The sequence below is a fragment of the Mesorhizobium sp. RCAM 06353 genome, assembly GCF_059683585.1.
This window is the reverse complement of sequence record NZ_CM185031.1, coordinates 6,419,965-6,881,337: the sequence shown is the minus strand read 5'-3', so window position 1 is coordinate 6,881,337 and position 461,373 is coordinate 6,419,965. Positions and strand designations below refer to the sequence as shown.

Below are 461,373 nucleotides of genomic sequence, written 5' to 3'. Positions count from 1 at the left end.
CGCTCTCGAACCTGCTGAGCATCGACCAGCCGCAATTCTCTGATCAAACCTGGGCCACGCATCTTTCCGTATCGTGTTGGTGAACTGACCAAAAGTTAGCAGGCGAAAGCTAACGCCGTCGGATTCGAAATGATTGAATTTTAACTGTCGCTAATATGTGTGTAACCAGTGATCAACCGCCAGGCATTGGTCGAATGCGCGCTTCCTTCAGGCCACAGCGAGCCGCAAGGGCGCGGGAGACGCGTCGGTACTCTACGAGAGCGGCAAGCAAGAATGCTCGCTGTAGGGGCTTCAATCGGCCTTTGACTGAGTCCGCCCCGCCACTGCGGCGAGGAATGCCTTCGCTGCGGCGTCGCAGGCGACACGCGACGGCCCGTTCGCAAGCAAGATCACGTCTGCGGCCTTCAACGTTAACCCGTGCTTTTCGGCGAACGCTTCAACCTCGTAAGGTCGGTCGGCTGGGTCGGTTTCCACGGCGGGATGCTTGGTCATGAGCCACTCCATATTAGGAAGGGCTCAATCGCGCGACTTACGGATTCGTAAGGATCCCCGCATCTTCGCCACTGCCTGCCTCATTATGGGCACGGGAGACGCTTCGGCGGTGTAGGAGAGCTGACGGAGAAAGCGGGCGCTGGCAGACGTTTTACCAGTTCCTTTCGTCCCGTGCTTGACTGTCGATGGCTCGCTGCATGGCTTCGTCACGCCCGCATGAATACTTCTGAGAATAATGGGCAATCAGGGACTCTCGTCGATCTTCCGACATGATCCCGAAGACGCTGCGAAAACGCTTGTTTGTTGAGGGATCCTCATTGATCCGACCTGATTTGAAGACCGCCAGGATCAAGCTTGCTACCGATGCCGCTGCGAATGCTGCAAAAATGATGGTCATGGCAGTGATTAGATGTCCATGCAATCGCACCCTCTATGCGATCATTAGTTGACGCTAACATACAGCCAGCAAGCAAGGGGTTAACGCGCTACAGGCGGGCACGGCAGCGGCCGGCGGAAACCCGCGCTGGAGGGCTGCTAAAGGCCAAGTAAGAAAAGCCCGGCGCGGGGGAGCTCCGGGCTTTCCGTTGTAGGAGAGTGTGTGTCGCACTACTCAAAACCGGCCTCTGCGACGGCCGTCATCGTATATTAGAATCTATGAATAATTAGTTTCCGAGAGTGTCGCAGGCAGCGCGTCGCGCAGTTCGATCGCCGCTGTTGGTCTTCCGCTCCATCATCACATTTCGGCAGTGCCGGGCGGCGCTTTGGATGGAAGATTTGCAGCGAGAGCTTTAAGCGCCCTTTAATGCCAAGGAATGCCATCATTGGTTAAAGTGAACAGGACGGTTTAGCCGTTCGTTCATATATGCGTGTTTTCTAATTTATCGCATGGCATTCAGCGGCTTTCCCCAGATTCGGCGTATTGCGAGAGGTATGTGCCGTGGCACGAACGCGAATATCGCGACCATCTTTGCGCTTACCTTGCCGATCGTTGTCGGCGCCGCCGGCTTCGGTGTGGAGACCTCCTACTGGTACTACAACAGCCTGAAACTGCAGGCGACGGCCGATGCCGCGGCCTATGCCGGCGCGCTGGAGAAAATCTCGGGTTCCGACACGCCGACGATCGTCGCGGCGGCGACCCAGTCGGCGGCGACGAATGGGCTTGGCTCGGGCACGATCGTCGTCAACACCCCGCCGGCGTCCGGTCCGAACACGGCGAAGAAGGCGGTCGAGGTCATCGTCGGCCAGAAGCTCGACCGGATTTTCACCTCGATCTTCACGCAAGGCCAGGTTCCCGAGCAGGCGAGGGCGGTGGCACTTATCACCGAAGCCTCGAAGGCCTGCATCCTCGCGCTCGACCCATCCGCTTCGCAGGCGGCGCTGTTTTCAGGCAATACCAGCGTGAAAGTCACCGGCTGCTCGGTGATGGCCAATTCGATCGCTTCGGACGCCATCAAGCTTCAGGGCTCGGCGGGCCTCCAGGCCGATTGCTTGATATCGGGGGGCGGGGTCTCGCTCAGCAACCCCGTCACGACCATCTGCGCGGCGCCCGTCACCCAGGCGCTGCCTGCCGCCGATCCATTTGCGGACCTGCCGGCACCACCGGCTTCAAACCCCTGCCAGAACGCAAACAAATCGACACTGGGGCCGGGTACTTACTGCAATGGGCTCAGCCTAAGCGGCAACGTCACGCTCTCGCCCGGCGTCTATGTGGTCCAGGGCAATCTCAAGATAAACGCTAACGCTGCCATCACCGGCAGCGGGGTGACCATCTTCATATCGGGCAGTTCGACGGTGAGTATAAATGGCAATGCCTCCGTGAAGGTAAGCGCGCCGACCTCGGGCACCTATTCAGGCGTGCTATTCTATGGCGACAGGACCGGTAACAGCGCATCGAGCACCTTCAACGGCACCGCCGACTCGCTCCTGACTGGGGCCATCTACTTCCCAAAGCAGCAGGTCAACTATCTCGGCAATTTCTCCGGCAACAGCGGCTGCACCCAAGTCGTCGCCGATACGATCCAATGGTCCGGCAGTTCAACCATCAATCAGGATTGCACGAGCCTCGGAATGCGCGACATTCCGGCCACGCAGTCCGTGGCACTGGTCGAGTAGGCCTCCGTGGAACGCCGATCGATGCCGATGCTGAGGGACGATGCAGGCATTGCCGCGGTCGAGTTCGCGTTGGTCCTGCCCTTCCTGTGCCTGGCGTTGCTCGGCATCGTCGACGGCTGGTCTTTTGCAACGAGCTCTCTGTCGATGCGCGCCGGCGTGAAGACGGCCGCGAATCTGATCATGGCAGGCTCGACCAGTGATACGGCGACCCAGGCCGTTGCCATGTCGAGCTGGGAGAAGCGGCCGACGGATGGCCAGGTGACGTTGAGCCGGATTTACATGTGCGGGACGACCGTGGTCGACGCTTCCACCTTGTGCAGTGGGCCGAAGGCGCCGTCGGTCTATGTCCAGATCCAGGCATCGGCGACGTGGGTGCCTCCCTTCGCCTTCGGAGCCTTTTCCGCTCCCAGCGTCATCGGCCACCTGGAGGTGATCCGTGTCCGTTAGGGCAGGCGCGTTCAGGCGGGATCGATCGGGCGGGGCCGGGCTGGAATTCGCGCTGATCGCGCCCTTCCTCCTCATGCTGCTGTTCGGGATCTTCGCCTTCGGCTGGTCGATGAACTCTGTGTCCAGCGTTCGCTATGTGTTGGAGACATCATCACGCTCGCTGCAGCTTCAGAACACGCTGACCCAGGCCGACATCCAATCGATCGCCACGCAGAAACTGCTGGCCCTGGGTTTGAAGGATGTGAACGTCACGATTGCCGTCGATCCGGTGAGCGGCGGCTTCCGCATGGCGCATCTGACCGCCACCTATGCCTTCGTCATCGACTTCCCTTACTTCAGCGCCTTCCCTATCAACTACGCGACGACCGTTACCGTGCCGGTGGTCGGCGGTTAGATGTCTGCCTGTGAGCTGCTGCCGGTTTTTCGGACGCGAGGTTAAGTATGCCGGTGGAACATTAGGCGTCTCTAATAGTTCTTTTCAACGGCAGGGGCAAACCAACACCCCAGCAAGTCCCGTTAATCCCTAGGGGCGCCCGCCGCTGCCGTGAATGGGGCGGCGGGCTTCTATCTCTTCGGGAATTGGAGGATCGTTCCTTCAGGCTCCGGCTAGTCAAATCTCGGGAAATTGACGTTTGCCAAGAAGCCCGCCACCATCAACGCCCGAGAAACCATGTCTCATATCGTGAGCGTCGGTGCCCCCGTTCCGCCGCAATGCGACCGCACGGGACGATCGATAGGGATTTCAGACCTTTAAGGGAGACCTCCATGACCTTTCACAAAGCCATAGCCGCCATGCTCATGACCGCGGCACTTGCCGGCTGCCAGTCTCAGACCGAAGGACAACAGCGGGCCACGACGGGCGCCCTGCTCGGCGGCGCCGGCGGCGCCCTTGTCGGCCAGGCCATCGGCGGCAACACCAAGAGCACGGTCATCGGCGCGGCCGGTGGCGCGCTGCTCGGCGCCGTCGTCGGCTCGGCCACCACCCCGCAGCAGCCCCGCGGCGAACAGATGTGCCGCTACCAGGACCGCTACGGCCGCATCTACACTGCGCCCTGCGACGACCGCTATTACAACGGCAATTATTGATCGCATCAATGACGCGAGGCGCGCAGCGTATTGAAACTTCACGCCTCGCTCGCGAACTACGCTGACTGAGCCGCGGCGACCTCCGCCCGCATCTCAGCATGCTGCCCGACATGGTCCAGCGTCAGCTCGAGCCCGATATGCGACAGTTCGCTCGCAGCCGCTTTAGCGGCATGCGTGACGGGTTCCACCACGCGCTCGAACATCCATGTCATGTCGCCATTCGGCGGTGATGCCGCCGAACTGGCCCGCCATCTGGTCGAGGAGAGCGACTTCAGCGGCCGCAACACCGCGTGCGAGTTCTTCAGGCGCCGCGCCTTCAGTTCAAGCGAAGTTCCATGCTCCACCTCCTGTACCAATCCGCCAAGAAGTGCGCAAAACAAGAACATTGGAGTCAATAGGGCCTTGACTGCATAGGAATATATTCCCTATACTGGGACGATGTAGGCACCAACAGGCCTAGCTTGAGGTAGATCGCGCTGTGCTGTGGGCCGGTTGCCAACCGACTCAGGTTGGTGTGGTGCCGGTGTGTTGTGGCGTCGCGCTGTCCAAGGGAAGGGTTCATTGGGCGCAGGATTTTGTCCAGTCGATCGAACGAACGCGTTGCGAGAGCATCCATAGGCTGGTCTGGGTGGAATGGGCGAGTTGTTACCAAATTTGGGGCTGAAGCGATGCAAGACCTCATCGATTTCTTCCAAACAAACTCTGTGCTGGTGCTCGCCAATCCCATCGCCTTTGCTTCGTTCGCCCTGCTTTTTGGCAGCAGCGGTTTTATGGTGGGCCGCTATTTTTTAGCCGAGCGTATCGCCAACCTGGAGAGCCGCATCGCGCGGCGCGATGATGAAATCAAGGAACTCAAATCCCGGCATTTAGCGAACGCGGAGCCGCCGTTGATCCCCATCATCGGGACCTCCGCGATCGGCGAAAATAACTGGCCTGCGGCCAGACGGAATGGAGAGCCGGCGTCTTATGCGATAGAACGTCGGGGAGCTTTTGAGATCGCGCTCGGCGTGGGTCAAAAACAGGACCACAAACAGAATGAGCAACGCGAACGCGATCCCGGTGACAATCGGCATTGGACACTCTCTGAAAGTCGTACTTCGTGTTGAACATGATCCAGAATAGAACGGCACCGCGTGCCGTCAGCCAGACCGCATGACGCCTGGCTCTTCGGCGGGCGGGTCGCTGATGGGCTGCTCCTGGGAATCGTCGAGCATCACGTCTGAGAAATTGACTGTGGCGACCAGATAGCCCGCTTCATCATAGACCTTTGTGACGGATCCAGATTGATCGAGACCGGTGGCGCCACCTGCAAGCAGCGCCGCGTGAGCTTTTTCGATTGCCCGTGGACTTGCGAGGTCCGGGCTCGCCAACTCCGCCTCGGAGGTGGTGGTCTGGTCGGACCCGGTGGTCTCAAAGCGGAATTTCGGCATGGGCACCTCCTGTCGCCTAGCAATGTCCGTGGAGGCGTTGCGTTCCAAGAAACTGTTGGCCGCAGGTGCGACAGATCAATTGTCGGAACCGGTGGCGATCTATCCGGCATGCGGACCACCGTGGACGGGGACAGTCGGTCCCGCGTCCCGTCCTGCGGCCGGCGCTATGCTGACGCTCCTTCGGCTGTCCTGTTAACCGCCCGCAGCGGGGGCGAATTTCCTCCGTCCCGCGCGCGACAATGTCCGCATGATCGTGTCCCAGGGAGTGGTGTAGCTGACGGCTTGGTCGCCGCGCTCTCCGGCATAGGGCCGGGATGATCAGCGTGCCACGGCTGGCAGGCTGGTGAGAGGATCATCGCTCATTTGGCTGATGGTTTCCAGCGTCATGTAGCGCGCCCGCTGCACGGCCCATTCGTCATTCTGTTCGAGCAGGAGCGCGCCGACGAGGCGGACGATGGCGTCATCGTTGGGGAAGATGCCGACGACCTCGGTGCGCCGCTTGATCTCGCCGTTGAGGCGCTCGATCGGGTTGGTGCTATGCAGCTTGGCGCGGTGCTCTCTGGGGAAGGTCATGTAGGCCAGCACGTCGGGCTCGGCGTCGTCCATGATTGTCGCCAGCTTTGGCACCTTCGGCCGGATCTGGTCGGCGACGGCACGCCATTGCGTGCTTGCGGCTTCTGGCGTCTCCTGGGCAAACGCGGTGGCGATGAAGGCGGAGACGACACGGCGCCCGCTCTTGCCGGCATGGGCCAGCACGTTCCTCATGAAGTGGACGCGGCAGCGTTGCCATGTCGCGCACAGCACCTTGGTGACGGCCGCCCTGATGCCTTCATGGGCATCGGAGACGACGAGCTTGACGCCGCGCAGGCCGCGGCGGGTCAGCTTGCGCAGGAACTCCGTCCAGATCGGCTCGGCCTCAGACGTGCCGACCTCCATGCCCAGCACCTCGCGCCGGCCGTCCGCGTTGACGCCGACGGCGATGATGACGGCGACCGAGACGATGCGGCCGCCGCGGCGCACCTTCAGGTAGGTGGCGTCGATCCACAGGTATGGCCAGTCGCCCTCGATGGGTCTTTCAAGGAACGCTTTGACCTTGCCGTCGATCTCTTCGCACAGCCGGCTGACCTGGCTCTTGGAGATGCCGCTCATGCCCATGGCCTTGACCAGGTCGTCGACCGAGCGGGTCGAGATACCCTGGACGTAGGCCTCCTGGATGACGGCGGTCAGCGCCTTCTCGGCCATGCGCCGCGGTTCGAGGAAACCGGGGAAGTAGGAGCCCTTCCTCAGCTTCGGGATGCGCAGCTCGACGGTGCCGGCGCGCGTCTCCCAGTCGCGATCGCGATAGCCGTTGCGCTGAGCCGTCCGCAGCGGGTTCTTCTCGCCATAGCCGGCGCCGGTGGCGGCGCCCACCTCCAGCTCCATCAGCCGCTCGGCGGCAAAGCCGATCATCTCGCGCAAGATATCGGCGTCGGGGGTCTTCTCCACGAGCGTGCGCAGGTTCATCATGTCGTCGGTCATCGGTGGTTCCTTCGAATCAGGTTGGTGTCAGCAACCCGACCTTACCGGGGAACATCGATGACCGCCGCAAAGCCGCTCGCTCGCTACGGCGCTGTTGAGGGCGCGCTCGCGAGCGGCTTCGCTACCGCCGAGCTACACCACGTCCGGGGACGCGACCGTCCGCATTTGCGGACGCGCGCAGGACTGCGGTTTATGCGCCGTTTTTTCCTTAGGGCGCCGGCAGTCGCCGGCGCGGGCGTCCAACGGGACAGGTGGACTTCGACTGTATCGTCCTATCGGCAAACGATTCTATCGTGTCGCCAGGCAGCGGATCGCGCCAAACATTCCGCCACGCCGCCGCGAAGGCGTGTCGCTCTGCATCCCATTCAGGATGATCGTCGTCCCAGTAACGCATGACATCATACATTTGGCGACCATGCACACTGCCCAACTACCCCTGAGCCTCCTCGATGAAGGGGCGGAAGAGCAAACGGCTTGGCGCATGTTTTCGACCCGCGGCACATCGAGGACGTGCTCGATCGCGACCTACCGACCCTCTGGAGAGAACAGGATGCGCAAGACGTTGCCGAGAACAGGCGGCGCGGCGCCGGGAAGGCCGGGCTGACGCACGCTGGCAAGGGCAAGGGCACGAAAAGACCCAGCAAGGAAGAAGAGGCGCCGCCGGAGTTGGAGGGGTGGGACGCTTTCGAGGACGAAGGCTTGCTGCGCTAGGCCTGGATGCGGTCTGTTGCCTCGGCGGGGGTGAGGTCTGTCTTTTGCTCTCCCGCTTGGCCACGCAATGCGCCATTGCGGTCAGTCGCTCCCTTCTCGTACCGTTGCTGCCGCCAACGACCAGGCGGGGAGGGCCTTTGCTCACGCCCCGAAATCTTGCGCAACCCGCTCCAGCACCTTGCGCGGTTTGTTGGCAATGACATCGCCGTGGCTGACAATAATGCGCACAAGGTCCGGGTCTTCAGACCATTTGCGAAACGCCGCGCCCAACGCCTTTCCGTCCTTCACAAAGAACCATCTTGCAGCGCGCGGCGTGCTCGGCCGGTTGACGCCGAAGCCCAGCAGGCGCGCCATGATATGCGCGCCAATCCCATGGGGGTGGCGCACATTGGCGAGGATGTCGTTGACGACGAGGGTTGTACCCCCGTCGCGGCGCACGAACAGCGCCGCCTCTTTTTCCGCAACTCCCGGCACCGTTTCCATCCGAACGGAAGGATCGTCAAAGATATCCGCAGTCGAATCGACGTAGACCACCTTCTCCACGGCCTCCCGCGCGCCCGGCGGGCAGATAATTTTCGCTTGGGGATAGCGGAGCTTCCAAGGCTTGATGTCCAGCCGATGGCCGGCACCCGGCACGATGAGAAAGGCCGGCTCACCGAGCGCTTCGATCTCATGCATTTCCGGCTCTGCAAGGGGAATGCAGCTCCAGATCGCGGTGCGGTTTCCGCTCAGGCCGACCACCGTCATTCGCCGCGGAAAATGACCCAGCGGCATCTGGATCTCGCCGCTGACCGTCAAGAGACAGTCAGCGACCGCTTTCAACCGGCCGTGCGGCTCGACTTGCCATGTCTCATGGACCTTCGGCATGCAAACACCCACGCTTGGTTTGCATCGATAATTGTTACCTCTGGTTTTCGTTCCCTGCGGAAGTAGGCGTTGGAGCGGGCCCCACTGGGCGTCCCCCTGGCGGGGCAGGGCCGTCGGCGAAGCTGAAGCCCCGTCTGCGACGGGCCTTCCCCGTGCGGGCTTCCATCCCTGACGCGAGCCCTGCCATGCCGGCGTCTCTTCCTGCCGCCGATGGGTATCGAGACGGATCCGATGAGAGGCAGAGTGCGGACCGGGTTGCCGTGACGGGTTGAAGGCGGGAGAGAGGCTCCTAGCGCCCGTCGCGGAGAACCGCGATGTCCAGAAACACCGCTCGCGCCCGTTCCGGCAATGACCGCACGGGCCTCTATCAGGAAATCACCGACAAGATCATCACCGAACTGGAAGCCGGACGTGTCCCCTGGGTGCAGCCTTGGGGAACCGCCGCGGCAAAGGCGCCGCTCGCCATGCCGTGGAATGCGTCAGCGCATCGCCGTTACTCCGGCATCAACGTCCTGATCTTGTGGGGCGCGGTCATCGAGCATGGCTTCTCGGGGCAGAGCTGGCTTACTTTCAGCCAGGCGCTCGCACTCGGTGGTAACGTCAGGAAGGGCGAGCACGGTACGACCGTCGTATTCGCCGACCGCTTCATTCCCAGCGACGAGAAGAAGCGAGCCCGCGAGAGCGGTGATGAAGCGCAGGCTATTCCATTCCTAAAACGCTTCACCGTCTTCAACGCAGATCAATGTGAGAACCTGCCGCAGGAAATCGTCGCCCTCGCACCACCACCTCCGCCGGGGATGGTCGAACCGCAAGCAGAGACACTGATCCGGGCCACCGGCGCGGACTTTCGGATCGGCGGCAGCCACGCCTTCTACAGCCCGGCGAGTGACTTCGTGCAGGTCCCGCCGCCAGCCGCCTATTTCGAACCGATCAACTGGCACCGGACCGCCTTCCACGGATTGGGGCATTGGTCGGGTCATTCCTCCCGGCTCGACCGTGACATGACCGGTTCCTTCGGCTCCAAATCCTACGCGCGCGAGGAACTGGTCGCCGAATTGGCGGGCGCCTTCATCTGTGCCTCGCTCTCCATCGCGCCGACGGTGCGCCATTCCGACTATATCGGTTCATGGCTGGAGGTCCTGCGCGAAGACAATCGCGCCATTGTCCGCGCGGCCAGCGCGGCGTCGAAGGCCGCCGAATTCATCCTCGGTTTCCAGCCTGGTGTCGATCAGCATGCGACCTCGGCAGCAGCGACCGACAAAAGGGAGGCGGCGTGATGGGGCCATGCCGAACCGGAGTCGGGAACGCGCTTCGCCGGCTTCCCGGTTCGGTGGCCGGAGAGTGAGAGGAGTGCCGGGATTTCATGACGGGTTTGGGTCGAGAGAGAGGCTCTCGGCGCCCGTCGCGGAGAAAACATCATGGCTAATGCCGTTCAAAAGATCACCTTGCCGTCCTCGCGCGACATTCCCTTCAACAAGCTGGTGCTCGCCCAGACCAACGTCCGGCGCATCAAGGCCGGCGTCTCGATCGAGGATCTGGCAGCTTCGATCGCCCGGCGGGGACTGATCCAGAGCCTCCATGTTCGTCCCGTGCTCGATACCGGCGGCGAGGAGACGGGCATGTTCGAGGTGCCGGCCGGCGGCCGCCGCTACCGCGCCCTCGAAATGCTCGTGAGCCAGAAGCGGCTTGCCAAGACCGCACCCGTTCCTTGTGTCATGGGCAGCAGCGCGATTCCGGCGGAGGAAATCTCGCTGGCCGAGAACATCGATCGCGCTCCGCTACATCCGTTGGATGCCTTTCGAGCGTTCAAGGACATGCGCGACAAAGGCATGTCGGAGGAGGAGATTGCCGCCGCCTTCTTCATCTCGGTTAACGTGGTCAAGCAACGCCTCAAGCTCACCGCTGTGTCGCCAGTGCTGCTCGACACCTATGCCGACGACGATATGACGATCGCCCAGCTCGAAGCGTTTTCGGTCAGTGACGATCACGCGAGACAGGAGCAAGTGTGGGAGGCGATCAAGAACAGTTGGTCGAAGGAGCCATACCAGATCCGCCGCATGTTGACGGAGAACAGCGTCCGCGCATCTGACAAACGGGCCGTGTTCGTAGGACTCGACGCCTATGAGGCGGCCGGCGGTCAGGTGCTGCGGGACCTCTTCCAGTCGGATGATGGCGGATGGCTCCAGGACGCACCGCTGCTCGACCGTCTTGTCACCGAAAAGCTCCAGGTCATGGCTGACGAAATCGCCAATGAGGGCTGGAAGTGGATCGAAGTCGCGGTGAGCTTTCCCTACGGCGCGGCCAACGACTTGCGCGAACTCGAATGCACGCCCGTCGACTTGACCGACGAGGAGCAGGCAACGCTCGGCGCGCTGCGTGACGAGTTCGACAGGCTGCAGGCGGAATACGAAGAGGCAGACGAGTTTCCGGACGAGGTCGACCAACGGTTCGGCGAACTTGAAGCCGCCATTCGAGCGCTTGAGGCGCGCCCCGTCCGCTTTGCTGCAGTCGACATTGCCCGAGCCGGCGTCTTTCTCAGCGTCGATGCGGATGGATCGCTTCTCGTCGAACGTGGCTATGTGAAGCCGGAGGACGAATCCCCCGTCGCGACTGATGGTGAGAACGATTTCGGGGTGGAGAGAGCCGGCGATCCTGCGAAGACGGGCTTGGTGCAGCGCGCTGTCATCACCATCGGTGGCCAGCCGGTCCAGCAAGGGGATGATGAAGGGGATGGCATCAAGCCGTTGCCGGACCGACTGATCATGGAACTGACCGCCGAGCGCACGCTGGCGCTGCGCGACAAGCTCGCGAACGACCCAGCGACCGCCTTCCTCGCCGTGCTCCACAAATTCGTGCGGGACGTGTTCTCTCGGTACCGCTCACAGGGTGTCGCGATGGAGGTCTCTGTCCGCGGCACGGTCTTCCCTGCCCAGTCCTCCCAGCTTCGTGACACGCCCTACGCGCAAGCGATCGAAGCCCGCCATGCGACTTGGGAGACCCGCCTGCCGGCAGACGCCAACAAGCTGTGGGATGCGCTGGTGGCGCTCAACAATGGCGAGCAAGCCGCGCTGTTCGCCCATTGCGCCTCCTTCGGAGTGAACGCCCTCTATGACAGGGCCGATCGCTACGGCAACGGCGCCATCTCGGCGCATGGCGTCCGGCAGCGTCTTGCCGAAGCCGATCATCTGGCCCGGATGGTCGGGCTCGACATGGTTGATTCCGGCTGGCGGCCGACGGTCGGCAACTATCTCGGACGCGTCACCAAGGCGCGGATTATCGAGGCGGTTCGCGAGGGCGACGGTGAGCGCGCGGCCCAGCTTATCGACCACCTCAAGAAGGACGATATGGCCAAGGAGGCGGAGCGGCTGCTCGCCGACCGTGGCTGGCTGCCTGAACCGCTGCGGCTTGTCGACCTCGATGTCGAGGCGGTCGAGCACAATGCCGACGGCGTAGACGAAATTTTGCCGGACTTCCTCGCGGGTGAGGACGAGGGTGGATTGGCTGGTGACGGGAACGAAAAGCATCTCGACGCCGCCGAATAGTCACGGCTCTTCTGCGCCACCCACTGCCCGGCACTCGCAAGAGCGCCGGGCAGTTTTTGTGGACGGTGGTCAGAGGGAGAGTCCGGCCGAGACGGTTTGAGCCCGTCCGGTCAGAGAGCGCCGGCGGGGCTTCCCGTGTCGCTCTCCCGAGGACTTACCCAATGAACGTTTCGTTTTCGACACCCACCAACACGACCGAGCCGCGGCCATCCTCGCGGCAGCTCTTCTTCTCCTTCCCCATCTCGAACGGGGTCAACGCATCGACACGACCGTTTTGCGCGCGGCGATGGAAGCCTCGTTCGGCGCGTCCGACGCGAGCGGAGCCTGGGAAGGTCCTTCAGCGTTTATCCTGTGCAGCGCGTTGGTGAGAGGGAGGCGGCTTGATGTTTCCTCACACTGCTTCCGAATTGGCATGCCGTCTTGCCCAACAGGCCGAGGCGGTGTGCCGACGCTATCTTTCCAATGGTCACCGCGAGGGCCGGTATTGGCTGGTCGGCGATGTTCGCAATTCACCAGGGCGGTCAATGTTTGTCCGCCTTGACGGTCCGGATTCCGGTAAGGGCCAGGCAGGCAAGTGGACGGACGCAGCCACCGGCGAGCACGGCGATCTGCTCGACGTCATCAGGGAGTTTCTTGGTGCGGCGGAGTTCAAGGATGTCGCTGATGAGGCGCGCAGCTTCTTGTCCATGCCCCGGCCAATTCCCGACAAAACGGAACGCAAACGACAATCGGCTCCGGCTCCTTTCGGTTCTGTCGAAGCGGCCAGGCGCCTGGTCTGCATGTCGCAGCCGATCTCGGGCACGCCCGTCGAGACATATTTGCGTGCACGCGCCATCACTGCCTTTCACGAAACCGCAAGTCTTCGATTTCATCCGAGCTGCTACTACCGTCCCGACGAGCATGGGCCGGCCGAGACCTGGCCAGCGATGATCGCGGCTGTCACCGACCTCAGAGGCAAGCTCACCGGTGCACACCGCACATGGCTCGATCCTGGCGGCTTCAGCGAGGCCCATCTCGGCCGCGCTCCGATCGACACGCCGCGGCGCGCCATGGGCGAACTGCTTGGGCACGCGGTCCGCTTCGGTCTCGGCTGTGACGTGATGGCGGCCGGTGAAGGCATCGAGACCATGCTGTCGCAACGTTCAGCGCTGCCCTCCTTGCCAGCGATCGCAGCCCTATCGGCGGCACATCTGGCGGCCATCCTGTTTCCCGACACGCTGCGGCGGCTCTACATCGCTCGCGACAACGATCCGGCAGGGAACGGAGCAATGGCGACCCTCATCGAACGCTCCAGCTCGGCCGGGATCGAAGCGATGGTGCTGACGCCACAACTCGGCGACTTCAACGAGGATCTGCGTGTGCTCGGTCTGGACGCGGTCAGGGCGACCTTGCGAGTTCAGATCGCGCCCGAGGACGTCGCACGGTTCATGCCCCTCGCGGCCTGACCGGTTGGGGATGAGATAGCCGCATGTCGCTGTCGGGTGTCAGGCGCATATCGCATTTCTTCGGTGGGAAGCGGGCCGGCCCACGGCCTTCCAGAGGGCGATCGGGCAGCGGGCGGCCCGGACCGGCAATGGCTTCGCCTCAGCTATTTTCCGGCGGCCCTACCCACCCCGCGCGCGGGCCCCGGCTTCAGGCCTTTCCATCGCGAAACAAAATAGCCGGGCTCGCCATCCTCCACTGGCATTCCGGCCCTGCGCTGGCGCTGCGGGTGCAAGTCCGGACCGCCCGCCGCCTTCGTCGCCATGAAGGCCGCGATGGGCGCGGCCGATCCGCTGAGGAAGCCGACATGGATAGCCAGCACGACACCGAATTCGATCCGCAATCATCCCCAACCGATCATGTCCTCCAGGAGCTTCAGCTTTACGGCTACCGTCCCTTCGAAGACGAGCCAGATCCGCGCCCGCTTCCCGAAGGCCATGTTATCGCAGCCAGCATCGCCGACATCTTCGACGCCCTCGTGGTGGCGATGGCCGACACACGCCTCGAACCCGACCTCGAGGAACTGCTTTGGGGCATAGTCAACCTCTTCCATCGCGCATGCCATCGGATCGAGCGCGAACTCGACGAAAACGAAGTGGCCCAGCAACGCCTGCAGCGCGAACAGGACGGGTCCGAGGTCAAGTCCGTCGAACTCGAACGGCTCACAGCCCAGGGTCAGACGCTGCTCGAACGCCGCAGCGTCTTCGAACTGATGCGCGACCAGGCGGCCGAGCACTTCGAGCATCACACGCATTCCATCTGGCGACCGCGTTCGGGCTCCGTCGTCAACCATCGCAATCTCACCGCGGCAATGATCGACAGTCGCGATTTTCTTGCCGCCAAGAGCCATGCCGATAGCCGCGCACTTCTGCCTGCCGGGCCTAAAGTCGCTTTTACAGGTGGGCTTGACTTCAATGATCATCGGCTGATCTGGGCCAAGCTTGACCAGGTCCATGCCAAGCATCCCGACATGGTGCTTCTCCACGGCGGGTCACCGAAGGGAGCGGAGTTCATCGCGGCCAAATGGGCTCACCATCGCAAGGTTCCGCAGATTGCCTTCAAGCCTGACTGGACCAGGCACGCCAAGGCCGCTCCCTTCAAGCGCAACGATGCGATGCTCGATATACTCCCGATCGGCGTCATTCACTTTCCTGGCACGGGCATTCAGGACAACCTCGCCGACAAGGCCCGCAAGTTCGGCATCCCGGTCATGAGGTTCGGCGCGGCATGATGGGTCGTACGGGGTCAATCCCACACAAGGCCATGCCCGTCTGGGAGTGGTCGTCCCAAACGGGCTGACCAGCCAGCTCTTGGCAGTTCGCGACGAAGGCGAAGGCATGACGTCAGGCTTGAGTCCTCATCGGCTTCTGAAGCTGCACGAACCCATCGCCGCGTCTATCGGCGCAATTCCTTGGTCCGGTCCGAGGACCTGACGCCATCAACCCATAAGGGTCGGACTACGCAAAGCGTGCCGCCGTTTCGGCTTCGCCTCCACGGTGATTGCGGCCCTCGGCCGGACACATCGGGCGCCTGTCACGCGGGGATGGTCTCCGCTTCCCAGACAGGAGCCGGAAAGATGTCCCTCGCAGAAGCAAACGCCTTCGCCTTTAGCCTCGCCACCAGCATGATGATCAATATCGTCATTTTCCGAACCGGCGACGGCACTCTCTCGGTCGTGCCGGCGAACGAGTATGACGGCGACGAAGCTGCCATCATCGGTGAAATCGACCCGTTCGCCCCGTGAGGGGGCGAACACGCGGCTCGCGATGCGAGCATTTTCCGCGCGTTTTCGCCCGCGCTTTTTCTTTGTTATGCCTGCGCTGCGCCGAGGTGGTGGTGGAAGGCGCAATCGTCAGAGTTATTCTCGGAGACACCACCACGATCATCCCCGGCATTTTCCTTCGCATCGCGACCATCGGCATCTTGTACTGGTTGCTGTTCACCATTGCTGTTTGCGCCCTTCCGCTGTCGTCGGCGTCAGCACAGGCACATGGTCACTCAACACTGGGGTCGGCAGGCTTGGCCCGATCCTCGTCGCCGTCCTTGCGGCCGGGTTGACGCGTGGCGCGGCCCAGATTCTCCTCGGCGACGCTGGCGATCGCGCTGCTCTTCGTCACGCCAGCGATCGTTGCCGGATACCATGCTATCCATGGTATCGCGAAGCTTACGGTGCCTTCGGAACTCTGGCAGGTCGTCTTTTCCGTCATCGGCGCTATCACCATCGGCTTCATGGCATATCTGCGGGTCGCGGGCATGGCCGGCGCCGACAATCTGGTCGGGGCAAGGTTCGAGCATAAGACCCGCACGAGCGAGGCGGATGGATCAGACCGACAATGGCCTAGCTTCCTCATCGTCAACGGTTGGAGCGATCGGGCTGAGTGCCAATGATCGAGCAGTGGGCATTGCAGCGCGGACCCGATGTGGTCTTGGACTTTCTTCGGTCGATGCTGAAGGCAGGTCCGGCCAGTTGATAGCAGGAAAGCACTGCGGCCGGTGGCCGCGGCCGTCGGCGGTGCGCGGGATCTGGTGCCAGGGATGTGTGGGCGATGCCGGCGAATCTCGTAGCGACCTGCTGACGGCGCGTTGGGCGCCATTGTCCCCGTTGCCAATCCGTCCCAAGAGCACTCCAAACGGCCTCTTCAATGGCCTGATCTGGTCGAAGGACGGCTGAAGCCTCGACCGCCTGAGCCGCAACGGCGCGTCTCGACTTTCTTCCCCTGCCGGCCCCCACCCCATGCGATCCGCATGAGGCCCCGAGCGCCGCCATTCCTCGCGAGACAAGAAAGTCGATCCTGCGCCGTCCTCCGCCTTGCTCCGGTCGCAAGCGATGCGCCGTCGGTCGCCTCCGGCCAAGTGATCGCCATCGAGGCCGCATGGTGCGGGCTCGGGAACAGAAAACGGAGATTTACAATGGCTACCATCGGCACTTTCAAGAAGACCGCCTCGAACGAGTACACCGGCGAAATCGTCACCCTCAGCGTCCAGGCCAAGAACGTGCGCATCGTCCCAGATACACGCGCCACTGGCGAGAACGCTCCGAGCCACCGGGTGCTGGTCGGTCGTGCCGAGATCGGCGCCGCCTGGTCCAAGCAGTCCAACGAGGGCCGCGACTATCTGGGCCTCAAGCTCGACGATCCGAGCTTCAACGCCCCGATCTACGCCAACCTCTTCGACGATGAGGAAGGTGAGGGCTTCTCGCTCATCTGGTCCCGCCCGAACGCGCGGCGGGGCGATTGAGGACCCGCGCAGGCCCCGGCCGTAAGGCCGGGGCCTTCTTCTGCGGACGGCCGGTTCAGTCCAGTCCAGTCCAGTCAAACCGAGGCGATGCCCAAATCGCATCGCCTGATGCTGATCAACCATCCTCCGCTGGCAAGATTGTTTCTATAAAATGCGGGCTCACTCTGTGAAAACGAGGGCAAGCGATGATCGAGCCGTTTGACGATACCGCGCCGACGGGTGACGAACTCACCGAATACGATCGGGAGCACATCAAGCTCTATGCACGCCTGCTTGACGCCGCCGACGACGGCGCGGACTGGCGCGAGGTGGTCGAAATTCTCTTCGGCATTGATCTGACAAAGGAGCCACAACGCGCCCGGCGCATCCATGACAGCCATCTGGCGCGAGCGCGCTGGATGGCACGTGCTGGCTACCGCCATCTCTTGCGTCAACCCGGCAGCTAGCACGACCAGCTCCTGTCGTTCCCGCGTGATGCCGAAACAGCATCACCCGATGCCCGGTGAGGGTCTTCCGCCAATCGCTACAACCCGGAATTGTTTTGAAGCGGGGTCTACGCGTTTCTTGCGAGGAGCTCTTGGATGAGGCCGGATACGTCGCATTGGCGAGACAATGAGAGCTATGACTATTTCGATACATTACCCATCGAAGGGCTCGCCTGGGAGTGTCTTCGACGTCACGAACCCTATCAAAGGCACTATCAAGCGCTCCTGACCACAAGCGCCGAAAATGCACCTTTCCACCCTGAGGCGCAGCGGCAATGGGGGTTACGATTTCCCGGCCACGCCGGTTTTGTCCGCCTTGGCGCAAGACGTTTTCTGGTCGCCTGACGTCGATCCAGCAGTGGTTTCTCTCGTGCCGGCGCCGGCTTTCCTGTCATCGACGCCGCCTGCGCCGTTTACTGGTCTGGGCGTGGACCACGACAGCCCGGAAGGGTGCCACACTGTCCATAGTGCAGGTGTCGTCACTCAACTTTTCCTTCTGCCCGGCAGTGACCCGCACGGCCATCTGGCGGCGTTGATTCCCCTGGACGCAGACACGTTGGGACGGATCGAAGCACTCACCCGGTTCTGGCGTGCCTGGCAGGGGCGCCCAGCGCCTGCGGACACGCGGATGACCTCGCAGCAACGCCGCCGCTTCCGTCTGATGATGCAGGCCGCGGACGGCCGCGCCAATGGCGCGAGCTACCGCGACATCGCCATCGCCCTTTACGGGTTCAAGCGCGTGGCCGCCGATCCCTGGAAAACTTCCGCGCTGCGCGACGCGGCGATCGGTCTCGTCGAAGGCGCCACCGCCATGATCGGTGGCGGCTATTTGCAAATCCTGCGTCATCGCCGTCGATCCTAGCGGGTCTGGCCGCGCAGAAGGGGTGGAGTTTTAGCCCCCCTCAACTTCCCCATCCCTGACGAAGCTTACTCTCCGCCACCGTGGTCTCCAACCACCGCTGAACGCCAGCGGCCGTCCAAAACCCCACGGAGGCCCGATCCATGCGACCCGATATCGCCGTCTTGCCGCCACGCTTCCTGCGCACCAAGGAAGCTGCGGATTTCCTCAGCCTTTCCGCCCGAACGCTCGAAAAGCACCGTACCTATGGCACTGGTCCTTCCTACCGCAAGCTCGGCGGCCGTGTCGTCTATGCCGTCGACGATCTTCAGGCTTGGGCCGAACGCGGCGCTGTCACCTCTACATCCGATCCGCGTGGGTCGGTCCTGCCGGCCAAGCGTCACACACCGACGCCGCCGGCGCATGGCGGAGGCTACGCACGCTGACCGCGCGCGGATTTCAAATGGTGGCACGAAACCAATCCCTATCGGAGCGCGGGCAGCTCGACCTGTTCCGGGCGCTGCCTGGCGACTTCGCCCCACGAGACGCGCAGGATCTCATGGCCTATCCGTTCTTCTCCCTTGCCAAGACCCATCGCGTCTCCCCGATCGATTTTGCCGCGGGTAACGTCACGATCCGGGTCGAAGCCGTACCCGATCATGGCATGGCGACCATCTGGGACGCTGACATCCTGATCTGGGCCGCGAGCCAGATCGTCGAGGCGCGCGACACCGGCCTTCGCACTTCGCGCCTGATGGCCGCCACACCCTATGAGATTCTCACCTTCGTCGGCCGCGGCAAGAGCCTGCGCGACTATCAGCGCCTGAAGGCGGGGCTTGATCGGCTGCAGTCGACCACCGTCTCGACGACGATCCGTCAGCCCGCCGAAGGCCGGCGTCACCGCTTCTCATGGATCAATGAGTGGCAGGAGCGCATCGATCGCCATGGCAAAGCCGCGGGGATCGAGTTGATCGTCCCCGACTGGTTCTACCAGGCAGTCCTCGATGACGCGCTCGTGCTGACGATCGATCGCGCCTATTTCGACCTGACTGGTGGGCTGGAGCGCTGGCTCTATCGGCTCGTGCGCAAGCATGGCGGACGCCAGCCCGACGGCTGGCGCTTCGACTTCCGTCACCTCCACCAGAAATCCGGCAGCCTGTCACCCTACAAGCGCTTCGCCTTCGAGCTGCGCGACATCATCCGCCGACAGCCGCTGCCCGGCTACACGCTTGCGCTCGAAGTAGAGATTGGCGGCCGGGTGCTGCTCGCCTTCGAGCGTATCGCCTCCTGTAGGAAGCCTGTGGACGGCCTCGTGCTATCAGGAACCGGAGCTATCGTGCCATCGGGAACCGCAGGCTCGTGCTATCAGGAACCCAAACGGGGCCTAACCCTTGGAAAGCAAAGCCGAAATCACGCCCTTAACTTAGACTCTAACCAAGATTCTAACTTTGAAGCGCGCGCGTGTGGTGTGCAAAGGCTCATCCGACGAACCTGCGACGCACGCAGCATAGACACCCATAAGACCTCGAATGCGCCATCGGTTTCTGACGGCAGCAGCACGGCAACCAGCGTCTCCGAAGCCTCGGTTCCGCCTTTTGATCCGCGCTCCGGAGTCACCCGATGATCGCCGCACGCCTCAACCACAAGAGCGGTGTCGGCAAGGCAACTTTGACGCTGGTTCTCGCCGGTGAATTGATCTGCCGGGGAAATCGGTTCGCGCTGCTCGCCGCCCTCGCGCTGCTCAAGTGCAACCGTTGCCGTTCCATGGATTGGCTTTGGCCGAGCTTCTGGCTGGTCTGCGCGAAGTGTGTATCTGCCGGCCCGATCGGCGCGCGTTTCGTCGTCGACGGCGACAGTACTGCAGCGCGACACCACCGCACCCGTGAGCGAGATCGAGGGGATCGCGCGATGAGTGAGTGGTCAGGAAAGCGCTGCCTTGCATCGCGGCCGTCAGGTCCCGACACGCTTGCGCGCGAATTCCCCGCAACATCAGGACAATTCTCATGACTGGCATCGCGGCTCCTCGCGTGTGCGGCACGTTCCCGGCCACCCGCCACGCCTCCGACGATCTCGTCCATGTCGAACTGACCTGGCTCGAGAAGAGGCAAGAGAACTGGATACGGTTCGGCACCCACGCTCAGGAACAGATCGTTGATCGTCACCGGCGCATCTTGTCCTATCGCCCCGGCACGGTCTTTGCGTTCGTTCGCTGGGCCGCGAACGACTTCGGAACGATCATCTCACGCATCGATATCGTGCGTGCGATCGCACGTGGCGAAGCCTATCAGACACTGCCCTTCGTACGCCCCGGCGGCGACATCCTTCTGAAGGTCGAGAGCTGGCCCAAAGTCGAACACGTGCTGCAGGCGATCGACACCATCCAGCGCCTCGACATCGAGCCTGAGTTGGTGTCGCCCGATCATTGGCGACACATCCACAACCGGATAACCGCCGGCCACGCGCCGCGCGCCTACACGCTCGACCAACATCGCGCCTTCCTGCTGCGCAAGAGGATCGAGCCGTGAGCCGCGCCGGGATCATCCTCGCTGGCGTTCTTGCAACCATGGGCGTCGGCTATCCCGGCCTCACTTCGATGCCCACCAAGCTCATCTGGAATGCCTCAGCCAGCGCGCCGATCGGCTTCTACACGATCGACTTCGACGGACCGTTCGAGGTCACCGATCTTGTCGCCGTCGACGCGCCCGAGCCACTCGCCGCGTTTCTCGCTGAACGAGGCTATCTGCCCAGCGGCGTGCCACTCTTGAAGCACATCCTTGGCCTTGCCGGGCAACGGGTCTGTCGCTTGAACCTCACCATAACTGTCGATGGTATCGAAGCGGGCGCGGCGCTCGAGCGCGATCGGGCCGGCCGTGACCTGCCGGTCTGGCAGGGCTGCCGCCGCATCCCGACCGGCGAAGTCTTCCTGATGAACCGGCAGGTGCCCGAGAGCCTCGACGGACGTTACTTCGGCCTCCTGTCCACCAACCAGATCATCGGCCGCGCCGTCCCGCTGTGGACAGACGAGGATGGCGAGGGCCGGTTCGAATGGCGCGCGCCAACGCGGTGAGCGCGCGACCGGCGGCGCGCGTCGTGCCGCCAACCTCATCACCGCACCACTCCAAGACAGGAGCCTGACATGCAACAAATCGGAGAGTTCACGCGCCAGAAGACTGGCTACAGCGGGCGCATCCACACGCTCGCCCTCAACCTCGATATCGCCATCGTGGCGGCAGAGGCGAGCGATACTGAGAATGCGCCTGACTACCGTGTTCACGCCGGCAACGAGGACGGCCCCGAGATTGGCGCCGGTTGGAGACGCTCCAGCGAGAAGGCCGGAGACTATGTCTCGATCCAGCTTGATGACCCAACCTTCGCGCAGCCGATACGCGCGAACCTCTTCCGCAACGGCGACGACAAGACGTCCTGGTCGCTGCACTGGTCGCGCCCGCGCGAGCGCAGCGAGAAGGAGTGAACGATGCGCGCTCGCCCCCCGTCGACGAGCCTTCGCAGTGCGCCCGGGCCGCTTCGCGCCGCCCGGCGCATGGCTCTCTTCCTCCTTTGCGGCCTCTCCGTCGCGACCGTCATGCCGGCGGCGACATTGGCGCAGGACTTGGCCATCGCGCTACCGTCGCAGCGCGATCCGTTCGCCGCGCACATCAGCGAAGCCTCGCAGCGCTTCGGCATTCCGTCCGCGCTGATACGCGCCATCATGCGCAAGGAGAGTGCGGGCGATGTGCGCGCTGTCTCCAGCGCAGGCGCCCGCGGCTTGATGCAGATCATGCCCGGCACCTGGGATTATCTGCGCGCCCGCTGGTTGCTCGGCCATGATCCGTTCGATCCCCGGGACAACATCTTGGCGGGAGCCGCGTATCTGCGCGAACTGCGCGATCGCTTCGGCTTGCCGGGGTTTCTGGCCGCCTACAACGCGGGACCTGCACGCTACGAAGCCTACCTCGCCGGGCGTCCGTTACCGGCCGAGACACGCGCCTATGTCGCGACGCTCGCCCCCCTCATCGGTCAAAGCGAGGGTATGCGCCCTTTCGCCGTTACGTCTGTCGAGGCCATTCAATGGAGCCAAGCTCCGCTGTTCGCAAGGCAGCCAGAGCGCAAAAAAGCTGTCGCTTCCGTCACGGACGAGCGCCCGCAAAATGACGCCAGCTCTGCATCCTCCGTGCGCGAGGTCGTCGCTATCACGCGGCTGTCCGCGGACCTCTTTGTGGCGCGAGCGGGCGAAGGGATCCAGCCATGAGCAGTTATGGGCGTTTTCGTGCAACCGCAAGCTCCAGCGCACCGTGGCGTGGATGGAGGCGGAAGGCGGGCAGAACAACCGGAAGATGGCGAGATAAAAGGCCGCGAGGTGCGGCGTCGATCGGTCGTGTTGTTTCAAGAGGTTATCTAGGATTTCCGCGAGGTGCTAGCCAGCGGCGCACCGCGCCAGAACACCGATTTGCCTGTGATTTTCGTGCCTTGGCACGATGTGCGCGGCCTTCGCCATGACCAGCGAGGATGGTTTCCGCATCCGCCCTGGCGGTATCCGCTCGTCCGGTGCCCAGCGCGCCAGGCCCTTCATCGCGCAGGCGCTTGCCGCCGCGCAGAAGGCCGGCGCCCGTGTCTCACGCTCCGGCCGGATCACTCCGGGCAATCGCTCGACCTTCGGGCGCGGCCGCGCGGCGAGCGTGCGTGCCAACCGCCTTCTCACCGGCCGCTCGCGAACCGTGATCATCAAGACACGGCTGGTGCGCCATCACACGCGCTCCGCTCCACTCGCCGCCCATCTCACCTATCTTCGCCGCGACGGCGTCACCCGTGACGGGGAGAAGGCGAGGCTGTTCGGGCAGGAAGCAGGGGAGGTGGATGGCGGTGCTTTCGCCACGCGGTGTGGCGATGATAGGCACCACTTCCGTTTCATCGTCTCGCCCGAAGATGCCGTCGACATGGCGGACCTCAAATCCTTCGCCCGCGATCTGATGGGGCAGATGGAAAAAGACCTCGGCACGAAGCTCGATTGGGCCGGCGTCGATCACTGGAACACCGACAATCCGCACCTTCACATCATCCTGCGCGGCCAAACCGATGACGGGCAGGATCTCGTAATCTCGCGCGATTACATCAAGGAGGGAATGCGCGCCCGCGCGGCCGATCTCGTTACCCAGGAACTTGGCCCGCGCACTGACCTCGACATTCGCCGCAATCTGCAGCGCCAGGTCGAAGCCGAACGCTGGACGCAGCTTGACCGGCAACTTGTTCGCGATGGCCGCGACACAGGCGTTGTCGATCTTGCGTCCCTGGCGAACGCTCAGCCCGACGACTATCACGTGCTGAAGGTCGGGCGGGTGCGCAAGCTTGAAACCCTTGGCCTTGCCGAACAGGTCCGCCCGGGCCAATGGATGATCGACGACAAGGCCGAGGCGACGCTGCGCGAGCTTGGCGAGCGCGGTGACATCATCAAGCGGATGCACCGCGCTCTGGCAGAACAGGGCATCGAGCGCGGCTCGGCGACCTATGTGCTTGCGGCGGAGCGCATCGAGACGCCGATCGTGGGTCGGCTGGTCGACCGCGGTCTCGATGATGAGTTGAAGGGCAGCGCCTACGCCGTGGTCGATGGCACCGACGGCCGCACACATCACATCAAGCTGTTCGACCTCGACGCCGCCGGAGACAGCGCTCCGGGTTCAATCGTCGAACTGCGCAAGTTCAATGACACGCAGGGGCATGCGCGCGCAGCACTCGCTGTCCGTTCCGATCTCGATATTGAGCGGCAGATTACCGCCGCCGGCGCAACCTGGCTTGACCGTCAAAATATTGCCCGCGAGCCGACTGCGCTTTCGGACGGGGGCTTCGGCGCCGAGGTGCGGCAGGCGATGCAACGCCGCGCCGACCATCTCGTCGAACAGGGCCTTGGCGAGCGACACGGCCAACGCATCAGCTTCACGCGCAACCTGATAGACACGCTGCGTCGACGCGAGTTGGAGGCGCTCGGCGAAAAGCTCTGCGCCGAAACCGGCCAGCCCTTCAACCGCGCCCGCGGCGGCGAGTTCGTCACCGGTTCCTACCGGCAGCGCTTCACGCTGGCGTCCGGCCGCTTCGCCATGATCGATGACGGCCTCGGCTTCCAACTGGTGCCTTGGACGCCATCTCTCGAAAAACATCTTGGTCGCCACGTCTCTGGCGTCGCTCGCAATGACGACGGCATTGACTGGAGTTTTGGCCGCAAGCGTGGGCTCGGCCTCTAATCTCATAGGGAAGAAAGGACCGTTTCTATGTCCGCCACCAAGATACTTTGGGGCCAGATTCTCGCGGTCGTCGCGATCGTACTTTTCACAACCTGGGGCGCCACGGAGTGGGTGGCCTGGCGCCTGGCGTTCCAGCCCGAGCTCGGCAGGCCGTGGTTTCGGGTCCTGGGCTTTCCGTTTTACCTTCCGCCGTCCTTCTTCTGGTGGTGGTATGGCTTCGATGCCTACGCACCGTCGATCTTCGTCGAGGGTGCCTTTATCGCGGCTTCCGGCGGTTTTGCCTGCGTCGCCGTCGCCATAGGCATGTCAGTCTGGCGGGCGCGCGAGGCCAAGAAGGTCGAGACCTACGGCTCCGCCCGCTGGGCCGACAAGCAGGAGGTCAAGGCAACCGGCCTTCTCGGCTCCGATGGCGTGGTGCTTGGGCGATATGACGGTGCTTATCTGCGCCACAACGGACCGGAGCACGTACTGTGCTTTGCGCCCACACGTTCGGGCAAAGGCGTCGGCCTTGTCGTCCCGTCGCTGCTGACCTGGCCGAGCTCAGCCGTCGTCCACGACATCAAGGGCGAGAACTGGCAGCTCACCGCGGGCTTTCGCGCCAGGCATGGCCGGGTCCTGCTGTTTGATCCCACCAACCCGAAATCCTCATCCTACAATCCACTGCTCGAGGTGCGCCGTGGCGAATGGGAAGTCCGCGACGTTCAAAACATCGCAGACATTCTCGTCGATCCAGAAGGCTCGCTCGAAAGGCGAAACCATTGGGAGAAAACCAGCCACGCTCTTTTGGTCGGCGCAATCCTGCATGTCCTCTACGCAGAGCAGGACAAGACACTCGCCGGCGTTGCCGGCTTCCTCTCCGATCCGAAACGTCCGATCGAATCGACGCTGTCGGCGATGATGAAAACGGCGCATCTGGGTGAAGCCGGTCCCCACCCGGTCATCGCCAGCGCCGCCCGAGAGCTCTTAAACAAATCCGACAACGAACGCTCCGGCGTGCTCTCCACCGCCATGTCGTTCCTTGGCCTCTATCGCGATCCTGTCGTGGCCGAGGTCACGCGCCGCTGCGACTGGCGTATCACCGATCTTGTCGACGACAAGCGTCCGACGACGCTCTACCTCGTTGTGCCGCCGTCCGACATCAACCGGACCAAGCCGCTCATTCGCCTGATCCTCAATCAGATCGGCCGCCGCCTGACCGAAGATCTTCAGGTGAGGGCGCGAGGGCACCGGCTGCTCCTGATGCTCGACGAATTCCCGGCGCTCGGCCGTCTCGACTTCTTCGAATCGGCACTCGCCTTCATGGCCGGCTACGGCCTGAAAAGCTTCCTGATCGCTCAATCCCTCAATCAGATCGAGAGGGCATACGGCGCCAACAACTCAATCCTGGACAACTGCCACGTCCGGGTAAGCTTTGCCACCAACGACGAGCGCACCGCCAAGCGGGTGTCCGACGCTCTGGGAACCGCGACCGAGATGAGGGCCATGAGGAACTATGCCGGCCACCGGCTGTCGCCGTGGCTCGGTCATCTCATGGTCTCCCGCTCCGAGACCGCTCGTCCGCTGCTCACGCCTGGTGAAGTGATGCAACTGCCGGCCACCGACGAGATTGTCATGGTCTCGGGTGCGCCACCCATCCGCGCCAAAAAGGCGCGCTATCATGAGGATGCTCGCTTCCTGGAACGTATCCTGCCGCCTCCGGCGTTGGTGGCGGCAGTGGAGGGAAGACATGACGACTGGACCAGCCTGCCTCTGCCTTCCCGTCCCCGGATTGCCGAAGCCATGTCGGCGCCGTCGGCCGCGGATGAGGACCAAACTGATTCCGAACGTCGTCGGCAACCTGAGCTCAGTCGCGTCGAGTTGGTCGTGAAGCCTTCGACCGAGAACGAATTCGAGATCGATCACCAAGACGACGTCGAGGACAATGTTGCCCGCAACCGTCGACTGACGCGCCTCATGCAAGGCATTGCCCGGCAGGCGTCGCTCGACCCCGGCGACGGCGTGGATTTGTGAGGGCTCCATGGCAAAGCCACCCCGCAAACGACGCCTGTCCGTCTATCTCGATCCGAAGGTCATGAGCAGGCTGGCCGAACATGCGGCGCGCCGTGATTTTTCTCTGTCGCTCGTCGCGGAGGCGGCCATCGAATCGTTCCTCTCACCCGATGCCGCCGAGCGGCAGGAGGCGGCGATCACCAAGCGGCTCGATCAGCTCGATCGCCGTATCGCGCGCCAGGAGCGCGATGTTGGAATCGCGGTGGAGACGCTCGCCGTTTTCGTCCGCTTCTGGCTGGCGACCACACCAGCATTGCCAGAGCCTGCGGCGCAGGCTGCCCACGCCAAGGCCGGCGAGCGCTACGATGCCTTCGTCACCGCGCTCGGGCGTCGGCTGGCGAGAGGACCGAAGCTCCGTCAGGAGATTTCGGAGGATATCATTCCGTCGGACGAAAGTGGGGTGCGATAAGGGCGGACTGGCCACGTCGACCGCGGTGATGGCGACGATAGGCGCCGCTGCTGGCGATGCCGCGACAGGGCTGGCGGGTTGTGGCCGACAATGATGATCGGCCGTCACGAGCGCTTCTTCGCCGACCCTGTGACCATGGTCAATCTGCCTCAGCGAGAAGAATCGCGCGCTTGCCGATCGCCGCCCTGACTGAGTCGAGGAGCCGTTCGGGGAAGCCACGCTGCAATGAGGAGAACACCGTCTCCGCCTGCCTTTGCGCGTTCGCAGCGATGTCTTCGAAAATTCTGAGCGTGACGGGTGTCCCCACGCCGGCGATGTCAGCGGTCTGCATGAAGTGGCGAGGCATGATCTCATGGACTGAATAGTGCCGGCTGTTGCCGACCGACATCGCCAGTTTGAATTTTTTGCGCGGAATCTGTCCGGCATCAAGGCTGGGTTGTGCGGTGAGGACGTCGTAAAGGGGCGTAATGCGGAACCGCCCGCCGGGACCGAGAAAGATGCTGAAATTCTTGGCGTGACCGTCGGTGGCGCCAATCAGCCAGAATAAAACGCAGGCGCGCAAAAAGACGGCGATGTCCTCTTCTGGCGTGTCACTGCCCTTCAGAAGCTCGATAATATCAGCCATGCCAGGACCGCCATCGGACTGGTATTTGCGCGTCGGCGGCACCGACAGCGCCTGGCACATATCCTCCTGCGGCAGGCGCAGGAGACGGCCGTCGCGCGTCCACAGCCGGTCGAAACGCTCTACGATCAGTGTGCGGCGTTCCCCAAAATCACCTATCTCCGCCTGGGCAGCGGGGACGCCGAACGCCTCGAGCAGCTTAAGGCACAGATACTCGTTCTCAACGCTGTCGGAGAGATCGATGCCGTTCGGCATCCGCCCGATCTGCGGTTTCAGGATATGGGTGGTTGCCGCCGTGCCAACCGGCTTGAACCAGCCCCCGTCCTTGCGCAGCAGCGCCGTCTTTTCCTGGGCGCCAGCAATCGAAATGCGGAAATCCTCGTCCTCACCAAGGCCGAGAGGCGCGGCGGCAAGGTTCTTGATTATCCCGGCAATGTCCTCGTTGCTGACCGGCTTGCCATCGGTCCCGCCTGGAGCGCCGGGATCGATGCCATCGGGCAGGAACTGAAGGGCGCCAACGCAGTCATGGCCAAGGGCTGCGAGCATGCTGTAGGCGTCGGTACCGCCCGCGCCAACGCGTTCGGCAACGCGCTTGCGGATGGCGTCGCTGTCAGGAAGCAAATTGTCAAAGACGTTGATTACAGGCGCGCCGATATAGCGGTCTTCGCGCAAAGGAAGCGAAAGCGAGATCGGGAAGGTGCTTTGCCAGTCCAGCCATTCGCGGGCGTATTGAAAGTCTATCGCGCCGGTCGATTGCCGGCGCAGAACGCCCACATGGCGGCCGTTCAGGAAAACATTGAGCGGCGCGAGGGCGGCGCGCCGTGTCATCAAAACAGATCCTCGATGTCGGCAGGACTGCCTTTGCTTCGGGGACGAACGACGAGTTCAAGATCAAGTGCGGCGAGGGCCGCCATCAATGTACGCAGTTGGACCGCGGGCTCGCCTGCTTCGAGGCGCGACACCGTGCCCTGGCGCAGGTGGATCCGATTGCCGATCGCTCCTTGCGTAAGGCCTGCCTGGCGGCGGGCGCGACGCAGGATGGCGCCAAGTTGCTTCTCGTTGCGAGCGATCAGGTCGGTCATTATGAGCCTCCAGAGGTGATATACGTGATCGCGTATATGCAGTCAATATACGTAGTCGCGTATATCAGAGAAATATACGGTATCGCGTATAGTTGAAAAATATACGCGTTCTCGTATGAAGTCGGCCTAGACCGTCGCATAGAGTGCAAGAAGACGACTGCCCTGCGACAGGCACTCTCGGCTAGCCGACCAATCTTGAAGAGCCTCCGAGCCACGCCGCGTGGCTGCGTTGGGACAGATCTTACGCAACCACTCATTGGTCGCCGCCGGGCCGCGCCGCCGATCGCCTGTATTTGTACGCCACGCTACTACGCCTCGATATAGGTGTTGAATCCACTCGAGATACGGCTCTCTTAATCATCCCCGTCCTGGGGCCGTCCACGTTCCCCCGGTCGAAACGGGGACAAGATGGCAGCTTCGCATCACAATTCAGAAGGTCTGGCGCGCGGAGCACGCATGCTGCGTACCGCACTTGGACCTGCGATCGCGCGCTATCTCGACGATGCGGGCATCGTCGAAGTGATGCTCAACCCCGATGGACGTCTGTGGATCGATCGCCTGTCGGAGGGCCTGTCCGACACAGGTGAGCGGTTGTCGGCCGCGGACGGCGAGCGCATCGTTCGGCTGGTCGCTCATCATGTCGGTGCCGAAGTCCATGCCGGCGCCCCACGCGTCTCGGCCGAACTGCCCGAGACGGGGGAGCGGTTCGAGGGGCTGCTTCCTCCCGTCGTCGCAGCGCCCGCCTTCGCGATCCGCAAGCCTGCCGTCGCCGTCTTCACTCTCGAAAACTATGTCGCGACCGGGATCATGTCGGTGTCGCAGGCGGACGCTCTTCGGTTGGGCGTTGCCACCCGCGCAAACATCCTGGTTGCTGGCGGCACCTCCACCGGCAAGACCACGCTGATTAACGCGTTGCTGGCCGAAGTGGCCAAGACTTCCGATCGCGTCGTCATCATCGAGGATACGCGCGAGCTGCAATGCGCTGCGCGCAATCTCGTGGCGATGCGGACCAAAGACGGTGTCGCGTCGCTCTCCGATCTCGTCCGCTCGTCACTGCGCCTGCGCCCCGACCGCATTCCGGTGGGGGAGGTGCGCGGCGCCGAGGCGCTCGAACTGCTCAAGGCCTGGGGCACCGGCCACCCCGGCGGCCTCGGCACGATCCACGCCGGCAGCGCCATCGGCGCGCTCCTGCGGATGGAGCAACTCATCCAGGAAGCCGTCGTCACGGTTCCGCGCGCGCTGATCGCCGAGACGATCGACCTGGTTGCCGTCCTTTCCGGCCGCGGCGCCGCGCGCCGGCTGTCTGAACTCGCCCGTGTCGATGGCCTTCGCCAGGACGGAGATTACCAGATCGCGCCAGCCGTCATGGAGGGCGACGACAGCCTGACCTTGCTCATCCAAAGCCACGAAGGAGAAAATCCGTGATCCAACGCCTGCGCCTTGCGCGCCATCGTCTCGCCATGACCGTTTCGGTTGCCGCGCTCTTCCTGGCCGCGCCCGCGTATGCCTCCGGTTCGTCGATGCCGTGGGAACAGCCGCTGCAACAGATCCTGCAGTCGATCGAAGGTCCGGTCTCGAAGATCATGGCGGTGATCATCATCATCGTCACGGGCCTGACACTCGCCTTCGGCGACACGTCGGGGGGCTTTCGCCGGCTCATCCAGATCGTGTTCGGCCTGTCCATCGCCTTCGCGGCGTCGAGCTTCTTCCTCTCGTTCTTCTCGTTCGGCGGCGGGGCGCTGGTCTGATGGTGGGCGCTGTCGAACAAGCCGGCCCCATGCCGGATTTTGCGATGCCGGATTATGCAGTGCCGGGTTATGCGGTCGCCGTGCACCGGGCGCTGACCGAGCCGATCCTGCTCGGCGGCGCGCCTCGTGCGATTGCCATCATGAACGGGACGCTCGCCGGCGCGGTGGGACTGGGGCTGCGGCTCTGGCTCGTCGGCATCGCGATCTGGGCGATCGGCCATGTTGCCGCCGTCTGGGCCGCCAAGCGCGATCCGCTCTTCGTCGACGTCGTTCGCCGGCATCTGCGCATCCCGGCGCATCTCACTGTCTAAGCGAGGTCGCGCCGATGATGAACCTTGCCGAATATCGCAATCGTAGCAGCCGGCTCGCCGACTTCCTGCCCTGGGCGGCATTGGTCGGCGCCGGCGTCGTCCTCAACAAGGATGGCAGCTTCCAGCGGACCGCGCGTTTTCGCGGTCCAGATCTCGACAGCGCCGTCCCGGCCGAACTGGTCGCCGTCGCCGGCCGGCTCAACAATGCCTTGCGCCGCCTCGGCTCCGGCTGGGCGATCTTCGTGGAGGCGCAACGCCATGCCTCGACCCTCTATCCCGACAGCAGCTTTCCCGATGCAGCCTCGACGCTCGTCGATGCCGAGCGAAAGGCTGGCTTCGAGGAGGCTGGTGCCCATTTTGAGTCCAGCTACTTCCTGACGCTCACCTATCTTGCGCCCGCGCAAGACACGGCGCGCGCGGAAAGCTGGCTTTACGAAGGCCGCGAGAAGAAGGGCCTCGACCCCAATGAGGTGCTGACCGGATTCACTGACCGCAGCGACCGCGTCCTGCGTCTTGTCGAAGCCTTCATGCCGGAGTGCCGCTGGCTCGATGAGGCCGAGACGCTGACCTTTCTGCATGGCTGCGTCTCGACCAATCGCCACCGTGTCCGCGTTCCCGAAACGCCGATGTATCTCGACGCCATGCTGGCCGACCAGCCGCTGACCGGCGGGCTCGAGCCGCGGCTTGGTGCATCGCATCTGCGCGTTCTCACGCTCACGGGTTTCCCGACCGTGACCACGCCGGGTCTGCTCGACGAACTGAACCGGCTGGCCTTCCAGTATCGCTGGTCGACCCGCGCGATCCTGCTCGACAAGAACGATGCGACCAGGCTGCTGACAAAGATCCGGCGTCAATGGTTCGCCAAGCGCAAATCGGTCGCCGCGATCCTCAAGGAGGTGATGACCAACGAGGCTTCCGTCCTCGTGGACACCGACGCCGCAAACAAGGCCGCCGATGCCGACATGGCGCTGCAGGAACTCGGCGCCGACCATGCGGGCATGGCCTATGTCACCGCGACGGTGACGGTTTGGGACGAGGATCCCCGCACCGCCGACGAGAAACTGCGCCTGGTCGAGAAGGTCATCCAGGGTCGCGATTTCACAGCCATCATCGAAACCATCAATGCCGTCGACGCCTGGCTCGGCAGCCTGCCGGGTCATGTCTACGCCAACGTCCGTCAACCACCCATCTCCACGCTTAATCTCGCCCACATCATCCCGCTTTCCGCGGTGTGGGCGGGCGAGGTGCGCGACGAGCATTTTGCAGCGCCCGCTCTGCTCTTCGGCAAGACCGAAGGCTCGACCCCGTTCCGGCTTTCGCTTCATGTCGGCGACGTCGGCCATACGCTGATCGTCGGACCGACCGGCGCGGGCAAGTCCGTGCTCTTGGCGCTGATGGCGCTGCAGTTCCGCCGCTATGCAGGCTCGCAGGTTTTCGCCTTTGATTTCGGCGGTTCGATCCGAACCGCGGCACTCGCCATGGGCGGCGACTGGCATGATCTCGGCGGCGATCTCAGCGACGAAGCGATCGACAGCGTCAGCCTTCAGCCGTTCGCGCGTGTTCATCAAGTCCCCGAGCGCGCCTGGGCCGCCGACTGGATCGTGGCGATCCTGGTCCGCGAGGGGGTGACGATCACGCCTCAGGTCAAGGAGCATCTCTGGACAACATTGACCTCGCTGGCCTCCGCCCCTGTCGAGGAGCGCACGATCACCGGTCTGGTCGTGCTGCTGCAGTCAAATGATCTCAAGCAGGCATTGCGCCCCTATTGCGTCGGCGGTCCCTACGGGCGGTTGCTCGATGCCGAGCGCGAACATCTCGGATCCGCGTCGGTCCAGGCATTCGAAACCGAAGGGCTGATCGGAACGGGTGCTGCGCCCGCGGTCCTTTCCTATCTCTTCCATCGCATCGAAGACCGGCTCGATGGCTCGCCAACCCTCCTCATCATCGACGAAGGCTGGCTTGCGCTTGACGATGACGGTTTTGCCGGCCAGCTCCGCGAATGGCTGAAGACGCTCCGCAAGAAGAACGCCAGCGTCATCTTCGCCACGCAGTCGCTCAGCGACATCGATGGCTCGGCGATCGCGCCCGCGATTATCGAGAGCTGCCACACCCGGCTTCTCCTGCCCAACGAGCGCGCCATCGAGCCGCAGATCACGGCAATCTATCGCCGCTTCGGCCTCAACGATCGGCAGATCGAGATCATCGCACGGGCGATGCCGAAGCGCGACTATTACTGCCAGTCCCGTCGCGGCAACCGGCTGTTCGAGCTTGGGCTGTCGGAGGTGGCGCTCGCGCTTTGCGCTGTATCCGCAAAGGCCGACCAGGCCGCGATCGCCCGCATCATCACTGAGCACGGCCGCGACGGCTTCCTCGCTGCCTGGCTCAGCCACCGTGGCGTCGGCTGGGCCGCTGAACTCGTTCCCGCCCTGACCAGCCCCGCCCTCACCAACAAGGAGAAATTCCCATGAAACCGCATCGTTCCGTTCGGTTCGCCGCCGCGCTGCTGGCCACGCCCGTCGCACTCGTACCGATGGTGGCGACGCCCGCGCACGCCATCATCGTCTTCGATCCCTCCAATTATACGCAGAACGTCCTGACAGCGGCGCGCTCGCTCGAGCAGATCACCAACCAGATCACCTCGCTTCAGAACCAGGCGCAGATGCTCATCAACCAGGCGCGCAATCTCGCAAGCCTGCCGTTCTCCTCGCTGCAGCAACTCCAGCAGTCCGTGCAGCGCACGCAGCAATTGCTCAGGCAGGCGCAGAACATTGCATATGACGTCCAGCAGATCGATCAGGCCTTCCAGCAGAAATACGGCAACGTCTCGCTGTCGGCCTCGGACCAGCAACTCGTCGCCGACGCGCGCTCGCGCTGGGGCAACACGGTTGGTGGCCTTCAGGATGCCATGCGGGTGCAGGCGGGCGTCGTCGGCAATATCGACACCAACCGCAGTGAGATGTCGGCGCTGGTCGGCCAGAGCCAGGGTGCGACCGGAGCGCTTCAGGCAACACAGGCCGGCAACCAGCTCCTCGCGCTTCAGGCGCAGCAACTCGCCGATCTCACCGCAGTCGTTGCCGCAAACGGTCGGGCGCAGGCTTTGCAATCGGCCGAACAGGCCACCGCCGCCGAACAGGGCCGCGAGCAGCGCCGCCGCTTCCTGACGCAGGGCTCGGGCTACCAGCCCGGCAGTGCGCAGATGTTCTATGGCAAGAATTGAGGCCGGCGCGATGGACGGCAAGATATTCGCTTGCATCGGCGCGGTCATCTTCATCGCGGTCGCTTTGACAGGGACCGCGCTCGAGATGAGCAGCAGGGACGATGAGCCTGACGCCCCTTCGACGCCGGACCGTCCCTTAGCCTCACAAGACCCACTCGCGGCCGCATTGCGCCGCTGTTCCGGGATCGGCGAGGCCGGTCCTCGCGATCCCGGCTGTCTGAAAGCGTGGGCAGAAAGCCGGCGCCGGTTTCTCGGTCAGCGGGTCACGGCGACCGGTCCGGTAGCGCTGACAACGCTGTTTCCAAATCTAGCGGCGTCAACCGACCGGAAAGAAGGGGAGCGGAGGGATGTGACCGCTCCCGCGATGCAGGTCGAGCCGCCCCGGCCGGAGGTCCGCTGACATGGGTGGCATGGGCGTCATCGACCATTTCCTCGAAGTCTTCACGCGCTACATCGACGGCGGCTTCGGGCTGCTCGGCGGCGAGGTCGGCTTCATCGCCACGACCCTGATCGTCATAGACGTGACGTTGGCGGCGCTCTTCTGGTCCTGGGGGGCGGACGACGACATCATGGCGCGCCTCGTCAAGAAGACGCTGTTCGTCGGCGTCTTCGCCTATCTCATCTCCAACTGGAACAATCTCGCCCGCATCGTCTTCGAAAGTTTCGCCGGGCTTGGCCTGAAGGCTTCGGGTACCGGTTTTGCCGTCAACGATCTCATGCGCCCGGGCAAGGTGGCGCAGACCGGGCTCGACGCAGGCCGGCCGTTGCTGGACTCGATCTCGAACCTGATGGGCTATTGGTCCTTCTTCGAGAACTTCATCCAGATCGCCTGCATGTTCTTCGCCTGGGCGCTGGTGCTGCTCGCCTTCTTCATCCTGGCGATCCAGCTTTTCGTCACCCTGATCGAGTTCAAGCTGACGACGCTCGCCGGGTTCGTGCTGATACCCTTCGGTCTGTTCGGCAAATCCGCCTTCATGGCCGAGCGGGTGCTCGGCAACGTCATCTCGTCCGGGATCAAGGTGCTGGTGCTCGCCGTCATCATCGGCATCGGCTCGACACTCTTTTCCGAGTTCACCGCAGGCTTCAGCGGCAACACGCCGTCGATCGACGATGCCATGGCGATCGTGCTGGCCGCGCTGTCGCTGCTTGGCCTTGGCATCTTTGGACCGGGCATTGCCAATGGTCTCGTCTCCGGCGGTCCTCAGCTTGGCGCGGGTGCGGCGGTCGGCACCGGGCTTGCCGCCGGCGGCATGGCAGCAGTGGGCGCCGCGGCCGGGGGCGCCGTCATGGCGGGTGGTACGGCTGTTGCCGGCGGTGCTGCGAGTGCAACCCGTGGCGGAGCCGCGATTGCGGGCAGGGCATCCACCGCCTACGGCCTCGGCGCAGCCGGACAGTCAGGCTTTTCCAGCGTCGCGTCCGGGCTCGGCGGTGTCATCAGCGCCGGCGCCCAGGGTGCCATCTCACCGCTCAAGCGCGCCGCCAATCATGGTGCAAGCAGCATGAAGCACAACTTCCAGTCTGGCGCTCGCGCTGCCTTCGAGACGACGGGCGGATCATCCACCGCCGGCACAATCGGCGCGAACACTGGCGAGGCCGGCTCCGCTCCCGTCGCGTCCTCCGCCACCGAAAGTCAGCCCGCCTGGGCGAAGCGCATGAAGCGCTCGCAACAGATGACCCATGGCGTCCAGGCCGCCGCTCACGCCGTTCGCAGTGGTGACAGCCATGGCGGCGGCTCCTCGATCAACCTCTCTGAAAGTGACTGAGCATGTTCAAACGACCGTCCACGCATTACGGCAGATCCCCACAACCCGAGACGCCCTATCAACGCGCTGCCCAGGTCTGGGACGAGCGCATCGGTTCGGCTCGCGTGCAGGCGCGCAATTGGCGCACCATGGCCTTCGGTTGCCTGGCGCTCGCTGCGGGGGTCTCCACCGCACTCATCTGGCAGTCCGCCAATGGTTCGATCGTGCCCTGGGTGGTGCAGGTCGATCGTCTCGGCCAGGCGCAGGCTGTGGCGCCGGCGGTCGCCGACTATCAGCCCAACGATCCGCAGGTTGCCTTCTACCTGGCGCACTTCATCGAACAGGTGAGGTCGATCCCCGCCGATCCGATCATCCTGCGGCAGAACTGGCTGCGCGCCTATGACTTCACGACACAAGACGGGGCGTTGGCGCTCAACGACTATGCGCGCGGCAACGACCCGTTCACCAAGGTCGGCAAACAGCAGGTCGCCGTCGACGTGTCGTCGGTCATCCGCGCATCCCCAGTGAGCTTCCGCACCGCCTGGGTCGAACGCCGCTATCAGGATGGCTCACTCGCGTCCACGGATCGCTGGTCCGCCATTCTCACCATTGTCGTCCAGCCCCCGCGCGACGCCGACACGCTGAGGAAGAACCCGCTTGGCATCTACATCAACGCCATCAACTGGTCGAAGGAGCTTGGACAATGACGCCCGCACTCTTCAAGGCCGCCCACTGCGGGTGTCCGACTTTCCTCATCCACGCAATGCCGGCTTTCCGCAAGATGGCCATTCCAGCACTTCTGCTTTGCACGTCGGCGCTTGCAGGCTGTGCCACCAGGCAGAAGCCGCCGGAGATTTCCTATGACGATCCGGTCCCGGCCGTGCAGGCCATCGATCCGCCTCCGCCCGTCAAGGTGGTCGAGCTATCAAAGCCACTGCCGCTTCCCGGTCAGTTGAAGCCGGTCGGCAAGGAAGCAAAATTTGAGCCGGAACCGACCGATCCGACGGCGCGCGTGAATCTCGCCAACGCCGCCGCGCGCGTCCAGCCTGTCCGCAACGGCTTCATCAACTCGATGCAGGTCTATCCCTTCGTCGATGGCGCGCTCTATCAGGTCTATGCCTCGCCGGGACAGATCACCGACATTGCCCTGCAATCCGGCGAACAACTCGTCGGCTCCGGTCCCGTCGCCGCTGGCGACACTGTGCGCTGGATCATCGGCGATACCGAGAGCGGTCTTGGAGGGAACAAGCAAGTCCACATCCTCGTCAAGCCGACGAGGGCGGAGCTGACAACCAATCTCGTCATCAACACCGATCGGCGCACCTATCACATGGAACTGCGCTCGACGCCGTCGACCTATATGGCATCGGTTTCCTGGCAATACCCCCAGGACCAGCTGATCGCCTTGCGCCGTCAGAACCAGCTGGCCGAAGCTGCGCAGCCGGTCTCGACAGGCATCGATCTGTCTCGCGTCAATTTCCGCTACGAGGTGACAGGCGATCGCGCACCGTGGCGGCCGTTGCGCGCCTTCGACGATGGCAGGCAGGTTTTCATCGAGTTCCCGCGCGGGATCGGTCAGGGCGAGATGCCGCCACTCTTCGTGGTCGGGCCGGAAGGCGACACGTCCGAGCTTGTGAACTATCGCGTGCGCGGCAACTACATGATCGTTGACCGGCTGTTTGCCGCCGCCGAGTTGCGGTTCGGCGCAGGCAAGAACCAGCAGCGCATCCGCATCTCCCGCACCGATGGGGTGGGGAGCAGTCGATTTTCATGGATGCGTGGCCCTGGTGAGACCCCTCGAGCCACGAACCTGCGAACAGACAGCGGAGGGGCGCCATCATGAGCGACAGATTGGATCCCGGCAAGGAAGAGGGCCGGGGGCCGGTGGAGGACGCGTGGCCGCAGGCCCCGGCCGATAATGGTTCCCTGCCGTTGACCGGCGACCCGGCGGCGGCCATGCGGCTGCGCGCCGGGCCGCCGCGCGTAACGCGTTTGTCCCGCAAGGCCTTGGCCGGATTGGGGCTTGCCGCAAGCCTCGCAGTCGGCGGTGCGCTGATTTACGCGCTTCAGAACCGTCAACAAGGCGAGGGTCAGGAGCTTTATTCGACCGACAATCGATCGACGCCCGATGGGCTCGCCGGCCTGCCGAAGGACTATGCGGGCGTTCCCAAGCTTGGCCCGCCGCTTCCCGGCGATCTCGGTCGCCCGATCCTCGCCGCACAGAATGGCGGCCCCTCGCTGTCAACGGGCCCCATCGGCCCGGACCCGGAGGGGCAGCGCCGGGAGCAGGAACTGGAAGCGGCGAGAACCGCGCGCCTGTTCGCGTCCACGCAAACGCGGCCTGCGGGTGAGGCGACTGCCGCTCAGCCGATGACAGGCGCCCCACCACAGACCGACCTCTCCAACCTTGGCCTTGCGCCGCAGCCAGCGACGCCCTCGGCGCAAGACCGTCAGCGCGCATTCCTTGATCAGCCGCCGGACAAGCGAACCGTCTCACCTGATCGCGTCACGGCGCCGGTATCGAAAAACGTCCTGCAGGCCGGCGCCGTCATTGCAGCCGCCCTCATCACCGGCATTCGCTCCGACCTGCCGGGCCAGATTACCGCGCAGGTGACGGAGAACGTCTATGACAGCCCCACTGGACACATCCTTCTCATTCCGCAGGGGACGCGCCTCATCGGCCAGTATGACAATGGTGTCGGCTTTGGCCAGCGTCGCGTGCTGCTGGTCTGGGCCAGGCTGATTTTTCCTGACGGCCGCTCCGTCGTCCTGGAGCGTGAACCTGGCGCGGACGCCGAGGGTTATGCTGGCGTCGAGGATGGCGTCGATTATCATTGGGGCGAGCTGTTCAAGGCTGCGGCACTCTCCACGGTTCTAAGCATCGGGGCGCAGGCAGGCTCATCGGGCCAGGAGAGCGACATCATGCGCGCCCTGCGCCAGGGTGCTTCCGACAGCATCAGCCAGACAGGCCAGCAGATCGTAGAGCGACAGCTCAACATAGCGCCGACACTCACCATCCGACCGGGATACCCGGTGCGCGTCATCGTCACGCGCGACCTCGTGCTTGAACCTTACGGAGGCTGAAAATGGCAATGCTGAAACTGGGACCAATCGCCGACGACAAGCCCGTCAAGGTCATGGTGGAACTCCCCGCGGCATTGCATCGTGACCTGACCGCTTACGCCGAAATCCTCGGCCGCGACGCGGGGCAACGACCCGCCGATGCGCCGCGCCTGATCGTCGCGATGTTGGAGCGGTTCATGGCGACGGATCGGGGCTTCGCCAAGGCAAAGCGTTCTGAGGGTGGCTAAAGGCCGGACGGTTGACGTCGAACCGGGCCAGTAGCGTCTCCCAGTCACGATGTGATCTCGGAAAATCGCGTCTTCCGGCGTCCGCGATACTGCTGATTTCAAAAATGCGCTTCGACCGGTTTAACGAACTGGACGCCGGCCGCATCACAGGAACTAGAAGGCATTTCGCCCTCGACAAGCAAACGAGGGCGCACACCTATCGTCGCGATCGCCTGGTAAGCATAAAGAGTCAACGCGGTCGGTACTGCTTGCGCACTCCCTAGGATTCGTGAATATGGCTTCTGGGGTTGTGTAGGGGATTACAATGCGTCGCGTGTGGAGTGTGGGCGTTGCTGCTTGTTTGGCGGCCGCTTTTTTGCCGGCTATAAGCTTGGCCTCATCGCTCTCAGATTTTATCCAGATCATCCAGAATGGCCAGCAAATGACACGGCCGATGGGGTTCAGGCCTCCGCAGTCGAATGCATTTTGGCTCGTCGTATCGAGCCGGCCTAGTGAAGGAGAAGCCATAGCCCTTGCACAGTCCTATGCGCCGACACTGGGGCCAACGCTGGTAGCACATAGCAGAAACGGGGTTTTTGCTGTTGTCGCCGGGACGCTTTACCAGGACAAGGCGAAGGCGAATCTGACCGCGCTTAAGGAACTGCGCATCATCCCTCAGGATTCGTTTCTCTCGCGCGGGAACGGGTTGGACGGGTTAGTCTGGATGTCCTACCAGAGGGGAGCCTCGTTCGATTTCGCGACGCAATCCAACTATTTGAGGGTCGTTCAGAGGCTCCAGGCAGCGATGTCTAAGCTAGGCCTATATTCTGGCCCTGTTGACGGCCTAATCGGGCCAACGACAGTTAAGGCCTTCAGGGCCTACCTTTCGCGTTTCGACGTGCAGCCAAGTGAGTTGCTGACAGAATACAGCCTGACGGAAATCGAACGTAACGCAGGCGACGGTTTCCACAGCGACCAAGAGCGAAACGATGCCTTGGCGCTTGGCTACACCGATGCGCAGAGTTTCAGCGACGCCAGGTCTGGCGGCTTTACATCTGCGAGCGCGTTCACCCAGGCAAAAAGCATGGGCTTCCTCACGCAGCGCGACTACGATGCCGCCGTCTCAGGCGGCTTTCGCAGCAGCGATGAATATCATCGGGCACAGACGGGCGAATTCACGGCAGCCAACGAGTATCGAGCGGCTGTCCAGCTTGGCATCCAGACCAGAACGGAGCTAGTTGCTTATCGCGCGTCAGGGTTTTCCGACCCTGCCGCATACCGAGACGCCAAGCAGAAGGGCTTTGCCGACAAGGCCTCCTACGACAAGGCACAGGCCCGCAAGCTGAAGGCGGCGAGAGCCGCCGCGACGGCGCTGCTCTCCGATGCCGAGACATTCCTGAAGTTGAATCCTCAGACTTCGAACCTCGTCGATATCGCCGGGCAGGCCGCCGCGTTGAACGCGCAAGTCCAGACCGGTTCCACCGATCCCTTGAACAGTTCGGCGCTCCGGCTGACCAACCTACTCATGGCAGTGCCCGGGTATCCCGATTTTTCGGCATCGCGGGACAAGGAACGCGCCCAGGCGATCGAAAAGCAGAAGGCTGAAATCTTCGCTGAGCTCCAGGCCGACCGACAGGCCCTCAAGCACTGGATGAGCAGTCACCTGACTTCGCCCAAACTGCCCGAGGTCGTCCAGGAAGTTAAGGCGCTCGACGAAGTTTCCGACACCAACGACCTGGACACGCTGGCCGATGCACGAGAGGGCGTGCGGGCAATGATCGCAAGGCAGGCTCTGGCGGAAGAACTGGATACGAGCAAGACCGATGGCGGCCAGTCCGGAAATGATTCCTCCCAAGGCGGCAACAGCGCGGCTTATGCGGTCACCGTCCTGAACAAGGCGCTTCTTAGCGGCCCGTTGGAGGACGTCGTGGTTCTCTACAACGCAGGCCCCAAGGCGCCTTCAGTGCTGCGCACGATATCCGGCCAGTTCTCCCTGACGAAGAGCCAGGCGTGGATCTGCCTGCTCGGACTAAAGAGGACGCCAGCCTTGGACAGGGCACTCCTCGAGGCCATCGATCCGATGGGCGGCAAGGCGATAAACGTCAGTTCGGACTGTGGGGCAAACGACCTCGAAGGCGCCGATCTCTTCCTTGTTCAGCGAAAGACCTTCCTAGAGGCCCCGCCAACGCTTCAGGCGGCCTATCTCGAGGCGATGGAGGCCAAGACGATTCGTGTGTTCGATCCTATCCGCTTCGAAAACATCAAGGCCCGCATGGATTCGGACCAGGCGCTGGCCTTGAAGGTCGCAGAAGAGGTGTCGTCCGGAACGCGTGAGGGATATGGAGGCATCCTGTTGGCGAGTTCGTCCGACCGGATCTGCACCGTCGTTGACGGCAACGCAGCCGTGCACGAGGCGACCATCAGCAAGATAGCTGATTTCGCAGGCATGTCGGGGAGCACCGTCTCCTACCCGTCGATCGACAAGGCGTATGAGGACGTGCGGCACGAACAATGCCGCGTACTTTATGCATCGGCCGCCGACCTGAAGGCGACCTCGCAAGCGCTCGCGCGCGACGGCGTACAGTTTGCCTTCGCCCCGGTATGGCTCGGTAATAACGATGCTGACGCTGCCGCGGCCAAGCTGAATGCGGCCAAGCAGGAAGCTACCAAAGCCGCGGAGGCGAAGCGCGTGGCAGCCGACGAGGAAAAGAAGATCGCGGCCCAGCGCGAGGCTGACGAAAGAAACTCGAGGGCAGCCCGCCAGGCTGATCTGCGCCAGAAGAACGGGCCGGCCGCGACCGCACTTCTGAACCTCTTTTCGGATGGCCTAAAGCGGACCGTCCTGGGCCCGGCGGATAAGGCCAGCCCGTCTTCCGGGATCGATATCGAGACCCTGTTCCCTGACTTTGCAAAGTGGACTGCCGGCCTTTCACACGACAACTGGAAGCCCACGGACGTGGCCTCTGAGATCCAGAACTATGGCACCGTCAACTGGAAGGGCCGGAACCTTGACGGCATCGTCGTGAAGGCAACTGTCAAGATGGCAAGCGCAGAACGCGGGCAGTACAAGGACGAGTGCTTCCTATTTGGCGCGGTTATGGACGGCGAATTCCAGATGGTTCGCGACCCTTACGAGTCCAGGTGCACTGACACCGACGCATCCGCCCATTGGGCTGTCGGACACGAACTCAAAAGTCTTTGGGTTGCCAACTAGTTCGACATGCTTTCAGCATTTTGTCTGGCAGTGGTGGGCGTCGTTTTGAGGTTCGTTGTCTTCCTTCCTTGAAGTTGCTCCCATCTCCTCGGCGGTACCGCTCCACTAGCTCCAACGCTTCACCCTCTCCACTGGCGGCTTGTGCCTCAGCTTCGCTGCGCCGCAGCCACCAGAACAGCGGCAAACAGGAGTTATCCAATGCGCCGTCTGAAGATGGAGCGCTTTGAATCTGTCCTGAGAACGTCCACGAGTGATCCTTGTTAATCCAGACGAGATGACCGCTTTGCGCCTCATTTCGGACGTTGATCCGAAATTTCTTATCACCTGAAGCGGACAGGCGACGGCCGCCAACTTCGCGTAATCCTGGGCCTAGTCCACTACCGAAGCTGCTCCTTACCTTGCTATTTGCGACGCTGCCGACATCAGCTCCTCGGTGTTCGGGGCGCTGAATAGGCCGCCATCGAGCACTTCATTGGAAGTCCAGCGAACGACGCCATCGCGGTCCAGCAAGAACTGGCCGACGAGCTGCCCAATGCCGGTGGCCATCATCTGTTGATCCGCTTCTGTGATATCGTAGCTGTCCTTCTTGTTCAGATATTCGAGCGCCGCAAACGGGTCCATCGGCTCCGGCATCTCGCCCGGCAAGTCGACCCGCATCGACTTCACATCGGTCATCGAAACCTTTTGCGGCCATGCGCTCTCGTTTTCGGTGATCCGCATATTCGGCAATCCAAAGGCGCGGTGTGAAGTCCGCTCCGGATCGGACGCCGCGAGTAGACCGAGCATCGGATGGTACCGCAGATAGAGGCGCGCCCGCTCGATGGGCGTGTTGACCACCGTCAGGCTTTCGATGCCCTTCTCTTTGAGGGCTGGGGTGAGCAGCGAAACCGTCGCGATATGACGCCTGCAAAAAGGACAATGGAGACCTCGATACAACCCAACAAGCACTGGTTTCTCGCCTCGGAAATCGTCGATGGCGATCTTGCCCTCGCGGGTAATCGCGTCGAGCACAAAATTGGGCGCCGTTTCCCCAAGTTGCAGTGGGCCTATGTCGAGACGTTCTGACACGCTGATCCCTCCTCGCGGGTCAATCCACAACGGATGTGCGGGCGGGTGGCTTGGGCCCATGTGCTGCACATACGTCCTTGGGCTTGCTGAAATGGCGCTCGGCCTTAGGTCGGCGCTGGTAGTCCATTTATAGCACGGAGGGCAACGCTTTTACACCTAGATGGCGGGGTGGCTTGTGGGGCCCCTATTAGGTGCGCACCCGGCCGATATACATTCAGTTCAGCCCAGGCTAATGGCCCGCCGCTCTCACCCCCAAAACCAAATCGCTCCGAAAGACAGAATTCGACCCCAAGGGTGACATTGTCCGCGTTGGCAGAAATGCGCCTCATGGCAGTCATTCCTGCGGTATCGTCCGGTCACCAAAAGCGGACATCCCCAATGGACAGGCCACAGGCAGTTGTGCGCCCGACATTTGTCTCGAACGACTGGAGTCGATCCTACGCGGACCACCCGACCAATGGCTCGGAGCTATCTTCCTTTGGCTAGGCAGTAGTGCCAGACTGGATGAAGGGAGCACGACATGAGGGAGACCCGCAAAATAGCAGCGATCCTGGTGTCGGATGTGGTCGGCTACAGCCGGCTAGCCGGCGCAGATGAAGATCGCATCTTGGCACGGCTGCGGGCTCTGCGCAGCGATCTCATCGATCCCACCATCGCTGTTCATCGTGGTCGCGTTGTCAAGCGCACCGGCGACGGGAGCCTTGTCGAGTTTAGGAGCGTGGTAGAAGCAGTGCGCTGCGCGATCGAAGTGCAGAACGCCATGCTTGAGCGTAATGCCGGGGTGCCGGATGATCGCCGCATTGAATTCCGAATCGGCATTCACCTGGGCGACGTCGTGCAAGAACGCGATGGGGACTTGATGGGCGATGGCGTCAACATCGCCGCACGCCTCGAAGGCATCTGCGAACCCGGTAATATCTGTCTTTCCGAGCAAGCCTATTGGCAGGTAAAGTCAAGGCTTGATATCGCGATTTACGATCGCGGCGCGGTTCAGCTCAAGAACATCACTGAGCCGGTCCGGGTTTATTCGCTACAGGTCGGCGTTCCCACCAAGGCTAAGCCCGCAGCACCAACTGGGCCCCTTGATCTAAGGAAGCTTTCACAGCCGCTCGCGCTGCCCGACAAACCTTCGATTGCAGTGCTGCCCTTCGTCAACATGAGTGGTGACACCGAACAGGAATTCTTCACTGACGGGCTGACGGAGGACATTATCACCGATCTGTCGAATGTGTCCGGCTTCTTCGTCATCGCCCGCAACTCCACCTTCGCTTACAAAGGCAAGCCCACCGACGTCCGTCAGATCGCCCGTGATTTAGGGGTGAGATACATCCTTGAAGGTAGCGCGCGTCGTTGGGATGAGCGTCTCAGGATCAATGCTCAGTTGATTGATGCTGAGGGCGGTGGAAATCATGTCTGGGCTGAACGCTTTGATCGCGATCTCGCCGATATTTTCGTAATTCAAGATGAAGTTACGCGCCGCGTCGTGCAAGCCATTTCCGGCAAGATTGGTGCGAACAAGACCTCTACCCGGTCGAGGCCGTCAAATCTCGAAGCCTACGATCTCTGCGTTAGGTCACGAGAAAAATGGGCTATGTCGAAGTTTGAGAACAGAGAGGCGCTTTCAGCGCTGCAACGCGCGATTGCACTTGATCCAAACTATTGCGAGGCCCACGGCAACCTTGCGGTTTCACTGCTATTTGGCTGGATTAATTGGGGAGAACCAAGGATTCCGTACAAAGAAAATGCTCTCACACACGCACAACGCGCGGTAGAAATCGACCCCAACGATTCAGACGCTTGCAGTGCGCTTGGATACGTTCAACTATATGAGCGCAATTGGGATGAAGCAAAATCACTTTTAGAGCTTGCTATTCAACTAAACCCCAACAATGCAAACGCGGGGATATGGCTGGCTGAGCTTCACATCTACTTGGGCAGCCCGCAGGACGCGTTGACAGCTTGTGCTGAGGCTCTTCGTCTAAATCCCCGTCCGCACCACGCCTACTTTTGGGTCTTGGGGATGGCGCAATTTGCGACCGGTCATTACGAGGACGCTGTTGCGACCTTGAGCCGCGAGGAAACATATGGGACCGGTTCAAGGGTGAACTTGATTGGGGCTCTTGCCCTTGCCGGTCGCATGCCTGAAGCACGGGAGGAGGCCCGTCTTTTTGTTGCTGGGAATCCAGACTGGAAAATCGCTGATTTCACGACGAATTTGCCCTTTAAGAGTATGGCTGCTGCGGAGCCCTTTATTGATGGCTGGCGTCTGGCGGGATTGCCGGAATGACCGCCAACCGCCGCCTCACCGTGATTATGATGGCCGATGTAGTTGACTATTCTCGCCTGATGGAAGCAGACGAGGCGGGCACTCTGGCCTCGTTGAAGGAGCTGCGGGCAGCCATCGTCGAACCGACAGTGCAAGCGCAGGGCGGGCGCGTCGTCAAATTGATGGGCGACGGGATGCTCATGGAATTTGCCAGCGCGCTGAACGCGGTGACGGGGGCCATAGAACTACAACAGAAGTTCGCTATAGCGAACGCGGCGCTGGCGCAGGACCGCCAAATCGCGCTGCGCATAGGTATCAACCTTGGCGACGTTATCGGGGAGGAATCCGACATCTACGGCCACGGTGTGAATATCGCCGCCCGCCTTGAAGCACAGGCGCCCCGCAGCGGCATCTTGGTGTCGGATGCGGTTCATGCGCAGATTCGTGGCAGGATCAACGCAGATTTCACATTCGCCGGCGAACTTCAGCTCAAGAACATCGCCGTGCCTGTCCGCGCTTGGCGCTGGGCCGGATCGGAGACGACAGCGGCGGCGATGGAGCCGACGCCCCGCCCGGACGCCAAACGGTCGCCCGCCAAACCCTCGATCACTATCCTGCCGTTCACCAACTTGAGCGGCGACCCTAATCAGGAGTTCTTCGCCGCCGGAATCGGGCTTGATCTTGAGTCGGCTCTCAGTCTCATTGGCGGGATTGAGTTGCGCGCGCAGGGCGCCCCTTCCGACTTCCAACTGACGGGCAGCGTCCGCGCCGCGTCAAGTCAGATCCGCGTCACAGCAAGGCTGATCGAGGCGGCTGGCGGCAGACAGCTTTGGGGAGGCCGGTTCGATGGCCGTGCTGACGACATTTTCGCCTTGCAGGAGGAAATCACACGCCAGGTCGCGGTGGCCATGCAAATCAAATTGACCAGCGGGGACTACGCGCGGCTGTGGGATGGTCAAACCAGAAGCCTCGCCGCCTGGGAATGCTGCGTAGTTGCCAACGCGCATCACGAGCGGTGGTCCGAAGCCGACAACCGCCGCGCCCGTGACTTGCTGCAGGAGGCGCTCGAGATCGACCCGGACTATGTCGCCGCCAAGGTGCTGCTGGTTAAGACCTGGTGGTATGATGCCCGCTACTACATGCAAGGCGATGATCGTGAGAACGCCCTGGCTACAGCGGAACGTCTCGCCAAGGAGGTGCTGGAGCGGCGCCCGGAAACCGCCAATGCTATAATGTCCTTGGGCGCAGTGGCATGGCTCCGCGACCGGCACGACGAGGCCATCACACTCTGCCGCCGCGCCGCCAGCCTCAGCCCTAGCGACGCATGGACGCTCGGCTTCTTCGGCGTCATGTCGATCTATTGCGGCGACGTGCACGAAGGGCTGGTCGCACTTGAGCGCGCCGCGCGCCTGTCGCCGCAGACCTTCACCTGGATCGACTATCACATCGGCCATGCCTTGGCATGGCTCGGCGACGACGCCGGCGCGCAAGCCAGCCTGCATCGTTATATCGCAGCCAATCCGCAGGATACTTGCGGCTACCTGATGATGGCCGTCATCCACGGATTCGCCGGACGGACGGAGGACGCGCGCCAGGCCGTCGCGGAAGCTGTCGGGCGAAAGGCGGACATCGACCAGGACCAGGTCCGCCGCTCGAACCGCTACCGCGAGCCCGTACGGCTGGAACGGGTGATCGCGGTGCTGGACGCGGCCGGACTTCGTGCCTGAGCAGGGTTTAGGTTGATATCGTATCCGATGCTGGAGCCTTCGAGCGCTGGCGGCGCTGCGCCTCAGTTGCAACCTAGGGATCGATGGCTGGAGCCGTGCGGGCGCGCGCCATGGGAACAATTTCCGTCCTTGCGCCGAGGCGATGTGCGCGCTCGCCGGAGTGTCCGCCATCGTAGACACGCCGCCTGAAAACTGCCGGTCCGCTAGCGGCCCCAAATGAGACGGTTGATCGTCGAGGGCAGGGGCAGTTCAGGGCGCAAATGAGATAGAAACTGCGACCAGTTTTCGGCGTTCACGAAACGGTCGATTACTGATGAGATGTCGCTATTGGCCAGACGCGTAGGGTTACACCCCAGACGGCACGCGACGGCCCTCGGCGAGTACGCATTCATCAATTGTTCGGCGACAAATTCGTTCCGAATGGCCCCTATCGTCCCCGATGACAGCCTTTGAGTTAATGTTTTCATCCGGCCAATATCGACGCGATACGACCTCACGAGCGCGAACGGCGGCGTGGTTCAGAAGACTGTGCGTCGGGAATAATCGATAGTAAGCAAGCAACCAGATCCACGGTTTGGAGTTTACCAGCATCTGGTGAATTGGCGCTCGGACAAATCGCTCTCAGGAGAGCGGAGTTGATGCCTCAACTGGTAGTGTTTCTAATCAAAAACCTTGCTGTCGGGGCGCTGATCGGGCTGGCGGTGGCGGGCTGGCTTTTGGCCACTGGTGCTGTTGGCGGCCATCTGCGATCTGGCAGTGACGCCTATCTCGCCATTGGGATGGTCGCTTATTCAATGGCATCAACATTTGCCCTTGGGTTTTTGGCGACCGCGTTGCTGTTTTTCGAATAAGCCATTCACTTAGGGCTGAAGGATCGGAAATCTCAGCGAGCTTCGAGCCGATGCCCTTGGGCGTAGCTCAACCCGGCATCGGTTAAGATAAGCTCACCCCTGCCGGCCGCGAGCGGCGGCATCTGGCATCTGACCGTGGTTCCAAGTGGACATTGTCTTCCCTATGCTGCCCTTCGCAGCCACAGCGTCTTCACGTGGGGAGAACGCCGGACGACCGCTTCTGCCTAGTTCGATTCGAAAGCTGACTGTCAGCTAACGGCCCCCAATCTGCCGGTCAGGAATGCGCCTCATTTCGGCCTAACAGGCAAAGTTCGTCGTTGCCCGAAAGCGGACACCATCAAGCTGAGGGTCGTGATTGCGACTCTCCCCGATCCGGGAAACGTGGAAGGCACGAGGCGCGACCATGAGTGGGAACGGCTCAGCCCATACCAAAACGCAATAATTTAGGTTAGCTTTCTGGAACTGAGCTGTCGCGACCTATGGTCGGGTCGCATCACGTGGGAGACCTTCCTCCAATCTCAAAGCCGCATGCATGCGTCGATCGCTATTTCAGAAGTATTTCTTAGTCTTGTTCGCGGCGGCCATTTTTCCGATGGCCGCCGGTGGCATCAGCAACACTTGGTTCAGCTATGTCGACCAGCACGCGATCCTCAGTGCCCTGCTGCAGTCCGAGGCAACATCGGCGGCCGACAAAATTGAGAGCTTTCTTGACAGCATCCAGCTTGCGCTCGGCTCGACGATCCCCCCGGAAGGGTCGAATATGGCCAGCGTGAAACAGCTCCGGCTTCTTGCCGTACGAGCGATGCACCAGGCCCCGGGAATCCTCAGCATCAGTATTGTCGACGGTACTGGCGCGGAGCGGCTGCACATCTCTCGCACTGGCATAAACAGGACAGAAAGCGGGGCGGATCGCTCAGGCGATCCCGCTGTCGTGGGCGTCAGGACGGCGAAGGTCTGGTACGGCCCAGTCATTTATCGCCCGGGTTCCGAACCCTCCGTAACCATGGCGATGGCCAGTTACGACAATTTAGTCGTCGCCAACTCGGTCATCGCCGAAATCAGTCTGAAGCCTATCTGGCTCATCGTTTCCGAAATCCGCGTGGGCCGCAGCGGCCAGGGATTTGTCATCGACCAGGCCGGCCGACTCATCGCTCACCCCGCGATCAGCAAAGTGATGCAGGGCGCCGACGAGAAAGCAGCGTTGGCCCTGCGCGAACTGCAGGATGCGATCGCTGCCGCAGGCGGCACTGCGATTGCAAGCCGCAACGCCGAGAATGAACGCGTTGTGACTGCTGGCGCGCCGGTTACCGCGGCCGGCTGGACGGTAATTGTCGAGCAGTCGCAGGCAGAGGCTTTTGCACCTCAATACGCTTCATTGTGGCGGACCGGGGGGTTGTTGTTCCTCGCCACAGTCCTTGCGGCGGTGCTCGCATATTGGCTTGCCAGACGGATGAGCGGGCCTATCCTCCTGTTGGAGGAGGGCGCTCTCAAGATCGGTGCTGGACAGTTCGATCACCGGATCAACATCTCCACTGGAGACGAACTTGAGCGGTTGGCTGCTCGATTCAACCAAATGGCGCAGGAACTTGTCGCATCGCGGGACCGCGCGGAGCGACTGACGCGGTTGAAGCGCTTCCTTGCACCACAGGTTGCGGAACTCGTAGAGAAGGCCGGTGACGAGCGAATGCTCGCTGGACAGCGCGCAGAAGTAGTCGCTGTTTTTAGCGACTTACGTGGCTTACTGCATTTTCAGCGCACGCGGAGCCTGAGAACCTCATGCAGGTCCTGCGTGAGTACTATGAGGCGCTCGGCGCGATCATCACCAAGTACGAAGCAACGCTGACCAGTTTTTCGGCGGATGGATTGATGATCCTCGTCAACGCCCCGGTTCCACGTGAAGGGCCGGCGCTTCATGCCGTAAAAATGGCTGTCGACATGCAGGATTCCACACAAGAGCTCATATCTGTGTGGCGGCAACGTGGTTATAATATTGGCTTCGGCATGGGGCTCGCTATGGGGTGGGCAACGGTGGGTCGGATTGGCTATGAGGCCCGCGCTGACTACACCGCAATTGGCAATGTCGTGAACTTGGCATCGAGGCTGTGTTCGTCCGCTGAAGATGGACAAATCCTTATAGATTATTCCGTGGCACGCCATTTGCCTGGCAACACGCCGATTGTTGACCTCGGTACTCGCCAGTTCAAAGGCCTCGAAGGCCACGTTCGCGTCTACAATGTTGAGATGCAAAGGATTGAGCGGCCGAATTTAGATTCTGCTGAGAATGACGCCAGGGAAAAGGGCTAGGCTTCCTCTGCATCGACGTCCGCAATCGTTCTTCCCTGCACCACAAGCGGACCTACTGCTTCCGGCCCCAAATCTGCCGGTCAGCAATGCGCCGCAAAGGAGCCATCTGACATTGCCCGTTTAGCGCCACTGAGCGGACATTGCGATCCGCCAGTTCGAACGGCCAAACTCCGCGCAACGTCTGACAAGCGCGTCCAACTCATGTCTTGCATGCTGAGCAAGATCCCAAGAGTCTCGTGCCGGATGAAATCCCTGAATCGCTCGGGATGGCGATTATTATGACACGAAGCCTCTCCATGCAGGCGCTATGCGTGCAACTCGGCCACCTTGCGACGGAGATCGTCAATGTAGTCGTCGGTCCCTAGCACCTTGCCGGTTGCGGCCTTCAGGATTTCGGCTGGCGTCAGCGAGCGGCCGTGACGATGCACCTTGTCCGCCAGCCACGTTCTCAGCGGCGCACAGTCGCCGGTCTCGAGGCCACGCTCAACCTCAGGCATCTTGGTCGCCGCCTTGAACAGTTGCGAGGACATGATGTTGCCCATCGTATAGGTCGGGAACGATCCGATCATGCCTGCTGACCAATGCACATCCTGCAACACGCCCAGCGTGTCGGTCGGTACGTCGAGGCCAAGATAGCTGCGGACATTGTCCGCCCAGATCGCCGGAAGGTCAGGGACACGCAGGCTGCCGTCCATCAATCCGGCCTCGATCTCCGAACGCAAGATGATGTGCAGGTCGTAGGTGAGTTCGTCGGCCTCTACCCGGATCAGGCTAGGACGTGGCGCATTCACCGCGCGCCAGAAGTCGGCGACCGAGACGTCAGCGAGTTGGTCGGGGAACTCGGCGCGCAATGCCCCGAAATTCTGCTCCCAGAAGCGCCGAGAGCGGCCGACGCGGTTCTCCCATAGGCGTGATTGCGATTCATGCATGCCAAAGCTGGTGCCGCCGACCGCGTAGAGATTGACGAGATCAGTGGTGAAGACCGAGCGCGTGAACTCAGGAGAAATGCCCTGCTCATAGATGCCGTGGCCGGCCTCGTGCCAGACGGCGAAAAGGCCGCCAGGCAGCCAATTCTCCCGGAAGCGGCCGGTGATGCGCGCGTCGGCACGCGTGAAGGAAATCTCGAACGGATGAACTGTGTCGTCGAGCCGGCCGCGCTCGAAGTCGTACCCCATGGTGGTGGCCACTGTCTTCGAGAATGCTTTCTGCTTTTCGATCGGATACGTGCGTTCCAGAATATCGACGCGTGCCGGCCGTGCTTGCAGCGCGGCCTGGAGCAATGGCCCGATCGCGGATTTCAGGTCGGCATACAAACCCTTGAGCCGCGCCCAGGTTATGTCGGGCTCGAAGGTGCCGCACGCCGCATCGTAGGGATGGTCGGCATAGCCGATATGCTCGCAGATCTCGCGCTGCAGCGCGACGGTTCGCTCTAGCACCGGCGCGAAGGCAGGGAAATCGTTCTCGGCACGCGCCCTGATCCACGCCGCCTGGCCTTCGGTTCGCCGCTCTGCTGCTTCCTGCACCAGCCGCGCCGGGATGCGGCCGAGTATGGCGATCGCGGCCGCCGCGTCATTGAGCGCCCGCCTTCGAAGTTGCTCGCCGGGCATTCCCGTGAGTTCCATACGCGCAGCGTCGAGGGCCTTCAGCATGCTGTCGCTGGTTGCGATTTCGCGTGCGACTGCCGCCAGCGTGCCCAATTGCTTGCCGCGCGCCTCGGCTGCAAGCGAGGGCATCATGGTACGCGAATCCCAGACGAGCACGTTCACCGCGCACAAAATGTCGTTGACCTTGGCGACCTGGGCTTCGAATGCGGCGTAGCTCATCGGCGTCTCATCTGGTTGGAAATTTCAGCAGGTCATTGTGCCGCGGATGTTTCGGGCGCCTGTTTGCCGAATTCAGTCAGGTGACAGGCAGCAAAGTGAGCCGGTCCTCGGGCGGACAGATGGGGCCGCTCGGCAAAGCAACGCTCGAACGCGAACGGACACCGCGTGTTGAAAAGGCAGCCTGACGGCAAGTCAAGCGGATTTGGCAGTTCGCCACGTGCTGCCGCAACGCGCGTCCGTCGCGACGGGTCGAGTTCGGGCGCAGCATCGAGCAGCGCCTTCGAATAGGGATGCCGGGGGCCAGCGAACAGCGCTTCCGTTGGGCCGGTCTCGACCACTTTGCCCAGGTACATTACCGCGACTCGGTGTGAGATGTGACGTACGAGCCTGAGGTCATGCGCGACGAAGACAACGGTAAGCTTCAGCCTTTCCTGAAGGTCCAGCAGAAGGTTGATGACTTGTGCCTGCACCGAGACGTCGAGCGCGGAGACCAGTTCGTCGGCGACCAACACCTCCGGCTCGACAGCCAGAGCGCGCGCGATGCCGATGCGCTGGCGCTGTCCGCCGGAGAATTCGTGCGGATAGCGGTCGGCAGCGTCCGCCGGGAGGCGCACAAGGCCCAATAACTCGGTGATACGCGCAGGTATATCGGCCTTCGGCCGCATCGCATGGACGCTCAGCGCTTCGGACAGAACCTGTCGCACCGACATGCGCGGATTGAGCGAACTGTAGGGATCCTGGAAGATCATCTGAACACGGCGGTTGAAGTCGCGCCGTTCCGCCGGGCGCAGCAGACCGATATCCTTGCCGTCGAAACGCACCAGCCCTTCGTCTGGCTCCAAGAGCCGCACGAGACAGCGCGCCAGCGTGGATTTCCCGCAACCGGATTCGCCAACGATACCGAGCGTCTCGCCGCGATGCACTTCCAGATCGACATTGTTCAATGCATGGACAGCGGCTGGAAGTCTGCCCGTGAGTATGTCGGACGCGGTTCGGGCAAAGCGGAACTGCTTGGAGACGCCTTCGACGGAGATCAGCGGCATTTCCCGCATCAGGCAGCCTCGGAAATCGTGGCCACCGTGCGATGGTGGAAGCAGGCGACCTCTCTGCCCGCGGCGAAGCTTTCGAGCGGTGGGCGCTCGGCGCGGCAGCGGTCCGTGGCGAAGGAACAGCGCGGATGAAAGGCGCAGCCGTCCGGCAAATTGGTTAGGCTCGGTGGCGTTCCCTCGATTGACAAAAGCATGCTGCGCTCGGCGCCGATGCGCGGCACGGAACCGAGCAGCCCGCGCGTATAGGGATGATGCGGCTCGGCGAACACCTGCGTCACCGTGCCGGTTTCGACGATGCGTCCGGCATACATCACCGCCATGCGGTCGCAGGTCGCTGCCACGACGCCGAGATCGTGGGTCACGAACACCATGCTCATGCCGAAACGATCGCGCAGGTCGAGGATAAGCTTCAGGATCTGGTCCTGGATGGTCACGTCGAGCGCCGTTGTCGGTTCGTCGGCGAGCAGCAGTTTCGGCGAACAGGCCAGCGCGATCGCGATCATCACCCGTTGGCGCATCCCACCCGAGAACTGGTGCGGGTATTCGTCGAGCCGCCGCTCCGCGGCTGGAATGCCGACAATGTTCATCAGTTCCAGCGCGCGTTGATGGCGGCCGCGGCGGTCGAGTGTGGTGTGGGCGCTAAGGTTCTCCTCAATCTGCAGGCGGACCGGCAGCACCGGGTTGAGCGCCGTCATCGGTTCTTGAAAGATCATCGCGATCTCTGCGCCGCGCACCTTGCGAATCTCCGACTCGCTCATCGCCAGCAGATTGCGGCCCTGCCACTCTACCTGTCCGCTCACCTTGCCTGGTTCGTGCACCAGCCGCGCGATCGAGCGCAGCGTGATGCTCTTGCCCGATCCGGACTCGCCTACCAGGCCGACGATCTCGCCTGGGGCGACATCGAGATTGATGCCGTCGACAACCGTGACCGGGCCTCGTGGCGTCAGGAAGGTGGCGGTGAGGCCGCGCACCTTGAGGCCGACGCCGGGCATCGGCGCCGTCATCGGTTGACCCTCAGAAGATCGGCCAGCGCGTCGCCGGCAAGGCTGAAGCCGAGACCAGTGATGACGATGGCGATACCGGGGAAGACCGACACCCACCATGCGGTGGTCATGAAATTCTTGCCGTCGGCGATCAGCACGCCCCATTCGGCCGCCGGTGGCTGCGCGCCGAGACCGAGATAGCCGAGGCTGGAGCCGAGCAGGATGGCGAGCGCCATGTCGGTCATCCAGTAGACGACGGCCGGCGTTATCGCGTTGGGCAACAGATGCCGGAAGATGATGCGCATGTGGCCGTAGCCCATGCCTCGCGCCGCGTCGCCATAATCGAGCCGGCGCTGGATCTTGATCTCCGCCGCGACCAGCCGAGCATAGAACACCCAGCCGACGACACCGACGGCGATGTACATGTTTCCTAGACCGGGACCGAGCACCGAGACGATGGCGATGACCAGCACCAGGAACGGAAAGGTGATGACCGCATCGACCACACGTCCGAACACCGCCTCCACCCAGCCGCCCACATAGCCGACCAGGGCGCCGACGACTGTGCCGAAGATGAACGGTCCCGTCGTCGCGAACACCGCGATCTGCATGTCGATGCGATAGGCGTGGATGACGCGCGAAAGCATGTCGCGGCCGAAATTGTCGGTGCCGAAGGGGTGCGCCCAACTCGGCCCGTGCATGATGGCGTTGTAGTCGAAGGCAGTCGGATCGTAGGGCGCGAAGAGACCTGGAAAGAACGCCATGGCCAGGCTCGCGCCAAGCACGATGACCGCGCCCACAAGGGTGCCCGGCATTGCCCGGCGCCGTTTCGCCGGCAAGGCGATCTGGACCACGCTCCCGCTCATCGCGCCACCCGGGGATCGAGCCAGGCCTGGACAATGTCGGTCAGGAGAAAGGTGAACGATACGAGCAGCGCTAGCGCGATCGTCAGCCCCTGGATGACGGGATAGTCGCGGCCATAGATGGCCTCGATCATCAGCCGCCCCGCGCCGGGGATCGCGAACACCGTTTCGGTGATAACCGCGCCGCCGAGAAGCGTGCCGATCGAAAGGCCGAACAGCGTGACCGTCGAAATCAGAGCATTGCGCAGGACATGGCGCGTCATGATCACCCTCGCGCGCAGACCCTTGGCGCGGGCAAAGTCGACATAGTCGGCGCCAACAACCCCGATGATGGCGGCGCGCAGATTGCGCATGAGGACGGCCGAAAGGCTGAGAGCCAGCGTCGTGGCCGGTAGGAAGAGATGATAGAGATCGTCGAGGAAGTTCTCACCATAGCCGCCGACCGGAAACCAGCGCAACTTTGCCGCAAACACGGTCAGTAGCACCAGCCCGACATAGAAGACGGGCATGGACAGGCCGATTTGGAAGGTGCCGCGGATGATGGCGTCCGGCGCGCCGCCACGGTTGAGTGCCGAGACGAAGGACAGCGGCACCGCCACCAGCAGTGCGATCAGGGCGGCCATTCCGGTAAGCATCAATGTGACGGGCAGGCGGCGTGAGATCAGCTCGATCACCGGCAGCTTCAGGCCGATCGAATTTCCGAGATCGCCGGTAAAGACCGCCTTGGTGAAGTAGAGGAACTGCAACGGGATCGGCTGGTCGAGCCCGAGCTTGGCATTGATGCGCTGGACGTCGGCGTCGATGGCGCGGTCGCCGAGCATTGCGCTGGCCGGGTCGCCCGGCAAAAGCCGAACGAGAATGAAGGTGACCACCAAGATGAAGGCAATGGTGGGAATGGTCTGCAGAATTCGTCGGAAGATGAAGGCCAACAGTGGCAAGCGGCGATCCAGACCTTGTTGACTAGGAGCACGATGGCGGCGAACGCCGTGACGTTCGCCGCCTCAGGCGATCAGCCTACTTCTGCAGCCACGCGGCGCCAAAGATATTGTTGCCGAGCGGGATCTGGACGAAGCCTTGCACCTTCTTGCTCAACGCGACCGGATAAGGGGTTTCGTAAAGTGGGACGATCGGTCCACTGCTGTTGTAGATGTCCTGCATCTTGCCATACTGATCGGCACGTTTGGCGGCATCGATCTCTTTCTGCGAGGCTTCGAAAAGCTTGTCGGCCTCGTCGTTCTTCCAGCCGCTGTGCAGCGCGCCGATGGTCGGCGAATAGACGAAGTACGAAGCGATCTCGTTCGGGTCGGCGATATCATCGGTCCACGCCGCTTCGCGCATCGTGAACGTGCCGTCGCGGTACTGCTGCGTGCGGCTTGGATTGTCGACCTGTTGCAGGTCGAGCTTGATGCCGATCTGCCCCCACATCTGCTGCACCGCAGTGGCGATGCCGATCTCGTCCTGGTTGCCTGCAAGCACGAGCAGGCTGGTTTCGAACCCATTCTCGAAGCCGGCATCCTTCATCAACTGCTTGGCCTTGTCGAGATCGTATGGATAGAGCGGCTTGTCACCCTTGTGCAGCGGCGTCGCCGAGGACATGAACGAGGTCATCTGCGACCCCACGCCATGGGTCACCACCTGGATGATCGCCTCCTTGTTGGTCGCGTAGTTCATCGCCTGGCGCACTTTTTCGTTCGACAGCGGATTGTCCTTGTCGCCGATCTTCGGGCGCACGTTCATGGTGATGTATTCGACGCGGGTCGACGGGTAGAGTTTCATATCGATGCCGTCGGCCTGCTTCAATTCGTCGACGCGCGCATAGGGGATGAATTCGGCGCCGTCGATTTCGCCCGACTGCAATTTCAGGATGCGGGTGGCATCATCGGGGATCACCTCGAAATCGATGCCGTCGAGATAGGGCAGCGGCTTGCCGTCCTCGCCCTTCGCCCAATAGTTCTCATTGCGCGTCAGCTTCATCGACTGGCCGTGGTCCCAGGATTTAAGCACGAACGGTCCGGAACTGATCGGATGCGCTGAGAAGCTCTTCGCCTTTTCCTCGTCGGTCGTCCCTTCCGAGGCTTCGAACGCCTTCATCGGCAGGATCGCGGTGTTGAACACGGTGAGCGCGGCGAGGATCGCCGGATCGGTGTTCTTGAGCTTGATGATGACGGTGTGATCGCCTTCGGTGGTGACGTCCTGGATCGAGCCGACCAGGAAATTCCAGATGCCTTTCTTCGGATCGGCGGCGCGTTTCAGCGACCATTGCACGTCGGCTGGGGTGATCGGCGATCCATCGGAGAATTTGATGCCGTCACGCAGTGTCAGCGTGACGGTGAGGCCATCGTCGGAGACCTTCCACTCCGTCGCCAGGCCCGGCTTCAGGCCCTTGCCATCGTCGGTGGGCAGGATCAGCGTGTCGTAGAGATTGGACAGGATCCAGATGTCGACATTGGCATCGTTGAGCACCGGATCGAGAAAGAGGCTGTCCGCATAGCGGCCGTATTTCAGCGTGCCGCCGCGTTCGACCGCAAGCGCGCCGTAGCTGGTTCCAACGAGAAGTGCCGCGCTCAGCGCGGCCTTGACGAGCGTGTTCATGACGGCTCCCGTATCTCCAGAGGAATGTTAAAGTGTTCTTGTTGGCCATAACGTTTTCACGCAAGGCCTATCGTGTCAACGGGATTGTCCCAAGGAAAGCGGCACTCTGGCGCAACAACGCGCTTGTCACCCAAGTTCGGCCGGACTAAGCGTTATAGGTGGATAATACACTTGATTGGGACCTGAATGGAGTTCTCGGTTGATCGCGATCTGCCAGTTCCCCTGCGCACGCAGTTGCAGGGACTGATCGAGTACGGCATCGCCTGCGGCGAATTGGTGCCGGGAGAGTTGCTTCCCTCGGTCAGGGAACTGGCCGAGCGCGTCGGCGTGGCCCCGATGACGGTCAGCCAGGTCTATGGCGACCTCAAGGCTTCAGGCATGATCGAGACGCGTCCCGGGTCCGGCTCCTTCGTCACCGGCAGTGGGCGCGCGCGGCTCGCCGCCCGTCCGGAGGCGACGGAACTGCATAGGCGGATCGATGCGCTGATTGATGCCGGAACAGCCGCTGGAATTCGGCCGGCCGAACTCGTCTCGCTGGTCAGCGCGCGCGCCTTCTATCGCGACAGCATAGGTGCCAGGACCAGGGTCGTCATGATCGGGCTGTTCGCCGACGCCACGGCCAGCTATTCGCGCTTCATCGCCGCGCGTCTCGGAAATGGCGTGACCGTCGAGCCGCTGACAATCTCGGCCATCGAACGGGATCCCGCCGCGCGCGCGCGCGCCAACTCGGCCGATCTCGCCGTCACCTTCGTCAATCGCCAGCGCGAGGTGATGTCGCTGGTCACCAACACCAAGGTGGTGTCGATCAGCTTCATCCCTTCGGAAGAAACGCGGAAGGCGCTGGCCGCGCTGGATTCGCTGGCGCGCGTGGCGGTCATATCCAGGTTTCCGGATTTCCTGCCGATCATGAAGGCTGGCGTTCAGCGCTTCGCCCCCCATGTCGAGCATCTGACCGGTGCCACGCTCGAAACGCCGGACCTGGAGGCACTGCTCGGAGGATCCGATGTCGTGGTGTTCGCCAGCGGCGCCGAGGATGTCCTGGCAAAGTTGCAGGTGGGCGTCACCGCGTTCGAATACCGGCACGCCCCCGACACCGCCGAGATCGAGCGTGTGCTGGTGCCGCTGATCAATGCAACGGACGAGGAGAGGAAGGCATCGTGAAAATTTCCGAATGCAACTGGCGGCAGGTCGAGCAGTATCTCGGCAAGGACGACCGCGCGGTCCTTCCGCTTGGCAGCACCGAACAACACGCGCAGTTGTCGTTGTCGGTCGATTCGATCCTGTCAGAGCGCGTCGCGACGGAAGCGGCCGAGCCGCTCGGCATTCCGGTATTTCCGGTCGTCGCCTACGGGCTGACGCCCTACTTCATGGCCTATCCCGGTTCGATCAGCCTGCGCACCGAAACCTATATACGCCTCGTCAGGGACATTCTGGACGGCATGCGCGCGCAGGGGTTCCGGCGCATCCTGATCGTCAACGGCCATGGCGGCAACCAGCCGGCCGGCGCCCTGGCGATCGAATGGATGGCCGACAATCCGGACACCACGATAAAGTTCCACAATTGGTGGGCCGCCCCGGCAACGATGGGCAAGGTGCTGGAGATCGATCCGGTCGCCTCGCACGCCTCCTGGATGGAGAATTTCCCCTGGACCCGGCTTGCCGGCGTGAAACCGCCGACGCAGCAGAAGCCGATGATCGACCTCGCCCGCATGCGTCTGATGTCGCCCAAGGCGGTTCGCGACTATCTCGGCGACGGCAATTTCGGCGGTTATTACGAGCGGCCGGACGAGGACATGCAGGCGATCTGGGACATCGCGGTCAAGGAGACGCGCGATCTGCTCGAAGGGCCATGGTCATGACGGAGACCGGACCGATCCTGATCTGGGGTACCGGGGCGATCGGCGGCACGCTTGGTGCTGCCTTCATCCGCGCCGGCCATGCCGTCACCTTCGTCGACAGTGATGTCAGCCACGTCAAGGCGATCAACGCCGATGGCTTGCGCATCGCCGGGCCGATCCTTCAGGATGTGGTGAAGGCGCCGGCCTTCCTGCCTGTCGCCGTCACCGGCCGTTTCGAGCGGATTTTCCTGTGCGTCAAGGCACATCATACGCGCATTGCCGCAACCGCGCTGTTGCCTCATCTGGCAGATGGCGGCTGCGTGGTCTCGGCGCAGAACGGGTTGAACGAACTCACCATCGCCGAAATCGTCGGCGACCAGCGCACGATCGGTTGCTTCGTCAATTTCGGTGCGGACTACCTGGAGCCGGGCGTGGTCCATTACAGCGGCCATGGCGCGGTGGTGATCGGCGAACTCGACGGCAAGCGCACCCCGCGCATCGCAGAGCTTCACCGACTCATGCAGGATTTCGAACCGAAAGCGGTGCTCACCGACAACATCTGGGGCTATCTCTGGGGCAAGATGATCTACGGCGCGCTGCTCTTCGCCACGGCGCTGACCGACGATTCCATCGCCGACGTGTTTGCCGACAGGCGTTATCGCGCTGTCCTCTCGGCGGTGGGGCTGGAAGTCGGCGCTGTCGCCAAGGCGAACGGCGTCAGGGCAGAGGCATTCGACGGCTTCGACCCCGGCGCTTTCGCGCCCGGCTCATCCACCGCCGCCACCGACCGCTCCTTTGACGAGATGGTCGTGCACAACCGTCGGTCGGCGAAGTCCCACACCGGCATCTGGCGCGACCTCGCCATCCGTAAGCGCAAGACGGAGGTGGATGCGCAGATTTTCCCGATCGTCGAGATCGGGCGAAAACTCGGAATCGCGACGCCGTTGACGGCGCGCACCGTCGAGATGATCCACGAGATCGAGGACGGTAAGCGGCGGCTCGTTCTGACCAATCTCGATGAACTGGCCAAAGTCATGCCGAGCACTCCGGCAAGCGCCCAATGAACATATGCTTCGACAAGCGAACCGTCATCGTCACCGGCGCGGCGCATGGCTTTGGCCGTGCGATCGCCAAAGCATTCGCCGAACGCGGCGCGGCGGTTCATATCCTGGACGTCAACGACGCCGGCCTTGCGGAAACGCATCAACTCTGCGGCGAAAACTGCCGCTCGCATGTCGTCGATGTCGGCGATCGCGACGCTGTACAGGCGGTCGTCGGCACGATCGAAGCCGATGCTGGGGCGGTGGATATTCTCGTCAACAACGCTGGCGGCGTGCGCGGGCAGGTCGGCAGACCGCTGGAGGACATCTCGCAAGCCGACTGGCAGACAATTTTCGACGTCAATCTCTCGGGCGCCTTCTTCATGACGCAGGCCGTGGCGCCCGGCATGAAGAAGCGCCGCTATGGACGCGTCATCAACATTTCAAGCGGCGCCGGGCTCGGCATCAGCCTCACCGGCATACAGGCCTATGCCAGCGCTAAGGCTGGCCAGATCGGGCTGACGCGCCAGCTTGCGCATGAACTCGGCCCCTGGAACATCACCGTCAACAACGTCGCACCGGGTTTTGTGCGTTCCAATCCCACCACCGAGCGGCAATGGCAGGCGATGGGCGAGGAGGGTCAGCAAAAGCTCCTCCAGAACATCGCGATGAAGCGGCTTGGCTCACCCGACGACATCGCCGCGATGGTGATGTTCTTCGCCTCCGATTTCGCCGGCTGGGTTAGCGGCCAGGTGATCAGCGTGGACGGTGGAAAGTGAGCGCCGTCGAGGCCTATCTCGTGGCCCACGCCGACGAAGCCCTGGAAGACTTGAAGGCATTCTGTCGCATTCCGAGCGTCAGCACCGATCCAGCCTATCGCGACGGAATTCGCCAGGCGGCAAGCTTCGTCGCTGTGCGGCTGACGCAGGCCGGGTTCCCAACCGTCGAAATCGTCGAGACAGACGGCCATCCAGCCGTGTTCGGTGAAATCATCGGCGACGCCGCCGCGCCGACCATCCTCGTCTACGGTCACTACGATGTGCAGCCGCCGGATCCGGTCGAGAAATGGATCACGCCGCCCTTCGAGCCGGCTGTGCGCGACAACCGCCTCTATGGGCGCGGCGTCTCGGATGACAAAGGTCCGATGCTGATCCCGATCCTCGTCGTCGAGGCATTCCTGAAGACCGCCGGTCGCCTGCCGCTCAACATCAAGATGCTTGTCGAGGGCGAGGAGGAATCCGGCAGCCCGCATTTTTCGCCGCTGGTCGAAAAGATGCGCCAGCGCCTGGCCTGCGACCTCGTTGTCTCCGCCGATGGCGCCATGTGGCGCGCCGACCGGCCATCGATGACGGTGGCCAGCCGCGGCATGGTCGCGCTCGACGTGGTGGTGACGGGCGCGGCGAAGGACCTTCATTCCGGCCGCCATGGCGGCAGTGCGCCAAATCCCATCCGCGCGCTCGTTGCCATGCTGGCCAGCCTTCACGACAGCGACGGCGCCGTTACCGTGCCGGGCTTCATGGACGACGTCACGCCGCCCGATCCGGCCATTCTTGAAGCGATCGATGCCGCCAGCTTCGATACCGCCGCCTACCTCGCCGGGATTGGCGCTCCGGCGCCCGATCCACAGCCCTCCGGCCACGACCTTCTGGTTCGTCAATGGCTGGCGCCGACACTTGAATTCAACGGCATATTCGGCGGTTATTCGGGACCGGGCACCAAGACGGTCATTCCATCGTCGGCGGGTGCCAAGATCACCTGCCGCCTCGTCGCCGGGCAGGAGCCAGGCAAGGTTGCCGAGGCGATCCGTAGCCACCTCGAGACACGCTTGCCGACCGGCTATTCGCTTGACGTCAAGCGTCACGGCCCCGGCACCAAGGCGTTCTCGATCGATCCCGGCCTGCCCGCGCTTGCCATAGCTGAAACGCTGCTCGGTGAGTTGATGGGCGCGAAATCGCTGCGGGTTGCGATGGGCGCGACGATCCCGATCGGCAGTGTCTTCAAGGAGCATCTCGGCGTCGGCACAATCTTCTTCTCGTTCTCGACCTCCGACGAGGACTACCATGCGCCGAACGAATTCTTCCGGCTGGAGAATTTCAGCATCGGCCAGATCGCCTGGGCCCGGCTGTTCCAGCGCCTGGGCTTATCGATGGGCGGAAAGTAACCGGGCTCCGTGCATGGCACCGCCTTCCGTGAGGCAAACCGGGCAGTCATGCTTTCATCAGAGGGGCCGAACGCGCCTGCGGCCCCGGGGCTCGAAGTCACTGATGAGAAAGCCGTGCAATCGGCCGGGAATATCGACGGCCGAACTCATGAACGCCGTGCTGACGGCGCGCACCGCGCTGTGGAAAGTATTGCCGGCTGCACGATCTCGCCGTGAAGATCGTCGCGCGCAGCGAGTCACGCTGACGCTTCATGGCCTCCTTTAGCGCGCCAGAAGGATCGATCTTGTCGAGCCCAGGATGCGGCCGGCTGCGGGAACCAGGCGAATGTCACTCCAGCGCCTGCTCTTCGAGGTCCGATGCCCAAAGCGGATAGTCCGCTTGCGGCCCCGAAGTGGTCGTTGGAGGGACCGATGGGGGTTATGGAGCAGAGATCGGCCCTCGAGGTTGCTCGTTTCCCGTAGTGACGGTGACAGGCTCGCTTGGACCTGCGGATACCATGTTTCTAGCAGTCCCAACCAGCCGCAACAGCGCGCGCTTTGGGTTCGATTCGAGCCACAGTGCCTTGATCGTACTGATGCTGTTCTGCCCCTCGACAGGTTTCCACACCATGGCATCGATGGCGATTGTCCTGGCAAAGCCTTCGCCCGCCAGGGTCACGCCTTGACCGAGTTGCACCTTGAGGATGACCGTCGCTTCGCTCGCGCGACAAATTTGGACAGCCGGTCCACCATTCGCAGCGATATGCTTCAGCAAGCCCAGGTCCTGCGGCGATCCGATTGGGACCAGAAGACAACTCTCGGCAAGGTCTGTCCATGTGACCGCAGGCCTTTCGGCCAATGGATGCCGTTCAGCAAGGAGAACGAACAAGCGTTCGTGCGCGAATATTTCGCTTTGGCACAAGGCAGAGTTCTCAGGTTCGTGGGTGAAGACAATGTCGAGGCGCCGGCGGCGTATCGCCGCCAGGCACTGTTCATGTGGGACGTCCTCGATGGCGACGCTGACGTCGGGGTGTAAACGGCCAAAACGATCGACGAGGCGCGCTACGAACGCGCGCCCTGTCTGGGCGCATAATCCGATCCTGACCGTTTTGGCATCCTGGTGGCTACCACCACCGGCCAGAGCATCGTGCAAAGCTTCGTAGTGAGCCCGGACGAGGTCAATCCATGCCCTGCCTGCTTCGGTCAGCCGAACGCCATGGACGTCGCGATGAAACAACTGCATGTCCAGCAACTGCTCGAGAGCAACAATGTTGCGGCTAACACAGGATTCCCTCACTCTGAGAACTCTTGCCGCCTGCCTAAGGCTACCATGGTCGACAGCTGCGAAGACATGATCCAAACGGCGCAACGTGTTGTTGACCTGTCTCAAGGCTCAGGAGCCTTGCGGATATCGTTGCGGATGGCGCAAAGCAGCCGGGCCGACGCGAACGCCGCTCTTGCCGGCAATGTTCGACAGTGTCGAAAAGGGTTGGGCCACGGCACATCGGCCAAGCAGAGTTTCCGGGTCGCAGGGACCGCTTTTCATGATCGTTCCTGGGCGGCGGCGACGCCAGCAGGCGGGGTCGGATACAGACTGGGTTCGTAGATGTATTCGTGCGGAATGGCCGGAGTGGCCAGCTGGGAAAGGTACCGCTTCAGGTTTTCTTCGCTATTGCTCGCCGCGAGACTGCAGAAATTTCCGCTGTTCCACGTCAGGGAGGAGTAGCTGAAATGCGCGCGTATGGCGTCGCACATCTGCGCCAAAGTCACCTCATTGCCGAACATCGTATTCAAAACGAGGTTCTGCTTTTTCTCGATTTCGTCTGGGGGAAAATAGCGCGCCTTGAAGCCGAAATCCTTCTGGTATTCGCGCCGCCGGTAGTCGCTCTCCTCGGCCGCCCGGAACTTCTCGACGAAGACAAAGATACCGTCCTGCTTGAGGTGCTGGGTCACGAACTCGATCTGGCTTGCTCTTTTTGGCGAGTACATCTGAAAGGTCGTATCTTCGAGGATGATATCGAACCCGTGCGCGAAATTTGCCAGTCGCGAATCCGAGCTCAGGAAATCCTTGGTCAACTTATGGAAGGGGCCAATGAAGAAGTCGGCGTGCGGCGGTTGGCCATAGGCCATGAAGCTTGTGTAATTCTCCGCGTTCGGACTGCACGACAGAGTGCGTATCTGTCCCTTGGAGAGTTCGGACAACGTTCTCGCCATCGTGCCTTCCGCCGTTCCAAGGCTGTATAGCGATATTGGAGCGCCACGGTGCCGTGCGTATCTCAGCACCGCGTAGGCCATCCGGCACTCCTCTTCCAATCTGTAGGGAATGCTGCCGTGATAGTGCTGGTCAAAAAAGCCCTGGCGGGTCGCGTGCAGCGCGACCAGATCGCGCAGGAGTTCATCACTAGGCAGAAGGCGGATGTCGGCTGTGGGCTTGCGGATCGGCATCCCGCTCTTGCCAGCGGCCGTCGCCGCGAAAAAGCCGGCGAGCCCGTTGATCCGTGGGCCATGGTCGCACTCAGCCAGGAAGTCGTCGAGTCCACGCATCGCAGTATGCCTCCAACACCGTTCCATTGGTGAGATGCCGCTACGTCGATGGGGGAAATTCCACTAAGATAAGTGTGGTCTAATATTTCACCGGGCTCAAGTATTGGCTGAGCCAACTGGTAGGCCTGCGTTGTATAGGCGGCTTTCAGGCGATTGCCGTTTTTTCGCTAAAGTCACATTTTCTACCAATCCTGAGTTATTTGGCAATTTTACCGCAACCCAAAGTGGGCAAATGGGCACGAGAGCTAGCTAGGCTACAATCAGGAGGCCTTTTCGCTTCGTGCATACTTTTCACGTCGACCCAAGCAAGATTCGCCCATCACAGCACCAGACCCTTGCTCACCAGTATGAGGGCTGGGGGCAAGTGCGGGCGGATCTTGTCAAAAGGACTGGCCTGGAGCGCCAGGAGACAAGAATAACCTTTCCGGGCCCTGTGTTCTTGTTGAACCTGAAGGGTGTGGCGCGCAACGGAGAGGACTTCGTCAATGGGCGCAGAATCTCATTCTCGCAGCGGCGCGCTGGCTCGATCATCTTCATGCCGGGCGGGAATAGTTGGACCGGGTGGGATGAAGGCGACGCTACCGCCGCCTACCTGCTCGTTTCAATCGAACAGAGGTTCGCCGACGAGGTGTATGGAATGGCAGGCGGTCGCCAAGCAGACCTGCCGCCTTCGATCGGATTCCGAGACGGCACTGTTGAGATGGCGTTGCAGAGGATTGCATTGGAGCTCAAGCAGCCTGACCCATTCAGCGCAACGATGGTGGAGAGTCAGGCCACTCAATTGCTCGTGCAAATGTTCAGGTTGAACGGCGTCCATCAGGAACCGGTGAAAGGCGGTTTGTCATCGTTCGATCTCAAGCGCGCGGTGGGAATGATCGAGGCGTTGTCGGACGGCAGACCGTCGCTCGCTGATTTGGCAAAAGAGGTTGGGGTTAGCCGGTTCCATTTCTGGAGGGCCTTCAAGCAGTCGACAGGCATGACGCCTCACGCATTCATTGCGCAGCGCCGGCTGGAACAATCCGCCGACATGCTACGATCGACCAATTTGTCGGCGACGGAAATCGCGATGGAATGTGGTTTCGGCAGTTCGAGCCATTTCACGACCGCCTTTAAGCGGGCCTTCGGCACGTGCCCCACGGAATTTCGTCGTAAGTGTCGAGATCTAGGCCCCGCGTGTCGGTTCTCAGCAAGTATCTGATAATCCCAACATCACAGTAAAGCAGGCTTGACGGAAGACGGTATCCATCGGCGGTCAGCCCGGATACGCCGCTCATGTCAAACCTGGTTCGAATTCATCAAGGCAACGGACGGGCCGACCGGTCCAATCCCTGCCTCGAATTCCTGGCCAGCACGCTAGCGGCGGCTATTGCCCGAAACGGCTACTACATCGCATCCGCCTGGATTCTCGTCGAGCGAGGGTGCGGAACTGCCGGCGTGGCGACGTTCCTTGCGACCGCAAGCATTGTCGAATTCGTTGCGAGCCCTCTGGCTGGCGTAGCGGCGGATCGATTTGACAGGCGACGCCTGAACATTGCGGCAGACCTCAGCCGCTTCGTCATTATGCTGGCTACCGCTTGCGCGCTCCTCTACATGGACGTGTTTCTGATTATCTGCCTGTCTGCTGCCCTCTTTTCCTTTTGCGACCGTGTCGCGCTTACGAGCGCTCAATCAATGATCCCCGTGATAGCTGACGGCCGCGATCTTGTAGCCTCGAATTCCGCGGTCTTCTTCGTCGTGCAGGTCGGCAATCTCGGCGCAGCTCTGCTTGCAGGGCCTCTGCTGCATGAGCGATCACCAGCCCTGCCATTCACCGTTCTTGCTGCCTTCTTCCTGCTTTCAGCGGGCTGCCTTGCCTTGATGCGGCTGCAACCGGTTTCGCTCGATGTTTGCATCGCCAAAATCTCTGCGACCCAAATCGATCCGAGCCTGCGCCGTCTCATGGTCGTCTACGCGCTTCTCTATGCAAGCGCGGTGCTTGTCAGTGTTATGGGATCGGGTTTCGTCTTCCAGGAGGAGAAGGGTACTGCCGTGGATTTCGGCCACCTCGAGGCTGCATGGTCGGCGGGCTCCCTGATCGGCGCCGTCTCTCTAATCCGAATTGAAAGAGCGATGAGTGCCCATGCGCGGCATCTCATGCTTTTGGGCCTAACGGCATTTGTACTCATGGCGCTGACTTCTCTACGCACGCCCTGGACAATGATCCTTTTTGCCGCGCTCGGATTTTTATACAATCTTGGACGCGTCAGCGTCGAAGTCACATTGCAGTCGCGCGTGTCCGTTTATCTGTTGGGCCGGGCGAAAGGTATTATGCACAGTGTGGCCGGGGTGTTCGGATTACTCATCTTCGGCATCGCTGCCGCTGTAGGAGATCGAGCATCTCCTTCGACGATTTTCTTCAGCTTTGGCGTGGTGCTCCTCATCAGTATTTCATGTCTGAGCGTCTGTGTCGGCGAGACGCAAGAAAAAGGTGAACCGTGAGGTGGAAGAGCTGACAGCAGGTGCAGATGCGAAACAGGCAGTCCTGGGGTCGCTGACGGCACTCTACCCCTGGATGAGCCCATATCATTCCCGACCGATACGCGACTATGCGTTTCGCCTGTTCGAGGCGCCAGCTTCCAGGCCTGTGCCAGAAATCCGGTCTCGAGCCTTCACCAAACTACTCGACATCATCAGGAAGGCAGCGGCACGAAACGGGTTATCGACCGATGCTGCTTCGGAAATCTGTAGGGATTTCGAAAGGCGCTGCGTGTTGCAGACAGGCCCTCATTTGCTTCTCCTCATGGAGCCGGAAGCCTTTTACACGCATATCTTCAGCCTCCTTGGCCTCTCGGCGCATGGCTGTTCGACCTACGTTTCCTATGCCGTTTCGACGGTGAACCTTGTTGAAAAGGCACGTAAAGGGCCAGGCTGGCTCACTGTCGACGGGAAGCCGATCAACGTCTTCGGCCTCAGCGGAAGCCGGATGATCGGATACAGCCTGCTAGCCGGGCCGGGGTCCTATAGGCTCGAGTTGTTGCCGACGGAGCCAAGCGCTGAGAGAGAAGCGCTCACGCTGCTTCGTAGCCTTCTGCCGAAGAGGCAATTCGAGCGGCCCGCACACGCCATCAAGGCAGCCAATCTCATCCTTTGGCCAAAAATGTTCGGAGACCGCTTTGCCTTCCTGCAGATCGACGACGAGGATATTGCCGACCTGGTGGCGGACCATCTGTCGGACGCTGATTCCTGGTTACGCGTGAGGCTGCTGGAAGACCCGAAGTTCGCTTCCAATATCCTTGCCGGCCTCGACGCGCTCGCGTCCGGCCCCTGGAGTGGCTGGCTCCCGCGCGGTACTGATTTCTTCTGGTTCTATGAAAATGGCAAACGTCGTCCGCTGCGTCTGGTCGCCGGAGAACTCATCGATCCTGCGACCGGCATGAAGGTGGCGCGCTTCACAGCCTCCGACATCCTCGAGCGGCTGGCAAACCGCAGTCTTGTCCCAAATCTCCTGCTGACGTTTCTGGTTTTGTCGATCCTGCCCGGCGTGCGCGCGCTTGGAGGCAGCTATCAGCCGATCTACTACCCCCTGATGCGCTATGTCGTCTGCCAGGCGCTCGAGGCCGCAGGCGTGGATAAAGATCTTCGGCAGGCTCTCGCAACCGACGACATATCGGGTGCCTGGGGACATCGGGTCATTGAGTGTGATGATGATCCGCTCGAGCTATTCCTAAATGGCAGGAACGGCGCGATGAGTGATCTTATCGACCGTTTGGGCGACATTTCCTTCGCCGAGGCATGTGGAAGCATGAAAGGCTTCGTGACTGACCCGTCGTGGCATGAACTTCACAGCCGACTGCGGCAGGGAATGGTCACGCCGGCCGATGCGGAATGGGCCTTTTCCTGAATGCTTATGCGATCTAGCAGCTGGCATGTGTGCGCCGGAATGCGAATGGCTGCTTTGCACCGCCGCATCTCGGTCGTAGAGCAGACCCGTAAGCGCATCCAAAAGCGGACACTTACCCGAGCAAGCAGTCGAGGCTGCACCTTTTTCGCCGCAAGAAAAGGAAAGTGGAACTTAGCATGTTCAGTCCTTCGGCCAGTCGCGGCTATTGGATCGTACTCGCGGGCGGTCTTGACATCGTTTAGCCCCCTTCAGGGCTTCATGGTTTCAGGCAACGACGAGTGCGCGATAGGGCCCAGTCCCGCCACACGTTTTGACGCAAATCAAAGGCGCGGTAGCGAAACACGTTGTCAACGTGGACGTTTTCTCGGATCACTCACACGCCCAGTTCATCGCTTGCCAAACTTTCGCGGCTGCAATTTGCGCCTACGATCATGCGCGCGGCGATGTCTGATGAAATGAAGTCAAATTAGCTATCGCTACATGATGGCGCGCGCCCTTGAAATCGGGCAGGAATGCCCGGATGCAATTTTCCAACCGCAAGATTGTCCGCCTCACGTTCGCCTCCCTGCTGATAGGGTTTGCGGCGCTTATGGCCATTGTCGCTACCAATTTCTGGCTGGGGCAGCGCGCTCAATCCTATTTCGATAATGCGATCGAGGCGCGCGATACGCGTATCGCGGCCGTCGAGTTGAGAAATGCAATGCAGACGGCCGAGGCGAGTGAGCGCGGCTTTGTCATCACCGGGAACGAGATATATCTGGGTCCTTATCAAACCGCAAAGGCACAGTCACAGCGCCATCTGCAGGTGTTGCAGACATTGCTGACATCCTATGCCAATTTCGAGACGACACTTGAACGGCTGTCCGCAATCATCACCACTAAGTTCGATGAGATGGACCAGACGATCGCTCTCAAACGAGATCGGCGCGACGCCGAGATACTGGCGATATTCCGCACGAACAGGGGCAAGGCTTTGACTGACGAAGCCAACGTGTTCTTTTCGGGCATCATTGGACGAGCGGATGACCGACTGACCTCCGGTGTCGCCGAACAACGCGCCAACAGCGGGTGGCTGCGACTCGTTTCGGCAATCGGCGGGCTTGTCATCGTCGCCGTGGTTGGCGGAGCCGCCTATGGTGCCGCGCGCTACACCAGAGAACTTCGCGATACACGCGACGAGGTCAATGCGCTCAACAGCGAGCTGGAACAACGTGTCGCCACCCGGACCGAAGACCTGGCGAAGGCGCGCGATCGGGCCGAAGTGCTCTTGTCAGAGGTCAATCACAGGGTCGCCAACAGCCTGGCTCTCGTCTCGTCTCTGGTGAATCTGCAGTCGAAGGCTGTCGGAGATCGCGCCTCCAAAGATGCGCTCGCCGAAACCCAGGATCGTATCTTTGCGATCTCGCTCGTGCACAGGCGGCTCTACGGCTCGTCCGACGTTCGCTCGGTCGACCTGGACGCATATCTGACTGGGTTGCTCGACCACCTGAGTACATCGATGCGCAGCCAGGTTCACGGCGTTAGCCTGTCTTACAACGTCGAGCCGATCGACCTCGAAACGGACACCAGCATCAACCTCGGCGTTGTGGTCACTGAACTGGTCACCAACGCTTTCAAGTATGCCTATCCGGATGGTGTTGGAGAAATCCGGGTCCGGCTCAGCAAGCTGGCAGGCGAGCAGGCGGAGTTGGTGGTCGAAGACGACGGTGTTGGAAAGGCGGATGGCGCGCCTGCCAAAGGGACCGGTGTCGGGAGCAGGATCATCAATGCAATGTGCATCAGTCTGGGCGCCAAGATCGACTATCGAAATCTCCAGCCTGGCACCGCCGCTCACCTGGTGTTTTCGACAAAGCCACGGCGCGTCATCGCGGCCTAGTAGACCGCGCTATCACAAGGTGGAACACTGACTGCGACAGGACCACGAGCATTGACATGACAATCGTCACCGCCAGCGGTGGATGTCGAGGGGGCAAACGTGTTTGATCTGAAGAATATTGCCGATCGATGGCCGACCTGGTCAGCGATAGCTTTGCTTTCGATCGCGACAATAGGGGGAGTACTTTCGCCAGAGCCCAGCAGGGCACTCCTGGAATCACGCAGCGGACGGTATTTCCCAGCTTCAATCCGAACGCACCCTCCTGCAACGCGCCGGCTGATCTGACGAGGGTGCTTGCCTACGTGCAGGAGAACGACCGCGACTTCCTGCAAGGGGTCGACCATGGTCTGTCCACGGCAGCAAAGAATCGCGGCTTGGAGTATCGAAGAGTTTTGGCGGAAAACGATGTGGGCAAAGCGATAGCGCAGGTGCAGTCTTTCGTCGCCGCGAAGGTTGGTGCCATGGTTGCCACCTCTTCGGATCCAGTGGCTTTCAGTCCGGCTCTTCAGCAGGCGATCTGGTCGGGAGCGTTTGTCGGCACGATTGTGCCTCCACCGGCAACATTGCTGCTCAATGCTCCGCAATATCGGACCGGCAAGGTGCTGACCGATGCAGCGATCGACCATATCAACACCAAACTGGGCGGAAAAGCCAAGGTCGTTCTGCTGACCCAGGATACGATGGAGTTTCTGGCGCCCCGGTTCGCGGCAATGCGTGATGGCCTGAATGCGATGCCTGGCGTGACGATCGTAGCCGACATCGCCCCCAAGCCAGTTACGAAGGAGGGCGGCGCCACCACCATGAAAACCATCCTGCTGGCCAACCCGGATGTCGACGTCGTGCTCGGCGCGGATGCGGTCGTGCTGGGCGCACTGGAAGCGTTGCGCGCGGCAGGCAAAGACCGACCTGACCAATTTCTCGGCGGAATTGATGGGGAGCCGGAAGCTATCGTTGAAATCAGGAAAGGGAACAGCCCCTACAAGGCGAGCATCTCGTTGTCCTCGCCCGTCTTCGGATATGCCATGGGGCAGTTTGCGGCCGACTGGCTCGAGGGCAAAAGCATCCCGCAGGCTATGGACATCCTTCCTATAGCCCTGACAAGTGCCAACCTCGCGCAATACGAGGCCGATTTGCTGGACCCAGCCTCGGCGTATGCCGATGCGACGCGCCGGGATGCGTACCTGAAGATGTATGGAAACATCTGCTATGACAGCCGCGACCGATATATAAATTTCCCTTGGTCGTCTGAGCAGAAGTAGCCGCATCGTGCGGTGTTTCTCAATGTCCATCGTTCTTGAGCCGTGTCCAAGCATCAATTTCGACATGAAGCCCAACGTCGAAACGCGTTTGCGGTGAATCAAGGCCGCCCCGCGTTGCGAAGACCAGCTTTGCGCCTCAACGCAGCCGTTGAGATCAGACTCGTCCCTTCTGAAAGCAGACCTTCCGGCTTGGGCGGCCTTATGTCCGGCATTGACCCTGAGCGGACCTCCTCACACTAGGCCCATCATTTTCAGGAACAGCATCGCCAAGATGATGAATGCACCCACCATGGCCACTTTTACGGCCACGTTCTCGCCCTTCCTACCCGGATTGGCTGTTAGGCGAAGCGAGAGACCACGACCAAGATCCTTGCGGCTTGGCAGGCGAACCCAGCGAACTCAGCCAGGCAGCCGCGCCATGAAAATGGAAATCTCGCCCGGCGAAATACCCAACGAGGACCGCAAAGTCATCGTGCAGCGGATTGCCCGAGTTATCCGATCAGGCGTTCAGAAATTTCTACCAAATATTCCAAGGCCGGAACCATCACTGTCCTATCGGGTTAAATCTACGCGGAGACTACGATGATTAACAAAGATGAGCAGAGAGCCGTGGAAAAGTCTCTACACCAGCTGATCCTCACGGAGCAAAATCGAATTGCTTTGCGGAGGATATTGAAGCTTGAGGTTGATTACAGCACGCCCTCGGTCGTGTCCTTGTTACTTCACGCGCTGGACAGTGCGGACAACCGCTGAATCGCTTTTGGATTCGCCGTGCACCAAAGAGGTAATGCACGTTGGCTCTCCATTGGTTCACCCCCAGTATGCGCCAGGACTGCCGCGCTGGCGTCCACCTCGGACAGACTCTGGCCCGCCCGTGGTCCCATTCCGGGCGGGATATTTAGCCGTATAAAGCGGTCCCTCATATTAAGCGGTGGTTTCGACGCTGGCAGCCTCCTGGCGCCGAGGATCGTCGCAGCGTGCTCCGACTTTGCTACACCTCATGTCTGCATGTCCCTGCTCACGCCTATCGAAAACGCTCACGATTTAGGTTGTGGCCAGCTTATCGCCCATCCCCGTCCTCAATGGCGTGAAAGCCCGCGCACCTCTGGCGGAGAGAGCGCGGGCCGATCCTCGGCAAGGCAATGGAGGGTACCGCCCCTATCTCGCCCCGCGGTGTCTAGCGCCCGATGGGCGGCCCGCAAGAGCGTGCGCTGGCGAGGCTCGAAATCTGGAGCTTTACGGCAACGAAGCAAAAGAACGTCGCGGCGATGAAAAATGCCGTCGAAGTCGCTGGCGACACATGGACATGGACCGCGCTCGATAGCGACAGCAAACTTATCATTTCCTGGCTGGTTGGCGGTCGCGATGGCGAGTATGCGCTGGCCTTCATGGACGACGTGAAGGATCGTCTTGCCAATCGCGTCCAGCTTGCGACGGATGGCCATCGCGCCTATCTCAACGCGGTCGAGGAAGCCTTTGGCGCCGACATCGTACGCCATGCCTTGTGAAGCAGTACGGGGAGCCAGAAGGCAAGGCAATGCCACAGGAACGCCGCTACAGCCCCGCCGTGTGCACTGGCCCTACTAAGAAGCGGATTGAAGGCTCGCCCGATCTGGCGCACTGCACTCAAAATACCGGATGACTTAGGGGAATGGCTTAGGGCTTGTTCTCTTCCCGTTGGCGCCGCGCAAATTCCTTTATCTGTCCTGGGTCATCTTCTGGGCCTTGGCGGTCTTCTCCACCGCGGCTTCGAATACGGCGTCGGTTTGGTCGATTTTAAAACTACGCGACGCTTCCTCGAATTTTTCGCGTTGGGTCTTTTCTTTCATGGCGTCGCCTCACATTTTCTGTCTCAGCACCTCTTGAGCGCGACAGTGTGGCCACCATGAGCCAATTCTAAAGCGCTACCTGTCAAAGGACTACCACCAGATAATGGAATTTTTGAGCTGGATATGTCCTGTAAAAACCGAGTGGGTAAAGGGATCAGCTGGGGAGCGAGGCTAGCTGAAGCGGGCCCCGTCGCAGGAAAAATGGCCAGCGCTCGGGTTAGTTTGGCGGAAAGCCCCCGCGCTCGCACGGTACCCTCATATTAGAGTTCGCTTAACTAAGACTGACGTCCTGTCATGGGCGCTATCCTGCAGCTAGCGACGGGCTCGCCACTACCCGTGCAAACTCCGTTGTGGCGCTCGCGTGGCCAGCAGTCGATTGACCTCCGATTGGGCGACGGAAAACAAACTGTCAAGTGCCTCCAGGCGTTGTGAGTAGCCGTCTTCGGCGAACTCTTTGCGGAGCGCAGCAACCTGCATCTTGGCGCGGGAAAGCGTTGTCGCCCATCGGTCACCACCGGGCTGATGTTCACCGTCAATAGTTTCAACAATCCATGCTGAGGCGAAGGTCAATGTGGCCCGAAACACGTATCTACCCGTATCGTCGCGCACCTTGACATAGAAGGTCCTAGGGGGGCCGCCGGGTAGTGCCTCCCGTACGATTTCGGGTAACACGTCGACCGCTTGGAAGCTTAAATCCGACAGCGACCCACAGACTACCCCATCTTCGTCTTTGGTTAGCTCGGTACCATCATGAATATCAAAGAAGTAGCGTGCCATTGCGTCACTCCGTGCGGGTGGCGGGAGTCGCATACTCTCTGGCGTCAGTCGCCGTTTGTTTCCTGACGATATCTAGCAATCTTCGGAAACCCTGAAGGTTCCGCACAATTGTCGATTTCGTACAAAACGGCCGAAGCCGGTCATCGTTATCTTTCTTAATTGTGAGGACCAATTCAAAGGTCGCATAATGCCCGTTCCCAGTGCCTACGAGGAAAATTGCGATGGATAGCGTGGCACCGAATGGCAGCGCCCACCCTTGCGTCGAAGTGGTCGAAGCCTGCGGAGAGTGGTTCGTCCGTGTGTTAGAGGACGGGCCAAGAGCTTACCCGCTCATTCGAGCTGGAATCCTACGCTCTGGCCTTCGCGGAAGGTCAGCGGATACGCTTGCACCTCGACAAAGTAGTTCGCCTATAAGCGCTACCCGGCCGTGGCATCGTTTTGATTGATTGGGGGTTGCTCGTTCAGCAGGATTGAGAGAGCAGTAATGACCTGGGCGAGCACAAACGGCTTTTGGATCATGACGCTGTTTGGCACGCCTTCAGCACCCAATGGATAGCGCTATCGCCGCTGACGTAAATCACAGGCATGGTTGAGTTGGCTTGCCGCAAATGCCTGGCTACATCCCAGCCGGATTGGCCAGCCCCTAGGCGGATATCTGTCACAAGGCATCTGAACTTGTCGGGTTCCGCGTCGAAGGCGGCTATTGCTTCGGCTGCATTCGACGCGCCCACCACTTCGAAGCCCGCGTCCTCAAGGCCGGTCTGAACGTCCAGGAGAATAAGATGCTCGTCTTCGACGAGCAGCACAACATTTTGGCTCATTATGTTCCCCGGTGCCCGCTAGGTCACGCTTTCCGTTTGGCCGGCGCCTTCTTACCTGGAGCAGCTTTGCGACCAAGACCGGTGGCCTTAGCCATGGCTGATCTCTGAACGGAATAGCTAGGCGCGACCATTGGGTAGTCGTGTGGCAAACCCCATTTGGCGCGGTATTGATCCGGCGTCATGCCAAGCAAGCCCAAATGCCGTTTCATCGACTTGAGTTTGCGGCCGTCTTCGAGGCTGATGATATAGTCCGGGAAAACGGACTTCTTCGGATTAACAGCAGGGGTCTGTGGCTCGATCACCGGCGCCAGTGGGTCGTTGATCCCAGACAATGAGCGATGAACCGAGGCTATCAGATCTGGCAGGCCTGAAACCGGCATCGCATTGTTGCTCACAAATGCCGACACTACCTCAGCGGTTAGTTCAGCCAAGTCTGCTGCGCGGTCATTGGCATCATCGATCATTTATGATTCTCCTTGGCCTAGTCGGTGCTGTTATCTACCGCAGTCGGCAACGACGCAATATATTAGGACCTGCTAAATCGGGTCAGCCTTTAGCCCATCTGGGACTCATTGTGAATCTCCGCTTGGATTGAGCGTCCATCTCATGCAGTCAAAATTGGGGATTCTATTCGGCCTTTTGCAACGCCTCGGAACTTTTTGACCGGTTGAATCTTCTTGTCGCCGTCAGGCCAAGGAGGCTGTCATGAGGCGACGTGTTGACCGCGAAAAGATTGAAAGAGCGGACCGCGAAAGCAGATTGGTTTTGACGCGGAACGACAGGCGCGCGAGGCGAAGACTGCCCGTTTTAAGGAACTGCGTTTGCAGGTGTCCACTCTACCCGAACTCATGCGAATTAAGCCGTCGAAGCGCCCCAGCTAGCAAGGTGGTTGGTTCGTGAATAGCATGTTTCATATCCACCCGCGTCGAGCTATGCTAATGGCCGCCTTGTCTAACTTCTCGATTGTTGGGGTGTTGGCCATGCCCGAAAATCCGACGATACTCGTTCTAGAGGACGAGATGCTGATAGCGATGGATGTCGAGTCCATCCTCAGTGAGGCTGGGTTCAACGTCGCTGTCACCAGCTCATGTGCTGACGCCGAAAACCTTATCGAAATGCTGAGCCCTGATGCTGTTGTGTTAGATGTGCACTTGAGCGACGGCGAGTGCGTGGACGTTGCAGCGAAGTTGGTGTCGAGATCGATCCCTTTCGTGGTCCACACAGGCACTCACACCCCTACCCAGCACGAGATTTTCAGACATGGTTCGTTGGTCGGAAAACCGGCCACACCGGATGAGTTGGTCGAAGCGGTTAAATCCATCGTGACGCCTAGTCGCAAGGAAAGCGGAACCATTTCAGCGCAAGCTAATTGAGTCGCGTTCTGGGGTGTGTGGGTTTGCGTGTATGGGGTTGAAGTTCGTCGAGCCGTTGATGCCGACACTGGTGGAGAAGCCTCCCGAAGGCGACGGGTGGATTCACGAAGTCAAGTTTGACGGCTACCGGTCGCAGATGATCATCAATGAAGCTGGCACGCGCATCTATACGCGGCGCGGCCTCCCCCCTGGGTCTGAATAAACCTCTCAAGATTTAGGCGCCGCGTCCCACTTAGGCTTCATCTCTTTGCCCCACTTCTCCGGATCCTTGTTGTGCATTTCTTCCATCTTCTTGGCCACGTCCGGGTGCTTGTCCATGACGTGCTTGGTCATTTTCTTGACCATTTCGTCCCATGTATCCGCAGAAAGTTTCTGATCGCACTTACCGCCGAGTTCTTTGCACGTCATCGTCTTCACGGCCAATCTCCGCTGTTAAGTTCCGGACTTGTTGCTGATAGCCAGAACGCGGTTACCGAGACTATGTCCCGAGGGTTCCGCACCCACTGTTCACCTAAAAGGCCCTGTCCGTTCTTACCTAAGGGAAAGCTAATCTGCACGGAACCGAACGCCGTCAGAAAGGTTTCGTGCCGACAATCAACATCAGCGCGTAACCAAACCGCGCCGGCGACCAGTTCGGAATAGCCAAAATTTGCAGCTTTCAGGCGCGTACGGCAGCGACTAGCAAAATCGAGATCGGGCCCTGCGCCTAGTGCTATATGTCGCAGACTGACGGCTCTCCGCTAAGCTCGCTCGTAAAGCTGCTAGTCCGCTGTTGATGCGGTGGACGGCTCTCCTCCCTTCCTGCGGTATGATCGCGGGATTAGAGTTGGAGGAGCGCTATGATGAGCAACGTTACGACAATCGGTCTGGATATTGCGAAGTCCGTGTTTCAAGTCCACGGCGTGGATGCGGCTGGTGAGGTTGCAGTTCGCAGGAAGCTGACGCGTGGGCGTGTGCTGCCGTTCTTTGAGAGTCTGCCGCGTTGCCTGGTCGGAATCGAAGCCTGCAGTTCGTCGCATTATTGGGCGAGAGAACTGACTGCACGTGGCCATGATGTGCGGCTGCTGCCGGCACAGTATGTGAAGCCTTATCTGAAGCGGCAGAAGAATGATGCTGCAGATGCAGAGGCGATCTGCGAGGCCGTGACAAGACCGACGATGCGCTTCGTGCCGGTGAAGTCGCCCGAGCAGCAGAGTGTGATGATGCTGCACCGGGTTCGATTGATGCTCAACCGCCAGCGGACACAGATATCGAACGCGTTGCGGGCGCACCTATCCGAGTTAGGGGTCGTGGCGCCGATCGGGCGTAATGGAATTGAGCAACTTCTCGTGGTCATCAACGACGAGAACGATGCCAGGATACCGGCCGACGCACGGCTTTGCCTGAGGATACTGGAGCACAGCTTCGTGTCGTGAAGGAACAGATCCTCGAAAACGATCGCCGGGTCCGTGCGAGTGCGCGAGAGACCGAACTGGGTCGCAGGTTGATGGAGATTCCGGGCGTTGGCCCGCTGCTGGCGAGTGCGTTCGTTGCGACCGTCGCCGATCCGCACGCGTTCAAGTCGGGGCGATGCCTCTCGGCTTGGATCGGGCTCGTGCCGAAGCAGAACTCTAGCGGCGGCAAGGAGAAGCTCGGCAGCATCTCCAAGGCCGGCAATCGCTACCTGCGACAGTTGCTCGTGGTCGGCGCCATGGCGGTCATCCGCTATGCCGAACGGAACGGGACCAGGCGGCCATGGCTGGTGCAACTGATGGCGCGGCGAACAACCAAGGTCGCGGCGGTTGCGCTGGCTAACAAGACAGCCCGCATGGTCTGGGCATTGATGACCGGCGGCGAGCGCTACAGGGAGCCGGTCATCGCATAGAACGAAACAAGGCGCGGGATCGCCAACGAGGTTGGAAAGGGCGGACAGGAGCTAATGCACAAAGCCGGTTGAAACCGCCGGATCAGGAAAACCCATTGGGGCAAAAGCTCACAAATCCCTTGCCAACGGAGAGCCGTCCATACACGGCCCCTTTTTGGTCGTTCAATGTCGCAATACGCACCTGGCCCAAAGCGGCCGGAACTCAATCTCAGATTTCGACGACCGATCGAAACTGCGTGTTCGATGCCGCTAGGGTTGTTTGCCAAAGCGCACGCCAGCACCGCCGCCGTTCTCCGGGATAAATTCTATGCCGGCAGCTTCGAGTGCTTCACGAATGGCAACGAGGTTGTTGCGATGTGGTGTGCGCGATCCCCGTTCGAAATCCACAACCGTAGCGCGCGAAACACTTGCGGCTTCTGCCAGTTCGGCTTGGCTCCAGCCGAGCATTGCTCTGGCGCCTCGGCATTGCTCCACGGAGATTTGGCTCATTAATGTAAAATCAGTCTTTTTGGTTGACTTTGGAGCGAATGTCAGCGTAAATGACTGACGTTGGACAATTTGCAATCAAGTTGACGGACGGATGGTGCGGCATCTGCCCGGGCTGACCACAACGAAGCTTCAGCGAGCTCGGATCATGGCTGATTCCGACAATACCACGACTTTGCCTGTCGTCACCCGCAGGAGGGTACTTGTGCAATTGCAATTGCGAGAACCTGTCTCTCAGCCAACGGGACATTCAAACCAAAGGATCTAAGAGACGTACACCCTCGCCCTTTTGACCAGCGGACAAGAATTCGACACCTGCTTTTGTGAGAGCCGCCTCGATGGCCTGCAAAGTGCTGACCCGGGAATCGACCTTGCCGTTTTCCAATCGGGCCAGCGCATTCAGCGACACAATTGCCTTGTCCGCAAGCTCCTGCTGCGACCAACCAAGCAAAGCCCGTGCGGCTCGAATCTGTCGTGGACTGACCATGAGTCCACAATCGGCAGGGCGATATTGTTTGCCACCTATAGGGTCATTTTGCACCCTATAAGGTATATTAAATGGCGATTCGATCTGGAGATAACGTCGGTGCGAAGAGCCCGGAGCGTAGGAGACAGACTCTCTGTCCGGCTGATAGAGGAGCATCGAAAGGCCTTGTTGAAACCGCAACGCTCCGTCCTCCTTCGGGCGGGGCCGAAGCCAAAGATAGACAGTGACCCTCATCCCGCCGATCAGCATGTCGGCAGGCAGATTGCGACCGTTCGCGTCCAATCCGACGTATCGCAAGCCCAGCTTGCCCGATCCATCGGCATCAGTTTCCAGCAGCTCCAGAAATACGAGAACGCGCGCAATCGTGTGAGCGCGTCGATGCTTTACGAGATCGCAAATTCGCTCGGCGTTCCTGTCAGCCGCTTCTTCGCAGGCCTGCCGGGAAACGACCAGACGGGCGTCGAGGCGCGGCCGCTGCCGGTCGATGAGCGCCTGGATTTCATCGCCAGCGCGGAAGGCCGGCGTTTTATCGAAGGGTTGATGATCCTGCCGCCGCGCGTGCGCGGCCGCGTCTCGGCGCTGATCGCCGCATTGGGGGAAGAGCTGGCATCATCAGATGCAAACAGCAAGACGGCGGGCGAAGCGGGGCCGGCCGAACGCAAGATCGCTTGACGACTTGTTGCGCGTGTCTCTGCGCCGTTCGTGGCAATCGCGGAATGCGTTCCGCCCCGAAGTCGGTGGATACGTTTTGTCTGTTGGTTTGATGATCACGAGACGCATCACTCGCCGAATGGTCCAAACGCAGCTATGAGCATTGAAGGCCAGATCAAACCCGCCCAGAGACGAAATACCCCATGCGACTGTCCAGCGCTTTCCTGCTTGCGGCTGGCCTCGCCGCCAGCATGTCGGCGGCGCGGGCTGACGAGTGCGGCGATGTCGACACTCTTTTGCGGCAGGCCTATCCTGCCTCCACAAGAAGCGCTGACGGCGCCTCGTTCACGCTCGAACCACACACCAGGATCTCGGTTGGCGCGATTGCGGATGACTCGCCTTTTGGCCTGACCTGCAAGGCATGGCCCGCCCATGATGATCTGCTTCTGGTCGCCGTGCCTCTGATCGACAGTGCGCAGCCCACCGATGACGGGCATTTTGGCGATATCGAAATCCTGGTCGTCAGCCGGAAGGATTTGCGCGTGCGCCAGCGGCTGCTGCAGCCCGGGCTGTTGAACGACGATGCCATCGCCATCCGCAAGATCGAATTCGATACCGCCCGCTACAGGCTATCGCCAGATGTCACCGCCTTCGGCTTGCGCATCGCCGTGGCAAACCAGTCACAGCCAAATCCCTTCAGCGAAACCGACCTCAGGCTTTATGCGCTTGTGTCGGGCATGCTGCGCGTCGTGCTCGACGGCCTCGTCGTCTCGGGATCCGGCGGAGAGGGCGACGCCAATTGCGCGGGCTCCTTTCATTCCAGCGAGGTCAGCTTGTCGATGGGGTCGACAAGCCACCATGGCTATAGTGATATCACCGCCGTCGAGCAGGTCGATACGGACAACCCCGCGCTTGACGCCAACGGCGAATGCCAATCGCATCCGGGAAAGTCCGAAAGCAAAACCTACCGGCTGCGCTACGATGGCAGCCGGTATCCGGTTCCCGAGACGCTCAAGGCCCTGGCGAATTGACCGGTGCTGGCACCGGGCTCATCAGCCGAATTTTCGGGGAAGGGGCGCAGTGATGCGGCCGCAGGTCGAGGAAAGTTCGATTTCGACGCCGAACGCCCGCGAGCGGGTCGCGAATCCCTCAAGGATGTCTCGCGCCACGCTTCCCGTCACGGCAACGGGCACCAGTCTGTCCGTTGCTGATCCGAGGGACTGAGGGTCCCCGCCGATCGCTACGGGCAAGAGATCAATGCCTGCGAGGTTTCCGCCCGCATCATAGCGGCACGCGGCGACGATGCTCTGCCAGACTTCCGGTGGATCCCATTCGGTTTCGTCTGGGTGGACGTGGAAGAGGAAGTTTCCGAGGCCGTAGAAGATCGGCGCGCCATTGTGGATTTCCACGGCCTGAAGCACCGGCGCGCCATGGCTGACGAAGAGGTTGGCGCCGGCGTCGATGCACATCCGGGCAAAGGTCTGCACCCAGCGCGGCACGTCCTGCCAGCCTGGTTCCCAATGATGGTGGTGCAGATAGGCGATGACGAAATCGCCTTGTGCTGCCGCGTGCCGGATAGCGGATAAATGGATGGCCGCACTTTGCTGGTCGACCTCGATCTGCCGGCTGAAATCGGCGGCTTGCGTGAACACGGTGCCGTAGAAATTGATCTCCTTGCCGGCCGCTACCTCCACCGGGTCCTCCGGTTGCGCATAATTGGTCAGCTCAAAGGGGGAGCTTCGCAAATGGGCGCCAAGCTTCGCCAGTCTGCGGAAATGTCCGTCCGGCACCCCCATCTTGCGACCGGTGTTCAGACGATTGACGCCGGGCCGAGCCGGCCGGAAGGCCGTGCGGTCTTCGGCATACATGTTGGTCGGGCCGGGGCCCGCATCCATCGCAAGAAGCGCGACCTCGCGCGCGCCCAGCCGGCGGCGGCCCGGTTTCCTCGCTTCCGTCTCGTTGGCCCCGATGCCGGCATGGAGGAAGCCGCGCGCTTCCACCTCCTCCAGCGTCGAGAGGATGCCGCCAGCGCCGAGATCGAAGGCGTGGTTATTTGCCAGCGCAAGCGCGTTGAAACCGATGGCCTGCAATGCGTCGAGCACTTCAGCCCTGGAATAGCCGAAGTACTTGCCCTTGGTCGGCCACCCGCCGTGCTGGCCGAGGATCGTCGATTCGAAGTTGGTGAAGACGACGTCGCCCTGGCGCAGGAAGTCCGTAACCGCGATGAAGCGTTCGTCTTTGACGTCACGGACGTCGTGCGTGATCAGGGATTGGCCGGTAACGACCGCGCAGAACTGGTCTTTCATGGAGCTCGCCTTGAAGGAGGGGAGGGCGCTGGCGTTCCGGCCAGCGCCACGTCAATGTCGAAGTCGGGTGCCGGGCCTATTGCGAGACGGCCGGTGAGATATCGCTCTTGAACCATTTCAGGCTCAGCGCCTTGATCGTCCCATCCTTGATGGCCGCGTCGATGGCCGCGTTGAACTTGGTGAGCAGCTCGGTATCGTCCTTGCGCATGCCGGCGCCGACGCCCGGCCCCCAGAGGCCGCCCTTCAGTTCAGGGCCGAAAAACACCACATCTGAGCCGGAAGGCGTCTCCAGAAAATCCCGCCAGGTGAAATAGTCGGCGAGACCGCCATCGATGCGACCCGCGGCAAGGTCGAGCTTCATGTTGTCCAGGCTGTCGTAGCTGCGGATGGTCACGACATCGCCCAGGATTTCCTTCACGACGGCTTCCGAATTCGACGAGCGCAGGGCCCCGATCGCCTTGCCGGCGAGTGTCGACCTGAGGCGTTCACTGGTCGCCTTCTCCTTGTCCCCGATCGTCGATAGGTTGACCTTCTCCTTGATGTCGCCGGCGTCGAGACCCAGGTCCTTGCGCACGACGAACTGGTTGAAGCCGGCGGCGTAGGGAACGGAGAACGCGATCTTCTGCTTGCGTTTTTCCGTGATCGCCATGCCAGACATGATCACGTCGAACTTGCCGACAAGCAGTGCCGGGATGATCCCGTCCCAATCCTGCGGGACGAAGGTGCATTTGATCTCGATGCGACGGCACAGCTCCTGTCCGACATCGATATCGTAGCCGTAGAGTTGACCGTTCGCGTCGGTGCTGTCCCAGGGTGGCGAGGCGCCTTCGGAGGCGATCGAAATGACGCGCTCGTTGTCGGCGCTGGCCGGGAATGCCGACATCAAGAATGCGATAGAAACAGCAATAGCCAGGGGTATGCGCATGATGCACCTCTTCGTTGGTTTGGATGGAAAGGGCTGCCGAAAAATTCAGCGGGTCAGGGCAGGGGCGTCGTGATCTCGGGGCCAGGCAAGGGCGGCCGCAGTCGGGCTTTGCGTCGATGCACACGACTGCCGTCGGTCGACAGTCGCCGTTCCAGCAACTGGATCGCTTTCACGGCGATCGAGGTGAGCGACAGGTAAATCGCTCCGGCGACGATGAAGATCTCGTAAGGAGCGAAAGTGGTCGACACCATCTGCCTCGCCATGCCGGTGATCTCGAGCAGCGTCACGGTGCTGGCCAGGGACGAACCCTTGATCATCCCGACGATCTCGTTGCCGTAGGCCGGAAGCGAAATCCTGAAGGCGATCGGGAAGGTGACCAGGCGAGCGATCTGGAAGCGTTTCAAGCCGAGAGACGCGGCCGCCTCGGTGACACCCTTGGGCACGGACTGGAGACCGCGGCACAGGATCTCGGTGGTGTGTGCCGCGCTGTTTAGCGAAAATGTCAGGAGGGCGCACCAAAAGGGATCCCGCAGGACGACCCAGAAGATGCTGGCTCGCACCGCCTCGATCTGACCGAGGCCGTAGTAGAGCAGGAAGAGCTGAACGAGCATCGGCGTGCCGCGTATGACATAGGTGTATGCCAAGACCGCGAGCGAGAGGCCGGGACGTCCGAACGCGCGGACGAAGGCCAGCGGCACGGACAGCAGAAATCCGGCCGTCAGCGACAAGACCGTCAGGGTCAATGTGAGACCAACGCCCGAAGGCAGGACAACCACTGCGTCGAACATCAAGCCGAGGTTCATGGGTCGCGCCCTCCTACCGGCCGAGTGCCGGATAGCGCCGCTCGGCCAGCCGGACCGACAGCAGCGTGACGGTGGTCAGCGAGAGATAGAGAGCGGAGGCCGCAAGGTAGAAGGTCAACGGTGCGCGCAAGGATCCGGCCCCCACATACGCAACGCGCATGATGTCGGTCAGGCCGACGATCGAAACCAGCGCGGTGTCCTTGAAGAGCGAAATCCAGAGATTGCCATAGGCAGGCAGCGCCAGCCGCAGCATCTGCGGTCCGATGACGAACACCCAGCGCTGCCAGGCATTCAGCCCAAGCGACTTTGCCGCTTCCGTCTGACCCGTTGGCACTCCCGCAATCGCGCCACGAAACACCTCGGTCGCATAGCCGCTGAAGACGACCGACAGCGCGATAACCCCTGCGGTGAATGCGTTCACCTCCACGTACCGGCCGGCGATCTTGCTGGCGAGGGTCGTTCCGCCGAAGTAGATGAGCAGGATAATGAGAAGTTCTGGCACACCCCGGACCACCGTCGTGTAGGCCGTCACGACACTGTTGAGGCGCGGTTGTGCCGTGCCCTTCGAAATCGCCAGGAACAATCCAAATGCCGTACCCAGGCAGCCGCTGACAAGGGCAAGGCCTATGGTCACGGTGAGGGCGACAACAAACTGAGTAGCAAAACCACCCATGGGGCGCATTCCTCCACTCGCAAAATCGCAATATACGGCGGCCTTTGTCACTCAGACCAAGCCGTATAACCCAAGGTTGCGAATTGTTATATTTGTAATTTGGAGTTAATTGGAGATATTTCCTAACTCTAACGCCTGAAATTACACACTCAATCTATAATTTTTATTATTTTATCTATAAAGCGCCGTTATATACTGAGGCGGTTCGTTGCTCCCGGGGGTTGGCGTTATCCGCTGCCCTGGTGGCGTTATCAGGGAAAGGAGCGCAGGCAATGGAGTTGCTGCAGAGCGACCTGAAGCTCCGTCAGCTGAAGGTCTTCCGGGAAGTTTTGCGGGCCGGTTCGACAAGGCGAGCAGCGGCAGCACTCGGGATAAGCCAGCCGGCCGTCAGTCAACATGTCAAGCAACTCGAGACCACGCTCGGCATCACACTCTTCAAGAGATCAGCCAACCGCATCGTCCCCCTGCAGGAAGCCTGGGAGCTCCTGCGGAACGTGGAACTCGCCCTGACGTCCCTGGATCGGCTGGAAGCGTCGATCTTCGCGATGAAGAATGAGGAAAAGCAGAGGATTGCAATTGCCGCCCCCTCTGTCTTCGGTTTCGTGACCTTGCCCAAGGTCGTCGCGATTATCCACTCAAAGACCGCTTCGAACGTCCGGTCACTTTCGGGAAGCTATGACCAGATCGGCGAGCACATCCTGGCTGGACGCGCGGATCTCGGAATCTCGAGATTGCCGCTCGACCCAGGCCTGTTTGAGTGGGCGCCGCTTGGGTCGGCGCGCAATGTGTGCATCTTTCATCGCGACCACCGCTTTGCAAAGCAGACCTGTGTCGAGGCTCAAGACCTGGCAGGCGAAACGATTGTCGATATCGATCCCCAGTTCGCCGCCCACCAGATGAACTTCAATGCCTTGCGCTTCGCCGGCGTCGAGCCGGACATACTGGTGGAATTCGATTGCAACGGTCACGAAGCCGGATACGTTTCCGCTGGCCTCGGCATTTCGATAACCAACGAGATCATTGCGCGTGAATACGCGGCGTTCCAGTTGGGAATAAAGCCAGTGGAACCTTCCGCGCTCTATCACTACGTTGCGATTTGGCAGAAGGGCAGGACCTTTTCCAACGCATTGAATGTATCGCTCGAGGCGATCATCGCTGCGTTTTCAAATATGCCGTCTGTGAGGGGCTGATCTCCGAGGGAGCGTGTCCTCGGCCGCCGCTGCCCACCAGTGCCCGCGCCTCCTGCAACGGACGCGGGCCGTTCGAGCACAATAGCCTCGATGTCAGGTCGTCTTGATGCCGATCTTGCGGCGCTTCGCCGGCGCTGCGGGCTCAGGCGCTACGGCCTTGCGTCCCAGGCCGCTCGCCTTCGCCAGTGTCGATCGCGCCGCTGCATAGTTGGGTGCGACCATCGGATAGTCGGAGGGCAGGCCCCATTTCGCACGGTACGCATCCGGTGACAGATCGTAGTGAGTCCCTATGTGCCGTTTGAGCGATTTGAACTTCTTGCCGTCTTCCAGGCAGATGATGAAATCGGGCGTCACCGATTTCTTGATCGGAACAGCGGGTGTGGGCTTCTCTTCGGCCTTGGGCGGAGCTGCTCCGCGGAGTTTCCTGATCGCGTCATAGGTGTCGGCAATCACGCGCGCTAGTTCCGTGACTGGAACAGGATTGTTGCTGACATAGGCGGACACGATGTCCGTGGTCATCTCCAGCAACTCCGCGTCGGAGTTGCTAATATCTTCAGGCATGTGGCCAACCTTTCATCTGCTCTTCAGTTGCCGTGACCCCGACCTACGTCAGTAGCCTCGCTATAGAAAGTGCATCGGTTTCACAAGAGTGCGCGGTGCCGCCGAAACGGCGGCAACGCAGCTTGGCGTCAGATGACGGTACGGTATGAACGCCGCTGGGAGGTCAAAATCATCTAAGGAGGTTTTTCAACGCAGTTCCCCAAGGAGGTCTTGTTTTTAAGGCCCTATTCGATGACGACGCTGGATAAGGCATGCCGCCATGTCGATTTATGTCGTCCAACATCGAGTCTATCTCTGCGCTCAGGCGATGGATTGGCCTCGCTACAGCCGCAGCGCATATTCGGCGCAGCAGGCGAAGGCGGAGACAGGGAAGGTCGGCACCTGGGTAGGAGCCTTCCAGGCGCCTTGGAGTGGCGCACACAACATAGCGAAAGCGCTCCCGCATCGAAGTCCTTTGGAACCATCAAACGTCCTTTGGTCGCACAAAGTGGCTATGCATGCGAACCGCGGCGGTATTGCTCTCAAATCGGCTCGTGCGATGAGGCACGCCGGTATCTCGAGAACTGTTCTTGGGGCGGCAAACTCGGCCGCGACAAAGACGGGGTTCCTTGCGAGGGGCTCTGCTAACGATGAGCAACAGGCGCCTGTTGCTATCGCCACGGCTCCTTTACCCGCATAAGCTGTTGCGGTAACGAAGGCGCCGGTCGGACCTCACGACAATTTTCAGGTCGCACAACTCCAGCGGCAAGAGAAAATCAATGCCCCTTGTTTTGACTTCTGGAGTTCATGCGGGGGTAAAGGTTGCGCCTCGATGGCCATCAACCAGGGTCATAGTCGACGAGGCTGCTTTTGCCAGCCTACAGCTCGTCCATCTGAGGCTGCCACCAAACGTTCGACTGATCCTAACGCGCGGCCACGAACCATGCGGTTCGCATCTCAGCCTTCATCGAACTCTTAGCCGTTGCGCTGGAAGGAAGCTGTTCAGATTGTTGTTTCCCAACCGCCACAATGAAATCGACGAGATCTTCGGGGCCAATGGTCATGACCTGGATGGCACCCACATTGACATCTCAATCGAGGTGGATGGCCGAAGGCTGTCGTTCTTGCCCGTCAGCGTGTTTACTCCGCTTCGGTGGCAGGCACGGCGCGTGAAAAGATACCGCCTGCTACTCGAGCATGTGCGCGGTGCCCTGAGCATTTACGGGTTCCAGATTCATCAAAATCCGACCGAAAGCCTTCAAGTACACTGCGATTTTGTTCGCCTGGATCCCAACCCCGTGGCGGCCTTTGCCCGACAATGACTGGCGATATAAGCCCTGGATCGCCTTTAACTGAGGGATGTCATTCGGCAGCAGGCATTGCTGCGTCCCGCTGCTGGCCGAAAGTTCATGCGGAAGCCGGCGCCAGCCGTTCCCCCGTCACGTTCGGGCCTTCAGGGAACCAATCCTCCAAGCGTCTCCGGTTTCGGCGGCTCCGCATCATATCCCCGCCCTGGGCGCGTAGGGTCCGGTTCCAGAGCCAAGCCGGGGACTAGGCTTACCCGTACCCGGCCCGATTGGGCGATAGCGCGCGAGCAACGCAGCTAGGGAGCGCTTCACCTGGGCGACGTGAGAGCCTTCAAGAGCATCTTGGCAGTAGGGACAGCCGAACTATCACCAGTGAGAGCAACCGCGACTATTGCGTTTTCAGCAGCCGAAAAGGCGACGATCGCATTGGCGCCGGGCGTTCCGCCGGCGTGCCCAATCCAAAGGATGGAGCGGGCATCATCGGTCACGTCGAAGACCATGACGCCGAGTCCGTAGTAAGTACCTGGATCGAACATGGGGTAGAGCGTCTCGGTCATCTCGCGCAGCGCATGCTCTGGTAAAAGGCGTCCGCCGAGCAAGGCCGCCCAAAAGCGGGTCATGTCGGCGGCGTTGCTGACGATGGGACCCGCAGCCCCGGCCCAGCTTGGGTCTATTGGCTTTTCAATGGCTGTCACCAGCGGGGCGACGCCCACGGCGCCTCCACCTGGAGCAAGCGCGCGCATCGAGGTGAGCCCAAGCGGCGTGATGATCCGCGCGGTGATCGCTGCATCGATCGAACGGTGATCGACCTTGCGGACAATCTCGCCGAGCACGTCATAACCGGTGTTCGAATACCGCCAAATCTCCCCTGGGCAGAACATGGCACCATGCCTGCGCGTTGGATCGGCATGCGCTCTACTATCCTCATTCGCGCTAAAGAGGCCGCTGGTGTGGGCAAGCAAGTCACGGACGGTCGCGACATCGCCGTTGGGGACGCCCCGAGCCCACCGTGAAACGGGGTCGTCAAGCGACAACTTCCCCTCCTGGGCGAGTTGTAGGACTACAACCGCCGTGAAGGTCTTTCCGGCGCTAGCCCAGAACAGCAGTGGCGCGTCAGCCGGAGCAGTCGTCTCTTGCCATAGTCCCTTTCCGGGTATGGCAACCGCTGCCGTAATCGCCGATGCGGCGGTAAATTTCTGAGCACGCTTGTAGGCGCTGTCGAGGCGGTGACTGGTCTCCGCCGGCAGCATTCTAATTGGAACAGGGGCGGTCGTTGTGACGCCGAAGGGGGCATGCAGCGGCGAGCCGACGTAGGGGGCACGGGCAGCACAGTGGACTGGTCGGTAATCCGCCGCATGGGCGGGTATGCCGATCGCGGCGAGGCTCGCCAGTCCGAAAACGGCATGGATCAATCGGCGCAACAGGCGCGCGGCTTCGATTCGATAGAAACGGCGGCCGGGAAACGTGGTCAGATCGATGGAAAGGCTCATTGGCGCTTGCATCCCCCACGATTGAGCATGTCCCTGACGATCAAGGGTGTTGCGGGGGTTTCTGCCCTATCTTGACCTGCTGCAGCGGCCTTGAGCGCCTGACCGGCGTTCGCGGCATTCAGGCTCAACGATGTCCGGCAGCTCGCGCTGCCCATGCTGGCAACTGCGCTGGCGGCCTCGCCGACGCCGGCAAGGTAGGCGGTGAGAACTTGCTGCGCCGCCCGGTCGGAAGGAGCCTTGTCCAGCATCCGCATCACCTGAGCGACCGAAATCTGGCCACGGGAGGTGGATGGCGTGGCCATTGATGGGGATGCAGCCGGAAGGGCAGCGGCGAAGATGATAAGGGTGATAGCCAGTTTGGCCGGGCGATGAGACATGTGAGGGACTCCGTGTTGACTATGAAACTGTCTAATGAAAAGAAATTATTGTCAAACAATAATTTTTGTGTAGTTTGGCTTAACCGAGTGAGGAACAGCCCAGCCATGGTTCAATCGCAAACGATGATCCACATGACGGTCGAGCGAGCGCGCGAAAGGCGTATGGATCGCATTCGACGCCTAAGCCTAATGATGGCGACGATCTGCCTCCTCACATCCGGGCTGCTCGCGGTGACAATGTTTTTCTATTGGGCCATTACGCCGGCACGCACTCTGTTCGGCCAGGCTGGAATCCCAGATGTTCCAGCGATGGAGATCGATTTTTCTGCTCGGGCACTGGCGTTCGGAATTTCCATGGTTCCGCTCGGGACTTTGATCTACGGACTCCTGAGCGCCCGTCGTTGCTTCGACGCCTTCGCCGCGGGTCAAATCTTCTGCAGCGAACCGATCAGACGGCTCAAGGCGTTTTCAATCGCCGTGGCGGCTTCAGCCCTCTTGAAGCCGTTCGCCGGTGCAGCGCTCTCCGTCCTACTGAGTTTTAATTCGGCGGGAGCGAGGACCCTCGCGCTGAATATCGGATCCGATACGCCCATTGCCCTGATTTTCGCAGGAATGGTCGCGGTCATGGCTTGGGTGATGACCGAGGCGCTGGACATCGTCGACGAAAACAAACAGTTCGTCTGAAGGACACTGCATGCCGATCCGGGTGCGCTTGGGCGTGATGCTCGCTGAACGTAATGTGAAGTCCAAAGACCTGGCTGAATTTGTCGGGATCACCGAAGCCAATCTATCTCTTCTCAAGCAAGGGAAGGTGAAAGGCGTGCGGTTCGAGACAATCGAGCGAATTTGTGAGTTTCTAAACTGTCAGCCGGGCGATCTTCTTATATATGAGGAGGGTCCATCGACGGAAGTTGATATCGAGTAGAACAATGATATCTCTTGAGGTGCTCTGAATGCATAGATATCCAACTATGGCACTGCCTTCTTGCGATCGAATTGTCTGGTTGTTCCTCGCAAGGAGACGGCTGATGGCGGATGAGCAGACTGCGTCCAGCTTCGAACGACCCATAAAGCGAGGAGGAGGCCAGACCCTTGCCGGGCCGGCGATAAACGCCCTGGATCGCCTCAGAGCCGATTGACGGCCGTGCTCTCTCGCACAACCAGCCTGATTGCCAGTTCGCGTTGCCTCAGGTGAAGTCGTTGCGACGGCGAGGCGAGGATGTATTCGGCAGCAATGCGCCCCATGTCGCGCGCAGGCACCTCCAGCGTCGTCAGTTCGGGTGAGGTCAGTTCCGCAATCTCCAGATTGTCGAACCCAACGATCGAAACCTCTCCCGGCACCGCGATGCCTGCTCCGTGACAGTATTTGATTGCGCCGGCGGCGAGGATATCGCTGCCGCAAAAAACGGCGGTTGGTCGCCTCCTGTCCTCCATCACGCGTTTCATCCCGGTCTTGCCGTCGTCCAGCCTGTAGGCGCCCTCCACAACAGGCACCGAGGCGAGATCAATGCCCGAACGTTCGAGCTCGTTCAGGAAGCCGTCGCGGCGCCCGGCGGCGCGATCATTGTCCTGGGTGATACCGGCGATCATGCCGAGCCTGGTGTGGCCGAGATCGAGCAGGTAGCGCGCCGCGGTGCGCCCCGCCTTCTCGTTGTCGAAGCCCACGGCCGCGCCAGCTTCGGTGGCCCTCGACGTGTAAGTGTAGACATAGCCGATGCGCTTCTGCTCGAGCATGGCCAGCGTTTCGGGTCGGTGCGTCGAGCCAACGAGGACAATGGATTCAGCGCCTCGTTCGACCAGCAGGCGGGCTTGCTCGTATTCGAGGTCGATGTCGTAGGTCGAGGTGTTGATGATGAGGGAGACGTTCTTTTCGGCAAGCCGCGCCTGGAGCCCGTCAACCATCGTGGCATAGATGGCGTGGTCCAATGTCGGGATGATGGCGCCGACCAGCCTTGTCCGGGTCGACCTTAGGGCCCTGGCAGAGCCATTCGGCACATAGCCGAGATCGCGCGCTGCCCGGACCACGCGCTCCCGCACGGTGTCGTTGACGGTGGGATTGCCGTTGAGGACGCGCGAGACGGTGGCTGGCGAACAGTTCGCCAGCCGCGCCACGTCGATCAGTTTTGCACCACCATCCTCGGTATCCATCGAGCCTCGAATCCGCCGGTTTCGAGAAACCGTTTTCTAGATGACACACTTCTTTTCTCAACGCCACAATCATCTTTCTTTCACGAAAGGCCAATTTCAGGGCTTGACAGCCTCCAGAAAACTTAAGAAAACGATTTCACAAAACGCGCAGCCCATAGCGCGAGACCAAGGGGAGAGAGATGCTCAACGGCATAAAAGTCGTCAGCTTCTGCCATTTTCTGCAGGGGCCCGCAGGGGCTCAATACCTCGCGGACATGGGCGCGGATGTCATCAAGGTCGAGCCGATTGACGGCGCCCATGAGCGCCGTTGGTCGGGCGCGGACGTCTATGTCGAAGGTGTCAGCGGCTTTTATCTCTGCGCCAACCGCAACAAGCGCTCCATCGGCATCGACCTCAAGAGCGCCGAAGGCAAGCAGGTCGCCCGCCGCCTCATCGCCGGCGCCGACGTGGTGATGGAGAATTTCCGGCCCGGCGTATTCGCCAAGCTCGGCTTTGACGATGAAGCGCTCCGGGACATCAATCCCAATCTGATTTTCGCCTCGGCGAGCGGCTTTGGCGCGACAGGCCCGATGGCACTGAAGCCCGGCCAGGATCTTCTCGCCCAGGCGCGCTCCGGCCTGATGAGCGTTACCGGAACCCCGCAGCGCGGCCCCACGCCGGTGGGGGCTGCAATCGTCGACCAGCATGGCGGTGCATTGCTTGCAATGGGCATTCTGGGTGCGCTGGTGCGCCGCCTGCGCGACGGCAAAGGTACGCGCGTCGAGGCAAGCCTGATCAACTCGGCGATCGACCTGCAGGGCGAGGCGCTGGTCAATTACTTCGCCGGCGGCATGACCCGCGAGGTGCTCAACCGCGAGGCGAATCTGGCGACGTGGTTCCATGCCGCGCCCTACGGCGTCTACCCTGCCACGGATGGCCACGTGGTGGTGTCTCTGTGCGATTCTTCCGTGCTGGCCGAAGCGCTCGACAGTGACGGTCTGCGCGAGGCGGTTGATGTCGACCGCTACGTCGAACGCGACGATTATGCACGCCGGCTGGCCCATGCGACGGCGCGGTTCGCGGTGGCCGAACTCGCCGAGCGTTTTGATCGCCATGGCATCTGGTGGGCGCCCGTAAACTATTACGACGATCTGCTGGCCGATCCGCAACTCAGCCATGCGCAGGTGTTCCGGCAGGTCAGCGTGCGTGGCCGCACGATCCATCTGGTCAATCACCCCAACCGCTACGACGGCGAGGTGCCTGCGCTGAGATACCTCGCCTTGGAGATCGGCGAGCACACGCGCGAGATCCTGGACGAGCTTGGCTATGGCGATGGCGAGGTCCAGCGCCTGCTGGCGTCGAAGGCCGTGGTCGCTTCCCGGGAAAAGGATGATGCCGTGGCAAGGAAGGCGTCGTGATGCTGGACCAGACTTCCCCAACTGAAATCGGCATTGCTATGCCCGAGCAGGCAGCTTCCATCAACCGCGGACTTGCGCTCGTGACCGGCGGCCGTCGCGGCATAGGCCGGGCGATCTGTCTTGAACTCGCGCAAGCCGGTTTCGACGTTGCCGTCGTCGACATCGTCGATGACGCAAACGCAAGCGAGACCGTCGATCTCGTGCGCAAGCATGGGCGAAATGCCGCTTTCTACCACAAGGACATTTCCGAAACGGCCGACAATTCGGCACTCGTCCACCGCATCGAAGCAGATCTGGGAGAGCTGACCTGCCTCGTCAACAATGCCGGTGTGCAAGTGTCCGTGCGCGGCGATCTTCTCGATGTCACCGAGGAGAGCTTTGATCGTCTGATCGGCGTCAATTTGCGTGGCACATTTTTCTTCACCCAGGCGGTGGCCCGCGCCATGCTTGCCCGGCCGCAGACCCCGGTCGAGCGCTGCGTCGTCACGATCACGTCGGCGAATGCCGGTCTCGTCTCGCCGGAAAAGGGGCCGTACTGCATATCCAAGGCCGGACTGTCCATGGCCTCGCAGCAGTTTGCCATTCGTCTGGCGGATGCGGGCATCCGGGTCCACGAGATTCGCCCCGGCCTGATCCAGACCGACATGACCGCCGACGTCTATGAGAAATACTCGGCACAGGTCGAGGCCGGGCAGCTCTCGGCGATCAGGCGATGGGGCCAGCCCGAAGATATCGCCCGCGGCGTGGCGACACTGGCCATCGGTGGCATGCCATTCAGCACCGGTGACATCTACCACATCGGCGGCGGCATGCAGGTGCACCGTCTGTGAGCTTTTTTTGAGTGGGTCGAGAAAACGATTTCTCGGTTTGGAGATGACGTGATGAAGGACGCAGTTCTCGAAATGCGCGGCATCCACAAGCGCTTTCCGGGTGTGTATGCGCTGAACGATGTCAGCTTCGCCGTGCATAAGGGCAGCGTGCATGGCGTGATCGGCGAAAATGGCGCCGGCAAGTCGACGCTGATGCGCGTCCTGTCAGGCGCATTCCTGGCCAATGAAGGTCAGGTTGTCATCGACGGGAATGTGGTGGCTACTCCCACGCCCGAGCGCATGCTTGAGCTTGGGATTGCGGTCATCTACCAGGAGCTCGCCCAGGCTCCGCACCTGACGGTCGCAGAGAACATTTTCCTCGGGCGCCTCCCCAGAACACGGCTGGGCACCATCGACTGGGGCCGGGCGAAAACCTTGGCACAGGAGGTCCTCGACAGGCTGGGTTTCCGTGTCGATCCGGCCGCCCGCATCGACACCATCAGCGTCGCGCAGCGCCAGATGGTCGAGATCGCGAAGGCGATTGCGCGCGAGGCCCGTATCGTTGTGCTCGACGAGCCTTCCGCCGTCCTGGGCGACGCCGAGCTTGAACACCTTTTCGCGACGATCAGGCGGCTGAGCAGCGAGCACGGTGTTTCGTTCATCTACATCACGCATCGCCTGAAAGAGCTTTACGAGATCTGCGATGAGGTCACCGTGCTGCGGGATGGCCGGGTCGTCGCCTCCATGCCGATTGGCCAGACGACCACGACCGATCTCATCCGCCATATGGTCGGACGTGAACTCAAGGATGTCTTTCCACCGCGCCCACAGCCAGGCGGTCAACTCCGGTTGGAGGTGCGCAACCTGTCGCGGGCCGGCGTGCTGAAGGATATCTCCTTCGATGTCAGGCGCGGCGAGATCGTGGGCATCTGCGGTCTTGCCGGCGCGGGCCGGACCGAGGTGCTGCGGGCAATCGCCGGCGCCGATCCAATTGATGGTGGTGAAATCAAGATCGACGGCCAACTCGTCGTCCTCGACGGGCCGCGCCGGGCGCTTGCGCACGGCGTCGGCCTGCTGCCAGAGGATCGCAAGACCGAGGGGCTGTTCCTCGATCAGTCGGTCGCGTTCAACGTCACCGTTTCGCAGATGATGTCGTTGACCCGCGGCGGCCTGATCAGCGGCCGTCGCGAGCACGAGGCCGTCTCCCGGTTCATCCAGCAGATGCGCATCAAGACGCCAAGCCCCAGCACCAAGGTCCGCACGCTGTCGGGCGGCAATCAGCAGAAATGTGGCATCGCCCGTCAACTGCATGCGGGGACGGAAATCCTGCTGGTCGACGAACCGACGCGCGGCGTCGACGTCGCGGCCAAGCGCGAAATCTACGACCTGCTCGCCGAACTGACATCGAGGCAAGGGGCAAGCGTCGTGATGGTCTCGTCCGAATTGCCGGAAATCCTTGGCCTCTGCAACCGCATCATCGTCATGCGCGAGGGAACCATTTCGGCGGTTCTCGAGGGCGAGGACGCGACCGAGGAAACAATCATGGCCCATGCGGTTTGGCAGTGAGTAACGACATGAGCACGCGCAGCTATCAACAATTCATCGGCGGGCAGTTTGTCGAGAATTCAGGTTCCGGTTCGATCGAGCGCCGGTCGCCGGCCAGCGGAGACCTGGTCGCCCGCTATGCCGATGGCACGCCCGAGGATGTCGATCTCGCCGTGGAGGCGGCGCGTATCGCCTTTGAGGAAGGGCCGTGGCCGCGTATGAGCGGCATGGAGCGCGCCGAGGTTCTGAACCGTCTTGCCGATTTGATCCGCACCAACCGCGACAGGCTGGTCAGGATCGAGGTCGAGGAGGTCGGTAAGCCCATCCGTTTCGCGCGCGGCGACATCGATGGTGCCGCCGGCCTGACGCGCTACGCCGCGTCGCTCGCAATGCAGATGTCCGGCCTCACCTATACGAACATCGGCGACGGCAAGACGGCGCTGATCAGCCGCGAAGCGGTCGGTGTCGTGGCACTCGTCACGCCATGGAATTTCCCGGCGCTGATCCTGTCGCAGAAGGTCCCGTTTGCGCTCGCCGCCGGCTGCACGGTGGTGCTGAAACCATCGGAGTTCACTTCAGGCTCCGCGTTCGAGATCGCCACGCTGGCGGCGGAGGCCGGCGTGCCGGCCGGCGCCTTCAATGTCGTCAGCGGCTACGGCGCAACCGCCGGCGACCATCTGACCGGGCATCCGGGCATAGACTTCGTGTCCTTCACCGGTTCGACGCGCACCGGCAGCCGTGTCGTTGGCAACACGTCCCGTCACCTGGTCAAAACCTCGGTCGAACTGGGCGGCAAGTCGGCCAATATCGTCTTTGCCGATGCGGATCTGGAAGCCGCGGCGGACGGCGCACTGATGGGCGTGTTCTTCAACAATGGCGAGTGCTGCGTTTCGGGCTCGCGCCTGTTCGTGCAATCCTCCATCGCAGACGCCTTCATCGCCAAGGTGGTCGCGCGCTCCCGCAAGATGAAGGTCGGTGACCCGTTCGACGAAGACACGGATATCGGCGCGCTGATCGATCACAGCCATCTGGCCAAGGTGGCCGGCTTCGTCAAAGGCGGGGTCGAGGAAGGCGCCCAGCTCCTACTCGGTGGCAACGTAGCGACAAAGGCGGACGGTCACTTCCACGAAGCGACCATCTTCGACCGGGTCGAGCCGCATATGACGATCTTCCGCGAGGAGATCTTTGGCCCGGTGCTGAGCATCACCCGGTTCGATACGGTGGATGACGCGGTGCGGTTGGCCAACGACACCGCCTATGGGCTGTCCAATTACATCTGGTCCAAGAATATCGACACAGTTCTGACCGTCGCCAAGCGCCTGAAAAGCGGCTGGGTGCAGGCCAATACGATTATCGATGGTGCGCCGCAGTTGCCGCTCACCGGCGTGAAGGGATCCGGTTTCGGCTACGAGATGGGCCAGGCCGGCTTCGAGGAGTTCACCCAACTCAAGACGCTTCTCATCCAGACCGGGCCGCGCGCTCCGGTATTTCCGGTCTGAGGCGGGTCATGACCATTCCGCGCCTTATCGTCACCGATGTCGACCGCACCTTGCTGACGCACGACCATATACTGCCGCAGCGTGTGGCCGACGCGCTGGGCATGGCGGGGAAGGCAGGCATCACAGTTGTTCTGGCGACGGCGCGCTCGCCGCTTGGCGTGAAGCCCTACGCGGAACGGCTCGGAGTTGCCAACCTCGTCATCTGCTTCAACGGCGCCTGGATCGGCGATGTCTCGACCGGCATCGCGCTGTCGCAGCAGCGGATCGGTCGCGCTGATGCGCTGCAGGCCATGGCATTGGCTCAGGCTGCCGGTGTGCGGCCGATGTGGTTCACAGGCACCGCCATTCATGCGCTTGCCGAAGACCCGCTTATCGTCCGCGAAGCCGCCGTGACCAACGAGCCTTTGATCGTGGCGAAGGCGCTGGAAGACCTGCCGGGCGAACCCGGCAAGATCATGTGTGTCGCCGCGCAGCCCACAGACCGTGAAGCCTTTGGAGCTCTCCGCGTGCAGCTTGCCGGGTGCCTGTCGGTATCGGGATCGCATCCACGTCTGCTCGAGATCGGCCCGCTCGGCATCTCCAAGAAGACCGCCATCGCGACCGTTGCGGCCGAACTCGGAATGGCGGCGCAGGACTGCGCCGCCGCCGGCGACGCCGAGAATGATCTCGAGATGCTGGCCTGGGCCGGAACGGCGCTCACGGTCGAAAACGCGGTCGCGGAAGCCAAGCGGCTCGCGCTTTTCGTTGGACCGTCCTGCGACGAGGGCGGGTTGGCCGATGCGGTGGCCTGGCTGCTGCAACGGCAGTCGACCCTCGCAATGGCAGACGAAACGGGAGGAAGGAATGGTTGAGATGACAACTGGACAAGGATTGGCCTCGATCCGGCCGGGGTCGATGGGACGCCTGCGAGGCTGGGCGCAAAGCCTTGGACTGCTCTGGGTCCTGATCGTGTTGTGCGCCTTCGCGGTGTATCTGTCGCCGAGCTTCATCCAGACAGGCAACATCTTGAATGTCGGCCGCCAGGTCGCGCTGTTTGGCATCGTCAGCGTCGGCATGACCTTCGTCATTCTGACGCGCGGCATCGATCTTTCTGTCGGCTCCATCGTTGGCGTCGTCGCGGTTGCCACTGCGCTCCTGCTCTCGTCTGGCGTTCCGATCCCGTTGGCGGTGATCGCGGCGCTTGGGATGGGAGCCTTGTTCGGCGCCATCAACGGAGCCGGTGTCGTTTTCTTCGGCATGCCGCCCTTCATCATGACCCTCGGCACGCTGGTCATGGGGCGTGGCATCGCCATGACCATCGCCAACGGCGAACCGAAGACGCTGGGCGATGCTTCGGATGCTTTCTCCTATCTGGGCAGCGGTTTTCTCCTCGGCATTCCAGTGCCGATCTGGATCTTCATTGCCATCGCGGCCGCGGCTTTCGTCATCCTGCGACACACGCCTTTCGGTCGCCAGATCTACGCGGTCGGTTCAAACACCGAGGCGGCACGGCTTGCCGGCATCAACGTGCCGCGTGTGCTGATGTCGGTCTATGCCATCTCCGGAGTGCTGTCGGCGCTGACCGCCCTGGTGTTTGTCTCGCGGCTCACCGTTGGTGAGCCCACCGCCGGAACCAATCTGGAGCTCGAGGCCATTTCGATCGTCGTTATCGGCGGCACGAGCCTGTTTGGCGGCGAAGGCGGCGTGATCGGTACCGTGATCGGTGCCGCGATCATTGCTGTCATGGCTAATATATTGAATTTGCTAGGTATATCGCCTTTCACACAGCAGATCGTGAAGGGCGCCATCATCATCGCTGCGGTGATGTTCGAGGTCTACCGTCGCAAAAGACGGTCCTGACATCCACGCGCGGCGGCACTTACCGGGAGGGCCGGACGTCGCGCTTTGGAGCCTGAAATGAAAAACAATGGAGGAGTGAAAAAATGACCAGTCGCAGACATTTCCTACACACCACTGCAATAGCCGCAACCCTGGTATTGGGTGGCATGATGCCGGGTCCGGCGTTCGCTCAGGACAAAATCAAGATCGGCTTCAGCCAAGGCACCATGAACCATCCTTGGCGCGTGGCCATGGTGGAGGGCAACAAGAAATACGCAGCCGAGCATTATCCCGATGTCGATCTCATCGTCACCGACGGTAACAATGATGCTTCCAAGCAAGTGGCGGATGTCGAAAGCCTGATCGCACAAGGCATCAAGGTGCTGATGATCTCGCCTCTGACGGAGCAGGCGCTGACGCCGGTCGTCAAGGAGGCAATGGACGCTGGCATCAAGGTGGTGACGCTCGATCGCAAGGTCAACACGCCCGTTACCGTCCATGTCGGCGGCGAGAACCTGCCGCTCGGCGTTGGCGCTGGCGAATTCCTTGCGAAGAAACTGAACGGCAAGGGCAACATCATCGAGTTGCAGGGGACGGCCGGGGCATCGGCCACCATCGATCGCAACAAGGGGTTTGCCGAAGCCTTAGCAAAGCACCCCGACATGAAGGTGGTTGCATCGCAGAACTGTGACTACACCCGCGACAAGGCGGTGAAGTTCATGGAGGACATGGTGCAGCGCTTTGGGCCTGGCCAGATCCAGGCCGTGTACGCGCACAATGACGAGATGGCACTGGGCGCGATCCAGGTGCTGGAGGCCGCCGGGCGGCTCAATGAAGTGGCGGTGGTCGGCATCGACGGCCAGGAAACGGCCTTCGAGGCGGTCAAACAGGGCAAGCTCGCCGCAACCTTCGTCTATCCGTTCGTGGCGCCCGAAGGGATCGAGACCGCCTACAAGGTGGCCAAGGGTGAGAAGGTCCCTGAGACGATCACCCTGCCCACGGTTTCGGTGACGCCGGACAACATCGCCGACATGATCGGCAAGGGCTTCTGAGACAGTCTTCCAAGAACAGGGGACGCCGCCCTGTCACGCGGCGTCCCACAATCTCGAACAAGGAATTCCGATGACGAGCGACAAGAAACCGTTTGCTGCCCATGGCGTCATTCCCGCCTGCCTGATGCCGTTCACCGCCGATCTGGATGTCGACGAGAGCGCCTACCGCAAGCACCTCGCCGACGTCTCCTCGGTCGAAGGCATTTCCGGCATTACCATCAATGGTCATGCCGCCGAAGTGCATGCGCTCACCATCGACGAACAATACCGCGCGATCGTGGTAACCAAGGATGTGCTGCAGGACGAGCTTCCGACTATTGTCGGCGTCTATACAAACTCCAGCCTCGAGGCCGCACGTATCGCCGCCTACGCGGAGCGGGAGGGTGCCGACGCGCTGCTGGTTTTCCCGCCTGACTTCATGACCCTCGGTGGCCACCTGCGACCGGAGATGATCGTCGAGCATCTCAAGCGCATCACAGATGCGTCCAGACTGCCGATCATCCTGTTCCAGTATCCACTGGCATCGAACCTTGCTTACCCATTGCCGACGTTGCTCGAACTCTGCCGCCGCTTTCCCTCGATCGTCGCGATCAAGGACCAGTGCGGCGATGGCAATTTGCATGAGCGCCAGATACGCGAATTGAAAGCTCTCGACCGTCAGGTCAACACCCTCACCACCCACAGTGCCTGGCTGCTCGGCTCGCTGGCACTTGGCTGCGACGGGCTTTTGTCGGGTGCCGGCAGTGTCATCGCCAGCCTTCAGGTTGCGCTCTTCCGTGCCGTGCAGGCAAACGATCTCAAGGCGGCCAAGGCAATCAACGATCGCATCTATCCGACAGTCAGGGCCTTTTACGACGCGCCGCTTCTCGATATGCACAATCGCATGAAGGAGGCTCTGGTGCTGCTCGGACGGCTGGATGAATCCCATGTCCGTCCACCTCTGATGAAGCCCGCACCAGCCGAGATCGAGAAGATACGCGCCCTGCTGGCCGAGGCCGGCCTGCATTCGGACACGCTGTACAGGAAGGTTGCCTGATCGATGACGGATCGCCTTGTGCAGGCATTAGAACCAGCGCCGGGCATACGGCTGCTGACGCTCAATCGGCCTGAAAAGCTGAACGCGCTTTCCAAGGCGCTGCTCGGTGAACTGCGCGATTTGCTCGCCAGCTATGAAGCCGATGCGGCAGTCGGTTGCGTGGTGCTGACAGGTGCTGGCCGCGCCTTCGCGGCGGGCGCCGACATTTCCGACATGCTGGAGCGCGGCGTCGCCTCCTACACCGATCCGGATCGACTGGCCTGCTGGCGCGCGATGGAGGCATTCTCCAAGCCCATCATTGCCGCCGTCAATGGCTATGCGCTGGGCGGCGGGCTGGAGCTCGCGCTGCTGTGCGACATCGTCGTCGCCTCGGAAGCGGCGAGATTCGCCACGCCGGAAATCAAGATCGGTTCATTCCCAGGCGATGGCGGCACGCAGCGGCTGCCGCGCCTGGTCGGCAAATCCTTTGCCATGCAGATGGTGCTGACAGGCGACATGGTCGATGCGGTGCTCGCGGAGCGCAAAGGACTTGTCAGCGAGGTCGTGGCGGCCGACAGGCTCCTGCCGCGCGCTCTGGAGATCGCCGCTGCCATCGCCGCCAAGTCAGTTGCCATCACGCCCTATGCCAAGAAGGCCGTTCTGGCGGCATTCGAAACCGACCTGCAAAGCGGGCTCGAGATAGAGCACCGGCTGGCCGTCGAGGCGTTCGGCAAGGAGGACAGGATTGAAGGGCTGCGAGCCTTTGCCGAGAAACGGGCGCCGGCCTTCAGGGGCAAATAGGACTGAGGAGCAAGGGCTGGCGGCCGGTCTCGCGGCGCCGGCGGACGGGCGCCTTCGGGCGCGAGTGGAGGCAGAATATGTGGGATTACATCATTGTCGGCGCGGGCTCGGCCGGCTGCGTGCTGGCCAACCGCCTGTCGGAGGATCCCGACGTCAAGGTCCTGCTGCTGGAGGCCGGCAGCCGGGACTGGAATCCGATGATCCATATTCCTGGCGGTATCGGCAAGCTGTTCGGATCGGGCGTCAACTGGCGGTTCCACACGGTTCCGCAGAAGAACCTCGACAACCGCTCCATCTGGTATCCGCAAGGCAAGACGCTCGGCGGATCGAGCTCAATCAACGCAATGATCTACATCCGATGCCAAAAGGAGGACTACGACAATTGGGCAGCACTCGGAAACGACGGCTGGGCCTATGAGGATATCCTGCCCTATTTCCGTAAGTCCGAGGACAATGATCGGCTTGCAAATCGCTATCACGGGCAGGGCGGTCCGCTCGCAGTGTCGGACCAGGTCGGCCCACATCCGCTGACCCGGGCCTTTGTCCGCGCCGTGCAACAATATGGCCTGCCCTACAATTCCGACTTCAACGGCGACACCATGTATGGTGCCGGCTTCTACCAGGTCACCTGCCGCGACGGGCGCCGCCGCTCATCGGCTGTGTCCTATCTGCACCCGGTTAGCGGTCGCCCCAATCTGACGGTCATGACACACGCCCGGGTCGCACGGATCGTTGTCGAGAAAGGCCGCGCCGTCGGCGTCGAACTTTCCGAGGGTAAGTCGCGCAAGGTGCTGCGCGCCGAAAGCGAGGTCATCGTATCGGCAGGGGCCATCAACTCGCCGCGCCTGCTGATGCTGTCCGGTATCGGCCCGGCCGACGAGTTGAAAGCTCTCGGCATCGCGCCGGTCGTTGATCTCATCGGTGTCGGCCGCAACCTCCAGGACCATCTCTGCACCAACGTCCACCTGACGCTCAAGGAACCGATCAGCTATGACGGCCAGGATCGCTATCCCAAGGCACTCCTGCACGGCATTCGCTGGCTGCTCTATCGCAACGGTCCGGCTGCCTCCGTGATCGTCGAAGGTGGCGGCTTCTTCCAGAGCGACGGTGCGACGCGCCCCGATCTGCAGATCCACATCGCGCCCGCCCTGGTGGTGCGTGGCGGCCAGACGCGGCTCGACGGGCATGGCTTCACCATCAATTCGACATTCCTCCGGCCGCGCAGCATTGGATCCGTCAAGCTGCGCTCATCGAACCCGGCCGACGAGCCGCTGGTCGACCCCAACTATCTGTCCGATCCCTATGATCGCGGCATGGCGCTGAAATCAGTGCGGATCATCCGGGAGGTGCTGACACAAAGCGAGATCGCCAAGTTCATCAAGGTCGAACGATTGCCAGGGCCGACCGCGAAGACCGACGAGGAACTGATGGCCTACATCAGGCAATATGCCTGCTGCGACTATCACCCGGTCGGTACCTGCAAGATGGGCGTCGACGAGACCGCGGTCGTCGATCCCAAACTGCGCGTACGCGGAATCGACGGTCTGCGGGTGATCGACTCGTCGATCATGCCAGTCCTGATCAGCGGCAACACCAATGGACCGACGATGATGATCGGCGAAAAGGGCGCCGATCTGATCAAGGGGGTCCGGTCTGCACATGCCCGCCACGTGGTCGCGGCAGTTGCGTAAGTCTTCGGAGAGCCCGCCGGTGCAATTTCTTGTTCTGTCTCGCCGTCGCACGGACCAGTTCAGTGATGCTGATTTCGATCTATTGGTCCCAGACGAGGCCGCACAGGCGCGTCATCTTTACAAGATCGGCTTCACACGCCAGATCTGGCATCGTGGCGACAGGCCCGGCGCCTGTCAGATCGTCGAGGCGAGGGACGAGAGCGAGGTTCGCGAGAAACTGGCGACGCTGCCTCTGGCAAAGGCGGCGATGCTCGATTTCGAGATCATTCCGCTAAGGCCCTATGCCGGTTTCATTTCGTTGTGAACACCGCCTTGGCAATATCCTCTTGCTCGCGGCGGGGTGGCGCGCCTCTAGCGCTGCTGCCGCTGCGGTCGTTGAACTAAGGCAGGATCCGACCGCCCAAGCCGCTCATCAATTTGGAATGTCGGCGGCCAGTTCGAGCCGCAAGTGATCCTTGTTGACGGCATTTAGATCGGACGCGTCGGTTCCCCCAATGGCAGAGCCGCCTGCATATCCGTCATTGGTCAACCCCAATCAGCGACCGTATCAGCGTTGCTCTGGCCGAAGCCAGATGCGCTCGGCAGGCCCGCTCAATTCGCTCGGCATCGCGGCTTTCGAGTGCATCGATGTAAGCGAGGTGCTCGAGGATCGCCGCCTGGTTCCGCTGCTTTTCGTCCTGCTTGTTCCACTGGTAGTGGTAGTGAAAAATGAAGCTGATGATGTCGTAGAAATCGTCGATGAAGCGGTTCGGTGAAGCCTCGTTTATGAGTCGATGAAAGCGGTTGTCGAGGCCGGAAAAGTCATGATAGCGGCTTTCAATCCGCCCCAGCAATTCGGTATGTGCGACCTTGAGCGCGGCGAGCTTGTCCCACACGGGAGACGTGTTGGGTTGCCGTGAAAACAGATGCGCCGAGCGCAGCTCGAACATCACCCGGATCTCGAACAGCTCAAGAGCGAAATCTTCCGTGAAGCCCTTGAAAAGCCAGCCCGTGTTCGGCCTTTTCTCAAGCAGCCCAAATCGGCTGAAGCGGATCAGAAACTCGCGAATTCCGTTGGTTGCAACGCCGAATTGCCGCGCGAGCTCGAGCTCGTTGATGCCGGTACCAGGCCTGGTGTCACCCCGCAGCATCCACTCCATGAACTGCTGCTCGACATGGTTGGCGCGCGACGTGGTTTCGGCGTCGGGATAGTAGTCGCAGTCCTCGACCGCGCGGCCTGCCTTCCGGACGCCGCCGTGCTCGGCGACCAGTTCACGGTGGGCAAGTTCTCCCAGAACCTTTCGAACGGTCGTGCGGCTCACGCCTATGCGCCGTCTCAGCTCATTTTCGGAAGGGAGCTCCCCGGTCAATTGCCCATCCCGCAGCATAGTGGCGGCGCGGTTGAAGGCCTTCTTGTACACAGTGTCGGTTCGCATCGGATCTTCCTCTGAACAACACCTTGTCCTTTTTAGCGTGAACTTTATCCATAAAAAACAACTTGACCAAGCGATGACGGTTGTTTTTTATCGATAAGAGGAAGCTGAAATACAGCAAAAGTTTTGACGACGAGGGCTCGCACGAGCTTTCGGCGGGGAGGGGACTTTGCCTGAATCGGGACACACCGGCACCACTGCCGGCGAGGCCGCATTGCCGGAGCCCAGGAAGCAGGAAGCCGTTCCAGGCCTTGCGCTTGGCCTGGCCCTGCTGAGCGCCGGTCCGGTCGTCATCCTGGTGCTGCTGGTCGTCGTTCTCAGTTTTCTGTCACCTTATTTCCTGACAGGGCGCAACCTCAGCAACATCCTCGCCCAGACCGCCGTTATTTCGGTTGTCGCGATGGGGCAGCATCTGGTCATCCTGACCCGCGGCATCGATCTCTCCGTCGGCTCGAACGTTGCACTGGCTTCCGTCGTCGGTGCGCTCAGCTTTCATGCCGGCGCTCCCGCCTTCGTGGTGATCGCGGTGATGGTTGGATGCGGTGCGTCGGTCGGCGCCATCAACGGGCTCTTCTATGTCTTCGGCCGGTTGCCGCATCCTTTCATCATCACGCTGGCGACATTGAGCATCGCCAAGGGGATGGCGCTCCAATTGGCCGATGGGCGCGCCATCCCTGGAATGCCGGAGGCCATCGATGCGCTGGGCCGCGAGGCGGTCTGGGGTCTGCCGGGATCGGTCTTCGTCGTTGCCGGCGTTGCCGCGGTCCTTTTCGTCATGGCCAAGACGATGGTCTGGGGACGCTGGATCTATGCCGTCGGCGGCCGGCCCGACGCCGCCGTGCGCATGGGCATTCCCGTCTCCTGGGTCCTGGTTTCGGTCTATGTGATCTCAGGGCTGTGCGCCGGCATTGGCGCGGTCATCCTTGCCGGCCGCACCGACGCGGGTTCGCCCTTGTTCGGCAACCTTTTGGAACTGGATACGATCGCGGCGGTGATCATCGGCGGTGCCAGTTTTCTCGGCGGCCGCGGCCATCTTGGCCATGCCTTGATCGGCGCCATCATGATCGGCGTCATCCGCAACGCGCTCAACCTGCTCAACGTCAATGTCTTCTTCCAGCTCATCGTTATCGGCGTTGTCATCGTCATAGCGGTCGAATCTGACGTGCTGCGCAACTATCTCGAAGGGCGTGTGCGCGTCATGCAGGCCGGGAGGCAGTCATGAGCGCCGGTGTGGCCAGCGTCGATGATCGAGCCGCCACGGATCATCCTGTGCTGGTAGTGCGTGGCGCAACCAAGCGTTTTGGCTCGGTCATGGCGCTGGACGATGTCAGCATCGAGGTCCGGCGCGGCGAGATCCTCGGGCTTCTTGGCGACAATGGCGCCGGCAAGTCGACATTGACCAAATGCATCAGCGGGGTTCACCAACTCGATGCCGGCGCGATCCTTCTGGACGGTGCGCCAACGCAGATACGCTCCCCTGCGGACGCGCGCTTCGCCGGCATCGAGACCGTCTACCAGGACCTGGCGCTGTTCGACAATCTGACGCCTGGACAGAACTTCTTTGCCGGTCGCGAACTGGCCTGGCCGCGATGGCTTCCGCGCGGCCTGCGATTTCTTCAACAGCGCAAGATGGATGCCGAGACGCGCGTTTTGTTGGCAAACCTCAAGGTCACCTTGCCGCGGCTCGACGCCGTCGTTGCCATGATGTCGGGCGGCCAAAGGCAAGCCATCGCCGTGGCGCGGTCGACCGTTTTTGCCCGCAAGGTCGTGATCCTTGACGAGCCGACGGCGGCACTTGGCCTGCGCGAGTCACGCCAGGTTCTCAACCTCGTTGCTGCCCTGCGTGACCAGGGCAACGCCGTCATCCTCATCACCCACAATATGGAGCATGTCGTCGAGCTTGCCGATCGCGCGGCAGTGCTCCGCCAGGGGCGCAAGGTTGGTGAACTCGTGCCGACCAAGGACAACAAGCAGGAGCTGGTTTCCATGATCGTTGGAGCCTGATCCGTTCGAGATTTGGGGGCCGTCCCGGTCCGCAAATGCCTGAAGCGGCTTCCGCCGGAAGACGCCTCAATTCCAAGGGAGGAATGGAATGCCAATGAACCGAAAACTGTTCGCTGGGCTGGCGATCGCCGTTGCGTTTGCGATGCCCGCTTCTGCCGCCGACAAGATCAAGGTCGGCCTGATTACGAAATTCCCGGTGCCGTTCTACTCGACCATGGAGGATGCCGCCAAGAAATACGCGGCCGCTCATCCCGAGATCGAACTGGTCACCGGCCAGGGCCAGGCGGCGACCGACATCGAAGGCCAGATCGCCCTGATCGAGTCCATGATCACGCAAGGCGTCAAGGGTCTGGCAATCACTCCGGTCGATCCGACCGTTGCGCCGGCGCTAGATAAGGCGGTCGCCGCCGGCATCAAGGTGGTTCTAGTCGACAACAGCATCCCGAACTGGAAAGGTCAGTCAGCACTGGTTTCGACCAACAATCTCAACGGCGGCAAGATTGCCGGAGAGTATCTGAAGACCGTGCTCAAGAGCGGCGACAAGATCGGAATCCTGCAAGGGGTTCCTGGCGTGCCGGCGCTGGACGACCGGGTTACCGGCATGATGGAGGGGCTCGGTGACGTCAAGGTCGAGGTCGTTGGCAAGGGCGCAACCAATTGCACGCTCGAACTTGGCACGTCGGTGACGGAAGACATCCTGACCGCCAATCCCGATCTCAAGGCGATCTACTCTGCCTGCGGCCCGCCAATCCCGGGAGCTGTCAAATCCATCAGCAATGCCGGCATTGCCAACGACAAGATCATTCTGGTTGGCTTCGACGCCTGCTGTGGTGAGATCGAAGCGATCAAGTCAGGCGCGGAAGATGCCAGCGTTGCACAATTTCCAGCAAAAATGGGCGAGCTTGGCTTCGACACGGTCGTCAAGGCCATCCGCGGGGAGAAGGTCGAGGCCAATGTCGACACCGGCGCAGGCCTCGTGACGCTGCAGAACGTCAAGGACTTCGAGTGATCCATCAATGGTCCGGCGGATAGTTCCGCCGGACCATTTCCTGTTGGCGAATTTTGGAAACAAGAGCGCCGCAAGCGAGGGGATGAAATTACAGTCATGGACCCTGCCATCAAGATCGTCCGATGCGTCGAACCCGGCAGACTGGTGTTCGAGGAGCGGCCTGCGCCGGGCAGTCCGCCGGAGGGGTGGGCACTGGTCGACGTCGCCCATGTCGGCATCTGTGGAACCGACTACCACATCTTCGAGGGTAAGCATCCGTACCTCGCCTATCCACGCGTCATGGGCCATGAAGTTTCGGGAACAATCGCGGCAATCAACGCGCCAGGGGCCATCGCGGTCGGAGAGCAAGTTCTCGTCAACCCCTATCTTGCCTGCAGCAAGTGCGGTGCCTGCCGACAGGGCAAGCCGAACTGCTGCGTCGCCATCGAGGTGCTCGGCGTGCACCGTGACGGCGCCATGAGCGAGCAGATCCTGGTGCCGGCTCAGAACCTGATCCCAGCGGCAGGCCTGTCACTGGTCGAGGCGGCCACGGTCGAATTTCTGGCCATCGGTGCTCACGCGGTCCGCAGATCCATGGCGGGTCCGGGCAATCGCACCCTGGTCGTCGGCGCCGGGCCGATTGGCCTCGGCACCGCGCTTTTTGCCCGCATAGCGCAACAAAGTGTGACCATCATGGACGTCGACACCGAGCGGTTGGCCTTTGCCGTGCAATTGGGTTTCCTGGTGATCGACGCATCGAAGGGATTGATCATCGACACGATAGCGGAGCGAACCGTCAAAGCGGGCTTCGATGTCGTCTTCGACGCGACCGGAAACAGCCGTTCGATGCAGTCAGCCTTTGCCTATGTCGCCCATGGCGGCGTCATGGTGATGGTCAGCGTCGTGCCAGACAACATAACCTTCTCCGATCCAGAGTTCCACAAGCGGGAGATGATCCTGATCGGCAGTCGCAACGCGACGCATAGTGATTTCCAGCACGTCATTGCCTCGATCCGCGCTGGAAAAATACCGGTAGACCAGCTCGTCACCCACCGCACGACCCTGCGCAACAGCCCCCGCGACATCGCGATCTGGGCGCAGCAGAAGTCAGGTCTGATCAAGGCCGTTATCGATGTGGCAGGATCTGCGTGACTTCAAAAAACACGATGGTCACATTTCGAAGCAGCGGATCACACCTGGGCTGGCGGCCGGATGCGCAGCGCCTCACCTTTACGAAGCTGGTTGAGAACGAAGGCGATCGATGGTGAAGGAAATTGTCACGCCCATTTTCCACTTCGGCACCAGCCGCTTTTCTGCAGGCGCACGCAGCTCGGCGCCAAACGTGATATTTTCGCGGCTCCTCGGCATCCATACATGGAAGCTCTCATATCGGCCGTCCCGCTGCCGAAAGTGGGCGACCAGCGGCGGCGAACCGTCCTGAACGGCGATATACCCAGTCCGATCAACCCTCCAACCGGATGCTATTTCCACACTCGATGCCCCCGCGCTTTCGAGAGGTGCATTCGGGAGCAGCCGCAGTTGAAAGAGGTGGCGTCGGGGCACATCGCCGCTTGTCACCACAACGACGAGTCATTCGTGCCCGGCGCATCCTCGTGAAATGTCGCGACGCCGGTTACAGGCTCCTTGCTTCGTAAGTATTCACCGCTCCCAATCGGCTGGAGAAGCGTCCAGGCGTTTGGAGATCGAAACGATCCAGGCACGAAGTTCAGGTGCAAATGGTTTTTCCAGCGCCGCACGGTCCCAGGCGAGGAAATAGGCGTCGGACAACTTTATCCGCTGATCGAATGGAACGATGAGCCGGCCTGCAGCGATATCGTCAGCGGCCATGGACAATTGGGCAAGCACAAACCCCTTTCCATTTATCGCAGCGTCGATCGCCGCGCTCGACAACGAAAAGGCAACTTCGCCGGACGTCTTTCGATGCGACGCTCCGATGCTGCGCGCCCATTCAGCCCAACTTGGCGGTGATTGATGATCTCGTGCCCATTCTATGCCAAGGAGAGGAAAATCAAGGATATCCGCTGGCTTGCGGACAGGCCGAGTGGCCAGCAATCCCGGTGCGCAGGCAGGCACCACCCAATCTGTGAACAGTGCGGTGTAGTGATCGTAGTCGTGAACCTTGGTGCCGTATGAGATCCGGAAATCAACCTGATCCTGGTCAAAACGCGGCTCCTGTTCGGCGCCGATGAGACGCACCGTCGCACCGGCGTGGTCTATTTGCCAATCCAGAAGCTTTGGCGCGATCCATTTGCTGGCGAGCGAGGGAAGGCAGGAGATAGTCAGCGCACTTTCCGATCGCGCCCGCTCGACAATGTCTTGGGCGTTGCGAATCTGGTCGAACCCCGACGAAATCGCCGCATGGTAGGTTCGCCCCCAGGATGACAGCGCAACATTCCTGCCACGGCGCTCCAGCAGACTAAGCCCGAGCACATCTTCAGCCTTGCGGATTTGCTGGCTGACCGCGCCGACGGAAACGCCAAGCTCGTTGGCCGCGGCCGTCACGCTGCCGCATCGACCGAAAGCCTCGAAGGCCTGTATCGCGCGCAAGGGGGGCGTTTTCTTCACCTGGGGATGATCCTGGGGTCGGCCTGCTTTAGCATTTCTAAAATAGAACGCAGATGCAAGCCCTATGTCGTCTGCCGCCCGAGAGCTATTCGTTTTGGCGTTCACAAGCTCGGGAGGACGCCATGTTTCTTCGAAACTGTTGGTACGTTGCCGCATGGGACCATGAGGTCACGGACCAGCTGAAGCCCGTTCGAATCCTTGGCGAAGATATTGTCCTCTATCGCCGCACGGATGGTGCCGTGGCCGCGCTTGAAGATGCATGCCCTCACCGTAAGCTGCCGCTATCCATGGGTCGCATCAAGGGCGACACGGTCGAATGCGGCTATCACGGTCTGACTTTTGACAGCACTGGAACCTGCACGCGTGTGCCCGGTGCTGAAAAGATACCGCATGTTGCATGCGTTCGTTCCTATCCGATCGCCGAACGTTACGGACTGCTCTGGATATGGATGGGTGAAGCGGAAAAAGCGGATCCTGCACTGATTTTCGAGGTCGATCACTGGGGCGATCCGGCCTGGGGCGTCAATCGCGGCGAGTCCATGTTGCTCGATTGCAATTACCTCTACATGACCGACAACCTGCTCGATCCTTCCCATGTGTCATGGGTACACCAATCGTCTTTCGGCGGTGTTCAGGCAATGGAGGATGCGCCGCTCGAAACCACCGTGGGTACAGACGGCGTGACCGTGTGGCGCTGGGTGGTCGATGCCGCGCCGGCACCCTTCTATGCGCCTTTCCTCAAATTCTCCGGCAATTGCGACCGCAAGCAGCACTACGAGGTGCGCTACCCCTCCAATGCCATCATCAAGGCGATCTTCGTGCCGGCCCGCACCGGCGGCGAGGGCAAGCCGCTGCACCCGGACGTGTTCCTCATGGACAGCTACAATTTCATGACGCCGGTCGATGAGAACCAGACGAAATACTACTGGTTCCAGATGCGCAATTTCGCACCCGACGACCTGGAGGTCTCGCGTCAGTTCGCCACCTCCGTACGCGGCGCCTTTGACGAGGACCGCAACGTGCTCAATGCCGTGCACAAAGGCATGGCCAACAAGCGCACGCCCAATCTCGACCTTAAGATCGATGTCGGGCCGCTGCGCTTTCGCCGCAACCTGGCCAAGCTGATCGCCAGCGAGAGCCAGCAATTGGCGGCCGCCGAATGAACGCATTCACCGCTGGCGACACCATCGCAAGAAGCGGGTTTCGGGACCTGAAAGTGGTCGCGAAGGTGCGCGAAAGCGCCATCATCACGTCGTTCCATGTCGAGCCGGTCAATCCACAGGACTGGCGCGATTTCCAGCCGGGCCAGTTCCTGGTGTTCCGGATACCGGTAGCGCGGGAGGCCGCCGGCGAAAGGGGATATGTGCTGCGCAACTACAGCGTCTCCTGTTCCCCAGACAGCACTTGCTATCGGATCAGCGTGAAGCGTGAAGCAGCACCCGCGCCGGGGCTGCCGGAAGGGGTAAGCTCGTGCTTCCTGCATGACCGGATCGAGGTCGGCGACGTGCTTCAGGCGGAAGGGCCGCGCGGCGATTTCGTGCTCGACAAGGACAGCAACCGTCCAGTCGTGCTGCTCAGCGGCGGTGTCGGGCTGACGCCGATGGTGTCGATGCTGCATGCGCTGGCTTCGATGCCGGACCGCCGTGCCGTCTTCATCCACGCTTGCGAGAACGGCGATGTGCATGCCTTGCGCGACGAGGTGACCGGCTTGGTCACGACCCGGCCCGGCCTGACCGCGCACTACTGCTACCGGTCCCCGACCGAGCGCGACAAAGCCGAGCAGCGCTTCCACAGCGAAGGCATGATTTCGCGCGAGCTGCTGCAGCGCCTGCTGCCGATCGATGACTATGATTTCTACCTCTGTGGCCCACCGCCGTTCATGCAGGCGATCTACGCCATGCTTCGCGAGCTAGGTGTGCCAAAGCATCGCATTGCCTACGAATTCTTCGGCCCGGCGACGGTGCTTGAGCCCGATGCCGTGCGAGTTCCCGCGGTTCCGGCGCAGCCGGCAAGGATCGAACCGGTCGGGGAGGCGACAACCGTGGAATTCCGGAAGTCGGGCCTGACGGCCGTCTGGGATGGCTCGGCCGCATCGTTGCTCGACTTCGCCGAGAACCAGGGTCTGTTGCCGGAGTTCAGCTGCCGGGCCGGCATCTGCGGCACATGCAAGTCGCGGCTGATCCTGGGCGACGTTACCTATTTCGAAGAACCGCTGGATGAGCTTGGGACGGGCGAAGTGCTGCTGTGCTGCTCCAAGCCGCGCGGATCAGTCGTCCTGGATATTTGACAAGATCGTGATGCCGCGCATGGGCGTGGGGAAACGGAAGTCGGGATTTGGAACAGTCGGTCAAACCAGCGTCGAGCCTGCCGCTCAATCCACATATCGCCGCCTTGCCGCCCTACAATGCCGGGATGAACATCGCGATGGCGCGGGCGCTGAGTGGCCGCCACGATATTGCGCGGCTGGCCAGCAACGAGAACCCGGACGGGTGTTCTCCCGCCGTCATGGCCGCATTGGCCTCCTTCTTCGAGCCATGGCGCTATGCCGATCCGGCCTGCACGGCGCTGCGGGCAGCACTTGGCGAAAAGCTGGCGGTCGACCCCGGTCTGATCGTTGCAGGCAATGGTTCCGAGGAGATGATTGCCGCCATCTCGCGCGCCGTCCTGGTGCCGGGCGCATCGGTCGTCACGACGGTGCCGAGCTTCGGCCTGCATGAGATCGAGCCGTTGGCGGCCGGTGCCGATGTCGTCAAGATACCGATGACATCCGAAATGGGATTTGATCTTGCCGCCCTCGAAGCGGCGATCGCTGCCGGGCCGCGCATCGTTTTCATATCCTCGCCGTGGAACCCGGTCGGGCCGGGCCTCGACCATCCCAGCCTGCTTCGGCTGATCGGCTCGGTGCGGCCCGGCACGCTTCTTGTCCTGGACGAGGCCTATTTCGAATTCGCCGATCCCGGCGCGCCCGACGGCATCGAAGTCTTGCGCGACAGCGGCATCGATCATGTCGTGCTGCGGACATTCTCGAAGGCGTATGGCCTGGCGGGACTGCGCGTTGGCTATGCCGTCTGTTCCGGCCTCGAACTGGCAAGGGTGATCGCGGCCGCCAAGACGCCGTTCAACGTCAACGCGGCGGCGCAGACCGCCGCCATCGCGGCACTCGCTGACGAAGGCTGGATGAAGGCCTCGGCGGGCCGCATCAGGGCCGAGCGCGCGCGCATGACGGCCGCACTTGCCGGCCTCGGTTTCGCGGTTGCCCAGTCGCAAACAAACTTTCTGTTCTTCGACTGCAAAGGCGACAGTTCTAGCCTTGCCGCCGGTCTGCTGAAGCAGGGGATCATCGTAAAGGCGTGGCGCGAAGCCGGCTACGAACACTATCTGCGCGCCACCATCGGCTTGCCGGCTGACAACGATCGGCTGATCGCAGCGCTTCAGGGATTGGCGGGGCGATGAGCGGCTTCGCGTCTCCCAGGCAAACGAACGCGACGGAGCAGGCGGTGCCGCTGCCGGTTGTCGCCGCGATCCGCGAGGTCGTTGGCGCCCCGAATGTCCACACAGGTGATGATGCCGGGGGGATCGACCTAGGTTCGAACGAGACGGATCGCGGCGCTGGCATCGTCGTTGCGCCTTCATCGACCGACGAGGTCGCGGCGGTGGTGCGTATCTGCCGCCAGAACGAGATTCCCATCGTGCCGCAAGGCGGGAAGACCGGTCTGGTCGGCGGTAGCGTTTCGCGTCCGGGCGGGATCGTCCTTTCCCTGGTGCGCATGAACCGCATCGAGCGGCTCGATCCGCTCGAACGCGTGGCCGTGGTCGGCGCTGGCGTCACCCTCGAAGCTTTGCAGGCTGCCGCGCTCGAGCATCGGCTCGAGCCGGGCATCGACCTTGCCGCGCGCGGCTCGGCGACGATCGGCGGCATGGTGTCCACCAACGCCGGGGGCGTGATGGCCTTTCGCCACGGCGTCATGCGCCACCGTGTGCTTGGCCTGGAGGCCGTGCTGGCCGACGGATCGGTCTATTCCGATCTGACCAGGGTGGTGAAGAATTCCGCCGGCTACGATCTGAAGCATCTCTTCATCGGCGCCGAGGGCACGCTTGGCATCGTCACCCGCGTGGTCGTCAAGCTCGACCCTTCGCCGCGAGCCACGGCCACCGCGCTGTTCGGGCTGCCGTCTGTCGATGCGGCGCTGCAAACCATTCGCCTGGCGCTTGAATCGGATGCCGGGCATCTGCGCGCGGCGGAGGCGATGTGGACCTCGTTTTTCAGCCTGGCCGCCGCCGCGCATGAATGGTCCGAACCCGGCGTGCCGCTCGACCAGCCGCTGTTCCTGCTGCTGGCGCTTGGCGGCGCGCGCGAAGAGGCGCTGCGCGACGATTTCGAGCGGATCTATTCGGAAGTGATGGAGCGCTATCCCGAAGCCACTGGCATCATCGCCGGCTCGCGGCGGCAAGAGGACGATCTGTGGCGGTTGCGCGAGGACACCGGTGTGCTCTATCGCGCCCATCCCAATGCGCCTTCCTTCGACGTTTCGGTGCCTCTGTCGGAGATTCCGGCCTATCTCGACAGAATCCTGCCCGGGCTCGCTGCGATCGAACCGGGTCTGGCGCCCTATGTCTTCGGGCACCTGGCAGATGGCAACCTGCATATCATCCTCAACCGTCAGGGTCCGCTGGCGCCTGACATGGCGGAGGCTGTCGAGGGCGTCCTGTATCACCGACTGCGGGAGATCGGCGGTTCCTTTTCCGCCGAGCACGGTGTCGGGTCCAAGCGCATCCATTCGCTGCTGGCGACGGCCGACCCGACGAAGCTCGCGGTGATGGAGCGGGTGAAACTTGCGCTGGACGATCAGTCGATCATGAACCCCGGCAAGGTGCTTCCCTCTGACGCCTGGTTCGTCCGGTCCTCAAGGCCGCTCCTTTCCGGTAATGAGCGCCTATTGCCACCTCAGCACGCGAGCGACCAAAGATGAATAGCCCCACGGTGGAACGACAGGGAATGAACGGATTGACCGCAACCGCCAGCGGTCCAGTGGGATCGACCATGCGCCATGATGAGCCAGCACCAGCCTACGCCTGCGATTTCGCCATCTTGCGCCAGGGATTTCGCGACGCCGCTGAGCGGGCAGGCGCGGAACTGTCTGAATATGTTCATCCGCTGAACGGCCCGGGTGGCGAGACGCTGGCGACCGATGTGGCGCTGCTTGGCCGCCGCGATGCGCGCAAGCTGATCGTGCTCATCTCCGGCACGCATGGTGTCGAAGGCCCGTTCGGCTCAACCTGCCAGACCGCCTGGCTCGGTCAGAAAAACCTGCGGCGCCTGCCCGGCGACACGGCGATCCTTGCCATTCACCTTATCAATCCCTGGGGCACGGCATGGTCGCGGCGCGTCAACGAGGACAATGTCGACCTCAACCGCAACTTCATCGACTGGTCTTCGAGCGCCCCGGTCAACAATGGTTATGCCGGCCTGCACGACGCGGTGGCCTATAGAGAATGGGAAGGGCCGGACCGCGTAGCGGCCGACGAGAAGCTCGCGGCTGCGCGCAAGAGGCTTGGGCATGCCGGGCTCGCGGCGATCGTCGAGGCCGGCCAGTATGAGTTCGCCGACGGCATGTTCTACGGCGGTGGTGGCCCGGTCTGGTCGAACCGGACATTGAACGAAATCCTGAAGACCTTTGCCGGCGCGGCACGCCAGGTCATCGTCTTCGATCTGCATACCGGAGCAGGGCCTTATGGCTATCCGGCTCTGCTTTCGGTCGCGAGCTCCGAACATGCCGGCCTTGCCTGGGGCAAATCCATCTTCGGGCCGGCGCTGGCAACAGTGCTGACAGGCCCAGGCGCCAGGACCGATACCGGCATCGCGGCGACAGCGACCGGCTACGTCTCCGACGCCGTCCGCAAGGCAATGCCGCGCGCGCGCGTCCTGCCGCTTGTCGTCGAGTGCGGAACGCTGGACGGGCCTGCCGTCATGGAGGCGGTGCAGGCAGACAACTGGCTGCACCTTTTCGGCAAGATCGAATCGCCGCTGGGCAAGCGGATCAGGGACACGCTGCGCGCTGCCTTCCTTCCGGATGACCCGGACTGGCAACGCACCTGCCTGTCCAGCAGCCTGCGCTATTTCGACCGTGCGCTGGCGGATCTAGGGACTGTCGAGGTAACCCAGGACGCGGCCATCGGCAGCGAACAAACGCAGCCAACCGTTCCCGCGGTGGCGGCGGATCCGGCGCCGACTGAAGAAGCGAAGATCGCCACGCCGGCCGTGCAGATCGACGAGCTTCACAAGAGCTTCGGCTCGCTCCTGGTGTTGAAGGGCGTCAACCTCACGGCGCACGCCGGCGAAGTCATTTCCATGATCGGCTCGTCGGGTTCGGGCAAGAGCACGTTCCTGCGCTGCATCAATCTTCTGGAACAGCCGGATGGCGGCAAGGTCGCCATCGACGGCGAGGTCATCAAGATGAAGCCGCTGTCGAACGGCCGTGTTGGGCCAGCCGATATGGCGCAGGTCGAACGCATCCGTGCCCGCGTCGGCATGGTTTTCCAGAACTTCAATCTGTGGCCGCACATGACGGTGGTGGAAAACATCATCGAGGCGCCCCGGCATGTCTTGAAGGAGCCTCGCGAGAAGGCCGTCGAACACGCGCACGCTTTGTTGAAGAAGGTCGGCCTTGCCGACAAGCACGCTCACTATCCGGGCCAGTTGTCGGGCGGTCAGCAGCAACGCGCGGCGATCGCCCGCACGCTGGCCATGCGCCCCAAAGTCATCCTCTTCGACGAGCCGACATCGGCGCTCGACCCAGAGCTGGTCGGCGAAGTGCTGCGGGTGATCCGGCAGCTGGCGGAGGAAGGCAACACCATGATCCTCGTGACGCACGAGATGCAGTTCGCGCGCGAGGTCTCGCACAAGGTTCTGTTTCTCCACCAGGGAAAGGTGGAGGAAGAGGGCGCACCCGCGGCGCTGTTCGGCAGCCCGCGCTCGGAGCGTCTGCGTCAATTCCTGGCACGGACACTGTGAGTATAGGCCCGCGTCCTCGAAGCGTTCGGGTTAACCGGACAACGACAATGAAGATCAACAACAAGGGGAACTAACGATGAAACTGAAAATCCTGATGCTGCTCGCAGGTCTCGTGGGGGGCATGGCAAACGCCGTTGCCGCCGACGGTGAACTGTCCATCGGCACCGAGGGCGCCTATCCTCCATGGAGCATGTCCGACGCCAACGGCAACGTCACCGGTTTCGACGCCGATGTCGGCGCTTTGCTCTGCACCAAGCTTGCACTGAAATGCCATTTCGTCGTGCAGGCTTTCGACGGGCTCATTCCGGCGCTGAAGGCCAAGCGCTTCGATGTCATCATCTCAGGCATGTCGATCACCGCCGACCGCAAGAAGGAGATCAATTTCAGCGTCGGCTACGCCGAACTGGCCAACATGTTCGTCGCCGCGAAGGGCTCGGATCTCGCCGGCATCACCGACGTCGATACGCTGCTGAAATCGCTCGACGGCAAGAAGGTCGGCGTACAGGCCGGCACCACCCATGCGCATTTCATCGAGAAGCGGGCGCCCAATGCCGACCTGAAAACATACGATACGCTCGACCAGATGCAGATCGATCTTGCGAGCGGCCGTATCGACACCGCCTTTGCGGATCAATCCGCACTGCAGGACTTTCTGAACAAGCCGGATGGCCAGAATTTCCAGCTGGTCGGCGTGCAGATCAAGAGCACGTTCGATCCGACGCTTGGCGAAGGAATCGGCGTCGGCATCGCCCAGGACAATACCGAACTGAAAGCCAAGATCGACAAGGCGCTTTGTGAGTTGATCGCGGATGGCTCGGTCGGTAAGGCCAGCCAGAAATGGTTCAAGACGGATATTTCCCGGCCCTGCAACTAAGCCCTGGAATCCTCGCATGCGCCCGGAAAGCCGGGCGCATGCGCCCCGTTGGCACGACAGACTAGGGCACACAAATGGAATTCGGTCTCTGGCAGGTTTGGGAAGCGGGTTGGGTGACCGCTATTCTGCGCGGCGCGTCGATAACAATCCTCGTGGGGCTGGTCAGCATGGCGGCCGGACTGGTGATCGGCATTGCGTGCGGCCTTATCAAATGGGCCCGGATATTTCCGCTATCGCTGCTCGTTGACGCTTACACTTCACTGGTGCGCGGCGTGCCCGAACTGCTCATCATCTACCTCCTGTTTTTCAGCTCGGTTGAATTCGTGACCAAGGTCGTGACCGCTTTCGGTTATGCTGGTGTCGCGGAGAGCGGCTATGCGTTCGTCATCGCGGTCATCGCCATCGGCGCGATTTCCGGCGCCTATTCGACCGAGGTCGTGCGGGGGGCACTGGGGGCAATCCCCGATGGGCATATCGAGGCCGCTCGCGCGCTCGGGCTATCGCGTGGCCGGATCTTTCGCCGCATCATCGCGCCGCAGATGATGCGCATCGCGGTTCCCGGCATCAACAATGTCTGGCAGACCACGATCAAGGACACGGCCCTGGTTTCGGTGGTCGGCCTTCAGGAGTTGATGCGCATTTCTTTCATTGGCGCCAATTCCACCCGCCACCCGTTCATCTTCTACCTGATCGCGGCTGTGGTTTATCTGGCAATTACGCTCGTCAGCCAGGCCGGGTTCGACGGCATCGAACGCCTACTCAGGGTGAGGACGAGAAAGTAATATGATGGATCTCATCCAGCTAGCGGTTCCCGTCCTGCTCAAGGGCCTTTGGATCACTGCGGTGCTGACGTTCGTTTCGGTGCTGATCGGCTTCAATCTGGGGCTCGGCCTGGCGCTGATGCGGCTGTCGTCGAACCGCTTCCTGTCAGGCTTCGCCAAATATTATTCCAATGTCTTTCGCGGGACGCCACTGCTGGTGCAGATTTTCCTGTTCTACTACGGGCTTGGCCAGCTTTCCCTGATCAAGGATAACGCGGCTTTGTGGTGGGTGATCAGCGATGGCGCGCGCTGCGCCGTCCTGGCGCTTGCGCTGAACACGGCTGCCTACACGTCCGAAATACTGCGCGGCGGATTGATGTCGGTTCCGATCGGTCTCGTCGAAGCGGCCCAGGCGTGCGGCATGTCGCGCATGATGCGGTTCCGGCGCATCGAGTTTCCACTCGCTATCCGCCAGGCGCTACCGGCCTATGGCAATGAACTCATCCTCGTCGTCAAGGGGACCAGCCTTGCCTCGACGATCACTGTGCTCGAAATCACGGGTTATGCCAAACGGCTCATGAGCCAGACCTTCGCCATCTTCGAGATCTTTGCTATTGCCGGTGTTCTCTATCTGGTGATCAATCTGATGTTGATCGCGATCATCCGCGCCACAGAGCGTTTTCTTATGCGCCACGAGTCGCAATCCCGCCAAGGTTCTAGCGCACCGCGCTCAAAGGAATCTGCAGCAGTTTCGTAACGCCGTTCCTGTCGTTGGACACCGGCGCGCCTGCATCGCTCGATTGCCGAGGACAGGGTAACCCGATCGGGCGCAACCCAAGTCGGTCTCGAGCGACGGCTGCAAGCCCGCGGTGGAGTCTGCAGCACTTAAGTCTTAACAGCTTAAATATTAGCCGTTGTCTTTTTTCCGCCCAGAAAAAGCTAATATTTTAGTCGTTTTTCGCAGGTGCTTCGTCAAAAGCCTCCATCACATGGATCGTCTTTCCCTCGCAAAGCGAGCACACTCCAGCCTGCCATTCCCTGAGCATCTTTGCGCCGATCTCAGGGAAGCGGGATTCTTGAAAATAGGCCTTCACCCTTCCCGAAACGTCTGAGAGCGCGTCGCAGGTCTGCTCTACGATCTCCGCTACGCGCCCCGGTCGGAGGTTCGCGCGGGTGACGCCCAGACGGTCAAGCCTCTTTCGGTCGGGCCACGCGGTGGAGCCGTCGAGAGTGAGCGCCATTGCATCGTTCTTGATGTAGGCCCTTGTCGTGATGAGATCATACACGGGAGCCAGCCGCACCGGACTGTCCGTGTCTTTGTAGACGACGCCGAAATTCTTCAGGTGTGCGTCGCCATTACGGATGCCGCAGTTAATCACAAACAGGCGGAAGGCGACTTCCAATGACCCTACGGCATGTTCGGGCGAGACAAACTCTTTGATCCGCTTGAAGAGCTTTGTTTCGTACCCTCCGTTGTACTTGTCCTTGCTGGTTACGCCGTTCAGCGCACAGAAGTCCTCATATCCGGAGTACGAGCCGTCGGTCAGATCGAATCTCTCGACCACGAGTGCCAGACCATCCTCGGATAGCCGGAAGTCCGGCACCTCTAGACCAACTTCCCGAGCTGCCATAAGGCAGAAGAACTCATTTGCGGCCAATTCGGGATACTCGTCGGGATTCCACATTTTGACGATGTGGGTAGCTCCGCGGACGCTGAGTGACTGGCGCCCGTCCGACGGACTATCCTCCCTGGCTCTGACTAGGACCTTCGGCTGCACTCCAGCGACCCCTGAATGGACTGCGTATGTTTCCAGGAGCTCGTTATAGAGATCGCCCGCCCGACGGGCGCGCAGCAGGTCGTCAATGCTTCGGAAAGGGACATCCTCCACCAGCTCCTCGTCCATACCAGTGAAGCGGATACGGCCGATCTGCGACCGGCCGACAACGGCCAGCAGGTCAATGTCGTCGAAGTGGCCTAATGCCTTCGCGAAGGCCGTCCTGATCTTCCCTTCTAGTGCCCCCTCAGGAAGATTCATGTCGAAAATGGGAAGGAGCCCGAACTCCGAATTCCATGATTCGGTCCGCTTGGGCATTGTGAGCGACACCGCGTCGCGGCCGTCGGTCTTCACATCGTACGCGAAAGTCGAGCCACGCTTGCCGGATCTGTCCAAGACGCCGACTGGCTTGCTACCTACCCACACGCGCAGCATCGTCTTCCTCCATGATGTCTTCCAGTGTGGGTCGCTTGTTGTTGAAGGTCGTCAGCCGGAAATCGAGCCCTACAATGTTCATGAGCGTGAGCACGCCTTTGAAACCCATGTCGGATACCCTGCCGTTCTCAAGCGCCTCGATCCTCGCCCGACTGAGCCCGGAAAGTTCGGCGAGCTTTTCCCGTGTCAGCTTGCGCTGCTTTCTGGCATTCTTGATCTTATTGCCAAGATCGTTCAGGTCGATCATATTCGCCTCACAAATTAGCCGTTTCGAGCTAATATGCGGAAAATAGCTTATATAGTGGCTGTTTTCAAGAGCGTGATGACCATAACTTCAGACGGCATCATGCCGATCATAAGCAGCAAGCCGAACACGCTTTTGCTCCTGATCATCATCGGCATCATGCCGCCGGCGTGATCGTGCCGACATGACCATCGCTGATCTTCGGCAGGATAGATGGTCACCACGTCCGGAACGGTGCCCCCCATACGGTCCGAAGCTGTCATTGCAATGTCCACGTGACACTGATCTCCCCACCCGTTTCCTCACGCTTTATGGCGGGCGTTTGGCCGCTTCCGCAGATCAGGTGATCCGCGCCGACGGTCGCGACGTAGAACGCCATATGGCGCACGGAGACCTTGCCGATGAAAGGGATAACTGCATTCGCAGTGGCTATGCTTGTTTCAGAAATGGCGCGTGCCGACGTTTTATCCGACGCCTGCGGCGTGTGGTTGAGGGACGACGGCAATGCCCGCGTCAACATTGCTCCTTGCGGAGAGAAACTGTGCGCAACCAATCTGTGGATCAGGGATAGCAGCAAAGGCGAAGAAGTAGGCGACAAGCTGATCATGACGCTGAAGCCGAATTCCAGCAAAACGTTGAAGGGGACCGCCTATGACCCCAAGCGAAAGCTCACCTTTTCGATGACGCTGCGGGTCGTCAGCAAAGGGTTGACGACGCGAGGCTGTGTCATCGGTGGAGTGATCTGCAAAAATACCAGTTGGGCGCCGACAAAGTGAATAGGGCCACACAATGAATGGCAGGTCAGGTTCGGCGCCGACCATTGTACTGTTTCGACGTGACCTCCGCGTTGGCGACAACGCCGCTCTTGCGGCAGCGGTCGACCGCAATGGACCTGTTCTGGCGCTCTTCATTTTTGACGAAGAAGGCGAGAACATTAGGCCGATGGGGGCAGCAAGCCGCTGGTGGCTACACCATTCGCTAGCCGCACTTGGCCAGAAGCTGCATGGTTCCGGCGCGAAGCTGATTTTTGCCCGGGGCAGAACAAGAGATGTCGTCGTAACGGCCATTGCTGCGACCGGCGCGGACGGTGTGTACTGGAACCGCCGTTACCAGCCGGCCGAAGCGGCAGTAGACGCGGCGCTGAAGACGAATCTTCGCGAAGCCGGGCTGATTGCGCAAAGCTTCGGTGGCGCGCTGCTCCACGAGCCCTCCCTGTTTAAGACTTGCTCAGGCGGATATTACAAAGTCTACACCCCTTTTTGGAAGGCGCTGAATAGCGGGGGCGATCTTCGCGATCCGATCGATGCCCCGAAATCAATCAAGGGCTGGGAGGGCAAGTTCGACGGCCTGTCCCTGCACGAACTCGAGCTCCTTCCCAAAACGCCTGATTGGGCGGAAGGGCTCGCAGATCGATGGACCCCTGGCGAAGCCGGCGCTCGGCGACGACTGCAGGCCTTCCAGAATGAGGATTTGGCTGACTACGAAAACCGACGCGATATACCCTCCGTTCGGGGCACCTCGCGCCTCTCACCCCATTTAGCGTTCGGCGAAGTCACGCCAGTTCAAATATTTGCCGCACTGCAGCGATCGGACAAGGCTGGGGCGACGAAATTCCGCAAGGAAATCGGCTGGCGAGAATTCTCCTATCATCTTCTCTTTCACAATCCTCAACTGCACGAGCTCAGCTTCCGCCCCGAATTCCAAGGCTTCACGTGGCGCCGCGACCGCGAAGCGACAAAGGCTTGGCAGACCGGGATGACGGGTTACCCGATCGTAGATGCAGGCATGCGCGAACTTTGGCGAACTGGGTGGATGCACAACCGCGTGCGTATGATCACTGCCTCCTTTCTCATCAAGGATCTGATGATCGACTGGCGGGAAGGCGAGGGATGGTTCTGGGACACGCTTGTCGACGCGGACCCGGCAAACAATGCCGCAAGCTGGCAGTGGGTGGCCGGATCAGGCGCGGATGCCGCGCCCTTCTTTCGAATCTTCAACCCTGTCCTTCAGGGCGAAAAGTTTGACCCGCATGGCGACTATGTGCGCCGCTACGTTCCGGAGATCGCTGGCTTGCCCGACCGCTACATTCACCGGCCGTGGGAGGCGCCAGTTGCCTTGCTAGCACTCGCGAAAATACAGCTCGGCAAGACCTACCCAAAACCGATTGTCGATCATGGCGCCGCACGAGACCGGGCGTTGATCCTTTATCAGTCCATAAGAGACAAGGCCAAGGTACTAAGGGCCAAGGAAACAGCTTCATGATCCGCTACGCAATCGCCTATGCAACCACCCTGGTCGCCTTCCTTGCCATTGACGCGGTCTGGCTAACCACGATGTCGCAACGCCTCTACCGCCGCTATCTCGCCGACATATTGGTGGACGACGTCAATCTCGCGCCGGCTGCCCTGTTCTACCTCATCTACATCGGGGGCATCATCGTCTTTGCTACCGCCCCCGCCTTCTCGACCGGCAAGTGGACGACGGCGGCAGCATATGGCGCGCTCTATGGGTTTTTCGCCTACGCGACCTACGATCTTACCAACCAGGCAACCGTACGCGGCTGGCCGACAATCATCACGGTGGCCGATATCTGCTGGGGGTCCCTGCTCAGCGCGGTGGCGGCGGTTCTTGGCTTTCTGCTGACCCGCTATTTTCTGCGCGGCGCCTGATGTCGCGCTCCTCAGACGTTGCGACGGCGCCTGACAAAAGCAAGCCGACAAAGACGATCAATGTCGCGGCGCTCAACACGTTGAGCCCGACCATGCCACTATTGTCGGCAGCGCTATAATCGGCCAGTGGCTGACCAAAGACGCGTTCGGGTATGAAGTAGGCCGCAGCGCAGAGCGCAATGACAGCGAGCCCGATTGGCCGTTCAGAAGGCCTGAACAAAGCAGCGCCGATCAACGCGCAAGGAACGAGGAATATCTCGACCCCCGACCCGATACCGAACGCCTTGGTGCTGAGGATGCCATTGGCAATGCCCGTCAGCGGCAGCATGAGGCGCCCGGCGAGCGGATAGTGCCTAGCAACTGCTGGAACGGCGAGAAAGAAGGGCGTCGACAGAAAAGTGAGAAATGACGGCGCGATCTTATCGGCGCCGACCACCGCCCATAGATAGAGCGGGTAGAAGGGCTGGTTCCAGGCGACAACGAGCGCAATCCAGTTAGCGGCCACCGTCAGCGGATCGTCATGCGCGGCATAGGCGGCGATATTCCGCCAAAGGCGCGCGAAGCCCGGCATGTCAGGCAGCCGGCCGGAGCAGGTAGTGACTAACGCCCCACTCCTTGCCCCCGGCATGGCCGAACAGGCCTTCGGTGGCGAAGTAGAACAGCCGCCAGCGCCGACGCCAGAGCGACGCATCAGCGCCATAGACAGCCGAAAGGATGGCGTCGATCTGGCCGCGGTTTTCGTCGAAGCGCGCGAGCCAGTCGCGCGCGGTGCGTGCATAGTGCAAGCCGTTCCAGCGCCAGTCGCGCTCGACCGAAAAGCAATCCGGGAATTGGCTGATAAGGTTGTGGCTCGGCATGATGCCGCCGGTGAAGAAGTGCTGAGCGATCCAGTCGGCGTCATCGCGATGGTCGAAACGATAAGGGCTATGGTGGTGGCTGAAGACATGGACGAACAGACGGCCTTCGGGCTGGAGCCAGGTTCGGATACGGGCGAGCAGGTCGCGCCAGTTCGACATGTGCTCGAACATCTCAACCGACACCACGCGGTCGAACCGCACTTGCGGCTCGAATTCGTTCATGTCGGCGGTGATGACCTCGATATTGCGCAGCCCGAGTGCTGCCGCCTCCGCCTGAATGTAAAATCGCTGCGGAGTCGAATTCGACACCGCCACGATTCGGGCCGACGGAAAACGCTGCCCCATGAACAGCGTCAGCGAACCCCAGCCGCAGCCGAGTTCGAGGATCGACTGACCGTCGCGAAGCCCTGCGTGGTCAACGGTCTGCTCCAGCGCGGCGATCTCCGCCTCGGCCAATGTCTCGCTCCCCGTCGGATACAGGCAGCAGGAATATTTGCGGCGGGGACCAAGCGTTTGCGCGAAAAACTCAGGTGGCAGCTCATAATGCTGCTCGTTCGCGGCTGCCGTGTGCTCGGCTATGAAACGGCCGGCCATGTCTTTGGCAAAGCGCCGGTCGTCGACCAATGGCTCCGTCGCCAGCCGCCGCCGTGTCCGACCCACGAGAACATCGATGCCGTAGCGGGTGGCGGAGTCTGGCAGCGGGGCGCGCTCTACAGCGCGGATTGCGGTTGCGATCAGGCTCACACTTATCTCCCTCGCTTGACGGTTGCCGCCTTCGGCGGGCCAGGCCAGAACGCGTTGACGCGCGCCTGGTAACGGCGAAATTGCTCGCCACGCGAGCGCAGCATATGGGCTTCGAGCGGCGGAATGCCCGAGACGTGGACAAGCAGCCCGTACATCAGAACAGGCCCGACCAGCGCGACCCAGCCCCACGCATAACCCCCCGAAGGATCGATGGCGATCGCGACATAGGCGAGCCATGCCAGCCACTCGAAGAAATAGTTGGGGTGGCGCGACAGGCGCCAAAGGCCCACATCGCAGACCCGGCTTTTGTTGCTGGGGTCCGCCCGAAAGGCCGTCAACTGGCGGTCGGCCGTCGCCTCGCCGCCCACCGCCAACAGCATCAGCACGACACCGGCCCAATCATTCAAACCGAAGGCGGAGGCGGGATTGTGGGCAGCGGCCACGATGGACAGCACAAGCAGGAAAGCGGCCGCGGCCTGGGCCTGCAGAAACCAGAACAGCCTGGCGCGGAAGCTGGAGCCCCATTCCTGCTTGAGCTGACTGTAGCGCGGATCGTCCTGGCGGCTGCTTGCGGTCCGGTTGACGATATGGAGACCTAGCCTCACGGACCAGGCGAGCGCGAAAATGGCTACCAGCCACTGCCGGTGCACCGAGCTGTCACCGGCCGAAACGAGAAGTGCCGCCAAAGCGCCGAAGATGCCGACGGCGAATGACCAGATCGCGTCGATCCACCCCGACCGATCCGTTCTCAGAGCAACAGACCACGCCGCCACCATGGTCACCGAAAGACCGATGGCAGCAAGGACGAGGGGGTAGCGACGCTCATGGAACGTCTCAACCGCCAAGCAGAGGCTGGATCAATCGTCCAAAGAAGCCACGCAGCCTCATCTGCCCCTCAAGGGCGGCGATGCATATACACTCCCCGCTCTCGTCGACGACCGGCTGATGCTGAACCTCATCGTCAGCCTCATCCAGGTCGCCAGGACCGTAGCGGCCACGCGCGTCGGAAAGCGAGCCCTTCAGCACTTGAGTGTACTCGTAGCCGGAATGGGTATGCTCCGGCATCCTGCGCCCGGCCGCCACCTTCAGTAGCATGACATTTGCGCCAGCATCTTGCGGAACCGTCACGCGGCTCCAGCGCACTCCGGGACCGATCCAGCGCCATGGGCCAACGCCGCACCCGTCCAGAGCCTCAGGCAGGCGGATGCCGATATCGGCTCGCGCGGGCCTTGAATGCTCCTCGCGCCTTTCGCCGTCCACCTCGATCCTCGCCATCTGCTGGTCCAAGGCATCATCACTCATCGCTTGCGGTTCTATTTCATCGAGGAACAAGCCGCCTGTGGCTTCGAATTGCGCAATACGTTCGGCACAGGCCGGGCAACCGGCGATATGAACCGCCACGACAATTCGCGGTCCGGCCTCCAATGAGCCACTGGCTTGGCGGAGCAACGTCTCGTCGCTTGGATGATGATTGATCATTTGAGGTCGTCCAGGATCAGGCGGAGGCGGCTGAGAGCCAGCCGCACGCGCGATTTAACGGTACCGAGAGGGATGCGAAGCTGGCTCGCTATTTCCGATTGAGGTTTGTCGCTGAAGAAGGACAGCCGCAGTATATCGGCCTGTTCGGGAGACAACAGCGCAACCGCAGAGCGCACGCGTTCTTCGCGCTCTGCGGCCATCACAGCAGCCTCACCCGAAACCGGGCTGTCGGGCTCGTCCGAGGGGTCGAAGGCGCTGGCAACGGCCGCAGGTCGGCGTTCCCGGCGTAGCCGATCGATCCGCACGTTGCGGCCGATCGTGAATATCCACGTCGAGACCGCGGCGCGCGCCGGATCGTAGTATGAGGCCTTCTTCCAGACCAGCAGCATAGTCTCCTGCGCGATGTCCTCGGCGATGGAAACCGCCATGCCGGATCGCATCATAAAGGCCTTAAGTCGCGGGGCGTAGAAGCCAAAGAGTAAGGCAAATGCCGCGCGATCGCGTCCCTCCGCTACCGCGGAGAGCAGACGCTTGGCCTCCTCGGCCGATACCGACTCCGTATCAGTGCGCATGGTCATCGCTATTTCGATCCTCGTACGATCGAACGTACGCGAAACCGTTCCGGCAATGAACTCGTATCTCGATGCATACATGCGCCCTGATACGCGCTGCCAGGGCTTTCGGATCACAAGGTCCGCGGCATTCCACCCAACTGTGATCCATGCTGCCCGCGGCCGCGTAGAAGTTGAAGTTAGGATAGGAGGGCAACGCCTTCCACTGGAAACTGGAGCGTGCGTATGACGGCAGCAGGCAAGCGCCCTGTCACGGATCGGCCGATGGACATAGCGGTCGTCGGTAGTGGCATATCCGGACTGTCGGCGGCATGGCTGCTCTCGCAGCGCCACAACGTATCATTGTTCGAGGCAGACACCCGCCTTGGCGGCCACAGCAACACTGTCAATGCCGGTGGAACCCAGGTGGACACCGGATTCATCGTCTATAATGAGGTCACCTATCCCAATCTGACTGCTCTTTTTGGCCATATCGGCGTGCGCACCAAACCGTCCGAGATGTCCTTTGCGGTTTCATTGGACGGCGGCCGCCTAGAGTATTCTGGGACCGGTTTAGGCGGGCTTCTAGCACATCCCGGCAACGTCACGCGCCTGAGGTTCTGGCAGATGCTGCGGGAGTTGCTTCGATTCTATCGCGAAGCGCCGTACGACATTTCACGGATAGGCGAGAGCAGCCTTGCCGAGTATCTCGATGCGAAAGGTTATGGTGCAGCGTTTCGCGAGGACCACCTTTACCCGATGGCTGCCGCGATCTGGTCGACGCCGGCGGCGGAGGTCGGAAACTACCCGGCCGCCGCCTTCATACGGTTCTGCGACAATCACGGCTTGCTGAAGTTTGCCGGCCGCCCGATGTGGCGGACGGTTGATGGGGGCAGTTGCAATTACGTTGAGAATTTGGCTGGTCGATTTACCGGCCGGATATTCCTAGGTCGTGGCGTGCAGCGCATCGCGCGACGCTCGGGAGCGGTATGGCTCACCGATGTTGACGGCATAGAGCAACGCTTCGACCAGGCGGTGGTCGCGACCCATGCCAACCAGGCGCTGCGAATGCTCTCAGACGCAAGCCACGAAGAACAGCAGTTGCTGGGTAGTTTCGGCTACAGTCGCAACGAGGCCGTACTGCATTCGGATCCTCGCCTCATGCCGCGCAGGAAGCGGGCCTGGTCGAGCTGGAATTACATTGCTGAGACAAGAGGCGAAACCCGCCAGCTCTCGGTCACCTATTGGATGAACAGGCTACAGTCCCTACCGGACCGACAGCCGCTGTTCGTCACGCTCAACCCTGCTGAGGAACCGGAGGCCAGCGCCGTGAAACATAGCGTGATCTACGAGCATCCCGCATTCGACACGACAGCAATGCGCGCCCAAAAGAAGCTCTGGACGCTCCAAGGGGTTCGCAATACCTGGTTCTGCGGCAGCTATTTCGGCGCCGGCTTCCACGAGGACGGGCTGCAGTCCGGCCTTGCCGTGGCCGAAGCGCTGGCTGGGATGCGGCGCCCCTGGGAGGTTGCAGACGAATCGGGCAGGATTCACCTTTCGGCAGCCGTCGAGCGGCCTGATCTCGCAGCCGCCTGATGCCAGACCTTCAATCAGCACTGTATACCGGCAGGGTCATGCACCAGCGGCTGAAACCGCGCCGGCACAGGCTGTCGTACCGTATGTTCTTTCTGCTGCTTGACCTCGACGAGGTCGAGAGTCTCGCAGAAAGGCTGTGGCTCTTTTCGCGCAACCGCTTCAATCTCTTCGGCTTCGTCGACCGCGACCACGGCGACGGTTCCGGCGGGTCGCTCAAGGCCTATGTCGAGAGCCAGCTTGCTATGGCCGGCATCGAGACGGACGGTGGACCCGTGCGGCTTCTGTCTATGCCGCGAATGCTCGGCTATGCTTTCAACCCCCTCAGCGTCTATTTCTGCTACCGCCGCCAGGGCGACCTCGTCGCCATCCTCTATGAGGTCAACAATACGTTTGGGCAGCGCCACACCTATGTCATTCCTGTTGAGGATTGCGATCGCACAGGCGTCGTGGAGCAACATTGTGCTAAGCGCCTCTACGTCTCGCCTTTCATTGGCATGGGCATGCAATATCGCTTCCGGATCGGCCTACCCGGTGAGGCCGTGTCGCTTCACATAACCGGCAGCGACGGTCAGGGACCTCTGATCGTCGCCAGTTTCTCGGGTAAGCGGCGTCCGCTCAGCGACGCGACGCTGGCGGCGACCTTCTTGGCCTACCCTCTGCTGACGTTGAAGGTCACAATCGGTATTCACTGGGAGGCGCTGCTTCTCTGGGCAAAGGGAATGCGCCTCCATCAGCGCCCGCATCCCCCGCACCAGCCCGTCACTCATGTTGCCGTGGAGAGGCGTGGGGAATCGGAGCAGATCCCATCGATCACGGAAATTAGGGCTCATGTCGAAAGCTCATTGCGTCGCTGAATTAGCCGCGACTGGACCGATGTCCGTGCCCGACTCACGTCACTTCGCGTACACACAGAGCGCTCAACGTCCGCCTCTGACCTTCGGTTCCTTGAAGCCGGCAGTCCGCTCCCGGCTAATCCCGGCCAGGCGAGCGCCTTGGTGAGTTTTAACCTAAAGAGAAGCCCTTGATGACCGGCTTGCCGACGCATCGGTTACCCGGTTCTTCGCCCGGCCTTGGGCCTCAGAAGTGGCAGGCATGTTCAATCCTTTAGGCGAGGTCAAATCTAATCAGTTTGAGCGACCGACTTCGACCCAATGCAGCCGGGCGGCTTTGCGCCTCATGTCGGCCGTAGAGATCAGCTTCGCCGCTGCCTCAGTGCTGACGTGGTCAGCAAACAGGGTTGGCCCTTCACGGCCCACGACCGGTCATTTTTTCTACCGTGGTGCGAGTGTTTTCTAAAAGGCGGCCTGCGGTCCGCAGCACATCACTCAGCGCATTTCTTCGCTAAGGTCTGAGTGGTTGGTCGATGATCCTCCCGAAACTGAGCGTGACGATCCGTTTCAATGAGCAGGACGAAGACAATCCAACTTTCAGCTCTATCGGGCCTCCGTTGGAAATGTGCGGGTGAGATAGTGTTGGATCGCGTCGACTAGGCGGTCCGAATCGGCGCCCCAAATCAAGTGGTCATCGCCCGGCAGCTCGACAAGCGTGGCGCCAGCGATGCGCTCGGACAAGTAAAGCGCTTCTTCGGGCTTGATCCATCGATCGCCCTTCCTCTGGAGGATCAGAGTGGGCACATGAATCGCGTGCAGGATATTGCGGACGTCGACTTCCGCGCCCCAGCGCCACAGCGCGATCGCATCGGAAGGCGACGCCGAACTCCTCAGATAGGCTGCGAACCATTGTTGCTCGTGCGTATCGTTCACCAGGCTCGGCGCCCCGCGCCCCAGGTCCCAAGGCTCTCCCCAATTGCGCCCGATCGCCGCCAATTCTTCTTCCATTTCCTCTCGGGTCTTCGCCCAGGGGTAGTCCGGTGACCACAGTCCCTGGGCGTATGCGCCATGAAGAATGAGAGCTTTGGTTCGCTCGGGGTAGTTCGCCGCAAAGAGCATGGACAGGACGCCGCCTTCGGAACTGCCGAACACCACCGTTTGCCGCGATCCGATTGCATCTAGCACCGCCCGAACATCGTCCGCCCGCTCCTGCAACGTCGGAAAGCCCACATTGCGATCGGAAAGTCCGGTGCCTCGCTTGTCGATGCGGACCAGTCGACAAAATGACCCAAGCCGGCGCAGCACGTGCGTCAGCCGCGGAGATTCCCAGGCATAGTCGAGATTGGAAACCCAGCCCTGCACGTAGACGAGGTCGAACGGTCCCCCGCCGGTAACCTGATAGGCAATGCTAACCCCTCCCGACTTCACATAGCGCGTTTCGGGGCGTAGCGAGGCCGGCACTGGGCTATCGCCCGGGACAGTCCCTTCGGCCCTTACGCCTGGTGCTGGATTCTGTCTGGTCGGCCCGAAACGGCTCGCACGGAGCTTGTCATACAGCTCACGCGTCTCGTTCTCCGGGTCCAGCTGCAGGTGCTTGCGCAGCGCCTCGCGGCATTGCGCATACTGCTTCAATGCCATGTTCGATCGGCCCTGGCGCGCATAGATTTGCATGAGGCCGCGGTGAATATCTTCCCGGAGAGGATCGGACGCGAGCAAACGCGTTGCTGCCTGGATATAAGCGACCAGATTGTTCGTGATCGCATGCTGGTGGAGAAGGTTTTCCAGAACCCCGATCCAGATCGTCCTCAGCCTCTCACGTTCCACCCTTAGCCAGTCGTCAAACGGTTCCTCCCTCAGGACAAAGCCATCGAGCAGGTCACCGCGATAGACGAGCGCGGCCTGCTCAAGCTGCTCGGGCGCGCTTCCTGATGCCAGGCGCTCGAACTGTACCACATCGATCTCGAGGTCGTCGAGATTGAGGGTGACATTGTTGCCCTCTGCCAGGAGCCGTCGGTCGTCGGCCGATGGCAACGCCTTCCTTATCGCCGATAGGCCCTGTCTGAGGTTCATCCGCGCCTGCGGCTCTCCGGTATCACCCCATAGAAGCGCGGCGAGTTTCTCGCGCGAATGGGGTCGTCCAGGATTGAGGGCAAGATAGGTCACCAAACCGCGCGCTTTGCGGCTCAGCACCGCGGCGACAGGTCCGCTTCCAGCAAGAGTAAAGCCTCCGAACAGCAGAAGTTGAAGTTGCGCCATCGCTCCGTAAGCCAGCTTCGACGCTCGATTGTTCTCCGGACTTGGCGCGACTTCAACCACGATTTAGGGGGGCCGCATTTTTCACGAACCAATCACAGTTCCTCGTACGTATATCTCACGGCCATAGGAGAGAGTTCGTGGATCCACACTCCGCGGGAGGATGCTATGCTTAGTCCCAGCCTTTCTGATTGGCCCATTCAGCCCAGGATATTGTTCACCACGGCACAGCCGCTCGGCGGCTTTCGGCCGACACGTCATGACCTTGCACTGGCATTCTATCTGGAACGGCAAGACGCCCATCGAGCTGCGATCATCGCTTCTCGGCAGGCTGCGCAGATCCGACCTCATCCGTTCCTGCGTCTGACCGATCTTGGCCGCCTCTTGAAAAGGAAAGTTCTCGCGGCGCAATAGGCCTTTCGCTCTTCAGACCGCCTTCGGGGCTGAACTGAACGACTGCTTTGTGCCGCTCACATCGCAAAACAGACAGTCCGGTTGCGGCCCAATATCGGTCACTCAGTGGGAGGAAGTTCCTGGCGACCCGCAAACACAGCGTCGATATCTCGAAGCTAGAGCCTTTCACGTTTTGACGGAAGCGTAGCCTGCGTTTTGGAAGTAGTTCTTGCATTCGGCTGCCTCGATGGTTTCGACGAGGTGGCCGATGTAGCGCCAAGTGTCCTCGACGGTGCGTTTCTGAGCTTGGCGCATCCAGTGTTTGATCTTGGCGAAGGCCTGCTCGATGGGATTGAGGTCTGGAGAGTAGGGCGGCAGGTACCAAAGCCTGGCGCCGGCAGCCTTGATCATCTGCCTGATGGCCGCCGACTTATGACTTCCCAGATTATCCATGACGACGATGTCGCCGGGCTTCAGAACGGTGACGAGCTGCTGCTCGACATACGCGCGAAAGCATTGGCCGTTGATCGGTCCGTCGAAGACGCAAGGTGCTGCGAGCCGATCCCAGCGCAGCGCGCCAAGGAAGGTCAGCGTGCGCCAGTGGCCGTGCGGCGCCAGACCGCGCAGCCGCTTGCCCTTCGGCCCCCAACCTCGCAGCGGAGCCATGTTGGTCTTGATCCAGGTCTCATCAATGAAGACCAGGCACCGCGGATCGAGACCGGTCTGCCAGGATCGCCATCGCTGACGCCTGCGGGCAATATCAGCGCGTGCCTGCTCAAGGGCGAACAGCGTTTTTTTTGAAGCTCAGGCCCTCGCGGCGCAGGAACAGCCACACCGTATTGTGCGAGACCTTGACCCCGCGCGCATCCAATTCGTCCTTCAGCCGATGCAGCGTCAGTTCAGAGGTCTGATTGATCCGCTCCACGATGAAGGCCCGATGCGGCTCCAGAACGCGCTTGCGGTGTCCGCCCATCTTGCCCGGCGCCACCGATCCGGTCGCACGGTAACGCTGCGACCACTTCACTACAGAGGAAACTGCAACGCCAAAGCGCGAGGCAACCGCACGGCAGGTCTCCCCCTCGCCAACTGCCGCTACTGCACGCTCACGAAGATCATTTGAAAGCGCTCGCGTCATCAGATGCTGGCCTCCAATCCAGCCAGCATCTTGAATCACAAACACCCTTCTTTGGGAATCCTACGATTCTCTCAAAACAGGAAACGCTCTAGTAGTTAATCTCGCTCGTCCTCCTTAGGGTCGCCAGGCCATACGAGAACATACAAAGGATATGGCTTGGCGACCGCCCGGTAACTGATTGATTTTGTTGAAGAGGCGTCCCTCCAGACCCACCGTCCAGTCCGCCCGACTTGCGGGTTTTTGGACTGTCTCAGAGTCGACATTTCCGTCGGTTAGCGCGGAGTAGTTGGCAACACGTGGCTGAGACACCGCAGTCAGTGCCGAAAACACCTGAGTTTTGGCCCACCGTCTCTGTCGAGCCAATCGCGTAGCCAAGTGTTTGGAAGCTTGATCGCTCAGCGTGCGGGCCGAAGTGACCTGAAGGCGGCTCGGAGTTCGCTAGAGAAGAGCTCAGGTTCCTCCCAGGCGGCGAAGTGGCCGCCCCTGTCGACCGCATTGAAGTAGGCGAGGTTGGGGTAGACCGTCTCGACCCAACTGCGCGGGGCAGCCCAGATCTCGCCGGGGAACGTCGTAAAGCCGACCGGAACCGAGACTGCGGGAGGAGCCTTACCTGTCTCACGGGCTGCGGCCAGGACCCGGCCCAATTCCCAGTACCAGCGGGCGGCCGAGGCGCCGGTGCCGGTCAGCCAGTACAGGGTGATGTTATCGACGATGTTGTTCCGCGTGAGATTGCCCGCTGGCTTGCGGTCGACGAACGCGCGGGAGATCTTGTAGTAGCTGTCGGTGTCGTGGTCGAGCATCCAGGCTGCCAGCCCGACGGGTGAATCCAGCAGGGAGTAGCCGATCGTCTGCGGCCGAGTGGACTGCTCCAAGAAGTAGCCGTAGCCATCAGCCGCGAACATGTTGAGCTTGTCGTGCGCCGCGCGTTCCTGCGCGGACACCGCCGGCAGTTTGTCCTTGATACCGATCACCCCGGAAAGCAAGTTGAGGTGAATGCCGAGCAAACCATCGGGCGCTTGGCGGCCCATCGCGTCCGTGACGGAGGCGCCAACGTCGCCCCCCTGGGCCACGTAGCGCTTGTAGCCGAGGCGATCCATCAGCTCCGCCCATGCGCGTGCGATGCGGCCGGAGTTCCAGCCAAGCTCGGTCGGCTCGCCGGAGAAGCCGTAGCCAGGTAAGGACGGCAGCACTAGGTGGAATGCGTCCTCGGGGGCGCCCCCGTGCGAGGTCGGGTCGGTCAGGGGACCGACGGTCTCGAGGAGCTCGATGACCGAGCCGGGCCAGCCGTGTGTCATAATCAGCGGTAACGCGTTCTCATGCCGGGACCTGACGTGGAAAAAGTGGATATTCACCCCGTCGATCTCGGTTGTGAACTGTGGCAGTGCGTTCAGTCGTGCCTCGCACGCGCGCCAGTCGTACTCGGTCATCCAATAGCGGGCGAGCTCCCGCAGCGTCGCCAGCTGCACGCCCTGCGACCGATCCTCGACGAGTTCCATGGTGGGCCAGTGTGCCGCCGCGAGGCGCCGGCGGAGATCGACGAGTTGCTCCTCCGGGATTTCGACTTTGAAGGGCTGGATGTCATCCCGGTTCGCCGCAAATGCCGAATTTGTGGGAAGCCAGCTGGCCGCACCGGCAACGGCAATCCCCGTTGCGGTCGTCTTCAGAAGACGTCGACGATCGACGTCGACGGTTTCAAGCGGATTAGTCTTGACCATGAGACCTCTCCTGATTCAGCCAAATCCGGAGCGAACGGGACACACAGATCAACCGTCAGCCGAGGCAAATCTATTGTACCATGGCATGGACCATACCATGGTTTTCTGGCGCTTGAACAGGTGACGGCCGAGGCGGCGGCGCGCAATTTCGGGTCGCTGCGGATATTGGCGAAGCTCGGCTTCAATCGAGAGCTTCATCGACGAGCTCGACGGCGAGCGTTGTGAGGTCACTGTTGGCGAGCAACGCGATGCTAGACTGCTAGGCCTTGAGCCATCCGCCAATAGATTGTTTGTGCTCTTTGGTCCGCAACGAGGTTGCCAGCGTCAGGAAAAAGGTGGGCGCGGCGCCTGCAGGGATTTGCAGGGGCGCCGCGCCGAGGGCAGGGCTTTGGCCGGCACTAGGCCGAGCGCAGCGAGCGGAAGCCTTCGCGCAGGTCGTGGACCAGCAACTCAGGTTGTTCCCAGGCGGCGAAGTGGCCGCCCTTGGCAGGCTTGTTGTAGTAGATGAGGTTGGGATAGGCGCGCTCCGCCCAGGAGCGCGGGGTCTGATAGAGCTCGTCCGGGAATGAGCTCACCGCCACTGGGACCTTCACGCCCTTGGGACTGAAAAAGGCGAGCTTGTTTTCCGCGTAGAGCCGGGCCGAGGAAACGCCGGTGTTGGTCAGCCAGAAGAGCGTGACATTGTCGAGGACGTCGTCTGGCGTCAGACCTTCCTTCTGCCCGTCGAATGAACGCGCGATGAGTTCCAGACTGCGCGCATCGTGGTCGAGCAGGAAGGTGGCAAGCCCGATCGGCGAGTCCGCGAACGCGGCCCCGGTCTGCGGGCGTGTCGCCATCCAGAAGGCGTAGTACACGTGCTTGTAGAAGAACACGAGTTCGTCGTAGACGCTCTTCTCTTCCGCCGAGAGGCCGACCGGAGCCGGCGCTCCACCAAAGGCGGCTCCATCGATTTCTGCAGGGATCGCGCCTGGCATGTTGGAGTGGATGCCAAGCAGTTCCGGCGGTGCCTGGACGCCCATCAGGTCGGTGACGACGGCGCCCCAGTCGCCGCCTTGCGCAACGAACTTCTTGTAGTCGAGGCGCCGCATCAGCGTGGTCCAGGCGCTGGCTATCCGCTCCGGACCCCAGCCGACCGAAGTCGGCTTGCCCGAGAACCCGTAACCGGGCATCGACGGGATCACGACGTGGAAGGCGTCCTCGGCCCTGCCGCCATGGGCCGTGGGGTTGGTCAACGGCTCGATGATCTTCAACTGCTCAAGGATCGAACCGGGCCAGCCATGCGTCACGATCAGCGGCATGGCATTTTCGTGCGGCGAGCGCACGTGGATGAAATGGATATCCAACCCGTCGATTTCGGTAATGAACTGCGGGTAGCTGTTCAGCCGGGCCTCGACTTTCCGCCAGTCATAGTGGTTCCGCCAATAGTCGAGAACCTGCTCGATGGTCTTCAGCGGTACGCCCTGGCTGAAGTCCGCAACGGTTTCCTTTTCGGGGAGCCGTGCGTTCGCTAGGCGCCTCGTGAGGTCAGCGAGTTCGGCTTCCGGCACGTCGACCCGGAAAGGACGAATGGCAACGCCGTCGTTGGCGGAGCCAGCTAGAAAATCCTGCGATGTATTTTTGAGAAATTGCGAAGTCATGACCGTTCTCCTTTGCGCTGGGCGCTGATCAGCGAGTAATTCGACTGACAAGGAACAGTTTCGACGAATTCTGGCCGAAATAAATGGTACCAAAGGGTGCCGGACACTTAAGTATACTGTAATCCATGTGACAATCTAAAATGGTATACCAAAGTACCATATGCAGTTTTTTGCCATTTATCCGCATGAGCCTCCGCAATCGATACGCGGTCGAATTCAGGCCACCGATGGACACCTAAGGACCATGGACGAAAGCCGTTCGAGAACTGCATTGTCCCGAGGTGGAGCCAGCGTGAGGACCAGAATGGAAATCCAGCCCAGCCGCCAGTCGGACGACACAGACCTTCGGCGCGCCTATGTGCATCTGGCCGAAGCCCAGCGGTTGAGCCATACCGGCAGCTTTACCTGGGACTTCGATAGGGGCGAGCTCCTCTGGTCCGAGGAACTGTGCCGCATCTTCGAGCTTGACCCGGCTACCACCATCACCACGGATCTGGTTGGAAAGTTCGTGCATCCTGCGGACTTTCCTGCGTTTGTGGCCACGCTTGAGGGCGCCGCCGCCGGCGGGGACGTAGATCTGCCCTACCGGATCGTGACCGCCAGTGGCGCTTTGAAGCACCTGCACGCCGTGGGACATCGCATAGAACACACCGCTGAGCGGCCCGTGATCATCGGCGCCGTTCAGGACGTGACCGCGCGGAAGGTCGCCGAGGAGGCGTTGAACAAGGCGCGCGCCGAACTCGCCCACGTGGCGCGTCTCGCGACCCTGAGCGCGCTGACCGCTTCGATCGCACACGAGGTCAACCAGCCGCTTACCTCCCTCGTCACCAACGCGAGCACCTGCCTGCGCATGCTCGCGGCCGATCCCCCGAACCTGGACCTCGCCCAGATCACGGCGCAGCGAACCATTCGCGACGCCAATCGCGCTTCCGAGGTGATCCAGCGCCTAAGGGCAATGTTTGTCCGCAAGGAACCGGCTGCCGAAGCGGTGGATTTGAACGAGGCGGCGGCAGAGGTTCTCGCCCTCTCTTCGAGCGAGTTGCAGAGCGCGCGCGTGGAATTGCACGCCGACTTCGCTCGCGCGCTGCCGAGCGTTCGCGGTGATCGTATCCAGCTCCAGCAGGTCATTCTCAATCTGGTCCTCAACGCCAGGGACGCGATGCTCACGGTCGATGACCGGCCGCGGAACCTTTGGGTTACGACGACCTGGGGCGAGCCGGGTCAGATACGACTCTCGGTACGCGACGCGGGCAGTGGGATCGCGCCGGAGAATTTCGATCGATTGTTCGACGCCTTCTACACCACCAAAAGCGAGGGCATGGGCATCGGTCTCTCGATCAGCCAGTCGATCATTCAGGGCCACGAGGGACGGCTCTGGGTGGCACGCAACGAGGATGGACCCGGTGCAACATTTTCCTTCTCGATCCCCAGCGACGTCGCGGGGCCGGCTGATGCAGTCTCGAAAGAACTATGATGGCGAAGCGCAGACTAGTGTCGGTCGTGGACGATGATGAATTCGTCCGCGAGGCCTTGCCCGACTTGCTGAGGTCGTTCGGTCTGGAGGCGCAGCCGTTTTCCTCCGCCGCGGAGTTCCTGGCGTCGGATAGCCTGGACCTGACCGGATGCCTGGTGCTCGACGTGGCCATGCCCGGGATGACAGGCCCCGAGCTGCAGCAGGAGCTTGTCAGGCGCAGCTACGTTATTCCGATCGTCTTCATCAGCGCCAATTCCGACGAAGCCCTGGGTCCGAGAGTATTGGGGCGAGGCGCCGTGGCTTTTCTGAAGAAGCCCTTTAGTGAGACGGCCATGATCGAGGCGGTCAGTGACGCGCTTGATTTGAGCGAGGATTTGCTATGCAAATGACCGCCTCCGCGGATCGTCAAAAAAACGGTCGAGTACCATGGCTACAAAGTCAGGCCTGCCAGATGCCACGCCGACCGTCTTTGTCGTCGATGACGACGAGTTCGTGCGCGAGTCGCTTGAGACCCTGATTCAGGTTGCCGGCTGGCGCGCGCGCACTTTCGCATCGGCCGATCTATTTCTGGCATGCCCACCAGCGACCGGCGCAAGTTGTCTCGTGCTCGACGTGAACCTGCCGGGCCTTAGCGGCCTCGATCTTCAGACGGCCATCGCTGGCGAACGGGGCGACATGCCGATCATCTTTGTCACCGGGTTCGGCGATATACCGATGTCCGTGCGGGCGATGAAGGCCGGTGCGGTGGAGTTCCTGACCAAACCTTTCGGCGAGCAGGTTATGCTGGACGCCATCGGCGCAGCGCTGGAGCGCAGCCGGGCGGCTGTCGGCGATCAGGCGGCCCTGCAAGCGCTCCGCGACTGCTATGCGGATCTCAGTCCCCGCGAGCGCCAGGTTATGGCCGGTGTGGTCTCGGGCCGTATGAACAAGCAGGTGGCGGGCGACCTTGGCATCTCCGAGATCACCGTGAAGAAACACCGCGGCCGGGTGATGGAAAAGATGCACGCCCATTCATTAGCCGAACTCGTCAACATGAGCGCCAGTCTCGGACTTTCCGCTTCAGTGAAGGTTTAGTTCGTCGATGAACGGCGAGCGCAAAAGTGGCGCCAGCGAAGCTGCGCGCGCAGGAAGAAGCCGTGGCGGCCATAGTTCAGGTCGACTTCGGCGTCGATGGTCGGTCCGAGGCGAGCGTGACCCTGCACTTGCGATGACCAGGGGTCGAGTGCGTCACGACATCGCCTCCTGGCAAACGATGAACTCATAATTGACTGTGGTTGGATTTGCGTTTCGGGAGAAGCGACGATCTTGGTCTAGGCGGCAAATTGCGGTGGCGGTCGCCGAGGGGCGGCTATATTGTTTTCGAGGGCTAAACACCCGCTTGCTTGACGGTATTTTTGAGCTAGATTGTTTTACGTTGTCGGACGCCACGACGCGCGAAAATCGTCCGATTGATCTCGATAGTTGGTGAAACGTCAAAATATTTTTTGCGGCGATTTTCCCTTTAAATTCAAAAGCGTAACATTTTGACGCACCATGCGTCGGCTTTTCGGGCCTCAAGCAAGAAGAAACCCAGCTAGATCAATGACCTAGCTGGGTCAAGAACAATTGAGTGGGAATGATTCAGACCCACGCAAACGCCGCCGAAAATACGCCAGTTTGCGACGAGGCAGACGCATACTACGGCTTCGAGCCCGATTTTAGTTCCATCCAATAATTCAGCTGGATGTGATGCCGGCCTTACGTCTTCAAGGAATGCCGCAGACGATCCACGCTCAGGACTTCGGACGCGTTTCGATCGGTGACAGCATCCGGCGCATCTGTTCGACGATCGAGCCATCGTTATAGGGTTTGGGGAAAAAGTAACTTCCTTCAGGCAGCCGGCTTTGTTCGATGATCGACCTGCCGGAAGCGACGATCAGCTTGACCGGCGGCCATCGATTTCGGATGTGGTGGGCCAATTTGATGCCGTCCATGGTGCCGGGCATGCCAACGTCGGTGAACACCAGAACGATGTCCGTTCGTGCCTCCAGCAGCCGAATTGCCTCCTCCGCATTGCTGGCCTCGAGCGCCCCGTAACCGGCATGGACGACGAGGTCGACCGCTCCCATCCTGATGATGGCGTTGTCTTCGACGATCAGAATGACAGCCTTGCGGTTTGCCGTGATGTCTCCGGCCTGCGCGGGACCAAGTTTCGCATTGGGCAAGGCTTGCCCCGCGTCAGCGGATTTTGTTGGGGTCATCTGGCTATGCTGCCGCCTGCACGTTGTCGATGACGCCGGCAATGTGGGCAACCGATACGAGAGTTCCGGGATTTGCATCGGTCACGCTGATGTCACCTTGCAAGTTCCGTGCAAGCGCCTCGACGATACCAGTGCCAAGCCCGGCCTTTGCGTTACTGTCGGCCATGCCGATCCCGTCGTCGCGGACCGAGAGGGTCCAGTCTTCCCCGTGCGAACGGTAGTCGACCGAAATCTTGCCGGACCGCTCCTGCGGAAATGCGTGCTTCAGCGCGTTGATCACCAGTTCGGTGACTATCAGCCCCAGGCTGATCGAAATGTCGGACCTCACGACGCTGTCGTCGACGGAAACGACGATTGAAAGCCGGTCCCTGTCGGAGATCATCGACGCGCCAAGGCTTTCACTTAACTGCGTAAAATAGGTCCGAAGCGAAACGTTCTCCACACCGGACTGGGCAAGGTGCCGCTGCACAGCCGCGATCGACATGACCCTGTTGTGGGCGTCACGCAGATGGCCGCGAGCCTCTTCTGACTGGACCCTGCGCGCGCTCTGCATCAGCACGCTGGCGATGATCTGCAAGCTGTTGGCGACCCGGTGCTGCACTTCCTGCATCAGGATTGCCTTGTCGCGAATGAGATCGTCCTTTTGGCGGGCGTCCGCGCGAGCATCCGTTACGTCGGCTACGGCCACCAGAAGGCGAATTCGGTCAAGATCGCCGTCTTCGAGCACGCGCGCGTTCACGACCAACTGGCGGGTCTTCTGGCCCGCCCGCTTCAGGTCGACCTCATAGGCCTCGATCCTGGCGCTGCCGGCGGCGGTTGCCTTGAGCAATGAGTTCAGCTTGGGCATGTTCCATTCGCCCGCGCCGATTTCCGAGAGAAATTTGCCTGCGACCGTTGCGGGATCGATCTGAAAGGCCTGGCAAAACGAAGCGCTGACCACAATGACCCTGAGATCATCGGTCAGGAACAGAAGCGGCTCGTTCGATGAAACGACCACTGCGAGCGTGCTCGCAGCTTCCAGGTGGGATGCTGAAACGGATGCCATGAAATTTGGCCCTCAAGGGCCGAAAGCGCGCGAAGCGAGCCATCACTCGGCAGGAAAGCCGACCGGAATTCATGCCCGGTCGAAAAACATGATCCACCTTATCACATTATGGGTCGTTGGCCATGTTATTTAAGCCGTGTCTCAGACAGGCGGCTCATGGACGCGATATGAGGGCAAGAAGATCAGTCCCGGAGGCTCAGAAGGCGTGGAGAGCTTTTGACCCGAAGCTGCCGAACCGCAACCCGCCGCGAACCGGCGCAGCGGGTTGTTTGTGCCTTTCGGAAACCGCGAGGGGATCCGTCAGGCATAAGCGGGTTGGCGCTCAACCATCATATACGCGCCACTTTGGCCGCCGCCGGGTACACGTGGCGATACCGCCGCCGGGCAAGACGGCGGATCATCGTCATCGTCCCTGCCGGTAAAGCGCCATCGACGCGGCGATCCGTTGATGCGCCGGCCGCAGCGATCAAACGCCATGTTCCACGGCATTGCCCGACGCGAAAGACCCCGGCCGGCGGAGCCGACCTGATCCAGCGCCTTCAGGCATCGCAAGATATCGTCGACGGGGACGATCTTGCCATTGTCCAGTTTACGTAGGGTGGGGTGATTTTCGACGGCATGCACGTCCGACGCCCATGATGCGAGCAAGGCGCGCTTTTCGTCCAAGCCCATGCGTGGATGCGTGAGCACATCGCCCGGACTGTCGAGAAGGCAAAAAAGACCCTCGAACAGTCCGACGCGCCGGGTTGCGGCGCGGTATGTTTCAGACTGCTGATTCATCTCCAATCTCCGCAATCAAGGCCTCCCGACCGAAGCCGGGAGGCGACCGCAGTGTTCGTGTTGAAATATCGGCGTCAGGCAACCTTACGCGGTTTCTCGACGTCCTGGATGATCTGCTTGCTGACCGCCACAGCGTCGCCAGGGCCGATGTTGATGCGGCGAGGCTTCAGTTCCTCGGGGATTTCCCGCACGATCTCGACGCTGAGCAAGCCATTCTCCAGGGACGCAGCCACCACCTTCATGTGGTCGGCCAGCTTGAACACGTGTCTGAAGTTGCGCAAGGCAAGGCCCTGGTGCAGCACCTGACGCCCCTCCGTGTCGGTGGATTTCTGGCCGACAACCACAAGTTCCGGGCCATTCTGCGTCAACTCCACCTCTTCGGAACTGAAGCCGGCAATAGCCATGGCGATACGGTAGTCGTTTTCACCGGTCTTCTCGATATTGTAAGGCGGCCAGTCGGTCCTGGCGCTGTTTTCGAGCATGTCGAAAAGACGATCGAATCCGACGGTGGTTCGATAAAGCGAGTCAAAGGTTCTCATAGCCACATTCTCCTTGAAGCAACATGGGTACAAGGTGCGCCGCCCAACGGCGCCGCCCGTCGTCGAGCCATACAGCCTCGACGGCGGACGATTTGGGAAGCGTCGAAAACAGCTTCAAGACCCCTGCGCAAAAAAATTTACATGCATCTTGATGGCGTGAAAAACCAGTTGCCAGAAGGGGGACGACGGTTTGGATATCATCTCTGCCACGGAGCAGCATTGCGGCATCGCCTCCGGGAGGACCGGATGGTCGACGCGATGAGTATCGACAAGGTCAGGCCATCGGGCATGGGCAAATTCGAATGGGTGCCTGCATGGCTCAATGGCCGTTTCTATCCCTGCATCAGCAATTCATTCCTTGGGCGTTCGGTCGGATTGCATCCTCGACGGATACAACAAAAAGTTGAAATTGCATTTTCCAAAACCAAAAGTTGACGTAGCCATGGAAGCAGGATATGAATTTGCCTGTCGATATTGCTTGCCGAGCTTTGGTTATCGCGCGTTTGGCACCGCGCCCTGAACGAACCTTCCCTTCAAAATCGTCATCGTCACAAACGGCTTCGCTGTTGCGTTGCCGTCGTTAAATACTGCTATGAAAAGGGTTCATCATGACCACTGGCACAGTTAAATGGTTCAATTCCACCAAGGGCTTCGGCTTCATTCAGCCTGACAACGGCGGCGCCGACGCCTTCGTTCACATCTCTGCCGTCGAACGCGCCGGAATGCGCGAAATCGTCGAAGGTCAGAAGATCGGCTATGAGATGGAGCGCGACAACAAGTCGGGCAAAATGTCGGCCTGCAATCTCCAGGCCGTTTGATCGGTTCAGCTTTCCTTTGACCACGGATGTACTGGCACTGTTGAAAGCATGAGACCAAGCGAGGTCAGGCGAAGTTGCCTGACCTTTTTTATGTCCGGCCGACCGACCCATTTTAATTCGCGTGCGCATCGCTGCACCTTGTCGATGGCCGTCAAGATCAAGGAGATCTGGATGACCGAAACGACGAACGAGCTTCAGACGATCAACACCGCTTGGCAGATCGCCATCCAGGAAATCCTGCGAATGATTGTCCGCGATATTTACAGGACGGGCGACGAAGCAGCATTCAAGTCCCATATCAAACGCATCGAAGAGGCTGCGGTAGACAGCATTTACACGGGGCTGATGCTGCGTGGGACCGACGAATGGACGGAGACTCTCGTCAAGGAAAAGGCGAGCAACTTTGTTACCACGCTTCTGACATCCTTCACGTTCGATCGGGCTTAGTAATTTGACGACGGCTTAGGCCAGCGGCCGCCCGCGCAGTACACGGCGTCATTCAGATCGAGCTGATTTTCAGCTCCAGAGAATCGCTCAAACCAGTGATTCAAATCTTGCAGCGTCGACCGGCCGACCGAACAGAAATCCTTGCCCGAAATCACAGTCCATGTCGCGCAACAGCGTGCGTTCCACCTCTGTCTCGATTCCCTCGGCGACGACATGAAAGCCGAGTTCCCTGGAAATCCTGATGATGGACTCGATGATGACCCGCTTGGAACGGCTTTGCGCTAGTCCTTTGACAAAACCGCGATCGATTTTGATCTCCGTGAGGGGGAAGTCTTCGAGATAGCGCAGATTGGCGTAGCCGGTTCCGAAGTCGTCGATGGACAGGCCGACGCCCAGTTCGCGCAGGTGTCTCATGATCGACAGCATTTCCGCGGAACTTTCCACCATCAGGCTCTCGGTGAGCTCTAGCTTGATCCATGCAGCATCGGCGCCGCTGGCGGTGAGCACATCGGAGACAAATTTCGGCATGTCGCGAAGCTTGAACTCGAGAGGCGAGACATTGAACGAGAAGACTATCGGCACTTGTCGGTCCCGGTTCACGCGCGCGGCAAAGTCCGCGACGGTGCGAAGACCTCGGGCGCCGATATCGAGTATAAGACCCGTATCTTCGGCATGGCCGATGAACTTGTCCGGCGACTGCATCCCAAACAGCCCATGGTGCCATCGCAACAGGGCTTCGGCACCGACAATCGTTCCCGTGGCGAGGTCGACCTGCGGCTGGTAGTGAAAATCGAACTCGTCATGTTCCAGGGCCTGCTGCATTTCGCTGGTCATGCGCAGTCGGTTTCGGGCACGCTTATCGTCCTCGGAACTGAATGCGCAGATATCGAGGAACGCCGACGACTTCGACCGATGCAAAGCGGCACCGGCACGACGAACCAGCGTTATGGCGTCCGTCGTCTGGTTGCCAACGACATAGCCCGTCGCGAAACGGATCCTGATCGTCGCGCCCGCAACGAGATAGCGAGGCGCCAGGGACTGCCGGATCATTTCGATTGCCGCTTGGGCCTCGTCGGCATGGCCAAGCGGCTGAGCGAGCGCAAACTCATTGGATCCCGTGCGGCAGATCAGTGCAGCGCCTGTGTTGGTCAGGCGTCGGGCAATCTGCATCAGCACCTGGTCGCCAACGTCATATCCGTACCCTTCGTTGATGTCATGGAAACGAGCCATGTCGATCTTGACAAGCAGGATCGGCCGTTCCCCTTGACGCAGCAGGATGTCGACGTCCTCGACGAAGGCGTATCTGTTGAGAACACCGGTGAGCATGTCGGCGCGGGTGCTCTGGGCAATTTGCGCGGCGGCGACCCTGCTCGCCGTCACGTCCCGCATCAGTCCGATATAGTGCGTCGGCTCACCACCAGCGATGCTCATTGGCGCGAGGCGGAGTTCGTTCCAGAACCAGCTACCGTCCTTGCGGTAGTTCTTCAGCGTGACGGCAACATCCTCACGCCGCGCGATGGCTTCGCGAATGGACTGGATTTCGGGTTGAAGGCGATCGCTGCCTTGCAGGAAGCGGCAGTTTCTCCCGATCAGTTCGTCGCTGGAATAGCCGGTGATGTCCTGGAACGCGCGGTTGACGTAGACGAGCGCCATACCCTTTTCACGCAGATCGCTGATGGCCAAACCATCCCTCGATAGATCGGGCAGCCGGGCCGCGATCCCTTCCGGCACGCCATAGCGGCGCGGGTTCGCGACCGCCGTACTGCGGATCAGATTGCCGAACCCGGCCTTGAAAATCTCTGTCATGTTGGGGCCGCGGCTGATAGTGTCCGGAGATGCATGCCCCCATAGATGGCCAGCTATCGCGCATATTCTACTGGCACGATCAACAGGTTCCGTAACGGAATGGCCGACGTGGCGTGGGCCGCCGTCGGCTGCGACTGATTTAGTGGCTCAGTGACGTACTCGTACGCCCGGAAAGCGGCATCGACATGAACGATGAGCCTGCCCACGCGCTCCGCAAGTCCGGCATCCGCGTCATGGGCGAGATGTCCTGGGGCACACACATCTGCGTCTTCTACGAAGCGGAACAGGACCTGCTTGCCACGAACGCTTCCTATTTCGCGGCCGGGCTGGAGAACAACGAGTTCTGCATCTGGGCGGTCTCCGACCCGATCGACGCAGAGACGGCGAAGGATGCGCTACGGCAATCCATCCCCGACATCGATGCGCGCCGGATGGCCGGCCAGATGGAGATCATTGCTGCTACGGACTGGTACCTTCCGGGCGGCGAGTTCGACATACAGCGCATCACCGGCGGCTGGAATGAGAAGCTGAGCGCAGCGTTGGAACGGGGCTATGCCGGGATCAGAATCAGCGGTAACGCATTCTGGATCGGGACCAGCCACTGGCAGGAGTTTTGCCAATACGAACATGAACTCGACCACTCGCTGGCGGGTCAGAAGATGCTCGTTTTGTGCACTTATTCCCTGTCGAAAAGCAGGGCCGTGGACCTGCTCGATGTCGCGCGAGCGCATCAATTCACCATCACCCGACGAAACGGAGAATGGGAATTTCTCGAGACGCCGGAGCTCCAGGCCGCCAAGCAGGAAATCAGGAGGCTGAATGGCGCACTGGATATCCTGGCGGACACCGACCGCGCCGCTTTCACTGCCCGCGAGCGTATCGTACTCGCCCAAATCGTCAGGGGTTATTCGAGTAAGGAGATTGCCCGCACCTTGAAAATCGCCCCGCGAACGGTCGAGTTCCACAGGGCCAATCTTCTCAAGAAAACGAACGCACGAAGCACGGTCCACCTCTTGCATATGGTTCTTGGCGGGTAGCACAAGTCCGGGGTTGCTCTTGCGATGGGAAGCTGGACTTTGTCGCCGATTGCAACTGCAAAGATTTGACTATGACTGCCATCACGGGGGGCAGCTCCATGCACGCCAAAAACCAATTGCGAAGCTCAGGAGATATGGCTTACAACTGATTGCATAGTGCAATCGGATTTCCTGCGGGTAAGTCGCGCAAGGAAGGTGTGAGCATGGCCAGGCTTGTGTTCGGAATGAACCAGTCGCTGGACGGTTACGTCGACCATACGGGATTCGCGCCAGGCCCTGCGCTGTTTCGCCACTTTATCGAGGAGGCGGAGCGGCAGGCGGGCAGTGTGTACGGTCGGCAAATGTATGAGGTCATGCGTAACTGGGACGACGATCATGCTGAATGGAAGGCGGATGAGCACGCCTTCGCGGCGGCGTGGCGCAAGCAGCCGAAATGGGTCGTCTCGATGCTTGCAATCGCCGCACAATGTATTCAACGAACGCGTAGACGGCTGGATTAGACCCGACAAATCTTGATAGGCTGCCGGTCTGGAGATCGCACCATGAAGGAGGTCGAAAAGCTCGCAGTCGAGGTTGTTGCGACCGGCCTCGGCTGGCCCGAGGGCCCGACGGTGCTGCCTGATGGTCGCGTTGTCATCGTCGAAAGCTATCGCAGCCAGCTAACGGCGATCGATCCTGACGGAACTGCTCGGCAGTTCGCTTATGTTGCGGGAGCGCCCAATGCCTGCGTTCTCGGTTCGGATGGCATGCTCTATGTCTGCCAGAACGGTGGGACGACCGGACCCTGGCGGGCGGCGGAGATGACAACGCCATCGATCCAGCGAGTTGCCGAAGGCGGAAAGCCGGAAATCCTGCTGACCGAAGTTGCGGACATTCGGCTCAATGGTCCAAACGATCTGGTATTTGCCGCAGATGGCCGGCTTATCTTCAGTGATCCCGGCACGTACAATCCGGGGAATCCGGACCCCAGCTACATCTTTGCCGTCAACCCCGACGGCAGTGCGTACCTTGCTCTCGGCTTCGACGAGCCGACCTTCCCGAATGGAGTGGCGATCGAGGCCGATGGCTCCATCGTTTGGGGCGAGTCCTACACCGGGCACGTCAAGCGGAAGCGCCCGGATGGCAGCGTCGAAGACCTTGGCCGGTTGCCTGGGGTCAATCCGATCCCGGACGGCCTGAAGGTCGGTGCCGATGGCCGCCTTTATGTCACAGATATTGCCGCTAACGGCATTCATGTGCTGAAGCCGGACGGCACAGCTGAAGGTTTCTTCGTCTGCGGCAAGGCAACGACCAACTGCGTCTTCTCTGGCGAGATGCTTTGGGTGACAAATGCCGGTGTGCTGGCGACGGGCAGCGACCCCTCTTTTGAGGGTACGCTCTGCCGCGTAAGTGTTCCGGGTGGCGGAGGACCGACGCACTACGGTCGCATCGGCGGCAAGAAACCGTGAGAAGCATCTCAACCGTCCCGAACATGGGCCCTCGGCTCAACGGCGGGGCCGGCGTTGCGGCATCGCCTGCTTCGCGGGCTGCGCTAAAGCGCCTGTACAGCGTGGCCGCGGTCCGCGACGCCGCGCGGCAGACCTTGCCGCGTCCGGTGTTCGACTTCGCCGATGGGGGCGCCGAGGATGAGCGAACGCTGCGCCGCAACGAGCAGGCTTTCAACGAGGTTGCCATCCTTCCGCGCCCCCTCAACGGTGCAGCGATACGGGATCTCTCCCTTGACCTCTTCGGCGCGAAGCTTGCCATCCCGCTCGGCATCGCGCCGACCGGCTTGGCCGGGCTGTTCTGGCCCGACGGCGAGTGCGCGGCAGCACGAGCGGCGGCAGCCGCCGGCACGTTCTACTGCGCCAGCCACGGCTCGGTCTGCACATTGGAGGACATAGCGGCCGTCGGGACGAGCCCGCAGTGGATGCAGGTGTTCGTCTATACCGATCGCGGCTTCACCCGAGAGATGGTGGATCGGGCGAGTGCCTCAGGATACGACGCGCTGGTGCTCACCGTCGACAATCAGATGCTCGGCAACCGGGAACGCGACATCCGCAACGGTTTTTCTATCCCGCCACGCTTCGGTGTGGCAGGGACGCTCGCGGCCGCCACCAAGGCGGCGTGGCTGCTGCGTATGCGCACCCGGCTTCCGAAACTGACCTTCGGCAACTACGTGCGTCCCGGCGAGACAGCGACGGTCGGCGCGCTGGCGGGCCGAATGGCCGCACTGCTCGACCCTGGGCTCTCCTGGGCCGACATCGACTGGCTGCGCACCGTTTGGTCTGGACCATTGCTGCTGAAGGGTATCCTGCATCCCGCCGAAGCCGCCGAGGCCGTGGCGCGCGGAATCGACGGCGTCATCGTGTCAAATCATGGCGGACGCCAGCTCGACGGCGCCGCCGCATCGCTGGACGCGCTGCCGGCGATCGTCGCGGCTGTCGCCGGGCGCATACCAGTGCTGATTGACGGCGGCATCAGGCGAGGCTCCGATGTCGTCAAGGCGCTGGCGCTTGGCGCCTCCTGCTGTCTGATCGGCCGGCCACAGCTATGGGGGCTGGCGGTCGCCGGCGAAGAGGGCGTGCGACACGTGCTCGAACTCTACCGCAAGGAGATTGACCGGGTCATGGGGCTGATGGGGGCACGGAGCCTTAGCGACCTCGGTCCAGACTGTCTTTCGTTCGTTCAAGCTACGAGGCTTCCACATGATTGAAGACCCGCCGCTGCTCACCATCAAGCGCCGTTTCGAACGACCCGCGGCAGAGATTATCCTTGCCTTTTCGGGTGTGCCCGTCAGCCAGGTCGTAGACGCCATGGGCGGGCGGGGGGGCCTGCACCATGCGATCAAGCCGCTATCGCCAGGTACGGCGATGCTGGTCGGCGTCGCCATGACCTGTCAGTGCGGTCCCTCTGACAATCTCGCGCTGTTTGGGGCGCTGGAAGTCGCCGTAAGTGGCGATATCATCGTAGCGGCCACCGACAGCTTCGCCGGTGCGGCGGTGACTGGGGATCTGGTGCTCGGCATGGCGCGCAACAAAGGGGTCGCCGGCTTCGTGACGGACGGCCTCGTGCGCGATGTTGTTGGGATCGAGGCGGTCGGGTTGCCGGTTTACTGTGCCGGGGTCATCGCGAACTCGCCGGCGCGCAATGGTCCAGGCACAGTCGGATTTCCCGTGGTGCTGGGAGGCGTGACTATCTCGCCGGGAGACGTACTGGTCGGCGACCGCGATGGCGTCGCCGTGGTGCCCCGCCTGGAGGCTAAGACAGTGCTGACGCGGCTCGCCGCTATCAGTGCGGCCGAGCAGGCACTTGATACCCTGGTGCGCCAAGGTCTGGAAATGCCCGACTTCGCCAAAGTCGTCCTCAAGTCTGACAGGACGCGCTTCGTTGACTGAAATGGGTCGCGGAATTGCAAAAGAGATTTGAGGACAACATCATAGCCGATGAGGTGACGCCGACTGCCAGCTCGCGGAGGGCTCAGCCCAACAAGACGTAATCTACGCGGCGCGCCGTTGGGGCAAATGGAGACCCGAGCGGGCTCGACGAGGGTCGACGGCAGTCACGATGCTGTGGTGGTGATCGCAGTAGACGCGATCAGGCGAAGTTGGCCCGGCACAAAAACGGTAGCCGCCAGGCACTGACGGGTCTTCGCTCACCGGGAAGCGGCACTGATATACGCCGAGCTGAATGAGGGGGACGTCTCTCGACGTTAGTCTGATATTTTCAGGCATGATGGTTTCCAGGTTCCTTTATTTCATAGCCATTGCCGGCTGGCGACCGCAGTGCGACGTCGGGCGAGCTTCTCTCGTTTTGGAGGGCTGTGGATCACCATATGGTGCTTGTCGCGCCGTCAATGAAGCCCGACGCCCCGCTTCTGAGGCGAATAGTTTGCGACTTAAGGCCACACCTGCGAGGTTAAGAAAACACGGGCAAAGTGCCGTCGTAGGGCGCCTCGGCCGGGGTTTGTCCTTGGCGGAGGTGTAGTGGCTTTGTGAGCGCGCGCCGCCGTTCACGTTCAGGACCCTGATTGCCGCCGCTCTCGCCCCAAAACCCAGACCGCTCCGAAAGACGGAGTTCGACCCAACGGTGACCTTTTTCATTGTCGGCGTTGCGAATGGCAGCAATGCGCCTTGGGTCGTTCGTACCGCTTCGACTGAGTACCGAAAGCGGACATGTCGTGGAGCTAAAAACTAATGGTCGTTCGGAACTGCTTAGCCGCTGTTAGCCATTCTTTCTTGAACGTTGCCTGGGTAAGGCGGACATTCTAACTTTGCTCTATTCTTTACGATTCTGGTGCGTGGGGCGCATCGCCACGTCATGGGCGCCGGTGCTGGGTCGGCGGGGGCCTTTAGGCCTTTCCAAACCACCTGATAATGGTCGAGCGTCATCTTGTGGCTTCCCGTCCGAACCCAGCAGCTTTGCGGCCCCCGAAGGCGGCATAGGCAGGACGGCGTGTGACAATTGGGGCGCTACGCAGTTGCTATGACGGCGCTCAGGTAGAAGACCGTGAGACAGGTTTCTAGGCTAGCTGGCGACATTTGCTCGCTTGCGCAAAGCAACTTGCAAATCCGGTTTTTCACCAGGAAATTTTGATCGGGCACCCAAGCCATTCGTCACATCTTCATAGAGCGCTATTGGACGCGGGTGTCCCACGAGATAACCCTGAATCTCGGGACATCCTTCCGTCATCAAGAAAACACGCTCGTCTTCTGTTTCAACGCCCTCTGCGATGACAGGCAAGGTCAGCGCGTTTCCCAAGCTGAGAATCGTTCGTACGATGGCGGCCGACTGGGCATTCGAGTTGACGCCAGAAACGAAACTGCGATCAATCTTGATCTTGTCGAATGGAAACGCCTGTAGCGAGGAAAGGGAAGCATATCCGGTTCCAAAATCATCCATGGAGATCCTGACGCCCAATGCCTTCAATCGCCGCAAAACCGACAACGCGGTTGCCCGATCACGGATGAGAACCCCTTCGGTGATTTCCAGTTCCAGGCGTCCCGGCGTAAGGCCGGTCTCGTAGAGGATCGAATGAACGAGCCCCACCAGGTCCCCGAAACGGAATTGCACAGGGGAAAGATTGACGGCGATTTGCAGGGGCGCGGCCCAGGAGGCGGCCTCCTTGCATGCCTGCCGGAGCGTCCATTCACCTATTTCAACGATCGTGCCATCCTGTTCAGCAAGGGGGACAAACGCCGTCGGCGAGACGAGTCCAAGTCTTGGATGGTGCCACCGGGCGAGTGCCTCAAAACCAAAGATTTCGCCGTCTATCCGAGCTTGCGGCTGATAGTGGAGCACAAGTTCGCCATGTGCGATTGCCGAACGCAAATCTCGCTGCAAGGCGTAACGTTCTCTGAGCCGCCTGTCCATTTCAGGATCAAAGAACTGCAGCATTCGACGACCGTCCGCCTTGGCACGGTAGAGAGCGGCGTCGGCATTTGCCATCAAAGCCGCGGCACTCTCTCCGTCGCTCGGATAGATCGCCGCGCCGATGCTCAGCCCGATGGAAATGTGCTGGCCCCGGATTTCGAATTCGCCTGCCACCGATTCGAACATACGGTCGGCGACTCCCTGGGCTCCAGCGGGCTGTTCACCCATAGCCAGGACAAGTGTGAATTCGTCACCGCCCATGCGGGCGACAAAGGCTTCGGGCGCTGCAGTTTCAAGGCGCCGGGAGATGGCGCACAGAAGATCGTCGCCGGCCGCGTGCCCAAAAACGTCGTTGGCCTCTTTAAAATGGTCAAGGTCGATGCTGAGAATGGCAAAGTTGCCGTGCAATGCTTTCGCCTGCTCAAGCGCCCTGGCCAGGTGCGCTGCAAGAGCGGTGCGGTTCGCCAGACCGGTAAGCGGGTCGTGATGGGCAAGATGCTCGATTTTCTCGTGCCGTGCCATAAGTTCGGTGCGCGCTACGTGCATATTCTCACGCGCCTCGTCCAGGCCGTGGGCGGCTTCTTTCACTTCATCTTGAAGGAGGTTGAAGCTTTCAGCCATCTCTCCGAGTTCGTCCCGAGAGTTTACCCTCACCGGTAAGATGTTCACAGAGGCGTGCGCCGCTTCCAGGTCTCCTCGCCCCAGAGCAGCCATGGCGAGAGAGAAGTCCTTTAACGTTCCGGATGTCAGACGCTTCGCTGCATTGGTCACCTCGCTTGCCGAATGGGTAATCATTCCCGGCAAAACCAGGCCGACGCTGATGGTCAATAGCGCGACCACAACAAAAATGTCCTCCAGCGCTGCGATCAGTGGAGCTTGCACGTGGGAAACGCTGCTGATTGCCAAGAAATAGCCAGCACCGTCAAGCACGAGCACAAAAAGCATGGCTCCAGTAAGCTTCAGGTGAAGCGTGCGCGCCAGCAAGGGTAGACCCAGTGCGTGCCGATCCTCCATGGCGCGCCACGCGTAAAGCGCAGCGCCCGAATATGCCAACGCCAGACCGAACAATACTGTAGGAAGGCCAAACTGCTGGAATCCCAGTACGGCGGTCAATAACCATATTGCCGCCGCCCCTAAGCCAAGGACGATCGTACCCCTGGGAGCACGGAAGGGTCGCTTGGCATCGGCATGGTCTCGGCGCAAGAGCCAGACTGCGATGTTGGGCATGCAGATGCTAATCAGATAGGTAAAATTGGCGGCAGCAATCATCCAGAGCGGGTATCCGCAGAGCATGAAACCGATGGCGGCGCCAGCGGTGAGCAGGGTTGCCGCCCATGGACAATCCGTTGCGGTGCGGCTGGCCAGGAACCTCGGCAGCAGGCCGTCCTCGCTCAGTTGCGCAAGGGTCCGCGCGGCGCCCGCCAAGGGCTGCAACGTTCCATGAAACATGTTCAACATGATGAACCAGATGGCGGCGGCTTTGCCAAAACTGCCCAATAGGGGAGCAAACGTGGGGCCGAGGACCACCGCGAGGTCCGTGCCGAGCGGCCCTGGCCCAAGCACACCCAACCAAACAACCGGCAGGACGAAGAAATAGATGCCGGCCATTCCCGCGCTGGCCAACATCGCGCGAGGAATATTGCGATTAGGGTCGATGGTTTCGCCAACATGGCAAGCTGCGGCCTCAAACGCCGGCGCGGCGAATCCGATCAGATATAGTCCTGCCATTACCGACGTGATGTTGCCGAACAGCCCGGCAAACGGACTTGTCAGCGTAAAGTCAGTCGCCTGCCGCCAGTCAACCGCGCCGCTAATGATCGGGATAAAAGATGACAGAAACGCAAGCATCGCGGAGACTGTGGCGATCGGCATCGCCAGTCGTACCACCCACTTGATTCCACACAGGTTGACCGCCGTAAAAAACCCGATGAGCGCGCAGGCGACCGCCTCCACCGGGAGGTCCGGCAGGTACCATTGCTGGATTGCGGACGCTGAAAGAACCGCAGTCAGTCCGCACGTTGGGACCCAACCCCACCAGTAGCATGTGCCTGTCAAGGCCGAGAGGACGGGACTGTAGGGCCGGAAAGCTTCCGCGCACGCTGCAGAGATACCGCCAACGCGGTTTGGCCACATGAGAACCAATTCGGTCCACGCCGGCGCCGCAGCCCAACTAAGAAGCAGACCAACAACGAGCAACGGGACCGCTGCGCTTCCTTGACCGGGAATATTCCCTTGGCCGACAAAAAGGGCGGCGATCAGAAAGAGGCTTTGATTGCTGCCTCCCATCGCGAGCGCCGTCGTACCCGCCCATCCCAAGGTTCTTGGGTGCGGTCGACAAGGAGTGACGTCACGCATTCTGACGGGTCCATTCCAACGCGGTAGGCTTTCGAAGCGCGACCGGGATTGAGTAATCGCAGGCGACGCAATCGGATATCGTCTGTCTAACCCAGACAGGTACGGTGAGCTTGAAGTATTAAGATTCCGTACAACCCCTAGATGGCTACGGCTAGGGTTTGCCGCGGCATCAACCGACAACCGCATGCTCGTCTTGTTACGGGAGACTTGTATAAGCCCGTCATGGGCTGGGCAGGCCAGTAAGCACACCGAGATTTTGTTAAAAACGTACAATCGAATGACCTTGAACCAGCGAATTCAACGGAATTATTGAAGGGTATCTGGTTGCGTGAGGGCTGCCATTGTGGACTAGGACGGACAATTCTCCGCTTGTGATTTCGACATCGTGCGGGAGGCCTTCAGGAAGTCGGTTGCTGAGCTAAACCTGACAGAGCAGATTTGGCCGCTACTCGCCCACGCCAAGGCGGCGGCTATGTCAGTGAAGGCGGAAGTTTCTGCTTCGAGTGTCCGCCAATGGCGCAACTTGATCGTTCAGATCGACGAGAAGAATGGCAAAAATTCAAGCCTTTAGAGTAGCGACGTCGCCGCCGCGTAGCGGCAACAAAGGTTCTGCCAGCTACTGCGCCCCTGATGTCCATTCGGGCAGTGGCGCAAGGCTGCGATTGAACTGCTTCCACCACATGGACTCGTCTACCTCGCAGCAGGCGCGAAGCATAGCGTGCGCCTTCTCGAAAGCCTGGGTGGCGAGATCGTCGAACGTCATATGCGCGTCGTACGGCACGGACACCACCAGTTCCTGACCGGTCTGTGCCCCGCCTTCGTCGACTTGAAGATAAAGCCAAACGACGAATTGCGCGCCGCGGCCGCTCGCGTCCGCATTGCCGATCTTGATCCGGTCGATACCTGCTGCAGTGACTTTCATGCGGAGGCCCCTTCATTTGGTTGGATTCGCACTGAATCCAAGAAGTCCGCAGCAATCAGAAAGGTTCCGGGACCGTTGTCCCTATGGTGAAGTATTGATAAAGAGGTGGTGAGGCAGCCCTATCCTCCGTATGAATCTCACATCGGTTGGTGCGCGCCGAGCCGAGGCCTGCGCGTCCTGCGAATAGTAATTCATCCTTGATGTTGGAATGCGTCGGCGCCATTCGTCCTTGGAACAGCCCTATCATATCCTCCAAGGAAGGAAGAATTGGCCATGGCTACTGAAACGAATCCTTCGCATGAAGGCCTCCAATCCGCGACACTCTCGACGACTAGACGGCACCGCTCGGAAACGGCGGGATCGTGGATACTAAGAGGAGCAAGAAGACTTTCTGGTCCGATTTCTGGCTCGTGAAACCAGCATTACCGAGACGCAGGCTCGGAAGTTGATCGATATGGTTGGCAACGATCGTGCCTCACTGCTGCGCGAAGCGAGAATTTTGAAAGCGCAGCGTTGAGGCCGGAACTTGAGCCTGGACGCGTGAAGCACAAGAGCGGCTGTGGGATCGGCGTTGAGTGTCTGGGTGTCATGCCGCCGCGGTGACTGGTGATTGCCGAGACTCGAGCGGCCTCCTTATCCTCCAGAGGAGGGCTTTCGAAAGGCGTCGAATAGAGCGGGATGACGATACGGGAGGTGGGATTTGATTTGAATTTAAGTGCTGCCCGCTTGGCTGAACACAACCGTGCCATCATCCTTGCGAACTTCAACCGCTACGACACCTTCCAGATTCCTCTTGGAAAAATTCGCTGACGCGTGGTCCCGTGCGGCCTTCTCGGCGTCAAACATTTCTTTTTCGACGATGCCCTGTTTGCCGTACCAGATTAGTGTGTAAGACAATTTGAGCGTTCCTTTTCTCAGCAGTATTCCCGTGGTCTGGGCCAGTGTCGAACTGAGGCGATATGACAGTACGCTTTGGGCGGGATATCACAAGTTCGGCGATCGGGTTGTATCAGCCGGAAATTTGAAACCGGCTGCGCATCCAGTTTTGATGTATCCTGCCTGGGACTTGCTGACGAATTGATAGAGGGACGGCTACCCGGATTACAATGAATCCTTGCCGCCTTGAGACCGACTTCGGGTTCACACAACCTCGAACTGAGGAAACCGGCGCGGAAGGCTTTGGACGGCTCTATGCCTATTTTTTCAGTGAGACATTCAACCGTATATGATTATAGGCGACCGGTACGATTTGGCGAACACCGGCTGATGTTCAGGCCGCGCGACAGCTTCGACCAACGGCTTCTCGCGCATGCCCTGGTCATCGAGCCGGAACCAAAAGAGATCCGCTGGATCCACGACGTTTTCGGCAACTGCGTTGCGGTGATCGATTTCGTTGGGTCTGCCAAACGGCTTCACTTCGAAACCTTTATACGGCTTGATCATACGCCTCAGCAGACACCGGATTTCCGCATCGACGAGGCAGCACTCAGCTATCCGTTTTCCTACGACCCTGACGAGGCGCTCGACCTATCTCAAACCATCGAATGCCATCACCCAGACCAAGACGACGAGATCGGAAAATGGGCGCGCCAGTTCCTGAGCGCCGCCGGGCGGAACGAGACAGGCAGATTGTTGATGACACTTTGCTACGCCATTCACGAAAGCTTTGTGTATTCCCGTCGGACTGAACCTGGGACGCAGCCGCCTCTGGTCACGCTCCATCTGAGGCGGGGCACGTGCCGTGACTTTGCGCTTTTTATGATGGAAGCAGTCCGATCACTTGGCTTCGCTGCGCGCTTTGTTACGGGGTATGTCTATGTCCCCACCCGTGATAGTGCGGATGTGCGGGGCGGGGGCTCGACGCATGCCTGGTGCCAAGTCTATCTGCCCGGAGCCGGTTGGGTCGAGTTCGATCCGACCAACGGCATTGTCGGCAACCGGGAACTAATTAGGGTGGCAGTCGCTCGGCATCCAAGACAGGCCATCCCGCTTTTTGGCAGCTACTCTGGGCCTGCATCGAGTTTTGTCGGGATGAACGTCGAGGTGAAAGTCACCAAGGAGATAGAGCAGGCCCAACTTCCCGCTCTTTGATTTTCTTGCGGAACCGTTTGGCCGATGCGGAGTTTGCCCGGCTCTTGAGCAAAGCATTGGAGCTAGGATGCGGATTCGCGCAGGCTACAACCTCACCTATGACTGTCCGCAGCCAACACCGATGCGGCTGGTGCTTGAAGTTCACCCGTCGCGTCGGGTCGACCTGTTGACGAAGCAGGTCATCGGTTTTGATCGGCCTATCGAGGCCAGGGGCTACGTCGACGGTTTTGGCAACGCATGCACGAGAATCGAAGCGCCTGCCGGTCTCACAACGATCTCAACCGTCTTTGAGATCTATGATAGCGGCAAACCTGATGTTGTTGCCCGCGATGCCGTTCAACACGATATCAAGGAACTGCCGGACGAAGTGCTGAAGTTTCTTCTTGGTAGTCGGTACTGCGACACCGATCGCCTGGGCGATTTCGCCTGGGCTACTTTTGGCATCACGAAATCTGGCTGGTCTCGGGTGCAGGGCATCTGCGATTTCGTACACAATCACATCGCGTTCAATTACCAAAATGCCGATGCGTTGCGCACCGCGCATGGCGGCTTCACCGATCGGACTGGCGTCTGCCGCGACTTCGCCCATCTGGCAATTACTTTGTGCCGCTGCATGAACATTCCCGCGCGCTACTGCACCGGTTATCTCGGGGACATCGGAATCCCGCCGGTGCCGGATCCGATGGACTTCAGCGCCTGGTTCGAAGTCTATCTCGGCGGTCATTGGTTCACATTCGACGCGCGCCACAACCATCCTCGCATCGGGAGGATCCTGATGGCGACCGGCCGGGACGCTACTGACGTTGCCCTCTCAACGAGTTTTGGTCCCTCGAGATTGGCGCGGTTCGAAGTTATTGCCGATGAGATTGGGGGGTTAGGCGCTGATAGCGACGCAATCTCGATCAGCCGGCGCCTGGCCGTCTTGCCGGAATCCGCGCCGATCTCGGCCGTCGGGACGTGCGTCGAAAGGGGTGGCCTGGCCTGGTGATCTTCGGATTAGGAGTCTGAACCGCTTCAGCCGAGATGGTGGTAGCCTCGGAAGATGATCAATCCAAACCATGGGGGCCAGGGACGCGCGTGGAGGCCTTACGAGGTAGCGAGTAAAAGGCTGGGGTACGAGAAACCCCTGTACGGGGCTCTATTTCAGTTCGCACCCGATGTGGCACCAATTTGGTTGCAAAATTGGTGTAGCTCTTAACGAAATGGTGCCGCCTGGTGGGTGTTCCGTGACTGTGTGATGTCATAATGGTTACAACGGACCCTGCCTCAGGAATGTGCAGATAGAGGGCGGAATGCCTTGCAATTCAAGGCGTCAGCGGCTAATCAGACGCCCGTTGCTGCGGTAGCTCAGTGGTAGAGCACTCCCTTGGTAAGGGAGTGATGCCTGACCACGTAGAAGTGCGGCGAGGCTCAAGAAGCATCAAGATGCCCGCCAATCCGGGCATGCTACCTACGCCTTGCGGTGAAGGGTTCGTGTCCGGTTGGGCGGGTTCCACTCTCGCGCTCAACCCCCGCAGTGCTTTCGAAGTCGAAGAACTGCTGAATCGCGAGTGCCGAAGCGCCGCGGGACCAGACATTGTTGTCCCAGTCGATTTCGATCGGCGGCGGGGTCGCGAACGAGGATTCGCGGACAGTGGCAACGAGAGGCTCGATAAGCGCCGGACCAAAACGGACCGCTTCTCCGCCGACGATGACGACTTCCGGGTCGATGAGATCGATCAGGCCGCTGAGCCGACGACCGATCTCGCAACCGACTTCGCCAAGATAGTCCAGTGCGAGCCGTTCGCCTGCTTCGATGGCCTGCTGCAGGTTTATAGGGACCTTGCGGGAGCGCTTGCGGATTTCAATCCAGGCGCTCTCCATAGCCGGCTCGGAGAGACGCCGATCCCAATTCAAGCGGTCCTGCGTCGCAATCGAGTCATCGCCGTCCTCGACGGGGAACCCGATCTCGCCGGCCGCCGATCGCGCCCCGCGATGAATCTGGCCGTTGAAAATCAGCGCCGCCCCGACGCCCGTGCCTATGATCAACACCAGCACCGAACTGCGTCGCCGCCCGTGTCCGAAGAGTTGCTGGGCTATGGCGAACGCATTGACGTCGTTGTCGACCCAGACGGGCACGCTGATCTGCGACGCGATCATTTCCGCGATCGGCACGTCCCTCCATCCCAGACGCTGCGAGACCAGGCAGACGCCACGATTGACGTCGACCATGCCCGGCATCGCCATACCGATACCGACAAGTTTCTGCCGGCCCTCGCGCCGATCGCGCATAAGCATGGTCACGCCCTCCTTGACGGCATGGGCGACGGCCACGGGGCCGTGGTCGGGAAGCGGTAGTTCGCAGGCGCCTATCGCGCGGGTGGAAAGATCCGTGAGCGTGCCCTCCAGCCGACCCTCCGTCAGCTTGAACCCGATGGACCAATGTCTGGCATAGTCGATGCTGAGTGGTATCGGCCGGCGGCCGCCGCTGCTTTGGGTGCTCTTGCCTTCCACGACGATGCCTTCGTCGATCAGTGCAGCCGTGACGCCGGTCACCGCAGCTGGGCTTAGCTCCGTCATTGCAGCTATCTCGACCCGGCTTAGGTCACCTTCACGCCGAAGGCAGTTGAGTATCAGGCGTCGGTTCATCGCCCGTGTCGTATTTTGATCCGCCTTGAGTTTCATGACTTACTTCATTCTGTGAATTAAGTATTGCATTAGCGCACATGATGCCCTATGAAGGCTGACGAGATCAAGCCGCGTAACGAGTGGCTGCTCTCTCCCGGGGAGGGGTTCCGGACCGAGCTAACACGACTGTTGCCGCCCATGGGCGGCAATGGCAGGCGGTTTTTGCAATGCACGCCTCTTTCCGGCGAGGGCACGGAGCATCGCCTCCAGTTTGCCCGGACGGCGGAGCTGTGCGCGGAGGACAGACAGCTATGGCACCACAACTGAGGTCGTCTTCGCCCAGCATCCAATGGGCTACGGGCTGCGTTGACACGCACCAAACGTCGGACAGTCCGTCCGTTTGGGCGGATGGCGTGGTCACCCCCGACTTCAAGGGTTTTGGCGGCTGCTTCAACGAGCTTGGGTGGAAGGCCCTTTCGCATCTCGACGAAAACGAGCGCGGCGAGGTGCTTGGTGCGCTGTTCTCCACCGATGGCTGCGCCTTCAACTATTGCCGGCTGCCGATCGGTGCCAACGACTATGCGGAGAGCTGGTACAGCCACAACGAGACCGACGGGGACTTCGCCATGGAGACCTTCTCGATAGCGCGCGACCGGCAATATCTGATTCCTTACATCAGAGCCGCGCGCGCGGTGCGCGGCGACGACTTCCATCTCTTTGCGTCGCCGTGGAGCCCGCCGACCTGGATGAAGTTTCCGCGGGCGCACAACCACGGAACGCTGATCTGGGAACCGCGCTATCGCCACGCCTATGCGAACTACTTCGTCCGCTTCGTTAAGGCCTACCAGGACGAGGGGGTTCCGATCAATGCCGTGCACGTCCAGAACGAGCCCAACTCGGATCAGAAATTTCCGTCCTGCATTTGGACCGGCGCGAAGATGCGCGACTTCATTCGCGACGATCTGGGACCTGCCTTCGGGTCTGCCGGCCTTGATGCCGAGATTTGGGCGGGCACGATCGAGCGCGGCGACTTCAATGCCTGGGCGGGCACCATCCTGTCCGATCCGGCTGCGGCCGCTTTCGTCAAGGGGATGGGATTTCAATGGGCTGGCAAGCACGGCGTGCAGCGAACGCGCCAGGCCTTTCCAGACCTGCCGATTATTCAGACCGAGAACGAATGCGGTGACGGCGCCAACAGTTGGGATCAAGCCCACTACGCCTTCGACTTGATCCAGCATTACCTGAGCAATGGAGCCGAGGCTTACCTTTACTGGAATATGGTGCTGGAGCCCGGAGGCGTCAGCACCTGGGGATGGCGCCAGAACGCCATGGTGACGGTCGATCCCACCACGCGCAGCACCACTTTCAATCCCGAGTTTTACGTGATGAAGCACTTCGCCGGCCTCGTGCGACCGGGCGCGGCCGTATTGAGGACTGGCGGCCCGATGGCCGCAAACACGGTGGCTTTCCGCAACCTCGACGGCGGCGAAGTCTTCGTCGTGCAGAACGCGCAGGATACCGAGAAGACGATCACGGTCCGGGGCAGCCGTGAATCGGCAACTGTGAACCTCGCCCCCTTTTCTATCAATACGCTCACTCTTTGAAACCAAGCGGCGGGCGGCGAGCCCGTTCTCTAGGGAGGAAACCGAAATGAAAAAATTCTCAGGCTTGCCTATGCTGGGGGCAGCAACGCTTCTGGCGACGCTCTTTGCATCTGCGGCGTTCGCGGATGTGACGGTCCACGTTCTTCGGCCGGAGGTACCGAACACCGAAAAGGCTTACCACCAAAAAATGGTCTCGGACTTCGAGAAGTCGCATCCAGGTGTTGATATCGCTTTCGAATACATCGCCAACGAGGCTTACAAGCAGAAGCTCACAACGCTGCTGCAGTCGGATCAGAAGCCCGACCTCATTTTCAGTTGGGCGGGGGGCGTCCTCGCGCAACAGGCCAAAGCCGGCGTTCTCCAGGACATCTCCGCATCCGTCACCAGCGATTGGTCGGCGTCGATCGCGAACGCCGGCTTGTCGGCGTTCACGGTCAACGGAAAAGTCTATGGCATGCCGGTCAATGCGAGCGACGTGGTATTTTGGACCAACCTCGATCTCGCAAAGAAGGCTGGTATCGACCCTGAAAGCATCAAGACCTGGGACGATTTTCTGGCAGCGATCAAGAAAGCAAAGGAGGCCGGTGTCACGCCGATCATGGTTGGCGGCAAGGACAAATGGCCTCTGCATTTCTACTACGGCTATCTGTGGGTGCGCGAGGCCGGCAAGGACGGAATGGCGGCGGCCATGGGCGGCGAAGGCGACGGTTTCGCTTCGGCGCCCTTCGTGAAAGCTGGCGAGGACTTCAAGAAACTTGTCGATCTGCAACCCTTCGAGCCGGGCTTCATGGATACCACCTTCGAGCAGGCGACGGGCCAGTTCGGCGACGGCAAGGCCCTGTTTCATCTCATGGGCGATTGGGAGTACGGAACTGAGAAGCAGAATTCGGCCAGCGGCAAGGGCATTGCCGACGACAAGCTCGGCACGATCCGCTTCCCCGCGGTTGCAGGTGGGGCCGGCGAGGCGACCGACACGTTCGGGGGCATCAACGGCTATGCGGTCATTGCCGGAGCCCCACCGGAGGCGGTCGAATTCCTGAAATACATGACCGACGCCGAAAATCAGAAGCTGGCGGGCGCCCAGGGCCTCTTCATACCGATTGCCAAGGGTGTGGAAGAGAGCATTGCGAATCCCTTCTTCCGCAAGATGTCCGAGGCGCTCGCTGTCTCCAAATTCCATCAGATCTTTCTCGATCAGGCGCTCGGATCCGATGTCGGAGCCACGGTCACAGACGTAGCCGCGGATCTTGCCCAAGGTGTCGTCACGCCAGAGGCGGCGGCAAAGACCGTGCAGGAGGCCTGGTCCATGCGCTGATGGCTTCGGCCGGGCGCGAACTCCGCACCCGGTCTTTCAATCCATCCAGGGAGGATGAAAATGACCGAGCTTGCTGCGCCCGGACTGGCCCCGAGCATACGTAGTCGAGGGCGCTTCACCAGCCAAACCAGCGCACTGCTTCTGATGTTGCCGCCCGCGCTGGTGCTTTTCACATTGTTCGTGGCGTTACCTCTGTTCGACGCCGCGTACTACAGTTTGTTCAAGTGGGACGGCTACGGCACACCGACAGATTTCATAGGTCTGGACAATTTCAAGCAGGCCCTTGGCCATGCCGTCTTCTGGCAAGCGGTGCGCAATACGCTGATCGTGCTTGCGGTTTCCGTTTTCGTTCAGCTGCCCATAGCGCTGGGCCTCGCCTTGTTGATCTACGAGAAGACCCCCGCCAATACGCTGTTTCGCCTCATCTTCTTTCTGCCCTTCATCCTGGCCGAGGTCGCTTCGGGTCTGATCTGGAGTTTCGTATTCGACGGCAACACCGGGGTGGCTGCCGCTCTCTTCCATGCGCTGGGAATGGAGCCCGTTTTCATTCTTGCCGATCGCCACTGGGCATTCGCGGCCATTACGCTGGTCATCGTGTGGAAATACTTCGGGTTTCACATGATGATATACATCGCCGCCCTGCAGGGCGTGCCCAAGGAAATGCTCGAGGCGGCGCGGCTGGAAGGTGCTGGGCGCTGGGCTATCGTGCGCCATGTTCAGGTGCCGATGATCGCCTCGGCCATCGGCGTGTCGGTGTTTTTCTCCATCGTCGGCTCGCTGCAACTCTTCGACGTTGTGATCCCACTCACCAATGGTGGTCCGTCCAACTCCACGCATACGATTGTCACCTATCTCTACACGTTTGGCCTCACGCGAACGCGTATCGGCTTCGGCAGTGCGGTCGGCGTCATGCTGTTCGTTGCCGCGGTCGCTGTCGCCGTTCTCTACCAACGCCAGATAAGCAAAGGGAGCCGGTCATGAATGCGTTCAGATTTCTTCCAGCGCTTGGAAAAGCCGCCGTCCTGCTGGTCTTCACCGGTTTCGTGCTGGGACCGTTGACTGTCGCCGTCTTTGGCGGCTTCAAGAGCAATGGCGAACTCCGCGTCAATCCCTTCGGCATCCCGCAACAATGGGACTTCGAGTTTTACGCTGCCATGCTGGGCGATCCGGCGTTCTGGCGCTACATGGGAAACTCGCTGATCATCTCGCTGTCGACCGTGTTTTTGACCCTGATCGTCTCAGCGGCGGCGGCCTATGTTTTCGCTCAGATACGCTTTCTCGGGTCGAGAATGATGCAATCCTATCTGCTGGCGGGCCTTGTCTTTCCGTTCGCCACCGCAATCCTGCCGCTGTTCATCAAGGTGCGTGACCTCGGACTGCTCGACAGCTATTGGGCCGTTATCCTGCCCCAAACAGCTTTTGGTCTCTCGCTCTCGATCATGCTGTTCAAGACATTCTTCGAACAGTTGCCGAAGGATCTCTTCGAGGCGGCGCATGTCGAAGGCTGCGGCTATGTCCGGTTCTTCTGGCAATTTACGCTGCCACTCTCGACGCCGATTCTAGCGACCGTCGGGGTATTCGTCTTCGTTCAGAGCTGGAACAATTTCCTGCTGCCGCTGGTCGTCATCAACTCGCGGGAACTGTTCACCTGGCCGCTCGGAATGATGCAGTTTCGAGGCGAATATCTCGCCGAGTGGAACCGCACCCTGGCTTTCATATCGCTGACCATTCTGCCTGCGGTCGCCTTCTTCATCGCGGCCCAGAAATACATCGTTGCCGGACTGACGGGAGGGGCGGTCAAAGGCTGACCGGTTTTCGTGGGTACTAATAAACATAGGGAGGAATTCATGGCCGCCGTCGAACTTTCAAGCATCAACAAGACCTTTGGAGCTGTCGAGACCATACCCGACCTGACGCTCTCAATTCCCCATGGCTCTTTCACTGTACTGGTCGGTCCGTCCGGTTGCGGCAAGTCCACCTTGCTCAGGATGGTCGCCGGATTGGAAAGCCCGACGAAGGGATCGATCGCCATCGGCAATCGGGATGTCACCCACGAGGAACCTTCAAAGCGCGGCATCTCGATGGTCTTCCAGTCCTATGCGTTGTTTCCACACATGACCGTGGAACAGAACATCGACTTCGGTTTGCGGCTTGCCAAGGTGCCTCAGGCGGAACGTGAAGCTCGCGTCGCAGCCGCTGCTGAGGTGCTGCACCTCAAGCCGCTGCTGAAACGCAAGCCGGCGGCACTCTCCGGCGGCCAGCGCCAGCGTGTCGCCATTGGACGCTCGATCGTCCGTAATCCGGAGGTCTTCCTGTTCGATGAACCGCTTTCCAATCTCGACGCGGCACTGCGAACCCAAATGCGCGTTGAACTCGCGGATCTGCACAAGCGGCTTAACGCGACGATGATCTATGTCACCCACGACCAGGTTGAAGCGATGACACTGGCAGACCAGATCGTCGTGATGAATGCCGGACGTATCGAGCAGGTCGGGTCGCCGATGGAACTCTACGACGCGCCGAAAACCTTGTTTGTCGCCACCTTCATCGGGTCCCCGCGCATGAATTTGATATCGGGACAGAGCGCAAAAGCAGAAGGCGCCACCACGTTCGGCGTGCGTCCCGAACATATCGCGATAGACAGCGTCAATGGTATCTGGACGGGCAGGCTGCGTTTTGCGGAGCATCTCGGTAACGAGACGATCGCCTATGTGGAGTCGGATGTGGGCGAAATCATCATACGCCTCGCAGGGCACCACAGCCTCAAGGAAGGGACGCTGCGCATGACACCTGACCGGCTGCAGCTGCATCGCTTTGATGAGAACGGCCGACGAATTTCGGCTGTAAACTGAAACCCATTGCCGGATTATTGCTGATCCGAACGTTCAAATTTTGCCCCAGGATCCGCGCTTCCTGTGAGCGATACGCGTCGATTTTAGTAATCGACTCGGAACTGATCGAGGCGCGACTTACGCGGCCTGGCGTCTAGCGGCGAAAGCGCCGGGTGGTGTTCCGACATGTCGCGAAAAGGCCATGCTGAATGAACTGACCGACCCGTAGCCGACACGCCGCGCGAGTTCGGCCATCGCGATATTTCCCCTCACCAGCATGTCCTTTGCCACTGCCATCCGCCAAGCCGCTACATATTCCATGGGCGCGGATCCGACCTCGCTGTGAAAGCGGTCAAAGAAGGTGGAGCGCGACATGCCCGCTGCAACGGCCAGGCCTTGAACGGACAAACTCGCACCGGGGTCTGCATGGATCTGCCGCAGCGCCAAGGCAAGTTGTGGATCGGCAAGGCCACGGAGCAAACCGGGTTCTGCCATCGTGCTTTCGACGGAGCGCAAGGCCTCGACCAGCAGCAGTTCCAAAAGCCGCCCGAGCACCATGTCGCGGGCCGCACGATCGCTTTGCGTCTCTTCCTGGATCATCTGAACGAGCGCGATCAGGCGTTCCTGTGCGCGCACATGGATGACCGCCGGCAGGAGCGAAACGAGCAGTTCCCGGTCCGGCGAGGCAAAGCTGCAGTGGCCCACCAGGCACCGCACCTCGGTCGGTGCGTCCTGTTCGCCCAGGCGGAACATGCCTGGACCGGTCTCCAGCGGCAGGTGCGGGGCGCCGCTTGGCGGCGGATTGATGCTCGACATGGTGAAGTCGAAAACTTCCGGCACCAGCACGAAGTCTCCCGCTTCAAGGACAAGCGGCGCACGGTCCCGAATAGTCAGCAGGCAAGTGCCCTCGACCATGGCGCAGTAGAATGGACTTGCCATGTTTGTCCGCTCGACGCGCCAGCGGCCGCCGCCGTTAACAAGCTTGGCGATCGAGGGCTCCGGCTTGAGCAGCGCGACAACGCTGGCGAGGGGGTCAGTTGTCAAAATAGCCACAATTCGGACTTTCGCTAAAAGATTTCGGATTTTCGAATATAGGAAGTCCGGCGTTTTCGTCCATATCTCGTCGTAGCAACGACAGGAGATACATTAATGCCCAAAATTCTTATCACCGGTGCTTCGTCGGGTTTCGGTCTCGCCACGGCAGAACTCTTCCTTGCTCAGGGTTGGGAGGTCGTCGCGACCATGCGGACCCCGCAGGCACACACAATGCCGGTGCACGATCGCCTGCAAATCCTGGCGCTCGACGTCACAGATGCAGCCAGCATCGCGCAGGCCGTCGCAGACGCTGGTGTTGTCGATGCGCTCGTGAACAATGCCGGGGTCGGCATGTTGAACGTGCTGGAGGGCGTAGACATCGCTAAGGCCCGCGAACTTTTCGAGACCAATGTCCTCGGCACAATGGCTATGACCCAGGCTGTCCTGCCGGGCATGCGCGCGCGACAAACCGGAGTCATCGTAAACGTCAGTTCCAGTGTCACGCTGCGCCCGTTTCCGGCACTGTCGGTCTATAGCGCCAGCAAGGCTGCCATCAATGCGTTCACGGAAAGCCTCGCCCTCGAGGCGGCACAATTCGGCATCCGTACCCGGCTTGTCCTGCCAGGTTCAGCCCCGACGACCGCCTTTGGAAAGAACGCCGTGGCACGCATGGGAATGAACGTCCCGGCGCCTTATGAGGCTTTCGTGCAAGACTATTTTGCAACGATGCGCAACTCGACCGAGAAAACACAGGCTGACGACGTGGCGCAGGCCGTATGGCGAGCCGTGACGGAGCCGGATGCGCCGATGCGCCTGCCCGCAGGTGCCGACGCAGAAACAATCTTCAGCCAAACAACCACCCAGGCCGACGGCTGAGTGCACTGCTCTCTTTGACCCGGCGACCCGCTGGGGCGCCAAGAAAGGATGGCGTTGGTCACGGATTGGGCGGCATTACTGGTCTGGATGCAAAGGAAACCGAAATTGAAGCGCCCGATAGTCTCGAAGCGACGCGACGGCTAAGTCTCGCCTGGCTTCGCACCGCTCTCGACCTCGATATGGGCGCCTGGCCGGCCGCAATCGGTTCACTCGACGGACCAGCAAGCGCATTGGCGCAGGTAACGCTCGCCACCAACGCCTGAAGCCATGCCTGCCACTGCCGTCTTTCTCTCGCGGCGGTCAGGCCCGAAGTTGTCAATCGAGGAGTGTCTGCTTTCTTTTCGTTTGATCCAAAACCCGACAGTCCGCATCCCACCCCAACTGAGACATTCGCGACGTGGAACACCGTGACTATGCCGAGCCGCAGCGCGTTTTTTCCGAAAGTCCCGTGGCTTAGGCAGCTTGATCGGCATAGTCTCCGACTCGGGATGGGATCCCTATCCGCACATCGACCAGATCGAGATGAAGACACGGGATTTCAGATAAGCGCGTGGGATCGGATATACCCAATAGCCGCCGGTCGTGCGGAAAACGGTCGTTTCCGGGCACAAACACTGCTCTCACCTTATTTGCCGATATAAGCCGCCAGTTCGTCAGGCGTCCCCATTGGGAAGGCCTCTTTGAGATAGTTCAGAAACGCTGACACCCGAGCGCTCAGGAGCCGCTTGGACGGGTAGAGCGTCCAAAGAACAATGTCAGGTCCGTCGACCTCGCCCCATTCTACCAGCGTGCCGTCTGCGAGATCGTGGCTCACGAGCGACAAAGGTAGGCGGCCGGCGCCAACGCCGGCTCGCACCGCGTCCCGGACCATGACAAGGGATGATAGCGCCAGAACGGGCTCGATCATAATTGGGGTCGGGCCGGTGGCGGTCATCACCTGCCAGGTCAGTCGGTCGCTCGCCGATCGTACGACGGCGGGCGCTGTCGTGTTCCCCGTCGGCCGGGCGAGACCCGGGCTAGCGGCGACCACCAGTCGATCGTGCAGGAACGCCCGCCCGACAAGGGTCTCATCCGGATTGGGGTTTACCCGGATCACCAGATCAAACCCCTCCTCGATCATATCCACAGCGCGGTCATCCGTGGAGACCTCGAGCCGAACTTCCGGGTACTTCAGCGCAAAACCGGCGGCGATCTTGCCCATAGCGGTTTGAGAAAAAAGCAATGGTGCACTTATCCGCAGTTGGCCTCGCGGCCTCTGTCCGCCCGAGGCAATCGCTGCTGCGGTTTCGTCCAGTTCGGTCAGCAAGTGGCCTGCCCGTTCGTAGAGCGCCCGCCCTTCCTCGGTCAGTTTGAGTGCCCGCGCGCCACGCTCGACAAGTCGCAATCCCAGGCCAGCCTCAAGTTCTGCCACCCGTCGCGACAAAGTCGCCTTGGGGCGTGTGGCGGCCCGTGCTGCACGACCGAAGCCGCCGTGGCGGGCCACCAGCACGAAATCCGAGAGAGCCAGCAAATCCATCTGTTCCACCAATGAGACGTTGTGTCCAATATTAGCGCCTATCGCATCATCTGTGAACCACTCATATTCACGACAACAACCTACCCAACGGCAAACGTCTCACCCAACGAGGAACAAAGCCATGATCAAGTCCACAAACGACAATCCCCACGCCGCGCAGATCAAGATATTGGTTTTGGGGGCGACCGGGCCGACTGGCCGTCTCGTCGTCAGCCAGGCATTGGCACGCGGATATGAGGTGACGGCACTGGTCCGATCTCCCGAAAAAGCGGCGGACATCAAGGGTGTCCGGCTTGTTGTCGGCGACGCCCGCGACGAGAAGGCCATGCGCCAGGCCGTCACCGGGCAGGATGTCGTCATCAGTGCCCTGGGCACTCCGGCCAGCCCGTTCAAGCAGGTGACGCTGCTCTCGACCGCGACCCGCGCGCTCGTCAAGGCAATGAAGACGGAACACATCTCGCGCCTGATCACCATCACCGGGATGGGCGCGGGCGACAGCGCCGGCCATGGCGGGTTCCTGTTCGATAACGTGATTTTCCCGCTGCTCCTGCGCAACGTCTATGCGGACAAGAACCGGCAGGAAGCCGTCATCCGTGAGTCCGACCTCGATTGGACTATCATCCGGCCATCCGTTTTGAACAAAAAGGCAGGACGCGGCAATGTCCGCACTCTCACCGATCTGTCCGGCTTCCATGGCGGGACCATAGCGCGGGAGGACGTTGCGAAATTTGTCCTCGACCAGGTGCATAGCGACGCCTGGCGGCATCGTTCGCCACTGATTACATGGTGAAGCCCGTCACGCCCCATCGTCAAACCAGCGGCGGTAGCCGGCAACCCGTTGGCGCATAAAGTCGACGAAGGCTCTTGCCGCCGGGCTACGTTCCTTACCGGCGGGCATGACTAGACTGACATCCACGGCTGGTACGCTCCAGTCGGGCAGGACGCGAACAAGATTGCCGGCCTCGATCTCAGGCGCAGCCACATATCTCGCCGTAGCCGCGATCCCAGCCCCGTTAAGCACCATGCGATCTATTGCCTTGGGATCATTTGCGGTGAGCCGAGCGGTGGCCTCGACCTGGTGCTCCACGCCCCGTCCTTGTCGCGAAGCGACAAACGCCGGGGGAGACCATCGCCACGGGGGATGAGGAGCAGATCGTGGGTGCGCAGCTCGTCGATCGACCTGGGCCAACCGCGCCGTTCGAGGTACGAGGGTGCGGCGCATAACAGGCAGGCGATGATCGTGTCCCAGGGAGTGGTGTAGCTGACGGCTTGGTCGCCGCGCTCTCCGGCATAGGGCCGGGATGATCAGCGTGCCACGGCTGGCAGGCTGGTGAGAGGATCATCGCTCATTTGGCTGATGGTTTCCAGCGTCATGTAGCGCGCCCGCTGCACGGCCCATTCGTCATTCTGTTCGAGCAGGAGCGCGCCGACGAGGCGGACGATGGCGTCATCGTTGGGGAAGATGCCGACGACCTCGGTGCGCCGCTTGATCTCGCCGTTGAGGCGCTCGATCGGGTTGGTGCTATGCAGCTTGGCGCGGTGCTCTCTGGGGAAGGTCATGTAGGCCAGCACGTCGGGCTCGGCGTCGTCCATGATTGTCGCCAGCTTTGGCACCTTCGGCCGGATCTGGTCGGCGACGGCACGCCATTGCGTGCTTGCGGCTTCTGGCGTCTCCTGGGCAAACGCGGTGGCGATGAAGGCGGAGACGACACGGCGCCCGCTCTTGCCGGCATGGGCCAGCACGTTCCTCATGAAGTGGACGCGGCAGCGTTGCCATGTCGCGCACAGCACCTTGGTGACGGCCGCCCTGATGCCTTCATGGGCATCGGAGACGACGAGCTTGACGCCGCGCAGGCCGCGGCGGGTCAGCTTGCGCAGGAACTCCGTCCAGATCGGCTCGGCCTCAGACGTGCCGACCTCCATGCCCAGCACCTCGCGCCGGCCGTCCGCGTTGACGCCGACGGCGATGATGACGGCGACCGAGACGATGCGGCCGCCGCGGCGCACCTTCAGGTAGGTGGCGTCGATCCACAGGTATGGCCAGTCGCCCTCGATGGGTCTTTCAAGGAACGCTTTGACCTTGCCGTCGATCTCTTCGCACAGCCGGCTGACCTGGCTCTTGGAGATGCCGCTCATGCCCATGGCCTTGACCAGGTCGTCGACCGAGCGGGTCGAGATACCCTGGACGTAGGCCTCCTGGATGACGGCGGTCAGCGCCTTCTCGGCCATGCGCCGCGGTTCGAGGAAACCGGGGAAGTAGGAGCCCTTCCTCAGCTTCGGGATGCGCAGCTCGACGGTGCCGGCGCGCGTCTCCCAGTCGCGATCGCGATAGCCGTTGCGCTGAGCCGTCCGCAGCGGGTTCTTCTCGCCATAGCCGGCGCCGGTGGCGGCGCCCACCTCCAGCTCCATCAGCCGCTCGGCGGCAAAGCCGATCATCTCGCGCAAGATATCGGCGTCGGGGGTCTTCTCCACGAGCGTGCGCAGGTTCATCATGTCGTCGGTCATCGGTGGTTCCTTCGAATCAGGTTGGTGTCAGCAACCCGACCTTACCGGGGAACATCGATGACCGCCGCAAAGCCGCTCGCTCGCTACGGCGCTGTTGAGGGCGCGCTCGCGAGCGGCTTCGCTACCGCCGAGCTACACCACGTCCGGGGACGCGACCCAGGCGATTGCTCCAAGCCGTGTCGCGACCAGATTTGAATCGAGCATCGGACCCATTCGGAAGGCCACATCAGTCCGTTCTGCGACAAGGTCAACCGTCCTGCTCGTCAGTTCGAGAGACACATCGACGTCTGAAACGCGAGTGAAAACACAGGAAGAATTTCGGTCAGCACCTCCATGCCAAAGCCGATCCCAGCGGTAAGCGGCATGCGAAGTGCACGCTTGGGAAGGCATGGTCCACGTGTTCCCGGCAAACTTTGCCATGCCGGACGCCCGAGCCGCAGCACTCGACGCAGCCGCCTCGTTCCTCCGACCAAAGCTTCTATCGATCCACCAGTGAGACGGTGCGTCTACATTCGGCGGCTAGTGGGTATGAATTTGGGCCGTTAGATTGTTACCAGACTTAACAACCAACCAGGAGTAACCTCTATGACCATCCTCGTAACTGGCGCGACCGGCAATGTAGGCCGCAACGTTGTCGAACAACTTGTGAACCGTGGCGCCGACGTGCGCGTTCTGGTTCGCGACCCGTCCAAGGCCAATTTCCCGGCCGGCGTCGAAGTCGCCCAAGGCGACCTGCTCGACGTCGACGCGCTGCGTAGCGCCTTCTCGGGCGTGTCCACGCTGTTCCTGCTGAACGGGGTAGTGGCCGACGAATATACCCAGGCGCTCGTCGCCTTGGCCGTTGCTCGCGAAGTCGGCATCGAGCGGATTGTCTACCTCTCGGTGATCCACAGCGACGTCTACGTGAACGTGCCGCACTTCGCGGGCAAGTTCGGCGTCGAACGGATGATCGAGCAGATGGGCCTCAACGCCACCATCCTGCGCCCGGCCTACTTCATGGACAACGACATCACCATCAAGGACGTGATCACCAGCTACGGCATCTACCCCATGCCGATCGGCAGCAAGGGCCTTGCCATGATCGACGCCCGCGACGTTGGCGAGATCGCTGCGATCGAACTCATCCGCCGCGAACAGTCGTCCACGCCGCTCCCGCTCAACCGCATCAACCTGGTCGGCCCGGATACGCTGACGGGCGCTGATGCCGCGGTGATCTGGACAGACGTCCTCGGCCGCCCGATCGCCTACCCCGGCGATGACACCGCGGGATTTGAGCAGAACCTTCGACAGTTTATGCCGAGCTGGATGGCCCTCGACATGCGGCTGATGGCCGAGCGCTTCCTGACTGACGGCATGGTCCCGGAAACCGGCGATGTCGATCGGCTGGCCACCCTGCTGGGCCGCCCGCTGCGGTCGTACCGCGACTACGCCGCTCAGATCGCTGCCTGAGCGCTGCTGTCCACAACACCCAATCAAGGAACACACTATGATCTATTCAACTGCAACCGTTCCGGTGAACCCCGCCGGCGAGACCAAGCTCACGCGCGAACAGGTCTGGAAGGGCCTTGAGCTGAAGGCGCGTGATGCGCGCCTGTTCCTCCCGCCGGTCCTCTGCACGCGCTGCGACGTCGTGGAAGAGAGCGCGACCCACTTCGTGCGCGAAGCCACGATCGCCGGCGCCGACCTCCGCGAAATCATCACCCTCGAGCCGCAAAGCAAGGTCACCTTCTTCCAGGCGACCGGCCCACGCGAAGGCGCGATCATCAACGAGCTGTTCGAGGATGATGCCGGCGAGCTGCAGCTCAAGTTCTATTGCTACATCGGTCTTCGCGGCAAAGAGCCGAATGGCCCCGAGGAGCAGGCTGAGCAGACGCAGTTCGATAGCGAGGAGAAGGGCTACAAATCCGCCCTGCTGTCGACGCTGAAACGTACCCGCGAGCTGCTTGCCGCAGGCAGACTCTAATCCTCCGCCCCCCGATAGGAGAAAACACATGACCTACCTGGTCCACATTCAAACTCGGCAACTTGCAACTGCCGCATCGCCTCGCCATGGCGCCGATGACCCGAAGCCGGGCCAAGCCCGACGGAACACCCGGTGATCTGGCTCCCGAGTATTACGCACAGCGCGCGACGATGGGTCTTCTGATCACTGAGGGCACCCAGCCGTCCGAAGACGGGCAGGGGTATCTGGCCACGCCAGGGATTTACAACGACAATCACGTGGCAGGGTGGCGGAAGGTTGCCGACGCCGTCCATGAGGCGGGCGGTCGTCTGTTCATCCAACTCACGCATGTCGGCCGCAGATCCCATCCGGAAAACACGCCGCACCATCGCCAGCCGGTTGCGCCTTCGGCGATTGCCTCCGGTGAAAATATGTTCACGGTTAAAGGCATGCTGCCGGTTCCGGAACCTCGCGAGCTCACAACCGCTGAAGTTCGGCAAACTATCGCCGATTTCGCAAACGCCGCCAAGCGCGCGATCGAAGCGGGAGCCGACGGCGTCGAAGTTCACGGTGCGAACGGGTATCTAGTGTACCAGTTCCTTGCGCCGAACGCGAATAAACGCTCCGACGAATCGCAGAATACGGATGCGGCTGTCCGACCGCAGTTGAGCAGTCGATGAATCCGTCTCTTCGTGGAATGCTTCGAGCCCGGACGCCACATTGTATGAAATCGGAAAATTTGGCGGGCGGCGGCGTCCCGCCTCGGTGCCCTCGCCTTGCGGTCTGGCATGGTTTCGAATGCGGTCAGCGCGAAGATAGGACGATGTTAAAAAGCTCGGCGAAAGCGCGCAAATGCACTGGGCGACGGTCCTTTCTGAGGGCTGTGACCAAAGCCTTGCGGGAGAAAGTCATAAGCATCTAGGTGTAGATTGGCTTGTTCGGCGGGCATGGGATACGGCATGTCCATACATGTACAATACATCAAAGTGTAAATTAGACATAACTCATAGATCTAGTGAAGATTTCTTGGTCTGTTTCTTCGCTGCCTTAACAGCCAATCACGGATATGTTACCTCTGCGTGAGAGAGATGCCCTTGCAGCGGCTTGGTTTACCGCAGGTTTCGGGTTCTTCTATAGACGATAAACTCGCTCTATGCCGGGCGTATGCAGAGCGTGCGGGGTTGAACGTTGTTGCAACGTTTGTGCGGTGACGGTACTTTTCGAGATGGCTTGGGCACGTCGTCGAACGTTGCAAAGTGCAAAAGACCGCCCGGTTGGTCCCGATAGATTGGCTGCTTGTGACAGAAGGGCGGCGAGAAAATCTGACGGGTATTTCTGACGGTACATCCCGGAGTGCCCGAGAGGGCTTGGTTACATACCGCCAGATGATGCATCAACGCTCAGCGGTGGTTTGGATGTAGTCAGACGGCGGCCAATGGCTTCCGCACGACCCCCTAACATTCTCCGGTTATCCTCGTTCGTGGCAGACCTGCGCGGGTTGGCGTGCTCACACATACAGGGCTCAACCAGAGGCGAACTCGACGAGTTCGTCGGCCGCTTCACTGATACCACCCGCAGCCGCACGCTCGAGCCAAAGGCGACCGGCGACCGGGTCGCGCTCCCCGGCAAGACCTTTGGAGAGATAACGCCCGAGCATGAGTTGGCCTTGGCCGTGCCCACGCTCGGCAGCGGCGGCGAACCATTTCTGCGCTGCTGTTTGGTCGACCGGCAGGCCCTGGCCGGCTCCATACAGCGCACCAAGCGCAAACATCGCCCCGGCGTGACCGTCGTCGGCGGCCCGTTCGAACAGCTGCATTGCAGCCTTTGGCTCACGCGTGCCTCCACGCCCGTTGAGCAGCATCTCGGCGAGCGCCACCCGCGCGTCAAGCACCCCGGCGTCGGCCGACCGCGCAAACCATATGCGGGCCTGCGTTGGGTCGGCCGCAACGCCGCGTCCATCCTGGAGGAGGCGAGCATACATATATTGCGCCTCGGCGACGCCCTCGGCCGCGCGCCGCAGCCAATGTGCCGCTTGCCCCTCGTCCTGACGAACGCCGACGCCCTTGGCGAAACAGAGCCCAAGGTTGAATGCCGCGATGAGGTCACCCGATGACGCTGCTGCCTCGAACCATCCGGCAACGCTTGCACCGTCATCCGTCTCGCCGGCTCCACCGAGGACAAGATTGGCGAGGTCGATCTGCGCTTCCTGATTGCCGCCATTCGCGGAAGCGCGCAGCCAGCGTGCTCCCTCTTCGACGTCCTCGGCCACACCGTTTCCCGTCAGGTAGAGGGAGGCCAAAGCGCGGGCGGCGGCCTGGTGACCCGCTTCGGCAGCCCGCCGATACCAGTTCGCGGCTTCCGCGAAATCCGGCGGCTGCGTCTTCACATAGCGGTCGCCGAGGAGATAGGCTGCCTCGACATTGCCAGCCAAGGCGGCACGCCGCATCCACGCCTCTCCGGCGGCGATATCATGGTCGATGAGTCCACCATCGATCAGCGCCAATCCCAACCGGAACTGAGCTGAGGGAAGGCCCTTCTCCGCGGCGGCCTGATAAAGTCTCGCGGCTGCAGCCATGTCGCGTGTCACGCCGAGCCCGTGCTCGCTCAAGACCGCGAGAAGATAGATCGCGGTCGGCAGGCCAGCATCGGCCGCGCGTCTTACCTCGTCCGCGATCCTGACCCGATCGTCTTGCCTGCCGCGCCGGGCCAGCGACAAGGCAAGGCCGAGACATCCTTCGGCGCAGCCGGCGGCAGCCGACTTCTCGTACCAGCCGTGGGCGGCATCCGCATTGCGCAACGGTTCGGGGCCACTGGTCAGGATATAGCCGAGGATCGCCTGTCCCGTGGCCGAACCCGCCTCGGCCGCCTTCGTGGCAAAGCCGAACGCAGCCGTGAAGTTCGGTTCGCCCGCGGAATCCCGTTTGAACAAGTGCTGCGATCCGGCGCCCTCACCGTCGGCTTCCGCCGTCACCAGCCCGGTGACGTAGAGAGCGGCGAGGAGCGCCTGGGCATCGGCGTTGCCGTGGTTGGCTGCCCGCAGCAGCCATCGCGCGCCTTCCATGCGGCTAGGCGGCACACCCGAGCCTTCGAGATAGCAACGCGCGACCCGGTACTCGGCGTCGGCGATCCCCGCGCGCGCCGCTGTCGCCATGAGCGGAAAGGCTTCAGCGGCCTTGCCGCTGTCAGAGAGCTGGATCGCCCGGCGCAACGCCGCCGCCGGGAAGGCCAGACCAGTCAGCCGATCCAGGATTGTCATCGATCCGCGCCCCTGATTCTTCCAGTGCCCTATGGCTCCCGCATCGCCTCCTGGCCGATCGGGAGCATCACACCGAGAATGTACTTGAGTATCGTGCGCCGGCCGACCTTGACGTCGGCGGTCACCGGCATGCCGGGGCTGACGGCGAAACCGGCGGGCACGCCGTGGAGGGCGATCTGGTCGATGGAAATCCGCGTGCGATAGAACGGCTCGGAGTCGGAAGGCAGCATGGCCAGCGAGCTGTTCGGATCGCGCGCTTGTTCCTGCGCCGAGAAGGAGTCAGGGCTCAGTGCCCGCACGGTGCCATGGGCGAGGCCGTATTGCGAATAGGGGAAGGTGTCGAATTTGATGACCACGGGGTCGCCGACATGCACGAAACCACTGCTCCTGCCAACAATGTTTGTCTCGATCTCGAGCGGTGCATCGGCCGGTACCAGCGTGATGAAGCGCTCCCCTGACTGCATCACCGAGCCGACGGAGACCTTTGCCACCGATTGAACGATGGCGTCCGATTGGCTCTTCAACTCGACCAGCTGTTTGCGAAGCTTTGCCTTGTTGAGGAGTTCGCGGGCGTCGGAGATCCGCGAGCTCGCCTCCGACAGGCTCTGCGAGACCTCAGCTCGCCAGCCCTGAATATAGCCGTCGCGCTCGGCGGCCACCGCTGCCTGCTGGCGCTTGGCGGCTTCCGCGGTCTGCTCGGCATTGCCAAGCGCGCGGGACATTTCCGCCCGGTTGTCCTCGGCGAGGAGCGTATTGAGGCGGCTTCCTACCTGCCTTGCCTCGAGCTGCTTGCGCATCTGTTCGATCGAGTCTGCGACCGTGAGCCGCTGGCGGTAGCCGTCGGCATCCGATTGCGATCGCGAAATCACCGAGCTGAGTTCGTCGCGCTGGCGTTCGAAATTCTCGACCTTGGCGTCGTAGACCGCCTTGCGTTGCTCGAATATCGACACCTGCAGGGTCCAACTCGGGTCGAGGCCGTTGTAGGTGAACGCTTGACCGCTGGCCTCGGCCTTCAACCGCGCCACCTCGGCTTCAAGCGTCGAGACCTGCATCGCCAGTGCCGCCAGGTCGGCGGAGGCAAAGGTCGCATCGAGGCGGGCAAGCAATTGGCCGGCCTGGACACGCTGTCCCTCCCGCACCTCGATCGAGCGGACAATCGCCGTCTCCAGTGGTTGCACGACGATGTTGGGGGATTGCGAGACCACCAGCCCCCTGGTCGTGACGACCTGATCGACCGGTATCAGCCCCGCCAGGGCGATCAGCGCGATGACCAGGCTCGAAACGATCCAGACGATGCCGCGCGCCGCTCGCGGAATGGGCGCATTGGCGACAGCCGTCGACGGCCACTGGAACTCGAGTATGGCCGGCGTCGTCGCATCCCTCGTTTCCATCCGATGCCAGCGGGCGGGGAGGGCGGTGAGAGAGGTGCTGCTACCCATGATTACCGGACCTGATGCGAATATGAGCCGCGCGACATGGTCAAACCAACCGCGGCGGAACGGCGACCGGGCGGCCGTGGCGGCCGTCGAGGTGCCGGTTCTGCTGCGACCACAACTGCCGATAGAGCGCGCATCGTTCGAGCAGGGTCGCATGCGGCGCGACGTCGAGGACCTTGCCCTGATCCATGACCAGTATGTTGTCGCACTCGGTCAGTGAGGACAGCCGGTGCGAAACGATGATCATCGTGCGTCCGCTGGCGATGCGCATGAGGTTCGCGCTGACCACGGCCTCGCTCTCCGGGTCAAGTGCGCTGGTCGCTTCGTCGAGGATGAGGATGGTCGGATCGTGGATGAGGGCGCGCGCGATCGCCAGCCGCTGCTTTTGACCGCCCGACAAATTGGGCGAACCTTCCTCGATGTAGGTGTCGTAGCCATTCGGCATCCGCTCGATGAATTCCTGGGCGCCGGCGAGGTGCGCGGCACGCATGGCGTCGGAAAGCGTCAGGCCTGGGCGCCCGGCGATGATGTTGTCGCGGATCGACCCGCGGAACAGAAAATTGTCCTGGAGGACCACGCCGAGCCCCTGGCGAAGATGGCGCAGGTTGATTTCCTTGAGATCGACGCCGTCAAGCTTGAGAAAACCACTGTAGTCGCGGTTTATCCCTTGCAGGAGGCGCGCGATCGTCGATTTTCCCGAGCCGCTGCGGCCGACAATGCCAAACATGCTGCCGGCTGGAATGTGGAAGCTGACCCGATCGAGCGCCGGTGTCTTGGTGGCGATATAGCTGAAGGTCAGGTCGCTGAACGCGACCTCGCCGACCAGCCTGGGTCTCAGGCCGGCTGAATTCGAACTGCTCTCCAGCGGCCGGTTGAGCACCGACGCTGCCTCGCCGATCGCCGCACCGACCTCCTCGTAGTCTTCGACCAGTCGCGCCAGGCCAACCAGTGGCTGCGCCACGCGCTGGGCGATCATCATGAACGCGAACAGGCCGCCGACCATGTAGCCCGTGCGGTCGTTCATCGCGAGATAGGCGCCGATCAGCATGGTGCCGAGCACCATCACACGTTCGATCGGCGTGACCAGGGTCTGCGGCCAGCTTGCCAGCTGACCGAAGGCGAGGCGCGCCTTTCCGGATTCCGCCACCCGCTCGTCCCAGAGCGCCTTGCGCTGCGGCTCGAGACCGAGCGCCTTCACGGTCTTGATGCCGACGACTGTCTCGCCCAGCGCCGCCGACTTCCAGGTCTCGGCCTCGACCACCCGCTGGTATCTGCGGCGCAGCGGCTTGAGGAAGGCGAGGATGATCAGCATGATCACCACCGCACAGGCCAGCACGATCCAGGCGAGGGAGGCGTTGATGTAGAACATGACCGGCACCAGCACGCAGAGCGTGATCATATCCAGGAACGTGCTGAGCAGTTTTCCGGTCAGGAACTCGCGGATACGATAGACCTGGGCGAGGTGATACATCGTCTCGCCGGCCGGATGCCGCTCGAAATAGTCGAGCGGCAGGCGCAGGAGCCGGCTGAAGACGTGCAGTTGCAGCTTGGTGTCCAGACGGGCGCCGACGACATTGATGATCAGTCGCCGCGCATGGCCAAGCAGTGTCTCGTAGGCGAACACCACGGCGATCACCGCCGACAGCAGCACTAGTGTCGAGATGCTGTTGAACTGCAGCACCTTGTTGACCACCGTCATGACGATGAGCGGCGGCAGGATGGTGAGGACGCTCAGCGTGAACGAGGCGATGGTGATATCGCGCAGCGCGTGGCTTTCGAGCCGCACCAGTTCGGCGAGCCAGCGAAGGGTGAAGGGCGCGTCCGCCGCGACATAGGACCGGGCGGCGCGCAGCAACAGCGCCTCGCCCGTCCATACCTGCGACAGTCGCAGCTCGTCGATGGCGGTGGCTTCACCATCGTCGGGTGCATCCACACTTTTGAGGAAGACGATGTTTCGCTCGGCGCTCGCCCCGGTAAGGAGAGCCGCGCCGCCATCGTTGAACAACAGGACGACCGGTCCGGCTTCCTGGAAACGCAAAAGGTGAGACCAGCGGATGCGCACGGCGCGTGACCACATACCGGCGTCCTGCGCCCACTGCGACAGGTCGGCGGCGGCCGGAACCGCGCTCGCGGACCTGAATTCGTTGGGGTCGAGCTCGACACCGTGATAGCGGGCGGCCCGCAGCATCGCCTTGAGGCGAGGCGCGATCTTGTCGAATTCGGCGGGGCCGCCAGGAATCCGCCCCACGTCGCTCACACCCCCGCCCTTGCCGGCCGTGTCGGCTTCGATGCCGGCGCGTATCGGGACCGGCTGATTTTCGGCATTCAGAGGGATGTTCACCATGGACATGCCTTCCGGCAGGCGAGCGAACTCGACAATGCCCGGGCCGAAGTGCCTCTGCCGAGGTTTTCGATCATGCCTCCATTGTACTCCGAATTGATCGGCCGCGCGACTCTCCTGCCAATCGGTGTCCGGGCATGTTTAACGCGCGAACCTCGCTCTCCCGCGACGTTCGCGCGTTTCCCTTCGGTGGCCTGTCGCCAGGATGCTTGCTCACTCATGCGGCTTCAGAAGATCCTTCAGGGTCGTCTTGGCGGTGTGGTCGGTACTGGCATAGCCGGTACCGTGCTTGGTCGCATCCAAGGTCTGGTCCGTACTCGCGCCCGACGGCTTGTTCAGGTTCTGACCAAATCCCTTGATCGTATTGAGGATATTCAGGAGATCGGTCGTCATCGAACCGGCCGCCAGGCCGATCAGGTGGTGTAGCGACGGCAGGCCGCCGCTGCCATTGCCGGTCGAGCCCGACTGCAGGAATTGCCCGGTGTCCTTCAAGCCGAGCGAGTCGGACGTGACCTTGGTGGTCGTCTGGGTCGTCGTTGCCAGGGTTGTGGGCGAAGCGACAACCGAGTTTTGGTGACCGCTCGAGGGGCCAGTCGGACCGGTTGGGCCGGTCGGACCCGTCGCGCCCTTGGGTCCGGTGTCGCCCTTGGGCCCGGTATCGCCCTTGGGTCCGGTCGCTCCGGTCGAACCTGTTGCGCCCGTCGCACCCGTGGTGCCCTTGGGTCCGGTGTCGCCCTTCGGCCCGGTCGCTCCGGTCGAGCCCGTGGCGCCCGTCGCACCCGTGGCGCCCTTAGGCCCGGTATCGCCCTTGGGTCCGGTGTCGCCCTTGGGTCCGGTCGCTCCGGTCGAGCCCGTGGCGCCGGTTGCACCGGTGGCGCCCTTGGGTCCGGTATCGCCCTTCGGCCCGGTCGCTCCGGTCGAGCCCGTGGCGCCGGTTGCACCCGTGGCGCCCTTGGGTCCGGTATCGCCCTTCGGCCCGGTCGCTCCGGTTGAACCTGTTGCGCCAGTAGCACCTGTGGCGCCCTTGGGTCCGGTATCGCCCTTCGGTCCGGTTGCTCCGGTCGAGCCCGTGGCGCCAGTCGCCCCCGTGGCGCCCTTGGGTCCGGTGTCGCCCTTCGGCCCGGTCGCTCCGGTCGAGCCCGTGGCGCCAGTCGCACCCGTGGCGCCCTTCGGTCCGGTGTCGCCCTTCGGCCCGGTCGAGCCAGTAGCACCCGTGGCACCAGTAGAGCCCGTTGCTCCGGTACTGCCAGTTGAACCTGTGGCACCGGTTGCGCCGGTCGATCCGGTTGCACCAGTCGAACCCGTGGCACCAGTGGAGCCCGTGGCTCCGGCTGCGCCGGTTGCGCCCGTTGAACCGGTTGCTCCAGTATCTCCGGTCGCACCAGTGGCACCGGTTGCTCCAGTCGAACCTGTGGCGCCTGGATCGCCGGTTGCTCCAGTCGAACCTGTTGCACCGGTATCGCCAGTCGCACCCGTGGATCCGGTTGCTCCGGTCGAACCCGTGGCGCCCGTATCGCCGGTCGCGCCCGTGGCACCTGTTGCTCCGGTCGAGCCAGTTGCTCCGGTCGAACCCGTCGCTCCGGTATCGCCGGTTGCGCCTGTGGCACCGGTTGCTCCAGTTGAACCTGTGGCGCCTGGATCGCCGGTTGCTCCAGTCGAACCTGTTGCACCGGTATCGCCAGTCGCACCCGTGGATCCGGTTGCTCCGGTCGAACCCGTGGCGCCCGTATCGCCGGTCGCGCCTGTGGCGCCGGTTGCTCCGGTCGAACCGGTGGCACCGGTATCACCAGTCGCGCCAGTCGAACCCGTGGCGCCCGTATCGCCGGTCGCACCTGTGGCTCCAGTGGCTCCAGTCGAGCCCGTGGCGCCTGTATCGCCAGTCGCACCAGTGGCTCCGGTTGCTCCAGTCGAGCCAGTGGCGCCGGTATCGCCGGTCGCGCCTGTGGCGCCGGTTGCTCCAGTCGAACCTGTTGCACCTGTATCGCCGGTGGCACCTGTGGCGCCGGTTGCACCAGTCGAGCCCGTGGCGCCTGTATCACCAGTTGCGCCTGTGGCTCCGGTTGCGCCGGTCGAACCCGTCGCTCCGGTATCGCCGGTCGCACCTGTGGCACCGGTTGCTCCGGTATCGCCGGTCGCACCTGTGGCACCGGTTGCTCCGGTATCGCCGGTCGCGCCTGTGGCCCCCGTTGCCCCAGTATCGCCAGTCGCACCTGTGGCGCCGGTTGCTCCAGTCGAACCTGTTGCACCTGTATCGCCGGTGGCACCTGTGGCGCCGGTTGCACCAGTCGAGCCCGTGGCGCCTGTATCACCAGTTGCGCCTGTGGCTCCGGTTGCGCCGGTCGAACCCGTCGCTCCGGTATCGCCGGTCGCACCTGTGGCACCGGTTGCTCCGGTATCGCCGGTCGCACCTGTGGCACCGGTTGCTCCGGTATCGCCGGTCGCGCCTGTGGCCCCCGTTGCCCCAGTATCGCCAGTCGCACCTGTGGCGCCGGTTGCTCCAGTCGAACCTGTTGCACCTGTATCGCCGGTGGCACCTGTGGCGCCGGTTGCACCAGTCGAGCCCGTGGCGCCTGTATCACCAGTTGCGCCTGTGGCTCCGGTTGCGCCGGTCGAACCCGTCGCTCCGGTATCGCCGGTCGCACCTGTGGCACCGGTTGCTCCGGTATCGCCGGTCGCACCTGTGGCACCGGTTGCTCCGGTATCGCCGGTCGCGCCTGTGGCCCCCGTTGCCCCAGTATCGCCAGTCGCACCTGTGGCGCCGGTTGCTCCAGTCGAACCTGTTGCACCCGTATCGCCGGTGGCACCTGTGGCGCCGGTTGCACCAGTCGAGCCCGTGGCGCCTGTATCACCAGTTGCGCCTGTGGCTCCGGTTGCGCCGGTCGAACCCGTCGCTCCGGTATCGCCGGTCGCACCTGTGGCACCGGTTGCTCCGGTATCGCCGGTCGCACCTGTGGCACCGGTTGCTCCGGTATCGCCGGTCGCACCTGTGGCACCGGTTGCTCCGGTATCGCCGGTCGCGCCTGTGGCCCCCGTTGCCCCAGTATCACCAGTTGCACCCGTGGCGCCGGTTGCACCGGTCGAACCCGTCGCTCCGGTATCGCCGGTCGCGCCTGTGGCCCCCGTTGCCCCAGTATCGCCAGTCGCACCTGTGGCGCCGGTTGCTCCAGTCGAACCTGTTGCACCCGTATCGCCGGTGGCACCTGTGGCGCCGGTCGAACCCGTCGCTCCGGTATCGCCGGTGGCACCTGTGGCGCCGGTCGAACCCGTGGCACCCGTATCGCCGGTTGCACCTGTGGCGCCGGTGGCACCGGTTGAGCCTGTTGCGCCGGTATCGCCAGTCGCACCTGTGGCGCCGGTTGCTCCAGTCGAACCTGTTGCACCCGTATCGCCGGTGGCACCTGTGGCGCCGGTCGAACCCGTCGCTCCGGTATCGCCGGTGGCACCTGTGGCGCCGGTCGAACCCGTGGCACCCGTATCGCCGGTTGCACCTGTGGCGCCGGTGGCACCGGTTGAGCCGGTATCGCCGGTTGCACCTGTGGCTCCGGTTGCTCCGGTCGAACCAGTCGCTCCGGTATCTCCGGTCGCGCCCGTGGCACCCGTATCGCCGGTTGCTCCAGTCGAGCCGGTGGCACCCGTATCGCCAGTCGCGCCTGTGGCACCGGTCGCTCCAGTCGAACCCGTGGCACCCGTATCGCCGGTCGCACCTGTGGCGCCGGTTGCTCCGGTCGAACCCGTGGCACCCGTATCGCCGGTCGCACCGGTGGCGCCGGTTGCTCCGGTCGAACCCGTGGCACCCGTATCACCGGTCGCGCCCGTGGCACCGGTTGCTCCGGTCGAACCCGTGGCACCCGTATCGCCGGTCGCACCTGTGGCTCCGGTTGCTCCAGTCGAGCCTGTCGCTCCGGTATCGCCGGTCGCACCTGTGGCTCCGGTTGCTCCGGTCGAGCCCGTGGCTCCGGTATCGCCGGTTGCACCGGTGGCGCCAGTAGCTCCAGTCGAACCCGTGGCACCCGTATCGCCGGTCGCGCCGGTGGCACCGGTTGCTCCAGTCGAACCGGTGGCACCCGTATCGCCGGTCGCACCGGTGGCGCCGGTATCGCCGGTCGCACCAGTGGCACCGGTAGCTCCGGTTGAACCCGTTGCGCCGGTATCGCCAGTCGCACCGGTGGCTCCGGTCGCTCCGGTCGCTCCAGTGGCGCCGGTGGCACCGGTCGAGCCCGTGGCACCCGTATCACCAGTCGCGCCCGTGGCACCGGTAGCTCCAGTCGCACCGGTGGCTCCGGTATCGCCGGTCGCACCAGTCGAGCCGGTGGCACCAGTCGAGCCTGTGGCTCCGGTATCGCCGGTCGCACCTGTGGCTCCGGTTGCTCCAGTCGAGCCGGTGGCACCCGTATCGCCGGTCGCGCCAGTGGCGCCGGTAGCTCCGGTCGAACCCGTGGCACCAGTATCGCCGGTCGCGCCTGTGGCGCCGGTTGCTCCGGTGGAACCTGTAGCTCCGGTCGAGCCCGTGGCTCCGGTATCGCCGGTCGCACCTGTGGCTCCGGTTGCTCCGGTTGAGCCGGTGGCGCCCGTATCGCCGGTCGCACCTGTGGCACCAGTTGCTCCGGTCGAGCCTGTGGCACCGGTATCGCCGGTCGCACCTGTGGCACCAGTTGCTCCGGTCGAACCCGTGGCGCCTGTATCGCCGGTCGCACCCGTGGCTCCGGTTGCGCCGGTTGAACCCGTTGCACCCGTATCGCCGGTCGCACCGGTGGCGCCGGTTGCTCCGGTCGAACCCGTGGCACCCGTATCACCGGTCGCGCCCGTGGCACCGGTTGCTCCGGTCGAACCCGTGGCACCCGTATCGCCGGTCGCACCTGTGGCTCCGGTTGCTCCAGTCGAGCCTGTCGCTCCGGTATCGCCGGTCGCACCTGTGGCTCCGGTTGCTCCGGTCGAGCCCGTGGCTCCGGTATCGCCGGTTGCACCGGTGGCGCCAGTAGCTCCAGTCGAACCCGTGGCACCCGTATCGCCGGTCGCGCCGGTGGCACCGGTTGCTCCAGTCGAGCCTGTCGCTCCGGTATCGCCGGTCGCACCTGTGGCTCCGGTTGCTCCGGTCGAGCCGGTGGCACCCGTATCGCCAGTTGCACCTGTGGCACCGGTTGCACCAGTCGAGCCAGTCGCTCCGGTATCTCCGGTCGCGCCCGTGGCTCCGGTTGAACCCGTTGCGCCGGTATCGCCGGTCGCGCCTGTGGCACCGGTTGCTCCAGTCGAGCCCGTGGCACCCGTATCGCCAGTGGCACCTGTGGCTCCGGTGGCACCCGTATCGCCGGTCGCACCAGTCGAACCGGTTGCTCCGGTCGAACCCGTTGCGCCAGTATCGCCAGTCGCACCTGTGGCGCCGGTAGCACCAGTCGAACCCGTTGCACCCGTATCGCCGGTCGCGCCTGTGGCTCCGGTTGCTCCGGTCGAACCCGTGGCGCCCGTATCGCCGGTCGCACCCGTGGCACCGGTTGCTCCAGTCGAGCCTGTCGCACCGGTATCGCCGGTCGCACCCGTGGCGCCGGTTGCTCCGGTCGAACCCGTGGCGCCTGTATCGCCGGTCGCCCCGGTATCGCCAGTTGCCCCTGTGGCACCCGTATCGCCAGTCGCACCTGTGGCGCCCGTTGCTCCAGTCGAACCCGTAGCGCCGGTGTCGCCGGTTGCTCCAGTCGAGCCAGTTGCGCCCGTGGCACCGGTTGCGCCGGTCGAACCCGTGGCACCGGTATCGCCGGTGGCACCTGTGGCGCCGGTTGCTCCGGTCGAGCCTGTCGCTCCGGTATCGCCGGTCGCACCGGTGGCGCCGGTAGCTCCAGTTGAGCCCGTGGCACCCGTATCGCCGGTCGCACCTGTGGCTCCGGTTGCTCCGGTTGAGCCTGTGGCGCCGGTATCGCCGGTTGCGCCAGTGGCGCCGGTTGCTCCGGTCGAGCCGGTGGCGCCGGTATCGCCGGTCGCGCCCGTGGCACCGGTTGCTCCGGTTGAACCCGTGGCTCCGGTATCGCCGGTCGCACCTGTGGCACCGGTAGCTCCAGTCGAACCAGTGGCGCCGGTATCGCCGGTCGCACCTGTGGCACCGGTTGCTCCAGTCGAGCCTGTGGCGCCGGTATCGCCGGTCGCACCTGTGGCTCCGGTTGAGCCTGTGGCGCCCGTATCGCCGGTCGCACCAGTGGCTCCGGTTGCTCCGGTCGATCCGGTGGCACCCGTATCGCCGGTCGCACCAGTGGCTCCGGTTGCTCCGGTATCTCCGGTCGCACCTGTGGCTCCGGTTGCGCCGGTCGAACCGGTGGCGCCGGTATCGCCGGTCGCTCCTGTGGCGCCGGTTGCTCCAGTCGAACCCGTGGCGCCTGTATCACCGGTCGCGCCAGTGGCGCCGGTTGCTCCAGTCGAGCCGGTGGCACCCGTATCGCCGGTCGCGCCAGTGGCACCGGTTGCACCGGTTGCACCGGTCGAGCCTGTGGCGCCCGTATCGCCGGTTGCGCCTGTGGTGCCGGTTGCGCCAGTCGAACCCGTGGCACCCGTATCGCCGGTCGCACCTGTGGCTCCGGTTGCTCCGGTCGAGCCGGTGGCGCCCGTGGCGCCGGTCGAACCGGTGGCACCCGTATCGCCAGTCGCGCCCGTGGCTCCGGTTGCACCTGGGGCGCCTGTGGCACCGGTTGCTCCAGTGGCTCCGGTCGCGCCAGTCGAGCCCGTGGCGCCTGTATCGCCAGTCGCACCTGTGGCGCCCGTTGCTCCAGTCGAGCCCGTGGCACCCGTAGCGCCGGTCGAACCTGTTGCGCCGGTCGCACCCGTGGCGCCGGTTGAACCTGTGGCGCCAGTCGCGCCCGTAGCGCCGGTCGAACCCGTGGCGCCCGTTGAACCCGTCGCACCGGTAGAACCTGTGGCGCCGGTCGCACCTGTGGCGCCGGTCGCACCTGTGGCGCCCGTTGAACCTGTTGCGCCGGTCGAGCCCGTAGCGCCGGTGGATCCAGTAGCGCCGGTGGATCCCGTGGCGCCGGTCGGACCCGTGTTGCTTGTGGAAGAAGCCGAGGTGAGTGTAAAGACACCGTCGTTGTTATTCGCTGCAGCCGACGAAATCGCCGTAACCGCACCCGCCGTAATCGTAAACGAGCCTGCCGAAATAATATTCTGGTTTGCGTCGTTACCATTACCGGAAGAAGGGGTGAAAGCGGTAATAGTATAAATCCCGCTCACTGCCGGAACGTTTACTATAACCGCAACAGATGTAAATTGACTAGTAACTGCGTGTGATGGCAGAGAAAAGCTATCGACAATAATGCCAGCCGAATTAGTGATATAATACTGCACAGAAAACTGGTTGACGCTGCTGGCCGTAGTATCGAGCGACCCCGTCAGCGTCACTTCAAGACTCAACACCTCGGCGTAACTTGCCACCCCGGCGTCGGTCAGCGGCGGCGCAATCCGCTCGCCAGACGATACCGCCAAGTCCCACCGCCCACCCAGTGTCGCGGCGCCCACCAGCGCCGTCGCGGCCGATACGTCAGTGTCGGCCGCCTCGGAGAGCGCCTCGATAAATGCTTGCCCAGCCGAACCTCGGCCCGTCTCGCAGCTCCACAGCCGCAGGTCGCCATCCTCGGCCAGCGCCCGGCTGATGGCGGCCAGGTCGCCGGCGTCGCGCGCCAGAGTTTCAGCCGACCATTCGCCGGCCGTGAAGCCGACGCGTCCAGGCGCGCCGTGGGCGATAACATGCACCGCCGCAAGGCCCCGCTGGCCAGCCAGCGCCGCCGCCATCTGTGCCGCGGCGGGCCGCGTGGCATCGAGCAGCACCGGCTGCACGCCGGGCCGCAGTCCAGCCAAGAGGGTCCCGATGTCGCTGACGGCGGGATCGATGAACACGATTTCGGTGGCATGATCGCCCCTGGGGTATTCGGGCGAAACTTGCCGTGTTGATGCACCAAGGCCCGGCCGCGTGGCGACCGGGCTATGGAAGGGAATTGGGGCGTTCAACATGACATCACCCCTTCGGCCCGACGGCGCCGGATGGAGGCGCGGGCACATCCACGGTGAAGCCGGCCGAGGTGAACTTGCCGGCGTCGTCGAAGATGCCGACATCGAGGCCGGTCGATCCGCCGGGCACCCTGATGGCGATCCGGAAGGCGTTGTTCGCCATGTTCGGCAGATTGATGTTGCCGACGATCGTGCCGCGGTCCCTGTCCACCACGAAGTAGGTCGTCGAGCCGGCCGCCAAGCCGCTCGGGACCAAGCCGGATACGGTGATCTCGATCGCCGCCAGAACTGCTGCGTAGCTCATGATGCCCCCCGGGTCAGCGGCGGCCGCGCCGCTGCGTCCTTTGTTTGAATGTTCAGTTTCCAGTCGCCGCCAAGCGCCGGCGACCCAACCAGGTCGTTCGCCGCCGCAACCGGCGCTGCCGCCGCGCGCGACAGCGCATCGATGAAATTCGTTCCGGCCGCACCAGCGCCGGCGTTGCAGCTCCAAAGCAGCAGCTCACCGGATGCGCCCAGGGCCTGGCCAATCGCGGCGAGGTCGACCCCGTCGTCGTCCAGCGTCTCGGCCGACCATTCGCCCGCCGCGAAGTTCACGCGGCCAGGCGCGCCGTGCGCGATGACGTGCACGGCGTCGAGGCCGTCGCGGCCTTCGAGCGCCAGCGCCATCTGGCGCGCGGCCGGGCGTTCGGCGTCGAGCACGATCGCGTCGACCCCCGGCCTCAGATTGCCAAGAAGCGTGCCGAGATCGGATACCGAGGCATCGACGAAGACGAGTTCGGTGGCCATGGCGAGGTCCTGTCGGTTGGTTTCAAGCTGAAAACCGGCGACGCCGGGCGTGGCCGGTTCGAGCGCGCGGGCAGGGCGTGCGGTGGCGTCGTGATTTTCGGGGAGGTCGAAGCAGGCCAGCGGCCGGTCGCCGGTTGCGGCAGCCCATGGTCGCCATGGTGCAGCCAGCCTATCGACGCCGGAATTGGCTCCGCGCCTGACCTCTCGCAATGTCACTCGGCCCACTACACACCCCTACAACCGGTCGCGCCGACGGATCGGCGTCAACACGCGAGGGAACTCCAGAACGGGAAACCTGTCCGCCTCCGCCGACGGGCAAACGTACATGCGGCTTTCAAGGCGCACCTCAAATGCGCGCCTTTTTCACAAATCCGCGATGTGGCTTGCGGCCCTAGAACCCCTTCACCCAACTCTCGCAGATTTCCGGCCACCCGACCGTCAGACCTGCGGACCCCCCTCATGCCGAATATATTAGTAACGACAAAATTAGCGATTTGTAAACTATTAAGTGGGGAACTGGTAAATGGCCAAGACCAAGGCGGCGAAGCCTGGTCAATATCGAAGGGCCAAAACGGCGCGAATTGTTTTGAAAACAGCCGGCTTGGCGGCTTCGCTTCAGTTCCCGCCAATCCGCCAACAGTCGTCATCGCCAGAGGCGGAAAGAACAACGGGAAACGCGCGGACCGCTTTCCAGCGAAACCCGCGCGCCCCATTTTTTCAACTTGGACCGACCCGGTCCGTACTCCGTTCTTGCTCACTCGTGCGGCTTCAAGAGATCCTTGATGGAAGTCTTGGCCGTGTGGTCGTTGCTGGCGTAGCCGGCGCCAGGCTTGCTCAGATCCGAGGTGAGATCCGTGCTCGCACCAGCCGGCTTGTTCTGGTTGCCACCAGATCCGCTAACCGTCTTGAGGACGTTCAGCAGGTCCGACGACACCGAAGTCGCCGCAAGGCCGATCAGGTTGCGGACCGACGCATGGCCGCCGGAACCGCCGCCGCCATCAGTCGAGCCGGACTGCAGGAATTGCGCCGTGTCCTTGAGCCCGAGCGTATTGGCCGTGACGTTGGCTTTGTGACCAGGGCCGTTTTCGGCATTGTTATTGTTCCCGGAACCGCCAGGTGCATCCTGATCTCCATTGCCAAAGCCGTTATTGCCATGACCACCAGTACCACCACCGTCCGAACCGGTTCCTCCGGTCGGGCCTGTCGGACCTTGCGAGCCTGTTGCACCAGTCGCACCCGTGGCACCAGTCGAGCCGGTAGCTCCGGTTGAGCCGGTCGCACCAGTCGAGCCGGTCGCTCCAGTCGAGCCGGTTGCACCTGTCGCTCCGGTATCACCAGTCGCACCCGTGGCTCCGGTTGCTCCGGTATCGCCAGTTGCACCCGTGGCCCCGGTCGCACCAGTCGCTCCGGTATCACCTGTGGCCCCAGTCGAGCCGGTAGCTCCGGTTGAGCCGGTCGCACCAGTCGAGCCGGTCGCACCAGTCGAGCCGGTTGCCCCGGTCGCACCGGTATCGCCAGTTGCACCCGTGGCTCCGGTAGCACCAGTCGCTCCGGTCGATCCGGTTGCTCCGGTCGAGCCGGTTGCCCCGGTCGCGCCAGTCGCACCGGTTGCACCGGTCGAGCCAGTCGCACCGGTTGCCCCGGTCGAACCGGTTGCGCCGGTCGAGCCTGTCGCTCCGGTCGAGCCAGTGGCGCCGGTCGAGCCAGTCGCACCGGTCGAACCAGTAGCACCGGTCGAGCCAGTCGCACCAGTCGAGCCAGTCGCACCGGTCGAACCAGTAGCACCGGTCGAGCCAGTCGCACCAGTCGAGCCAGTCGAACCGGTTGCTCCGGTCGCGCCAGTTGCCCCGGTCGATCCGGTTGCCCCGGTCGATCCGGTTGCTCCGGTCGCGCCAGTCGCTCCGGTCGCGCCAGTTGCTCCGGTCGCGCCCGTTGCCCCGGTCGAGCCGGTTGCTCCGGTCGAGCCGGTCGCTCCGGTCGCGCCCGTTGCCCCGGTCGAGCCGGTCGCTCCGGTTGCCCCGGTCGCGCCCGTTGCCCCGGTCGCGCCAGTCGCCCCGGTTGCCCCGGTCGAGCCAGTCGCACCGGTCGAGCCCGTAGCGCCGGTCGAGCCAGTCGCACCGGTTGCACCGGTCGAACCGGTTGCCCCGGTCGATCCTGTCGCTCCGGTCGAACCTGTAGCGCCGGTCGAGCCGGTTGCGCCGGTCGAGCCGGTTGCCCCGGTCGAGCCTGTTGCTCCGGTCGAACCAGTGGCGCCAGTCGATCCTGTCGCTCCGGTCGAACCAGTGGCTCCGGTCGAGCCTGTTGCGCCGGTCGAACCCGTTGCACCAGTCGCACCTGTCGAGCCAGTCGCACCTGTCGAGCCAGTTGCGCCGGTCGAACCCGTTGCACCCGTCGAGCCGGTCGAACCAGTCGCTCCGGTCGAGCCGGTTGCCCCGGTCGAACCAGTGGCGCCGGTCGAACCAGTGGCGCCGGTCGAGCCTGTTGCACCCGTCGATCCGGTTGCCCCGGTCGAACCCGTTGCCCCCGTCGAGCCGGTTGCTCCGGTCGAGCCCGTTGCTCCGGTCGAACCAGTAGCGCCGGTCGAGCCTGTTGCACCCGTCGATCCGGTTGCCCCGGTCGAACCAGTTGCTCCAGTCGATCCGGTTGCTCCGGTCGAGCCTGTTGCGCCTGTCGAACCAGTTGCCCCGGTCGAGCCTGTCGCACCGGTCGAGCCCGTGGCACCGGTCGAGCCCGTGGCACCAGTCGAGCCGGTTGCTCCGGTCGAACCGGTGGCACCAGTCGAGCCCGTGGCACCGGTCGAGCCGGTTGCTCCGGTAGAGCCAGTTGCACCGGTCGAGCCGGTCGCACCGGTCGAGCCAGTTGCACCGGTCGAGCCGGTCGCACCGGTAGAGCCGGTCGCACCGGTCGCACCGGTCGAGCCCGTGGCACCAGTCGAGCCGGTTGCTCCGGTCGAACCGGTGGCACCAGTCGAGCCAGTTGCACCGGTCGAGCCGGTCGCACCAGTCGAGCCGGTCGCACCGGTCGAGCCCGTGGCACCAGTCGAGCCGGTTGTTCCGGTCGAACCGGTGGCACCAGTCGAGCCAGTTGCACCGGTCGAGCCCGTTGCCCCGGTCGATCCGGTTGCTCCGGTAGAGCCAGTGGCGCCGGTCGAACCCGTTGCACCCGTCGAGCCTGTTGCTCCGGTAGAGCCGGTCGCGCCGGTCGAGCCAGTCGCACCGGTCGAGCCAGTTGCTCCGGTAGAGCCCGTTGCCCCGGTCGATCCGGTTGCTCCGGTCGAGCCAGTGGCGCCGGTCGAACCCGTTGCACCCGTCGAGCCTGTTGCTCCGGTCGAGCCGGTTGCCCCGGTCGAACCGGTCGCACCGGTCGATCCAGTTGCGCCGGTCGAGCCTGTTGCGCCGGTCGAGCCAGTCGCACCGGTTGAGCCCGTTGCCCCGGTCGAACCAGTGGCGCCGGTCGAGCCCGTTGCCCCGGTCGATCCGGTTGCTCCGGTCGAGCCAGTGGCGCCAGTCGCTCCGGTCGAGCCAGTCGCACCGGTCGAGCCAGTGGCACCGGTCGAGCCAGTGGCACCGGTCGAGCCGGTTGCCCCGGTTGCCCCGGTTGAGCCGGTTGCCCCGGTCGAACCAGTAGCGCCGGTCGACCCAGTCGCACCAGTTGAGCCAGTCGCTCCGGTCGAGCCCGTGGCACCGGTCGAGCCAGTCGCTCCAGTCGAGCCGGTTGCGCCGGTCGAGCCTGTGGCACCAGTTGAGCCGGTCGCTCCGGTCGAGCCCGTCGCACCAGTTGAGCCCGTGGCACCGGTCGAGCCAGTCGCCCCGGTTGAGCCGGTCGCACCTGTATCGCCGGTTGCTCCAGTCGAGCCCGTCGCGCCTGTAGAACCAGTTGCGCCGGTCGAGCCTGTTGCACCGGTCGAGCCAGTCGCTCCGGTGTCGCCGGTCGCACCTGTGGCTCCAGTTGCACCAGTCGAGCCGGTTGCTCCCGTATCCCCTGTGGCACCTGTGGCTCCAGTCGACCCGGTTGCGCCGGTATCACCCGTGGCGCCAGTAGAGCCGGTCGCGCCAGTCGAGCCGGTTGCACCGCTCGCTCCGGTCGCGCCGGTCGAACCTGTGGCGCCGGACGAACCTGTGGCACCCGTATCGCCGGTCGCACCTGTGGCTCCGGTCGCGCCGGTTGCACCGCTCGCTCCGGTCGCGCCGGTCGAACCCGTGGCGCCAGTCGAGCCGGTTGCACCGCTCGCTCCGGTCGCGCCGGTCGAACCCGTGGCGCCGGTCGAGCCAGTCGCACCCGATGAGCCGGTCGCGCCAGTAGAGCCTGTGGCCCCAGTCGCACCCGTGGCGCCGGTCGAGCCAGTCGCACCCGACGAGCCACTCGCGCCAGTAGAGCCCGTGGCTCCTGTCGCGCCCGTGGCTCCGGTTGCACCCGTTGCGCCGGTCGAGCCCGTTGCGCCGGTAGCACCCGTGGCTCCGGTCGGGCCCGCGGGGCCAGTCGCCCCCGGGGTGCCAGCACTGGCGACAGTTAGGGTGCCACCAGAAAAGTGATTGCCATCATTGCCCGGCCCGAATTCGTTGATAGGCGTGGTGTCGAAATGATAAGTCGGCGGGTTGGTCAGTTGGAGGCCATTGCCCGGATTGTTGTCGGCGTCGACAGGAGTAAGTGTACCGTACAGGTCGAATCCACTATCGTAAATTAAATAGGTATGAGTAACGTCTGGAACTGTAATAGTTGCGGAAAAAGTTGGGACTTTTCCGTTGCTTCCAGATGGAAGGTTAAAGCTACCGACGACTGTGTCGTCGGTATTAAGGGTCGTACCATTTGTGTCGACAAGGTAGTACGTGTTAATATTGTTTCCGTTACCAGTAGCTATAAGTCCAGCAAGTGTCAGATCGCCCGATGTTGCAAGCACGCCGGTGTAACTTGCCACACCATGCGAAGTCAGCGGCGGCAAAGGCGCGGAGGCTCCAGCCTGTGCGGATAATTCCCAGATGCCGCCCAAAGCCGCTGCGCCGACCAGCGATGCCGATGCGCGGACGTCCGCGCCGACGGCCTCTTCCAGCGCAGCCACGAAGGTCTCGCCAGCATTCCCCAAAGCCGTCTCGCAGCTCCACAGTCGCAGTTCGCCATCCGCGGCAAGCGCGCTGCCGATCGCGGCAAGATCCTCAGCCGCTTCCTTCAGCGTGGCGACCGACCATTCTCCCGCGGTGAAGCTAACCCGGCCAGGCGCGCCATGCGCCAAGACGTGCACCGCGTCGAGCCCATCGTGCCGCGAGAGCGCGGCGGCAATCTGCCGTGCCGCCGGTCGGCGGCCGTCCAGCACTATTGCCTGGACTTCGGGTCGCAAGTTGCCAAGAACTGTCTGGAGGTCGGAGACTGATGGATCGACAAAAAGAAATTCAGAGGCGCGGGCCATGTCTGGCTCCTGTTGGCTTCGAATTCAGTTCAAGGGAAAACCGCCCATCGGCTTGGCCGGCGAGCGGTCGCGGTAAGGACAAGGCGATTGGGCGGTCATCTTCCGGACGGGCCGACGGCGTCGTCGGGACGTGCAACAGTGGGGCTCTCTACGCGGAGGAAGCTGCAGGTCTGGAAAGTCCCGCCATCGTCAAACGTGCCAATCGCAAATGAACCGGCCGCGGCCGGAACCTTGACGGTGACAGCGACGGCGAGGCTTCGCTTGACAGCCTTGGGAAGAATGACCTGACCGACGATTGCGCTCTTGGCCGTGTCGACGATAAAATAAGGCACATTTTCGGTCGTGTCGCCGATCGGCAAGACGCCTCTAACGGCAACTTCCATGACCGCAAACCCTGTTATGTAGCTCATCTAATCCTCCTTGGTCAGCGGCGACCGTGCCGCCCCGTCAATTTCCATTTGCTGCTGAGTGCCCGCGGCCCGACGAGCTCGCCGGCATCGGGTGCTTGAGTTGAATGCGACAGTGCATCGATGAAATTCGTTGCGGCCGCGCCCGAACCCGCCGCGCGGCTCCACAGCAGCCCGCCAAAGCCGGCCGGCGTGCCCGGTCGATCGACGCGAGATCGACCTCGTCGTCCTGCCTCGGGTTTCGGAAGATCGTGCCAAGATCGGATGCCGAGGCATCAACGAAAAAGAGTTCGGAAGCGCGGCGCCGAGGCGCGCCGGTCGGCCCGTCCGCGCAATCGGCTCTGACGCCTCCTGCACGGCGCTTACGGTGCGCACGCGACACAACCAGATTCACAACCCACTCCCGTTACCGTGACGCTGACGTCTCGGCGATAACTCTCGAGGGAAGGGGCAGCCGTCCGCCTCCAAAGCGGAGATTTAGGCACAACTTAAAAGTGGCGCGCCCAAGGACGCACCCTCCAAACTGCCAAACGGCCCTGATAACCCAGACCCTCTAACTCAACTCCCTGAGAGGCTTTCGCGGAATTTCAGGCACGCGGCCGTCCAATCCAGAGGCGCCCCTCGGTACAGCATTTTAGTAAATTCTAAAATTAGTAAGTTGTAAACTATTAATTAAGTAACTTCTAAATTAGCTGCAAACAGGATAACGGCGTTCGAGCAATACCGGCGGGCCAGATGGAAAAAATCGTTCTGAAAATCATATACTTAACAGTCCCGCCTCGAATCAAGCCGGCATCAGCCTTCAGTTCAAGGTCCGCGTCGTCCATGCAAACGCACCGACTATGGCGCGTACAGACGATGTCGGACAGGTTGGCAACGTGTCGGCGGATGTGGATGTCTCAACCTTGACGGCAGCCTGCAAATGGCGGCGGAATGCACAGCCTAAACCGGACGGAGCGGTAAATGCCGGCGGTTGCAGTTCGAACACGATCCTTTCACGATAGTGGTTGCCGCGCATGCCGCCGCGACGGCAGGCTGCTAACCACGATGGATAAGGTTAAGCGCGGTTTCCAGAGGACGACCTGCACGATCCGTGAGAAGGAATGATCGGACTTTAGGAATATAGGCTGTTCCGGCGGCCGGACCGGCAAAAGGGTGGCGACTGCGGGGGGGAATGTATGAGCGATCGAAGCCTGTCAAATCCGCATCGAAGCGGATCCCGCAAGGCGAGGCGGCACGCCAACCGTCCCCATCACCAACAGTCATGTTGAGGGCCGATGGAGCACGAATGACAAACGGCAAGCGGCTCTGCCTCAACATGATCGTCAAAAACGAGATGGCGAACCTTCAACGCTGTCTCGGGGCGGTTGTCGACCACATCGACTGCTGGGTCATCGGCGATACCGGCTCGACCGACGGGACCCAGGATTTCATCAAATCGTTCTTCGCTGCCCGCAACCTGCCGGGCGAGTTGCACGAATTCCCATTCCACAATTTCGAGCAGGCGCGCAACGCGGCACTCGATCACGCCTATGCCTCGCCTCTCGCCTACGACTATCTGCTGTTTGACGACGCCGACATGGAACTGATGGTCGAGGACGCAGGCTTCCGCGAGCGGCTCGACAGTTCGGGCTACCGGCTGCTTCAGCGGTCGGATTCGGGCCTCGCCTATTGGAACACGCGCCTGGTCAGGCGCGACGCCGGCGCGCGCTACCACGGCGTGACCCACGAATATCTCGACGTGCCCGAGGGCGTGCAGGAACTGCGCGGTGCCTGGTACAAGGACCACGCCAGCGGATCGAACCGCGTCGACAAATTCGAACGTGATGCGAAGCTTCTGCTGGCGGCCCTCGAAAAGGATCCGGAAAATCAGCGCTACTGGTTCTACCTGGCGCAATCCTATCGCGATGCCGGGCGGACGGCGGAGGCCGCGGTGGCCTACGCCAAACGCGCCGCCATGGGCGGCTGGGACGAGGAGGCGTGGAACGCCCGCCTGCAAGGGGCTCGCTGCCTGCGCAAACTCGGCGACGAGCCCGGCTTCATTGAGCAGGCGCTTGCCGCCTTCAATCAACGACCGCAACGTGCCGAGCCGCTCTATGACCTGGCCAGGTTCTACCGCGACAAGGGGATGAACCACACCAGCGTGCTGTTCTCCGAAGCGGGGCTGGCGATCAAGCGACCGGAGCAGGACATCCTGTTTATCGAGGATTACATCTATACAACGGGCCTGATGGAGGAGTTTGCGATCGCGGCAAACTATGCCCGCGATCCCGTGCGCAAGGACCGTGGTTTCGCAGCCTGCAACTGGCTGGCGCTGAACCGGACAATCGACGACGGACCGAGGGAGCTGGCGTGGTCCAACCTGTTCTTCTATGTGCAGCCCGCCAAGACAATGATGCCGTCCTTCAGCGCGCGTCCGGTCGGCTTCGAGGCGCCCGATGGCTACCGGTCGTCAAACCCGTCAGTGGCTCGATTGGGCGACCAGATCGTGCTCTTGCAGCGGACGGTTAACTACACCCTGGCCGAAGACAACCTCCAATACGACACGCCGGGCGGAGCTCCGGTTCACACGCGCAATTTCCTGCTCCGATTGAGCGATGAACTTGCCATTCAGTCCGCAAGCGAGATTTTGCCGCCGGTTGACATGCCGGACCCCGCTAATGGCCGGGTTCTCGGATTCGAGGACTTGCGCCTGTTCGCTTGGCGCGATGCGCTGTGGGGTGTCTCCTGCGTACGCGAGCTGACAGAGGAGGGCTGGTGCGAGCAGGTCGTCGCGCGCATCGACGAGAGTGGCGCCTGCCGGCTGGCTGACTGGCGCGTGCTCCATCCGGCAGGGCCGCGTGTGCACGAGAAGAACTGGATGCCGCAAGTCAAGCCAGGCACGGCGAAGGCAGGGGCAGAGACGCTGCAGTTCATCTACCTCTGCGACCCCACCCGGATTGTGGACGAGCAGGGCTCGACTCTCAGCGAGACTTCTCCCGCGATTGCCGCCCAGAGTTTCAGGGGTGGAACCCAGCTGATCGCATTCGCCGGCGGATGGCTCGCCTTGATTCATGAAGTCCAGTGGCGGACCGCGGAGAAGCGGCGTTATTACCTGCACCGGTTCGTCTGGTTCGATGAAGCCAACGCCTTGCGAAAAGTAAGTCGTCCATTCTTCTTCGACAAAAAGGGCGTCGAGTTCGCCGCCGGGCTGGCGTGGCACCCCGACGAAAGGCGTTTGCTGATATCCTACAGCGTCACCGACAGCGAGTCCTGGATCGCGACCGTCGACGAGGCGGAGGTGAGGTCGCAGCTGGAGGATGTGAATGGCCTGCCATCGGGTGTGGCTGATAAAGCGTCGAGGCTGACGCCGGCCGGTGGGCACAGCAGCCCGCCAACGAAAACAGGGATCAAGCCTAGCCGTGCTGAAGACGATGGGGCCATGGGTGATGCCAGCCAGACGGCGTCGGAAAGCAAGGACCTCGGCGCCAGCGGCATCAAGTCGACAGACGAAATCTTTCATGAGCTAGCGCCGTTTCTGCGCGACGTCGATTCTCCGCTGCAACGACGGGAAGGATCGCGCCAGTTCGACGCACGGATTTCCCATTTCCTCGGCAGCAACGACACGGCACTTCCGCAGATCAACTGCTTCTACCAGGTGATGTCCGACAAGGCCGAGCATCGCACCTTGATTGCGGCCACGACGTCGATGCGGGCGGCAGGGCATCCGGTGCGGGTATGGAGCTACGCACCGGAGAAGCTTGCGTTCCTCGTCGCGCATGGGGTCGAAGTCCGCAATGCCGATGACGTCATGCCGCGGGCCTTGTTCGAGCGGATCGTCGCCGGCTCCGAGATCAGGTATTTCAGCGATATCTTCCGCTACGCCCTGCTCTATGAGCATGGCGGGCTATGGATGGATTCAGACGTCATCCTGCTGCGGCCGTTCCCGTTTCGCGGCGATCATTTCTTCAATCTGCAATGGCGCGGATCGCACAAAGGCCATTTTGTTTGCGGCAATGTCATCTATGCCAGGCCCTACAGCAGTCATCTCAGGGCGCTGTATGAGTTGTCGATCTCGCGCTTCCATGACGCCAGCGGCAAGGAGTTCGGAGACATCGGCCCCAAGCTGCTGTCGGACTACATTGCCTCCGATGCGGGAGCCGAACTGCGAGAATGGGTGTTCAGCCCGATGTTCTTCAACACCATCGATTGGAATGAGATCGACCGGTTCGAGAAGCCGATAACGGAATTGGCCGACTATCTGAACGACGAGAGGGTGTTCGGCATCCACCTGTGGACGGCGCGCAACGACGCCCGGCCGGGCGGCGAAGGGGCGCCGCTGATCTCGTCGCTGGTCAGCCCGCTCGACAGCCTGCCTAGCTTCACCAGTCTCGCCGACCGCTTCAACACCGACAAGAACCGGCATACCGGCAACCGTCACTGCTACGCGAGGATCTACGATCGCCTGCTGTCGTCCCGGCGCTTGTCCATGCAGCGGCTGATGGAGATCGGCCTGTGCCGTGGTTTGGCCGAGGGCAACCAGACCGAGACCCCATCCGTGTCGCTTTGGCAAAGCTATTTTCCGTTCTGCCAGGTGATCGGTGTCGACCTGACGGATTTTTCGCAGTTCAACAATGAACGGTTCAAGTCGTTTGTCGGTGACCAATCCAAGCTGGACGATCTGCGCGGCGTCGCTGCAAAGCTAGAACTGGGATCGCTCGACGTGATCATCGACGACGGCAGCCACGCCTCGTTCGATGAGCAGTTGACGCTGCGCGAGTTCTTCCCGCTGCTCGCCGAAGACGGCTGGTATTTTCTCGAAGACCTCGACTGGCAGCCGCCCGGCGAGGATGCAGGCAAGATCACGCTGACCAAGACCCTGCTGCGCGAAATCAAGGAGCATGGCACGGCCCGCTCGGTCGATCCGCTGGGGGTGAGCGCGATTGCCGGGCAGTTCGCCGAGATCCTGTTCTTCGACAGCCACTATGAGTTGAACCGGGCGAGGCTGATGGGCGGCCTCGTGGCCATACGAAAGCGCGCAGAAACAGGGCATCTTCGGTAAAAATCGCAGCGAGAACCCTCGTTGCCGCATCGGACCAAATTGAATGTTTGAGAATTCGAACGATATTCAGCTCCTGTCCGTCCCGCCTGACCCAAGGCGCTATCTGATTCTGATACGAGCCGGATCGAAGCGCCGCCCCTCCTTTTTTTCCGAGATTCCGCAAGAGAAGCGCCAGTACGACCTCGCCGTAAACTACTACGCCACGCCCCACCCGGATGATATTCTTCGAAATAGGGCCGAAATTGTTTTTGCCGGCGGCCAATCAAAAATGCATGGCGCTAAACGGTTCTTTGAGGTTACAGGCCTTCATTACATCTACGAGGGAGTCTTATTCCTTGATGACGATATAGAAATTCTCTTCAATCCTGATGCGTTTTTTACCATTTGCGATGAGTATTCGCTTGATCTCGCCCAACCCGCCTTGACCCCGGATTGTATCGACGCGATTGGGCTGACGCGCGAGCATCCTGGCCTCAAGCTCCGGACCACGAATTGGGTCGAGGTCATGGCCCCGTTCTTCAGGCGCGCGTTCCTAAAGGAGATGCTTCATTCCTTCGACCTATCGATCTCGGGATGGGGACTCGATCTATATTGGGGTCATCACCTCGCGGATCGCTGGACTGCCGGTATCGTCGACGAATTTCTGATGCGCCATACCCAAGTAAGCAATCACGATACGGGTGCATTTTACTCATATCTTCGCTCGATCGGTATCGACCCCTATGAAGAGATGAAGTCAATTCTTACCATGATTGATACCAATCCATATATCGCTAGGCCAATACGTTTTGTCTACCGCACGTACTCCTTTCGCGCATAGATTCTATGGAAGGTTTCGGGTGAAAGTCGCCGTCTACACCATTGCGTTGAACGAGGCCGCAAACGCGGAGCGCTGGGCCAACTCGGCCGTCGACGCCGATTATCGCATTGTCGCCGACACCGGCAGCACCGATGACACGGTGGCGCGGCTGACTGCAGCCGGCGTCACCGTGCACAGGATAGCGGTCCGTCCGTGGCGTTTCGACGATGCCCGTAACGCCGCCATGGCACTGATCCCATCCGATGTCGATGTCTGCTGCACGATGGACATGGACCGGTTCCTCGAACCCGGCTGGCGGCCGAAGCTCGAAGCGGCCTGGACCCCCGAGACGACAGCCCTTTATTGCCAGACCATCTACAGATCGAATGTCGATGACCCGACGCCGCTGCGAAGCTGGCCAGCGAAAAACTTTCATCATCGCTGGGGATATCGCTTCAGGCGGCCAGTCCACGAAGCCCTGGTCTTCACTGGAGAAACGGAAGTCGCCGCGAACAGCAGCGACATCGTCATGTTCGAGGTACAGGATCTCGCCAAGCCAACGAGGAGCAGCTACCTGCCGCTGATGGAGGTGGCACACAAGGAAGACCCCGACGACGCGCAGATTTGTTTCTGGCTAGGGCGGGACTTGATGTGGGCGAACCAGCAAGAGCGGGCCGTCCAACTGCTTGAGCGCTACCTTGCATTGCCGACAAGCAAGTGGGCGGAAGAACGCTCCGAGGCGATGCGCTACATCGCGCGCATGCGGCCGGAGCAGAAATTGTCCTGGCTGGACAAGGCCAGGATGGAAGCGCCGCACCGGCGCGAGATCTGGCTCGATCTCGCAGAGGAATTCCATGGCAAGGCCGACTGGCTGAACCTGTTCTGGACCTGCACCAATGGGATCGAGAAGACACACCGCACCGGGAGCTACCTGGACGACGCGAACTGCTGGGGGTTTCGATTGTATGATCTCGGTGCGATCGCGTCGTGGCGCCTCAATGCCATGGACCGGGCGGTCGAATGGGGGCGAACAGCTCTTGAACTCGATACGGGGAACCAGCGGCTCAAAGACAACCTCGATTTCTTCATCCGGCGGCAGGAAGAATTGCGGGCCGGCGCATGAACGAGGTTTCGCTCAAACCAGCCCAATTGTTCACAGCGTTCGGCACCGTGCTTTTTGTCGATGCGGCCTCAGGCGAACTACGCCATGGTCCGACAGAGAGCAGCCCGGCCAACGTGCTGTTCGAACCAGACAAAAATTTGCCAGGACACTTTCGGTGGGGGCGCTTGGTTCATGCTGCTGACGGCTCGTCAGAACCCATCGATTGCTATCCTGATATCTGTCTATCCGCCTCCCGGTCGCAACACGAGAACCGGCCATCTGGTTCAACAACGCTCGAATTGATCCCTCTCGAACGTGGTCTGCTGACGCTAAAATCTGGTGGGTTTTTTCTGTCGGCTATACCAGACGGACAGATGATGCTCAGGGCACCTGTTTGCAGTACCTGGGAATTGTTTATTGCTTCGGAGAATTGGTGCACCGAAGTCAGTGCTGGACTAAAAGGCGCATGGCGCACCGCGGAGGATGAATACGATAAGGCCAGAATACAAAACCACATTGTTCATCCGGCTCTAAGAGCAAAGTCGAATAGGCGGCCAAACTGCGCCAGGCTGTTGATATACGGATATACAAAATGGTCACACGGCAGGGTCTATTATGACGTCGCATGCCAGCTTAATGACAGAGGTTTTGTCGTCGATATAATCGATTGGCAGCAGGATAACGGTATTTATTTCGATAGCGTACGAGATTATTACGATTTGTACCTAACTGCCCTCGATGGCGTATCGACCTTGGTCGACAGATATAAAATTCCCTTCGATAAGATAATCGCGATATCGCACCATGAGTTCGATATCCGTATGCTGGTCGAACAGAAGGGTTCTGGCGTTTTCGACAGATTTGCCAGTTATGGCGTCGTTAGTGAATCAGTATATTCGGCATCGATTATGCTGGGTATACCTCGATCGCCAAAGGTAGCATCGCTCGGCATTGACTATGAAAGTTTTTTCAGCGCTTTGCCGGAAAGGCTAGCGACAGTTGGCTACGCCACATCGATGTCTGTAAAGACTTTCGGCGTTGAGTGGAAACGCGGCGACCTCGCAGAGGCGGCAGCGCGTGAGGCCGGCTTGGCATTCAAGGTGGCAGGTTCCACGGCAAATCAGATTTCATTTCACGACATGCCGAACTTCTATCGAAGCGTCGACGCTGTGGTGTCAAGTTCCGTGAATGAATCCGGCCCGTTGTCGGTCATGGAGGGGGCGGCTGCCGGAAGGCTCGTGATAGGCACGCCGGTGGGTCACTTTCCCCAGAAGGCCTATCTAGGCGGCGGCATCATCGCGCCCATCGAGCCCGACAAATTCAAGGCTTTCACTAGCGCCACACTCCGCTACTACAAGGAAAATCCCGCTGCCTTTGCCGAGAAATGTCATCTAATCCGGGAGGCTGCGCGGAAATTCGATTGGCAATATATGATCGATGACTGGGTCAATTTGATTCAAGCGGCCTATTCTTCGAGATATAGTACCCATGCCGCGCCTCGGCTGGAAATGAGCAATCTTAAATCGCGCTCTTTCCGCAAAGCCGTCATCTGCGATATCGGCTGGCTAACGTCCTATCTTGCCTACGAGCACTTCTATCTGGTTCGACTGTTGAACGAAGATCATGGGTTTGATATCATAGATTCAAAGTCGACGGACTTTGCATCCGAAAGCACTATAGAGCGATTGAACTCATATTCGGCCCTCCTGATTGCTTACCAGGGTAATATATCGATATCTCTCGATGCTATTTCAGCACTTAAATTTCTGAAAATAGACGACCTTGTGAGCTACAATGCAGATTATGATACGTTGCTGCGTTCCCTTGTGGCTTCATCAGATGTCGTCATAAGCCCATATGCGTACGAATTTCAGAACTACTTCGCCCATGGCGCAGTGGAATGGGTTCCATATTCGTCAGCGCTGGAAGGCTGCAAGGGCTTTGAGCGTGTTGTGTTTAATGAAAGCCCGATTGCTAAGGTGCTCGTATCAGGAAGCATCGCGGCGGATCGACCTCTGAGGAAATATGCGGTCGGCCTCGACACCAGCAAGGTGGCCGTATTGGATCACCCGGGTTACGGAGGAAAGTACAACGACGATAGTCAAGCTATTGTCAGAACACGATACTACGAAGAGCTCTCGAAATATCTTTGCTGCTTTTGCGATGGTCATTCGTATCGTTATATTCATCTCAAGAATTTCGAGATAGCGTCGACGGGATCCTTGCTGTTGGCCGATCGCCTCATTGAAAAGGAGATGAACGAACTGGGTTTCTTGGATCACGAAACATGTATTTTTGCTGCAAGAGAAGATTTTCTGGAAAAGGTGGACTGGATCCTGGACGAACAAAATCGACCAGCTGTGGACAAAATTAGAAAGGCTGGAATGCAGCTTGTAAGAGAGCGGCATATGACGCGACATCGTGCGCTACAGATCAACAATCTGGTCAATTCGTGCCTAGCGAATATCGGCTTTGAGGGAAGTGCTGTGCTATCGACGAACTCGCATTCCACGAAATCGGATTAGATGTATGGGGGAATGCCCAATACATCAGTGATCAGATGAAATTTACGCCTCGCTCGCTCCGAGAGCGCGATGACTCTATCTCGTCTCTTCGTAAACAGCGCATCAAACTCGACAGCATCACCATCGAAATTCGGTACCTGCCTAACCTGCCGTAGTGCGAAGCCGAATTCTCCCAACATGTTGACAATGTCGCCGATTAGTTTCTGCCCTCTATATATTGGTACGAAGTGTGTCTCCAGTTCTATGGCCAGACAGGACTCGAGAAGGTGTCCAAATCCGACCAGAACTTCGTACTCAAAACCTTGCACATCGATTTTTATGACGTCCGGAGAGGGCGCAGCCTGCATCCGGAATAACTCGTCGTATCGAACGCATTCGACGTCTTGCTTATCAATTGTACGGAAGATCGGTCCAATAGAATAGTGCTGCAAGATTTCGAAGTTCGGCTCCCTTAAGGATGAGCAGCCCGACGCTGCCGCAATATGTAGTTTCTGAATGCCAGCGGCATGCGCTAGCGCCTTTTCTACAACCTGTGCGCCTGGGATACGGCTGAGGGTTTGCCTAACCAGTGCTGCCTCCGAGCGTATGGGCTCGAACACCACCGGTGTGATCTGTTCAGCTTTCAGCATCCACTTGAGTTGCAGCCCCTCTTGGCCGCCGACGTCGACCAGCGTGATGCGCTCCTCTGCTGGTGTGCGGGACAATTCACTATGTGCGTCAAACGTCTCAACTAACACGCTCATAAGGCCGAACTGCTCGCGTCCAGTGCCAGAATAGACAGGCTGGTGGTTATTGGAGCAGCCAATTGACAATGTTGGATGGAAGCTGAGAAATGTCACGTCGACATCGAACAAGTCGGCAGAAATTCTATTGACAGAGAAATCTTTACTAATCCCACCGTTAACTATGGTGCCGTCGGCGTATATCTCTGCGACGTCCAAATTACCATAGTGATGGATGTAGAAATTGGCGACAGTATTAGCGTAGAATTTAATGCGACACGTCAGTCTGACAATTCTGAATAGAAAAGCCGAATCATACAAACGCAAGAGATGCCAGCTGTGTTTTTCCGTATCTGATACAACAAGAACGTCGTCTTCTAGCCGGACTGACATCTCGTGCGCCACCTGCCAACTTGACAAAGTTTCTCCGCTGTACATTTTCGAAAAGATAGCCTCGCCCACTCCTGATGCCCTATCTGCTCACTGAGCCTTTTCCATTGGTGGATTATCATGGTAGTTAATTTGCGATCGGTCGGACATCAGGAATCGAAGTGCGGCGAAGAGATTTCGTTACGCTTTTTGGAGGATCAGCGGCCGGAAGCTTGATTCCTGCAGCGTTGACGGGTCGGCCCGCCCTCGGGGAGAGCTACGCGACCATGGCACCGACTACCCCGTCCCCATCCCTCCTTTCCGCCCCAATCGAACTCGCCGGCGATTGGGGCCACATGCTGCCACGCGCGGCTGATCAAGTCATCGAGCGCATGCGGCACGCCTGCTTGGACGGCGTTCGCCTCGTCTCCGACCGCCAGCCGACGCGGCTGCGCGTCGACGAGCACCCTTCGGGGTCCCCGGCCGTCTGGTTGCACGCAGACGGCACCACTATGGCATGGATCATCGTCGACATCGGCGAGCGAGACTGGTCGAAGCTAGCCTACCAGTTCGGCCACGAACTCGGTCATGTCACGGCCAACAGCTGGCAAGCCGACGCCAGGCCGGCGCCGCCCTGCCAGTGGCTCGAGGAAGCGATGGTTGAAGCCTTCTCGCTGCGTGGGCTGGGGCGCCTGGCGAAGGACTGGAAGGAGAACCCGCCGTTCGCCGGCGACAACGCCTTCGGCGATGCCATTGCCGAGTATCGCCAGAACATCATTCGAGGCTATACCACGCTTGCCGACAGCCAGGGGCTCACCGACGACGCCGCGGCGTGGTTCGCCGGCCATCGCAGCGAAATCGAAATACCCGGCCTCAATCCATTCGCCCAGGCGATGTCGGTGACCATCCTCGCCGAATACGACCGCGCGCCGGACTGCGTCGAGGCGCTCGGCGCACTCAACCGCTGGCCCGGCCGCACCGGTATCCCGATCGCCGACTATCTGAAGCGATGGGAGGCGAGCTGCGCCGAGCTGCAAGCCTCGCCGCGATTGCCACTCCGCCTACGTGAACTGTTGCGTATCGCCTGACCAGCCAGAGGTGAGCGAGGATCGCCGGAATTCATCAAGCGCAAATGGGAGACAAAGCCGCCGCAGCGACTGCGGAGCGAGGCCGTGACCGTGATTTGAACGTACACAAACGGCAGGCTGTGCGGCACTTCCGCGCCTTGGCACGATATCTGACGGTACTTTTGGAGACGGGATTGGGCGCGCTGTCGAATGCCGCAAGGTGCAAAAATCGCCCGATTGGTCCCGATAGTTGGTGAAACCTCAAAATATTTTTTGGCGGCGATTTTTCCTTTGAAATCAAAACGGCGGCCCCTACAATTCCGGCATCCTGGCAACGGGTGCGGTGAAGGGCGCCACCTTCAACACCAGGCCAGCACCAGAGTTCGTGCTTGAGCGCGTGCACCGCATCGAGACCGTCTGTATCAGCCATAAGGTATCGTTGCCGGCGGCCGCACTCCAGTTCCCGCTCGGCCATCCCTTGGTGTCGAGCGTCATCCCGGGCACCCGCTCTGCCAAGGAATTGAAGCAGAATCAGGCCTACCTGCGGGAGGATATTCCCGCGGCTCTATGGGCTGATCTCAAGGACGCTGGATTGGTTGCGGCCGCCGCACCGACCACTTGAGCGCCCACCGATGACCTGAAGCGAGGCCGCGTGGAGGCATCTCGATAAACCGCATCCAACGTTTCTGTCACGAGGAACAGCTGACGATGCGCAAGCCTCGGCGAGCGGGCGGCACTGCGGAACCCGTCCTGGGCAAGGCAAAGCGAACGCGCCCTCTGGCACGGGCGGACGCAGTCCTCCTCGGTCAACCCGCCATCCAGCCGCCGTCCACCATCAGGTTGATGCCGGTGATGTAGCTTGCCATGTCGCTGGCAAGGAAGAGTGCGGCTCCTGCCGGGCGCCCGAGCCGCGGCCAAGGCGTGCGACGGTGTGAATAGTCGAGCGCGTCGGGATCGTTGGCCACACCCGGCTTGCCGGTGATGATCTTGCCGGGTGCGATGGCGTTGGCGACAATCAGATCGTCGGCGTGGTCGACGGCGATCTGCCGCGTCATCTGTACGATACCGCCCTTGCTCACCGAATAGGGAAAATCTCCGGGGCAGGCGACCATCCCGTGCTGCGAGGATATGTTGATGATGCGACCCCGCACGTCGTCGACCGGCGTCTGGTCGAGCATCTGCATCACCGCCCGCTTCGAGCAGTAGAAGAAGCCGGTCAGGTTGACGCCGATGACGCGCTGCCATTGTTCCGGCGTGGTGTCGATCAGATTGGTGCTGGTGTAGATCGCGGCGTTGTTGACCATCACGTCGAGCCGTCCGAACTGCGTGACCGTAGCACCGACCAGCGCATCGACGGCCCTCCAGTCAGAGATGTCGGTCCGGATGTAAACAGCAGCTCCGCCGGTTGAGTGGATCAACTCCACTGTGCTCTTACCGCCTTCGATCGGCTGCTCGACCGTGTCGGCGATGACGACGCTGGCACCCTCGGCCGCGAATTTCAGCGCGATCGCGCGGCCGATGCCGGAACTGCCTCCGGTGACGATGGCGGTCTTGTTGGCGAGCAGGGGCATGGTCCTCAGCTTTCCTCCCGGGTGACGATGGTTCCAACTTTCGGGCCGATCAGTTCTCCCTCGCGCACGCTCTCGCGACCGCGCAGGAAGACGTTTGTCAGCCGCGCTTGAACGGTCCAGCCGTCGAATGGCGTGTAACCTGCTCGCGACACCTGGTCGGCATTGGCGATCGCGCTGGACTGGCGCGGATCGAGGATGAGGATATCGGCATCGTAGCCGGCGGCGATCCGTCCCTTGCGCCGGCCAAGCCCGAAGCGCTCGGCCGGATTGCGGGCGCACAGGCGCACCAGGTCGGGCAGCGCGATCAGGCCCTCATCGACCAGTTTCAGCATGGTCTGCAACAGTGTCTGCAGCCCTGGGATGCCGCCTGGAATGTCGGCGAAAGCCGCATGGTGCGCTGCCTTCTCGGCCGGCGTGTGCGGCGCGTGGTCGGTGGCAACGATGTCGATCAGTCCTGCGCGCAGCGCGGCGCGCAGCGCATCCACATCATGGGGCGAGCGCAACGGTGGCGAGGCCTTCAGATGGGCGCCTTGCGTCTCGTAATTCGCAGCGGTGAAGAAGAGGTTCTGCGGCGTGGTCTCGACGCTGGTGTCGGCCATGCCGCGCAGCCGGCTCCACGTCTCGACGCCGAGTTCGGAATTGATCTGGCGGACATGAATTCTGGTCTCGGCCGAGGCGGCGGCGATGAGCGCCCGGGCGATGCCGTTGGCCTCGGCCAGTGGCGGCCGGCTGGCCTGAAAGGCGGCGATGGTGCCCGAGCGGTCGCGCGCGGCGCTGCCGGTCAGGATCGATTGATCGCCAGGCGAGATGCCGATTAAAGTGTCGCTGCCGGCGAAAGCCTTCAACGCCTCGGCCACGGCGTCGAGCGTCGCGAAGAGGAAGTCATCGGGTACATCGGCGGTGAACAGCTCGAACGAGACCGGTGCGAGGTCGAGCAAGGCAGGGATGCGGGAAAGGTCGCGGCTGACAGCAACCTGGAAGCCGACATCGGCATGGATGCGTCCTGCCGCCATCGTCACCTTGTCGGTAAGCTGCCCGGCCGTGGCCGTCCAAGGATCGTCGGTCGGCATGTCCAGCACCGTCGTCACACCGCCGAGGGCTGCGGCATGCGTGCCGGAGGAAAAGTCCTCCTTGTGCGTCAGTCCGGGCTCGCGCAGATGCGCATGCGCGTCGACCAGGCCAGGCAGCAAATAGGCACCGGAAGCATCGAAAACGGTTCTCGCCGAAGCCATCTCGCCCGGTTGGACGAGCGCTGCGATACGGCCGTCGGTGATGCCTACATCGCGCCGCTCGAACCCTTCGGCGTTGACGATGGTGGCTCCCCGGATCAGCGTTTCGAACATGTCGTCTTGCTTCCGTTAGCCGCGCCGCTCGAAGCCGACATGGTTCTCCAGCCAGAATCGGGCAATGTCTTCGCGTCGCATAAAGGCAGCGGCTGGCTTTTTCTTCACGTGCTCGATCACCTCGCGCAGCCCGGACGCGCGGTTGGGCTGGCCCATCCAGCGTGCATGGATGCCGATCGTCAGCATGCGGCCGCCGGTCTCGTCGGCCTCGTCGAGCATGTAATCGATCGCCGAGCGGCAATCCTCGGCGAAGTCGCGCGGATTGCTGTAACCCGGCGCCACCAGATAGCGACTGTCGTTAAGCGTCTTGGAATAGGGCACGACGAGGATCTCTGTCCCCCTATGATCGAGGAAATAGGGCAGGTCGTCGTTGCAGGGATCGGAGTGGTAGAGGAAGCCGCCTTCCTCCACGAGCAAATCGCGCGTGTTGACGCTGGGCAGCGAGCGGCAGTTCCAGCCGAGGGGGCGCCTCTCCAGCAGTTTCTCGTAAAGCGCGATCGCTTCATGCAGCTGGCGCTGCTCCTCGCTGCGCTCCATGGTCGTATAGTCGATCCAGCGCAGGCCGTGGCCCAGTAGATCGTGCCGTCGCGTCTTCATCCATTCGACGAAGGGCGGGTTGCGCTCCAGCGCCACCGCGCAAGCAGAGATGGTGATCGGGATGTCGTAGCGATCGAAGAGCCGTGCCAGGCGCCAGACACCGGCGCGGCTGCCATATTCGAAATGCGTCTCGGTGCCGAGGTCGCGCACCGGCGGGCTCGAGGTGAGATTGTATTCGCCCCAATTGTCGTTGCGGCCGTCTTCCAGCCATGAGTACTCCGAGCCTTCCTCGTAGTTGAGCACGAGGTTGATGGCGAGCCTGACGCCGCCGGGCCAGGTCATGAAGGGCGGGCGCGGACCATAGCCGACGAAGTCGCGCGGCTGGGGCGGTTGCGAGGCAGCGCTCGGCGTCATGGCAAATTCCCCTCAGCTCGTTTCGTTGGCGGCTATCCAGTCCATGTAGGCGTGGAAGGCTTCCTTGCCGGGACGCGGCCGCCATGTGGTGTCGCGCAGGATGCGGGCGATGTCATACTCCCCCACATGCCGCCTTTCAGTCTCACATCCTGGACGATATTGGCCTCTTCTCCTGATGTCACTTCGGCCTTCAGTCCGGGCACGCGGTCCCTTGCCCAGCCGATGATCTCGCCGATCGTCTGGCTGGAGCCGGAGCCGATATTGTAGTGGCGGTAATTGAGGCGCGGTGCATCGATCAGCGCGAGGATCGCGGCGGCAACGTCGGTCGAGGCGATATAGTCGCCGACTGGCTCCAGGCTGTTCGGCCTGATCGTCTCGCCGGTGAGGGCCATATGCGCGACGCGGTTGGGAACGTGGCGAAAGTTGCGGCTCTCGGTCGCGCGATCCATCGGGCCGTAGACCGAAGCAAGCCGCACCGATACCGCCGACAGGCCGAACAGGTCGGCATAGCGGTTGGTCACCATCTCGGAGGCGAATTTCGAGATGCCGTAGAGCGTCAGCGGCGCGACATAGCCGTCTTCGGGCAACGGCTCGCTGCTCCAGTCTGGCCCGTTATGACGGTAAACGGAACCGGAACTGACATAGACGAAGCGCTTGAGACCTGGTCTCGCGCGCGCCCAGTCCAGCATCCGCACGGTACCCATGAGATTGACGTCGACGATGCGGGCGGGGTCTTCGGCCTCCGGCTGGCGTTTTGCCTCCGAGGCGCTGCCGCGCGAGATCGGCGTGATCGTCGCACCATGCACGATTGCCGTGATGCCTTGCCTGTCGAGCGTCGCGGACCAAGCCTTCGGGTCGACGACATCGGCGGCGATCACTGTGAGCCGGTCGCGCACCGGGGCGAAATGCTTTTCGGCCGCCGCGTCAAGGCTGGACCGGTCGAGAATCACGGCACGGGCTTGCGGATCACGGTCGAGCCATGCACGCGCAACCACGCTCATGACAAAGCCGGTGCCTCCGGTGACGAGCAGCGTCATGTGAACTCCTTTGAAGCTGAACGAAGAGGGTCAGCGCGTCGCATAGCCGCCGTCCACGAGCATGTCGGATCCGGTGACGAAGGATGCGTCCGATGACAAAAGGAAAGCCGCCGCCGCGGCGATCTCATCCGGCTCCGCGATGCGACCGAGCAGATGGGCGGGCCCAAGACCTGCATTGGCGGCCTCGAAGTCTGGAAATCTGCGCAGCAGGCGCGTTGTCGCCACCGCGCCCGGCGACAGGCTGTTGACGCGCACCTTGTCCGGCGCATGATCGACCGCCATCGCCTTGGCGAGATGGATCAGTCCTGCCTTGGCAGCACAATAGGCGACGGCCCTGGTGGTCGCGACCCGTCCGAACTGCGAGCCGATGAACACCACCGAGCCGCCTCCACCCGCCGCGATCAATGGCATTGCGTATTTGCTCATCAGGAACGCACCGGTCAGGCTGACGTCGAGCTCGCGGCGCCAGGACTGTTCGTCTAGATCGACGACGGTGGCGTTGGTCGATGGTGCGGCGGCGTTGTGCACCAGTCCGTCCAGCCGGCCGAAGCGCTCTTTCGCGATATCGACGGCGTTCCTGGCGGAGTCGGTATCGGTCACATCGCATTGGCAACCGACCGCCGAGGAGCCGAGCCTATCGGCAAGTGCCTGTGCCGCTGCAAAGTCGTAGTCGGCGCAGACCACGCTGGCGCCTTCTGCAACGCAGCGCCGGGCAATGGCGGCGCCAATGCCGCTTGCGGCGCCCGCGATCAGCACGATCGTTCCCTGCAGTCGGTTCATAGCGGCAACCTCAAACCCGTTCCTCGACACTTTGCATGACCGGCGCTCTGACCGGCCGGCGCACAAGATTGTATGAGGCCGCGAGCGTCACCAGTGCTGCGCCGCCACCGAGCAGCAGGAACATGGCGGGAGGCCCAAGATGCGCCATCAACCCTGCTGCGACACCCGGTGTCGCCACATTGCCGATCGAGTAGAGCAGGAGCAGCGTGCCGGAGGCGGCGACCATGTGCCGGCTATGAAGCTGCGATGCGCCGAAGGCCATCGCCACCGGATAGATCGTCAGCGCGGTGGCGCCATACAGGAAGAACAGCACAAACAGCAGCGGCACCGACAGGGTGCCGACCCATGCGATCGCGGCGCAGGCCGTCACCGACACCAGACCTTGCACCAGCAGCATCAGGCGGCGGTCGAACCGGTCCGACAGCCAGCCGACCGGGGTCTGCGCCAGCATGCCGGCGATGCTTATCGTAGTCACCAGCCAGACCGTGGCCGCCGCCGACAGACCGATCTGCGTCCCATAGAGCGGTGTCAGCACGAAGATGTTCATGTTGGTGATGCCGGCCTGGAAAATCGCGACGACCGTCACCGGCGCCAGCCTGAAAAGCGCCAGCGGTCCGAGCCGCCTTTCCGCCTTCGCTCCGGGCGTGGGCGCCGGATCGGCCGGCACTGAAGGCAGCGTCGGCCAGCGCAGCCCCGCGAACTTTGGCGCAAAGGCCAGAAGCACCGTCGCCGTCGCGACCAAAAACAGATGCGGAGATTGCGGACCGACCAGCGCCACCAGGATCTGACCGAGCAGCACGGCGATCGCCGTCGTCAGCATGTAGATCGAGAACATCGCGCCGCGATTGTGCTGTTCGGCATAGAGATTGATCCAGCTCTCGCAGACGACGAACATCGAGGCCATCGACATGCCGCCGAGCAGCCGGAAGCAGAACCAGCCCGGCATGAAGTCGGTGAAGGCGAAGGCCACGGCCGACAGCAGCGCGGTTGTCAGGATCAGCAGGAATGTCCGCTCGTGACCATAGCGGGCGACCAATGGACGTGTCATCAGGCATCCGATCAGGAAGCCGACCGGATAGGCGGTCAGCACGATCTGCACGATTTCGGGGTCGACGCCGGGCTTGCCGAGGTGGAACGACACCGCGGTCGTCAGCATGGCGCTGCCGATGCAGGCGAGCCAGACGCTGGCCATGATCGGCAACGTGGCGCGGGAGCGCTCGGCGTTCCGCCACAAGCGCATCGCGGATTGAGCGATCGACCCCATAAATGCCGCTGTCGGCCGGCTAGGACGGGCGCCAGAGATCGCAAGCAGGATCGATGACCGGCGCTGGACTCTTATGCATTGCGACGGCTCCCCTTGGCAGTCCCGCTGGCCAGCGGCTGCTCTCCCAGACAGAAGCTACACCTCGTCATGCATGCTACAAGCGAAGATTGACACGGCTATGGCGTCATTTTTTTTGGCCATCCCGACGGCGGAAAACGGCGTTGCGCCGTGCGACAGGCTTTACAGTCCTTTTGCACGCTCCCTACGATAGGTCGCCTGCCAAAGATCGAGAGGAGACCAGGAGATGACGATCGAACGTCTTGAGAATGGCCAGCGCTTCTGCCGGGTGCTGCGCTACAACGGCACCATCTATGTCTCCGGCCTGACGGCGGACGACCTTTCCGGCGACACCACCGCGCAGACGAAGCAGATTTTCGCCAAGATCGACACCCTTCTGGCCAAGGCCGGCAGCGACAAGTCGAAGCTTTTGAGCGCCCAGATCTGGCTGCGCGACATCGCTGACTTCGACATGATGAATACGGCTTGGGATGCCTGGATCGACCGCAGCGCCATGCCGGTGCGCGCGACGGTGGAGGCGCGGCTTGCCGGCGACCAATATCGCGTCGAGATCATGGTGACGGCGGCGGTTGGCTGACGCCGATTGGGGTGGGCAAACCGAATGCATGAGCTGGTGATCAAAGGTGGACGGGTTGCGCTCGACGACGGTTGGGCCGAATGCGACATCGCCATCGACGACGGCCGCATCGCCGCCATCGGGACAGGCCTGACCGGCAAATCCGTGATCGGCGCCGGCGATCGTTGGGTCATGCCCGGTGGCATCGATGCCCATTGCCATCTCGACCAGCCGGTCTGGGGCGGGGCCGGTAATGCCGACGATTTCGAATCCGGCACCATCTCGGCGGCCTTCGGCGGCACGACATGCATCGTCCCGTTCGGCATGCCGGGTCCGGAGATGAGCACCGTCGCTGCCATCGATCGAGCGCTCGACCGCGCCACAGGGCGCGCGGTGATCGACTACGGGCTGCACGCGGTGGTGACCATGGGCACCGGCGCGGATGTCGAGAAACAGCTTTCGCAGCTCGCCGGCGGCGGCATCGCTTCGGTCAAGCTGTTCATGACCTATCAGGGTTTTGCCGTCGACGACGACCTCTTCTTCAGGGTGCTCGATACTGCCCATAGGCTTGGCTGGATCGTCATGGTCCATGCCGAGAACGACGCTGCCATAAGGCGCACGCGGCAGCGCCTGATCGATCTCGGCCGCACCGATATCCGCTACCATGTCGTTGCCCACAGCGAGACGATGGAGCGCGAGGCAACGCATCGGGCGCTGGCCTTCGCCGAAATGACCGGCGCGCGCATGACCATCGTTCACGTCTCCTCCTGGCAGTCGGCCGAGGAGGTGGCGCGCGCGTGCGGGCGCGGCGTCGACGCGATTGCCGAGACCTGCCCGCAATATCTGTTCATCGGCGCTGCCGACCTCGATCGGCCGGCCATCGATGCGGCGCGTTTCGTGTTTTCGCCGCCGCCGCGCTCGCCGCGCAGCCATCAGCATCTGTGGCAGGCACTGATCGATGGCGGCATCGATCTCTGGTCCTCCGACCATTCGCCCTATTTCTTCGCCGACAAGATCGCGCGGTCGCAGACGCCCGGCTTCACCACCACGCTGAGCGGCATTCCCGGCATCGAGACCCGTCTGCCGCTGCTCTTCTCGGAAGGGCTGCTGACCGGCCGCCTGACGCTCGAGCGCTATCTCGATCTCACTTCGCGCAATGCCGCCGCGATCTACGGTCTGGCCCACGCCAAGGGCAGGATAGCGGTCGGCCTCGATGCCGACTTGGCGCTGTGGAATCCCGAAGCGACCTGGACACTCGGCCATGCCGCCTTGCATTCGCGTGTCGACTTCACCCCTTACGAGGGCAGGAACGTGACCGGCAAGCCGACCACCGTGCTGGTGCGCGGCGTGCCGGTGGTTGCCGACGGCGTGCTGAAGGTGCAGCCGGGGTTCGGACAATTCGTAGAGCGAACCGCGGCCGATCCGGCCCGCTCGGGAAAACCAGTCGAGGAGACGACGCCATGGCTCGATGCCTGACCATAGCGGTCGCCCAGACCGGACCCGTCCAGCGTAGCGCCTCGCGGGCCGAAACTGTCGATCGCCTCGTCCATCTGCTGGAGCAGTCCGCTGCCGCAGGTGCGGAAATTGTGGCGTTCCCCGAGATGGCGCTGGCCACCTTCTTCCCGCGCTGGCGCATCGACGATCAGGCGGAGATCGACGCCTTCTTCGAACAGTCGATGCCGGGCTCCGAAACGCAGCGCCTCTACGATGCCGCCGCGCGCCTGAAGGTCGGCTTCGCGCTCGGCTACTGCGAGATCGCACGGGAAGATGACCGGACGCGCCATTTCAACACCATGGACCTAGTCGGCCCGGACGGGCGCTTCATCGGCCGCTACCGCAAGATGCATGTGCCGGGGTCGAGCGAGCCGGAGGAAGGCACCACCACGCATCTCGAACGCCGCTACTTCGAACCCGGCAATCTCGGCTTTCCCGTCTTCGACTATCGTGGTGTGCGCGTCGGCATGGCGATCTGCAACGACCGCCGTTGGCCCGAGACCTACCGGATGCTGTGCCTAAATGGCGCTGAGGTGGTGCTGCTCGGCTACAACACGCCGCTGCTGCTCGACGAAGCGCCGGCGCTGGCGCATCTCAGAATGTTCCACAACCATCTGCCGATGCAGGCCGGCGCCTACCAGAACACGCTGTGGGTCGCTGCCGCCGCCAAGGCCGGGCTCGAGGACGGCCAGGCACTGATCGGCGGCTCCTGCATCATCGCGCCGACCGGCGAGATCGCCGCCCAGGCGATGTCGCTCGACGACGAGATTATCGTCCATCGCGCCGATCTCGACCTGATCGAGGTCTGCCGGAAGGTGAATTTCAACTTCGCGCTCTATCGCCGCCCCGACCAGTACCGCCTGATCGCGGAACCGGTCTGAGATCGAAACGAGATGGGCGAACCCAATCAGGACACAATGCCGCGTGCGGCCGATCCGCTTTCTCTCGGCGAGATCGTCGAGAACGGCCTTTGCATCGGTTGCGGCCTCTGCCGTTCGATCGTCGCACCCGATGCCATCGAGATAGTGATGACGCCAGGAGGTCGCGAGCGGCCGGTGGCGAGGCAGGCATTGGACAGGTCAACACTGATGCGGATCAACGCCGTCTGCCCGGGGACCCGGATCGCCGGTCCGCCGCCGGCGCAATCAAGCGAAGCCGCGTTGGTGGACACCGTCTGGGGGCCGGCCGAACGACTTGTGCTCGGCCGCGCCGCAGACCCGACCGTGCGGTTTATCGGTTCCGGCGGCGGGGTGCTGACGGCGCTCGGCCAGTTCCTGCTGAAGTCCGGGCGCGTCAAATTCGTGCTGCATGTCGCGGCATCGCATTCCCAGCCGATGCGCAGCGAAAGGCGGCTGAGCTTTGATGCCGCTTCGATGCTTGAGGGCGCGGGCTCGCGCTATGGCCCGGCGGCGACCCTGGTGGATTTCGGCGAAATTCTCGATCGCGGCGACCCCTTTGCGCTGATAGCCAAGCCTTGCGACGTCACCGCCGTGCGCAACCTGGCGCGACTCGATCCGCGCGTCGACCAGTATTTGCGCTACGCCTTGGCCTTCGTTTGCGGTGGCGCATCGGATTTGTCGAAATCGGAACAGGTGCTGCAGCGTTTCGGCCTCGCAGAGGACGAGCTCACGCTGTTCCGCTATCGCGGCCATGGCAATCCCGGCCTCAACCGGATCGAAACCAGGGACCGCCGCACCTTCGAACTCACCTATCGGCAGCTGTGGGAGGATGAGGACAAATGGATGATCCAGCCGCGCTGCAAGATCTGCCCGGACGCGATCGGGCAGGCGGCGGACATCGCGGTCCATGACGCCTGGCTGAATGGCGGGCCGGCGGTCGAGGACGAGGCGCTCAACGGCATCATCGTGCGCACTAGGCGCGGCCTTGAGCTGTTCGATGCGGCCGTCGAAGCCGGCGCGCTGGAGATCAAGCGCGAGACCGGCATTGCCGAAATCAGTGAGTTGCAGTCGCATCAGGTACGCAAGCGGCGCGCCGTCTGGGCACGGTTGAAAGGCATGGCGATTGCCGGCAAGCCGGTGCCTCTTGTCACCGATCTCGCACTTGAAGATTGCGCCGCGCAGAATTCGCTGGCGGAGAATCTAGCCGAGGGCCGCGGCGCTCGCGACCGTGCGCGGCGCGGACGCCTGGGGGAGCCGCCTGCCGTTCCGCGCCAAAATAACGCTGTGCAGTCATGTTGAAGGATGGGTCGATATGAATGCCGAGGAAACCGAAATCATCGTCATTGGCGGCGGCATTGCCGGCGCCGGCGCCGCCTTCGAGATTTCGCCCTCTGCCAAGGTGGTGCTGCTCGAGCGGGAAAGCCATTGTGGCTACCACACCACCGGTCGCTCCGCGGCGAGCTTCACCGAAAATTACGGCAACGGCATCATCCGTCGTATCGTGCTGGCGAGCCGGTCTTTCCTGACCGAACCGCCGGCTGGCTTCTCGGATTATCCGCTCCTTAGCAAGCGCGGCATGATCACCGTGGCGCGCGCCGACCAGCTCGAACTCCTGCGGGAGGATCTGGAGGCCGCGCAGGCCTTGGTCCCCTCGATCATCGCCATGACGCCCGCCGAGGCGATCGCGCGCGTGCCGGTGCTGCGTGCGGACTATCTCGCGGGCGCCTATATCGAACCGCATTCGATGGATATCGACGTCAACGGCCTGCACCAAGGCTATCTGCGCGGCGCCCGCTCGCGTGGCGCGCGCATCGTCACCAATGCCGGCGTCAAGGTCATCGGACGGCAAGGCAGCCGATGGCGGGTCGAAACACCAGCGGGAACCTTCCTTGCGCCAACGCTCGTCAATGCCGCCGGTGCCTGGGGCGACGAGATCGCTCTCATGGCCGGGGTGCGCCCAATCGGCCTGCAGCCGAAGCGCCGCACCGCCTTCAACATCCCGGCGCCTGGCGGCGTCGACATCACCGAGTGGCCGCTGGTCAACGATGTCGGCGCTGAATTCTATTTCAAGCCGGATGCCGGGCAGCTGTTCGTCTCGCCGGCTGATGCGACGCCGTCAGTGCCGATGGACGCATATGCCGAGGACATCGATGTCGCCATCGGTGCCGAGCGCCTTGGCCAGGCGACGACGATCGAGGTGCAGCGCGTGTCGCGCTCCTGGGCCGGCCTCAGAACCTTTGTAGCCGACGGCTCGCCGGTGATCGGACCGGATGACGAGGTGCCGGATTTCGTCTGGCTGGTCGGGCAGGGCGGCTACGGCATCAAGACCTCGCCGGCGCTGTCGCGCGTCTGCGCCAGCCTGATCGCGGGCAAGGGCTTTCCAGACGATGTCGCAAGGCAGGGCGTGTCGATGCATGATCTCACGCCGCACCGGTTGCGCGGCGGCGGCGAGTCTCAAGCCAGGCAGGTTGCTTCATGAGCAGTGCCGCACTGACGGCTGGCGGCAGGTTGGCCGGGCATCTGCTGGAGGGGCTTGCGCAAGCCACCACCGAAGCGCCGGGGATCACACGCGTCGCTTACGGACCCGGTGAACGCTTCGCCCACGATCTCGTGCGCGACGAAGCGGAAAAGCTCGGCGCCACGGTGCACGTCGATGCCGCCGGCAATCTCTATCTTACGCTGAGTGGCCGAAACCCCGATCTGCCGGCGATCGTCATCGGTTCGCATCTCGACAGCGTGCCGCATGGCGGCAATTTCGACGGCGCCGCGGGTGTCGTGGCGGGGCTGGCGGTAATGGCCGAACTGGTCGGGCAAGGCATCCAATTGCCGCGCGACCTGATCGTGCTGGCGACACGCGCCGAGGAAGCGGTCTGGTTTCCGCTGTCCTATCCCGGAAGCCAGGCGGCGCTCGGCCTGCTCCAGCCGGCAGCGCTGGATGCGAAGCGGTCGGACAGCGGACGCACGCTTGCGGATCACATGCGTGAGGAAGGTTTCGACCCCGATGCCGTGCGGCGCGGCGTGCCGGGTATCGATGCCGGCCGGATCGCTGCTTTCCTCGAAGTGCATATCGAGCAGGGACCGCGCCTTGTCGCATCCGGCGCGCCAGTCGGCATCGTCACCGGCATTGCCGGTGGCTTTCGCTATGTCAATGCGACCTGCCTCGGCGCCTACGCACATTCTGGCGCCGAGCCACGTTTCGCCCGGCATGACAGCGTGCTTGGCTTTGCCGATCTGGTCGCCGGCCTTGAAGCGGAATGGGACGCGCTCGAGCGCGAAGGCCATGAAGCCACCATCACCTTCGGTCGGGTGGAATCCGATCCCAGCCAGCACGGCGGTAGCCGCGTGTTGGGCGAACTCGGTTTCACGCTCGATGTGCGCAGCGCGGAGGGAGCCGTTCTGGATCGCATCGAAACGCGGCTTCAGAATATTTTCGCCGAAGTCGGTGCTAGGCGCCGCGTCAGCTTCGAGGCCGGGCCACGCTTCACCTGGGAGCCGGCGACCATGTCGCCGGCGTTGATCGCGAGGCTGGACCGCGCTGCCACCGAACTGCAAATGCGGGCGCCGCATGTGCCGAGCGGGGCGGGGCATGACGCGGCCACCTTTGCCGGCGCCGACATTCCGACCGCCATGATCTTCGTGCGCAACGAGAACGGCAGCCACAACCCGCATGAAGCGATGGAAATCGCCGATCTCGATCAGGCGATCCGTTTGCTTCTCCAATTCGTCATTTCCTTCGACCACAGCAGGACAGAGCCGTGAACCTTGCCAAGACCGCGATCATGCCCATCGATCTCCAGAACGAATACCGGCCCGGTGCAGCCTGGCCGATCGTCGACTACGACGGGATACTCGCCCGGACCGCTGCGATTCTCGAAGCGGCCCGGGCTGCTTTTGTGCAGGCCTTCCATGTGCAGGCGTGGGTTGACGAGGATAAGAGGTCGAACTATGCGCGCCTCGACGAGGATGTGTCAGGCGAATTCCGCTATGCGGTGGCCGGCAGCATGGACTCCGACATCTGCGAGGAGGTCGCGCCGGTGTCGAGCGAGATCGTGGTGCGCAAGACATGGCCGACGGCCTTTAGGGATACGAATCTCCAAAGGGATCTAACCGACCTTGGCATCGAGAACCTGATTGTCACCGGGATCCTGACCGACAGTTGCGTGCGCGCAACCGTCTTCGACGCCGTCTATGCGGGGTTTCGCGTCTGGCTGGTCAAGGACGCGATGGGCAGCATGACCACTATGATGCATCGCACCGCCACCCTCGACATGGCGAATCGTCTCTACGGCGGCGGCGTGCTGACGACGTCGGAGGCGATCAAGGTGCTGCGGGGTGAGCCCTATCGGGCGTGGCGCTGCACGCGGCCGGTGGAATTTGCCTACACGCTGGAAACCATCGACCGGCTCTACGAAGCCTTGTGATGGCCACCGCAACTGCATGCGCCTCTGACAACCTTTGAAGCCGAGGGCTTGAGAACCGCGCCCGGCAGCGCGCCGGTCGCCCTGCCGCCGCGCCAAACAGAGGCGCCGTTGACGAAGACTTGTTCGATGCCGGCGGCGGGCCGGCGCGGCTCCTCGAAGGTGGCTGTATCTATAATCGTGTCCGGATCGAAGATGACGAGGTCGGCGAAATTACCTTCGGCCAGCAGACCGCGCTGCTGGATGCCGAATTCACGCGCGGGTAGGCCGGTCATGCGGAACACAGCCTCCTCCAGGCTGAATAGGCCGACATCCCTGGCATAGTGCCCGAGCACACGCGGAAATGTTCCCCACAGGCGCGGATGCGGATGGATGTCGTGCGGCAGGCCGTCCGAGCCGATCATGGTTCGCGGATGCGCGATGATGGTGCGCACGTCCGTCTCGTCGAGCTGGAAATAGACGGCACCTGCCGGCAGCAGGCGCTGACCCGCCTCGCGCTCACTGCAATTCCATTCCCGCGCGATGTCGGCGATCTCGCGCCTGGCCATCTCCGGATGCGGATCGGACCATGTCACGAGGATTCTGAGGCCTGTATCGCAGCGCTCCAGGCGAAGCACGGTCGAGCTCGCGGCATAGGGATAGACATCCATGCCGATGTCCATCGTTTTGCGCGCCCGGTCGATCCTCTCCAGGGACCGACGGCTCTTGCCGAAATTGGCGCGACCGGTGCACTGGTGGTGCGAGATGACCAGCTTGCCGCCGGCATAATCGGCAATGTCGATGGCTTCCTCGATTGCCTCGTCCATCGTCTCGAAATAGTTGCGCGTATGCGTGACATAGGGGCCGCCGAGACTTGCCGCCGTGGCAGCGAGTGCCTTGACCTCTTCGGTCGAGGAGTTGACCGCCGGCGGATAGTCGAGGCCGGTGCTGAGACCGAAGGCGCCTTCGGTCATCGCTTGCGCCACCGCTTTCTGCATCGCCACCGTCTCCGCCTCGTTGGCCGGACGGTCGGTCACCGGCATGCAGCGCTGGCGCAAAGTGGTGTGGCCGACCAACAAGGCCGCGTTGGTCGCGATGCCGCGCTTTTTCAACTCAGCGACATAGTCGGCAAAACGATCGAAACGGAAACTCTCCCGGCCGCCGACGAGCGTGAAGGGCGGCGGTGGTGTCCTGTCGAGCAGCAGCGGCGCCAGGCTGACGCCGCAATTGCCGGCGATCACCGTCGTCACGCCCTGGCTGATCTTCGGATCCATGCCGCGTGGCGCCAAAAGCGCGCCGTCGTCATGGGTGTGCACGTCGATGAAGCCGGGCGCGACCACCTTTCCCCTGGCATCGATTTCCTCGCTGCCCTGTGCGTCGTCCAGCCGACCGATGGCTGTGATCCTGTCGCCGGTGGCGGCGATGTCGGCCTCGAAAGATTTCGAGCCGTCGCCGGCGATCAGCGTCGCATGGCGGATGACGAGATCATAGGGCATCCGAAGTCCTAACCTTCCGGGTTGGCGGCGATCTCCTCGCGGCGGCGCGCGACATAGGCGTCGAGCTCCTCGCGGATCGCGGGGTCCATCACCGGTTCTTCGTAGTCGTGAAGGGCCTGCTGCCAGAGCTCGGTCGCCCGTTCGAGCGCATCCTTGCCGCCGGCTTCCTCCCAGGCGCCGTGGTTCTGCCAGTTGGACAGCATCGGCTGGTAGAAGGCGGTGGTGTAGCGCGACATGGTGTGTTCGGCGCCGAAGAAATGGCCACCGGCCGGCACCGACTTGATCGCCTCGAAGCCCAGATCGTCCTCCTGGAACGGCAGCGGGCGCAGGAACTCCATCATGTTCTGCAGGATCTCGACATCGAGCACGAGTTTTTCATAGGAAGCCGTCAGGCCGCCCTCCAGCCAGCCCGCCGCATGGTAGATCAAATTGGCGCCACCCAGCACCGCGCCCCACGTCGCCATTTCCGTCTCGTACGCGGCCTGCAGATCAACTACGTTCGAGGCATTCGCATTTGAGGTGCGATAGGGGAGATTGTAGCGCCGCGCCAATTGGCCGGCGATGATGTTGGCCTTGGCGTTCTCCGGCGTGCCGAAGGCCGGCGCGCCCGATTTCATGTCGACATTGGAGGTGAACGCGCCATACATCACCGGCGTGCCGGGATTGACGAGCTGGGTCAGCACCACGCCGAACAGCGCTTCCGCATTCTGCTGGCAGAGCGCCGCCGCGAGCGTCACCGGCGTCATCGCGCCCATCAGTGTGAAGGGGGTGACGGTTACAGGCTGGCCGTGCTCGGCCATCGCGATCAGGCCCTCGGCCATGGCGTCGTCGAACAGGCGTGGTGAGTTGATCGAGATGATCGTCGTCACGCCCGGTGAGGCCCGCATCGCCTCAACGCTGATGCCTCGCGCGATCGCCATCATGTTGATCCCATCCATGGCCCTGGCGCGGCCGATCGCCGTGCAGTGGAAGGAGAGATCGCTAAGCGTCAGGTTTGCGCAGTAGGTGTCGAGATGGCGGGAATTGGCCGGCAGCTCCATCGGCGCCACCACCTGGTTGCCGATGATGTGGATGGCGTTGAAGTGGTGCGCCAGCCGAATGAAATTCTGGTAGTCGGGCAGGTTCCCCTGGCGGCGGCCGTTGATGCGGTCATGCACATTGGGCGGCCCGGCGACCAGGCCGAAGATCAGCGAATTGCCGCCGAGATGCACCTGCTTTTCCGGATTGCGGCTGGTCAGCGTGAAGGATGACGGCACCGCCCGCAACGCCTCGCGCACCAGGCTTTCGTCGATCCTGATGGTCTTTTCGTCGCGATCGACAATGGCGCCGGCGGAAGCGAACAGGTCCATCACCCGCTCGCTCATGACACGGATGCCGAGTTCCGACAGGATGCGCATTGAGGTGTCGTGTAGCCGCTCCATCCGCTCTTCGTCGAGCAACTGCATCGGCGGGTAGGGGTTCTCCACATGTTGCCAAGGCAGTTGCGCGATACCGCCGCCGCTGCGCCCCAGCCTCGATCTGCGGCCACCGCCGCGCCTGTCCTGCGTCATCAAACTCTTCCCTCTCGGCTCAATAGCCGCGCTCTGGGTTCACGACGTTCTGCAGCGGCACGCCGCTGCGGTAGCGCTTCAGATTGTCGGCGAACATGCCCACCGACTTGACGTCCCAGCCTTCGTAGACTGCTGCGCAATGCGGGGTGATGGCGACATTGTCGTAGCCCCACAGCGGATGGTCCGCCGGCAGCGGCTCGGTCGCAAAAACATCCAGCGCGGCGCCCTTGATCGTCTTGCTGTCGAGGGCTTGGAGCAGGGCGGTCTCGTCGACCACGCCGCCACGCGAGATATCGATGAGCACGGCGGAAGACTTCATCGCGGCAAAGGCCGCTTTGGCAAGCAGGCCGCGCGTACTGGGCAGCAGCGGCACGCAACAGATGATGAAATCGGCGCGGGCGATGAGCGGCAGCAGCGCGTCAACCCCATGAACCTCGCCCAGGCACGGCGTCGGCTTGGGGCGCGCGCGGATACCCAGGGTGCGCATACCCATCGCCTGCGCCCGTTTGGCGACTGCCTCGCCGGTCTTGCCAAGGCCGATGATCAATACAGTCTTGCCTTCGATCGGCTCGACGCGACCGCCACCCCATTGCCGTGCTTGCTGGCGGCGTTCGAAGCCGCGCAGGTCGAGCGAGAAGGACATCATGGCGCCGAGCGCGTACTCCGCCAGCATGCCGGCGGCGACGCCTGCGGAATTGGTCACCGTGACGCGCGTTGGATCCCAGCGTCCCAGATGATCCGTGCCGGAGCCGCCGATGGACACCCATTTCACGGTCGGGCTTTCGACGAGGGCCTGGCGTGGGTAGCGCGGCGTACCATCAAAGCGGATGGAATAGACCACTTCCGCCGCCACGCGCTCGATGAGCTCGGGAAGCGCAGCGTAGCTGTCGCAGGGGTGGACCGGGAGGTCCGGGTGCGTCTCCACGAGCACGGCCAACGCGCCGGCCGGCTTGTCGGTGTGCAGAATGACGGTTGGGCGGGCCGACATGGCGCGGGCCTCAGCCGTGGCCGATGTGATCGGCGGCACTGCCCAGCGCGGCAAGCAGCGCTTGTCCGTTCTCCAATGTCGTATTTTCATGCGGCGCGCGCAGGTTCAGCCAGCGCTGGTCGCCCGAGCGCACCGCCAGCACGGCCTTCATCGCCGGGATCAGGCCGGCATCCTGGATGATCTTGCGGAACGCCTTGATCGCAGTATCCGCCTCGGCAACGTCCTCACCGGCCAAAGTGCGATCGTAGAGGGAGCGGATCGCGGCGGCGTTGAGGTTGACGGTGGCAGAGATGCAGCCTGCCGCTCCGCTGGCAAGGCCCTTGGTCAGCTGTGCTTCCGAACTCGGGAAGACCGCGACCTTCGGAGCCGCGGCAACCACCGCTGCCGTGTTGTTCCAGTCGCCGGCACTGTCCTTGTAGGCGACGACGGTGTCGGGAAACGCCGCGCTCAGCCGCGCGGTCAAAGCCGGGCTCACCGGCACGCCGGAGTTCTGCGGGATGTGGTAGAGGATCATCCGCATCGCAGGGTTCGCCACGCGCTCGATCAGTTCGCTGTAGTAGCGGGCCTGGCCGCTGTCGCCGGCAGCGGTGTAGAAGAACGACGGCAGCACCATCACCCCGGCGCAGCCGAGCCCGACCGCATGCGCCGACAGCTCGACGGTTTCGGACAGCGCGGTGACACCGGTGCCGGGCATCAGCCGGCTCGGCGAGATACCGGCCTCGATCAGCCATTCCAGCGCCTGCATGCGCTCGCGCAAGGACAGCGACAACGCCTCGCCGGTGGTGCCGAACGGCGACAGGAAATGCGCGCCCTGGCCCAGCACCCATTTGGCATGCGATATCCAGAGGTCGCGCGCGATGCGGCCATCGTTTTCGAACGGCGTCAGGATCGGAGCGATGGTTCCTTGCGGGCGGGTCATGTGTGTCCTTCCGTATCGATCAGAAAATCCATGCAGTGTCTGGCCGCCGCCGCTGTCGTCCTGGCGAAGTAGGCCGACGCCGTGACGTCGAACAGTACATCGAAACCTGCTTGCGAGCGGAATGTGACGGCCTCGATGTGACCGACGCGTGTTTGCGCAATGTCGTCGACACCGAATCTATCGGCTCTGAGATCAAGCGCGCATAGCCGGCTCATCGCTTGTGGCGCGTGCGGGCCAGAGAGGCGCAGCCATGCCCAGCCTTCCTCGCGCCATGATGAATAGCCTTTCGGCCCGGCATCGTTCGCCCAGGCAGCTTTGAGTTCGGCAAGCGCCTCGCCGGCAGCTTCGGCAAGCAGCAGGATGTCCTCGTCGCCGAGACGCAAGATCCGCATGCCGCGATATGCGCCGAGGCGATTGACTGCAGGCAAGGAGATGCCGTGCGCCGTGAGCCAGGCGGCGCTGCCGCCGCCCTTCAGGCCAAAACGCGGACTGGCCGTCAGGTCGCTCAGTGTCACCGCGCCGATGGGCAGCTTCGTGCCGTGCGCCGCGCCGCCGGCCATGAAGGGAAACACCGCACTTGCCACCATCTACATCTCCTGCCGTGCATTGGCGGGATCGAAGAAAGCGTGAGCAACCACAGGCCCGTCGACCAGATTGCCGTTCCGGCACTTTACCGTCACCAGGCTCCCTTGCCTGGAGTCGTCGACATGGACGTAGGCGAGCGCGATGGTACAGCCGAGCGTCGGCGAGAAGCCGATCGAGGTGACCTGTCCGACGGGAGTATTGCCGCGCAGCACGAGGCAGCTTTCGCCGGGTATATCCCTGGCATCGGCCGGAAATCGCAGGCCGACGAGCTTGCGCGACTGGCCCAGCCTGGCGCGCATCTCGATCGACCGTTTGCCGATGAAGAATGGCTTCTTCTTCGACACCGCCCAGCCGAAGCCGAGTTCGTCCGGCGTGGTGATTGCATCGGTGTCCTGGCCGATCAGAATGTGCCCCTTCTCCAGGCGAAGGATGCGCGAAGCCTCCAGGCCGTAGGGTTGCAAGCCGTAGGGCTTGCCGGCAGTCATCACCGCGTCCCAAAGGGCCGGTGCGAGGCTGGATGGACAATGCAGTTCGTAGCTCAGCTCGCCGGTGAAACCGATCCGCATGACGCGCACCGGCACGCCGGCAACGAAGCCTTCGCGGCCGCTAAGATAGGGGAACGCCTCGCGATCGAAATCGATGTCGCTGTCCAGCGCCTCAAGCACCGCCCGGGCTTTCGGCCCGGTGACATTCAGACCGCAGAAGGCGCCGGTGAGGTTGAGGACATCGACGCGCAAGCGCCATTGCGCGTTCCAGAACAGCATGTCGGCATAGACGCGCGCCACCGCACCCGTGGTGGCCGTCACATAGAACCGGCCGTGCGCCATGCGGTAGGCGACGCCGTCGTCGACCACCGAGCCCATCTCGTTGAGCATCAGGCAATAGCGCACACGCCCGACAGCCTGGTTGGCATGCGCCATGGTGTAGAGGCGGTCGAGGAACTCGCCGGCATCCGGCCCGCGCAGCTCCAGTTTGCCGAGCGTCGAGACGTCGAGCAGGCCGACCCCTTGCCGTACCGCCGTGATCTCGTCGCGGATCGTCTTTTCGGCCGCGCCGGCATCGCCATAGAAATACGGCCGCCACCATGCGCCTACCGGCTTCATCACGGCGTTGAGCGCCAAGTGCCTGGCATGCAATGCGGTGCGCCGCTCGAGCGGTTCGTGGTGGCCGGCAAGCAGGCCAAGCGTCTCCGGTCCGACCGGCGGTCGGGCAGTAGTGATGCCGACTTCGGCGACCGCGCGGCTGGTTGCCTCGGCAACGATCCTGGCTGTCGCCAATGCGGAATGGCGCCCCTGACTCGGGCCCATGCCGACGGTGCTGAAGCGTTTGACCAGCTCGATCTCGCGATAACCCTCCTTGACCGCATTTTGCAGATCCTTGATTTGCAGATCTTCGTCGAAATCGACGAAGTCGCGGCCCTTCCGGTGGGCGACGATCGGCAGCACATGGACCGGTCTGGTTACCATCGGCCTAGTGAATATCTTGTCCTCAGCAACAGCGTGGCCCAGCCCCAAAAGCGCGGCTACCGCCGCGCGACGGCCGCCGGCAATCGCGTCCTGCAGATCGCTGTCTCCGGCGACAGAGCCGGCAAGGTGGACCGGCGCTTTCGGCAGGCTGAGCGTCATCGATCCGCTAGCCGCGTCATAGCCGACCTTTGCTCCGGCCTGGCAAGGCAGCTGCCAGGCGGGCACCTGGCCAGCCGAGACAGCCAGCAGGTCGCACTCGATCCAGCGCCCGCCGACACGAACCCGCGCAAGGTGACGATTTCCTGCTGTCCCCTCGGCGGCTTCGATCGTTGCGGCCTTCCGGATGGCCACGCCCTTGCCGTGCAACTCGGCTTCGAAGGTGCCTGTCTCGCCGCTGGATCTCGGATCGGCGACCAGCATGACCGAGACACCGGCCTCGACCAGATCGAGCGCGACGCAATAGCCCTCATCGCCGGTGGCCAGCACCACAGCCTTTTGTCCGGGGCGCACGCCGTAATGGCGGATCAGGCGCTGCGCGGCGCCGCCGAGCATGATCCCCGGCAGATCGTTGTTGCGGAAGATGGCGGGCTGTTCGATCGAGCCGGTGGCCAGGATCGCGACGCGGGCGCGGGTGCGATAGAGCCGGTCGCCCTGGATCAGCGGCAGCCAGTTGTCCTCGTACCATCCGTTGCAGACGGTCCCGGTCAGCACGTGCAGCTTGGGCAATGCCCGCAGCCTGGAGGACAGGTCAGCAAGCATGGCCGGATCATGCCGGCCATAGGTCAGTGATCCGCCGATCTCCGGATTCTCGTCGCAGAGCACGACATCCGCGCCCGCCTCGGCGGCAGCGATTGCCGCGCTGAGCCCAGCCGGACCGGCGCCGACCACGAGGATGTCGCAGTGCAGGTGCGTCTGGTCGAAATGCCGGTGCGGTGCCTTGGTGTCGACCATGCCCAGTCCGGCCTTGCGGCGGATCATCGGCTCCCAGAATTTCAACCAGCTGTCGCGGCGCGGCCCCATGAAGGTGCGGTAGTAGAACCCGACAGGCAGAAACCGTCCCAGCCTGTCGATGATCGCGTCGCGGTCGCGTTCGAGCGTGCCGTTGACGTTCTGCGCGCTGACCCGCAGCCCTTCGCTGATCGGCGTGCGATCTGCGGCGACGTTTGGCTCGAACGGCAACTGCACCAGCGTGTTGGCGTCGGCGCCGGTCATTGAGAGGATGCCGCGCGGCCGATGATATTTGAAGGAACGCGACAGCACCCATTGTCCGGAGGCTGCGAGCGCGCTGGCGATGCTGTCGCCGGCATAGCCCTCGAAGCCCTTGCCTTCGAAGCTGAAGCGTTGGGGACGGCTTCGATCGATCCGGCTTCCCCAGGGCTCAGGCAGCCGGTTCATGATTGGCCCCGGCGTTCGGACGGATCAAATGTCCGGATGACTTCATTGGTGACGAGATCGCGCTCGGCCAGAAAAAAATAATTGCTCGGCACGTGGCGCCACCACTCGACCACGATCCCCCTGCGGTTCTCGGTGCGGAACAGATGCCGCGACCAGTCGGCATCGGCGGTCCGGTCCGGATCCGGCTCGGCGCGGACCGGTCCGAAGGACTGGAATTCGTCTATGTTGCGCGGGCCGTTCATCGGGCAGGTCAGCAGTTTCATGGTCAGTGGCTCGCCGCCGTCGCGCCCATTTCGTTGAGCAGCTGGAAGGTTTCGAACCGCTCGAGCGCGAAAGGCTTCAGGATGTCGGGCACGCGCCCCCTGGCGATCGTCTCCGCCATGCGTTTGCCGGCGACGGGCGTCGCCTTGAACCCCCATGTCCCCCATCCGCAATCGAGCCACAGATTGGCGAGTGGACTGGCACCCATGATCGGGCTGTAGTCCGGCGTCATGTCAGTGATCCCGGCCCATTGCCTCAGCAGCCGCACGCCCTGCAGGAACGGAAAGAGGTGCACGGCGCCCTCGGCGAGGTGTTCCTTCATGTCCAGCGTCGAGCGCGTCGAGTAGAGCTGGTAGGGATCGGAGCCGCCGCCGATGACGACCTCGCCGCGCGAGGACTGCACCAGATAGGTGTGCAGCGAGACCGAAGAGACCAGCGTGTGCAGCCACGGCTTCAGCGGCTGCGTCACCATGGCCTGCAGCGGATAGCAGCGGATGGGAAGCTCGACGCCGGCCATCAGCGCCACATCGTAGTTCATGCCGCCGGTCGCGATCAGCACCTGACCGCAGGCGATACGGCCCCTGTTCGTCCTGACGGCCTGGACCCGGTCGCCGACGACTTCGAAGCCTTCCACTTCGGTCCGCTGGTGGATCTCGACGCCGCGCCGCGACGCCTGCGCGGCATAGCCCCAGGCAACGGCATCATGCCGCGCGGTGCCGCCATCGGCATGCCAGAGCCCGCCGAGGATTTCGAGCGAACCGCCATAGTCCATGTTCAAGGTTGGGACGAGTTCCTCGACCGCCTTCTGGTCGACAACTTCGGTGCGCGTGCCCAGATGCTTGCCCATCTCGGCGCGCGCATGAAAGCTGCGCAGGGTCGCCTCCGTGTGCGCCAGCGTCAGCTGGCCGCGTTGCGAGAACATGACGTTGAAGTCGAGTTCCTGCGACAGGTTCTCGAACAGCTCGACGCCTTCCTTGTAGAAGGCGATGCCCTCCGGTGTGATGTAGTTCGATCGGATGGTGGTGGTGTTGCGCGCCGTGTTGCCGCCGGCAAGGTAACCCTTCTCGATGACCGCGACACTGCTTATGCCATGATATTTCGCAAGGTGATGCGCGCATGACAGTCCGTGGCCGCCGCCGCCGACGATGACCACGTCGTAGGAGGGCTTGAGGTCTGGCGTTGCGGGAATGTCGCCGCTGACCGGATAGTCCCTGCTGAGACCGTATTTCAGAAGCCTGAGCGGCATCTCAGGCTACCACGCTGGCCGTTGGAGGATCATGCTGACGACGGGGGGATCGTAGAGCAATACCGAAAGATCGGAGAACCGGCTGTCATGATCGGCAAGCGAGAGGACAGCGTCGCGGATCGCCATGGCGCGGCCCTGTCCGAGCACCGGTGTTGCGAACTCCAGATATTTCGCCTCGATCTCAGCCGGCGTCAGCGGCGCCTCCGGCCCGCCGCGCGCATGGACGTCGCCGGAGGCCAGCACGCGCCCATCGGTGGTCGTGATCGTCACGTCGGCCCAGCGGCCTGCCGGGAAGCGAGCGCTGTGGCGCTCCGATTCCAGGACCGTGATACGGCTCAGAATCTCGGCGACCGCGGCATCCCCGAGCCCGCTGCCGGAAATGTGCTCCAGTCCGATACGGCCATGCATGATGAAGGTCGCAACGGCGAAGCGCAGGCTGTATTGCGCTTTCGACGTCGTGTCCGGCATGCCGTCGAACAACGTGGCGGCGTAGTGGAAACTGTTGACCTCGACGTGGCTGATCTCTGACGGCGCCAAATGATGCGTCAGGACGAGCCCGCGCGTCGCGTCGATGGCCGCATGCGCCCAGCGGCAGATCGGATAAGGCTTCACATATTGGTGCAGCACTTGCCAGAAGGCACCGAGATCCTGCCAATGACCAGCGACTTCGGGCTCCTCGACCGTGATCGCCGGCGCGCCGGTGAAGCCGCGCTCAGCCAGCACGGCGGCGGACAGGCCAATCAGCGCGCCGATGCCCGAACCGTCGTGCAGCATCGTCGGCGTAGCGATCTCGCGCATCATCTGGCTGCGCGGGCCATGATATTCGGCAATGCCGAGCGCCTCACGGAATTGCTCATCGCTGAGCCGCCGCAGCCTTGCCGCAACCGCGGCCACGCCCAGACCATTCCATGCGCCTGATGTGTGGTAATCCGACACCGTCGCATGCAGTGCGATGCCGGCCCGGCCAGCGACTTCGTAGCCGACGACCAAGGAGGCCAGCGCTTCCGGACCGCTGAGGTCGGGGAGCGCCTCGGCAAGCGCTGCCAGCGCCGGCACGACGGCGACGCCGATATGACCCTTGGTCGGGCTGTAACCGTCGTGGCCATCGAGATTGTCGATCTGCGTTGCGGCCGCATAAGCGGCTCCGGCGATGCTGGCGCGGCGGCCGTCGAAAAGCATGCGCGCTGAATGCAGAAGATCGGCCGAGCCGTAGAGAAGGGTGGCGGTGTCGCGGGCGATCCGGCCGGCCTCCATACGGCCAGCCGCAATGGCGATTCCGAGCGTGTCGAGCAGGAGATATCGCGCCTGTTCCAGGACAGGCACAGGGAATACGGCTGCCGGCCGCCGCAACACGAAATCGGCCAGGCGAACGGCGACGCTGGTACTCGCGTCAGGCCCTTCACGCCTATGCGACGGCACAGCCACTGGCATTACTCCCCTCTGCGTCACGACATCATTAATTTGGGTTCATCGCCCTTTCACGCAATTAGTTCGGCGGCTTTGGCCAAAAATATCTATGTCTTGTCGCTTGCCTGCAATTGAACGCCGCCGCTTCCATGGTCTACCTATCCTTGCAGAGCGCAGGAGCCGGAGATGAAGCCACCACCCCCTTTGAACTATATCAGGTCGTTCGAGAGTTCGGCCCGGCACCTCTCCTTCACCATGGCTGCCAGGGAGCTTGGATACACGCAGGCAGCCGTCAGCACGCATGTCCGCGCGCTTGAACATTACATCGGCCGGCAATTGTTCATCCGCTATCCGCGCAGTCTCAAGCTCACCGAAATGGGGGAGGCCTTCCTGCCCACCTTGCGCCAGGCGCTCGATCAGATCGATCAGGCGACGGAGGCGATCGTGACCTCATCGCGCAACCGCACCGTGGTCGTCTCCTGTCCGATGAGCCTGGCGGAGAACTGGCTAGCGGGCTGCATGGCTGCCTTTCGAAAGAAACATCCCGAGATCGAGATCGTGCTGCACGGCACGATCTGGGAGGACATCAGCGAACAGATCGCCGACATCACGATTTCGACGCGGCGTTTCGACGACCGCCCGCCCGCGGGCATCCCGCTTTGGAACGACGAGCTGTTGTTGCTCTGCGCTCCGGCTCTGCTGGATGGCGAACTTGCGCTGAAGACGCCGCGCGATATCCTCAAGGTGGACTGGATCTTCGTGCACGGCCGTCAGGAATACTGGCAGGTCGTCACCACGGCGCTTGGTCTCGACATGGACGAGCACGACAAGGGGCTGTCGACGAACGCCTCCAACATCGCGCTCGAACTCGCTGCCATGGGGGCCGGACTGGTCGCCACCCAGCGGTCGCTTGCCCACGCCTATCTGCGTCGCGGGCTGCTCGTGGAACCCTTTCCGGTTCGGCCGCCAAGCCCCTGGAATTACTACCTCACCGAAAGCCAGCTCTCGAAAGGCAACATCGCGCGCATCGTGCGGGAATGGATCCTTTCACGAGCGCGCGAAGACGGCGCCTGATCACCGTCCGCGAGCGGGCAGCAGGCCCGCGCTCAAAAAATTGACACGCCAATGACATCGTTTTTTTAGGTCTTTGGCGCCGAGTTTTGGCGGTTCTCTAGGGTTTGAGCCCTTCCGGGATTTTTGCATCGCCCCTAACATGCATATCGCAAGGGGAATGTAACGGGCGGAAAGCCCTGAACCGGAGAACAACGATGACAATGTTCAAGAGCAACGGTGATCGCGTCCCGGCGGTTATCGAAAGCTACGCAGCCGAAGTCAGAAGCGGCAGGATGGATCGCCGCGAATTCTTGGCCATGGCAAGCGCGATGGGCGCTTCCACGGCATTCGCTTATTCGATGGCCGGCATCACCCCGGCCAAGGCCGCGGCGATCGTGCCCGGCAAGAAAGGCGGCATCCTCAAGATGCAGATGATCATCAAGGACATGAAGGATCCGCGCTCCTGGGACTGGTCCGAGATCGCCAACGTCATGCGCCAGTGCAACGACTACATGATCCGCTACACCACCGACTTCACCTTCGAGGGCCACCTGGTCGAGAGCTGGGAGGTGAGCGATGACGCCACGCAATACACGCTGCATCTGCGCAAGGGCGTGAAGTGGTCGAACGGCGACGACTTCAACGCCGACGACATCGTCCACAACATCGAGCGCTGGTGCGACAAGGCGGCCGAAGGCAATTCGATGGCCGGGCGCATGAGCTCCCTGATCGATCCCGCCACCAAGAAAGCCGCAGCCGGCGCCATCACCAAGCTCGACGACCACACGGTGAAGCTGACATGCCATCAGTCCGACGTCACTGTCATTCCGGGCTTTTCCGATTATCCGGCGGTCATCGTCCATCGCGACTTCGACAAGAACGGCGCTGACATGCTCAAGACGCCCGGCACCGGTCCCTATGAGCTGATTTCGTACAAGGTCGGCGAATCGGCCTCGGTGCGGCGGCGCAAGGACTTCACCTGGTTCGGCGGCGAGCCCTATCTCGATGGCGTTGACTGGACCGACTACGGGTCGGACGCCTCCAACCCCGCCATCGGCAGCGCCTTCGAGGCCGGCGAGATCGATTGCAACTACCAGACGGTGGGCGGCACGGTCGACCTCTATGACAGCATGGGGCTGGTCAAGGAGCAGGTCGTCACCGCCGGCACCATCGTGCTGCGCACCAATGTGACCAACAAGCCGTATGACGACAAACGCGTGCGCAACGCCATCCAGCTCGCGGTCGACAATGAAACGGTGCTGAAGCTCGGCTATAGCGGACTCGGACAGGTCGCTGAAAACCACCATGTCTGCCCGATCCATCCGGAATATTACGCTTTGCCGAAAGTTCCGCGCGATCTTGCCAAGGCCAAGGCGCTGATGGCCGAGGCCGGCCAGACAGATCACGAGTTCGAGCTGATCTCCTACGATGCGGACTATGTAAAGGACCCGGCCGACGTCGTCGCCGCGCAGATGCGCGAGGCCGGCTTCAAGGTCAAGCGCACCATCATTCCGGGCTCGTCGTTCTGGAACGACTGGACGAAATATCCGTGGTCGACCACCGATTGGGGCATGCGGCCGCTCGGCGTCCAGGTGCTGGCGATCGCCTATCGCAGCGGTGAGGCCTGGAACGAGTCGGGCTACGCCAATCCGGAATTCGACAAGAAGCTCAATGCGGCGCTCGCCGTGGCGGACGTCGACAAGCGCAAGGAACTGATGAAGGACGTCGAGCTCATTCTGCAGGATTCCGGCATCCTCATCCAGGCCTTCTGGCGTTCGCTCTACCGGCATCATGCGACCTATGTGAAGAACCTCGGCATGCATCAGACATTCGAACTGCAGCTGGATAAGGTCTGGCTCGACAAGGCCTAGGCCGGGCCGGTCACAGCAAATATCTCAGGGGCGCTTGTTGCGCCCCTGACCTCGCCGGGCGACTGCGATTGACCCATCAGCTAAATCAAACGCCAAGATAAAGTCGCCGAACAAAGGGAAGAAACATGCGTACTCATGCACAAGCCGTCGTCATCGGCGGCGGTCTGATCGGCTGCTCGATCCTCTATCACCTTGCCAAGTTCGGCTGGACGGATGTCGTCCTTCTGGAGCGCAGCGAACTGACCTCCGGCTCCACATGGCACGCGGCGGCCAACATTCACGGCCTGCATGATTCCACCAACATCAGCCGCCTCCAGCACTACACCATGGCGCTTTACAAGGAACTGGAAGCCGAGACCGGCCAGGGCTGCGGCATCTTTCAGCCGGGCTCGCTCTATCTCGCCCAGACCGAGGCGCGCGAGCATCAACTGAGGCTGCAGGAGGCCAAGGCGCGGCGCTACAAGATGAATTTCTACGAAGTCGCGCGCGACGAGGCTGAGAGGCTGCACCCGCTGGTCGATTTCGACGGCATACGCTGCATCATGTATGAGCCGGAAGGCGGCAATGTCGACCCGTCCGGCGTCACCGCCGCCTACGCCGCCGGCGCGCGCCAGCGCGGCGCGGAGATCCATCGCTTCACGCCGGTCACCGCGACCGAGGCGCAACCCGACGGCAGCTGGATCGTGCGCACGCCGAAGGGCGACATCCACACGCAATGGGTGATCAATGCCGCCGGCCTGTGGGGTCGCGAGGTCGCCGCCATGGCAGGCCTGCAACTGCCGCTGATCCCGACCGAGCACCAGTATTTCGTCACCGAGACCATCCCGGAAATCGCCGCCATGGGCCGCCGCCTGCCTTCGGTCGCCGATCGTGACGGCGAGTACTATTTGCGCCAGGAAGGGCTTGGCCTGCTCATCGGCGCCTACGAGCGCAAGATGAAGTTCTGGGCCGAGGACGGCACGCCGCTGGACTTCGGCCATGAACTGTTTCCCGACGATCTCGACCGCATCGAGGAGAACATGCTGCGCGCGATCGCGCGCGTTCCGGCCGTCGGCACCGCCGGCGTCAAAAAGGTGATCAACGGGCCGATGATCTGGTCGCCGGACAGCGCGGTGCTGTTCGGACCGGTGCCCGAACTCAGCAACTATTTCTGTTGCAACGGCATCATTCCCGGCTTCTCGCAGTCGGGCGGCATGGGCAAGTTGGCGGCCGAGTGGATGATCGAGGGTGAGCCTTCGCTCGACATGTTTGCCTGGGACATGGCGCGCTTCGGCCACTGGGCCGGAAAGGCCTTCACCAAGGCTCGGGTTCAGGATCAGTACAGCCATCGCTTCAAGATCCACTTCCCCAACGAGGAACGCGCCGCTGGCCGACCGGTGCGGACCCGGCCGGCCTACGACAGGCAAAAGGCCATGAACGCCGTTTTCGGCCTCAATTTCGGCTGGGAGCACCCGCTGTGGTTCGCCGCCGAGGGCGAGCCGCGCGAGGAAACGATAGGCTTCACGCGGCAGAACTGGTGGGAACCGGTGGGCCGCGAGGCGCGCATGCTGCGCGAACGCGCCGGCATCATCGACATCTCCAATTTCGCCAAATACGAGGTCAAGGGCACGGGTGCCGAGGCCTGGCTCAATGCGCTGTTCGCCAACCGCATGCCGACAACGATCGGCCGCTCCTGCCTCACGCCGCTGATTGGCAAGCGCGGCGGCATTGCCGGCGACTTCACCGTGACCAGGCTCGCCGACGACGAATTCATGGTCATCGGCTCCGGCATGGCCGAGCGCTTCCACCAACGGTTCTTCAAGGCCGTTCCCTTGCCCGAGGGCACGACGTTCCGCTCGCGCACCGAGGATCTCTGCGGCTTCAACGTTGCGGGACCAAGTTCGCGCGAGCTGCTGCAGCGCCTGACCAATGAGGATCTGTCGAACGAGGCTTTCCCCTTCATGCAATCGCGCCGGATCACCGTCGCTGGCATCGATGTGGTGGCGCTCAGGGTGTCCTTCACCGGTGACCTTGGTTGGGAACTGCATTGCAAGGCCGCCGACCAGGTCGAGCTTTACGATGCGCTGCTCAAGGCCGGCAACGAAGTCGGCGCCGGACCGGTCGGATCGCGCGCGCTGATGTCGCTGCGTGTCGAAAAGGGTTACGGCAGCTGGAGCCGCGAATACTCCCCCGAATATTGGCCGCAGGAGGTCAAGTTCGATCGCCTTGTCAAACTGGACAAGGGCGCGTTCCTCAACCGCGATGCTTACGCTGCCATCGCCAACAAGCCGGCACGTGATGAACTCATCATGCTGTCGATCGACGCCAGGGATGCCGACGCGACCGGTGGCGAGCCGATCTTCCTCACCGACGGCACGCCGATCGGCCAGGTGTCCTCAGGCGCCTACGGCTATTTCGTCGAGCAGTCCCTGGCGCTTGGTTATGTCAAAGCAGGCTCCGCCAGGCCTGGTGACAAGGTCTCGGTCGCAATATTGGGAAGACCGCATGAGGCGATCCTGCTGCCGCATCCGCCATTCGATCCCGAGGGCAAGCGGTTGCGCTCGTAAACGCTCGGCCATCGGTTCATATGGCGAACCAACTGACGAAAACCGTAGCCGGCCGGAGACGCCAGCGAAGCTGAACGAGGAAGATTTAGACCACCTGAAAACAAAGGGGAATCGCATGATCAAACGGCATCTGCTGGGCACCCTGTTTGCCCTGGCCCTCACATCTTCCGTGTACGCGGGAGACGTCAAGGTCATCAATGAAGACGCGTGGTTCGCCGAAGGTCCGATCTGGTATCAGGACAAGCTCTTCTACGTCGAATATGGCCGCGGCACGGTGACCGTCTGGGACGGCAAGAAGAACGGAATCTTCTGGAAGATGGACGGTTGTGGCCCTTCAGCGGTGTTGCCGACGACCACCGGCGAGTTTCTTGTGACCTGCTACGACAGCAACTCGATCGGCCACATCTCCGCCGACGGCAAGACGCTGCCGGCCTATGACAAGGACACGGACGGCAATCCGTTCAGCGGACCGAATGACTTCGCGCCCGACAAGGATGGCGGCATCTATTTCACCGGGTCCGGCAAGGGCGGACCGCTGATCGACGCCTCGGCCTATTACATCGGCAAGGACGGCAGCGTGAAGAAGGTTGCCGGCGACTTGCACAATGCCAATGGCCTCGTCATGTCGAACGACGGAAAAATCCTGTACCTGGTCGAGACCGAGGATAACAGGATCATTGAGTTCGACGTCCAGGCCGACCACAGCCTGGGCAACCGCCGCGTCTTCCTGCGCCTCGACGATCTGTTTCCGAACCAGCCGCATATCTGGCCTGACGGCATCAAGATGGACAAGGCCGGCGAGATGTATATCGGCCAGAGCCCGCGCTCGCTCGATGCGCCGGGCAAGATCATCGTCGTCGACAAGGATGCGAAGCTGCTGCGCACGATTTCGGTGCCGTCGCCATCCATGCCGAACTTCGCCTTCGGACCGGATGAGAAGGTGCTCTACGTCATGGCGCTCGACCAGATCGATGCCGCGCCCTGGCACGGCAAGGTCTACGAGGTTCCGAACAAATAGGGGTAGTGCCGACGGCCAGAGCAGCCGGACAACGCCTCAGCCGCCGAACCGATCCAGCCAATGTTGGGCAAGGTCGGAGCGGCGGCAAATCCAGATGTCGGGATTGGCCTTGATCTTGTCGAGGAAGCGGGCGAGCCCGATCATGCGGCCCGGCCGGGCCGCCAGCCGGCAGTGCAGCGACACGGTCATCATGCGGGGCGTATGCCCGCCTTCGGCCAGCAGCCAGTCCACCCCATCGCTGACATATTCGAAGAACTGGCTGCCTGTCTCCAAGCCTGAACCGCGCGAGAACCGGCTGTCATTGTTGTCGAAGCTATGCGGGACGACCAGGTGCCGCTTGGCATCGACGTCGACAAAATAGGGCAGGTCGTCATTGTAGTCGTCGCAATCGAACAGGAAGCCGCCGTGCTCTACCACCAGCCGCCGCGTGTTGAGGCTGGGCCGGCCGGTGTACCAGCCGAGTGGACGGATGCCGGTCAAGCGCTGGACGGTATCCACGGTCAGCGCGATGTGATTGCGCTCCTCGGCCTCGGTAAGCAGTCCGTAATCGATCCAGCGCCAGCCATGGCAGACGATGTCACTGCCAAGTGCTGCCATCGCCTTGCCCGCCGCCGGATTGAGTTCGAGTGCTCGCCCGACGACATAGAAGGTGGGAATGATGTTCTTTTCCTGGAACAGCGAGGCCAGCCGCCAGACGCCGACACGTGAGCCGTATTCGTAAAGCGATTCCATGTTGCGGTTGCGCAGGCCGGGCACCGCCGGGGACACGGCCAGGTCCGACAGGATCGCCTCGGAGACGCCGTCACCCTCGCCGATGCTGTATTCGGCGCCTTCCTCATAGTTGATGACGATGTTGAGTGCCAACTTGGCGCCGCCCGGCCACTCAGCGGCCGGCGGCTTGTCGCCATAGCCGATAAAGTCACGAACAGGCAGGTACGGCATTTCTCAAGTCTCCCGGGGATTCAGTCGCAAAACATGCGGTCGCCAAAGCCTATCCGCCGCGCATGTCGATCAGTATGCGCAAAGCCCGGTCCATCATCTCTTGTGGACCGACCGTCGCGCGCAGACAGTCCGTGAGGCCGTAACCGCCTAAGCTGCGAACGATGATATCGGCGCCGCGCAAGGTTCTCTCGGCTTCCTCCGCAGCGGCTGCGCTGGAGAAGCGGATCAGCACGAAATTCGTTCGACTCTCGGGAACATGGTAGCCGGCAGATCGCAGATCATGCGCAAACCGATCGCGAATTCCGGCCGTCCGGGCCACCGTTTCGCGCATATAGGCTTGGTCCTGCATGGCCGCGACGGCCATTGCGAGGCTTGGCGTCGTGACCTGGTTCGAATTCTGCATTTTGCGCACCTCGGCCGCGACCAAAGGCGGAAACAATCCCCAGCCGACCCGCGCGCCAGCTAGGCCATAGGCCTTGGAAAGCGTGCGCAACACGACGGTATCGCCACGCGCGACAAGTGCAAAGACAGGTTGTGGATCCTGATCGTCGAATTCGCCATATGCTTGGTCGATAACCAGCAGCACATCCCCTGGCAAGCTGGCGCGCAAGCGCAGCAGTTCGGCGTTCCGGATGACTGTGCCGGTCGGATTTCCGGGATTGCAGACGAAGACGATCCGCGTTGCCGGCGTGACGGTCGTGAGAATATCGTCAACCGAAACGGCGAAATCCCGTTCAGGGGCCTTAACATAGATCGCATCGACGCGCGCAACGGCGGAGGCCACGAAATTGTAAGCGTAAGAGGTGCCCAGAATCTCGGTACCCGATCGCGAAAAGGCTGCGATGGTGCAGCTTATCAGATCCATCGACCCGGCGCCGCACAAGGTCAAATTCGGCTCGATACCATAGGCTTGCGCAATCGCTTCGCGTAATTCCGTCCAGTCCGGATCAGGATAGAGATGGCTGCGAGTCACCGCGTCTCTGCCGGCAGCAATCGCTCCAGGGCTGGGCGGAAATGCGCTCTCGTTCTGTGCAAGGGTGGTCCGATCGTAGCCGCCGAAATTCGCGAGTGCGAACGCAGACATTGCCTCTACGTGGGCCGCTGCTTTCAGAGGCATGATTGGTTCCTGGGAAACATGCTGGCGGTCACCTCGCGAGCTAACCCTGCCGAACGACATACGGGCAAGCTACAATCCGCATGCGCATCCACAAGCAAAAACTAACTGCGCAATGGCTTGGAAATTCTGGCCCTCGCTAGACAAGCGGTCACCAAACTTGGCCGGTGACCTCCTCCGTCGACGGAGAAGGATCCCGACGAGAATTTTAAACCTAAGCCAGCTACGGGCGGCGACTTTGTCCTTGTACTCGTCTCTGGGGTCGTACCCGAGAAACACCTTGATTCCTGCCATCACGCTCGATCCGCCCAGCCAAGTCTCCGCCTCCTGCGGATCGAACCGCAGCGCTAGGCGGCGGCAACTACTTTCTCAATCTCCTGCGCCGAATGCCCGGTAAGATCCTTGGGAATCTCGCCGACAAGCACGGCCGATAGCTTTTGGTGATAGTGCTTACGGAGCTCCCCAAGCGTTCGAGGGGCGGCGATGACGATCAGGTTGGCGATTTGACCGCCGAGAACCTGGCGATTGAGCAGGTCGGCCGTGCCGGCCGCGAAACTGTCTTCCTCGATCTGACTGCTGTCCGGGTTCGCAGAACTGCTTTGGTGACGGGCGCCCGACCCCTTATTGTCGTTCGTCACATCGTCGACCGCCGCAGCCGTCAGCTTTGGATTGGCCTCGTCTCCAGAATTGCGAAATACGTTGAGCTTCTCTCCGTCAACCACAGCGACAGTGGCGCCCTTGGGAATATCCATTGGTAATCTCCGAAATTGCGCCAGTCGTTGCCGATCCGAGAGATGGCCTGCTGACGTCACCCTCAACGCGTGAAGGCGCTATTGGATGCCTTGAGCTCACCCTTTCTACGAAGTCGTCTCTGACCGCGCAGGGGGAATCAGTCGCTCCCTTCTCGTACGGTCTCTACCGCCAACGACCCGGCAGGGAGGGCCCTCAGGAGCTCGGCCTCGGGTTTCGTGAGATGGATCCATGCCGCCCAGTCCTCCGGGCGCAGCACCACAATCTGGCGATTGTGGATGGGCGCTACATCAGGCCCGGGCGCAGTCGTCAGCATGGCGAAGGTCGGTGGCTTATTGCCTTCGCCATCACGCCACAGCCCGGCGATCGACATGAACGGGGCGCCATTGAGCGTGAAGCGATGCTTCGCCTTTGGCGACTTCTTCCCGGTGAATTCGAAAAAAGCCGATGCCGGAATAAGGCAGCGCTTGCTGTTGGAGAAATTCCGTCCTTCCGAGCGGAAGTTGAAGACCGGCCCGCCTTTAGGCCCGGAGGGCGGAAAGGCAAAGGTCATACGGGCGAGTTCGATCGTGTCGCCGGCGGCGCGCATGATCGGGGCGGGGTCACTGATGCGGATGTCATCCGCCTGTGGCAGATCCAGTTCCGTTTGATGAGTGGGAATATCGAGCGCCAGCGATTGCATCACCCGGCAATATTCGGCCCAGGCGATATGCTGCTCATAGTCATTGCACATAGCTGCCCCATAAAGTCCGGTATATTGCAGAGTTACGCAAAATAGCTCGGCTTGCCCACAACACCACCGTCCAGAGATCTTCTGCTATTCCCCGAAATCGTGCGCAACCCGCTCGAGCACTTTGCGGGGCTGGTCGGTTATGACGTCCCCATGGCTGACGATGATGCGCTCGAAATCTGGCTCTTTCGACCACTTCCGAAAAGCTGCTCCCAGCGCCTTGCCGTCCTTCACAAAAAACCACCTGCCCACGCGCGGCATGCTGGGCCGGTCGACGCCAAAGCCAAGCAACCGTGCCATGATGTGAGCGCCAATCCCATGGGGGTGGCGCACATTCGCCAGGATGTCGTTGACGACAAGGCTCGTACCGCCGTCGCCGCGCACCAACAGCCCGGCTAGCTCGGTTTGCTAGCGCTTTGTCTTGCGCCACTCCTCGTACTCTGCGCGGGCATCGTCATGCAGCGGATAGTAGCGTTGCAACGGCGCGCCCTGCATGAGTTTCTCTCGCGAGAACTCTTCCCAGTCGTGATGCGCCTTCGATTCTTCAATCACTTTTGAGGCCATTGCGACCGGAACCACCACGACCCCGTCGTCGTCGGCCACGATAATGTCGCCTGGGATAACCGTGACACCGCCGCAGGCGATCGGAACGTTGACGGCATTTGGATAGATACTGGTCTGCACATGATAGTTGGGCGTCCAACCGCGCAGCCACAGCGGCAGATCGAGCTTCTCGACATTGGGCCTGTCCCGCATGCATCCGTCGATCACAATGCCTGCGCCGCCTCTGCCCTTGAAATAGGTCGACATCATATCGCCGAAGACGCCCGAACTCATGTCGCCGCGCGCGTCGACAACGACCACATCACCCGCCTGCGCATGATAGAGCACGTGCCGATGCAGTTGCGTCTCCGGATCGGCGTATTCTCCCTCGTCGAAGAGATCCGGCCGTTGCGGGAGGAACTGCAGCGTTAGCGCAGGCCCGACGATCGACTTCCCACGATTCTGCGCCACCGGTCCGACCATATGCGGATTGCGGAAGCCCATATGGCCAAGCGTGCCGGCAACCGTCGCGGCACCGATCTCCCTCAGCGCGTCGATCAGGTCTTTGGGCGGCCGTGTGATGTCGGGGGTATGCGTCATGATGGACTCCGGTTGAAATTGAACTACCAGTTGGTGACAGAACCATCGCGGCGCTTGAGGTGGGGGGCTTCCCAGAAACGGAAACTCTGCGCCCGGATCGCCTCCTCGTTGACCTCGATGCCGAGCCCGGGCAGGTCGCTGACCGGATAGTCAGGGCCGTCCAGCCGTGGTTGCACGGGAAAGAACTCGGAATTGTCGAAGCCCAGCTTCCTTTCCGGCGCCCTGGTCTCGAGCCACGCGAAATTCGGCACCGCCGCGCCGAGATGGATCGTCGCGGCGGTGCACACCGGGCCAAGGGGGTTGTGCGGCATCAGGTCGACATAGTGCGCCTCGCTCCAGCCAGCGACTTTCATCGCCTCGGTGAACCCGCCGACATTGCAGATGTCGAGCCGGTTGAATTGGTGGATGCCGCGCTCGATGTAGGGCAGGAACTGCCACTTGCTGGCAAATTCCTCGCCGATGGCGAACGGAATGCCAGTCATCGTGCGCAGCGATTCGTAGGCCTCCGGTGTCTCGTCGCGTATCGGCTCCTCGAGGAAATCAAGCACGCCGCGGCCGAGCTTGTTGCAGAAGCTAGCCGCCTCGGCCACCGACAGCCGATGATGATAGTCGATGCCCAGGACGGCGTCGTCGCCCAGCGCCTCGCGGGCCTTGTTCATCATCCTCGCGCTAGCGCCAATCGACTCGCGCGGCTCGAAGAGGTTCTTGCTGCTTTGCCCGGTGGGGAAGAAGCGGATCGCCTGCCATCCCTGCGCGCGCAGCTCCCGGGCTCGTTCGATGGCGGCATCACCCTCGGCCTCGTCTCCGGTCGAGGCGAAGGTGGGGATGCGGTCGCGCTGCTTGCCGCCGAGCAGCTCGTAGACCGGCACCCCCAGCGCCTTGCCCTTGATGTCGTGAAGGGCGATGTCGATTGCGGAAATCGCTGCCTGTAGAACGCGCCCGCCTTCGAAATACTGGCTGCGATAGGCCTCCTGCCATATCCGGCCGATCTGCTTGGGGTCGCAGCCGATCAGAAACTCGCGATAATGCTCGACGGCGCCGGTCACCGCCCTCTCGCGGCCGCTCAAGCCGCTCTCGCCCCAGCCGAAGATGCCTTGGTCGGTCTCGATCTTGACGAGCATTTGGTTGCGCGTTCCTACCCACACTGGATAGGGCTTGATCGCGGTAATCTTAAGCGTCTCGGTCATCCGGCCCCCATTCCAAACGCATCCGCCTTGTCTCAGTCAGCCTCGAGGGCCATTTCGGTTTCGCCGTCGAACAGATGCATCCGCTCCTGGTCGAACTCGAGCCAGATCTGCTCGTCGGGTGCGACCGCAATGGTCGGAGGCACACTGACGTTGACGATGGCGCCGGACAGCAACGCCTGCACGAAGGTGACGTCTCCGGTCGGCTCCACCGTGTAGGCCTTGGCCGGGACACTGCCTCGCACCGCACTTTTGAGGAGCTTGATCGTCGAGTGACGTGCGCCGAGCACGACTTTCCTGGTCGTTGCACGCGCGACTTTCTGGGCGTTGCGCGGCGATAGCTCAAGGCTCCAGCCCTCCGCGCCGGTCAACACAGTGTTGCCGTTTGCCGTCGATGCCTGCAGCGGAATAAGGCTCATCGCCGGGCTGCCGATGAAGCTGGCGACGAACATGTTCACCGGATGGGCAAAGACCTGCGCCGGTGAATCGTACTGCTGCAGCAGGCCGCCGTTCATCACCGCCATCTTGTCGGCCATGGTCACGGCTTCCAGCTGGTCGTGCGTCACATAGATGATCGTCGCCTTGAGGTCCTGGTGGAAGCGCTTGATCTCCGACCGCATCTGCACGCGCAGTTTGGCGTCGAGGTTGGAGAGCGGCTCGTCCATGAGGAACACTGCGGGGTCGCGCACGAGGGCACGGCCCAGCGCCACACGCTGCTGCTGCCCGCCTGAAAGTTCGCGCGGCTTGCGCTCGAGCAGGTGCGTCATGTCGAGCACCCGCGCCGCTTCCTTGACCTTCCTGTCGATCTCGTCCTTGGGCAATTTCCGCATTTGCAGCGGGAACGCCAGGTTCTTGTAGACCGATTTCTGCGGATAGAGCGCGTAGTTCTGGAACACCATTGCGATGTCCCGGTCCTTGGGGTCGAGATCGTTGACCACCCGGTCACCGATGACGATGTCGCCCGATGTGATCGGGATCAGCCCCGCGACGAGGTTGAGGGTCGTTGTCTTGCCGCAACCTGAAGGGCCGACCAGCGCAACGAACTCGCCGTCATTGACGGTCAGCGAAACGTCGTTGACAGCTTTGAAGCTGCCATAGGTCTTGACGAGATCTCTTAGGACCACGTGGGCCATCGGCAACTCCTTAGTGCTTGACCGCGCCTTCTGTAAGGGCGCGTACGAAGTATCGTTGCAGGACGAGGAACAGCACAACGACGGGCACGCTCATCATGAAGCTGGCCGCCATCAAGCCCGGAAAGTCCGTCGTATTTTCCGAGAAGAAGCGCTGGATGCCGACCGGAAGGGTCAACTGCTCGTTCTTGGAGAGGAAGGTGTAGGCGTAGATGTACTCGTTCCACGCGCCGATGAAGGAATAGATCGCGGTGGCGATGATTCCGGGCGTCGAGAGCGGCATCACGATCAAGATGAAGGCCTGGAACCGCGTTGCCCCATCGATGCGCGCCGCCTGTTCGAGCTGCACCGGGATGTTGTCGTAGAAGCCCTTGAGCAGCCAGATCGCCAGCGGCAGTCCGAAAGTGAGGTAGGTGAGAATAAGCGAGCCATGCGTGTTCACCAGCCCGATCGCGCGCATCAGGATGAAGAGCGGCACCAGAAAGATCACCGCCGGGAACATGTTGCGCAGCAGCACGGTGAAGAACAGGAAGTTCCGGCCGGGGAAACGGAAACGAGAAAACGCGTAGGCCGCAGGGACAGCCACGATCACCGAGAGGATTGTCGTGACGGTAGACACGAAAAGGCTGTTCCAGAAGAAGCGGAGGAAGTCCTGGCCGACGCTGTTTTGCGGATCGAGCAGCTTCTGGTAGCTGGCGAGCGTAGGCTCTTCCGGCCACCATTGCGGCGGGAATTGCATCGCTGCGAACCCCGACTTGATGGAGGTGATCAGCATCCAGATCATCGGCAACGCAGTGTAGAGAAGCATGAACACGAGGAAGATGCGCCCCGCCCACCGCCATCCGTCGATGCGCATGCGCCCACGCGTCTGACCTCGAGGGGCTGTCTCGGCAATCGTGCTCATGGGCTCCCCTCTTTCCGCTCGTTGCCGCTCAGCGCACGGACGTAGAAGTAGCCCAACACCATCAGCATGAGGAACAGGAGCACCGAATAGGCCGATGCGACGCCCCAGCGCTGCCGGCCGAAGGCGAGCTCATAAATGTGCGTGATCCAGATATGCGACGCGTTCGACGGCCCGCCGCCGGTCATGATCCACGGGATGATGAAGGAATTGAAGTTGGCTACTGCGAGCAGCAGGATCGTCACCGTTGAGACGTTGCGCAAGTGCGGGAAGGTGACATGCCAGAAGCGCTGCCATGCATTGGCTCCGTCGACCTTTGCGGCGCTCAGCAACTGTTCGGGGACTGTCTGCAGGCCGGCCATCATCATGATCATGGCGAATGGAAACTCGCGCCAGATATTGACGACGATCAAGGAGGGCAGCACCGTGCTGACATTGTCGATGAAGTTCGGCGGCCGGTCTGCCAATCCGAGGCCGACCAGCACCGCGCCGATAATCCCGAAGTCCGAATGGTAGATCCACTTCCAGATATAGGAGGCGGCGACCGCGCTGATCACCCAAGGAATGATCAAGATAGCGCGCAGGACACCCCGGCCGATAAAGTCGCGGTGGAGCGCCAGCGCGGCGGCAAACCCCAGGACGAAGGAGATGAAGGTGGATGCCAGTGTCCAGATCAGCGTGTTCCAGGTGACTCTCCAGAACACCTGGCTGGTGAGGATGGCCGTGTAGTTGTCAAAGCCGATGAAGGTCTTGTCGCGAAGCTGCAGGCCGGGCGGCGTCTTATAAAATGAAAGCTCGATCGTGTAGTAGATCGGATAGGCGATGACGATGAGCATCACAGCGATCGCAGGCAGCACGTACGCGTAGTCGGCGCGGTGCTCCCAGATCTCCCGCAGCACGCCGGACCTGCCGGGTTGCAATCTTCGGCGAGCTTCGGCCTTGCCGGTCACGATCGTCACAGTGGCGTGCCCTTATTTTTCGGAACGAACCGGCTGCACCCATATCGGCACAGCCGGTCGGATCGTAGGTCCGGCCTGGACTAGAGTCCGCCCATCAGGTCTTTCACCTTCTGGGCCGCATCGTCAGCCGCTTGGTCGACCGTCATCGCTCCGGTCAGGGCATTCTGCAGCATGTCCGGGACGATGATGTTCATGATCTCGGGGGACTGTGGCAGCGCCGGAAACGGGATGCCATATGGCAGCATCGAGGTCGTGACATCGAGGAACTTGATCTTGTCCAGACGTTCCTTCATCCATTTGGTCTTGAAGCCATTGAGGTTGCCCGGGTTCGAGCCGGCATAGGCCATCTTCAGCGACCATTCCGGGCTCGTCCACATGCAGATGATAGCCTTTGCAGCCGGCTCATCCACCTTACCGCCCTCGACATATTCGGGCTTCAGGATGTGAATGTTCGAGCCGCCAAACACGACGGCGCGCTTGCCGTCGGGGCCGGTTGGAATGAGACCGTAGCGCATGTTGTCGATGACGGTCTGCGCCTTGTCTTTGTCGGCGCCCGTTGCCTTCTTCTGCAGGTCGAGCATGACATTGTAGTCGGACGGGTGCGAGACCATCATGCCGAGCTGGCCGGCAACGAACAGGGGCTGGTTATCGGCCTGCTGGTTGGTGAGTGCCGAAACCGGAACCGACTTGTCGCGAACATACATATCATAAGAGGCTTGCAGCGCCGCCTTGCTCTGCGGGCTATTGAGCTCGACCTCCTTGTAGGTCGGGTTCGCTTTGGCTTCGTCGAAGACGCCGCCGCCATAGGCCCACAACTGCGGCATGAAGCGGTACGGCGTATTGCCGGCGTTCTTGCGAGCCACCAGGCCGTAACCGGCAATGCCGAGCTTGTCGTGGATCTGCTTGGAATACTTGACGACGTCGTCCCAGGTAGCCGGAGCCTTGTCCGGATCGAGGCCCGCACGCTTGAAGATGTCGGCGTTCCAGATGAACGCCATCGTCTCGTTGTTGGTCGGAATGCCGTAGGTCACCCCATCCCAGGTTACGGCTTTCATGGCGCCGGGCCAGAAATCCTCGGTCGAATACCCCACATCCTCTGGCTTGAGCGGCTGCAGATAGCCCTTTGATGCGAACTCGGTACCACCCAGGATTTGCAGGCGCACCGCCATCGGCGCGGCATTGCCCAGCAGCGCGGTCCGGAATTTGTCAAGCAGGTCGTTGTAGGTGAGGGCTTGGTCCTCAAGCTGGATGTTTGGATAGGTCTTGCGGAAGGTCTCGAAGAACTCCTTGTAATACTGGCGCAAGAGGTCGGGGTCGCCCTCGAACACGCCCTGATACCAGAACGTCAGTCGCCCCTTGTAGTCGAGCGGGGTGACCTTGGCGCAATCGGCGGCCGTGTCAAAATCCTGTGTGCCTGCAATGGAGCGCACATATTCCGGCGACCACTTGCTCAAGTCGACCGGCGCTGCACCCAGCGCCGGTGCGGACATCAACGATGCCACTAACGCAGTGGAGACAGTGCCGCGCAGGACGGCACCGCCGAGTGTAATCCTCGTCATAGGTATCCTCCAGGTTTCTCTCCCATGCCGCTCTGCATCGAGGCGAGCGGGCTTACTCGTCGGCTGCGGGGACATCTCCTCAAATGTATCCCTTCGAGCACTTTATACGTTTTCAGATCAGAGATTGGCTGTCAACGCAACAAATCGTACATTGTTTATGGAAATCGTGCGTGATATCGAGAAAGATATGTATTCACGGAAGGGGGAGCCGGCCTTGGCCGAAACGCGGGAATTTAAAGCAGAGCCACCCGAGGGGATCGATCCTCTTGGGGCCTCGAGCGAGGGCGCCTCGCTGTACGAACTGATCAGGGAGGACATTATCGAGGGGCGGCTCGCCGCCAATGAACGGCTGGTGGTCACCGATCTGGCCCGGCGTCACGGCACCTCGACCAATCCCGTGCGCGAGGCCCTGCAACTGTTGCGCGGGGAAGGCTTTGTCACCTTTCTCCCCAACCGCGGGGCACGGGTGCGGCCCATAGATCAGGATTTTGTCCGGGATATATACGAGATCGGTGTGCTGATCGAGCCAGCCCTGACGCGATGGTTTGTGAACATGGCCACCGACGAGGACATCGCCGAACTCGAACGTCTCCAAGGACTGATCGAAGAGAACAATTTTGCCGACACTTTCAGGCACAGCGAGCTGGATACGGCTTTCCACACCGTGATGTACCAGCGGCACTATAACCGCCATGCAGCCGAGCTTTGGTGGAAGCATCGCGAAGTGCTGCGAGCCGTAAGCCGGCGTTTCAATTTCACGCTGGCGCGGCGTGCCGCGATCATTCGCGAGCACCGCGAACTCATCGCTCATGTAAAGGCCGGAAATGCGGACGAGGCAGCCGAACTCATTGCGCGCCATGTCGAGGGCTCCGGCCGGCATGTGCTCGAACACATGCGCGCGCGTAGCGCGGCCCGGGCTGGATAGCCGGCCAGGGCCATCGTTTGCCTGGCCATTCAGACATAGGGAGTTGAGATGAAAATCACGAGCATCCGGCCATGGCTGATCAAATCCCCGGCCTCATATTGGGGAGAATATCTGTTCGTCGAAGTGATCACCGACGAGGGGGTTAACGGCTGGGGCGAGATCACCACCACCACAAAGCTGGCCAACCGCGCGCTCTGCACGATCTTGCGGCAGATAGGCATCGCTGTGACTGGCGAGGATCCGGCGCGTATCGAGCATCTGTGGCATAAGATTTTCCGCAGCTTCACTTATATGGGCAGCCGCGGCGCCGCCGTTGAATGCGTGAGCGCCATCGACATTGCCCTGTGGGACATCCGCGGCAAAGTCCTCGGCAAGCCGATCTACGAGTTGCTGGGTGGGCCGGTGCGCGAGGAAATCGCGCTTTACACCCACCCCAACCAGGCCAAATTCACCAGCAAGGAGGCTGTCGTTCGCGAAATTCGCGACATTGTCGAATCCGGACACACTGGCCTCAAATTCGATCCTTTCCCCCATCAGGGCCGCACCGCGGATGGCCTGTCGCGCGAGCAGCGCGACGGCTACCTCGACGGCAGCATGACCCGCAAGGATGAACGCGAGGCGGCCGAACTCACGGCGCTGATCCGCGAAACGGCAGGCCCTGATGTCGACATCCTCATCGATGCGCATGGCCGCTTCGACGTGCCCACCGCCATTCGCCTGTGCCGCAGCCTCGAGGAAGCCGGCCAGATCGACTGGTTCGAGGAGCCCTGTCCACCCGAGAGCCTGAACGCGCTCAAGCAGGTGCGTGAGAAGGTCAGTGCCGCGATCTCTTGGGGCGAACGCGGCCACACGAAGTGGGATTTCGTACCGGTGCTCGAAAACAAGCTCGCTGACTACATCATGCCTGACGTCACCTGGACCGGCGGCATTACCGAACTGAAGAAGATCTCCGCCCTGTGCGAAGCCTACTACATCCCCGTCTCGCCGCACGATGCCGCGGGGCCGATCAACGTGGTTGCCGGAGCCCAGGTGATGATGACCGTTCCCAACTTCTACAAGCTCGAGACGTCGGAGTGGAACCTCGGCAAATATGATCACCTCATCGACAGACCGCTCGACGTCTCGAACGGCAACCTCAAGCTGACGTCGAAGCCTGGTCTCGGGGTTGAGATGAATCGCGAGTATCTACAAGCGCACGAGATTGAGCTGGGCTAGCAGCGCCCTGCGCTCCAGCGACAAGCCCCCGCCGATCAGAACGAGGATAAGTCATGCCAAAGACGGGTGGAGCCGACGCGGCGCTCAATCGGGTGAACACGAACTCCAAGCCATCCCAGCTTCGCATCACAGATATGCGGGTAGCCGAGATCGTCGGCGCGCCGTTCACCTCAGCGCTACTCAAGATTTACACCAACCAGGGCATCGTCGGGCTTGGTGAGGTGCGCGACGGCGCCAGCGCCACTTACGCGCTGATGCTGAAGAGCCGGCTGCTTGGCGAGAACCCTTGCGATATCGATCGCCTGTTTCGCCGAATCAAGCAGTTCGGCGGACATGGCCGCCAAGGCGGCGGCGTTTCGGCGGTCGAAATCGCCTTGTGGGATCTCGCCGGCAAGGCTTATGGCGTCCCCATCTACCAGATGCTCGGCGGCAAGTTTCGCGATCACGTGCGCGTCTATTGCGATACCGATGCCGAAAAACCGAGCGGCACCGAAACCGGAAAGCGCCTCAAGGAGCGCATGAACCGCGGTTTCACTTTCCTCAAGATGGACCTAGGCTTAATGCAGATCGCCCATGTCCCGGGCGCCGTGGTCGCGCCCGCCGGCGTGCTCGAAGGGTTTCACGCCAATCCACGCGGCCGTGGCGGCGCGCTCGAGGAGCGTAAGGCTCGCAATCTCGCTTACGATGCGCAGAACGTGCAGCACCCGTTCACGGGCCTGCATTTCACCGAAAAGGGGATCGACCTGCTCGAGCAGTATATCCACGAGGTTCGCGAGGTCATCGGATACGAGATTCCGCTCGCCATCGACCATGTCGGCCACATCTCGCTGCAGGACGGTATTCGCCTGTCGCGCCGTATCGAGAAATATGTTCCTGCCTGGCTGGAGGACGTGATTCCCTGGCAATACACCGAGCAGTACCGGCAACTGCAGGAGGCTACCACGGTGCCGATCTGCACCGGCGAGGACATCTATCTCAAGGAGGCGTTCGAACCTCTGCTTAGGAGTGGCGGCCTCTCCGTTATCCACCCGGACCTGCTCACCAGCGGAGGCATCCTCGAGACCAAGAAGATCGGCGATATGGCACAGGACCACGGCGTCGCCATGGCGATCCATATGGCTGAAAGTCCAATCGCCGCTATGGCCGCCGCACATGTCGCCACCGCGACCGAAAACTTCATGGCGCTCGAATACCACTCCGCCGATGTCGACTGGTGGGACGATATCGTCACCGGCCTGCCCAAGCCGCTCGTCAAGGACGGCTTCATCACCGTGCCCGACAAGCCGGGGCTGGGCATAGACGATGTGGTCGACGAGGTGATCAGCCAGCATCTGCAGCCCGGTGTCACGGGGATATGGCAATCCACCGAGCATTGGGACAATGAATATAGCTGGGACCGGACCTGGAGTTAGCCTAAACCCCTGCATTCATTCCCCCAGGTTCACAGGGCCAACGACCGACCATTCGTGTCGACCTCTCCCAGGGAGAGGCGAAGAAAGAAACGGACGAAACCATGATCTACGAACTGCGTATCTATGACTGCCTGCCGGGCAGGCTGCCGGCTTTGCTCAAGCGCTTTTCCGAGCAAACGCTGGCCATCTGGGATAGGCATGGCATCCGCCAAGCCGGGTTTTTCACCACGACGATCGGCGAAAACAGCAATCGCCTCACCTATTTTCTTGCCTGGGAATCGCTGGCCGAGCGTGAGGCGAAATGGGCGGCATTCGTTACCGATCCGGCATGGCACAGAGCCCGGGACGAGTCTGAGCGCGAGGGGCAGATCGTTGCCAATATCAGCAGCCAGCTGCTCACGCCGACAGCTTTCTCGTCTGTGAAATAGAACTGCGCCATGAAGATCACCGACCTGCGCTGCGCTGTGATAGGCAGGCACCCGATCGTCCGCATCATCACCGACGAGGGCCTCTATGGCCTTGGCGAAGTCGAGTTCACAAAGACCTACCTCAAGCCGTGGGTGCTGCATTTCCGCGAGGCGTTGATCGGTGAGGATCCGACCGACGTCGAGCGTGTCATGCTGAAGATCCGCCAGCGCGGTTCATTCAAGCCCTATGGCGCTGCCGTCTCCGCCATCGAGCATGCGCTTTGGGACATCGCCGGCAAGGCGGCGGGCGTTCCTGTCTACAAATTGCTCGGCGGCAAGGTCCGTGACAAGGTGCGCGTCTATAACGGCTCGATCCGCCAGAAGCGCACGGGCGACCGGCCGGAGGATTATGCCGCCGACGTCAAATGGATGATGGAGCAGCCGCAGAACTTCTTCATGGTCAAGCAGGGAATCTCGTTCCACTCCAACATGAAGGACAGCATCGACGGCTTCCACTACGGCGTGACGCAGAAGAAGGCCGGCTATCACGGTGCCATGGATCAGGGCGTGATCAGCGAGCGTGGTTTCAATCACATGCTGGACTGCGTGATCGCGATGAAGGAAGTGCTGGGCGACAAGGTCAGCCTGGCGCTCGACTGCGGCCCGGGCTGGATGCTGCCCGATGCGATCAAGTTCGCTCGCGCGGTCGAGAAGTACAATTTGATGTGGCTCGAGGACATGCTGACCGGCGACTATGTGCCGTGGGTCAATCCGCAGGCCTACCGGGAACTGACGACCTCCACCTCGACGCCGATCCATACTGGTGAGCAGATCTACCTCCGGCACAATTTCAAGGAGCTGATCGAGACGCAGGCGGTGCGCGTCATCGGTCCGGATCCGGCCGATATCGGCGGCATCGCCGAACTCAAATGGGTCGCCGAGCACGCCTATATGCACTCGATCCTGATGGCGCCGCACGGTACCGCGAACGGCCTGCTCGGCCTCGGCGCGCTGATCAATGTCTGCGCCACCTTGCCCGCCAACTACATCGCCTTCGAATATCCGAGCGCCTCGGACCCGTGGTGGGAGGATCTGGTGATCGGCTTGCCATCACAGATCGTGAAGGACAGCATGGTGGACCTGCTGGAGGCGCCGGGCCTGGGTCTCGATATCGACGCAGAAGCGGCCAGGAAATATCTCGGGGAAGAGGATGCGGGCTTCTTCGATCGCTGAAGTGCCCGGGCGCGTGTAACTGGTATGTTGGGCGCTTGCTTGCCCAGAAACTCCGCCGTCGGCACTTCAGCCACGATGTTGTCGTTGACGGCGTTGAATATCTGGAAGCCCAAGCCATCCCGCTCGATACACAGATCGACGATCTGGCCGAGATCGCGCGCGTCCATATAGGTCCAACCGTCGCGCCGCCGTTTTGAGCCTCTCCACTCTACATGCTGCAGATCTACGACCGGGTTGTCACCAGCGGCAGCGAAACCACGCTGGCGATGCTGACCCTGGTGTTGCTGGCGGCCTTTCTTTCGCTGGCCGGCCTCCGACCTGGTACGCGCCTGCGGTCTTATGTAGCAAACGCACCGTGCCGCTACGGCGCACGCCAAGCCGTTTCCGCAAGGGCGAGCTTTACCGGCTGATCTTGAGGCGTAGACGCCACAGGGCCAAAGCCGCCCGCGCGATCACCGCGCCTCTCCATGTTTTCCGGCTGTTGGTGCGTTTGCTACATAAGACCGGACAAAAGTACCCCCACCCGCAATGATCCTGTGCCTCGGCCTGGTGACCCTCATCATGGCTGCTGCCGTTCGAGGCAGACGGTGAACATCAGTGCGGCCAAGTAAGATGTGGGCGCGGGGGCAGGTGGTACTGGCGGTCGCACGGCGACCTGCGAGCCATCGCCGGGACGTTTTGGCCAATCGCGACGGCATGGAACGCGAGCCAACTGCCAAACGACCACATAAGTTTATTCGTTTTTGACCAATACGCGCGGGCGGATTCCTGTAATCTTCGGAAAAACACCGGGACAACCGGGCCAACCAGAAAGGTCGGGGAATGAAATACGTCGTCGATACGATCGGCGGTCCCGCAGGCGGTGATGCCTGGCAAACCGCTGTTACCGAAGCCTATTTTCCGCTCGACACCGAGTATCGGAACCGTCGCGAATTTTCAGGCACGCTGGAAACCTTCTCCCTCGGGCTCGTCAGCGTGTCTAAAATGCGCTGCGATGCCGTAAGCTATCGCCGCCATCGCCGCCATTTCCTCAACGAGCGTGACGCCAGCCTACTCATCACCATCCCGGAGATGTCGGAGGTGAATTTCTCGCAAGGGTCGAGAACCGTCAATTGCAGCCCCGGGGGCTTTCTCGTCGAGCGGGGAGATGCGCCTTACGAATTCTGGCACGGCAAGCCAAATGCGCTGTGGGTCCTGAAGGTGCCGTCATCGAGCGTTCGGGCCCGGATTGGATCCGCCGAACGGCTCAGTGCGCTCAGTTTCGACGCGACCCAAGGCATCGCCGCGCTCTTCCTCGACACGGTGCGAACCACGATCGGCCATCTCGATGAGATCACTGAAGTTGCTCGCGAGATGATGGGCAGGCACATCCTGGAAATGCTGTGCCTGTCGATCGTGAGCGACGATCGCGTGCTGGACAGCAGCATCTCATCGATCCGGGCCGGCCATTTGCACCGCGCCGAGCAGTACATTCGCGACAATTTGAAGAATTCCGGCCTCGGCCCGCAGGCGGTGGCTGATGCCTGCGGCATCTCGCTCCGTTACCTCCAGGTTCTTTTTCAGGACAGCAACCAGTCGATCAACGGCTTCATCCGCGACGCCCGGCTTGAACTTTGCGCCGAGGAGCTGATGTCGGTGACCAACATCAGCAGCGTTGCCGAGATCGCTTACCGCTGGGGCTTCGCCGACCAGTCCCAGTTCTGCAAGCACTACCGGACGCGGTTCGGCTGCGCACCGACGGATACCCGTCGCGAAGCAGCGAGCCGGGCAGGCCGCGCCTCGGCCTCGAGAGAGCGCCACTAGACCCGACGAAATCCGGGCCAATACCACCCATTCATCGACGTCACCCCGACAAGGGGCGGCGATAGCCGGGCCTTGCCCGCAAAGACCTTGCGAAGGAATTGTCATGAGTCGAATCAGAGTTGCCGTCGATGTCGGAGGGACCTTCACCGACATCTGCATCATGGACGAAGACAGTGGCGCGATCCGTATCGAAAAGACCGCCTCCACGCCTGACGATCCCATGCAGGCCATCATGAATGGCGTGGAGCAGGGCCGCATCGATCTTTCGCAGGTGACCATGTTTTCTCATGGCACGACGGTCGCCACCAATGCGTTGATCACCCGCCGCCTGCCACGCACCGCGATGGTTTGCACCGAGGGTTTCCGTGACGTTGTCGAGATCCGTCGCGCCAACAAGGAAGATCTCTGGGACACCTACAAGGATGTCGCCAAGCCCTATATACCGCGCCGCGACCGGCTGACCGTTCGGGAACGGGTCAGTGCCGAGGGCACGATCCTGGAAGCGCTGGACGAAGAGGCCGCGCGACGCGTCGCGGACGTTCTCAAGAGACGGCAGGTCAAGTCCATCGCCGTCTGCTTCATGAACTCCTATGTCAACGGCGCCAACGAGCGGCGCATGCGTGAGATCCTGAAGGAAGCCATGCCGGATCTGCCGGTCTCGATCTCCTCGGAGGTCATGCCGGAAATCTTCGAGCACGAACGGTTTTCCACCACCATGGCCAACGCCGTCTGCGCCCCGGTGGTCGTCGACTACGTGTCGCGTCTCGGAGAAAAGCTTGCCGCGGCCGGATACAAGCGGGATCTCCTGCTGCTGCACAGCGGTGGCGGGGTCATGACACCCGCAAGCGTCAAGGATTTCTCGGCCCGGCTCGCAGGGTCGGGCATCGCTGCCGGCGCGATCGCAAGCCGTTTCATCGGAAATCTCTGTGGCTTCCCGAACTCGATCGGCTTCGACATGGGCGGCACCAGCACCGACGTCTCGCTCGCGTGGAACGGGGAGTCGCGCATCACAAAAGACTGGTACATCGAATTCGGATATCCGATCCGCTTCCCCTCCATCGAGGTGCTGACCATCGGTGCGGGCGGCGGGTCGCTGGCGTGGCAGGACGAGGGCGGCAGCCTGCGCAACGGACCGCAGTCCGCCGGCGCCTTTCCAGGCCCGGCCTGCTACAAGAACGGCAACCGCACCGCCACCAACACCGATGCCAATGTCGTGCTCGGCCGCCTCGGCACCAGCCTTGCGGGCGGCAAGATCACGCTTGACCCCGCTCTGGCCGCCCAGGCGGTGCAGGAGACGGTTGCGGCACCCTTCGGCATGGAACTCCACGAGGCGGCCGAGGCGATCATCGCCGTCGCCAACGCCAATATGGGCAATGCCGTCCGGCTTCTCTCCATCAGCCGAGGCTATGACCCGCGCGACTTTGCACTCGTCGCATTCGGCGGTGCGGGCGCTTTGCACGGTGCGGCCGTGGCCAAGGAGCTTTCGATTCCAACCGTGATCGTGCCGCCCAATCCCGGCGTCACCTCCGCGCTCGGTTGCCTTCTCGTCGACGTGCAGCACGATTTCTCCGAGAGCTTCATGGCGGATGCCTCGACGGTTTCACCAGCCGAGATGCAGACGGCCTTTGTTCGGATGGAAGAACAGGCCGTCGAGCGTCTGACCCATGAGGGTGTGGCGCAGCAGGACATGGCGCTGCAGCGTACGGTCGAGATGATGTACCAGGGCCAGTGGCGCTCGCTTGCGGTGTCAGCGCCGGCGCGGATCGAAAGCATCTGCTCGCTGATCGAGGCGTTCCACAACGAGCATGAACGCGAGTTCAACTACCGCCGCGAAGAGGCGCCGGTGTCGATCTTCCGCATCGCGGTCAAGGCGATCGGCATCGTCCCGAAGGCTGAGATACCCCGGCACGAAGTCTTGCCTCATGTGCCCGAGCCGCTCGGCCGCCGCGGGGTCTGGTTCGACGGCGTATCTCACGATGCAGCCGTCTATGAACGTGACCAACTCAGCGCCGGCGCCGCTTTCGCAGGGCCTGCCATTGTCGAACAGTTCGATTCCACCACCGTGGTTCCGCCGGGAATGAGCGCGACGGTCGACGGCTTCCTGAACATTCTCATCGTGACGAAAGGCTGAGACATGACAAAGCTGATTGAAACGAGCCCTGGCCTCGATCCGGTGACGTTCGAGGTGCTGAAGAACTCCTTCATCACCACCGTCGACCAGATGGCCGAACAGATGCTTCGCACCTGCTATTCCTTCGTCATCTACAACAGAGACTTTTCGAACGCCCTCCACGACGCCGATGGCAACTCCGTTGCCCAGGGCAACTACGACATCGCGGTCCATGTCGGCACACTGCACAACACGTGCAAGGAGGTGATCCGGGTCTTTGAAGGCGATATGGCACCCGGCGATGTCTACGCGATCAATGATCCTTATGCCGGCGGTACGCATTTCAGCGATGTTCGGCTCGTCCGGCCGATCTTCGACGAAGACAAGCTGATCGGCTTCTCCCAGTCGAACGGCCACTGGTCGGATCTGGGCGGCTCCGTGCCGGGTTCCTTCGACGTCACCGCCCGCGACATGTTCCGCGAAGGGTTGCGGATCACGCCGCTGCGCCTTTTCCAGCGCGGCCGCTTCTGCTCCGACGTTGCCAACATGATCGCGGCCAACACGCGCGATCCGGCATCGATCATTGGCGACATTCATTCCCAGGCGCAGGCGACGCAGGCGGCCGAGCGCGAGCTGTTGCGGCTGGTCAGGAAGTACGGGCGTGGCCAGGTCATGCGCGGCATGGAGGAGGTTCAGGACTACGTCGAACGCGCCGTGCGAAAGCGTCTCGCGGAGCTGCCCGACGGCACCTGGGAGACGGTCGACTACATCGATCGCGATCTCGGTGCCGGCGAGGGCATGATCCCGATCCGCATCAAAATGACGATCAAGGGCGACACGATCCACTACGATTTTACAGGAAGCCATTCGACCATTGCCTCGATGTACAATTCCGCCCCGGGCGCGACCTTCTCGGCCGTGGTCGCCGGTATGAAGACGTTCTTCCCGGACCTCCCACTCAACAGCGGGTTTTACCGGATGATCGAGGTGACCGCGCCGAAGAACAGCGTCGTCAGCGCGGAATGGCCGGTGGCCGTGACCGGGTTCCTGATGCCGTTCGAAAAGATCATGAATGCGATCTTCGAGATGTGGTCGAAGATCATGCCCGAACGCGCCATCGCCTGTGCCTTCAACCTCGAATATCTGTTGGCCGGGGGACGGGACGCGCGCAAACCCGAAAAACCGATCTTCATGTTCTACGAATGGCTGCCCGGCGGCTGGGGCGGGCGCAACGGCAAGGATGGCGCCGATGTCACCACTGCCTGCTTCGGAACGGGGCTGATGTCGCAACCGAACGAAGGCAATGAGCGGGTGAACCCTACGCGGACGATCGAGTTCCAGATCAAGCAGGACTCAGCCGGTCCCGGCAAATGGCGGGGCGGCGTCGGCGTGCAGAAGACCTCGTTGCTGCTTGAGGCCGAAAATGCCGTCATGTCCTACATTTGCGACCGCGAGCGCGCCGTCGTCTGGGGTGTCGAAGGAGGCCTGCCGTCGATGCCCCACGGCTTGACCATGAAACGCGCCGGAGAGGGGACCGAGATTTGGCTCGGCTCCGTATTCTCCGATTACCCCGTCCACACAGGCGACCAGTTCGCTCGTCCGACGGCCGGCGGCGGCGGGTTCGGCGATCCACTGCAGCGCGAGCCGCGCAAGGTGATGGAGGACGTGATCGACGATTACGTTTCACTGGAGCGTGCCAGGACCGACTACGGCGTGGTCATCCGCGAAATCGACCGCGACCTGTGCCAGTACGAAATCGACGAGACGGCAACCGAAACCTGCCGTGCCGACATCCGGGCGAAACGGAAGGGCTGGGCACGCATGGATCCCGAAGAGGTCGCGCGCAAGTACCGCTCCGGCGAGATCGATACGCTCGATGCGGTTCGACACTATGCGGTGATCATCGACTGGGAGACTGGTAAACTGCTTCCCAAAACCACCGCCCAGTTCCGTGAGAGCTTTGAGAAACGGACCGTCGCCCACTGGGGCTGAGCGCTAACGAGCGCGCCGCAACCTTGCAGGCGCTCGCATGGTGCTATCTGTTTTTTCGATACCATTTTCAAAGAATTACTATTTCACAGGAGCCTGAAGCTGGAGCAACAATGTTGCAGGGCCGCGAAAGTTGGCTGCTGCCGAGGGGTATGACAGATGGCACCAGGCGTGGAACGATCGTTCACCGCGGCCAGCACACTTGAAGAGGCATTGGCCGCGCGCCGGCAAGGCGCGGCGGTGCTTGCCGGCGGCACCTGGATGATGCGTGATCCGCGGCGCGGGATTGATCTTCCCCAGGCGGTGGTCGCACTCCCCCGAATACCGGCCTTGTCCAGGGTCGAAATCGAACCGGACCATGTCGTGATCGGCGCAGCTGTCACCCACGCGGTGCTGGGCCGCGCGTTGTACGGGGTAGTGGGCTTCGAAGGTCTGCTTGCCGCGGCCGAGGGGGCGGCCAATCCCGGCATCCGAAGGGTCGCTACCGTGGGCGGCAATCTCTGTGCCCCCGACTTTGCCGCCGCCGATCTCGCCCCTGCGCTTCTCGTCTGTGAGGCGACGGTGGAGCTGCAGACGTTCGATGGCCCAAAACTCCTCGGGATTTCAGATTTCCTCAAAGACAGGCATGCGCTGCTCACCGAAGCGATCGTGGCGAGAATTCATCTGCGCCGCGACCTGATCGCAGGTGCGCATATCCGCCTGCCGCTTAGGAGAGCCGGCGACTACCCGGTCGCCATCGTCTCGCTTGCGGTGGACAGAAACAAACGATGTCGCATTGCCGTCGGTTCGGTGGAGCCAATAGCGCGGCGCTGGACGGCTCTCGAACAGGCCATGGCGGCAGGGCTGGCCTCAGCGCTCGATCCGAAACGCGCCGCCGAGCTTGCACTTGCGCACAATGATTTTCAGGGGCGCGACGGCACGGAAGCGGAGAGTTGGTACCGGCGCCAGGTTCTTCCGCCACTGGTCAAGCGAGGTGTTGCCGCACTTCTCAAGACGGAAGGCCTGGCATGGTTGTGACATTCCAGTTGAATGGCGAGGACTGCCGCTTTGATGGCGATCCTATGACGCCGCTCGTCGACATCTTGCGGCGGGAACAATTCCTGACGGGGACCAAAGCCGTGTGCCGCGAAGGCTTCTGCGGCGCGTGCACGGTGCATGTCGACGACGAAGCGGTGCCGTCCTGCCTGAAGCCCATTGGTCTCGTCCAGGGATGCGCGGTGACGACCATCGAGGGTTTAAGTTCCGGAAACCAGGCGCTGCACCCGCTCCAGGCCAGTTTCGAGGCGGCCGATGCCGTGCAATGCGGCATGTGTTTTCCAGGAATGGTCATGAGCCTTTCGGCGTTCGTGCGTGACAATCCGCATGCGAGCCGGCCCGAAATCAAGGCCGCGATGGTCGGCAACATCTGCCGTTGCACCGGATACGAGCGGATCGTCGACGCCGTGGCCGACTGCCTCGACCAAGCCCGCAAAGCGGGCCAGTTGGTGGGAGGCATCAATGTCTGAGCTGGCCGCTACGGTGATGAATCTTCCCCGCCGCGATGCGCAGGACAAGTTGCGCGGGCGGACGAAATACACCAACGACCGGGTTCGCCCCGATATGCTGCATGCCGTACTGCTGCGGTCGACCGTTCCCGCAGGACGTATCCGCAAGCTCGACGTTTCGGCGGCACGTCGCTGTCCTGGCGTGCGCGCGGTGGCGACCGGCGCCGATGCGCCGGGGCTCTACGGCATCGGCATTGCCGACCATCCGCTCCTTGCCATCGACACGATCCGCTATCACGGCGAGCCAATCGCCGTCATCGCCGCCGAGACGGAGCAGCAGGCGCGGGCGGCACTTGCCGCCATCGTGATCGAGGTTGAACCGCTGGCACCGGTGTCCACCATGGCCGAAGCGCTCCAGCCCGCCGCCCGTCTCGTCCACGAGGGCTGGCGTGGCTATGAGGTGATTTCCGAAGGCGGTGCGCGTGCCGGCAACATCGCTTGGGAGGCAAAATCCAGTCGCGGCGACGTCGATGCTGCCTTCGCCCGTCCCGATATTCGCATTGTCGAGAGCAGTTTCACTGTTGGTCGGCAGAGCCATGTGCCCTTCGAACCGCGCGTTGCCATCGGCTCCTGGGAGGACGGCCGTGCTCACATCCAGACCTCGACGCAGGTGCCCTGGACGGTGCGCAACGTCACCGGACGGGTCATGCAGCTTGCGCCCGGGCGTGTGCGGGTCACTGTACCGCCTGTCGGTGGCGGGTTCGGCCTGAAATTCGATGCGTCCATCGAGCCGATCACGGCACTTCTGGCGCGGATGACCGGGCGCACCGTGGTCCTGGAAAACACCCGGCAGGAAGAGATGGCAACCTGCCTCTGCCGCGAGAATGCGGAAATCCGCATTCGCTCCGCTGTCACCGCCGAAGGATACATCGCCGGGCGCGAGGCGGTCGTGCTGATGGACTGCGGTGCGTATGGCGGCGAACAGGTTTTTCTGACGACGATGACGGCGCATACGCTGGGCGGCAATTACCGGGTTGGCGCCACGCGGCTCGTCAGCCGCGCCATATACACCAACACCCCACCCAACGGTGCTTTCCGAGCCTGCAACGGCGTCTACAACACCTTCGCGTTGGAGCGACATACCGACGAGATCTGCGAAGCCCTAGGCTTCGACCCGATGGAGTTTCGGAAGAAGAATGTCCTGGGAGATGGCGATCTCGGTGCCACTGGCCAGGTTTTCGAGGCCGACGTGCTGGGTCCGATGCTCGATCGCATGGAGACATTGCGCGCCAGCACCGGCACATCGGAAGCGAAGGCCGACGGCAGGCTCTATGGAATTGCAACCACGGTCGGCACATGGTTCGTTTTCGTCGGCCCCTCGGCGGCAACGGTGAATTTGAACGCCGACGGCAGTGCAACACTGGTCACGTCAGGTGTGGAGATTGGTTCCGGCACGATGGTGCAATCCCTGCCGCAGATCGTGGCCGGTCAGCTCGGCCTCGCTCCCGAGCAGGTGATCGTGCGCGAAGCCGATACGGATGCCGCCGGTCTTGATGTCGGCGTTGGCGGCGGGCGAACCACCGTATCCATTGGCGCGGCAAGTGTGGCCGCCTGCGCGGAGGTGCGGGAGAAGCTGCTGCGGACCGCCGGCGAGATGCTGCAGACCCGACCGGAAGACTTGGTGCTGCGCGACGGTCGTGTCGAGATCAAGGGACGTTCCGGGTCCGGCATGTCGATCCCCGCTGTCGTCGCCCATGCGCAGGCCACCACCGGCCCGATCACCGGAAGCGGAGCCTTTACGGCCAGGAACACGCCGGCCATGGCGGGCTGCGCCATGGGGCATTTCATCGATGCGCTCGACATCCCCGTCTTCGTCGTTCATGAGGCCGAGGTGGCGGTTGATGCCGACACCGGTCATGTCGAGGTTCTGGCCTATCGCGTGGTGCAGGATGTCGGCCGTGCGCTCAACCCGCGCGCCATCTTGGGCCAGATACAGGGCGGCGTGGTGCAGGGGCTGGGCTACGCCTTGCATGAGGAGGTGACGCTCACGGCTGATGGACGCATCGCGCAAGACGATTTCGAGACCTATCGCCTGCCGCTGGCTCAGGACGTGATCCCGGTCGCCGCCGATCTCTACGAGGGCGCGCCGTCGATGGGGCCGCTCGGCACCAAGGGCGCGGGCGAGGTGCCCATCCTGGCCGTGGGCGCGGCGATCGGCTGCGCGGTGGCACGCGCGATCGGCAAGCCGGTGCAGCGGCTGCCACTGACGCCGCCGCGCGTGCTTCGACTGCTGCACGAGCGCGAACCGCCGCCGGAATTCCCGCACATCGCCCCCGGCTGGGCGTCGAACACTCTGGGTTGAGGCAAGCAAACCATGGTCACCCTGAACTGCGACATGGGGGAAAGCTACGGCAACTGGCGTTTCGGCGACGATGCCGGCATCATGCCTCATATCGATTGCGCCAACATCGCCTGCGGCTTCCACGCCTCGGATCCATGGACGATGCTGAAGACCGTGCGGCTCGCGCTCTCGCATGGCAAACAGGTCGGCGCGCATCCTTCCCTTCCCGATCGCGAGGGGTTCGGCCGGCGCGAAATGAAACTTCAGCCGGAGGAACTGACAGCCGCCTTCCTCTATCAGATCGGTGCTCTGACAGGGATCCTGGCCGCCGAGGGCGGGCGGCTCAGCCACGTCAAGCCGCATGGCATCATCTACGGCATGGCCGCTAACGACATGGACACCGCTCGGGCAATTGCCACGGCGGTCAGGCCGTTCGGTGTCCCGCTCTTCGGCATGGCGGGAACCTGCCACGAGACGGCGGCAGCGGAACTCGGCGTTGCCTTCGTGGGCGAGTTCTTTCCCGATCTTACCTACGCTGCCGGTGGCAGCCTGATCATCCCGCGCGTCCAGTCGGCCATCGACCTGACGCTTGCCGAGCACCGCATGGTGGGGGCGCTTACCCGACGCGAACTCGTCACGGTAGACGGCACGGTCCGCCCGGTTGACTTCGACACCGTCTGCATCCACTCCGATCCGCCGAATGCGCGCGACGTCGCCGCGCTGATGCGGCGGACCATCGACACGCATTCCAAAAGCCTCCCATGATTCATTTTTCTGTATCGTGAAGGCTCTGCGCATAGGATCGAGGACTATCTCGAACCCACAACCCGAACCATTTCCACAAGCCGCTGAGGACTTCCATGGATGCGCTTTCCAACTCTCTCGCCGCCGCCGACATCGCCACCACCATGCACCCCTACACCAACCTGCGTCAGCACGAACAAACCGGTCCGCTGATCATCAGCCGCGGCGACGGCATCCGTGTGTATGACGAACGCGGCAAGGAATATATCGAAGGGCTCGCCGGGCTGTGGTCGGTGGGCGTCGGCTTTTCGGAGAAGCGGCTGGCCGACGCTGCCTATCAGCAGATGCTGAAGCTGCCCTACTACCACACCTTCTCCTCCAAGGCGCATGAGCCATCCATCCGGCTCGCGGAGAAACTCGTGGAGATGACGCCGCCAAACCTGACGCGTGTCTTCTTCACGTCGTCGGGTTCGGAAGCCAACGACACCATCGTCAAGATGGTGTGGTTCATGAACAACGCGCTGGGCCGGCCCAAGAAGAAGAAATTCCTGGCGCGGACCAAGGGCTATCACGGCATCACCGTCGCCTCCGGCAGCCTGACCGGCCTGCCGATCAACCATCGCGACTTCGACCTGCCGGCGATTCCCGTTCGCCACCTGACCTGCCCGCACTTCTATCGTTTCGGCATGGAAGGCGAAGACGAAACCGCCTTCACGGCGCGCCTGCTCGCAGAGCTGGAAGCGGTGATCGCGGAAGAAGGGGCTGATACGATCGCGGCCTTCATAGGAGAGCCGCTGATGGCGGCTGGCGGCGTTCTGCCGCCGCCGGTCGGGTACTGGGAAGGCGTGGAGAAAATCTGCCGGGCAAATGATATCATTCTGATAGCGGATGAGGTGATCTGCGGTTTTGGCCGTCTTGGAACGCCCTTCGGCGCTCAGAAATACGGCTTCACGCCTGATATCATGACGGTCTCCAAGCAAATCACGTCGTCTTATATGCCGCTTGCCGCCGTCATTTTCTCCGATGCGATCTATCAGGCGATTGCAGACAACACCGCCACGATCGGCAATTTCGGCCACGGCTTCACGGCGTCGGGTCATCCGGTCGCGACAGCCGTTGCGCTGGAGAATCTCGCCATCTTCGAGGAACGCGATTTGATGGGCAATGCGGCCCGGATGGAAGCGGCCTTCCAGGCGGGCATTCGCTCGTTTGCCGATCATCCCCTTGTCGGGGAGGCCCGCGGCACTGGCCTGATCGGGGCGGTCGAGCTGGTTGCTGACAAGGCGACCAAGCGGCCTTTTGCAAAAATAGGCCGCGCGGGCGCGATAGCGTCGGCCATCGGTCACGAAGAAGGTCTCATCTTCCGCAGCATCGGCGACCAGCTGGCGCTTTGCCCGCCGATGATCGTGACGGGAGAGGACATCGCGGAAATCATGACCCGCATGTCGAGATCGCTGGACCGGCTAACCGGAGCCGTCGCGAAGGAGGGGCTGGAATGACCGGCGGACCTGCGGACCAGACCGGCATGACCGGAGGCGATCTTGCGGCACAGCGGCTCGCGGTTCTTGGCCGGTTTATGGCGGCGTGGAATGCCCATGACCTCGACGGCTTGATGGCCTGTATGGCGGAGGATTGCGCCTTCCATGGCTCGGCTGGACCCGAACCGAGCGGTCGCCGTCACATTGGACGGGAAGCCGTGCGGGCTGCCTATGCGGCTATCTTTTCAACCTTTCCGGATGCAGCCTGGTCCAATGGCAGCCACGAGGTCAGCGGAGATACCGGACTGTCTTCCTGGCGCTTCACGGGAACAACGGCCGCGGGAGACAAGATAGAGGTCGACGGCTGCGATATCTTCGTTTTCTCAGGCGCGCGGATTGCGCTCAAGGATTCCTATCGCAAGGCCCGGACGTAGAAGGTCATCGACCGATAAATTAAACCCGGCCCGCATCAAGCGGGCCGGGTTTCTTGCTTTGCGGGATGATGGGGGCCGAGCCGGCCGCCACGACTACTTCAAGAGCGCGTCAAGCGGGATCGGTTCGGAGATCGTCCAACTGTCGATGATCGCTGGCTTGCCTTTCTCGGTGTCGGCGACCAGGTATTTGGTCTGGTTCTGGTGGTGCAGTTCGGAGGTGAAGGTGCGGGGACCGAAGAGGGTCGGCTCGTTCTTCATTTTTTCGAGTTCCGCGACAACCGCATCGGCATCGATGCTCTTGGCGCGTTCAACGGCCTTTGCCCAGACGTCGATCATGACATAGCCTGGATAGACATACATGGAAGATGGGTCGCCGCCGGTCTTGGCCTTGTAGGCTACGTTGAACTTGGTGACTTCGGGGTTCGGGTCGTCGCCATAGATGGAACCCTGAACCGGAACGTAGAAGTTGGAAAGGTCAGGGACAGCCGACAGCCAGTAGCTGCCGTCCATGCCGGAGCCGTTGAGAATCATCGAATTGATGCCAGCGGCACGGATCTGTTTTATCGCCGAAACACCGCCCGGCATCATGGTGCAAAGCATGATCGCATCGGGTTCTTTTGGCAGGGCCTTGATACGGCTGATCTGGGCAGCGATTGAAGGGTCGTCGTTCTTGAAGGTGTCTTGACCCACAAGTTTGGCGCCCTTGGTCTCCAGCTTCGGCATCATCCAGTCGAAGCCATCGCAGATGCCCTTGTTGTATTCGGTCCAGGTGTCGAGCAGGCGATAGAAGGTCTTGGCCTCCTTCTTGTTGTATGCCCATTCGGCCATCGTCGCTCCCTGCACGGCCGCCAGCACCGATGCGGAGAAGCTGTGCGGGCCCACGCCCTGGATGCCTGCCTTGACCGATTCAGCGCAGAGGAAGAAGGAAACCTTGCCAGCCGCCTCGGCGGCGAGTGCCGCTGGCGAGCCGAAGTCGTAGTCGCAGGAGACGACGACGAGGTCTGCGCCCTGGTCGAGAACGGAAAGACCGGCCTTGGCGCCTTCGGCACGGTCGGACTTGGTGTCGGCTTTCACGACTTCAATCTTCTTGCCCAGAAGACCGCCAGCGGCGTTTATTTCGTCGATGCGGATCAGCGCGGCATCGGTGGCAGGCTTGTCGTAAGCCTCCATGAAGCCCGATTCCGCCGTGGCGAAACCGACCACGATCTTGCTATCGTCCGCCAAGGCTGGAAAGGCAGCCGTTGCGGTGAAGAGCATCGTTGCTGTCGCTATTTTCAGTTTGTTTATCATAGACTTCTCCTTTCAAGGTTACGGCGGCTTACAATCCGCCGGTCAGTCACCGCGGTTGCGGGTTAAAGAGATCTCGCGATTGCCGAAAACGCCTGCCGGACGAAGCGCCAGAATGATGATCATGATGATACCCAGGGCGATCTCCTGAAGGCCTTTCGGTATGGCGAAGGCGACGTCGCCAATGGAAACCCCGGCTTCCAGCCAGCGCAGGGTCTGGATGAGGGCCGAGAGGAACACGACACCGATCACGGCGCCCGAAAGGCTGCCCATGCCGCCAACGACAAGCATGGCGATGGTGATGAAGGTGAGACCGAGATAGAAAGTATCGGGCGTTACAACCCCGATGGAGTGGGCCATCAAGGCGCCACCGAGACCCATTATGGCACCGGAGATCACGAAGGCGACAAGCCGCTCCCTGGGGATATCGACGCCGGAGGCCGCTGCTGCCGTCGGCTCGTCGCGAGCGGCACGCAGCGCCAGACCGGAACGCGATATTGCATGTGCCCAGGCAATGAAGATCGAGATGATGGCGGCGATCAGATAGGGCCAGATCGAGCGGATGATCGGGATCCCGACGACCGACGATGTCCCGCCGGTGACGGTTTCCCAGTTGGAGTAGATCGTGTTGATCATCGCCAGCATGGCGAAGGTCGCGATGGAGGCGGCGATGCCCGACAGCCGCATCAGGACCCGCCCGAAGATCAGCGCAGCCAACCCCGCGAAGAGCGCGGCGATGATAGCCGCCTCCCAATAGGGCATTTGGGTCTTTATCAGCCAGCCGGGAAGACCGGTAAAGGCCATCTTCTTCATGATGGGATTGATCGTCAGCCACGCCGCCACATAGGCGCCGAGGCAGGTGAAGCCGATATGGCCGAAGCTCAGCACGCCGGAATTGCCGATAAATACATAAAGGCCGACGACGAGGATGACCCGGAGGAAGACGTCAATGATCACCTGATTGAATGGTCTCGATCCGGTCATCATCGTCAGCAGTGCGATGGCGATCATCAACAACGCCAGCAGGATCGGCGTGATGATGGTACGGCGCGCCAGCACGAAGGGCCGAGGGGGTTTGGCGACGATGGCGCCGGTGGTCAGGTGTGGCTCGATGGCCGGGGATGCTGCTGACATGGATCAGACCCTTTCCTTTGTGCCACGGGCCGAAATCAGGCCTTGCGGACGGAAGAGGAGGACGAGGATGACCGCGCCATAGACAAAGGCATCGCGGAACGGCCGGGCGTCGATGGGCAGCAAGACCTGCATGATCACCGACGCGGCACCGAGCAGGAACCCCGCCAGTACGGCGCCAGCCAGACTGCCAAGGCCGCCGATAACCGTTGCGATGAACGCCATCAGCATGATTGCCGCTCCCATCTGGATATCGGCGGTGCCGGTCTGGGCCACGAAGATCAAGGCAATGGCGCCTGCCAGCGCGCCAGACAGCGCGAAAGCCCCCATGATGACCCGGTTGGCGCGAACGCCGAGCATGCGCGCCATGGAGAAATTCTCCGCCGCCGCCCGCATTTCCAGTCCGAACCGGGTCCGGCGCAGAAAGACGGTGAGGCCCAATAGGATCAACATCGTCGCGATGATGGTGATGAGCTGGAGAAGCGGCAGCCGGGCGCCGAAAATCTCGACGGGCTGGGAGAGTTCGGGGAGGAGATTGATCGACTTCGGCCGGCTTGAGAAAAGCATCAGCAGAAAATAGCGAATGACGAAACCGAGCGCGAAAGAAGCAATCATCATCGTTGCCGGATTTGCCTTGCGGAACCGCCTGAAGACGACGATTTCGCACAGCACCGACAAGCCGGCCCCGCAGAGGAGCACGAAGGGCACCAGCAGGTACCACGGCAATTGGCCAGCGAAGACGATGGCCATGGCATCCGTCGACGGCCACAGCAGCGCGAAGACGCAGAAGGCGATGACGTCGCCATGCGCGAAGTTCACAAGCCGCATGACGCCGAAGATGAGGGCAATGCCCAGCGCGCCCAGCGCGTAGAGCGAACCCAGCGAGAGTGCGTCGAACAGGATCTGCAGCATCTCAATGGTCCTCGTAGCCGAAATAGGCAGCCTGGATCGCCTCGCCGTTGCCGAGTGTCCGGGCGTCGCCATCGAGCACGATCTGCCCGCCGCGCATCAGGATCATCCGCCCGCCCACCATCATCGCCCGGGCCGAACTCTGCTCCACGATCAGGAGCGTGAGCTGGCGCTGCGCACGCAGCGCGATCAGCCGCTCGTAGACCTGGTCGTTGATGTTGGGAGCGAGGCCCAGCGAAGGCTCGTCGATGGCTATAAGCCGCGGATTGGTCATCAGCGCGCGTCCGATGACCAGCATTTGCTGCTGCCCGCCGGACAGCAATCCCGCCTGCCCGTGCCGCCTTTCTTTCAGCATCGGGAAGGTTGCGTAGACGGCTTCGAGTTCGTCGGCCGCTCGGCTGCGCCAGCCGCGGTCGCGGGCGTGCATGCCAGCGCCAACCAGAAGGTTCTCTTCGGTCGTCAGCGAGCCGAAGACATCGCGCCCCTCAGGCACCATGGAGAAGCCGAGCCGGGCGATGTTCTCCGGCGCCTGGCCGGTGATCTCGTGGCCCGCAAGGCCGATCCGGCCGCCCGCCACCGGTGTCACGCCGGCGATCGCGCGCAGCAGCGAAGACTTCCCGGCTCCGTTCGGGCCGGTGATGAACAGGATTTCTCCTTCATCCATGGAGAAGGAGACGTCGCGGACCGCGGTCAGACGGCTATAGCGGATGGTGATATCGGACAGGGCAAGCAGGCTCATTCCATCACCTCCAGCACAGGCAGGTCGGTGTTGGCGGCCGTGCCCATATAGGCGTGGCGCACCTTCTCGCTGTCGCGGATCGCGGCGGGTGGGCCTTGTTCGATGATCGCTCCGGAATCGAGCACGACGATATGCTCGCAAAGGCCGAGCACCAGCCCGACATTGTGCTCGATGAGCAGGACACCGCAGCCTAGATCGCCGGCGATCTGTCTTATCAGTGCCGAAAGCTCCCGCGCCTCCGGTGTGCTCATGCCGGCGGCGGGCTCGTCGAGCAGAATGTATGCGGGTCGTCCCATCAGGGCACGGCCAATGGCGACACGGCGCTCATCCGTATAAGGCAAGGTTCCGGCGATGCGGGAGCCCAGCGCGCCGATGCCTATCCAGTCGAGCATCGCTTCCGCTTCGGCGACGGCGGCGCGCCGGCTCATTCCCAGACCAACGCCGGTTACCTCCAGATTGTCGAGCACCGGCAGGTCGCGGAAGAGCCGCCCACCCTGAAAGGTGCGGGCGATGCCGCGCCGACGGACCTGATGCGGCTTGAGACCCGTGAGTGCCGCCCCGTCGAGCTTGACGGTGCCTTCCGTCGGAGCCTGGAAGCCCGTCAGCACGTTGACCAGCGTGGTCTTGCCGGCACCATTGGGGCCGATGAGGCCAACGATGCGGCCAGGCGTAATCTGGAGGTCTACCGATGACAGGGCCTTCAGCCCCGCAAACGACACCGAGACGTTCTCCGCGCTCAGATGACTCATGTCCCTTTCCTTCTTTTGACCGACGGAAAGGCGCGAAGCATCCGGCCTTGCGGCCAGTCACGTTGCTAATGTCTTCCCCTGTCGGTTCCGGCGGTCTCTAACGGACTGCTCGGATGCCAAATTCACGCCGTTGCCCGGCGTCGTCTTGTCGTTTCGCGCACCGGATTTTGTCTTCCGCCACGCGCGGTCGGTTTTGGCCGACCGATCTCCTCGCCTCCGGCTCCTCCGCCGGCATTCTCCCGGCCGACGTCAGCCGGCCAGGTAGTCTTCAGCGCGCGCCAGCGCCGCGCGCTGTTCGGCTCGCGCGGCAAGCGCGCCTTCCAGCGTCACCGAAACGAAGCGCGCCGGAGTGTGCGGCTGGAGCTGGGCGATCAGATCCATGTCGGCCGATATCACCACGCCCAGCATCATGTAGCCGCCGCCCGAAACCGCGTCCCGGTGAAGAACGATCGGCTCCGTGCCACTCGGCACCTGGACGGATCCGTAGGGATAGCAGGCGTCGACGATGTTCGAGGGGTCGGAGCCCGCACCGAAAGGCTGCTCGCGCTCAACGAACTCCAGCGGCGTTCCACCACGGAAGCGATAGCCGATGCGGTCGGCTTCGGGCGCGACCTTCCAGGTTTCCTCGAAGAACCGATTGCCGGCGGCTTCGGTAATCCGATGCCAGTACAGGCCAGGAAGCATTCTGAGTTCCGCCGGATTGTTCCGCGCGCGGTGCAGATTTGCAGGCAGCGAAAGACCGGCTTTGCCCGAGCCTTCACCGATGGGAAGCTCATCGCCCGCCTTCAGCGTGCGGCCCTGATGGCCGCCGAGCGCGCCCAGAATGTAAGTCGAGCGCGAGCCGAGAACCACCGGTACGTCGATGCCGCCGGAGATGGCTAGATAGGCGCGCGCACCGCCCTTGAGAAAACCAAAGGAAAGCCGGTCTCCCGCCTTCACCGGAAAGCTCTCCCAGGTCGGCCGTTCCTCGCCGTTAAGTTTAGGGGGAGCTCTCCTCCCGTGACGGCGACGACCGCGGATTGGGTGAATTCGAGTTCGGGTCCCATGAAGGTGGCTTCCAGCACCGCGGCACCCGGATCGTTGCCGACAAGCAGGTTCGCGATGCGTGTGGCAAAGCGGTCCATGCCGCCGCCTTCGGGGATGCCGACATGATAGTGGCCCGGTCGGCCAAGGTCCTGCACGGAGGTGGAGAGGCCGGGAGAGATTACCTTAACGGCCATTGATAAGCTCCATCAGCTTTGCATTGGTGCCGTAAATGTCGCCGTTGAAGTCCTTCAGGCTGAAGGTGCACTCGCGAACCGTCGGTTGCCACCGATTGGCTTCGATTTCCTCCAGCGTGGCGTCGTAGTCATCGCGGCCAATGGCCTTGAACTTCACGATGTCGCCCGGCTTGAACAGGCACATATCATCGGAGAGGTAGCGCACCTTCATGGTCGGGTCGTAGATCGGCGCCGGGGTTATGCCATACATCTGGTAGCCGCCAGCGCCGCGCACCGAATAGATCGCAGCAAAGCAGCCGCCGTGGCCGATGGTGAGCTTGGGAGTGTCAGTGCGTGGACGCAAATATTTCGGCGCCTGAATCTGTTTCTTGCGCTCCACCATCTGGTACAGGAAGGGCAATCCGGCGACGAAGCCGACCATGGATACGAACCATGGCTGGCCGGAATAGGCCGCGACAAACTCTTCCACCGTGGCGTAGCCGTTGATGCGTGCCGAATATTCAAGATCGGTGGAGGATGGGTCCTGGTGGCGCTCGCGGAAGCGCAAGCAGGTTTCACGCGTCCATGGATCCTGGAAGTAAACCGGCAGTTCGATGATCCGGGTCTTCAAAACCGGGTCTGCCTTTGAGGCCGCCTCTTCCATCGACTTCAGTTCGCTGAGCAGATCCTGCGGCTTGACGATGTCCGGGTCGAAGCGAATCTGGAAGCTGGCGTTGGCCGGACAAATCTCGGTGACGCCTCTTATGCCTGCCGCACGCACCGCGTTGGTCATCGAAAGGCCAGTAAAGAAGGAAGTGAGCGACATCTCCTCGGACACCTCGCCGAAGATATGTTCGTCACCGCCGAAGTTGAATCGTATCGACATCGGTCCTCCTTAACCCGCCAATGCTGCGGCGTTTTCGATAAGCCAGCCTTCTAGCCAGCGTGTATGCACGTCTCCTGTCCGCACCGCGGGATCGGCGGCCAGCGCAAGAAACAGCGGCTTGGTGGTCTTGAGCCCGCCGATCCTCAACTCGTTGAGCGCGCGGATCAGGCGCATGATCGCCGCCTCGCGCGTCTCCGCATGCACGATCAGCTTGGCAAGCAGCGAGTCATAAAAGGGCGGCACCTGATAGCCTTGGTAGAGCATGGAATCGAAACGTACGCCCGGCCCGCCGGGAATGCGAAGCTCGGCCACCTGCCCGGGGAAGGGAGCGAACTCCTTCGCCGGATCTTCGGCATTCAGCCGTACTTCGATCGCATGCCCCTTGACGGAGACATCGCCCTGCCGAATCCGCAGCTTCTCGCCGCCGGCGATGCGAAGCATCTCCGCAACGAGGTCGATGCCGGTGATCGCCTCGGTGACCGGGTGCTCGACCTGAATGCGGGTGTTCATCTCGATGAAGTAAAAGCGGTCGGCGTCATCGTCATAGAGATACTCCACCGTGCCGGCACCGGAGTATTTGACCGCCTTGGCCAAAGCGACCGCGGAAGCGCAGAGCTCCTCGCGCAGCCCGTCGGAAAGTGCGCGCGACGGCGCCTCCTCCCAAACCTTCTGGCGCCGCCGCTGCAGCGAGCATTCCCGCTCGTAGCAGTGGATGGCATCGCTTCCGTCAGCCAGTACCTGCACCTCGATATGGCGGGCTTTGCCGATCACCTTTTCCATGTAGAGACCACCGTCGCCAAAAGCGGCGAGGGCTTCCGCTTCGGCCTGCGGAAAGGCCTGTTCGAATTCGGCGAGCGAGTTGGTAATGCGGATGCCCCGCCCGCCGCCGCCCGCCGCAGCCTTGATCATCACTGGAAAACCGGTTTCGGCCAGAACCTCGCGGCCGGCCTCGAGGCCATCGACCCGGCCAGCCGAGCCTGGCACCACCGGGACACCCGCGGCGGCAGCGGCCGATCGCGCCGAGACCTTGTCTCCCATCATCCGGATCGCATCTCCCGAAGGGCCGACGAAGACCAATCCAGCGCCTGTGACCGCATCCGAAAACGCGGCATTCTCGGCAAGGAAACCATAGCCAGGGTGAACGCTGTCACAGCCGGTATCGCGGGCGGCCGTCAAAATTGCTTCGATGTTGAGATAGGACTTCTTTGCCGCGGGGGGGCCGATGTTGACCGCTTCGTCCGCAAGCTGGACGTGGAGCGCCCCAGCGTCCGCGGCTGAGTACACCGCCACGGTGGCGATGCCCAGATCTTGTGCGGCCCGGATGATCCTGACCGCTATCTCGCCCCGGTTGGCAACCAGAAGCTTTTTCAGCATCAGTCGAGATCCGCAAGAGGTGCGCCGGCCATGATGGGTTCCTCATTGTCGGCAAGGAAGCGGATGTTGGTACCGGCCGTCTCGGCCCTCACTTCGTGGAACGACTTCATCACTTCGATGAGACCGATTACGTCGCCGGCGGCGACCGCGTCGCCATCCGCCTTGTAGGGCGGCTGATCTGGCGAAGCGCTCCGGTAGAAAGTGCCGGGAAGAGGCGAAAGAATCTGGGCCATAAAGAGCTCCGGAAAACTGCAGACAGGCTAATCTGGAACCGCCTGGGGGGCGGGTTTTGATAGATAGACTTCAGTGCCAAGGGGCGATTGCAGTGCGCACGGCCCTGGCTATTTCGATAGCGTTCGGCGTATCGGAATGCACGCAGATGGTGTCGCAGCGTACAGGGAAGAAACTGCCATCCTCTGCCGTTCCCTCGCGCTTGCTGATGGCGCGCACGCAACGCTCGGCCATCTCGGCGGGGTCCTTGGCGTCATGAACGCGTGTCAGGATCAGCTTGCCGGAGGCATCGTAGTCGAGATCGGCATAGAATTCGGCGACGAATGGGATACCGCGCTCCTGGTAGATCTTCTCGTGCAGGGTGCCTGTCATGCCGAACAGGGGCACGCCGAAGACCTCTGCCGCGTCGCACACGCCATGGGCGACTGCCTCCTGCTGCATGGCCATGAAGTAAAGGCTGCCATGCGGCTTGATATGGTGGAGCTCCACACCCTCGGCCTTGAGGAAGCCGGCAAGCGCTCCCACCTGGTAAATGATGGTGTTCCTGACTTCGTCGCGGGTCATCCGCATCTCGCGCCGGCCGAAACCCTGAATGTCCGGCAAGCCTGGATGGGCGCCGATCCTTACGCCACTCGCCTTGGCGCTGCGGACGGCGGCGTACATGTGATCGGGATCGGAAGCGTGAAAACCACAAGCGACATTGGCGACGTCGATGATCGGCATCATGCCTGCATCATCGCCAACCTTATAAAGACCAAAGCTTTCGCCCATGTCACAGTTTAGCGTCACCGCCATCGCATTGTTACCCCTCGAAGCTGCCGTCTTTGCGGCGTTGCAGCATTTTTTGCGCATGCGGGGGCACTTGTGAAATAGTAGTTTATTGATTGTGATATCAAAAAAACAGATAATGGTTCTGGGCCGGAGTGCGCCATGACCATCACCTTGAAACAGCTCGATTATTTCATCGCGACCGCCGAGAGCGGACAGGTCAGTCATGCCGCGGTGGAACTCAACATCTCACAATCGGCAGTCACCGCGGCGATAAAGACGCTGGAGGCTGACCTAGGCGTTCGGCTTTTGGAGCGTAACCACGCTGGCGTCAGGTTGACGATGGAGGGCGCGCGGTTTCTTGACCATGCGCGTGTTATCACTGGGGCCGTCGCTGCCGCTGTCCGAAGCCCCTTGCGCGACAGGAAAGGCCTGGCGGGCAAGCTGCGGCTGGGCATGACCTACACCGTCGTCGGCTACTACATGTCGCGCCACTACACGCGGTTCCGAAAGACCTATCCCGAGATTGAGGTCGAGGTGCTGGAACTGCCCCGAGACGCTCTTGAAAGCGGCTTGATGTGCGGGGAGATCGACATGGCTGTGATGCTGGTGTCCAACCTGGCGCATACCGAGGAATTGGCGCAGGAGGTCTTGATGCGGTCGAATCGCCGGCTCTGGCTTTCGGCTGACCACCACCTGCTCGCACGGCCGGAAATCAGCCTCGCCGACGTGGCGGCGGAAGATTATGTCATGCTGACGGTGGATGAGGCACGCACGACGGCCGCCCGTTACTGGGATGCCGCGGGGCTTTCGCTCCGCACAGTCCTTACCACCAGTTCGGTCGAGGCCGTGCGGTCGCTCGTGGCTGCAGGCATGGGGGTCACTGTCCTGTCAGACATGGTTTACCGACCCTGGTCCTTGGAGGGGCAGCGCATCGAAGTGCGCCGGCTTGTCGAGCCGATCCCCAGTATGGATGTCGGTCTGGCATGGTCGCGTGACAGACCAATCGAGCCGGCGGCGGCGGCCTTCCGGGCCTTTATGTCCGTGACCATGGGCGGCGGCGGCTAAGCTGCGGCCGTCAGACGGTCGATTTACCTTCGGGCTCGCTGGTTGCGTATTGGGACAACGTGCTCACGAGGAACAAGGTCCACTGATCGATGTTCAAGAACAAGCCGGATAGGAAGAAGGACGGCGCTTGGCCAGTGCGTCACGTTAGGCGCTTCGGAGACGGCATTCCGGCGCTGTGGGCGGCGGCGCCGCCGTCGACAGGGATAATCGTGCCGGAGATGGAGAAGCGACGATCTTGGTCCAAGCGGCAAAAGGCGGCGACGGTCGACAACAGGGGCGGCGATATCGTTTTCGAGGGCTAAACACCCGCGCCGCGGTGCACGAGGGGGATTGCCGAGGCCCGGCGCGGCAATCCCATGGTGACTCAGGCGCGGCTGTTCATCCGCTCGAACAAGGCTTCGCCTAGCTGGCGCGTTTGGGCGGAGATACCGACAAGCACCTCATCCTTGTCCGTTTCGAGCTGCGCAAGCGCTTCCGTGGCGAATTCTTCCGGACTGACCATCATACGGTTGGCTGTACCTTCACTGCGCGTGTTGCCACCAAGGTCGGTATCGACAATCGGTGGGGCCATCTCCACCACACGGATACCTGTCGATTTCAACTGATGGCGCAGGCTGAGCGTGAAGGAGTGAATCGCGGCCTTGGTGGCGCAATAGACGGGAACATCAGCCATCGGCGAGAAGGCCAGCCCCGAGCTGACGTTGATGATGCAGGCTTGCTCGTGCTGCCTGAGGGTCGACAGCAGCTTGGCGATCAGATGGATCGGCGCCGTGAGGTTGATCGCCACTTCCTGATCGAGAGTTCCGACCTCCGGATCCCTATTGAAGTCGCGCCGATGCTGAACGCCGGCATTGTTGATGACCACATTGAGGGCCGGATGGTTCGCTTTCAGCCAATCGACCATCGACCGGCGACTTTTGGTATCGGCGACATCGCAGATGCGGGTGACCAGCGCGGGCACTTCTTCTTGCGCCTTGTCAAGAACGGCTTCGTTTCTGCCGCAGATGATGACCTGGTTGCCTTTTTCTGAAAGGCGTCGTGCAAGCGCAAAACCGATGCCGGTCGCGCCGCCTGTGATGAGGATTGTGTTTTCTGTGAGCTTCAAGATCGTGCGTCCTTCTGATGAATCGAAGGTGCGCCGACCAAGCCTTAGGCTTTTCGATATGCACACCTCTATGACCGGCAAACCGGTCAGGCTACGCGCCGGACAGGATCGCGCCAGGTTCCGCGCCCGGATTCCTGGTCAAACGCTCCCAGTTTTCATGGGCAAGCTTCGCCTTATCGGCGCTGTCGAGCGTCAGATCTTCTACGAAACGCCGTGCGTCGCCTCCTGGGCGATACTGGTAGGGATAGTCCGTAGAAAACAGAATGCGGTCGGGGCCGACAGCACTGATCGCCTGCTGCAGATAGGCCGGACTGAACATGCCGCTGGCGGTCAGATAGAGATTGTTGCGGACATAATCGACAAAGGGCCGCTGCAACCCTGACACCCGATCGAGCATTGCGAGCCGCTCGAGATAGAAGATCACCATTTCTCCCCAGTGGCCAAGAATCATCTGAAGGTTGGGATGGCGGTCGAATACCCCGGCCAGGACGACGCGGACGAACTGGATGCCGGCCTCGTAGTGCCATCCAAGACCAAAGGTCGATAATGCAAGGTCAATCGGCGCGCTGAACCCCGCATAATAGGCGTTGCGAATGCTCGTCTGCGGAATCTGAGGATGGATCAGCAGCGGGACACCCAGCTCCGCCGCACACGCGAATGTCGGTTCGAAGATCGCATGGTCCAGATTTTTCTCACCGACGCGGCCGTAGAGAATGGCGCCCTTGCAGCCGAGCTCCATGACACAGCGCTCGAGTTCCTGCGCGGCTGCGTCAGGGCTCGCCGATGGCAGCACTGCCAGTGCCTGGAATCGGGATGGCTTCGAGGCCACGGTTTCGGCCAGGAGATCATTGACCCGGCGGGCCAGATCGACGGCGTGATCCGCAAGGTTGTTGAGGCCGGGCGTCGTCAGGGAGAGAACCTGCACGTCGACACCCGTTTCGTCCATAAGCGCCAGGCGCTGCTCACCAAGATCAGCGAGGCGATTGCCTAGGATCCCGGGATTGAGCCCGAGTGTTCCGTCATCGGCGCCGGGAATGGTGTTCCACGCATGTTGCACCTCCTCGGGGAGTACATGCTCTTCGATCGCGATGATCTTCATTTCTGCTCCTTCTAACACTTGCGGCCATTCTCGTTGGCTTGACAGCGGGCCGCCCTGCCGAGGCAGAGCCGCCTTGCGGCCAAATGGCCCGGATAGTGGCGCTCAGGACTTGGCGGTGAGCTGATCGACGACTGCCTCGCCGACGCCGTGCGCGGACGCCGGGTTCTGGCCGGTGATCAGGCGGCCGTCGACCACAACCTTCTCCGTCCAGTTCGGGGCCGGCTGGTGCAGCGCACCCCGCTCCTTGAGAGTGGTCGCGAGCAGATAAGGCACGACTTTCGTGTACTTGACCTCCGCCTCCTCCTCGTCGGTAAAGGCGGCGACCTCCTTGCCGGCGACGAGATAGCTGCCGTCCGAGAGCGTCGCGTTCACCAGCGCGGCCGGGCCATGGCAGACGGCGGACACGATGCCGCCTGCTTCGTAGATCTCGCGGATGACACGCTGGACAGCCACGTTGTCAGCAAAGTCCCACATCGTGCCATGGCCGCCGGCGAAGAAAACCGCCGAATAGCGTGACGGGTCGAGCTCGCCGAGGATCAGCGAGTGGGCGAGCGCGTCGCGGAATTCCTGGTCGTGCCAGAAGCGGTCGTTGACCGGATCCTTGAGGTCGAAGAAATCGATCGGCGGATGTCCACCGCGGATCGAGGCGATCTCGGCCGGAATGCCGGCCTCGCGGAACACTGCAAGCGGATGCGTGAGCTCGACCATGGCAAAGCCTGTCGGCTCGCCGCTGTCGCCGCGGATCGGATGGCTGGTGACAACGCAAAGAATGGGCTTGATATTGTCTGGCATTGTTATGTTCCTCGTGATTTGAGCGAGGTCATATCGATGACGAAGCGATACTTCACGTCGCTCTTCAACATGCGCTCATAGGCTTCATTGATCTGTTGGATCGGAATGATCTCGACATCCGAGATGATGCCGTGCTGACCGCAGAAATCGAGCATCTGCTGGGTCTCGGTGATGCCGCCGATGAACGATCCCGAGATTGCCCTGCGGCCGCGCACAACGCCGCCGGCATTCACAGGCGTGCCAAGTGGCCCCATATAGCCAATCAGGACAAGCACGCCTTCCAGCGCAAGCGTCGGCATGTACAGGTTGACGTCGTGGTCGTAGGGGACTGTGTCGATGATCACGTCGAATTGGCCGGCAACGGCCGCCATCTGCACTTGATCGCTCGACAGCACCACATGATCGGCGCCGAGGCGAAAAGCGTCCTCATCCTTGCCGGTTGACCGGGTGAACAGCGTTACGTCGGCGCCGAGCGCCTTGGCGAGCTTCAGCGCCATGTGGCCGAGGCCGCCAAGACCGATCACGGCGACCTTGCTGCCTTCACGGACATTCCAGCGGTGAAGCGGCGACCAGGTGGTGATGCCGGCGCATAGGAGCGGCGCGGCCCCGGCCGGATCGAGTCCATTGGGCAGAGCGAGAACAAACTTGTCCGACACCAAGATCATGTCGGAATAGCCGCCATAGGTTGGGCTGCCATCGTGCCTGTCGATGCTGGCATAGGTAAAGGTCGCGCCTTCGGCGCAGTCCTGCTCCCATCCCTTGAGGCAGGGTTGGCAGTGCTGGCAGGAGTCGACCATGCAGCCGACGCCGACCATGTCACCGGCCTTGAAGCGGCTGACTTTGTCACCGACCTGTCGAACCCTTCCGATGATCTCGTGCCCGGGAACGATGGGATAGGTCGTGAAGCCAAAGTGATTGCGGGCCAGATGCAGGTCCGTATGGCAGACCCCGCAATAGAGGATGTCGATCACGACATCGTCGGGTCGCGCAGCGCGCCGCTCGAAGGCGAAAGGCTCGAGAGCCCCGGTGGCCGATGGTGCGGAATAGCCCAGCACATTCATTGTCCGTATTCCTTGTCGATCCAGGCGGGGTTGAAGCGCTTGACGAAACCTGCTGCGCCCGCCGAATACGGCGGGCGCGAAGTGCTCCCTGATTTTGCGCAGTCTCAGGCGTTCCCGGACGCGAACAGCGCTTCCCAATTGAGGAAAGGGCCAAGCGGGATAACATCCCAGTCGATGAGCCCGGCCTTGGCCAGCGGGAACTCGCTCAGAGCCTCTTTGGCGGCTTCGATCGAGTCGCATTCGGCGATGATGGCCACGCCCGGACGGTCCTGGCGGAAATAGATGTCGCGCACGATACCGCTCTTGTAGGCCTGCCAGGTATGGCGGACTTCATCCGCCATATGCGGTTGATACCGTTCCATGGTGGCGCCGGGTTGAGGAATGTCGAGGCAAAGCAGTTTCATGGTGAGGCTCCTGGGTTGGGGAAAAGCGGATCAAGCGGGCTGGAGCCGGCGCACGGTCTGGGCAACGCGCCGACCCATATAGGCAGCCGTCTCCAGATCGCTGTTGCCGGGAGCAACAATTCGGTGGGTGACCGCCGGACCGCGACCGTCCAAAATCGTTGGCGTGTTTTTGTTCTTAGCGTAGAATGAGCGTTAGCGGTGGCGACAGTTCTTCCCGTTTTTGGTTCCCACCATTCTACAATGCTCATACCCTTCCTGGGACCAGTCGCTAGATGCGTAATCGATTTGACGGCGTGCCGGTATTCGTTGAGGTGGTTGAAGCGGGTGGATTTGCCAAGGCTGCCGAACGGCTTGCGCTCACTCGCTCTGCTGTCGGAAAGTCCATCGCACGGCTGGAAGAACGGCTCGGTGTTCGCCTTTTTCACCGGACGACCCGCACGCAAAATCTGACGGAGGACGGCCAGCAATATTACGAGCGGTGCCTGCGTGCGATGGCGGAACTGCTGGCCGGTGAGTCCCTTCTCGAATCGGGAAGACGCGACGTCGTGGGAAGGCTGCGCGTTTCCATGCCGGTGCTGTTTGGCCGCTATTGCGTAGCGCCTGTTCTTCTCGCTTTCGCCCGCGAGCACCCACAACTCGAACTCGATCTGAGCTTCAGCGACAGGCAGGTCGATCTGATTGCCGATGGCGTGGACCTCGCGGTTCGCAACGGTGTCTTGGGCAATGGTGCTGGATTGCAAGCGCGGCGCATCACCAGCCAACGCAAGGTCCTCTGTGCCGCTCCCGCCTATCTGGCCTCCAAGGGTGCTCTCGATGAAATTGCGGATCTGGCAGCCCATGACACGTTGCTCTATTGGCGCGCCGATCATGGACAAGCCTGGCAACTCCCAGACGCAAGCGGCAAGCTCATCGACGTCTCGGTCACGTCGCGGCTTCGGTTCGACGACCTCGAGGCCATCGCTAACGCCGCCGTCGACGGTATGGGTCTGGCCTGGGTTCCCCACTGGCTCATCCGCGATGAGTTGCTTGCCGGCTCTCTCGTTGCATTGTGGGCCAATCGTCCAAGCGCCTCGATGGAGTGCTACGCTGTCTGGCCGGCCACTCAATATTTGCCGCTGCGGTCACGACTGGCAATCGATGCTCTGGTCTCCGAGTTGCCGAAACGCGTGGCTGGCTGATGCCGCAGCTTTGCCATCTGTCCGATCACGCTCTGAGGCAGAGTTACAAGAGCGGCATCGCGGTCGCCGCCGCGATGCTCTGCGCGAACCTGCCCGACATTCCTTCGTAGGCGGTGTTCGTCATCGAGATGACGCTTCTCCTCCTGGCGAAATCGATACCCCACCAATTGCCATATGTTCCGCCCCAGGAAACCGATCCTTTGCTCCAGTTGCTGCCGGTGGACGCGGGGTCGATCAGGGCAGCGCCTAGCCAGGAAAAACCCCAGCCCGGGCCCATCGCCTGAGCCTCCGCGCCGACTCTGGGCGTCCTCGCCGCTTCACGAAGATCCTCGCCCAGCAAAGCGCCGGTGCGGTAAGCTTCAAGCAGGGTCAGCACGTCGCGCGCGCGGCCGGCCATGCCCGAACCGCCCGATGGCCAGGCGGTCGCGTCCCGAATGCGCTCCGGATCGAAGCGAACGCCGGGGCCTTCAACGTAGCGCTGCGGCACCTCGACACCTATGGTCATCCGCACTGGCGCCGGTGAGCCATCGTGGTAGGGGACGGCAATATTCGCTTCGGGCCAATGAAACGCAGCACCCAATTGTAGCGGCTCCGTGACGAGGGCGCTGATCGCGCCGTCAAGGGTCGTGTCGGTAATTGCCGCAATCACGCCGCCCAGAACGTCCGTCGCAATGGAGTAGCGCCAGCCTTCGCCGGGAATGCGATCCAATGGCACGCTAGCGATACGGGCGAGATTTGCCTCGAGTGAGCCGCGGCTCTCATCAAGACCATCCGACACCCCAGCACGGGCATAGGGTCCATCGGCGGGTTGCTGGTTGCGGTAGTCCAACCCGGCCGTATGCGCCATCAACTGACCAATTCTGATGTCGGCGATCGAGCCATCGGCGAGACGAGGCGTAAACCCGGGCAGATATTTCGTCACCCTGTCTTCGGGCGACAAACGTCCGGCCTCCATCAATTTCAACGCGGCCATGGTTGTGAAGGCTTTCGTCACAGAAGCGAAACGGAAGGGCGTCTCGACGTGCATCTGTCTCCCTGTCTCCCGGTCAGCAAGGCCCGCCGCCCGCTCGTAAACGATCTCGCCGTCCTCGGCGACGAGCACGACGCTACCGGCGATCCGGCCCTCGGCAAGCGCGTCCTCGATCGCAACATCGATCGCGTTTGCCAGGCTGTTCGACCGTGCCTTTGGGGCCAACTCTTCGGTCATATTTTTAACTCCTGTGAAAGATGCTCCCTAGATGCTCCCGCTTGATCGTGAAGTCGAGTTAGGGCATGCTTCAAGAGCCTTGAAGCAGGGATTAACGATGGGCCCCGATCTTTTCTCGCTGCTGCCGACATTCCGCATGGTCGCCACGACCAGCGGCTTCACCGCCGCCTCCGGCCCGTTGGGGATAACGCCGTCAGCGGTGTCGCAGAAGATTCGGCAGATTGAATCCCTTGTCGGGGTCCGGCTTTTTGAGCGCACAAGCCGTAGCGTCCGGCTGACCGAGGCGGGCCGCCTCCTGCTTGAAAACACGGACCGAGCGTTCATTGACATCGCGGACGCACTCGACCGGGTTCGGACGGTTGGCAAGCGGCCGGCAGGAAATTTGCGGATCAACCTGTCGCGGCTGGCGGCCCAGGTCTGCATCTTGCCGCGACTGGTCGCCTTCGTCCGGCACTATCCGGACATCACAATTGAACTCGCAACCGACGATCGATTGTCCGATATCGTAGCTGGTGGCTTCGACGCTGGCATCCGTTTTCAAGATACACTGGAGATGGATATGATCGCTCGCTCCATCGGTCCACCCCTTCGCCGCTCAGTGCTGGCATCGCGCTCCTACCTGGAAGCTTTTGGCACCCCTCAGCACCCTAATGATCTGGGGAATCACCAGGTTATCCGTTACAGGTTTCCGGGGAGCCAGCGATTGGAGCCGTTGACCTTCAACGTCGACGATCAGGTTTTTCGTCTCGATCCGCCACCGCGACTGGTGTTCGACGACAATCACCATTTCGACTTTGCCGTTCGCTCGGGCCTGGGTGTCGCCCAACTCTACAGAGCGACGGAAATACCTGCCATCGAGGCAGGTGAACTGGTTGAGCTTTTGACAAGATTCGAGCCGAGTCCTGTCCAGTTCAAGCTGTACTATCCCACACGCAATCAGCCGCAAAAACTTCGAGCATTCATCGATTGGTTTTGCGGTTAAGTCCATTCATTGCACAAGCCGCCAATACCACGCAGCATGGCGGCGTCCGCAGGCCGTTTCGAGAGCGGTGATCCCTCAGCTCGAGTCCTTCATCTCAATCGAGTGTCGTTCGACGGTGCTGCCAACCGATGACGGTCGGCGTAGCTGGCGGCAATTGCATGCACTGATGGAGCGGGGCCTGATCAATCGGACCTGCCCCGCGTCATCATCCTGCCGCATCATCGCCTGTCGAGACACGGCTGCCGGACTCGCGCCTTTTCCCATGGCAAGATTTGTCGCGAATTGCTGTTTGCGCCAGCGACAAACTGGTCCCTATCGGCGTCTTGCGCATTTCGGGAGGCGAAATCGGATTGGACGAACAAGCGGTTCAGAAAATCCGCCGTCTCCGAAACGGTGCTCTCCGCTCGTGCCTCCGATATCTGCGAACAGCGTTCCTGAAGTGATCGAATGTGAATTGCTCATCCCAGATCACTGGTCGATGGAACCGAGGAGGGCCACGCACACATCCTGGAGAACCCGTGGTAGGACATCAAAGGCATAGCCTGTGTGCAAACGTTCGAGCGGCGTGTGGTAGTCTCGACCCCATGGGCCAATGTTAATGGTCGGTATGTTCGCAAGCCCGTGCGCCCTGGGCCATCGGACGCCGTCTCTCCACATTGGCGTGTTCTTGCCGACCGCATCGAAACCCGACGCGGCGGCCTCGCCAAAGAAGCTCATGTCCGAAATGCCGGCGAAATACTCCGTGCAACTGATATCGCTGCCGTAACAGACGCTCGATCGAGCTGCTATGTCGGCGGCGATTGCCCTCAGCCTCGCTGCTATTGGCGCATCTGAAAGGTTCGTTGCCAGATAGGGGACCGAGCCAAACCCCGTGATGATTGCCGGGCCTGGGAGCTGGCTCAGCTTCCAAGCCTCCTCGGTCACGATCCGGCACTGTTCGGGCAAAGGGAAATCGCCGGCGGCGATGGAAGTGCTGAGCGCGTCAAGCTTCGAGATCGCTCCCGCATCGAGACGGCTCAGCACGACATCGTAGCGATACGACGGGATTGTCTTGGCGATGAAATTGCTGGCCCTCGAATCGAGGCGTCGGGTGAGTTGCGCCTGATAGTCGCTCGCCGCATCGAGGCATAGCCTGTCGAAACGCTCCAGCACCTCATCTGGCGCTCGGCGATAGCTCAGTACATTGAACGTGGCAAAGGCTGTCGCTGGCGTGGTCACGTCATAGCCGGCCTTGCCATCACGGATGCTGAGAAGGCTTGGCGGTGTTCCCGCCAGCGACTGGGAATTGTCAGTAAGCTCCGTCGCCCATTCAACGCGCGCCGCGATCGCGGCAGCGAGTGTACCCGCATTGAGCCCATTCAAGGGAAAGCCGCTGTGGGCGGGGACGCCAACCACGAAAACGGTCGGCAGCAATTTGCCGACAGTTCCCAGCGCGATGACCCGACCCTTGCTGCCGTCGCCATCGTCGGCGATGGCGTCAAGATTGATGGCGGCCGCAATATCGAGGTCGTGCTCCCTGGCAATTTCAGGCAGCATCTGGACCGCCTTGCGCGCCCCCGCGGAATTGTTCTCTTCGTCGGGCACGCCGATGAAGAGCAAATTGCCGACAGGCCGGACACTCTCGGCAAAATTGGCGCAGACGGCCAATCCGGCGCCAAGACCAGCCTTCATGTCGAGCAGGCCACGGCCGGCAAGGAATTCTCCTGAGGCGAGATCCGTTTTCGCCAGTTGGCCGGCGGATGTCTCCGCCCTGCTCAAGCTCTTGGCCAGGGCACGGGTGAGGTGTTCCGGTTCGGTCGCCAGGTCTTCCAATTCACCATAGTCATGGGTCGAGACGGTGTCGTAGTGCCCGGTCAACACGATGGTGCCTCGTCCCGCACCCCGGACCAGCATTGCCACGCAGTGGCGGCCATCCCCGGGTTCAACCTCGATCGTCCAGATTCTTGCGTCTCGAAACACAGTCTCCGCGCTAAGCGCGTCGGCAAGCCACAACCCGAACGACGCCTCGCCATCCGTTCCGGTGACACTTTTCTGCTGCGTCAAGGCAATCGCCCAACGCTTGGCGCGCTCGAACAGATTGCTTGTTGTCGAGTTGCCCATCATGTCCCCGGTCAAATGGCAAAATTCGATAGTAGAGGTTGGGGACGGGGCCTCAAGTGCATGCGTGGCCGTGTGTGATGGGCCACCGCCCGTCGCCCATCGACCGCTGTGGACCTGGATGGTTGACGGGGCAGGACACGCCTGTACCTCGTATCCATGGTTGGCGGACAACCAGGCACAGTACTGGTCGCACCGACCCGCTCAAATTATTGATCTAGCATAAATTGGCATATTGCCCGGCGAGGAGCCGTTCTAGGGCGGCGGTACGGGCATCGCATCCGGAATGATGTCGACGGCCAAAGTTCGCCTTGACGTGAAGCCAATGCAGGGCCTGACCCTGTTCCTCATCGCGACTTACGGCGCAGACCAGCATATTGCCACAAACTTCTACGAGCCCTGGACTGGCAGTCGGGCTGTGTGGGGGCGGAGGTCCTACCTCATCAACAAGGGGACCTCGCTCAATGCGCCGGTCTCTTACACAGATGCCAAGGACTTCGGCCTGGCGTGAAGAGCGCGCTCGACCATGCGTCGGCTTTCGATGCTGTAAGCAAGAAAAACTCATCTAGATCAACTACGTAGCTGGATTGAAAACAATTGTGGATAGCCATCCATGGCCTATTGGTCCGGCGCGACCCGCCGGGCACTCTCACGGCATGCAGGCGGAGTATGTTGAGCTGGTCTTACTGGAGCAGTCGCTCGCCAACACAGACGGCATGTATCGGCCGTTTTCGGATCGATTGGGTGATGTTGCGGAGAAAACTGGCGGATCTGTCTTGTTCGATGTTCGCGTAGAGAACGACATTCGAATTCAGAGAATGGCGGCCATTGGGTTTGGTGTAGACGGCACCGTCGCTATCATGATGGATAAGAACGGACAGCTTATTTCTGCGCCAATAAACGCAGACAACGCCCCCCTGGTTGCCGAACTAACCGCCTGGACTTCGCTGCCGATGGCCGAGCAGGTTTGTGTTGGTTACGGCGGGGCGGCAGCGAAGTTGCTTGTGGAGCTTCGTAAATCGGGCCGACCCGGCCTAGTGAACCATGCATGATAGTGAAAAGGCCGCCTCGATGGGCGGCCAGCGTTGGGATTCGAGGTCCAAAGCGGCGACATTGTCTTTCACCAAGTTGTTGTATTCGGCGTTTTTGAAGTGCGTGGAATTCCAGGTGCCGCTGCTGATAAGAGGCGCTGCCAGGATCACGTTCGGCACGCCGCGGTGGCCGTAATCGGCAATTCCCATGTCGCAGTCCAACCACGGCGATTTCCGCGTACATGGCGGCCCCGGGTGTGGTCTGAGGCCGCCATTGGAGCAGTCATTCCCGGAGTGTAGACTATGGTGGCGATGCGCCTCATATCAGTCATTACAAAGATCATGCCGTTGTCCCATATGCGGTCGTCGCGAATGCGCAGGCCACAGGCGGAGCGAACACAACCTTCTCACAATTACAACAAAGAACCCGGCCGCTTGCTCCGTGCTTGCCGAAGAATTGGTCATGAAGTCATCCATAACTCCAGGGTATGGATCACTCCACTTTATTTGCACTGATCCTGGCGACCGCGGTCATCTAAGGTGACCCTAATAATAAGGGAACTGCCTGGATCAAGCCCGCAGAGTCGGGCCGAGCGGGCCAGCGCCGGAGCCATTGTCGACCTGACTTGATGACGTCGAATAGCCCGCCGTGAGCCGAGGTATATGTCGCCTATGGCAGCACGTGGGCTTTTCTGGATGTGAAATCCGACGGGGGGAGATGGCTACCGTGTCCAAGGCGAAGGACCAAATATGACGGATCGCGGATACGAGAGGTCTGGGGCAGCTGCAAATGTCGTGAGCCTAGTCGACGGGCTTGCCATCGCCGGCGCGCCGAAGCGGCCGTTGATCCAGCTTGACAACCTTAGCAAGCGCTATGGCAGCCATACAGTCCTCGATGGCATTGATCTCGAGGTTATGTCTGGGGAGGTCGTTGCCATTATAGGGCCGAGCGGCTCTGGCAAGAGCACGCTGCTCCGTTGCATCAACTATCTTGAACCGCCGGATGGTGGCCTTGTCACCGTCGGCGACATCACCCTCAGCGCCACGATACCAGCTTCTTCGGCCGAGCTTGCGAGGTTGCGCCGCTCCGTTGGCATGGTGTTCCAGTCGTTCAATCTCTTTCCCCATATGACGGTGCTCAGAAACATCAGCCTCGCGCAGGAGCGCGTGCTCGGGCGCAGCCGCGAGGAAGCTGAAGAGCGCTCAATGCAGCTGCTGAAACGCGTTGGACTTGGGGACAAAGCGGAGCAATATCCTGCTCGCTGCTCCGGTGGCCAGCAGCAGCGTGTCGCGATCGCCAGGTCGCTGGCGCTCGACCCTCAGGTCATGCTCTTCGATGAACCGACGTCGGCTCTCGATCCGGAACTTGGCCTCGAAGTGCTTGCGGTCATGCGCGAGCTTGCCGAGACCGGCATGACGATGATCGTCGTCACTCACGAGATGAGCTTTGCTGAAAACGTGTCCGACACGGTCATGATCATGGCCGATGGCAGGGTAGTCGAAAAAGGTCCCTCCACCGAGGTCATGCGCAATCCGCAGCACGAGCGCACGAAACGGTTCCTTCGTGCGGTTCACGACCGATGAGTGCCGCCGACCTGTTGCCGATCCTGCGCGGTTTGCCCTGGACGCTCGGCCTGACCCTTGGGGCCTTCCTCATCGGCGCGCTTCTCGGAATGCCGCTTCTCGCCGCTCGCCAGAGCCGCTCGGTACCACTGCGGGCGCTTTCAATGACAATCATCCAGATCGTGCGTGGCATCCCGCCAATCCTGTGGCTGTTTATCGTCTTCTTCGGACTTGGAACAGCCTATCTTCCGATCAGCCCATTCGGCGCGGCAGTCGCCAGCCTCGGCCTGATCTCTGCCGCCAACATGGCGGAAATCTATCGTGGAGCGCTTGCCTCAATCCATCCTGGCCAGTGGGAAGCCTCTTCCGCACTCAATCTCGGACGCTGGTCGACCCTCGTCGATATCGTCGCGCCACAGACGTTCCGCGTCGCACTCCCTTCCGCGGCGAGCTACCTTATTGGTCTGATGAAAGAAACCGCGGTCGCCTCGACCATCGGCGTCACCGAACTCACCTTTTACGGCAATCAGCAGTCACAGTTGACTTTCCGCGGTCTGGAAGTCTTCGCCGTGGTCGGTCTGATCTATGTGCTGATCAGTCTGCCGGTCGCGTGGCTTTCCCGTGTTGCTGACAGCTATCTGCAGGCGAAGGTAGCGCGCTGATGTTCCCGTCCTCCGATGAACTTGCGGCTTGGATGCCGGACCTTATTTCCGGCCTGTCGACAAGCCTGCAAGTCACGACCTTCAGCCTGTTGTTCGGCATTCCCTTTGGGCTCTTGCTTGCACTTGGCGTACTGGCCAAGAGGAGACCCGTTAAAGCTGCATCGCTATTCCTCGTGGAGGTCGGCCGCGGCGCACCGGCCCTTGTATTGCTGCAGTTCATCTACTTCGGATTGCCATCCGCCGGCCTGGCACTGGAATCCTTTGCGGCTGCTGTCATAGCGCTCACCTGGAACACCGGCGCCTATACAAGCGAGATCATCCGCGCCAGCCTGCAATCCATCCCGGACGGCCAGCGCGAGGCCGCGCTGTCGATCGGCCTCAATCGGCTCGACACGCTACGCTACATCTTGTTGCCGCAAGGCTTACGCGTCGCGCTCCCCGCGCTGCTTGGTTTCTCCATCTTGATCTTTCAGGGGACGTCGCTCTGTTTCACGATCGCTCTGCCGGAGCTCGTCAGCCGCGCCTATGAAATCGGATCGAACACGTTCCGCTACTTTCCCGTGCTGCTCACCGCCGGCGTCCTCTACGCTTTCATCTCCATCCCCGCCTCGCTAATCGTCAGCCACCTCGAAAGGCGGGCGGGTTCGTATGCTCTTCGCTAGATCTTCACAAGGAAAGGATCCTACCAGTATGGCCTACTCACTGAAGAACGCAGTCCGTCTTTTTCTTACCGGTATTACAGGTGCCCTTGCCTTCGGCCAGGCAGCCCTCGCTCAGGACTGCACTCCAAAGCACAAGTTCGCGACAGTTTCGACGGGCTCATTGACCGTTGCCGTCACCACCCTGGTTCCCCACTCCTACCTCGAAGCAAATGGCAACTTGAAGGGTATTGACGGCGACATCGCCAACGAGTTCGCCAAGCGGGAATGCCTGACCGTCAAGGCGATCGCTGTCGATCCGGCGGCCGCCATTCAATACGTCCTTTCGGGACAGGCCGACATTACTGTCGGTGATTGGTATCGCACCGCCGAGCGCGCAAAGGTCATGAACCTCTCGGGTCCTCTCTATACCGATCAGATGGGCATCTATTCGAAAGACGGCCTCACGAAGCTGGCCGATCTCAGCGAAAAGCGTGTCGGTACCGTGCAGGGCTACCTCTGGGTCAGCGACCTGAAGGCGATGCTCGGCTCCAAGCTCAAGCTCTACCCGAACTCGGTAAACTTGCAGCAGGACCTCCTGTCAGGCCGCATCGACGTTGCCTTCGATGGCTACTCGACCGGTGTCGTCGCGCAAAAGAGCGGCGCTCTGAAGGACGTCCAAGTCAAGGTCACAGCTCCGGACGAACGCGTGAAGGCGACGAAAGAGGCAGCTCAGGCGGCTTTCCCCTATGCTTCCGCCGCCAAGGATTTCGGTGCCGCGCTCGATGCTGACATCGAAGCCATGCATGCCGACGGAACGATCGTGACGATTATCAAGTCGTATGGCCTGGACGGTACGGCTGCCGACACGGGTGCGCCGCGTCTCATCCACTGAGAAATAAGTCCCCAGCCCAAATCTTCCGCCCCGCATTTGGCGGGGCGGAAAACTCGAAACAAGAAGTATTGCGGAGACAAAACGATGGCTGTCCACTCAGTCACTCGCAAGACCCAGTCGTGGTATGGTGAATCGATCGGCATCCTAATTCTTGATGCTGCCTATCCATGCGTGCCAGGCAATGTCGGCAACGCGACGACCTATCAATTTCCGGTCCGCTACCAAGAGGTGCGAGGCGCCACAAGCAAGCGGCTTATAAACCAGCGCGACCCGGCACTCTGTGAGGTTTTCGTAGAGGCTGCTCTGGAATTGCAGAACCGTGGTGTCAAGGCGATCACCGGCGCGTGTGGGTTCATGGCGTACTTCCAGAAGGAAGTGGCAGCCGCCGTCGACATCCCGGTTTTTCTCTCAAGCATCATGCAGGTTCCCTTCATGCATGCGTTCTCTGGCGGCACTGTCGGCATTATCACCGCCAATGGCGCTTGTCTGACGCCCCGTCATTTCGAGTCATGCAACGTGCCGGGCAACATCCCGATCGCCGTTGCCGGCATGGAAGCGCAGACCGAATTCCGTGAGGCGATCCTCGATGAAAAAGGCACGCTCGATTCCGCCGCGATCGAACGCGAGGTCACCGAAGTTGCCCGCAAGCTTGTGAAGGACAACCCCGATGTTCGCTCGATCCTGCTCGAATGCAGCGATCTGCCGCCCTACGCTCACGCGGTCCAGGCGGCGACCGGGCGCCCGGTCTTCGATTTCATCACCATGATCAACCACGTGCAGCAGAGCGTCACCCGCAAGGCCTATTCCGGCCATATGTGACAACAAGCAAGATCGGCGGAACACCAAACAGGAATACCATCCAGGTCTGCTGGCCACCACTATCTCCTCGGCCGTTCGGGCTTGCGGTGAGCCGCATCGCGCTTGGAACGATGACCTTGGCAATGGCGGCAGAAACGGAACGCGTCGCTTATGCGATGACGGTCGACGATCTCGTCACGCGGGCCGTAAGGCGGGTGCTGACGCGTGGGGTGAAGGTGCATCTCGAATGTCGTGTCCATGCTCAACGTGCGCCTGAGTTTGTCCGCCGTCTTAAGGACTCGACGATCCCCGTTCTCACGTCTCCGAGAAGAACCATGCCACCAGCACCGGACACCTGCGCTACGGCGATGTTTCTGACGATGTCCGGGTTTCTAGTCGGCGGAATAAGTTAGGTGGCAATTAAGGCGTCGGCGTCCTGCTCCAGAAGCCAATCACGGAACAGCTCCGCGCCGCGCTTCGGGGGACGCTGTGCCGGCATGATGATATGGATGCTTTGGCCGGACCGATAGTTCGAGCGAATTGGGCAAACAAGCCGCCCCGCCCGCATATGGTCGCGCACCAGATGCTTCCACCCAAGGGCGACCCCCTGGCCAAGCACAGCTGCCTCAATTGTGTTCAGGGCGTCAGTGAAGACAAAGCCCTGCGTTAGCCTGGTGACGGAGACATCGTTACGCTCCAACCATTCTCGCCAGCCCATACGCGAACGATGGCGCTCCTCGCAATGCAGCAGCGCGTGATTGACGAGTTCGACTGGCAGATGGATCGGCCCATGTTCCTTGAGATAAGCCGGGCTACATACCGGCCATACCTCTTCCGTTGCGAAGTGCCAGGCATGGACCCCCGGCCATTTGCCCGTCCCCAGCCGCGCCGACAGGTCAATGTCCTCCTCCATGAGGTCCTGATCGTCGCGACCGCTTTCCTCGATGCGGAGGGCGACATCTGGATATTGCGCCTTGAAGTCATTCAATCGCGGCAGCAGCCATAGCTGCACGAAAGAGGCGGAGAAAGAAACGCGCACGATATCCTTCGAATGCTTCTGCCTGAGTGCTGAGATCACCATGTGCAGGTGGTCGAACGTCTCCTGCGTTTCCTTATAGAGCCGCCGGCCTTCGGCCGTGAGTTCCAGACGTGCGTGCTCGCGCCGGAAAAGCTTCAGTCCTGTTGCATCCTCCAAGAGCCGAATCGTCTTGCTTACAGCAGGCTGACTTATGTTCAACTCTTCGGCGGCAGCCGTAAAACTCTGCCGTCGGGCGGCGGCTTCGAACACGAAAAGATAGTTGGCCGAAGGCACAAGAGACCGAAGTCGATGCATAAATCAAAGTTATGCCTCTGGACATTTTTTAGCAAGATCACAAGTGCCGCCGCCGTTTGTAAAGTGGCTGGAATTTCAAAAAAGGATCCTGTTCTCATGCAAAGTCATGCTCGAGCCGTAGTTGTCGGTGGCGGCTGCGTTGGCGCGGCCATTCTCTACGGTCTGACAAAACGCGGCTGGACGGACGTTGCGCTACTGGAACGCACGCAACTGACGGCCGGCTCCACCTGGCACGCCGCCGGCCTAATCCCGTCCTACGCTCGCAGCATCAACATCGGCCGGATGATCAAGAAGACAATCGAGATCTACGAGGATCTCGAAGCCGAGACAGGCCAGCATGTCGGCTGGCACAAATGCGGCCAGCTTCGCATTGCGAATACGCGCGACCGATTCGACGAGTACAAGAGCTACATGAGCGTTGCCGAGGTTCAAGGTATCCGCGCTGAACTCATATCGCCTGCTGAAGCGCGTGCACTCTGGCCGTTGCTTGAAAACAACAAGACCATGCTCGGCGCCCTCTATCATCCCGATGACGGCCATATCGCACCGGCCGACGTGACACAGGCCCTGGCCAAGGGCGCGCGTGATCGCGGGGCCAAGATCTACACGAACACCGAGGTCCGAAGCTTTGAGCGTATGCCAAATGGCGAGTGGAAAATAAAAACCGATCAGGGGGAGATCATCTGCGAGCACGTCATTTCCGCCACAGGCAACTATGCTCGCCAAACGGGTGCGATGCTTGGTCTCGAAATTCCGGCGATCCCGATCGTGCATCAGTATTGGATCACGGACGCTGTTCCCGAGGTCGTCGAACGCAAGCGTCAGGGATTGCCGGAAATGCCGATCCTGCGCGACGAGGGTTTTGAAGGCTATTTGCGCGAGGAAGGCGATGGGCTGATGTTCGGTCCCTATGAAAAGACCGAGCATCTGAAGCTGTTTGCCGAGAACGGTGTGCCGGAGTGGTTTGGAGCCGATCTCCTTGAGGAAGATTTCGACGCGGTCGCATGGAACTGGGAGAGGGCGATGGACCTGGTCCCGGCGCTGGGCCGTGTTGGCCTCAAGGCCAATGTGCGTGGCCCTTTTCAGATGACCGCGGACGAACTGCCGCTGGTCGGTCCTGCCTGGGGTCTCGAAAATGTCTGGATTGCCGAAGGTGTGCCGGGCGGCATCCTGTGGGGCGGAGCGATCGGCTACTATCTTTCCGAGCGCATCGTGGAGGGCGCTAACAGTCTTGACACATCCGAGATCGACCCGCGCCGCTTCGGCGACTACGCCAACAAAAACTGGACGCGCGAGAAGGTCCGTGAGGCTTGGGGTACCCATGCCGAGCTGCATTATCCGGGTCAGGATATGCCTGCCGCCCGGCCCCAGAAGACCGCGCCGTCCTATGACAGGCTCTCCGAGCGGGGTGCCGTCTGGGGCGTGCTCAACGGTTGGGAAATGCCGAGCTGGTTCGCGCCGAAAGGCGTCGAAGCCAAGGACCAGTACAGCTGGCGCTGGACTGAGAAGGGCAGGTACATCGGCGAGGAGGTTCATGCGGTCCGCAACGCCGTCGGCCTTGTGGAAATGACGCCGATGACCAAATTCGAGGTCAGCGGCCCTGGTGCCGAGGCTTGGCTGGACTGGGTTCTTGCAAATCGACTGCCGAAGACTGGTCGTGTCAATCTCAGCCATCATCTGACACCGAAAGGCGGCGTCCAGGCAGAGTACGTAGTTGCCCGCCTTGAGGCAGGAACCTTCTATCTCATCTCTACGCCGCGGGCGGAGCGCTGGAATTTCGACGACCTTTCGAAACTGCTGCCGAAAGACGGCAGCGTCCATCTCCGCAACGTCACCAATGACCGGGGCTGCTTTACCATCGTTGGCCCGAAGGCGCGCGACGTGCTGCAACCATTGACGGAGATCGATCTTTCGAACGACGCGTTCCCATGGTTCGGCGTGAAATCGGGCACGGTTGGGCTCGCCAGCGACGTCCGGATGCTCCGTGTCAACTACGAAGGTGAACTCGGTTGGGAACTCTACCATCCGCTCTGCTACCAGAGGCATCTGCTAGATGCGCTGCTCGCTTCCGGGGAACCACATGGCCTTCGTCTGATCGGCATGCATGCGCTGGAATCATTGCGCCTCGAAAAATCCTATCGGGCGATGTATCGCGACATGAACCCGGAGCTTTCCGCGTGGGAAAGCAACCTCGACCGTTTCATTCGACTCGACAAAGGTAATTTCATCGGTAGCGATGCCCTTGTTAAGGAGAAGGAAAGGGGGATCGCTCGCCGCTCGGTCACGCTTTCGATTGACACCAACGAAGCAAGCTCGCTGATTCACGAGGGTGTCTACCACCAGGGCAGCCTCGTCGGTCGCATCACCTCCGGCACCTACTCCTACACTCTGGGTTGCGACGTAGCGATCGCCCTTCTTCCGACCGACCTTGCCGTTCCCGGCACAGAACTCGTAGTGCCGATCCTCGGCGAGCGTCGTAGGGCGTGCGTGATCACGGAGTCGCCCTACGACCCGGAAGCCAAGCGCGCCCGTATGTGACCGTGCAGGCAATGGAAGTGTCAGCAAAATTCTCCGAAGGATAAGCAAATGAAGATCCTTGTGCCCGTGAAGCGGGTTGTGGATGCGAACGTCAAGGTTCGTGTGAAGGCTGATGGTTCGGCGGTGGAACTCGCCAACGTCAAGATGGCGATGAACCCGTTCGACGAGATCGCGGTGGAAGAGGCGATCCGGCTCAAGGAAGCCGGCAAGGCCGAAGAGATCATCGTCGTGTCGATCGGCCCGCAGCAGGCGCAGGAAACCCTGCGCACCGCGCTCGCCATGGGCGCCGACCGCGCCATCCTGGTCAAGACCGACGAGCAGACCGAGCCGCTCGGCGTCGCCAAGGTGCTGAAGGGCGTCGTCGACGCCGAACAGCCCGGCCTCGTCATCCTCGGCAAGCAGGCGATCGACGACGACTCGAACCAGACCGGCCAGATGCTGGCGGCCCTGCTCGGCTGGGCGCAAGGCACCTTCGCCTCAAAGGTCGTGCTCGACGGCGACAAGGCCAAGGTGACGCGCGAAGTCGACGGCGGCCTGCAGACGGTGGAACTGAAGATGCCGGCGATCATCACCGCCGACCTTCGCCTCAACCAGCCGCGCTACGCCTCGCTGCCCAACATCATGAAGGCCAAGAAGAAGCAGCTCGACGAAAAGAGCCCGGCCGACTACGGCGCCGACGTCAAGCCGCGCCTCAAGGTCATCAAGACCGAAGAGCCAAGCGGCCGCAAGGCGGGCGTCAAGGTCAAGAGCGTCGCCGAACTGGTCGACAAGCTGAAGAACGAAGCCGGCGTGCTCTGAGATCGGAAGGAACAGATAAAATGGCAATTCTCCTCATCGCAGAACACGACAACGCCACCCTTTCCGACCAGACCGCCAAGGCGCTTTCGGCGGCCCTGCAGATCGGCTCGGACGTGCATGTGCTGGTGGCCGGCAAGGGCGCCAAGGGTGCAGCCGACGCCGCCGCCAAGCTCAAGGGCGTCAGCAAGGTGCTGCTGGCCGAAGCCGACGAGCTCGCCGAGCGCCTCGCCGAACCGACGGCGGCGCTCGTCGTGTCGCTCGCCGGCGCTTACGACACCATCATCGCGCCCGCCACCTCGTCGGGCAAGAACGTCGCGCCGCGCGTGGCGGCCCTGCTTGATGTCGCACAGGTGTCCGAGATCATCGAAGTGGTCTCGCCGGACACCTTCAAGCGGCCGATCTATGCCGGCAACGCCATCCAGACCGTGCAGTCGACCGACGCCAAGAAGGTCATCACGGTGCGCACCGCCTCCTTCCAGGCAGCCCCCGAGGGCGGCTCGGCCGCGGTCGAGACCGTCAAGGCGGCGGCCAATCCCGGCCTCTCCACCTTCGTCGAGAACAAGCTGTCGGACACCGACCGTCCGGAACTGACCTCGGCCAAGATCATCATTTCGGGCGGCCGTGCTCTCGGCTCCTCGGAAAAGTTCCAGGAAGTCATCCTGCCGGTTGCCGACAAGCTCGGTGCGGCGGTCGGCGCTTCGCGCGCCGCTGTCGATGCCGGCTATGCGCCCAACGACTGGCAGGTCGGCCAGACCGGCAAGGTCGTCGCTCCCGATCTCTACATCGCGGTCGGCATCTCCGGCGCCATCCAGCACCTCGCCGGCATGAAGGATTCGAAGGTCATCGTCGCCATCAACAAGGACGAAGAGGCGCCGATCTTCCAGGTTGCCGACTACGGCCTCGTCGGCGATCTCTTCGTCATCCTGCCGGAGTTGCAGAAGGCGCTTTGACGCTCTCTGCGGGAGGGCGGCTTCGACTGCATCGTCGTGTGCCTGCAAGCGCAATCCACACTGTTGCAGTAGACGGCGACCCAGAGACTACAGTCGATGGTTCGCGCTGGGGTGCCACTTTCCTCGCCCGCGATGCCGGCTGCTATGGCATCGGTCTGGGCAGCTGGCTCTGCTGGCCATCCCGACGACGAGCCGAAGCCGTAAACACAGCTACGAAGGCGGCTATCTGTTCCTTGCCAAGACGCCAGACCAGACACGGACATTGATGGAAAACCACGCCGTACAGCGCGCTTGCGGCGCCGACGTGGTACTGTGGGGAGAAGGACGAGCTTCAGCATCTCAACGTGGACGACAGCGCTGTGGCTTCCCTATGGCCGGTCCGGCGAAGGCTAGTTCAACAACATCGAACTGATGTACGGGTTCAAGAACAGGGGCAGGCGCTCGGTGTCACCGCCGTGGTCGTTGCCACAGGCAGGCAAGGCGACAGCTCACCGACGTCACCTTCAAGTTCGGGGCGGCGGTATCGGCAGGCGAATGCCTCCGGCCCTGCAACAGCACCTGTCGAACGCCACCGCAGGCGTGGAACGTGTGTTGGCCGGTGCGAGGCTTGTGAGCACGACGGCGGCTCTCACGCCATCAGGACGAGACCGGCGTGATCCTTGGCCGGGCGCCTCGCGACAGCTTGTCCGATGCCTTTCCCAGCTCCTGTGATCAAAGCCGTCATGTCTCCTCGGCGTGGTCGATATCGAAGACCGTTTCGTATTCAATCTTCAACGTACGCCATCCGCCGTCAAGGCGTCGCGGCGGCACGGGCGCTCTTGGCTGGCGTGTTGATGAGCAGTCTGGTCGTCGTCAGGCCTAGTGGGCGGCGATCCGCGTCGGTTTGAAGCAAGGACAGGTCGGCATGCGCCGCGATCCAGTCGCTGTCGGCGGTCAGATCAAAGGACGGTGCAGCACCGAGCGAGAGCAGGGGCCTCGTCAGGGCGCGCGGCGGTTCGGCTGCGTGCGTCCGGGGATCGACACGAATGGAGGCGAGACCGCCCGACGTCTCCGCCAGCAGGTCCCATTGTGAGCCGGCATCGTCAAGCGCCAGTGGCCGGGCGTCGGAACCGGCGACCAGAGTGACAGGCGCAGCCGAACCAATCGCGGCAACGATGCCTTTTCCTGCCGACCAGATCCTTTGCACGGCGCTCGAGGGTGCGATCGACCCCGCCACGCCGGCCGGCCCGGCTTCGACGACATCGGCCGATGCGGCGGCCCAAGCGCGGGATTGATGTGTGAAGCTGATGATCGAGCGCTGGTTGCGAACCGTGCTGTCAACGAGGATCAGGGCTCGATCAGCGCCTTGCGCCACCAGGCCGGCCAGACCGGTTGCGGCAATCTCGATCGGCGACCAGACAGCACCTTCAAGCCGCGAGGTCATCAGCGAGACCGGAGATTCCAGATTGTCCCGCGTCAGGTTGCTCGATTTTTGCCAGGCAAGCCAGATCGAGCCATCCTTGCCGCGGGCGAGTTGCGGACTGAGGTCCGGCAACGTGTCGTTGGTCAGTACGGCGCGGGCTTTCACAGCGCCGGTGGCCCCGTCGCAAACCGCGGTGGCAATCTCATGCCCGGTGAGATCGGCACCGGTCACCACCTGGCCGGCGGCCAGCCCTTGGCGCTTGCTTTCCGTCCAAGCTGCAACCAGGTCGCCATTGCCGGCAAAGGCAACGGCCGGCACGAAGTCCGGCCGTTGCCCATCGCCGAGCGTGACGGCGCTGTCGCGCCAGGCATGCCCGTCGAAAAGCCGCAAGCGAAGCTGCCACGATGACGGGCGCTGTTTTGCCAAGTCCTCGCCGATCCAGGCATAGGCCAGCCGCCCATCCGGTCCGGCCGCCACGGCCGGTGCCGCGACAGGCGAAGGGGCGGCATCGACCAGCGCCGTCTCGGTGCGGCCCGGTGGCGCGTCGTAGGCTTTCGCGACCGTCACCAAGGCATCGCGCACCGACGCCGGCCGCTCCGGATCCGGAACACGAGGGACGGCGGCCCGGTGTCCGCGACGAGGGTAGGCTTGAGGGAGACGGTGGAAGCCCTATCATCGCGCGGAGCAAACAGCAGCGATGTGAGGTTGGCCAGCATCAACCCTGGAATACCAGGTCTTTCCAGCATCGCGGCCTGGCTGCTCTTGCCCGGACTGTCCGTATCGCGCGACTGACGCGGCAGGTCGCCCCGCAACGCTTGCCGTAAACCAGTCAGAAGCCGAGCTGCGATCGCTTGAAGCAGCGTCGTTCAATTCGCGAATATTGCGCCGTATCGCAACCGGCTCTAGGCCGCGCGGCCAAAGCGATCGATCCTAAAATCGTCGAGCGGCGTTTCGCAACGGTCGGTCGTGATGAGCTCGGCCATGGCGTCGCCCACGCCTGGACCAAGCTGGAAGCCGTGTCCGCTGAAGCCGAAGGCGTGGAACAGGCCCGGCGTCGTTGCCGAGCGCCCCATGACCGGCAGCATGTCCCTGATATAGCCCTCGCAGCCGGACCAGGTGCGGATGACCGTGACCTTTGCGATTGCCGGCAGCAGCCGTGCGACGGCGTGCAATTGCAGGGGAAGACGCATGGGATCGGCGACCGCATGGCCTGGATCGAGGTTCACCGGCGCCCTTTCGGCCGCGCCGCCGAAGACGATGTTGCCCCGCTCGACCTGACGCAGATAGGCGCCATGGTCCTTGTCGCGCGTCCAGATGCCGACCACAGGCAGGATCCGATGCGGCAGCGGCTCGGTCACGCCCATCTGCGGGCCGCGAGCGTTGAGCGGAACCTCTTCGCCGAATTGCGCGGCAATGCGCGCGCCCCAGGCTCCGGCGGTGTTGAGCAAGCAGTCGGCGGCGAATGCACCTTTCGAACTGGCGACAAGGAAACCGGAGCCCGTATAGGCGATCTTCTCGACCTCGGCTCCCTCGATGATTTGCACCCCCAGTTTGCGGGCCGCCTCGGCAAAGGCGGGTGCGATCAGCCGTGGATTGCCGCTGCCATCTTGCGGAGAGAACGACGCTCCGATCGCGTCAGGGCCGAGGCCGGGAAACCGGGAACGGATCTCACGCGGGCCGAGTTCTTCCAGCTCGAGCCCCCACGGCCGCGCGGCTTGGGCATAGGCCCGCATGTCGGCAAGGCTTCCTTCATCGAAGATCAGCCGGATATGGCCGGTGGCGCGGAACTCGACGTCGCGGCCAAGCATCTCTTCAGCCTCGCCCCACAGCCTGAGCGAGCGATGGGCCAGCGGAAGCTGGGACAGATGGCGCCCCGTGCGCCGGATGTTGCCGAAGGAGGCGACTGTCGCTCCGGTGCCGACCCGGTTGCGCTCGATCAGCGTCACGCGCGCGCCGCGCCCGGCGAGGAAATAGGCTGAAGCCGTCCCCATCAGTCCGCCGCCCAGCACGATCACATCCATAGTCGTTCCCTAGCGCAGAGCGGCTGATCCTTGGATGCGCCCATCTTGTCGGCGCCGGTTCATTGCGTCAAAGATGGGTTTGGACAACAGCCATAAGCTCAACCTATGGAGTGGCAATGCGGGCCCGTCAGCTCGAAGTGTTCATCGCCGTCATGCGCGCGGGTACGGTGACCGCCGCGGCGCGGATGCTGAACATCTCCCAGCCCGCTTTGAGCCAGATCCTGCTCCACACCGAGGACGAACTCGGCTTCACGCTGTTCGAGCGGGTCAAGGGCCGGCTGCGGCCAACCCCAGAGGCGCTCGAGATTTTCGCCGATGCCGAGAGGGTGTCGGCGGGGCTGGAGGGCTTGCGCCGCAAGACCACAGACCTGCGTCTCGGCCGGACGGGGCTGGTGCGGGTGGCGGCCTCGCCGCCGCCGGCCATGGCCATCTTGCCGCGCGCCTTCACCAGCTTCCGGGCGCAGCATCCCGATATTTTGCTGCGCTCCCACATGGCGCCGATCGCCGCGATCGTCGACATGCTGCGCGCCGGCGATGCCAGTCTCGGCGTGGCCTTGGACGACCGCCTGCCTCCCGATATCGAGGCGGAGGTGATCGGCAGCGTCGGCTTCTCATGCCTGCTGCCCACCGGGCATGCATTGGCCGGGAGAACCGAGCTGACGCTCGCCGATCTTGCCGGCGAGGACTTGATATCCTATCGCGCAAACACCCGCCCCGCCGACGAACTGGCCCACGCTGCCCGTGCGCAGGGTGTGGTGCTTTCGCCGTCGCTCGAGATCGATGTGTCCATCTCGGCAGTCGGCTTCGTCCAGGCCGGCCTGGGTGTCGCCCTGGTCGACGCGCTGCTGCCATGGCAGCAGTTTGCCGGGCTTGCCGTCCGGCCGCTCGCGAATGGGCCGGAATTTCCGATCGCGCTACTGACCTCGCGCACACGGGCCCTTTCGCGGGCCGATGAGTTGATGCGCGACCAGATCCGTGCGGCCTGTTCCGCCGTGTTGGGCGGTGACAAAGCAAGGGCATAAGCAAGACTTATATCGTTCCTCGTCATCCATCTTGGACACTGGCCATCCTGCGTGTCAGCTTTGGTTGGCAGACAGGAAGGGACGTATCATGGACGGTGCCATCGCGATGGAAGAGGCGCGCAACGAAGCCGACTGGAAGGTCGGCGTCGATATCGGTGGGACATTCATCGATTTCTGCGCGCTGGAAGCCCTTTCCGGACGCGTCGCCTCGCTGAAAGTGCTAACGACGCCCGAAGATCCGGGCGCCGAGCTTATGACGGGTCTCGCCCTTCTGGCCGAGCGCGAAGGCTTTGATCCTGCCCGTATGACGCGCTTCGTGCACGGTACGACTGTCGGCATCAACACCATCATCCAGCGCAAGGGCGCGCCGCTGGCGCTGTTCACCAATGCCGGCTTCGAGGACGTCATTGAGCTGGCGCGGCTTCGCATGCCGGACATGTATTCGCTGTTCTGCTCGCGGCCGGACCCGCTGATCTCGCGCGACATGGTGTTCGGCATTCCGGCCCGCATGCGTGCCGATGGCAGCGAATCCCGGGCGCCGGACATGGCGGCGGTGGAAAGGGCGGCGGCAGCGGCGAAAGCCAACGGGGCGCAAGGCATCATCGTGTCCTTCCTCCATGCCTGGCGCAATGCCGCTCAGGAAGCTTCGGTGAAGGCGGCGATCGCGCGTCTTGCGCCCGACCTGTTCGTCTTCTCCTCGGCCGAGGTGTGGCCGGTCATCCGCGAATATGAGCGCAGCTCGACGGCCATCCTCAACGGCTATGTCCATCCGCGCGTCTCCGGCTATCTGACGGCGCTGGAAGAGCGGCTGAAGCAGCACGGCGTGCCGGCCCGCCCCATGCTGACGAAGTCGAACGGTGGGCTGATGAACGCCGCCGAAGGCAAGCGCTCCTGCGTGAACATGCTTTTGTCGGGAACGGCCTCCGGCGTCATCGGCGCCTCGTGGCTGGCGCGGCAGGCAGGCGAAGACAAGGTTCTTACCCTCGACATTGGCGGCACCTCGGCCGACTTCGCGCTCATCATCGGCGGCGAGGCGCAGTTCGGCACCGGCGAACTGATCGGCGAATTTCCGCTCCATATCCCTTCCGTGTCGGTGAGCTCGATCGGTGTCGGCGGCGGCTCGATCGCCAGTGCCGATGCGCAGGGTGTGCTGCGGGTTGGGCCGGAATCGGCCGGTTCGACACCAGGACCGGCATGCTACGGCCGTGGCGGCGAGAGGCCGACGGTGACGGACGCCATGGTGGTATGCGGATGGCTCGGTCACAGCGAAATGGCCTATGGCCAGCTCAGCATCGATACCGGCCTGGCGCATCGCGCCGTCGGCGAGCTTGCCACCCGGCTCGACCGCCCGGTCGAGCAGACCGCGCAGGCGATCCTCGACATCGCGGTGTCGGAGATGTTCGTCGAGGTCGAGAAGCTTGCCTCGCGCGCCGGCGTGGACTTGCGCGATTTCACGCTGATGCCCTTCGGCGGCGGTGGGCCGATGCTGGGCGCCTTCCTTGCCCGCGAACTCGGGATGAAGCGCGTCATGGCGCCGCGCCGGCCCGGCGTGGTGTCGGCGCTTGGCGGACTGGTGGCGGATTTGCGCGGGGATTTCATTCGCACCATCTTCAGTCCGCTGTCGGGCGTGTCGCTTGCCGGAATTCGCGAGGCCTTCGAGGCGCTGGCGCGTGAGGGCCGCGACTGGCTTGCGGCGCAGGGGCACGATGCGGCGGCCGAGCTCAATCTCACCTGCGACATGCGCTATGTCGGGCAGAGTTATGAAATCGAGGTCGTCCTTCAGCCGGAGTGGCTGGCGGACGGCAATGTTGCGGCCATCGAGCAGGCCTTCCACCTCACTCATGAGCGGCTCTACGATTTCCACGATCCGGAAGGCGAGATCGAACTTGTGAATGTCCGGCTATCGGCCATAGGCGCAGGGCCGAAACTCTCCCTCCCTGAGATCGACGAGACCGATGCTCCGGCCATTCCGGCGCGCCGGCTCTCCGTCTACACGGGTGTGACCTTCGAGACCGTCGACCTCCACGACCGACACGCCCTCGTGCCGGGCAGCAGGTTCCACGGGCCTGCCGTGGTCGTTCAGGAAGACACCACCTTCGCCATTCCCGCGGGAGCGCAGGCAAGGGTCGACCGCCATCTCAACCTTTTGCTGACCTTCCCGGAGTGATGCCATGTTTGACCGGACAAACCTTCAGGTTCTTGCCAACCACGCCCGCGCGGCTGCCGAGAACATGGCCCACACGCTGCACCGCACCGCGCACTCCGCCTTCGTCAAGGAGACGCAGGACTTTACCGTGATGCTGATGGACCGTTCAGGCGCGACCTTCGCCGTGCCGATGGAACTCGGCGCCACCTGGTATCCGGGGCTTTCGTATCACCGCGCGATCGCGATGGTCGACGACTACCGGCCGGGAGATGTTGCCTTCACCAACGATCCCTATTCCGGCCACGTCGCCACGCACGCACCCGACACGCATCTTTGGAAGCCGGTCTTCGTCGACGACGAGATCGTCGCCTGGACCGGCGGGCATATCCACAACACCGACATGGGCGGGGCGGTGCCGGCTTCGCTCAGCCGGGCACTGACCGAAATTCATCAGGAGGGTATCCGCTTTCCTCCCATGAAGCTGGTGCGAGAGGGCGTCTTCGACGACATGATCCTGCGGATCATGAGCACCAATGTGCGCAAGCCCGACCTCAACATCGGCGACATCAAGGCGCTGGTCGGGGCGCTCAACACCGGCGAGCGCAAGATCCAGGCAATGGTGAGGAAGTTCGGTAAGGCCGGCTTCATCGAAGGCGTTGCCGCGCTTCTCGACCAGGCGGAAGCGCAGGCGCGCGACGTGCTGCGCGCCATGCCCGACGGCACATGGGAATTCTGCGACTATGCCGACGAGGATTCCGTCGAGGCCAATCCGTGCCGGCTGAAGCTGACGCTAACGATCAAGGGCGACGAGGCGGTGCTCGATTTCACCGGCTCCGATCCGCAGCTCGGCTCCTCACTCAACGTGCCTTCCGGCGGTGATCCGCGACACACCATGCTGCTGGTGGGCGTCTACTACGTGCTCTATACGCTGAACCCGAAGATCCTGCTCAACACCGGCCTGACCCGGCCGTTCACTTGCATCGCACCCACGGGTTCGGTGCTGAACCCGGTACACCCCGCCGCCGTCGGCATGCGCTCGCTCACTTGCGCCCGGCTGCGGTCGGTCATCTTCGGCGCCTTCTCGCAAGCGGTGCCGGAGCGCCTGCCAGCAGCTCCGGCCGGCAACAACTGCATCGTCAACGTCATGACCACGGACGAGCGCACGTACCGGACCGTCATCACGGCGGTGAATCCCGTGGTCGGCGGCGGCGGCGCGATGCCGCATCGCGACGGAACCAATGGATCGGGCGCGGATGCCGCCTATCTCAAGAACACGCCGATCGAGATCACCGAGACCGAGACCCCGGTCGAATTCGTGAAATACGGGCTCGCCAGGGACAGCGGCGGTGCGGGGCGTTGGCGCGGCGGCCTGGCGACCGAAATGGCCTTCCGTGTCTTTGCCCCGGATTCCAGGATCACGGCCCGCAACCGCGACCGCAGCTTCTTTCGCCCCTGGGGTGTGCTGGGCGGCAAGGCGGCCGGCCTGTCGGATATGGTCGTCAATCCGGCGACCGAGTACGAGCGGCGGCTGGGCAACATCGACACCACTGTGCTGCAGCCTGGCGACGTGCTCGAGATCCGCTCCGCCGGTGGCGGCGGGCGCGGCGATCCGCATCAACGCGAACCCTGGCGGGTCGCGCAGGATGTGCGGCGCGGCTATGTCTCGCCGGCTGCGGCCGAGGCCGACTATGGCGTCGTCATCCGCGGCGGCGAGATCGACGAGCAGGCAACGGCGCAACTGCGTGCGCAACAGGGGCCGGCCGCCGGCCATTTCCATTTCGGTCCGGAGCGCGACGGCTACGAAGCGCAGTGGACGCCGGTCGCCTATGACCTTCTCACCGCCATATTAAGGGACCTGCCGATCCATTGGCGGTTCTTCACCAAGACGGAGATATTCCGCCGCATGCAGGGGCGCTCGGGACCGGAGGGCGTTCAGGCGGCCTTCGATGCGGTCTGCGAACGCTTCCCCGAGCTGCCTCGTCCTGGCGCGGTGCGGGAGGCGGCGGAATGATCAGCGCCGGCCGCATTGTCCGGCTGGCCGAGTTCGACCGGGCGCAGCTGCATTTCTTTCTCGACGGGCAGATGTGCAGTGCATTGGCGGGCGATACCGTGCTGACCGCCATGCTGGCTTCGGGGCACGCGCTGCGAAAATCCGAGTTCGGACCCGAGTGGCGCGCCGGCTTCTGCCTGATGGGAGCCTGCCAGGATTGCTGGATATGGCAGGACGAGGGACCGCGCATCCGGGCGTGCTCAACCCCGATCACCGAGGGCATGCGGTTGCGCGCAACGGAGCCGGAGAGCTGGCCGTGAGCGAGACCTTGCCGCGGATCGTGATCGTCGGCGCTGGCCCAGCCGGCATAAGGGCGGCGGCCATGCTGGCCGAAGCCGGGCTCCACCCGGTAGTGATCGACGAAGGGCAACACGCCGGCGGCCAAATCTATCGCCGCCCGCCTGCCGGGTTCGTCCGCACGCCCGAGCAGCTCTACGGGTCGGAGGCGGCGAAAGCGGGCTCATTGCATACGCTCTTCGACCGGCTGGCCGAAGAGGGGCGACTTACCCATTACGCGGCAAGCTCGGTCGTCGCCGTTCATGAAGGTCGGCTGCATGTGCTGGGGGAGCGCGGCGTGCAGCCAGTCAGCTATGACCGCCTGATCCTTGCCACCGGCGCATCCGACCGTGTCGCTCCGGTCCCGGGCTGGCAGAGCGCCGGCGTCTACAGCCTTGGCGCGGCGCAGATCGCGCTCAAGGCGCAGGGCGTGGCGCTGGGGCAGCGGATCGTCCTGATCGGATCGGGGCCTTTGCTGACGCTGGTCGGAGCCCAACTCGTCAAGGCTGGAGCGGATGTGGCGGCGGTGCTCGATACCTCTTCCCGGCGCCAGCAGATGCGGGGGCTCCGGGATCTTGCCGCCCGGCCGTTGGTCGCGCTGCGCGGCCTGGCCCTGCGGGCGAGGCTCGGCGGCCGCTACCATGCGGGCGCGATGCTCGAAGCGATCGAGGCCGACGGGAAGGGTGTCACAGCGATGCGCTGGCGCGACGCCGGCGGAAGGCAGCAGCTCACCCCATGCGACACGATCGGTATGGGCTGGCATTTGCGGGCAGAGACGCATCTGGCCGACCTGGCGGGATGCGCCTTCATTTATGACGAGCAGTGGCGGCAATGGCTGCCGAAGACCGACCGTATGGGTCGTGCCGGCAACGGGGTCTATCTTGCCGGCGATGGAGTTCGTCTTCTGGGAGCGGACGGCGCGGAGATCGCGGGGCGTCTTGCCGCGACGGCGTGCCTTGCCGATCTCGGATTGCCGACGCCTTCCCTCGGTGCCGATCTGCGCAAGCTCGCGCGGCTCGAACGCTTTGCCCGCGGTCTGGCTCACGCCTTTCCCTGGCCGGCGGCGATGGCACGGGCGCTCCCCGACGACGCGGTCGTCTGCCGCTGCGAGAATGTGACCGCCGGAGCCGTACGTCAGGGTGTGGATGTCGGCGGCGGCGAGGCCAACAGGGTGAAGTCGCTGTCGCGCGCCGGCATGGGCCGCTGCCAAGGGCGTTATTGTCTATTGGCCGCCGTCGAACTCATCGCGGTGCAGACCGGCTGCTCGCCTGGCGCTGTCGGCCGGTTCCGCGGCCAGGCGCCCGTCCGCCCGGCGCCTATCAGTGCTTTTCTCGGGCAAGATTGATGGCGTTCCGGAGACCATGTCTGGATGTCGGAATGCATCGCGTCTTAGAAGTCGGCGACCTTCCCCCAGACTGAAGCGTCGAAGCGCCTGGGATCGTAGGATTTCGGATCGACGATCGGTTGCGACCCGGTCATCAGATCGGCGATGAGATGCCCGGCACCGGGTCCGATGCCGAAGCCATGCCCCGAGAACCCGGCAGCCAGGAAGAAACCTGGAACGGTATTGATCTCGCCGATGGCAGGCACGCCGTCCGGCGTGCTGTCGATGTAGCCGGCCCAGGTCGCGCTGATCCTGGTCTGGCGCAGTGCCGGCAGCAGCTCGAGCGCCCGGGCGTGGGCCAGGCGGATGGTTGCCTGGTCCGGAACCGGATCGAGGATGCGCATCCGCTCCATCGGTGTCGGCTGGTCGAGCCGCCAGTGTCGCAGCGTTTCGTGGCCCGAGCGCATACCCTGCAGGCCGCCGGGCGCGAGGCTGCGCCACCGCTTCAGAAACATCGGCAGGAACTGCGAAGAGAAGCGCAACTGCTGCGACGTCACGTCCACACGGCCGCGTCCACTTATGGCGAGCGTATAACCGCCATCGCCGCGACGCGTGACCGAGATCCCTTTCGTGTGCAGCGCATCCGGCAGACCTTCCGCGCCTGGCGAGACGGACAGAATGGAGGAGCGGATCGACGCCTGCGGAAAACGGAAACCGAACTGCCGGCAAAAGGAGGAGGCCCAGGCGCCGCCGGCCAGCACCGCCACCTTGGTGCGGATCGTTCCGCTTTCGGTGACCACACCGCTCAGGCGCCCGCCCTCGGTCTCGATGCCGCGCGCAGCGCAATTCTGGTGTACGGAGCCGCCAAGCTTGAGGATGGCGCGGGCGACGGCGGGTGCTGCCCGCGACGGATCGGCGGTGCCATCGGTCGGCGAGAAGACGCCGCCCTTCCACGTTCGGCCCGTCGCGTGGCCCCGCTCGCTGGCCTCGGCGCTGTCGAGCATATGGGTGGTGACGCCGGCCGTTCTGGCGAAATCACGCCAGCGCGCCCAGCCGGCCAGTTCCACCTCGTCATTGCTGAGATAGAGCAGGCCACAGCGGCGAAAGCCGGTGTCTTCGCCAGTCTCTGCCGCAAAGCTGCCCCACAGGTCGATGCTTTTTGTTGCCATCGGCAACTCGCGCGCGTCGCGGTTCTGCTGGCGGCACCAGCCCCAGTTCCTCGAGGACTGCTCGGCGCCGACGCGTCCCTTTTCGACAAGCGCGACCTTCAGGTCGCGCCGTGCCATGTAATAGGCCGCGAAGATGCCGACGATACCGCCGCCAATCACCACCGCGTCTGCGGTCTGTGGCAGTTCGCCGGATGTCTCGATTTTCTGTAGGGGTGCGCGCATGGTCTCTCTGCCTTGACGCGCCAATTTAACGCGTTGCGCAGGCAGCCGCTGCCGCAGTTGCGGCCGTAGCAGAATTTTATTCCGGTAGCCCGGTCAAAATCGGGAGCCGCTGCGTTTCAAAGCGCTGTCCGCTTGGATGGACAGGCCAACGGGCTGTGGTAGTGTCAATGTCTATGAGCAAGGCAGCATTTTGTGCTGCGGCGTGTTCTGCGGAGACGACCGTGAAACTGGATCGGATCGATATCAAGATTCTGTACGAGTTGCAGAAGAACGGCCGCATCACCAATGTGGAACTGGCTGATCTGGTGCACCTGTCGCCAAGCCCGTGCCTGATGCGGGTCAAGAGACTGCAATCGGAGGGCTACATCGAGGGCTATTCCGCGCAGATCAATATCGGCAAGCTCGGCCAGACGCTGACCGTGTTCACCGAAATCACGTTGAAGAACCATCGCCAGGTGGACTTCGCCCGCTTTCTCGCCGTGGTTGAGAAGATCGACCAGGTCATCGAATGCCACCTCGTGTCGGGCGGCTACGACTATCTGATGAAATTCGTGACCGCCGGCATCGCCGAGTACCAGACGATCATGGAACGGCTGACCGACATGGATATCGGCATCGACAAGTATTTCAGCTTCGTCGTGCTGAAGTCCCCGATCGTCAAGGCGCATATGCCGCTGCCCAGCCTCTTTCCAAGGTGAGGCTCTGCCGTTTTCAATCTTTGTTTTGATGCATGTCGTTGCCCCAGAACCGCTTCACATTTCTGGGCGACATGCATTAGTTTCGACGCAATTCCGGACGGAAAACCGTTCACACTTTTCCTGGTTTGGCTCTAGCGATGGCCGTACTGGCTGACGAGCTCGGGGTCGCGGACGAGGCCATCGAGCCATGTCGTGTCAAGCTTCGGCACGGAGGAGAACAGAAGCTTGGAATAGGGGTGGGTAGGCGCCTGCAGCCTGTCGGGCGTGATCTGCTCCACCCGCTGCCCATTATACATGACCATGATCTCGTCGCAGATCGCTTCGACGACGGAGAGGTCGTGGCTGATGAAAATGTAGGAAAGGCCCAACTCGCGCTGCAACTCCTTGAGCAATTCGATCACGGCCGCGGCCACCACCGTGTCGAGCGCCGAGGTGATTTCGTCGCAGATGATCAGCTTGGGTCCGGCCGCCAGGGCGCGCGCGAAGTTCACGCGTTGCTTCTGACCGCCCGAGAGCTCCGACGGGCGGCGGTAGCGCAGCGTCCTCGGCAGGCGAACCATGTCGAGCAGTTCGTCGACGCGCTTCGAGCGCGCCTGCCTGTCGAGCCCGTGATAGAAGGCCAGCGGGCGGGAGATGATGTCCTCCACAGGCTTGGCCGGATTGAGCGCGGTATCGGCATATTGGAACACGATCTGCATCTCGCGCAGTTGGTCCTGGCTACGTTTCCTGGCGCTGCGTTCCAGCTCCCTGCCGTCGAAGACAATGTCGCCGGCCGCCGCCGGATGGATGCCGGCGATGACGCGCGCCAGCGTCGATTTTCCGCAGCCGGATTCGCCGATGACACCGAGATTGCGCCCCTTCTCGACGACCAGGCTGACGGAATCGACCGCGCGGATAAGCGGCAGTCCGTCACCCCGCACCGCGCCATAGCCGGCGGTCACATGGTCGATACGCAGCAGCTCCTTAGTCCCGGCATCCGCGTCCGCATGTGCTTGCCGCGGTTTCGGCTCGAAGGCAGCCAGCAGTTCGCGCGTATAGGGGTGCTGGGCAGCCGAAAGTATTTGAGCCGTGGTGCCGGTCTCCTGCACTTCGCCGCCCTTCAGCACCACGATGCGGTCGGCGATCTGGGCGACGACCGCGAGGTCGTGGGAAACGTAGACACCCGCTATCCCGCCGGCCCGCATGACCGATTTGAATGCCTTCAGCACGTCGATCTGCGTCGTCACGTCGAGTGCCGTCGTCGGCTCGTCGAAGATCATCAGCTTGGGATCGCCGATCAGCGCCATGGCCGCCGACAGCCGCTGCAATTGCCCGCCTGAAACCTGGTGCGGATAACGCGCGCCGATCCCTTCCGGGTCCGGCAGCGACAAGGCCCTGAACAGCTCGACCGCGCGCTTCCGCGCCTGCTCGGGCTGCATAAGCCCGTGGATGCGCGTGACCTCGATCGCCTGCTCCATGATGGTGGACGAGGGGTTGAAGGAGGCGGCGGCACTTTGCGGAACATAGGCAATGTCGGTGCCGCGCAATTTTGCGCGCTGCTTTTCGGACAATGCGGCCATGTTCTTGCCGTTGACATTGATCTCGCCGCCGGTGATCCGGCAGCCAGGCCGCGCATAGCCCATCAGCGACAGCGCAATCGTGGTCTTGCCCGAGCCGCTCTCGCCGATCAGGGCGACGATCTCGCCGTCGGCGATGTCGAGGCTGACACCCTTGATGATTTCGACGACGCGACCGGCGTCGGTGGTCGCCTCGATCCTCAGGTTCCTGACCTCGACGAGATTGGTCATGCGTCCCTGTCCCTGATCTTCTGCGGCAGGTTGTCGATCAGCAGGTTGACGCTGATGGTGAGGCTGGCGATCGCCAGCGACGGAATGATGACGGCGGGCGCCGCGAAGGGCAGGCCGCCAATGTTCTCGCGCACCAGCGCGCCCCAGTCGGCGAGCGGCGGCTGCAGGCCGAGGCCGAGGAAGGACAGGCCGGAGAGCAAGAGCACGATGAAGACGAAGCGCAGACCGAAATCGGCCAGCACCGGGCGCATGATATTGGGGAGGATTTCGGATCCGATGAGATAGGCGGTGCTTTCGCCGCGGACCCGAGCGACGGTCACGAAGTCCATGCTGTTGATGTTGACGGCGAGCGCCCGCGCGAAACGGTAGGCGCCGGGAATATAGATGACGGCGAGCGTCAGGATCAGCGCCGGGATCGACGAGCCGACCGCGGCGACGACCACAAGACCGAACAGCTTGCTGGGGATGGAATTCATGGCATCCAGGAAGCGGCTGAGGCAGCTGTCGAGCCAGCCGCCGGTGACGGCCGCGATCATCCCCAGCACCACGCCCGAGACGCAGGCGATGACGACGGCGGCGAGCGATATGCCGACGGTGTAGCGCGCGCCCATCAGCACCCGCGAGAGCATGTCGCGCCCCAGATAGTCCGAGCCGAGCCATAGGCCTTGACGCATCGGGCCGAAATAATCGTCGTCGACGATGTCGCCGATCGAATGGGGAGTGATATAGGGCGCGAAGATGGCGATCAGCGTCCACGCCAGGATGACCAGCGCGGCCACGACGCCCACGAGATTGTAACTGTGACCCAGCAAGGACCGTCGGGAAGCTGCCACGCGCGCCATCGTCACCTGAGCCTCGGGTTGGACATGATGGCGATGATGTCGGCGACGGTGATGAGCAAGAGATAGCCGAGGCAGAAGATCATCGCGCAGCTCTGGATCAGCGGCAGGTCGCGGGTAGCGACCGCATCGACCATCAGCTTGGCGATGCCGGGATAATTGAAGATCGTCTCGACGATGATAACGCCGCCGACCAGATAGGACAGCGACAGCGCAACCGCGTTGACGATCGGCCCGAGCGCATTGGGAAGTGCGTGCTTGAGCACCATGCGGCCGCGTGAGGCGCCTTTGAGAAGCGCCATCTCGACATAGGGCGTGGAGAGCGTTTCGATCACCGCGGCGCGGGTCATGCGGATCATCTGGGCGGAGATGACGAAGGTGAGCGTGAACACCGGCATGGCATAGATGCGCACGAGGTCGGTCAGCGTATGCGCCTCATTGACCGAGGACAGCGCCGGCAGCCATTTGAGATAAACAGCGAAAAGCAGGACCGCCAGCGTCGCGACCATGAATTCCGGCACCGAGATGACGCCGATCGCAAGAATGGTGACGGTGCGGTCGTAGAGGGAACCGCGCAGCATCGCGGCGGTGATGCCCAGCGTCAGCGCCAGGGGGACCGAGAGCAGCGTGGTGATGCCGGCGAGCTCCATGGTGTTGACGAAGCGTCCGCCGATCAGCGCCGCGACCGGCATCTCATTGGCATAGGAAGTGCCGAGATCGCCGTGGAGCAGGCCGAGAAGCCAGCGCAGGAAGCGCAGGATTGCCGGATCGTTGAGATGCATGGCCTCGCGCAGGCCGGCGACGGCTTCCGGGGTCGCCGCCTGGCCAAGCAGGATCGACGCGGTGTCGCCGGGCAGCATGCTGGTGGCGAAAAACACGGCGAACAGGACGATCAGAAGCGTGACGACCGCGATCGCCAGCCGCTTCAGCACGAGGTTTAGAACCCCAGACGTCATGGAAGCGCTCCTGCGGTTGCGTTCGGCCAAGCCATGTTGCGCAATAGGTGCCAGGGACCGGCTGTCCGGTCCCTGGCAGACGCCTCTCAGGCTTCGAGCCAGAGATATTCCGCCATTGCGTAGCCCATCATGCCACCGAGCGGGTTCGCCTCCAAACCCTTCACCTTGCTGGAGAGGGCATCCACGTTGGAAATGTAGGCCGGGATGATGGTGCCGGCCTCCTCGGAGATCATGGTCTGCATCTGGCCGTAGATTTCCTTGCGCTTGGCCTGGTCGAGCGAGCCGCGCGCCTCGATCATCATCTTGTCGAACTTCTCCGACTTGTACTGGCTTTCGTTCCAGGGCGCGTTGGAGGCGTAGAGGAGCGAGAACAGGATGTCCGGCGTCGGGCGTGGATTGATGTTGCCGAAATGGATCGGTGCCTTGAGCCAGTAATTGTCCCAATAGCCGTCGGACGGGACGCGCTGGACATCGAGCTTCATGCCGATGTCCGCGCCGGCGGCCTGGATGATCACCGCCATGTCGATCGACGAGGTCGCGGCGTCGGAAGCGATCACCGGGATGGACTGGCCGAGCAAGCCCGACTTCTGGAAGTGGAACTTGGCCTTGTCCGGGTCGAATGCCTTCGGCTTGAGGTCGGCATTGTGGAAGATGTTCGCCGGCGAGACGGGCTGGTCGTTGCCGACTTCGCCAAGGCCGCGCAATGCCGATTTGACGATCTGCTCGCGGTTGACGAGGTATTTCATGCCGGTCACGAAGTCGGCCTTGTTGCCGGGATCCATATCGAGCCGAATGTTGAGGTCGGTGTAGTTGCCCGACGTCGTCTTCGACAATTCGAAGCCCTGCTGGCCGCCGATAAGCTTCATCGCGCGCGGATTGATCGAGGCGGCGAAATTGATGTCGCCTGAAAGCAGGGCGTTCACGCGGGCGCTGTCATCGCTGATGGCGATGAATTCGAAGGAGTCCAGGTAGGGCTTGCCGGATTTCCAGTAGTTCTTGTTCTTGGTGACGACCGACCGCACGCCTGGTTCGAACGTCTGCAGGACGAAGGCACCCGTGCCGTTGCCCTTGGAGAAGTCCGTGGTGCCGTCCTGGACGATCATGAAGTGGTGCAGCGCCAGGATGGTCGGCAAGTCGGCATTCGGATCGGCGAGCGTGATTTCGACGGTCGATTTGTCGACCGCCTTGAAGCCGGTCATCTGCGCGGCGATCTTGGCGACCTTGGAACCGACCGCCGGATCGAGATGGCGCTTCATCGAGAAGACGACGTCGTCGGCGGTGAGGTCCTTGCCGTCGTGGAAGGTGACGCCCTTGCGCAGCTTCACAGTCCAGGTCTTGGCGTCCTTGCTGTCGAAGCTTTCGGCCAACTCCATCTGCGTGACGCCATCCTTATCGAGGAAAGTCAGGCGGTTGTAGAGCGAGCAGCAGCGGACATAGTCGGTCGAGAGCGACGCCTTTGCCGGGTCAAGCGTGTCGGCGGTCGAGGACGACCAGCCGGCGGCCTTGAAGCTGCCGCCGGAGACCGGCGTGGCGGCGACGGCATTGGTCGCGCGGCCGAGCACCATGCTGCCCGCGGCGACCGCGGCGCCGCCGGCCAACAGCATCTTGAGGAGTTCGCGGCGGCTCGCGCCCCGCCGGATGGCATTCTCGACCATGGTATCGTCTGCGCTGGTCCAGTTCGTGATCTTGTCGGTCATAATCATTCCCCTTTCTGTTTGTTTTCCGGGTTGCTCGTCTTGACGCGGCTTTCCGGGCTTGGGCTCAGGTTCGTTCCTTCAGGCTTTCCCGCGCGGCCGACGCCAACGCGGCCATTGAGGTGAAGTGGTGGTCCGGCACGGTGAAGCGCTCGGGTTCGATCGTGCCGCCATAACCCTTCTGGGCATGCCGGCGCTCGATCCAGCAGTTGGTCAAGCCAAGCGCCCGGGATATGCCGATATCGTGGTACTGGCTTTGCGCGACGTGCAGGATGTCGTCCTTGCTGTCGCCTCTTGAGGCGACGAAATCGAAGACCTTCTGGAAGAACGCCGGATCTGGTTTCTCCGTGCCTGTATCGTCGGCCGTGAAGGTGGCGAAGAAGGGCGATCCGAGCTGCTTCTCGAAATGATCGAGCGCCCAGCGCCTTGCATTGGTCATGGCGATCAGCCTGTGCGATTTCGCAAGCTCGGCCAATGCCGCCGCGCTGTCCGGGAAGCCTTGCCAGAGGCTGGCCGAATCCCGCAGGCGGACGCCGTATTTTTCGTCAGCCGGCAGGCCGAGCCGTGGCGCGATGACCATGTAGACACGCACGAGATCGTCGGGAAACAGGCTGGCATCGGGCATGTAGCGGGCCTGCCGGTAAAGGCTCAGCGCTTCCTCACCATCGAGCGAAACGCCGGCCTCGGCGGCCATTCCCGCCAGGCAGGTCGTTATCCCGCCTTCGAAGTCGATCAGCGTGCCGACGACATCGAAGGTCATGTATTTGAATTCGCTAAAGCCCCTGGCCAAGACTGGGTCTCCTCTGCGTACGGCCGAATTGCATGTGTTGAACAGAACAAAATTCCGTGCTGTCCGGGGCGTCGGCCTTTTTCGAAGGCCCGGATATCTGGGCTTTCTGGCCTTGTCTTAACTGCAGTCTGGCACTTCCCCCGCGCTGGATTCGCCGAAAAGGCGCGAGGGGGCGGCACAAAATTGCGAAATCGTCTGCCCCGGCGCTATTTCGAAACACACGGTATTCGTCCGCTGTCATGCCAGGGCCTGGCGGATATCGGGATCGTCCAGTGTCTGGTCGAGCGTCCGGCGCGTGCGCTCGATGATCGCGTCGATGTCGGCGTCGGTGCAGCAGAGCGGCGGTGCATAGCCGATCACCCCATGCGCAAAGGCACGGATGATGAGGCCGTTGTCCCAGGCCCTGTCGAAGACGCGCCGCGCCGGCATGGCTGACGCCGGAAGCGGTGTTTTCTTCCGTTTGTCGACCACCAGTTCGATCGCGGCAAGCATGCCGCGGCCGCGCACGTCGCCGACGAGCGGGTGGTCCCTCAGGCCCTCCAGGCCCGCCATCAGCCGAGCGCCGGCCTTGATGCCGTTCTCCAGCAGGCCGTCTTCGTAGAGCTTCAACACCTCGAGCGCGACGGCGGCGCTGACGGGATGGGCGGAATAGGTATAGCCATGGCCGACCGCCGAGGCGCCCGCACCGTCGGCGATGACGTCGTAGACGTGATCGGCCATGAACACGGCGCCCATGGGAACATAGCCCGAGGTCAGCCCCTTCGCCGTCGTCATGAAATCGGGAACGATGTCCTCATCGGTACAGGCGAACAAGGGTCCCGTGCGGCCGAAACCGGTGATCACCTCGTCGGCGATGAACAGGATGCCGTACTCCCGGCAGAGTTCGCGCATCGCCTTGATCCAGCCTTTTGGTGGAACGATGACACCGCCCGAGCCCTGGATCGGCTCGGCATAGAAGGCAGCGACCCGCTCCGGCCCGATCTCCTCGATCTTGCCCTTCAGCGCGGCGAGCGATGCGGCGATGATCGCGTTGCCGTCCGCGCCGACCGGGTTGCGATAGGGATAGGGGGAGGGGATCTTGTGCTGCCATTCAAAGGGAATACCGAAACCGGCGTGGAAGGCGGGCAGCGCGGTCAGGCCCGCGCCGACCACCGACGATCCATGATAGCCCTGTTCGATGGAAATGAACTGGTCGCGTTGCGGCTCGCCTTTGGCATTCCAGTAGTAGCGGACGAAACGGATCGTACTGTCGACCGCGTCTGACCCGCCAAGGGTGAAAAAGACGTGATTGAGGTCGCCCGGCGCGCGCTCGGCCAGCTCCGAAGCGAGCCGGATGGCCGGCTCCGAACCGAGGTCGAAATAGGCGGTGGCATAGGGAAGCTCTCGCATCTGCCGGGCCGCCGCCTCGACGATGCTGTCATGGCCATAGCCGGCATTGACGCACCACAGCCCGGCGAAACCGTCGAGAAGTTGCCGGCCGGACGCATCGGTCACGGTCGCCCCCTTCGCCGATTTCAATACGCGCACGCCTTGCGCCTCATGACCACGGTATGAGGAGACCGGATGGATGAGATGAGCGCGGTCGAGTTCGACCAGGGAATTGGCGAGCATTGTTGTTCTCCGACTAGCCCAGCGCCTGGTTGGCGAGGGCGTAAACTTTCGGTCTGGCCTGTTCGGCGCCCGTCTTAGGGGGACGGTCCATGGCCACGCCGCCGCCGACATGGGCGAGACCGATTTCTTCGAGCCAGCCGGCCATGCCGGTCCCGCTGCCGGTATCCACGCGCAGGAAGGCACCGGGACGCGAGGCGGCAAAGAAGCCGATCAGGGCCTTCGCCTCTTCGGCGCTTCCCGCGATGACCGGACCGATCACCTCGCCGCGTCCGAACGGGCGGATCGCGGCATAGGCCTCGATGGCGCCGTTGCGGCGGATGACGGCGAATTGGCCGCGCTCCGCCAGCGCATCGATCAGGGCTTCGCGGTCGGCGCCATAGGCATCGCGGTCCAGCGCCTTGATTTCCGGGAGATCGGCGGCGCCTGCGGCTTCCACGCCGCCGGGCGCACCAAGCTTGGCAACGCTGCCCTGATGTTGCCGGATCGTACCGGACGGCACGAAGCCGAGCTTTTGATAGAGAGGCATGCCGTCCGCTGTCGCCACGAGCCGCAACGGACGGTCGCCGGCAAGGGCGAAGGCTTGATCCATCAGCCGGCGCCCAAGCCCCTTGCCGCGCGCATTCCTGTCGACGATCACCATGTTGATCATGGCGCAATCCATACCGTAGGGCGTGACCAGGATGGTTCCGGTGACGCGGCCCTGGTCGTCGAGCGCGACCGCACCGGTCGAGAGCTGCAGCGCCATCTGCCAGTCCTGCGGCCGATGTGGCCAATTCTCCTGGCGAGAAAGCACCACGGCGCCCTCAATATGGTCCGGCCCGAAGGCCTGGAGTTCGATCTCGCCCTGCTGCATGAGGCATCCTTCCGTCTAATGCCCAAGTCTCGGCCATCGGCGCGCCGCAGATCATCTGAAGGCATTGGCTTCGGCGGTATCTTTCGCCGTAGCGCAAGCGGTGCGCCGCATCTTGTGCTGGCGCTGTCCGCGGCGGATGCGTTTCACGCCGATCGCGGCGCCGGGATCGGCACGCCGGATGCTACAGCGTGCCAAACCGGATGGCGGATACGGAACTTTCTGCTTTCGCGAGGGCGATTTCGGTCAGGTGGGCCGCTGCCTGCCGTCTTATGATGAAATGCATCCCAGCACGGACGTGCTTCCACCGGAGATCGACGGACATGGCTTCCTTCAGGCCCAAATACATCACCTTCGACTGCTACGGCACGTTGACCTTTTTCCAGATGGCGGAAGCGGCGCGCGATCTCTATGGCAGCCGGCTCGATGAGCCGCGCATGCAGGAGTTCATCAAGAATTTCGCGGCGTATCGGCTCGACGAGATCATGGGCGACTGGAAGCCCTATGCCGAGGTCGTCCACAACGCGCTCGAGCGCGCATGCAATCGCAACGGCGTCGCCTTCAGCGCCGACGACGCCAAAATGGTCTATGAGCGCGTCCCGACCTGGGGGCCGCACGCCGACGTTCCGGCCGGCCTGGCGAAGGTTGCCAAGGAAATTCCGCTGGTCATCCTGTCCAACGCCATGAACGCGCAGATCATGTCCAATGTCGAAAAGCTCGGTGCGCCGTTCCATGCCGTCTACACGGCTGAGCAGGCGCAGGCTTACAAGCCACGCTTCAAGGCCTTCGAATACATGTTCGACAGCTTGGGTTGCGGCCCGGAGGATGTTCTTCATTGCTCGTCTTCGTTCCGCTACGACCTGATGTCGGCGCACGATCTCGGCATCAAGAACAAGGTATGGGTCAATCGCGGTCACGAACCGGCCAACCCGTATTATGGCTATGTCGAAATATCGGACATTTCGGGTCTTCCAGGCGTCGTTGGGCTCTGAAACAGGCGGATTGCCGATGAAGTTCGTCTCCTACTGGCACGACACCGCCCCTGTCTTTTCCGGCGGGGCGCAGGGCCCGGTCGAGGGGCACTACGATGCCGCCATCATAGGCGGCGGCTTCACCGGTCTCGCCGCCGCGCGCCAACTGGCGAAGGCCGGCGCTAAGGTGGTGGTGCTGGAGGCGCAACGCGTGGGCTGGGGCGCATCCGGCCGCAATGGCGGACACCTCAACAACGGCCTCGCCCACAGCTACCTGTCCGCCAAGGCGGAGCTCGGCAAGGACCGCGCAATCGCGCTCTACCGGGCTCTGGACGACTCCGTCGATACCATCGAGGCGCTGGTCGCGGAGGAAGGCATCGACTGCAACTTCCGCCGCGCCGGCAAGCTGAAGCTCGCCTCCAAGCCGCAGCATTTCGATGCGATCGCCCGCAACTTCGAAGCCCTCAATGCCGAGGTGGATCCGGACACGGCGCTGCTGTCGGCGGCGGATCTCAAATCCGAGATCGGCTCGCCCTTCCATGGCGCGATGCTGTCGAAGAAGAGCGCCATGATGCATATGGGCGGCTATGTGGCGGGTCTCGCCACTGCAGCCGCTCGCCATGGCGCCGTCATTCACGAGAACGCGGCGGTGACGGACCGCAAGCAGGCCGGCGGCAGGCATGAGCTGACCACTTCGCGCGGCCGGATCAGCGCCGACAATGTGCTGGTGGCGACCGGCGCCTACACCACGCCGAATTTCAATTATTTCCGCCGCAGGATCATCTCCGTCGGCAGCTTCATCATCGCCACACGCCCGCTAAGCGACGCCGAGATCACTGGCACCATGCCGGGCAACCGGACATGCGTGACCTCGATGAACATCGGCAACTACTTCCGGCTGTCGCCGGATAATCGGCTGATCTTCGGCGGCCGCGCGCGCTTTTCGGCGACATCGGACCAGCGCTCCGACGCCAGGAGCGGAGAGATCTTGCGGGCAGGCCTCGCGGCGATCTTCCCTCAACTCGCCAAGGTCGAGATCGATTATTGCTGGGGCGGGCTGGTCGACATGACCAAGGATCGCTTTCCGCGGGCCGGTTACCATGACGGTGTCTGGTTCGCGATGGGCTATTCCGGCCACGGCGCCCAGCTTTCCACCCATCTCGGCATGATCCTGGCCGATGCCATGCTCGGCCGCGAAGATCGCAATCCGCTGAAGGGGCTCGAATGGCCTGCTATTCCCGGCTATTCCGGCAAGCCCTGGTTCCTGCCGATGGTCGGCCTCTACTACAAGGCGCTCGACCGGGTGAGGTAGGCAGTAGGCAGTAGGCAGTAGGCAGTAGGCAGTAGGCAGTAGGGCGGTGTCTCCCAATTCCCTACTGCCAATTACCTACTGCCTATTCCCATGTGGAACGTTTTCATCTCGAGATATTCCTCGATGCCGGCCTGCGCGCCTTCTCGCCCGAGGCCGGACTGCTTGACGCCGCCGAAGGGGGCGACCTCGATCGAGACCGAGCCGGTGTTCAAGCCCACCATGCCGAACTCCAGCGCCTCGCCGACGCGCCAGGCGCGTTTCAAATTCTCGGTGTAGAAGTAGGAGGCAAGCCCGTAGGGCGTGCCGTTGGCCAGAGCGATCGCTTCCTCTTCCGTCTCGAACCGGAAAAGTGGCGCAACCGGGCCGAACGTTTCCTCACCGGCAAGCTGCATCTCTTTCGTGGCGCCGGTCAGGACCAGCGGCGCGACATATTGAGGGCCCTCCGGCAGCACCGGCTTCTCGGTGATGATCGCAGCGCCCTTGGCGAGCGCGTCCTCGACATGGCGGTTGATCTTCTCGACCGCCGCCATGTTGATCATCGGCCCGATGGCGACGCCTGGCTGCGTGCCAGGCCCCACCGTCATGGCGTTGACGCGTGCGCTGAGCTTCGCGGCGAAGCTTTCGTAGACTCCGGCCTGGACGAGAATGCGGTTGGCGCAGACGCAGGTCTGGCCGCCATTACGGAACTTGGAGACCAGCGCACCCTCGATCGCTAGGTCGAGATCGGCGTCGTCGAAGACGATGAAGGGCGCGTTGCCGCCGAGTTCGAGGCTCAAGCGCTTCACGCTGTCGGCCGCGCCGCGCATCAGCAGCGAACCGACCCGCGTCGAGCCGGTGAAGGAGATCTTGCGAACTGTCTCGTTCGCCATGATCTCGTTGCCGATCTCGGTCGGCATACCGGTGACGATGTTGATGACGCCGGCGGGAATGCCGGCGCGTTCGGCCAGCACGCCGAGCGCCAGCGCCGAATAGGGGGTGAACTCGGACGGCTTGATCACCACCGTGCAGCCGGCGGCAAGCGCCGGCGCGACCTTGCGGGTGATCATCGCATTGGGGAAATTCCACGGCGTGATGATGCCGCATACCCCGACCGGTTCTTTCAGCACGATGATGCGGCGGTCAGACGTGGGCGAGGGGATGGTGTGGCCATTGATGCGGCGCGCCTCCTCCGCGAACCATTTGACGAAGGATGCTCCGTAGCGGATCTCGCCTTTGGCCTCGTCCAGCGGCTTGCCCTGCTCGGTCGTCAGGATCAGCGCCAGATCGTCCAGATGCGCCAGCATCAGGCCATGCCAGGCCTCCAGCAGGGCAGCGCGCTCGGCATTGGTCTTCTTCTTCCAAGCCGCATAGGCGGACGCCGCGGCCTCTATGGCCGCACGGGTCTCCAGACCGGCCGTGTCGGGCACGGTGCCGATCGCCATCTGGGTTGCCGGATCGATGACATCGACCGTCCTGCCGCAGCCGGCATCGACCCATTTGCCGCCGATCAGGCCGGCTTCGCGGAAGAGAGTTCTGTCTTTCAGGTTCTTCATTGGAAACGACCTTGCAATCAGGTGAGCGCCGCGACGACGGCGGCGGTGATGGCCTCCGTGCGGTCCTTGCCGGCGATGGTGCCTATGCCTCTGGCGGTGGCGGCTTCGACCGCCTGCATAACGCGGTCAGCCGCAGCCTTTTCGCCGAGATGTTCGAGCATCATGGCGCCGGACCAGATGGTGGCGATTGGATTGGCGATGCCGAGATGGGCGATGTCGGGCGCCGAGCCGTGCACCGGTTCGAACATCGACGGCGCCGAGCGGTCGGGATTGATGTTGGCGGAGGCGGCGTAGCCGAGCCCGCCCTGGATGGCCGCGCCGATGTCGGTGAGGATATCGCCGAACAGGTTGGAGGCGACGACCACGTCGAGGCTCCCCGGCGCCATGATCATGCGGGCGGCGAGCGCATCGACATGATAGCTGGTGACTTCGATATCAGGATAATCCGCGGCCAGCTTTCGCGTGATCTCGTCCCAGAACACCATCGAATATTTCTGCGCATTGGACTTCGTAACGGAGGTCAGCTTGCCGCGCCGTGTCCGCGCCTGCTCGAAGCCGAAGCGCAGGATGCGCTCGACGCCGGCGCGGGTGAAGATCGAGGTCTCAACCGCGACCTCGTCCAGCGTGCCTTGATGCACGCGCCCGCCGGCGCCCGAATATTCGCCTTCGGTGTTCTCGCGGATGCATAATATGTCGAAGCGCTCTGCACGCAGCGGGCCCGTCACGCCTGGCAGCAGGCGATGCGGCCGGATGTTGGCGTATTGCACGAATGCCTTGCGGATCGGCAGCAGCAGGCCGTGCAGTGAAACGGAATCCGGCACCTCCGCCGGCCAGCCGACCGCGCCGAGAAGGATGGCGTCGAAGCCGCGCAAGCTCTCGATGCCGTCCTGCGGCATCATGCGGCCAGTCTCCTTGTAGAATTTGCAGGACCAGGGGAACTCGGTTGCGGTCAAGACAAAGCCCGCCTGTTTGGCTGCGGCCTCCAGCACCGTCCAGGCGGCGGCGGTCACGTCGCTGCCGATGCCGTCACCGGGGATCAGTGCGATCGAATAGGATTTCATCGGCATCTCTCTAGAGGCTGATCAGGACGCTCTTTGTCCTGCGGTTGGCGAGATAGGCCTCGCGGCCGAGATCCTTGCCGATACCGGAGCGCTTGTAGCCGCCGGTCGGCAGGATATGGTCGCGCGAGCGGCTGTAGCGGTTGACCCAGACGGTGCCCGCCTCGAGCTTGCGTGCGAAACGGATGGTGCGGGACAGATCTGAGGTGAACAGGCCGGACGCCAGCCCGTAGGTCGGATGGGTGGACAGCGCCAGCGCCTCTTCCTCGGTCTCGAAGGTCTGGATGGTCAGGACCGGGCCGAAGATTTCCTCGACGATCGCCGGATTGGCCTGGTCGACATCGGCGATCAGCGTCGGCTGGTAGAAGTAGCCGGGGCTGTCCATGACGGCGCCGCCGGTCAGGCACTCGCCGCCGGCCTCGATCGCGGCCCGCACGATGCTGTCGACACGCGCCCGCTGCCGCTCCGAGATAACAGGCGAATACTGCGTCGCCTCGTCCCAGGTCGGGCCGGGCAGCACCGCCTGCATCTTCTCCAGGATGGCGGCCGTCAGCCTGTCGGCCACGCTGTTCTCGACGATCAGGCGCGTGCCGGCCACGCAGGCCTGGCCGGCATTGAAGGTGACGCTGCCGGCGATGGCCGTCGCCGCCTTGTCCAGATCGGCATCAGCAAAGACGATCTGCGGGCTCTTGCCGCCGAGTTCCAGCGTCATCGGCTTGACGCCGGTGCGGGCGACATTCTCCATGATCGCCGAACCAGCGCGGGTCGAGCCGGTGAAGCTGACCTTGGCGATATCGGGATGGCCGGTCAGCGCCGTGCCGGTCGTCGGACCGTCGCCCAGCACGACGTTTATGAGCCCGGCCGGCAGGCCTGCTTTGACAGCGAGTTGCGCCATATAGACTGCCGAAAAGGGCGTCATTTCCGATGGCTTCAGCACGACCGCATTGCCCGCAGCCAGCGCCGGACCAAGCTTCCATCCAGCCATCGAGATCGGAAAATTCCAGGGCGTGATTGCGCCGACCACGCCATAGGGCTCGCTCATGATCATGCCGAGAGTGGCGTCGTCGGTCGGCACGAGCTCGCTGCCTTCCTTGTCGGCGAACTCGGCGAAGAAGCGGATCTGCTCGGCGGTGATGGCGATGTCGCCGGCGATGAGCTGGCCGACGGGCCGGGTCGAGCTCAGCGCCTCGATCCGCGCCAGCGTTTCGGCCTCCGCCTCGATCAGGTCGGCCCAGGCCTGGAGTGCCCTGGTGCGCTCGCGTGGCCGGATGCCGCCCCAATTGCTGGACTTCAGCGCCGCCTTGGCGCTTTCCACCGCACGGTCGACCATATCGACGCCGGCCACGGGGCAGGCGGTGTAGGCTTTGCCGTCCGATGGGCGGTGCATCTCGATCGCACCCTCGGCCGCGATCAGCTCGCCGCCAATGAAATGGCCGACGGGAAGGGAGACGGTATCGGGGTCGAAGCTCAGGCCCATGGCACCCACTCTGGACTGTTCTGCAGGAGCCTAGCGCGGGCTCTGGCGCAGCATGCACCGTTCGACGATCGGTCGCGGATGATTGTTGTGTGCCGGCGATGACAGACGGCAAAATCTGTTGCGGAGGCCGGCGCCTCCGCGCTCCCGTCACCCTACGGTTACGTAGATCTTGCGGACCGTTTCGATGGTCTTCCAAATCCCGGTGAAGCCAGGTTTCATCACGAAGCTGTCGCCGGCGCGGTAGGTCACCGGTTTGCCGCCGTCCGGCGTGATTTCGATCACGCCGGAGAGGATGTGGCAGAACTCGAAAGTCTCGCCCTTGATCGAGCGCGTTTCCCCAGGCGTCGCCTCCCAGACGCCGGTATGGACGAGGTCGCCCTTGGCGACATCCTGCGCCCAGGTCTTGAAGGCGGGGTTGCCGGAAATCAGCCGTTCGGGCAGCGCCCCGGATTCGCGCGGCTGGAAGGCAGGGCTGGTATCGACGGTCTTGAGCAGGGACAAGGGATGGCCTTTCATGTTGGACTTCAATAGCCGCGCGACCGGTCGACGAGCCCGATGGGGTCGAGACCGGTGCGGTAACGCCGGATGTTTTCGACGACGGCCCGCGCAGCGCCGGCGGGCTGGGTGACGCTGGCGACATGCGGGGTCAGGATGACCTTCGGATGCGACCAGAACGGATGGCCCGCCGGCAGGGGTTCGGGATCGGTCACGTCGATCATCGCCGCCGAAAGGTGGCCGCTGTCGAGCGCGGCGACAAGCGCTTCATGATCGAGCTGCGGCCCCCGGCCGGTGTGGACGAGCGCCGCCCCTTCAGGCAGTTGCGCAAACAGGCCGGCATCGAGGAAACCGCGCGTCTCCTCCGTCAGCGGCAGCAGGCAGATCAATATGTCGCTGACGGCGAGCATCTCCTTCAGTCCGAGCTCGCCATGATGACAGGTCACGCCCTCGATCCGCCGCGGCGAGCGGCTCCATCCGGCGAGCGGGAAGCCGAAGGGCTTCAGGCGGTCGAGGACGGCTTGGCCGAGTTGCCCGAGGCCGAGCACGCCGATCCGGCGCGATCCGGCCTGGAGCTGCGCGATATCAGCCCATTCGCCGGCGCGCTGCTGTGTCAGATATCGAGGCAGGTTACGGTGGAGCGCGAGCACGGCAAGCGTCACATATTCCTGCATCATGCGCACGATGCCGTCCTCGATCATGCGCACGACCTTCACGTTCGCAGGCACCGCATCGAGGTGAAACTGATCGACGCCGGCGCCGATGGAAAACAGGATTTCCAGGTTGCCGTAGCGGGCAAGGTTATTCGGCACGGTCCAGCTGATCAGATAACGCACGGCGTCGGGATCGACCGTTGCGGCATCCATCGTGAAGAGGACGTCCGGCAGTTCTCTCGCGAAGGCATCGGCGAAGATCGCCCCGCGGCGCGCATCGGAATTGAACAGGAATGTCATTCCGGTTTCCTCACGTCGCGCAGCGGGCGCCCAGCGTCTCGATCATTCGCTGGCAGGCGGCGAGTTCGCTGGTGACAATGTACTCATCCGGCTTGTGGGCGCGGTCGATGTCGCCGGGTCCGCAGATGATCGCATCGAGCCCCACGGCCTGGTAAAGCCCGGCCTCCGTGCCGTAGCTGACGGCGGCAAGCGGCGCTTCGCCGGTCAAGGTATGCAGCAGTCCCGCAAGTGGTGCGTCTGGCGGCAGCGACATCGCCGGATAGGCGCTCATCGGGCTCCACTCGACGCGAAAGCCATCGGCCGCGAGCGCCTCTGCGCGTGCCCTCACAGGTGCCAGCAGGCTCGCCGGGTCGACGCCAGGTATGGCGCGCGCCTCCAGGTCCAGACTGCAGGTGCCGGGAATGATGTTGACCTGATGTCCGCCCGCCATGACGCCGGCCTGCAGCGAGGAGTAGGGCGGCTCGAAGGCCGGATCGAACGGACCGTGCGTCAGCCGTTCGGCCTCGTTGACGGCCGCGCTCAGCGCAGCGGCCATGGCATGGATGGCGTTGAGGCCGAGATCGGGCCGCGAGGAATGGCCGGAGCGTCCGTTGATGATCACGCGGGCGGCCGCCTTGCCCTTATGGCCGCGCACAGCACGCATGCCGCTCGGCTCGCCGACGATGACGCCGAGCGGCCTCGCGCAAAGTTCGGGAAGGCGGGCGATCAGATGCGGCACGCCCCGGCATCCCACTTCCTCGTCATAGGAGAAGGCGAGGTGGATTGGCCTGGCAAGGCGCAGCCGCGCCAACGCAGGCACGGCAGCGAGCACCGCGGCAAGAAACCCCTTCATGTCCGTGGTGCCACGTCCGTAGAGCCGTTCGCCGTCGCGGCGCAGCGCGAAAGGGTTCGAACTCCATTGCGGTTCGCTGGCGGGAACAACGTCCATATGGCCGGACAGGATGTAGCCTGGGACGTTGGCGGGGCCGATCGTCGCGAAAAGATTGGAACGATCGCCTTCCGGTCCTGGAAGCACGGTGACCCGTGTTCCGTGTTCCTCGAGATAGGCCTCGATCCAGCTGGCGATATCGCCATTCGGCCTGCCAGCGACCGACGGAAAGGCGACGAGACGATCGAGGATGTCGAAGACGTCCATTCCAGCCCTCAAAACGTTCGGGTTCGCCGGGATCCGTGCCGTCGACCATATGCTGCTAGATTTCCGGAGAGAGTGTGTGCATTCTTTCGCGATTGCATGCCGAAAGCTGAAATGTTTCAGTTGAATCTTGCGTTGCTGCGCGGCTTTCGAGCTAATCGTACCGGTCCGCTCGTTTAGCGTTGGTGGGCAAAGGGTGGCCATCAGTGTGTCGCGCCCGGTACGACAATCTTTTAGGGGCATGGACTTGAAGCCGTCCGGAAGCTTGAAAATCGACACTTTCTCGATGCGGATCGGCGACATCGAAGGCGTCGAACTGGACCGCTTGCACGCGCACTCGCTCGCCGTGGGATGGCCGCATCGCGCCGAGGACTGGCAATTCCTGCGTGAATCGGGAGAGGGGTTCGTGGCGCTCGACGAGATCGGCCGGGTTCTCGGTTCGGCCATGTGGTTCGCGCATGGCGCCGATTTCGCCACCGTGGGGATGGTCATCACCTCGCCGCGACTGCAGACGCTGGGGGCGGGGCAATGGCTGATGAAGCGGGTCTTCGAGAAGGTCGCCGGGCGCGATCTGCGCCTCAATGCAACGCGCGCGGCGAGGCGGCTCTATCTGTCGCTCGACTTCCAGCCGGAGAAGACCGTTTATCAATGCCAGGGCATCGCCCGCTTGCAGACGACGGGGAGGCCGGCAAATGTTCGAGGCGATGTGCGGATTTTGGACGCAAGCGATATTCCTGCAGTGATCGCGCTCGACGCGGCCGGTTTTGGCGTGAGGCGGACGGCGCTCATCGAAAGGCTTTTCGCGCACTCGGCCGGCTGTGGGCTGTTCAAGGGGGATACGCTGACCGCTTTCGCGCTCTGCCGGCCGTTCGGGCGGGGCCATGTCGTGGGGCCGGTCGTAGCGGAAAGCGACGCCGACGCCGTGGCGATAGTGCGGCCGCACGTGGCCGACCATTCGGGGTCTTTCCTGCGTATCGACACCCACATGGACAATGGCGAGTTCGCCGCCTTTCTGTCGCACAGCGGAATGCCGGTTTTCGACACGGTGCTGACCATGTCGCTGGGCAAACGCCTTTCCGATTTTGCCGTCGGCACCGCAGTTGCACCGATGACTTACGCACTCGCCAGTCAGACTCTCGGATAGTTGATTCCAGGACCCGAGCCACCGCGGCAGAGGGCTCCGGTTTTTTCCAGCGCCATTTTGGCGACCTTGGCCTCAGATCCGAGCTTGGCTACAGTTGGCAGTATGTTGAATGCTATTCACCACGTCGCGCTCATCTGCACCGACTACGCCCGGTCGCGACGGTTCTACGTCGAACTCCTCGGCCTCGATCTGATCCGAGAGGTCTATCGGGAGGAGCGGCAGTCATGGAAGGCGGATCTGCGGATCGGATCCGTCCAACTGGAATTGTTCTCCTTCCCCGCACCAGTGATGCGGCCCTCCCATCCTGAGGCGACAGGCTTGAGACATCTGGCATTTGCCGTGGCGGATCTTGATCCGGTAGTAGCGCGGCTGGAAGCCGCCAACGTTACCGTTGAGCCAATCCGGATCGACCCCTATACGGATCAACGGTTTACATTTTTTAGAGATCCGGATGACTTGCCGCTGGAACTGTACGAAGTCCCTATAAGCAACGGGTCGCTTTCGTGACGACGTCATCGACGCGGGAATGGGGGTGACGCGGCCATCCGTTGCACGGCACTTTGTACCGAATGCAGCGCTTGCCGATGCATACGCGCGGCGCTATCGCCTGTACGGTGAGATCAACCAGGCGATGACCCCGATGTGGGAGCGCATCGCCGGACAGCAGGCACGCACGTGACCGAAGTTTCACCATCTCCGTTCGGCGACTACGACTATGTCATCGTTGGTGGGGGTTCGGCCGGCTGCGTGCTCGCCAACCGGCTCTCCGCGGATCCGCGCAACAAGGTGCTGCTGCTCGAGGCTGGCGGCAGCGACCGCTATCACTGGGTCGATATCCCGATTGGCTACCTCTTCTGCATGGGCAACCCGCGCACCGACTGGATGATGAAGACCGAGCCGGAAGCTGGTCTCGCCGGACGCAGCCTCAACTATCCGCGCGGCAAGGTGCTTGGCGGCTGTTCGTCGATCAACGGCATGATTTACATGCGTGGCCAGGCAGCCGACTATGAGGGCTGGCGGCAGGCCGGCAATGTCGGCTGGGGCTGGGACGATGTGCTGCCGTATTTCCGCAAGTCGGAAGACTATCATGGCGCCAAGAGCGCCATGCACGGCACCGGCGGCGAATGGCGGGTCGAACGGCAGCGTCTGTCCTGGCCAATCCTCGACGCATTCCGGGACGCCGCCGAGGAACTCGGCATTCCCCGCACCGATGATTTCAACACCGGCACCAATGAAGGTTCGGGCTATTTCGAGGTCAACCAGCGGCGGGGCGTGCGCTGGAACACATCGAAGGCGTTTTTGCGCGGCATTGCGGCGCGCAAGAACCTGCGCGTGATGACCGGAGCTGAGACGGAACGGCTCGAATTCGACGGCCGGCGTGTCACGGGACTCGTCTTCCGCCAAGGCCACCGCTTGCACAGGGTCAGCGCCGGACAGACGATCCTCGCAGCCGGTGCCATCAATTCGCCGAAGCTGCTCGAACTGTCGGGGGTAGGGCGTCCAGATCTGCTTTCGGACATTGGCGTGGATGTTCGTCATGCCTTGCCGGGCGTCGGCGAAAACCTGCAGGATCATTTGCAGCTCCGCACTGTCTTCAAGGTCGCCAATGCCGCGACGCTCAACCAGCGCTATCACAATCTGATCAGCCGCGCGTCGATGGGTGTGGAATACGCGCTCAAACGCAGCGGGCCGCTGTCGATGGCCCCGAGCCAGCTAGGCATTTTTGCCAGGAGCGATTCTCGTCTCGCGACACCTGACCTGGAATACCATGTGCAGCCGCTGAGCACGGACCGGCTTGGCGAGCCGCTGCATAGCTTTCCGGCGGTCACTGTGTCGGTCTGCAATCTGCGCCCGGAAAGCCGCGGTACAGTGCATATGGGATCGTCCGATCCGCGCGAGGCGCCGAAGATCCGGCCGAACTATCTCTCCACCGAGGGAGACCGCGGCGTCGCCGTCGCGTCGCTGCGCCATGTCCGTAGCCTGATGAAGGCACGGGCCGTGGCACGCTTTGCGCCCGAAGAGATGCTGCCCGGCACGCAATATGAGAGCGACGAAGATCTCATCCGCAAGGCCGGCGATATCGGTACGACGATCTTCCATCCCGTCGGCACCTGCAAGATGGGCTCGGACTCGATGGCAGTGGTCGACGACCGGCTGCGTGTTCACGGGCTTGCCGGACTGCGCGTGGTCGATGCCTCGATCATGCCGACAATCGTCTCGGGCAACACCAACTCTCCGGTCGTCATGATCGCGGAGAAAGCAGCGGAGATGATCCTGCTGGATCCGCGCCAATAATGTTGTTGCGATATGCGGCGCTGTGCCTCGAAACCGGACAGCCACGCCGGGGCGGTTCGACACTCATTGCGGATGGTTCGGCACTGAGGTAGTTTACACATTCGGATGAGGAAGGTGCCTGCTGCCGTGACGGATTTCACGCTTTTTTGTGTTGCTGTCTCGGCGGATTGTGAGTTCTTCAACAGACCTTGATGCCACAACCTGGGGGCTTGTGGTCGTCGGGTCGCGGCGGTTGAGGCAGTTGCCATGCTCCGACTTTGCGGATTGATCGCTATCTTCGTCGTAGCGGCCTTGACGAGTTTCGATGCGTTGGCCGATCGAAGGGTCGCCCTGGTGATCGGCAATTCCGAATACCGGGAAATCCCCGTTCTCAAGAACCCTGACAAGGATGCCGAGGACGTATCCAAGACGTTTCGGCTGGCAGGCTTCGAAGTGTTCGTTGCCAAGGATCTCACAAAGCTGCAGTTCGAGGAGCAGTTCCGCAACTACCTCGCTGCGGCGGACGGTGCCGATCTTTCCGTCGTCTACTATTCCGGCCATGGCTTTCAGATCGGCGGCGAGAATTTCCTGATCCCCGTCGATGCCTCGCTGAAGAATGCGGCCGACATAGAGGTCCAGGCGGTCAAGCTCGACGATGTGCTGCAGCAATTGCGCGCCAAATCGAAAATCCAGGTGATCATCCTCGATGCCTGTCGCAACAATCCGTTTCCGCGCAAGGATTATTGGCTGAGGGACCAGCTGATCACGGCCGGCAACACCGGCCTTGCGCAGGTCAAAAGCTCCTTGAACACGCTGATTGCCTTTGCCACCGAACCAGGGGCGGTCGCCTATGATGGCGCAGGAGACCTCAGCCCGTTTTCATCCGCATTCTCGCGTCGCGCCCTGGCGCCGAACCAGGAGATACGCTCAGTCATGGCCGCGGTGCGCCGCGATGTGGTCGAGGCTACGGAAGGCAAGCAGGTCCCTTGGGAAAACTCCTCGCTCATCGACGAAGTCGTGCTGATGCGCCGCGCCAGCCGGCCTTCGCTGCCGCCGGTTCTGGAGAAGGTCGTGCCGTCGGGTGTCGGACCTGTTGCCCTGGACCTGCCGGAACCGGTCGATGTCGATGGCGGATCGATCACCGTCAGCATCGAAAGGCCGCCGGCACTTGGGCGCCTGCTGCTGGACGGCAAGGCCGTGGCGGTCGGCGAACCGATCGAGGGCAAGGATCTGCCGCGCCTGAAGATGGAAGTGCCCAAGGGCGCCGGTGCGCCCGAAGAGGTCGACATGCTGGCCTACGCCACGCATGACAATTGGGGCGGCCAGGCCCAGGGCATCATGGTGTTCCGTGTCAAAAACGGCCAGGGCGCCGAGGGCGAACAGATTGTCGCCTCGCTCGAGACCGAGCAGAAACAGCAGGTGCTGGAGCGCGGCATACATATCACCGGCGCCGCCGAGGCGATCGAAAATCGTGAGATCAGCGTCCCGGTCGGTGTTGGGCCGGTTCCGCTGAAGCTGGACTTCCCGACAAACGATCCCGCGGTCAGCCTGAAACTGGCGAGCTATCCGGCAACGGGAACCCTGTCCCTGCCGGATCGTGCCCTGTCGCCGGAATCGAGCCTGATGGCCGATGAGGTCGACCAGTTGCGCTACGAACCCCAGATCGGTGCCGCCCAGCCGGTCGAGGTCGGCTTCGAGATCCGCGCCGACAGCAGTTCGTCCAAGCCCGCCACCATGAAGCTGTCGCCAAGCGTCGATCCCTGCGACCAGGCGGCCGGCGAGCCTCTCGATCTGCAAGGTGTCGTCCCCGGCCTGCTGCCAAATGAAATCGGCACCAAGGCCGTGAAGGCCTGCGAGGCGGCGGTGAAGGCCTATCCCGACGTCGCCCGCTTCCGCTACGAACTGGGCCGGGCGCTGCTTGCGGCCGGCAAGGTCGAGGACGCGAAGAAAGCCGTCAAGGCGGCAGCCGACAAAGGCCACGTACGCGCCGTGTTCGAGCTTGGCTACTTCAACGCGACGGGTACGGGAATGCCTGCCGACCGCAAGCAGGCCAATGCCCTTTATGCGGCGGCGTCCGACAAGGGCGATCCTTACGGGATGACGTCATGGGGGCGTGCCCTGTTCAACGGCTATGGCGTAGAGCGCGACACCGGCAAGGGGCTGGACCTGCTGCTCAAGGCAGCCGCCATGGGCCATACCTACGCGATGAATGATCTTGCGGCGATCTTCACGGAGGGCCGCAATGGCGTGCCCGCCGATCCGGCCCGCGCCGTGGCCTTTCTGAAGGCGGGCGTAGAGCGCCAGGACATGTATTCAATGAACCTGCTCGGCCGCAACTACCTGGCCGGTGTGGGCGTCGGGAAGGATCCCAGCCAGGCGCAAGGGCTTTTCCAGAAGGCCATGGATCTCGGCCAGCCTTACGCTCCGGCCAGCCTCGCGCGCATGTACCGCGACGGTGTCGGTGTCGGGCAGAACCTCGATGAAGCGCAGAGGCTATTCGAGCTCGCAACCGCACGCGGCGATCAGTCCGGCGCATATGATCGCGCGGCTCTCGAAATGCAGAAGGGCGACAAGGCCGACCAGGCGATAGCGGTGCGTTATCTGGCCTTCGCGGTCGCGCTTGATCTTCGCAAGGAATTGCCGGGCGCCCAGGCGACGCTGACGAAATTCGCAGTGAAGGCGAAGACGGCGGCGCTCAAGCAATTGCGCAGCGAACTCAAGTCGAAGATCGCGGCGAACGGCTCGCCGGACGACCAACTGGTCAAGACGGCCAGAGCGGTCTGGGAGCAAGCCAATCCGCGTCGGGACTTGTTTTGATCCACAAGGAGGCGATGGTGGGCAGGGCAGTGAAGCAGGCATTGATTGCAACAGTTCTATCCGGTGCCCTGGCGGGGCTAGCGGGCTGCATGTCCGTCGCACCCAAGCCCGAACCGGTGCTGACGACGACGAAGCACAAGCCGAAGCTCGTTCGCACGACGTCCACGCCGAAGATCGGCCAGCAGAAGAAGGTCACCGCCAAGAAGGTGATCAAGCCGGTTGAGGAAACCACTGTTCCCCCGCCTGTGGTGCCTACCGGGGGTGGAGGCAGCGGCGGCAGCAGCGGCGGTGGCTGGGGAGGTTGACCAAGCCTCGAGCGGTTAGCGGTAGCTACGACCATATTCTGGTCGTAGCAGAACGGACTCCTACACCGTTTTTCAAAGGCTTGGGGTCTCGGCAGCACCAGTTCTTTCGCCGATTATCCGGCCTTTTCAGGATTACCGGGAGTTGCTCGCCAACCCGTCGCAAGTGCTCTATGCTCGTGCTTGGTGTCGTGTCGATACGGTGGTCCTGGGCAGGGGGTTCCATGTTCGAAGTCGTCGCATTGTGGTGGAAAACGGGGTTCAGGAACCTCACCACGAGGACCATTGGCCTGGTCGTAGCCCTATCCGGCCTGCTGTTGCTCGGATCGCAAGCCGCGAGCGCCGCGCCGAACTGGACGCTCGATCCCGCCGCTTCGGTGATCACCTACCAGTCGGTCAAGAAGAACACGATCGTCGAGACCAACAAGATCAGGAACATCACCGGCACGCTGAGCGCGGCGGGTGATGCCAAGGTCACGTTCGACCTCAATTCGGTCGATACCGGCGTCGACCTGCGCAACGTCCGCATGCGCTTCCTGTTCTTCGAGACATTCAAATACCCGACTGCCGAACTGACGGCGAAGGTGGATCCCGCTGCATTCGCCGATCTCGCGACAAAGCGCAGGGTGAAGGCAACGCTACCGTTCCGCCTCAATCTGCATGGTGTCGACAAGGACCTCGAGGCCAGCGTCGTCGTCACCATGATCAGCGACACCATGGTTTCGGTGGCTTCGGAGGCTCCGGTCGCTGTCCATGTCGAGGATTTCGGCCTGCTGCCGAACGTCGACAAGCTGCAGCAGGCCGCCAATGTCACCAACATCGTGCCCACCGCGTCGGTGTCGTTCGATTTCGTCTTCGCCGCCGACGGCAGCAAGCCGGCAACTACCCAGGCCGCCGCGGCGAGCTCCACCGATGTGGGACCTGTCACCACCGATGCCGCCAAGGCGAACTTCAGCGACGAGGAATGCCTGAACAGGTTCGCCGTGCTCTCGCGCACCGGGGCCATTTACTTCCGTCCCGCCAGCGCGCGGCTCGACGCAAAGAGCCGGCCGCTGCTTGAAGAGGTCGAAGGTGTCGTCGGCAAATGCCCGAGCCTCAAGGTCGAGGTCTCCGGTTATACCGATTCCGACGGCTCGCCGGAGGCGAACAAGCAATTGTCGGAACGGCGAGCCCAGGCGGTCGCCGATGCCATTGTTGCAGCGGGGATTCCGCGCACGCAGATAACGGCTACCGGGTATGGCGAGGAGCGGCCGGTTGCCGCCAACGACACACCCAAGAACAAGGCGCTCAACCGGCGGATCGAATTTTCCGCGACCAAGCTCTGAGGCGGCGGTGAGGTCCGTTCTGATCGCCCGTTGCGGCGGCTTCTTTCGCGCCGCCGGCCTCGTGGTGCTAGCTCTGCTGTTGACTGTGACGGCCGCCAGCGCCGAGCGTCGCGTCGCCCTGGTCCTCGGCAATGCCCAGTATCAGCACGCAGCACCCCTCGCCAATCCGGTGCGCGACGCCCAAGCCATGGCCGATCGCCTGAAGAAGCTCGACTTCGAGGTGGTTTCCGGCTTCGACCTGACCAAGCCGCAGACGCAGGCGACGATCGCCCAGTTCGCAAAACAGGTGCGCGGTGCCGATATCGCATTGTTCTTCTACGCCGGCCATGGCTTGCAGGTTTCGGGCAAGAACTACCTGCTTCCGGTCGATGCCGCGCTGGAGGACGAGACCTCCCTCGACTTTGAGGCCGTGTCGGTTGATTTCGTTTTGCGCCAGATGTCGCGCGAGACCAGCATCAGGCTGGTGTTTCTCGACGCATGCCGCGACAATCCCCTCGCCGAAGTGCTGGCCAAGACCGCGGGCGTCAAGGGCGCCAGCAGCGGCCTGGCCGAGATCCCGATCGAGAATGGTGGCGCCGGCACGCTCGTCGCTTTCGCCGCTAGTCCCAATCAACTCGCCTATGACGGGTCGGGCGAGCATTCGCCTTTCACCGCGGCGCTGCTTCAGCACATCGGGGCATCCAACGTCTCCATCACCGAGGCGATGAACCGGGTGACTGGTGACGTCTTCAAGGCAACCGCCGGCAAGCAGCGCCCCTGGCTCAATGTTTCGCTGACCACGGAGGTCGTCCTGCACAAGGTAGATCTCAATGCGCCACTGATCGTGGGCGAGGCGAGCACGCCTCAGGCCGAAGGTGGCTCCGAAGCGCGCAATACCGGCGCGGCCGCTGCGTCAGGCCAAAGCAACGATCAGCTTGCGCTCGATGTGCTGCGCCAGAAAATCCCCAAGCTGGCGTCTGATGCCCCGATCCTTTTCAACCATCCGGTCGACTTCGGCGATGCGGCAATCGACGGCAAGAGCATCGCCGAACTGATCAAGGGCAAGCCCCTGTTCAGTCCGGTGGAGGGGCTGGACAAGTCGGTCTGGGAGGGCAAGCACTGCGACGGCTGCCACGAATGGAACGAGGCCCGGCTGTGCGATCAGGCGAAGAATTTCGCCGCCAACGATGTCTCTGTCTTGCGCCTACAACATCCGCTGGGAACACGCTTCAAGGTGGCGCTGGCCAAATGGGCGCAAGGCGGCTGCAAGTAGCGGCTCTAATATGCATCCACTGATTGGCCTGCCTCGATCTCGGCCATCTGGATGCCCATTTCGACAAATGCCGAAAGAACGGCAAACCTGTCCGCGAGAGCGACGCGGGCCAGTCCGGCCAGTATCCCGGCATTGACCGCATGGGCAGCAGGAAATGGTTGCAAGGTCGGTGCCATCGTCGCGGCCATGGCCGAACCATTGTCCCGCCATCCAGCAGCGAGCGCAATCCAGCCGACCGGCGTTGTTGGGGGTGTCGCCGCCGCTGTACCGAGGGCCAAGCGATGGCGGGGATTGTCCGGTTCACCCACCCAGTCGCCAATACGCGCAAGCAATTCCTGATCGGTCCCATCGAACAGCTCGGTCAGATGGCTCAGGCATTCATGCGCCCACCAGACAGCGGCCCGCTCGGGAAGCAGGTAGGCACAGAAGGTTATCGCTTCTTCGGGAACGCGTCCGGCCAGCAGGTCGCGGCAAAACGCGATCGGGTTTTGGTCGGTTGGAAGGGTTCTCATGTCCCGGGCAATAGCGGGGCAGGCCGTGAAAAGATCTCGTGCCGTCTTGAATCGGAGCCCATTGGCCATGACCGCCACGCTTTCATCGAGAAGCCTTGACCACTCAAGCCTCAGGCGCGGCGCGGGTCAAGTCTGAACCGGTGCCGCTGCAACACCCCCTCGGCACAATCATGCCCAAGAGCGTTTATCGACAGACAATTGCCATGAAATTTGGTATCGTGGCGATCGTCGAAATCGGATGCTCAAACAGGAGTAACCGCTATGCAGTGGGGCAGGTCAGCCTTTGTGTTGGCGGTCGTGTTTTTCTCGACCCACGTTTCCGCCGACCCCGTTCAGAAATCGGAAGACATCGTGAAGTTTTTTGCCGGCGCCGCCGATCTCGGCAAGTCGCGGGGAATTTGCGTCGGTACCGAGGAGGAGTGCAAGAGCAAGACCAAGGCAAAAGACGCGCCGGGAGAAAAATCCAGCCTCGATATGCTGATCAATTTCGGCCTGGATTCGGCCACACTCGACAACACCGCGCGCGCTGAACTCGACGAGTTCGCCAAGGCGCTGAAGGACAGCCGGCTGAGCACGTTCAGCTTCGTCGTCGAAGGTTACACCGACGCCACCGGCACGGTGCACTACAACGAAGGCCTTTCGCAACGGCGGGCGAAATCGGTGGCAGCCTTCCTGACGGCCAGTGGTGTCGATCCCGCCCGCATCAACGCGATCGGCATGGGCGAAAAGAATCCGCGCAGTCCCAACCCGTACGATCCGCTTAACCGCCGCGTGGAAATGCGAATTAAGACGCAGTAGCGCGTCGGTCAGTGTTTGAGCACGCCTCCTATCGCCACGCCGGCGCCGAAGATCAGTGCCTTTGTCAGGAACTCGTTATCGCGCCGGCGTGGTTGAGGATCATCCTGCCGCACCATGATCTGGCGGTCGCGCCACTTCTGAACGACCTGCCGTTGTTTGCGGGGTTTCTGTGCCACCGGCCTCATCGTGCGGGCCTTCTGCACAACGGGCTTCTTCGGCTGCGCCTTAGGGGCTTGATCGGCCGCATAGCTGGCACGCACGGCTTCCATCATCGGATCTGACTGGATCACGAGGAACGCCAGTTGCTCGCGCGTCAGATAGGTGGTTTGCGGCAGTCCGTTATCGGCTTGCCAGATGCCGATCGCCTCACGGGTCTGTGAGCTCAGGGTTCCGTCGATGCGCCCAATCTCGTTGCCCAACGCTTCGAGCCGCAACTGCAGGTCGACGCGGCCCTGGCGGTCGAGGCCGATCGCACTTTCCGTCAACTCGGTGCCCGGCGTCTGCTTCATCTCGTCCGGGACGCTGCCAGAGGTCTGCTCGGCGGAGCCGGAACCGGCGGTCGCTTGGTTCGTATCGAGGGCCGCGACCTGCCGGTTTTGAGCGTTCGGGCCGTTCAATTCGTCGATGTTCAACCGCGCCACGGTGGCGAAGCGACCGTTCGGAAACTGGTCGAGATAGGCCTGGTAGAACGGACCGGAATTGTGCTTCGAAGCCTCATCCCAAAGACGTTGCTCGACTTCCCAGGAAGGAGAGACATTGGCGACAGGGGCAGGGGCGGATGTCGCGGCTGCGTTCGATGCGTCGGCCACGGGATTTGCAGCCGCCGCCGCCGCGGCGACGGGTTTTCCCAGGAAAACCTCGCGTCCCAGCGATGCATTGTGCCACGGCCGCTGGCGACCTTGTGTGGTTTCGGTCACTTCGCCGCGCACGCGTGTCAGCGCGCCCTGGATTTCGACGCCAGGTTCGGTCAGATGCTTGGCGAGCGCGGTGGAGTAAGGACTGTCGGCCCCGTCGCCGTCGAAAGCGATGGCGCCAGGATCCGTCGCATAGGCAATCAGCAGACCGCCGGTACCGACGCCGTCCGATCTCGCTTCGACCGGCGCCAGGCCGGTGCCCAGCGAGGTGGAGCGGCTTTTCGGCAGTGAGGCCGCCAGCGTCCTTGCCAGCGGATTGTCGCGGCAAGCATCGAGGATGATGACGCCAATCGCCGGGTCGGGCGGCAATGCAGCCATGAAGTCGTCGATCTGGATGGTCCGGGTCTTGAGATAGGCCGGCGACGTCAAATCGGCGTCGATTGGGATCAGGTAATTCTTGCCGTCGACCTGCATGCCGTGACCGGCATAGAAAATGACCGCGAGGTCGGCGTCGTAGGCTTGCTCGGTGAACCGGCTGATGAGGCTGTGCATGCCGGCATTGTCCTGATCGACCCCTTCGATCACCTCGAAGCCGGCATTGCGCAGCGTCGATGCGATGAGGCGGGCATCGTTGGCGGGGTTGGGCAAGGTAACCGCATGGACATAGTTGCTGTTGCCGATCACCAGCGCGACGCGCTTGGCGTCAGGCGCGGCGGCCTCGGCGCCGAAGGCGGCAAGGAAAACCAGGATAATCCCGCTCAGAAAGACTGTGATCGTTTTCATGGACCAGCCCTCTACCCACCAGGGTGCTACATTTCGTCGGCGACTAGGTCGCCTGTGCCAAAAATGGCTCCTGGACTTGTGTGGTCCTGGCTGCGGCTTTGGTTCACAAAGGCCCGAGAAATAGTGACACCAATGGCCTGAGAGACTGATGCCGCACAGGCAGGCTCAAAGCGTTTTCTGAATCGAGCTGATGAGGGCGGTAACGGCCTGCTTGTATTTTTCGAACTCCGGCGATGTCTGGCGGATTTCCGTCGTCGTCGGTGGCGGGGTGGCGTCGGTGGCCACACGGCTCAGCTTCTGGCCCATCTTCCTTTCGGCCCAGTCCACCACATAGCTGGCTGTCTTGCCGGTGAGAAACGGGTTGGCCTGGATGACGGCCGACCCCAGCACGGCACTCAGTTGCGCCGAACCTGGCGCCGACAGCACCTGATGCGCGCCTTCCATGCCCAGGAAATGGCAGAGATAGAGCCGGCCGGCTGTGATCTGGTGGCCGCGCGCCCGCAGATAGGCCTCGCCTTCGCGTGCCAGATTGCGCACCATCTCACGCGAGATCGTGGCGTCGTAGCGCAGGGCGAGCAGGTCGGCGGTCGACAGTGTGCGCGCAAGTTCCGGGCGATAAGTGTTCATCATCCGGATCCAGGTCTTGGTTATGAACTGGCCGGCGCCGGTCGCCGAGGAATTCGGGTTCTTGGCGCGGGCGCTGCCGCCGCTTTCGACATGAACGATACGCTCGGTGAGCGTTTCGACAGCGACATCGCCGGAATTGCCAGAATTGCCGGTATCATAGGTGGCGACCGTGGTGACCGTCCCCAGCGGATCGATCGCCTCGCCGTTCTGGTAGAGCTCGAAATGCAAATGCGGGCCGGTCGAAAGCCCGGTGGTGCCGATATAGCCAATGACGTCGCCGGCCTTCACCTTGGTGCCGACGCCGCTCGCAATGGCGAATTTCTGCATATGCGCGTAGCGCGTCTCGCGCCCGTTCGCATGCGAGATCTTCACCAGATTGCCATAGCTGCCGCCATCGCCCTGGAAGCTGATCTCGCCGTCGAAGGCCGCCATGATCGGCGTGCCGACAGGGGCTGCCCAATCGACACCCTTGTGGATACGAACGACGCCGAGGATCGGGTGCTTGCGCGGGCCGAAGGTCGACGTCATGACCCCGTTCACCGGCGTGACCATGCCGTTCGCGACAGTCAGCGAACGCACCTCGTCATTGCCGGTGACGCAGGCGAACTGGCCGTCGCTCTGCTGGTAGACGAAACAGTCAATGGTCTTCTCGCCGCCCTGGACGCCGACATAAAGCACCCGCCCGGACGTCTCGTCCTTGCCGCGCGGCGTCTGCGAGTAGATCAGCACCAGGCGCTGGTCCTCGCTGGCGAAAGCATCGAGGTCCTGTCCTCGCGACAGGTACATGATCGCCTCGCCGATGACGCCGGTTGGAACCTTGTTGCGCGCAGCCGTCGAATAGATCGCGTCGAGCAGGCGGTATTGCCGCTTGGGCCCGCCTTGATCGGCACCGGAGTAGTTGAACAGGTCCTCGCGCACCCAGGGATCGACACCCGACACGAAGGCGCCCGCGGCGTTGCGTGTCAGCGTGCCGACAAAGACATTCTTGGCGTAGATCGAGACCTGCATGAGTGACATCGTCGTCGTCTCCCGGTTCGGCCGGAATCCGCGCATGGCGACGACATAACCCGGTTCCAGACCGTCGCGGTTGAAGAGCGCCTTCAGGGCTTCGCCTGCCAGCTTGGCGTCATCGGCGGAGAAATGTGCATCGAGCGCAACGCTGTCCAGGCTGCGGTCGTTGAGGATCTTCACGAACGTGTCTTCGGTCGCCTCGAAGCGCTGGTACTCGCTGGTCACGGTTGCGACGGTGGTATTGTTCTCGATCTGGGTCTTCTTGAAGGCGGGCAGCGCTGCCTCGCCCTGATCGATGGTCTCTCCCCAGCCGGCCTCCGGGTCGTCGGCATTCGGCTTGGGCGCCGAACCGGCCGGGGCCTCGCTCGCATCGGGCGCCGCCAGTTCATTATCCAGGTCGCCCTGCTGGTCGTCCGGTGCCACCGCCGCGGCAGGCGGAGCGGCCGGCTCAGTGGGTGCAGCAGGCGGAGATGTTGTCGGAGCGGTCCGCCGCTGTGCCTGGAAGAACGCGAAGTCCTCCTGCGTCGACGGGATCGTCGTCATGAACTTTTCGCTGGCACTCAGCATCACGTCGGAGAGGATCTCGATCTGCGGCGAGGCGCCGGAACTGTCGAGCTCGGCCGGGCGCGCTACCGCATGGCCCTTGCTTGCCGTGTCGGCATCGGGCGCTAGCGTGATCCACATCGGATCTCCGGCCAGATCGATAATGGCCGGCACATAGACGGATGCATCGGCCGGCACGTCGTCCGCGCCTTCGACCGCGTGCAATTCCTCGTCTTCGTCGCCGAACGACCAATAGTCCGCAGTGAGGTAGAAACCGGCGGCGATCGACAGCAGGACAATTACCGCGAACCCGGCAATGAGCCGGCGCCAAAGCGTGCGCCTGCGCAGCGCGGCGCGCGCCTGCTTTTTCTCTCTGAAGCTGGTGTCGATACTGTGCGTCACGGATTGCTTCCGGTCAGGAAGAAGGTCCACCGCACCTGTTCAAGCGTATCGACTTCGAGAAATTGCGCAGCGATATGGCCGCGCTGCCAGCACTCGTCGATGCCGCGGATCGAAAAACGCCGCCGCTCGATGCACATCTCGGTCGATCCGGTCAGGATCGCATGGCCGAAGACATCCGTCGCATAGATGTAGATGTAGCGGTTCGTCAGTTCCTCGCGGATGACGTTGACACATTGGTTTGCACCGATGGTCCACCAGCCGTCGGTCTGGTCCGCATTGTCGACCTTCTGGCCGACGGCGAGATTGACGACGTCGAGCGTCTGGTTGCAGACCGTGAATTCGGCGCGCGCTTCGCTGGACGTCAGCACGGCCAGCAGTGCCGCCCCTGCCATGACCGCAAGCTTGATGCGGCCCGTCAAGCCAGGCAGCGCTCGAGCCGGATCACGCTGCTCTATGGGCAGGTCGGCAGACGAGTTGGGCAGACACGAGCGGCAGCGTTCCATCGGCCCATGCTATCCGCCCAGCCGGAAATACTTGGCAGTGGCTGAAAATTGCGATCCGTCGGTCTCGATCTCTTCGAGAATTTTGGGCAGCAGCACCGAGGCCGGCGTCGGCGTGGAAAACGCAGCCGCCTGGATATCCTGCGGGCCCGTGATCACCATGATGATCTGTGGCACGGCCTTCCCGGCGGCCTTGTCGGCGGCGCCGAGGCCGATCGGGATGCTGAAGGTAGCCTTGTCGGATTGCGCGACGATGCGATCGTCGAGATTGAACACCATGCCCTTGTGATCGATCAGCAGGACGCTGGAAATGAGCCCGCCACGCGTCACCAGCGTACCGCTGATCGGCGTCCCGTCCGGCACCGATGTCCGGTCGAGAACAAGCTGCGGCTTGTCGGCCGTGGTCTGCCCGAGAAAGCGCAGAAAGTTGGTGACCTCGCATTGGCTCGGCTTGATGAGGCGAACGCTGATGTCCGGCTCGACATGGAATTTTGCCTGGAAATCGCTGAGCATCCGCTCGAATGGCTGGACCGCCGTGCCAAAGCCTTCGATCGCGGCGGCCTTGTCGGTCGACGACGTCATGGTGGCGTAGAAACAGTCGCCGCCGCCGAAGTCGCGAACCCACGAGACCCGTTGCGCACTGTCGTCGACAACCGGGGGGACCACCGGTTTGGGCAGGTTCAACGCGACGACTGGTTGGTCCGGCTGTTTGGCCGGCGGTGACGACGCGTTTTGGTCCTCGGCGTTCGCGGCATCCGTCTGGCTCGCGTTGGGCTTGGGCGCCGGCTCGGTCGCCTTGGGCGCTGCCGGCTGGCTGATCTGAGGCTTGGGCTTCGGGGTCTCCACCGCCTCTGGCTGGGCCGGCGGCGGCGTTGCGACCTTCTCGGCCGCCGGGGCTGGAGCGGTCGTCTCAGGCGCTGGCGCTGCCGTTTGACTGTTGCTGGCCATCTTATCTGGCTGGATTGCCGGCGATGCCGTTTCGGGCGGCTGCTTCACCTCCGTTACGGATGGCTTCGGGGGTTCTTCGGTTTGCGCAGAGGCAGTGGGCTTCGCCGGCTCCGGCGCTTGCACAGGCTTGGCATCTGACTGGCTTCCAGCCGATGGCGCGCTCGCCTCTGTTTGCGGCTGCGCTGCCATTGCCGGCGGCTTCGCGGGCTCCTCGGCCTGCGAGGGGATTTCGGCTGGCTTGGCCGGCTGCGGCTTTTGAGCTGCCGCGGCATCTGCCTGTTTTTCTGCCGGAGGGACGCTGGCCTCCGGCTGCGCTGATGGAACCGGCTTTGCCGGCTCGGGGGCGCTCGCGACCTTGTCCGTGGGGGGCGGCTTCGACGTTTCCGCTACCGGCTTTGATGGTTCGGGCGAAAGCGATGTCTTGCCGGCAGTCGGCGTCGCAGGCGTCATGAAGCCGCTCAGATACAGGCCCGCACCCGAGGCGACAGCCAGCGCCGCCAAGGCAGCAATCGCGATGGTTCGGATCTTCGTGGATTTTCCAGGGACATCCGCTGCGCGAACACGCGGCGGGCCGGCGATCGGCGAAGGCTTCGGTTCGGACAAATGCGCGGGCCGGACATGCGGGACGAAGCGCTGCTCGCTCGGGTCCGTTACCGTCGGCGCGCTGTGTCCGGCGACATTGGAGGGCTGGGCCGTCGGGGCAGGAACAAGGGTTTGCCCGGCAGGTGGCAGAGCCGGACGGTCGCGGGGTGTCCTGGATGGCGGCGGCGTTGTCGCTTCCTCTTCGCCGCGCGTCATCCGGGCGATGTCAGCCATGCTGACCGGCCGGTCTTGCGGATCCGGCTGCAGCATGGCTTCGACAATGCCGCGAAAATCCTCGTCGATGTCTGAGAGATCAGGCACGGTCCGGCGCTTTTCGATGATCTCGTACTGTGAGCCGCTCATGTCGATTGGCTTGCCGCGCAAGGCGGCAGCCAGCACCAGCCCAAGGCTGTAGATGTCGGACTGCTCGCTGACGTCGCCGCTGTACAGCCCGAGCTGCTCGGGTGAAACGTAGTTGTATTTTCCCGCGAACTTTCCGCCGATCAGCGTCTCCCCGCCCACGGTCGCCGATCGCGCTATGCCGAAATCGATGATCTTTGCGCGGTCGACCCGGCCCCCGGGCAGGATGATGTTGTCGGGCGAGAGGTCGCGATGGATTGCTCCAGCCTGATGCACGGCGGCCAGGCCGGATGCGAGGCGATGACAGAGCTTGCGCACCGCTTCTGTCGGCATCGGCCCACGCCGCATGATGTCGAACAGCGACTCGCCGTCGACGAATTCCATTGCGAGGTAGGGACGGCCGATCCCGGGATCGATGGTGAAGACGTGGTATCGCACGACCGCGTCATGCGACAGATGGTTGAGGATCGAGGCTTCCTTGCGGAACAAGGACAGGATCGTCTGGTCGCGGGCAAACTCGGGCAGCACGATCTTGATGGCGACGTGGTCTCCGGTCTGGATGTTGTGGCCACGGTAGACCTCACCCATGCCGCCGAATGCGATCCGTTCGTCCAGTTCGTAGATGCCGCTGAGCTGCGTGCCGACCGCGGTGTTGGCCACCTGCGGCGATATTCGCGTCTTGTCGTCGGCGCTCATCAGCCTCGGCCCTCCGCTCTGGACAGATCAGGATGGAGCGATTGTCCATTGCGCTCGTTTGCGATCTTCACCAGCACAATGGTGACATTGTCCGTTCCGCCCCGCGCCAGCACCGTTTCCAGCAGATTTTCGCAGGCAGCCTGAGGCGTTGCCGACACCACCGCGGCCTCGATCTCGGCGTCGGTGACATGCGCCGTCAGCCCGTCAGTGGCGAGCACGAAAATGTCCCCCGGCATCAGTTCGCCCTGCTGGAAATCGATGACGAAGTCGTCGCTCACGCCGACCGCATGCGTGATGACATTGCGGCGTGGCCAGGTGAGCGCCTCGGCCGCGCTGATCATGCCGCGATCCAGCAACTCTTGCACTTCGGTGTGGTCTTTCGAAATCTGCGAGATCGCGGCGTTACGGATCAGATAGACCCGGCTGTCGCCCGCCCACAGACAGGCAAACCGTCCGTCCATCGCCAACAGGGCCGCGACCGTGGAGCCGATGGTGATGCCGCGCGATTCCGATATGCTGCGGATCTCGGCATTGGCCCGGCTCAGCCTGTCCTCGAAGCGCGCCCTCAGGTCCGGAGCCGAGCTTGCGATGCCGATCGTGGCCAGGTGGTCGACAATGCTGGCCGAGGCAACCTCTCCGGCATCATGCCCGCCCATTCCGTCGGCCACCACCCAAAGCCCGGTTCGTGGCTCGAGCAGGTAGTTGTCTTCGTTGACCTCGCGGACACAGCCCTTGTGGCTCACGCCGAAACTGTCAAAGGGAAGGGCGACATCGTTCACCTTGCCACCAAACGCGTCTCACGCGTCCTCTGCGGCGCACTCCCGGGCGCCCGCTTAGGGCAGTCTGCCACAGGCTCGGCCATTAAAGTATCGAAATTAAGGTCTGGGCGCCTGGGGCTCGTGCAGGGCGTCAACGCGTTGAAAAGTTCGAAGCCCATCTCAAAACGCCTTCGGACAGCTGAACCCGGAAAGTGCCGGAAGCAGGAACGGGTTGGGGCCGGAGCCGGTCTGGATCGTATAGGTGACGTCGCGCCCGCCGATCACGAAGCGCGCTTCGACATTGTTGTCGGTGCCGGTGATGGTCGCCTTGTCCATGAGTCGCTTCAGCGCCCACGGCCCTTCGAACTTGATGCTGGATTCGCGGCCCGGCATCTCCGGCGTCAGGCTCAGACTGGCAGACCCGGAGGCCGCGCCGCTCGGCCAAGTCACGATGCTTGGCGCATTGCTCGCCTGGTTGCTCTGGACGGTCTGACCATCGACATCGAGCACCGCCGCATCGGCATCGCCATGCAGTGAGAACGGCGTGAAGGTGATGCTGATCGAGGGCGTCGAACCGCCTTGAGGAAAGAAGGCGCTGCGGATTTCGGCCGCCTTCTGGAAGTTTTTCAGCGTCGATTTCGACAGGTCGCGGCCGAAGCGCGCATCCTGTTTCCAGCTCCAGTCCTGGCCGCTCATGTCGATCAGCGGTGCGAGATTTTGCGCGAAGAACCGGTCCATCAACCCGCCCGGAGCGAACAGTTTGGCGAAATCGGCCATCGCCATGTCCTCGGCGCCAGTGCCGGAGAACGGATAACGGCCGTTCACGGCCGCCTCGCACGGAGCCGTAACCGTCTGGTCGAGCAACTGGTTCAAATTCGTCACCGAAGTCTCGGCGACGTTGCCTTCGAACTCGTCCGCCGTCGCATTGACCATTCTGGCGAGCGGCTTGGGCAGGCGCGAGGAATTGGCGCGAAGGGTGGCTATCTGCAGCTGCAGATTGGCGTTGACGCGTTCCGTCTGCGACGGCACGTCGGTCGCCAGTTGCAGGCTCTGGTAGATGTCGCGGAAATTCTGGGTCAAGGCATCGACCGGTCGGCGTCCGGCAGGGCCGCTCACCAGGGCCTGGAACGACCTGAACTGCGCTTCGATGTTGGCCCCGGGATTCTGGTTTGTTGCGGATCCCGTGCCGGCACGGCTTTGCGATTTTCCGGTGGCGATTTGTATGCCGATGCGCGCCAGCCCCTTGGCCATCTTTGCTGCGTCCGGAGACTGGCCTTGAACCATGCCGGCCTCAACCCCGGCGCCTGAGTCTTTGGCGTCCCGCGTCAGGGCTGTTTCGTCGGCGATAGCCGTAAACAGCTGTTCGATTGGCGAGCTTGGCGAGGCGACGGCGGAAAGCGCGATGTAGTGCGGCTTGTCCTTCAGCATCGCCTTGAATTTCAACCCGTCGAGCACGCTGTTCCAAGCCGTTGCGAATTCCTTGCCATAGCGATCGAGAAGTTCGGGGCCGAGCTTGAGCAATTCCTGATCGATGCCGCCTTGCTCGCCGCCACCGCCGAGGACCCACTGGTCGTCGACCAGGGTCTGGGCAATGCGCGAGAGCTGACCGAGATAGAAGGTGTTGAAGCCGGCATAGGTATAGAGGCCGGGAACACGAAGGCCTGACAGGTCGCCGCCGTCGACACGCTCGAACAGCAGCTGCGCCTCCGGTCCGCCTTTGACGGAAACGGAAAAATCCTCCAGCGCTGCCGCATAGACCGCCGACTTGATCAGTGCGGAGGCGCGGTCGGCAAGGCTCATGCGGCCGAGCGAGCGCTGAGCGGCTTCGACCAGCGGCTGGTTCAGTTCGAAAACCGGATCATAGGCGTCGTCCAGGGCAAGCATGGCGCGCAAATGCTTTTCGAGCTGCTCGCGTCCTGCGCGGTTGTTTTCGCCCGGATAGCGGTTCTGCTCCCAATCCTGCTTCATCCAGGAAACGATCAACGCGTCGTCGACCTTCGGCGCCTTGCCGCCAAGCATCAGATAGATTTTCAACGGTTCATAGAGCGCGGCGGGATCGGCCATTTTGGCCTGGATCGTCCGCTCGGCCTGGATCAGCAGGCGTGACCGGAACATGCGTTCCAGCGCTTGCCGGTAAGCCGCTTTGGATGCCGAAAGCAGTCGCTCCCGCTGGCTGAGGCCGAACGTCTCCTCGATCGGTGTCGGCACGTCGCCGGTTTCGAACCCGGCCGGCAGATCACGCAGCTGGTCGAGCGGACCGATGACGTTTTCGAGGTCGACATCGGTGACCTCGGTGCTTTTCAGCAGCGCGTCCGCCGTCGTGCGGTACTGGCTCATGGCCTGCGTGGTCGAGGCGATCAGTGACCTGTTCGCCGTGAAGCTCAGCGCCAGGGTGCCGAGAGCCGCCGTCGCGATCAAGGCGATGGCGCTAAGCCCGGCAAATCTGCCGATCGCCGCCCGCCTTGCCGCCGATTTGTCGTACGAGACCCATCCGGATTCAGCAAAAATGACGCTTGTCAGCAGATCATGCAGAAAGAAGCTTTTGCCGCTTCCGGAAAGATGCGCGCGGGAATTGCTGCCGAAGCTGCGGCCGATCGCGCCCAGCACCTGATCGATCGGCGTTCCCTCTTGCGTGCCTGACGAGAAATAGAGTCCACGCAGGCTGGCATTCGCCTGGCTGCGGCCCGGATCGAACAGGCCGGCGATAAAACTGGCAACTCGGCCCTTCAGCGCGCCAAACTGCGCCGGAAAGCCAAAGATGGATATGCGCGCGACGGGATCGGTCTCGTCCTGAAGGCGGTCGGGCATCTCCTCGACCAGGCGTCTTGCCAGCGCATCGAATTCGGTCGGCGCCTCGGCGGCCATGTTCTTGGTGCGATCCGTGGTCTGGAACGTCGCGCCCCAGACCTTGCGCCGGCGCGGTTCGTCGAAACCGCCGAAATAGTCCATGAACCCGACGACAAGATCGGCCTTGGTGAACAGCAGATACACCGGAAACTGGATTTTCAGCGTCTCGTGGATTTCCCGCAGGCGGCTGCGTATCTCGATGACGTGAGCGTCAAGCTGCTGATCGTCGAGGCCGATGAGATCGGCAAGGCTGATCGCCAGGATGACGCCGTTGATCGGTTGGCGTGTGCGGTATTTCTTGAGCAGCGACAGGAAGGCGAGCCAGCTCTTGCTGTCGCTCTCGGCATTGGACTCCTGCGTCGTGTAGCGCCCGGCGGTGTCGATCAGCACGGCCTGGTCGGTGAACCACCAGTCGCAGGCGCGCGTTCCGCCCACGCCGGCGACTGGCTGGGCATCACCCGAACCGGCCAGCGGAAAATTCAGGCCGGAATTGACCAGTGCCGTTGTCTTGCCCGCGCCGGGCGGACCGATGATGATGTACCAGGGGACCTCATAGAGGAAATTGCGCTTGCCGCTCGACCGTTTGAGCGCGGTGATCGCCTCGTTCATGCGCGCCTCGAGCACCTGCGAGTCGTCGTTCCTGTTGTCGTTGCGGGCAACGGCCGTCTCCAGCGCCTTTTGCGCCTTGCTCATCCGCCAGAAACGCAATCCATAGAACAGCGCCACGGCCGCCACGATCACGCCGATGATTGCCGCGCGCAGCCAGACAGGTCCGAGAGGACGGCTATCGGCGAAGCGGATCAAGGGCCCGGCAAACCACACCGCCGCCGAAAAACCGGCGAGCGCGATCATGCTGAAGATCCGCAGCAGCCAACGCGTCATCGGCGCTTCCAACCGGCCGTGCTCACAATGTTTCCTCCTTGGCGATCATCACATCGACACGGCGGTTCTTGGCGCGCCCTTCCGGCGTTGCATTGTCGGCGATCGGCTCGTCCTCGCCCTTGCCGTCCACCGTCAGCCGGGAAGGATCGCTGAACTTCGGCGCCATCATGGTTTCGACGACCTTCGCCCTGGCGACGGACAGGTCGAAGTTGGACTTGAACGGGCTCGATTTTCGCGGCTTCACATTGTCCGTATGGCCGACAATCCTGATCGGCCCGCGCTCGGGTTCCAGGGCGGCTGCGATATCGGCGGCTATGGGCTGGAATTCCGGTTTCGCATCGGCCCTGCCGGACTGGAACAGCACGAGATTGTTGATTTCCACGACGACGAAGTCGCCCTTCGTGCCGACGGTCAGCCCGCCGGCTTCGACTTCCTTGGCCAGCGCCGAGCGGATGCGGTCGATCTGCGTGGTTGTGGCGGCAGGCGGGGTGACTTTCACCGGCTCGGCCAGCGGCGCCACGCTGGCGCGCTCGATGGCGATCGGCGTTGATGGGTTGAGTGCCAGCAATTCGCCGGCGGCGGCGTCGCCTTCATTGGTGATAAAGACCCGCAACGCGAAGAATGCAGCAGTCAGCAGTGTAGTCGCCGCTGCCGCAACGACCCAGAGCGGCAGGCGTGTCGACGATTGCGACATCGTCGCCGCCAGGCCCTGCCAGCGCGGCGAGATGTCCGCGTCCGCACGAGGCTTGAAATAGCGAAGCGTTTCGTAGACGTCGCGCCGAACCCGTTCGAGATTGGTGTCCTCGCGTGTCAGGCCGCGATACTGGCCCTCGAACCCCAGCGACAGGCAGACATGCATCAGCTCGAGAAGATCGTAATGTGCCTCCGGGCTGGCCAGGATTTTGTTCAGCGCTTCGAAAAAGCCCGTGCCGTTGGGCTCGACGTGGAAGAACTGCAACAGCATGCTGTGCTGCGCCCAGGCGTCTTCGCGCGGCCAGGGCAGGTTGCCGATGAGGTCGTCGGCGGTTTCGCTCAGGACAAATTTCGCAATCCGCGCATCCTCTTCGGCAACGCCTGATTTCTCCAGTGCCCTGTCGAATTTATCAATCGTCTCAGCGACATGGTCGGCCAAGGGCTCCGCCTGTCTCTCGACGGGGATAAGCCTGAGCTGGCCGAACAGCATCAGCAATGGTGCGGCCGCGGCAAGGATCGGGTTTGCCGCGGAATATCGGACACTGTCGGTGATATCGAGCAGAGTCTCCTGCCGCACGGCAGGCGTCGGCGCGGCCGCGGGAGGCGTTCCCTGATAGATCACCGTCCCGGATGTCCAACCCGGCGGCGTATGTCGGCCGACGCCGGGATCGAACACGGTCGACTCCTTGACCTGCGAGGGTTGCCCGCCATCCACGGCGGGCTCCTGAGCGACGGGCACCGGCTTTCGCTCACGGCGTGGCGTGGCGCGAATGACGGTCTTGCCCGCCGGGCCGAAAGGATCGTCCTTCGAGTTCATGGCCGATTGTCCGTTGGCGCGGGTCGCCCGCGCTCTTGCCGGTCAGGCGCAAGGCAGCTCGCGGTCAGGTAACGCAAAAGCGAACCCCGCGGAGCAGGGCAGTGTCTTGAGGACGGTCGGCTACTCCTTACTATCCCGCCGTAAGATGACATTGCCGCAGACCCCCAGGTCGATCAGCCTTACCCGCTTGGCGAATTGTCGTATGCGATCGTAATCCCGGAAACTCCCGATTGGAACCGGATGCCGCGCACCGAAGAAGTGTCTTCTTCGGCTGTGGCGCCGCGGCTCCCCTGAAGCGCCTATTTCTGCTTGTCGGCTTTGGCATAGGCTTCGCTGAAATAGGCCAGGAATATGTCCAGCATGCCGTTCTCGTGTGCTTCCTCCATGGTTCGCCATGTCGCCACAAAAGCGTCCCAGGCCTGGCTCTTTTTCGACGAGAACGACGTCGGCGGAAGCTTTCTTCCGATCGCTTCCGGAGACAGGTCGTCAAGCAGCCGCGACAGCGCGGCCTGCATGGCGGCATAGGTGGCGAATTCGTGAGTCTTGAGATCGCGGAATGCATCTTCGATGCTGCGCCTGGCATCGAGATAGCCGGCCCGGCGCCGGGCGAACATGATTTCGAGGATGTCGTCGGTTCCCGGAACGAATTTCAGCGGGTTGTTGTCGGCGGCGCTGATCATCGTTCGTTGCGTGCTCTTGGCCAGCATCTTCGCCGCCGCGCGCGCCTTCAGCAGCAAGGTCAGTTCCTCGACCACCGTCCGCAGGACAGCGCCGATTTCGGCGGCAACTTCATGCGGGTCGCGCGATTGCAGCAATTCCGGCGAGATGCCGGCTCCGATCGCGATCTCCCGCAGAACTTCATCCCTGGTCGAGGGCAGGGGCGGTTGTGACGGGAACGTCGATGCCGCAACGCGCTGCCCAGACCGTTGCTCCGCGGGGTCGAAGAACGGCCCATCTCCGAATTCCAGCGACCGACCTGCCGCGACAGGCATTTCGCGCTGCGTCGAACCGTGGCTGGGATGGCCGGTCGCGGCGCGCTCCTCGTCGATCGACACGAAGATCACATAACGGCCGATGAGCATCCGGTCGCCGTTGGCCATCCGATGCGGGCCGGTCATGCGTTGGCTTGATCCATTGATGTAGGTTCCGTTGCGCGAGACGTCGTGCAGCCAGAACGCGCCTGCCTCGTAGCGGACCTCGCAATGCCGGCCCGAGATGAACTTGTCGGGGTCCGACAAGGTCCAGTCGCAAGCATCGCGCCCGATCTCGAAGCTGCGATCCCGCGCCGCGTAGCCGGTCGAGATGCCCGCAGGCAAGGCGTCGACATTGTTGATTTGCAGACTGATGTACATCCCGGATCGCCGTCGAACACTGACCGATACTCCACATTCTAGCAGTTTGCACATCCAACAGGACAGCAGCGTTTCGAGGCAATGCATCGACAGGTTAAGGTTTTCCGCCGTGCGTCCTCTTTGGTCGGCGCGACAACATGTGGTAGGCTCAACATGGCCTGGTGCGGCGGGCCTGAAAAGTTCCTTATGAGATTGCGGGAACTTCAAATCCACCGCGCCGGGGCCGCGTCCAGGAGGGGCACGACCCATGCCGAACGAACGTGCCACGGTTGTGCAAACACCCGTCGGCGCCGAACTGACCTTCACGCATCTTGTCGGCCGCGACGAGATCAGCCGCTGCTTTGCCTATACGGTTGGGTTCGTCAGCCCGAGCCACGATATCGATCCGCTGAAGATGCTGGGAGGCATGGTTTCGGTCGAAGGCGAATCCGATCCGAAACGGTGGTTCAGCGGCCTGGTGTCGGAGTTCCGCTTGACCCGCATCGAGGACCGGCTGGCCTACTACGAAGCGGTCGTCAGGCCGTGGCTCTGGTTCCTCGGCAATGCCACCGATTGCCGGATTTTTCAAAACATGACCGCTGTCGAGATCGTCGAAAAGATCTTCTCGAAATACGGTACGGCGAAATTCGAGAAGCGGCTGCAAGGGTCGTATCCGTCGCGCGAATATTGCGTGCAGTACGACGAGAGCGATCTCGATTTCGTGCAGCGCCTGCTCGAGCACGAAGGCATCTTCTATTTCTTCGAGCATGACGAGGGCAAGCACACGCTCGTGCTTTGCGACGCGATGAGCAAGCTGAAGCCGGCGCCGGGCTACGAGAAGATACCCTATAATTTCGAGGGACAGGGCTCGCGGCGAGACGTTGAATACATCACCGAATGGATTCCGGGCAGTTCGGTGCGGCCGGGGGCTTATGCCCATACCGACTATGATTTCAAGAAGCCTGGCGCCGACCTGATGGCGAAGTCCGCCCAGCCGTTCAGTCACAAGGAAGCCTCTGGCGAGAATTATCGCCAGCCTGGGGCGCATCTCGATGTCGGGCGCGGCGACACTCTGGCCGGTATCCGACGCGAGGAACTCCAGGCCGTGCACCAGCGCAATACCGCGGTCGGAACCGTGCGCGGCCTCCACTCCGGCTGTACTTTCAAGCTGGAGAGCTTTCCGCGCGATGACCAGAACCAGGAGTATCTGGTGGTCAGCGCCGAATACAGGTTGTTCGATCCGGGCTACAGAACCCAGAACGAGGCCCACATCGAGAATTACAAGATCGTTCTGGGTGTCGCGCCGACTGCCTTGCCCTATCGCCCGCCGCGGATCACGGCACGGCCGATCATGCGCGGGCCGCAGACGGCGACGGTGGTCGGGCCTTCCGGCGAGGAGATATTCACCGACAAGTATGCCCGGGTGAAGGTGCAGTTCCACTGGGACCGCCTGGGCAAGAAGAACGAAAACAGTTCCTGCTTCGTGCGTGTCTCGCAGACCTGGGCCGGCAGCGGCTGGGGCTTCATCCAGATACCGCGCATCGGCCAGGAGGTGATCGTCGACTTCCTCGAAGGCGACCCCGACCTGCCGATCATCACCGGCAGGGTCTACAATGCTTCGCAGATGCCGCCCTACGGCTTGCCGGGCAACGCAACGCAATCGGGCTGGAAATCCAATTCCTCGAAAGGCGGCGGCGGTTACAACGAGCTGATGTTCGAGGACAAAGCCGGCTCCGAACTGGTCAATTTCCAGGCGCAGAAGGACCACAACCTTCTGATCAAGCACGACCGCACCAAGCTCGTCCAGCACGACCAGTCGGACCGCATCGACCACGACGCCAAGCATTCCGTCGGCCACAACCTCGACGAGGACGTCGGCAACAACAAGACGGTCAAGGTCGGCGTCGACCAGACCACGAATATCGGCAACAACGACACCGAGACGGTGGGCAAGAACCGCTCACTGACGGTAGGGTCGAACGAGACGATAGGCATCGGTTCGAACTCGACGGAGACGATCGGCTCCAACCATTCGCAGACGGTGGGGATTGTCCAGACGGTGACTGTCGGCGCTGCCCGCATCGATACGGTCGGCGCATCCGAGACGCGAAGCGTTGGCGGCCCGCAAACGAATACAATCGGTGCGACGCGGTCGGTGACCGTAGGCGCAGCGCAGAGCCATGACATCGGTGCAGCGGACAGTTGGAACATCGCGGCGGCGCAAAGCGTCAATGTCGGCGCCGATCAGAGTTTCACCATCGGCGGCGCGCAGTCGTCGCAGATCGGCAAGGGCAGGTCAGCAAAAATCGCTGCGGACGACGCAACCGATGTCGGCGGCGGGCACGCGCTCACGGTCGGCAAGGGCAGCGGAATCCAAATCGCGGAAGACAGTTCGATCAAGGTTGGCAAGAATCTGATGATCGATGCGGGCGACTCGATCACGCTCAAATGTGGCTCAGCGTCGATCACGATGAAAAAGGACGGCACCATTGTCGTTGATGGGAAGGATATTACACTCAAGGGCAGCGGCAAGATCACCGTCAAGGCCGACGGCGAGGTGATCGTCAAGGGCAGCACGATCAACAACAATTGAGGGCGTCATCATGGAAGTGCTCGAGCGTATCGACGGCGTCGTGATCGGCCTGCTGATCGGTTTCGAAGGCGGGGCGCCACTGGTTGTCTTCGTCGGCAATCCGCGCGAGACCGCGATTGCTGCGCGCAGCCTGACGGAACTGGACGTTTCGGCCATCGGGTCCGAACTTGCCTTGCTTTTCGAGGGCGGCGACCCGGCGCGGCCGCTGGTCGTCGGGCGCATCGTCGATCCGGTGCCCCGCAGCAGGAGCCTTGAACTTGTCCGTGACGGCGAGCGCATCGTCATCACTGGCGATGAGCGCATAGAATTACGCTGCGGCCTGGCATCGATCATTCTGGAGAAGAATGGCCGCGTGACCATTCGTGGCACCCAGTTGACCAGCCAGGCCAGTGGCACCAACCGCATTCGTGGCGGGGCCGTGCATCTCAACTGAGGCATTGCCGATGCACAGCATCGCGACCATTGCGGCGATCGTGGACCAGCACGCCGAGGACGCGGCTTTCCTGTGGCTGCGCCGTCGTCGGGAGATCGACGGACCAATCCTCGACGAGGTCGATATCGGTCGCATGGACCAGCGTCTCGAAGCCAATCTCGAAGGGCTCATGGCCGCCGGCAAGACCGGTTGGGAAGCTGCTCAAGCGCATTTCGCCGACTACGCCGAACCAGGCGAACTTTTCGTCCTCGGCACTCTGGCAATGCGTTGGAGCGATGCCAAACTGGTGACTTCCGCAATCGACGCCGGCGCAAGCCTGGGTGAAGCCGGCATTTCGAGCTTGTCCGCTGCGATCGCGCGCACGCCGCGCGAAAACCTGCGTCCCTTCGTGGCGCAATGGCTGGACACAAGTGATGCGCGACTGCGCTGCCTTGGGCTGTCTGCGCTCTGGCATAATCGCGTCGATCCGGGACCTCGCCTGCATGATCTGGTCAGCCATTCCGACGCGAACGTGCGCCGGCGCGCCATTCGGCTCGCTGGCGGGCTCCGGCGGCGCGACCTGCTTCCGGCAGTCCTGACCCGTCTTGATGGCGAGACGGCGAAAGAACGTCTTGCGGCTGCCTTCGCCGCTTGCCTGCTTGGCGAGGTGCGGTCCGCGCACCCAGTGATCGACAAGATCGTGCTGACGGAGACGGACCAGGCGGAAGCGGCGATCGAGCTACGCCTGCTCACGACGCCGCCCAAGGCCGCGAAAGCCTGGCTGCAGACGCTCCTCGGCCAGCCCCTGCTGCGCGCAGCGGCAACCGCGTCGATCGGCCTGCTTGGCGATCCGTCCGTAATGCCCTGGCTGATCGAGAAGATGCGCGAGCCGGGACTTGTCTTTGCGGCCGGGCTGGCGATGCGCGATCTGTTCGATGTGGACTTCAACGACACCGACCTGTTCACGATAGACCCGGCGGATTTGGCGAAGGAGTTTGAATCTCTGACCGACAGCCCGTTGCCGGTCGCCGATCGCGTTGCCGCATGGTGGGACGAGGGACGGGGCGGGCGCAACCACAGGCCTTTCCATTCGATGCGCAGGCTCAGGCTGGATGCGCTGCGCGCGGCAATCGCCACGCCCGAGGCGCCGCTGGCAGACTGGCGCATGACACGCAAGTTCCCGGCCTGGATGTGATCGTTTTCGCCGAGGGAGGCCCGTCCCTTCCGTTCAGCGTTGGCGGAGGCTGGCAAGCGCGATCGCCGACCGGTTGCCACCCTCGGATGCGAGCTCGCACGCCGCGATGCGGCCGGGCGCGTAACCGCTTATGAAACTGTCGGCCGCGAGCGTCAGGACAAGTGCCGCGCTAGCGGCTCCAATGTCGCCGACCGTCATCGCAGGGTAGGCCGTCGGGAATATCTCGCGGTGCGTGCGGTAGAAGCGCGCGCGACCGACTAGTTGTTCGAGCCCGCTGTACCGTTCCCCGTTTCCATTGCTGACAAGGAACTCGATATCGGGTTCCTTGGGTCCGGATCCGCTGAAGGCAGCAACCAGCGAAGCCACCATCGCACGGCCCTGACTCTGGCGTTCGGAAAGAACGCTGTCGATCTCTTGAGCCATGCCCGCCCCGCAAATCATTGCAGCCGGTCTGCTCCCCGGCGCTCGCGTCAGGCGCACGAAGACAGCGCCCTCACCAGGGACTGCCCCTTGAGCATTGCTTTCGGATTTCAGACGATTGGCTCGCATCAATCGCGCAATGTCGGTCTCGTTGACGAGGCTGTCCACACCGCCGAGTAGCACCTGCGTGACAGCCCCGGATTCCAGCATGTCGCCGGCATAGTCGAGCAGCCCGGCGCAGGCTGCGGCACCGCCATCAAATACGCGCGAGCCGGCATTGAAGCGCAGGCCGCATCGCTCGAAAATGGCATTCAAAAGGCGGCCCCGCTCGATATCTTCATACGCCGGATGGTCGCGGAAACTCTCCGGCAGCGCGAGCAGGACAGCGGTCTGGTCCGGCGTTGCCTTGTCGTCAAGCATCGCCTCCTTGAGTGCGCGGGCGCCCATGCTGGCGAGCCATACCCCGTCATTGCGTCGCAGACCCGCCTTGGCTGGAATGCGTGCGACGATCTGTGTGGTGGGAAACGGCTCTGAAAGAGGCACCTCCTGAAATGCAGACAGGTTGGCACGAATGGCTGAGATGGTCTGCCGCGCGTTCAATCCAGCAGGCGTGACGGCGCCACCGACTGAGATGTAGAGCGGCCGCTTCACGGCTGCCACACCGGGCGATCGCGCAGGGTTCCGTCACCGCCGAGAAGGTTGAGATAGAGTTTTCGCTTGCGGCGCGCACTGATCCAAACGGGAGAAATGTGGCCGAAGGCGATTTCCCGCAGCGCCGGCACATTGCGCCGGATCACCACTGCCAGGCGAGCCTTGAGGGTCACGCGCTTCAAGTCAGGCTCGATGAGCACGGTGTCAGTCTTGAACGCGTGTTCCTCTACACGATCGTCATAAATGAGCCGCAGCGGGGCCGTAATGCGCGGCAGGCGGAAATCCCATCTGCCCGAAGCCGTCATGCCGATCACCGTGATATCCTCGCCGTCACCGATGCCCGCCAGCTGCTGGTCGGCTGGGGCGCACATATAATGCCGCGTGTCGAAGTCTTTGGGAGCGAGCGGCCATTGGGTTTCGAGCCAAGTCTTGTCATAGGTTCCGGCGAAAGCCAGGCGCGGTTGCCAGCCCCGGCCAATCGTCCCGAATCCCGCCGGCCTCAGGGATTCCCCAGCTCGGGCCTGCGCTTCGCCCGGATACGTGACGTTGGGCGCCTCGGTTCTGACCGCGGGATCTGCGGACCGGGCGTTACGGAACCCCACGCCGACCGGGTTGCGCTGGTCCGTGCGCAAGTCTTCCAAAGTGCCGCCATAGGCGCGCTCATAGACGATCGGCATGGTCCGGAAAGGCGCTGGCGCGCTGTAACCGCCGGAGTCGTAGATCCGGTCCCCCACGACCTGCAGCACCTTGCGGATCGAGTTACCGACACGCAGTCCGACCTGCATCTCGCGTACCGGCCTTCCATCCGGCGCGTGCGCGGCGCCATTCACGATCACCTCGGCGCCAGGCTTGACGGGTGCGATGTCCGCTTCGTAGCGGGTCGATGAAAGGGCCGGATTGCCAAAAGGCTCATCGCCAAAGATCACTGGCATCTGTTCGGCCGCTGGCTGGAATTCCTTTCCCTCATCAGTTGCCGTGAAACTTGCCGATAGCATCACAACCAGAGTTTCTTGGCCGTCGGCATTCAATTGGACGTGGGTCGCGGCGGCGAAAGGTGTCCTGTTTTCCAGCCAGACATCGAAGGCCATCGTTCAGCACCACCGGCCGTTTTCGTCAAGCCCGATCGGCCAATAGGGCATGGCCGTCAGTAGTTCGACATATTCCTTGTGGCCCTCATCGTCGACCCATTGCAGCAGGAACACCTCAGGCGCGATCCGGTCGGCCACGGGCAGTGTTTCTCCCACCGCAACGCATCGCAGCCAATATTCCCGCACGAGCCATACCACCGCCGGATGATCCGCCGGGCCGGCCGCCGCGTCATCCAGCTGTTCCGTGATCGCCTGATTGATTGTCAGGCCGCTATCGACCAGTTCGTCGAGGCCGGCTTCCCAGATTTCGGAAGCCACGTCGAACGTCTCCTCCAAGTCAGCGAGGTAGGCCTTGAACAGGGGCTTATAAGCGGCAGCGGCCTCGCGGCGCGAAAGGCGGACTCCATGATCAGGACCGACAACGTCCTGGGGTGCATTGAGAAGCCGGCTTAGGCCGAGTTCGACACTATGGGCAATCCGCATTGCCATCTTCTTTCAGCCTCAGCACATTTCGAGAGATGGATCTTCGCCGATCGGGACATAGACGAAGTACTTGAAGTGCTTGAACAGTTCTGCGTCGTATTCGGACATCATTTCGACCAGCAGCAGATTGGGCGGCACGGGGCCGCTGGCGCCCTCTTCGTCGCCATCCTCACCCCAGTTCGATTCATCGTCCTGGTCGTCATCCTCGGTCTGCTGGGCGGACCGTTCAAGGTTCAGGCCGTGAACTTTGAAATAGTGCTTGCGGTAGATCGCCAGAATCCGTGGATGGGCCACCAGCCCGGCGGGCCAATGCAGATTGGCTATGTTCTCGCCGGAGGCATTAAGGCGCTGCTGCAGTGCGCCCCACCACGCCTCGATCGCGGGCATGACGGCGTGGAGCTCGGCGGTCCACGCATCGATTATCGCCGTATAGTCAGCGTCGAGATCGGCAAAACCCGCTGCGCTCATCGCCTAGATCCCCCGAGCCTTCATGAAGTCCGTGACCGCCTTGTTGTCTACCTTCGACTGCCGGCCCGGCTGGCTTCTACTATGGGCATCGCAATGCGGCCTGACATAGAGCACTTTCATCGCATCCTTGAAGCCTTGCGGAGGGGTCGCGATGTTGCATCCCCCAGCATACCACGCAGCCTTCTGCGTGGGCTGGTGATCGGCGATAATCGGCAGTTCCTTTCCCGAGATTTGACGGTTGACTTTGGCCTGCAGTCGTTTGATTGCGGTTTTGTTCTTGCCGGTCTTGCGATTCATCAGCCTGCCAAGGTTTCGTTTGCACTCCCAGCATGGCCGGTTCTGGACGCTGGCCTTCTGTGGGCCTGTCGGTGGGGTGTAATGGTCGTTGTAGCAATAATCGGTCGTGCATTTCTTCTTGTCTTTCACCAGAAGAGAATTGCGGAAGTTGACCAAGGCGGCGGTGTCGATGGTGTTCGGGAGCGGACTTGCCGTGTTCTGCTCCATGGTGTCGCCATGTCGGCAGACACCCTTGCCCTCCACCTTGACGACGAACGACCAGAGCTTGAACACCCCCTTGCCCTTGATCTTGTGCGTCACGACCCCCGCGCCGAGGCCCTGGGTGGCCGGCTCGTTGCCGGTGCTGGTCGCAACCTCCGACGAGCTTTCGAGCGCGGTCGGGTTGCCTTCGATCTTTACGCTCTTGCTGCCTTTGGTGAGATCGCTGGAAGACAGCATGTTGACGTATGGAACCGGAACCGGGCCTGCCGGGGGGGAAGGCGGGCTCAGGCACACATCTCCCGGCGCCACGCCCTTGCCGCCGCTTCCCTGGTGAAAGAAGCCCATGCCTTCTGCAAAGACTGTGCTGCCCATCAGAGATATTCCGTCTCAGGGCGCGGGGCGCGCATTTTCGGCAGGGCGTTGGTCGCCAGGTCGTGAATATCCGAGAACGCGAACTCATGTACCGACCAGTCGTCGAGCCAAAAGCCAATCCGGTTCGGATCGCCATGGCTGGTGCTGGGCGCGGCAAGGTTGGCCAAGCCTTCGGCGATCCAGGACTGCGTCCTCTGCGATTCGACCGCTTCATCAACGATTGACGCAACGCCGTCGAACCATGCATCGTCAGGCGTCGGTGTAGCCCCAATCCCGATGATCGCGAACGGATAGCGGCGTCCCACGCGGTCCTCGCTCATGCGCCAGGCGCCGGCACAGGGCTGGTCGCTGAAAATGCCGCCCTTGACGATGAAGCGCCAGACACGCGAATCCAATTCCCCCTCATCGGGCCGCGCGCGCAACTCCATCGACATCCAGCGGTCCCAGCGGTCGATGAAAGTCCGCGGCAGGTTGGCGGCGACGAAATCTCCGGTCGCCGGGATCTTGCCGAAGAATCCAATATTTATATCTGCGGCGGACATGAGAATTTCTTGAACATCTGCAGATTGTAGGGGTTCTCGACGCTGGCGGCCTTGAGTTCGAAATCGGCCCACATTCCCTTCGTTCCCAGGCGCAGGCTGTAGACATCGGAGAGCGACGTGCCGGCGAAACGACCGTTGCGCAGCATCCTCAGCCACGCCCAGCTGCCGGTCTCGTTGAGCATGATTTCGGGCGACCCGTCGATGGGCTGGAAGGCGAGTGAAATGACGCCGGTGCCGTCCTTGCCCGGCCACGTCATCGGTTGCGGCCGCGTCGCGTTGTTGAAGTAGACCAGCGTCTGACCATCGAGATTGAGCGTGACGCGCGTGACGTTGGGAGACAGGTCCTTCGGTTCGAGCGTGAAGCTCATCACCGGTCCGGTGCCGCCGGGAAAGAGATCGTCGCGGATATGCCTGGCCTGCTCGAAAGCCGCCAGCGCCGACGGATCGAGGCCGAAATCGGCGCGCCATTTCCATGGCTGGCTGGTGGTGTCGACATAGTTGATCAGGTGGTCGTTGATGAAACCGTCGATCAGCCCGGCCGGTCCGAACAGGCGGGCGAAATCACGCACATTGACGTCCACCGCGCTGTCGGCGCTGAACGGATAGCGGTCGTTCAGCGCTGCCTGGCAGAACGGCAGTATGTCCGCCCGCCAGATGGCGTTGAGCTCCGATGTGACCGCCTTCTGCGTCAAATTGCTGGTGTCACCGGCAATGCCGCTAAGCCAGACGTTGATGGGGTCGGGCAGGATCTGTGCTTGCCTCGCGACCGCACCCGTCAGCTCGGCAAGACCGCCTTGCTTCTTGATGGCATCCTGCGGATTGGGGTTGGCGGTGACCGTCTGCAGCACGTTCGACAGCGCGGTCAGCGCGACAACCGCGGCATCGAGCGCCGGCGGTTGGCCGTCGACCTCGGCAATGGTGCTCTTCAGCGGCTTGAAATGTTCGGCCACCAGATTGCCGGTCAGGTCCACCTCTGTGGCTGAGCCGGCGCGGGGCAGCAGCTTCGCACCGCTTGTCGCCAACTTGCCGAGTTTGCCCAACTTGCCGAGCAGTTTGGAGGCGCCCTTGGCTGCCGCCTTGTCGTCGGCGGGCGCCTCGTCGGAACGCGTCAGTTCGGTCTCCTGGACGATCGCCGTCAGCAGCCGCTTCAGCGCTGAATCCGCACTCGAGAGATCCTTCAGATTTTCGCTGGCGACGTTCAGATCGGTCAGTGGCGCCAGCCGCATGTCGCGCAGGAAGCTGTCCCATTGCGCGATGTAGTCGTCATAGTAGAGCTTCAGAATATCCTCGGACAGAGCCGAGACCGAGGTCTCGGAATTCTCCGAGCAGCCGCCGGCGAAAACCGCACGATCGAGTGCCGCCTGGGCGGCGACATCGTCGATGCGGTCGAGAATGGCGTCGTGGAAGCCGGCATAGGTGAAGGCTCCGGCAATGCCGACGCGAAGCGTCTTGTCGGAGCGTCGCGCAAACACCTTGCCGCCATTGGGGCCGGCGAAATTGGCCGGGATCCACTCCTTCAGCCCGGCGACCTCCGGATCGGCCAGCAACTGCTTGTAGGCCCGCGCCGGCAACGAGATCGTGCACACCGTCTTCAGCGCTTCGGCGACCAGCGCCTGGTCGGGCGCGACATAGCTTTCGTCGACCGCCATGCGGCGGATGGCGGCAAGCTGATGCTCCTCGGCATCGGCGGTCGGAAAGGGTGCCGCGGCCGCGAATTCAGGCAAACTGTTGACCCACCAGTTCTGGGCGAAGTCGGGGTCCATCTGCGACAGGCCGGTCATCATGCGATAGGTCTTCAGCGCGCCGAGCATGAAATCCGGATCGCGGATCTGCCGCCACATGGTCGCCTCGAGCAACGCGACCATGCGCGGCTCGAGCACGTTGCGCAGGGCGTGGTCGTAGGTGTCGGTCTGTGCCCGCACCAATTCCGCCGAGGCCGACGGCCCCAGCAGATCCTGGGCGCTGGCAGGCGGTGCTGTCCGGGCATTCGCGACCGCGTCCATCGCTTCGAGCGCGCCGTCTATGGCAGGCTGCTGCACCGACGCCGGATTTGCGGCAGTTGCGGTCAGGGGCGTTTGCAACGCCTCGAACTGGCTCGCCTGCGCCGTGATCGCGTTTCGGTTGTCGAAATAGGACCAGGTGAACAGCCCGCCGGCCAGCAAGGCGGCCGCAGCACACGCAGCCGCGGCACCGCGCCAAATCCAGGCGCGGCGGCGCTGCGCCAGCGGATCGAACGTGCCGAGGCCGGCTTCCCTGAAGATGACCTCGGTGAGCAGGTTCTTCAAGAAGAAGCTGCGTTTCTCGACCCTTGGTGCGGGCAGGGCTCGCCGTGGCGGCAGGCCGAAGGACGACGACAGCGCTGCCGTCAGTCGGTCGATGGGCGCCCCTTCCTGCGTCGCCGATGTCAGGTAGAGACCGCGCAGCCAGGCGGCCTCTTCATAGCGGCTTTCGCCGAACATTGCCTCGACCAGCACCTGGATCGGTTCGGACAGGCTGGACAACTGGGCGGGGAACCTGAAGATCTCGGCGCGGGCGGCGAGTTTGTCCTCGTCCTCCAGGCGCGGCACCAGCCGCCGCTCCAGCTCCGTCGCCAGCGTTGAAATCTCTCGTTCGATGGTCTTGGCATCGACCCGCGCATCCAGCGCGAAAGTCGTTCCCCAGACCTGTTCGCGCGAAGCGGTAGACAGGCCGCCGAAGAACGCCTCGAAACCCTTGATCAGATCGGCCTTGGTCAGCATCAAATAGACCGGAAGGCGGATCTCGAGCCGGTCGTTGAGCTCGGCCAGCCGGCGGCGGATTTTGCGGCCATGTGCCTTGATAGCTTCGTCGCCTTCCGAAAGCACGTCGATCGAAAGCGCGACGATCACGCCGTTGAGCGCGCGGCGGCCGCGATGCTTCTTCAAAAGATCGAGGAAGCCCAGCCATTCCGCCGCGTCGACATCGGGCTGGCTCTCCTGCTGGACATAGCGGCCGGCGGTGTCGATCAGAACCGCGCTCTCGGAAAAGAACCAGTCGCAGTTGCGCGTGCCGCCGACCCCTTGCAAATCGTCCGTAAGGTCGATCGGAAAATTCAGTCCGGACTGCCGCAAGGCCGTGGTCTTGCCGGTGGCCGGCGGCCCGACGATAACGTACCACGGCATCTCGCGCAGGAACTTGCGTCCGCCAAGCTTGCGGCGTTTCAGTTCGGCCATCACCTCGGCGAATTTGGCACCCACGGCCGCGACGTTCTCTTCGCCGGGGCCGAGGGGCTTCTCCGCAACCGGCGCGGCGATCTCGGCGACGAACAGGCGATTGGCGCGGATGGCGCGGCGCTGCGCGATAATCAGCCAGACCAACCATAGGATGATCAGCCCCGCGATCATGGCAATGCGCACATTGTCGGAATCGAAAGGCGAATAGGGACCGACCCTGACGATCGGACCGAACACCCAGATGACCAGGGAAAGCAGCGTGATGCCGATCAGCGTCCACAGCCAGCGCGATGTCAGGACCGCCCAGAGGAAGCGCAGGACGAACATCTCACAGCCTCTTTTCGACGAGCACCTCGACGCGGCGGTTCAAGGCCCGCCCCTCGCGCGTGCTGTCGCTGGCCACCGGGTCGGTGGCCGCGCGGCCTTCGGAATGGACGCGATCCTGCGGCACGCCGTTCTGGACCAGCATGTCGGCGATCGTCTGGGCGCGCGCCTCTGACAGCCGCTGGTTGGTCGACAGCGGATTGGTCTTCTGCAGGGGAACGCCGTCCGTATGGCCGATCACCGTGATGTTCCCGATCAACTCCTGATTGGCAAGGATCACCTTGGCGATCGAACCGATCAGCGGCTCGAAGCCGTCGCTCAGTTGTGGCCGCGACGACTGGAACAGTTCGGGGTTGGAGGCCTGGATGATCAGCTTGGCCAGCGAAACGCTCTCGGTGCCGCTGAGGGCGGATTTGAGGTCAGCCGGTGCCCCGGCCTGGAATTCCGGCAACAGCGCAAAATCCACTTTTTCCGGCGGTGGGGCGTCGACCTTGGGCGAGGTCCGGCTGATGTCACCGCGTTCAGGCGGCGGCAACGCGCGCACAAGGGCTGATAGTTCAACCGCCTGGCTGCTTAGCCCCATCGACAGCCCGATATGGATGGCCGTGGCGACGACCGCCGCGCCGAGCGCCATGACCCAGATCGGCACAATGAAACGCTGCGGCTCGTCGGAAGCGATGACGCCCTTCCAGTTTGGCGACAGCGGCGCGCCTTCGGCGTCGGCATCGCGCAGGAAGCGTGCCGCCGCCACGCGAACCGCATTGAGCGAGCGATCGCCTGACCGGCCGGGCACGCGATACTTGCCGCGGAAGCCGAGCGCCATGCAGTCATACTGCAGCTCCAGCAATTCGCGGTCACGGTTGGGATGGCGTTCCAGCTCGTCGAGACGCGTAAAGAACTGCGTGCCGGCATCGACATCGCCGCGCAGCATGACGACAAGCGGCTGGCGTGGCCAGGCGCTGGCCCCGCCCCAGGGCGTGTTCAAGGCGAGATCGTCGAGCAACGCCGCCACCACCCAAGCCGCCTGATCGGCCCGCTCCATCGAGGACCCCGTCGCCATTGCCGTGTCGCGTGCCCGAACCAGTTCTTCGAGCAATCGGGTGCGCAGCGCTTCCGGGTTCTCCGGCGCCAGCGCGCTTTCAAGCTCGGGCGCGAATTCGAGCAAGGGCGCGAATGCGTTGACGAGTGCGTTCGGGTGGGTGCGAGAGCGCTTCACCGCCGCGCCCGGCAACAGCGGCGCCATCGGCCGCGGCATCGGCGCGCCGGTCAGCCGTATGCGGGTGCGTTCGCGATCCTCCGACAGTCCGAAAGGATCATCGCGGCTCATCATCTCACCTGTTCACCGAGTAGCAGTCCACCTGCGGCTCGCTTGGCAACACGCCCGAAACGCCGATGACGAAGCCGGGGGCATCGAGCAGCGACGCCCAGTGCTCGCTTTTCTGGTCCAACTCGAGGCACAGCCGATCGCCATCGTAAGGGATTTCGCGCGGCTGGGAATGAAGCGGTTTCAACGGAATGCCGGGCAAACGCGATTTCCACAGGCCCTCGAACTGGTCGGCGGAACCGACAGTCGCCTGATTGACGAATATCTTGCGCAGCGCGTCTTCCGACAGCTCCGAACCGACCCGGATGACGATGCGGCTGGCCACCAGCAGCTTCGGATTGTCGATGCGGATTTTCCAGACATTGGTCGAATGCCGCATGACCGGCAGCGCACGCGATTTCGGCTCGATGTAGCGCAGGCTGAGGATCAGCGAGCGCAGCGCATCCGCCAGCGCCATATAGGCGGGGCCGGGCGCCATGTGATCGTAAGGCGGCAACTCGCCCAGCCGCCGCGCGCTCGATCCGTAGGTCGCCATCGAACCGGCGAGCCCGGCAAGCTCCAGGTAAAGCTCGGCCGGATGGAAGACATCCTGCGCCAGCATGTGGGCCAGTCGCGGCCGCGCCGCATTGGCGAGGTTGAGCATCAGCAGATCTTCGACGCTGCGCCCAGGCCCGCCCATCACCATCTTGCCATGCGCCTCGGCGATCTGGTCGAGGCCGGTGACGACTTCCAGCAGCAATTGCCGGTACCAGGCCACCGCGCCGGTCACCAGTGTCGGTGGCAGGAAGGTCTCGTCCAGCGAGACGCCGCCATCGGCTCGAACCCCCTTGAGGTCGGCGATCGGCAAGGCCGTGTAGCCACCGACCGATTTGCCAGGCGCCAGCAGCAGCGCCTGCGGACGGGCGATTTCGATTTCTTCAGGATCCGAACCGCCCTGGACGGCGTCGCGCACCGAGACGATCCGTCCGTGATAGCGCGCTCCCGAGGCGGCGGCGTGTGCCGGATCGAAGCCGACACCGCCGGGCGGCTCGAGCGGCAAGGCGACCAGCACCGGTCCCGCAGCCGTATCGGAGGTGACCGGCAACGGCCGCGGTGCGTCCATCATCTCGGGAATGGCGAAAGGTGTCCCGTCCGGGAAGATGCCCCGTGCCGACAGGATGGCGACCTGGCCGGCGTCGAGCAACGCCTGGTCCAGCGTCAGCTGCTGGAAGCCGAACGTATGCAGCTGCCCGGCCTGCAACGCGCCGCGCACCGTCGCTTCGAAAAAGCGATCCTGCTGCTGGAAATGCTGGGTCCGCAGGAAAAGTCCTTCGGACCACAGCACCCTGTTTGCATCGCTCATGCCGCTACTCTCTGCATCGAGCTCCCCTTGCTTTGGCCGTCAGGCGGAAATACCGCCGCTGCCAAGCGAGACATTGATCGTGAATTTCGATCCCGACGACACGGACTTGGTCGTGCGCCAGTTCCTGCCGGTAGGCTCGCGGATCAGTGCAACGAAGCCCAGCGCCGTCGCGTCCGGTTCGACGGTGATGGTCTTGGACGCGGATTTTCCCGGCCCGACGGCGATCTGGTCGGATCCGATGAGATCGCCTGCCAGCGCCGATCCGGCATCGCCCTGCAGGGCAAAGTAGTCGGCGGAATTGAATTTGCCGGTGCTGCGCAGCCGCATGACGAGAACCGTCACCGGCCGGTCGCCACCGCCTGGTCCAGGGTTCATGCCGGCCCCGCCGGTCACGTTGATGGTGATCACCGAGGGTTTTGGCGGACCGCTCTGGCAAGCCGTAAGCAGCCCGGTCGCACCCAGGGCAACGATAAATTCGCGTCGGTCGATCATGTCTCACTCCTCCTCATATGCGTCCCGAAAATCGGCGCCGATTTCGCCAAGAAAGCTTTTCTCCGCGCTCTCGGCGATTTCACGATGGCGTTTCTGGTAGAGCTCCCACAGCTTGGCGCCGCGCCCCCCGAAAACAGGGTGCCGATCGCCGAATTCGATTTCAGCTCTTCCTCGATCGCTGCCGGATCAAAACGGTCGACCATCCGCCTTAGGGCCGCCTGCACGCCGCGCCAGGCGCGCACATGGTGTTGCGCGAGATCGCGGACCGCGTCGGCGATAGCCGCTTCGCCGGTGAGAAATCCGGGGCTGCGCTCGGCGATAAGCGTGACGATGGCGTCGTCGATCGTCGGCAGGAACTTGAGCGGATTGACTTCGGAAGCCCCGACCATGGTCTGGGCAACGCGGGCGTTGCCCTTTTCCTCGGCCCGCTTGCGCAGAAGCTGCATCAGGCCTTCCATCATCAGCCGGTATTCGCGGCCGAACTTCTCCATTTCCGCGATGCTGTCGCGCCCTGGAAAATCGGCTTCCTCGACGCCCATGCCGCGCAGGAATGCGGAGCGAAGCGCCATGTCGCCCAGCTGTGCCGCTGGCGGCATGCGGGCGGGTTTGGCGGCAGCACCAGTGCGCGCCGGAGGCGGGGCATCAGCTGCCTGCACAGGCAGATCCCATGGATTGGCGGATTGCGGTCGTGGGGCGATGCGCTCACGCTGTCCGTTCGAGCTGACGCCGTTTGCCGAACTGGGCGCCGCGGCTGGTCCGAAGCCAAAGTCGTCCTTGAAGTCGGATGGCTTTCTGGCGGAAGGTTCGGTGGACCCGTTAAGGGGAGGCACCGGGTCGAGGCTGAACGGGTCCGCGAAGCTTGGCGTGCCAGTTTCGGGACGAGGGCCAACGCCCGTCGACACAGGCGTCGAAACCGGATCGAGGCTGAACGGGTCATCGAAAGCAGGCGAGCTGCGCTGGTTGGAGGAGGCACGCTCGAACGCGCCCGCAACCGGCTGCTCGAACGGGTTGGGCAGATCGGCCGGACGTGGCCGTCGCGGCTCTTCCTCGACCTTGGCGGAAAAGAAGTCATCATTGCCGATGCTCAGCGGCGCTCGCGCTGCCGGCGGCAAGCGTTCCGCAACCGGCTGGCTGGCGGCAGGTGCCTGGGCGGTTGGCGTCTGCAGGTCGACATAGACGACATAGTCGCCAAGTCTCAGCCGCATGCCGCTTTGAAGCCGCGTCGACTGGCCGGCGCCAAGCGGGCTGTCGGAGTCGTTTATGTACAGTCCACTGCTCGACGTGTCGGTGACGAAGTAGCCATCTCGCCCGCCCGTGATCCTGCAATGGGCGCGGGAAACGAACATGTCAGGATCGTTGATCTGCCACCCTGCGTCCGCGCTGCGGCCGATCACCAGTTCGCCTTCATCCAGCCGGGTCTGCCGTACCGCCTGGGTGCGTGGCCCTTGCTCCAGCATCAGCAGCAGGCTCATGCCGCGACCCCCGCCATTTCCGGCCGCCATCCGACAATTGTCCGCAGCCGCAGGTCGTCAGCATCGCCCCTTTCGGCGGGCCGCGCAAGCCAAGCGGTTCGGCCGAGCTGGACCGCTCCGATTCGGGGCGGCGGCACGGCTTCACGCGCCAGCACGATGCGCAGGTCGACGTCGAGCGATTCTCCGACCATGTCGCGAACGGCCTGCTTGAACAGTTTGAGGCGCGAACCTCCCGGCAGGAACGCCTTGAACTCCTCGAAACCGAGAGGTCCGACGCGCAGCTCGATCCTGCTTTGGCGGTTGAAGACGCGCGGGCCGATCGTCGCCCCCCGGCCGAGCCCCGCATAGGCTTTTGCGAGGCGGGTCTGCAGCCCGGTCGGTATGGTTATCCAGGCGGCGATGAACTCCTTGATCTGGACCGGCACCTTGAACGCTTCGACCAGGAATAGAGTCAGCCGTTCCGGCCCGTCGACCTGGCTGGCGAGCGACGCCGCCTGGCGGAGCTTGACGGTGTCGAGATCAGGATTCTGGGTGCCGGGAAGCCCGATCCCCGCCATCGCTTCCAGCATGGCACGAACGCGGCCCCCGACCGCGCGCTCGACCTGGACCGCAGGATGCGCATCCGCCCAGGCCCGGTAGAAGAGCGCAATCATGCGGTGCTGAAGGATGTTGACGAAGTCCACGAAGGTCGTGTCGCTGGTCTGCTGTGCGTCGGCGCCGGCAAACCAGCGCTGCGACAGGCGGTCGAGCACCCAGCGCGTCAGATGCAGCGGCATCGGGCCTTCAGGCCCTAGCAGGCCGAGATTTGCAACCGTGACCCGGGCCGGCGTCTTGTCGCTGGCTTCGCGGAATTGAACCAGGTCCCGCGCGGAAAAGGCGAGGCGCACATGCTGGCCAAGCCTTGCCGGCTCGCGGTCCGGGCGTCCGGAATGGCCGAACAGACCGCTCCGCTGTTCGAGACGGCGCAGCAGTTCGAAAAAGTCGAACGCTTCGGACAGACCTTCGTCCCTGTCCGGACCGGTCTTGTCCAGATCAGGTGTCCTGTTTAGATCAGGTAGCGATTGCCGGGCGTCATCGGCCATGGCACATCCTCCTGCTTCTGCAGCAACCGCGTGCGGGTTCGCACGAAGCCGTTTATTCCGGCATGACGGGCAAACAGCCGCGCCAGCAAGGCCGAAAGCAGCAAGGTGCTTTGCCCCGCCAGAACCGACTGATCGACATGCAGCGTCACTTCAGTGCCACGCCCGAAGCACATCGGCCCGTCGATCTGCAGCCGTTCGATCACCGACCGCGAGTCGATGCGCACGATCGAATGCACGTTGCGGGCAAGGCTCGGGTCGCCGCGGTCGGCATAAAGATCGAGCAGCGCATGCAGCGGATCGACGCCGCGGCCTTCCTTGGCGAGGCTCAAGAAGTTCAGCGCCAGCTGCGCCACCAGCCGCCATGCGAGATCGTCGGCGCGGGATTCGCCGTCGGCCCCTGTGGGCAGTGCCGCCGGGATGGCCGGCTGCGGCGGACGCAGCGCACCGAGCAGCCGAACGGATTCGACCGGGTCACCGGCCTCCAGTGTCAACGTCGGATTGTCATCGAGGATTGGCAGATCGCGGTTGGTGCATAGCGCCATGATGTCGAGCCGCTTCAACGGCCGGTTCGCGGGACTGCCAAGCGGCCGCGACACGGCCAGGAAAACATCGTCCCCGGTGTATGACGTGCGGGTCAGGCCGTCGCTGCGCTCATCTTCCGTCGCCCGGCGTGGGCGCCGTTCCGTCGAATAGACCCAGCCGCTGCCGCGGTTCTGCCCGAGGCTGAACAGCTCCGGTATCTCGGCGTCGCTGCCTTCACTGTCGGCATCCTCGACACGCAGCACACGATAAATCTCGAAGTCGCGCGCCCGCGTGCGGTCGGCGTGCAGCACCTGCCGCGTCTTGCGCTGATCGAGCTCGACGACGTTGCACTCACGCTCGAACAGATTGATGATCGGCGTCGCGAAAAGTTCGAAATCCACTGGCGTCAGGTCGGCGAGCTCGGGCGCCGGGCGGCGAAACAGGAAGATGATCTCCAGTCCACCATCGCATGTGCGCACCACCGGCTGCAGCCCCAGGACCCGCACGTAGTGAAAGCGCTCCGGCATGACGAAGTATTCGCGCAGCAGGCGGTAGCCTTCGAATGTCGGGCGGGTGCGCGGCATCAGGGCCTCGTCGTCGCTGATGCCGACCATTTCGGGCGCCGGCAGAGGCGACAGCCGGTTGGCCTTGCCTTCCGGTCGCGCGCCAATGGCCACGCAGGCGCCGAAAATCGCGTCGAACAGAAGCGGCGCCTTGGTGCGCCCGGCAAAATAGAGGTCAAGCCGGTCGAGCGCCAATTCGTCGAGTTTGCCTTTTCCGGTCCGCGTCAGCGCCAGACGCAGCGCCGCCTCGCCGGCGACACCGCCGATCGGTCCGATGCCGGCCGCCGCCAGCGCGCTGCGATCCTGAAAATAGCTGACCGAAGTGATGGCTATCGGCCACAGCGTCATGTCCTGCGCAGTGGAGAACGTGCAGCGCGTCGACAGGCCGGGTTGCAGGCTGGAGACCAGCCGCGTGTTCCGCTTGACGACGTGGCCGGCGGGCATGGTCTGCACCTGCTGGCCGGGTTTCAGCACGGCCATCGCCGTTGCCGGCGCCGGCGTGACCAGATCGGGATAGAGGACATCGAGCACGCTGCGCGAAAATCGCGAGCGCTCGGCGTCGACTTTCAGCCGGGTGCGCGCGGCGAGGAAGGCGACGCCGTCGAGCAGCCGTTCGACATAGGGATCGGGGCAGGGCACCGTATCGAGGGAAAGGTTGCGCGCCACCGCCGGATGCATGTCGGCGAATTCCGCCGCAAGGCCGCGGATATGGGTCAGTTCCTCCTCGTAATATTCGACGAAAACCCGATCCATCTCAGGCGTCCCTAATTTCGGTCCGCGCCAAGCCGTTGTCGAGATTGATCGTGGTGCGCAGGCGCATGCGTTCCGGTGTGGGCGTCATGATCAGCACGGCGTCGATCTCGATCTTCAGGCCCACGGTCTTGTCGCCAAGGGTGACGGTAACCTTCGTCGCGCTTTCCTTGAGGCGGGGCTCGAAGGTGGCGAGCACCGAGCGGATTTCGCGCGCCAGCACGTCGCGGTCGAAGTCGCGCGACGACCGGCCCGAGAAGGACGGCACGCCGTAATTGACCACGCTTCGGCGCACCTCCGGAAATTCGGCGAGCGACGGCGGATTGTCCGCCATCTGCTCGTTTTCCAGGTCGGAAAGCAGCGGCGTGGCCTCGAATCGCTCGGTGTTGAACAGCGCCTCGATGTCGCGCCGCACCGCTTCCCTGAGCACGCGGGCCGATACCACCACGCCGCGGCTTTCGATCTCGACGCGATGCTGGGTCTGAAAGGCCAGGCGATGCAGACGCCGTTTCTGGTCGGGCGTCAGCTCCGCATCTCCGTCGATGGTCCGCGCACTACCGGCAACGAGGGTTTCGAGACGGTCCGCGCCAAGCTCGTCCACCAGGACATGGCGCAGCCCGTCTATCTCCGAGGTCAGGCCCGGCAGGTCGTTGACGAGGCGATCCCACAGCGACGGCTGGACCGCCTCGCTTTTCGCCCGCAGGCTGCCCGCGATCTGTTGCTTGCCCGCGCCGGGCCGCCGAACCTCACTTGCCGACATAGACATCCATTTCGGCTTCATCATTGCCGTCATAGACGAACTTGATCTTCTTGTAGGCGAAGCTGACCTCCTCCTGGATCAGGTCCTCCTCGTCCTCGGCCTGCGACATGTCGTATTCCATGATCGAGGCGTCGGTGAGCGTGACGACCAGATAATCCTTGGTCTCGCCATCGATGGTCCGCCGTGCGGAGAACACCACTTCATCCAGCGCCTTGTTCTCGAACAACGCCTTTGCCAGGTAGGGCGAGGATTTGTCGTAGTGTTTGGTGAACTTGATCATGCCCATGGACACGCGGCCACGGCGTGAGAGCGAATTCGGATCAAAGGGTGCGATCATCTTGTAGTCGACGCCATGGATTTCGATCTCGTCCGAGTGGCCGTCGCGGGTGCTTGGGCCCTTGATGTCGGGAACCTTCAGAAAACCATCGATCTTGACTGGCATTGTCTTTCTCCACCGCTTTCAAACAAACAAGGTCAGGTTGCTGCAAATCAGGTCTTTACGGACGGCAGTTCCGACACCAGCCGCAGTGACGCGTTGATGCCTTCCAGCTGGTAATGCGGACGCAGGTAGAAACGGGCGTTGTAGTAGCCCGGCCGTCCTTCGACGCTGTCCACCTGGACTTCGGCCGCGGCAAGCGGGCGCTTGGCGCGTGCCTTGTCGTCGGCGAAGGCCGGGTTGGCCAGCACGTAGCGGTTGATCCACTCGGTCAGCCAGATCTGCATGTCGGAGCGTTCCTTGAACGAACCGACCTTGTCGCGCGCAATCGCCTTGAGGTAGTGCGCGAAGCGCGAGACCGGGAAGAGGTAAGGCAGGTTGGCGCTCAGCCTTTCGTTCGACTGGGCGTCGGGGTCGACCAGCCGGCCGGCGCGCGTTTCGTCGTCCTGCAGCGAATGGGCGCCGATGAAGGCCGCCAGATCGGTGTTCTTCCGGTGCAGGATCGGCATCAGGCCGAGCTTGGCCAGTTCCGCCTCGCGCCGGTCGTCGATGGCGACTTCGGTCGGGCATTTCATGGCGATAGAGCCGTCATCGGTAGGGAAGCTGTGCACCGGCAAATTGAGCACGGTGCCGCCATTTTCGACGCCGCGGATCTGTGTGCCCCAGCCGAACAGCTTGTGGCTGCGGTTGATGTTGACGCCCATCGGGAAGGCGGCGTTCATCCAGACATATTTGTTGTGATCGCCCTGCACCTCTTCCTCGAAGGTGAAGCCCTTCACCGGAACGGTATCGGTGCCATAGGGCAGCCTGGCCAGAACGCGAGGCATGGTCAGGCCGATATAGCGGGCGTCCTCGCTCTCGCGCAGCGACTGCCACGAGGCATAGGCCGGGTTGGAGACGATCTGCTGCAGGTCTTGCGGGTTGGGCAATTCCTGCCAGCTGTCCATGCGGAACAGGCGCGGCGAGGCGGCTGCGATGAACGGCGTATGTGCCGAGGCGCAGATGCCGGAGATGTTGCGCAGCAGGCCGACGTCGCGCGGGTGGTTGGAGAATTCATAGGCGCCGATCACACAGCCGATCGGCTCGCCACCCAGCATCGAATACTCGTCCGTATAGACCTTCTTGAAGATCGGGCTCTGGTCCCACATCTGGCCTTCATAGTCTTCGAGCGTGTCGGCCAGCTGCTCCTTGGAGATGTTCATCACCCGGATCTTCAGCTTCTGATCCGTCTCGGTGTTGTTGACGAGATACCAGAGGCCGCGCCATGTGCCTTCCATCTCGCGCACTTCCGGTGCGTGCAGGATCTCGTTGACCTGTGTCGTCAGCATCTTGTCGATGCCCGCGATCAGCGACTTGATCGACTTGATCGCATTGGACGAGATGGTCGTGGTGTCGGAACGCGACTGTGCTGCGAGCGCGAGATTGCGCACGAGTTGCTGCAGCTTCTCGCTGTCGTCCTTCTTGACCTTGAAGTCTTTCTCGAGGAGCCCGCTGAATTCGTCGAGGTTTATGGCTTCGGCCTCGGCGGTGACGGCGGCGGTCTTTTGCTGTTCGGCCATGGTCTACTCCCCTGCCTTGTCGTCGTCGGCCAGTGCCTGGCTGGCGATCTTGCCAAGAAGCGGCTCGTTGTTCAGAAGCTGCGCGATGCGTTTTTCGGCGTCGACGCGGCCGTCCATGAAGCCAAGCAGTTCCTCGAGCTGGCGACGCATCTTGAGGATCTCGGCCAGTTGCGGCACCTGCTCGGCGACCTTGTCGGGGGCGAAATCACCCATCTTGGTGAAGGTGAGATCGAGCGCCAGTTCCTCGTCGCGCTCCTGGCCTTCGGCTTGCGGCAGCGTGTTCTTCACCCGGGCTTTGACGCGCGGTCCGAGCGCCTCCATGAATTTGGGGAAGCGGTTCGCGTCGGTCTCGACGAAGGCTCGGTCCAGCACCGATTTGGAAGCTTCCTTGGTCTGCGAAGCGCCGGAAAGGTCGGCCATCACGGCCATCACAAACGGCAATTCGATCGTCGTCGGGCTACCGTAGGTTTCCACGTCATAGGCGATCTGCACCCGCGGCGCGCGATTTCGTTCGATGACCTTCGCTTTGCTTTCGGCTGGCATGTGCTGTTACCTTTCATCCTTCTGAGCCGTCTTCTTGACATCGGGAACGCCGGCAAGGAGCCTGAATTCCTTCAGCCCAGACGGGGCGAGATCTTCCATCAGTTCAACGAAATCCATGTGCACCATGCGGCGCACGCGCCGCGCCAGATGCGGTATCGGGCTCGACGGTTCGGTGCGGTCATAGAAGGCGACGACCAGGTCGAGGCACTTCACCACGTCGTCGCGCGAGGAGATCCGGTCGGGAAGCCCTGTGCTCGAGTCCGTGTAGCTTGCCGCACTTGCCATAGTCTCGGCTCCATGACCGTTTCGAGCAGGCGTTGCCGGTTCTGCCGGGTTGGGCGGCTTGGCCGCGCCATTGGCCGCCGCACCCGCTGCCGCGTTCCGTTCGAGGGTCGTCAGCAAACGCTGCAGAAACCGCTTTAATTCCGGAACGGGAGCGCCGCCGCCTTCGAGGCGGGCGTTCAGCGCCGTTTCGACTGCGTCAAGGGCTGCGATCGCTGCCCGGGCGTCGGTGACCAGCGAGACCATCTCCGCACCGGCCTGATCGATCTGTGCCGCACATCCGGCGCGCACCCGGTTCAACAATTGCCCGTGCGCGCTGACCAGTGCGGCCTTTTCCGCCGTGTTCAATCCCGAGGCGGCTTCCTGGAGCATGACACGGTCGTCGAGCGCGCTCTGTTCCAGGTCGCGTCCGCTGATTGGTCCGATCGAACGTGGCGTAAAGAAAATCATCTGGCGCAGGTTCGCCAGCAGCCCGTCCTGGCCATTCTGCAGGTCGAGCAGCGCGTTGATGCGGCGCAAGGCGGCATCGCGAGGCGAAGCGCCGGGCCGGAGGACCGGATGCATGGTTTCCCAGTGCTGATCGAAGGTCTGCGCGATGAGCGTCAGACCTTGCGCGAGCCCGGCCAGCCCTTCTTCATTGGCAAGCGCACGCGTGACGATGACGAGCAGGCGCAGGTCGCGGCCATGCGCGCGCAAGTCCGCCGCTTTTGCCAGCACAGCGGACCAGTCGACGGGAATGGTGCTTTGCGACGTGGGCTTGTTGTTGCCGTCGTGGACGACCTTGACCTCGGGCTCCGTCAGGCGCTCCAACTCATGGAAAGCCGGGTCGTTGCGCAAATCCTCCCCTGACGGGTTTCCACCGTCGAGCGGGCTAAGCCAGAGCGCGGCATCAATCACTCAAACCCCCAGCGACCGACCTCAAACCGTACGTGACGCGACGTTAGCACACGGTTGCACTTTACCACAATTCAACGAGCGCTCAAAAATTAACAGAAGCTAAACGCAACCGCCTGCAGAGTGCCGGAATCCTTGGTGTGGTTGCCCAAGCTGCAGGCGAACCGCATCGCGGAGCCGCGCCCACATTCGTGGCTGTTTGCAGTCGGTGGTGCGGGACTTTCCACAAATGGAAACGAGCCGGCTAAATCGGCATCGCGACAGCGGCCCACCAGCCGCTTTGTCAAGTGACGGCTTATGTGGCAGTTTATCGGCTGGCAGATTGCTGGAGGGGGTTCGATGGAACAGCGCCGGTCATCGCAGACTTTCAAGCGCAAGGAACTGGTCGGCAAGCTCAATCCTGTCGGTGTCCGCGCCTTCAAGGCCGCCGCCGACACCGCCAAACTGCGCGGCAACCCCTACGTCGAACTCGTCCATTTCATCGAGCAACTGGTGCTTTCCGACCGCTCGGATGTGCAAATGATCATCGCCGACGCGGGCGTTGACGCGAGCCGGATCACGGCCGATATGACCCGCGCCGTCGACAAGCTGCCTTATGGCGCCACATCGATCGAGGAATTCTCCGACCATATCTTTCATGCCATTCAGGAAGCCTGGAACCTGGCGACGCTGGAGTTCGGCGTCGAAGAAGTCCGCAGCGCCCATATTCTGCTTGCCTGCCTGAAGACGCCGGTGCTGGAAGGCCTGCTGTCGAAGATCAGCGGCGAGTTCGACAAGATCGACGCCGACGCGGTCATCGCGCGGTTCGCCGATGTCGTGGAGGGCTCGCTCGAAGCCGGCGCCGCTCCGACGACGCCCGCCGCCGAAACGCCGATGAAACGGGCTCCGGGCGGAGATTCGGCGCTGGCGAAATACGCCACCGACCTGACGCAGCGCGCCCGCGACGGCAAGATCGATCCGGTCGTCGGTCGCGATCCGGAAATCCGGCAGATCGTCGACATCCTGATGCGGCGCCGGCAGAACAACCCGATCCTGACCGGCGAGGCCGGGGTCGGCAAGACGGCGGTCGTCGAGGGCTTTGCCTTGCGTATCGCCCAAGGCGACGTGCCGCCCACCCTGCAGAATGTCAGCGTGCGCATGCTCGATGTCGGATTGATGCAGGCGGGCGCCAGCGTGAAGGGCGAATTCGAAAAACGGCTGAAGGCCGTCATCGACGAGGTGCAGTCGTCCGAAACGCCGGTCATCCTGTTCATCGACGAAGCCCATACGCTGATCGGCGCCGGGGGTGCCGCCGGAACCGGCGATGCCGCCAATCTCCTGAAACCGGCGCTGGCGCGGGGCGAACTTCGCACCATCGCGGCAACGACCTGGGCCGAATACAAGCAGCACATCGAGAAGGACCCGGCGCTGACCCGCCGTTTCCAGGTGGTCAAGATCGACGAGCCGTCTGAGGCGGTGGCCGTTCTCATGTTGCGCGGTGTAGCCGGCGTCCTGGAGCAGCACCACAAGGTGCAGATACTCGACGAGGCGATCGAGGCGGCGGTGGGCCTGTCGCATCGCTATATCCCGGCACGGCAACTGCCTGATAAGGCGGTGAGCCTTCTCGACACCGCCTGCGCCCGTGTCGCCATATCGCAGCACGCCACGCCGGCCGAGGTCGAGGACATCATGCGCCGCCGCCAGGCGCTGGAGGTCGAGCGCGGCATCATCGGCCGCGAGGCGGCGATCGGCATCGAGGTGACCGATCGCCAGGCGCGGGTTGAAGCCGGGCTCGCCGAAGCCGAGACCACGCTGGCCGCCGCCGAGGGGCGCTGGGAGCGCGAAAAGGCGCTGGTCGCCGAGATCCTCGAATTGCGCGCGCGGCTGCGCGGCGAGGGCGTGCCGCTCGATACGGCGACCGCTGAGGCCGATACCGAAACGGCAGCGGCGGACGCAGAAAAGACCAAGGTGCCCCATACTGAGCCGCCCAAGGCCGCGCCACCCAAGGCTGAAACGACGAAGACGGCGACGGCGAAAGCGGAAACGACGAAGACTAACGCGGCCAAAGCCAAGGCCGAGGTGCCGGCGGTTGCCGATCCTGTGCCGTCAGATCCTGCCGCCGATCTCGCCCGGCTGCGCGAGCTGATGGCCGAACTGGCCGAGGCGCAAGGCGAAACGCCGCTGATCCTCCCATCCGTCGACCGCAATGCGGTGGCGGCCGTGGTCCAGGACTGGACCGGAATCCCGACCGGAAGGATGCTGTCCAGCCAGACCGAAAAGGCGCTCAAACTCGCCACCACGCTTTCGGAGCGGGTCGTCGGCCAGGATCACGCCATGGAGATGATCGCCAAACGCGTGCAGACCAGCCGCGCCGGGCTCGGCGCGCCGGAAAAGCCGGTCGGTGTGTTCCTGCTCTGCGGCCCCTCGGGCGTAGGCAAGACCGAAACCGCATTGGCCTTGGCCGAAACGCTCTACGGCGGCGAGCAGAACCTGATTTCGATCAACATGTCCGAATTCCAGGAGGCGCACACCGTCTCGACGCTCAAAGGCGCGCCGCCCGGCTATGTCGGCTATGGCAAGGGCGGCATCCTGACCGAAGCGGTGCGCAGAAAACCCTATTCGGTGATCCTGCTCGACGAGGTCGAGAAGGCGCATCCCGACGTGCACGAAATCTTCTTCCAGGTCTTCGACAAGGGCATGATGGACGACAGCGAGGGCCGCCGGATCGATTTCAAGAACACGCTGATCCTGCTCACCTCGAATGTCGGCTCCGAGGTCATCATGGACCGCACCAAGAATGGCACGCTGCGGGCCGGGCTCGACGATCTCGATACCGCCTTGCGCAGTCCATTGCTGAAGGTCTTCCCTGCCGCCTTCCTCGGCCGGGTGGTGACCATTCCCTACTATCCGCTCTCGGATTCGATGATCGAGGCGATCACCCGTCACCAGTTTGCCAAGATCGCGCGCCGGCTGCGGGCAACCAATGACGCGGAATTGGTGATCGGCGACGGTGTCATGGATCTGGTCAAGGCCCGCTGCACCGAGATCGAATCCGGCGGACGGATGATCGATGCCATCCTGACCAACACGCTGCTGCCGGAACTGAGTCGCGGCGTGCTCAACCGCTCGCTCGGCGGCGAGAAGATGACGAAGGTCACCGTCGGCGCCTCCAAGGAAGGTTTCACCTATTCCTTCGAGTAGGCTCGGGTGAATGGGGGTGAAGCATGCTTCGGTGCTGCGGCTCGCCTGTCAGATGCGAGGCAAGGTCACCGCGGCACGGAGGAGATGACGGACAGACCAGCGGCATGTCGGAGAAATGCCCGGACAGCGTATCTGCTGTCACGCAGGCTTGTCGTCGGGGTGGCCAAGTTCGCAGAACCAGCCGCCTAGATATTTTACCGACGGTCTTTTCGGATCGGGAATGGGGGTCTTCGCTTCCACGGCGGTGCGGAATGGCTCGGCGCTGTCCTGTGGGATGAACCCGAGATGGTTGGCGCCGCTGTTGTCGACCATCTTTAGCTTGTTGTCCGAAATGCCGAAGGAGATCGTGTGGCCAACGCGCGGCGCGGTGAGTGCTGCCTCGACCAGGCGCACGCAATCGGCAAAGGAGAGGTACGACCACAGCATGCGTCGGTCCGCCGGTTCGGGGAAGGACGAGAAGATGCGCAGGCACGCCGTCTCGATGCCGAACTTGTCCCAGTAGAGCCGGCTGAGGCTCTCGACGAAATTCTTCGAGACACCGTAGAGGCTGTCTGGCCGCACCGGCGCGTCGACGCCGATATGCGCCTCGACCTCGTGATAGCCGATGGCGTGTACGGAGGAAGCGTAGATGACGCGCTTCACGCCGTGTTTCCGGGCGCCTTCGTAGATATGGTAGGAGCCGCGGATGCTGGAATCCAGGATCGTCTGCCATTCGCATTCGAGCGGCGCGCCGCCGAAATGCACGATAGCGTCGCAGTCCTTGGTCGCCGCGATCGTCGCCTCCATGTCGGCGAGATCGAAGACTGCTTCCTCCTCATGCGGCGCGAGATCGCCGAACGGTTCACGCCCCGCCAGCCGGATCGTCTTCGCCAGCGGCACCAGGCCCTTGCGCAGTTCCGAGCCGAGGCGGCCGGCGGCACCGGTGATCAGGATACGGTCGTAATGCGGCATCATCTACTCCACTTGCGCGACGGCGGCGTTGATCCGCGCGATCGCCTCGCTCAGCACCTCTTCGCTGGTCGCGGTCGAGATACGAAAATAGGGTGAAAGTCCATAGGCAGCACCCGGCACCGACGCCACGCGGCCTTCGTTCAAGAGATAGTTTGCCACTGCCGCATCATCCTCCAGCACAATGCCCTTCGGCGTCTTGCGGCCGATTAGGCTGGCGCAGCCGATATAGGCGTAGAAGGCGCCGTCCGGAGGCGACAGCGCGAGGCCGTTGATCTTCCTGATCCCATCGACGACCAGATCACGGCGCGCCTCGAACGCTTGCCGGAAGCGTGCCACTTCGTCCTGCGGGCCGTTGAGCGCGGCGACCGTCGCTGCCTGCGCGATCGAGCAGACGGAGGTGCAGGACTGGCTCTGGATAGTCGACATCGCCTTCACCAGCGGCGCCGGTCCGGCCGCATAGCCGACACGCCAGCCGGTCATCGCATAGGATTTCGAGACACCGTTGACGATCAGCGTGCGGTCCTTGAGCTCTGGGCAGGCCTTGCCGAAGGAAACGAATTCGCGGCCGTCGAACAGAATGTGCTCGTAGATCTCATCGGAGAGGACAAGCACCTGAGGGTGCCTTGCCAGCACCGCACCCAGCGCCTGCAGATCCGATTGCGAATAGACCGCGCCGGAGGGGTTGCCCGGCATGTTGAGGAACAGCCATTTCGTCCTTGGCGTGATGGCCTTCTCCAGCGCATCTGGCGTCAGCCGGAAGCCTGATGTCTCCGGGCACTCGACGGTGACGGGCGTGCCGCCGAGCAGCTTCACCATTTCGGGATAGGAGACGAAATAGGGCGCCGGCAGGATGGCCTCGTCGCCGCTCTCCAGCGTTGCCATCAACGCATTGAAGATGATCTGCTTGGCGCCGTTGGCCACGACGATGTCGTCGGCCGTGTAATCCAGCCCGTTCTCGCGTCGGAACTTGCCGGCGATGGCTTCGCGCACCTCGGCCGTGCCGGCCGCACCCGTGTACAGCGTCTGTCCGGCCTTCGCAGCAAAATGGGCGGCATCGATGATGTGGTCGGGTGTCGGGAAATCCGGTTCGCCCAGGCCGAGATCGATCACGTCGACACCCTTGGCGCGCAGCGCCTTGGCGGCCTGCGAGGCCGCCATCGAAGCCGAAGGCTTCACCGCCGACAGGCGCGAGGCAATGTAGCTCATTTGCCGTTCTCCGAAATATATTCCTTGGAGCGGTCGTTCGCCCGCGCCTCGGTGCTGCGTTTGGCCGGATCGCCATAACCGCCGCCGCCCGGCAATTCCAGGATCAGCCGCCGGCCGGCCGGAACATGCTGCCAGCCCTTGGGCCGCATCTGCGTGCCGTCGTCCAGCTTCACCACGCCGGCCACGCCAGGTCCACCGCCATTGCGTCCGTGGGCAGGGTGATTGACGCGGTCGAACATCGCCGAGAAATCGAATTCGTGGCCCTCGATCGCCTCGATCTCGATAACCTGTCCGAGGCCGCCGCGGAATTCGCCGTCGCCGCCGGAGTCAGGGCGCAACTCTTTGCGCCAGATGACGATCGGACCGGTATGCTCCGTCGCCTCGATCGGCATGGTGTGCACGCCGGAAGGGAAAGCCGTCGCCGACAGGCCGTCGAGGCCGGGCCGGGCGCCCATGCCGCCGGAGTTGAACATCAGCACTTCGGCACGGCGGCCCTGGCCACCCGCGACCGGCCGCACCGAGATGTGGATGTTCCACAGCGCGCCGGCGCCTTCGGCAAGGATCTTGCCGGGCATGGCCTGGGAGATCGCGCCCAGCACGAGATCGGGAACCATGTGGCCGAAAATGTGCCTGAGCGCCACCGGCGCCGGCCGCACCGCGTTCAGGATGTTGACCGGCGACGTCACGGTGAAGAAGGCGAGCGAGGCGGCGTTGTTGGGAATGTCGGGTGCCACCACGCATTTCAGCGCGTAGCAGGCATAGGCCTTGCTGTAGATGATCGGGCAGTTGATGCCCCAGCGGCTCATCGGGTCGGTGCCGGTGAAATCGACCTCGACATGGTCGTCGCGGACCGACACTCTTGCCGCCAGCTTCACCGGCGCGTCATAGCCGTCAGTGACGAGTTCGTTCGACCAACTGCCCTTCGGCAGCGCCTTGATGCGTTCGAGCATGGCGTCGCGTGTGCGCGAGAAGATGAAGTCGCCAAGCCCGTCGAGCGAGGAGAGCCCGATCTCCTTCATCATGTCGACGAGTCGGCGATGACCGACCTCGTTGCAGGCGGCGAGCGAATAGAAATCGCCAACCACCTGGTTCGGCTCGCGGACATTGGCGCGCAGGATCCTGACAAGGTCGAGATTGACCTTGCCCTTCTCCGCGAACTTCATGATCGGGATCTGGATGCCTTCCTCGTAGACCGACTTGGCGTCGGCGCCGAAGCCGCGTCCGCCGACATCGACGACATGCGCCGTGCAGGCGAAGAAGGCCACCAGTTCGCCGTTCAGGAACGACGGCGACACCATGGTGATGTCGTGCAGATGGCCGGTGCCCAGCCAGGGATCGTTGGTGACGTAGGTGTCGCCCTCGAACATGGTGTCGCGCGGGATTTCGTTCATGAAATGCAGCACGGCCTCGGCCATGGTGTTGACGTGGCCGGGCGTGCCGGTCACCGCCTGCGCCAGCATCTGGCCGCGCGGATCGAACACGCCGGCCGACAGGTCGCCGGACTCGCGCACCGAGGTCGAGAAGGCGGTGCGCAGCAAGGTGAGCGCCTGCTCCTCGACGACCGAGATCAACCGGTTCCACATCACCTGCATGCGGATGTCACTGATGTCGCTCATGACTGGCTGCCTTTGCGGATCAGAAGGATGGCGCCGTCGCTCTGGATGACGGCGTCGAAGCTGGTGGTGACGACGGTGGACGTCTCGCGTTCGACGATGACCACCGGCCCGGCGACGCGATCGCCGGCGCAGAGCGCCTCGCGTTCGACGATACCGTAGGTTTGCGGCTCGCCGCTCGCCGGATCGAAGACGGCGCGGGTCGTGGTTGGCGTGCTGGTCCGGTTGCCGCTCGTAAGCTCGTGCCTGGCGACATCAGGCCTTATATCCGTCGCCTTGACCGACCAGGTGACGATCTCGATCTCCAGCCCGTCGAGCCCTTCGATGGCGCGGCCGAAGAAGCGCTGGTAGTTCGCCTCGAACAGGTCCTTCAGCTGTGTCACGGCATCCTCGCCGAACGGCTCATCCGGTACAGCCACGGGGATTTCCCAACCCTGGCCGGCATAGCGCATGAAGGCGGTGATTTCGCAGGTGATGCTGCCGCTGGCGCCGCTGCGCACGAAGCTTTCGGCTGATGCCTTGAGGTCGCCGAGCAAGGCATTGATTTCGGCCGGCTTGAACCGCGACAGGCGGGTCAGCTTCGACGCCAGCGCCTCGTAGCCGAACGGCGCCTTGAGGAAACCGATCGCTGATCCGACGCCCGCACCCTTGGGGACGATGCAGCGTTCGATGCCGAGTTTTTCGCAGAGCCTTGCCGCGTGGAGGGGAGCAGCACCACCAAAGGCGATCATCAGATTGTCGGAAATGTTCTTGCCGTTCTCGACCGCGTGGACGCGGGCGGCATTGGCCATATTCTCGTCCACGACCTCGCAGATGCCGAAGGCCGTCGACATGGCATCAAGCGACAGCCGCTCGCCGACATCGCGCATAATGGCCTGTTCGGAGGCGGCCGTGTCGAGCCGGATCGCGCCGCCGGCAAAATTGTCGGGATCGAGCTTGCCCAGTACCAAATCAGCGTCGGTGATTGCCGGGCGCGTGCCGCCGCGGCCGTAGCAGGCAGGTCCCGGCTCCGACCCGGCGCTTTCCGGCCCGGTCTGGATCCGGCCCATGGCGTCGACCCAGGCGATCGAGCCGCCGCCGGCGCCGATCTCGATCATCTCGATGACCGGGATCGAAATTGGCATGCCTGAGCCCCTGCAGAAGCGATAGGTGCGCGCCACCTCGAAGGTTCTCGCCGTGCGCGGCGCAAAATCCTCGATCAGGCAGATCTTCGCGGTTGTGCCGCCCATATCGTAGGAGACGACTTTTTCCAGACCGAAGCGCCGGGCAATGTCGGCGGCGAAGATGGCGCCGCCGGCCGGGCCGGACTCGACCAGGCGCACGGGAAATTCGGAAGCCGTCTCCACCGAGATCAGGCCGCCGCCCGAATGGATCATGAAGACCGGACACTCGGCGCCCATCTCTTTCAGCCGCGTCTGGAAGCGGGCGAGATAGTCGGCCATTTGCGGCCGCACATAGGCATTGGCGCAGACCGTGTTGAAGCGCTCGAACTCGCGCATCTGCGGTGACACTTCGGCGCTGATCGAAATCGGGATGCTGAGCTTGCGGGACAGGATTTCGCGCGCGCGGCGCTCGTGTGCCGGGTTGGTGTAGGCGTGGATGAAGCCGATCGCCACGGAGGCGAAGCCGCCTGCCGCGATCCGTCCTGCAATCTCCTCCAGGGCCGCTTCATCGAGCGGCTGCAGTTCCTGCCCCTCGGCGCCGATCCGGCCCTTGACCGTGAAGCGATGCTCGCGCGGGATGAGCGGCGTCGGCAGTTGCAGGTTCAGATCGTATTGTTCGAAACGGTTTTCGGTCCGCATCTCGATCACGTCGCGAAACCCTTCGGTCGTGACCAGCGCGGTCTTGGCGCCGCGCCGCTCGATCAGGGCGTTGGTGGCGAGCGTTGTGCCGTGAATGATGATGCCGATCTCGGCAGGCGAAATGCCGGCATCGCGGGTGACGACGGCAATGCCGTCGAGGATCGCTTGCTCGGGCGCCGCATAATTGGTCAGCACCTTGGTGGAGAACAGCGTTCCCCTGAGGTCAAGCGCGATGTCGGTGAACGTGCCGCCTATATCAGCGCCAAGACGGATGTCGTCGATTCCTGAGGTCATGCCTTGGCCTTCTGCGAAGCGAGCGCGGCTTCGCGCATCTGGGAAAGGGTCTGCCGGGGCGTCAGCGCTTCGGGCGAGATGGCGATGTCGAGGACGGCGCCCGTCGCCGAGCTGAGCGCCCGGCCGAAGGCGGCTGCGAAATCCCCTGTGGATTCGACCCGCTCGGCGTGGAAGCCATAGGCCTTCGCCAGCGGCACGAAGTCCGGGTTCTCGAGCGAGGTTCCCGAAACGCGGGCCGGATAGTGGCGCTCCTGATGCGCGCGGATCGTGCCGTAGATGCCGTTGTTGAGGATCAGCACGATCGGCTGCGCGCCCGCCTGCATGGCGGTGCCGAGCTCCTGGCAGTTCATCTGGAAATCGCCGTCGCCGGCAAAGCAGACCACCGTGCGCTCCGGGAATGCGACTTTTGCCGCGACTGCCGCCGGCAGCCCGTAGCCCATCGCGCCGGATTGCGGCGCAAGCAGCCGCGCCTGTGGCCCGAACTTGAAGAACTTGTTTGGCCACACGGTGAAATTGCCGGCGCCGTTGGTGAGGATGACGTCGGCGGGCAAAGTCTTGCGCAGCCAGGCGCTGACCGCCACCATATCCACCGGGCCTGGTTGGACGGGAGCGGCGAATGTCCCTTCATAGGCCTTGCGCGCCGCCGCGCGCCACGCCGCCCAGGCGCCCTTCACCGGCGTCAGTGCTTTGGCGAAAGCGTTCGGGCCGGCATGGATGCCAATCGTGGGCACATAAATCTTGCCGATCTCGCGGTCGGAGCCATGGACATGGATCAGCTTCTGGCGCGGCTGCGGCACCGACAGCAGCGTATAGCCGTCCGTGGTCATCTCGCCGAAGCGCACGTTCACAGCCAGGATCACGTCGGCGTCGCGGATCATGCTCTTGACATGCGCCACCATGCCGACGCCGGCTTCGCCGACGAAGGCGGGCGAATGGTTGTCGAATTGGTCCTGATAGCGGAAGGCCGCCACGACCGGGATGTCGGACGCCTCGGCGAAAGCCTGCAGCGCCGTGCGTCCATCCTCCGTCCAGTTGGCGCCGCCCATGAGCAGGACCGGCTTTTCCGCGGCCGCCAGCAACTTGAGCGCCGCAGCCATCGCATCCTGTGCCGGAGCGGCTTCGAAGATTGCGGCTGGCCCGCTGAGCGGGGCAGCCTCGGTCAGGCTGGTCAGCATGTCTTCCGGCAGGGCGACCACCACCGGGCCGGGCCGCCCGGTCAGGGCGGTGGTCCAGGCGCGCGCCACGATCTCAGGCAGGCGCGCGACGTCGTCGATCTCGACCGCCCATTTGGCGACGGTGCCGTAGACGGCGCGGTAGTCGATCTCCTGAAAAGCCTCGCGGCCCTTCATGTCGGTGCCAACCTGACCGACGAACAGGATCATCGGCGAACTGTCCTGCATGGCCGTGTGGACGCCGATGCTGGCATTGGTGACGCCCGGGCCGCGCGTTACGAAGCAGATGCCTGGCGATCCGGTCAGCTTGCCGTAGGCTGAAGCCATGAACGCCGCGCCGCCTTCATTGCGGCACAGCACATAGTCCAGCCTTCCCTGCGTGTCGTGCAGCGCGTCGAGAACGGCCAGATAGCTCTCGCCGGGCACACCGAAGCTCTTGGTGGCACCGAGCGCGATCAGGCATTCGACAAGAAGGCGGCCGCCATTGCGGATCATGTTTTCGACATCCTCGGTGTGGCGGCAAGGGGACCGAGCCTGCCTTTCAGATTTATACGTGCACGCTGGCGGGTCGGGGCGAAATCAAGAAATGCCGTCCATTCGAAAGTTTTTCTTTACTGTGATGATCGCAGCAGAACGCCGGGGTTCATCGTGTCCAGTGGATCGAACGCGCTCTTCAGCCACGCCATCAGATCGCGCTCCACCGCGCCCCGATTGCGCTCGGCCAGGGCGATCTTGGCACGGCCAAGCCCATGCTCCGCCGCGAAGCTGCCGCCCATTTGCGTGGCAAGCGCCGACAGCGCCTCGGCAAAAGCGCCGGCCTTGCCGCCGAAATCGCCACGGCCTTCCGGCGGCGACAGATTGTAGTGGATGTTGCCGTCGCCGAGATGGCCGAAGGGGTTGACCCGCACGCCAGGCAGAATGTCGTCGCAAATTTTCCCGCCCGCCTCGATGAAGCGGGCGATCGCGCCTGGCGGCACCGATATGTCGTGCTTGAGCTGTTCGCCTTCCAGACGCTGGCCTTCCGGCTGCTCCTCGCGCAGCCGCCAGAACTGCGCGCGGTGCGCGCCCGATGTCGCCAGCGCGCCATCCAGGACCAGGCCTTGCTCCATCCCCCATTCCAATGCCGAATTCAGAATCTCGTCCAGGGAACGCGTTGCGAGCCGGAAGCCAGTTCAACCAGCAGATAGACATCGCCTCGTGTCCCCAGCTGATAAGTGAGATCAGGCAGATGCTTGAGCGCCAGCTCCAGTCCGACATCGCTGAAGAATTCGAGGCCTGTGAGAAATTCGCCGGCCTCGCCGCGCAGGAAGGCGCCGAACGAAACGGCGGCGGCAAAGTCGGGCATGACGAGAAGCGCGCCTGCATGTTGCCTTGGCGTGGGGTAGAGCCGCAGCACCGCGCGCGTCACGATGCCGAGCGTGCCTTCCGCGCCGCAGAACAGCTTGCGCAGCTGATAGCCGGCATTGTCCTTCTGCACCGCGCGCATCCCGTCCCACACGGCGCCGTCAGGGGCCACGACTTCGAGGCCGAGCACCAGATCCTGCATCATGCCATAGCGGAAAGCCTGGCTGCCGCCGGCATTGGTGCCGATCAAGCCGCCGATCCGGGCGCTGCCTTCGGCGCCGAGATGCATGGGAAACATCAGGCCATGCGGTTCCAGCGCCTCGTGCAGGGCGGCGAGCACGACGCCTGCCTCGACAGTGATCGATCCGCTCTCCCGATTCGGTACGCCGATCGCCGTCATACGCGAGAGCGAGACGATCACCGCGTTCGGCTGCTCCGCGACGGCACCACCGCAAAGCCCGGTGTTGCCGCCTTGCGGCACCACCACCAGCCCGGCCTCCCGGCATGCCGCGATGACCGCGGCCACTTCAGCGGTGGCCGCTGGCCTGGCGACACCCAGAGGTGCGACGCCATAGCGGTTGAGCCAATCGCGCTGATAAGGCTCCGCATCGGCGCCCGAAAGCCAGCCTTTCGGTCCGAGGATCGCGCGCAGTGCGGCTGTGGGGTCAGTCATGGAAATCCCTGAAGATGTGTGCTGCTTCAAACCTTGCATCTTCAAAAATGCCGTTCAATGGCCCAGGACCTGCGACAGGAATTGTCGGGTGCGCTCGTTGCGGGATGCGATGAAGAATTCTTCCGGTGGCGCCTCCTCGACGATCTCGCCGCCATCCATGAAGACCACCCGGTCGGCGACCCTTCGGGCAAAGCCCATCTCATGCGTGACGCAGATCATCGTCATGCCTTCGGAGGCGAGCGTCACCATGACGTCGAGCACTTCCGAAATCATTTCGGGATCGAGCGCCGAGGTCGGCTCGTCGAACAGCATGATCTGTGGCTGCATGCACAGCGCCCGCGCGATCGCGACCCGCTGCTGCTGGCCGCCGGAGAGCTGGCCGGGAAACTTCATCGCCTGCTCGGGAATGCGGACCTTCTCCAGATAGCGCCGTGCGGTTGCCTCGGCCTGCGCCCGCGGCTGCTTGCGCACGATCATCGGCGACAGCATGCAGTTCTCCAGCACCGTCATGTGCGGAAACAGGTTGAAGTGCTGGAACACCATGCCGACCTCCCGTCTGATCTCGTCGATGTTGCCGACATCGTCGTTGAGCTCGGTGCCGAGCACGGTGATGCGGCCGCCATTGTGCTGCTCAAGCCGGTTGATGCAGCGGATCATGGTCGACTTGCCGGAGCCCGAGGGACCGCAGACGACGATCTTTTCGCCGCGCTCCACGGACAGGTTGACGCCCCGCAGCGCGCGGAAGGAGCCATAATATTTGTCGAGGTTTTCGATGCGGAGCGCGGGTCCAGCCGATTGCGTTGAATTGTCTGAAATCATGTCCGCGCCCTTAGCGTTCGCTGACCGACATGCGGCGCTCGAGGAAGGCGCCGTAGCGGGACAGGCTGAAAACGAAGACGAAGTAGATGAAGGCGATGAAGGCATAGACCTCGACATAGGCGAAGCGCCATTCGCCGGTTCCATAGGCGGCATTGCCGGAAGCCAGGATCTCGAAGAAGCCGACGATGACCACCAGCGAGGTCTCCTTGAACGAGATGACGAACTGGTTGATCGTTGCCGGCAGCGCGTTGCGCATGGCCTGCGGCAAGAGAATGCGGCCGATGCGCTGCCAATAGCGCATGCCGAGCGCCATGGCGGCCTCTTCCTGGCCCTTGGCGACGCCCTGCATGCCGCCGCGCACGATCTCCGCCTGGTAGGCGGAGAAGAACAGGGCCGAACCCAGGATCACCCGGTACAGCTTGTCGCCCTGCAGCCATTGCGGCAGCGCGAACGGCAGCACGATGGCGAATGTGAACAGGATCGAGATCAGCGGCAGCGAACGCACCCCGTCGATGATCAGGCCGGTGGTGCGCGAAATCCATGGCAGCTCCGACCGGCGCAGCAAAGCCAGGCAGATCGCCAGCGGGAAGCCGATCAGGCAAGTGGTGACGAAGATGAACAGGGTCAGCGCCAACCCGCCCCAGGCTTCCTCGCCGACGAAGGGCAGGCCAGGCACGCCGCCTTTCATCAGCACGTAGAAGACGGTGGTGCCCATCCCCCAGACCAGCGCGATGCGGCGGCCCGTCCAGAAGGCTGGAATACAGCTCAGCACCGTCATCACCACCACGGCCACGCAGGCGAGCGCCGAGCGCCACTGCTCCTCATAGGGATAGAGGCCGAAGAGGATGATGCGCCACCTCGCCGCGATGACCGACCAGCAGGCACCGGCCGCGGCCTGGCAGGCCTCGGGTCCGCCGCTGGTGGTGAAGACGGCGGAGAAGACAGCCCAGTTGAGCAGCTTCCAGACGATGAAAGCCATGATCGCCAAAGAGATCAGCGACATCACGGCCTGAAGCGGCGTCGCGAAAAAGCGCCGTCTCAAATCCTCGAGCTTTCCGGGGGCGGGAGGGACGAGAATGTCCATGGCTCAGCCCCTCAACTGATTGCCCTTGAGGGCAATGGCCTTGTTGAGGCGATTGAACAGGGCGGCCAGCGAGAGGTTGATGGCGAGGAAGCCCGCCATCAGGATGCCGATCACTTCGAGGGTCTGGCCGGAATGATTGATCGTCAGGGCAACGATCATGAAGAAATCCGTGAAGCCGACCGCGATGCCCATCGTGGTCGCCTTCATCAGCCAGACATACTGGTTGGCAAGGATCGGCAGCATAGCGCGTAACGCCAGCGGCAGCCGCACCAGCGTGAACACCCGCCAGGGGCTGAGGCCCAGCGAGAGTGCGGCTTCCATCTGGCCCTTGCCGACAGACTTGAAGCCACCACGCACGATCTCGGCAATGTAGGAGCCACCATAGATCGCGATGGCGATGGCGAGCGCGGAAAACTCCGGCGGAATGCGCAGGCCACCCCTGAGGTTCAGGCCCTGCAGTGCCGGAAAGTCGATGAACGGCGCGTCGGGCAAACGGCCGATCGCCAGGATGACCGCCGCGCAGGCAAGTGCTGCCGCAGCGCCTACGAATTGGATGCCACGCCGCTGGCCGATTGCCTGGCTGAGCCGCGATGTGCTGCCCAGCCAGAGCGGCAGCACGATAGCGGCGACGAGACCAAACAGGGCCAGCGCCATTGTCACGCCGCCGACATTGGGGAACGGGATGTAGAGCCCCCGGCTGGTGAGCAGAAAGCCCCAGGCTTCGTGCGCGGCGCGCGGCGGCGGCAAATGCGTGATCAGCGCATACCAGAAGAAGACCTGGAGGATCAGCGGGATGTTGCGGAAGATGTCGACATAGGTGCGGCCGAGCAGCTGCGCCAATTCGTTGGAGGAGGTCCGTGCCAGGCCGACGATGGTTCCGACGATCGTCGCCAAGATCAGGCCGACGGTCCCCAGAAACAGTGTGTTGGTGATGCCGATGAGGAAGAACCACCAATAGGGGTCATTGGCGGTGGCGGGCAGCAGCGTGAAGTTCACATCCCAGCCCGTCGACTTGAACAGGAAGTCGAAGCCGGAGGTGATGCCTTGCTCAGCCAGATTCCGTCGCGCGATCACGACCCCGGCGAGCACCAGTGCCGCGATCGAGCCGACATAGAGAACCTGCAACAGCGTGTTGCGGACCTTCTGATTTCTCAGCAGGCTGACCATCGATCAATCTTCCTCGAAATTGCCGTTGGCTCCGCCCGGCAGAGGCCGGGCGGAGCCTGGACCAGGATGGATTCAGACCCGATCAGTCGATGACCAGCGGGAACAGGACGCCGCCATTGTTCCAGAGGTTGGTCAGCTCGCGGTCCATCTTGTAAGGCGAATCCTTGCCGAGATCGCGCTCGAAGATTTCGCCGTAATTGCCGACGTTCTTGATGACCTTGTAGGCCCAGTCGTCGGAGAGCCCGAGACCCTTGCCCATGCCGGGCGTCACACCGAGGAACTTGGCCACTTGCGGCGAGGTCGGCTTGGCCTTGATCTCGTCGACATTCTTGGAGGTGATGCCTTCCTGCTCGGCGAAGATCAGCGTGCTCAGCGTCCAGTTGGCGATGTCGACCCAATTGTCGTCGCCTTGCCGCATGATCATCACTTCAGGCTCGACCGCGAGCACGTCGGGCAGGATGACATGGTCTTCGACCTTGCCCTTGGCGATGCGCGCGATGGCCAGCGTCGGACCCCACTGCGCATAGAGATCGCAGCGCCCCGAGAAATAGGCCTGCTCGAGTTCTTCGGTCTTTTCGATGAGCACGGGTTCGAGCTTGATGCCGAGCTTGGCCGAATAGGCCGCGACCTGCTGTTCCTGCGAGGTGCCGGCGGGAATGCAGATCGTGCCGCCTGCGGCATCCTTCAGCGACTTCAGATTGAGTTCCTTGTGCGCCATCACCTTGGTCGTGCCGAGGTAGTAGGACATCGAGAATTGCAGCCCGAGTTCGGTGTCGCGGCTGAGCGTGCCGCCCGATGCCTTGATGATGATGTCGACATCGCCCGACTGCAAAGCCGGCCAGCGCTGCGCCCAGCTGATCGGGACGACCTTCAGCTTTGTCGGATCACCAAACACTGCCGTGGCCACTGCCTTGCAGAGGTCGATGTCCATGCCCTTCCAGTTGCCCTTGTCGTCCACCTCGGCAAAGCCAAGATAGGAGCCGTCATGGCCTGTGCAGTTCAGCACGCCGCGTGCCTTGACCGTCTCGAGTGTCTTGCCGCCGGCAGCTTGCGCCGGCGCCGAAAGATGCACGAGGCCAAGGGCCAGGGCCGCAGCCCCCCATTTCACCGTCTTCATGTTGTCGTCTCCGCTGTTGAGGTTGTTCCGTTTCTTGTTGTTGGAGCCGCGAAAGAAACTCTTCGGAGCCCGGTCTCGAAGCCGCTTCCTAGTCGGAAAGCGGGGTCGGTTTCGGCAAGGAGATCGCGAGGTCGCTCCGCCAATCCTGCTGGGCCAGCCATCGATGCAGGGCGGCCACCGCTTTCACGCGCAGATGCCCGCGCGGGACGACAAGATAGAAGCCGGGGACTTCCTCCGGCCGCATATCGGCGATGGCATCGCGACCGATCGGCGCGACCAGCGTGCCCGCCCGAAAATCTTCCTCGGCGTCGATGACGGAGACCAGGCCCACGCCTATGCCTTGCAGGGTCGCCCGGCGCATGGTCGCCGCGTCGTCGAAGCTGATGCTGCGGTCGCCTTCCGTCAGCTCGACGCCAAGATGGCGCAATATGTCCGGCCACAAGCGCTTCGACTTGACGGTGTCGAGTAGCGTGAACCGGGTCAGCTCGTGCGCCGACTTGATCTGTTCGCCGATCGCCGGCGTGCAGCAGATGATCTTCGGGTCCGGCACCAGCAGCGTGGTCTCGTAGTCCGGCCAGTTGCCGTAGCCCCACTGCACCGTCATATCGATGTCGTCGCGCCCGAAATCGGGCAGGTCGACCATTGTCGTCAGGCGCAGATCCGCCCCCGGCAGGATTTCGCGGAACAGCGAAAGCCTGGGCAGCAGATAGTGCGTGGCGAAATACGGGCTCGCATTGAGGTTGATGCGGTCGCGGTAGGTCGATTTGGTGACGCGGCGCACGCCCTCCGAGAACTCGTCGAAGCCGGCTTTGATGTAGTGCGAGAGAAGGATGGCGGACTCGGTCAATTCGATCGACCGGCCCTTGCGCTCGAACAGCGTCACCTGAAGCGTGTCTTCCAGAAGCTTGATCTGCTGGCCGACCGCCTGCGGCGTGACCAGCAATTCATCCGCGGCCTGCCGAAAACTCTTGTGCTGCGCCACGGCGTGGAAGACGCGAAGCGCGTTCAGCGAGGGAAGGCGCAGCTTGCCGGTCATCGAAAATTCCGCTCCTTCCGCTCGAGGCTCCGTTGATCATGCACTGCCGTATTCAGTCGCCGCCGGTTGCGGAAAACCGCCTCAGGCGTAGATATAACCACCTGAAACAATGACGTTTTCGCCGGTCATGTAGGTGTTCTTCGGGCCACCCGTCATCAGCACCCATTCGGCAATCTCGGTCGGCTCGGCGCCGCGGCCGAGCGGGCTTGCCTTGGCCAGTTCCTCCAGGAAGCCGAGCGCTTTCGCCTTCTCCGTGGCCATGCCGGCGGGCGCCACCGAGTTCACCAGAATGCCGTCCTTCGCCACGTGATGGGCGAAGGAGCGCGTCAGACTGACGACCGCGGCCTTGGTTGCCGCATAATGGGCGTTCTGCGGATGCGCCTTGAAAGCGTCGACCGAAGTCAGGTTGACGATGCGGCCGCGAACATGTGCCTTCGGCTCCTGCGACTGCATGTGGCGAACGGCCGCCACCATCATGTGATAGGTGCCCTTGATGTTGATGCCGTTGGAGGCGTCCCAATCGGCGTCGCTGATTTCCAGAAGCGGGCGGCGCGGATAGATCGCAGCGCAATTGATCAGCGTGTCGACGCGCCCGAGCTTCGCAACGATGGCGTCGAATGCGGTATGGCATTGCGGTCCGACCTGGATGTCGCAGGCAGCGGCCGCAGTCGGCAGGCCCTTGGCCTTCGCCGGCGTGAGCGCCGTTTCGGCAGCTTCTTTGTTGATGTCGATGATGCCGATCTTTGCCGCCCCCGCCGCGACAGCCATCTCAGCCAGGAGGGCGCCGAGGCCGGCGCCGCCGCCAACGATCAGAACGGAAAGATCCTTCATTCCAGTTTTCCTTACTTGGTGCCGCTCGGCGAGGTTGGCCAGGTCGGCATGATGTCGAAACGGGTGACGTCGGCCCATGCAGGGAGCGCAAGCACCCCGACGACCATCCTGGCCACGTCGTCCGGCTGCACCACTTTGCTGGCGTACATGGCGGCACGCGCCTTGGCGTCGAGTATGTCCTGGTAGAGCTGCGTCTCGACACGGCCGGCGACGATCTCGGTGACGCGTATGCCTGATGGGGAGAGGTCGGCGCGCAGCGCGGCGGCAAAGCCCGATATCGCCGCCTTGGTGGCTGAATAGACGGCAATGTTGGAATAGGCCGCGTGCCCCGCGGTGGAGCCGGTGAACAATATGTGGCCAGACTGCCGATCGCGCATCTGCGGCACGACGAGGCGGGTGAGCAGGATCGCCGCGCTGAGGTTTATCTCCAACGTGGTGTCGATGTCTGATATCTTCATGTCGGCGAAATTGCCGAGTGGCGGCATGATCCCGGCATTGTTGATCAGCACGTCGATGGTGAGATCCGCCAGGACCGCCTCCAGCGCCTCGCGATCGGTGATGTCGACGGCGATCGGCACGATGCCGGGCCGTTCGCCTTGCAACGCCTTGAGCGCGGCCTGGCTGCGCCCGACCGCATAGACCTCGTAGCCGGCATCGCTCAACGCAATCGCCATGGCCCGCCCTATGCCGCTCGTCGCTCCTGTGATGAAGGCTGTCGTCACCTGGGCTTCCCCGTTTGCCTGGATTTCAATGTGCGGCGCTGGCCGGCGCCGCGAAACCAAGAAAACCAGCAAAAAGGAAAGATAAACTTTCGAATTCTCTTTTCCCTCCCGAAAATCGTTCAAGGGGTCACTCCGGCGCCGAGGCGGAAAATCCGGCGAAACGGCAGGAAAACAACATTTTCTGCCTGCTGAAAGCGCTTTCGGTCAGCCAGCGCTACAAAAACATGGCTTTCGCAATGCGTGGCTAATCTGGTTACCCCACGAATGTCCGTGCGATCGAAGTCGCCAGCTATCCGCTGGCTGGGGAAGGCCTCTTCATATCGGTGAACAGCGAGGCGGCCGCCGCCTTCTGCTCCGCCTCCGTTGCCTCGACGCCCGAAGCCCGGGCCAGCGCCCGCACACGCCCGAGGCTGTTGTGCAAATGCTTGCGCATGGCCTGGCGCGCGGCGCGGCCGTCCTGTCTTTCAATGGCGTCGACGATGGCTTTGTGCTCGTTGTGGATGCGCGTGTAGTAGCTGTCCTTGCGCTCTGGCGTGACCACGTAGCCGAGCTGAAAACGCGGAACGATCATCGGCCTGAGATAGGCGAGGAAGCCGTGGATGAATTCATTGCGCGCCGCCCTGGCGATCGCCAGGTGGAAATCATAGTCGTAGTGGATCTGGACGACGGCCGGATCCGCCTGCTGGGCGTCGACCTGTTCCATCAGGGCGCGGATGCCGTTCGCCTCCGCGTCGGTTCGCCGTTCCGCACACAAGCCGGCGGACTCTACTTCGACACTCAACCGCAGCTCGAGCAAAGCGATGGTTTCCGGCAAGGTTCTCAACGCCTCGTCCGGGATCGAGAAATTGCGCGGCACTGGGGTTTCGCTGACGAACATTCCGCGCCCCTGCTGCGGCACCACCATGCCGTCGGAGCGCAACCGCGCCACCGCCTCCCGCACCACGGTGCGGCTGACATCGTATTCGGCGCAAAGCTCCGCCTCGGTCGGCAATTGCGTGCCGGGAAGCAGCTGTCCGGAAAGGATCTTTTCGGACAGGCTTTCCGCTACGACGGTGGAAAGCGGCTTGCGCTTCGTCATCAGTTCCCTCTAGAGCGTTTCACCGTTTCATGGAAACGGCGAGCCGCTCCAACTCTTTGTTTTGACGCAATTCCAGACGGAAAACCGCTCACACTTTTCCTGGAATTGCTCTAGCCAGATTCGCGATGATGCCCGAACCGGCAGGACCATTCAAACCGCCGCTGTGACGATCAACTCGACCAGCATGCCGGGCTTGGCCATCCTTCCTTCGCCGGAAGAACGCGCCGGCGCATGCTCTTTCGGTATCCAGGCGTCCCACACCGTGTTGACCTCATCGAAATCCCTGACGTCGTCCAGCCACATCTGCACATGCAGAATGCGGGTCTTGTCCGTGCCTGCCTTGGCCAGCAGCGCATCGATCTTGCCGAGCACCTCGCGCATCTGATCGGCGGCGGACTGGCCCGGTCTCGCGACCTGGCCGGTGAGATAGAGCGTACCATTGTGGATGACGCCGTGGTGGATGCGGGTGTCGAAGTTGAAACGCTTGATGTCGCTCACGGATTTCTCCCTCGTCAGATTGCCGGCGTCTGCCGGATGGGATTGCCTTGCAGGTATTGCGCGTAGGGCGCCTGAACCAACCAGCCGGCGTCGACAGGCAAGGTGACGCCGGTTATCGACGCGGCGCGGTCCGAGCAGAGGAACAGCGCCGCTTCGGCAACGTCGCGCGGCTCGACGAAGCGGCGCAATGCCGTGGTCGCCTGGATCGCCTCGGGGTTGCGCTCGCCCTTGGCGATCCTGGCCTTCAGCCCATCGGACAGTGTGTAGCCGGGCGCCACCGCATTGACGCGCACCCCGTGTGGACCAAGTTCCGCGGCCAGGATCTGCGTCAGCGCCAGAACCGCGTGCTTGCCGGGCGTGTAGGCCGGCAACGACAGCGGCGCGAAGGAGGCGAGCGAGCCGACATTCAGGATCGCGCCGCGTCCGGCCGCCGACATCAGCCGGCCGAACACCTGGCAGCCCAGCAGCGTGCCGCGATAGTTGACGCGCCACATCTTCTCGTCTTCGTCCAGGTCCTGGTCGAGCACATGCTTGCCGCTCTGCAGGATGCCGGCGCAGTTGACGACGACTTCAGGCGTGCCGAACGCGACGACGACCGCTTCGGCCAGCGCCTCCACCGAGCCGGCTTCGGCGACATCGGTTTGGACGAACAAAGCGCGCGGCGCGCCCGCCGTCTCGCAAGCGCTGGCCGCCTCCTTGCCTCGTGTCGTGTCACGGCCGGCGACGACGATTTGGTAGCCGTCCTCGGCGAAGCGCAAGGCAATCGCGCGGCCGATGCCGGAGGTGCCGCCGATGACGACGGCGGTCAATGGCTCAGCCATCGCTGCGGTCCTTGCGCTCGATGTCGAAGAATTCGGCCATGGCTTCAACCTGGAAATCCATCATCGGGCGTCCTGGCTGGACGCGGCAGCCGATCTCCTTCGCTGCCTTGAGCAGCGCCGTCTCGGCCGGTTCCATGATGATGTCGACGACCGTCATGCCAGGCGTCAGTTTGGTCACATCCATCGGCAGCGGATCGCTGGCCTTCAGCCCGGAGGGCGTGGCGTTGATCGCCATGTCCATGCCGGACGGATCGGGTTGGCCGACCTCGATACGGCATTTTGGAAAAGACTTGCCGACCAGCGCGGCCAGCTTCTCCGCGCGTCCCCTGTCGATGTCGGTCAGCCGGATCTCCGCCGCGCCTTCCTCGGCTAGGCAGTAGGTCAGCGACGCGCCGGCGCCGCCCGCTCCGACCTGGAGGATGCGGCGGCCGGCAATCTGGTGCCCGCCCGCCTTCAGCCCGTCGATGAACCCGACGCCGTCGAAATTATCGGCGTACCAGCTTCCATCGGGCAGCCGCCGCACCGAATTGGCGCTCTCAACCCGCGCGGCGCGGTCATGCGCGGCCGAGCATTTGTGGAAGACCGCGACCTTGTACGGCACCGAGATGATGACGCCGCGGATATTCTCGGCCGCCGTGAGCCCGGCCCAGAAGGTGTCGAAATCCTCCGGCCGGCAGCTCAACGGCACCATCAGGCTGTCGAGGCCCTTCTGCTCGAAGATCTCGTTGAACATGCCGGGGCTCTTGGCGTGGCCCACGGGATGGGCGAGCATGACGAAGACATCGGCCTTGCCGGTTCCGCGCATCGATTTATTCCTTTCCGTTTGAGAGTTCATGGTCGCTCAGCATCTCGAGCGCCTTGACGAGGGAGGAGTGGTCGGCCTCCGCACCGGGCGGCGAGATGGCGCGCCATCGGCGCTCCCATGACGCCTAGCCCGATGAAGCCGATCTTCATGTCCAAACTCCCTGAGATACACCGCTGGTGAAACCGGCCTTGCAGCCAAACCAAGCCATATGATATAGGACATCATACAAATTTCAATGCACCTTCTTGGGTTGGAGACCGATCGCGAAATGCAGGAGCGCCGCAACATTCTGAGGGCCGCCGTGACGGCCGGCCAGGCCCATATCGGCATCTGGTGCTCGCTGGCTTCCGCCCTCACCACCGAGATCGTTGCCGGCTCCGGGGCCGGCTGGGTGCTGATCGATGGCGAGCATAGCCCCAACGATCTGCGCAGCATCATGGCGCAGCTTCAGGTCATGGGTGGCTTCGATAGCGAGGCCGTCGTGCGGCTGCCTTCCGATGATGCCAATCTGATCAAGCAGGCCCTCGATATCGGCGCACGCAGCCTGATGATCCCCAACGTGCGGACGGCAGAGCAGGCCCGCGCCATTGTTGCAGCTATGACCTATGCGCCTGGTGGCGTCCGCGGCTACTCCGTTGGCCACCGCGCCAACGCCTTCGGCCGCATCGCCGGCTACCACGCCAAGGCGCGGGAGCAACAGCTTCTCGCCGTCCAGATCGAATGCGAGACAGGCGTGGCCAATGCCGCCGAGATCGCCGCCGTCGATGGCGTTGACGTTCTCTTCGTCGGCCCCGGCGACCTCTCCACCAATATGGGCGCGATGGGCAATCCGGGTGCCGCGCATGTGCAGGAGGCGATCGCCTCGGTGTGCAAGGCGGCCGCCGCGGCAGGCAAGGCCAGCGGCATACTGGCGCCGGCAAGGGCTGATGCCGACCGCTACCTCGCCGACGGCTTCACCATGGTTGCCGTCGGCTCGGACCTTGGCCTGCTGGCACGGGGCTCGGATGCCTTGATCGCTTCATTCAACCAGTAGACCGGAGACAGACCGTGGCAATTCCTCCCTACAAGGCGCCGTCGCGCGCCGCCTATGACATCGTCATCGTCGGCGGCGCGGTTGTCGGTTCGTCAACGGCCTATTGGCTGAGCCAGGCGCTGGGCAATGGCGCCTCGATCCTCGTGGTTGAGCGCGACTCGAGCTACACCTTCTCGTCGACCGCGCTCTCCACCAGCGCCATCCGCCAGCAATATTCCAATCCGATCAATGTGAAGATCAGCCAGTTCGGCATCGACATCATCCGCAATTTTCCGGAACGGATGGCACCGTTCTACAAGGACGAGCCGGCGCCCGATCTCGGTTTCAAGGAATATGGCTATCTCTACTGTTGCTCGCCTGAGGGCGTGGAAGCTGCGCGTGAGCGCGTCGACCTCCAGCGCAGCCTCGGCGCTCACACCGTCTTCCTCGAACCGAGCCCGCTGAAGGAACGTTTCCCCTGGCTCAATGTCGAGGATCTCGGTGGCGGCTCCTGGGGGGCGCGCGAAGAGGGCTGGTTCGATTCCATGGGCCTGCTCAACGGCTTCCGTCGGGCGGCGCGCGCCAGCGGCGTTGAGTATATCGACAACGCCGTGACCGGACTGGATATCGCCGATGGGCGGGTCGTCTCGGCCCGCCTCGCGACCGGCCAGACGATTTCTTGCGGAACCTTGGTCAACGCCGCCGGCCCGCGTGCGCAGCAGGTCGCCGCCATGGCTGGCCTGTCCATCCCGGTCGCACCCTACAAGCGCTACAGCTTCGTCTTCGCCAGCGCCAATCCGATCCCCGGCCGGATGCCCAATGTCATCGACCTCTCCGGCACCTTCGTGCGGCCGGAAGGCGAGCTTTTCCTCACCGGCAACACGCCGCAGGGCGACGGACCGGCAGACTATGACGACTTCGAAATGCACTTCGAGGAGTTCGACGATTACATCTGGCCAGCGCTCTGGCACCGCATTCCGGCCTTCGATGCGCTGAAGGTCCAGACCAGCTGGACCGGCCATTACGAATACAACATGCTCGACCACAATGGCATCGTCGGCTTCCATCCGGAGGTAACCAACTTCATGTTCGCCAATGGTTTTTCGGGACACGGGCTGCAGCAGTCGCCGGCCGTGGGCCGGGCGGTGTCGGAGCTGATCGTTCACGGCGCTTTCCAGACGCTCGATTTGTCGCCGTTCTGCTACGAGCGCATTGAGCGCAACGAGCCGTTCCTGGAAGAAGCGGTGATCTGAGGCGACGGGCGCTGGACTTTGCACACCTGGCGACGGCGGATGCGTGGGCGCCGTCGCCTAAAAGCCTCGCTGCTGTTTCTGGTATCGTTTGACCAGCCGCTCCCGCTTCAGGCGGGAGAGCCGCTCGATCCAGAACAGCCCGTTGAGTTGGTCGATCTCATGCTGGTGGCAGACAGAGAGCAGGCCCTCAGCCTCCTCGACAGCTTCGCCGCCGTCCAGAGTCTGGTAGCCGATACGGACGCGTGCATGCCGTTCGATTTCTTCCGTGACATCAGGCATGGACACGCTGCCTTCGATATGGCGGATCATTTCCGCGGATGCCCAAAGAACGGTGGGGTTGACGTAGCTGCGCAGGCCCGCCGAGGGCGACAGTTCGATGACCACCAGCCGCTTCAGGATGCCGATATGAGGGGCAGTGATTCCGATGCCTGGAGCGGCGCGCATCGTGTCGGCGAGATCGCCGGCAAGCCGGTGCAGATCCTCGTCAACACCGATATCGGCTTGGCGACGGAGCGCAGACGAGGATCGGGAAATCTCACGATTGGCCGTATCGTCACATGTCACTCCCGCGTTCAGCAATCGCAGAGACCAGCCTCGGGCGGTTCTTCCTCGCAGAGTAACTGGAATGACCGTGCCCGCAACGTAAAAGAAGGCAGGCAAGCAGGTTATGGCGGGTCACCCATTCCATGCGCCTAGGCCCGAGCGCGGTCAGCGCCGGCCTGGTTAGGCCCAGCCTAAGCAGAATTATCGAAAATCATTATTTGTGCATCGCACACAGCGTGCTTTGCTCCATCCGCCGGCTGAAAGAGAACAAAAAGAACGTCAGGCGGCAGCCTTCGGCGATGCGTCCGAAGCGGGTTGTTTTGGCGCGGACAGCGCCTGACCTCAGAAAAAGACAGGGGAACGTGATGACGACAATACTCTCGAAGTTTCGCCGCGCCGCGCTTGCGGCCGGCATTGCCCTGAGCGCCTTTTCGGTGAGCCTCCACGCCGAAGCCGGCAGCTTGAAGCTGGGCATGACGACCTGGGTCGGATACGGCCCGCTCTTCCTTGCGCGCGACATGGGCTACTTCAAGGAAGGCGGCCTCGATGTCTCGCTCGAAATCATCGAGGAAGCATCGATGTACATGGCGGCCGTCGCCGCCGGCGAGCTCGACGGCAGCGCCTCGACCATAGATGAAATCATGAAGTACCGTTCCAAGGACGTTTGCTTCAAATCGGTCTATGCGCTGGACGACAGCCATGGCGGCGACGGCGTTCTGGCGCCCACCGAGGTCAAGAGTGTCGCCGATCTCAAGGGCATGGAAGTCGGATTGAACGAAGGTTCGGTGTCCCAGTTCTGGTTCAACATCCTGCTCAAGCAGGCCGGTCTCACTCAGGCCGACGTGAAGGTCACCAACATGACGGCGGATGATGCCGCCGCCGCCTTCATGGCCGATCGCATTCCTGTTGCCGTCACCTGGGAGCCGCATCTGACGCTGGCCAAGAAGGCAAACAAGGGACAGGTCCTGATCGATTCCTCGAAGACGCCGGGCTTGATCGTCGACGTCGTGGCGCTGAACTGCGATTACATTGCGAAGAACCCGAAAGATGTCGAAGCCTTGGTGAAGGGGCTCTACAAGGCCAACGAGCTGATCAAGGAAGATCCTGCGAAGGCTTACGAGGTGATGGCCAAGGGTGTCGGCGGCTGGTTGAAGGATCCGAAGGACTTCGCCTCCTCGGCCGCGGGCGTGAACTTCTACGGCAAGCAGCGCAATGCCGAATTTTTCGCCGGCGGCGAGAGCGGTGAAGCCGGCAAGCTGATCAAGCTGGGCGGCGATGTCTGGGGCGGCTTCGGCAAGCTCAAGATGGACATCAAATTCGACGACCTCGTCGATCCGTCCTTTCTTGCGAAGTGATCTGACCTTGTAAAGTGAGCTCGCTGGACCGCAGGCCGAGCTTTCGCGCCTGCGGTCAATCCAGCCCAAAGGGTTTCCCTGTGACATTGGCACCGAATGCAACGTCTCCCATCAGCCATATCGTGACCATGAGCGTGGATAAAAATCAGCCCGGTCGATCCGCCTGGAAAGCTGTCACCACGCCCTTTCGGGCCGTGTCGCGCCCTCTCTCCATCACGCTCAGCGTCCTGGTCTGGGGCGCGGTGATCGGCGGCTGGTTCGCCTTGACCTATTCCGGAGCGGTCAAGGAAATGTTCCTGCCGCGCCCCGAATCCGTGTTGTCCACCACCATCAGCATGGCGCTTGACGGGTCGTTGTGGGAGCACGTGCTCGCCAGTGTCCAGGTGGTGCTGATCGGTTTCGTCATTTCGAGCATCGTGGCGGTGCCGCTCGGATTGACGATGGGCACCTACCGCATCGTCCAGGCCGCGCTCGACCCGCTCGTCAATTTCATCCGCTATCTGCCGGTAACGTCCTTCGTGCCGCTGTTCATCCTGTGGATCGGCATCGGCATCGAGCAGCGCGTCGCCGTCATCATCTTCGGCATCTTCTTCCAGCAGCTGGTGATGATCGCCGACAGCGCCCGCGGTGTTCAGCGCGACCTCGTCAACGCAGCCTACACGCTCGGCACGAAACGCGGCGACACGGTCTTCCACATCGTCTTTCCGGCCACGCTGCCGAACGTGCTCGACGTGCTGCGCGTCACCATGGGCTGGGCCTGGACCTATCTCGTCGTTGCCGAACTCGTCGCCGCGCGCAGCGGACTTGGCTACATCTCGCTCAAGGCGATGCGCGGCTTCCAGGTCGACGTGATCTTCATGGCCATAGCCATGATCGGCATCCTTGGTCTTTGCACCGACCAATTGTTCCGGGGTATCCGTCGCCTCGTCGCTCCCTGGGCCAATTGAGGAGTTCGCTGACATGGACGCCCTGACACTCGCGACGAAACCGAAGAGTTCCGACATCGCCATCGACAATGTTGTCCTGCGCTACGGCAAGGGCGACAATGCCGTACTGGCGCTGGACGGCATCTCCTTCCATGTCGTGCCCAATGAGTTCTGCGTGATCGTCGGTCCATCCGGCTGCGGCAAATCGAGCCTGCTCTATCTCATCGCAGGCCTCGAGGAGCGCACCGGCGGTATGATCTCTGTCGGCGGCAAGCCGGTTACCGAGCCGGGCCCGGATCGCGGCATGGTGTTTCAGGCCTACACGCTGTTCCCCTGGCTGACGGTGGCGCAGAACGTCGAATACGGTCCCAAGCGCAAGGGCATGTCGGCGGCCGAGCGCAAGGCCATCGTCGAGCATTTCCTCCACGAGGTCGGCCTGGCGAAATTCGCCAACCATTATCCCTCGCAGCTGTCGGGCGGCATGAAGCAGCGCGTGGCGATTGCCCGCGCGCTCGCCAACGATCCGCAGGTGCTGCTGATGGACGAACCCTTCGGCGCGCTCGACAGCCAGACCCGCCACTCAATGCAGAAGCTTCTCTTGAGGATCTGGGACCATTCCAAGAAAACGGTCCTGTTCGTCACGCACGACATTGACGAGGCGATCCTGCTGGCGGACCGGGTGCTCGTCATGTCCGGCCGGCCCGGCCAGATCAAGAAGGAAATCCGCGTCAGCCTCCCGCGTCCGCGTAGCATGGACCTGGTCATGGAGCCGAACTTCATCGCCATGAAGCGGGAAATCCTCGAGCTCTTGAAGAACGACGAAGACGATGAGCACTAATGCATGTCGCCCAAAAGTGACCCTCGGTTTTGGGAAGACGACATGCCTGAAACGAAGACCGGCATGAGCATCGCGACCGCGGAATTCGACTATATCGTCATCGGCGCGGGCTCGGCCGGTTGTGTTCTGGCCAACAGGCTGAGCGCCAACCCCGCCAACCTCGTCTGCCTGATCGAGGCCGGCGGCAGCGACGACCGCACCAGGGTGCGCGTGCCGGCCGGCATTCTCTCGCTCTACGGCAATCCGGCTTTCGACTACGGATACAAGGGCGTGCCGCAGCCGCAGCTCAACAACCGCCGCATACCGGTCAACCGGGGCAAGCTTCTTGGCGGGTCGAGTTCGATCAATTCGATGGTCTATATCCGCGGCGCCGCCCAGGACTACGATGAGTGGGCGGCACTCGGCTGCGCGGGCTGGTCCTATGCCGACGTCCTGTCGGTGTTCAAGAAGCTGGAGCTGAACCTCCTGTCGCAGAACCCGGCCTATCATGGCTTCGAGGGCGAACTGCTGGTCGACAATCCGCGGGATCCCAACGGCGTATCCCACCTGTGGGTAGAGGCGGGCCGGAGCATAGGCCTGCCCGAAAACAGCGACTTCAACGGCAATGGCCAACTCGGCCTCGGCATCTACAACGTCACCCAGAACAAGGGGGAACGGTTCTCGGCCTACGCCGCCTTCGTCCGGCCGGTTCTCGGCCGTCCGAACCTCGAGGTCCTGTCAGGTGTCGAGGTGCTTGATCTGGCAGTCGAAAGCGGGCACGTCGCCGGCGTTAATGTGATCAAGGACGGATCGGCCCAAAGGCTGACATGCCGCGCCGAAATCGTGCTCAGCGCGGGCGCGATCGGATCGCCGCGCATCCTGCTTGCTTCCGGCATTGGCCCGGCCGACGAACTGAAGGCGGCGGGGGTGGAACCGGTCATGAACGTACCGGGCGTCGGGAAGAATTTGCGCGACCATGTCGACGGCATGATCACCGTGCGGTCGAAGAGCACCAGGACGCTCGGCCTGTCGCTCGCCAATCTGCCGGCAATGCTGGCCGCACCCTTTCAGTATTTCGTCCGGCGCAAGGGCATGCTGACGACCAATTACGTCGAGGCCGGCGGCTTCGCCAAGACGAAATATGCCGGCGATATTCCCGATGTCCAATTCCACTTTGTTCCGGGCTACCGCAGCCATCGCGGCCGGCTTGTCGAATATGGCCATGGCTATGCCGTGCACACCTGCGTGCTGAGACCCGGAAGCGTCGGCGAAATCACGCTCGAGCGCGACGGCACCCGCCGCAACGTGCTGATCGATCACCGCTTCTTCAGTGACGGGCAGGATGCACTGACCCTTGTCGAAGGCATCAAGCTGGCGCGCTCGATCCTGGCTTCGCCGGTCTTTGCCGATATTCGCGGACCGGAAATCCTGCCTGGACCCGATGTTGTCACCGATGACGAGATCCTCGCCTATTTGCGAGCCGAGGCGCTCACCGTCTATCACCCGGTCGGCACGGCCAAGATGGGCACCGACACCATGGCGGTGGTCGATCCAGCCGGCCTCAAGGTGCGCGGCTTCGACAATCTGCGCGTGGCGGACGCCTCGATCATGCCGACGCTGATTGGCGGCAACACCAATGCGCCGTCCATGATGATCGGCGAAAAAGCGGCGAGGGCGATGCTGTCCTAGTCTCGCCTTGGCCAGTATTCTGGGCATTTAGGGACAAGCTAACCACTGCCACGTCAAATCGTAATTTTCGCTAATCAGTCCCTCCAGTACACCAGCGATCTGACCTCCTCGCATCCGCAGAAACTCTTGGGGGGAAAGGACGCAGAAATGTCGGTGGAAAAAATAGACACGCTTGTCGTCGGCGGTGGCCAGGCGGGAGTGGCTATGTCTGAGCATCTGAGCAAATGCGGCGTGCCGCATCTCGTTCTCGAGCGTGGCCGGATCGCCGAGCGCTGGCGTTCGCAGCGATGGGACTCGCTCGTTGCCAATGGCCCGGCCTGGCATGACCGTTTCCCGGGCATGGAATTTCCCGTGACGGGTCCCGACGGCTTTCCCTCCAAGGAGGAGGTTGCCGACTATTTCGCCGCCTATGCAAGGCAGATCAATGCGCCGATCCGCTGCGGTGTCGAGGTCAAGCTCGCGCAAAGAAATGTCGGACGGCCCGGGTTCCGTGTCGAGACATCGGCTGGGGTGATCGAAGCCAACAGCATCGTCGCAGCGACCGGACCGTTCCAGATCCCCGTCATCCCCGCCCTTGTCCCCAGCGATGCCGGCATTCCGCAGATTCATTCCAGCGCGTACCGCAACCCCGGACAATTGCCAAAGGGTGCGGTGTTGGTGGTCGGGGCGGGATCGTCAGGTGTGCAGATTGCAGATGAGCTTCAGCGCTCGGGGCGGCGCGTCTACCTCTCGGTCGGCGCGCACGACCGCCCGCCGCGCGCCTATCGCGGGCGCGATTTCTGCTGGTGGCTTGGCGTTCTCGGCAAATGGGATCTTGAAACTCCAGGGCCTGGCACGGAGCATGTCACGATTGCGGTGAGCGGCGCGCGTGGCGGCGAAACGATTGATTTCCGTCGGCTGGCCGCTCAGGGGCTTACCCTGGTCGGCATGACCAAGACATATCAGGACGGCGTGCTGACCTTTGCGCCCGATCTGGCAAAAAACATTGCCCGCGGTGACGCCAACCTGATGTCGCTGCTGGACGAGGCCGACGCCTATGTCGCCCGCAACGGCCTCGACCTTCCAGAGGAGCCCACGGCCCGTCGCATCGACCCGGATCCGGACTGCCTGACCAACCCGCTCCTTGAACTCGATTTGGCTGAAGCCGGGATAGCGGCGATCATCTGGGCGACAGGCTTTGCCGTCGATTACAGCTGGTTGAAGGTCGATGCTTTTGACGAGAAGGGCCGGCCAAGGCATCAGCGCGGCGTCTCTGTCGAGCCTGGACTCTATTTTCTGGGCTTGCCTTGGCAGTCGCGAAGAGGGTCGAGTTTCATCTGGGGTGTCTGGCATGATGCCAAGCATGTCGCGGACCGTATTTCGACGCAGCGCAAATATCTGGCCTACCATGCTGCAGCACGGCGCGAGACAGTGGATGCCTGACCGACGCTGACAACAGCTGCGAGACCGACCTTATGGAGACCAGGATGGCGCATACGAGAATCCGCAAATTCAACACCAAGGACACCTATCCAGAGCAGAAACTCGACAATGATCTGTGCCAGGCGGTCGTCACGCGGGGTGGCCGGACGGTCTATCTGCGTGGCCAGTGTCCGCAGGATCTCGACACCGCCAAGAACATCGACAGCCACGATCCGGCCGAGCAGACGCACAAGGTGATGCAGAACATCAGGCAGCTCATCGAGGAGTGCGGCGGCACCATGGAGCATCTGGTCAAGGTGGTCGTCTACATCACCGACGTGCGCCATCGCGAGGCGGTCTACCGCACCATGGGCGAGTACATCAAAGGCGTGCATCCCGTTTCGACCGGCCTCGTCGTGCAGGCCCTGGCACGGCCGGACTGGCTGGTCGAGATCGACGGCACTGCCGTAATCCCGGACTGACAATCATGACATTTTCCATTGTCGCGCGGTGCAGCCGCACCGGCATGTTCGGCGTCGCGGTGTCCTCCTCCTCTCCGGCGGTGGCGGCGCGTTGCGCCTATGCGCAAGCGGGCGTCGGGGCTGTCGCCAGCCAGAACGTCACCGATCCGACGCTCGGCATAAGGGGGCTCGAACTGCTGGCGCGGGGTGCCTCGGCCGCCGAGGCGGTCGCCATCCTGAAGCGCACCGGCGCCTACAGCGAATATCGTCAGGTGCTGGCTGTCGATGCCGCTGGGACCACGGCGATCCATTCCGGGCCCAAGGCGCTCGGCATCTGGGCGGAAGCGCGTGCGGACAATGTCGCCTGCGGCGGCAACATGCTGGCCCATGATGGCGTGCCGCAAGCCATGGTCGAGGCCTTCCTCGCCTCGGAAGGCCATCTCGGCGACCGCCTGATCGCGACCATGCGCGCCGCGCTGAAGGCGGGTGGCGAGGCGGGTCCGGTGCATTCGGCTGGAATGAAGCTGGTGCGCGAGGTCGCCTGGCCCGTCGCGGACCTGCGCTGCGACTGGACCGACGACTGCCCGATCGAGGAACTGGCAGCCTTGTGGGATCGCTACAAGCCGCAACTCGATGCCTATGTGACCCGCGCGATCAATCCGTCCGACGCGCCGAGCTACGGCGTGCCGGGCGACGAGTAGCCAGGACGCGAGTAGCCGGCATACAGGGGGAGGCATCCGCATGAGCGAACTCAGTCACAAGGACTGGATCGGCAAGGCATCCGCGATCCGTTTTCGCGACAAGGCGTTCATCGACGGCAAGACGGTTGCCGCGCGTTCGGGCCGAACTTTCGCCAGCATCAATCCGGCCACCGGTGAAACGCTGGCCGAGGTGGCGTCCTGCGGCGAGGAAGATATCGATCTGGCAGTCACCGCCGCGCGCCGCAGTTTCGTGGCCGGTGTCTGGTCACGCACGAGCCCGGCGCACCGCAAGGAGGTGTTACTTAGGCTGGCGCGGCTGCTGCGCGAAAACCTGCAGGAGCTTGCCCTGCTCGAGTCGCTCGACATGGGCAAGCTGGTCACGGATGCGGCGACTGTCGACGTCCCGGGCTCGGCGGCGATCTTCCAGTGGTATGGCGAGGCCATCGACAAGATCTACGACGAAGTGGCGCCGACCGGCGCAAGCGATCTGGTATTGGTGCGGCGCGAGCCGCTCGGCGTCATCGGCGCCGTGGTGCCATGGAATTTCCCGCTCGACATGGCGACCTGGAAGTGCGCGCCGGCGTTGGCGGCGGGCAATTCGGTGGTGCTGAAGCCCGCGGAGCAGTCGCCTTTCTCGGCGCTCAGGCTGGCGGAACTCGCCATGGAGGCGGGCCTGCCCCCCGGTGTGCTCAACGTCGTGCCAGGCCTTGGCGAAACGGCGGGGCAGGCGCTCGGCCGCCACATGGATGTCGATTGCCTTGCCTTCACCGGATCGACCTCGGTCGGCAAGATGTTCCTGCAATATTCCGGTCAGTCGAACATGAAGCAGGTCTGGCTCGAAACCGGCGGCAAGAGCCCGAACCTTGTCTTCGCCGATTGCGGCGATCTCGATGCGGCGGCCGACATGGCCGCCTTCGGCATCTTCTTCAACCAGGGCGAGGTCTGTTCGGCCAATTCGCGCCTGCTCGTTGAACGCTCCATCAAGGATGCCTTCGTGGAGAAACTGGCTGAGCGTGCGTCGGCCACCCAGCCTGGGGATCCGCTCGACCCGGCCTCGAAAATGGGCGCCATGGTCGATGCCCGCCACACCGCCAACGTCATGCGCTTCGTCGAGGCCGGCAAGAAGACCGCGCGCCTGGTCGCCGGCGGCGATCGCATCACGATCAACGGTCGCGGCAGCTTCATACAACCCACCATCTTCGACAATGTCGCCCATGACGATCCGATTGCCAGGGAGGAGATATTCGGGCCGGTACTCTCGGTCATCGCCTTCGATGACGAAGAGGAGGCTGTCCGCATCGCCAATGACAGCCCATACGGGCTGGCCGCATCGCTCTGGACCGACAGTCTTTCGCGCGCGCACCGCGTCGCCGGCCGGCTCCGCGCCGGCACGGTTTCCGTCAACACGGTCGATGCGCTGAGCCCGATGACGCCGTTCGGCGGGATCAAGCAATCGGGCTTCGGCCGCGACCTGTCGCTGCATGCGCTGGACAAGTACACCGCGCTGAAAACGACATGGATCAAATACTGACGCAAAGCGATCGCTTGATCGCAGCGCCCAAACCGGCAACATAGAAGCCCATGCCGTTACGCTTCACGCTCAGACAACTGGAATATTTCGTCGCCGTCGGCGAAGCCGGTTCCATTACCAAGGCGGCTGAGCAGGTCAATGTTTCGCCGCCTTCGATCTCGGCGTCGATAGCGCAACTCGAGGCCGAATTCGGCGTCCAGCTTTTTGTCCGCAAGCACTCGCATGGCCTGTCGCTCACGGCCGGCGGGCGCGTTTTCCTCAAGGAAGCCGCCAGGCTGCTTGCCGACGCCGACGCTCTGCACGATATCGCCGGCGACATTGCCGAGAAGGTGCGTGGGCCGCTGGCGGTCGGATGCCTGCTGACCTTCGCGCAGATCGTCATGCCGACCCTGCGCATGAAGTTCGAGCGCGCCTATCCCGAGGTGCGGTTCCGGCAGTTCGAGCGCAACCAGGGGCAACTGCTCGAAATGCTGCAGCGGGGCGAAATCGACGCAGCACTCACCTACGATCTCGAACTGTCGCAGGACACGACGTTCGAACCGCTGATGCTCGTGCCGGCCTATGTCATGCTGCCGCAGGGGCACCGCTTCGCCGGCAAGGCATCGATCACGACGGAAGAACTGGCCGATGAGCCGATGGTGCTGCTCGATCTGCCCTACAGCCGCGAATATTTCCTCTCAGCCTTTCAGTCGCGGGGTATCAGGCCGAACATTGCCGAGCGCACCGGCGACATCGCGGTGATGCGGTCGATGGTCGCCAACGGCTTCGGCTATGGCATCGCCAACATGCGGCCGCTCAACACGCTGGCGCCAGACGGCAAGCCGCTGGTCTTCGTGCCTCTGGCGGGGGATTTGCGGCCTCTGACCATGGGGGTCGCCTTGCCCAACGCCGAGCACCGCACGCAGACGGTGCAGGCATTCATCGATCATTGCCGCCGTTTCGTCGTCGAACAGGGCGTGTTCGGCAGTGGGCGGGTCGTAGAATAGCAGCGAACTTTATCACGCCACCTGAAGCCGGTGATCGGCAAGCCGCCGCAGCAGATTGTCCAGCATGCCGTCGCAACGACGCATCTGTTCGACGCTGACGAATTCGTCCGGCCTGTGCCCTTGCGCCATTGAGCCCGGCCCGCACACGATGGTCGGCGTGCCGAGGTCGCGGCTGAACAATCCACCTTCGGTGCCGAAGGCAACCTTGATGGTGTCATTGGCGCCGGTCAGCGACTTCACGAAGGCCACAGCCTGCGAATTCGCCGGCGTGTCCAGCCCCGGATAGGTGTTGGTGATATCGATGTCGATGGCCGCCTCCGGCGCGATCGTCGAAGCGGCAGCGGCAATACGCTGCGCCTTGGCGCGCAGCCCATCGAGGATTTGGTCGGGATTGTCAGCCGCGACATTGCGGATCTCGAAATCGAGCTGGCAGAGGTTCGGCACGATGTTGAGCGCCACGCCGGCATTCATCTTGCCGACATGGACGGTCGTGTAGGGAATGTCGTAGTCGCCGTCTCGCGCGCCAGCGCTGGCCAACCGGTCCTGTTCGTGGCGCAGTGCAGCGACGAAGTCGCAGCCGAGATGAATGGCATTGAGTGCCAGGGGAGCGAGCGCCGAATGGCCTTCGCGCCCCCTGCAGATGGCGCGTGCCGCGAGCTTACCCTTATGGCCAGTCGCCACCTGCATATTGGTCGGCTCGCCGACGATGCACAGCAATGGCCGGTGCGGCGCCGTACGCAACATGTCGATCAGGCTGTGCACACCGATGCAGCCGATCTCCTCGTCATAGGAAAGCGCCAGATGCAAGGGCGTTTGCAGGCTCATTTTCGAAGCCTTGAGACAGGCAGCAAGCGCGCAGGCGACGAAGCCCTTCATGTCGGCAGCTCCACGGCCATAGAGCCTGCCGTCGCGCGCGGTCATCTCGAAAGGCGGCAGCGTCCAGTCCTGGCCGTCGATGGGGACGACATCGGTGTGGCCGGACAGCATGACGCCGGGAGCATCGGCCGGCCCGATGGTGGCGAACAGGTTGGCCTTGTGGCCGTCCGCGCTGCGGATCATCTGGCAGGCAACGCCCCGTGCGCCCAGCAGCTCCGTCACGTAACTGACGAGGTCGAGGTTCGAGTCGCGACTAACCGTCGGGAAGGCGATCAGCTTTTCAAGGATCTGGTTGCTGTCCATGCGTCGTGTGTCTCATTGGCCGTGTGCGTTATCTAGCATCGCGCGACCATGCGCTTGAAGTCGCATTTGGCTCAGCCGGGATTCACTCGATGCTAATCCAGGCGGCAGGGGCGGATTAGGCGCGTCCTAATCGGCACAGAAGAAATCTGTAGTTTTCCGGCACGCGCCGCAACTTATGAGTAGGGTCACGGCATCTACCCACCGGGCGGACCGGCTTGCGCCAAAACCATCACAGCGCATGCCGCGATGCGACGCTGGCAGAAAGGAAGCACCATGCGTGATCCACGCTACGACATTCTGTTCGAGCCCGTGAAGATCGGTCCGGTGACCGCCAAGAACCGCTTCTACCAGGTGCCGCATTGCAATGGCGGCGGCTATCGCGATCCCTCCGCTGCGGCCGAGATGCGTCGCATCAAGTCGGAAGGCGGCTGGGGTGTCATCTTCACCGAGCAGACGGAGATGCACCACACCTCGGAGATCACGCCCTTCATCGAACTCAGGCTGTGGGACGACGCCGATATTCCGGCGCTGGCGAAGATGGCCAAGGCCATGCACCAGCATGGCGCGCTGGCCGGCATCCAGCTCGCCTATTCCGGCATCAACGGCCCGAACCTCTACACCAAGGAAGTGCCGCGCGGGCCGTCGGCCTTGCCCATCCGAACCTTCACCAAAGACCCGGTCCAGGCGCGGGCTATGGACAGAGAGGATATACGCGACCTCAGGCGCTGGCACCGCAATGCCTTCAAACGCGCCAAGCTGGCGGGTTTCGACCTGGTCTGTCTCTACGGCGCGCATGGCTTCGGCATCATCCAGCACTTCCTGTCCACCGCCACCAACCAGCGCAGCGACGAATATGGCGGCTCGCTGGAAAACCGCTCGCGGCTGATGCGCGAGCTGATCGAGGAAGGCCGCGACGCCATCGGCGACACCTGCGGCCTGACGCTGCGGCTGTCGCTGGACGAGATGATCGGCGAGCTCGGCTTCGCCAATTCCGAAGTGCGCGACATGATCGAGATGCATGCCGATCTGCCTGACCTCTGGGACCTGGCGCACGGCGCCTGGGAGGACTGCTCGGGGCCGTCGCGCTTCAAGGAGGAGGCAGCGCAGGAGAGCCTGGTCTCCGGCATCAAGTCGCTGACCTCTAGGCCAGTCGTCGGCGTCGGCCGCTTCACCTCGCCGGATGTCATGGTCAGGATGATCAAGTCCGGCACGCTTGATTTCATCGGCTGCGCCCGTCCATCGATCGCCGATCCCTTCCTGCCGAAGAAGGTGGAGGAGGGCCGGATCGAGGACATCCGCGAGTGCATCGGCTGCAACATTTGCATCACCGGCGACATGACCATGTCGATCTCGCGCTGCACGCAGAACCCGACCTTCATGGAAGAATGGCGCAAGGGTTGGCATCCCGAACGCATGCAGGCCAAGGGCGACAGCGACAGCGTGTTGATCGTCGGCGCCGGCCCCGCTGGGCTGGAGGCCGCCCGTGCACTCGGCCTGCGCGGTTATCAGGTGGCCATTGCCGAGGCCGGCACAGAACTCGGCGGCCGCGTCGCGCGCGAATGCCGCCTGCCTGGGCTGTCGGCCTGGGGCCGCGTGCGCGACTATCGCCAGTACCAGCTCAGCCAGATGTCCAATGTCGATGTCTACTTCCAAAGCCGCTTGTCGGCGCAGGACATACTGGCCTTCGGTTTTCAGAACATCGCCCTTGCCACCGGCTCGACATGGCGCCGCGACGGCGTGGCGCGCGCCCATGTCGTGGCGATACCGATCGACCCGGCGATGCCGGTCTACACGCCGGACGATCTGATGGGCGGCAATGTGCCGACCGGCAATGTCGTGCTTTTCGATGACGACCACTACTATATGGGTGGCGTTCTGGCCGAGCTGATGGCGCGCAACGGCGCCAAGGTGACGCTGGTGACGCCGTCCGCCTATGTGTCGGATTGGACCCGCAACACGCTGGAGCAGGGCGCCATCCACCGCCGTCTGGCCGAGCTCGGCGTCGAGATCGTGCTGAACCGGACCGTGACGCGCGTCGTGCCGGGAGGCGTTGCCACCGCCTGCGCCTATACCGGCGCCGAACGCAACATCCCCGCCGATGCGGTGGTGCTGGTGACGTCGCGCCACCAGGACGACGAGGTCTGGCGCGAGCTGAAGGCGCGGCGCGACGAATGGGCCGACAATGGCATTCGCTCGATCAAGGTCATAGGCGATGCAGAGGCGCCAGGCCCGATCGCCTGGGCAACCTATGCCGGCCACCGCTTCGCACGTGAACTGGACGAAGACGATATCGGCGATGCGCTGCCGTTCCGGCGGGAAGTGACGGCTTTGGCGGCGGAGTAGGCGGGACTTGCGCCTGGCAATCATGGTCCTTAGACAGGCGGCCGTGACGTTTGCCGATGGCGGAGAAGAAACAAGATGTCGGACCGGATGAAGACCATCTCCTCGGCCAGGTCGCATGGCGGCGTGCAGGGCGTCTATTCGCACGCTTCGGATGCCTGCGCCTGCGATATGATTTTTGCTGTCTTCGTGCCGCCACAGGCCCGTGAAAAGCCTTGCCCGGTCGTATGGTATCTCTCCGGCCTCACCTGTACTCATGCCAACGTCATGGACAAGGGCGAGTACAGGCGCATGGCCGCCGAGCTTGGCCTGATCATCGTCTGCCCCGACACCAGCCCGCGCGGTGCCGACATTCCCGACGAGAAGGACAATTGGCAGTTCGGCAGTGGCGCCGGTTTCTATGTCGATGCGACCCAAGCGCCTTACGCGAAGAACTATCGCATGTTTTCCTATGTCACCGAGGAATTGCCGGCGTTGATCGCACAGGAATTTCCGGCCGACATGACGCGCCAGGCGATCTTTGGCCACTCGATGGGCGGGCACGGCGCCCTGACGATAGCGCTCAAAAATCCCGAGCGCTTCAAAAGCTGCTCGGCCTTCGCGCCGATCGTGCAGCCAAGCACCGCCGGCTGGTCGCGGCCGGCCCTCGAGAAATATCTCGGCGCGGACGAGACGTCATGGCGGGGTTACGATGCCACCTTGCTCATCGAGGACGGCCGCCGCTTCCCCGAGCTTTTGGTGGATCAGGGGACGTCGGACGGCTTTCTCAAGGACGGGCTGAGGCCCTGGCTTTTGGAAGCGGCCTGCGCCAAGGCCGGCATCCCTCTGACACTGCGCATGCAGGACGGCTACGACCACTCGTATTTCTTCATTTCGACATTCATGGACGACCATCTGCGATGGCACGCCCAAAGACTGTCTGACCCGGTCGTCGGCACCGGGTCACGCTGAAGCAAGGGAATATCCCCGAGCGGGCTAATCCCGAAGCAGGTCGAACATCAGCTTGAAGAAACGGTCTGCGTCGACCTCATGGGCGATACGCGCATTGTCCTTCTCGCCGCGCTCGCTCCAGAAATCGGCGACCGTCGCGCCAAAGGCATAGGTACCTGTGAGATCGACACCGATATGGGCCGGGCGCGTGCGCACCAGCGTCGGGTCGATGGCCAGCGCCAGGGCCAGCGGATCGTGCATGGCGCCGCCCACGCCCATCGAGTTGCGGTGCAGCTTCTCGTAGAACAGCAGCCAGTCGTTGACGAGCTTGCCGAGCGGCGTGTCGATGGTCGCCAGTTCGGCATATTGCGGCGCCTCGATCAGCACCTGCATGGTGACATCGAGGCCGACCATCAAGATCGGCACGCCGCTGTCCAGTACGATCTTCAGCGCCTCCGGATCGCAGAACGCATTGAACTCGGTCGGCGTGATGATCTCGCTCTTGCGGTAGAAGACGCCACCCATCCAGATCAGTTCCTTGATCTTGGGCAGCACGTCGCGATGTTTGAGGATCATCAGGCCGATATTGGACAGCGGGCCAGTGGCGACGACCAGGATCGGTTCCGGGGCGGCGCGCAGCTTGTCGGCCAGGAAATCGACAGCGTGCTGGCCGACCGGCTTGATTGTCGCCTGCGGCAGATAGGGCGAGCCTTCGAGGCCGCTCGGGCCGTCGGCCGTGCCGAGCACCAGCGGCCGTGCCAGCGGACGGTGACAGCCCTGCGCCACAGGCACGTCCCCGGCGCCGATATATTCGAGGATGCGCAGCGCATTGGCGGTGGTCTTCTCGACCTCGGCATTGCCGCAGGTGGTGGTGACGCCGATGAGGTCGATGGCCGGCGAGCGATACGCCATGACCAGCGCGATGGCGTCGTCATGGCCGGGATCGCAGTCGAAGAGGATTGGAGTTGCAATGGTCATTTTATCGGTCCTCACGCCGCTTGTTCGTAGCGCGCGATGGTTTGCTTGAAGATGTTGAGGAAGCGGCGGCCGTCGAGATCGGTGCAGATGCGCGTGGTCTTCGGTCCGCCGCCGGGCAGCAATTGCCGGCCGCGATGGGCAACCGTCTGTCCGCGGGCGAGGCGGCCATCCAGCACGACATCGACGAAGAGCGGTTCGGTCATGGTGGCAAGGCCCGGGTCGAAGGCCAGCGCCACGGTGATGACGTCATCCATCGGGAAGCCGACAAGGTCGAAGAACTCGCGCCAGATGTCGATGTAGATCGGGAAGCTGTCGGCGATCATGTCGAAGACGGGGTTCTTGCGGGCAACGGCCTGCATGTCGGCAATGTCGTCGCGCGTCAGCATCGAGGCGGCGACGCGGTTGTCCTCGCAGATGTCGAGCGGCACCAGGATCTTGTCGACGTCGGCGTTGACCACGATGCGCGACGCCTCCGGATCGGCCCAGATGTTGTATTCCGACAGCGGCGTCATGTTGCCGGGCGTCTGGAAGTTGCCGCCGAGCACCAGGAGCCGCTTGAGCGCGCCCGTCAGGCGTGGCTCCTGCAGCAGCGCCATCGCCGCATTGGTCAGCGGCCCCGTCGTCACCAGCGTGATCTCGCCGGGATTGGCCGTCACCGTCTCGATGATGAAATCGACCGCATGTCCCGGCGTCGCCGGGCGGGATGGCGTCGGCGCCGGTGGGTTGAATTTCTTCAGCCGGTCGCCGAAGCGGGCAACGAGCCGCTTTTCGAAATGCACCGGCGCCTCCATGTCGGCCTTGGAATTGCCGACGATCGGCCGCCAGGCGCCGGCATGCACCGGTATGTCGTCGCGCCCGGCCAGGGTCAGCGTGTTGAGCACGACATTGGTGACCTGCTCGATCGGGCCGGCGGCACCGGTGACGGTGGTGACGCCTTCGAGCCGAACATTCGGGTTCGCCGCGGCAAACAGCACGGCGAGAATATCGTCGCCGGCAGAATCCACGTCGAGGATTATGCGTTCCATGAGAGTTCCTTCACTAGGGATTTTTGTCGACCGGGGCGCTGTTCCTGTCCACCGACAGCAGTTTCTGCATCGACGCCAGCGTCTCCTTGATGATCCTTGGCCGCGCCCGGTAGGACAGCGCGAACAATGCCGTCAATGCGACGACATAGGGCACGGTCAGCACCAGATAGGAGGGGAAACCGAAGGTCTGCAGGCGCAGCGAGAAGGCATCGGCGAAGCCGAACAGCAGGCAACCGGCCAGCACCTTCAGCGGATCGCCATTGGAGAAGATCAGGATCGCCACCGCCATGAAGCCACGGCCCGAAGACATGTTTTCGGTGAACATGGTGATGTAGCCGAGCGACAGATGCGCGCCGGCCAGTCCCGCCAGCAATCCGCACAGCAGCGAGGCGATGTAGCGGACGCGGGTGATCGAGATGCCGAGCGCTTCGGCGGCTTCGGGCTTTTCGCCGACGACGCGGATATAGAGCCCGAGCCGGGTGCGGTTGTAGAACAGCACCAGCAGCGGCACCGCGATGAACGCGACATAGACGATCGGCGTGAAGCCCGAGATCAGCGGCGCCCACGAGCCGAGCAGTGCCTGGGCGCCGGGTATCTGCACCTTGGGCAGGCCGACAATGCCGTGGCCGACGATCGATCCGCGCGTGCCGAAAATGGCTTTCATCAGCGAGATCGTCATGCCGCCGGCAAGGATGTTGAGCGCCAGCCCGACGACCACTTCATTGGCTCGGAACGTCACCACCAGCACGGCAAAGGCGAGCGCGAAGGCAAGGGCCGCGGCGACGCCGCAGGCGACGCCTGCAAATGCCGAACCCGTCCAGATCGAGCCGATGACGGCAAAGAAGGCGCCGGCCAGCATCTGCCCCTCGAGGCCGATGTTGAAGATGCCGGCCTTGGTGGTGAACGACCCGCCAAGCGCGACCAGGAGAATTGGCGCGGTGGTGCGCAGCGTCGCGGCGATCAGCGCGACGTTGATGAGCTTGTCTAGAATTTCCATCGCCGCTCCCCCGCCTGGCTGTCGCCACGGCGTTTGATCAGAACCTGCGCCGAGACGCTGAGGATGATCAGCGCCTGGATCACGGTGATGATTTCGCGCGAGGCGCTGGTGTCGACCTCGAGCAGCAGCGACCCGCTGCGCAGCGCGCCGAAGAACAGTGCCGTGACGATGGTGGCGACCGGCGAGCCATTGGCGAGCAGGGCGGCGATCAGCCCGTCGAAGCCGAAGCCGGGGGCAAAACCCTCCATGAACCGGTGATGCACGCCGAGCGTCTCGACGCCGCCGGCCAGGCCGCCGACGGCGCCTGAAAGCAGCAGCACGACAAAGCCCTGCCGTTTCACGTTGACGCCGCCATATTCGGCGAATTTCGGCGCCGATCCGACCATCGTCACGCCGTAGCCCCAGCTGGTATAGCGGAAGACCAGCGCCACGCCGACCGCCAGCAACAGGCCAATCACCAGCCCCCAGTTCAGCCGCGAGAAGCAAAAGATCTCCGGCAGATAGGCTGTCGCCAGGATCGGCGGCGTCTCCGACCAGCCGCCGGGCCGCTTGAACAGGAAGATGGTGAAATAGGAGGTCAGCAGCACGGCGATGTAGTTCGACAGGATCGTCGAGACGACTTCGTTGGTGTTGTAACGGGCGCGGAAATAGGCGGGAATGGCGACCCAGGCCGCGCCCGCGACGACCGCGAGCGCCAATGCCGCCAGCGTATGAATGCCCGCGGGCAGGGAAAAGCTGAAGCCGACCCAGGCTGCGGCGAACCCGCCGAGGAACAGCTGGCCCTCGATGCCGACATTGAACATGCCGCCGCGCAGGCCGATGCAGGCCGCGACGCCGCAGATCAGGATCGGCGTCGTCTGCAGCAGGGTGCCGGCAATCTTTTCCTGGTCGCCAAAGGCGCCGCGCAGCAGCGTCATCAAGACACGCCCCGGGCTTTCGCCGACCAGGAGAATGATGATTGCCCCCAGCAGCAAGGCTACGCCTACGGCGATGATCTGGCCGGAAAAGGCGCGCAAACGGTCGCTCATCATGCGGGCTCCAGCTGCGGCGTAACACCCGCCATCATCATGCCGATCCTGTCTTCGTCGGCATCGTCGCCGGCGACTTCGCCCATGATCCGCCCATTGAACATCACCAGGATGCGGTCGGCGAGCGCCGCCAGCTCGTCAAGCTGCACGGAAATCAAGAGGATGGCACGGCCGGCCGCGCGCTGGCGCATGATCTCGTCATGGATGGCTTCCTGGGCGCCGATATCGACGCCGCGCGTCGGCTGATCGATCAGCAGGAAGTCGGCGCCATTGGTGAATTCGCGCGCCAGCACGACCTTCTGGATGTTGCCGCCCGAAAGCCGCTTGACGGCGTCGTCCGCTCCTTGCGCGCGGATATCGAAGCTCTTGATCAGCGCGCCGGCATTTCCGGCAATCGCCTTCCAGTCGAGCACGCCATTGCGGCTCCACGGCGCGCGATGCTGGCGGCCCATCAGCGTGTTCGCCGCGATCGACGCATTGCGATCGACGCCGCGCACCATGCGGTCGCCCGGAACATGGGCAAGGCCCGCCTCGCGTATTGCGGCGGTGGAGAGCGTGGTGAGGTCCTGGCCCTTCAGCCGGGCCTCGCCATGGCTTGCCGGCCGCAGGCCCGAAAGCACTTCCGCCAGTTCCGTCTGCCCATTGCCGGCGACGCCCGCAATCCCCACCACCTCGCCGGAGCGGACAGTGAAATTGGCATTGCGAAGAGCCGGCAAGCGGCGATCATCACGCGCCCACAAATCCTTGACCTCAAGGATCACGTCACCCTGCAGCGTCGCGCGCGGCCGCCGGTCGAAACTGACGTCGCGGCCGACCATCATGCGCACCAGCTCGTCCTTGTTGAGTTGCGATGTCGGGCGGGTCGCAACCTTGCGGCCGTTGCGCAGCACCGTCACCGTGTCGGACACCTCCATCACCTCTTCCAGATGATGCGAGATGAAGATCACCGTCATGCCCTCGGCGACGAAGCTGCGCAGCGTCAGGAACAGTTCGCGGCTTTCCTGCGGCGTCAGCACGGCGGTCGGCTCGTCGAGGATGATGGTGCGGGCGCCACGCACCAGCACTTTCAGGATTTCGATGCGTTGCTCGATGCCGACCGAGAGCAGCCCGACGCGCTCGGTTGGATCGACATGCAGCCCGAAGCGCTTCGACAGTTCCTGTGTGCGCGCGATCTGCGCGGCATGGTCGATCAGCCCATGACGGCGGATTTCCATGCCGAGAAAGACATTGTCGGCGACCGAGAGCGAGGGAACCAGCTTGAAATGCTGGTGCACCATGCCGAGCCCCGCCTTGATGGCGGCGGCCGGGTCGGCGACCACCGTCGCCTCGCCATTCAGCCGGATCGAGCCTTCGTCGGGCTGCAGCAGGCCAAACAGGATATTCATCAGCGTCGTCTTGCCGGCGCCGTTTTCGCCGATAATGGCGTGGATCTCGCCCCGGCGCACGGCAAGATCGATGCCGTCATTGGCAATGAAGGCGCCAAAACGCTTGGTGATAGCCGTCAGCTCGACGGCCATCGCGGCAGTGTTGTGGAGGGTCGGGGACCCCGGCGCGTTCGACACCATTGCTCTCGCAGATTGGGGCTCTCGCAGATTGCGAGCTCTTGAAGATTGGACACTGATCCGCCGCGGCAAGCCGCGGCGGATCAGTGTAGCGCTTTCTTGGGAGGGATGCGCTGTTGCTGGCTTACTTTGCCTTGGCGATCACGATCTTGCCGTCGAGGATGCCCTTCTTGATCTCGTCCAGCTTGGTCGTCACGTCGGCCGGGATCTTCGGCGCGATGTCGTCGCAGACTTTGAACTCGACGCCGCCCGAGGCCAGGTCGAAGGTGCGGGTGCCGGCGGCGACCTTGTTGCCGCCGACCTCGTCCTTGATCAGCGTGTAGACGGCGATATCGCCGCGCTTCAGCATGCTGCCGAGCACATTTCCAGGCGCCGTGCCGCACATGTCGATATCGACGCCGATCGAGTATTTGTCGGCGGCGGCACTCGCCTGCATCACGCCTTCACCGGTTGGGCCGGCGACGTTGTAGACGATGTCGGAGCCCTGGCCGTATAGCGCCTGGGCAAGCTCGCTGCCCTTAGCTGGGTCATCGAAGGTCCCGGCAAACACCGAGTTCACCTTGACATCGGGCGCGGCGTATTTGGCGCCTTGCTCGTAGCCGCCGAGGAAGTTGCGGATCACCGGGATGTCGCGGCCGCCGACGAAGCCGATTGCCTTGCCGTCGCCGATCTTGGGAAATTCGCTGCCCTTGGCCTCGATCATGCTGGCCAGCGCGCCGGCGACGAAGGAGCCCTGTTCTTCGGCGAAGTTGGCGTAGATCATCTTGGGATTGTCGAGCACGCCATCGATGAAGACGAAGCGCTGGTCGGGGTATTCCTTGCTGACCTTCTGCAGCGAATCCACCAGCTCCCAACCCATCACGAAGATGAGGTCGTACTGTTTGCCCTTGGCGAGGTTTTCGAACTGCTCCTCATAGTCCAGCGCGCGATTGCCGGTGTCGACCAGCTTGAGGTCGATGCCGAAATCGGTCTTGGCCTTGTTGAGGCCGTTGACGATCGAAACGCCAAAACCCTGGGCAAAATATCCCGAGATGGCGGCCACCGAAACCTTGGCCTGTGCGGCGGCCGATCCCAACGAAACGGCCAGCATCGTGCCGGCCAGAAACAAACTCTTGAGCGCCCTTGTCATGTTATTCCCCTTCAGCTTTTTTCAGCTTTTGAAGCCACGCCTTGACCATCCCCCACATATCGCCGGAATGCCGACGAGTTCGTTGATGGTCATATGAGTTTAGGAGCGGCTAAACAGGCTGTCAATCGTCATCCGATGCAGTTTTCTTGAGCTCGTCATCCGCGTCCTTCACCTCTGCGCTTGACAAATATCGCGATGCATAATTGTTGATACTCTAACGAATTTTCGCAAGTGACGGGACGAAGGATACGCGCAATGCCAGCTGTGGTGGTCAGGAAATTTCTGGTCCAGGTCGAGGAGATTTTCCATGAGGGCGGGCCGCCCGCGGCACGCCCGCCCAAGCGCGGCGCGATCGTCGCCGTCATCGCCAACCCTTTTGCCGGACGCTACGTCGAAGAGATCACCGGCTTCATGGAGGATTTGAAGCCGCTCGGCCTCGAAATGGCGCGGCGCCTGATCGACGCCATGGGCGATGGCGTTGCCGCTGTCGAAGGCTATGGCAAAGGCGCCATCGTCGGTGCCGCCGGCGAACTTGAACACGGCGCGCTGTGGCACAATCCGGGCGGCTATGCGATGCGCGAACTTCTTGGCGACGCCAAGGCCATCGTGCCCTCGACCAAGAAGGTCGGCGGCCCCGGAACGCGCATCGACATTCCGATCACCCACATCAACGCCTCCTATGTGCGCAGCCATTTCGATGCGATCGAGATCGGCGTTGGCGATGCGCCGCGCAGCGACGAGATGGCGGTCATCCTGGCGATGACGACCGGCGCGCGCGTTCATGCGCGCGTCGGCGGTCTGGCGGCGGCCGACATCAAGGGCGAGGACGGATTGCGATGAGCGTGGAAATCCGCCGCATCATCACCATCGTCGAGGAGACCCGGATCGAAGGCGGCCGTCCCGTCGACCCGCCGACGCGGCGTGCCGCGGCGATCGCGGTGATCCGCAACCCTTATGCCGGCACGTTTGTCGAGGATCTGTCGGCGTTGAGCGCGATCGGCGAAACGCTGGGCGATATCCTACCCAGGCGTGCGGTGGCTGCGCTTGGCATTGCCGGCGACCAGGTCGAGAGCTTCGGCAAGGCAGCCGCCGTTGGCGCCGACGGTGAGCTTGAACATGCCGCCGCCATCCTTCACCCAACGCTCGGCGCTCCGTTCCGCGACGTGCTGGGCAAGGGCGCCGCGCTCATTCCCTCATCGAAGAAGCGCGGCGGTCTCGGCGTGCCGCTCGACATTCCGCTCGGCCACAAGGACGCGGCGAAGGTGCGCAGCCATTTCGACGGCATGGAGGTCCGCGTCCCCGATGCACCGCGCGCCGACGAGATCGTCGTCGCCATCGCCGTCACCGATTCCGGCAGGCCACACCCCCGCGTCGGCGGGCTGACCAAGGACAAGATTATCGGGGTTGACGGTGTGAGCTGACCGTCAGGCAGCCCTGACTTCCGGCACCCGCATTGCCGGCGGGGTGTTGCGGCTCCGGCCGGTGCGCACCTCGCCGTCGATGACGACCATGCCGATGCCCGGCAGATTGCCGAGCGAGATACTATCGAGCAGCCCGTCACCGGCACCGCCGATCGCCTGATCGATGAAGATCAGGTCGGCGGCGCGGCCGACCTCGATGATGCCGCGGTCGGTCAGTCCGCGCACGCGCGCCGTGTTGCCGCTGGCAAGACAGAACGCCACTTCCGGCGCGATGCCGCCCAGCGAAGCCAGCATGGTCAGCGTCCTTAAAATGCCGAGCGGCTGCACGCCGGATCCGGCCGGGCTGTCGGTGCCGAGGATGACGCGCGAAAGTTCGCCGCGCTGCCTGGCCAGGTCGAGCACGAACAGTCCGGTGCGCAGATTGCCGTTGTGGACGATTTCAAGCGCACGCGCGCCGTTTTCGCAGATCTGCCGGATCTCGGCTTCCGGCAGGGCCGTCGGTCCGCCGTTGACGTGGGCAACGATGTCGGCGTCGACTTCCAGCACCACATCGGCGCCGATGCGGCCGGAGCCAGGCAGCGATGGTCCGCCTGTGTGGGTCATCGAGGTCATGCCGTATTTGCGCGCCCAGGCGATCATCTGCCGGCCGGTCGGGCCATCCTTGACGCCGCCGAGACCAACCTCGCCGACAAGTGTCACGCCGGCCTCGGCGAGGTATCGAAAGTCATCCTCGACCAGGCCGTGTTCCAAGATGGGGGCGCCGGCAAGGATCTTCATGCCGTTGGGACGGAAGTTGGAGAAGGTGCGCTGCGCCGCGATCGCCAGTGCCTTCAGCCCGACCAGGTCGCGCGGGCGGCCCGGTGTGTGGACCTCTCCCGCCGAAATGATCGTGGTGACGCCGCCATGCACGGTCGAATCCATCCAGCCGATCTGGTTCTGCCGCGGCGTCCAGTCGCCGGCCACCGGATGGGCGTGGTTGTCGATGAGCCCCGGTGCGACCGCGCAGCCCATCGCGTCGATGATGGTCGCCGCATTGCCGCTGTCGACGTCATCGGCCTTGCCAATGCCTGTAATGCGCCCGTCGGTCACGACGATGGTGTCGGCGTCGAGGATCGGCAGGCCGAGGTCGCCGCTCAGCATGAGGCCGATATTGCGGACGACGAGCGTGTTGGCAGACGACTTGGGGTCGGACGACATCGGATCTCACTTCTGCTGGTGTGGAAAGGTCTGGACGCGGCTTACTTGCCGCCGTCGCCATTCGATGGATCGTCGTTATTGATGCGCTTGAGCAGGCGAAGCAGCGTCGCCTGCTCGGCGGGTGACAGCGGTGACAGGAAGCGGCGTCCGACCTCGACGCTGCGTGCGAGCCGCTCGAGCGTGTATTCGGTGCCTTTCTCGGTCAGTGCGATCATCGACAGGCGCTGGTCGGTGTCGGAGGCGCTGCGCGTGATCAGCCCGTGTTTGAGCAGCTTGCGCATGACGATGCTGATGGTCGACGGGTCCATTGCCGTCAGCCGGCCGAGATGGTTCTGCGATACCTCGCCATGTTTGAGGATCGTGGCAAGGGCCGCGAACTGGGTCGGCGACAGGTCTTCGCCGGCCATGACCTGCTGGAAACGCAGCGTCGCGCGCTGATGCGCCTTGCGGATGACGTGCGCCGGGTGCTGGTCCAACGCGTATCCGGTCTCGGCGTACCGCTCCAGCACCTGCTCGCGGGTCAGTGGTTCCGCGTTGCCGCTCGGTCGCTTCGGTGTCGCGTTTTTCTCGGATTTCTTTTCGGTCGTCAAACCGCACTCCTGTTGCCTGTCTCGGATGCCGCTGGCCCTAGCTCAAGCCGCGACTTCGGTCGGTTGCAGCGACGTCCCATCGCGAAGGGCCGCGACGACATCAGCCGAATCGCTGACCACGCCGAAATGCGTCGCTATGTCGTAGAGCGAGCTTTCCTGCTCGCGCGGTCCGGTCGCCGCGCAGCAATCGCTCGGCACCACCACTTCATAGCCCTGGAAAAAAGCATCGTGAACGGTCGATCGCACGCAAATGTTGGTGACCACGCCGAAGATCACCAACTGGTCGACCTGCATATCCTTGAGCGTCAGGTCGAGATCGGTCTGAAAGAAGGCCGAGTAGCGCCGCTTGATGACGTGGATCTCGTCATCGCGGGCGCCGAGGTCTTCGATGATTTCCGGCCCCCAGCTGCCCTCGACGCAATGCGGGGTGCGCTTGACCCATTCGCGCTCGCGGCGCATGCCCGGCCGGTGCGCATCATGAACCCAGATCACCGGCACGCCGCGCGCGCGGGCGGCCTCGATAACAGCCAGCTGCGGCGCCACCAGCGTCTCATATCCCGGCAGGACCATGGCCCCGCCGGGTTTGCAGAACTCGTTGACCATATCGATGACGATAATGGCTGCGCGTTGCGGATCAAGGCGCATTGCGTCATCGTGCCGATGTGAGGAAAAAACGTCCACGGCCATGGCGGACTCCTTTGGTCGATCGTTGATGCTCATACAAAAAACCCTGGCGGGTGCCAAGTCAATCCCGTTCGATGCAAAGCTGTGGCCACCGGCCTTGCGCATGCCGCTCTGACAAGCGTATGCGCTATTTGTCCAGCCGGATAAGGCCTTGACAAGGGGTGGCAATCATGGACTCAATTTGTATGACCATCAATGATATCCAAGCCTCTGTGCTTGCGAGCCGAGGGCCGTGATATGAGGGCGATCGTCACCGGTGCCAGTGGCCTGCTTGGTCGCCACGTTGCCGAGGCCCTGCTTGCCGCCGGCCATGACGTGCTGGGCATCGATACTGTGGCGCCGGTCGGGGGCGCATGGCGTCACGTCACCGCCGACCTGACCGATCTGGGATCGACCCTGCAGCTGGTGCGCGACTGCGACGCCGTCGTGCATGTAGCGGCGATTCCGCGGCCGACCGGCCGGGCCGGCGGCGAGGTCTTCAAGACCAATGTCGCCACCGCCTACAATGTCGTCGAGGCCGCCGCCACGGCTGGCATCAGCCGCTTCGTCTATGCCTCGTCTTTCAGCGTCTTCGGCTATCCTTTCTTCGAGAAGACGGTCGTTCCGCCCTATCTGCCGGTCGACATGAACCATCCCGTCGGCGCGCAGGATCCTTACGGCCTGTCGAAATGGCTTGGCGAGGAAATCGTCGACGCGGCGGTGCGCAGAAGTGCCTTTTCGGCGGTCAGCATCCGCATGCCATGGATCCAGACCCCGCAATCCTTCTTCGCCGGCGTCGGTCCGCGCCGCGCCACCGCCGACAGCGCCCGCGACCTGTGGGCCTATCTCGACGCGCGCGATGCCGGGCAAGGCTTCCTGCGGGCGCTCGAATGGCAAGGCGATGGCCATCTGCGCGTCCTGCTCAGCGCCGCCGACACCTTCATGGACGAGGAGACCGAAACGCTGGTGCGCCGGGTCTATCCAGGCGTTGCCCTGTCGCGGCCGATCGCCGGTTTCGGGTCCGTGCTCGATACGATCCATGCGCGCGAAACGATTGGCTTCGAGCCGGAGCATTCATGGCGTTCCTATCCAAAGCCGGAGACCGAGGGATGAAAAGGTTCGACCAGAAGAAGGTCCTTGTCACCGGCGGCGCCGGCGCCATCGGCAGTGCCGCGGTCCGGCGTTTCCTCGACGAAGGCGCGCGCGTCGCCATTGTCGACCGCAACGGCGCGGCGGCCCGCGAGCTGGCTCGCTCTCTCGGCGACAACGCTATCGCCATCGACGCCGACGTCACCGACGAGAAGGATGTGCGCAGCGCCGTCGCAACGACCGTCGAGACATTCGGCGGGCTGGATGTCGTGTTCAACAATGCCGGTATTTCTGGCGTCGTCGCTCCCGTGCACGATTTGCCGGTCGAGGACTGGGACACCATCATCCGCATCAATCTGCGCGGCATCTTCCTTGTCCTGCAGGCATCGCTCCAGGCGATGATCAGGGCCGGAACCGGCGGCTCGATCGTCAATATGGGCTCGTCGATGGCCGGTTGGGACGTGCTTGCGGGCGGCGCCGGCTATGTCGCCTCCAAACATGGCGTGGTCGGGCTGACGCGGGTCGCGGCGCTCGATGCCGCGCCCTACGGCATCCGCGTCAACGCCATCTGCCCCGGTGTGATCGAGACGACGCTCGGCGTGCCGGCTTCAGGCGACGGCGATTTCAAGAGCAGCGTCCAGCATTTCGCCGACCGCATCCCGCTGCGCCGCATTGGCCAGCCGGACGATGTCGCGGCCGCGGTGGCGTTCCTAGCCTCGGACGAGGCAAGGCATGTCACCGGCGTCGACTGGCTGATCGACGGCGGCCAGACTTTGCAGAGCTGGGCCAACGCGCCGGCCGGCGACGCGTTTCCGAAATTTCGCTAGACCTGGATCTCACGTCTCAGCTGGCGTCTCAAAGTCTCTTCGGCGGCATTGCCTGGATGATCCGGACCGCAAGATCGAGGTCGGCAAGTCCGCCCGAAAGCGGCGTGCGCGGTTTTGCTCCGGTCAGGATGCAATCGGCGAAATGCTGCCATTCACGGCGGAACGAGGTGTCGGGGACACCCGGTATGACGCGCTCGGACGCGGTCTCGCCTGTGGCCTCGCGCACGCGCACCATGGCCGAGGCGTTGCGGAAATAGGGGTTCTGGAATTCGATCCGCACCTCGTCGCGCTCGCCATGCACATGGATCCACTCGTCCCACCATTCATACTGGGCAAGCGCCATGTCGAACAGGCAAGGCGCGCCGCCATAGTCGAGCACGGCCAGCAACTGGTTGGGTCCGGTCTGTTGCGCATGGACGACGCGGTCCGGCGTGCCGAACGCGCCGCGCATGACGGCAAGGTCATGGCTGCTGAGACCGAGCAGCAACAGATAGAGGTCGCGATAGCCGGCATGATTGGCGCCGAGCGCCGCCTCGACGCGCCGGGCGACCGCATCGCGTCCCGCCGCCAACATCTCGGTCGGCACGTCAGCGATGCGGGTCTGCGTGTAGAGCTTGCCGTAACGGTCGAAGCGGCCGGCGAAATCATGGACATGGATCGACTTCGGCCTGCCGATCGCGGCAATTCGCTCCAATCCGGTTTCGTAGCCGGGATCATAAAATTTCATGTAGCCGACAAGGGCGACGAGGCCGCTTCGCTCAGCCTGCTCGACCAGCGGGCGCGCTTCTTGCGGGGTGAAGGCGAGCGGCTTCTCGACGATCAGGTGCTTGCCGGCACGGATCGCGTCGGCGACCATCTCGCCATGGTCGTAGGTGCAGATCACCACAGCATCGACATTGGGATCGGCAAGCAGGGCGCGATGGTCCGTATAGCGGGCCGCGACACCGTAATGCTCTCCGACCGCGTCGACCGTGCCGGGCGAGATGTCGCACAGGGCGGCAATGCGAAACGCCGGCAATTCCATGAGATAGGGCAAATGCATCAGCTGGGCGATCTCGCCGCAACCGATGACGCCAACGCCGATAGTGCGATCCTGCATGTCAACCCTTCACGGCGCCGGCTGTCAGGCCGGCGATGAACTGCCGTTGCATGGCGAGGAAGACGACGATCACCGGCAGTGTCGTGATCGTCAACGCGGCGAAATAGAGTGTCCATAGCGAATCGTACTGCTGGAAGAAGCTGACCAGGCCGAGCGGAATGGTCTGCACCGAGGGGTCGCGCAGCAGCAGGAAGGCGAGGAAGAAATCGTTCCAGATCTCGATGAAGCCGAAGATCAGGATCAGCGCGACGCCCGGCCGGACCAGCGGCAGCATGATGTGGATCAGGATTTCGAGCCGGCTCGCACCGTCGACGCGCGCGGCGTCCTCGAGATCGGCGGGCAAGGTGACGAAGAAGCTGCGCAGGATGAAGACCGACAGCGGCAGCGACGTCGCCGCATAGACGAAGGCGACGCCGAGCCGGTTGTTGATCAGGCCGAGGTCGCGCGCCACCATGAACAGCGGAATGGCCATCACCTGCGGCGGCACCAGCATGGCCGCCACCGCCACCGCCAGCACGACGCCACGCCCGGGAAAGCGCAGCCGCGCCAGCGCATAGGCGCAGGGCGTAGCCACGACGACCAGGATGATCAAGGCCGAACCGGTGACCAGCACGCTGCTGACGATGCGCGACCCCATGCCGGCGATGCGCCAGGCATCGGCATAATTCTGCAGCACCAGGCTCGATGGCGGACCCCAGATATTGCTCAGCATCTCCTCCTTGGTCTTGAGCGAGCCGAACAGCACCCAAAGCAGGGGATAGAGTGTCTCGATGAGCACCAAAGCGAGCGCCGCATAGATGCCCGCGACTTCGAGCAGGCCGCGTCTGCCGAGGCGCCGGGGCCGGCGGGCCGCGCCGTCATCTTGGGTGAGCGAAGGCTTGGCCGCGGCGCTCATCAGACATCCAGCCTCTGCCGCCGCATCAGCGCGAGCAGGCCGACGCTGGCCAGCCCGACGATCAGGAACAGCACATAGCCGATCGCCGCGGCATAGCTCATGGCGCCGTCCTGGAAGGCCTTGCTCATCATGTAGGTGAGAACGACTTCGGTGGCGTGGTTCGGGCCGCCCTTGGTCAGCACATAGACGATGTCGAAGTTGCGCACGAAGGCGCCTGACAGGCCGAGAATGGTGTTGATGAAGACGATCGGCATCATCATCGGCAAGGTGACGTGCCGGAAGCGCTGCAGCGGACCGGCGCCGTCCATCTTGGCCGATTCATAGAGTTCCGAAGGGATCGTCTGCAACCCCGCAAGATAGATGACGGCATGGAAGCCCAGCCATTTCCAGACGTCGACGACGATGATCGAGTAGAGCGCGATGTCGGCATCGCCAAGCCATGACTGTTTCAGGCCGCCGAGGCCGAACAGATCGAGCGCCCCGTTGAGCAGGCCGAAGACCGGATTGTAGATCCACGACCAGAGCAGCCCGACGGCGACGAAGGACATCGTCACCGGCACGAAGGCGGCGGCGCGAAAGAAAGCGCGGCCGACCAGCGCCCGGTTGAGCAGCAGCGCCAGCCCGAGACCGAGCACATTCTTCAGGATGACGACGGCAATAACGAAGATCAAATTGTTGCGCAGTGCGCCGAGGAAGATGCGGTCATGCAGGAGGCGCTGATAGTTGGAAAAGCCTGCCCAGGTCGGATCGGAAAACCCGTCCCAATTGTGCAGGCTGAGCCAGAAACCGTTGACGAAGGGCCAGAGGTAGAAAAGGCAAAACAGGATCGCGGCGGGCAGGATCATCAAGAAGGCGACTGCACCGTCCCCGGCAAGAAAGCGCCAGGCGTCGGAACGGCCCGGAGCAGGAGCTTCTTGCGATCGCGCGGTCATGCGGCCTTGGCGCTTTGCGGCGTCAGCGCCAGCCCGAGTGTGTCCCTGACATAGGCGATGCTCTCTAGCGTGCTCTGCTCGGCGGTCTTCTTCGATGCATCGAGCTCGATGATGGCGAGACCGTCGTAATTTGCCGCCAGCAGCACGTCGACGATGCCGGTGAGATCGACGACACCGGCGCCGAGTTCGCAGAAGGCGCCGTAGCGGTCATAGCCCTTGAGCGCCGGGTCCACCCTGGTGTCCTTGAAATGCATGTAGCGTACGGCCGAGATGTAGGTTCGGACCGCGTCGACCGGATCGGAATTGGTGTGGGCAAGATGCGCCGGATCGATGCAGAGTCCTGCGAGATCGGTATCGAGTTCATCCATCATGCGATCGAGCTGGTCACGGCGCTCGATAAAGGTGTCGAGATGCGGGTGATAGACCGTCTCGATGCCGAGGTCCTTTGTCCGCTTGCCGATATCTTCCAGGGCCCGGCAGAAGGCGCGGTAATCGTCGGTGGTGTGGGGGCCGGCAATGGCTTCCGAGGGACCGCCGCCGAGAACCAGCACCGGTGAGCCAAAACCCTTCAGCATCCTGGTCAGCGCCACCAGCACGTCGCGTTCGTAAGGCCAGGCGACAGGGTTGGTGAAGATCGCATTGACGTAGAAGGACGAGAGCTTGATGCCATATTCGCTCTGGCCTTCCGACAGCAGCGCGTAGCGCCGCAGGATATCGGTGTCGGTGGTCACCCCCATCGGCGCCTGGTTGCCGAGCTGCATGTATTTGCGGGCGTACTGGTCCGACAGGCTGGTGAAGGCGAGGATCTCGAACCAGCCGAAACCCTGTTCGGCCAGGAATTTTATGGCTGGCCTCAGCGGAAGGCCGGTCAGGTCCCAGCTGTTCAGGTGGTAGCCGATCGAAAAACGCTGCCGTTCGGCACGAGGTTGCGTCATGTGTTGTCTCCGATTGGCGAGGCTGCCCGAAACGGGCGGCCTCGTTTTTTCTGGGTGCGCGTCAGCCGGGCTGGATGCGCGCTTACTTGTCTACCCTCACTTCGGCGGCCAGTTGCCCTGGGCCTTGAGATCGTCGAAGGTGGTCTGGATCGAGGCGGCGGCATCCTCGGGCGTCGTCGTGCCGCCGACGATGCCGGCAATGGCCGAGGCCGTGGCTGACGCGACTTCCGACGGCCAGATCCAGTCGAGGAACTTGATCGTGCTCGGGAAGGCTTGCTTGCGCAGTTCGACGGCGTACGCATCCTCGACCTGCGGCACGCCCTTGATTGAGGCGGCGATCGGCTGCTCCGGGGCGAGATAGAGCGTCGCCACCTCCGGCCTTGTCAGATACTCGATGAACTTGACCGCCGCATCGAGCTTTTCGGGCGGGATCGACGAGGCGACGCACATGCCGTTGTCGGCGCCGCCGCCATGGCCCGGCGCGCCCGGCGTGCCGTCCATTTTCGGAAAGGCGAAGACACCCCATTTGAATGCCTTGACGCTGGTCTGGAGCGAGGGGACTTCCCAGGTGCCGCCATAGTACATGGCGCTCTTGCCGGCGGCGAAGGCAGCCCGCATGCCGTCCTGGTCGACCGAAAGCGAATCCTTGGACAGGATGCCGTCGTCGACCCATTGCTTGATCAGCTTGAAGCCTTCGACATCGGGAGCATCGGTGAACTTCGCCGTGCCTTCGAGATTCTTCTGGGTCTTGCCGATGGCATCGCCCGAGGCCTGCGAGAAGGTTTCGAAATACCACATCGGCCACATCACGGTGTTCGAGCCTTGATGCAGCAGCGGGATCACGCCCGCCGTCTTGAATTTCGGCACGGCGGCCTTGAGATCATCATAGGTCGGCGGAACGGGGATGCCGAGCTTCTGAAAGAGATCGACATTGTAGAAGATCGTCGATGTCGAGAGCGTCGAGATCGGCACGCCATAGACCTGGCCGCTAATGGTGAAGGCGCCGAGTGCGGCGGCGTCGATCCGGTCCTGGAAAGGCTTGATCTTGTCGGTGATCGGCATGACCAGCTTGCGCCGGACATAGGCGCCATTGGTGTAGAAGGCCGGGCAGGCGATCAGGTCCATTTCCTGGTTTGCCAGCTTGGCGGTCATCAGGCGCTGGATCGAATCGGTCTGCGGCCCCTGTGCGTCCCACTCGACAGCGGTGATGTCCGGGTTGGCCTTGAGGAATCCGTCGATGACCTGCTTCTGGATCTTCTTCTGCTCGTCCGGCGGCTGGCGCGGCGCGAGTTCGTCAAGCGCCGAGCCGCCGAAAACCTTGAGCGTGATCCCGTCGGCATGGCCGATGCCGGGCAGTGTGATCAGGCCGAGGCTTAGCAGTGCGGTGGCAAGGATGGAGCTGGCGGGGCTTTGTTTCGAACGATGGGTCACTCTCTGCTGAACGGGCATCTGGCTCTCCTTTTCGCCAATGCCGAGGGGCAACCTCGGGACCAAATATCGTTGATGGTCATATGATCTTGGTCGCCTGTTATGATTTTTGTCAATCGGCAAGTGTGCCTATAATTTGATCGGCATGATGAGAGCGCCCCGGGAGCGAAAATGGCCGGCTTGGCGTTCGAGTATGAAAAGGCGCCGACGCAAGACCGCTGGCCGAAACGCCAGGCTTGCGATCCCACGGCTTGTCAGGCCGGGTGGGCTCTTCGCGTTAGAGGCCGAAGCGGTCCTTCAGCCGTCCGGAAAGGATCGCTCCCTTCACCCCGAGCGGCCAGAAGCGGTGAAACCGGATCGGCTGGAGCGGCGATGTAGGCATGGGAAATGGTGAGGTCTCGTTGCCGCGCAGGCGCTGCGCCAAGACAGCGCCCATGGCCGAGGCCATGGCGACGCCACGGCCGTTGTAGCCAAGGCAGATCAGCACGCCGTCTTCCGGCTCGTGAATGTGCAGAAGATGGTCCTTCGTGATCGCCACCCGGCCGTTCCAGGCGTGTGTCCAGCGTGTTCCCGAAAGTGCTGGCCAGAGCCGCAGCGCATAGTCGGTGAGGTAGCGGATGGCGGAAGCATCTCCGATGGGTTTCATCGGCCCCCGGCCGCCCATGAGCAGGCGCCTCTCGGCGTCGATGCGGTAGTAAACGGTGATGTTGCCGGCTTCGTAGAGGACGGGCCTTTCGGGGAGGATTGCTCCCGCGACTGCCGGTGAAAGCGGTTCGGTTGCTGCAATCGCGCTGAACACCGGGACGAGAGACTGCTCCAGGCCCGGCCACAGGGCTCCGGTATAGCCATTGGTCGCGATAAGAACCTTCTCGGCGCTGACAGAACCGTTCGCGGTTTTGAGGATCCATCGTCCGGCATCCCTGTTCAGCGAGAGCACTTCGCTGCCGCCGAATATCCGCGCGCCGGCGCTCTGCGCGGCGGCTGCCAAGCCAAGTGTGTATTTCAAGGGATGGAGGTCGCCGCCGCGGGCGTCGAACATGCCGGATATGTATCTGTCCGTTCCAGTACGCGCCGCCATCGCCTTTGCCTCCAGCAGGCTCACCGGCATTCCCCGCCGTTCGCATTGCGCGGCCGTGGTCCGCACCGCGGCTTCCGGCTTTGGCCGGATGGCTGCGCGTATCGTGCCGTTCTGCCGCGCCTCGCAGGCGATCGACAGGCGCTTGATGAGGCCGAAGGTGAAATCCGGCGCGCCATAGGAGAAATCGATCATCCGCGGCCCAAGCTCAGGGCCGAACATCGCCTCGATCGTGTCGGGATCGTATTTGAGGCCGGGATTGACCTGGCCGCCATTCCTGCCCGACGCGCCCCAACCCGGCTGCTGGGCCTCGAGCACGGCAACATCGTCGCCGGCTTCCGCCAGATGCAAGGCGGCCGAAAGGCCGGTGAAGCCGCCGCCGACAATGGCCACTCTTGCCCGCTGGGCGCCGGCAAGGGCAGGGTAGTTGGCGGTGCCGCCGGCCGTTTCGCGGTAGAGGCTCCGGGGCGGGCTGCTTTCGAGCAAATTGGGCATTGTCAAGGGAACACCGGAAGAGACGCAGGTCAGAGAGGCTGGCGAAAGCCGTCGGGCGAAAGGGGATGCGCTACCTGCGAGAAACTCCAAAACGGCAGACTCTCGAATACCGTGCCGGACGCGCCACGCAATTCAGCATGGCTTTCGGGAAATCACAACAGTTGCGACAGCGCGGCCATAAAGTGGTCGTTCTCCGATGGCGAGCCGATGCTGACGCGCACATAGCTGTCGAAGCCTTCCTGCTTCCAGGGTTTGACAATGACGCCTTCGCGCAGCAGGCGCTCGGCGAAGGCGGAGGCATCGTGCCGGCAGTTGAAGAACAGGAAGTTGCCTCGTGAAGGGGCGAATTCGAGGTCTTTGCTCCTGAGAAAGCTCGCGATACGCGTTCTTTCCGCCTTGGCCAGCGCGACGACCCTGACAAGGTGTTCCTCATCCGCGAGCGCCGCCAAGGCTGCCGCCTGCGCAATGCCATTGGCGTTGAAGGGCGTGCGCACCCGGTCGAGCAGCGCGCGCAATTCCGGGTCACCGACGATGCCGAAGCCGATCCGCAACCCGGCAAGCCCGAACGCCTTGGAAAATGTCCGCAGCACGATCCAGGACCGGTCGCGTTTGCCGAGGTCGGGCAGGGACGAAGCATAGTCTTCGCCCTCGGCATATTCGGCATAGGCCTCATCGATGACGATCAGCGTCTTGTCGCTCACCGCATCCAGCACTCTCGACAGATCGCTGCTCGACAACCAACTGCCGACCGGGTTCATCGGGTTCGAGAACAGCAGCATGCGGGGGCCTTCGCGTACCGTCTCGATCAGCGCGTCGACGTTGATGGTGAGATCGTCGTTGACGGCCACGCGGTTGATGGTCGCGCCCATCAGCGTCGCGTAGTCTTCGTGCAGCGGGAACGACGGATAGAGCGTGACGACAGCGTCGCCGGGCCGCAACACGGCACGGCTGATGACGGAAAGAAGATCCTCCGAGCCATTGCCGAGGATGATTTGATCCTCGCCCACTTCATATTTGGCGGCGATGGCCTGTCGCAGCTCGCGCCCGGCCGGATCCGGATAGAGCCGGAATATCTCGGCGCCGTCCTGCATCACCGTGGCGAGCGTCGGGCTCGGGCCAAGCGGGTTTTCATTCGAGCCCAGCTTGGCGATCCTGACTGGGGCGTATCGCTGCATGACCTCGGCGATGGTCAGCCCGGAATTGTAAGGCGACAGGCGCGTGACTTCGGTTCGGACCATGTCTGAAGCTTTCGACACGAGCGGGCTCCTCTGCGGTTGGCCAAGCGACTTCCGCCTTCGGCCGGGTTCTCAAACACCGGGTTTCGCGGCATCGTCCCTGGGGCAAGCCAGGTCACCGACGGGCGCGCTGGTGCGGCGATTTTTGTCAGGAGTAGCGTAGCCGAAACGGTTTGTATATGCTTGTATATGTAACCTGATCTGATAGTCTCGGCATCGAAGCGGGAACCGACACCGGCAAGGAGGATCACATGCGCAATGCTTCTCTCTTCGATCTCGCCGGCAGGAAGGCGCTTGTCACCGGCGCCAGCCGCGGCATCGGCCGCAGCATAGCCGAGGCTCTGAGCGCTGCCGGCGCCGACGTCGCGGTCACCGCGCGCAGCCTGGCCTCGCTCGACGAGACGACAGCGGCAATCCGTGCGGCCGGCGGGGTGGCGCATGCCGTCGCCCTCGACGTCACCGATGTCGGCCGCTGCCATGCGGCCACCGCCGAAGCCGCGAGCCTGCTTGGCGGTCTCGATATCCTCGTCAACAATGCCGGGATGGAAGAGGTCCGGCCCTCGCTCGATGTCGACGAGGCGCTGTGGGACCGGATCGTCGACACCAATCTCAAAGGCGCGTTCTTCTGCGCCCAGGCCGCGGCGCGGCAGATGCGCGACGCCGGCCGGCCCGGCGCCATCATCAACCTCTGCTCGCTGACTTCGGAAGTCGGCATCCCGACCGCGGTGCCCTATGGCTCGTCGAAGTCGGGCCTGCTCGGCATGACGCGGGCGCTGGCGGCGGAGTGGGCGGATCTCGGCATCAGGGTCAACGCCATCGCTCCGGGCTATTTCAGGACGGCGATGACGGATGTGTTCTACAGCAACGAGGCATGGCAGCAGTCGATGCTGGCCAAGATCCCGCAGCACCGTTTCGGCGATCTCAGCGATCTGCACGGCGTTGCCGTGTTCCTTGCCTCGGATGCGGCCGCCTACATAACCGGCCAGTCCATTCCGGTGGATGGCGGGTTTCTCGCATCGATTTGAGGCGGCTCGCAGTAAGTTCGAAACCAAAATCTTCCGCACTGTGACCGGCTGGCACGTTGCGTTCCAACAAAGAGGAATACCCATGTCCGACATCAGCTTCCACGATCTGTCATCGCTCGATGCCACCCAGCGGGCCAGTCTGCTGAAACGCGCCGAGAGCGATCTGTCGGTCTTCGTCGAAAAGGTCCGCCCGATCATCCAGTCCGTCAAGGACGAGGGTGACGCCGCGCTGATCCGCTTCGCCAGAGAACTCGACAAGGCCGATGTCGCCGAGGGCGGACTGAAGGTCTCGGAGGCCGAGTTCGATGCGGCATTCGACAAGGTCGAAAAGGATGTTGTCGAGAGCATCGGTTTCGGCATCGACAACATCAGGCGTTTCCATGAGGAGCAGAAGCCGGAAACCATGTGGCTCAAGGAAGTCCGGCCGGGCGCCTATGCCGGCGACCGCTACACGCCGATCGCCTCCGTCGCGCTTTACGTGCCGCGCGGCAAGGGCGCCTTTCCGTCGGTGACGATGATGACCTCGGTTCCGGCGGTCATTGCCGGCGTGCCGCAGATCGCCATCGTGACGCCGCCGACAGCGGACGGTTCGGTGGATGCGGCAACGCTCGTCGCCGCGCGCCTGGCCGGCGTGCAGACGGTGTACAAATGCGGCGGTGCTCAAGCCGTCGCTGCCGTCGCCTACGGTACCGAAACGGTGAAGCCTGCGCTCAAGATCGTCGGCCCGGGCAGTCCGTGGGTGGTGGCGGCCAAGAGCGTGCTGTCGTCGATCATCAACACCGGTCTTCCTGCCGGTCCGTCGGAAGCCATCATCTTTGCCGATGACAGCGTCGACGGCGGTCTTGCAGCGCTTGACCTGTTAATCGAGGCCGAGCATGGGCCGGATTCCTCGGCATATCTGGTGACGCACAGCCGCAAGGTCGCCGAAGCAGCACTCACCGCACTCCCGGAACACTGGTCGCGCATGACCGAGCAGCGCGTCGAATTCTCGCGCGCGGTGCTGACCGGCAAGCGTGGCGGCATCGTGCTGACCGCGTCGCTGGAAGACAGCTATCGTTTCATCAACGACTATGCGCCCGAACATCTGGAAATCCTGTCGAAGGAGCCGTTCGCGCATCTCGGGCACATCACCGAGGCGGCCGAAATCCTGATGGGCCCGCACACGCCGGTGACGCTGGCCAATTTCGTTCTCGGGCCGAATGCCGTGCTGCCGACCAGCCGCTGGGCGCGAACCTATGGGCCGCTCTCGGTGACGGATTTCGTCAAGCGCTCGTCGGTCGGCTATGTCACCTCGGCCGCCTATCCGGAACTGGCGATGCATGCCCGCAGGCTCGCTCGCTACGAGGGCTTCAGCTCGCATGAAAACGCGGTCTCGGAAATCCGCGACCGCTACCTCGCCGGCTGAGCGGAGACGATCGCGATGAAGGCGGCAAGGCTTTATGGACCCGGCGATCTGCGGGTAGAGGACATTGCTTCGCCGGGCGCGCCGGATGCGGGCTGGGTGAAGCTCAGGGTCGATGCCGCCGGCATTTGCGGGTCGGACCTACACAATTTCCGCACCGGCCAATGGATAAGTCGCTCGCCTTCGACGGCCGGCCACGAACTGACCGGCACGGTGATCGCGCTCGGCGAGGGCGTCGACACCGTCGCCGTCGGCGACAGGGTGGTCGCCGATTCCCGTTTCTGGTGCGGGGAGTGCGCGCAATGCCGTGCCGGCAGGCGCCATCTCTGCGCTTCGCTGGGCTTCGTCGGCGAAGTCTGCGACGGCGGCTTTGCCGAACAGGCGGTGTTGCCCGCACGGCTGCTGCATGTCGTCGATCCGGCGCTGGATGAGCGGGTCGCTGCCATGGCCGAGCCGCTCGCGGTGGCGTTGCACGCGGTGCGGCGTCTGCCGAAGACGGCAGGCTCCGTGCTTGTCGTCGGCTGCGGGCCGATCGGCGGTCTTGCCGCGCTGCTGCTGTCGCGAAGCTTCGCCGGCACCGTGCTTGTCGCCGACCGCAATCAGGCGCGCTGCGCCCGCGTGGCGCAGGTGACCGGCGCAACGAGTGTCGACCTCGACCGCGATGCCATTGCCGCCGCAACCGGCAATGCGCCATTGCTGGCCGCCGTCGAGGCTACCGGCAGCATTGCCGCATTCACTCAGTTGCTCGGCGTTCTCGATTCCGGCAGCGCGGTGGCGATGGTCGGCATCTTCCACGACCGTCTCGACATCGACCCCAATCTTCTGGTCGAACGCGAGATCGCGTTGCTGGGATGCCATGCCTTCGCCGACGAACTGCCCGACGCCGTGCGGATGTTGAGTGAGTTGAGCGACCCGCTGCTCACCCTGATCGATCGCGAGATCAGCCTGGACGAGATACCGGCAGCCTATGAGCGGTTGTTGGCGGGCGAGAGCGACGGCTTGAAAACAATCATCCGCATGCGGCAACCTGTTGAGCCGGCGTGATTTCCGATAAATTGCCGGAAAGGATTTTGAAATGATCGAGTTGCCCGATACGGCGAGCCCCCTTTACGAGAAGGTGAAGGACTACATCCTGGCCAACATCGGAACGGGCCGGTGGGGCAAGGATCGCAAGCTGCCGTCCGAGAACGAGCTGGTGGTTTCGCTTGGCGTCTCACGGATGACGGTTCACCGGGCCTTGCGGGAACTGACCGCTGCGGGATTCCTGATCCGGCTGCAAGGCGTGGGCACGTTCATCGCGCCGCCCCGGCCGCAATCGACGCTGATCGAGATCAACAACATCGCGGCCGAGATCGTCGAGCGTGGCAACCGGCATCGCTCCGAAGTCCTCGTGCTGGAAACCATCACGCCGACGAAGGAACTCGCACTGTCGTTCGAGTTTCCAAAGCGGGTCTCGATCTATCATTCAGTCGTCGTCAATTTCGAGAACGATTTGCCGGTGCAATTGGAAGAGCGCTTCGTCAATCCGAGCCTGATCCCCGACTACGACAAGCAGGATTTTTCGAAGACGGCGACCTACGACTACCTAATGCAGAAAACCCCGGTGACCGAGGTCGAGCACATCATCTCAGCAATCCCGGCCGACGCCGAGACCGCGCGGCATCTCAACATTGATGTCGGCAGCTGCTGCCTTTTTCTGCACCGTCGCACATGGACGGGCGCGATCGTCGCCACCATCAGCAAGCTGACCTATGTCGGCAGCCGCTACTCGCTCGGCAGCCGCTATTCCCCCTCCAAGCCCAACTGACTGCAGGGTGAATGCGTGACAGATGGCGGGAGGCTGATGGGCCGAATCGGTAGGAAATTTGTGCCAGTCCAACTTGTATATGCATGTATGTATTTTAGCCTTGACATCCGCTGTCGCTGACGCTGAAATATCCCTGCACTTCACCATGAAGTGGTGGGCAAGACGCCGAGGCACAGTGCCGCGAGAGCAGAAACCCGCAGTCTCACCAGACCGGATGCCTGGGTAAAAAGCGGTCTGATCATCAAGGGGAACGAGATGATGCGTAACCTAGCAGGACAATTTCGCGCGCTCATGATGGCCGCCGCCATCGGGCTCGCCGCCGCCCCCGCAGCCCATGCGGCCGATGCGGCCATTCCCACGACACCCGAGGCAGGATCGTTCAAGATCGGCATCGAGCCTTGGCTTGGCTATGGCCAGTGGCATGTCGCCGACGCCAAGGGCCTGTTCAAGGCAAATGGCCTGTCGGACGTCCAGATCGTCAACTTCGCCGAGGACAAGGACATCAATGCGGCACTCGCCAGCGGCCAGCTCGACGCTGCCAACATCGCCACCCACACGGCGATGGGCATGGTTGCGGCCGGCCTGCCGGTGAAGATCGTGCTGCTGCTCGATGTCTCGATGACGGCCGACGCCATCATCGCCGGCAAGGACGTCACCTCCATTAAGGACCTCAAAGGCAAGCAGGTCGCCTTCGAGGAAGGCACGACGAGCGACATCCTGCTCAAATACGCGCTCGCCAAGAACGGCATGTCGATCGACGATGTGAAAGCCGTTCCGATGCCGGCGTCCGACGCCGGCGGCGCACTGATCGCGGGTCAGGTGCCCGTCGCGGTCACCTACGAACCTTACCTCACCGTCGCCATGGCGCAGAACAAGGACGTCAAGCTGCTGTTCACCGCCGGCGAGGATCCCGGCCTGATCAGCGACGTGCTGGTAGTGCGCGACGAGGTGATCAAGTCGCGGCCGGGCCAGGTGCTGGCCATGATCAAGAGCTGGGATGGCGCGCTCAAGGATTACAATGCCGACACGCCCGGCGGCCGCGCCATCATCGCCAAGGCCGTCGGTTCCGACGTCAAGGACCTCAACACCGCTTTCGACGGCGTGCGCTACTATTCGCTCGCCGAAAACAAGACGGCGCTGACCGGCGATTTCACCACCAAGACTTTTGCTGATGTCGAGGCGGCCGCCAAGAACGCCAAGCTGCTGCAGGCCGATGTGACGCCGGAGCAGATGATCGACCCGGCCTTCGTCAAGGCAGCCGAATGACAAAGCCCGGATCGCGGTGGTAACGCAGATGTCCGCGGAGCCCCCCGCGAAAACCGGCTTGGCGCGCCCCGTGCCAAAGGCGGCCACGAAGCAAGCCGGGCGCCGCCGATCCTCCGGGATCGGCATGCCCATCGCCAGGTCGCATTTCCTGATGATTGCGGTGGCCGTCTTTGTCGGGATTGGCCTCGCCTGGTGGGCGGCGACCGGGCTGGAATGGGTGAAACCGATCTTCCTACCGTCGCCCGGCAGCGTCGCGATCCAGATCGCCAAGCTCGCGACTGACGGCACACTGTGGGTGGACCTCACGGCCTCGGCGTATCGCATTTCCATCGGCTTCCTCATCGCCTCGGCACTGTCGATCCCGATCGGCGTGCTGATCGGCAGTTTCCGCTCCTGGGAAGCGGCCATCGAGCCGCTGGTGGATTTCATCCGCTATATGCCGGTTGTCGCTTTCGTGCCGCTCTCCATCCTGTGGGCCGGCACCGGCGATACGCAGAAATTCCTGATCATCTTCATCGGCACCTTCTTCCAGCAGGTGCTGATGATCATGGACAATGTGAAGCGGGTTCCCGCCGATTTCATCGGCCTTGGGCGCACGCTCGGCCTGCCGGACCGCAAGATCCTGACGCGCATCGTCGTGCCCAGCGCTCTGCCGGGCATCTGGGACACGCTGCGCATCAGCCTCGGCTGGGCGTGGACCTGGCTGGTGCTGGCCGAGCTTGTCGCGGCGACGTCGGGGCTCGGCTATCGCATCACCGTGTCGCAGCGTTATTTCCAGACCAACACCATCATCGGTTACATCCTTCTGCTGGGCTTGCTCGGTCTCATCACCGATCAGGTCATGAAGGCCCTGGAAAAAGTGCTCTTCCGGCAGGATGGCCACTCGCAATGAGGAACCGCCGATGACTGGTCCCAAATTGCGCATCGCTGGTCTCGACAAGAGCTTCGGCACGGGCGAGCGGCGCACGGAAGTGCTGCGCGACATCAACCTCGATCTTGCCGACAATGAGTTCGTCTCGCTGGTCGGCACGTCCGGCTGCGGCAAGAGCACGCTGCTGTCGATCGTTGCCGGACTGCAGGATTTCGACGCCGGTGATCTCAGCATCGATGGCGCGCCGATCCTGCAGCCGGGTCTCGACCGTGGCGTCGTCTTCCAGTCCTACACGCTGCTTCCCTGGCTGACGGCGCGGCAGAACATCGAGTTTGCCCTCAAGGCCGCCGGTTACGATCGCACGGCCTGCCGCGAGATCGCGCTCGAGCATCTCGACCTCGTCAAGCTGTCGCAGAGTGCCGACCGCTATCCGTCCGAACTGTCGGGCGGCATGAAGCAGCGCGTCGCCATTGCGCGTGCGCTGTCCTATCGTCCTAAGATGCTCTTGATGGACGAGCCATTCGGCGCGCTCGATGCCTTGACCCGGCATCAGATGCAGGAGCTGCTGACCCAGATCTGGGAAGAGCACAGGCTGACCGTGCTGTTCGTCACGCATGATGTGGAGGAGGCGGTCTATCTGTCGGACCGCATCGTCGTCATGGGGATCGGTCCGGGACGCATCATGCAGACCTTCAATGTCGATATCGAGCGCCCGCGCCGGGAAGAGGTGATGGAAACCCCGGCCTTCATGGATTTGCAGCGCGGCGTGCACAAGGCGATCCGCGAGGCGTCAAGACGTCCCGAAATGGCTTAGCATCTGGGCACCCTGCTGGTTCCGATGGAGCCATGGCACCCGAGCGGCTGCCATGGCCGGATAGAGATCAGAGGATTCCGAAGGGGCCATAATAATAGGACCGGTATGGGACACACAGTCCGAGCGCCAGCTGGACCGGTCCACAATAATCATAGTAGCCGCCGTAATAGCCGCCTCGCCAGCCGCCGCCAGCCCAGTGGCGACCGTGTCCATATCCGCGGTGAAAGGCGTATCTCTGCCCGCCACCGAAATGGCCGCCGCCGCTGAAATGGGCATGGCCGCCGCTGTTGTGCCTGACGAACGCGGCGTCGGCCGTGGTGGCGAATGAAATCGTGCCTGTTGCCAATGCCAGCACGATCGAGCTTGCGAATACCAATTGCCTTTTCATGAGCGTTACTCCCGTTTGTTTTGCGACACTTGCGCATGGGAGAAAAACGGCCTCCTCACGGCACACGTTCCTTCACGAAATCGGGACGGAGCGTCGCGTGGTATGGTCAGCAATCAGGGGCCGTGGGGACCACAGAGGTCGAGGGTCCACTCGATGGTTCCGCAGAAGTCACCGACGTAGCCATGGTAACTGCCGTAGCCATTGTAGTAGCTGTCCATCCAGCCATTGCCGGTGGCCGAATTCTCGGCAGTCCAACCGCCGCCAACCCAGCCACCGTGCCTTGCGCGTCCACCGTGCGCGGCCTGCGTATAGCCGCCATGGGCAGCGCTGACGTGGACAAAATGGTGCCTGACGACGGCGGCATCGGCGACGGTGGCAAACGGGATCGCGCTCGTGGCCAAGGCCAGCAGGATGGAGCTGATGAATACGAGTTGCCTTTTCATGGGAATGTCTCCTTTCCGTTCCAGAGATATGGGGAGGAAGGTGGTCCCTCGCCGGACACGTTCCTTCACGAAATCGGGACGGAACGTTCGCCGATGTCCCTGTCGAACTGATGGCTCCGGTCAAGATTTGTTGACTTCCGGCAGGGTCGAAATGACTACCCCTGACCTATTTGTCGGACCATAAGACGGGCCGTGCGATCAGGCCCCAGCTGGCTGGCGCACTATCTTGCCTTTGAACCGGGATGCGCCACTTTGGCTAAAGCATGTAAGCAGCCTGCATGACGGAATTGGCCGCAGCATTGGAACAGCCTCAATTCGCCACCGAGCGTGATCCCCGGCTGAGGCTGATCATCCCGATCATCGTCGCCATCGCCTTTCTGATGGAGCAGCTCGATTCCACCATCATCACCACTGCGATCCCGGCCATCGCGCAAAGCCTCGACACGACGCCGGTCCGGCTCAACCTGGCGATCACCACCTACATTCTGACGCTTGCCGTGTTCATTCCCGTCAGTGGCTGGTTCGCCGACAGGTTCGGCGCGCGCAGTGTGTTCGCGCTGGCGCTGTTCACCTTCACCCTGGGCTCGGCACTGTGCGGCATGGCCAACAGTTTCGGCATGTTGCTGGCCATGCGCGCGCTGCAGGGGCTGGGCGGCGCCATGATGACGCCGGTCGGTCGGCTGATCCTGCTGCGCAGCTTTCCGCGCAGCGGGCTGATCACCGCCATGACCTACATGACCTTGCCGGCCATCATGGGGCCGGTCATCGGGCCACTGCTCGGCGGCCTGCTGACCACCTACGCGTCGTGGCGCTGGATCTTCTACGTCAATGTGCCGTTCGGCTGCGTTGGCATTCTGGCGGCGCTGCGCTTTGTCGACGATTTCCACGAGGAAGCGGTGCAGCGCTTCGACTTCGCCGGATTCCTGATGGTGGGGTTCGGCGTCGCATTGCTGCAATTCGGACTGGAAAGCATCGGCCGGCCGATCATTCCCGTTTCCGCGACGGTGCTGGTGCTGGCCGCTTCCGTCCTGCTGCTGCTCGCCTTCGGACGCTACGCGCGCCGCGTCGTGGCGCCGGCCGTCGACCTGACGCTGTTTCGCTTTCGCTCCTTCTGGGTCGGCACGCTTGCTGGCGGCCTGTGCCGCGTCGGTCTCAACGGCGTGCCGTTCCTGCTGCCGCTGATGCTGCAACTTGGCTTCGGCATGAGCCCGGTCACCTCGGGCTCGCTGACATTCGTCGGCAGTTTCGGCGCCTTGCTGATGCGCCCGCTGCTGTCACCGCTGCTGCGGCGCTTCGGCTTCAGTGTCGTGCTGATCGGCAGCGCGGTCGTCGGCTCGGCCACCGTGGCCGGTTTCGCCTTGATGGGGCCAGACACGCCGCACTGGATGATCGGCGTTTACGTCTTCCTGTTCGGCATCGTTCGCTCGGCGCAGTTCATGACCTCCAACACCTTATCCTATGCCGACCTGCCGGCCGACAAGCTCAGCCGTGCCACCAGCCTTGGCGGCGTGCTGCAGCAGCTCAGCGTTTCGCTCGGCGTCTCGATCGCCGCCATGCTGCTGGGCCTGATTGCGGGGGAGACCCACGTGCTCACGCCGGAGCGCTTTCACCAGGTGTTCCTGCTGACCGCGATCATCCCGCTGATCTCCATTCCCGGCTTCCTGTACCTGCGCGCCGAGGACGGCGTGCAGGTCAGCGGCCACGTCAGGGGAATTCGCAAATAGGTTCTCTCAGGCGGGGCAGGCGATCCGTTCGGTTCGAACCCTGCCGTACCCCCTCACGTCGCTTTGCCGACCGCCGCGTCCATGCCCATTTCTTCCTGCGAAATGTCGTCGAACGAGGCGTAGTTCATGTTGTAGAGGCGGGCGTAGAGGCCTTTCTCCTGCATCAGCTGTTCGTGGTTGCCGCTTTCGACGATCTCGCCGTTCTGCAGCACAATGATGCGGTCGGCGCCGCGTATGGTGGCCAGCCGATGGGCGATGACCAACCCGGTGCGACCCTCCAGCAGTTTGATCAGCGCCTTCTGGATCAGCATCTCGGTGTAGGAATCGATGCTGGCGGTGGCCTCGTCGAGCACCAGGATCTTGGCGTCGGCCACCAATGCGCGCGCGAAACTGATCAACTGGCGTTGGCCGAGCGAGAGGTTGCCGCCGCGTTGCTCGAGTTCGGTGTCGTAGCCATCGGGCAGTTGCTCGATGAAGTCGTGCGCGCCGACAGCCTGTGCGGCGCGCACCACTTCGTCGCGGCTGGCGCCGGTCTTGTGATAGCGGATGTTTTCCAGCACCGTGCCGGAGAACAGGAACGGCTCCTGCAGCACCATGGCCACCTGATCGCCGAGCGAATCCTGCGTCAGGTCGCGCACGTCATGGCCGCCGACCAGCACCTCGCCTGACCAGACATCGTAGAAGCGGTGCACCAGCGCCATCGAGCTCGACTTGCCCGACCCGGTCGGGCCGACAAGGGCGACCGTCTCGCCCGGGTTGACGCGGAAGGAGATGTTCTTCAGCACCGGCTGGTTCGGCCGGTAGCCGAAGGTGACGTTCCTGAATTCGACCGAGCCGTCCATGTCGCGCGACAGCGCCACCGCATTGTCCTTGTCGCTGACATCCACCGGCACGTCGAGCACTTCGGAGATGCGCTGGCCCGAAGCCATGGCGCGTTGCATCACGCTGTACTGCATGGTGAGCGAGCGGATCGGGTCGAAGAAGCGCTGGATGTAGAACAGGAAAGCCACCATGACGCCGACATCGAGGCTGTGCGACAGCACCATCGAGCCGCCGACGACGATGACCGTCGCCATGGCGATGCCGGTCAGCGTGTCGACGATCGGCACCATCACCTGCGCGTATCTCGCCGACCGCAGATGGGCGTTGAGGTTGGCCAGCACCTTCTCGTCATAAAGGTCGAAATTGACATGCTGGCGCTCCAGGCTCTGCACGGTGCGCACGCCGTGGATGCCTTCCGCCAGCGCACCATTGGCGATGGAGTTGGTCTCGTGCGCGGCCATGAAGGCAACCTTGGCGCGCGGCAGCCAGAACAGGCGCACGATGAACAGCACCGGCATGGTCGACAGCGTCAAGAGTCCGAGCCGGAAATCGAGCCACAAAAGCACGGTGACAATGCCGAACAGCAACACGATGTCGCCCACCGACATCACCGAGGTTTCGAGGAATTCCTGCATCGAATTCACGTCGCCCTGCAGGCGCGACATCAGCCGGCCGACCTCGGTCTTGTCCATGAAGCTCAGCGACACACGCTGCAGATGGCTGAACATGGCGCGGCGCAGGTCGGACAGCACATTCTCCGCGACCTTGCCGACGACGCTCTCCTGCACATGGCTGGCGGCATAGTTGATGAGGATGATCACGGTGAAAGTGACGGTCGCGGAGATCATCACCGAACGGTCGAGCCTGCCCGCCGCCATGCCGTGGTCGATCGCGTAGCGGATGACCAGCGGGATCGCCAGCTGCGTCAGCGTGAACACCAGCACCGCCGCGACCGAGATGAAGATCCGGCCCTGATACGGCTGCACAAAGCTCCAGATGCGCCGCACAATGCGCGGATCATAGGCCTTGCCGAAGACCTCTTCCTCGTCGCGATGCGAGCCGACAACCGCCTTGGTCGGCCGCCCCCTTTGTCGTCCTTCTCGTCGTCGTCCCGCGTTGACATTACGCGGCTCCCTCGAGCCGGTCGTCGTCCGGCCGCAGCTGCAGGTCGTAAAGCGCGCGATAGCGTCCACCAAGCGCCAGCAACTCCTCATGCGTGCCGCGCTCGACGATGCGGCCGCCTTCGACGAACAGGATCTGGTCGGCATGCATCAGCGAACTCAGCCGGTGCGAGATGATCAGCGTCACGCGATCCCGGGCGAAGCGCTTCATCGCCGCGCGGATGCGCTGCTCGGTGCCGGCATCGATGGCCGCGGTGGAATCGTCGAAGACCAGAACCGAAGGCCGCAGCATCAGGCTGCGCGCGATGGTCAGGCGCTGGCGCTGGCCGCCGGAAAGCGAGGCGCCGCGTTCGCCGACGACGGTGGTGTAGCCGGCCGGAAGCCCGATAATGTAGTTGTGCAACTGGGCGTACTCGGCGGCCTGGCCGATGCGGGTCTCGCGCGCCCAGGGGTTGCCATAGGCGATGTTGTTCTCGATCGAGGTGGTGAACAGGAAGGCGTCCTGTTGCACCACGCCGACCACCTTGCGCAGCGATTGCAGTGTGACCTTGCGAATGTCCTGGCCGTCGATGGTAATCGCGCCCGAGGTGACATCGTAGAAGCGTGGGATCAGGTGCGCGATGGTCGACTTGCCGCTGCCAGGCGGGCCGACAATGCCGATCGTTTCGCCGGGCCTGGCCTCGAAGGAAATGCCCGACAGCGTTGGACGGTCGCCGGCGCCCTCATAGCGGAAGCCGACATTGTCGAAGCGCAGCACGCCCTCGGTGATGACGAGATCCCTGGCGTCGGGCGCATCCTTGATGTCGAGTTCGGTGTCGAGCAGTTCGAACAGCCGCGTGCCGCAAGTCGAGGCGCGCGCGAACGAGTTGACCATCAGGCCGAGCTGGCGCACCGGCATCTGCAGGATGGTCATGAAGGTGAGGAACTGGGCCAGCGTGCCGACGCTGATCTGGCCCGCAATCACCTTCTGGCCGCCGAACCACAGCACCAGGCCCATGGCCGCCAGGAAGGAAAAGTTCATGGCGCTGGTGTTGGAGACGCGGATGTCGACGCGCTGATTGGCCAGCTCCAGCGCATCCTGCTTGGCGCGGTCGAATTTCTTGAGCTCATGGCGCTGCGCCGCGAAGGCGCGAACGACACGGATGCCGCCGAGATTCTCGTCCATCACCCGGCTCAGCACCGACAGCCGCTCCTGCAGCGTCAGCCATGTGCTGCGCAGCTTGAGCTGGGTCACCGAGGAACGCCAGGCGACGAACGGCACGAAGCTCAGGCTGAGCAGACCGAGTACGAGGTCGGTGCTGATCAAGAGATAGGCGCCGACGCCAATCAGCACACCGAGCAGGACCACGCGCAGGATGCCGGTGGAAAAGAACATGCGCACGCCGTCGAGATCGAGCAGTCCGAGCGTGATGAGATCGCCAGTATGGACCTTGTCGTGGTAGGAAAAGCTCAGGCGCTGGATCTTTTCGTAGAAAGCCAGGCGCAGTTCATAGCCGGTGCGGTGGCCGACGGCCTCGCCATAGTAGTTCTGCGCCATGGTGAAGAGGCCGCGCAGGATGCTGACGACAAGCAGGGTCAGCGCCGTGTGCCACAGCGCCTGCTCCGCGGCTGTGCCGGCGCCCGCGGCCATCACGCCTTGCGCCTGGTCGATGGCGCGCCCCAGCAGGCGTGGGATGAAAAGCTGAAGCGTTGCGGCGATAAAGGTCGAGACGAGGGTGATGGCGACTTGCCAGGGATGGCGCAGCGTCATGCGCACGATGCGCAGCAAGGTGCTGAGGCCCTTGCCCCAGGAGGCTTCCGCCACATGGGCAAATGATTTGCCGCGCTTCGCCGCGCCGCTGGTTGCATCCATTGCCAAGGAAAATATCCAGTCCAATCCGGACATTAGCCCGGACGAATGAAGCAGACTCAGTTCTGATGGCACGATGTTACGCGTGTGCGACTTGACCCTTCAAGGGGCCAATGGCGGTATCGCACTGTGCCTGACAGGCGGTGCCGGCGTTCGCGGTCTTGCCGTCAAAATTGATGTCATGGTGTCGAGGCGACTTTCACTGGCACAAACAATTTCATGGCATTGACGCGCAGATTCTCCAGCTCGACCCAGCCTTGACGGACTATCAGTTCTGTCACGCAGCGCCGAGATTCCACGGAAGCGGACAGTCCGGCAGCGCGGGCCGGCACCGCCGCGAATAGCAAGAGGTCAGTCTTCCTTGACACATTTTCCCTTCACCGAAGCCATGCCGATCCAGTTTCAAGCGCCGTTGCCGAAGGCTTCGGAGGTTGTGATCGTTGGCGGTGGCGTCATCGGCGTGACCACGGCTTTGTTCCTGGCGCGACGGAACATTTCGGTGACATTGCTGGAAAAGGGGCGCATCGCCGGCGAGCAGTCGTCGCGCAACTGGGGCTGGATCCGGCAGCAGGGTCGCGATGCCGCTGAACTGCCTGTTGTGATCGAAGCGCAACGCCTCTGGCGGCAACTGGCCGAAGAGTGCGGTGAAGATATCGGGTTGAAGCAGACGGGCGTCACCTATCTGGCGCGAACGGACAAGGAGATGGCCGGCTTCGCGAAGTTCCTGAAGATCGCCGAGGCGCACGGCGTCGACACGCGTCTTCTTGACCAAGGCGAGACAGCCAGGCTGATCCCGGCCATGTCGCGCTCTTTCAAGGGCGCAATGACCACCCCATCGGACATGCGCGCCGAGCCTTGGGTCGCGGTGCCGGCGCTTGCTCGCCTAGCCGCCCGGCAGGGCGTCACCATCATCGAGAATTGTGCGGCGCGCATGCTCGACATATCGGCTGGACGCGTCAGCGGGGTGTGGACCGAGCAGGGCCGTATCGCCACCTCGAACGCTGTCGTCGCCAGTGGTGCGTGGACGTCGCTATTTCTGCGTGCACATGGCGTCTCTATCCCGCAGCTCAGCGTCAGGGCGACTGTCGCCGCGACCGGACCGATGCCCGAAATCCATGCGGGTGCCGTCGCCGACAGCCATGTCGCATTCCGGCGCCGGCAGGATGGCGGCTACACGCTGGCATCGGGAGGCTCCAATCAGCTCTATGTTGGGCCTGACGCGTTTCGTCACGCGCGCAAATATGTTTCCGCCCTGATGGCCAATCCTTTTGGCACCCGCTATTTGCCGGCGGCGCCGCGAGGGTTTCCGGACAGCTGGTCGACCCCACGCAGGTGGAACGCCGACGAGGAAAGCCCGTTCGAACGGATGCGCATCCTCAATCCCGCCCCCAAAACCTCGGCGCTGCGCGACATCGACCGCGAATTCAAGGCACTTTTCCCACAGTTCAAGACAGTGCCGCTCAAGTCGAGCTGGGCGGGCATGATCGATGCGATGCCGGATGTCGTGCCGATCGTTGATCGTGCCGCCGAAATTCCGGGTCTCGTCATCGCCACCGGGATGAGCGGTCACGGCTTCGGCATCGGCCCTGGGATGGGCCGTATCGTGTCCGACCTCGTCCAGGGAAACGAGATCGGACATAATCTTCACAGGTTCCGTCAATCGCGCTTCAGCGACGGCAGCCCGATCGAGCTGGGACCCAGCCTCTAGATCGTGTCGCAACTTGCCGCCGGTTTGCCGCCGGTGATCGATCTGACACCCTTCCGGGCGGATAGGTTCTGATTGTTCAGGCTGCTGCTGCAGCGGGCCTGCCGTTCTTGCATGAGGGAAACGACGTGACGGCAAACACCAGCCCACAGGCCGCGGAGCCGATCGACCCGAAAAGCGTCTACGCCGTGCTGATCTGCGATCTGGTCGGCCTGCGCTTCGGACCTGACGGCAAGCCTGACCCGAGCGAAGTGCGCGCGCATATCGAGGCCAAGGGCGGCCGCTTTCATGCGGCAGCACTTGGCGACAAAACAGGCCTCGAACAGGGCCGGGTGCATTTCTTCTACCAGCCCGACCTCAGCACCCGCGACAAGCTGATCGAAGCCGCTGGCGACGGGCGCTATGACGCCGTCATCGCCGCTGCGACCTTCCTGCCCGCCGAGACCGTTTTCCCGCTGGCCGGCGTGCGGATCGGCGCCGGCACCGGCAATATGGGGTCGCGCTCCTGGGGCGGCGGCAGTGGTGAGGGTGGCACCGCCGTGCTGATGAACACGCCCGGCATCAACAGCCGTGCCACGGCGCAGATGGTGATGAAGGCGATTTTGAAAGTGCTGCCGGATCTTCCGGTCGACAGGCTTCACGAGCGGGTGGCGCGCGGCGATTTCGACACCGGCAGGGAACTGCGCGATTTCCCGACTGAAAAGCTCGAAGGCAAGACGATTGCCGTCATCGGCTACGGCAATATCGGCAGGGAGGTCGCCAAGCTCGCCCGCGCCTTCGGCATGCGCGTCGCGATCCACGCCCGGCCACGGCACCGCGACTGGGTGGAAGCCGAGGGCTTTGCCTTTGCGCCAGACCTTGTCGAAGCGGCTGAAGGTGCCGATGTGCTGAGCGTCCATGTCGGACTGGGCAAGCAGGATGCGCAAAGCGGGCGCTATGCCAATGCCGGGATCATTGGCGCGGATGTCCTGGCCCGCATGAACAAGGGCGCGGTTCTGGTCAATTACGATCGCGGCGAGCTTGTCGACGTTGCGGCCCTTGGCGTCGCGCTGGATGCAGGGCAGGTGCGCCATGCCGCCATCGATGCCGATCTGTTCAAGGATGCCTCGACCGGGCGTCTGTCCGGCCCGATGCTGCCCTATCTCGACCTCGTCGAAAGGCATGGCGACAAACTTGAACTTCTGCCGCATGCGGCAGCCGATACCGACCATCCCTCGCGCGTTGCCGGCGCCAAGCAGGCTGTCGATCAGCTGTTCGATGTCATCTGCCGCAAATCGGTGGCGAATGCGAAGGGCACGGTGCCGCCGGGCTATCTTTCCCGTGGGGCGACGACGCCTCCAGGCATCGGACCGGTGACGGCGGATCACCTTTTGAAATTGACCGCCGACGACTGCTCTGAACTGGCGGATGTCTCCGATCAGCAAAGCCGGTTGTGGAAAGCTCTGTCGGACACGCCGCCCGCCGAGCGCGGCACGATCGTCACCGAACAGGGCGAAGAGCTCGTCCGGTTGATCGACCGTTTTTGCCTTCTGGCCGAGAAGCTGAACCTCAGGGGCCCTTATCAATAGACTCGACCTGCCGCAGCGGATTTAGAATCGCGGCGGGAAGAAGTGCCGGCTCAGTACCGTGGTCCCGCCACCATCCGCGCCATCCGCGTCATGTCCGTGCTCATCTCGCGATCGTCGTCGAGCGGGCTGACGAGCGCGCGGACAGCGGCGAAGGTGCGTTGCGGTCCTTCGCCCATGTTGTCGACGACGCCGCGCAACTCGACGCCCGTCGCCGCGAAGATCAGTTCCATCGCCACGAGATAGCGCATGCGCTTGATGATTTCGGCGGTCTTGGCCACTACCCTGGGCGCCATCGACGACTGATCCTCGATACCGTCCGAAACGGCGAGCGGGCTAAGCGACATCGGATTGGCCAGATGCCGGATCTCGGCTTCCAGCGCCGACAACGGTTTCTGCAGTTCCGCATAGCCCTGGCGGCTGCCGCCTCTGGCCGACAGGAAGCGCGGCAGGTCGGCGATAACAGGCGACATCAGCTTCATGCAGCGATTGGCGGTGCCGACGGCGCAATGCGCCAGAGCCTGGCCCAGCTGTTCGAAAGCCAGCGTCATCGCCGTGAGGTCGAAATTGCCGTTAGAAATAACCCGTTCACACTTGGCCAGGATGACGGGGTTGTCGCCCGAATGGGTCAGTTCGATCTCGGTCGCCAGCCGCGCCTGTTCGAAGGCGTTGAGGAGGCCGCCCCATACCTGCGGCACGCAGCGATAGCTGAGCGGATCCTGGAGGCGCCGCGCCGCTCTGTCCTTCCACAGGCCGCTTCCCGCCAGCTCCGTGCGCAGCCGCGCGCCGATCTCGCGCTGGCCGAAGGCCGGCCGCGCGGCCAGCGCCTGCTCGTCGATCGCCGTGAGGGAGGAGCGGAATGCCTCGTAGTTGAGCGCCACCGCAGCCAGCGCCCAGTCGATGAGATGGGCGACGTCCTCAAGGCATAGGCACGCCGTTCCGGTCGACAGGCTGTTCGCGACGATAATGGCGTGGCCGTCCTTCTCGCGCAGGTCCAGCGGCTCGAGCCCGGCCAAGGCAAGCGCCTCGGCGGAGGGCATGATCCTGCCCTGGAACTCCGCTTCGCCATCGCCGCGCAGCGACCTTGCCATATGGCCGAGATGGGCAAGGTCGGCCGCGCCGATCGAACCCCAGGTTGGGATCACCGGATGCACGCCGGCATTGAGCGCTGCGACAAGGCCCAGGACCACGCGTTCGGAGGTGCCGGTGCCGCCGGCGGCCATGCCCGAGATGCGCGCGGCCATCAGTGCCCGCACCGCCTCGGTGGGCAGCGCCGGTCCGATGCCCATGCTGTGGCTGAGCGGTACGCTGTGCTGGAAGGCGATCAGGTCGGCCTGCGCGAGCGGCGTGTCGACGCAGGCGCCGAGACCCGTGGTGACGCCGTACATCGGCTTGCCAAGCCCGGTGAGATGCTCGATCAGGGCGCGGCTTGCCCGGATGCGGCGCATCGCCTCCTCGCCCAGCACCAGCCGGGCATTGCGGCGTGCGATCTCGGCGACGTCAGCCACGCCAAGTGGCTTGGCGTCGAGCAGTATCATCCGGGCTGTCATGTCTCGGCTGTATCCTGTGACCAGAGGCCCGGACCAGCGGCGCGGCGGGCGTCACTGTTTGTGGCGGCTCGCTGGCTGAACTGCAAGCCATTCCCATTAGGACAGCGGTGACAGGGCAGGCAGAGGCGAGGACGCTGGATTTCTGAAACTACGCCGATCGCTCCGCAACGGCGTCGGGCACCACCACCAGCTTGCCGACAAAATCCTTGGCGACGAAATCCGCTTGCGCGTGGTGGAAATCCGAGAGCCTGTAGACGCCGCCGACCAGCGGGCGGATCTTTTTCGCCTCGATGTAGCCGACGATGCGGCGGAAATCGGCGCGCGTGCCCTGGCTCGAGCCATGCAGTTGCAACTGTTTGAGATACATGGTCCTGAGATCGAGCTGGACGACCGGGCCGGCGATTGCGCCAGCGGTGGTGTAGCGTCCCTCGGGCCTGAGAATACGCAGCAAGTCGTTGAAGATCGCGCCGCCGACGAGGTCTGCAACCACGTCGATCGGCTTGCCGCCGGTGGCCTCATGCACGGCTTGCGGCAGGTCGGCGACGCCGCGGGTGATCACGGTTTCGGCGCCGATGTCGAGCACCGCCTGTTCCTTGCCCTTGCCGACGACCGCATAGGGAATGGCGCCGCGCGCGCGTGCCAATTGCACGATGCCGGAGCCGACACCGCCCGAGGCGCCGGTGACCAGCACGCGCTCGCCAGCCTTGAGTGCTGCGCGTTCCAGCATCTGTTCGCCTGTCAGATAGGCGCAGCAGAAGGTGGCGAGTTCGACGTCGCTCATCTCCGTATCGACGACATGCGCATTCTGCGCCGGCACGGTCTGGTACTCGGCGTAACCGCCATCGCGGCCATGGCCGATATAGTCGATGTCGGCCAGCGAATCGTCGTCGCGGTTGTAGATGGAGAAATCGACCATCACCCGCTCGCCGACACGGTTCGGCGAAACGCCTTCGCCGATCGCAGCAATGGTGCCCACCGTGTCGGTGCCCTGGATGCGCGGGAAAGCAAGCGTGTTGCCCTGCCTCCGCCAGGTCGACACGGCGGCGGCGTCTTCTTCCGTGCCATAGGCGCCTTGGCGCACCCAGACATCGGTGTTGTTCATGCCGCAAGCGGTGACCTTGAGCAGTACTTCGCCGGCGGCGGGTACAGGCACTTTCACATCGGTGCGGTAGACGAGCTTTTCCGGTCCGCCGTGCCCGGTGAGCAGCACGGCGGCCATGGTGGCGGGTATGGTTCTGGTCATGGCAGTCATCGTCGATCTCAGAGATTGGCGAACACGCTCTTCACCGCATCGGCCGTCTTCGAAACGACGATGTCGGCTTCTTCACGCGTCAGGCAAAGCGGGGGCGCAAAGCCAAGGATGTCGCCCTGCGGCATGGCCCGGCCGATGACGCCGCTTGCGGCCAGCGCTGTCGCCACTTGCGGTCCGATCTTCTGCGACGCATCGAAGAACACCCGGTCGTCCTTGTCTGCGACGAACTCGACCGCCGCCAGCATGCCGTCGCCGCGCACATCGCCAACGTTCTTGTGGCCGTCGACCGCCCTGGCGAGTTCGGCGCGGAAATAGGCACCGGTATCGCGGGCATTTGTCACCAGGTCCATCTCGTCGATCAGTTCGAGATTGGCGACGCCGGCGGCAACGCAGATCGGATGCGCCGAATAGGTCCAGCCATGGCCGAGCGACCCGAGCTTGTCGGAGCCCTGCACCAGCACCTGCCACATCTTGTCGGCGACGATGACGCCCGACAGCGGCGCATAGGCCGAGGTCAGGCCCTTGGCGATGGTGATCAGGTCTGGCTTGATGCCGTAATGGTCGGAGCCGAACATGGTGCCCAGCCGACCGAAGCCCGTCACCACTTCGTCGGCGACCAGCAGCACGTCATATTTCTTCAGCACCGCCTGGATCTTCTCCCAATAACCGGCCGGCGGCGGCACGATGCCGCCCGTGCCGAGGATCGGCTCGCCGATAAAGGCAGCGACGGTTTCTGGCCCCTCCGCCAGGATCATCTCTTCGAGCTTGTCGGCGCAATGCTGCGAAAACTGCTCCTCGCTCATCGAGCGGTCGGCGCGGCGGAAATAATAGGGCGCCTCGGTGTGCAGCACTGGCGCACGCGGCAGGTCGAAAGCGTTGTGAAACAGGTCGAGCCCGGTCAGCGATCCCGTCATCACGCCCGAGCCGTGATAGCCGCGCCAGCGCGAGATGATCTTCTTCTTCTCCGGCCGGCCGAGCACATTGTTGTAGTACCAGATCAGCTTGATGTTGGTTTCGTTGGCGTCCGACCCGGAGAGGCCGAAATAGACCCGCGACATGCCCTTGGGCGCGCGGTCGATGATCATCTTGGCCAAAGTGATCGAGGCCTCGGTGCCGTGCCCGACATAGGCGTGGTAGTAGGCGAGATTCCTGGCCTGGGTGGCGATGGCATCGGCGATCTTCTGGCGGCCATAGCCGACATTGACGCAATAGAGGCCGGCGAAGGCATCGATGCTCTTCCTGCCATTGTTGTCCCAGACGGTGACGCCTTCCCCGCCGGCCATGATGCGGGTCGGCGATTCACCCCGTGCATGCGTGCCCATGTGGGTCGAGGGATGGAAGAAGTGGTCGCGATCCCAGGCGGCGAGTTCGTTGGACTGGTCGAGCATTTTTTCTACTCCTTGAGATGTGGCCGAACGGACTTATGCGACGTCCAGGCAGAGATACTTCAGATCGGTGAAAGCTTCGAGGCCGTGGCGCGAGCCTTCGCGACCGATGCCGGATTGCTTGACGCCGCCGAACGGGATCGGCGCGCCGGTGATCTTGACGCGGTTGATGGCGACCATGCCGTAGTCGAGCGCGCGGCCCAGGCGCTGCTGGCGCGCGCCGTTCTCGGTCACGACATAGGCGACGAGGCCATATTCGGTGGTGTTGGCGCGGGCGATGACCTCGTCCTCGCTGTCGAACGGGGTAACTGCCGCGACCGGCCCAAAGGTCTCCTCGCGCATGATCAACGCCTCGTCAGTGACATCGGCCAGCAGTGTCGGCTGGTAGAACAATGGCCCGGCCTGATGCCGCTTGCCGCCGGCGAGGCAGCGTGCGCCATGAGCGATGGCGTCGGCGACCTGTTCTTCGACCTTCGCCACGGCGCGCTCATGCATCAGCGGCCCGATATCGATTTCCTGGGCAAGGCCGTTGCCGGTCCGCAACGCCTCGATGCGCCTCGCGAAAGTGGCGCAGAAGCGCTCGTAGACCGGGCGCTGGACATAGATGCGGTTGGCGGCGAGGCAGTCCTGGCCCGACGTGGCGAATTTGGCGTCGATGGCGATGCTGACCGCCTTGTCGAGATCCGCGTCGGCAAAGACGATCAGCGGTGCGTGGCCGCCAAGCTCCATCACCAGCCGCTTCATCGTCGGCGCACTCTGGGCGGCGATCAGCCTGCCGATCTCGGTCGAGCCGGTAAAACTCATGGCGCGGACGCGCGGGTCCTCGCACATCCGGCCGACAATCGTCGCGGCCTTGCCGGTGACGATATTGAAGACGCCAGCGGGCAGGCCGGCACGTTCGCCAAGTTCAGCCAGCGCCAGCGCCGACAGCGGCGTTTCGGAGGACGGATGCGCGACAATGGTGCAGCCGGCGGCGAGAGCGGCGGCCGCCTTGCGGGTCAGCATCGCCGAGGGAAAATTCCACGGCGTCACGACGCCGACAACACCGAGCGGCTCACGCCGCACCATCATTTCCGCGTTCGGCAGATGGCTGGTGACGCTCTCGGCGTTGAGGCGTTTTGCTTCCTCCGCATACCATTCGACGAAGGAGGCGGCATAATCGATTTCGCCGAGCGATTCCTGCAGCGGCTTGCCTTGTTCCAGTGTCATCAGCAGAGCGAGGTCGTCATTCGCGGCGATGATCAGCTCGAACCATTTTCGCAGAATTTTCGAACGCTCCTGCGGCAGCAACGATCGCCAGGCGGGGAAGGCCCGCGCAGCGGCATCGATCGCTTTTGTCGTTTGCCGCGCATCCAGCGCGGCAACGAAGGCGACTGTAGTGCCGGTCGCCGGATCGGTGACTTCAAAACTTTCAGCGGCGTCGCTTGCCGTCCAGTGCCCATCGACATAAGCGA

Annotated in this window: 402 protein-coding genes and 12 pseudogenes (2 of these 414 cut by a window edge); 210 read left to right on the top strand and 204 right to left on the bottom strand. The window is 62.6% G+C overall.

Annotated elements, in window-relative coordinates; genetic code table 11:
* Positions 1-83 carry the 3' portion of a hypothetical protein gene (locus AC56QX_RS33200; RefSeq protein ID WP_497112784.1) on the top strand. 67 nt of this gene lie to the left of the window's left edge, so the window shows 83 of its 150 coding nt (coding positions 68-150); its start codon lies beyond the left edge, outside the window; it ends in the stop codon at positions 81-83.
* 208 nt (positions 84-291) lie between these two features.
* On the opposite strand, the gene AC56QX_RS33195 is transcribed toward AC56QX_RS33200, so the two are convergent.
* Together AC56QX_RS33195 and AC56QX_RS33190 are read right to left on the bottom strand one after the other, a co-directional pair.
* Entirely contained in the window at positions 292-492 is a 201-nt protein-coding gene (locus tag AC56QX_RS33195; protein ID WP_497112783.1) for a hypothetical protein, read from the bottom strand.
* A 151-nt stretch (positions 493-643) separates the two neighbouring features.
* A complete protein-coding gene (locus tag AC56QX_RS33190; RefSeq protein WP_497112781.1) occupies positions 644-889 on the bottom strand; it encodes a hypothetical protein in 246 nt (81 codons plus the stop codon).
* Positions 890-1,422: 533 nt separating this feature from the next.
* On the opposite strand from AC56QX_RS33190, the gene AC56QX_RS33185 reads away from it, so the two are divergent.
* From AC56QX_RS33185 to AC56QX_RS33170, 4 genes are all read left to right on the top strand, one after another.
* Positions 1,423-2,604 (top strand): pilus assembly protein TadG-related protein, encoded by a 1,182-nt coding sequence (locus AC56QX_RS33185; protein WP_497112780.1) that lies wholly within the window; start codon positions 1,423-1,425, stop codon positions 2,602-2,604.
* A 21-nt stretch (positions 2,605-2,625) separates the two neighbouring features.
* On the top strand, positions 2,626-3,051 hold the full coding sequence (locus AC56QX_RS33180) for a TadE/TadG family type IV pilus assembly protein (protein ID WP_497112779.1): 426 nt from the start codon (positions 2,626-2,628) through the stop codon (positions 3,049-3,051).
* Positions 3,041-3,445 carry a TadE/TadG family type IV pilus assembly protein gene (locus AC56QX_RS33175; RefSeq protein ID WP_497112778.1) on the top strand — a complete coding sequence of 135 codons (405 nt, stop codon included), beginning with the start codon at positions 3,041-3,043 and terminating at the stop codon, positions 3,443-3,445. Before AC56QX_RS33180 ends, AC56QX_RS33175 begins: the two co-directional genes overlap by 11 nt.
* A gap of 371 nt (positions 3,446-3,816) precedes the next feature.
* Positions 3,817-4,137 (top strand): YMGG-like glycine zipper-containing protein, encoded by a 321-nt coding sequence (locus AC56QX_RS33170; RefSeq protein ID WP_477445412.1) that lies wholly within the window; start codon positions 3,817-3,819, stop codon positions 4,135-4,137.
* Positions 4,138-4,193: 56 nt separating this feature from the next.
* On the opposite strand, the gene AC56QX_RS33165 is transcribed toward AC56QX_RS33170, so the two are convergent.
* A complete protein-coding gene (locus AC56QX_RS33165; protein WP_497112776.1) occupies positions 4,194-4,481 on the bottom strand; it encodes a hypothetical protein in 288 nt (95 codons plus the stop codon).
* 324 nt (positions 4,482-4,805) lie between these two features.
* Here AC56QX_RS33165 and AC56QX_RS33160 point away from each other — a divergent pair, with 324 nt between their 5' ends.
* Positions 4,806-5,243 (top strand): hypothetical protein, encoded by a 438-nt coding sequence (locus tag AC56QX_RS33160; protein ID WP_497112775.1) that lies wholly within the window; start codon positions 4,806-4,808, stop codon positions 5,241-5,243.
* 33 nt (positions 5,244-5,276) lie between these two features.
* Here the strand turns inward: AC56QX_RS33160 and AC56QX_RS33155 are convergent, their stop codons facing one another.
* The 3 genes and pseudogenes from AC56QX_RS33155 to AC56QX_RS33145 form a co-directional block, all read right to left on the bottom strand.
* Positions 5,277-5,567: a hypothetical protein gene (locus AC56QX_RS33155; RefSeq protein WP_497112773.1), complete on the bottom strand. Its 291-nt coding sequence runs from the start codon at positions 5,565-5,567 to the stop codon at positions 5,277-5,279.
* Between the two features lie 318 nt (positions 5,568-5,885).
* Positions 5,886-7,085 carry an IS256 family transposase gene (locus AC56QX_RS33150; RefSeq protein ID WP_497112602.1) on the bottom strand — a complete coding sequence of 400 codons (1,200 nt, stop codon included), beginning with the start codon at positions 7,083-7,085 and terminating at the stop codon, positions 5,886-5,888.
* Positions 7,086-7,407: 322 nt separating this feature from the next.
* Positions 7,408-7,563: pseudogene (locus AC56QX_RS33145) on the bottom strand (dihydrofolate reductase family protein); the annotation flags it as partial.
* Between AC56QX_RS33145 and AC56QX_RS33140 the strand changes: the two are divergent.
* A complete protein-coding gene (locus AC56QX_RS33140; RefSeq protein ID WP_497118074.1) occupies positions 7,560-7,796 on the top strand; it encodes a hypothetical protein in 237 nt (78 codons plus the stop codon). The pseudogene AC56QX_RS33145 and the gene AC56QX_RS33140 sit on opposite strands and share 4 nt — an antisense overlap.
* 141 nt (positions 7,797-7,937) lie before the next feature.
* On the opposite strand, the gene AC56QX_RS33135 is transcribed toward AC56QX_RS33140, so the two are convergent.
* Positions 7,938-8,663 (bottom strand): hypothetical protein, encoded by a 726-nt coding sequence (locus tag AC56QX_RS33135; RefSeq protein ID WP_497112771.1) that lies wholly within the window; start codon positions 8,661-8,663, stop codon positions 7,938-7,940.
* A 314-nt stretch (positions 8,664-8,977) separates the two neighbouring features.
* Here AC56QX_RS33135 and AC56QX_RS33130 point away from each other — a divergent pair, with 314 nt between their 5' ends.
* The 20 genes from AC56QX_RS33130 to AC56QX_RS33035 all read left to right on the top strand — a co-directional run bounded on the left by AC56QX_RS33130 (position 8,978) and on the right by AC56QX_RS33035 (position 26,938).
* Positions 8,978-9,940 (top strand): ArdC family protein, encoded by a 963-nt coding sequence (locus AC56QX_RS33130; protein WP_497112770.1) that lies wholly within the window; start codon positions 8,978-8,980, stop codon positions 9,938-9,940.
* Between the two features lie 141 nt (positions 9,941-10,081).
* Positions 10,082-12,205, top strand: coding sequence for a ParB/RepB/Spo0J family partition protein (locus AC56QX_RS33125; RefSeq protein WP_497112769.1), 2,124 nt, complete (start codon positions 10,082-10,084; stop codon positions 12,203-12,205).
* Positions 12,206-12,588: 383 nt separating this feature from the next.
* On the top strand, positions 12,589-13,650 hold the full coding sequence (locus AC56QX_RS33120; protein WP_497112768.1) for a DUF7146 domain-containing protein: 1,062 nt from the start codon (positions 12,589-12,591) through the stop codon (positions 13,648-13,650).
* A 344-nt stretch (positions 13,651-13,994) separates the two neighbouring features.
* Entirely contained in the window at positions 13,995-14,918 is a 924-nt protein-coding gene (locus AC56QX_RS33115) for a DUF2493 domain-containing protein (RefSeq protein ID WP_497112767.1), read from the top strand.
* A gap of 345 nt (positions 14,919-15,263) precedes the next feature.
* Entirely contained in the window at positions 15,264-15,431 is a 168-nt protein-coding gene (locus AC56QX_RS33110; RefSeq protein WP_497112765.1) for a hypothetical protein, read from the top strand.
* A gap of 317 nt (positions 15,432-15,748) precedes the next feature.
* Entirely contained in the window at positions 15,749-16,075 is a 327-nt protein-coding gene (locus AC56QX_RS33105; protein WP_497112764.1) for a hypothetical protein, read from the top strand.
* 522 nt (positions 16,076-16,597) lie between these two features.
* Positions 16,598-16,924, top strand: a complete 327-nt coding sequence (locus AC56QX_RS33100) for a DUF736 domain-containing protein (protein WP_497112763.1) — start codon at positions 16,598-16,600, stop codon at positions 16,922-16,924.
* 185 nt (positions 16,925-17,109) lie between these two features.
* The gene (locus AC56QX_RS33095) at positions 17,110-17,370 is read left to right on the top strand and encodes a DNA -binding domain-containing protein (protein ID WP_497112761.1); all 261 of its coding nucleotides are present in this window, start codon (positions 17,110-17,112) and stop codon (positions 17,368-17,370) included.
* Between the two features lie 135 nt (positions 17,371-17,505).
* The gene (locus AC56QX_RS33090) at positions 17,506-17,754 is read left to right on the top strand and encodes a transcriptional regulator domain-containing protein (RefSeq protein WP_497112759.1); all 249 of its coding nucleotides are present in this window, start codon (positions 17,506-17,508) and stop codon (positions 17,752-17,754) included.
* On the top strand, positions 17,654-18,271 hold the full coding sequence (locus tag AC56QX_RS33085) for a DUF2285 domain-containing protein (RefSeq protein ID WP_497112758.1): 618 nt from the start codon (positions 17,654-17,656) through the stop codon (positions 18,269-18,271). Before AC56QX_RS33090 ends, AC56QX_RS33085 begins: the two co-directional genes overlap by 101 nt.
* Before the next feature lie 140 nt (positions 18,272-18,411).
* Positions 18,412-18,693, top strand: coding sequence for a helix-turn-helix transcriptional regulator (locus tag AC56QX_RS33080; protein ID WP_497112757.1), 282 nt, complete (start codon positions 18,412-18,414; stop codon positions 18,691-18,693).
* A gap of 17 nt (positions 18,694-18,710) precedes the next feature.
* Entirely contained in the window at positions 18,711-19,871 is a 1,161-nt protein-coding gene (locus tag AC56QX_RS33075; RefSeq protein WP_497112756.1) for a replication initiator protein A, read from the top strand.
* The gene (locus AC56QX_RS33070) at positions 19,868-20,254 is read left to right on the top strand and encodes a hypothetical protein (protein ID WP_497112755.1); all 387 of its coding nucleotides are present in this window, start codon (positions 19,868-19,870) and stop codon (positions 20,252-20,254) included. Before AC56QX_RS33075 ends, AC56QX_RS33070 begins: the two co-directional genes overlap by 4 nt.
* A complete protein-coding gene (locus AC56QX_RS33065; protein WP_497112753.1) occupies positions 20,251-20,772 on the top strand; it encodes a DUF2840 domain-containing protein in 522 nt (173 codons plus the stop codon). The genes AC56QX_RS33070 and AC56QX_RS33065 overlap by 4 nt, the downstream gene beginning before the upstream one ends.
* Positions 20,769-21,314 (top strand): S26 family signal peptidase, encoded by a 546-nt coding sequence (locus AC56QX_RS33060; RefSeq protein ID WP_497112752.1) that lies wholly within the window; start codon positions 20,769-20,771, stop codon positions 21,312-21,314. Before AC56QX_RS33065 ends, AC56QX_RS33060 begins: the two co-directional genes overlap by 4 nt.
* A gap of 69 nt (positions 21,315-21,383) precedes the next feature.
* Complete coding sequence (locus AC56QX_RS33055; RefSeq protein WP_497112751.1) at positions 21,384-21,719, top strand: DUF736 domain-containing protein; 336 nt, start codon at positions 21,384-21,386, stop codon at positions 21,717-21,719.
* A 69-nt stretch (positions 21,720-21,788) separates the two neighbouring features.
* Complete coding sequence (locus tag AC56QX_RS33050; RefSeq protein ID WP_497112750.1) at positions 21,789-22,496, top strand: lytic transglycosylase domain-containing protein; 708 nt, start codon at positions 21,789-21,791, stop codon at positions 22,494-22,496.
* 244 nt (positions 22,497-22,740) lie between these two features.
* A complete protein-coding gene (locus AC56QX_RS33045) occupies positions 22,741-24,480 on the top strand; it encodes a relaxase/mobilization nuclease domain-containing protein (protein WP_497112748.1) in 1,740 nt (579 codons plus the stop codon).
* A gap of 27 nt (positions 24,481-24,507) precedes the next feature.
* The gene (locus tag AC56QX_RS33040) at positions 24,508-26,490 is read left to right on the top strand and encodes a conjugal transfer protein TraG (RefSeq protein ID WP_497112746.1); all 1,983 of its coding nucleotides are present in this window, start codon (positions 24,508-24,510) and stop codon (positions 26,488-26,490) included.
* Between the two features lie 7 nt (positions 26,491-26,497).
* Positions 26,498-26,938, top strand: a complete 441-nt coding sequence (locus tag AC56QX_RS33035; RefSeq protein WP_497112745.1) for a CopG family transcriptional regulator — start codon at positions 26,498-26,500, stop codon at positions 26,936-26,938.
* A 139-nt stretch (positions 26,939-27,077) separates the two neighbouring features.
* Here AC56QX_RS33035 and AC56QX_RS33030 read toward each other — a convergent pair whose 3' ends face one another.
* Both AC56QX_RS33030 and AC56QX_RS33025 read right to left on the bottom strand, forming a co-directional pair.
* A complete protein-coding gene (locus tag AC56QX_RS33030; protein WP_497112744.1) occupies positions 27,078-28,388 on the bottom strand; it encodes a type II toxin-antitoxin system HipA family toxin in 1,311 nt (436 codons plus the stop codon).
* Positions 28,388-28,642: a helix-turn-helix domain-containing protein gene (locus AC56QX_RS33025; protein WP_497112743.1), complete on the bottom strand. Its 255-nt coding sequence runs from the start codon at positions 28,640-28,642 to the stop codon at positions 28,388-28,390. The genes AC56QX_RS33030 and AC56QX_RS33025 overlap by 1 nt, the downstream gene beginning before the upstream one ends.
* Before the next feature lie 408 nt (positions 28,643-29,050).
* Between AC56QX_RS33025 and trbB the strand changes: the two genes are divergently transcribed.
* The 12 genes from trbB (at position 29,051) to AC56QX_RS32965 (ending at position 42,164) form a co-directional block, all read left to right on the top strand.
* Positions 29,051-30,067 (top strand): P-type conjugative transfer ATPase TrbB, encoded by a 1,017-nt coding sequence (gene trbB / locus AC56QX_RS33020; RefSeq protein ID WP_497112742.1) that lies wholly within the window; start codon positions 29,051-29,053, stop codon positions 30,065-30,067.
* Between the two features lie 35 nt (positions 30,068-30,102).
* Positions 30,103-30,390 carry a TrbC/VirB2 family type IV secretion system protein gene (locus tag AC56QX_RS33015; protein WP_497118022.1) on the top strand — a complete coding sequence of 96 codons (288 nt, stop codon included), beginning with the start codon at positions 30,103-30,105 and terminating at the stop codon, positions 30,388-30,390.
* Between the two features lie 44 nt (positions 30,391-30,434).
* Entirely contained in the window at positions 30,435-30,701 is a 267-nt protein-coding gene (locus AC56QX_RS33010) for a VirB3 family type IV secretion system protein (RefSeq protein ID WP_497112740.1), read from the top strand.
* A 14-nt stretch (positions 30,702-30,715) separates the two neighbouring features.
* Entirely contained in the window at positions 30,716-33,169 is a 2,454-nt protein-coding gene (gene trbE / locus AC56QX_RS33005; RefSeq protein ID WP_497112739.1) for a conjugal transfer protein TrbE, read from the top strand.
* A complete protein-coding gene (trbJ, locus tag AC56QX_RS33000) occupies positions 33,166-33,918 on the top strand; it encodes a P-type conjugative transfer protein TrbJ (protein WP_497112738.1) in 753 nt (250 codons plus the stop codon). The genes trbE and trbJ overlap by 4 nt, the downstream gene beginning before the upstream one ends.
* Before the next feature lie 10 nt (positions 33,919-33,928).
* A complete protein-coding gene (gene trbK-alt, locus AC56QX_RS32995) occupies positions 33,929-34,318 on the top strand; it encodes a putative entry exclusion protein TrbK-alt (protein ID WP_497112736.1) in 390 nt (129 codons plus the stop codon).
* A gap of 1 nt (position 34,319) precedes the next feature.
* Positions 34,320-35,681 carry a P-type conjugative transfer protein TrbL gene (gene trbL / locus AC56QX_RS32990; RefSeq protein WP_497112734.1) on the top strand — a complete coding sequence of 454 codons (1,362 nt, stop codon included), beginning with the start codon at positions 34,320-34,322 and terminating at the stop codon, positions 35,679-35,681.
* A 2-nt stretch (positions 35,682-35,683) separates the two neighbouring features.
* Positions 35,684-36,367: a conjugal transfer protein TrbF gene (gene trbF / locus AC56QX_RS32985; RefSeq protein ID WP_497112732.1), complete on the top strand. Its 684-nt coding sequence runs from the start codon at positions 35,684-35,686 to the stop codon at positions 36,365-36,367.
* Positions 36,364-37,503 (top strand): P-type conjugative transfer protein TrbG, encoded by a 1,140-nt coding sequence (trbG, locus tag AC56QX_RS32980; protein WP_497112730.1) that lies wholly within the window; start codon positions 36,364-36,366, stop codon positions 37,501-37,503. The genes trbF and trbG overlap by 4 nt, the downstream gene beginning before the upstream one ends.
* Positions 37,500-38,744 carry a TraB/TrbI/VirB10 family type IV secretion system protein gene (locus AC56QX_RS32975; protein WP_497112728.1) on the top strand — a complete coding sequence of 415 codons (1,245 nt, stop codon included), beginning with the start codon at positions 37,500-37,502 and terminating at the stop codon, positions 38,742-38,744. The genes trbG and AC56QX_RS32975 overlap by 4 nt, the downstream gene beginning before the upstream one ends.
* Positions 38,745-38,746: 2 nt before the next feature.
* Entirely contained in the window at positions 38,747-38,971 is a 225-nt protein-coding gene (locus tag AC56QX_RS32970) for a DUF2274 domain-containing protein (RefSeq protein WP_497112726.1), read from the top strand.
* Positions 38,972-39,341: 370 nt separating this feature from the next.
* Positions 39,342-42,164, top strand: a complete 2,823-nt coding sequence (locus AC56QX_RS32965; RefSeq protein WP_497112724.1) for a peptidoglycan-binding domain-containing protein — start codon at positions 39,342-39,344, stop codon at positions 42,162-42,164.
* A gap of 393 nt (positions 42,165-42,557) precedes the next feature.
* Here AC56QX_RS32965 and AC56QX_RS32960 read toward each other — a convergent pair whose 3' ends face one another.
* Positions 42,558-43,232: a peroxiredoxin-like family protein gene (locus tag AC56QX_RS32960; protein ID WP_497112723.1), complete on the bottom strand. Its 675-nt coding sequence runs from the start codon at positions 43,230-43,232 to the stop codon at positions 42,558-42,560.
* 520 nt (positions 43,233-43,752) lie between these two features.
* Here AC56QX_RS32960 and AC56QX_RS32955 point away from each other — a divergent pair.
* The 4 genes and pseudogenes from AC56QX_RS32955 (at position 43,753) to AC56QX_RS32940 (ending at position 50,380) form a co-directional block, all read left to right on the top strand.
* Complete coding sequence (locus tag AC56QX_RS32955; RefSeq protein WP_497112721.1) at positions 43,753-45,519, top strand: adenylate/guanylate cyclase domain-containing protein; 1,767 nt, start codon at positions 43,753-43,755, stop codon at positions 45,517-45,519.
* Positions 45,516-47,225 carry an adenylate/guanylate cyclase domain-containing protein gene (locus AC56QX_RS32950; RefSeq protein WP_497112719.1) on the top strand — a complete coding sequence of 570 codons (1,710 nt, stop codon included), beginning with the start codon at positions 45,516-45,518 and terminating at the stop codon, positions 47,223-47,225. The genes AC56QX_RS32955 and AC56QX_RS32950 overlap by 4 nt, the downstream gene beginning before the upstream one ends.
* A 638-nt stretch (positions 47,226-47,863) precedes the next feature.
* Complete coding sequence (locus AC56QX_RS32945; protein WP_497112717.1) at positions 47,864-48,076, top strand: hypothetical protein; 213 nt, start codon at positions 47,864-47,866, stop codon at positions 48,074-48,076.
* Between the two features lie 532 nt (positions 48,077-48,608).
* Positions 48,609-50,380, top strand: a pseudogene (locus AC56QX_RS32940) (adenylate/guanylate cyclase domain-containing protein).
* A gap of 305 nt (positions 50,381-50,685) precedes the next feature.
* Here AC56QX_RS32940 and AC56QX_RS32935 read toward each other — a convergent pair.
* The 6 genes from AC56QX_RS32935 to AC56QX_RS32910 form a co-directional block, all read right to left on the bottom strand.
* Positions 50,686-52,203, bottom strand: a complete 1,518-nt coding sequence (locus tag AC56QX_RS32935) for a carboxypeptidase M32 (RefSeq protein WP_497112715.1) — start codon at positions 52,201-52,203, stop codon at positions 50,686-50,688.
* A 32-nt stretch (positions 52,204-52,235) separates the two neighbouring features.
* Entirely contained in the window at positions 52,236-53,255 is a 1,020-nt protein-coding gene (locus AC56QX_RS32930; RefSeq protein WP_497112713.1) for an ABC transporter ATP-binding protein, read from the bottom strand.
* Complete coding sequence (locus tag AC56QX_RS32925) at positions 53,255-54,256, bottom strand: ABC transporter ATP-binding protein (protein ID WP_497112712.1); 1,002 nt, start codon at positions 54,254-54,256, stop codon at positions 53,255-53,257. Before AC56QX_RS32925 ends, AC56QX_RS32930 begins: the two co-directional genes overlap by 1 nt.
* The gene (locus tag AC56QX_RS32920; protein WP_497112711.1) at positions 54,253-55,101 is read right to left on the bottom strand and encodes an ABC transporter permease; all 849 of its coding nucleotides are present in this window, start codon (positions 55,099-55,101) and stop codon (positions 54,253-54,255) included. The genes AC56QX_RS32925 and AC56QX_RS32920 overlap by 4 nt, the downstream gene beginning before the upstream one ends.
* Complete coding sequence (locus AC56QX_RS32915; RefSeq protein ID WP_497112710.1) at positions 55,098-56,036, bottom strand: ABC transporter permease; 939 nt, start codon at positions 56,034-56,036, stop codon at positions 55,098-55,100. The genes AC56QX_RS32920 and AC56QX_RS32915 overlap by 4 nt, the downstream gene beginning before the upstream one ends.
* Before the next feature lie 76 nt (positions 56,037-56,112).
* Entirely contained in the window at positions 56,113-57,690 is a 1,578-nt protein-coding gene (locus AC56QX_RS32910; protein WP_497112709.1) for an ABC transporter substrate-binding protein, read from the bottom strand.
* 186 nt (positions 57,691-57,876) lie between these two features.
* Between AC56QX_RS32910 and AC56QX_RS32905 the strand changes: the two genes are divergently transcribed.
* Genes AC56QX_RS32905 through AC56QX_RS32885 form a run of 5 tightly spaced genes read left to right on the top strand, consistent with a single transcriptional unit; the run spans position 57,877 to position 62,729 of the window.
* Positions 57,877-58,851, top strand: a complete 975-nt coding sequence (locus AC56QX_RS32905; protein ID WP_497112708.1) for a GntR family transcriptional regulator — start codon at positions 57,877-57,879, stop codon at positions 58,849-58,851.
* The gene (locus AC56QX_RS32900) at positions 58,848-59,549 is read left to right on the top strand and encodes a creatininase family protein (protein ID WP_172233065.1); all 702 of its coding nucleotides are present in this window, start codon (positions 58,848-58,850) and stop codon (positions 59,547-59,549) included. Before AC56QX_RS32905 ends, AC56QX_RS32900 begins: the two co-directional genes overlap by 4 nt.
* Positions 59,546-60,592 carry a ketopantoate reductase family protein gene (locus tag AC56QX_RS32895; protein ID WP_497112706.1) on the top strand — a complete coding sequence of 349 codons (1,047 nt, stop codon included), beginning with the start codon at positions 59,546-59,548 and terminating at the stop codon, positions 60,590-60,592. Before AC56QX_RS32900 ends, AC56QX_RS32895 begins: the two co-directional genes overlap by 4 nt.
* Positions 60,589-61,347, top strand: coding sequence for an SDR family NAD(P)-dependent oxidoreductase (locus AC56QX_RS32890; RefSeq protein WP_497112704.1), 759 nt, complete (start codon positions 60,589-60,591; stop codon positions 61,345-61,347). Before AC56QX_RS32895 ends, AC56QX_RS32890 begins: the two co-directional genes overlap by 4 nt.
* Positions 61,344-62,729 carry a dipeptidase gene (locus AC56QX_RS32885; protein ID WP_497112703.1) on the top strand — a complete coding sequence of 462 codons (1,386 nt, stop codon included), beginning with the start codon at positions 61,344-61,346 and terminating at the stop codon, positions 62,727-62,729. The genes AC56QX_RS32890 and AC56QX_RS32885 overlap by 4 nt, the downstream gene beginning before the upstream one ends.
* A 418-nt stretch (positions 62,730-63,147) precedes the next feature.
* Here AC56QX_RS32885 and AC56QX_RS32880 read toward each other — a convergent pair whose 3' ends face one another.
* Positions 63,148-64,098, bottom strand: a complete 951-nt coding sequence (locus AC56QX_RS32880) for a LysR family transcriptional regulator (RefSeq protein ID WP_497112702.1) — start codon at positions 64,096-64,098, stop codon at positions 63,148-63,150.
* 152 nt (positions 64,099-64,250) lie between these two features.
* Entirely contained in the window at positions 64,251-65,252 is a 1,002-nt protein-coding gene (locus tag AC56QX_RS32875) for a class I SAM-dependent methyltransferase (protein WP_497112701.1), read from the bottom strand.
* 433 nt (positions 65,253-65,685) lie between these two features.
* Here AC56QX_RS32875 and AC56QX_RS32870 point away from each other — a divergent pair, with 433 nt between their 5' ends.
* The 7 genes and pseudogenes from AC56QX_RS32870 to AC56QX_RS32840 all read left to right on the top strand — a co-directional run.
* A complete protein-coding gene (locus AC56QX_RS32870; RefSeq protein ID WP_497118020.1) occupies positions 65,686-66,450 on the top strand; it encodes a helix-turn-helix domain-containing protein in 765 nt (254 codons plus the stop codon).
* Positions 66,451-66,524: 74 nt separating this feature from the next.
* Positions 66,525-67,730: an MFS transporter gene (locus AC56QX_RS32865; protein ID WP_497112700.1), complete on the top strand. Its 1,206-nt coding sequence runs from the start codon at positions 66,525-66,527 to the stop codon at positions 67,728-67,730.
* Position 67,731: 1 nt separating this feature from the next.
* On the top strand, positions 67,732-69,132 hold the full coding sequence (locus tag AC56QX_RS32860; RefSeq protein WP_497112699.1) for a hypothetical protein: 1,401 nt from the start codon (positions 67,732-67,734) through the stop codon (positions 69,130-69,132).
* Between the two features lie 520 nt (positions 69,133-69,652).
* The gene (locus tag AC56QX_RS32855) at positions 69,653-71,008 is read left to right on the top strand and encodes a sensor histidine kinase (RefSeq protein ID WP_497112698.1); all 1,356 of its coding nucleotides are present in this window, start codon (positions 69,653-69,655) and stop codon (positions 71,006-71,008) included.
* Between the two features lie 128 nt (positions 71,009-71,136).
* Positions 71,137-72,267 (top strand): sugar ABC transporter substrate-binding protein, encoded by a 1,131-nt coding sequence (locus AC56QX_RS32850; protein WP_497112697.1) that lies wholly within the window; start codon positions 71,137-71,139, stop codon positions 72,265-72,267.
* A 582-nt stretch (positions 72,268-72,849) separates the two neighbouring features.
* The gene (locus tag AC56QX_RS32845; protein WP_497112696.1) at positions 72,850-73,020 is read left to right on the top strand and encodes a hypothetical protein; all 171 of its coding nucleotides are present in this window, start codon (positions 72,850-72,852) and stop codon (positions 73,018-73,020) included.
* A gap of 470 nt (positions 73,021-73,490) precedes the next feature.
* Positions 73,491-73,888: pseudogene (locus tag AC56QX_RS32840) on the top strand (IS1 family transposase); the annotation flags it as partial.
* 76 nt (positions 73,889-73,964) lie between these two features.
* Here the strand turns inward: AC56QX_RS32840 and AC56QX_RS32835 are convergent.
* From AC56QX_RS32835 to AC56QX_RS32820, 4 genes are all read right to left on the bottom strand, one after another.
* Positions 73,965-74,096: a hypothetical protein gene (locus AC56QX_RS32835; RefSeq protein WP_497112695.1), complete on the bottom strand. Its 132-nt coding sequence runs from the start codon at positions 74,094-74,096 to the stop codon at positions 73,965-73,967.
* A 330-nt stretch (positions 74,097-74,426) separates the two neighbouring features.
* Positions 74,427-74,873, bottom strand: a complete 447-nt coding sequence (locus AC56QX_RS32830) for a DUF6894 family protein (protein ID WP_497112693.1) — start codon at positions 74,871-74,873, stop codon at positions 74,427-74,429.
* A 515-nt stretch (positions 74,874-75,388) separates the two neighbouring features.
* Positions 75,389-75,694: a response regulator gene (locus tag AC56QX_RS32825; protein ID WP_497112692.1), complete on the bottom strand. Its 306-nt coding sequence runs from the start codon at positions 75,692-75,694 to the stop codon at positions 75,389-75,391.
* A gap of 23 nt (positions 75,695-75,717) precedes the next feature.
* The gene (locus AC56QX_RS32820; RefSeq protein ID WP_497112690.1) at positions 75,718-76,158 is read right to left on the bottom strand and encodes a Ros/MucR family transcriptional regulator; all 441 of its coding nucleotides are present in this window, start codon (positions 76,156-76,158) and stop codon (positions 75,718-75,720) included.
* Positions 76,159-76,632: 474 nt separating this feature from the next.
* On the opposite strand from AC56QX_RS32820, the gene AC56QX_RS32815 reads away from it, so the two are divergent.
* Positions 76,633-77,067, top strand: a complete 435-nt coding sequence (locus AC56QX_RS32815) for a response regulator (protein ID WP_497112688.1) — start codon at positions 76,633-76,635, stop codon at positions 77,065-77,067.
* Positions 77,068-77,274: 207 nt separating this feature from the next.
* Here AC56QX_RS32815 and AC56QX_RS32810 read toward each other — a convergent pair whose 3' ends face one another.
* A complete protein-coding gene (locus AC56QX_RS32810) occupies positions 77,275-77,475 on the bottom strand; it encodes a DUF1059 domain-containing protein (RefSeq protein WP_497118019.1) in 201 nt (66 codons plus the stop codon).
* A 434-nt stretch (positions 77,476-77,909) separates the two neighbouring features.
* On the opposite strand from AC56QX_RS32810, the pseudogene AC56QX_RS32805 reads away from it, so the two are divergent.
* Positions 77,910-78,931 (top strand): annotated as a pseudogene (locus tag AC56QX_RS32805) (IS110 family RNA-guided transposase).
* Positions 78,932-79,180: 249 nt separating this feature from the next.
* On the opposite strand, the gene AC56QX_RS32800 reads toward AC56QX_RS32805, so the two are convergent.
* Positions 79,181-79,378 (bottom strand): helix-turn-helix domain-containing protein, encoded by a 198-nt coding sequence (locus AC56QX_RS32800; protein WP_497112687.1) that lies wholly within the window; start codon positions 79,376-79,378, stop codon positions 79,181-79,183.
* A gap of 289 nt (positions 79,379-79,667) precedes the next feature.
* Positions 79,668-79,904, bottom strand: coding sequence for a helix-turn-helix domain-containing protein (locus tag AC56QX_RS32795; protein ID WP_497112685.1), 237 nt, complete (start codon positions 79,902-79,904; stop codon positions 79,668-79,670).
* Between the two features lie 24 nt (positions 79,905-79,928).
* Here AC56QX_RS32795 and AC56QX_RS32790 point away from each other — a divergent pair, with 24 nt between their 5' ends.
* Positions 79,929-80,576, top strand: coding sequence for a helix-turn-helix domain-containing protein (locus AC56QX_RS32790; protein ID WP_497112684.1), 648 nt, complete (start codon positions 79,929-79,931; stop codon positions 80,574-80,576).
* A gap of 182 nt (positions 80,577-80,758) precedes the next feature.
* The gene (locus AC56QX_RS32785; RefSeq protein WP_497112682.1) at positions 80,759-81,586 is read left to right on the top strand and encodes a PA3715 family protein; all 828 of its coding nucleotides are present in this window, start codon (positions 80,759-80,761) and stop codon (positions 81,584-81,586) included.
* 21 nt (positions 81,587-81,607) lie between these two features.
* Here AC56QX_RS32785 and AC56QX_RS32780 read toward each other — a convergent pair whose 3' ends face one another.
* The 4 genes from AC56QX_RS32780 to AC56QX_RS32765 form a co-directional block, all read right to left on the bottom strand.
* Positions 81,608-82,861, bottom strand: a complete 1,254-nt coding sequence (locus tag AC56QX_RS32780; RefSeq protein WP_497112681.1) for a CapA family protein — start codon at positions 82,859-82,861, stop codon at positions 81,608-81,610.
* 76 nt (positions 82,862-82,937) lie between these two features.
* Positions 82,938-83,786, bottom strand: a complete 849-nt coding sequence (locus AC56QX_RS32775; protein ID WP_497112680.1) for a transporter substrate-binding domain-containing protein — start codon at positions 83,784-83,786, stop codon at positions 82,938-82,940.
* 53 nt (positions 83,787-83,839) lie between these two features.
* On the bottom strand, positions 83,840-84,589 hold the full coding sequence (locus tag AC56QX_RS32770; protein ID WP_497112679.1) for an ABC transporter permease: 750 nt from the start codon (positions 84,587-84,589) through the stop codon (positions 83,840-83,842).
* A gap of 13 nt (positions 84,590-84,602) precedes the next feature.
* The gene (locus tag AC56QX_RS32765; protein WP_497118017.1) at positions 84,603-85,262 is read right to left on the bottom strand and encodes an ABC transporter permease; all 660 of its coding nucleotides are present in this window, start codon (positions 85,260-85,262) and stop codon (positions 84,603-84,605) included.
* 272 nt (positions 85,263-85,534) lie between these two features.
* Here AC56QX_RS32765 and AC56QX_RS32760 point away from each other — a divergent pair, with 272 nt between their 5' ends.
* Positions 85,535-86,452, top strand: a complete 918-nt coding sequence (locus tag AC56QX_RS32760; RefSeq protein WP_497112678.1) for a LysR family transcriptional regulator — start codon at positions 85,535-85,537, stop codon at positions 86,450-86,452.
* Between the two features lie 93 nt (positions 86,453-86,545).
* Here the strand turns inward: AC56QX_RS32760 and AC56QX_RS32755 are convergent, their stop codons facing one another.
* On the bottom strand, positions 86,546-87,013 hold the full coding sequence (locus tag AC56QX_RS32755) for a Ros/MucR family transcriptional regulator (RefSeq protein WP_497112677.1): 468 nt from the start codon (positions 87,011-87,013) through the stop codon (positions 86,546-86,548).
* A gap of 986 nt (positions 87,014-87,999) precedes the next feature.
* Here AC56QX_RS32755 and AC56QX_RS32750 point away from each other — a divergent pair.
* Positions 88,000-88,314 (top strand): hypothetical protein, encoded by a 315-nt coding sequence (locus AC56QX_RS32750; RefSeq protein ID WP_497112676.1) that lies wholly within the window; start codon positions 88,000-88,002, stop codon positions 88,312-88,314.
* 293 nt (positions 88,315-88,607) lie between these two features.
* On the opposite strand, the gene AC56QX_RS32745 is transcribed toward AC56QX_RS32750, so the two are convergent.
* Complete coding sequence (locus AC56QX_RS32745) at positions 88,608-89,789, bottom strand: serine hydrolase domain-containing protein (RefSeq protein ID WP_497112675.1); 1,182 nt, start codon at positions 89,787-89,789, stop codon at positions 88,608-88,610.
* A complete protein-coding gene (locus tag AC56QX_RS32740) occupies positions 89,786-90,166 on the bottom strand; it encodes a chlorophyllide reductase (protein WP_497112674.1) in 381 nt (126 codons plus the stop codon). The genes AC56QX_RS32745 and AC56QX_RS32740 overlap by 4 nt, the downstream gene beginning before the upstream one ends.
* Positions 90,167-90,271: 105 nt before the next feature.
* On the opposite strand from AC56QX_RS32740, the gene AC56QX_RS32735 reads away from it, so the two are divergent.
* Both AC56QX_RS32735 and AC56QX_RS32730 read left to right on the top strand, forming a co-directional pair.
* Positions 90,272-90,850 carry a DUF2975 domain-containing protein gene (locus tag AC56QX_RS32735; protein WP_497112673.1) on the top strand — a complete coding sequence of 193 codons (579 nt, stop codon included), beginning with the start codon at positions 90,272-90,274 and terminating at the stop codon, positions 90,848-90,850.
* Between the two features lie 10 nt (positions 90,851-90,860).
* Positions 90,861-91,091: a helix-turn-helix domain-containing protein gene (locus tag AC56QX_RS32730; RefSeq protein WP_497112672.1), complete on the top strand. Its 231-nt coding sequence runs from the start codon at positions 90,861-90,863 to the stop codon at positions 91,089-91,091.
* A gap of 200 nt (positions 91,092-91,291) precedes the next feature.
* Here the strand turns inward: AC56QX_RS32730 and AC56QX_RS32725 are convergent, their stop codons facing one another.
* The gene (locus AC56QX_RS32725) at positions 91,292-92,314 is read right to left on the bottom strand and encodes a LacI family DNA-binding transcriptional regulator (protein WP_497112671.1); all 1,023 of its coding nucleotides are present in this window, start codon (positions 92,312-92,314) and stop codon (positions 91,292-91,294) included.
* 179 nt (positions 92,315-92,493) lie between these two features.
* Here AC56QX_RS32725 and AC56QX_RS32720 point away from each other — a divergent pair, with 179 nt between their 5' ends.
* From AC56QX_RS32720 to AC56QX_RS32670, 11 genes are all read left to right on the top strand, one after another.
* The gene (locus tag AC56QX_RS32720) at positions 92,494-93,711 is read left to right on the top strand and encodes a CaiB/BaiF CoA transferase family protein (protein WP_497112670.1); all 1,218 of its coding nucleotides are present in this window, start codon (positions 92,494-92,496) and stop codon (positions 93,709-93,711) included.
* Positions 93,711-94,541, top strand: coding sequence for a 3-ketoacyl-ACP reductase (locus tag AC56QX_RS32715; protein WP_497112669.1), 831 nt, complete (start codon positions 93,711-93,713; stop codon positions 94,539-94,541). The genes AC56QX_RS32720 and AC56QX_RS32715 overlap by 1 nt, the downstream gene beginning before the upstream one ends.
* A 51-nt stretch (positions 94,542-94,592) precedes the next feature.
* Entirely contained in the window at positions 94,593-96,086 is a 1,494-nt protein-coding gene (locus AC56QX_RS32710; RefSeq protein WP_497112668.1) for a sugar ABC transporter ATP-binding protein, read from the top strand.
* An 8-nt stretch (positions 96,087-96,094) separates the two neighbouring features.
* Positions 96,095-97,564 (top strand): aldehyde dehydrogenase family protein, encoded by a 1,470-nt coding sequence (locus tag AC56QX_RS32705; protein ID WP_497112667.1) that lies wholly within the window; start codon positions 96,095-96,097, stop codon positions 97,562-97,564.
* A gap of 8 nt (positions 97,565-97,572) precedes the next feature.
* Complete coding sequence (locus AC56QX_RS32700) at positions 97,573-98,415, top strand: HAD hydrolase family protein (RefSeq protein WP_497112666.1); 843 nt, start codon at positions 97,573-97,575, stop codon at positions 98,413-98,415.
* The gene (locus tag AC56QX_RS32695) at positions 98,408-99,403 is read left to right on the top strand and encodes an ABC transporter permease (RefSeq protein ID WP_497112665.1); all 996 of its coding nucleotides are present in this window, start codon (positions 98,408-98,410) and stop codon (positions 99,401-99,403) included. Before AC56QX_RS32700 ends, AC56QX_RS32695 begins: the two co-directional genes overlap by 8 nt.
* 83 nt (positions 99,404-99,486) lie before the next feature.
* Positions 99,487-100,434 (top strand): substrate-binding domain-containing protein, encoded by a 948-nt coding sequence (locus AC56QX_RS32690; RefSeq protein ID WP_497112664.1) that lies wholly within the window; start codon positions 99,487-99,489, stop codon positions 100,432-100,434.
* 70 nt (positions 100,435-100,504) lie between these two features.
* Positions 100,505-101,470, top strand: a complete 966-nt coding sequence (locus AC56QX_RS32685; RefSeq protein ID WP_497112663.1) for a dihydrodipicolinate synthase family protein — start codon at positions 100,505-100,507, stop codon at positions 101,468-101,470.
* A gap of 3 nt (positions 101,471-101,473) precedes the next feature.
* A complete protein-coding gene (locus AC56QX_RS32680) occupies positions 101,474-102,250 on the top strand; it encodes an enoyl-CoA hydratase-related protein (protein ID WP_497112662.1) in 777 nt (258 codons plus the stop codon).
* Positions 102,251-102,327: 77 nt separating this feature from the next.
* The gene (locus AC56QX_RS32675; protein ID WP_497112661.1) at positions 102,328-103,941 is read left to right on the top strand and encodes a GMC family oxidoreductase; all 1,614 of its coding nucleotides are present in this window, start codon (positions 102,328-102,330) and stop codon (positions 103,939-103,941) included.
* Positions 103,942-103,960: 19 nt separating this feature from the next.
* Positions 103,961-104,245, top strand: coding sequence for a muconolactone Delta-isomerase family protein (locus tag AC56QX_RS32670; RefSeq protein ID WP_497112660.1), 285 nt, complete (start codon positions 103,961-103,963; stop codon positions 104,243-104,245).
* 214 nt (positions 104,246-104,459) lie between these two features.
* On the opposite strand, the gene AC56QX_RS32665 is transcribed toward AC56QX_RS32670, so the two are convergent.
* Positions 104,460-105,356 carry a GntR family transcriptional regulator gene (locus AC56QX_RS32665; protein ID WP_497112659.1) on the bottom strand — a complete coding sequence of 299 codons (897 nt, stop codon included), beginning with the start codon at positions 105,354-105,356 and terminating at the stop codon, positions 104,460-104,462.
* A gap of 268 nt (positions 105,357-105,624) precedes the next feature.
* Between AC56QX_RS32665 and AC56QX_RS32660 the strand changes: the two genes are divergently transcribed.
* The 5 genes from AC56QX_RS32660 to AC56QX_RS32640 all read left to right on the top strand — a co-directional run bounded on the left by AC56QX_RS32660 (position 105,625) and on the right by AC56QX_RS32640 (position 109,962).
* Positions 105,625-106,575 carry an ABC transporter permease gene (locus AC56QX_RS32660; RefSeq protein ID WP_497118015.1) on the top strand — a complete coding sequence of 317 codons (951 nt, stop codon included), beginning with the start codon at positions 105,625-105,627 and terminating at the stop codon, positions 106,573-106,575.
* A complete protein-coding gene (locus tag AC56QX_RS32655) occupies positions 106,572-107,357 on the top strand; it encodes an ATP-binding cassette domain-containing protein (protein ID WP_497112658.1) in 786 nt (261 codons plus the stop codon). Before AC56QX_RS32660 ends, AC56QX_RS32655 begins: the two co-directional genes overlap by 4 nt.
* A gap of 142 nt (positions 107,358-107,499) precedes the next feature.
* Entirely contained in the window at positions 107,500-108,366 is an 867-nt protein-coding gene (locus AC56QX_RS32650) for a sugar ABC transporter substrate-binding protein (protein WP_497118014.1), read from the top strand.
* 108 nt (positions 108,367-108,474) lie between these two features.
* Positions 108,475-109,497, top strand: coding sequence for a zinc-binding alcohol dehydrogenase family protein (locus AC56QX_RS32645; protein WP_497118012.1), 1,023 nt, complete (start codon positions 108,475-108,477; stop codon positions 109,495-109,497).
* A 60-nt stretch (positions 109,498-109,557) separates the two neighbouring features.
* Positions 109,558-109,962, top strand: coding sequence for an oligopeptide/dipeptide ABC transporter ATP-binding protein (locus AC56QX_RS32640; protein WP_497112657.1), 405 nt, complete (start codon positions 109,558-109,560; stop codon positions 109,960-109,962).
* A gap of 42 nt (positions 109,963-110,004) precedes the next feature.
* Here AC56QX_RS32640 and AC56QX_RS32635 read toward each other — a convergent pair whose 3' ends face one another.
* Positions 110,005-110,931 carry a LysR substrate-binding domain-containing protein gene (locus AC56QX_RS32635; RefSeq protein WP_497112656.1) on the bottom strand — a complete coding sequence of 309 codons (927 nt, stop codon included), beginning with the start codon at positions 110,929-110,931 and terminating at the stop codon, positions 110,005-110,007.
* Positions 110,932-111,053: 122 nt separating this feature from the next.
* Between AC56QX_RS32635 and AC56QX_RS32630 the strand changes: the two genes are divergently transcribed.
* From AC56QX_RS32630 to AC56QX_RS32595, 8 genes are all read left to right on the top strand, one after another.
* Positions 111,054-112,094 (top strand): aromatic ring-hydroxylating dioxygenase subunit alpha, encoded by a 1,041-nt coding sequence (locus tag AC56QX_RS32630; protein ID WP_497112655.1) that lies wholly within the window; start codon positions 111,054-111,056, stop codon positions 112,092-112,094.
* A complete protein-coding gene (locus AC56QX_RS32625; protein ID WP_497112654.1) occupies positions 112,091-113,218 on the top strand; it encodes a 2Fe-2S iron-sulfur cluster-binding protein in 1,128 nt (375 codons plus the stop codon). The genes AC56QX_RS32630 and AC56QX_RS32625 overlap by 4 nt, the downstream gene beginning before the upstream one ends.
* A gap of 47 nt (positions 113,219-113,265) precedes the next feature.
* Positions 113,266-114,384, top strand: a complete 1,119-nt coding sequence (locus tag AC56QX_RS32620) for an aminotransferase class I/II-fold pyridoxal phosphate-dependent enzyme (RefSeq protein WP_497112653.1) — start codon at positions 113,266-113,268, stop codon at positions 114,382-114,384.
* The gene (locus tag AC56QX_RS32615) at positions 114,381-115,901 is read left to right on the top strand and encodes an FAD-binding oxidoreductase (RefSeq protein ID WP_497112652.1); all 1,521 of its coding nucleotides are present in this window, start codon (positions 114,381-114,383) and stop codon (positions 115,899-115,901) included. Before AC56QX_RS32620 ends, AC56QX_RS32615 begins: the two co-directional genes overlap by 4 nt.
* Positions 115,902-115,972: 71 nt before the next feature.
* Complete coding sequence (locus AC56QX_RS32610) at positions 115,973-117,943, top strand: DUF2817 domain-containing protein (protein ID WP_497118010.1); 1,971 nt, start codon at positions 115,973-115,975, stop codon at positions 117,941-117,943.
* A 76-nt stretch (positions 117,944-118,019) separates the two neighbouring features.
* Positions 118,020-118,817 carry a transporter substrate-binding domain-containing protein gene (locus AC56QX_RS32605; protein WP_497112651.1) on the top strand — a complete coding sequence of 266 codons (798 nt, stop codon included), beginning with the start codon at positions 118,020-118,022 and terminating at the stop codon, positions 118,815-118,817.
* A gap of 74 nt (positions 118,818-118,891) precedes the next feature.
* Entirely contained in the window at positions 118,892-119,599 is a 708-nt protein-coding gene (locus AC56QX_RS32600) for an ABC transporter permease (RefSeq protein WP_497112650.1), read from the top strand.
* Positions 119,600-119,603: 4 nt separating this feature from the next.
* Complete coding sequence (locus tag AC56QX_RS32595) at positions 119,604-120,335, top strand: ABC transporter permease (protein ID WP_497118008.1); 732 nt, start codon at positions 119,604-119,606, stop codon at positions 120,333-120,335.
* Between the two features lie 190 nt (positions 120,336-120,525).
* Here the strand turns inward: AC56QX_RS32595 and AC56QX_RS32590 are convergent, their stop codons facing one another.
* The 3 genes from AC56QX_RS32590 to AC56QX_RS32580 are packed head-to-tail and all read right to left on the bottom strand — an operon-like array spanning position 120,526 to position 122,295.
* Entirely contained in the window at positions 120,526-121,788 is a 1,263-nt protein-coding gene (locus tag AC56QX_RS32590; RefSeq protein WP_497112648.1) for a type II toxin-antitoxin system HipA family toxin, read from the bottom strand.
* Positions 121,766-122,035, bottom strand: coding sequence for a helix-turn-helix domain-containing protein (locus tag AC56QX_RS32585; protein ID WP_497112647.1), 270 nt, complete (start codon positions 122,033-122,035; stop codon positions 121,766-121,768). The genes AC56QX_RS32590 and AC56QX_RS32585 overlap by 23 nt, the downstream gene beginning before the upstream one ends.
* A 47-nt stretch (positions 122,036-122,082) precedes the next feature.
* Positions 122,083-122,295 carry a hypothetical protein gene (locus AC56QX_RS32580; RefSeq protein WP_497112645.1) on the bottom strand — a complete coding sequence of 71 codons (213 nt, stop codon included), beginning with the start codon at positions 122,293-122,295 and terminating at the stop codon, positions 122,083-122,085.
* A gap of 138 nt (positions 122,296-122,433) precedes the next feature.
* Here AC56QX_RS32580 and AC56QX_RS32575 point away from each other — a divergent pair, with 138 nt between their 5' ends.
* From AC56QX_RS32575 to AC56QX_RS32565, 3 genes are read left to right on the top strand one after another with little or no spacing between them, the layout of a single operon-like run.
* The gene (locus AC56QX_RS32575; RefSeq protein ID WP_497112643.1) at positions 122,434-122,808 is read left to right on the top strand and encodes a DUF2147 domain-containing protein; all 375 of its coding nucleotides are present in this window, start codon (positions 122,434-122,436) and stop codon (positions 122,806-122,808) included.
* A 13-nt stretch (positions 122,809-122,821) separates the two neighbouring features.
* Positions 122,822-124,294: a cryptochrome/photolyase family protein gene (locus tag AC56QX_RS32570; protein ID WP_497112641.1), complete on the top strand. Its 1,473-nt coding sequence runs from the start codon at positions 122,822-122,824 to the stop codon at positions 124,292-124,294.
* Positions 124,291-124,701 (top strand): DUF2177 family protein, encoded by a 411-nt coding sequence (locus tag AC56QX_RS32565; RefSeq protein WP_497112639.1) that lies wholly within the window; start codon positions 124,291-124,293, stop codon positions 124,699-124,701. Before AC56QX_RS32570 ends, AC56QX_RS32565 begins: the two co-directional genes overlap by 4 nt.
* Here AC56QX_RS32565 and AC56QX_RS32560 read toward each other — a convergent pair.
* From AC56QX_RS32560 to AC56QX_RS32540, 5 genes are read right to left on the bottom strand one after another with little or no spacing between them, the layout of a single operon-like run.
* Entirely contained in the window at positions 124,640-125,272 is a 633-nt protein-coding gene (locus AC56QX_RS32560; protein ID WP_497112638.1) for a hypothetical protein, read from the bottom strand. The two genes, AC56QX_RS32565 and AC56QX_RS32560, sit on opposite strands and share 62 nt — an antisense overlap.
* Position 125,273: 1 nt before the next feature.
* Positions 125,274-126,302, bottom strand: coding sequence for an SAM-dependent methyltransferase (locus tag AC56QX_RS32555; protein ID WP_497112637.1), 1,029 nt, complete (start codon positions 126,300-126,302; stop codon positions 125,274-125,276).
* 2 nt (positions 126,303-126,304) lie between these two features.
* Positions 126,305-127,078 carry a DUF1295 domain-containing protein gene (locus AC56QX_RS32550; protein WP_497118006.1) on the bottom strand — a complete coding sequence of 258 codons (774 nt, stop codon included), beginning with the start codon at positions 127,076-127,078 and terminating at the stop codon, positions 126,305-126,307.
* Between the two features lie 58 nt (positions 127,079-127,136).
* Positions 127,137-127,781, bottom strand: a complete 645-nt coding sequence (locus AC56QX_RS32545; protein ID WP_497112636.1) for a ChrR family anti-sigma-E factor — start codon at positions 127,779-127,781, stop codon at positions 127,137-127,139.
* A complete protein-coding gene (locus tag AC56QX_RS32540; protein WP_497112635.1) occupies positions 127,778-128,359 on the bottom strand; it encodes a sigma-70 family RNA polymerase sigma factor in 582 nt (193 codons plus the stop codon). The genes AC56QX_RS32545 and AC56QX_RS32540 overlap by 4 nt, the downstream gene beginning before the upstream one ends.
* A gap of 219 nt (positions 128,360-128,578) precedes the next feature.
* Between AC56QX_RS32540 and AC56QX_RS32535 the strand changes: the two genes are divergently transcribed.
* Both AC56QX_RS32535 and AC56QX_RS32530 read left to right on the top strand, forming a co-directional pair.
* Positions 128,579-129,928: an NAD(P)/FAD-dependent oxidoreductase gene (locus AC56QX_RS32535; RefSeq protein ID WP_497112633.1), complete on the top strand. Its 1,350-nt coding sequence runs from the start codon at positions 128,579-128,581 to the stop codon at positions 129,926-129,928.
* A complete protein-coding gene (locus AC56QX_RS32530) occupies positions 129,925-130,782 on the top strand; it encodes a DUF1365 domain-containing protein (protein ID WP_497118004.1) in 858 nt (285 codons plus the stop codon). The genes AC56QX_RS32535 and AC56QX_RS32530 overlap by 4 nt, the downstream gene beginning before the upstream one ends.
* Before the next feature lie 579 nt (positions 130,783-131,361).
* Here AC56QX_RS32530 and AC56QX_RS32525 read toward each other — a convergent pair.
* The gene (locus AC56QX_RS32525; protein ID WP_497112632.1) at positions 131,362-133,014 is read right to left on the bottom strand and encodes a bifunctional AfsR/SARP family transcriptional regulator/alpha/beta hydrolase; all 1,653 of its coding nucleotides are present in this window, start codon (positions 133,012-133,014) and stop codon (positions 131,362-131,364) included.
* A gap of 165 nt (positions 133,015-133,179) precedes the next feature.
* Between AC56QX_RS32525 and AC56QX_RS32520 the strand changes: the two genes are divergently transcribed.
* Positions 133,180-133,425 (top strand): hypothetical protein, encoded by a 246-nt coding sequence (locus tag AC56QX_RS32520; RefSeq protein WP_497112630.1) that lies wholly within the window; start codon positions 133,180-133,182, stop codon positions 133,423-133,425.
* A gap of 165 nt (positions 133,426-133,590) precedes the next feature.
* Here the strand turns inward: AC56QX_RS32520 and AC56QX_RS32515 are convergent.
* From AC56QX_RS32515 to AC56QX_RS32505, 3 genes are all read right to left on the bottom strand, one after another.
* A protein-coding gene (locus AC56QX_RS32515; RefSeq protein WP_497110998.1) for an IS630 family transposase occupies positions 133,591-134,539 on the bottom strand; the annotation gives its coding sequence in 2 pieces (ribosomal slippage) (positions 133,591-134,202 and positions 134,204-134,539; 948 coding nt in all).
* Positions 134,540-134,934: 395 nt separating this feature from the next.
* Complete coding sequence (locus AC56QX_RS32510; protein WP_497112629.1) at positions 134,935-136,254, bottom strand: epoxide hydrolase family protein; 1,320 nt, start codon at positions 136,252-136,254, stop codon at positions 134,935-134,937.
* 398 nt (positions 136,255-136,652) lie between these two features.
* Complete coding sequence (locus AC56QX_RS32505) at positions 136,653-137,891, bottom strand: epoxide hydrolase family protein (RefSeq protein ID WP_497112628.1); 1,239 nt, start codon at positions 137,889-137,891, stop codon at positions 136,653-136,655.
* Positions 137,892-138,195: 304 nt separating this feature from the next.
* Here AC56QX_RS32505 and AC56QX_RS32500 point away from each other — a divergent pair, with 304 nt between their 5' ends.
* The 3 genes from AC56QX_RS32500 (at position 138,196) to AC56QX_RS32490 (ending at position 140,439) form a co-directional block, all read left to right on the top strand.
* Entirely contained in the window at positions 138,196-139,365 is a 1,170-nt protein-coding gene (locus AC56QX_RS32500; protein ID WP_497112627.1) for a PAS domain-containing sensor histidine kinase, read from the top strand.
* Positions 139,362-139,754: a response regulator gene (locus tag AC56QX_RS32495; RefSeq protein ID WP_497112626.1), complete on the top strand. Its 393-nt coding sequence runs from the start codon at positions 139,362-139,364 to the stop codon at positions 139,752-139,754. The genes AC56QX_RS32500 and AC56QX_RS32495 overlap by 4 nt, the downstream gene beginning before the upstream one ends.
* Before the next feature lie 103 nt (positions 139,755-139,857).
* Positions 139,858-140,439 (top strand): response regulator transcription factor, encoded by a 582-nt coding sequence (locus AC56QX_RS32490; RefSeq protein ID WP_497112625.1) that lies wholly within the window; start codon positions 139,858-139,860, stop codon positions 140,437-140,439.
* A gap of 698 nt (positions 140,440-141,137) precedes the next feature.
* Here the strand turns inward: AC56QX_RS32490 and AC56QX_RS32485 are convergent.
* From AC56QX_RS32485 to AC56QX_RS32470, 4 genes are all read right to left on the bottom strand, one after another.
* The gene (locus tag AC56QX_RS32485) at positions 141,138-141,473 is read right to left on the bottom strand and encodes a response regulator (protein ID WP_497118003.1); all 336 of its coding nucleotides are present in this window, start codon (positions 141,471-141,473) and stop codon (positions 141,138-141,140) included.
* Positions 141,474-141,609: 136 nt separating this feature from the next.
* A complete protein-coding gene (locus AC56QX_RS32480) occupies positions 141,610-142,650 on the bottom strand; it encodes a sensor histidine kinase (RefSeq protein ID WP_497112624.1) in 1,041 nt (346 codons plus the stop codon).
* Positions 142,651-142,950: 300 nt separating this feature from the next.
* Complete coding sequence (locus AC56QX_RS32475) at positions 142,951-143,430, bottom strand: hypothetical protein (RefSeq protein WP_497112623.1); 480 nt, start codon at positions 143,428-143,430, stop codon at positions 142,951-142,953.
* Between the two features lie 74 nt (positions 143,431-143,504).
* Complete coding sequence (locus AC56QX_RS32470) at positions 143,505-143,969, bottom strand: Hsp20 family protein (RefSeq protein WP_497112622.1); 465 nt, start codon at positions 143,967-143,969, stop codon at positions 143,505-143,507.
* A gap of 141 nt (positions 143,970-144,110) precedes the next feature.
* Between AC56QX_RS32470 and AC56QX_RS32465 the strand changes: the two genes are divergently transcribed.
* The 3 genes from AC56QX_RS32465 (at position 144,111) to AC56QX_RS32455 (ending at position 145,234) form a co-directional block, all read left to right on the top strand.
* Positions 144,111-144,404, top strand: a complete 294-nt coding sequence (locus AC56QX_RS32465; RefSeq protein ID WP_497112621.1) for a hypothetical protein — start codon at positions 144,111-144,113, stop codon at positions 144,402-144,404.
* A 173-nt stretch (positions 144,405-144,577) separates the two neighbouring features.
* Positions 144,578-144,787, top strand: a complete 210-nt coding sequence (locus AC56QX_RS32460; RefSeq protein ID WP_027145347.1) for a cold-shock protein — start codon at positions 144,578-144,580, stop codon at positions 144,785-144,787.
* A gap of 171 nt (positions 144,788-144,958) precedes the next feature.
* Positions 144,959-145,234, top strand: coding sequence for a hypothetical protein (locus tag AC56QX_RS32455; RefSeq protein WP_202326307.1), 276 nt, complete (start codon positions 144,959-144,961; stop codon positions 145,232-145,234).
* A gap of 87 nt (positions 145,235-145,321) precedes the next feature.
* Here the strand turns inward: AC56QX_RS32455 and AC56QX_RS32450 are convergent, their stop codons facing one another.
* Positions 145,322-146,917 (bottom strand): putative bifunctional diguanylate cyclase/phosphodiesterase, encoded by a 1,596-nt coding sequence (locus AC56QX_RS32450; RefSeq protein WP_497112620.1) that lies wholly within the window; start codon positions 146,915-146,917, stop codon positions 145,322-145,324.
* A 308-nt stretch (positions 146,918-147,225) separates the two neighbouring features.
* Between AC56QX_RS32450 and AC56QX_RS32445 the strand changes: the two genes are divergently transcribed.
* From AC56QX_RS32445 to AC56QX_RS32425, 5 genes and pseudogenes are all read left to right on the top strand, one after another.
* Positions 147,226-148,077: an MEDS domain-containing protein gene (locus AC56QX_RS32445; RefSeq protein WP_497112619.1), complete on the top strand. Its 852-nt coding sequence runs from the start codon at positions 147,226-147,228 to the stop codon at positions 148,075-148,077.
* Between the two features lie 203 nt (positions 148,078-148,280).
* Positions 148,281-148,523: pseudogene (locus tag AC56QX_RS32440) on the top strand (dihydrofolate reductase family protein); the annotation flags it as partial.
* A 96-nt stretch (positions 148,524-148,619) separates the two neighbouring features.
* Complete coding sequence (locus AC56QX_RS32435) at positions 148,620-149,525, top strand: SMP-30/gluconolactonase/LRE family protein (RefSeq protein ID WP_497112618.1); 906 nt, start codon at positions 148,620-148,622, stop codon at positions 149,523-149,525.
* A 101-nt stretch (positions 149,526-149,626) separates the two neighbouring features.
* On the top strand, positions 149,627-150,772 hold the full coding sequence (locus AC56QX_RS32430) for an alpha-hydroxy acid oxidase (protein WP_497112617.1): 1,146 nt from the start codon (positions 149,627-149,629) through the stop codon (positions 150,770-150,772).
* Entirely contained in the window at positions 150,765-151,454 is a 690-nt protein-coding gene (locus AC56QX_RS32425; RefSeq protein ID WP_497112616.1) for an RraA family protein, read from the top strand. Before AC56QX_RS32430 ends, AC56QX_RS32425 begins: the two co-directional genes overlap by 8 nt.
* Positions 151,455-152,583: 1,129 nt before the next feature.
* On the opposite strand, the gene AC56QX_RS32420 is transcribed toward AC56QX_RS32425, so the two are convergent.
* The 3 genes from AC56QX_RS32420 to AC56QX_RS32410 all read right to left on the bottom strand — a co-directional run bounded on the left by AC56QX_RS32420 (position 152,584) and on the right by AC56QX_RS32410 (position 157,603).
* A complete protein-coding gene (locus tag AC56QX_RS32420) occupies positions 152,584-155,715 on the bottom strand; it encodes an amino acid permease (RefSeq protein ID WP_497118002.1) in 3,132 nt (1,043 codons plus the stop codon).
* Between the two features lie 685 nt (positions 155,716-156,400).
* Positions 156,401-156,706 carry a hypothetical protein gene (locus AC56QX_RS32415; RefSeq protein ID WP_497112615.1) on the bottom strand — a complete coding sequence of 102 codons (306 nt, stop codon included), beginning with the start codon at positions 156,704-156,706 and terminating at the stop codon, positions 156,401-156,403.
* Between the two features lie 711 nt (positions 156,707-157,417).
* On the bottom strand, positions 157,418-157,603 hold the full coding sequence (locus AC56QX_RS32410) for a hypothetical protein (protein ID WP_096450488.1): 186 nt from the start codon (positions 157,601-157,603) through the stop codon (positions 157,418-157,420).
* Positions 157,604-157,897: 294 nt separating this feature from the next.
* Here AC56QX_RS32410 and AC56QX_RS32405 point away from each other — a divergent pair, with 294 nt between their 5' ends.
* Together AC56QX_RS32405 and AC56QX_RS32400 are read left to right on the top strand one after the other, a co-directional pair.
* Positions 157,898-158,797 carry a transglutaminase family protein gene (locus AC56QX_RS32405; protein ID WP_497112614.1) on the top strand — a complete coding sequence of 300 codons (900 nt, stop codon included), beginning with the start codon at positions 157,898-157,900 and terminating at the stop codon, positions 158,795-158,797.
* A gap of 67 nt (positions 158,798-158,864) precedes the next feature.
* Positions 158,865-159,665, top strand: a pseudogene (locus AC56QX_RS32400) (transglutaminase-like domain-containing protein); the annotation flags it as partial.
* Positions 159,666-160,243: 578 nt separating this feature from the next.
* On the opposite strand, the gene AC56QX_RS32395 reads toward AC56QX_RS32400, so the two are convergent.
* Positions 160,244-161,461, bottom strand: coding sequence for an ROK family transcriptional regulator (locus AC56QX_RS32395; RefSeq protein WP_497112613.1), 1,218 nt, complete (start codon positions 161,459-161,461; stop codon positions 160,244-160,246).
* A gap of 356 nt (positions 161,462-161,817) precedes the next feature.
* Here AC56QX_RS32395 and AC56QX_RS32390 point away from each other — a divergent pair, with 356 nt between their 5' ends.
* From AC56QX_RS32390 to AC56QX_RS32370, 5 genes are read left to right on the top strand one after another with little or no spacing between them, the layout of a single operon-like run.
* Positions 161,818-163,008, top strand: a complete 1,191-nt coding sequence (locus AC56QX_RS32390) for a glycoside hydrolase family 30 protein (RefSeq protein ID WP_497112612.1) — start codon at positions 161,818-161,820, stop codon at positions 163,006-163,008.
* 46 nt (positions 163,009-163,054) lie between these two features.
* Complete coding sequence (locus AC56QX_RS32385; RefSeq protein ID WP_497112611.1) at positions 163,055-164,323, top strand: ABC transporter substrate-binding protein; 1,269 nt, start codon at positions 163,055-163,057, stop codon at positions 164,321-164,323.
* Between the two features lie 54 nt (positions 164,324-164,377).
* The gene (locus AC56QX_RS32380; protein WP_497112610.1) at positions 164,378-165,304 is read left to right on the top strand and encodes a carbohydrate ABC transporter permease; all 927 of its coding nucleotides are present in this window, start codon (positions 164,378-164,380) and stop codon (positions 165,302-165,304) included.
* Entirely contained in the window at positions 165,301-166,131 is an 831-nt protein-coding gene (locus AC56QX_RS32375; RefSeq protein ID WP_497112609.1) for a carbohydrate ABC transporter permease, read from the top strand. The genes AC56QX_RS32380 and AC56QX_RS32375 overlap by 4 nt, the downstream gene beginning before the upstream one ends.
* A gap of 39 nt (positions 166,132-166,170) precedes the next feature.
* A complete protein-coding gene (locus AC56QX_RS32370) occupies positions 166,171-167,175 on the top strand; it encodes an ABC transporter ATP-binding protein (RefSeq protein ID WP_497112608.1) in 1,005 nt (334 codons plus the stop codon).
* 117 nt (positions 167,176-167,292) lie between these two features.
* On the opposite strand, the gene AC56QX_RS32365 is transcribed toward AC56QX_RS32370, so the two are convergent.
* On the bottom strand, positions 167,293-168,198 hold the full coding sequence (locus AC56QX_RS32365) for a helix-turn-helix domain-containing protein (RefSeq protein WP_497112607.1): 906 nt from the start codon (positions 168,196-168,198) through the stop codon (positions 167,293-167,295).
* 105 nt (positions 168,199-168,303) lie between these two features.
* On the opposite strand from AC56QX_RS32365, the gene AC56QX_RS32360 reads away from it, so the two are divergent.
* Positions 168,304-169,065, top strand: coding sequence for an SDR family oxidoreductase (locus tag AC56QX_RS32360; protein WP_497112606.1), 762 nt, complete (start codon positions 168,304-168,306; stop codon positions 169,063-169,065).
* A gap of 50 nt (positions 169,066-169,115) precedes the next feature.
* A pseudogene (locus AC56QX_RS32355) lies at positions 169,116-169,328 on the top strand (alpha/beta hydrolase family protein); the annotation flags it as partial.
* 362 nt (positions 169,329-169,690) lie between these two features.
* Here the strand turns inward: AC56QX_RS32355 and AC56QX_RS32350 are convergent.
* Positions 169,691-170,581 (bottom strand): LysR family transcriptional regulator, encoded by an 891-nt coding sequence (locus AC56QX_RS32350; protein WP_497112605.1) that lies wholly within the window; start codon positions 170,579-170,581, stop codon positions 169,691-169,693.
* 121 nt (positions 170,582-170,702) lie between these two features.
* Here AC56QX_RS32350 and AC56QX_RS32345 point away from each other — a divergent pair, with 121 nt between their 5' ends.
* A complete protein-coding gene (locus AC56QX_RS32345; protein ID WP_497112604.1) occupies positions 170,703-171,371 on the top strand; it encodes an NAD(P)-dependent oxidoreductase in 669 nt (222 codons plus the stop codon).
* 6 nt (positions 171,372-171,377) lie between these two features.
* Here AC56QX_RS32345 and AC56QX_RS32340 read toward each other — a convergent pair whose 3' ends face one another.
* Positions 171,378-171,803 (bottom strand): LysR substrate-binding domain-containing protein, encoded by a 426-nt coding sequence (locus AC56QX_RS32340; RefSeq protein ID WP_497112603.1) that lies wholly within the window; start codon positions 171,801-171,803, stop codon positions 171,378-171,380.
* Positions 171,804-171,886: 83 nt separating this feature from the next.
* The gene (locus AC56QX_RS32335) at positions 171,887-173,086 is read right to left on the bottom strand and encodes an IS256 family transposase (RefSeq protein WP_497112602.1); all 1,200 of its coding nucleotides are present in this window, start codon (positions 173,084-173,086) and stop codon (positions 171,887-171,889) included.
* 585 nt (positions 173,087-173,671) lie between these two features.
* Between AC56QX_RS32335 and AC56QX_RS32330 the strand changes: the two genes are divergently transcribed.
* From AC56QX_RS32330 to AC56QX_RS32320, 3 genes and pseudogenes are all read left to right on the top strand, one after another.
* Positions 173,672-174,535 carry an SDR family oxidoreductase gene (locus AC56QX_RS32330; RefSeq protein WP_497112601.1) on the top strand — a complete coding sequence of 288 codons (864 nt, stop codon included), beginning with the start codon at positions 173,672-173,674 and terminating at the stop codon, positions 174,533-174,535.
* A gap of 37 nt (positions 174,536-174,572) precedes the next feature.
* Positions 174,573-175,049 (top strand): AtaL-like protein, encoded by a 477-nt coding sequence (locus AC56QX_RS32325; protein ID WP_497112600.1) that lies wholly within the window; start codon positions 174,573-174,575, stop codon positions 175,047-175,049.
* An 86-nt stretch (positions 175,050-175,135) separates the two neighbouring features.
* Positions 175,136-175,660: pseudogene (locus AC56QX_RS32320) on the top strand (oxidoreductase); the annotation flags it as partial.
* 890 nt (positions 175,661-176,550) lie between these two features.
* Here AC56QX_RS32320 and AC56QX_RS32315 read toward each other — a convergent pair.
* The 8 genes from AC56QX_RS32315 to AC56QX_RS32280 form a co-directional block, all read right to left on the bottom strand.
* Positions 176,551-178,284, bottom strand: coding sequence for an SEL1-like repeat protein (locus AC56QX_RS32315; RefSeq protein ID WP_497112599.1), 1,734 nt, complete (start codon positions 178,282-178,284; stop codon positions 176,551-176,553).
* Positions 178,285-178,313: 29 nt separating this feature from the next.
* Positions 178,314-179,675 carry an HlyD family type I secretion periplasmic adaptor subunit gene (locus AC56QX_RS32310; RefSeq protein WP_497112598.1) on the bottom strand — a complete coding sequence of 454 codons (1,362 nt, stop codon included), beginning with the start codon at positions 179,673-179,675 and terminating at the stop codon, positions 178,314-178,316.
* Between the two features lie 88 nt (positions 179,676-179,763).
* Complete coding sequence (locus AC56QX_RS32305; RefSeq protein ID WP_497112597.1) at positions 179,764-182,064, bottom strand: peptidase domain-containing ABC transporter; 2,301 nt, start codon at positions 182,062-182,064, stop codon at positions 179,764-179,766.
* Between the two features lie 210 nt (positions 182,065-182,274).
* Positions 182,275-190,044 carry a DUF4347 domain-containing protein gene (locus tag AC56QX_RS32300; protein ID WP_497112596.1) on the bottom strand — a complete coding sequence of 2,590 codons (7,770 nt, stop codon included), beginning with the start codon at positions 190,042-190,044 and terminating at the stop codon, positions 182,275-182,277.
* Between the two features lie 4 nt (positions 190,045-190,048).
* Complete coding sequence (locus AC56QX_RS32295) at positions 190,049-190,345, bottom strand: hypothetical protein (RefSeq protein WP_497112595.1); 297 nt, start codon at positions 190,343-190,345, stop codon at positions 190,049-190,051.
* Complete coding sequence (locus AC56QX_RS32290; protein ID WP_497112594.1) at positions 190,342-190,827, bottom strand: DUF4347 domain-containing protein; 486 nt, start codon at positions 190,825-190,827, stop codon at positions 190,342-190,344. Before AC56QX_RS32290 ends, AC56QX_RS32295 begins: the two co-directional genes overlap by 4 nt.
* Positions 190,828-191,581: 754 nt before the next feature.
* Positions 191,582-196,228 (bottom strand): DUF4347 domain-containing protein, encoded by a 4,647-nt coding sequence (locus AC56QX_RS32285; RefSeq protein WP_497112593.1) that lies wholly within the window; start codon positions 196,226-196,228, stop codon positions 191,582-191,584.
* Between the two features lie 95 nt (positions 196,229-196,323).
* Positions 196,324-196,611 carry a hypothetical protein gene (locus AC56QX_RS32280; RefSeq protein ID WP_497112592.1) on the bottom strand — a complete coding sequence of 96 codons (288 nt, stop codon included), beginning with the start codon at positions 196,609-196,611 and terminating at the stop codon, positions 196,324-196,326.
* Positions 196,612-197,923: 1,312 nt separating this feature from the next.
* On the opposite strand from AC56QX_RS32280, the gene AC56QX_RS32275 reads away from it, so the two are divergent.
* From AC56QX_RS32275 to AC56QX_RS32260, 4 genes are read left to right on the top strand one after another with little or no spacing between them, the layout of a single operon-like run.
* Complete coding sequence (locus AC56QX_RS32275) at positions 197,924-201,676, top strand: glycosyltransferase (protein WP_497112591.1); 3,753 nt, start codon at positions 197,924-197,926, stop codon at positions 201,674-201,676.
* Positions 201,677-201,719: 43 nt separating this feature from the next.
* Positions 201,720-202,496 (top strand): DUF707 domain-containing protein, encoded by a 777-nt coding sequence (locus tag AC56QX_RS32270; protein ID WP_497112590.1) that lies wholly within the window; start codon positions 201,720-201,722, stop codon positions 202,494-202,496.
* A 19-nt stretch (positions 202,497-202,515) separates the two neighbouring features.
* Complete coding sequence (locus tag AC56QX_RS32265) at positions 202,516-203,598, top strand: glycosyltransferase (RefSeq protein ID WP_497112589.1); 1,083 nt, start codon at positions 202,516-202,518, stop codon at positions 203,596-203,598.
* Positions 203,595-206,102, top strand: a complete 2,508-nt coding sequence (locus tag AC56QX_RS32260) for a glycosyltransferase (RefSeq protein WP_497112588.1) — start codon at positions 203,595-203,597, stop codon at positions 206,100-206,102. The genes AC56QX_RS32265 and AC56QX_RS32260 overlap by 4 nt, the downstream gene beginning before the upstream one ends.
* Here the strand turns inward: AC56QX_RS32260 and AC56QX_RS32255 are convergent.
* Complete coding sequence (locus AC56QX_RS32255; RefSeq protein WP_497112587.1) at positions 206,099-207,286, bottom strand: FkbM family methyltransferase; 1,188 nt, start codon at positions 207,284-207,286, stop codon at positions 206,099-206,101. The genes AC56QX_RS32260 and AC56QX_RS32255 overlap by 4 nt on opposite strands.
* Positions 207,287-207,480: 194 nt before the next feature.
* Here AC56QX_RS32255 and AC56QX_RS32250 point away from each other — a divergent pair, with 194 nt between their 5' ends.
* A complete protein-coding gene (locus tag AC56QX_RS32250) occupies positions 207,481-208,281 on the top strand; it encodes a hypothetical protein (protein ID WP_497112586.1) in 801 nt (266 codons plus the stop codon).
* Positions 208,282-208,603: 322 nt separating this feature from the next.
* Positions 208,604-208,882, top strand: coding sequence for an aldo/keto reductase (locus AC56QX_RS32245; protein WP_497112585.1), 279 nt, complete (start codon positions 208,604-208,606; stop codon positions 208,880-208,882).
* 184 nt (positions 208,883-209,066) lie between these two features.
* On the opposite strand, the gene AC56QX_RS32240 is transcribed toward AC56QX_RS32245, so the two are convergent.
* From AC56QX_RS32240 to AC56QX_RS32215, 6 genes are read right to left on the bottom strand one after another with little or no spacing between them, the layout of a single operon-like run.
* Positions 209,067-209,831 carry an SDR family NAD(P)-dependent oxidoreductase gene (locus AC56QX_RS32240; RefSeq protein ID WP_497112584.1) on the bottom strand — a complete coding sequence of 255 codons (765 nt, stop codon included), beginning with the start codon at positions 209,829-209,831 and terminating at the stop codon, positions 209,067-209,069.
* 5 nt (positions 209,832-209,836) lie between these two features.
* Positions 209,837-211,174, bottom strand: a complete 1,338-nt coding sequence (locus tag AC56QX_RS32235; protein ID WP_497112583.1) for a dihydroorotase — start codon at positions 211,172-211,174, stop codon at positions 209,837-209,839.
* 15 nt (positions 211,175-211,189) lie between these two features.
* Positions 211,190-212,125, bottom strand: a complete 936-nt coding sequence (locus tag AC56QX_RS32230) for a polysaccharide deacetylase family protein (RefSeq protein WP_497112582.1) — start codon at positions 212,123-212,125, stop codon at positions 211,190-211,192.
* Positions 212,126-212,157: 32 nt separating this feature from the next.
* Entirely contained in the window at positions 212,158-213,162 is a 1,005-nt protein-coding gene (locus tag AC56QX_RS32225; protein WP_497112581.1) for an NAD-dependent epimerase/dehydratase family protein, read from the bottom strand.
* A 30-nt stretch (positions 213,163-213,192) separates the two neighbouring features.
* Entirely contained in the window at positions 213,193-213,942 is a 750-nt protein-coding gene (locus tag AC56QX_RS32220; RefSeq protein ID WP_497112580.1) for an SDR family NAD(P)-dependent oxidoreductase, read from the bottom strand.
* Between the two features lie 10 nt (positions 213,943-213,952).
* Complete coding sequence (locus AC56QX_RS32215) at positions 213,953-215,098, bottom strand: MFS transporter (protein WP_497112579.1); 1,146 nt, start codon at positions 215,096-215,098, stop codon at positions 213,953-213,955.
* Between the two features lie 412 nt (positions 215,099-215,510).
* Here AC56QX_RS32215 and AC56QX_RS32210 point away from each other — a divergent pair, with 412 nt between their 5' ends.
* Genes AC56QX_RS32210 through AC56QX_RS32180 form a run of 7 tightly spaced genes read left to right on the top strand, consistent with a single transcriptional unit; the run spans position 215,511 to position 222,654 of the window.
* Positions 215,511-215,861 (top strand): RidA family protein, encoded by a 351-nt coding sequence (locus AC56QX_RS32210; RefSeq protein ID WP_497112578.1) that lies wholly within the window; start codon positions 215,511-215,513, stop codon positions 215,859-215,861.
* A gap of 24 nt (positions 215,862-215,885) precedes the next feature.
* On the top strand, positions 215,886-217,316 hold the full coding sequence (gene hydA / locus AC56QX_RS32205; protein WP_497112577.1) for a dihydropyrimidinase: 1,431 nt from the start codon (positions 215,886-215,888) through the stop codon (positions 217,314-217,316).
* On the top strand, positions 217,301-218,215 hold the full coding sequence (locus tag AC56QX_RS32200; RefSeq protein ID WP_497112576.1) for a nitrilase-related carbon-nitrogen hydrolase: 915 nt from the start codon (positions 217,301-217,303) through the stop codon (positions 218,213-218,215). Before hydA ends, AC56QX_RS32200 begins: the two co-directional genes overlap by 16 nt.
* Before the next feature lie 12 nt (positions 218,216-218,227).
* Positions 218,228-219,532: a Coenzyme F420 hydrogenase/dehydrogenase, beta subunit C-terminal domain gene (locus AC56QX_RS32195; RefSeq protein WP_497112575.1), complete on the top strand. Its 1,305-nt coding sequence runs from the start codon at positions 218,228-218,230 to the stop codon at positions 219,530-219,532.
* A 13-nt stretch (positions 219,533-219,545) separates the two neighbouring features.
* Positions 219,546-220,712 (top strand): NAD(P)/FAD-dependent oxidoreductase, encoded by a 1,167-nt coding sequence (locus AC56QX_RS32190; protein ID WP_497112574.1) that lies wholly within the window; start codon positions 219,546-219,548, stop codon positions 220,710-220,712.
* On the top strand, positions 220,709-221,992 hold the full coding sequence (locus tag AC56QX_RS32185; protein ID WP_497112573.1) for a Zn-dependent hydrolase: 1,284 nt from the start codon (positions 220,709-220,711) through the stop codon (positions 221,990-221,992). Before AC56QX_RS32190 ends, AC56QX_RS32185 begins: the two co-directional genes overlap by 4 nt.
* Positions 221,989-222,654: a cysteine hydrolase family protein gene (locus AC56QX_RS32180; protein ID WP_497112572.1), complete on the top strand. Its 666-nt coding sequence runs from the start codon at positions 221,989-221,991 to the stop codon at positions 222,652-222,654. The genes AC56QX_RS32185 and AC56QX_RS32180 overlap by 4 nt, the downstream gene beginning before the upstream one ends.
* Here the strand turns inward: AC56QX_RS32180 and AC56QX_RS32175 are convergent.
* The 9 genes from AC56QX_RS32175 to AC56QX_RS32135 are packed head-to-tail and all read right to left on the bottom strand — an operon-like array spanning position 222,639 to position 233,961.
* Positions 222,639-224,126 (bottom strand): N-acyl-D-amino-acid deacylase family protein, encoded by a 1,488-nt coding sequence (locus AC56QX_RS32175; protein WP_497112571.1) that lies wholly within the window; start codon positions 224,124-224,126, stop codon positions 222,639-222,641. The genes AC56QX_RS32180 and AC56QX_RS32175 overlap by 16 nt on opposite strands.
* A gap of 8 nt (positions 224,127-224,134) precedes the next feature.
* Positions 224,135-225,676 (bottom strand): trimethylamine methyltransferase family protein, encoded by a 1,542-nt coding sequence (locus AC56QX_RS32170; RefSeq protein ID WP_497112570.1) that lies wholly within the window; start codon positions 225,674-225,676, stop codon positions 224,135-224,137.
* A gap of 19 nt (positions 225,677-225,695) precedes the next feature.
* Positions 225,696-226,664 (bottom strand): D-2-hydroxyacid dehydrogenase, encoded by a 969-nt coding sequence (locus AC56QX_RS32165; protein WP_497112569.1) that lies wholly within the window; start codon positions 226,662-226,664, stop codon positions 225,696-225,698.
* Between the two features lie 10 nt (positions 226,665-226,674).
* Entirely contained in the window at positions 226,675-227,583 is a 909-nt protein-coding gene (locus AC56QX_RS32160) for a dihydrodipicolinate synthase family protein (protein ID WP_497112568.1), read from the bottom strand.
* Positions 227,580-228,170 (bottom strand): hypothetical protein, encoded by a 591-nt coding sequence (locus tag AC56QX_RS32155; protein WP_497112567.1) that lies wholly within the window; start codon positions 228,168-228,170, stop codon positions 227,580-227,582. Before AC56QX_RS32155 ends, AC56QX_RS32160 begins: the two co-directional genes overlap by 4 nt.
* On the bottom strand, positions 228,171-231,029 hold the full coding sequence (locus tag AC56QX_RS32150; RefSeq protein ID WP_497112566.1) for a 2Fe-2S iron-sulfur cluster-binding protein: 2,859 nt from the start codon (positions 231,027-231,029) through the stop codon (positions 228,171-228,173).
* Positions 231,026-231,292 (bottom strand): sarcosine oxidase subunit delta, encoded by a 267-nt coding sequence (locus AC56QX_RS32145; protein ID WP_497112565.1) that lies wholly within the window; start codon positions 231,290-231,292, stop codon positions 231,026-231,028. Before AC56QX_RS32145 ends, AC56QX_RS32150 begins: the two co-directional genes overlap by 4 nt.
* A 2-nt stretch (positions 231,293-231,294) precedes the next feature.
* On the bottom strand, positions 231,295-232,536 hold the full coding sequence (locus AC56QX_RS32140; RefSeq protein WP_497112564.1) for an FAD-dependent oxidoreductase: 1,242 nt from the start codon (positions 232,534-232,536) through the stop codon (positions 231,295-231,297).
* Between the two features lie 6 nt (positions 232,537-232,542).
* Entirely contained in the window at positions 232,543-233,961 is a 1,419-nt protein-coding gene (locus AC56QX_RS32135) for an MmgE/PrpD family protein (protein WP_497112563.1), read from the bottom strand.
* A gap of 168 nt (positions 233,962-234,129) precedes the next feature.
* On the opposite strand from AC56QX_RS32135, the gene AC56QX_RS32130 reads away from it, so the two are divergent.
* The 4 genes from AC56QX_RS32130 to AC56QX_RS32115 all read left to right on the top strand — a co-directional run bounded on the left by AC56QX_RS32130 (position 234,130) and on the right by AC56QX_RS32115 (position 240,431).
* Positions 234,130-235,017 carry a LysR substrate-binding domain-containing protein gene (locus tag AC56QX_RS32130; protein WP_497112562.1) on the top strand — a complete coding sequence of 296 codons (888 nt, stop codon included), beginning with the start codon at positions 234,130-234,132 and terminating at the stop codon, positions 235,015-235,017.
* Between the two features lie 194 nt (positions 235,018-235,211).
* On the top strand, positions 235,212-236,867 hold the full coding sequence (locus tag AC56QX_RS32125) for an ABC transporter substrate-binding protein (protein WP_497112561.1): 1,656 nt from the start codon (positions 235,212-235,214) through the stop codon (positions 236,865-236,867).
* 125 nt (positions 236,868-236,992) lie between these two features.
* Positions 236,993-239,413, top strand: a complete 2,421-nt coding sequence (locus AC56QX_RS32120) for a GcvT family protein (RefSeq protein ID WP_497112560.1) — start codon at positions 236,993-236,995, stop codon at positions 239,411-239,413.
* Positions 239,414-239,528: 115 nt separating this feature from the next.
* Positions 239,529-240,431, top strand: coding sequence for an SMP-30/gluconolactonase/LRE family protein (locus AC56QX_RS32115; RefSeq protein WP_497112559.1), 903 nt, complete (start codon positions 239,529-239,531; stop codon positions 240,429-240,431).
* Between the two features lie 36 nt (positions 240,432-240,467).
* On the opposite strand, the gene AC56QX_RS32110 is transcribed toward AC56QX_RS32115, so the two are convergent.
* The 11 genes from AC56QX_RS32110 to AC56QX_RS32060 form a co-directional block, all read right to left on the bottom strand.
* Entirely contained in the window at positions 240,468-241,373 is a 906-nt protein-coding gene (locus AC56QX_RS32110; RefSeq protein ID WP_497112558.1) for an allantoinase PuuE, read from the bottom strand.
* A gap of 49 nt (positions 241,374-241,422) precedes the next feature.
* Positions 241,423-242,490, bottom strand: a complete 1,068-nt coding sequence (locus AC56QX_RS32105) for a pyridoxal phosphate-dependent aminotransferase (protein WP_497112557.1) — start codon at positions 242,488-242,490, stop codon at positions 241,423-241,425.
* A 344-nt stretch (positions 242,491-242,834) separates the two neighbouring features.
* Entirely contained in the window at positions 242,835-243,239 is a 405-nt protein-coding gene (locus tag AC56QX_RS32100) for a host attachment family protein (RefSeq protein WP_497112556.1), read from the bottom strand.
* A 137-nt stretch (positions 243,240-243,376) separates the two neighbouring features.
* Positions 243,377-243,970, bottom strand: a complete 594-nt coding sequence (locus AC56QX_RS32095) for an SOS response-associated peptidase (RefSeq protein WP_497112555.1) — start codon at positions 243,968-243,970, stop codon at positions 243,377-243,379.
* Between the two features lie 84 nt (positions 243,971-244,054).
* The gene (locus AC56QX_RS32090; protein ID WP_497112554.1) at positions 244,055-244,354 is read right to left on the bottom strand and encodes a hypothetical protein; all 300 of its coding nucleotides are present in this window, start codon (positions 244,352-244,354) and stop codon (positions 244,055-244,057) included.
* A gap of 21 nt (positions 244,355-244,375) precedes the next feature.
* Entirely contained in the window at positions 244,376-245,110 is a 735-nt protein-coding gene (locus tag AC56QX_RS32085) for a ribonuclease activity regulator RraA (protein ID WP_497112553.1), read from the bottom strand.
* Positions 245,111-245,133: 23 nt separating this feature from the next.
* Positions 245,134-246,297 carry a mandelate racemase/muconate lactonizing enzyme family protein gene (locus AC56QX_RS32080; RefSeq protein ID WP_497112552.1) on the bottom strand — a complete coding sequence of 388 codons (1,164 nt, stop codon included), beginning with the start codon at positions 246,295-246,297 and terminating at the stop codon, positions 245,134-245,136.
* A 32-nt stretch (positions 246,298-246,329) separates the two neighbouring features.
* The gene (locus tag AC56QX_RS32075; RefSeq protein WP_497112551.1) at positions 246,330-247,427 is read right to left on the bottom strand and encodes an ABC transporter ATP-binding protein; all 1,098 of its coding nucleotides are present in this window, start codon (positions 247,425-247,427) and stop codon (positions 246,330-246,332) included.
* A 10-nt stretch (positions 247,428-247,437) separates the two neighbouring features.
* Entirely contained in the window at positions 247,438-248,328 is an 891-nt protein-coding gene (locus AC56QX_RS32070; RefSeq protein ID WP_497112550.1) for a carbohydrate ABC transporter permease, read from the bottom strand.
* Positions 248,325-249,284 (bottom strand): carbohydrate ABC transporter permease, encoded by a 960-nt coding sequence (locus AC56QX_RS32065; RefSeq protein ID WP_497112549.1) that lies wholly within the window; start codon positions 249,282-249,284, stop codon positions 248,325-248,327. The genes AC56QX_RS32070 and AC56QX_RS32065 overlap by 4 nt, the downstream gene beginning before the upstream one ends.
* Positions 249,285-249,364: 80 nt before the next feature.
* Positions 249,365-250,843: an ABC transporter substrate-binding protein gene (locus AC56QX_RS32060; protein WP_497112548.1), complete on the bottom strand. Its 1,479-nt coding sequence runs from the start codon at positions 250,841-250,843 to the stop codon at positions 249,365-249,367.
* A 214-nt stretch (positions 250,844-251,057) separates the two neighbouring features.
* Here AC56QX_RS32060 and AC56QX_RS32055 point away from each other — a divergent pair, with 214 nt between their 5' ends.
* The 5 genes from AC56QX_RS32055 to AC56QX_RS32035 all read left to right on the top strand — a co-directional run bounded on the left by AC56QX_RS32055 (position 251,058) and on the right by AC56QX_RS32035 (position 256,035).
* Positions 251,058-251,768, top strand: a complete 711-nt coding sequence (locus AC56QX_RS32055) for a GntR family transcriptional regulator (protein WP_497118000.1) — start codon at positions 251,058-251,060, stop codon at positions 251,766-251,768.
* A 48-nt stretch (positions 251,769-251,816) separates the two neighbouring features.
* The gene (locus tag AC56QX_RS32050; RefSeq protein ID WP_497112547.1) at positions 251,817-252,983 is read left to right on the top strand and encodes a mandelate racemase/muconate lactonizing enzyme family protein; all 1,167 of its coding nucleotides are present in this window, start codon (positions 251,817-251,819) and stop codon (positions 252,981-252,983) included.
* A 53-nt stretch (positions 252,984-253,036) separates the two neighbouring features.
* Positions 253,037-254,395 (top strand): mandelate racemase/muconate lactonizing enzyme family protein, encoded by a 1,359-nt coding sequence (locus AC56QX_RS32045; protein WP_497112546.1) that lies wholly within the window; start codon positions 253,037-253,039, stop codon positions 254,393-254,395.
* Between the two features lie 101 nt (positions 254,396-254,496).
* The gene (locus AC56QX_RS32040) at positions 254,497-254,823 is read left to right on the top strand and encodes an NIPSNAP family protein (RefSeq protein ID WP_497112545.1); all 327 of its coding nucleotides are present in this window, start codon (positions 254,497-254,499) and stop codon (positions 254,821-254,823) included.
* Positions 254,824-254,832: 9 nt separating this feature from the next.
* Positions 254,833-256,035, top strand: coding sequence for a mandelate racemase/muconate lactonizing enzyme family protein (locus tag AC56QX_RS32035; protein ID WP_497112544.1), 1,203 nt, complete (start codon positions 254,833-254,835; stop codon positions 256,033-256,035).
* Between the two features lie 11 nt (positions 256,036-256,046).
* Here AC56QX_RS32035 and AC56QX_RS32030 read toward each other — a convergent pair.
* Positions 256,047-256,226: pseudogene (locus AC56QX_RS32030) on the bottom strand (NAD-dependent epimerase/dehydratase family protein); the annotation flags it as partial.
* A 21-nt stretch (positions 256,227-256,247) separates the two neighbouring features.
* Here AC56QX_RS32030 and AC56QX_RS32025 point away from each other — a divergent pair.
* From AC56QX_RS32025 to AC56QX_RS31980, 10 genes are all read left to right on the top strand, one after another.
* Positions 256,248-256,445: a hypothetical protein gene (locus AC56QX_RS32025; RefSeq protein ID WP_497118072.1), complete on the top strand. Its 198-nt coding sequence runs from the start codon at positions 256,248-256,250 to the stop codon at positions 256,443-256,445.
* Between the two features lie 412 nt (positions 256,446-256,857).
* Complete coding sequence (locus AC56QX_RS32020) at positions 256,858-257,838, top strand: AraC-like ligand-binding domain-containing protein (RefSeq protein WP_497112543.1); 981 nt, start codon at positions 256,858-256,860, stop codon at positions 257,836-257,838.
* Positions 257,839-257,941: 103 nt separating this feature from the next.
* Complete coding sequence (locus AC56QX_RS32015; RefSeq protein WP_497112542.1) at positions 257,942-259,969, top strand: hydantoinase/oxoprolinase family protein; 2,028 nt, start codon at positions 257,942-257,944, stop codon at positions 259,967-259,969.
* Between the two features lie 3 nt (positions 259,970-259,972).
* Positions 259,973-261,940 carry a hydantoinase B/oxoprolinase family protein gene (locus tag AC56QX_RS32010; RefSeq protein ID WP_497112541.1) on the top strand — a complete coding sequence of 656 codons (1,968 nt, stop codon included), beginning with the start codon at positions 259,973-259,975 and terminating at the stop codon, positions 261,938-261,940.
* 156 nt (positions 261,941-262,096) lie between these two features.
* Positions 262,097-262,954: an FAD binding domain-containing protein gene (locus AC56QX_RS32005; RefSeq protein WP_497112540.1), complete on the top strand. Its 858-nt coding sequence runs from the start codon at positions 262,097-262,099 to the stop codon at positions 262,952-262,954.
* Positions 262,945-263,442 carry a (2Fe-2S)-binding protein gene (locus AC56QX_RS32000; RefSeq protein ID WP_497112539.1) on the top strand — a complete coding sequence of 166 codons (498 nt, stop codon included), beginning with the start codon at positions 262,945-262,947 and terminating at the stop codon, positions 263,440-263,442. Before AC56QX_RS32005 ends, AC56QX_RS32000 begins: the two co-directional genes overlap by 10 nt.
* Positions 263,435-265,783 (top strand): xanthine dehydrogenase family protein molybdopterin-binding subunit, encoded by a 2,349-nt coding sequence (locus AC56QX_RS31995; RefSeq protein ID WP_497112538.1) that lies wholly within the window; start codon positions 263,435-263,437, stop codon positions 265,781-265,783. Before AC56QX_RS32000 ends, AC56QX_RS31995 begins: the two co-directional genes overlap by 8 nt.
* Positions 265,784-265,795: 12 nt before the next feature.
* The gene (locus tag AC56QX_RS31990) at positions 265,796-266,527 is read left to right on the top strand and encodes a LamB/YcsF family protein (protein WP_497112537.1); all 732 of its coding nucleotides are present in this window, start codon (positions 265,796-265,798) and stop codon (positions 266,525-266,527) included.
* A 95-nt stretch (positions 266,528-266,622) separates the two neighbouring features.
* Positions 266,623-268,005 (top strand): aspartate aminotransferase family protein, encoded by a 1,383-nt coding sequence (locus AC56QX_RS31985; RefSeq protein WP_497112536.1) that lies wholly within the window; start codon positions 266,623-266,625, stop codon positions 268,003-268,005.
* Positions 268,002-268,418 (top strand): nuclear transport factor 2 family protein, encoded by a 417-nt coding sequence (locus tag AC56QX_RS31980; protein ID WP_497112535.1) that lies wholly within the window; start codon positions 268,002-268,004, stop codon positions 268,416-268,418. The genes AC56QX_RS31985 and AC56QX_RS31980 overlap by 4 nt, the downstream gene beginning before the upstream one ends.
* A gap of 93 nt (positions 268,419-268,511) precedes the next feature.
* Here the strand turns inward: AC56QX_RS31980 and AC56QX_RS31975 are convergent, their stop codons facing one another.
* From AC56QX_RS31975 to AC56QX_RS31930, 10 genes and pseudogenes are all read right to left on the bottom strand, one after another.
* Entirely contained in the window at positions 268,512-269,708 is a 1,197-nt protein-coding gene (locus AC56QX_RS31975) for an ABC transporter substrate-binding protein (RefSeq protein ID WP_497112534.1), read from the bottom strand.
* Between the two features lie 42 nt (positions 269,709-269,750).
* Positions 269,751-270,839: a branched-chain amino acid ABC transporter permease gene (locus AC56QX_RS31970; protein WP_497112533.1), complete on the bottom strand. Its 1,089-nt coding sequence runs from the start codon at positions 270,837-270,839 to the stop codon at positions 269,751-269,753.
* A 3-nt stretch (positions 270,840-270,842) separates the two neighbouring features.
* Complete coding sequence (locus AC56QX_RS31965; RefSeq protein ID WP_497112532.1) at positions 270,843-271,748, bottom strand: branched-chain amino acid ABC transporter permease; 906 nt, start codon at positions 271,746-271,748, stop codon at positions 270,843-270,845.
* A gap of 1 nt (position 271,749) precedes the next feature.
* Entirely contained in the window at positions 271,750-272,484 is a 735-nt protein-coding gene (locus AC56QX_RS31960; RefSeq protein ID WP_497112531.1) for an ABC transporter ATP-binding protein, read from the bottom strand.
* Entirely contained in the window at positions 272,481-273,233 is a 753-nt protein-coding gene (locus AC56QX_RS31955) for an ABC transporter ATP-binding protein (protein WP_497112529.1), read from the bottom strand. The genes AC56QX_RS31960 and AC56QX_RS31955 overlap by 4 nt, the downstream gene beginning before the upstream one ends.
* A gap of 249 nt (positions 273,234-273,482) precedes the next feature.
* A pseudogene (locus AC56QX_RS31950) lies at positions 273,483-274,453 on the bottom strand (5-oxoprolinase subunit C family protein).
* Positions 274,443-275,318 (bottom strand): 5-oxoprolinase subunit B family protein, encoded by an 876-nt coding sequence (locus AC56QX_RS31945; RefSeq protein WP_497112528.1) that lies wholly within the window; start codon positions 275,316-275,318, stop codon positions 274,443-274,445. Before AC56QX_RS31945 ends, AC56QX_RS31950 begins: the two are co-directional and overlap by 11 nt.
* A 9-nt stretch (positions 275,319-275,327) precedes the next feature.
* Entirely contained in the window at positions 275,328-276,692 is a 1,365-nt protein-coding gene (locus tag AC56QX_RS31940) for an acetyl-CoA carboxylase biotin carboxylase subunit (protein WP_497112527.1), read from the bottom strand.
* Complete coding sequence (locus AC56QX_RS31935) at positions 276,692-276,925, bottom strand: acetyl-CoA carboxylase (protein ID WP_464611883.1); 234 nt, start codon at positions 276,923-276,925, stop codon at positions 276,692-276,694. The genes AC56QX_RS31940 and AC56QX_RS31935 overlap by 1 nt, the downstream gene beginning before the upstream one ends.
* Before the next feature lie 70 nt (positions 276,926-276,995).
* Positions 276,996-277,718 carry a LamB/YcsF family protein gene (locus tag AC56QX_RS31930; protein ID WP_497117999.1) on the bottom strand — a complete coding sequence of 241 codons (723 nt, stop codon included), beginning with the start codon at positions 277,716-277,718 and terminating at the stop codon, positions 276,996-276,998.
* 135 nt (positions 277,719-277,853) lie between these two features.
* Here AC56QX_RS31930 and AC56QX_RS31925 point away from each other — a divergent pair, with 135 nt between their 5' ends.
* A complete protein-coding gene (locus AC56QX_RS31925; RefSeq protein ID WP_497112526.1) occupies positions 277,854-278,759 on the top strand; it encodes a LysR family transcriptional regulator in 906 nt (301 codons plus the stop codon).
* Positions 278,760-279,123: 364 nt separating this feature from the next.
* Here the strand turns inward: AC56QX_RS31925 and AC56QX_RS31920 are convergent, their stop codons facing one another.
* From AC56QX_RS31920 to AC56QX_RS31900, 5 genes are all read right to left on the bottom strand, one after another.
* Positions 279,124-279,864, bottom strand: a complete 741-nt coding sequence (locus tag AC56QX_RS31920; RefSeq protein WP_497112525.1) for an SDR family oxidoreductase — start codon at positions 279,862-279,864, stop codon at positions 279,124-279,126.
* 91 nt (positions 279,865-279,955) lie between these two features.
* Complete coding sequence (locus AC56QX_RS31915) at positions 279,956-280,963, bottom strand: amidohydrolase family protein (protein ID WP_497112524.1); 1,008 nt, start codon at positions 280,961-280,963, stop codon at positions 279,956-279,958.
* Positions 280,964-281,065: 102 nt separating this feature from the next.
* On the bottom strand, positions 281,066-281,755 hold the full coding sequence (locus tag AC56QX_RS31910; protein WP_497112523.1) for a type 1 glutamine amidotransferase domain-containing protein: 690 nt from the start codon (positions 281,753-281,755) through the stop codon (positions 281,066-281,068).
* A gap of 2 nt (positions 281,756-281,757) precedes the next feature.
* Positions 281,758-282,816 carry an NAD(P)-dependent alcohol dehydrogenase gene (locus AC56QX_RS31905; RefSeq protein WP_497112522.1) on the bottom strand — a complete coding sequence of 353 codons (1,059 nt, stop codon included), beginning with the start codon at positions 282,814-282,816 and terminating at the stop codon, positions 281,758-281,760.
* Positions 282,817-282,920: 104 nt separating this feature from the next.
* Positions 282,921-283,220, bottom strand: a complete 300-nt coding sequence (locus tag AC56QX_RS31900) for a YciI family protein (protein WP_497112521.1) — start codon at positions 283,218-283,220, stop codon at positions 282,921-282,923.
* A gap of 272 nt (positions 283,221-283,492) precedes the next feature.
* On the opposite strand from AC56QX_RS31900, the gene AC56QX_RS31895 reads away from it, so the two are divergent.
* Positions 283,493-284,398: a LysR family transcriptional regulator gene (locus tag AC56QX_RS31895; RefSeq protein WP_497112520.1), complete on the top strand. Its 906-nt coding sequence runs from the start codon at positions 283,493-283,495 to the stop codon at positions 284,396-284,398.
* 43 nt (positions 284,399-284,441) lie between these two features.
* Here the strand turns inward: AC56QX_RS31895 and AC56QX_RS31890 are convergent, their stop codons facing one another.
* Positions 284,442-285,605 carry a serine hydrolase domain-containing protein gene (locus tag AC56QX_RS31890; RefSeq protein WP_497112519.1) on the bottom strand — a complete coding sequence of 388 codons (1,164 nt, stop codon included), beginning with the start codon at positions 285,603-285,605 and terminating at the stop codon, positions 284,442-284,444.
* 31 nt (positions 285,606-285,636) lie between these two features.
* On the opposite strand from AC56QX_RS31890, the gene AC56QX_RS31885 reads away from it, so the two are divergent.
* The gene (locus tag AC56QX_RS31885; protein WP_497112518.1) at positions 285,637-286,587 is read left to right on the top strand and encodes a LysR substrate-binding domain-containing protein; all 951 of its coding nucleotides are present in this window, start codon (positions 285,637-285,639) and stop codon (positions 286,585-286,587) included.
* Between the two features lie 468 nt (positions 286,588-287,055).
* Here AC56QX_RS31885 and AC56QX_RS31880 read toward each other — a convergent pair whose 3' ends face one another.
* Entirely contained in the window at positions 287,056-288,687 is a 1,632-nt protein-coding gene (locus tag AC56QX_RS31880) for a M20/M25/M40 family metallo-hydrolase (RefSeq protein WP_497112517.1), read from the bottom strand.
* Positions 288,688-289,009: 322 nt separating this feature from the next.
* Between AC56QX_RS31880 and AC56QX_RS31875 the strand changes: the two genes are divergently transcribed.
* Together AC56QX_RS31875 and AC56QX_RS31870 are read left to right on the top strand one after the other, a co-directional pair.
* Positions 289,010-289,195 (top strand): hypothetical protein, encoded by a 186-nt coding sequence (locus AC56QX_RS31875; protein WP_497112516.1) that lies wholly within the window; start codon positions 289,010-289,012, stop codon positions 289,193-289,195.
* A 145-nt stretch (positions 289,196-289,340) separates the two neighbouring features.
* Complete coding sequence (locus AC56QX_RS31870; RefSeq protein WP_497112515.1) at positions 289,341-289,736, top strand: hypothetical protein; 396 nt, start codon at positions 289,341-289,343, stop codon at positions 289,734-289,736.
* Here the strand turns inward: AC56QX_RS31870 and AC56QX_RS31865 are convergent.
* Positions 289,719-289,925 carry a hypothetical protein gene (locus AC56QX_RS31865; RefSeq protein ID WP_497112514.1) on the bottom strand — a complete coding sequence of 69 codons (207 nt, stop codon included), beginning with the start codon at positions 289,923-289,925 and terminating at the stop codon, positions 289,719-289,721. The genes AC56QX_RS31870 and AC56QX_RS31865 overlap by 18 nt on opposite strands.
* Positions 289,926-290,510: 585 nt before the next feature.
* Between AC56QX_RS31865 and AC56QX_RS31860 the strand changes: the two genes are divergently transcribed.
* Genes AC56QX_RS31860 through AC56QX_RS31840 form a run of 5 tightly spaced genes read left to right on the top strand, consistent with a single transcriptional unit; the run spans position 290,511 to position 294,292 of the window.
* Positions 290,511-291,299, top strand: coding sequence for an amino acid ABC transporter ATP-binding protein (locus tag AC56QX_RS31860; protein WP_497112513.1), 789 nt, complete (start codon positions 290,511-290,513; stop codon positions 291,297-291,299).
* Positions 291,296-291,940 carry an amino acid ABC transporter permease gene (locus AC56QX_RS31855; protein ID WP_497112512.1) on the top strand — a complete coding sequence of 215 codons (645 nt, stop codon included), beginning with the start codon at positions 291,296-291,298 and terminating at the stop codon, positions 291,938-291,940. The genes AC56QX_RS31860 and AC56QX_RS31855 overlap by 4 nt, the downstream gene beginning before the upstream one ends.
* Positions 291,940-292,602, top strand: a complete 663-nt coding sequence (locus AC56QX_RS31850; protein WP_497112511.1) for an amino acid ABC transporter permease — start codon at positions 291,940-291,942, stop codon at positions 292,600-292,602. Before AC56QX_RS31855 ends, AC56QX_RS31850 begins: the two co-directional genes overlap by 1 nt.
* 28 nt (positions 292,603-292,630) lie before the next feature.
* Positions 292,631-293,473, top strand: coding sequence for an ABC transporter substrate-binding protein (locus tag AC56QX_RS31845; protein WP_497112510.1), 843 nt, complete (start codon positions 292,631-292,633; stop codon positions 293,471-293,473).
* A gap of 36 nt (positions 293,474-293,509) precedes the next feature.
* Positions 293,510-294,292: an aspartate/glutamate racemase family protein gene (locus tag AC56QX_RS31840; protein ID WP_497112509.1), complete on the top strand. Its 783-nt coding sequence runs from the start codon at positions 293,510-293,512 to the stop codon at positions 294,290-294,292.
* Positions 294,293-294,680: 388 nt separating this feature from the next.
* Here the strand turns inward: AC56QX_RS31840 and AC56QX_RS31835 are convergent, their stop codons facing one another.
* On the bottom strand, positions 294,681-295,559 hold the full coding sequence (locus AC56QX_RS31835; RefSeq protein ID WP_497112508.1) for a LysR substrate-binding domain-containing protein: 879 nt from the start codon (positions 295,557-295,559) through the stop codon (positions 294,681-294,683).
* A 141-nt stretch (positions 295,560-295,700) separates the two neighbouring features.
* Between AC56QX_RS31835 and AC56QX_RS31830 the strand changes: the two genes are divergently transcribed.
* The 3 genes from AC56QX_RS31830 to AC56QX_RS31820 are packed head-to-tail and all read left to right on the top strand — an operon-like array spanning position 295,701 to position 299,890.
* The gene (locus tag AC56QX_RS31830) at positions 295,701-298,142 is read left to right on the top strand and encodes a GcvT family protein (protein WP_497117998.1); all 2,442 of its coding nucleotides are present in this window, start codon (positions 295,701-295,703) and stop codon (positions 298,140-298,142) included.
* 48 nt (positions 298,143-298,190) lie between these two features.
* Entirely contained in the window at positions 298,191-298,940 is a 750-nt protein-coding gene (locus tag AC56QX_RS31825) for an electron transfer flavoprotein subunit beta/FixA family protein (RefSeq protein WP_258589156.1), read from the top strand.
* Positions 298,941-298,960: 20 nt separating this feature from the next.
* Positions 298,961-299,890 (top strand): electron transfer flavoprotein subunit alpha/FixB family protein, encoded by a 930-nt coding sequence (locus AC56QX_RS31820; RefSeq protein ID WP_497112507.1) that lies wholly within the window; start codon positions 298,961-298,963, stop codon positions 299,888-299,890.
* Between the two features lie 790 nt (positions 299,891-300,680).
* Here the strand turns inward: AC56QX_RS31820 and AC56QX_RS31815 are convergent.
* Entirely contained in the window at positions 300,681-301,874 is a 1,194-nt protein-coding gene (locus tag AC56QX_RS31815) for a hypothetical protein (protein ID WP_497112506.1), read from the bottom strand.
* 320 nt (positions 301,875-302,194) lie between these two features.
* Positions 302,195-303,313: an NAD(P)/FAD-dependent oxidoreductase gene (locus tag AC56QX_RS31810; protein ID WP_497112505.1), complete on the bottom strand. Its 1,119-nt coding sequence runs from the start codon at positions 303,311-303,313 to the stop codon at positions 302,195-302,197.
* Between the two features lie 116 nt (positions 303,314-303,429).
* On the opposite strand from AC56QX_RS31810, the gene AC56QX_RS31805 reads away from it, so the two are divergent.
* The 5 genes from AC56QX_RS31805 to AC56QX_RS31785 all read left to right on the top strand — a co-directional run bounded on the left by AC56QX_RS31805 (position 303,430) and on the right by AC56QX_RS31785 (position 310,152).
* Positions 303,430-304,335: a LysR family transcriptional regulator gene (locus AC56QX_RS31805; RefSeq protein ID WP_497112504.1), complete on the top strand. Its 906-nt coding sequence runs from the start codon at positions 303,430-303,432 to the stop codon at positions 304,333-304,335.
* Between the two features lie 88 nt (positions 304,336-304,423).
* Entirely contained in the window at positions 304,424-306,502 is a 2,079-nt protein-coding gene (locus AC56QX_RS31800) for a hydantoinase/oxoprolinase family protein (RefSeq protein ID WP_497112503.1), read from the top strand.
* Positions 306,503-306,506: 4 nt separating this feature from the next.
* Entirely contained in the window at positions 306,507-308,492 is a 1,986-nt protein-coding gene (locus tag AC56QX_RS31795; RefSeq protein WP_497112502.1) for a hydantoinase B/oxoprolinase family protein, read from the top strand.
* Entirely contained in the window at positions 308,489-308,791 is a 303-nt protein-coding gene (locus AC56QX_RS31790; RefSeq protein ID WP_497112500.1) for a (2Fe-2S)-binding protein, read from the top strand. Before AC56QX_RS31795 ends, AC56QX_RS31790 begins: the two co-directional genes overlap by 4 nt.
* On the top strand, positions 308,788-310,152 hold the full coding sequence (locus AC56QX_RS31785) for an FAD/NAD(P)-dependent oxidoreductase (RefSeq protein ID WP_497112499.1): 1,365 nt from the start codon (positions 308,788-308,790) through the stop codon (positions 310,150-310,152). The genes AC56QX_RS31790 and AC56QX_RS31785 overlap by 4 nt, the downstream gene beginning before the upstream one ends.
* Positions 310,153-310,196: 44 nt before the next feature.
* Here AC56QX_RS31785 and AC56QX_RS31780 read toward each other — a convergent pair whose 3' ends face one another.
* A complete protein-coding gene (locus tag AC56QX_RS31780) occupies positions 310,197-311,522 on the bottom strand; it encodes an NAD(P)/FAD-dependent oxidoreductase (RefSeq protein WP_497112498.1) in 1,326 nt (441 codons plus the stop codon).
* 221 nt (positions 311,523-311,743) lie between these two features.
* Between AC56QX_RS31780 and AC56QX_RS31775 the strand changes: the two genes are divergently transcribed.
* Positions 311,744-312,220 (top strand): Lrp/AsnC family transcriptional regulator, encoded by a 477-nt coding sequence (locus AC56QX_RS31775; RefSeq protein ID WP_127327820.1) that lies wholly within the window; start codon positions 311,744-311,746, stop codon positions 312,218-312,220.
* A 131-nt stretch (positions 312,221-312,351) separates the two neighbouring features.
* On the opposite strand, the gene AC56QX_RS31770 is transcribed toward AC56QX_RS31775, so the two are convergent.
* From AC56QX_RS31770 to AC56QX_RS31740, 7 genes are all read right to left on the bottom strand, one after another.
* Positions 312,352-314,007: an ABC transporter ATP-binding protein gene (locus AC56QX_RS31770; RefSeq protein ID WP_497112497.1), complete on the bottom strand. Its 1,656-nt coding sequence runs from the start codon at positions 314,005-314,007 to the stop codon at positions 312,352-312,354.
* Positions 314,004-314,849 carry an ABC transporter permease gene (locus tag AC56QX_RS31765; protein WP_497117997.1) on the bottom strand — a complete coding sequence of 282 codons (846 nt, stop codon included), beginning with the start codon at positions 314,847-314,849 and terminating at the stop codon, positions 314,004-314,006. The genes AC56QX_RS31770 and AC56QX_RS31765 overlap by 4 nt, the downstream gene beginning before the upstream one ends.
* Before the next feature lie 2 nt (positions 314,850-314,851).
* Complete coding sequence (locus tag AC56QX_RS31760) at positions 314,852-315,802, bottom strand: ABC transporter permease (RefSeq protein WP_497112496.1); 951 nt, start codon at positions 315,800-315,802, stop codon at positions 314,852-314,854.
* An 86-nt stretch (positions 315,803-315,888) separates the two neighbouring features.
* Entirely contained in the window at positions 315,889-317,499 is a 1,611-nt protein-coding gene (locus tag AC56QX_RS31755; RefSeq protein WP_497112495.1) for an ABC transporter substrate-binding protein, read from the bottom strand.
* A 64-nt stretch (positions 317,500-317,563) separates the two neighbouring features.
* On the bottom strand, positions 317,564-318,256 hold the full coding sequence (locus AC56QX_RS31750) for an HAD-IA family hydrolase (protein ID WP_497117995.1): 693 nt from the start codon (positions 318,254-318,256) through the stop codon (positions 317,564-317,566).
* A 267-nt stretch (positions 318,257-318,523) separates the two neighbouring features.
* Positions 318,524-319,897 carry an aspartate aminotransferase family protein gene (locus AC56QX_RS31745; protein ID WP_497112494.1) on the bottom strand — a complete coding sequence of 458 codons (1,374 nt, stop codon included), beginning with the start codon at positions 319,895-319,897 and terminating at the stop codon, positions 318,524-318,526.
* 13 nt (positions 319,898-319,910) lie between these two features.
* On the bottom strand, positions 319,911-320,750 hold the full coding sequence (locus AC56QX_RS31740; RefSeq protein WP_497112493.1) for a GNAT family N-acetyltransferase: 840 nt from the start codon (positions 320,748-320,750) through the stop codon (positions 319,911-319,913).
* Between the two features lie 320 nt (positions 320,751-321,070).
* Between AC56QX_RS31740 and AC56QX_RS31735 the strand changes: the two genes are divergently transcribed.
* Together AC56QX_RS31735 and AC56QX_RS31730 are read left to right on the top strand one after the other, a co-directional pair.
* Positions 321,071-321,739: a haloacid dehalogenase type II gene (locus AC56QX_RS31735; RefSeq protein WP_497112492.1), complete on the top strand. Its 669-nt coding sequence runs from the start codon at positions 321,071-321,073 to the stop codon at positions 321,737-321,739.
* A 16-nt stretch (positions 321,740-321,755) separates the two neighbouring features.
* Positions 321,756-323,030 carry an NAD(P)/FAD-dependent oxidoreductase gene (locus AC56QX_RS31730; RefSeq protein ID WP_497112491.1) on the top strand — a complete coding sequence of 425 codons (1,275 nt, stop codon included), beginning with the start codon at positions 321,756-321,758 and terminating at the stop codon, positions 323,028-323,030.
* A gap of 71 nt (positions 323,031-323,101) precedes the next feature.
* On the opposite strand, the gene AC56QX_RS31725 is transcribed toward AC56QX_RS31730, so the two are convergent.
* The 6 genes from AC56QX_RS31725 to argE (AC56QX_RS31700) form a co-directional block, all read right to left on the bottom strand.
* A complete protein-coding gene (locus AC56QX_RS31725; protein WP_497112490.1) occupies positions 323,102-324,562 on the bottom strand; it encodes an NAD-dependent succinate-semialdehyde dehydrogenase in 1,461 nt (486 codons plus the stop codon).
* Between the two features lie 17 nt (positions 324,563-324,579).
* Positions 324,580-325,623, bottom strand: coding sequence for a tartrate dehydrogenase (locus tag AC56QX_RS31720; RefSeq protein ID WP_497112489.1), 1,044 nt, complete (start codon positions 325,621-325,623; stop codon positions 324,580-324,582).
* Between the two features lie 10 nt (positions 325,624-325,633).
* Positions 325,634-327,097, bottom strand: a complete 1,464-nt coding sequence (locus AC56QX_RS31715) for an aldehyde dehydrogenase family protein (protein WP_497112488.1) — start codon at positions 327,095-327,097, stop codon at positions 325,634-325,636.
* A gap of 147 nt (positions 327,098-327,244) precedes the next feature.
* Entirely contained in the window at positions 327,245-327,598 is a 354-nt protein-coding gene (locus AC56QX_RS31710) for a cupin domain-containing protein (RefSeq protein ID WP_497117993.1), read from the bottom strand.
* 23 nt (positions 327,599-327,621) lie between these two features.
* A complete protein-coding gene (locus AC56QX_RS31705) occupies positions 327,622-328,545 on the bottom strand; it encodes a 2-hydroxyacid dehydrogenase (protein WP_497112487.1) in 924 nt (307 codons plus the stop codon).
* Between the two features lie 10 nt (positions 328,546-328,555).
* Positions 328,556-329,680 carry an acetylornithine deacetylase gene (gene argE / locus AC56QX_RS31700; RefSeq protein ID WP_497112486.1) on the bottom strand — a complete coding sequence of 375 codons (1,125 nt, stop codon included), beginning with the start codon at positions 329,678-329,680 and terminating at the stop codon, positions 328,556-328,558.
* 238 nt (positions 329,681-329,918) lie between these two features.
* Here argE (AC56QX_RS31700) and AC56QX_RS31695 point away from each other — a divergent pair, with 238 nt between their 5' ends.
* The 7 genes from AC56QX_RS31695 (at position 329,919) to AC56QX_RS31665 (ending at position 338,791) form a co-directional block, all read left to right on the top strand.
* A complete protein-coding gene (locus tag AC56QX_RS31695) occupies positions 329,919-330,821 on the top strand; it encodes a GNAT family N-acetyltransferase (RefSeq protein ID WP_497112485.1) in 903 nt (300 codons plus the stop codon).
* A 102-nt stretch (positions 330,822-330,923) separates the two neighbouring features.
* Positions 330,924-331,328, top strand: a complete 405-nt coding sequence (gene gloA2, locus AC56QX_RS31690; protein WP_497112484.1) for an SMU1112c/YaeR family gloxylase I-like metalloprotein — start codon at positions 330,924-330,926, stop codon at positions 331,326-331,328.
* A gap of 168 nt (positions 331,329-331,496) precedes the next feature.
* Positions 331,497-333,116 (top strand): GMC family oxidoreductase, encoded by a 1,620-nt coding sequence (locus AC56QX_RS31685; protein WP_497112483.1) that lies wholly within the window; start codon positions 331,497-331,499, stop codon positions 333,114-333,116.
* Positions 333,117-333,362: 246 nt separating this feature from the next.
* The gene (locus tag AC56QX_RS31680) at positions 333,363-335,912 is read left to right on the top strand and encodes a caspase family protein (protein WP_497112482.1); all 2,550 of its coding nucleotides are present in this window, start codon (positions 333,363-333,365) and stop codon (positions 335,910-335,912) included.
* Positions 335,909-336,217, top strand: coding sequence for a hypothetical protein (locus AC56QX_RS31675; RefSeq protein ID WP_497112481.1), 309 nt, complete (start codon positions 335,909-335,911; stop codon positions 336,215-336,217). Before AC56QX_RS31680 ends, AC56QX_RS31675 begins: the two co-directional genes overlap by 4 nt.
* Before the next feature lie 221 nt (positions 336,218-336,438).
* Positions 336,439-337,539, top strand: coding sequence for an OmpA family protein (locus AC56QX_RS31670; protein WP_497112480.1), 1,101 nt, complete (start codon positions 336,439-336,441; stop codon positions 337,537-337,539).
* A gap of 7 nt (positions 337,540-337,546) precedes the next feature.
* Positions 337,547-338,791, top strand: a complete 1,245-nt coding sequence (locus AC56QX_RS31665) for a caspase family protein (protein ID WP_497112479.1) — start codon at positions 337,547-337,549, stop codon at positions 338,789-338,791.
* Between the two features lie 5 nt (positions 338,792-338,796).
* Here AC56QX_RS31665 and AC56QX_RS31660 read toward each other — a convergent pair whose 3' ends face one another.
* Positions 338,797-339,372, bottom strand: a complete 576-nt coding sequence (locus AC56QX_RS31660; protein ID WP_497112478.1) for a DUF6931 family protein — start codon at positions 339,370-339,372, stop codon at positions 338,797-338,799.
* A gap of 192 nt (positions 339,373-339,564) precedes the next feature.
* Between AC56QX_RS31660 and AC56QX_RS31655 the strand changes: the two genes are divergently transcribed.
* Positions 339,565-340,101: an OmpA family protein gene (locus AC56QX_RS31655; protein WP_497112477.1), complete on the top strand. Its 537-nt coding sequence runs from the start codon at positions 339,565-339,567 to the stop codon at positions 340,099-340,101.
* Positions 340,102-340,109: 8 nt separating this feature from the next.
* On the opposite strand, the gene AC56QX_RS31650 is transcribed toward AC56QX_RS31655, so the two are convergent.
* The 8 genes from AC56QX_RS31650 to tagH (AC56QX_RS31615) form a co-directional block, all read right to left on the bottom strand.
* Positions 340,110-341,738: a caspase family protein gene (locus AC56QX_RS31650; RefSeq protein WP_497112475.1), complete on the bottom strand. Its 1,629-nt coding sequence runs from the start codon at positions 341,736-341,738 to the stop codon at positions 340,110-340,112.
* Positions 341,739-341,903: 165 nt separating this feature from the next.
* On the bottom strand, positions 341,904-344,321 hold the full coding sequence (locus tag AC56QX_RS31645) for a M23 family metallopeptidase (RefSeq protein ID WP_497112473.1): 2,418 nt from the start codon (positions 344,319-344,321) through the stop codon (positions 341,904-341,906).
* Positions 344,318-344,713 carry a DUF1036 domain-containing protein gene (locus tag AC56QX_RS31640; protein WP_497117991.1) on the bottom strand — a complete coding sequence of 132 codons (396 nt, stop codon included), beginning with the start codon at positions 344,711-344,713 and terminating at the stop codon, positions 344,318-344,320. The genes AC56QX_RS31645 and AC56QX_RS31640 overlap by 4 nt, the downstream gene beginning before the upstream one ends.
* Positions 344,714-344,833: 120 nt before the next feature.
* Complete coding sequence (locus tag AC56QX_RS31635) at positions 344,834-347,407, bottom strand: serine/threonine-protein kinase (RefSeq protein ID WP_497112472.1); 2,574 nt, start codon at positions 347,405-347,407, stop codon at positions 344,834-344,836.
* Positions 347,407-348,186, bottom strand: coding sequence for a PP2C family protein-serine/threonine phosphatase (locus AC56QX_RS31630; RefSeq protein ID WP_497112471.1), 780 nt, complete (start codon positions 348,184-348,186; stop codon positions 347,407-347,409). The genes AC56QX_RS31635 and AC56QX_RS31630 overlap by 1 nt, the downstream gene beginning before the upstream one ends.
* 159 nt (positions 348,187-348,345) lie before the next feature.
* Positions 348,346-351,894, bottom strand: coding sequence for a type VI secretion system membrane subunit TssM (tssM, locus tag AC56QX_RS31625; RefSeq protein WP_497112470.1), 3,549 nt, complete (start codon positions 351,892-351,894; stop codon positions 348,346-348,348).
* Positions 351,895-351,916: 22 nt separating this feature from the next.
* A complete protein-coding gene (tssL, locus tag AC56QX_RS31620; protein WP_497112469.1) occupies positions 351,917-353,404 on the bottom strand; it encodes a type VI secretion system protein TssL, long form in 1,488 nt (495 codons plus the stop codon).
* A gap of 299 nt (positions 353,405-353,703) precedes the next feature.
* The gene (gene tagH / locus AC56QX_RS31615; protein ID WP_497112468.1) at positions 353,704-354,756 is read right to left on the bottom strand and encodes a type VI secretion system-associated FHA domain protein TagH; all 1,053 of its coding nucleotides are present in this window, start codon (positions 354,754-354,756) and stop codon (positions 353,704-353,706) included.
* A gap of 247 nt (positions 354,757-355,003) precedes the next feature.
* Here tagH (AC56QX_RS31615) and AC56QX_RS31610 point away from each other — a divergent pair, with 247 nt between their 5' ends.
* Positions 355,004-357,328 (top strand): type VI secretion system Vgr family protein, encoded by a 2,325-nt coding sequence (locus AC56QX_RS31610; protein WP_497112467.1) that lies wholly within the window; start codon positions 355,004-355,006, stop codon positions 357,326-357,328.
* Between the two features lie 7 nt (positions 357,329-357,335).
* The gene (locus tag AC56QX_RS31605) at positions 357,336-357,761 is read left to right on the top strand and encodes a DUF6484 domain-containing protein (protein WP_497117990.1); all 426 of its coding nucleotides are present in this window, start codon (positions 357,336-357,338) and stop codon (positions 357,759-357,761) included.
* Here the strand turns inward: AC56QX_RS31605 and AC56QX_RS31600 are convergent.
* Entirely contained in the window at positions 357,754-357,966 is a 213-nt protein-coding gene (locus tag AC56QX_RS31600) for a hypothetical protein (protein WP_497112466.1), read from the bottom strand. The two genes, AC56QX_RS31605 and AC56QX_RS31600, sit on opposite strands and share 8 nt — an antisense overlap.
* On the opposite strand from AC56QX_RS31600, the gene AC56QX_RS31595 reads away from it, so the two are divergent.
* Positions 357,931-358,935 carry a hypothetical protein gene (locus AC56QX_RS31595; protein WP_497112465.1) on the top strand — a complete coding sequence of 335 codons (1,005 nt, stop codon included), beginning with the start codon at positions 357,931-357,933 and terminating at the stop codon, positions 358,933-358,935. The genes AC56QX_RS31600 and AC56QX_RS31595 overlap by 36 nt on opposite strands.
* A gap of 33 nt (positions 358,936-358,968) precedes the next feature.
* Here AC56QX_RS31595 and AC56QX_RS31590 read toward each other — a convergent pair whose 3' ends face one another.
* The 18 genes and pseudogenes from AC56QX_RS31590 to tssA form a co-directional block, all read right to left on the bottom strand.
* Positions 358,969-360,006, bottom strand: coding sequence for a hypothetical protein (locus tag AC56QX_RS31590; protein ID WP_497112464.1), 1,038 nt, complete (start codon positions 360,004-360,006; stop codon positions 358,969-358,971).
* Positions 360,003-361,094 carry a DUF2169 family type VI secretion system accessory protein gene (locus tag AC56QX_RS31585; protein ID WP_497112463.1) on the bottom strand — a complete coding sequence of 364 codons (1,092 nt, stop codon included), beginning with the start codon at positions 361,092-361,094 and terminating at the stop codon, positions 360,003-360,005. The genes AC56QX_RS31590 and AC56QX_RS31585 overlap by 4 nt, the downstream gene beginning before the upstream one ends.
* A 3-nt stretch (positions 361,095-361,097) precedes the next feature.
* The gene (locus AC56QX_RS31580; protein ID WP_497112462.1) at positions 361,098-361,577 is read right to left on the bottom strand and encodes a hypothetical protein; all 480 of its coding nucleotides are present in this window, start codon (positions 361,575-361,577) and stop codon (positions 361,098-361,100) included.
* A gap of 18 nt (positions 361,578-361,595) precedes the next feature.
* On the bottom strand, positions 361,596-362,045 hold the full coding sequence (locus AC56QX_RS31575; RefSeq protein WP_497112461.1) for a hypothetical protein: 450 nt from the start codon (positions 362,043-362,045) through the stop codon (positions 361,596-361,598).
* A gap of 3 nt (positions 362,046-362,048) precedes the next feature.
* Complete coding sequence (locus tag AC56QX_RS31570) at positions 362,049-362,915, bottom strand: DUF4150 domain-containing protein (protein ID WP_497112460.1); 867 nt, start codon at positions 362,913-362,915, stop codon at positions 362,049-362,051.
* Positions 362,915-363,457, bottom strand: coding sequence for a type VI secretion system-associated protein TagF (gene tagF / locus AC56QX_RS31565; protein WP_497112459.1), 543 nt, complete (start codon positions 363,455-363,457; stop codon positions 362,915-362,917). The genes AC56QX_RS31570 and tagF overlap by 1 nt, the downstream gene beginning before the upstream one ends.
* On the bottom strand, positions 363,439-366,975 hold the full coding sequence (gene tssM, locus AC56QX_RS31560; RefSeq protein ID WP_497112458.1) for a type VI secretion system membrane subunit TssM: 3,537 nt from the start codon (positions 366,973-366,975) through the stop codon (positions 363,439-363,441). Before tssM (AC56QX_RS31560) ends, tagF begins: the two co-directional genes overlap by 19 nt.
* 1 nt (position 366,976) lies before the next feature.
* Positions 366,977-368,299, bottom strand: a complete 1,323-nt coding sequence (icmH, locus tag AC56QX_RS31555; RefSeq protein ID WP_497112457.1) for a type IVB secretion system protein IcmH/DotU — start codon at positions 368,297-368,299, stop codon at positions 366,977-366,979.
* Between the two features lie 4 nt (positions 368,300-368,303).
* Entirely contained in the window at positions 368,304-369,638 is a 1,335-nt protein-coding gene (gene tssK, locus AC56QX_RS31550) for a type VI secretion system baseplate subunit TssK (RefSeq protein ID WP_497112456.1), read from the bottom strand.
* Between the two features lie 39 nt (positions 369,639-369,677).
* The gene (gene tssJ / locus AC56QX_RS31545; protein WP_475452368.1) at positions 369,678-370,130 is read right to left on the bottom strand and encodes a type VI secretion system lipoprotein TssJ; all 453 of its coding nucleotides are present in this window, start codon (positions 370,128-370,130) and stop codon (positions 369,678-369,680) included.
* Positions 370,131-370,133: 3 nt separating this feature from the next.
* Positions 370,134-371,602: pseudogene (gene tagH / locus AC56QX_RS31540) on the bottom strand (type VI secretion system-associated FHA domain protein TagH).
* Complete coding sequence (gene tssG, locus AC56QX_RS31535; protein ID WP_497112455.1) at positions 371,599-372,684, bottom strand: type VI secretion system baseplate subunit TssG; 1,086 nt, start codon at positions 372,682-372,684, stop codon at positions 371,599-371,601. Before tssG ends, tagH (AC56QX_RS31540) begins: the two are co-directional and overlap by 4 nt.
* Positions 372,648-374,522, bottom strand: coding sequence for a type VI secretion system baseplate subunit TssF (gene tssF, locus AC56QX_RS31530; protein ID WP_497112454.1), 1,875 nt, complete (start codon positions 374,520-374,522; stop codon positions 372,648-372,650). Before tssF ends, tssG begins: the two co-directional genes overlap by 37 nt.
* Before the next feature lies 1 nt (position 374,523).
* Positions 374,524-375,279 (bottom strand): type VI secretion system baseplate subunit TssE, encoded by a 756-nt coding sequence (gene tssE, locus AC56QX_RS31525; protein WP_497117988.1) that lies wholly within the window; start codon positions 375,277-375,279, stop codon positions 374,524-374,526.
* Complete coding sequence (locus tag AC56QX_RS31520) at positions 375,266-375,721, bottom strand: Hcp family type VI secretion system effector (protein WP_497112453.1); 456 nt, start codon at positions 375,719-375,721, stop codon at positions 375,266-375,268. The genes tssE and AC56QX_RS31520 overlap by 14 nt, the downstream gene beginning before the upstream one ends.
* 47 nt (positions 375,722-375,768) lie before the next feature.
* Positions 375,769-377,274 carry a type VI secretion system contractile sheath large subunit gene (gene tssC, locus AC56QX_RS31515; RefSeq protein WP_172351722.1) on the bottom strand — a complete coding sequence of 502 codons (1,506 nt, stop codon included), beginning with the start codon at positions 377,272-377,274 and terminating at the stop codon, positions 375,769-375,771.
* Positions 377,275-377,277: 3 nt separating this feature from the next.
* Positions 377,278-377,817 carry a type VI secretion system contractile sheath small subunit gene (gene tssB, locus AC56QX_RS31510; RefSeq protein WP_497112452.1) on the bottom strand — a complete coding sequence of 180 codons (540 nt, stop codon included), beginning with the start codon at positions 377,815-377,817 and terminating at the stop codon, positions 377,278-377,280.
* 6 nt (positions 377,818-377,823) lie between these two features.
* Positions 377,824-378,996, bottom strand: coding sequence for a type VI secretion system protein TssA (gene tssA / locus AC56QX_RS31505; protein WP_497112451.1), 1,173 nt, complete (start codon positions 378,994-378,996; stop codon positions 377,824-377,826).
* A 336-nt stretch (positions 378,997-379,332) separates the two neighbouring features.
* On the opposite strand from tssA, the gene tssH reads away from it, so the two are divergent.
* Positions 379,333-382,173: a type VI secretion system ATPase TssH gene (tssH, locus tag AC56QX_RS31500; protein WP_497112450.1), complete on the top strand. Its 2,841-nt coding sequence runs from the start codon at positions 379,333-379,335 to the stop codon at positions 382,171-382,173.
* A 138-nt stretch (positions 382,174-382,311) separates the two neighbouring features.
* Here the strand turns inward: tssH and AC56QX_RS31495 are convergent, their stop codons facing one another.
* The 14 genes from AC56QX_RS31495 to AC56QX_RS31430 all read right to left on the bottom strand — a co-directional run bounded on the left by AC56QX_RS31495 (position 382,312) and on the right by AC56QX_RS31430 (position 398,004).
* Positions 382,312-383,124, bottom strand: a complete 813-nt coding sequence (locus AC56QX_RS31495; protein WP_497112449.1) for an NAD-dependent epimerase/dehydratase family protein — start codon at positions 383,122-383,124, stop codon at positions 382,312-382,314.
* Positions 383,125-383,127: 3 nt separating this feature from the next.
* Positions 383,128-384,330, bottom strand: a complete 1,203-nt coding sequence (locus tag AC56QX_RS31490) for a pyridoxal phosphate-dependent aminotransferase (protein ID WP_497112448.1) — start codon at positions 384,328-384,330, stop codon at positions 383,128-383,130.
* Entirely contained in the window at positions 384,327-385,946 is a 1,620-nt protein-coding gene (locus AC56QX_RS31485) for a hydantoinase B/oxoprolinase family protein (RefSeq protein ID WP_497112447.1), read from the bottom strand. The genes AC56QX_RS31490 and AC56QX_RS31485 overlap by 4 nt, the downstream gene beginning before the upstream one ends.
* The gene (locus tag AC56QX_RS31480) at positions 385,943-388,039 is read right to left on the bottom strand and encodes a hydantoinase/oxoprolinase family protein (protein ID WP_497112446.1); all 2,097 of its coding nucleotides are present in this window, start codon (positions 388,037-388,039) and stop codon (positions 385,943-385,945) included. Before AC56QX_RS31480 ends, AC56QX_RS31485 begins: the two co-directional genes overlap by 4 nt.
* Positions 388,036-389,706, bottom strand: coding sequence for a thiamine pyrophosphate-dependent enzyme (locus AC56QX_RS31475; RefSeq protein ID WP_497112445.1), 1,671 nt, complete (start codon positions 389,704-389,706; stop codon positions 388,036-388,038). The genes AC56QX_RS31480 and AC56QX_RS31475 overlap by 4 nt, the downstream gene beginning before the upstream one ends.
* A gap of 116 nt (positions 389,707-389,822) precedes the next feature.
* Entirely contained in the window at positions 389,823-390,320 is a 498-nt protein-coding gene (locus AC56QX_RS31470; RefSeq protein WP_497112444.1) for an FAD-binding oxidoreductase, read from the bottom strand.
* Positions 390,321-390,340: 20 nt separating this feature from the next.
* Positions 390,341-391,228, bottom strand: coding sequence for an FAD-binding oxidoreductase (locus AC56QX_RS31465; RefSeq protein ID WP_497112443.1), 888 nt, complete (start codon positions 391,226-391,228; stop codon positions 390,341-390,343).
* 54 nt (positions 391,229-391,282) lie between these two features.
* A complete protein-coding gene (locus AC56QX_RS31460; protein WP_497112442.1) occupies positions 391,283-392,047 on the bottom strand; it encodes an amino acid ABC transporter ATP-binding protein in 765 nt (254 codons plus the stop codon).
* Between the two features lie 10 nt (positions 392,048-392,057).
* The gene (locus AC56QX_RS31455; RefSeq protein WP_497112441.1) at positions 392,058-393,131 is read right to left on the bottom strand and encodes an amino acid ABC transporter permease; all 1,074 of its coding nucleotides are present in this window, start codon (positions 393,129-393,131) and stop codon (positions 392,058-392,060) included.
* 3 nt (positions 393,132-393,134) lie between these two features.
* Complete coding sequence (locus tag AC56QX_RS31450) at positions 393,135-394,298, bottom strand: amino acid ABC transporter permease (protein ID WP_497112440.1); 1,164 nt, start codon at positions 394,296-394,298, stop codon at positions 393,135-393,137.
* Positions 394,299-394,380: 82 nt separating this feature from the next.
* Entirely contained in the window at positions 394,381-395,415 is a 1,035-nt protein-coding gene (locus AC56QX_RS31445) for an amino acid ABC transporter substrate-binding protein (RefSeq protein ID WP_497112439.1), read from the bottom strand.
* Between the two features lie 88 nt (positions 395,416-395,503).
* Complete coding sequence (locus AC56QX_RS31440; RefSeq protein WP_497112438.1) at positions 395,504-396,451, bottom strand: LysR substrate-binding domain-containing protein; 948 nt, start codon at positions 396,449-396,451, stop codon at positions 395,504-395,506.
* Positions 396,452-396,532: 81 nt separating this feature from the next.
* Positions 396,533-397,282, bottom strand: coding sequence for an SDR family NAD(P)-dependent oxidoreductase (locus AC56QX_RS31435; protein ID WP_497112437.1), 750 nt, complete (start codon positions 397,280-397,282; stop codon positions 396,533-396,535).
* Positions 397,283-397,293: 11 nt separating this feature from the next.
* On the bottom strand, positions 397,294-398,004 hold the full coding sequence (locus AC56QX_RS31430) for an SDR family oxidoreductase (RefSeq protein WP_497112436.1): 711 nt from the start codon (positions 398,002-398,004) through the stop codon (positions 397,294-397,296).
* Positions 398,005-398,018: 14 nt separating this feature from the next.
* Here AC56QX_RS31430 and AC56QX_RS31425 point away from each other — a divergent pair, with 14 nt between their 5' ends.
* Positions 398,019-398,252, top strand: a complete 234-nt coding sequence (locus AC56QX_RS31425; RefSeq protein ID WP_497112435.1) for a hypothetical protein — start codon at positions 398,019-398,021, stop codon at positions 398,250-398,252.
* 41 nt (positions 398,253-398,293) lie between these two features.
* Here the strand turns inward: AC56QX_RS31425 and AC56QX_RS31420 are convergent, their stop codons facing one another.
* From AC56QX_RS31420 to AC56QX_RS31400, 5 genes are all read right to left on the bottom strand, one after another.
* The gene (locus tag AC56QX_RS31420; RefSeq protein WP_497112434.1) at positions 398,294-399,082 is read right to left on the bottom strand and encodes a FadR/GntR family transcriptional regulator; all 789 of its coding nucleotides are present in this window, start codon (positions 399,080-399,082) and stop codon (positions 398,294-398,296) included.
* 150 nt (positions 399,083-399,232) lie between these two features.
* Positions 399,233-399,580: a RidA family protein gene (locus AC56QX_RS31415; RefSeq protein ID WP_497112433.1), complete on the bottom strand. Its 348-nt coding sequence runs from the start codon at positions 399,578-399,580 to the stop codon at positions 399,233-399,235.
* Positions 399,581-399,594: 14 nt separating this feature from the next.
* Positions 399,595-400,401 carry an SDR family NAD(P)-dependent oxidoreductase gene (locus tag AC56QX_RS31410; protein WP_497112432.1) on the bottom strand — a complete coding sequence of 269 codons (807 nt, stop codon included), beginning with the start codon at positions 400,399-400,401 and terminating at the stop codon, positions 399,595-399,597.
* A complete protein-coding gene (locus tag AC56QX_RS31405; RefSeq protein ID WP_497112431.1) occupies positions 400,394-401,206 on the bottom strand; it encodes a shikimate dehydrogenase family protein in 813 nt (270 codons plus the stop codon). Before AC56QX_RS31405 ends, AC56QX_RS31410 begins: the two co-directional genes overlap by 8 nt.
* Before the next feature lie 26 nt (positions 401,207-401,232).
* A complete protein-coding gene (locus tag AC56QX_RS31400) occupies positions 401,233-401,325 on the bottom strand; it encodes a hypothetical protein (protein WP_497117987.1) in 93 nt (30 codons plus the stop codon).
* Between the two features lie 149 nt (positions 401,326-401,474).
* On the opposite strand from AC56QX_RS31400, the gene AC56QX_RS31395 reads away from it, so the two are divergent.
* Together AC56QX_RS31395 and AC56QX_RS31390 are read left to right on the top strand one after the other, a co-directional pair.
* Positions 401,475-402,239: an HpcH/HpaI aldolase family protein gene (locus tag AC56QX_RS31395; RefSeq protein ID WP_497112430.1), complete on the top strand. Its 765-nt coding sequence runs from the start codon at positions 401,475-401,477 to the stop codon at positions 402,237-402,239.
* Between the two features lie 14 nt (positions 402,240-402,253).
* Entirely contained in the window at positions 402,254-403,471 is a 1,218-nt protein-coding gene (locus AC56QX_RS31390; RefSeq protein ID WP_497112429.1) for an NAD(P)/FAD-dependent oxidoreductase, read from the top strand.
* Positions 403,472-403,528: 57 nt separating this feature from the next.
* Here the strand turns inward: AC56QX_RS31390 and AC56QX_RS31385 are convergent.
* A pseudogene (locus AC56QX_RS31385) lies at positions 403,529-404,028 on the bottom strand (peptide deformylase).
* Between the two features lie 351 nt (positions 404,029-404,379).
* On the opposite strand from AC56QX_RS31385, the gene AC56QX_RS31380 reads away from it, so the two are divergent.
* From AC56QX_RS31380 to AC56QX_RS31340, 9 genes are all read left to right on the top strand, one after another.
* A complete protein-coding gene (locus AC56QX_RS31380; RefSeq protein WP_497112428.1) occupies positions 404,380-405,369 on the top strand; it encodes an ABC transporter substrate-binding protein in 990 nt (329 codons plus the stop codon).
* Between the two features lie 128 nt (positions 405,370-405,497).
* On the top strand, positions 405,498-406,316 hold the full coding sequence (locus AC56QX_RS31375; RefSeq protein ID WP_497112427.1) for an ABC transporter permease: 819 nt from the start codon (positions 405,498-405,500) through the stop codon (positions 406,314-406,316).
* A gap of 13 nt (positions 406,317-406,329) precedes the next feature.
* The gene (locus AC56QX_RS31370) at positions 406,330-407,133 is read left to right on the top strand and encodes an ABC transporter ATP-binding protein (RefSeq protein WP_497112426.1); all 804 of its coding nucleotides are present in this window, start codon (positions 406,330-406,332) and stop codon (positions 407,131-407,133) included.
* A gap of 63 nt (positions 407,134-407,196) precedes the next feature.
* Complete coding sequence (locus AC56QX_RS31365; RefSeq protein WP_497117985.1) at positions 407,197-408,801, top strand: GMC family oxidoreductase; 1,605 nt, start codon at positions 407,197-407,199, stop codon at positions 408,799-408,801.
* Between the two features lie 147 nt (positions 408,802-408,948).
* Entirely contained in the window at positions 408,949-410,223 is a 1,275-nt protein-coding gene (locus tag AC56QX_RS31360) for a flavin-containing monooxygenase (RefSeq protein WP_497112425.1), read from the top strand.
* A 44-nt stretch (positions 410,224-410,267) separates the two neighbouring features.
* Positions 410,268-410,684, top strand: coding sequence for a RidA family protein (locus AC56QX_RS31355; protein ID WP_112394870.1), 417 nt, complete (start codon positions 410,268-410,270; stop codon positions 410,682-410,684).
* 5 nt (positions 410,685-410,689) lie between these two features.
* The gene (locus AC56QX_RS31350; RefSeq protein ID WP_497112424.1) at positions 410,690-411,364 is read left to right on the top strand and encodes a DUF1028 domain-containing protein; all 675 of its coding nucleotides are present in this window, start codon (positions 410,690-410,692) and stop codon (positions 411,362-411,364) included.
* 40 nt (positions 411,365-411,404) lie between these two features.
* Complete coding sequence (locus AC56QX_RS31345; protein WP_497112423.1) at positions 411,405-412,895, top strand: aldehyde dehydrogenase; 1,491 nt, start codon at positions 411,405-411,407, stop codon at positions 412,893-412,895.
* Positions 412,896-412,945: 50 nt separating this feature from the next.
* Complete coding sequence (locus AC56QX_RS31340) at positions 412,946-413,881, top strand: LysR family transcriptional regulator (protein ID WP_006335304.1); 936 nt, start codon at positions 412,946-412,948, stop codon at positions 413,879-413,881.
* Between the two features lie 12 nt (positions 413,882-413,893).
* Here AC56QX_RS31340 and argE (AC56QX_RS31335) read toward each other — a convergent pair whose 3' ends face one another.
* Entirely contained in the window at positions 413,894-415,060 is a 1,167-nt protein-coding gene (gene argE / locus AC56QX_RS31335; RefSeq protein WP_497112422.1) for an acetylornithine deacetylase, read from the bottom strand.
* 273 nt (positions 415,061-415,333) lie between these two features.
* Between argE (AC56QX_RS31335) and AC56QX_RS31330 the strand changes: the two genes are divergently transcribed.
* Both AC56QX_RS31330 and fghA read left to right on the top strand, forming a co-directional pair.
* On the top strand, positions 415,334-417,403 hold the full coding sequence (locus AC56QX_RS31330) for an oxidoreductase (protein ID WP_497112421.1): 2,070 nt from the start codon (positions 415,334-415,336) through the stop codon (positions 417,401-417,403).
* 75 nt (positions 417,404-417,478) lie between these two features.
* Positions 417,479-418,351, top strand: coding sequence for an S-formylglutathione hydrolase (fghA, locus tag AC56QX_RS31325; RefSeq protein WP_497112420.1), 873 nt, complete (start codon positions 417,479-417,481; stop codon positions 418,349-418,351).
* Positions 418,352-418,375: 24 nt separating this feature from the next.
* On the opposite strand, the gene AC56QX_RS31320 is transcribed toward fghA, so the two are convergent.
* The 6 genes from AC56QX_RS31320 to AC56QX_RS31295 form a co-directional block, all read right to left on the bottom strand.
* Positions 418,376-419,308, bottom strand: a complete 933-nt coding sequence (locus AC56QX_RS31320; RefSeq protein ID WP_497112419.1) for a nucleoside hydrolase — start codon at positions 419,306-419,308, stop codon at positions 418,376-418,378.
* A gap of 11 nt (positions 419,309-419,319) precedes the next feature.
* The gene (locus tag AC56QX_RS31315) at positions 419,320-420,333 is read right to left on the bottom strand and encodes a nucleoside hydrolase (RefSeq protein WP_497112418.1); all 1,014 of its coding nucleotides are present in this window, start codon (positions 420,331-420,333) and stop codon (positions 419,320-419,322) included.
* 13 nt (positions 420,334-420,346) lie between these two features.
* Entirely contained in the window at positions 420,347-421,330 is a 984-nt protein-coding gene (locus AC56QX_RS31310) for an ABC transporter permease (RefSeq protein WP_497112417.1), read from the bottom strand.
* Positions 421,318-422,358 carry an ABC transporter permease gene (locus tag AC56QX_RS31305; RefSeq protein ID WP_497112416.1) on the bottom strand — a complete coding sequence of 347 codons (1,041 nt, stop codon included), beginning with the start codon at positions 422,356-422,358 and terminating at the stop codon, positions 421,318-421,320. The genes AC56QX_RS31310 and AC56QX_RS31305 overlap by 13 nt, the downstream gene beginning before the upstream one ends.
* Positions 422,358-423,923, bottom strand: a complete 1,566-nt coding sequence (locus AC56QX_RS31300) for an ABC transporter ATP-binding protein (RefSeq protein ID WP_497112415.1) — start codon at positions 423,921-423,923, stop codon at positions 422,358-422,360. The genes AC56QX_RS31305 and AC56QX_RS31300 overlap by 1 nt, the downstream gene beginning before the upstream one ends.
* Before the next feature lie 121 nt (positions 423,924-424,044).
* The gene (locus AC56QX_RS31295) at positions 424,045-425,049 is read right to left on the bottom strand and encodes a BMP family lipoprotein (protein WP_497112414.1); all 1,005 of its coding nucleotides are present in this window, start codon (positions 425,047-425,049) and stop codon (positions 424,045-424,047) included.
* A gap of 255 nt (positions 425,050-425,304) precedes the next feature.
* Between AC56QX_RS31295 and AC56QX_RS31290 the strand changes: the two genes are divergently transcribed.
* Both AC56QX_RS31290 and AC56QX_RS31285 read left to right on the top strand, forming a co-directional pair.
* Positions 425,305-425,889, top strand: coding sequence for an amino acid synthesis family protein (locus AC56QX_RS31290; RefSeq protein WP_027033912.1), 585 nt, complete (start codon positions 425,305-425,307; stop codon positions 425,887-425,889).
* On the top strand, positions 425,886-426,470 hold the full coding sequence (locus AC56QX_RS31285) for an amino acid synthesis family protein (RefSeq protein WP_497112413.1): 585 nt from the start codon (positions 425,886-425,888) through the stop codon (positions 426,468-426,470). The genes AC56QX_RS31290 and AC56QX_RS31285 overlap by 4 nt, the downstream gene beginning before the upstream one ends.
* A gap of 3 nt (positions 426,471-426,473) precedes the next feature.
* Here AC56QX_RS31285 and AC56QX_RS31280 read toward each other — a convergent pair whose 3' ends face one another.
* The 3 genes from AC56QX_RS31280 to AC56QX_RS31270 are packed head-to-tail and all read right to left on the bottom strand — an operon-like array spanning position 426,474 to position 428,944.
* Positions 426,474-427,667, bottom strand: a complete 1,194-nt coding sequence (locus AC56QX_RS31280) for an amidohydrolase family protein (RefSeq protein ID WP_497112412.1) — start codon at positions 427,665-427,667, stop codon at positions 426,474-426,476.
* A 41-nt stretch (positions 427,668-427,708) separates the two neighbouring features.
* Positions 427,709-428,257: a MarR family winged helix-turn-helix transcriptional regulator gene (locus tag AC56QX_RS31275; RefSeq protein WP_497112411.1), complete on the bottom strand. Its 549-nt coding sequence runs from the start codon at positions 428,255-428,257 to the stop codon at positions 427,709-427,711.
* A gap of 42 nt (positions 428,258-428,299) precedes the next feature.
* Positions 428,300-428,944 (bottom strand): cysteine hydrolase family protein, encoded by a 645-nt coding sequence (locus AC56QX_RS31270; RefSeq protein ID WP_497117984.1) that lies wholly within the window; start codon positions 428,942-428,944, stop codon positions 428,300-428,302.
* Between the two features lie 234 nt (positions 428,945-429,178).
* Between AC56QX_RS31270 and AC56QX_RS31265 the strand changes: the two genes are divergently transcribed.
* Together AC56QX_RS31265 and AC56QX_RS31260 are read left to right on the top strand one after the other, a co-directional pair.
* The gene (locus tag AC56QX_RS31265; RefSeq protein ID WP_497112410.1) at positions 429,179-430,033 is read left to right on the top strand and encodes an NAD-dependent epimerase/dehydratase family protein; all 855 of its coding nucleotides are present in this window, start codon (positions 429,179-429,181) and stop codon (positions 430,031-430,033) included.
* Positions 430,030-430,836: an SDR family NAD(P)-dependent oxidoreductase gene (locus tag AC56QX_RS31260; RefSeq protein WP_497112409.1), complete on the top strand. Its 807-nt coding sequence runs from the start codon at positions 430,030-430,032 to the stop codon at positions 430,834-430,836. Before AC56QX_RS31265 ends, AC56QX_RS31260 begins: the two co-directional genes overlap by 4 nt.
* Positions 430,837-430,864: 28 nt before the next feature.
* On the opposite strand, the gene AC56QX_RS31255 is transcribed toward AC56QX_RS31260, so the two are convergent.
* The 7 genes from AC56QX_RS31255 to AC56QX_RS31225 form a co-directional block, all read right to left on the bottom strand.
* Positions 430,865-431,935, bottom strand: a complete 1,071-nt coding sequence (locus tag AC56QX_RS31255; protein WP_497112408.1) for a Gfo/Idh/MocA family oxidoreductase — start codon at positions 431,933-431,935, stop codon at positions 430,865-430,867.
* Position 431,936: 1 nt separating this feature from the next.
* Positions 431,937-432,830, bottom strand: coding sequence for a carbohydrate ABC transporter permease (locus tag AC56QX_RS31250; RefSeq protein WP_497112407.1), 894 nt, complete (start codon positions 432,828-432,830; stop codon positions 431,937-431,939).
* On the bottom strand, positions 432,830-433,762 hold the full coding sequence (locus tag AC56QX_RS31245; protein ID WP_497112406.1) for a carbohydrate ABC transporter permease: 933 nt from the start codon (positions 433,760-433,762) through the stop codon (positions 432,830-432,832). The genes AC56QX_RS31250 and AC56QX_RS31245 overlap by 1 nt, the downstream gene beginning before the upstream one ends.
* Complete coding sequence (locus tag AC56QX_RS31240; RefSeq protein ID WP_497112405.1) at positions 433,759-434,697, bottom strand: sugar phosphate isomerase/epimerase family protein; 939 nt, start codon at positions 434,695-434,697, stop codon at positions 433,759-433,761. The genes AC56QX_RS31245 and AC56QX_RS31240 overlap by 4 nt, the downstream gene beginning before the upstream one ends.
* A 96-nt stretch (positions 434,698-434,793) precedes the next feature.
* Positions 434,794-436,146 carry an ABC transporter substrate-binding protein gene (locus AC56QX_RS31235; RefSeq protein WP_497112404.1) on the bottom strand — a complete coding sequence of 451 codons (1,353 nt, stop codon included), beginning with the start codon at positions 436,144-436,146 and terminating at the stop codon, positions 434,794-434,796.
* 256 nt (positions 436,147-436,402) lie between these two features.
* The gene (locus AC56QX_RS31230; protein ID WP_497117983.1) at positions 436,403-437,686 is read right to left on the bottom strand and encodes an NAD(P)/FAD-dependent oxidoreductase; all 1,284 of its coding nucleotides are present in this window, start codon (positions 437,684-437,686) and stop codon (positions 436,403-436,405) included.
* Positions 437,687-437,847: 161 nt separating this feature from the next.
* Positions 437,848-438,951 carry a histidinol-phosphate transaminase gene (locus AC56QX_RS31225; RefSeq protein ID WP_497112403.1) on the bottom strand — a complete coding sequence of 368 codons (1,104 nt, stop codon included), beginning with the start codon at positions 438,949-438,951 and terminating at the stop codon, positions 437,848-437,850.
* Positions 438,952-439,181: 230 nt separating this feature from the next.
* Here AC56QX_RS31225 and AC56QX_RS31220 point away from each other — a divergent pair, with 230 nt between their 5' ends.
* The 7 genes from AC56QX_RS31220 to AC56QX_RS31190 all read left to right on the top strand — a co-directional run bounded on the left by AC56QX_RS31220 (position 439,182) and on the right by AC56QX_RS31190 (position 446,115).
* Complete coding sequence (locus AC56QX_RS31220; protein ID WP_497112402.1) at positions 439,182-439,955, top strand: SDR family NAD(P)-dependent oxidoreductase; 774 nt, start codon at positions 439,182-439,184, stop codon at positions 439,953-439,955.
* 82 nt (positions 439,956-440,037) lie between these two features.
* Positions 440,038-441,360 (top strand): histidinol dehydrogenase, encoded by a 1,323-nt coding sequence (hisD, locus tag AC56QX_RS31215; protein WP_497112401.1) that lies wholly within the window; start codon positions 440,038-440,040, stop codon positions 441,358-441,360.
* A 15-nt stretch (positions 441,361-441,375) separates the two neighbouring features.
* Positions 441,376-442,401, top strand: coding sequence for a zinc-dependent alcohol dehydrogenase (locus AC56QX_RS31210; RefSeq protein WP_497112400.1), 1,026 nt, complete (start codon positions 441,376-441,378; stop codon positions 442,399-442,401).
* Between the two features lie 31 nt (positions 442,402-442,432).
* Complete coding sequence (gene hutC, locus AC56QX_RS31205; RefSeq protein WP_497112399.1) at positions 442,433-443,164, top strand: histidine utilization transcriptional repressor HutC; 732 nt, start codon at positions 442,433-442,435, stop codon at positions 443,162-443,164.
* A 258-nt stretch (positions 443,165-443,422) separates the two neighbouring features.
* A complete protein-coding gene (locus AC56QX_RS31200; RefSeq protein WP_497117982.1) occupies positions 443,423-444,430 on the top strand; it encodes an ABC transporter substrate-binding protein in 1,008 nt (335 codons plus the stop codon).
* 28 nt (positions 444,431-444,458) lie between these two features.
* Positions 444,459-445,322 (top strand): ABC transporter permease, encoded by an 864-nt coding sequence (locus AC56QX_RS31195; protein WP_497112398.1) that lies wholly within the window; start codon positions 444,459-444,461, stop codon positions 445,320-445,322.
* A gap of 10 nt (positions 445,323-445,332) precedes the next feature.
* On the top strand, positions 445,333-446,115 hold the full coding sequence (locus AC56QX_RS31190) for an ABC transporter ATP-binding protein (RefSeq protein WP_497112397.1): 783 nt from the start codon (positions 445,333-445,335) through the stop codon (positions 446,113-446,115).
* 67 nt (positions 446,116-446,182) lie between these two features.
* On the opposite strand, the gene AC56QX_RS31185 is transcribed toward AC56QX_RS31190, so the two are convergent.
* Both AC56QX_RS31185 and AC56QX_RS31180 read right to left on the bottom strand, forming a co-directional pair.
* Positions 446,183-446,503 carry a hypothetical protein gene (locus tag AC56QX_RS31185; protein ID WP_497112396.1) on the bottom strand — a complete coding sequence of 107 codons (321 nt, stop codon included), beginning with the start codon at positions 446,501-446,503 and terminating at the stop codon, positions 446,183-446,185.
* Positions 446,504-446,616: 113 nt separating this feature from the next.
* Positions 446,617-446,946: a hypothetical protein gene (locus AC56QX_RS31180; protein ID WP_497112395.1), complete on the bottom strand. Its 330-nt coding sequence runs from the start codon at positions 446,944-446,946 to the stop codon at positions 446,617-446,619.
* A 278-nt stretch (positions 446,947-447,224) separates the two neighbouring features.
* Here AC56QX_RS31180 and AC56QX_RS31175 point away from each other — a divergent pair, with 278 nt between their 5' ends.
* Positions 447,225-448,670 (top strand): DHA2 family efflux MFS transporter permease subunit, encoded by a 1,446-nt coding sequence (locus AC56QX_RS31175; protein ID WP_497112394.1) that lies wholly within the window; start codon positions 447,225-447,227, stop codon positions 448,668-448,670.
* Positions 448,671-448,723: 53 nt separating this feature from the next.
* Here the strand turns inward: AC56QX_RS31175 and AC56QX_RS31170 are convergent, their stop codons facing one another.
* Positions 448,724-450,685, bottom strand: coding sequence for an ABC transporter ATP-binding protein (locus AC56QX_RS31170; protein WP_497117981.1), 1,962 nt, complete (start codon positions 450,683-450,685; stop codon positions 448,724-448,726).
* Positions 450,615-452,465: an ABC transporter ATP-binding protein gene (locus tag AC56QX_RS31165; RefSeq protein WP_497117980.1), complete on the bottom strand. Its 1,851-nt coding sequence runs from the start codon at positions 452,463-452,465 to the stop codon at positions 450,615-450,617. Before AC56QX_RS31165 ends, AC56QX_RS31170 begins: the two co-directional genes overlap by 71 nt.
* Before the next feature lie 358 nt (positions 452,466-452,823).
* Here AC56QX_RS31165 and AC56QX_RS31160 point away from each other — a divergent pair, with 358 nt between their 5' ends.
* On the top strand, positions 452,824-454,170 hold the full coding sequence (locus AC56QX_RS31160; RefSeq protein WP_497112393.1) for an NAD(P)/FAD-dependent oxidoreductase: 1,347 nt from the start codon (positions 452,824-452,826) through the stop codon (positions 454,168-454,170).
* Between the two features lie 125 nt (positions 454,171-454,295).
* A complete protein-coding gene (locus AC56QX_RS31155; RefSeq protein WP_497112392.1) occupies positions 454,296-455,735 on the top strand; it encodes an NAD(P)-dependent oxidoreductase in 1,440 nt (479 codons plus the stop codon).
* Between the two features lie 50 nt (positions 455,736-455,785).
* Here the strand turns inward: AC56QX_RS31155 and AC56QX_RS31150 are convergent, their stop codons facing one another.
* The 4 genes from AC56QX_RS31150 to AC56QX_RS31135 all read right to left on the bottom strand — a co-directional run.
* The gene (locus AC56QX_RS31150) at positions 455,786-457,282 is read right to left on the bottom strand and encodes an HAL/PAL/TAL family ammonia-lyase (RefSeq protein ID WP_497112391.1); all 1,497 of its coding nucleotides are present in this window, start codon (positions 457,280-457,282) and stop codon (positions 455,786-455,788) included.
* Between the two features lie 148 nt (positions 457,283-457,430).
* A complete protein-coding gene (locus tag AC56QX_RS31145; RefSeq protein WP_497112390.1) occupies positions 457,431-458,534 on the bottom strand; it encodes an alcohol dehydrogenase family protein in 1,104 nt (367 codons plus the stop codon).
* An 8-nt stretch (positions 458,535-458,542) separates the two neighbouring features.
* On the bottom strand, positions 458,543-459,922 hold the full coding sequence (locus tag AC56QX_RS31140) for an aspartate aminotransferase family protein (RefSeq protein ID WP_497112389.1): 1,380 nt from the start codon (positions 459,920-459,922) through the stop codon (positions 458,543-458,545).
* 33 nt (positions 459,923-459,955) lie between these two features.
* Positions 459,956-461,373, bottom strand: the 3' portion of a protein-coding gene (locus AC56QX_RS31135) for an NAD-dependent succinate-semialdehyde dehydrogenase (protein WP_497112388.1). 76 nt of this gene lie beyond the right edge of the window; only the last 1,418 of its 1,494 coding nucleotides appear in the window; its start codon lies off the right edge, out of view; it ends in the stop codon at positions 459,956-459,958.

Bases quoted from the DNA above. Each gene is read 5' to 3' on its own strand.
- AC56QX_RS33195 (WP_497112783.1), bottom strand. From the start codon at position 492: ATGACCAAGCATCCCGCCGTGGAAACCGACCCAGCCGACCGACCTTAC.
- AC56QX_RS33190 (WP_497112781.1), bottom strand. From the start codon at position 889: ATGACCATCATTTTTGCAGCATTCGCAGCGGCATCGGTAGCAAGCTTG.
- AC56QX_RS33185 (WP_497112780.1), top strand. From the start codon at position 1,423: ATGTGCCGTGGCACGAACGCGAATATCGCGACCATCTTTGCGCTTACC.
- AC56QX_RS33180 (WP_497112779.1), top strand. From the start codon at position 2,626: ATGCCGATGCTGAGGGACGATGCAGGCATTGCCGCGGTCGAGTTCGCG.
- AC56QX_RS33170 (WP_477445412.1), top strand. From the start codon at position 3,817: ATGACCTTTCACAAAGCCATAGCCGCCATGCTCATGACCGCGGCACTT.
- AC56QX_RS33160 (WP_497112775.1), top strand. From the start codon at position 4,806: ATGCAAGACCTCATCGATTTCTTCCAAACAAACTCTGTGCTGGTGCTC.
- AC56QX_RS33155 (WP_497112773.1), bottom strand. From the start codon at position 5,567: ATGCCGAAATTCCGCTTTGAGACCACCGGGTCCGACCAGACCACCACC.
- AC56QX_RS33150 (WP_497112602.1), bottom strand. From the start codon at position 7,085: ATGACCGACGACATGATGAACCTGCGCACGCTCGTGGAGAAGACCCCC.
- AC56QX_RS33135 (WP_497112771.1), bottom strand. From the start codon at position 8,663: ATGCCGAAGGTCCATGAGACATGGCAAGTCGAGCCGCACGGCCGGTTG.
- AC56QX_RS33130 (WP_497112770.1), top strand. From the start codon at position 8,978: ATGTCCAGAAACACCGCTCGCGCCCGTTCCGGCAATGACCGCACGGGC.
- AC56QX_RS33125 (WP_497112769.1), top strand. From the start codon at position 10,082: ATGGCTAATGCCGTTCAAAAGATCACCTTGCCGTCCTCGCGCGACATT.
- AC56QX_RS33120 (WP_497112768.1), top strand. From the start codon at position 12,589: ATGTTTCCTCACACTGCTTCCGAATTGGCATGCCGTCTTGCCCAACAG.
- AC56QX_RS33115 (WP_497112767.1), top strand. From the start codon at position 13,995: ATGGATAGCCAGCACGACACCGAATTCGATCCGCAATCATCCCCAACC.
- AC56QX_RS33110 (WP_497112765.1), top strand. From the start codon at position 15,264: ATGTCCCTCGCAGAAGCAAACGCCTTCGCCTTTAGCCTCGCCACCAGC.
- AC56QX_RS33100 (WP_497112763.1), top strand. From the start codon at position 16,598: ATGGCTACCATCGGCACTTTCAAGAAGACCGCCTCGAACGAGTACACC.
- AC56QX_RS33095 (WP_497112761.1), top strand. From the start codon at position 17,110: ATGATCGAGCCGTTTGACGATACCGCGCCGACGGGTGACGAACTCACC.
- AC56QX_RS33090 (WP_497112759.1), top strand. From the start codon at position 17,506: ATGAGGCCGGATACGTCGCATTGGCGAGACAATGAGAGCTATGACTAT.
- AC56QX_RS33085 (WP_497112758.1), top strand. From the start codon at position 17,654: ATGCACCTTTCCACCCTGAGGCGCAGCGGCAATGGGGGTTACGATTTC.
- AC56QX_RS33080 (WP_497112757.1), top strand. From the start codon at position 18,412: ATGCGACCCGATATCGCCGTCTTGCCGCCACGCTTCCTGCGCACCAAG.
- AC56QX_RS33075 (WP_497112756.1), top strand. From the start codon at position 18,711: ATGGTGGCACGAAACCAATCCCTATCGGAGCGCGGGCAGCTCGACCTG.
- AC56QX_RS33070 (WP_497112755.1), top strand. From the start codon at position 19,868: ATGATCGCCGCACGCCTCAACCACAAGAGCGGTGTCGGCAAGGCAACT.
- AC56QX_RS33065 (WP_497112753.1), top strand. From the start codon at position 20,251: ATGACTGGCATCGCGGCTCCTCGCGTGTGCGGCACGTTCCCGGCCACC.
- AC56QX_RS33055 (WP_497112751.1), top strand. From the start codon at position 21,384: ATGCAACAAATCGGAGAGTTCACGCGCCAGAAGACTGGCTACAGCGGG.
- AC56QX_RS33050 (WP_497112750.1), top strand. From the start codon at position 21,789: ATGGCTCTCTTCCTCCTTTGCGGCCTCTCCGTCGCGACCGTCATGCCG.
- AC56QX_RS33045 (WP_497112748.1), top strand. From the start codon at position 22,741: ATGACCAGCGAGGATGGTTTCCGCATCCGCCCTGGCGGTATCCGCTCG.
- AC56QX_RS33040 (WP_497112746.1), top strand. From the start codon at position 24,508: ATGTCCGCCACCAAGATACTTTGGGGCCAGATTCTCGCGGTCGTCGCG.
- AC56QX_RS33035 (WP_497112745.1), top strand. From the start codon at position 26,498: ATGGCAAAGCCACCCCGCAAACGACGCCTGTCCGTCTATCTCGATCCG.
- AC56QX_RS33030 (WP_497112744.1), bottom strand. From the start codon at position 28,388: ATGACACGGCGCGCCGCCCTCGCGCCGCTCAATGTTTTCCTGAACGGC.
- AC56QX_RS33025 (WP_497112743.1), bottom strand. From the start codon at position 28,642: ATGACCGACCTGATCGCTCGCAACGAGAAGCAACTTGGCGCCATCCTG.
- trbB (WP_497112742.1), top strand. From the start codon at position 29,051: ATGGCAGCTTCGCATCACAATTCAGAAGGTCTGGCGCGCGGAGCACGC.
- AC56QX_RS33015 (WP_497118022.1), top strand. From the start codon at position 30,103: ATGACCGTTTCGGTTGCCGCGCTCTTCCTGGCCGCGCCCGCGTATGCC.
- AC56QX_RS33010 (WP_497112740.1), top strand. From the start codon at position 30,435: ATGCCGGATTATGCAGTGCCGGGTTATGCGGTCGCCGTGCACCGGGCG.
- trbE (WP_497112739.1), top strand. From the start codon at position 30,716: ATGATGAACCTTGCCGAATATCGCAATCGTAGCAGCCGGCTCGCCGAC.
- trbJ (WP_497112738.1), top strand. From the start codon at position 33,166: ATGAAACCGCATCGTTCCGTTCGGTTCGCCGCCGCGCTGCTGGCCACG.
- trbK-alt (WP_497112736.1), top strand. From the start codon at position 33,929: ATGGACGGCAAGATATTCGCTTGCATCGGCGCGGTCATCTTCATCGCG.
- trbL (WP_497112734.1), top strand. From the start codon at position 34,320: ATGGGTGGCATGGGCGTCATCGACCATTTCCTCGAAGTCTTCACGCGC.
- trbF (WP_497112732.1), top strand. From the start codon at position 35,684: ATGTTCAAACGACCGTCCACGCATTACGGCAGATCCCCACAACCCGAG.
- trbG (WP_497112730.1), top strand. From the start codon at position 36,364: ATGACGCCCGCACTCTTCAAGGCCGCCCACTGCGGGTGTCCGACTTTC.
- AC56QX_RS32975 (WP_497112728.1), top strand. From the start codon at position 37,500: ATGAGCGACAGATTGGATCCCGGCAAGGAAGAGGGCCGGGGGCCGGTG.
- AC56QX_RS32970 (WP_497112726.1), top strand. From the start codon at position 38,747: ATGGCAATGCTGAAACTGGGACCAATCGCCGACGACAAGCCCGTCAAG.
- AC56QX_RS32955 (WP_497112721.1), top strand. From the start codon at position 43,753: ATGAGGGAGACCCGCAAAATAGCAGCGATCCTGGTGTCGGATGTGGTC.
- AC56QX_RS32950 (WP_497112719.1), top strand. From the start codon at position 45,516: ATGACCGCCAACCGCCGCCTCACCGTGATTATGATGGCCGATGTAGTT.
- AC56QX_RS32945 (WP_497112717.1), top strand. From the start codon at position 47,864: ATGCCTCAACTGGTAGTGTTTCTAATCAAAAACCTTGCTGTCGGGGCG.
- AC56QX_RS32935 (WP_497112715.1), bottom strand. From the start codon at position 52,203: ATGAGCTACGCCGCATTCGAAGCCCAGGTCGCCAAGGTCAACGACATT.
- AC56QX_RS32930 (WP_497112713.1), bottom strand. From the start codon at position 53,255: ATGCGGGAAATGCCGCTGATCTCCGTCGAAGGCGTCTCCAAGCAGTTC.
- AC56QX_RS32925 (WP_497112712.1), bottom strand. From the start codon at position 54,256: ATGACGGCGCCGATGCCCGGCGTCGGCCTCAAGGTGCGCGGCCTCACC.
- AC56QX_RS32920 (WP_497112711.1), bottom strand. From the start codon at position 55,101: ATGAGCGGGAGCGTGGTCCAGATCGCCTTGCCGGCGAAACGGCGCCGG.
- AC56QX_RS32910 (WP_497112709.1), bottom strand. From the start codon at position 57,690: ATGAACACGCTCGTCAAGGCCGCGCTGAGCGCGGCACTTCTCGTTGGA.
- AC56QX_RS32905 (WP_497112708.1), top strand. From the start codon at position 57,877: ATGGAGTTCTCGGTTGATCGCGATCTGCCAGTTCCCCTGCGCACGCAG.
- AC56QX_RS32895 (WP_497112706.1), top strand. From the start codon at position 59,546: ATGACGGAGACCGGACCGATCCTGATCTGGGGTACCGGGGCGATCGGC.
- AC56QX_RS32890 (WP_497112704.1), top strand. From the start codon at position 60,589: ATGAACATATGCTTCGACAAGCGAACCGTCATCGTCACCGGCGCGGCG.
- AC56QX_RS32875 (WP_497112701.1), bottom strand. From the start codon at position 65,252: ATGCGTGGACTCGACGACTTCCTGGCTGAGTGCGACCATGGCCCACGG.
- AC56QX_RS32865 (WP_497112700.1), top strand. From the start codon at position 66,525: ATGTCAAACCTGGTTCGAATTCATCAAGGCAACGGACGGGCCGACCGG.
- AC56QX_RS32855 (WP_497112698.1), top strand. From the start codon at position 69,653: ATGCAATTTTCCAACCGCAAGATTGTCCGCCTCACGTTCGCCTCCCTG.
- AC56QX_RS32850 (WP_497112697.1), top strand. From the start codon at position 71,137: ATGGCCGACCTGGTCAGCGATAGCTTTGCTTTCGATCGCGACAATAGG.
- AC56QX_RS32845 (WP_497112696.1), top strand. From the start codon at position 72,850: ATGATTAACAAAGATGAGCAGAGAGCCGTGGAAAAGTCTCTACACCAG.
- AC56QX_RS32835 (WP_497112695.1), bottom strand. From the start codon at position 74,096: ATGAAAGAAAAGACCCAACGCGAAAAATTCGAGGAAGCGTCGCGTAGT.
- AC56QX_RS32830 (WP_497112693.1), bottom strand. From the start codon at position 74,873: ATGGCACGCTACTTCTTTGATATTCATGATGGTACCGAGCTAACCAAA.
- AC56QX_RS32825 (WP_497112692.1), bottom strand. From the start codon at position 75,694: ATGAGCCAAAATGTTGTGCTGCTCGTCGAAGACGAGCATCTTATTCTC.
- AC56QX_RS32820 (WP_497112690.1), bottom strand. From the start codon at position 76,158: ATGATCGATGATGCCAATGACCGCGCAGCAGACTTGGCTGAACTAACC.
- AC56QX_RS32815 (WP_497112688.1), top strand. From the start codon at position 76,633: ATGGCCGCCTTGTCTAACTTCTCGATTGTTGGGGTGTTGGCCATGCCC.
- AC56QX_RS32810 (WP_497118019.1), bottom strand. From the start codon at position 77,475: ATGACGTGCAAAGAACTCGGCGGTAAGTGCGATCAGAAACTTTCTGCG.
- AC56QX_RS32800 (WP_497112687.1), bottom strand. From the start codon at position 79,378: ATGCTCGGCTGGAGCCAAGCCGAACTGGCAGAAGCCGCAAGTGTTTCG.
- AC56QX_RS32795 (WP_497112685.1), bottom strand. From the start codon at position 79,904: ATGGTCAGTCCACGACAGATTCGAGCCGCACGGGCTTTGCTTGGTTGG.
- AC56QX_RS32785 (WP_497112682.1), top strand. From the start codon at position 80,759: ATGCGACTGTCCAGCGCTTTCCTGCTTGCGGCTGGCCTCGCCGCCAGC.
- AC56QX_RS32780 (WP_497112681.1), bottom strand. From the start codon at position 82,861: ATGAAAGACCAGTTCTGCGCGGTCGTTACCGGCCAATCCCTGATCACG.
- AC56QX_RS32775 (WP_497112680.1), bottom strand. From the start codon at position 83,786: ATGCGCATACCCCTGGCTATTGCTGTTTCTATCGCATTCTTGATGTCG.
- AC56QX_RS32770 (WP_497112679.1), bottom strand. From the start codon at position 84,589: ATGAACCTCGGCTTGATGTTCGACGCAGTGGTTGTCCTGCCTTCGGGC.
- AC56QX_RS32765 (WP_497118017.1), bottom strand. From the start codon at position 85,262: ATGGGTGGTTTTGCTACTCAGTTTGTTGTCGCCCTCACCGTGACCATA.
- AC56QX_RS32760 (WP_497112678.1), top strand. From the start codon at position 85,535: ATGGAGTTGCTGCAGAGCGACCTGAAGCTCCGTCAGCTGAAGGTCTTC.
- AC56QX_RS32755 (WP_497112677.1), bottom strand. From the start codon at position 87,013: ATGCCTGAAGATATTAGCAACTCCGACGCGGAGTTGCTGGAGATGACC.
- AC56QX_RS32745 (WP_497112675.1), bottom strand. From the start codon at position 89,789: ATGAGCCTTTCCATCGATCTGACCACGTTTCCCGGCCGCCGTTTCTAT.
- AC56QX_RS32740 (WP_497112674.1), bottom strand. From the start codon at position 90,166: ATGTCTCATCGCCCGGCCAAACTGGCTATCACCCTTATCATCTTCGCC.
- AC56QX_RS32735 (WP_497112673.1), top strand. From the start codon at position 90,272: ATGGTTCAATCGCAAACGATGATCCACATGACGGTCGAGCGAGCGCGC.
- AC56QX_RS32730 (WP_497112672.1), top strand. From the start codon at position 90,861: ATGCCGATCCGGGTGCGCTTGGGCGTGATGCTCGCTGAACGTAATGTG.
- AC56QX_RS32725 (WP_497112671.1), bottom strand. From the start codon at position 92,314: ATGGATACCGAGGATGGTGGTGCAAAACTGATCGACGTGGCGCGGCTG.
- AC56QX_RS32720 (WP_497112670.1), top strand. From the start codon at position 92,494: ATGCTCAACGGCATAAAAGTCGTCAGCTTCTGCCATTTTCTGCAGGGG.
- AC56QX_RS32715 (WP_497112669.1), top strand. From the start codon at position 93,711: ATGCTGGACCAGACTTCCCCAACTGAAATCGGCATTGCTATGCCCGAG.
- AC56QX_RS32710 (WP_497112668.1), top strand. From the start codon at position 94,593: ATGAAGGACGCAGTTCTCGAAATGCGCGGCATCCACAAGCGCTTTCCG.
- AC56QX_RS32705 (WP_497112667.1), top strand. From the start codon at position 96,095: ATGAGCACGCGCAGCTATCAACAATTCATCGGCGGGCAGTTTGTCGAG.
- AC56QX_RS32700 (WP_497112666.1), top strand. From the start codon at position 97,573: ATGACCATTCCGCGCCTTATCGTCACCGATGTCGACCGCACCTTGCTG.
- AC56QX_RS32695 (WP_497112665.1), top strand. From the start codon at position 98,408: ATGGTTGAGATGACAACTGGACAAGGATTGGCCTCGATCCGGCCGGGG.
- AC56QX_RS32690 (WP_497112664.1), top strand. From the start codon at position 99,487: ATGACCAGTCGCAGACATTTCCTACACACCACTGCAATAGCCGCAACC.
- AC56QX_RS32685 (WP_497112663.1), top strand. From the start codon at position 100,505: ATGACGAGCGACAAGAAACCGTTTGCTGCCCATGGCGTCATTCCCGCC.
- AC56QX_RS32680 (WP_497112662.1), top strand. From the start codon at position 101,474: ATGACGGATCGCCTTGTGCAGGCATTAGAACCAGCGCCGGGCATACGG.
- AC56QX_RS32675 (WP_497112661.1), top strand. From the start codon at position 102,328: ATGTGGGATTACATCATTGTCGGCGCGGGCTCGGCCGGCTGCGTGCTG.
- AC56QX_RS32665 (WP_497112659.1), bottom strand. From the start codon at position 105,356: ATGCGAACCGACACTGTGTACAAGAAGGCCTTCAACCGCGCCGCCACT.
- AC56QX_RS32655 (WP_497112658.1), top strand. From the start codon at position 106,572: ATGAGCGCCGGTGTGGCCAGCGTCGATGATCGAGCCGCCACGGATCAT.
- AC56QX_RS32650 (WP_497118014.1), top strand. From the start codon at position 107,500: ATGCCCGCTTCTGCCGCCGACAAGATCAAGGTCGGCCTGATTACGAAA.
- AC56QX_RS32640 (WP_497112657.1), top strand. From the start codon at position 109,558: ATGCGCAGCGCCTCACCTTTACGAAGCTGGTTGAGAACGAAGGCGATC.
- AC56QX_RS32630 (WP_497112655.1), top strand. From the start codon at position 111,054: ATGTTTCTTCGAAACTGTTGGTACGTTGCCGCATGGGACCATGAGGTC.
- AC56QX_RS32625 (WP_497112654.1), top strand. From the start codon at position 112,091: ATGAACGCATTCACCGCTGGCGACACCATCGCAAGAAGCGGGTTTCGG.
- AC56QX_RS32615 (WP_497112652.1), top strand. From the start codon at position 114,381: ATGAGCGGCTTCGCGTCTCCCAGGCAAACGAACGCGACGGAGCAGGCG.
- AC56QX_RS32610 (WP_497118010.1), top strand. From the start codon at position 115,973: ATGCGCCATGATGAGCCAGCACCAGCCTACGCCTGCGATTTCGCCATC.
- AC56QX_RS32605 (WP_497112651.1), top strand. From the start codon at position 118,020: ATGAAACTGAAAATCCTGATGCTGCTCGCAGGTCTCGTGGGGGGCATG.
- AC56QX_RS32600 (WP_497112650.1), top strand. From the start codon at position 118,892: ATGGAATTCGGTCTCTGGCAGGTTTGGGAAGCGGGTTGGGTGACCGCT.
- AC56QX_RS32595 (WP_497118008.1), top strand. From the start codon at position 119,604: ATGGATCTCATCCAGCTAGCGGTTCCCGTCCTGCTCAAGGGCCTTTGG.
- AC56QX_RS32590 (WP_497112648.1), bottom strand. From the start codon at position 121,788: ATGCTGCGCGTGTGGGTAGGTAGCAAGCCAGTCGGCGTCTTGGACAGA.
- AC56QX_RS32585 (WP_497112647.1), bottom strand. From the start codon at position 122,035: ATGATCGACCTGAACGATCTTGGCAATAAGATCAAGAATGCCAGAAAG.
- AC56QX_RS32580 (WP_497112645.1), bottom strand. From the start codon at position 122,295: ATGACAGCTTCGGACCGTATGGGGGGCACCGTTCCGGACGTGGTGACC.
- AC56QX_RS32575 (WP_497112643.1), top strand. From the start codon at position 122,434: ATGAAAGGGATAACTGCATTCGCAGTGGCTATGCTTGTTTCAGAAATG.
- AC56QX_RS32570 (WP_497112641.1), top strand. From the start codon at position 122,822: ATGAATGGCAGGTCAGGTTCGGCGCCGACCATTGTACTGTTTCGACGT.
- AC56QX_RS32565 (WP_497112639.1), top strand. From the start codon at position 124,291: ATGATCCGCTACGCAATCGCCTATGCAACCACCCTGGTCGCCTTCCTT.
- AC56QX_RS32560 (WP_497112638.1), bottom strand. From the start codon at position 125,272: ATGCCGGGCTTCGCGCGCCTTTGGCGGAATATCGCCGCCTATGCCGCG.
- AC56QX_RS32550 (WP_497118006.1), bottom strand. From the start codon at position 127,078: ATGGTGGCGGCGTGGTCTGTTGCTCTGAGAACGGATCGGTCGGGGTGG.
- AC56QX_RS32545 (WP_497112636.1), bottom strand. From the start codon at position 127,781: ATGATCAATCATCATCCAAGCGACGAGACGTTGCTCCGCCAAGCCAGT.
- AC56QX_RS32540 (WP_497112635.1), bottom strand. From the start codon at position 128,359: ATGACCATGCGCACTGATACGGAGTCGGTATCGGCCGAGGAGGCCAAG.
- AC56QX_RS32535 (WP_497112633.1), top strand. From the start codon at position 128,579: ATGACGGCAGCAGGCAAGCGCCCTGTCACGGATCGGCCGATGGACATA.
- AC56QX_RS32525 (WP_497112632.1), bottom strand. From the start codon at position 133,014: ATGGCGCAACTTCAACTTCTGCTGTTCGGAGGCTTTACTCTTGCTGGA.
- AC56QX_RS32520 (WP_497112630.1), top strand. From the start codon at position 133,180: ATGCTTAGTCCCAGCCTTTCTGATTGGCCCATTCAGCCCAGGATATTG.
- AC56QX_RS32510 (WP_497112629.1), bottom strand. From the start codon at position 136,254: ATGGTCAAGACTAATCCGCTTGAAACCGTCGACGTCGATCGTCGACGT.
- AC56QX_RS32505 (WP_497112628.1), bottom strand. From the start codon at position 137,891: ATGACTTCGCAATTTCTCAAAAATACATCGCAGGATTTTCTAGCTGGC.
- AC56QX_RS32500 (WP_497112627.1), top strand. From the start codon at position 138,196: ATGGAAATCCAGCCCAGCCGCCAGTCGGACGACACAGACCTTCGGCGC.
- AC56QX_RS32495 (WP_497112626.1), top strand. From the start codon at position 139,362: ATGATGGCGAAGCGCAGACTAGTGTCGGTCGTGGACGATGATGAATTC.
- AC56QX_RS32485 (WP_497118003.1), bottom strand. From the start codon at position 141,473: ATGGGAGCGGTCGACCTCGTCGTCCATGCCGGTTACGGGGCGCTCGAG.
- AC56QX_RS32480 (WP_497112624.1), bottom strand. From the start codon at position 142,650: ATGGCATCCGTTTCAGCATCCCACCTGGAAGCTGCGAGCACGCTCGCA.
- AC56QX_RS32475 (WP_497112623.1), bottom strand. From the start codon at position 143,430: ATGAATCAGCAGTCTGAAACATACCGCGCCGCAACCCGGCGCGTCGGA.
- AC56QX_RS32470 (WP_497112622.1), bottom strand. From the start codon at position 143,969: ATGAGAACCTTTGACTCGCTTTATCGAACCACCGTCGGATTCGATCGT.
- AC56QX_RS32465 (WP_497112621.1), top strand. From the start codon at position 144,111: ATGCATCTTGATGGCGTGAAAAACCAGTTGCCAGAAGGGGGACGACGG.
- AC56QX_RS32460 (WP_027145347.1), top strand. From the start codon at position 144,578: ATGACCACTGGCACAGTTAAATGGTTCAATTCCACCAAGGGCTTCGGC.
- AC56QX_RS32455 (WP_202326307.1), top strand. From the start codon at position 144,959: ATGACCGAAACGACGAACGAGCTTCAGACGATCAACACCGCTTGGCAG.
- AC56QX_RS32445 (WP_497112619.1), top strand. From the start codon at position 147,226: ATGAACGATGAGCCTGCCCACGCGCTCCGCAAGTCCGGCATCCGCGTC.
- AC56QX_RS32435 (WP_497112618.1), top strand. From the start codon at position 148,620: ATGAAGGAGGTCGAAAAGCTCGCAGTCGAGGTTGTTGCGACCGGCCTC.
- AC56QX_RS32425 (WP_497112616.1), top strand. From the start codon at position 150,765: ATGATTGAAGACCCGCCGCTGCTCACCATCAAGCGCCGTTTCGAACGA.
- AC56QX_RS32420 (WP_497118002.1), bottom strand. From the start codon at position 155,715: ATGGGAGGCAGCAATCAAAGCCTCTTTCTGATCGCCGCCCTTTTTGTC.
- AC56QX_RS32415 (WP_497112615.1), bottom strand. From the start codon at position 156,706: ATGAAAGTCACTGCAGCAGGTATCGACCGGATCAAGATCGGCAATGCG.
- AC56QX_RS32405 (WP_497112614.1), top strand. From the start codon at position 157,898: ATGCCTATTTTTTCAGTGAGACATTCAACCGTATATGATTATAGGCGA.
- AC56QX_RS32395 (WP_497112613.1), bottom strand. From the start codon at position 161,461: ATGAAACTCAAGGCGGATCAAAATACGACACGGGCGATGAACCGACGC.
- AC56QX_RS32385 (WP_497112611.1), top strand. From the start codon at position 163,055: ATGAAAAAATTCTCAGGCTTGCCTATGCTGGGGGCAGCAACGCTTCTG.
- AC56QX_RS32380 (WP_497112610.1), top strand. From the start codon at position 164,378: ATGAAAATGACCGAGCTTGCTGCGCCCGGACTGGCCCCGAGCATACGT.
- AC56QX_RS32375 (WP_497112609.1), top strand. From the start codon at position 165,301: ATGAATGCGTTCAGATTTCTTCCAGCGCTTGGAAAAGCCGCCGTCCTG.
- AC56QX_RS32370 (WP_497112608.1), top strand. From the start codon at position 166,171: ATGGCCGCCGTCGAACTTTCAAGCATCAACAAGACCTTTGGAGCTGTC.
- AC56QX_RS32360 (WP_497112606.1), top strand. From the start codon at position 168,304: ATGCCCAAAATTCTTATCACCGGTGCTTCGTCGGGTTTCGGTCTCGCC.
- AC56QX_RS32350 (WP_497112605.1), bottom strand. From the start codon at position 170,581: ATGGATTTGCTGGCTCTCTCGGATTTCGTGCTGGTGGCCCGCCACGGC.
- AC56QX_RS32345 (WP_497112604.1), top strand. From the start codon at position 170,703: ATGATCAAGTCCACAAACGACAATCCCCACGCCGCGCAGATCAAGATA.
- AC56QX_RS32340 (WP_497112603.1), bottom strand. From the start codon at position 171,803: ATGCGCCGCACCCTCGTACCTCGAACGGCGCGGTTGGCCCAGGTCGAT.
- AC56QX_RS32335 (WP_497112602.1), bottom strand. From the start codon at position 173,086: ATGACCGACGACATGATGAACCTGCGCACGCTCGTGGAGAAGACCCCC.
- AC56QX_RS32330 (WP_497112601.1), top strand. From the start codon at position 173,672: ATGACCATCCTCGTAACTGGCGCGACCGGCAATGTAGGCCGCAACGTT.
- AC56QX_RS32325 (WP_497112600.1), top strand. From the start codon at position 174,573: ATGATCTATTCAACTGCAACCGTTCCGGTGAACCCCGCCGGCGAGACC.
- AC56QX_RS32315 (WP_497112599.1), bottom strand. From the start codon at position 178,284: ATGACAATCCTGGATCGGCTGACTGGTCTGGCCTTCCCGGCGGCGGCG.
- AC56QX_RS32310 (WP_497112598.1), bottom strand. From the start codon at position 179,675: ATGGAAACGAGGGATGCGACGACGCCGGCCATACTCGAGTTCCAGTGG.
- AC56QX_RS32305 (WP_497112597.1), bottom strand. From the start codon at position 182,064: ATGGTGAACATCCCTCTGAATGCCGAAAATCAGCCGGTCCCGATACGC.
- AC56QX_RS32300 (WP_497112596.1), bottom strand. From the start codon at position 190,044: ATGTTGAACGCCCCAATTCCCTTCCATAGCCCGGTCGCCACGCGGCCG.
- AC56QX_RS32295 (WP_497112595.1), bottom strand. From the start codon at position 190,345: ATGAGCTACGCAGCAGTTCTGGCGGCGATCGAGATCACCGTATCCGGC.
- AC56QX_RS32290 (WP_497112594.1), bottom strand. From the start codon at position 190,827: ATGGCCACCGAACTCGTCTTCGTCGATGCCTCGGTATCCGATCTCGGC.
- AC56QX_RS32285 (WP_497112593.1), bottom strand. From the start codon at position 196,228: ATGGCCCGCGCCTCTGAATTTCTTTTTGTCGATCCATCAGTCTCCGAC.
- AC56QX_RS32280 (WP_497112592.1), bottom strand. From the start codon at position 196,611: ATGGAAGTTGCCGTTAGAGGCGTCTTGCCGATCGGCGACACGACCGAA.
- AC56QX_RS32275 (WP_497112591.1), top strand. From the start codon at position 197,924: ATGACAAACGGCAAGCGGCTCTGCCTCAACATGATCGTCAAAAACGAG.
- AC56QX_RS32270 (WP_497112590.1), top strand. From the start codon at position 201,720: ATGTTTGAGAATTCGAACGATATTCAGCTCCTGTCCGTCCCGCCTGAC.
- AC56QX_RS32260 (WP_497112588.1), top strand. From the start codon at position 203,595: ATGAACGAGGTTTCGCTCAAACCAGCCCAATTGTTCACAGCGTTCGGC.
- AC56QX_RS32250 (WP_497112586.1), top strand. From the start codon at position 207,481: ATGGCACCGACTACCCCGTCCCCATCCCTCCTTTCCGCCCCAATCGAA.
- AC56QX_RS32240 (WP_497112584.1), bottom strand. From the start codon at position 209,831: ATGCCCCTGCTCGCCAACAAGACCGCCATCGTCACCGGAGGCAGTTCC.
- AC56QX_RS32235 (WP_497112583.1), bottom strand. From the start codon at position 211,174: ATGTTCGAAACGCTGATCCGGGGAGCCACCATCGTCAACGCCGAAGGG.
- AC56QX_RS32230 (WP_497112582.1), bottom strand. From the start codon at position 212,125: ATGACGCCGAGCGCTGCCTCGCAACCGCCCCAGCCGCGCGACTTCGTC.
- AC56QX_RS32225 (WP_497112581.1), bottom strand. From the start codon at position 213,162: ATGACGCTGCTCGTCACCGGAGGCACCGGCTTTGTCATGAGCGTGGTT.
- AC56QX_RS32220 (WP_497112580.1), bottom strand. From the start codon at position 213,942: ATGAACCGACTGCAGGGAACGATCGTGCTGATCGCGGGCGCCGCAAGC.
- AC56QX_RS32215 (WP_497112579.1), bottom strand. From the start codon at position 215,098: ATGCTGACGACCGCGGTGTCGTTCCACCTCGGCAAGCCCGGCGTCGAC.
- AC56QX_RS32210 (WP_497112578.1), top strand. From the start codon at position 215,511: ATGACGATCGAACGTCTTGAGAATGGCCAGCGCTTCTGCCGGGTGCTG.
- hydA (WP_497112577.1), top strand. From the start codon at position 215,886: ATGCATGAGCTGGTGATCAAAGGTGGACGGGTTGCGCTCGACGACGGT.
- AC56QX_RS32200 (WP_497112576.1), top strand. From the start codon at position 217,301: ATGGCTCGATGCCTGACCATAGCGGTCGCCCAGACCGGACCCGTCCAG.
- AC56QX_RS32195 (WP_497112575.1), top strand. From the start codon at position 218,228: ATGGGCGAACCCAATCAGGACACAATGCCGCGTGCGGCCGATCCGCTT.
- AC56QX_RS32190 (WP_497112574.1), top strand. From the start codon at position 219,546: ATGAATGCCGAGGAAACCGAAATCATCGTCATTGGCGGCGGCATTGCC.
- AC56QX_RS32185 (WP_497112573.1), top strand. From the start codon at position 220,709: ATGAGCAGTGCCGCACTGACGGCTGGCGGCAGGTTGGCCGGGCATCTG.
- AC56QX_RS32175 (WP_497112571.1), bottom strand. From the start codon at position 224,126: ATGCCCTATGATCTCGTCATCCGCCATGCGACGCTGATCGCCGGCGAC.
- AC56QX_RS32170 (WP_497112570.1), bottom strand. From the start codon at position 225,676: ATGACGCAGGACAGGCGCGGCGGTGGCCGCAGATCGAGGCTGGGGCGC.
- AC56QX_RS32165 (WP_497112569.1), bottom strand. From the start codon at position 226,664: ATGTCGGCCCGCCCAACCGTCATTCTGCACACCGACAAGCCGGCCGGC.
- AC56QX_RS32160 (WP_497112568.1), bottom strand. From the start codon at position 227,583: ATGACCCGCCCGCAAGGAACCATCGCTCCGATCCTGACGCCGTTCGAA.
- AC56QX_RS32155 (WP_497112567.1), bottom strand. From the start codon at position 228,170: ATGGTGGCAAGTGCGGTGTTTCCCTTCATGGCCGGCGGCGCGGCGCAC.
- AC56QX_RS32150 (WP_497112566.1), bottom strand. From the start codon at position 231,029: ATGAACCGGCTGCCTGAGCCCTGGGGAAGCCGGATCGATCGAAGCCGT.
- AC56QX_RS32145 (WP_497112565.1), bottom strand. From the start codon at position 231,292: ATGAAACTGCTGACCTGCCCGATGAACGGCCCGCGCAACATAGACGAA.
- AC56QX_RS32140 (WP_497112564.1), bottom strand. From the start codon at position 232,536: ATGCCGCTCAGGCTTCTGAAATACGGTCTCAGCAGGGACTATCCGGTC.
- AC56QX_RS32130 (WP_497112562.1), top strand. From the start codon at position 234,130: ATGAAGCCACCACCCCCTTTGAACTATATCAGGTCGTTCGAGAGTTCG.
- AC56QX_RS32125 (WP_497112561.1), top strand. From the start codon at position 235,212: ATGACAATGTTCAAGAGCAACGGTGATCGCGTCCCGGCGGTTATCGAA.
- AC56QX_RS32120 (WP_497112560.1), top strand. From the start codon at position 236,993: ATGCGTACTCATGCACAAGCCGTCGTCATCGGCGGCGGTCTGATCGGC.
- AC56QX_RS32115 (WP_497112559.1), top strand. From the start codon at position 239,529: ATGATCAAACGGCATCTGCTGGGCACCCTGTTTGCCCTGGCCCTCACA.
- AC56QX_RS32110 (WP_497112558.1), bottom strand. From the start codon at position 241,373: ATGCCGTACCTGCCTGTTCGTGACTTTATCGGCTATGGCGACAAGCCG.
- AC56QX_RS32105 (WP_497112557.1), bottom strand. From the start codon at position 242,490: ATGCCTCTGAAAGCAGCGGCCCACGTAGAGGCAATGTCTGCGTTCGCA.
- AC56QX_RS32100 (WP_497112556.1), bottom strand. From the start codon at position 243,239: ATGGATATTCCCAAGGGCGCCACTGTCGCTGTGGTTGACGGAGAGAAG.
- AC56QX_RS32095 (WP_497112555.1), bottom strand. From the start codon at position 243,970: ATGTGCAATGACTATGAGCAGCATATCGCCTGGGCCGAATATTGCCGG.
- AC56QX_RS32085 (WP_497112553.1), bottom strand. From the start codon at position 245,110: ATGACGCATACCCCCGACATCACACGGCCGCCCAAAGACCTGATCGAC.
- AC56QX_RS32080 (WP_497112552.1), bottom strand. From the start codon at position 246,297: ATGACCGAGACGCTTAAGATTACCGCGATCAAGCCCTATCCAGTGTGG.
- AC56QX_RS32075 (WP_497112551.1), bottom strand. From the start codon at position 247,427: ATGGCCCACGTGGTCCTAAGAGATCTCGTCAAGACCTATGGCAGCTTC.
- AC56QX_RS32070 (WP_497112550.1), bottom strand. From the start codon at position 248,328: ATGAGCACGATTGCCGAGACAGCCCCTCGAGGTCAGACGCGTGGGCGC.
- AC56QX_RS32060 (WP_497112548.1), bottom strand. From the start codon at position 250,843: ATGACGAGGATTACACTCGGCGGTGCCGTCCTGCGCGGCACTGTCTCC.
- AC56QX_RS32050 (WP_497112547.1), top strand. From the start codon at position 251,817: ATGAAAATCACGAGCATCCGGCCATGGCTGATCAAATCCCCGGCCTCA.
- AC56QX_RS32045 (WP_497112546.1), top strand. From the start codon at position 253,037: ATGCCAAAGACGGGTGGAGCCGACGCGGCGCTCAATCGGGTGAACACG.
- AC56QX_RS32040 (WP_497112545.1), top strand. From the start codon at position 254,497: ATGATCTACGAACTGCGTATCTATGACTGCCTGCCGGGCAGGCTGCCG.
- AC56QX_RS32035 (WP_497112544.1), top strand. From the start codon at position 254,833: ATGAAGATCACCGACCTGCGCTGCGCTGTGATAGGCAGGCACCCGATC.
- AC56QX_RS32025 (WP_497118072.1), top strand. From the start codon at position 256,248: ATGCTGCAGATCTACGACCGGGTTGTCACCAGCGGCAGCGAAACCACG.
- AC56QX_RS32020 (WP_497112543.1), top strand. From the start codon at position 256,858: ATGAAATACGTCGTCGATACGATCGGCGGTCCCGCAGGCGGTGATGCC.
- AC56QX_RS32015 (WP_497112542.1), top strand. From the start codon at position 257,942: ATGAGTCGAATCAGAGTTGCCGTCGATGTCGGAGGGACCTTCACCGAC.
- AC56QX_RS32010 (WP_497112541.1), top strand. From the start codon at position 259,973: ATGACAAAGCTGATTGAAACGAGCCCTGGCCTCGATCCGGTGACGTTC.
- AC56QX_RS32005 (WP_497112540.1), top strand. From the start codon at position 262,097: ATGGCACCAGGCGTGGAACGATCGTTCACCGCGGCCAGCACACTTGAA.
- AC56QX_RS32000 (WP_497112539.1), top strand. From the start codon at position 262,945: ATGGTTGTGACATTCCAGTTGAATGGCGAGGACTGCCGCTTTGATGGC.
- AC56QX_RS31995 (WP_497112538.1), top strand. From the start codon at position 263,435: ATGTCTGAGCTGGCCGCTACGGTGATGAATCTTCCCCGCCGCGATGCG.
- AC56QX_RS31990 (WP_497112537.1), top strand. From the start codon at position 265,796: ATGGTCACCCTGAACTGCGACATGGGGGAAAGCTACGGCAACTGGCGT.
- AC56QX_RS31985 (WP_497112536.1), top strand. From the start codon at position 266,623: ATGGATGCGCTTTCCAACTCTCTCGCCGCCGCCGACATCGCCACCACC.
- AC56QX_RS31980 (WP_497112535.1), top strand. From the start codon at position 268,002: ATGACCGGCGGACCTGCGGACCAGACCGGCATGACCGGAGGCGATCTT.
- AC56QX_RS31975 (WP_497112534.1), bottom strand. From the start codon at position 269,708: ATGATAAACAAACTGAAAATAGCGACAGCAACGATGCTCTTCACCGCA.
- AC56QX_RS31970 (WP_497112533.1), bottom strand. From the start codon at position 270,839: ATGTCAGCAGCATCCCCGGCCATCGAGCCACACCTGACCACCGGCGCC.
- AC56QX_RS31965 (WP_497112532.1), bottom strand. From the start codon at position 271,748: ATGCTGCAGATCCTGTTCGACGCACTCTCGCTGGGTTCGCTCTACGCG.
- AC56QX_RS31960 (WP_497112531.1), bottom strand. From the start codon at position 272,484: ATGAGCCTGCTTGCCCTGTCCGATATCACCATCCGCTATAGCCGTCTG.
- AC56QX_RS31955 (WP_497112529.1), bottom strand. From the start codon at position 273,233: ATGAGTCATCTGAGCGCGGAGAACGTCTCGGTGTCGTTTGCGGGGCTG.
- AC56QX_RS31945 (WP_497112528.1), bottom strand. From the start codon at position 275,318: ATGTCGATACGATTCAACTTCGGCGGTGACGAACATATCTTCGGCGAG.
- AC56QX_RS31940 (WP_497112527.1), bottom strand. From the start codon at position 276,692: ATGCTGAAAAAGCTTCTGGTTGCCAACCGGGGCGAGATAGCGGTCAGG.
- AC56QX_RS31935 (WP_464611883.1), bottom strand. From the start codon at position 276,925: ATGGCCCAGATTCTTTCGCCTCTTCCCGGCACTTTCTACCGGAGCGCT.
- AC56QX_RS31930 (WP_497117999.1), bottom strand. From the start codon at position 277,718: ATGGCGGTGACGCTAAACTGTGACATGGGCGAAAGCTTTGGTCTTTAT.
- AC56QX_RS31925 (WP_497112526.1), top strand. From the start codon at position 277,854: ATGACCATCACCTTGAAACAGCTCGATTATTTCATCGCGACCGCCGAG.
- AC56QX_RS31915 (WP_497112524.1), bottom strand. From the start codon at position 280,963: ATGAAGATCATCGCGATCGAAGAGCATGTACTCCCCGAGGAGGTGCAA.
- AC56QX_RS31910 (WP_497112523.1), bottom strand. From the start codon at position 281,755: ATGCCAGACAATATCAAGCCCATTCTTTGCGTTGTCACCAGCCATCCG.
- AC56QX_RS31905 (WP_497112522.1), bottom strand. From the start codon at position 282,816: ATGAATGTGCTGGGCTATTCCGCACCATCGGCCACCGGGGCTCTCGAG.
- AC56QX_RS31900 (WP_497112521.1), bottom strand. From the start codon at position 283,220: ATGAAACTGCTTTGCCTCGACATTCCTCAACCCGGCGCCACCATGGAA.
- AC56QX_RS31895 (WP_497112520.1), top strand. From the start codon at position 283,493: ATGCGTAATCGATTTGACGGCGTGCCGGTATTCGTTGAGGTGGTTGAA.
- AC56QX_RS31890 (WP_497112519.1), bottom strand. From the start codon at position 285,605: ATGACCGAAGAGTTGGCCCCAAAGGCACGGTCGAACAGCCTGGCAAAC.
- AC56QX_RS31885 (WP_497112518.1), top strand. From the start codon at position 285,637: ATGCTCCCGCTTGATCGTGAAGTCGAGTTAGGGCATGCTTCAAGAGCC.
- AC56QX_RS31880 (WP_497112517.1), bottom strand. From the start codon at position 288,687: ATGGGCAACTCGACAACAAGCAATCTGTTCGAGCGCGCCAAGCGTTGG.
- AC56QX_RS31875 (WP_497112516.1), top strand. From the start codon at position 289,010: ATGCAGGGCCTGACCCTGTTCCTCATCGCGACTTACGGCGCAGACCAG.
- AC56QX_RS31870 (WP_497112515.1), top strand. From the start codon at position 289,341: ATGCAGGCGGAGTATGTTGAGCTGGTCTTACTGGAGCAGTCGCTCGCC.
- AC56QX_RS31865 (WP_497112514.1), bottom strand. From the start codon at position 289,925: ATGGGAATTGCCGATTACGGCCACCGCGGCGTGCCGAACGTGATCCTG.
- AC56QX_RS31855 (WP_497112512.1), top strand. From the start codon at position 291,296: ATGAGTGCCGCCGACCTGTTGCCGATCCTGCGCGGTTTGCCCTGGACG.
- AC56QX_RS31850 (WP_497112511.1), top strand. From the start codon at position 291,940: ATGTTCCCGTCCTCCGATGAACTTGCGGCTTGGATGCCGGACCTTATT.
- AC56QX_RS31845 (WP_497112510.1), top strand. From the start codon at position 292,631: ATGGCCTACTCACTGAAGAACGCAGTCCGTCTTTTTCTTACCGGTATT.
- AC56QX_RS31830 (WP_497117998.1), top strand. From the start codon at position 295,701: ATGCAAAGTCATGCTCGAGCCGTAGTTGTCGGTGGCGGCTGCGTTGGC.
- AC56QX_RS31825 (WP_258589156.1), top strand. From the start codon at position 298,191: ATGAAGATCCTTGTGCCCGTGAAGCGGGTTGTGGATGCGAACGTCAAG.
- AC56QX_RS31820 (WP_497112507.1), top strand. From the start codon at position 298,961: ATGGCAATTCTCCTCATCGCAGAACACGACAACGCCACCCTTTCCGAC.
- AC56QX_RS31810 (WP_497112505.1), bottom strand. From the start codon at position 303,313: ATGGATGTGATCGTGCTGGGCGGCGGACTGATGGGGACGGCTTCAGCC.
- AC56QX_RS31805 (WP_497112504.1), top strand. From the start codon at position 303,430: ATGCGGGCCCGTCAGCTCGAAGTGTTCATCGCCGTCATGCGCGCGGGT.
- AC56QX_RS31800 (WP_497112503.1), top strand. From the start codon at position 304,424: ATGGACGGTGCCATCGCGATGGAAGAGGCGCGCAACGAAGCCGACTGG.
- AC56QX_RS31795 (WP_497112502.1), top strand. From the start codon at position 306,507: ATGTTTGACCGGACAAACCTTCAGGTTCTTGCCAACCACGCCCGCGCG.
- AC56QX_RS31790 (WP_497112500.1), top strand. From the start codon at position 308,489: ATGATCAGCGCCGGCCGCATTGTCCGGCTGGCCGAGTTCGACCGGGCG.
- AC56QX_RS31780 (WP_497112498.1), bottom strand. From the start codon at position 311,522: ATGCGCGCACCCCTACAGAAAATCGAGACATCCGGCGAACTGCCACAG.
- AC56QX_RS31770 (WP_497112497.1), bottom strand. From the start codon at position 314,007: ATGACCAATCTCGTCGAGGTCAGGAACCTGAGGATCGAGGCGACCACC.
- AC56QX_RS31765 (WP_497117997.1), bottom strand. From the start codon at position 314,849: ATGGCGCGCGTGGCAGCTTCCCGACGGTCCTTGCTGGGTCACAGTTAC.
- AC56QX_RS31760 (WP_497112496.1), bottom strand. From the start codon at position 315,802: ATGACGTCTGGGGTTCTAAACCTCGTGCTGAAGCGGCTGGCGATCGCG.
- AC56QX_RS31755 (WP_497112495.1), bottom strand. From the start codon at position 317,499: ATGACCGACAAGATCACGAACTGGACCAGCGCAGACGATACCATGGTC.
- AC56QX_RS31750 (WP_497117995.1), bottom strand. From the start codon at position 318,256: ATGACCTTCGATGTCGTCGGCACGCTGATCGACTTCGAAGGCGGGATA.
- AC56QX_RS31745 (WP_497112494.1), bottom strand. From the start codon at position 319,897: ATGCTCGCCAATTCCCTGGTCGAACTCGACCGCGCTCATCTCATCCAT.
- AC56QX_RS31740 (WP_497112493.1), bottom strand. From the start codon at position 320,750: ATGCAGCAGGGCGAGATCGAACTCCAGGCCTTCGGGCCGGACCATATT.
- AC56QX_RS31735 (WP_497112492.1), top strand. From the start codon at position 321,071: ATGGCTTCCTTCAGGCCCAAATACATCACCTTCGACTGCTACGGCACG.
- AC56QX_RS31730 (WP_497112491.1), top strand. From the start codon at position 321,756: ATGAAGTTCGTCTCCTACTGGCACGACACCGCCCCTGTCTTTTCCGGC.
- AC56QX_RS31725 (WP_497112490.1), bottom strand. From the start codon at position 324,562: ATGAAGAACCTGAAAGACAGAACTCTCTTCCGCGAAGCCGGCCTGATC.
- AC56QX_RS31720 (WP_497112489.1), bottom strand. From the start codon at position 325,623: ATGAAATCCTATTCGATCGCACTGATCCCCGGTGACGGCATCGGCAGC.
- AC56QX_RS31715 (WP_497112488.1), bottom strand. From the start codon at position 327,097: ATGGGCCTGAGCTTCGACCCCGATACCGTCTCCCTTCCCGTCGGCCAT.
- AC56QX_RS31705 (WP_497112487.1), bottom strand. From the start codon at position 328,545: ATGACATTCCTGTTCAATTCCGATGCGCGCCGCGGGGCGATCTTCGCC.
- argE (WP_497112486.1), bottom strand. From the start codon at position 329,680: ATGGACGTCTTCGACATCCTCGATCGTCTCGTCGCCTTTCCGTCGGTC.
- AC56QX_RS31695 (WP_497112485.1), top strand. From the start codon at position 329,919: ATGGACTTGAAGCCGTCCGGAAGCTTGAAAATCGACACTTTCTCGATG.
- gloA2 (WP_497112484.1), top strand. From the start codon at position 330,924: ATGTTGAATGCTATTCACCACGTCGCGCTCATCTGCACCGACTACGCC.
- AC56QX_RS31680 (WP_497112482.1), top strand. From the start codon at position 333,363: ATGCTCCGACTTTGCGGATTGATCGCTATCTTCGTCGTAGCGGCCTTG.
- AC56QX_RS31670 (WP_497112480.1), top strand. From the start codon at position 336,439: ATGTTCGAAGTCGTCGCATTGTGGTGGAAAACGGGGTTCAGGAACCTC.
- AC56QX_RS31660 (WP_497112478.1), bottom strand. From the start codon at position 339,372: ATGGCCAATGGGCTCCGATTCAAGACGGCACGAGATCTTTTCACGGCC.
- AC56QX_RS31655 (WP_497112477.1), top strand. From the start codon at position 339,565: ATGCAGTGGGGCAGGTCAGCCTTTGTGTTGGCGGTCGTGTTTTTCTCG.
- AC56QX_RS31650 (WP_497112475.1), bottom strand. From the start codon at position 341,738: ATGAAAACGATCACAGTCTTTCTGAGCGGGATTATCCTGGTTTTCCTT.
- AC56QX_RS31640 (WP_497117991.1), bottom strand. From the start codon at position 344,713: ATGGCAGGGGCGGCACTGCTGGCCGTGCTGACGTCCAGCGAAGCGCGC.
- AC56QX_RS31635 (WP_497112472.1), bottom strand. From the start codon at position 347,407: ATGAGCGCCGACGACAAGACGCGAATATCGCCGCAGGTGGCCAACACC.
- tssM (WP_497112470.1), bottom strand. From the start codon at position 351,894: ATGACGCGTTGGCTGCTGCGGATCTTCAGCATGATCGCGCTCGCCGGT.
- tssL (WP_497112469.1), bottom strand. From the start codon at position 353,404: ATGAACTCGAAGGACGATCCTTTCGGCCCGGCGGGCAAGACCGTCATT.
- tagH (WP_497112468.1), bottom strand. From the start codon at position 354,756: ATGTACATCAGTCTGCAAATCAACAATGTCGACGCCTTGCCTGCGGGC.
- AC56QX_RS31610 (WP_497112467.1), top strand. From the start codon at position 355,004: ATGCCGAACGAACGTGCCACGGTTGTGCAAACACCCGTCGGCGCCGAA.
- AC56QX_RS31595 (WP_497112465.1), top strand. From the start codon at position 357,931: ATGGCCGCCGGCAAGACCGGTTGGGAAGCTGCTCAAGCGCATTTCGCC.
- AC56QX_RS31585 (WP_497112463.1), bottom strand. From the start codon at position 361,094: ATGGCCTTCGATGTCTGGCTGGAAAACAGGACACCTTTCGCCGCCGCG.
- AC56QX_RS31580 (WP_497112462.1), bottom strand. From the start codon at position 361,577: ATGCGGATTGCCCATAGTGTCGAACTCGGCCTAAGCCGGCTTCTCAAT.
- AC56QX_RS31575 (WP_497112461.1), bottom strand. From the start codon at position 362,045: ATGAGCGCAGCGGGTTTTGCCGATCTCGACGCTGACTATACGGCGATA.
- AC56QX_RS31570 (WP_497112460.1), bottom strand. From the start codon at position 362,915: ATGGGCAGCACAGTCTTTGCAGAAGGCATGGGCTTCTTTCACCAGGGA.
- tagF (WP_497112459.1), bottom strand. From the start codon at position 363,457: ATGTCCGCCGCAGATATAAATATTGGATTCTTCGGCAAGATCCCGGCG.
- tssM (WP_497112458.1), bottom strand. From the start codon at position 366,975: ATGTTCGTCCTGCGCTTCCTCTGGGCGGTCCTGACATCGCGCTGGCTG.
- icmH (WP_497112457.1), bottom strand. From the start codon at position 368,299: ATGAGCCGCGATGATCCTTTCGGACTGTCGGAGGATCGCGAACGCACC.
- tssK (WP_497112456.1), bottom strand. From the start codon at position 369,638: ATGAGCGATGCAAACAGGGTGCTGTGGTCCGAAGGACTTTTCCTGCGG.
- tssJ (WP_475452368.1), bottom strand. From the start codon at position 370,130: ATGATCGACCGACGCGAATTTATCGTTGCCCTGGGTGCGACCGGGCTG.
- tssG (WP_497112455.1), bottom strand. From the start codon at position 372,684: ATGGCCGATGACGCCCGGCAATCGCTACCTGATCTAAACAGGACACCT.
- tssF (WP_497112454.1), bottom strand. From the start codon at position 374,522: ATGGATCGGGTTTTCGTCGAATATTACGAGGAGGAACTGACCCATATC.
- tssE (WP_497117988.1), bottom strand. From the start codon at position 375,279: ATGTCGGCAAGTGAGGTTCGGCGGCCCGGCGCGGGCAAGCAACAGATC.
- AC56QX_RS31520 (WP_497112453.1), bottom strand. From the start codon at position 375,721: ATGCCAGTCAAGATCGATGGTTTTCTGAAGGTTCCCGACATCAAGGGC.
- tssC (WP_172351722.1), bottom strand. From the start codon at position 377,274: ATGGCCGAACAGCAAAAGACCGCCGCCGTCACCGCCGAGGCCGAAGCC.
- tssB (WP_497112452.1), bottom strand. From the start codon at position 377,817: ATGCCAGCCGAAAGCAAAGCGAAGGTCATCGAACGAAATCGCGCGCCG.
- tssH (WP_497112450.1), top strand. From the start codon at position 379,333: ATGGAACAGCGCCGGTCATCGCAGACTTTCAAGCGCAAGGAACTGGTC.
- AC56QX_RS31495 (WP_497112449.1), bottom strand. From the start codon at position 383,124: ATGCCGCATTACGACCGTATCCTGATCACCGGTGCCGCCGGCCGCCTC.
- AC56QX_RS31490 (WP_497112448.1), bottom strand. From the start codon at position 384,330: ATGAGCTACATTGCCTCGCGCCTGTCGGCGGTGAAGCCTTCGGCTTCG.
- AC56QX_RS31485 (WP_497112447.1), bottom strand. From the start codon at position 385,946: ATGAGCGACATCAGTGACATCCGCATGCAGGTGATGTGGAACCGGTTG.
- AC56QX_RS31480 (WP_497112446.1), bottom strand. From the start codon at position 388,039: ATGACCTCAGGAATCGACGACATCCGTCTTGGCGCTGATATAGGCGGC.
- AC56QX_RS31475 (WP_497112445.1), bottom strand. From the start codon at position 389,706: ATGATCCGCAATGGCGGCCGCCTTCTTGTCGAATGCCTGATCGCGCTC.
- AC56QX_RS31470 (WP_497112444.1), bottom strand. From the start codon at position 390,320: ATGGAGCAAGGCCTGGTCCTGGATGGCGCGCTGGCGACATCGGGCGCG.
- AC56QX_RS31465 (WP_497112443.1), bottom strand. From the start codon at position 391,228: ATGACTGACCCCACAGCCGCACTGCGCGCGATCCTCGGACCGAAAGGC.
- AC56QX_RS31460 (WP_497112442.1), bottom strand. From the start codon at position 392,047: ATGATTTCAGACAATTCAACGCAATCGGCTGGACCCGCGCTCCGCATC.
- AC56QX_RS31455 (WP_497112441.1), bottom strand. From the start codon at position 393,131: ATGGACATTCTCGTCCCTCCCGCCCCCGGAAAGCTCGAGGATTTGAGA.
- AC56QX_RS31450 (WP_497112440.1), bottom strand. From the start codon at position 394,298: ATGGTCAGCCTGCTGAGAAATCAGAAGGTCCGCAACACGCTGTTGCAG.
- AC56QX_RS31445 (WP_497112439.1), bottom strand. From the start codon at position 395,415: ATGAAGACGGTGAAATGGGGGGCTGCGGCCCTGGCCCTTGGCCTCGTG.
- AC56QX_RS31440 (WP_497112438.1), bottom strand. From the start codon at position 396,451: ATGACCGGCAAGCTGCGCCTTCCCTCGCTGAACGCGCTTCGCGTCTTC.
- AC56QX_RS31435 (WP_497112437.1), bottom strand. From the start codon at position 397,282: ATGAAGGATCTTTCCGTTCTGATCGTTGGCGGCGGCGCCGGCCTCGGC.
- AC56QX_RS31420 (WP_497112434.1), bottom strand. From the start codon at position 399,082: ATGACGAAGCGCAAGCCGCTTTCCACCGTCGTAGCGGAAAGCCTGTCC.
- AC56QX_RS31410 (WP_497112432.1), bottom strand. From the start codon at position 400,401: ATGGCTGAGCCATTGACCGCCGTCGTCATCGGCGGCACCTCCGGCATC.
- AC56QX_RS31405 (WP_497112431.1), bottom strand. From the start codon at position 401,206: ATGCGCGGAACCGGCAAGGCCGATGTCTTCGTCATGCTCGCCCATCCC.
- AC56QX_RS31400 (WP_497117987.1), bottom strand. From the start codon at position 401,325: ATGGGAGCGCCGATGGCGCGCCATCTCGCCGCCCGGTGCGGAGGCCGA.
- AC56QX_RS31395 (WP_497112430.1), top strand. From the start codon at position 401,475: ATGCAGGAGCGCCGCAACATTCTGAGGGCCGCCGTGACGGCCGGCCAG.
- AC56QX_RS31380 (WP_497112428.1), top strand. From the start codon at position 404,380: ATGACGACAATACTCTCGAAGTTTCGCCGCGCCGCGCTTGCGGCCGGC.
- AC56QX_RS31375 (WP_497112427.1), top strand. From the start codon at position 405,498: ATGAGCGTGGATAAAAATCAGCCCGGTCGATCCGCCTGGAAAGCTGTC.
- AC56QX_RS31370 (WP_497112426.1), top strand. From the start codon at position 406,330: ATGGACGCCCTGACACTCGCGACGAAACCGAAGAGTTCCGACATCGCC.
- AC56QX_RS31365 (WP_497117985.1), top strand. From the start codon at position 407,197: ATGAGCATCGCGACCGCGGAATTCGACTATATCGTCATCGGCGCGGGC.
- AC56QX_RS31360 (WP_497112425.1), top strand. From the start codon at position 408,949: ATGTCGGTGGAAAAAATAGACACGCTTGTCGTCGGCGGTGGCCAGGCG.
- AC56QX_RS31355 (WP_112394870.1), top strand. From the start codon at position 410,268: ATGGCGCATACGAGAATCCGCAAATTCAACACCAAGGACACCTATCCA.
- AC56QX_RS31350 (WP_497112424.1), top strand. From the start codon at position 410,690: ATGACATTTTCCATTGTCGCGCGGTGCAGCCGCACCGGCATGTTCGGC.
- AC56QX_RS31345 (WP_497112423.1), top strand. From the start codon at position 411,405: ATGAGCGAACTCAGTCACAAGGACTGGATCGGCAAGGCATCCGCGATC.
- AC56QX_RS31340 (WP_006335304.1), top strand. From the start codon at position 412,946: ATGCCGTTACGCTTCACGCTCAGACAACTGGAATATTTCGTCGCCGTC.
- argE (WP_497112422.1), bottom strand. From the start codon at position 415,060: ATGGACAGCAACCAGATCCTTGAAAAGCTGATCGCCTTCCCGACGGTT.
- AC56QX_RS31330 (WP_497112421.1), top strand. From the start codon at position 415,334: ATGCGTGATCCACGCTACGACATTCTGTTCGAGCCCGTGAAGATCGGT.
- fghA (WP_497112420.1), top strand. From the start codon at position 417,479: ATGTCGGACCGGATGAAGACCATCTCCTCGGCCAGGTCGCATGGCGGC.
- AC56QX_RS31320 (WP_497112419.1), bottom strand. From the start codon at position 419,308: ATGACCATTGCAACTCCAATCCTCTTCGACTGCGATCCCGGCCATGAC.
- AC56QX_RS31315 (WP_497112418.1), bottom strand. From the start codon at position 420,333: ATGGAACGCATAATCCTCGACGTGGATTCTGCCGGCGACGATATTCTC.
- AC56QX_RS31310 (WP_497112417.1), bottom strand. From the start codon at position 421,330: ATGGAAATTCTAGACAAGCTCATCAACGTCGCGCTGATCGCCGCGACG.
- AC56QX_RS31305 (WP_497112416.1), bottom strand. From the start codon at position 422,358: ATGAGCGACCGTTTGCGCGCCTTTTCCGGCCAGATCATCGCCGTAGGC.
- AC56QX_RS31300 (WP_497112415.1), bottom strand. From the start codon at position 423,923: ATGGTGTCGAACGCGCCGGGGTCCCCGACCCTCCACAACACTGCCGCG.
- AC56QX_RS31295 (WP_497112414.1), bottom strand. From the start codon at position 425,049: ATGACAAGGGCGCTCAAGAGTTTGTTTCTGGCCGGCACGATGCTGGCC.
- AC56QX_RS31290 (WP_027033912.1), top strand. From the start codon at position 425,305: ATGCCAGCTGTGGTGGTCAGGAAATTTCTGGTCCAGGTCGAGGAGATT.
- AC56QX_RS31285 (WP_497112413.1), top strand. From the start codon at position 425,886: ATGAGCGTGGAAATCCGCCGCATCATCACCATCGTCGAGGAGACCCGG.
- AC56QX_RS31280 (WP_497112412.1), bottom strand. From the start codon at position 427,667: ATGTCGTCCGACCCCAAGTCGTCTGCCAACACGCTCGTCGTCCGCAAT.
- AC56QX_RS31270 (WP_497117984.1), bottom strand. From the start codon at position 428,944: ATGGCCGTGGACGTTTTTTCCTCACATCGGCACGATGACGCAATGCGC.
- AC56QX_RS31265 (WP_497112410.1), top strand. From the start codon at position 429,179: ATGAGGGCGATCGTCACCGGTGCCAGTGGCCTGCTTGGTCGCCACGTT.
- AC56QX_RS31260 (WP_497112409.1), top strand. From the start codon at position 430,030: ATGAAAAGGTTCGACCAGAAGAAGGTCCTTGTCACCGGCGGCGCCGGC.
- AC56QX_RS31255 (WP_497112408.1), bottom strand. From the start codon at position 431,935: ATGCAGGATCGCACTATCGGCGTTGGCGTCATCGGTTGCGGCGAGATC.
- AC56QX_RS31250 (WP_497112407.1), bottom strand. From the start codon at position 432,830: ATGAGCGCCGCGGCCAAGCCTTCGCTCACCCAAGATGACGGCGCGGCC.
- AC56QX_RS31245 (WP_497112406.1), bottom strand. From the start codon at position 433,762: ATGACCGCGCGATCGCAAGAAGCTCCTGCTCCGGGCCGTTCCGACGCC.
- AC56QX_RS31240 (WP_497112405.1), bottom strand. From the start codon at position 434,697: ATGACGCAACCTCGTGCCGAACGGCAGCGTTTTTCGATCGGCTACCAC.
- AC56QX_RS31235 (WP_497112404.1), bottom strand. From the start codon at position 436,146: ATGCCCGTTCAGCAGAGAGTGACCCATCGTTCGAAACAAAGCCCCGCC.
- AC56QX_RS31220 (WP_497112402.1), top strand. From the start codon at position 439,182: ATGCGCAATGCTTCTCTCTTCGATCTCGCCGGCAGGAAGGCGCTTGTC.
- hisD (WP_497112401.1), top strand. From the start codon at position 440,038: ATGTCCGACATCAGCTTCCACGATCTGTCATCGCTCGATGCCACCCAG.
- AC56QX_RS31210 (WP_497112400.1), top strand. From the start codon at position 441,376: ATGAAGGCGGCAAGGCTTTATGGACCCGGCGATCTGCGGGTAGAGGAC.
- hutC (WP_497112399.1), top strand. From the start codon at position 442,433: ATGATCGAGTTGCCCGATACGGCGAGCCCCCTTTACGAGAAGGTGAAG.
- AC56QX_RS31200 (WP_497117982.1), top strand. From the start codon at position 443,423: ATGCGTAACCTAGCAGGACAATTTCGCGCGCTCATGATGGCCGCCGCC.
- AC56QX_RS31195 (WP_497112398.1), top strand. From the start codon at position 444,459: ATGTCCGCGGAGCCCCCCGCGAAAACCGGCTTGGCGCGCCCCGTGCCA.
- AC56QX_RS31190 (WP_497112397.1), top strand. From the start codon at position 445,333: ATGACTGGTCCCAAATTGCGCATCGCTGGTCTCGACAAGAGCTTCGGC.
- AC56QX_RS31185 (WP_497112396.1), bottom strand. From the start codon at position 446,503: ATGAAAAGGCAATTGGTATTCGCAAGCTCGATCGTGCTGGCATTGGCA.
- AC56QX_RS31180 (WP_497112395.1), bottom strand. From the start codon at position 446,946: ATGAAAAGGCAACTCGTATTCATCAGCTCCATCCTGCTGGCCTTGGCC.
- AC56QX_RS31175 (WP_497112394.1), top strand. From the start codon at position 447,225: ATGACGGAATTGGCCGCAGCATTGGAACAGCCTCAATTCGCCACCGAG.
- AC56QX_RS31165 (WP_497117980.1), bottom strand. From the start codon at position 452,465: ATGGATGCAACCAGCGGCGCGGCGAAGCGCGGCAAATCATTTGCCCAT.
- AC56QX_RS31150 (WP_497112391.1), bottom strand. From the start codon at position 457,282: ATGACAGCCCGGATGATACTGCTCGACGCCAAGCCACTTGGCGTGGCT.
- AC56QX_RS31145 (WP_497112390.1), bottom strand. From the start codon at position 458,534: ATGACTGCCATGACCAGAACCATACCCGCCACCATGGCCGCCGTGCTG.
- AC56QX_RS31140 (WP_497112389.1), bottom strand. From the start codon at position 459,922: ATGCTCGACCAGTCCAACGAACTCGCCGCCTGGGATCGCGACCACTTC.